This window comes from Escherichia sp. MAL-1 (assembly GCF_052948035.1).
Map to the genome: position 1 here is coordinate 403699 of NZ_CM129609.1, position 459655 is coordinate 863353.

458 protein-coding genes, 6 tRNA genes, 4 rRNA genes, 1 other RNA gene, 15 pseudogenes and 1 riboswitch (1 of these 485 cut by a window edge) are annotated in these 459655 nt (G+C 51.3%); of the genes and pseudogenes, 299 read left to right on the forward strand and 185 right to left on the reverse strand.

Going from position 1 to position 459655, the window contains the following annotated elements:
- The first annotated feature begins 113 nt into the window (after window positions 1-113).
- The 4 genes from kefG (at window position 114) to slyD (ending at window position 3365) form a co-directional block, all read left to right on the forward strand.
- A complete protein-coding gene (kefG, locus tag ACU8XX_RS01865; RefSeq protein ID WP_001297514.1) occupies window positions 114-665 on the forward strand; it encodes a glutathione-regulated potassium-efflux system ancillary protein KefG in 552 nt (183 codons plus the stop codon).
- A complete protein-coding gene (gene kefB / locus ACU8XX_RS01870) occupies window positions 665-2470 on the forward strand; it encodes a glutathione-regulated potassium-efflux system protein KefB (RefSeq protein WP_000399122.1) in 1806 nt (601 codons plus the stop codon). The genes kefG and kefB overlap by 1 nt, the downstream gene beginning before the upstream one ends.
- 9 nt (window positions 2471-2479) lie before the next feature.
- The gene (locus tag ACU8XX_RS01875) at window positions 2480-2680 is read left to right on the forward strand and encodes a YheV family putative zinc ribbon protein (RefSeq protein ID WP_001007730.1); all 201 of its coding nucleotides are present in this window, start codon (window positions 2480-2482) and stop codon (window positions 2678-2680) included.
- 94 nt (window positions 2681-2774) lie between these two features.
- On the forward strand, window positions 2775-3365 hold the full coding sequence (gene slyD, locus ACU8XX_RS01880; protein ID WP_000861334.1) for a peptidylprolyl isomerase: 591 nt from the start codon (window positions 2775-2777) through the stop codon (window positions 3363-3365).
- Window positions 3366-3413: 48 nt separating this feature from the next.
- Here slyD and ACU8XX_RS01885 read toward each other — a convergent pair whose 3' ends face one another.
- Window positions 3414-3632, reverse strand: coding sequence for a protein SlyX (locus ACU8XX_RS01885; RefSeq protein ID WP_001153615.1), 219 nt, complete (start codon window positions 3630-3632; stop codon window positions 3414-3416).
- Window positions 3633-3852: 220 nt separating this feature from the next.
- Between ACU8XX_RS01885 and fkpA the strand changes: the two genes are divergently transcribed.
- The 12 genes from fkpA (at window position 3853) to bfr (ending at window position 15023) form a co-directional block, all read left to right on the forward strand.
- A complete protein-coding gene (fkpA, locus tag ACU8XX_RS01890; RefSeq protein WP_000838250.1) occupies window positions 3853-4665 on the forward strand; it encodes an FKBP-type peptidyl-prolyl cis-trans isomerase in 813 nt (270 codons plus the stop codon).
- Between the two features lie 166 nt (window positions 4666-4831).
- The gene (locus tag ACU8XX_RS01895; RefSeq protein ID WP_000091466.1) at window positions 4832-5554 is read left to right on the forward strand and encodes a helix-turn-helix transcriptional regulator; all 723 of its coding nucleotides are present in this window, start codon (window positions 4832-4834) and stop codon (window positions 5552-5554) included.
- The gene (gene tusD / locus ACU8XX_RS01900) at window positions 5554-5940 is read left to right on the forward strand and encodes a sulfurtransferase complex subunit TusD (protein WP_001209680.1); all 387 of its coding nucleotides are present in this window, start codon (window positions 5554-5556) and stop codon (window positions 5938-5940) included. Before ACU8XX_RS01895 ends, tusD begins: the two co-directional genes overlap by 1 nt.
- On the forward strand, window positions 5940-6299 hold the full coding sequence (tusC, locus tag ACU8XX_RS01905; RefSeq protein WP_000820714.1) for a sulfurtransferase complex subunit TusC: 360 nt from the start codon (window positions 5940-5942) through the stop codon (window positions 6297-6299). Before tusD ends, tusC begins: the two co-directional genes overlap by 1 nt.
- Before the next feature lie 7 nt (window positions 6300-6306).
- The gene (gene tusB / locus ACU8XX_RS01910; protein WP_000903373.1) at window positions 6307-6594 is read left to right on the forward strand and encodes a sulfurtransferase complex subunit TusB; all 288 of its coding nucleotides are present in this window, start codon (window positions 6307-6309) and stop codon (window positions 6592-6594) included.
- A 125-nt stretch (window positions 6595-6719) separates the two neighbouring features.
- The gene (gene rpsL, locus ACU8XX_RS01915; protein ID WP_000246815.1) at window positions 6720-7094 is read left to right on the forward strand and encodes a 30S ribosomal protein S12; all 375 of its coding nucleotides are present in this window, start codon (window positions 6720-6722) and stop codon (window positions 7092-7094) included.
- A gap of 96 nt (window positions 7095-7190) precedes the next feature.
- On the forward strand, window positions 7191-7661 hold the full coding sequence (gene rpsG / locus ACU8XX_RS01920) for a 30S ribosomal protein S7 (RefSeq protein ID WP_001138043.1): 471 nt from the start codon (window positions 7191-7193) through the stop codon (window positions 7659-7661).
- A 96-nt stretch (window positions 7662-7757) separates the two neighbouring features.
- Window positions 7758-9872, forward strand: coding sequence for an elongation factor G (gene fusA / locus ACU8XX_RS01925; RefSeq protein ID WP_000124700.1), 2115 nt, complete (start codon window positions 7758-7760; stop codon window positions 9870-9872).
- Between the two features lie 70 nt (window positions 9873-9942).
- A complete protein-coding gene (tuf, locus tag ACU8XX_RS01930) occupies window positions 9943-11127 on the forward strand; it encodes an elongation factor Tu (RefSeq protein WP_000031783.1) in 1185 nt (394 codons plus the stop codon).
- Between the two features lie 291 nt (window positions 11128-11418).
- Window positions 11419-14112 (forward strand): bifunctional chitinase/lysozyme, encoded by a 2694-nt coding sequence (gene chiA, locus ACU8XX_RS01935; RefSeq protein WP_016241662.1) that lies wholly within the window; start codon window positions 11419-11421, stop codon window positions 14110-14112.
- 168 nt (window positions 14113-14280) lie between these two features.
- Window positions 14281-14475: a bacterioferritin-associated ferredoxin gene (gene bfd / locus ACU8XX_RS01940; protein WP_000289085.1), complete on the forward strand. Its 195-nt coding sequence runs from the start codon at window positions 14281-14283 to the stop codon at window positions 14473-14475.
- Window positions 14476-14546: 71 nt separating this feature from the next.
- Entirely contained in the window at window positions 14547-15023 is a 477-nt protein-coding gene (gene bfr, locus ACU8XX_RS01945) for a bacterioferritin (protein ID WP_000675504.1), read from the forward strand.
- 28 nt (window positions 15024-15051) lie between these two features.
- Here bfr and gspO read toward each other — a convergent pair whose 3' ends face one another.
- From gspO to gspC (ACU8XX_RS02005), 12 genes are read right to left on the reverse strand one after another with little or no spacing between them, the layout of a single operon-like run.
- A complete protein-coding gene (gspO, locus tag ACU8XX_RS01950) occupies window positions 15052-15729 on the reverse strand; it encodes a prepilin peptidase GspO (RefSeq protein ID WP_000178161.1) in 678 nt (225 codons plus the stop codon).
- A complete protein-coding gene (gene gspM, locus ACU8XX_RS01955) occupies window positions 15729-16190 on the reverse strand; it encodes a type II secretion system protein GspM (RefSeq protein ID WP_001295161.1) in 462 nt (153 codons plus the stop codon). Before gspM ends, gspO begins: the two co-directional genes overlap by 1 nt.
- On the reverse strand, window positions 16187-17350 hold the full coding sequence (gene gspL, locus ACU8XX_RS01960; protein WP_001115238.1) for a type II secretion system protein GspL: 1164 nt from the start codon (window positions 17348-17350) through the stop codon (window positions 16187-16189). The genes gspM and gspL (ACU8XX_RS01960) overlap by 4 nt, the downstream gene beginning before the upstream one ends.
- A 14-nt stretch (window positions 17351-17364) precedes the next feature.
- Window positions 17365-18348 (reverse strand): type II secretion system minor pseudopilin GspK, encoded by a 984-nt coding sequence (gspK, locus tag ACU8XX_RS01965; RefSeq protein WP_001058522.1) that lies wholly within the window; start codon window positions 18346-18348, stop codon window positions 17365-17367.
- Window positions 18341-18928 (reverse strand): type II secretion system minor pseudopilin GspJ, encoded by a 588-nt coding sequence (gene gspJ / locus ACU8XX_RS01970; RefSeq protein ID WP_000610634.1) that lies wholly within the window; start codon window positions 18926-18928, stop codon window positions 18341-18343. Before gspJ (ACU8XX_RS01970) ends, gspK (ACU8XX_RS01965) begins: the two co-directional genes overlap by 8 nt.
- The gene (gene gspI / locus ACU8XX_RS01975; protein ID WP_001041743.1) at window positions 18921-19298 is read right to left on the reverse strand and encodes a type II secretion system minor pseudopilin GspI; all 378 of its coding nucleotides are present in this window, start codon (window positions 19296-19298) and stop codon (window positions 18921-18923) included. The genes gspJ (ACU8XX_RS01970) and gspI (ACU8XX_RS01975) overlap by 8 nt, the downstream gene beginning before the upstream one ends.
- Entirely contained in the window at window positions 19295-19804 is a 510-nt protein-coding gene (gspH, locus tag ACU8XX_RS01980; RefSeq protein WP_001076044.1) for a type II secretion system minor pseudopilin GspH, read from the reverse strand. The genes gspI (ACU8XX_RS01975) and gspH (ACU8XX_RS01980) overlap by 4 nt, the downstream gene beginning before the upstream one ends.
- Before the next feature lie 7 nt (window positions 19805-19811).
- Window positions 19812-20249, reverse strand: coding sequence for a type II secretion system major pseudopilin GspG (gspG, locus tag ACU8XX_RS01985; RefSeq protein WP_001202874.1), 438 nt, complete (start codon window positions 20247-20249; stop codon window positions 19812-19814).
- Window positions 20250-20258: 9 nt separating this feature from the next.
- Window positions 20259-21455, reverse strand: a complete 1197-nt coding sequence (gene gspF / locus ACU8XX_RS01990) for a type II secretion system inner membrane protein GspF (RefSeq protein WP_001109573.1) — start codon at window positions 21453-21455, stop codon at window positions 20259-20261.
- Entirely contained in the window at window positions 21452-22933 is a 1482-nt protein-coding gene (gspE, locus tag ACU8XX_RS01995) for a type II secretion system ATPase GspE (RefSeq protein ID WP_001219894.1), read from the reverse strand. The genes gspF (ACU8XX_RS01990) and gspE (ACU8XX_RS01995) overlap by 4 nt, the downstream gene beginning before the upstream one ends.
- Window positions 22934-22942: 9 nt before the next feature.
- Entirely contained in the window at window positions 22943-24895 is a 1953-nt protein-coding gene (gene gspD / locus ACU8XX_RS02000) for a type II secretion system secretin GspD (RefSeq protein ID WP_001326512.1), read from the reverse strand.
- Window positions 24879-25694 (reverse strand): type II secretion system protein GspC, encoded by an 816-nt coding sequence (gene gspC / locus ACU8XX_RS02005; protein WP_001142708.1) that lies wholly within the window; start codon window positions 25692-25694, stop codon window positions 24879-24881. Before gspC (ACU8XX_RS02005) ends, gspD (ACU8XX_RS02000) begins: the two co-directional genes overlap by 17 nt.
- 179 nt (window positions 25695-25873) lie before the next feature.
- Here gspC (ACU8XX_RS02005) and gspA point away from each other — a divergent pair, with 179 nt between their 5' ends.
- From gspA to arfA, 33 genes are all read left to right on the forward strand, one after another.
- On the forward strand, window positions 25874-27343 hold the full coding sequence (gspA, locus tag ACU8XX_RS02010) for a type II secretion system protein GspA (RefSeq protein WP_240765348.1): 1470 nt from the start codon (window positions 25874-25876) through the stop codon (window positions 27341-27343).
- A 1-nt stretch (window position 27344) separates the two neighbouring features.
- Window positions 27345-27764 carry a putative general secretion pathway protein GspB gene (gene gspB, locus ACU8XX_RS02015; protein ID WP_000461450.1) on the forward strand — a complete coding sequence of 140 codons (420 nt, stop codon included), beginning with the start codon at window positions 27345-27347 and terminating at the stop codon, window positions 27762-27764.
- 237 nt (window positions 27765-28001) lie between these two features.
- Window positions 28002-28313 (forward strand): 30S ribosomal protein S10, encoded by a 312-nt coding sequence (rpsJ, locus tag ACU8XX_RS02020; RefSeq protein ID WP_001181004.1) that lies wholly within the window; start codon window positions 28002-28004, stop codon window positions 28311-28313.
- Between the two features lie 32 nt (window positions 28314-28345).
- Window positions 28346-28975, forward strand: a complete 630-nt coding sequence (rplC, locus tag ACU8XX_RS02025) for a 50S ribosomal protein L3 (RefSeq protein ID WP_000579833.1) — start codon at window positions 28346-28348, stop codon at window positions 28973-28975.
- Window positions 28976-28985: 10 nt separating this feature from the next.
- Window positions 28986-29591, forward strand: a complete 606-nt coding sequence (gene rplD / locus ACU8XX_RS02030; protein ID WP_000424395.1) for a 50S ribosomal protein L4 — start codon at window positions 28986-28988, stop codon at window positions 29589-29591.
- On the forward strand, window positions 29588-29890 hold the full coding sequence (gene rplW / locus ACU8XX_RS02035; RefSeq protein WP_000617544.1) for a 50S ribosomal protein L23: 303 nt from the start codon (window positions 29588-29590) through the stop codon (window positions 29888-29890). Before rplD ends, rplW begins: the two co-directional genes overlap by 4 nt.
- Window positions 29891-29907: 17 nt before the next feature.
- Window positions 29908-30729 carry a 50S ribosomal protein L2 gene (rplB, locus tag ACU8XX_RS02040; RefSeq protein WP_000301864.1) on the forward strand — a complete coding sequence of 274 codons (822 nt, stop codon included), beginning with the start codon at window positions 29908-29910 and terminating at the stop codon, window positions 30727-30729.
- Window positions 30730-30745: 16 nt separating this feature from the next.
- On the forward strand, window positions 30746-31024 hold the full coding sequence (gene rpsS / locus ACU8XX_RS02045; protein WP_001138117.1) for a 30S ribosomal protein S19: 279 nt from the start codon (window positions 30746-30748) through the stop codon (window positions 31022-31024).
- 14 nt (window positions 31025-31038) lie between these two features.
- Window positions 31039-31371, forward strand: coding sequence for a 50S ribosomal protein L22 (rplV, locus tag ACU8XX_RS02050; protein ID WP_000447529.1), 333 nt, complete (start codon window positions 31039-31041; stop codon window positions 31369-31371).
- A gap of 17 nt (window positions 31372-31388) precedes the next feature.
- A complete protein-coding gene (rpsC, locus tag ACU8XX_RS02055) occupies window positions 31389-32090 on the forward strand; it encodes a 30S ribosomal protein S3 (protein WP_000529945.1) in 702 nt (233 codons plus the stop codon).
- Window positions 32091-32102: 12 nt separating this feature from the next.
- Complete coding sequence (gene rplP / locus ACU8XX_RS02060) at window positions 32103-32513, forward strand: 50S ribosomal protein L16 (RefSeq protein ID WP_000941212.1); 411 nt, start codon at window positions 32103-32105, stop codon at window positions 32511-32513.
- Window positions 32513-32704: a 50S ribosomal protein L29 gene (gene rpmC, locus ACU8XX_RS02065; protein WP_000644741.1), complete on the forward strand. Its 192-nt coding sequence runs from the start codon at window positions 32513-32515 to the stop codon at window positions 32702-32704. The genes rplP and rpmC overlap by 1 nt, the downstream gene beginning before the upstream one ends.
- A complete protein-coding gene (rpsQ, locus tag ACU8XX_RS02070) occupies window positions 32704-32958 on the forward strand; it encodes a 30S ribosomal protein S17 (protein ID WP_000130100.1) in 255 nt (84 codons plus the stop codon). Before rpmC ends, rpsQ begins: the two co-directional genes overlap by 1 nt.
- A 164-nt stretch (window positions 32959-33122) precedes the next feature.
- The gene (gene rplN / locus ACU8XX_RS02075; protein ID WP_000613955.1) at window positions 33123-33494 is read left to right on the forward strand and encodes a 50S ribosomal protein L14; all 372 of its coding nucleotides are present in this window, start codon (window positions 33123-33125) and stop codon (window positions 33492-33494) included.
- A 10-nt stretch (window positions 33495-33504) separates the two neighbouring features.
- A complete protein-coding gene (gene rplX, locus ACU8XX_RS02080; protein WP_000729185.1) occupies window positions 33505-33819 on the forward strand; it encodes a 50S ribosomal protein L24 in 315 nt (104 codons plus the stop codon).
- 14 nt (window positions 33820-33833) lie between these two features.
- On the forward strand, window positions 33834-34373 hold the full coding sequence (rplE, locus tag ACU8XX_RS02085) for a 50S ribosomal protein L5 (protein WP_001096200.1): 540 nt from the start codon (window positions 33834-33836) through the stop codon (window positions 34371-34373).
- A 14-nt stretch (window positions 34374-34387) separates the two neighbouring features.
- Window positions 34388-34693, forward strand: a complete 306-nt coding sequence (gene rpsN, locus ACU8XX_RS02090; RefSeq protein ID WP_001118930.1) for a 30S ribosomal protein S14 — start codon at window positions 34388-34390, stop codon at window positions 34691-34693.
- Window positions 34694-34726: 33 nt separating this feature from the next.
- Complete coding sequence (rpsH, locus tag ACU8XX_RS02095; protein WP_000062611.1) at window positions 34727-35119, forward strand: 30S ribosomal protein S8; 393 nt, start codon at window positions 34727-34729, stop codon at window positions 35117-35119.
- A 12-nt stretch (window positions 35120-35131) separates the two neighbouring features.
- Window positions 35132-35665 carry a 50S ribosomal protein L6 gene (gene rplF, locus ACU8XX_RS02100; RefSeq protein ID WP_000091945.1) on the forward strand — a complete coding sequence of 178 codons (534 nt, stop codon included), beginning with the start codon at window positions 35132-35134 and terminating at the stop codon, window positions 35663-35665.
- A gap of 9 nt (window positions 35666-35674) precedes the next feature.
- Complete coding sequence (gene rplR, locus ACU8XX_RS02105; RefSeq protein ID WP_000358960.1) at window positions 35675-36028, forward strand: 50S ribosomal protein L18; 354 nt, start codon at window positions 35675-35677, stop codon at window positions 36026-36028.
- A 14-nt stretch (window positions 36029-36042) separates the two neighbouring features.
- Window positions 36043-36546 (forward strand): 30S ribosomal protein S5, encoded by a 504-nt coding sequence (gene rpsE / locus ACU8XX_RS02110; protein ID WP_000940121.1) that lies wholly within the window; start codon window positions 36043-36045, stop codon window positions 36544-36546.
- A 3-nt stretch (window positions 36547-36549) separates the two neighbouring features.
- Window positions 36550-36729 (forward strand): 50S ribosomal protein L30, encoded by a 180-nt coding sequence (gene rpmD, locus ACU8XX_RS02115; protein WP_001140433.1) that lies wholly within the window; start codon window positions 36550-36552, stop codon window positions 36727-36729.
- Window positions 36730-36732: 3 nt separating this feature from the next.
- Window positions 36733-37167, forward strand: coding sequence for a 50S ribosomal protein L15 (gene rplO, locus ACU8XX_RS02120; protein ID WP_001238914.1), 435 nt, complete (start codon window positions 36733-36735; stop codon window positions 37165-37167).
- A gap of 7 nt (window positions 37168-37174) precedes the next feature.
- Entirely contained in the window at window positions 37175-38506 is a 1332-nt protein-coding gene (gene secY, locus ACU8XX_RS02125) for a preprotein translocase subunit SecY (RefSeq protein ID WP_001118861.1), read from the forward strand.
- A 31-nt stretch (window positions 38507-38537) separates the two neighbouring features.
- Window positions 38538-38654: a 50S ribosomal protein L36 gene (gene rpmJ, locus ACU8XX_RS02130; RefSeq protein WP_000868187.1), complete on the forward strand. Its 117-nt coding sequence runs from the start codon at window positions 38538-38540 to the stop codon at window positions 38652-38654.
- Between the two features lie 146 nt (window positions 38655-38800).
- Complete coding sequence (gene rpsM, locus ACU8XX_RS02135) at window positions 38801-39157, forward strand: 30S ribosomal protein S13 (RefSeq protein WP_000090775.1); 357 nt, start codon at window positions 38801-38803, stop codon at window positions 39155-39157.
- 16 nt (window positions 39158-39173) lie between these two features.
- Window positions 39174-39563 carry a 30S ribosomal protein S11 gene (gene rpsK, locus ACU8XX_RS02140; protein WP_001029684.1) on the forward strand — a complete coding sequence of 130 codons (390 nt, stop codon included), beginning with the start codon at window positions 39174-39176 and terminating at the stop codon, window positions 39561-39563.
- Window positions 39564-39596: 33 nt separating this feature from the next.
- Window positions 39597-40217, forward strand: coding sequence for a 30S ribosomal protein S4 (gene rpsD / locus ACU8XX_RS02145; RefSeq protein WP_000135224.1), 621 nt, complete (start codon window positions 39597-39599; stop codon window positions 40215-40217).
- Window positions 40218-40242: 25 nt separating this feature from the next.
- Window positions 40243-41232 carry a DNA-directed RNA polymerase subunit alpha gene (locus tag ACU8XX_RS02150; RefSeq protein ID WP_001162094.1) on the forward strand — a complete coding sequence of 330 codons (990 nt, stop codon included), beginning with the start codon at window positions 40243-40245 and terminating at the stop codon, window positions 41230-41232.
- Window positions 41233-41272: 40 nt separating this feature from the next.
- Window positions 41273-41656, forward strand: a complete 384-nt coding sequence (rplQ, locus tag ACU8XX_RS02155) for a 50S ribosomal protein L17 (protein WP_001216368.1) — start codon at window positions 41273-41275, stop codon at window positions 41654-41656.
- Between the two features lie 106 nt (window positions 41657-41762).
- Window positions 41763-42131 (forward strand): DnaJ family domain-containing protein, encoded by a 369-nt coding sequence (locus tag ACU8XX_RS02160; protein WP_000266486.1) that lies wholly within the window; start codon window positions 41763-41765, stop codon window positions 42129-42131.
- A gap of 10 nt (window positions 42132-42141) precedes the next feature.
- Window positions 42142-42567, forward strand: a complete 426-nt coding sequence (gene zntR / locus ACU8XX_RS02165) for a Zn(2+)-responsive transcriptional regulator (RefSeq protein ID WP_000285607.1) — start codon at window positions 42142-42144, stop codon at window positions 42565-42567.
- Window positions 42568-42622: 55 nt separating this feature from the next.
- Window positions 42623-42841, forward strand: coding sequence for an alternative ribosome-rescue factor ArfA (gene arfA / locus ACU8XX_RS02170; RefSeq protein ID WP_000092696.1), 219 nt, complete (start codon window positions 42623-42625; stop codon window positions 42839-42841).
- Here arfA and mscL read toward each other — a convergent pair.
- From mscL to def, 5 genes are all read right to left on the reverse strand, one after another.
- Entirely contained in the window at window positions 42838-43248 is a 411-nt protein-coding gene (mscL, locus tag ACU8XX_RS02175; RefSeq protein WP_000022442.1) for a large-conductance mechanosensitive channel protein MscL, read from the reverse strand. The two genes, arfA and mscL, sit on opposite strands and share 4 nt — an antisense overlap.
- 129 nt (window positions 43249-43377) lie before the next feature.
- Window positions 43378-44754, reverse strand: a complete 1377-nt coding sequence (gene trkA / locus ACU8XX_RS02180; RefSeq protein ID WP_112034108.1) for a Trk system potassium transporter TrkA — start codon at window positions 44752-44754, stop codon at window positions 43378-43380.
- 21 nt (window positions 44755-44775) lie between these two features.
- A complete protein-coding gene (gene rsmB / locus ACU8XX_RS02185) occupies window positions 44776-46065 on the reverse strand; it encodes a 16S rRNA (cytosine(967)-C(5))-methyltransferase RsmB (RefSeq protein ID WP_000744778.1) in 1290 nt (429 codons plus the stop codon).
- A 45-nt stretch (window positions 46066-46110) separates the two neighbouring features.
- Window positions 46111-47058 carry a methionyl-tRNA formyltransferase gene (gene fmt / locus ACU8XX_RS02190; RefSeq protein WP_000004473.1) on the reverse strand — a complete coding sequence of 316 codons (948 nt, stop codon included), beginning with the start codon at window positions 47056-47058 and terminating at the stop codon, window positions 46111-46113.
- 14 nt (window positions 47059-47072) lie between these two features.
- Window positions 47073-47582, reverse strand: a complete 510-nt coding sequence (gene def / locus ACU8XX_RS02195; protein WP_000114984.1) for a peptide deformylase — start codon at window positions 47580-47582, stop codon at window positions 47073-47075.
- Window positions 47583-47711: 129 nt separating this feature from the next.
- Between def and dprA the strand changes: the two genes are divergently transcribed.
- The 6 genes from dprA to ACU8XX_RS02225 are packed head-to-tail and all read left to right on the forward strand — an operon-like array spanning window position 47712 to window position 51506.
- On the forward strand, window positions 47712-48836 hold the full coding sequence (gene dprA, locus ACU8XX_RS02200) for a DNA-protecting protein DprA (RefSeq protein WP_000228551.1): 1125 nt from the start codon (window positions 47712-47714) through the stop codon (window positions 48834-48836).
- A complete protein-coding gene (smg, locus tag ACU8XX_RS02205; RefSeq protein WP_000460680.1) occupies window positions 48808-49281 on the forward strand; it encodes a DUF494 family protein Smg in 474 nt (157 codons plus the stop codon). Before dprA ends, smg begins: the two co-directional genes overlap by 29 nt.
- A gap of 28 nt (window positions 49282-49309) precedes the next feature.
- Complete coding sequence (locus ACU8XX_RS02210; RefSeq protein ID WP_001129722.1) at window positions 49310-49852, forward strand: DNA topoisomerase family protein; 543 nt, start codon at window positions 49310-49312, stop codon at window positions 49850-49852.
- A gap of 4 nt (window positions 49853-49856) precedes the next feature.
- Window positions 49857-50429, forward strand: coding sequence for an L-threonylcarbamoyladenylate synthase type 1 TsaC (gene tsaC, locus ACU8XX_RS02215; protein ID WP_001301412.1), 573 nt, complete (start codon window positions 49857-49859; stop codon window positions 50427-50429).
- Between the two features lie 4 nt (window positions 50430-50433).
- Entirely contained in the window at window positions 50434-51252 is an 819-nt protein-coding gene (aroE, locus tag ACU8XX_RS02220; RefSeq protein ID WP_000451243.1) for a shikimate dehydrogenase, read from the forward strand.
- Window positions 51249-51506 (forward strand): DUF1488 family protein, encoded by a 258-nt coding sequence (locus tag ACU8XX_RS02225; protein WP_240765351.1) that lies wholly within the window; start codon window positions 51249-51251, stop codon window positions 51504-51506. The genes aroE and ACU8XX_RS02225 overlap by 4 nt, the downstream gene beginning before the upstream one ends.
- Here the strand turns inward: ACU8XX_RS02225 and ACU8XX_RS02230 are convergent.
- On the reverse strand, window positions 51482-52036 hold the full coding sequence (locus tag ACU8XX_RS02230) for a gamma carbonic anhydrase family protein (protein WP_001286216.1): 555 nt from the start codon (window positions 52034-52036) through the stop codon (window positions 51482-51484). The genes ACU8XX_RS02225 and ACU8XX_RS02230 overlap by 25 nt on opposite strands.
- A 473-nt stretch (window positions 52037-52509) precedes the next feature.
- On the opposite strand from ACU8XX_RS02230, the gene ACU8XX_RS02235 reads away from it, so the two are divergent.
- The 7 genes from ACU8XX_RS02235 (at window position 52510) to rrf (ACU8XX_RS02265) (ending at window position 57849) form a co-directional block, all read left to right on the forward strand.
- Window positions 52510-54051 (forward strand): 16S ribosomal RNA (locus ACU8XX_RS02235).
- Between the two features lie 68 nt (window positions 54052-54119).
- Window positions 54120-54196, forward strand: a tRNA-Ile gene (locus ACU8XX_RS02240).
- A 42-nt stretch (window positions 54197-54238) separates the two neighbouring features.
- Window positions 54239-54314 (forward strand) — tRNA-Ala (locus ACU8XX_RS02245).
- Between the two features lie 174 nt (window positions 54315-54488).
- Window positions 54489-57394 (forward strand): 23S ribosomal RNA (locus tag ACU8XX_RS02250).
- A gap of 94 nt (window positions 57395-57488) precedes the next feature.
- Window positions 57489-57604 (forward strand): 5S ribosomal RNA (gene rrf / locus ACU8XX_RS02255).
- Between the two features lie 14 nt (window positions 57605-57618).
- Window positions 57619-57694: transfer RNA gene (locus tag ACU8XX_RS02260), tRNA-Thr, on the forward strand.
- Window positions 57695-57733: 39 nt separating this feature from the next.
- Window positions 57734-57849 (forward strand): 5S ribosomal RNA (rrf, locus tag ACU8XX_RS02265).
- Together the 16S, 23S and 5S rRNA genes with 3 tRNA genes alongside form the textbook arrangement of a ribosomal RNA operon.
- A 230-nt stretch (window positions 57850-58079) precedes the next feature.
- Here rrf (ACU8XX_RS02265) and ACU8XX_RS02270 read toward each other — a convergent pair.
- From ACU8XX_RS02270 to acrE, 7 genes are all read right to left on the reverse strand, one after another.
- Window positions 58080-58838 (reverse strand): amino acid ABC transporter ATP-binding protein, encoded by a 759-nt coding sequence (locus tag ACU8XX_RS02270; protein ID WP_000078349.1) that lies wholly within the window; start codon window positions 58836-58838, stop codon window positions 58080-58082.
- A 7-nt stretch (window positions 58839-58845) separates the two neighbouring features.
- Entirely contained in the window at window positions 58846-59949 is a 1104-nt protein-coding gene (locus ACU8XX_RS02275; RefSeq protein ID WP_112033961.1) for an amino acid ABC transporter permease, read from the reverse strand.
- A gap of 9 nt (window positions 59950-59958) precedes the next feature.
- Window positions 59959-61140 carry an amino acid ABC transporter permease gene (locus ACU8XX_RS02280; protein ID WP_000019655.1) on the reverse strand — a complete coding sequence of 394 codons (1182 nt, stop codon included), beginning with the start codon at window positions 61138-61140 and terminating at the stop codon, window positions 59959-59961.
- Window positions 61141-61207: 67 nt separating this feature from the next.
- The gene (locus ACU8XX_RS02285) at window positions 61208-62233 is read right to left on the reverse strand and encodes an amino acid ABC transporter substrate-binding protein (RefSeq protein ID WP_000738568.1); all 1026 of its coding nucleotides are present in this window, start codon (window positions 62231-62233) and stop codon (window positions 61208-61210) included.
- Window positions 62234-62663: 430 nt separating this feature from the next.
- Window positions 62664-62885: a membrane protein gene (locus ACU8XX_RS02290; RefSeq protein ID WP_000825639.1), complete on the reverse strand. Its 222-nt coding sequence runs from the start codon at window positions 62883-62885 to the stop codon at window positions 62664-62666.
- Between the two features lie 252 nt (window positions 62886-63137).
- Complete coding sequence (acrF, locus tag ACU8XX_RS02295) at window positions 63138-66242, reverse strand: multidrug efflux RND transporter permease subunit AcrF (protein WP_112033960.1); 3105 nt, start codon at window positions 66240-66242, stop codon at window positions 63138-63140.
- Window positions 66243-66253: 11 nt separating this feature from the next.
- On the reverse strand, window positions 66254-67411 hold the full coding sequence (gene acrE, locus ACU8XX_RS02300) for a multidrug efflux RND transporter periplasmic adaptor subunit AcrE (RefSeq protein ID WP_016241657.1): 1158 nt from the start codon (window positions 67409-67411) through the stop codon (window positions 66254-66256).
- 398 nt (window positions 67412-67809) lie between these two features.
- Between acrE and acrS the strand changes: the two genes are divergently transcribed.
- The gene (gene acrS / locus ACU8XX_RS02305; RefSeq protein ID WP_001129518.1) at window positions 67810-68472 is read left to right on the forward strand and encodes a multidrug efflux transporter transcriptional repressor AcrS; all 663 of its coding nucleotides are present in this window, start codon (window positions 67810-67812) and stop codon (window positions 68470-68472) included.
- 2 nt (window positions 68473-68474) lie between these two features.
- On the opposite strand, the gene ACU8XX_RS02310 is transcribed toward acrS, so the two are convergent.
- The 12 genes and pseudogenes from ACU8XX_RS02310 to acuI form a co-directional block, all read right to left on the reverse strand.
- Window positions 68475-68654, reverse strand: coding sequence for a DUF2556 family protein (locus tag ACU8XX_RS02310; RefSeq protein WP_001295275.1), 180 nt, complete (start codon window positions 68652-68654; stop codon window positions 68475-68477).
- Between the two features lie 83 nt (window positions 68655-68737).
- Complete coding sequence (gene yhdJ / locus ACU8XX_RS02315; protein WP_240765353.1) at window positions 68738-69622, reverse strand: adenine-specific DNA-methyltransferase; 885 nt, start codon at window positions 69620-69622, stop codon at window positions 68738-68740.
- Window positions 69623-69707: 85 nt separating this feature from the next.
- Window positions 69708-70004 carry a DNA-binding transcriptional regulator Fis gene (fis, locus tag ACU8XX_RS02320; protein ID WP_000462905.1) on the reverse strand — a complete coding sequence of 99 codons (297 nt, stop codon included), beginning with the start codon at window positions 70002-70004 and terminating at the stop codon, window positions 69708-69710.
- 25 nt (window positions 70005-70029) lie between these two features.
- Entirely contained in the window at window positions 70030-70995 is a 966-nt protein-coding gene (gene dusB, locus ACU8XX_RS02325) for a tRNA dihydrouridine synthase DusB (protein WP_001219652.1), read from the reverse strand.
- 328 nt (window positions 70996-71323) lie between these two features.
- The gene (gene prmA, locus ACU8XX_RS02330; RefSeq protein WP_001145827.1) at window positions 71324-72205 is read right to left on the reverse strand and encodes a 50S ribosomal protein L11 methyltransferase; all 882 of its coding nucleotides are present in this window, start codon (window positions 72203-72205) and stop codon (window positions 71324-71326) included.
- Window positions 72206-72216: 11 nt separating this feature from the next.
- A complete protein-coding gene (panF, locus tag ACU8XX_RS02335; protein WP_001175728.1) occupies window positions 72217-73668 on the reverse strand; it encodes a sodium/pantothenate symporter in 1452 nt (483 codons plus the stop codon).
- On the reverse strand, window positions 73658-73900 hold the full coding sequence (locus tag ACU8XX_RS02340) for a YhdT family protein (RefSeq protein ID WP_000381173.1): 243 nt from the start codon (window positions 73898-73900) through the stop codon (window positions 73658-73660). The genes panF and ACU8XX_RS02340 overlap by 11 nt, the downstream gene beginning before the upstream one ends.
- A 108-nt stretch (window positions 73901-74008) precedes the next feature.
- Window positions 74009-75358: an acetyl-CoA carboxylase biotin carboxylase subunit gene (gene accC / locus ACU8XX_RS02345; protein ID WP_000884639.1), complete on the reverse strand. Its 1350-nt coding sequence runs from the start codon at window positions 75356-75358 to the stop codon at window positions 74009-74011.
- 10 nt (window positions 75359-75368) lie between these two features.
- Window positions 75369-75839 (reverse strand): acetyl-CoA carboxylase biotin carboxyl carrier protein, encoded by a 471-nt coding sequence (accB, locus tag ACU8XX_RS02350; RefSeq protein WP_000354622.1) that lies wholly within the window; start codon window positions 75837-75839, stop codon window positions 75369-75371.
- Window positions 75840-76243: 404 nt separating this feature from the next.
- Window positions 76244-76546 (reverse strand): annotated as a pseudogene (locus ACU8XX_RS02355) (sulfoxide reductase heme-binding subunit YedZ); the annotation flags it as partial.
- A 158-nt stretch (window positions 76547-76704) separates the two neighbouring features.
- A complete protein-coding gene (locus ACU8XX_RS02360) occupies window positions 76705-77535 on the reverse strand; it encodes a hypothetical protein (RefSeq protein ID WP_000838307.1) in 831 nt (276 codons plus the stop codon).
- A gap of 36 nt (window positions 77536-77571) precedes the next feature.
- Window positions 77572-78546, reverse strand: coding sequence for an acrylyl-CoA reductase (NADPH) (gene acuI / locus ACU8XX_RS02365; RefSeq protein WP_001148480.1), 975 nt, complete (start codon window positions 78544-78546; stop codon window positions 77572-77574).
- 151 nt (window positions 78547-78697) lie between these two features.
- Here acuI and csrD point away from each other — a divergent pair, with 151 nt between their 5' ends.
- The 8 genes from csrD to tldD all read left to right on the forward strand — a co-directional run bounded on the left by csrD (window position 78698) and on the right by tldD (window position 91447).
- Window positions 78698-80638: an RNase E specificity factor CsrD gene (gene csrD, locus ACU8XX_RS02370; protein ID WP_001241469.1), complete on the forward strand. Its 1941-nt coding sequence runs from the start codon at window positions 78698-78700 to the stop codon at window positions 80636-80638.
- 304 nt (window positions 80639-80942) lie between these two features.
- On the forward strand, window positions 80943-81986 hold the full coding sequence (mreB, locus tag ACU8XX_RS02375) for a rod shape-determining protein MreB (RefSeq protein WP_000913396.1): 1044 nt from the start codon (window positions 80943-80945) through the stop codon (window positions 81984-81986).
- A 65-nt stretch (window positions 81987-82051) separates the two neighbouring features.
- Complete coding sequence (gene mreC, locus ACU8XX_RS02380; protein WP_000802511.1) at window positions 82052-83155, forward strand: rod shape-determining protein MreC; 1104 nt, start codon at window positions 82052-82054, stop codon at window positions 83153-83155.
- Window positions 83155-83643: a rod shape-determining protein MreD gene (mreD, locus tag ACU8XX_RS02385; protein ID WP_000179409.1), complete on the forward strand. Its 489-nt coding sequence runs from the start codon at window positions 83155-83157 to the stop codon at window positions 83641-83643. Before mreC ends, mreD begins: the two co-directional genes overlap by 1 nt.
- Before the next feature lie 8 nt (window positions 83644-83651).
- Entirely contained in the window at window positions 83652-84245 is a 594-nt protein-coding gene (yhdE, locus tag ACU8XX_RS02390) for a nucleoside triphosphate pyrophosphatase YhdE (protein WP_000203105.1), read from the forward strand.
- Window positions 84235-85704, forward strand: coding sequence for a ribonuclease G (gene rng, locus ACU8XX_RS02395; protein ID WP_000123197.1), 1470 nt, complete (start codon window positions 84235-84237; stop codon window positions 85702-85704). The genes yhdE and rng overlap by 11 nt, the downstream gene beginning before the upstream one ends.
- Before the next feature lie 67 nt (window positions 85705-85771).
- Window positions 85772-89572 carry an AsmA2 domain-containing protein YhdP gene (yhdP, locus tag ACU8XX_RS02400; protein WP_001253615.1) on the forward strand — a complete coding sequence of 1267 codons (3801 nt, stop codon included), beginning with the start codon at window positions 85772-85774 and terminating at the stop codon, window positions 89570-89572.
- Between the two features lie 429 nt (window positions 89573-90001).
- Entirely contained in the window at window positions 90002-91447 is a 1446-nt protein-coding gene (gene tldD, locus ACU8XX_RS02405; protein WP_000055909.1) for a metalloprotease TldD, read from the forward strand.
- Window positions 91448-91574: 127 nt separating this feature from the next.
- On the opposite strand, the gene aaeR is transcribed toward tldD, so the two are convergent.
- Window positions 91575-92504, reverse strand: a complete 930-nt coding sequence (aaeR, locus tag ACU8XX_RS02410; protein WP_000440317.1) for an HTH-type transcriptional activator AaeR — start codon at window positions 92502-92504, stop codon at window positions 91575-91577.
- A 182-nt stretch (window positions 92505-92686) separates the two neighbouring features.
- Between aaeR and aaeX the strand changes: the two genes are divergently transcribed.
- The 4 genes from aaeX to ACU8XX_RS02430 all read left to right on the forward strand — a co-directional run bounded on the left by aaeX (window position 92687) and on the right by ACU8XX_RS02430 (window position 96167).
- On the forward strand, window positions 92687-92890 hold the full coding sequence (aaeX, locus tag ACU8XX_RS02415) for a p-hydroxybenzoic acid efflux pump operon protein AaeX (protein ID WP_000051841.1): 204 nt from the start codon (window positions 92687-92689) through the stop codon (window positions 92888-92890).
- A 7-nt stretch (window positions 92891-92897) separates the two neighbouring features.
- Window positions 92898-93830, forward strand: a complete 933-nt coding sequence (gene aaeA / locus ACU8XX_RS02420; RefSeq protein ID WP_000854033.1) for a p-hydroxybenzoic acid efflux pump subunit AaeA — start codon at window positions 92898-92900, stop codon at window positions 93828-93830.
- A gap of 5 nt (window positions 93831-93835) precedes the next feature.
- Entirely contained in the window at window positions 93836-95803 is a 1968-nt protein-coding gene (gene aaeB / locus ACU8XX_RS02425; protein ID WP_000510962.1) for a p-hydroxybenzoic acid efflux pump subunit AaeB, read from the forward strand.
- Between the two features lie 91 nt (window positions 95804-95894).
- Window positions 95895-96167, forward strand: a complete 273-nt coding sequence (locus ACU8XX_RS02430) for a barstar family protein (RefSeq protein ID WP_001029011.1) — start codon at window positions 95895-95897, stop codon at window positions 96165-96167.
- A gap of 55 nt (window positions 96168-96222) precedes the next feature.
- Here ACU8XX_RS02430 and yhcN read toward each other — a convergent pair whose 3' ends face one another.
- Entirely contained in the window at window positions 96223-96486 is a 264-nt protein-coding gene (gene yhcN, locus ACU8XX_RS02435; RefSeq protein ID WP_000695690.1) for a peroxide/acid stress response protein YhcN, read from the reverse strand.
- 364 nt (window positions 96487-96850) lie between these two features.
- Complete coding sequence (gene argR / locus ACU8XX_RS02440; RefSeq protein ID WP_001257846.1) at window positions 96851-97321, reverse strand: transcriptional regulator ArgR; 471 nt, start codon at window positions 97319-97321, stop codon at window positions 96851-96853.
- Between the two features lie 434 nt (window positions 97322-97755).
- Here argR and mdh point away from each other — a divergent pair, with 434 nt between their 5' ends.
- Window positions 97756-98694: a malate dehydrogenase gene (gene mdh / locus ACU8XX_RS02445; protein ID WP_001295272.1), complete on the forward strand. Its 939-nt coding sequence runs from the start codon at window positions 97756-97758 to the stop codon at window positions 98692-98694.
- A 61-nt stretch (window positions 98695-98755) separates the two neighbouring features.
- Here the strand turns inward: mdh and degS are convergent, their stop codons facing one another.
- The 3 genes from degS to zapG form a co-directional block, all read right to left on the reverse strand.
- Entirely contained in the window at window positions 98756-99823 is a 1068-nt protein-coding gene (degS, locus tag ACU8XX_RS02450) for an outer membrane-stress sensor serine endopeptidase DegS (protein ID WP_000497724.1), read from the reverse strand.
- 89 nt (window positions 99824-99912) lie between these two features.
- Window positions 99913-101280: a serine endoprotease DegQ gene (degQ, locus tag ACU8XX_RS02455; protein ID WP_112033959.1), complete on the reverse strand. Its 1368-nt coding sequence runs from the start codon at window positions 101278-101280 to the stop codon at window positions 99913-99915.
- 153 nt (window positions 101281-101433) lie between these two features.
- The gene (gene zapG, locus ACU8XX_RS02460) at window positions 101434-101832 is read right to left on the reverse strand and encodes a Z-ring associated protein ZapG (protein WP_001295270.1); all 399 of its coding nucleotides are present in this window, start codon (window positions 101830-101832) and stop codon (window positions 101434-101436) included.
- Window positions 101833-102025: 193 nt separating this feature from the next.
- On the opposite strand from zapG, the gene zapE reads away from it, so the two are divergent.
- The 5 genes from zapE (at window position 102026) to sspB (ending at window position 105744) form a co-directional block, all read left to right on the forward strand.
- Window positions 102026-103153 carry a cell division protein ZapE gene (gene zapE / locus ACU8XX_RS02465; protein ID WP_016241654.1) on the forward strand — a complete coding sequence of 376 codons (1128 nt, stop codon included), beginning with the start codon at window positions 102026-102028 and terminating at the stop codon, window positions 103151-103153.
- 218 nt (window positions 103154-103371) lie between these two features.
- A complete protein-coding gene (gene rplM / locus ACU8XX_RS02470; RefSeq protein ID WP_000847559.1) occupies window positions 103372-103800 on the forward strand; it encodes a 50S ribosomal protein L13 in 429 nt (142 codons plus the stop codon).
- Window positions 103801-103815: 15 nt separating this feature from the next.
- Window positions 103816-104208 (forward strand): 30S ribosomal protein S9, encoded by a 393-nt coding sequence (gene rpsI, locus ACU8XX_RS02475; protein ID WP_000829818.1) that lies wholly within the window; start codon window positions 103816-103818, stop codon window positions 104206-104208.
- A gap of 394 nt (window positions 104209-104602) precedes the next feature.
- The gene (gene sspA, locus ACU8XX_RS02480) at window positions 104603-105241 is read left to right on the forward strand and encodes a stringent starvation protein SspA (protein WP_000257293.1); all 639 of its coding nucleotides are present in this window, start codon (window positions 104603-104605) and stop codon (window positions 105239-105241) included.
- A 5-nt stretch (window positions 105242-105246) separates the two neighbouring features.
- A complete protein-coding gene (sspB, locus tag ACU8XX_RS02485; RefSeq protein WP_000366129.1) occupies window positions 105247-105744 on the forward strand; it encodes a ClpXP protease specificity-enhancing factor in 498 nt (165 codons plus the stop codon).
- A 42-nt stretch (window positions 105745-105786) separates the two neighbouring features.
- On the opposite strand, the gene dcuC is transcribed toward sspB, so the two are convergent.
- Window positions 105787-107154 carry an anaerobic C4-dicarboxylate transporter DcuC gene (gene dcuC, locus ACU8XX_RS02490; protein WP_016241653.1) on the reverse strand — a complete coding sequence of 456 codons (1368 nt, stop codon included), beginning with the start codon at window positions 107152-107154 and terminating at the stop codon, window positions 105787-105789.
- Between the two features lie 379 nt (window positions 107155-107533).
- Here dcuC and nanR point away from each other — a divergent pair, with 379 nt between their 5' ends.
- The 6 genes from nanR (at window position 107534) to nanQ (ending at window position 113009) form a co-directional block, all read left to right on the forward strand.
- Window positions 107534-108325 (forward strand): transcriptional regulator NanR, encoded by a 792-nt coding sequence (nanR, locus tag ACU8XX_RS02495; protein WP_000523844.1) that lies wholly within the window; start codon window positions 107534-107536, stop codon window positions 108323-108325.
- 121 nt (window positions 108326-108446) lie between these two features.
- Window positions 108447-109340, forward strand: coding sequence for an N-acetylneuraminate lyase (nanA, locus tag ACU8XX_RS02500; RefSeq protein WP_000224714.1), 894 nt, complete (start codon window positions 108447-108449; stop codon window positions 109338-109340).
- 108 nt (window positions 109341-109448) lie between these two features.
- Window positions 109449-110939, forward strand: a complete 1491-nt coding sequence (gene nanT, locus ACU8XX_RS02505) for a sialic acid transporter NanT (protein WP_000108459.1) — start codon at window positions 109449-109451, stop codon at window positions 110937-110939.
- A 47-nt stretch (window positions 110940-110986) separates the two neighbouring features.
- Window positions 110987-111676, forward strand: a complete 690-nt coding sequence (locus ACU8XX_RS02510; protein WP_001300570.1) for an N-acetylmannosamine-6-phosphate 2-epimerase — start codon at window positions 110987-110989, stop codon at window positions 111674-111676.
- Window positions 111673-112548, forward strand: coding sequence for an N-acetylmannosamine kinase (gene nanK, locus ACU8XX_RS02515; protein WP_000209020.1), 876 nt, complete (start codon window positions 111673-111675; stop codon window positions 112546-112548). The genes ACU8XX_RS02510 and nanK overlap by 4 nt, the downstream gene beginning before the upstream one ends.
- Window positions 112545-113009, forward strand: a complete 465-nt coding sequence (gene nanQ, locus ACU8XX_RS02520; RefSeq protein ID WP_000979881.1) for an N-acetylneuraminate anomerase — start codon at window positions 112545-112547, stop codon at window positions 113007-113009. Before nanK ends, nanQ begins: the two co-directional genes overlap by 4 nt.
- 75 nt (window positions 113010-113084) lie before the next feature.
- On the opposite strand, the gene ACU8XX_RS02525 is transcribed toward nanQ, so the two are convergent.
- The 4 genes and pseudogenes from ACU8XX_RS02525 to gltB form a co-directional block, all read right to left on the reverse strand.
- Window positions 113085-113390, reverse strand: coding sequence for a transposase (locus ACU8XX_RS02525; RefSeq protein ID WP_000639208.1), 306 nt, complete (start codon window positions 113388-113390; stop codon window positions 113085-113087).
- Window positions 113391-113481: 91 nt separating this feature from the next.
- A pseudogene (locus ACU8XX_RS02530) lies at window positions 113482-113886 on the reverse strand (DUF1016 N-terminal domain-containing protein); the annotation flags it as partial.
- 183 nt (window positions 113887-114069) lie between these two features.
- Window positions 114070-115488 carry a glutamate synthase subunit GltD gene (gene gltD / locus ACU8XX_RS02535; protein WP_000081664.1) on the reverse strand — a complete coding sequence of 473 codons (1419 nt, stop codon included), beginning with the start codon at window positions 115486-115488 and terminating at the stop codon, window positions 114070-114072.
- Window positions 115489-115500: 12 nt separating this feature from the next.
- A complete protein-coding gene (gene gltB, locus ACU8XX_RS02540; RefSeq protein WP_001406033.1) occupies window positions 115501-119961 on the reverse strand; it encodes a glutamate synthase large subunit in 4461 nt (1486 codons plus the stop codon).
- Window positions 119962-120635: 674 nt separating this feature from the next.
- Between gltB and ACU8XX_RS02545 the strand changes: the two genes are divergently transcribed.
- From ACU8XX_RS02545 to mtgA, 4 genes are all read left to right on the forward strand, one after another.
- Window positions 120636-121565 carry a TIGR01212 family radical SAM protein gene (locus ACU8XX_RS02545; RefSeq protein WP_001299745.1) on the forward strand — a complete coding sequence of 310 codons (930 nt, stop codon included), beginning with the start codon at window positions 120636-120638 and terminating at the stop codon, window positions 121563-121565.
- 95 nt (window positions 121566-121660) lie between these two features.
- Window positions 121661-123997 carry an aerobic respiration two-component sensor histidine kinase ArcB gene (gene arcB, locus ACU8XX_RS02550; RefSeq protein ID WP_000809752.1) on the forward strand — a complete coding sequence of 779 codons (2337 nt, stop codon included), beginning with the start codon at window positions 121661-121663 and terminating at the stop codon, window positions 123995-123997.
- 229 nt (window positions 123998-124226) lie between these two features.
- On the forward strand, window positions 124227-124880 hold the full coding sequence (elbB, locus tag ACU8XX_RS02555; protein WP_001300411.1) for an isoprenoid biosynthesis glyoxalase ElbB: 654 nt from the start codon (window positions 124227-124229) through the stop codon (window positions 124878-124880).
- The gene (gene mtgA / locus ACU8XX_RS02560; RefSeq protein WP_000047093.1) at window positions 124877-125605 is read left to right on the forward strand and encodes a monofunctional biosynthetic peptidoglycan transglycosylase; all 729 of its coding nucleotides are present in this window, start codon (window positions 124877-124879) and stop codon (window positions 125603-125605) included. The genes elbB and mtgA overlap by 4 nt, the downstream gene beginning before the upstream one ends.
- Here mtgA and yrbL read toward each other — a convergent pair.
- From yrbL to ACU8XX_RS02620, 12 genes are all read right to left on the reverse strand, one after another.
- Window positions 125602-126234 (reverse strand): PhoP regulatory network protein YrbL, encoded by a 633-nt coding sequence (gene yrbL / locus ACU8XX_RS02565; RefSeq protein WP_000620410.1) that lies wholly within the window; start codon window positions 126232-126234, stop codon window positions 125602-125604. The genes mtgA and yrbL overlap by 4 nt on opposite strands.
- Window positions 126235-126446: 212 nt before the next feature.
- Complete coding sequence (npr, locus tag ACU8XX_RS02570; protein WP_000216791.1) at window positions 126447-126719, reverse strand: PTS phosphocarrier protein NPr; 273 nt, start codon at window positions 126717-126719, stop codon at window positions 126447-126449.
- A complete protein-coding gene (rapZ, locus tag ACU8XX_RS02575; protein ID WP_000243741.1) occupies window positions 126716-127570 on the reverse strand; it encodes an RNase adapter RapZ in 855 nt (284 codons plus the stop codon). Before rapZ ends, npr begins: the two co-directional genes overlap by 4 nt.
- 45 nt (window positions 127571-127615) lie before the next feature.
- On the reverse strand, window positions 127616-128107 hold the full coding sequence (gene ptsN / locus ACU8XX_RS02580; RefSeq protein WP_000183676.1) for a PTS IIA-like nitrogen regulatory protein PtsN: 492 nt from the start codon (window positions 128105-128107) through the stop codon (window positions 127616-127618).
- A 117-nt stretch (window positions 128108-128224) separates the two neighbouring features.
- Window positions 128225-128512 (reverse strand): ribosome hibernation promoting factor, encoded by a 288-nt coding sequence (gene hpf / locus ACU8XX_RS02585; protein ID WP_001176599.1) that lies wholly within the window; start codon window positions 128510-128512, stop codon window positions 128225-128227.
- 22 nt (window positions 128513-128534) lie between these two features.
- Window positions 128535-129968 (reverse strand): RNA polymerase factor sigma-54, encoded by a 1434-nt coding sequence (rpoN, locus tag ACU8XX_RS02590; RefSeq protein WP_000809051.1) that lies wholly within the window; start codon window positions 129966-129968, stop codon window positions 128535-128537.
- Between the two features lie 47 nt (window positions 129969-130015).
- Window positions 130016-130741, reverse strand: a complete 726-nt coding sequence (lptB, locus tag ACU8XX_RS02595; RefSeq protein WP_000224099.1) for an LPS export ABC transporter ATP-binding protein — start codon at window positions 130739-130741, stop codon at window positions 130016-130018.
- A 6-nt stretch (window positions 130742-130747) separates the two neighbouring features.
- Entirely contained in the window at window positions 130748-131305 is a 558-nt protein-coding gene (gene lptA, locus ACU8XX_RS02600) for a lipopolysaccharide ABC transporter substrate-binding protein LptA (protein WP_000669785.1), read from the reverse strand.
- A complete protein-coding gene (lptC, locus tag ACU8XX_RS02605) occupies window positions 131274-131849 on the reverse strand; it encodes an LPS export ABC transporter periplasmic protein LptC (protein ID WP_000030537.1) in 576 nt (191 codons plus the stop codon). Before lptC ends, lptA begins: the two co-directional genes overlap by 32 nt.
- Complete coding sequence (kdsC, locus tag ACU8XX_RS02610; protein WP_000030016.1) at window positions 131846-132412, reverse strand: 3-deoxy-manno-octulosonate-8-phosphatase KdsC; 567 nt, start codon at window positions 132410-132412, stop codon at window positions 131846-131848. The genes lptC and kdsC overlap by 4 nt, the downstream gene beginning before the upstream one ends.
- A 20-nt stretch (window positions 132413-132432) precedes the next feature.
- On the reverse strand, window positions 132433-133419 hold the full coding sequence (gene kdsD, locus ACU8XX_RS02615) for an arabinose-5-phosphate isomerase KdsD (RefSeq protein ID WP_001295557.1): 987 nt from the start codon (window positions 133417-133419) through the stop codon (window positions 132433-132435).
- Between the two features lie 13 nt (window positions 133420-133432).
- Window positions 133433-134410, reverse strand: coding sequence for a calcium/sodium antiporter (locus ACU8XX_RS02620; protein WP_000922901.1), 978 nt, complete (start codon window positions 134408-134410; stop codon window positions 133433-133435).
- 209 nt (window positions 134411-134619) lie between these two features.
- On the opposite strand from ACU8XX_RS02620, the gene mlaF reads away from it, so the two are divergent.
- From mlaF to murA, 7 genes are all read left to right on the forward strand, one after another.
- Complete coding sequence (gene mlaF, locus ACU8XX_RS02625; RefSeq protein WP_000438245.1) at window positions 134620-135429, forward strand: phospholipid ABC transporter ATP-binding protein MlaF; 810 nt, start codon at window positions 134620-134622, stop codon at window positions 135427-135429.
- Between the two features lie 7 nt (window positions 135430-135436).
- Window positions 135437-136219 carry a lipid asymmetry maintenance ABC transporter permease subunit MlaE gene (gene mlaE / locus ACU8XX_RS02630; RefSeq protein WP_000925795.1) on the forward strand — a complete coding sequence of 261 codons (783 nt, stop codon included), beginning with the start codon at window positions 135437-135439 and terminating at the stop codon, window positions 136217-136219.
- Window positions 136220-136223: 4 nt separating this feature from the next.
- On the forward strand, window positions 136224-136775 hold the full coding sequence (gene mlaD / locus ACU8XX_RS02635; RefSeq protein WP_001296448.1) for an outer membrane lipid asymmetry maintenance protein MlaD: 552 nt from the start codon (window positions 136224-136226) through the stop codon (window positions 136773-136775).
- Window positions 136776-136793: 18 nt separating this feature from the next.
- Window positions 136794-137429: a phospholipid-binding protein MlaC gene (mlaC, locus tag ACU8XX_RS02640; RefSeq protein WP_000476487.1), complete on the forward strand. Its 636-nt coding sequence runs from the start codon at window positions 136794-136796 to the stop codon at window positions 137427-137429.
- Window positions 137429-137722: a lipid asymmetry maintenance protein MlaB gene (mlaB, locus tag ACU8XX_RS02645; protein WP_000004488.1), complete on the forward strand. Its 294-nt coding sequence runs from the start codon at window positions 137429-137431 to the stop codon at window positions 137720-137722. The genes mlaC and mlaB overlap by 1 nt, the downstream gene beginning before the upstream one ends.
- Before the next feature lie 159 nt (window positions 137723-137881).
- Window positions 137882-138136: a BolA family iron metabolism protein IbaG gene (ibaG, locus tag ACU8XX_RS02650; RefSeq protein ID WP_000429656.1), complete on the forward strand. Its 255-nt coding sequence runs from the start codon at window positions 137882-137884 to the stop codon at window positions 138134-138136.
- Between the two features lie 54 nt (window positions 138137-138190).
- A complete protein-coding gene (gene murA / locus ACU8XX_RS02655; protein WP_000357259.1) occupies window positions 138191-139450 on the forward strand; it encodes a UDP-N-acetylglucosamine 1-carboxyvinyltransferase in 1260 nt (419 codons plus the stop codon).
- A gap of 47 nt (window positions 139451-139497) precedes the next feature.
- Here the strand turns inward: murA and sfsB are convergent, their stop codons facing one another.
- Together sfsB and ispB are read right to left on the reverse strand one after the other, a co-directional pair.
- On the reverse strand, window positions 139498-139776 hold the full coding sequence (gene sfsB / locus ACU8XX_RS02660; RefSeq protein ID WP_000445413.1) for a DNA-binding transcriptional regulator SfsB: 279 nt from the start codon (window positions 139774-139776) through the stop codon (window positions 139498-139500).
- Between the two features lie 228 nt (window positions 139777-140004).
- Complete coding sequence (gene ispB, locus ACU8XX_RS02665) at window positions 140005-140976, reverse strand: octaprenyl diphosphate synthase (protein ID WP_001047336.1); 972 nt, start codon at window positions 140974-140976, stop codon at window positions 140005-140007.
- 258 nt (window positions 140977-141234) lie between these two features.
- Here ispB and rplU point away from each other — a divergent pair, with 258 nt between their 5' ends.
- The 4 genes from rplU to cgtA all read left to right on the forward strand — a co-directional run bounded on the left by rplU (window position 141235) and on the right by cgtA (window position 144104).
- Window positions 141235-141546: a 50S ribosomal protein L21 gene (gene rplU / locus ACU8XX_RS02670; RefSeq protein ID WP_000271401.1), complete on the forward strand. Its 312-nt coding sequence runs from the start codon at window positions 141235-141237 to the stop codon at window positions 141544-141546.
- Window positions 141547-141566: 20 nt separating this feature from the next.
- On the forward strand, window positions 141567-141824 hold the full coding sequence (gene rpmA / locus ACU8XX_RS02675; protein WP_000940595.1) for a 50S ribosomal protein L27: 258 nt from the start codon (window positions 141567-141569) through the stop codon (window positions 141822-141824).
- A 126-nt stretch (window positions 141825-141950) separates the two neighbouring features.
- Window positions 141951-142916 (forward strand): DMT family transporter, encoded by a 966-nt coding sequence (locus ACU8XX_RS02680; protein WP_112033958.1) that lies wholly within the window; start codon window positions 141951-141953, stop codon window positions 142914-142916.
- A gap of 15 nt (window positions 142917-142931) precedes the next feature.
- Window positions 142932-144104, forward strand: coding sequence for an Obg family GTPase CgtA (gene cgtA, locus ACU8XX_RS02685; RefSeq protein WP_000673561.1), 1173 nt, complete (start codon window positions 142932-142934; stop codon window positions 144102-144104).
- A 185-nt stretch (window positions 144105-144289) separates the two neighbouring features.
- On the opposite strand, the gene dacB is transcribed toward cgtA, so the two are convergent.
- The gene (gene dacB, locus ACU8XX_RS02690) at window positions 144290-145723 is read right to left on the reverse strand and encodes a serine-type D-Ala-D-Ala carboxypeptidase (RefSeq protein ID WP_001212623.1); all 1434 of its coding nucleotides are present in this window, start codon (window positions 145721-145723) and stop codon (window positions 144290-144292) included.
- A 247-nt stretch (window positions 145724-145970) separates the two neighbouring features.
- Here dacB and greA point away from each other — a divergent pair, with 247 nt between their 5' ends.
- On the forward strand, window positions 145971-146447 hold the full coding sequence (gene greA, locus ACU8XX_RS02695; RefSeq protein ID WP_001148001.1) for a transcription elongation factor GreA: 477 nt from the start codon (window positions 145971-145973) through the stop codon (window positions 146445-146447).
- Window positions 146448-146602: 155 nt separating this feature from the next.
- On the opposite strand, the gene yhbY is transcribed toward greA, so the two are convergent.
- Window positions 146603-146896 (reverse strand): ribosome assembly RNA-binding protein YhbY, encoded by a 294-nt coding sequence (gene yhbY / locus ACU8XX_RS02700; RefSeq protein WP_001054420.1) that lies wholly within the window; start codon window positions 146894-146896, stop codon window positions 146603-146605.
- Window positions 146897-147021: 125 nt separating this feature from the next.
- Here yhbY and rlmE point away from each other — a divergent pair, with 125 nt between their 5' ends.
- The 7 genes from rlmE to ACU8XX_RS02735 all read left to right on the forward strand — a co-directional run bounded on the left by rlmE (window position 147022) and on the right by ACU8XX_RS02735 (window position 154698).
- Window positions 147022-147651 (forward strand): 23S rRNA (uridine(2552)-2'-O)-methyltransferase RlmE, encoded by a 630-nt coding sequence (rlmE, locus tag ACU8XX_RS02705; protein WP_000145975.1) that lies wholly within the window; start codon window positions 147022-147024, stop codon window positions 147649-147651.
- A gap of 99 nt (window positions 147652-147750) precedes the next feature.
- A complete protein-coding gene (ftsH, locus tag ACU8XX_RS02710; RefSeq protein WP_001107467.1) occupies window positions 147751-149685 on the forward strand; it encodes an ATP-dependent zinc metalloprotease FtsH in 1935 nt (644 codons plus the stop codon).
- 89 nt (window positions 149686-149774) lie between these two features.
- Complete coding sequence (folP, locus tag ACU8XX_RS02715; protein ID WP_000764731.1) at window positions 149775-150623, forward strand: dihydropteroate synthase; 849 nt, start codon at window positions 149775-149777, stop codon at window positions 150621-150623.
- The gene (glmM, locus tag ACU8XX_RS02720; protein ID WP_000071134.1) at window positions 150616-151953 is read left to right on the forward strand and encodes a phosphoglucosamine mutase; all 1338 of its coding nucleotides are present in this window, start codon (window positions 150616-150618) and stop codon (window positions 151951-151953) included. Before folP ends, glmM begins: the two co-directional genes overlap by 8 nt.
- 227 nt (window positions 151954-152180) lie before the next feature.
- On the forward strand, window positions 152181-152513 hold the full coding sequence (secG, locus tag ACU8XX_RS02725; RefSeq protein ID WP_001297427.1) for a preprotein translocase subunit SecG: 333 nt from the start codon (window positions 152181-152183) through the stop codon (window positions 152511-152513).
- Between the two features lie 14 nt (window positions 152514-152527).
- Window positions 152528-152614, forward strand: a tRNA-Leu gene (locus ACU8XX_RS02730).
- A 458-nt stretch (window positions 152615-153072) separates the two neighbouring features.
- Entirely contained in the window at window positions 153073-154698 is a 1626-nt protein-coding gene (locus ACU8XX_RS02735) for a phosphoethanolamine transferase (RefSeq protein ID WP_112033957.1), read from the forward strand.
- Window positions 154699-154705: 7 nt separating this feature from the next.
- Here ACU8XX_RS02735 and argG read toward each other — a convergent pair whose 3' ends face one another.
- Window positions 154706-156049, reverse strand: coding sequence for an argininosuccinate synthase (gene argG, locus ACU8XX_RS02740; RefSeq protein ID WP_000207665.1), 1344 nt, complete (start codon window positions 156047-156049; stop codon window positions 154706-154708).
- Window positions 156050-156396: 347 nt separating this feature from the next.
- Between argG and ACU8XX_RS02745 the strand changes: the two genes are divergently transcribed.
- The 12 genes from ACU8XX_RS02745 to mtr all read left to right on the forward strand — a co-directional run bounded on the left by ACU8XX_RS02745 (window position 156397) and on the right by mtr (window position 170113).
- Window positions 156397-156473: transfer RNA gene (locus tag ACU8XX_RS02745), tRNA-Met, on the forward strand.
- Window positions 156474-156679: 206 nt separating this feature from the next.
- Window positions 156680-157132 carry a ribosome maturation factor RimP gene (gene rimP / locus ACU8XX_RS02750; RefSeq protein WP_001300397.1) on the forward strand — a complete coding sequence of 151 codons (453 nt, stop codon included), beginning with the start codon at window positions 156680-156682 and terminating at the stop codon, window positions 157130-157132.
- Between the two features lie 27 nt (window positions 157133-157159).
- The gene (nusA, locus tag ACU8XX_RS02755; protein WP_001031057.1) at window positions 157160-158647 is read left to right on the forward strand and encodes a transcription termination factor NusA; all 1488 of its coding nucleotides are present in this window, start codon (window positions 157160-157162) and stop codon (window positions 158645-158647) included.
- 24 nt (window positions 158648-158671) lie between these two features.
- Window positions 158672-161344, forward strand: a complete 2673-nt coding sequence (gene infB / locus ACU8XX_RS02760; RefSeq protein ID WP_000133044.1) for a translation initiation factor IF-2 — start codon at window positions 158672-158674, stop codon at window positions 161342-161344.
- A 163-nt stretch (window positions 161345-161507) separates the two neighbouring features.
- Window positions 161508-161909 (forward strand): 30S ribosome-binding factor RbfA, encoded by a 402-nt coding sequence (gene rbfA / locus ACU8XX_RS02765; RefSeq protein WP_001040205.1) that lies wholly within the window; start codon window positions 161508-161510, stop codon window positions 161907-161909.
- Complete coding sequence (gene truB / locus ACU8XX_RS02770; protein WP_000089698.1) at window positions 161909-162853, forward strand: tRNA pseudouridine(55) synthase TruB; 945 nt, start codon at window positions 161909-161911, stop codon at window positions 162851-162853. The genes rbfA and truB overlap by 1 nt, the downstream gene beginning before the upstream one ends.
- Before the next feature lie 148 nt (window positions 162854-163001).
- Window positions 163002-163271, forward strand: a complete 270-nt coding sequence (gene rpsO / locus ACU8XX_RS02775) for a 30S ribosomal protein S15 (protein ID WP_000059466.1) — start codon at window positions 163002-163004, stop codon at window positions 163269-163271.
- Window positions 163272-163517: 246 nt separating this feature from the next.
- Window positions 163518-165653, forward strand: a complete 2136-nt coding sequence (gene pnp, locus ACU8XX_RS02780) for a polyribonucleotide nucleotidyltransferase (RefSeq protein WP_001298740.1) — start codon at window positions 163518-163520, stop codon at window positions 165651-165653.
- A 108-nt stretch (window positions 165654-165761) separates the two neighbouring features.
- Window positions 165762-166646, forward strand: a complete 885-nt coding sequence (gene nlpI, locus ACU8XX_RS02785) for a lipoprotein NlpI (protein ID WP_000802080.1) — start codon at window positions 165762-165764, stop codon at window positions 166644-166646.
- A gap of 106 nt (window positions 166647-166752) precedes the next feature.
- Complete coding sequence (gene yrbN, locus ACU8XX_RS02790; RefSeq protein ID WP_010723222.1) at window positions 166753-166833, forward strand: protein YrbN; 81 nt, start codon at window positions 166753-166755, stop codon at window positions 166831-166833.
- Window positions 166826-168715, forward strand: a complete 1890-nt coding sequence (gene deaD / locus ACU8XX_RS02795) for an ATP-dependent RNA helicase DeaD (RefSeq protein WP_001295553.1) — start codon at window positions 166826-166828, stop codon at window positions 168713-168715. The genes yrbN and deaD overlap by 8 nt, the downstream gene beginning before the upstream one ends.
- Window positions 168716-168868: 153 nt before the next feature.
- On the forward strand, window positions 168869-170113 hold the full coding sequence (mtr, locus tag ACU8XX_RS02800; protein ID WP_000224354.1) for a tryptophan permease: 1245 nt from the start codon (window positions 168869-168871) through the stop codon (window positions 170111-170113).
- A 117-nt stretch (window positions 170114-170230) separates the two neighbouring features.
- Here the strand turns inward: mtr and ACU8XX_RS02805 are convergent, their stop codons facing one another.
- The 3 genes from ACU8XX_RS02805 to ubiU all read right to left on the reverse strand — a co-directional run bounded on the left by ACU8XX_RS02805 (window position 170231) and on the right by ubiU (window position 173201).
- Window positions 170231-171238, reverse strand: coding sequence for a luciferase-like monooxygenase (locus ACU8XX_RS02805; RefSeq protein ID WP_000130380.1), 1008 nt, complete (start codon window positions 171236-171238; stop codon window positions 170231-170233).
- 80 nt (window positions 171239-171318) lie between these two features.
- On the reverse strand, window positions 171319-172197 hold the full coding sequence (locus ACU8XX_RS02810) for a U32 family peptidase (protein WP_001296442.1): 879 nt from the start codon (window positions 172195-172197) through the stop codon (window positions 171319-171321).
- Window positions 172198-172205: 8 nt separating this feature from the next.
- Window positions 172206-173201, reverse strand: coding sequence for a ubiquinone anaerobic biosynthesis protein UbiU (gene ubiU / locus ACU8XX_RS02815; protein WP_001298771.1), 996 nt, complete (start codon window positions 173199-173201; stop codon window positions 172206-172208).
- Between the two features lie 208 nt (window positions 173202-173409).
- On the opposite strand from ubiU, the gene ubiT reads away from it, so the two are divergent.
- Both ubiT and ACU8XX_RS02825 read left to right on the forward strand, forming a co-directional pair.
- Window positions 173410-173934 carry a ubiquinone anaerobic biosynthesis accessory factor UbiT gene (gene ubiT, locus ACU8XX_RS02820; protein WP_001295552.1) on the forward strand — a complete coding sequence of 175 codons (525 nt, stop codon included), beginning with the start codon at window positions 173410-173412 and terminating at the stop codon, window positions 173932-173934.
- A complete protein-coding gene (locus ACU8XX_RS02825; RefSeq protein ID WP_000908554.1) occupies window positions 173928-174431 on the forward strand; it encodes a GNAT family N-acetyltransferase in 504 nt (167 codons plus the stop codon). The genes ubiT and ACU8XX_RS02825 overlap by 7 nt, the downstream gene beginning before the upstream one ends.
- On the opposite strand, the gene yhbQ is transcribed toward ACU8XX_RS02825, so the two are convergent.
- Window positions 174418-174720 carry a DNA damage response exodeoxyribonuclease YhbQ gene (gene yhbQ / locus ACU8XX_RS02830; protein ID WP_000189314.1) on the reverse strand — a complete coding sequence of 101 codons (303 nt, stop codon included), beginning with the start codon at window positions 174718-174720 and terminating at the stop codon, window positions 174418-174420. The two genes, ACU8XX_RS02825 and yhbQ, sit on opposite strands and share 14 nt — an antisense overlap.
- Before the next feature lie 50 nt (window positions 174721-174770).
- Between yhbQ and ACU8XX_RS02835 the strand changes: the two genes are divergently transcribed.
- Window positions 174771-175214, forward strand: a complete 444-nt coding sequence (locus tag ACU8XX_RS02835) for a YhbP family protein (protein WP_000449030.1) — start codon at window positions 174771-174773, stop codon at window positions 175212-175214.
- Here ACU8XX_RS02835 and yhbO read toward each other — a convergent pair.
- Window positions 175194-175712, reverse strand: a complete 519-nt coding sequence (gene yhbO / locus ACU8XX_RS02840) for a protein/nucleic acid deglycase (protein ID WP_000037608.1) — start codon at window positions 175710-175712, stop codon at window positions 175194-175196. The two genes, ACU8XX_RS02835 and yhbO, sit on opposite strands and share 21 nt — an antisense overlap.
- Before the next feature lie 127 nt (window positions 175713-175839).
- On the opposite strand from yhbO, the gene ACU8XX_RS02845 reads away from it, so the two are divergent.
- Window positions 175840-176475: an NAD(P)H-binding protein gene (locus ACU8XX_RS02845; protein WP_001300423.1), complete on the forward strand. Its 636-nt coding sequence runs from the start codon at window positions 175840-175842 to the stop codon at window positions 176473-176475.
- 72 nt (window positions 176476-176547) lie between these two features.
- A complete protein-coding gene (locus ACU8XX_RS02850) occupies window positions 176548-177588 on the forward strand; it encodes a permease (protein WP_000147574.1) in 1041 nt (346 codons plus the stop codon).
- 113 nt (window positions 177589-177701) lie between these two features.
- Here the strand turns inward: ACU8XX_RS02850 and dolP are convergent, their stop codons facing one another.
- From dolP to lpoA, 4 genes are read right to left on the reverse strand one after another with little or no spacing between them, the layout of a single operon-like run.
- Window positions 177702-178277: a division/outer membrane stress-associated lipid-binding lipoprotein gene (gene dolP / locus ACU8XX_RS02855; protein WP_000646033.1), complete on the reverse strand. Its 576-nt coding sequence runs from the start codon at window positions 178275-178277 to the stop codon at window positions 177702-177704.
- Window positions 178278-178286: 9 nt separating this feature from the next.
- Window positions 178287-178877: a DnaA initiator-associating protein DiaA gene (gene diaA / locus ACU8XX_RS02860; protein WP_001158034.1), complete on the reverse strand. Its 591-nt coding sequence runs from the start codon at window positions 178875-178877 to the stop codon at window positions 178287-178289.
- Between the two features lie 19 nt (window positions 178878-178896).
- Window positions 178897-179292 (reverse strand): YraN family protein, encoded by a 396-nt coding sequence (locus tag ACU8XX_RS02865; protein WP_240765356.1) that lies wholly within the window; start codon window positions 179290-179292, stop codon window positions 178897-178899.
- Window positions 179250-181286, reverse strand: coding sequence for a penicillin-binding protein activator LpoA (gene lpoA / locus ACU8XX_RS02870; RefSeq protein WP_240765358.1), 2037 nt, complete (start codon window positions 181284-181286; stop codon window positions 179250-179252). The genes ACU8XX_RS02865 and lpoA overlap by 43 nt, the downstream gene beginning before the upstream one ends.
- 63 nt (window positions 181287-181349) lie before the next feature.
- Between lpoA and rsmI the strand changes: the two genes are divergently transcribed.
- Window positions 181350-182210, forward strand: coding sequence for a 16S rRNA (cytidine(1402)-2'-O)-methyltransferase (gene rsmI, locus ACU8XX_RS02875; RefSeq protein ID WP_000809256.1), 861 nt, complete (start codon window positions 181350-181352; stop codon window positions 182208-182210).
- Window positions 182211-182252: 42 nt separating this feature from the next.
- Here the strand turns inward: rsmI and ACU8XX_RS02880 are convergent, their stop codons facing one another.
- From ACU8XX_RS02880 to ACU8XX_RS02910, 7 genes and pseudogenes are all read right to left on the reverse strand, one after another.
- The gene (locus ACU8XX_RS02880) at window positions 182253-183344 is read right to left on the reverse strand and encodes a fimbrial protein (protein ID WP_000816984.1); all 1092 of its coding nucleotides are present in this window, start codon (window positions 183342-183344) and stop codon (window positions 182253-182255) included.
- Between the two features lie 10 nt (window positions 183345-183354).
- A pseudogene (locus ACU8XX_RS02885) lies at window positions 183355-185871 on the reverse strand (fimbria/pilus outer membrane usher protein).
- Window positions 185872-185900: 29 nt separating this feature from the next.
- Complete coding sequence (locus ACU8XX_RS02890; protein WP_000044774.1) at window positions 185901-186596, reverse strand: fimbrial biogenesis chaperone; 696 nt, start codon at window positions 186594-186596, stop codon at window positions 185901-185903.
- A gap of 79 nt (window positions 186597-186675) precedes the next feature.
- Window positions 186676-187260 carry a fimbrial protein gene (locus ACU8XX_RS02895; protein WP_032174304.1) on the reverse strand — a complete coding sequence of 195 codons (585 nt, stop codon included), beginning with the start codon at window positions 187258-187260 and terminating at the stop codon, window positions 186676-186678.
- Between the two features lie 400 nt (window positions 187261-187660).
- Window positions 187661-188416, reverse strand: coding sequence for a galactosamine-6-phosphate isomerase (locus ACU8XX_RS02900; RefSeq protein ID WP_001300536.1), 756 nt, complete (start codon window positions 188414-188416; stop codon window positions 187661-187663).
- Entirely contained in the window at window positions 188417-189208 is a 792-nt protein-coding gene (agaD, locus tag ACU8XX_RS02905; RefSeq protein ID WP_112033954.1) for a PTS galactosamine transporter subunit IID, read from the reverse strand.
- Window positions 189198-189683: pseudogene (locus ACU8XX_RS02910) on the reverse strand (PTS sugar transporter subunit IIC); the annotation flags it as partial. The pseudogene ACU8XX_RS02910 and the gene agaD, both read right to left, overlap by 11 nt.
- Window positions 189684-189733: 50 nt before the next feature.
- Between ACU8XX_RS02910 and ACU8XX_RS02915 the strand changes: the two are divergent.
- Window positions 189734-190885, forward strand: a complete 1152-nt coding sequence (locus ACU8XX_RS02915; RefSeq protein ID WP_001254932.1) for an IS30-like element IS30 family transposase — start codon at window positions 189734-189736, stop codon at window positions 190883-190885.
- Window positions 190886-190888: 3 nt separating this feature from the next.
- Here ACU8XX_RS02915 and ACU8XX_RS02920 read toward each other — a convergent pair.
- The 10 genes and pseudogenes from ACU8XX_RS02920 to kbaZ all read right to left on the reverse strand — a co-directional run.
- Window positions 190889-191224: pseudogene (locus tag ACU8XX_RS02920) on the reverse strand (PTS sugar transporter subunit IIC); the annotation flags it as partial.
- Between the two features lie 38 nt (window positions 191225-191262).
- Entirely contained in the window at window positions 191263-191739 is a 477-nt protein-coding gene (gene agaB / locus ACU8XX_RS02925) for a PTS galactosamine transporter subunit IIB (protein ID WP_000098021.1), read from the reverse strand.
- A 166-nt stretch (window positions 191740-191905) separates the two neighbouring features.
- Window positions 191906-192766, reverse strand: coding sequence for a tagatose-bisphosphate aldolase subunit KbaY (gene kbaY / locus ACU8XX_RS02930; RefSeq protein ID WP_000022766.1), 861 nt, complete (start codon window positions 192764-192766; stop codon window positions 191906-191908).
- A gap of 12 nt (window positions 192767-192778) precedes the next feature.
- Window positions 192779-193933: an AgaS family sugar isomerase gene (locus tag ACU8XX_RS02935; RefSeq protein WP_001125706.1), complete on the reverse strand. Its 1155-nt coding sequence runs from the start codon at window positions 193931-193933 to the stop codon at window positions 192779-192781.
- Between the two features lie 350 nt (window positions 193934-194283).
- Window positions 194284-195417: an N-acetylglucosamine-6-phosphate deacetylase gene (nagA, locus tag ACU8XX_RS02940; protein WP_001324786.1), complete on the reverse strand. Its 1134-nt coding sequence runs from the start codon at window positions 195415-195417 to the stop codon at window positions 194284-194286.
- Entirely contained in the window at window positions 195414-195848 is a 435-nt protein-coding gene (gene agaF / locus ACU8XX_RS02945; protein WP_000948824.1) for a PTS galactosamine/N-acetylgalactosamine transporter subunit IIA, read from the reverse strand. Before agaF ends, nagA begins: the two co-directional genes overlap by 4 nt.
- Before the next feature lie 17 nt (window positions 195849-195865).
- Window positions 195866-196744 (reverse strand): PTS N-acetylgalactosamine transporter subunit IID, encoded by an 879-nt coding sequence (gene agaE, locus ACU8XX_RS02950; RefSeq protein ID WP_001295548.1) that lies wholly within the window; start codon window positions 196742-196744, stop codon window positions 195866-195868.
- The gene (agaW, locus tag ACU8XX_RS02955) at window positions 196734-197513 is read right to left on the reverse strand and encodes a PTS N-acetylgalactosamine transporter subunit IIC (protein ID WP_000406214.1); all 780 of its coding nucleotides are present in this window, start codon (window positions 197511-197513) and stop codon (window positions 196734-196736) included. Before agaW ends, agaE begins: the two co-directional genes overlap by 11 nt.
- A 10-nt stretch (window positions 197514-197523) precedes the next feature.
- Window positions 197524-197997 carry a PTS N-acetylgalactosamine transporter subunit IIB gene (agaV, locus tag ACU8XX_RS02960; RefSeq protein ID WP_001295547.1) on the reverse strand — a complete coding sequence of 158 codons (474 nt, stop codon included), beginning with the start codon at window positions 197995-197997 and terminating at the stop codon, window positions 197524-197526.
- Between the two features lie 22 nt (window positions 197998-198019).
- On the reverse strand, window positions 198020-199300 hold the full coding sequence (kbaZ, locus tag ACU8XX_RS02965) for a tagatose-bisphosphate aldolase subunit KbaZ (protein WP_000681905.1): 1281 nt from the start codon (window positions 199298-199300) through the stop codon (window positions 198020-198022).
- A gap of 248 nt (window positions 199301-199548) precedes the next feature.
- Here kbaZ and agaR point away from each other — a divergent pair, with 248 nt between their 5' ends.
- Complete coding sequence (gene agaR, locus ACU8XX_RS02970) at window positions 199549-200358, forward strand: aga operon transcriptional regulator AgaR (RefSeq protein WP_000072187.1); 810 nt, start codon at window positions 199549-199551, stop codon at window positions 200356-200358.
- A 54-nt stretch (window positions 200359-200412) separates the two neighbouring features.
- On the opposite strand, the gene yhaV is transcribed toward agaR, so the two are convergent.
- The 3 genes from yhaV to garD all read right to left on the reverse strand — a co-directional run bounded on the left by yhaV (window position 200413) and on the right by garD (window position 202932).
- Window positions 200413-200877, reverse strand: a complete 465-nt coding sequence (gene yhaV, locus ACU8XX_RS02975) for a type II toxin-antitoxin system ribonuclease toxin YhaV (RefSeq protein WP_000347251.1) — start codon at window positions 200875-200877, stop codon at window positions 200413-200415.
- Window positions 200877-201212: a type II toxin-antitoxin system antitoxin PrlF gene (gene prlF / locus ACU8XX_RS02980; protein ID WP_053893542.1), complete on the reverse strand. Its 336-nt coding sequence runs from the start codon at window positions 201210-201212 to the stop codon at window positions 200877-200879. The genes yhaV and prlF overlap by 1 nt, the downstream gene beginning before the upstream one ends.
- Window positions 201213-201360: 148 nt before the next feature.
- Window positions 201361-202932: a galactarate dehydratase gene (gene garD, locus ACU8XX_RS02985; protein ID WP_001273753.1), complete on the reverse strand. Its 1572-nt coding sequence runs from the start codon at window positions 202930-202932 to the stop codon at window positions 201361-201363.
- 374 nt (window positions 202933-203306) lie between these two features.
- Here garD and garP point away from each other — a divergent pair, with 374 nt between their 5' ends.
- The 5 genes from garP (at window position 203307) to rnpB (ending at window position 207998) form a co-directional block, all read left to right on the forward strand.
- Window positions 203307-204641: a galactarate/glucarate/glycerate transporter GarP gene (garP, locus tag ACU8XX_RS02990; protein WP_000599636.1), complete on the forward strand. Its 1335-nt coding sequence runs from the start codon at window positions 203307-203309 to the stop codon at window positions 204639-204641.
- Window positions 204642-204656: 15 nt separating this feature from the next.
- Complete coding sequence (garL, locus tag ACU8XX_RS02995; protein WP_001058209.1) at window positions 204657-205427, forward strand: 2-dehydro-3-deoxyglucarate aldolase; 771 nt, start codon at window positions 204657-204659, stop codon at window positions 205425-205427.
- A gap of 29 nt (window positions 205428-205456) precedes the next feature.
- Window positions 205457-206347, forward strand: coding sequence for a 2-hydroxy-3-oxopropionate reductase (gene garR, locus ACU8XX_RS03000; protein WP_001303675.1), 891 nt, complete (start codon window positions 205457-205459; stop codon window positions 206345-206347).
- Window positions 206348-206443: 96 nt separating this feature from the next.
- On the forward strand, window positions 206444-207589 hold the full coding sequence (gene garK / locus ACU8XX_RS03005; protein ID WP_001300387.1) for a glycerate 2-kinase: 1146 nt from the start codon (window positions 206444-206446) through the stop codon (window positions 207587-207589).
- A gap of 32 nt (window positions 207590-207621) precedes the next feature.
- Window positions 207622-207998: RNase P RNA component class A (rnpB, locus tag ACU8XX_RS03010), an RNA gene on the forward strand.
- Window positions 207999-208505: 507 nt separating this feature from the next.
- On the opposite strand, the pseudogene ACU8XX_RS03015 reads toward rnpB, so the two are convergent.
- The 3 genes and pseudogenes from ACU8XX_RS03015 to tdcR form a co-directional block, all read right to left on the reverse strand.
- Window positions 208506-209694, reverse strand: a pseudogene (locus ACU8XX_RS03015) (YhaC family protein).
- A gap of 21 nt (window positions 209695-209715) precedes the next feature.
- Complete coding sequence (gene yhaB / locus ACU8XX_RS03020; protein ID WP_000675733.1) at window positions 209716-210255, reverse strand: protein YhaB; 540 nt, start codon at window positions 210253-210255, stop codon at window positions 209716-209718.
- Window positions 210256-210510: 255 nt separating this feature from the next.
- On the reverse strand, window positions 210511-210729 hold the full coding sequence (gene tdcR, locus ACU8XX_RS03025; RefSeq protein ID WP_001301311.1) for a transcriptional activator TdcR: 219 nt from the start codon (window positions 210727-210729) through the stop codon (window positions 210511-210513).
- Window positions 210730-211043: 314 nt separating this feature from the next.
- Here tdcR and tdcA point away from each other — a divergent pair, with 314 nt between their 5' ends.
- The 9 genes from tdcA (at window position 211044) to cyuA (ending at window position 222768) form a co-directional block, all read left to right on the forward strand.
- Window positions 211044-211982, forward strand: a complete 939-nt coding sequence (gene tdcA / locus ACU8XX_RS03030) for a transcriptional regulator TdcA (RefSeq protein WP_000104211.1) — start codon at window positions 211044-211046, stop codon at window positions 211980-211982.
- Between the two features lie 98 nt (window positions 211983-212080).
- Window positions 212081-213070: a bifunctional threonine ammonia-lyase/L-serine ammonia-lyase TdcB gene (gene tdcB, locus ACU8XX_RS03035; RefSeq protein WP_000548347.1), complete on the forward strand. Its 990-nt coding sequence runs from the start codon at window positions 212081-212083 to the stop codon at window positions 213068-213070.
- 21 nt (window positions 213071-213091) lie between these two features.
- Complete coding sequence (tdcC, locus tag ACU8XX_RS03040) at window positions 213092-214423, forward strand: threonine/serine transporter TdcC (RefSeq protein ID WP_000107723.1); 1332 nt, start codon at window positions 213092-213094, stop codon at window positions 214421-214423.
- Between the two features lie 25 nt (window positions 214424-214448).
- A complete protein-coding gene (gene tdcD / locus ACU8XX_RS03045) occupies window positions 214449-215657 on the forward strand; it encodes a propionate kinase (RefSeq protein ID WP_001352528.1) in 1209 nt (402 codons plus the stop codon).
- A 33-nt stretch (window positions 215658-215690) separates the two neighbouring features.
- Entirely contained in the window at window positions 215691-217985 is a 2295-nt protein-coding gene (tdcE, locus tag ACU8XX_RS03050) for a 2-ketobutyrate formate-lyase/pyruvate formate-lyase (RefSeq protein WP_000861734.1), read from the forward strand.
- 13 nt (window positions 217986-217998) lie between these two features.
- Window positions 217999-218388, forward strand: coding sequence for an enamine/imine deaminase (locus ACU8XX_RS03055; RefSeq protein WP_032174301.1), 390 nt, complete (start codon window positions 217999-218001; stop codon window positions 218386-218388).
- Window positions 218389-218459: 71 nt separating this feature from the next.
- Window positions 218460-219824, forward strand: coding sequence for an L-serine ammonia-lyase (gene tdcG, locus ACU8XX_RS03060; protein WP_000622126.1), 1365 nt, complete (start codon window positions 218460-218462; stop codon window positions 219822-219824).
- A gap of 274 nt (window positions 219825-220098) precedes the next feature.
- A complete protein-coding gene (locus ACU8XX_RS03065; RefSeq protein ID WP_000401598.1) occupies window positions 220099-221430 on the forward strand; it encodes an amino acid permease in 1332 nt (443 codons plus the stop codon).
- Between the two features lie 27 nt (window positions 221431-221457).
- Complete coding sequence (gene cyuA / locus ACU8XX_RS03070; RefSeq protein ID WP_000460514.1) at window positions 221458-222768, forward strand: cysteine desulfidase; 1311 nt, start codon at window positions 221458-221460, stop codon at window positions 222766-222768.
- A 60-nt stretch (window positions 222769-222828) separates the two neighbouring features.
- Here the strand turns inward: cyuA and yhaL are convergent, their stop codons facing one another.
- Together yhaL and ACU8XX_RS03080 are read right to left on the reverse strand one after the other, a co-directional pair.
- Window positions 222829-222993, reverse strand: a complete 165-nt coding sequence (yhaL, locus tag ACU8XX_RS03075; protein WP_001300823.1) for a protein YhaL — start codon at window positions 222991-222993, stop codon at window positions 222829-222831.
- A gap of 22 nt (window positions 222994-223015) precedes the next feature.
- Complete coding sequence (locus tag ACU8XX_RS03080; protein WP_000633576.1) at window positions 223016-223717, reverse strand: pirin family protein; 702 nt, start codon at window positions 223715-223717, stop codon at window positions 223016-223018.
- A gap of 104 nt (window positions 223718-223821) precedes the next feature.
- Here ACU8XX_RS03080 and yhaJ point away from each other — a divergent pair, with 104 nt between their 5' ends.
- On the forward strand, window positions 223822-224718 hold the full coding sequence (yhaJ, locus tag ACU8XX_RS03085) for a DNA-binding transcriptional regulator YhaJ (RefSeq protein ID WP_001041009.1): 897 nt from the start codon (window positions 223822-223824) through the stop codon (window positions 224716-224718).
- Window positions 224719-224768: 50 nt separating this feature from the next.
- Here the strand turns inward: yhaJ and ACU8XX_RS03090 are convergent, their stop codons facing one another.
- The 12 genes from ACU8XX_RS03090 to exuR form a co-directional block, all read right to left on the reverse strand.
- Window positions 224769-225125: a DUF805 domain-containing protein gene (locus tag ACU8XX_RS03090; RefSeq protein WP_001198807.1), complete on the reverse strand. Its 357-nt coding sequence runs from the start codon at window positions 225123-225125 to the stop codon at window positions 224769-224771.
- A 241-nt stretch (window positions 225126-225366) separates the two neighbouring features.
- Window positions 225367-225732, reverse strand: a complete 366-nt coding sequence (locus ACU8XX_RS03095) for a DUF805 domain-containing protein (RefSeq protein ID WP_000384145.1) — start codon at window positions 225730-225732, stop codon at window positions 225367-225369.
- A 292-nt stretch (window positions 225733-226024) separates the two neighbouring features.
- A complete protein-coding gene (gene yqjG / locus ACU8XX_RS03100; RefSeq protein WP_000531210.1) occupies window positions 226025-227011 on the reverse strand; it encodes a glutathionyl-hydroquinone reductase YqjG in 987 nt (328 codons plus the stop codon).
- 69 nt (window positions 227012-227080) lie between these two features.
- Window positions 227081-227473 carry a DoxX family protein gene (locus tag ACU8XX_RS03105; RefSeq protein ID WP_000732240.1) on the reverse strand — a complete coding sequence of 131 codons (393 nt, stop codon included), beginning with the start codon at window positions 227471-227473 and terminating at the stop codon, window positions 227081-227083.
- Window positions 227474-227658: 185 nt separating this feature from the next.
- Entirely contained in the window at window positions 227659-227958 is a 300-nt protein-coding gene (locus ACU8XX_RS03110) for a YqjK-like family protein (RefSeq protein WP_000096086.1), read from the reverse strand.
- Window positions 227948-228352: a phage holin family protein gene (locus ACU8XX_RS03115; protein ID WP_000785722.1), complete on the reverse strand. Its 405-nt coding sequence runs from the start codon at window positions 228350-228352 to the stop codon at window positions 227948-227950. The genes ACU8XX_RS03110 and ACU8XX_RS03115 overlap by 11 nt, the downstream gene beginning before the upstream one ends.
- A 2-nt stretch (window positions 228353-228354) precedes the next feature.
- Entirely contained in the window at window positions 228355-228660 is a 306-nt protein-coding gene (locus ACU8XX_RS03120; RefSeq protein WP_000031415.1) for a DUF883 family protein, read from the reverse strand.
- Between the two features lie 37 nt (window positions 228661-228697).
- Complete coding sequence (yqjC, locus tag ACU8XX_RS03125) at window positions 228698-229066, reverse strand: DUF1090 family protein YqjC (RefSeq protein WP_001295543.1); 369 nt, start codon at window positions 229064-229066, stop codon at window positions 228698-228700.
- Between the two features lie 146 nt (window positions 229067-229212).
- Window positions 229213-229596: an EnvZ/OmpR regulon moderator MzrA gene (gene mzrA, locus ACU8XX_RS03130; protein WP_001166761.1), complete on the reverse strand. Its 384-nt coding sequence runs from the start codon at window positions 229594-229596 to the stop codon at window positions 229213-229215.
- A gap of 3 nt (window positions 229597-229599) precedes the next feature.
- Window positions 229600-230262 (reverse strand): DedA family general envelope maintenance protein YqjA, encoded by a 663-nt coding sequence (gene yqjA, locus ACU8XX_RS03135; protein WP_000422149.1) that lies wholly within the window; start codon window positions 230260-230262, stop codon window positions 229600-229602.
- 21 nt (window positions 230263-230283) lie between these two features.
- The gene (gene yqiM, locus ACU8XX_RS03140; protein WP_211180508.1) at window positions 230284-230367 is read right to left on the reverse strand and encodes a protein YqiM; all 84 of its coding nucleotides are present in this window, start codon (window positions 230365-230367) and stop codon (window positions 230284-230286) included.
- A gap of 239 nt (window positions 230368-230606) precedes the next feature.
- On the reverse strand, window positions 230607-231383 hold the full coding sequence (gene exuR / locus ACU8XX_RS03145; RefSeq protein WP_000406488.1) for a transcriptional regulator ExuR: 777 nt from the start codon (window positions 231381-231383) through the stop codon (window positions 230607-230609).
- Window positions 231384-231678: 295 nt separating this feature from the next.
- On the opposite strand from exuR, the gene ACU8XX_RS03150 reads away from it, so the two are divergent.
- The 4 genes from ACU8XX_RS03150 to ACU8XX_RS03165 all read left to right on the forward strand — a co-directional run bounded on the left by ACU8XX_RS03150 (window position 231679) and on the right by ACU8XX_RS03165 (window position 236785).
- Window positions 231679-232395, forward strand: coding sequence for a fimbria/pilus periplasmic chaperone (locus ACU8XX_RS03150; protein WP_000225857.1), 717 nt, complete (start codon window positions 231679-231681; stop codon window positions 232393-232395).
- 29 nt (window positions 232396-232424) lie between these two features.
- A complete protein-coding gene (locus tag ACU8XX_RS03155; protein WP_000755097.1) occupies window positions 232425-232925 on the forward strand; it encodes a CS1 type fimbrial major subunit in 501 nt (166 codons plus the stop codon).
- Window positions 232926-233015: 90 nt separating this feature from the next.
- Window positions 233016-235700: a TcfC E-set like domain-containing protein gene (locus tag ACU8XX_RS03160; RefSeq protein WP_112034105.1), complete on the forward strand. Its 2685-nt coding sequence runs from the start codon at window positions 233016-233018 to the stop codon at window positions 235698-235700.
- Window positions 235697-236785 carry a CfaE/CblD family pilus tip adhesin gene (locus ACU8XX_RS03165; protein WP_001352146.1) on the forward strand — a complete coding sequence of 363 codons (1089 nt, stop codon included), beginning with the start codon at window positions 235697-235699 and terminating at the stop codon, window positions 236783-236785. Before ACU8XX_RS03160 ends, ACU8XX_RS03165 begins: the two co-directional genes overlap by 4 nt.
- Window positions 236786-236872: 87 nt before the next feature.
- Here the strand turns inward: ACU8XX_RS03165 and exuT are convergent, their stop codons facing one another.
- Window positions 236873-238171: a hexuronate transporter ExuT gene (exuT, locus tag ACU8XX_RS03170; RefSeq protein ID WP_001226465.1), complete on the reverse strand. Its 1299-nt coding sequence runs from the start codon at window positions 238169-238171 to the stop codon at window positions 236873-236875.
- A 482-nt stretch (window positions 238172-238653) separates the two neighbouring features.
- Here exuT and uxaC point away from each other — a divergent pair, with 482 nt between their 5' ends.
- The 3 genes from uxaC to ACU8XX_RS03185 all read left to right on the forward strand — a co-directional run bounded on the left by uxaC (window position 238654) and on the right by ACU8XX_RS03185 (window position 242202).
- The gene (uxaC, locus tag ACU8XX_RS03175; RefSeq protein ID WP_000187442.1) at window positions 238654-240066 is read left to right on the forward strand and encodes a glucuronate isomerase; all 1413 of its coding nucleotides are present in this window, start codon (window positions 238654-238656) and stop codon (window positions 240064-240066) included.
- Window positions 240067-240080: 14 nt separating this feature from the next.
- A complete protein-coding gene (gene uxaA / locus ACU8XX_RS03180; protein WP_001199352.1) occupies window positions 240081-241568 on the forward strand; it encodes an altronate dehydratase in 1488 nt (495 codons plus the stop codon).
- Window positions 241569-241650: 82 nt separating this feature from the next.
- Complete coding sequence (locus tag ACU8XX_RS03185; protein WP_016241639.1) at window positions 241651-242202, forward strand: YgjV family protein; 552 nt, start codon at window positions 241651-241653, stop codon at window positions 242200-242202.
- A 4-nt stretch (window positions 242203-242206) separates the two neighbouring features.
- Here the strand turns inward: ACU8XX_RS03185 and sstT are convergent, their stop codons facing one another.
- From sstT to ACU8XX_RS03210, 5 genes are all read right to left on the reverse strand, one after another.
- Window positions 242207-243451: a serine/threonine transporter SstT gene (gene sstT / locus ACU8XX_RS03190; protein ID WP_000211650.1), complete on the reverse strand. Its 1245-nt coding sequence runs from the start codon at window positions 243449-243451 to the stop codon at window positions 242207-242209.
- A gap of 615 nt (window positions 243452-244066) precedes the next feature.
- Entirely contained in the window at window positions 244067-245032 is a 966-nt protein-coding gene (gene alx, locus ACU8XX_RS03195; protein ID WP_097466655.1) for a TerC family membrane protein Alx, read from the reverse strand.
- Window positions 245033-245314: 282 nt separating this feature from the next.
- Complete coding sequence (locus ACU8XX_RS03200) at window positions 245315-246301, reverse strand: Gfo/Idh/MocA family protein (RefSeq protein ID WP_001301393.1); 987 nt, start codon at window positions 246299-246301, stop codon at window positions 245315-245317.
- Window positions 246302-246379: 78 nt separating this feature from the next.
- Complete coding sequence (locus tag ACU8XX_RS03205; RefSeq protein ID WP_001183046.1) at window positions 246380-247063, reverse strand: SanA/YdcF family protein; 684 nt, start codon at window positions 247061-247063, stop codon at window positions 246380-246382.
- A 76-nt stretch (window positions 247064-247139) separates the two neighbouring features.
- Entirely contained in the window at window positions 247140-247643 is a 504-nt protein-coding gene (locus tag ACU8XX_RS03210; RefSeq protein WP_005118348.1) for a M48 metallopeptidase family protein, read from the reverse strand.
- 84 nt (window positions 247644-247727) lie between these two features.
- Between ACU8XX_RS03210 and rlmG the strand changes: the two genes are divergently transcribed.
- The 3 genes from rlmG (at window position 247728) to higA (ending at window position 249875) form a co-directional block, all read left to right on the forward strand.
- On the forward strand, window positions 247728-248864 hold the full coding sequence (rlmG, locus tag ACU8XX_RS03215; protein WP_000018695.1) for a 23S rRNA (guanine(1835)-N(2))-methyltransferase RlmG: 1137 nt from the start codon (window positions 247728-247730) through the stop codon (window positions 248862-248864).
- 283 nt (window positions 248865-249147) lie between these two features.
- The gene (gene higB, locus ACU8XX_RS03220) at window positions 249148-249462 is read left to right on the forward strand and encodes a type II toxin-antitoxin system toxin HigB (protein WP_000550192.1); all 315 of its coding nucleotides are present in this window, start codon (window positions 249148-249150) and stop codon (window positions 249460-249462) included.
- Window positions 249459-249875, forward strand: a complete 417-nt coding sequence (gene higA / locus ACU8XX_RS03225; protein ID WP_000560266.1) for a type II toxin-antitoxin system antitoxin HigA — start codon at window positions 249459-249461, stop codon at window positions 249873-249875. Before higB ends, higA begins: the two co-directional genes overlap by 4 nt.
- Before the next feature lie 44 nt (window positions 249876-249919).
- Here the strand turns inward: higA and fadH are convergent, their stop codons facing one another.
- The 3 genes from fadH to ygjJ all read right to left on the reverse strand — a co-directional run bounded on the left by fadH (window position 249920) and on the right by ygjJ (window position 255802).
- Complete coding sequence (gene fadH, locus ACU8XX_RS03230; RefSeq protein WP_000121433.1) at window positions 249920-251938, reverse strand: NADPH-dependent 2,4-dienoyl-CoA reductase; 2019 nt, start codon at window positions 251936-251938, stop codon at window positions 249920-249922.
- 425 nt (window positions 251939-252363) lie between these two features.
- Window positions 252364-254715, reverse strand: coding sequence for an alpha-glucosidase (gene ygjK / locus ACU8XX_RS03235; protein WP_240765361.1), 2352 nt, complete (start codon window positions 254713-254715; stop codon window positions 252364-252366).
- A gap of 16 nt (window positions 254716-254731) precedes the next feature.
- Window positions 254732-255802: a protein YgjJ gene (ygjJ, locus tag ACU8XX_RS03240; protein WP_000767652.1), complete on the reverse strand. Its 1071-nt coding sequence runs from the start codon at window positions 255800-255802 to the stop codon at window positions 254732-254734.
- A gap of 164 nt (window positions 255803-255966) precedes the next feature.
- Between ygjJ and ACU8XX_RS03245 the strand changes: the two genes are divergently transcribed.
- Window positions 255967-256664 (forward strand): IS1-like element IS1A family transposase gene (locus tag ACU8XX_RS03245; RefSeq protein ID WP_103215986.1). Its coding sequence is split into 2 segments (ribosomal slippage): window positions 255967-256216 and window positions 256216-256664, totalling 699 coding nucleotides; the frame shifts between segments, so codons are not numbered across the junction.
- Window positions 256665-256711: 47 nt separating this feature from the next.
- Here ACU8XX_RS03245 and ACU8XX_RS03250 read toward each other — a convergent pair.
- The 4 genes from ACU8XX_RS03250 to ebgR form a co-directional block, all read right to left on the reverse strand.
- Window positions 256712-258145: an amino acid permease gene (locus ACU8XX_RS03250; protein ID WP_001285434.1), complete on the reverse strand. Its 1434-nt coding sequence runs from the start codon at window positions 258143-258145 to the stop codon at window positions 256712-256714.
- A gap of 62 nt (window positions 258146-258207) precedes the next feature.
- Complete coding sequence (locus ACU8XX_RS03255) at window positions 258208-258657, reverse strand: beta-galactosidase subunit beta (RefSeq protein ID WP_001219954.1); 450 nt, start codon at window positions 258655-258657, stop codon at window positions 258208-258210.
- Window positions 258654-261746, reverse strand: a complete 3093-nt coding sequence (ebgA, locus tag ACU8XX_RS03260; protein ID WP_001082900.1) for a beta-galactosidase subunit alpha — start codon at window positions 261744-261746, stop codon at window positions 258654-258656. The genes ACU8XX_RS03255 and ebgA overlap by 4 nt, the downstream gene beginning before the upstream one ends.
- 183 nt (window positions 261747-261929) lie before the next feature.
- Window positions 261930-262913, reverse strand: a complete 984-nt coding sequence (ebgR, locus tag ACU8XX_RS03265) for a transcriptional regulator EbgR (protein WP_000212477.1) — start codon at window positions 262911-262913, stop codon at window positions 261930-261932.
- A 218-nt stretch (window positions 262914-263131) separates the two neighbouring features.
- Between ebgR and ACU8XX_RS03270 the strand changes: the two genes are divergently transcribed.
- Complete coding sequence (locus ACU8XX_RS03270) at window positions 263132-263464, forward strand: tRNA-binding protein (RefSeq protein ID WP_000450588.1); 333 nt, start codon at window positions 263132-263134, stop codon at window positions 263462-263464.
- A gap of 41 nt (window positions 263465-263505) precedes the next feature.
- Here the strand turns inward: ACU8XX_RS03270 and ygjG are convergent, their stop codons facing one another.
- Entirely contained in the window at window positions 263506-264885 is a 1380-nt protein-coding gene (gene ygjG / locus ACU8XX_RS03275) for a putrescine aminotransferase (RefSeq protein WP_032152130.1), read from the reverse strand.
- Between the two features lie 417 nt (window positions 264886-265302).
- Between ygjG and aer the strand changes: the two genes are divergently transcribed.
- Window positions 265303-266823 carry an aerotaxis sensor receptor Aer gene (aer, locus tag ACU8XX_RS03280; protein WP_000094697.1) on the forward strand — a complete coding sequence of 507 codons (1521 nt, stop codon included), beginning with the start codon at window positions 265303-265305 and terminating at the stop codon, window positions 266821-266823.
- 153 nt (window positions 266824-266976) lie between these two features.
- Here aer and nfeR read toward each other — a convergent pair whose 3' ends face one another.
- Entirely contained in the window at window positions 266977-267600 is a 624-nt protein-coding gene (gene nfeR, locus ACU8XX_RS03285) for a DNA-binding transcriptional regulator NfeR (RefSeq protein WP_000018003.1), read from the reverse strand.
- A gap of 287 nt (window positions 267601-267887) precedes the next feature.
- Between nfeR and nfeF the strand changes: the two genes are divergently transcribed.
- Window positions 267888-268652 (forward strand): NADPH-dependent ferric chelate reductase NfeF, encoded by a 765-nt coding sequence (gene nfeF / locus ACU8XX_RS03290; protein WP_001066494.1) that lies wholly within the window; start codon window positions 267888-267890, stop codon window positions 268650-268652.
- Window positions 268653-268705: 53 nt separating this feature from the next.
- On the opposite strand, the gene ACU8XX_RS03295 is transcribed toward nfeF, so the two are convergent.
- A tRNA-Ile gene (locus ACU8XX_RS03295) sits at window positions 268706-268781 on the reverse strand.
- Window positions 268782-268905: 124 nt separating this feature from the next.
- On the opposite strand from ACU8XX_RS03295, the gene mug reads away from it, so the two are divergent.
- Window positions 268906-269412: a G/U mismatch-specific DNA glycosylase gene (gene mug, locus ACU8XX_RS03300; RefSeq protein ID WP_000228937.1), complete on the forward strand. Its 507-nt coding sequence runs from the start codon at window positions 268906-268908 to the stop codon at window positions 269410-269412.
- Window positions 269413-269490: 78 nt separating this feature from the next.
- On the opposite strand, the gene rpoD is transcribed toward mug, so the two are convergent.
- The 3 genes from rpoD to rpsU all read right to left on the reverse strand — a co-directional run bounded on the left by rpoD (window position 269491) and on the right by rpsU (window position 273598).
- Window positions 269491-271332: an RNA polymerase sigma factor RpoD gene (gene rpoD, locus ACU8XX_RS03305; protein WP_000437375.1), complete on the reverse strand. Its 1842-nt coding sequence runs from the start codon at window positions 271330-271332 to the stop codon at window positions 269491-269493.
- Between the two features lie 194 nt (window positions 271333-271526).
- Complete coding sequence (gene dnaG, locus ACU8XX_RS03310; RefSeq protein WP_000918819.1) at window positions 271527-273272, reverse strand: DNA primase; 1746 nt, start codon at window positions 273270-273272, stop codon at window positions 271527-271529.
- Between the two features lie 110 nt (window positions 273273-273382).
- On the reverse strand, window positions 273383-273598 hold the full coding sequence (rpsU, locus tag ACU8XX_RS03315) for a 30S ribosomal protein S21 (protein WP_001144069.1): 216 nt from the start codon (window positions 273596-273598) through the stop codon (window positions 273383-273385).
- Window positions 273599-273834: 236 nt separating this feature from the next.
- Between rpsU and tsaD the strand changes: the two genes are divergently transcribed.
- Window positions 273835-274848 (forward strand): tRNA (adenosine(37)-N6)-threonylcarbamoyltransferase complex transferase subunit TsaD, encoded by a 1014-nt coding sequence (tsaD, locus tag ACU8XX_RS03320; protein ID WP_001264365.1) that lies wholly within the window; start codon window positions 273835-273837, stop codon window positions 274846-274848.
- Window positions 274849-274890: 42 nt separating this feature from the next.
- Here the strand turns inward: tsaD and ttdT are convergent, their stop codons facing one another.
- From ttdT to ttdA, 3 genes are read right to left on the reverse strand one after another with little or no spacing between them, the layout of a single operon-like run.
- Window positions 274891-276354, reverse strand: a complete 1464-nt coding sequence (gene ttdT / locus ACU8XX_RS03325; RefSeq protein ID WP_016241637.1) for an L-tartrate/succinate antiporter — start codon at window positions 276352-276354, stop codon at window positions 274891-274893.
- Between the two features lie 47 nt (window positions 276355-276401).
- Window positions 276402-277007, reverse strand: a complete 606-nt coding sequence (ttdB, locus tag ACU8XX_RS03330) for a L(+)-tartrate dehydratase subunit beta (RefSeq protein WP_000722957.1) — start codon at window positions 277005-277007, stop codon at window positions 276402-276404.
- Window positions 277004-277915, reverse strand: a complete 912-nt coding sequence (gene ttdA, locus ACU8XX_RS03335) for a L(+)-tartrate dehydratase subunit alpha (RefSeq protein WP_000986797.1) — start codon at window positions 277913-277915, stop codon at window positions 277004-277006. The genes ttdB and ttdA overlap by 4 nt, the downstream gene beginning before the upstream one ends.
- A gap of 206 nt (window positions 277916-278121) precedes the next feature.
- Here ttdA and ttdR point away from each other — a divergent pair, with 206 nt between their 5' ends.
- Window positions 278122-279054, forward strand: a complete 933-nt coding sequence (gene ttdR / locus ACU8XX_RS03340; protein ID WP_000935206.1) for an L-tartrate utilization transcriptional activator TtdR — start codon at window positions 278122-278124, stop codon at window positions 279052-279054.
- Window positions 279055-279066: 12 nt separating this feature from the next.
- Here ttdR and plsY read toward each other — a convergent pair whose 3' ends face one another.
- Window positions 279067-279684 carry a glycerol-3-phosphate 1-O-acyltransferase PlsY gene (gene plsY / locus ACU8XX_RS03345; protein WP_001272796.1) on the reverse strand — a complete coding sequence of 206 codons (618 nt, stop codon included), beginning with the start codon at window positions 279682-279684 and terminating at the stop codon, window positions 279067-279069.
- Window positions 279685-279788: 104 nt separating this feature from the next.
- On the opposite strand from plsY, the gene folB reads away from it, so the two are divergent.
- Window positions 279789-280157, forward strand: a complete 369-nt coding sequence (gene folB, locus ACU8XX_RS03350; RefSeq protein ID WP_001295541.1) for a bifunctional dihydroneopterin aldolase/7,8-dihydroneopterin epimerase — start codon at window positions 279789-279791, stop codon at window positions 280155-280157.
- Window positions 280158-280246: 89 nt separating this feature from the next.
- A complete protein-coding gene (bacA, locus tag ACU8XX_RS03355) occupies window positions 280247-281068 on the forward strand; it encodes an undecaprenyl-diphosphate phosphatase (protein ID WP_001281927.1) in 822 nt (273 codons plus the stop codon).
- A 180-nt stretch (window positions 281069-281248) separates the two neighbouring features.
- On the opposite strand, the gene cca is transcribed toward bacA, so the two are convergent.
- Both cca and ACU8XX_RS03365 read right to left on the reverse strand, forming a co-directional pair.
- Window positions 281249-282487 (reverse strand): fused tRNA nucleotidyltransferase/2',3'-cyclic phosphodiesterase/2' nucleotidase/phosphatase Cca, encoded by a 1239-nt coding sequence (gene cca, locus ACU8XX_RS03360; protein WP_000708487.1) that lies wholly within the window; start codon window positions 282485-282487, stop codon window positions 281249-281251.
- 63 nt (window positions 282488-282550) lie between these two features.
- Window positions 282551-283171: a TIGR04211 family SH3 domain-containing protein gene (locus tag ACU8XX_RS03365; RefSeq protein ID WP_001125331.1), complete on the reverse strand. Its 621-nt coding sequence runs from the start codon at window positions 283169-283171 to the stop codon at window positions 282551-282553.
- Window positions 283172-283412: 241 nt separating this feature from the next.
- Here ACU8XX_RS03365 and ygiF point away from each other — a divergent pair, with 241 nt between their 5' ends.
- From ygiF to hldE, 3 genes are read left to right on the forward strand one after another with little or no spacing between them, the layout of a single operon-like run.
- Entirely contained in the window at window positions 283413-284714 is a 1302-nt protein-coding gene (gene ygiF / locus ACU8XX_RS03370) for an inorganic triphosphatase (protein ID WP_032174295.1), read from the forward strand.
- Window positions 284715-284736: 22 nt separating this feature from the next.
- Complete coding sequence (gene glnE, locus ACU8XX_RS03375; protein WP_016241635.1) at window positions 284737-287577, forward strand: bifunctional [glutamate--ammonia ligase]-adenylyl-L-tyrosine phosphorylase/[glutamate--ammonia-ligase] adenylyltransferase; 2841 nt, start codon at window positions 284737-284739, stop codon at window positions 287575-287577.
- A gap of 47 nt (window positions 287578-287624) precedes the next feature.
- Window positions 287625-289058 carry a bifunctional D-glycero-beta-D-manno-heptose-7-phosphate kinase/D-glycero-beta-D-manno-heptose 1-phosphate adenylyltransferase HldE gene (gene hldE / locus ACU8XX_RS03380; protein ID WP_000869178.1) on the forward strand — a complete coding sequence of 478 codons (1434 nt, stop codon included), beginning with the start codon at window positions 287625-287627 and terminating at the stop codon, window positions 289056-289058.
- Window positions 289059-289177: 119 nt separating this feature from the next.
- On the opposite strand, the gene ibsE is transcribed toward hldE, so the two are convergent.
- The 4 genes from ibsE to ACU8XX_RS03400 all read right to left on the reverse strand — a co-directional run bounded on the left by ibsE (window position 289178) and on the right by ACU8XX_RS03400 (window position 292170).
- A complete protein-coding gene (gene ibsE / locus ACU8XX_RS03385; RefSeq protein WP_001387082.1) occupies window positions 289178-289237 on the reverse strand; it encodes a type I toxin-antitoxin system Ibs family toxin in 60 nt (19 codons plus the stop codon).
- Between the two features lie 315 nt (window positions 289238-289552).
- Entirely contained in the window at window positions 289553-289612 is a 60-nt protein-coding gene (locus ACU8XX_RS03390) for a type I toxin-antitoxin system Ibs family toxin (RefSeq protein WP_001387081.1), read from the reverse strand.
- A gap of 240 nt (window positions 289613-289852) precedes the next feature.
- Entirely contained in the window at window positions 289853-291514 is a 1662-nt protein-coding gene (locus ACU8XX_RS03395; RefSeq protein ID WP_001311137.1) for a flotillin family protein, read from the reverse strand.
- 26 nt (window positions 291515-291540) lie between these two features.
- The gene (locus ACU8XX_RS03400) at window positions 291541-292170 is read right to left on the reverse strand and encodes an OB-fold-containig protein (RefSeq protein WP_000599926.1); all 630 of its coding nucleotides are present in this window, start codon (window positions 292168-292170) and stop codon (window positions 291541-291543) included.
- A 268-nt stretch (window positions 292171-292438) separates the two neighbouring features.
- Here ACU8XX_RS03400 and glgS point away from each other — a divergent pair, with 268 nt between their 5' ends.
- Window positions 292439-292639 carry a cell surface composition regulator GlgS gene (gene glgS / locus ACU8XX_RS03405; protein ID WP_000350095.1) on the forward strand — a complete coding sequence of 67 codons (201 nt, stop codon included), beginning with the start codon at window positions 292439-292441 and terminating at the stop codon, window positions 292637-292639.
- 42 nt (window positions 292640-292681) lie between these two features.
- Here the strand turns inward: glgS and ACU8XX_RS03410 are convergent, their stop codons facing one another.
- The 3 genes and pseudogenes from ACU8XX_RS03410 to ACU8XX_RS03420 all read right to left on the reverse strand — a co-directional run.
- A complete protein-coding gene (locus tag ACU8XX_RS03410) occupies window positions 292682-293746 on the reverse strand; it encodes a fimbrial protein (RefSeq protein ID WP_032238262.1) in 1065 nt (354 codons plus the stop codon).
- 1 nt (window position 293747) lies between these two features.
- Window positions 293748-294497 (reverse strand): fimbrial biogenesis chaperone, encoded by a 750-nt coding sequence (locus ACU8XX_RS03415; RefSeq protein WP_001484953.1) that lies wholly within the window; start codon window positions 294495-294497, stop codon window positions 293748-293750.
- A 21-nt stretch (window positions 294498-294518) separates the two neighbouring features.
- Window positions 294519-295340 (reverse strand): annotated as a pseudogene (locus ACU8XX_RS03420) (fimbria/pilus outer membrane usher protein); the annotation flags it as partial.
- 56 nt (window positions 295341-295396) lie between these two features.
- Between ACU8XX_RS03420 and ACU8XX_RS03425 the strand changes: the two are divergent.
- The 3 genes and pseudogenes from ACU8XX_RS03425 to ACU8XX_RS03435 all read left to right on the forward strand — a co-directional run.
- Window positions 295397-296094, forward strand: a protein-coding gene (locus ACU8XX_RS03425) for an IS1-like element IS1A family transposase (protein ID WP_239804015.1) whose coding sequence is annotated in 2 segments (ribosomal slippage) — window positions 295397-295646 and window positions 295646-296094 — 699 coding nt in all. Because the reading frame shifts where the segments join, the coding sequence is not laid out codon by codon here.
- Window positions 296095-296110: 16 nt separating this feature from the next.
- Window positions 296111-296455 (forward strand): annotated as a pseudogene (locus ACU8XX_RS03430) (fimbrial-like protein); the annotation flags it as partial.
- Between the two features lie 59 nt (window positions 296456-296514).
- Window positions 296515-297855, forward strand: a pseudogene (locus ACU8XX_RS03435) (fimbria/pilus outer membrane usher protein); the annotation flags it as partial.
- A 15-nt stretch (window positions 297856-297870) separates the two neighbouring features.
- Here the strand turns inward: ACU8XX_RS03435 and ACU8XX_RS03440 are convergent.
- The 3 genes and pseudogenes from ACU8XX_RS03440 to ubiK form a co-directional block, all read right to left on the reverse strand.
- Window positions 297871-298568 (reverse strand): IS1-like element IS1A family transposase gene (locus tag ACU8XX_RS03440; protein ID WP_103215986.1). Its coding sequence is split into 2 segments (ribosomal slippage): window positions 297871-298319 and window positions 298319-298568, totalling 699 coding nucleotides; the frame shifts between segments, so codons are not numbered across the junction.
- 54 nt (window positions 298569-298622) lie between these two features.
- Window positions 298623-298838, reverse strand: a pseudogene (locus ACU8XX_RS03445) (fimbrial protein); the annotation flags it as partial.
- A 283-nt stretch (window positions 298839-299121) separates the two neighbouring features.
- Window positions 299122-299412 carry a ubiquinone biosynthesis accessory factor UbiK gene (ubiK, locus tag ACU8XX_RS03450; protein ID WP_001295626.1) on the reverse strand — a complete coding sequence of 97 codons (291 nt, stop codon included), beginning with the start codon at window positions 299410-299412 and terminating at the stop codon, window positions 299122-299124.
- 121 nt (window positions 299413-299533) lie between these two features.
- Window positions 299534-299682: riboswitch (FMN riboswitch) on the forward strand.
- Window positions 299683-299785: 103 nt separating this feature from the next.
- Between ubiK and ribB the strand changes: the two genes are divergently transcribed.
- Window positions 299786-300439 (forward strand): 3,4-dihydroxy-2-butanone-4-phosphate synthase, encoded by a 654-nt coding sequence (ribB, locus tag ACU8XX_RS03455; RefSeq protein ID WP_001076997.1) that lies wholly within the window; start codon window positions 299786-299788, stop codon window positions 300437-300439.
- A 260-nt stretch (window positions 300440-300699) separates the two neighbouring features.
- Window positions 300700-300870, forward strand: a complete 171-nt coding sequence (gene yqiD / locus ACU8XX_RS03460; RefSeq protein WP_000469266.1) for a protein YqiD — start codon at window positions 300700-300702, stop codon at window positions 300868-300870.
- A 57-nt stretch (window positions 300871-300927) separates the two neighbouring features.
- On the opposite strand, the gene zupT is transcribed toward yqiD, so the two are convergent.
- Window positions 300928-301701 carry a zinc transporter ZupT gene (gene zupT, locus ACU8XX_RS03465; protein ID WP_001295627.1) on the reverse strand — a complete coding sequence of 258 codons (774 nt, stop codon included), beginning with the start codon at window positions 301699-301701 and terminating at the stop codon, window positions 300928-300930.
- Between the two features lie 142 nt (window positions 301702-301843).
- Between zupT and ygiD the strand changes: the two genes are divergently transcribed.
- Window positions 301844-302632 (forward strand): 4,5-DOPA-extradiol-dioxygenase, encoded by a 789-nt coding sequence (gene ygiD / locus ACU8XX_RS03470; RefSeq protein WP_001320780.1) that lies wholly within the window; start codon window positions 301844-301846, stop codon window positions 302630-302632.
- A 37-nt stretch (window positions 302633-302669) separates the two neighbouring features.
- Here the strand turns inward: ygiD and ACU8XX_RS03475 are convergent, their stop codons facing one another.
- The 3 genes from ACU8XX_RS03475 to tolC form a co-directional block, all read right to left on the reverse strand.
- Window positions 302670-303830, reverse strand: a complete 1161-nt coding sequence (locus tag ACU8XX_RS03475) for a glutathionylspermidine synthase family protein (RefSeq protein WP_000442860.1) — start codon at window positions 303828-303830, stop codon at window positions 302670-302672.
- Window positions 303831-303835: 5 nt separating this feature from the next.
- Window positions 303836-304507, reverse strand: coding sequence for a DUF1190 family protein (locus ACU8XX_RS03480; RefSeq protein ID WP_000831543.1), 672 nt, complete (start codon window positions 304505-304507; stop codon window positions 303836-303838).
- A 147-nt stretch (window positions 304508-304654) separates the two neighbouring features.
- On the reverse strand, window positions 304655-306136 hold the full coding sequence (tolC, locus tag ACU8XX_RS03485; protein ID WP_240765363.1) for an outer membrane channel protein TolC: 1482 nt from the start codon (window positions 306134-306136) through the stop codon (window positions 304655-304657).
- Window positions 306137-306340: 204 nt separating this feature from the next.
- Between tolC and nudF the strand changes: the two genes are divergently transcribed.
- From nudF to parE, 5 genes are read left to right on the forward strand one after another with little or no spacing between them, the layout of a single operon-like run.
- Window positions 306341-306970 carry an ADP-ribose diphosphatase gene (gene nudF / locus ACU8XX_RS03490; RefSeq protein WP_000917138.1) on the forward strand — a complete coding sequence of 210 codons (630 nt, stop codon included), beginning with the start codon at window positions 306341-306343 and terminating at the stop codon, window positions 306968-306970.
- On the forward strand, window positions 306971-307393 hold the full coding sequence (locus ACU8XX_RS03495; RefSeq protein WP_000833393.1) for a DUF1249 family protein: 423 nt from the start codon (window positions 306971-306973) through the stop codon (window positions 307391-307393).
- 24 nt (window positions 307394-307417) lie between these two features.
- Window positions 307418-308245: a 3',5'-cyclic-AMP phosphodiesterase gene (gene cpdA / locus ACU8XX_RS03500; protein WP_000444747.1), complete on the forward strand. Its 828-nt coding sequence runs from the start codon at window positions 307418-307420 to the stop codon at window positions 308243-308245.
- Window positions 308245-308826 (forward strand): esterase YqiA, encoded by a 582-nt coding sequence (gene yqiA / locus ACU8XX_RS03505; RefSeq protein WP_000105733.1) that lies wholly within the window; start codon window positions 308245-308247, stop codon window positions 308824-308826. The genes cpdA and yqiA overlap by 1 nt, the downstream gene beginning before the upstream one ends.
- A gap of 28 nt (window positions 308827-308854) precedes the next feature.
- A complete protein-coding gene (gene parE, locus ACU8XX_RS03510) occupies window positions 308855-310747 on the forward strand; it encodes a DNA topoisomerase IV subunit B (RefSeq protein WP_000195296.1) in 1893 nt (630 codons plus the stop codon).
- Window positions 310748-310794: 47 nt separating this feature from the next.
- Here the strand turns inward: parE and ACU8XX_RS03515 are convergent, their stop codons facing one another.
- Window positions 310795-311109, reverse strand: coding sequence for a putative quinol monooxygenase (locus ACU8XX_RS03515; RefSeq protein WP_000958598.1), 315 nt, complete (start codon window positions 311107-311109; stop codon window positions 310795-310797).
- A 30-nt stretch (window positions 311110-311139) separates the two neighbouring features.
- Complete coding sequence (mdaB, locus tag ACU8XX_RS03520; RefSeq protein WP_000065430.1) at window positions 311140-311721, reverse strand: NADPH:quinone oxidoreductase MdaB; 582 nt, start codon at window positions 311719-311721, stop codon at window positions 311140-311142.
- Between the two features lie 318 nt (window positions 311722-312039).
- Here mdaB and ACU8XX_RS03525 point away from each other — a divergent pair, with 318 nt between their 5' ends.
- Entirely contained in the window at window positions 312040-312372 is a 333-nt protein-coding gene (locus ACU8XX_RS03525) for a DUF2645 family protein (RefSeq protein ID WP_000917684.1), read from the forward strand.
- Window positions 312373-312417: 45 nt separating this feature from the next.
- On the opposite strand, the gene qseC is transcribed toward ACU8XX_RS03525, so the two are convergent.
- Window positions 312418-313767 (reverse strand): quorum sensing histidine kinase QseC, encoded by a 1350-nt coding sequence (gene qseC / locus ACU8XX_RS03530; RefSeq protein ID WP_000673402.1) that lies wholly within the window; start codon window positions 313765-313767, stop codon window positions 312418-312420.
- A complete protein-coding gene (gene qseB / locus ACU8XX_RS03535) occupies window positions 313764-314423 on the reverse strand; it encodes a quorum sensing response regulator transcription factor QseB (protein WP_001221493.1) in 660 nt (219 codons plus the stop codon). The genes qseC and qseB overlap by 4 nt, the downstream gene beginning before the upstream one ends.
- Before the next feature lie 151 nt (window positions 314424-314574).
- Between qseB and ygiW the strand changes: the two genes are divergently transcribed.
- The 9 genes from ygiW to ACU8XX_RS03580 all read left to right on the forward strand — a co-directional run bounded on the left by ygiW (window position 314575) and on the right by ACU8XX_RS03580 (window position 325324).
- Entirely contained in the window at window positions 314575-314967 is a 393-nt protein-coding gene (gene ygiW, locus ACU8XX_RS03540; protein ID WP_000712658.1) for an OB fold stress tolerance protein YgiW, read from the forward strand.
- A 52-nt stretch (window positions 314968-315019) separates the two neighbouring features.
- Window positions 315020-315502, forward strand: a complete 483-nt coding sequence (locus ACU8XX_RS03545) for an AraC family transcriptional regulator (protein ID WP_000183505.1) — start codon at window positions 315020-315022, stop codon at window positions 315500-315502.
- 204 nt (window positions 315503-315706) lie between these two features.
- Window positions 315707-316003, forward strand: coding sequence for a type II toxin-antitoxin system toxin MqsR (gene mqsR, locus ACU8XX_RS03550; RefSeq protein ID WP_000415584.1), 297 nt, complete (start codon window positions 315707-315709; stop codon window positions 316001-316003).
- A 1-nt stretch (window position 316004) separates the two neighbouring features.
- Entirely contained in the window at window positions 316005-316400 is a 396-nt protein-coding gene (mqsA, locus tag ACU8XX_RS03555; protein WP_000650107.1) for a type II toxin-antitoxin system antitoxin MqsA, read from the forward strand.
- A 132-nt stretch (window positions 316401-316532) separates the two neighbouring features.
- Window positions 316533-318140 carry an ABC transporter substrate-binding protein gene (locus ACU8XX_RS03560; protein ID WP_001295629.1) on the forward strand — a complete coding sequence of 536 codons (1608 nt, stop codon included), beginning with the start codon at window positions 316533-316535 and terminating at the stop codon, window positions 318138-318140.
- Window positions 318141-318277: 137 nt separating this feature from the next.
- Window positions 318278-320536, forward strand: coding sequence for a DNA topoisomerase IV subunit A (gene parC / locus ACU8XX_RS03565; RefSeq protein WP_001281881.1), 2259 nt, complete (start codon window positions 318278-318280; stop codon window positions 320534-320536).
- 233 nt (window positions 320537-320769) lie between these two features.
- The gene (gene plsC, locus ACU8XX_RS03570) at window positions 320770-321507 is read left to right on the forward strand and encodes a 1-acylglycerol-3-phosphate O-acyltransferase (RefSeq protein ID WP_000965722.1); all 738 of its coding nucleotides are present in this window, start codon (window positions 320770-320772) and stop codon (window positions 321505-321507) included.
- Between the two features lie 74 nt (window positions 321508-321581).
- Window positions 321582-322994: a cell division protein FtsP gene (gene ftsP, locus ACU8XX_RS03575; RefSeq protein ID WP_000059388.1), complete on the forward strand. Its 1413-nt coding sequence runs from the start codon at window positions 321582-321584 to the stop codon at window positions 322992-322994.
- Between the two features lie 110 nt (window positions 322995-323104).
- Window positions 323105-325324: a YgiQ family radical SAM protein gene (locus ACU8XX_RS03580; protein ID WP_000095154.1), complete on the forward strand. Its 2220-nt coding sequence runs from the start codon at window positions 323105-323107 to the stop codon at window positions 325322-325324.
- A 42-nt stretch (window positions 325325-325366) separates the two neighbouring features.
- Here the strand turns inward: ACU8XX_RS03580 and yqhH are convergent, their stop codons facing one another.
- From yqhH to yqhD, 4 genes are all read right to left on the reverse strand, one after another.
- Window positions 325367-325624: a lipoprotein YqhH gene (gene yqhH / locus ACU8XX_RS03585; protein WP_000848528.1), complete on the reverse strand. Its 258-nt coding sequence runs from the start codon at window positions 325622-325624 to the stop codon at window positions 325367-325369.
- Between the two features lie 50 nt (window positions 325625-325674).
- The gene (locus tag ACU8XX_RS03590; RefSeq protein WP_112034089.1) at window positions 325675-326601 is read right to left on the reverse strand and encodes a YbjP/YqhG family protein; all 927 of its coding nucleotides are present in this window, start codon (window positions 326599-326601) and stop codon (window positions 325675-325677) included.
- A gap of 199 nt (window positions 326602-326800) precedes the next feature.
- Window positions 326801-327628 carry a 2,5-didehydrogluconate reductase DkgA gene (gene dkgA, locus ACU8XX_RS03595; RefSeq protein WP_000013149.1) on the reverse strand — a complete coding sequence of 276 codons (828 nt, stop codon included), beginning with the start codon at window positions 327626-327628 and terminating at the stop codon, window positions 326801-326803.
- 104 nt (window positions 327629-327732) lie between these two features.
- The gene (gene yqhD, locus ACU8XX_RS03600; RefSeq protein ID WP_016241632.1) at window positions 327733-328896 is read right to left on the reverse strand and encodes an alcohol dehydrogenase; all 1164 of its coding nucleotides are present in this window, start codon (window positions 328894-328896) and stop codon (window positions 327733-327735) included.
- A 193-nt stretch (window positions 328897-329089) separates the two neighbouring features.
- Here yqhD and yqhC point away from each other — a divergent pair, with 193 nt between their 5' ends.
- Window positions 329090-329989 (forward strand): DNA-binding transcriptional regulator YqhC, encoded by a 900-nt coding sequence (yqhC, locus tag ACU8XX_RS03605; RefSeq protein WP_001298382.1) that lies wholly within the window; start codon window positions 329090-329092, stop codon window positions 329987-329989.
- Window positions 329990-330028: 39 nt separating this feature from the next.
- Here yqhC and yghB read toward each other — a convergent pair whose 3' ends face one another.
- On the reverse strand, window positions 330029-330688 hold the full coding sequence (gene yghB, locus ACU8XX_RS03610; protein ID WP_240765365.1) for a DedA family general envelope maintenance protein YghB: 660 nt from the start codon (window positions 330686-330688) through the stop codon (window positions 330029-330031).
- Window positions 330689-330827: 139 nt separating this feature from the next.
- Complete coding sequence (gene metC, locus ACU8XX_RS03615) at window positions 330828-332015, reverse strand: cystathionine beta-lyase (protein ID WP_001320425.1); 1188 nt, start codon at window positions 332013-332015, stop codon at window positions 330828-330830.
- A gap of 251 nt (window positions 332016-332266) precedes the next feature.
- On the opposite strand from metC, the gene exbB reads away from it, so the two are divergent.
- Both exbB and exbD read left to right on the forward strand, forming a co-directional pair.
- Window positions 332267-333001: a tol-pal system-associated acyl-CoA thioesterase gene (gene exbB / locus ACU8XX_RS03620; protein WP_000527844.1), complete on the forward strand. Its 735-nt coding sequence runs from the start codon at window positions 332267-332269 to the stop codon at window positions 332999-333001.
- A 6-nt stretch (window positions 333002-333007) separates the two neighbouring features.
- Window positions 333008-333433 carry a TonB system transport protein ExbD gene (gene exbD, locus ACU8XX_RS03625; RefSeq protein WP_001240712.1) on the forward strand — a complete coding sequence of 142 codons (426 nt, stop codon included), beginning with the start codon at window positions 333008-333010 and terminating at the stop codon, window positions 333431-333433.
- 271 nt (window positions 333434-333704) lie between these two features.
- On the opposite strand, the gene yghA is transcribed toward exbD, so the two are convergent.
- On the reverse strand, window positions 333705-334589 hold the full coding sequence (yghA, locus tag ACU8XX_RS03630; protein WP_000018760.1) for an NADP(+)-dependent aldehyde reductase: 885 nt from the start codon (window positions 334587-334589) through the stop codon (window positions 333705-333707).
- A gap of 190 nt (window positions 334590-334779) precedes the next feature.
- On the opposite strand from yghA, the gene ACU8XX_RS03635 reads away from it, so the two are divergent.
- Complete coding sequence (locus ACU8XX_RS03635) at window positions 334780-335274, forward strand: TIGR00645 family protein (protein WP_000439331.1); 495 nt, start codon at window positions 334780-334782, stop codon at window positions 335272-335274.
- Between the two features lie 39 nt (window positions 335275-335313).
- Here ACU8XX_RS03635 and gpr read toward each other — a convergent pair whose 3' ends face one another.
- Window positions 335314-336354 (reverse strand): L-glyceraldehyde 3-phosphate reductase, encoded by a 1041-nt coding sequence (gene gpr, locus ACU8XX_RS03640; protein WP_000262144.1) that lies wholly within the window; start codon window positions 336352-336354, stop codon window positions 335314-335316.
- A 156-nt stretch (window positions 336355-336510) separates the two neighbouring features.
- On the opposite strand from gpr, the gene yghX reads away from it, so the two are divergent.
- The 10 genes from yghX to hybG all read left to right on the forward strand — a co-directional run bounded on the left by yghX (window position 336511) and on the right by hybG (window position 344538).
- Window positions 336511-337398 (forward strand): YghX family hydrolase, encoded by an 888-nt coding sequence (gene yghX, locus ACU8XX_RS03645; RefSeq protein WP_001297303.1) that lies wholly within the window; start codon window positions 336511-336513, stop codon window positions 337396-337398.
- A 118-nt stretch (window positions 337399-337516) separates the two neighbouring features.
- Window positions 337517-337804: a DUF2623 family protein YghW gene (gene yghW, locus ACU8XX_RS03650; RefSeq protein WP_001059136.1), complete on the forward strand. Its 288-nt coding sequence runs from the start codon at window positions 337517-337519 to the stop codon at window positions 337802-337804.
- 188 nt (window positions 337805-337992) lie between these two features.
- Window positions 337993-339111 (forward strand): hydrogenase 2 small subunit, encoded by a 1119-nt coding sequence (hybO, locus tag ACU8XX_RS03655; protein WP_000145410.1) that lies wholly within the window; start codon window positions 337993-337995, stop codon window positions 339109-339111.
- Between the two features lie 2 nt (window positions 339112-339113).
- Window positions 339114-340100, forward strand: a complete 987-nt coding sequence (hybA, locus tag ACU8XX_RS03660) for a hydrogenase 2 operon protein HybA (RefSeq protein ID WP_001081873.1) — start codon at window positions 339114-339116, stop codon at window positions 340098-340100.
- Window positions 340090-341268: a Ni/Fe-hydrogenase cytochrome b subunit gene (gene hybB / locus ACU8XX_RS03665; RefSeq protein WP_000017703.1), complete on the forward strand. Its 1179-nt coding sequence runs from the start codon at window positions 340090-340092 to the stop codon at window positions 341266-341268. The genes hybA and hybB overlap by 11 nt, the downstream gene beginning before the upstream one ends.
- On the forward strand, window positions 341265-342968 hold the full coding sequence (hybC, locus tag ACU8XX_RS03670; RefSeq protein ID WP_016241631.1) for a hydrogenase 2 large subunit: 1704 nt from the start codon (window positions 341265-341267) through the stop codon (window positions 342966-342968). Before hybB ends, hybC begins: the two co-directional genes overlap by 4 nt.
- On the forward strand, window positions 342968-343462 hold the full coding sequence (locus ACU8XX_RS03675; protein ID WP_001221939.1) for a HyaD/HybD family hydrogenase maturation endopeptidase: 495 nt from the start codon (window positions 342968-342970) through the stop codon (window positions 343460-343462). Before hybC ends, ACU8XX_RS03675 begins: the two co-directional genes overlap by 1 nt.
- Window positions 343455-343943 carry a hydrogenase-2 assembly chaperone gene (hybE, locus tag ACU8XX_RS03680; protein ID WP_000134014.1) on the forward strand — a complete coding sequence of 163 codons (489 nt, stop codon included), beginning with the start codon at window positions 343455-343457 and terminating at the stop codon, window positions 343941-343943. The genes ACU8XX_RS03675 and hybE overlap by 8 nt, the downstream gene beginning before the upstream one ends.
- Window positions 343936-344277 carry a hydrogenase maturation nickel metallochaperone HypA gene (gene hypA / locus ACU8XX_RS03685; RefSeq protein WP_000544953.1) on the forward strand — a complete coding sequence of 114 codons (342 nt, stop codon included), beginning with the start codon at window positions 343936-343938 and terminating at the stop codon, window positions 344275-344277. Before hybE ends, hypA begins: the two co-directional genes overlap by 8 nt.
- A gap of 12 nt (window positions 344278-344289) precedes the next feature.
- The gene (gene hybG, locus ACU8XX_RS03690; RefSeq protein ID WP_000334896.1) at window positions 344290-344538 is read left to right on the forward strand and encodes a hydrogenase maturation factor HybG; all 249 of its coding nucleotides are present in this window, start codon (window positions 344290-344292) and stop codon (window positions 344536-344538) included.
- A 122-nt stretch (window positions 344539-344660) separates the two neighbouring features.
- Here the strand turns inward: hybG and yghU are convergent, their stop codons facing one another.
- Window positions 344661-345527 (reverse strand): glutathione-dependent disulfide-bond oxidoreductase, encoded by an 867-nt coding sequence (gene yghU / locus ACU8XX_RS03695; protein WP_001295515.1) that lies wholly within the window; start codon window positions 345525-345527, stop codon window positions 344661-344663.
- Window positions 345528-345731: 204 nt separating this feature from the next.
- On the opposite strand from yghU, the gene gss reads away from it, so the two are divergent.
- Together gss and ACU8XX_RS03705 are read left to right on the forward strand one after the other, a co-directional pair.
- On the forward strand, window positions 345732-347591 hold the full coding sequence (gene gss, locus ACU8XX_RS03700; protein WP_001297309.1) for a bifunctional glutathionylspermidine amidase/synthase: 1860 nt from the start codon (window positions 345732-345734) through the stop codon (window positions 347589-347591).
- Between the two features lie 291 nt (window positions 347592-347882).
- Window positions 347883-348101, forward strand: a pseudogene (locus ACU8XX_RS03705) (inorganic phosphate transporter); the annotation flags it as partial.
- Window positions 348102-348116: 15 nt separating this feature from the next.
- Here the strand turns inward: ACU8XX_RS03705 and ACU8XX_RS03710 are convergent.
- Both ACU8XX_RS03710 and ACU8XX_RS03715 read right to left on the reverse strand, forming a co-directional pair.
- Window positions 348117-348814, reverse strand: a protein-coding gene (locus ACU8XX_RS03710) for an IS1-like element IS1A family transposase (RefSeq protein WP_103215986.1) whose coding sequence is annotated in 2 segments (ribosomal slippage) — window positions 348117-348565 and window positions 348565-348814 — 699 coding nt in all. Because the reading frame shifts where the segments join, the coding sequence is not laid out codon by codon here.
- Window positions 348815-348869: 55 nt separating this feature from the next.
- Window positions 348870-349052: pseudogene (locus ACU8XX_RS03715) on the reverse strand (hypothetical protein); the annotation flags it as partial.
- A 173-nt stretch (window positions 349053-349225) separates the two neighbouring features.
- On the opposite strand from ACU8XX_RS03715, the gene ACU8XX_RS03720 reads away from it, so the two are divergent.
- Genes ACU8XX_RS03720 through lptG form a run of 7 tightly spaced genes read left to right on the forward strand, consistent with a single transcriptional unit; the run spans window position 349226 to window position 355697 of the window.
- On the forward strand, window positions 349226-349939 hold the full coding sequence (locus tag ACU8XX_RS03720) for a dTMP kinase (RefSeq protein ID WP_001076243.1): 714 nt from the start codon (window positions 349226-349228) through the stop codon (window positions 349937-349939).
- Between the two features lie 31 nt (window positions 349940-349970).
- Entirely contained in the window at window positions 349971-350729 is a 759-nt protein-coding gene (locus tag ACU8XX_RS03725; protein ID WP_000339531.1) for an ATP-binding protein, read from the forward strand.
- 45 nt (window positions 350730-350774) lie between these two features.
- Window positions 350775-352124 (forward strand): lipopolysaccharide biosynthesis protein, encoded by a 1350-nt coding sequence (locus tag ACU8XX_RS03730; protein WP_016241629.1) that lies wholly within the window; start codon window positions 350775-350777, stop codon window positions 352122-352124.
- Complete coding sequence (locus ACU8XX_RS03735) at window positions 352124-352948, forward strand: hypothetical protein (protein ID WP_000984978.1); 825 nt, start codon at window positions 352124-352126, stop codon at window positions 352946-352948. The genes ACU8XX_RS03730 and ACU8XX_RS03735 overlap by 1 nt, the downstream gene beginning before the upstream one ends.
- Window positions 352949-352959: 11 nt before the next feature.
- Window positions 352960-353520, forward strand: a complete 561-nt coding sequence (locus ACU8XX_RS03740) for a YtfJ family protein (protein WP_001298770.1) — start codon at window positions 352960-352962, stop codon at window positions 353518-353520.
- Between the two features lie 30 nt (window positions 353521-353550).
- Window positions 353551-354621: an LPS export ABC transporter permease LptF gene (lptF, locus tag ACU8XX_RS03745; RefSeq protein WP_000779636.1), complete on the forward strand. Its 1071-nt coding sequence runs from the start codon at window positions 353551-353553 to the stop codon at window positions 354619-354621.
- A complete protein-coding gene (gene lptG, locus ACU8XX_RS03750; protein WP_240765367.1) occupies window positions 354618-355697 on the forward strand; it encodes an LPS export ABC transporter permease LptG in 1080 nt (359 codons plus the stop codon). The genes lptF and lptG overlap by 4 nt, the downstream gene beginning before the upstream one ends.
- A 34-nt stretch (window positions 355698-355731) precedes the next feature.
- On the opposite strand, the gene spt is transcribed toward lptG, so the two are convergent.
- Genes spt through ACU8XX_RS03770 form a run of 4 tightly spaced genes read right to left on the reverse strand, consistent with a single transcriptional unit; the run spans window position 355732 to window position 359783 of the window.
- On the reverse strand, window positions 355732-356904 hold the full coding sequence (gene spt / locus ACU8XX_RS03755) for a serine palmitoyltransferase (protein WP_000524970.1): 1173 nt from the start codon (window positions 356902-356904) through the stop codon (window positions 355732-355734).
- Window positions 356904-357152, reverse strand: coding sequence for an acyl carrier protein (locus ACU8XX_RS03760; protein WP_000248097.1), 249 nt, complete (start codon window positions 357150-357152; stop codon window positions 356904-356906). The genes spt and ACU8XX_RS03760 overlap by 1 nt, the downstream gene beginning before the upstream one ends.
- 31 nt (window positions 357153-357183) lie before the next feature.
- The gene (locus ACU8XX_RS03765; protein ID WP_001077166.1) at window positions 357184-358098 is read right to left on the reverse strand and encodes an NAD-dependent epimerase/dehydratase family protein; all 915 of its coding nucleotides are present in this window, start codon (window positions 358096-358098) and stop codon (window positions 357184-357186) included.
- Window positions 358095-359783: a fatty acyl-AMP ligase gene (locus tag ACU8XX_RS03770; protein WP_029403876.1), complete on the reverse strand. Its 1689-nt coding sequence runs from the start codon at window positions 359781-359783 to the stop codon at window positions 358095-358097. The genes ACU8XX_RS03765 and ACU8XX_RS03770 overlap by 4 nt, the downstream gene beginning before the upstream one ends.
- A gap of 409 nt (window positions 359784-360192) precedes the next feature.
- Here ACU8XX_RS03770 and yghO point away from each other — a divergent pair, with 409 nt between their 5' ends.
- Window positions 360193-361335 (forward strand): protein YghO, encoded by a 1143-nt coding sequence (gene yghO / locus ACU8XX_RS03775; RefSeq protein ID WP_001300526.1) that lies wholly within the window; start codon window positions 360193-360195, stop codon window positions 361333-361335.
- A gap of 6 nt (window positions 361336-361341) precedes the next feature.
- Here yghO and glcC read toward each other — a convergent pair whose 3' ends face one another.
- On the reverse strand, window positions 361342-362106 hold the full coding sequence (glcC, locus tag ACU8XX_RS03780) for a transcriptional regulator GlcC (RefSeq protein ID WP_001297764.1): 765 nt from the start codon (window positions 362104-362106) through the stop codon (window positions 361342-361344).
- Window positions 362107-362356: 250 nt separating this feature from the next.
- Between glcC and glcD the strand changes: the two genes are divergently transcribed.
- From glcD to ACU8XX_RS03995, 43 genes are all read left to right on the forward strand, one after another.
- Complete coding sequence (gene glcD / locus ACU8XX_RS03785) at window positions 362357-363856, forward strand: glycolate oxidase subunit GlcD (protein ID WP_112034044.1); 1500 nt, start codon at window positions 362357-362359, stop codon at window positions 363854-363856.
- On the forward strand, window positions 363856-364908 hold the full coding sequence (gene glcE, locus ACU8XX_RS03790) for a glycolate oxidase subunit GlcE (protein ID WP_000943098.1): 1053 nt from the start codon (window positions 363856-363858) through the stop codon (window positions 364906-364908). The genes glcD and glcE overlap by 1 nt, the downstream gene beginning before the upstream one ends.
- A 10-nt stretch (window positions 364909-364918) precedes the next feature.
- Entirely contained in the window at window positions 364919-366142 is a 1224-nt protein-coding gene (glcF, locus tag ACU8XX_RS03795; protein WP_016241627.1) for a glycolate oxidase subunit GlcF, read from the forward strand.
- A 4-nt stretch (window positions 366143-366146) separates the two neighbouring features.
- Window positions 366147-366551 carry a GlcG family protein gene (locus ACU8XX_RS03800; RefSeq protein WP_000853256.1) on the forward strand — a complete coding sequence of 135 codons (405 nt, stop codon included), beginning with the start codon at window positions 366147-366149 and terminating at the stop codon, window positions 366549-366551.
- A 21-nt stretch (window positions 366552-366572) separates the two neighbouring features.
- Complete coding sequence (glcB, locus tag ACU8XX_RS03805; protein WP_000084110.1) at window positions 366573-368744, forward strand: malate synthase G; 2172 nt, start codon at window positions 366573-366575, stop codon at window positions 368742-368744.
- Between the two features lie 354 nt (window positions 368745-369098).
- Window positions 369099-370781 (forward strand): glycolate permease GlcA, encoded by a 1683-nt coding sequence (glcA, locus tag ACU8XX_RS03810; protein WP_000259302.1) that lies wholly within the window; start codon window positions 369099-369101, stop codon window positions 370779-370781.
- A gap of 484 nt (window positions 370782-371265) precedes the next feature.
- Window positions 371266-375822, forward strand: coding sequence for a lipoprotein metalloprotease SslE (sslE, locus tag ACU8XX_RS03815; protein ID WP_001034466.1), 4557 nt, complete (start codon window positions 371266-371268; stop codon window positions 375820-375822).
- A gap of 139 nt (window positions 375823-375961) precedes the next feature.
- The gene (gene pppA / locus ACU8XX_RS03820; protein ID WP_001338812.1) at window positions 375962-376771 is read left to right on the forward strand and encodes a prepilin peptidase PppA; all 810 of its coding nucleotides are present in this window, start codon (window positions 375962-375964) and stop codon (window positions 376769-376771) included.
- A 65-nt stretch (window positions 376772-376836) separates the two neighbouring features.
- On the forward strand, window positions 376837-377247 hold the full coding sequence (gene gspS2, locus ACU8XX_RS03825) for a type II secretion system pilot lipoprotein GspS-beta (protein ID WP_001460060.1): 411 nt from the start codon (window positions 376837-376839) through the stop codon (window positions 377245-377247).
- A gap of 17 nt (window positions 377248-377264) precedes the next feature.
- Window positions 377265-378224, forward strand: coding sequence for a type II secretion system protein GspC (gspC, locus tag ACU8XX_RS03830; RefSeq protein WP_089584681.1), 960 nt, complete (start codon window positions 377265-377267; stop codon window positions 378222-378224).
- A gap of 29 nt (window positions 378225-378253) precedes the next feature.
- Window positions 378254-380314: a type II secretion system secretin GspD gene (gspD, locus tag ACU8XX_RS03835; RefSeq protein ID WP_000498824.1), complete on the forward strand. Its 2061-nt coding sequence runs from the start codon at window positions 378254-378256 to the stop codon at window positions 380312-380314.
- The gene (gspE, locus tag ACU8XX_RS03840; protein ID WP_112034041.1) at window positions 380314-381807 is read left to right on the forward strand and encodes a type II secretion system ATPase GspE; all 1494 of its coding nucleotides are present in this window, start codon (window positions 380314-380316) and stop codon (window positions 381805-381807) included. Before gspD (ACU8XX_RS03835) ends, gspE (ACU8XX_RS03840) begins: the two co-directional genes overlap by 1 nt.
- Window positions 381807-383030: a type II secretion system inner membrane protein GspF gene (gspF, locus tag ACU8XX_RS03845; protein ID WP_001173458.1), complete on the forward strand. Its 1224-nt coding sequence runs from the start codon at window positions 381807-381809 to the stop codon at window positions 383028-383030. The genes gspE (ACU8XX_RS03840) and gspF (ACU8XX_RS03845) overlap by 1 nt, the downstream gene beginning before the upstream one ends.
- 16 nt (window positions 383031-383046) lie before the next feature.
- Entirely contained in the window at window positions 383047-383502 is a 456-nt protein-coding gene (gspG, locus tag ACU8XX_RS03850) for a type II secretion system major pseudopilin GspG (RefSeq protein WP_001087289.1), read from the forward strand.
- A 3-nt stretch (window positions 383503-383505) separates the two neighbouring features.
- Window positions 383506-384069 carry a type II secretion system minor pseudopilin GspH gene (gspH, locus tag ACU8XX_RS03855; RefSeq protein WP_001115154.1) on the forward strand — a complete coding sequence of 188 codons (564 nt, stop codon included), beginning with the start codon at window positions 383506-383508 and terminating at the stop codon, window positions 384067-384069.
- Window positions 384066-384437, forward strand: a complete 372-nt coding sequence (gspI, locus tag ACU8XX_RS03860) for a type II secretion system minor pseudopilin GspI (RefSeq protein ID WP_000820113.1) — start codon at window positions 384066-384068, stop codon at window positions 384435-384437. The genes gspH (ACU8XX_RS03855) and gspI (ACU8XX_RS03860) overlap by 4 nt, the downstream gene beginning before the upstream one ends.
- On the forward strand, window positions 384434-385033 hold the full coding sequence (gene gspJ / locus ACU8XX_RS03865; RefSeq protein WP_001255034.1) for a type II secretion system minor pseudopilin GspJ: 600 nt from the start codon (window positions 384434-384436) through the stop codon (window positions 385031-385033). Before gspI (ACU8XX_RS03860) ends, gspJ (ACU8XX_RS03865) begins: the two co-directional genes overlap by 4 nt.
- 2 nt (window positions 385034-385035) lie before the next feature.
- On the forward strand, window positions 385036-386013 hold the full coding sequence (gspK, locus tag ACU8XX_RS03870) for a type II secretion system minor pseudopilin GspK (protein ID WP_000633209.1): 978 nt from the start codon (window positions 385036-385038) through the stop codon (window positions 386011-386013).
- Complete coding sequence (gspL, locus tag ACU8XX_RS03875; RefSeq protein ID WP_000094962.1) at window positions 386010-387188, forward strand: type II secretion system protein GspL; 1179 nt, start codon at window positions 386010-386012, stop codon at window positions 387186-387188. Before gspK (ACU8XX_RS03870) ends, gspL (ACU8XX_RS03875) begins: the two co-directional genes overlap by 4 nt.
- Before the next feature lies 1 nt (window position 387189).
- Window positions 387190-387726 carry a GspM family type II secretion system protein YghD gene (gene yghD / locus ACU8XX_RS03880; RefSeq protein WP_000942785.1) on the forward strand — a complete coding sequence of 179 codons (537 nt, stop codon included), beginning with the start codon at window positions 387190-387192 and terminating at the stop codon, window positions 387724-387726.
- Window positions 387727-388015: 289 nt separating this feature from the next.
- On the forward strand, window positions 388016-388891 hold the full coding sequence (locus ACU8XX_RS03885; protein ID WP_003036609.1) for a ParA family protein: 876 nt from the start codon (window positions 388016-388018) through the stop codon (window positions 388889-388891).
- The gene (gene dnaB-PI / locus ACU8XX_RS03890) at window positions 388884-390254 is read left to right on the forward strand and encodes an SPI-7-type island replicative DNA helicase (RefSeq protein ID WP_003036612.1); all 1371 of its coding nucleotides are present in this window, start codon (window positions 388884-388886) and stop codon (window positions 390252-390254) included. The genes ACU8XX_RS03885 and dnaB-PI overlap by 8 nt, the downstream gene beginning before the upstream one ends.
- On the forward strand, window positions 390251-391951 hold the full coding sequence (locus ACU8XX_RS03895; protein WP_003036615.1) for a ParB family protein: 1701 nt from the start codon (window positions 390251-390253) through the stop codon (window positions 391949-391951). Before dnaB-PI ends, ACU8XX_RS03895 begins: the two co-directional genes overlap by 4 nt.
- Entirely contained in the window at window positions 391944-392654 is a 711-nt protein-coding gene (locus ACU8XX_RS03900) for a DUF2786 domain-containing protein (RefSeq protein WP_003036618.1), read from the forward strand. Before ACU8XX_RS03895 ends, ACU8XX_RS03900 begins: the two co-directional genes overlap by 8 nt.
- Window positions 392655-392660: 6 nt before the next feature.
- The gene (locus ACU8XX_RS03905) at window positions 392661-393251 is read left to right on the forward strand and encodes a DUF2857 domain-containing protein (protein ID WP_003036620.1); all 591 of its coding nucleotides are present in this window, start codon (window positions 392661-392663) and stop codon (window positions 393249-393251) included.
- Window positions 393248-393496 (forward strand): ParE family toxin-like protein, encoded by a 249-nt coding sequence (locus ACU8XX_RS03910; RefSeq protein WP_003036622.1) that lies wholly within the window; start codon window positions 393248-393250, stop codon window positions 393494-393496. The genes ACU8XX_RS03905 and ACU8XX_RS03910 overlap by 4 nt, the downstream gene beginning before the upstream one ends.
- Window positions 393497-393595: 99 nt before the next feature.
- The gene (locus ACU8XX_RS03915; RefSeq protein WP_003036623.1) at window positions 393596-394834 is read left to right on the forward strand and encodes an STY4528 family pathogenicity island replication protein; all 1239 of its coding nucleotides are present in this window, start codon (window positions 393596-393598) and stop codon (window positions 394832-394834) included.
- A gap of 380 nt (window positions 394835-395214) precedes the next feature.
- Window positions 395215-395928 carry a PFL_4669 family integrating conjugative element protein gene (locus ACU8XX_RS03920; protein ID WP_003036626.1) on the forward strand — a complete coding sequence of 238 codons (714 nt, stop codon included), beginning with the start codon at window positions 395215-395217 and terminating at the stop codon, window positions 395926-395928.
- A gap of 1 nt (window position 395929) precedes the next feature.
- A complete protein-coding gene (locus ACU8XX_RS03925) occupies window positions 395930-396484 on the forward strand; it encodes a hypothetical protein (protein WP_003036628.1) in 555 nt (184 codons plus the stop codon).
- Between the two features lie 15 nt (window positions 396485-396499).
- Complete coding sequence (locus ACU8XX_RS03930; protein ID WP_003036629.1) at window positions 396500-398521, forward strand: DNA topoisomerase III; 2022 nt, start codon at window positions 396500-396502, stop codon at window positions 398519-398521.
- A 637-nt stretch (window positions 398522-399158) separates the two neighbouring features.
- Complete coding sequence (locus ACU8XX_RS03935) at window positions 399159-399629, forward strand: STY4534 family ICE replication protein (RefSeq protein ID WP_003029691.1); 471 nt, start codon at window positions 399159-399161, stop codon at window positions 399627-399629.
- Between the two features lie 60 nt (window positions 399630-399689).
- Window positions 399690-400226: a single-stranded DNA-binding protein gene (locus tag ACU8XX_RS03940; RefSeq protein WP_058684970.1), complete on the forward strand. Its 537-nt coding sequence runs from the start codon at window positions 399690-399692 to the stop codon at window positions 400224-400226.
- A 64-nt stretch (window positions 400227-400290) separates the two neighbouring features.
- Entirely contained in the window at window positions 400291-400533 is a 243-nt protein-coding gene (locus tag ACU8XX_RS03945; RefSeq protein WP_003029696.1) for a DUF4160 domain-containing protein, read from the forward strand.
- The gene (locus ACU8XX_RS03950; protein WP_003029697.1) at window positions 400517-400765 is read left to right on the forward strand and encodes a DUF2442 domain-containing protein; all 249 of its coding nucleotides are present in this window, start codon (window positions 400517-400519) and stop codon (window positions 400763-400765) included. The genes ACU8XX_RS03945 and ACU8XX_RS03950 overlap by 17 nt, the downstream gene beginning before the upstream one ends.
- Before the next feature lie 136 nt (window positions 400766-400901).
- Entirely contained in the window at window positions 400902-401567 is a 666-nt protein-coding gene (gene pilL2 / locus ACU8XX_RS03955; RefSeq protein ID WP_003029699.1) for a PFGI-1 class ICE element type IV pilus protein PilL2, read from the forward strand.
- Window positions 401564-402322, forward strand: coding sequence for a hypothetical protein (locus ACU8XX_RS03960; protein WP_003029702.1), 759 nt, complete (start codon window positions 401564-401566; stop codon window positions 402320-402322). Before pilL2 ends, ACU8XX_RS03960 begins: the two co-directional genes overlap by 4 nt.
- A gap of 11 nt (window positions 402323-402333) precedes the next feature.
- Window positions 402334-403056 carry a TIGR03759 family integrating conjugative element protein gene (locus tag ACU8XX_RS03965; RefSeq protein ID WP_003029704.1) on the forward strand — a complete coding sequence of 241 codons (723 nt, stop codon included), beginning with the start codon at window positions 402334-402336 and terminating at the stop codon, window positions 403054-403056.
- Window positions 403035-403670 (forward strand): transglycosylase SLT domain-containing protein, encoded by a 636-nt coding sequence (locus ACU8XX_RS03970; RefSeq protein ID WP_003029706.1) that lies wholly within the window; start codon window positions 403035-403037, stop codon window positions 403668-403670. The genes ACU8XX_RS03965 and ACU8XX_RS03970 overlap by 22 nt, the downstream gene beginning before the upstream one ends.
- 5 nt (window positions 403671-403675) lie before the next feature.
- Window positions 403676-404197 carry an integrating conjugative element protein gene (locus ACU8XX_RS03975; RefSeq protein ID WP_003029708.1) on the forward strand — a complete coding sequence of 174 codons (522 nt, stop codon included), beginning with the start codon at window positions 403676-403678 and terminating at the stop codon, window positions 404195-404197.
- Complete coding sequence (locus ACU8XX_RS03980) at window positions 404197-404769, forward strand: restriction endonuclease (RefSeq protein WP_058684971.1); 573 nt, start codon at window positions 404197-404199, stop codon at window positions 404767-404769. The genes ACU8XX_RS03975 and ACU8XX_RS03980 overlap by 1 nt, the downstream gene beginning before the upstream one ends.
- Window positions 404770-404779: 10 nt before the next feature.
- Window positions 404780-405268 carry a hypothetical protein gene (locus ACU8XX_RS03985; RefSeq protein WP_003029713.1) on the forward strand — a complete coding sequence of 163 codons (489 nt, stop codon included), beginning with the start codon at window positions 404780-404782 and terminating at the stop codon, window positions 405266-405268.
- Complete coding sequence (traD, locus tag ACU8XX_RS03990) at window positions 405261-407360, forward strand: type IV conjugative transfer system coupling protein TraD (RefSeq protein ID WP_003029716.1); 2100 nt, start codon at window positions 405261-405263, stop codon at window positions 407358-407360. Before ACU8XX_RS03985 ends, traD begins: the two co-directional genes overlap by 8 nt.
- Complete coding sequence (locus ACU8XX_RS03995; protein ID WP_003029719.1) at window positions 407353-408111, forward strand: TIGR03747 family integrating conjugative element membrane protein; 759 nt, start codon at window positions 407353-407355, stop codon at window positions 408109-408111. The genes traD and ACU8XX_RS03995 overlap by 8 nt, the downstream gene beginning before the upstream one ends.
- Before the next feature lie 262 nt (window positions 408112-408373).
- Here the strand turns inward: ACU8XX_RS03995 and ACU8XX_RS04000 are convergent.
- From ACU8XX_RS04000 to ACU8XX_RS04010, 3 genes and pseudogenes are all read right to left on the reverse strand, one after another.
- Window positions 408374-409328, reverse strand: a pseudogene (locus ACU8XX_RS04000) (IS110 family transposase).
- 106 nt (window positions 409329-409434) lie between these two features.
- Window positions 409435-410403, reverse strand: a complete 969-nt coding sequence (locus tag ACU8XX_RS04005) for a threonine ammonia-lyase (protein WP_003029727.1) — start codon at window positions 410401-410403, stop codon at window positions 409435-409437.
- Between the two features lie 197 nt (window positions 410404-410600).
- Window positions 410601-410948, reverse strand: a complete 348-nt coding sequence (locus tag ACU8XX_RS04010) for an FxLYD domain-containing protein (protein WP_003029729.1) — start codon at window positions 410946-410948, stop codon at window positions 410601-410603.
- A gap of 185 nt (window positions 410949-411133) precedes the next feature.
- Here ACU8XX_RS04010 and ACU8XX_RS04015 point away from each other — a divergent pair, with 185 nt between their 5' ends.
- From ACU8XX_RS04015 to ACU8XX_RS04110, 20 genes and pseudogenes are all read left to right on the forward strand, one after another.
- The gene (locus tag ACU8XX_RS04015) at window positions 411134-411481 is read left to right on the forward strand and encodes an integrative conjugative element protein, RAQPRD family (protein ID WP_058684972.1); all 348 of its coding nucleotides are present in this window, start codon (window positions 411134-411136) and stop codon (window positions 411479-411481) included.
- Window positions 411481-411723 (forward strand): TIGR03758 family integrating conjugative element protein, encoded by a 243-nt coding sequence (locus ACU8XX_RS04020; RefSeq protein ID WP_003029734.1) that lies wholly within the window; start codon window positions 411481-411483, stop codon window positions 411721-411723. Before ACU8XX_RS04015 ends, ACU8XX_RS04020 begins: the two co-directional genes overlap by 1 nt.
- 35 nt (window positions 411724-411758) lie before the next feature.
- Window positions 411759-412145, forward strand: coding sequence for a TIGR03745 family integrating conjugative element membrane protein (locus ACU8XX_RS04025; protein ID WP_102981636.1), 387 nt, complete (start codon window positions 411759-411761; stop codon window positions 412143-412145).
- A 12-nt stretch (window positions 412146-412157) separates the two neighbouring features.
- Window positions 412158-412514, forward strand: a complete 357-nt coding sequence (locus ACU8XX_RS04030; RefSeq protein ID WP_004115534.1) for a TIGR03750 family conjugal transfer protein — start codon at window positions 412158-412160, stop codon at window positions 412512-412514.
- A complete protein-coding gene (locus ACU8XX_RS04035; RefSeq protein WP_004115533.1) occupies window positions 412511-413170 on the forward strand; it encodes a PFL_4703 family integrating conjugative element protein in 660 nt (219 codons plus the stop codon). Before ACU8XX_RS04030 ends, ACU8XX_RS04035 begins: the two co-directional genes overlap by 4 nt.
- Entirely contained in the window at window positions 413170-414120 is a 951-nt protein-coding gene (locus ACU8XX_RS04040) for a TIGR03749 family integrating conjugative element protein (protein ID WP_058684973.1), read from the forward strand. The genes ACU8XX_RS04035 and ACU8XX_RS04040 overlap by 1 nt, the downstream gene beginning before the upstream one ends.
- Entirely contained in the window at window positions 414110-415612 is a 1503-nt protein-coding gene (locus tag ACU8XX_RS04045) for a TIGR03752 family integrating conjugative element protein (RefSeq protein ID WP_003029746.1), read from the forward strand. The genes ACU8XX_RS04040 and ACU8XX_RS04045 overlap by 11 nt, the downstream gene beginning before the upstream one ends.
- Before the next feature lie 87 nt (window positions 415613-415699).
- Entirely contained in the window at window positions 415700-415990 is a 291-nt protein-coding gene (locus ACU8XX_RS04050) for a hypothetical protein (RefSeq protein ID WP_003029748.1), read from the forward strand.
- Window positions 415990-416400, forward strand: a complete 411-nt coding sequence (locus tag ACU8XX_RS04055) for a TIGR03751 family conjugal transfer lipoprotein (RefSeq protein WP_003029750.1) — start codon at window positions 415990-415992, stop codon at window positions 416398-416400. The genes ACU8XX_RS04050 and ACU8XX_RS04055 overlap by 1 nt, the downstream gene beginning before the upstream one ends.
- Window positions 416400-419258, forward strand: coding sequence for a conjugative transfer ATPase (locus ACU8XX_RS04060; protein ID WP_058684974.1), 2859 nt, complete (start codon window positions 416400-416402; stop codon window positions 419256-419258). Before ACU8XX_RS04055 ends, ACU8XX_RS04060 begins: the two co-directional genes overlap by 1 nt.
- Entirely contained in the window at window positions 419255-419632 is a 378-nt protein-coding gene (locus tag ACU8XX_RS04065; RefSeq protein WP_003029753.1) for a hypothetical protein, read from the forward strand. The genes ACU8XX_RS04060 and ACU8XX_RS04065 overlap by 4 nt, the downstream gene beginning before the upstream one ends.
- Window positions 419633-419787: 155 nt before the next feature.
- Window positions 419788-420456, forward strand: a complete 669-nt coding sequence (locus ACU8XX_RS04070; protein ID WP_003029755.1) for an HNH endonuclease signature motif containing protein — start codon at window positions 419788-419790, stop codon at window positions 420454-420456.
- Window positions 420449-420856: a hypothetical protein gene (locus ACU8XX_RS04075; protein ID WP_003029757.1), complete on the forward strand. Its 408-nt coding sequence runs from the start codon at window positions 420449-420451 to the stop codon at window positions 420854-420856. Before ACU8XX_RS04070 ends, ACU8XX_RS04075 begins: the two co-directional genes overlap by 8 nt.
- Entirely contained in the window at window positions 420786-421106 is a 321-nt protein-coding gene (locus ACU8XX_RS04080) for a nucleotidyltransferase domain-containing protein (RefSeq protein ID WP_143553910.1), read from the forward strand. The genes ACU8XX_RS04075 and ACU8XX_RS04080 overlap by 71 nt, the downstream gene beginning before the upstream one ends.
- 193 nt (window positions 421107-421299) lie before the next feature.
- Window positions 421300-421698, forward strand: a complete 399-nt coding sequence (locus ACU8XX_RS04085) for a TIGR03757 family integrating conjugative element protein (protein ID WP_003029760.1) — start codon at window positions 421300-421302, stop codon at window positions 421696-421698.
- Window positions 421695-422687: a TIGR03756 family integrating conjugative element protein gene (locus ACU8XX_RS04090; RefSeq protein ID WP_003029763.1), complete on the forward strand. Its 993-nt coding sequence runs from the start codon at window positions 421695-421697 to the stop codon at window positions 422685-422687. Before ACU8XX_RS04085 ends, ACU8XX_RS04090 begins: the two co-directional genes overlap by 4 nt.
- A complete protein-coding gene (locus ACU8XX_RS04095; protein WP_032933072.1) occupies window positions 422687-424162 on the forward strand; it encodes an integrating conjugative element protein in 1476 nt (491 codons plus the stop codon). Before ACU8XX_RS04090 ends, ACU8XX_RS04095 begins: the two co-directional genes overlap by 1 nt.
- 10 nt (window positions 424163-424172) lie before the next feature.
- Window positions 424173-424511, forward strand: a complete 339-nt coding sequence (locus ACU8XX_RS04100; protein ID WP_003029769.1) for a hypothetical protein — start codon at window positions 424173-424175, stop codon at window positions 424509-424511.
- 2 nt (window positions 424512-424513) lie between these two features.
- Complete coding sequence (locus ACU8XX_RS04105; RefSeq protein ID WP_058684975.1) at window positions 424514-426034, forward strand: conjugal transfer protein TraG N-terminal domain-containing protein; 1521 nt, start codon at window positions 424514-424516, stop codon at window positions 426032-426034.
- A gap of 1055 nt (window positions 426035-427089) precedes the next feature.
- Window positions 427090-428213, forward strand: a pseudogene (locus tag ACU8XX_RS04110) (ISNCY family transposase); the annotation flags it as partial.
- Window positions 428214-428594: 381 nt separating this feature from the next.
- Here the strand turns inward: ACU8XX_RS04110 and ACU8XX_RS04115 are convergent.
- A complete protein-coding gene (locus ACU8XX_RS04115; RefSeq protein WP_003029777.1) occupies window positions 428595-429521 on the reverse strand; it encodes a LysR family transcriptional regulator in 927 nt (308 codons plus the stop codon).
- Between the two features lie 191 nt (window positions 429522-429712).
- Between ACU8XX_RS04115 and ACU8XX_RS04120 the strand changes: the two genes are divergently transcribed.
- From ACU8XX_RS04120 to ACU8XX_RS04155, 8 genes are read left to right on the forward strand one after another with little or no spacing between them, the layout of a single operon-like run.
- The gene (locus ACU8XX_RS04120; RefSeq protein WP_058684976.1) at window positions 429713-430324 is read left to right on the forward strand and encodes a hypothetical protein; all 612 of its coding nucleotides are present in this window, start codon (window positions 429713-429715) and stop codon (window positions 430322-430324) included.
- A gap of 10 nt (window positions 430325-430334) precedes the next feature.
- Window positions 430335-431111 carry an AfsA-related hotdog domain-containing protein gene (locus ACU8XX_RS04125; protein ID WP_058684977.1) on the forward strand — a complete coding sequence of 259 codons (777 nt, stop codon included), beginning with the start codon at window positions 430335-430337 and terminating at the stop codon, window positions 431109-431111.
- Window positions 431104-431937, forward strand: a complete 834-nt coding sequence (locus tag ACU8XX_RS04130; RefSeq protein WP_003029781.1) for a hypothetical protein — start codon at window positions 431104-431106, stop codon at window positions 431935-431937. Before ACU8XX_RS04125 ends, ACU8XX_RS04130 begins: the two co-directional genes overlap by 8 nt.
- Window positions 431938-431945: 8 nt before the next feature.
- Window positions 431946-432170 carry a 2-hydroxymuconate tautomerase gene (locus ACU8XX_RS04135; RefSeq protein ID WP_003029782.1) on the forward strand — a complete coding sequence of 75 codons (225 nt, stop codon included), beginning with the start codon at window positions 431946-431948 and terminating at the stop codon, window positions 432168-432170.
- A 3-nt stretch (window positions 432171-432173) separates the two neighbouring features.
- Window positions 432174-432824, forward strand: a complete 651-nt coding sequence (locus tag ACU8XX_RS04140; RefSeq protein ID WP_003029784.1) for an HAD family hydrolase — start codon at window positions 432174-432176, stop codon at window positions 432822-432824.
- A 22-nt stretch (window positions 432825-432846) separates the two neighbouring features.
- Window positions 432847-434067, forward strand: a complete 1221-nt coding sequence (locus ACU8XX_RS04145; RefSeq protein WP_003029787.1) for an MFS transporter — start codon at window positions 432847-432849, stop codon at window positions 434065-434067.
- Window positions 434054-434464, forward strand: coding sequence for a carboxymuconolactone decarboxylase family protein (locus tag ACU8XX_RS04150; protein WP_003029790.1), 411 nt, complete (start codon window positions 434054-434056; stop codon window positions 434462-434464). Before ACU8XX_RS04145 ends, ACU8XX_RS04150 begins: the two co-directional genes overlap by 14 nt.
- Window positions 434464-435639: an acetyl-CoA C-acetyltransferase gene (locus ACU8XX_RS04155; RefSeq protein ID WP_003029792.1), complete on the forward strand. Its 1176-nt coding sequence runs from the start codon at window positions 434464-434466 to the stop codon at window positions 435637-435639. The genes ACU8XX_RS04150 and ACU8XX_RS04155 overlap by 1 nt, the downstream gene beginning before the upstream one ends.
- An 88-nt stretch (window positions 435640-435727) precedes the next feature.
- Here ACU8XX_RS04155 and ACU8XX_RS04160 read toward each other — a convergent pair whose 3' ends face one another.
- The gene (locus ACU8XX_RS04160; protein ID WP_058684978.1) at window positions 435728-436726 is read right to left on the reverse strand and encodes an aldo/keto reductase; all 999 of its coding nucleotides are present in this window, start codon (window positions 436724-436726) and stop codon (window positions 435728-435730) included.
- 257 nt (window positions 436727-436983) lie between these two features.
- Between ACU8XX_RS04160 and ACU8XX_RS04165 the strand changes: the two are divergent.
- The 3 genes and pseudogenes from ACU8XX_RS04165 to ACU8XX_RS04175 all read left to right on the forward strand — a co-directional run.
- Window positions 436984-437720: pseudogene (locus ACU8XX_RS04165) on the forward strand (reverse transcriptase domain-containing protein); the annotation flags it as partial.
- Between the two features lie 465 nt (window positions 437721-438185).
- The gene (locus ACU8XX_RS04170) at window positions 438186-438797 is read left to right on the forward strand and encodes a hypothetical protein (RefSeq protein ID WP_058684979.1); all 612 of its coding nucleotides are present in this window, start codon (window positions 438186-438188) and stop codon (window positions 438795-438797) included.
- 1046 nt (window positions 438798-439843) lie between these two features.
- Window positions 439844-440743 (forward strand): integrase domain-containing protein, encoded by a 900-nt coding sequence (locus ACU8XX_RS04175; protein ID WP_003029803.1) that lies wholly within the window; start codon window positions 439844-439846, stop codon window positions 440741-440743.
- 87 nt (window positions 440744-440830) lie between these two features.
- Here the strand turns inward: ACU8XX_RS04175 and ACU8XX_RS04180 are convergent, their stop codons facing one another.
- From ACU8XX_RS04180 to ACU8XX_RS04190, 3 genes are all read right to left on the reverse strand, one after another.
- Entirely contained in the window at window positions 440831-441880 is a 1050-nt protein-coding gene (locus ACU8XX_RS04180) for an Abi family protein (protein WP_058684980.1), read from the reverse strand.
- Between the two features lie 265 nt (window positions 441881-442145).
- Window positions 442146-443018, reverse strand: a complete 873-nt coding sequence (locus ACU8XX_RS04185; RefSeq protein WP_003029809.1) for a restriction endonuclease — start codon at window positions 443016-443018, stop codon at window positions 442146-442148.
- On the reverse strand, window positions 443015-443665 hold the full coding sequence (locus ACU8XX_RS04190) for a recombinase family protein (RefSeq protein WP_003029810.1): 651 nt from the start codon (window positions 443663-443665) through the stop codon (window positions 443015-443017). The genes ACU8XX_RS04185 and ACU8XX_RS04190 overlap by 4 nt, the downstream gene beginning before the upstream one ends.
- 463 nt (window positions 443666-444128) lie before the next feature.
- Here ACU8XX_RS04190 and ACU8XX_RS04195 point away from each other — a divergent pair, with 463 nt between their 5' ends.
- The 10 genes from ACU8XX_RS04195 (at window position 444129) to ACU8XX_RS04240 (ending at window position 450737) form a co-directional block, all read left to right on the forward strand.
- Window positions 444129-444497, forward strand: coding sequence for a hypothetical protein (locus ACU8XX_RS04195; RefSeq protein ID WP_153266263.1), 369 nt, complete (start codon window positions 444129-444131; stop codon window positions 444495-444497).
- Window positions 444490-444765, forward strand: coding sequence for a hypothetical protein (locus ACU8XX_RS04200; RefSeq protein WP_223166104.1), 276 nt, complete (start codon window positions 444490-444492; stop codon window positions 444763-444765). The genes ACU8XX_RS04195 and ACU8XX_RS04200 overlap by 8 nt, the downstream gene beginning before the upstream one ends.
- A gap of 196 nt (window positions 444766-444961) precedes the next feature.
- Window positions 444962-445327 (forward strand): hypothetical protein, encoded by a 366-nt coding sequence (locus tag ACU8XX_RS04205; protein ID WP_003029815.1) that lies wholly within the window; start codon window positions 444962-444964, stop codon window positions 445325-445327.
- 84 nt (window positions 445328-445411) lie between these two features.
- Entirely contained in the window at window positions 445412-446059 is a 648-nt protein-coding gene (locus ACU8XX_RS04210) for a hypothetical protein (protein WP_446908493.1), read from the forward strand.
- 75 nt (window positions 446060-446134) lie between these two features.
- Window positions 446135-446737, forward strand: a complete 603-nt coding sequence (locus ACU8XX_RS04215) for a DUF3085 domain-containing protein (protein WP_003029819.1) — start codon at window positions 446135-446137, stop codon at window positions 446735-446737.
- A 66-nt stretch (window positions 446738-446803) separates the two neighbouring features.
- Window positions 446804-447151, forward strand: coding sequence for a hypothetical protein (locus tag ACU8XX_RS04220; RefSeq protein WP_058684981.1), 348 nt, complete (start codon window positions 446804-446806; stop codon window positions 447149-447151).
- A gap of 81 nt (window positions 447152-447232) precedes the next feature.
- Window positions 447233-448219 (forward strand): ArdC family protein, encoded by a 987-nt coding sequence (locus ACU8XX_RS04225; RefSeq protein ID WP_003029824.1) that lies wholly within the window; start codon window positions 447233-447235, stop codon window positions 448217-448219.
- A 105-nt stretch (window positions 448220-448324) separates the two neighbouring features.
- Window positions 448325-449251 carry a DUF1281 domain-containing protein gene (locus ACU8XX_RS04230; protein ID WP_003029826.1) on the forward strand — a complete coding sequence of 309 codons (927 nt, stop codon included), beginning with the start codon at window positions 448325-448327 and terminating at the stop codon, window positions 449249-449251.
- Window positions 449252-450117: 866 nt separating this feature from the next.
- Complete coding sequence (locus ACU8XX_RS04235; RefSeq protein WP_003029829.1) at window positions 450118-450303, forward strand: glycogen synthase; 186 nt, start codon at window positions 450118-450120, stop codon at window positions 450301-450303.
- A gap of 140 nt (window positions 450304-450443) precedes the next feature.
- A complete protein-coding gene (locus ACU8XX_RS04240; protein ID WP_003029831.1) occupies window positions 450444-450737 on the forward strand; it encodes a DUF2913 family protein in 294 nt (97 codons plus the stop codon).
- 831 nt (window positions 450738-451568) lie between these two features.
- On the opposite strand, the gene ACU8XX_RS04245 is transcribed toward ACU8XX_RS04240, so the two are convergent.
- The 6 genes from ACU8XX_RS04245 to ACU8XX_RS04270 all read right to left on the reverse strand — a co-directional run bounded on the left by ACU8XX_RS04245 (window position 451569) and on the right by ACU8XX_RS04270 (window position 457590).
- Complete coding sequence (locus tag ACU8XX_RS04245; RefSeq protein WP_127897196.1) at window positions 451569-451991, reverse strand: hypothetical protein; 423 nt, start codon at window positions 451989-451991, stop codon at window positions 451569-451571.
- Window positions 451992-452244: 253 nt separating this feature from the next.
- On the reverse strand, window positions 452245-453012 hold the full coding sequence (locus ACU8XX_RS04250; protein WP_032933081.1) for an SDR family NAD(P)-dependent oxidoreductase: 768 nt from the start codon (window positions 453010-453012) through the stop codon (window positions 452245-452247).
- A gap of 243 nt (window positions 453013-453255) precedes the next feature.
- On the reverse strand, window positions 453256-453900 hold the full coding sequence (wrbA, locus tag ACU8XX_RS04255) for an NAD(P)H:quinone oxidoreductase (protein WP_003029838.1): 645 nt from the start codon (window positions 453898-453900) through the stop codon (window positions 453256-453258).
- A 66-nt stretch (window positions 453901-453966) separates the two neighbouring features.
- Window positions 453967-455772 (reverse strand): glycoside hydrolase family 15 protein, encoded by a 1806-nt coding sequence (locus tag ACU8XX_RS04260; protein ID WP_058684983.1) that lies wholly within the window; start codon window positions 455770-455772, stop codon window positions 453967-453969.
- 123 nt (window positions 455773-455895) lie between these two features.
- Window positions 455896-456558, reverse strand: coding sequence for a TetR/AcrR family transcriptional regulator (locus tag ACU8XX_RS04265; RefSeq protein ID WP_003029842.1), 663 nt, complete (start codon window positions 456556-456558; stop codon window positions 455896-455898).
- Between the two features lie 351 nt (window positions 456559-456909).
- Window positions 456910-457590: a TetR/AcrR family transcriptional regulator gene (locus tag ACU8XX_RS04270; RefSeq protein ID WP_003029844.1), complete on the reverse strand. Its 681-nt coding sequence runs from the start codon at window positions 457588-457590 to the stop codon at window positions 456910-456912.
- 276 nt (window positions 457591-457866) lie between these two features.
- On the opposite strand from ACU8XX_RS04270, the gene ACU8XX_RS04275 reads away from it, so the two are divergent.
- Complete coding sequence (locus ACU8XX_RS04275; RefSeq protein WP_058684984.1) at window positions 457867-459279, forward strand: efflux transporter outer membrane subunit; 1413 nt, start codon at window positions 457867-457869, stop codon at window positions 459277-459279.
- Window positions 459279-459655 carry the beginning of an HlyD family secretion protein gene (locus tag ACU8XX_RS04280; RefSeq protein WP_058684985.1) on the forward strand. 823 nt of this gene lie beyond the right edge of the window, so only the first 377 of its 1200 coding nucleotides appear in the window; it begins with the start codon at window positions 459279-459281; its stop codon lies off the right edge, out of view. The genes ACU8XX_RS04275 and ACU8XX_RS04280 overlap by 1 nt, the downstream gene beginning before the upstream one ends.

Consider the following 459655-nt stretch of genomic DNA (forward strand, 5'->3'; position numbering starts at 1 on the left):
GACTATGTTAACTTATCATTATGATAATGTAATGTATGGGCGAGCTGCCGCACCGGGCGCAATGGTAGCCCAAAACAGCGACTATACACAAAAACCATACCGGGAGGGGGATGATGTCTCAGCCAGCGAAAGTTTTGCTGCTGTATGCCCATCCGGAATCTCAGGACTCGGTGGCAAACCGGGTACTGCTTAAACCGGCCACGCAGCTCAGCAATGTTACCGTGCACGACCTTTACGCGCACTATCCCGATTTTTTTATTGATATCCCCCGTGAGCAGGCATTACTGCGCGAGCACGAGGTGATTGTCTTTCAGCATCCTCTTTATACCTATAGCTGCCCGGCGCTACTGAAAGAGTGGCTGGACCGGGTATTAAGTCGTGGTTTTGCCAGCGGGCCGGGAGGAAACCAACTGGCGGGAAAGTACTGGCGTAGCGTGATTACCACCGGCGAGCCGGAAAGTGCTTACCGTTATGACGCGCTGAATCGCTACCCGATGAGCGATGTGCTGCGCCCCTTTGAACTGGCGGCGGGCATGTGCCGGATGCATTGGTTAAGTCCCATCATTATTTACTGGGCGAGACGGCAAAGCGCACAGGAGCTGGCGAGCCACGCCAGAGCCTACGGTGACTGGCTGGCAAATCCGCTGTCTCCAGGAGGCCGCTGATGGAAGGTTCCGATTTTTTACTCGCAGGAGTGCTGTTTCTCTTCGCGGCGGTGGCTGCGGTGCCGCTGGCATCGCGGCTGGGTATTGGCGCTGTGTTGGGATATTTGCTGGCAGGGATTGCAATTGGCCCGTGGGGGCTGGGGTTTATTAGCGACGTCGATGAGATCCTCCACTTTTCGGAACTCGGCGTGGTATTCCTGATGTTTATCATCGGCCTTGAGTTGAATCCCTCCAAACTTTGGCAACTGCGGCGTTCGATTTTTGGCGTAGGCGCGGCACAGGTGCTGTTAAGCGCGGCGTTGCTGGCGGGATTATTGATGCTGACGGATTTCGCCTGGCAGGCGGCGGTGGTCGGTGGCATTGGCCTTGCGATGTCTTCAACTGCAATGGCGTTGCAATTGATGCGTGAGAAAGGGATGAATCGCAGCGAATCCGGCCAGCTCGGGTTTTCGGTTCTGCTGTTTCAGGATCTGGCAGTAATCCCAGCACTGGCGTTAGTGCCGTTGTTGGCGGGGTCGGCAGACGAACATTTCGACTGGATGAAGATCGGCATGAAGGTGCTGGCGTTTGTCGGCATGCTGATTGGTGGGCGCTATTTACTGCGTCCGGTATTCCGCTTTATTGCAGCTTCTGGCGTGCGGGAAGTGTTCACCGCCGCGACGCTGCTGCTGGTGTTGGGTTCCGCATTGTTTATGGATGCGCTGGGGCTGTCGATGGCGCTCGGTACATTTATTGCGGGCGTGCTGCTGGCGGAAAGTGAATATCGCCATGAACTGGAAACGGCTATCGATCCCTTCAAAGGCTTGCTGCTCGGTTTGTTCTTTATCTCTGTCGGCATGTCACTCAACCTCGGGGTGCTTTATACCCATCTGTTGTGGGTAGTGATAAGCGTGGTTGTGCTGGTGGCGGTGAAAATTCTCGTGCTGTATCTGCTGGCGCGATTGTATGGCGTGCGTAGCTCAGAGCGGATGCAGTTTGCTGGCGTGTTGAGTCAGGGTGGTGAGTTTGCCTTTGTCCTCTTTTCTACCGCTTCTTCACAACGCTTATTCCAGGGCGACCAGATGGCGTTGTTGCTGGTGACGGTGACGCTTTCCATGATGACCACGCCGTTGCTGATGAAGCTGGTGGATAAATGGCTATCCCGCCAGTTTAACGGACCGGAAGAAGAAGACGAAAAACCGTGGGTCAACGATGATAAACCCCAGGTCATTGTCGTGGGCTTCGGGCGTTTTGGTCAGGTGATTGGTCGTTTGCTGATGGCAAATAAAATGCGCATTACCGTGCTGGAGCGGGATATCAGCGCCGTTAACCTGATGCGTAAATACGGCTACAAAGTTTATTACGGCGACGCCACGCAGGTCGATCTTTTACGTTCTGCGGGTGCAGAGGCCGCTGAGTCTATCGTCATTACCTGTAACGAGCCGGAAGACACCATGAAGCTGGTGGAAATATGCCAACAGCACTTTCCGCATTTGCATATTCTTGCGCGAGCGCGCGGACGTGTGGAAGCGCATGAGTTATTACAGGCAGGGGTGACGCAGTTTTCCCGTGAAACATTCTCCAGTGCGTTAGAGCTGGGGCGCAAGACGCTGGTCACGCTTGGCATGCATCCGCATCAGGCACAGCGAGCGCAACTGCATTTTCGCCGCCTGGATATGCGGATGCTGCGAGAGCTCATCCCAATGCATGCCGATACCGTACAAATTTCTCGCGCCAGGGAAGCCCGACGCGAACTGGAAGAGATTTTCCAGCGTGAAATGCAACAAGAACGACGCCAGCTGGACGGCTGGGATGAATTTGAGTAGAGGGTAAAGATGGCAATCCGAAAACGTTTTATTGCGGGCGCAAAATGCCCGGCCTGTCAGGCGCAGGATTCAATGGCGATGTGGCGCGAAAATAATATTGATATTGTTGAATGTGTTAAGTGCGGACATCAGATGCGAGAAGCAGACAAAGAAGCCCGCGATCACGTTCGCAAAGATGAGCAAGTGATCGGGATTTTTCATCCGGACTAGCGATATGCGCCGAGTTTTTTTAAGCTAGTGAGTACACGGCTGCAGAATTCCGCTACAATCTGCGCCACTATTCTTCCCATGCTCAGGAGATATCATGAAAGTAGCAAAAGACCTGGTGGTCAGCCTGGCCTATCAGGTACGTACAGAAGACGGTGTGTTGGTTGATGAGTCTCCGGTGAGTGCGCCGCTGGACTACCTGCATGGTCACGGTTCCCTGATCTCTGGCCTGGAAACGGCGCTGGAAGGTCATGAAGTTGGCGACAAATTTGATGTCGCTGTTGGCGCGAACGACGCTTACGGTCAGTACGACGAAAACCTGGTGCAACGTGTTCCTAAAGACGTATTTATGGGCGTTGATGAACTGCAGGTAGGTATGCGTTTCCTGGCTGAAACCGACCAGGGTCCGGTACCGGTTGAAATCACTGCGGTTGAAGACGATCACGTCGTGGTTGATGGTAACCACATGCTGGCCGGTCAGAACCTGAAATTCAACGTTGAAGTTGTGGCGATTCGCGAAGCGACTGAAGAAGAACTGGCTCATGGTCACGTTCACGGCGCGCACGATCACCACCACGATCACGACCACGACGGTTGCTGCGGCGGTCATGGCCACGATCACGGTCATGAACACGGTGGCGAAGGCTGCTGTGGCGGTAAAGGCAACGGCGGTTGCGGTTGCCACTAATACCGAAAAAGTGACAAAAAAGCGGGGAATCCCCGCTTTTTTTACGCCTCAATAATGTGGCGGTGGCGTTTCTTCAGCCTGCGACGCGATGTTCGACGGCTGGCTGGCTTTTAACTTCTCGGTCAGCAGACGCAGATGATCGCGCAGTTTCGCCATCTCCATTTCATGAGCGGTCACCGTGACGTTCAGTTCTTCAATGGTGATTTCCTGAAAAGCCAGTCGGCTCTCCAGCTCTGCCAGGCGTGCTTCCAATGATAAATCCTGCATGATTCACCTCTTTTGTCGAATGGTCGCCGCGGATTCTACTTAACTTTGCTGCCCGAGACAGCACTCATTTCGCGGTCATCGAAACTAATTTAAACAAAAAGAGTCTGAAAATAGATGATAATAGGGCGTGTCTGTATGTAGATTTGTTCGACAACGCTTTATAGTACCCTTCTGATAATAGTTAACCCTGGGGTGAGATGCCCCGATCCTGGAGATATGGATGAAATCACTGTTTAAAGTAACGCTGCTGGCGACCACAATGGCCGTTGCCCTGCATGCACCAATCACTTTTGCTGCTGAAGCTGCAAAACCTGCTACAGCTGCTGACAGCAAAGCAGCGTTCAAAAATGACGATCAGAAATCAGCTTATGCACTGGGTGCCTCGCTGGGTCGTTACATGGAAAACTCTCTAAAAGAACAAGAAAAACTGGGCATCAAACTGGATAAAGATCAGCTGATCGCTGGTGTTCAGGATGCATTTGCTGATAAGAGCAAACTCTCCGACCAAGAGATCGAACAGACTCTACAAGCATTCGAAGCTCGCGTGAAGTCTTCTGCTCAGGCGAAGATGGAAAAAGACGCGGCTGATAACGAAGCAAAAGGTAAAGAGTACCGCGAGAAATTTGCCAAAGAGAAAGGTGTGAAAACCTCTTCAACTGGTCTGGTTTATCAGGTAGTAGAAGCCGGTAAAGGCGAAGCACCGAAAGACAGCGATACTGTTGTAGTGAACTACAAAGGTACGCTGATCGACGGTAAAGAGTTCGACAACTCTTACACCCGTGGTGAACCGCTTTCTTTCCGTCTGGACGGTGTTATCCCGGGTTGGACAGAAGGTCTGAAGAACATCAAGAAAGGCGGTAAGATCAAACTGGTTATTCCACCAGAACTGGCTTACGGCAAAGCGGGTGTTCCGGGGATCCCACCGAATTCTACCCTGGTGTTTGACGTAGAGCTGCTGGATGTGAAACCAGCGCCGAAGGCTGATGCAAAGCCGGAAGCTGATGCGAAAGCCGCAGATTCTGCTAAAAAATAAGCATTAAGAACCGCCGCCTGACCAGGCGGCGGTTTTTTTATTACAGGCCGGATATAATTAGTGCTGGAAAGCGGAACCTCCGCTGTATTAATTTAGTTACCCGCATCATTAATGAGCCTGCCCTGAAAAGTTAACGACAGGCTCCTGAAAAGGAGTGTTTTTTTTCATGTCCAGGTCGCTTTTAACCAACGAAACCAGTGAGTTGGATTTACTGGATCAACGTCCTTTCGACCAGACCGATTTTGATATTCTGAAATCCTACGAAGCGGTGGTGGACGGGTTAGCGATGCTTATTGGCTCCCACTGTGAAATCGTTTTGCACTCTTTGCAGGATCTAAAATGTTCAGCCATTCGCATTGCTAACGGTGAACATACAGGCCGGAAGATTGGTTCGCCAATTACTGACCTGGCGCTACGTATGCTGCACGATATGACGGGAGCGGATAGCAGCGTTTCTAAATGCTACTTTACTCGCGCCAAAAGCGGCGTATTAATGAAGTCCCTGACTATCGCGATTCGTAACCGCGAACAGCGTGTAATTGGTCTGCTGTGCATCAATATGAATCTTGATGTTCCCTTCTCGCAGATTATGAGCACCTTTGTGCCGCCAGAAACCCCGGATGTCGGTTCAAGCGTCAACTTTGCCTCTTCTGTTGAAGATCTGGTTACCCAAACGCTGGAGTTCACCATCGAAGAAGTGAATGCCGATCGCAATGTTTCTAATAACGCCAAAAATCGTCAGATCGTGCTGAATCTCTACGAGAAAGGGATCTTCGATATTAAAGATGCGATCAACCAGGTTGCTGACCGCCTGAACATCTCCAAACACACTGTCTATCTCTACATCCGCCAGTTCAAGAGCGGTGATTTCCAGGGGCAAGATAAGTAATGCGTTTTGCCATCGTGGTGACCGGGCCAGCATACGGTACGCAACAGGCGAGTAGTGCTTTTCAGTTTGCGCAGGCGCTGATAGCAGATGGCCATGAGTTAAGCAGCGTCTTTTTCTATCGGGAAGGGGTCTATAACGCTAACCAATTGACCTCTCCGGCAAGTGACGAATTTGACCTCGTACGGGCCTGGCAACAACTGAATGCGCAACATGGTGTGGCGCTGAATATCTGCGTAGCGGCAGCATTACGCCGTGGCGTTGTTGATGAAACGGAGGCCGGAAGACTGGGGCTGGCTTCGTCAAACCTTCAGCAGGGATTTACCTTAAGCGGACTTGGGGCGCTGGCGGAAGCCTCGCTGACCTGTGACAGGGTGGTACAGTTCTGATGAAACGAATTGCGTTTGTTTTTTCTACTGCACCTCATGGTACAGCCGCAGGCCGGGAAGGTTTAGATGCTTTACTGGCAACTTCCGCATTAACTGACGATCTGGCTGTCTTCTTTATAGCTGATGGCGTTTTTCAGCTGCTGCCAGGACAAAAGCCCGATGCAGTGCTGGCGCGTGATTACATTGCCACTTTTAAATTGTTGGGTCTGTACGACATTGAACAGTGCTGGGTTTGTGCGGCTTCACTGCGCGAACGCGGGTTAGATCCGCAGACACCCTTTGTTGTCGAAGCCACGCCGCTCGAAGCAGATGCCTTACGCCGCGAACTCGCCAACTACGATGTTATTTTGAGGTTTTGAGGCGTTTATGCTGCACACATTACATCGCTCACCCTGGCTGACGGATTTTGCTGCGCTGCTGCGTCTGCTCAGTGAAGGAGACGAACTGCTATTATTGCAAGATGGCGTAACTGCCGCAGTTGACGGTAACCGCTACCTTGAAAGTCTGCGTAATGCCCCCATTAAGGTCTATGCCCTGAACGAAGACCTTATTGCCCGCGGTTTGACTGGTCAAATTTCGAACGACATCATTCTCATTGACTATACTGATTTCGTCAGACTTACGGTTAAGCACCCCAGCCAGATGGCCTGGTGATGGCGGGATCGTTGTATATTTCTTGACACCTTTTCGGCATCGCCCTAAAATTCGGCGTCCTCATATTGTGTGAGGACGTTTTATTACGTGTTTACGAAGCAAAAGCTAAAACCAGGAGCTATTTAATGGCAACAGTTAACCAGCTGGTACGCAAACCACGTGCTCGCAAAGTTGCGAAAAGCAACGTGCCTGCGCTGGAAGCATGCCCGCAAAAACGTGGCGTATGTACTCGTGTATATACTACCACTCCTAAAAAACCGAACTCCGCGCTGCGTAAAGTATGCCGTGTTCGTCTGACTAACGGTTTCGAAGTGACTTCCTACATCGGTGGTGAAGGTCACAACCTGCAGGAGCACTCCGTGATCCTGATCCGTGGCGGTCGTGTTAAAGACCTCCCGGGTGTTCGTTACCACACCGTACGTGGTGCGCTTGACTGCTCCGGCGTTAAAGACCGTAAGCAGGCTCGTTCCAAGTATGGCGTGAAGCGTCCTAAGGCTTAATGGTTCTCCGTTAAGTAAGGCCAAACGTTTTAACTTAAATGTCAAACTAAACTCGTAGAGTTTTGGACAATCCTGAATTAACAACGGAGTATTTCCATGCCACGTCGTCGCGTCATTGGTCAGCGTAAAATTCTGCCGGATCCGAAGTTCGGATCAGAACTGCTGGCTAAATTTGTAAATATCCTGATGGTAGATGGTAAAAAATCTACTGCTGAATCTATCGTATACAGCGCGCTGGAGACCCTGGCTCAGCGCTCTGGTAAATCTGAACTGGAAGCATTCGAAGTAGCTCTCGAAAACGTGCGCCCGACTGTAGAAGTTAAGTCTCGCCGCGTTGGTGGTTCTACTTATCAGGTACCAGTTGAAGTCCGTCCGGTTCGTCGTAATGCTCTGGCAATGCGTTGGATCGTTGAAGCTGCTCGTAAACGCGGTGATAAATCCATGGCTCTGCGCCTGGCGAACGAACTTTCTGATGCTGCAGAAAACAAAGGTACTGCAGTTAAGAAACGTGAAGACGTTCACCGTATGGCCGAAGCCAACAAGGCGTTCGCACACTACCGTTGGTAATCCCTTCGGAGTTTTAGTCACCAGGCGGGCGCTTCCAGTAAGCAGCCCGCTTTGGGCTACTTAAATTGAACGCCTAAAAGATAAACGAGGAAACAAATGGCTCGTACAACACCCATCGCACGCTACCGTAACATCGGTATCAGTGCGCACATCGACGCCGGTAAAACCACTACTACCGAACGTATTCTGTTCTACACCGGTGTAAACCATAAAATCGGTGAAGTTCATGACGGCGCTGCAACCATGGACTGGATGGAGCAGGAGCAGGAACGTGGTATTACCATCACTTCCGCTGCGACTACTGCATTCTGGTCTGGTATGGCTAAGCAGTATGAGCCGCATCGCATCAACATCATCGACACCCCGGGGCACGTTGACTTCACAATCGAAGTAGAACGTTCCATGCGTGTTCTCGATGGTGCGGTAATGGTTTACTGCGCAGTTGGTGGTGTTCAGCCGCAGTCTGAAACCGTATGGCGTCAGGCAAACAAATATAAAGTTCCGCGCATTGCGTTCGTTAACAAAATGGACCGCATGGGTGCGAACTTCCTGAAAGTTGTTAACCAGATCAAAACCCGTCTGGGCGCGAACCCGGTTCCGCTGCAGCTGGCGATTGGTGCTGAAGAACATTTCACCGGTGTTGTTGACCTGGTGAAAATGAAAGCTATCAACTGGAACGACGCTGACCAGGGCGTAACCTTCGAATACGAAGATATCCCGGCAGACATGGTTGAACTGGCTAACGAATGGCACCAGAACCTGATCGAATCCGCAGCTGAAGCTTCTGAAGAGCTGATGGAAAAATACCTGGGTGGTGAAGAACTGACTGAAGCAGAAATCAAAGGTGCTCTGCGTCAGCGCGTTCTGAACAACGAAATCATCCTGGTAACCTGTGGTTCTGCGTTCAAGAACAAAGGTGTTCAGGCGATGCTGGATGCGGTAATTGATTACCTGCCATCCCCGGTTGACGTACCTGCGATCAACGGTATCCTGGACGACGGTAAAGACACTCCGGCTGAACGTCACGCAAGTGATGACGAGCCGTTCTCTGCACTGGCGTTCAAAATCGCTACCGACCCGTTTGTTGGTAACCTGACCTTCTTCCGTGTTTACTCCGGTGTGGTTAACTCTGGTGATACCGTACTGAACTCCGTGAAAGCTGCACGTGAGCGTTTCGGTCGTATCGTTCAGATGCACGCTAACAAACGTGAAGAGATCAAAGAAGTTCGCGCGGGCGACATCGCTGCTGCTATCGGTCTGAAAGACGTAACCACTGGTGACACCCTGTGTGACCCGGATGCGCCGATCATTCTGGAACGTATGGAATTCCCTGAGCCGGTAATCTCCATCGCAGTTGAACCGAAAACCAAAGCTGACCAGGAAAAAATGGGTCTGGCTCTGGGCCGTCTGGCTAAAGAAGACCCGTCTTTCCGTGTATGGACTGACGAAGAATCTAACCAGACCATCATCGCGGGTATGGGCGAACTGCACCTCGACATCATCGTTGACCGTATGAAGCGTGAATTCAACGTTGAAGCGAACGTAGGTAAACCGCAGGTTGCTTACCGTGAAACTATCCGCCAGAAAGTTACCGATGTTGAAGGTAAACACGCGAAACAGTCTGGTGGTCGTGGTCAGTATGGTCATGTTGTTATCGACATGTACCCGCTGGAGCCGGGTTCAAACCCGAAAGGCTACGAGTTCATCAACGACATTAAAGGTGGTGTAATCCCTGGCGAATACATCCCGGCCGTTGATAAAGGTATCCAGGAACAGCTGAAAGCAGGTCCGCTGGCAGGCTACCCGGTAGTAGACATGGGTATTCGTCTGCACTTCGGTTCTTACCATGACGTTGACTCCTCTGAACTGGCGTTTAAACTGGCTGCTTCTATCGCCTTTAAAGAAGGCTTTAAGAAAGCGAAACCAGTTCTGCTTGAGCCGATCATGAAGGTTGAAGTAGAAACTCCGGAAGAGAACACCGGTGACGTTATCGGTGACTTGAGCCGTCGTCGTGGTATGCTCAAAGGTCAGGAATCTGAAGTTACTGGCGTTAAGATCCACGCTGAAGTACCGCTGTCTGAAATGTTCGGATACGCAACTCAGCTGCGTTCTCTGACCAAAGGTCGTGCATCATACACTATGGAATTCCTGAAGTATGATGAAGCGCCGAGTAACGTTGCTCAGGCCGTAATTGAAGCCCGTGGTAAATAAGCCTAAGGGTTAATACCAAAGTCCCGTGCTCTCTCCTGAAGGGGAGAGCACTATAGTAAGGAATATAGCCGTGTCTAAAGAAAAATTTGAACGTACAAAACCGCACGTTAACGTTGGTACTATCGGCCACGTTGACCACGGTAAAACTACTCTGACCGCTGCAATCACCACCGTACTGGCTAAAACCTACGGCGGTGCTGCTCGTGCATTCGACCAGATCGATAACGCGCCGGAAGAAAAAGCTCGTGGTATCACCATCAACACTTCTCACGTTGAATACGACACCCCGACCCGTCACTACGCACACGTAGACTGCCCGGGGCACGCCGACTATGTTAAAAACATGATCACCGGTGCTGCTCAGATGGACGGCGCGATCCTGGTAGTTGCTGCGACTGACGGCCCGATGCCGCAGACTCGTGAGCACATCCTGCTGGGTCGTCAGGTAGGCGTTCCGTACATCATCGTGTTCCTGAACAAATGCGACATGGTTGATGACGAAGAGCTGCTGGAACTGGTTGAAATGGAAGTTCGTGAACTTCTGTCTCAGTACGACTTCCCGGGCGACGACACTCCGATCGTTCGTGGTTCTGCTCTGAAAGCGCTGGAAGGCGACGCAGAGTGGGAAGCGAAAATCCTGGAACTGGCTGGCTTCCTGGATTCTTATATTCCGGAACCAGAGCGTGCGATTGACAAGCCGTTCCTGCTGCCGATCGAAGACGTATTCTCCATCTCCGGTCGTGGTACCGTTGTTACCGGTCGTGTAGAACGCGGTATCATCAAAGTTGGTGAAGAAGTTGAAATCGTTGGTATCAAAGAGACTCAGAAGTCTACCTGTACTGGCGTTGAAATGTTCCGCAAACTGCTGGACGAAGGCCGTGCTGGTGAGAACGTAGGTGTTCTGCTGCGTGGTATCAAACGTGAAGAAATCGAACGTGGTCAGGTACTGGCTAAGCCGGGCACCATCAAGCCGCACACCAAGTTCGAATCTGAAGTGTACATTCTGTCCAAAGATGAAGGCGGCCGTCATACTCCGTTCTTCAAAGGCTACCGTCCGCAGTTCTACTTCCGTACTACTGACGTGACTGGTACCATCGAACTGCCGGAAGGCGTAGAGATGGTAATGCCGGGCGACAACATCAAAATGGTTGTTACCCTGATCCACCCGATCGCGATGGACGACGGTCTGCGTTTCGCAATCCGTGAAGGCGGCCGTACCGTTGGCGCGGGCGTTGTTGCTAAAGTTCTGGGCTAATTACACGTTAATTAGTTTTGAATTGAAAAGGGCGCTTCGGCGCCCTTTTTGCATTTGTTGACGGCATATCTTATTCGTACTGTCAGAACGAATAAATTATTCATATTTAAAATATCAATTCAATTTAACATTTTAAATATGAATGTTTCTGTTTTTAAAATGCTTCATTTGTCAGGCTTTTTTCTTATTTTTAATGCCGTAATTTAATTCATATTGAAGGGTTCTCGTAAAACGTAAATAATTCCTGCGTAGGACTTTTGTTTTGCAGTTTTTACGTCACAAGGGATTATAATGAAATTAAATATATTTACTAAATCTATGATTGGTATGGGGCTGGTGTGTTCCGCTCTGCCAGCATTGGCAATGGAAGCATGGAATAACCAACAAGGTGGTAATAAATATCAGGTTATTTTCGATGGCAAAATTTATGAAAATGCCTGGTGGGTTTCTTCTACAAATTGCCCGGGAAAAGCGAAAGTAAATGATGCAACTAACCCGTGGCGTTTAAAGCGTACCGCGACAGCTGCTGAAATTAGTCAGTATGGCAATACACTTTCCTGCGAAAAGAGCGGCAGCTCATCTTCTTCAAATTCAAATACGCCTGCATCCAATACGCCGGCTAATGGCGGTTCGGCTACACCAGCACAGGGCACTGTTCCGTCTAATTCTTCTGTAGTTGCCTGGAATAAACAGCAGGGCGGTCAGACCTGGTATGTCGTCTTTAATGGTGCGGTATATAAGAATGCCTGGTGGGTAGCCTCTTCTAACTGCCCGGGTGATGCGAAAGGCAATGATGCCAGCAACCCATGGCGTTATGTTCGTGCCGCTACGGCAACGGAAATCTCAGAAACCAGTAATCCACAGTCCTGTACTTCAGCACCACAGCCTGCACCGGATGTGAAACCGGCACCGGACGTTAAACCGGCTCCTGATGTTCAGCCAGCCCCAGCTGATAAGTCAAACGACAACTATGCTGTCGTAGCCTGGAAAGGTCAGGAAGGTTCTTCTACATGGTACGTTATCTATAACGGCGGCATTTATAAGAACGCCTGGTGGGTAGGCGCGGCAAATTGCCCAGGCGATGCGAAAGAAAACGATGCCAGAAACCCATGGCGTTATGTTCGCGCGGCAACGGCAACAGAAATCAGCCAGTATGGTAACCCTGGCTCCTGTTCCGTTAAGCTGGATAATAATGGCGGTGCTGTGACTCCGGTTGATCCAACTCCGGAAACACCGGTGACCCCAACTCCGGATAACAGCGAGCCATCAACACCAGCGGATAGCGTTAACGATTACTCATTGCAAGCGTGGAGCGGCCAGGAAGGTAGCGAAATTTACCATGTTATTTTCAATGGTAATGTTTACAAGAACGCCTGGTGGGTTGGGTCTAAAGATTGCCCACGGGGTACCAGCGCTGAAAACTCCAATAACCCATGGCGTCTCGAGCGTACAGCTACCGCTGCGGAATTGAGTCAGTACGGTAACCCGACTACCTGTGAAATTGATAACGGCGGCGTCATTGTTGCGGATGGTTTCCAGGCCAGCAAAGCGTACAGCGCGGACAGCATCGTAGATTATAACGATGCACATTATAAAACTTCTGTCGATCAAGACGCATGGGGCTTTGTCCCGGGCGGCGATAACCCGTGGAAGAAATACGAACCGGCGAAAGCATGGTCCGCATCCACTGTGTACGTGAAAGGTGATCGCGTTGTTGTTGATGGGCAGGCTTATGAAGCGCTGTTCTGGACGCAAAGTGACAACCCTGCTCTGGTGGCGAACCAAAACGCCACCGGTAGCAATAGCCGCCCGTGGAAGCCGTTAGGTAAGGCTCAGAGCTATAGCAACGAAGAGCTGAATAATGCGCCGCAGTTTAATCCAGAAACGCTTTATGCCAGCGATACGCTGATTCGCTTTAACGGTGTGAACTACATTTCTCAGAGTAAAGTGCAGAAAGTTTCTCCTTCTGACAGCAACCCGTGGCGTGTTTTTGTTGACTGGACCGGAACCAAAGAGCGCGTAGGTACGCCGAAGAAAGCGTGGCCGAAACACGTTTATGCACCGTATGTCGACTTTACGCTGAATACGATCCCGGATCTGGCTGCGCTGGCTAAGAATCATAACGTCAACCACTTCACGCTGGCGTTTGTGGTGAGTAAAGATGCGAACACCTGTCTGCCGACATGGGGTACCGCTTACGGTATGCAGAATTACGCTCAGTACAGCAAAATCAAAGCTCTGCGTGAGGCTGGCGGCGATGTGATGCTGTCTATCGGTGGTGCTAACAACGCTCCGCTGGCTGCTTCCTGTAAGAACGTAGACGATCTGATGCAGCATTATTATGACATCGTTGATAACCTGAACCTCAAAGTCCTGGACTTCGATATCGAAGGCACCTGGGTTGCGGATCAGGCATCTATTGAACGTCGTAACCTTGCTGTGAAGAAAGTGCAGGATAAATGGAAGTCAGAAGGCAAAGATATTGCTATCTGGTACACCTTGCCAATTCTGCCGACTGGCCTGACGCCGGAAGGGATGAATGTCCTGAGCGATGCCAAAGCGAAAGGTGTTGAGCTGGCGGGTGTGAACGTGATGACAATGGACTACGGTAACGCGATTTGTCAGTCTGCAAATACCGAAGGCCAGAACATTCACGGTAAGTGTGCAACGTCTGCGATTGCCAACCTGCATTCACAATTGAAAGGCCTCCATCCCAATAAGAGCGATGCAGAAATTGACGCTATGATGGGTACCACGCCGATGGTTGGCGTGAACGACGTTCAGGGCGAGGTGTTCTATCTCTCTGATGCTCGTCTGGTCATGCAGGATGCGCAGAAGCGTAATCTCGGTATGGTTGGTATCTGGTCAATCGCGCGCGACCTGCCGGGCGGCACTAACCTGTCTCCGGAATTCCACGGCCTGACTAAAGAACAGGCACCGAAGTACGCATTTAGCGAAATCTTCGCGCCGTTTACTAAGCAATAAATGTGTTGGCGATACCTTCCAGTATCGCCGCATTTTTTGTCAATGGGCTACTTTTGGTAGCCCATTATTTTTATTCATATTTCTATTCTTTGCTTAAAAAAGAGTCTTTCCGTAATTGAAATAAGAACTATTTTCATTTATTTTTGAAGAAAGTATACGGGAGTCTCTATGTACGTTTGTCTTTGTAATGGTATCAGCGATAAAAAAATTCGTCAGGCTGTGCGCCAGTTTTCCCCTCACTCGTTCCAGCAATTAAAAAAATTTATTCCGGTCGGCAATCAGTGCGGTAAATGTGTCCGGGCCGCGCGTGAAGTGATGGAGGATGAATTAATGCAGCTGCCGGAGTTTAAGGAGTCCGCATAAACGGAGTGTGTTTTTTGACTTACTCGTAAGCCGTTCTACTCTTCAAAGAGTGGAAGCGAAGGAGTCAAAAAATGAAAGGTGATACTAAAGTTATAAATTATCTCAACAAACTGTTGGGAAATGAGCTTGTCGCAATCAATCAGTACTTTCTCCATGCCCGAATGTTTAAAAACTGGGGTCTCAAACGTCTCAATGATGTGGAGTATCATGAATCCATTGATGAGATGAAACACGCCGATCGTTATATTGAGCGCATTCTTTTTCTGGAAGGTCTTCCAAACTTACAGGACCTGGGCAAACTGAACATTGGTGAAGATGTTGAGGAAATGCTGCGTTCTGATCTGGCACTTGAGCTGGATGGCGCGAAGAATTTGCGTGAGGCAATTGGTTATGCCGATAGCGTTCATGATTACGTCAGCCGCGATATGATGATAGAAATTTTGCGTGATGAAGAAGGCCATATCGACTGGCTGGAAACGGAACTTGATCTGATTCAGAAGATGGGCCTGCAAAATTATCTGCAAGCACAGATCCGCGAAGAAGGTTGAGCCGTGTCGGGAGGGAGAACCCTCCCGGTTAATAAGAGATCCAGGCCAGATACCCCAGGTTTATCATGCTGCCGAGCGCAAGCCACGGGCCGAATGCGATAGTGGTTATAGTCCGGCGTTGCAGAAGTTGTGAAACGATGGCGTAACCAATGCCACCCAGCGAGGCAATCAGCAGTATCATTGGCAACGTTTGCCAGCCACACCATGCGCCTGCAGCGGCCAGTAGCTTGAAATCACCGTAGCCCAATCCCTCTTTGTGACAAACTAACCAGACGCCCCAGTAAACACACCACAGCACCCCATAGCCCGCTACCGCGCCGTAAACCGCATCATGTAAATCAATTAATCCATACTGCGCATTAAATACCAAGCCAAGCCAGAGCAGCGGTAAGGTGAGTTTGTCGGGCAGGAGCTGAGTGCGAAAATCAATAACACTGAGCGTGAGTACGAAACAGAAATAGAGAAAGAGTGCGCCAGTCACGATGGGCGTGAAAGGTGCCAGGGCGCAGGCGATAGCAGCAGCAACACAAAGTATCAGGGGCACTGTATCATGCCAGGCATATTTTTTTTGCCTGAAATGAACCAATACCTGGCGAAACGTTAACGCCGTTTTATCCTCCAACGGCGAGAGGTGATAGGCGATGGCATTAACAAAATAACCTGCAATAAAACCAACCAGAATGAAGAGCGGCAGTAGCATTGTCATTATTGTTGCTCCCTGAAGGACAAATGCCTGAGGGTGATCTCTTCGTTTCCGGCAAGAGTAAACTGAAGGTCTTCAATAACAATACCGTATGTTACCTGTGCCGTAGTGAGCCAGCGGGAGACGTTTTCGAGGGGAGCTGTGACAGGATGAATTGTCAGAGTATTGTCCGGGCCGTTTTCCAGCGTGATAGCCAAATTCTCACGTTTTGCTTCCTCGAGAAGGATATTTTTGATGGGCTGCGTAAGCGCAGGATGACCGAGTAAACCATGGGTGCTCGCTTGATCCTGCATCCATTTGATGTCCTTCTTAATTTTTTGCGCGTGGGACTGATGCTCTGCAATGTAGGTATCTATCGGTTTTATCACCCCAAGCCAACAAAAAACGCCGAGCGAGAGAACCGCCAGTGCCGCAACGATCTGTTTTTCCGATGTGGATTTTTCTGCCCACCATGATTTAATCATTTCCCTGAGTTCCTTACTGTCCATACACCACTGACCGGATCTTTTTCTGTTTTTTCCATCGGAAGCCAGGACTGTGTTAACTCACAGAAACGATCGATATTGGCTTCACTCTTAGCACTCATTTTTAAGGTCAGCGACTTTTGCTTCTGGCTATAGTTCGCCTCCATTAACTGCAGTTCAGGGTGTTCCAGCAGAAGTGTTTGTAAATGATAGAGCAACGGCACAGCTTCAGGATATTGCTGAGCGAGTTGCTGCTTAAAGTAAAAACGAAAATTGTGGGTGCGTTTGATCTGCGGGAAATAACGTTGCCAGGTTTCTTGCTGTTGTTGCTGAAGTTGATCTTCAATCTTAAGCGTATGCCAGAGCGCGATGCTCCGGCTGCCAACAAAAGAAAGAATGGCGAGAACGAGACAGCTTACTGCCAGGCGGGCGAGCCATTTTCCCGATTTGCTTACAGTTTTCTGTTTACGAAAAATACCATGCAGCATGTCATAGCGCTGGAATGCAATATCGGCAGAATACAAACTCAGTGATGGTATTTCAGGATGCTGGATAAGTGGATTGGCCGCTGCAACGCCGTGAGGTACTACACCATAACAAAGCATATTCTCAGGCGGAAACTGGGCAGCAAGATGCTGTAACCAGTGTTCATCCAGTTCGTTGAAGGCATGTGCGGCACTGCGAATGAGCCAGCTTGTTTGCTGGTTAACCAGAGTCCAGCTATCTACTTCCCAGGGAAGATAGCAGCCATCTGGCAAAACCCGCGTCACGTTGAGTCCGGCAGTATGTAAACGCTCAAGATAGCGACTGAGTTTCTCCGACTGAATGCCTATCACCTCGACACTTTCGTTTTGTTTATCGACAACCGTCCAGTGCCAGTCCTGGGTGTTGTCGGGTAACGTCTCCTCTGCCAGCCATTGTAATGTTTGTGCGGTGAGTTTGTATTTGGCGTTGGGCAGCGTGAGGGAACGATATAAAAGGCCCTCTGGTGGGATCAAAAGATGAACATTTCCGGCACCGGGCTGATCGGCCAGCGACTCCAGCGGAAGATCGTCCGTGAGCGTATGTACCGAAGATACGCTATCTGCGGAGAACGTCATCCATTCCCAATGCTTACGCAGCGTCGAGGAAGAACGTATGACCATCAACGATTCAGGCATCACGATCCTTATGATTAGTAGAGTTGCAGCGTACGCCGATAGATTTGGGCGCTCTGCTGTTTACGGTTGAAAAAAATATGGCTTTGCCATCCCTGGGATTGTTCGTCGCTGATACTTTCCGTACTCAGCGTAAAATAGCGGCTATAGGGAAAGAGATGCCTTTTCACCTGAGCAACCAGTGGCTTCACACCGGAGAAATCCTGCTGCGCCCAGTAAAGAAATGCATCCGTGGTTAGCCAGCCTTCCCTCGGCCTTTTTTGCAATAAGACCCGAGCGTCAGCATCCGTGATGTTATTGAGGAATAACGCTCTGAAGAGCGGAATATCGTTCTCCGTTAGCATATTAAGATTGATGCTAAGTTCCGTGGTCGGGAGAACGCAGACATACGGGATAAGCCGCTGATAGATGTTTTCGGTTATGCCTTTTATCTGACGTAATTCGCCAGTCAGAAAAAGCATCTGATTGGCACTATGCCGGGGCGGCGTCTGGCTTTGGTAAAAGCTATCTTCTGCGCCGTGAAAGCGTGGTGAGTCATCGACATCAATATAGTCAGCGATTGATTGCACGATCTCATCGGTGTTTCCGCGATCGATACCGGCGTTAATCAGCAGCGCACTGAATACCTGGGCGGGGAAATCAGGGGAAGCCAGCGGGTCGTCAGAGATTTTTGCTAACGCATTGAGATTAAAACAGTGCTGGGCATCGCGTAACTGCCACTTCACTGTATTGCCATCTTCCAGCTGCAACTGTTGTGGCTGTGCCCAGTACTGCTGCAACGTGGTCTGTCTGTCGTTATCTTTAACGTCCTGGGTGAGGCTGGCAAGCGCAAGTTTCTCCGCCAGTTCAATATCATATTGCCGTTGCAGATGATGGTTTACCTGGCGGGTTCGCTGAAGCTGGCTGTGAAAACTGAGCGTCATGTCTGCTGCCAGAGCAGCCATGAGCGCCAGTAACATGAGTACAATGAGCAGCGCGACGCCGCGTTGTTCATTATTCATGGTTATTATTCCCGGCCTGCGTCTGAGCTGGCGACTCTTCTCTCGCTAACTGCTCAGGTAATGCAAAACGGCGCTGTAACCCCCCATATTGCTGAGTCTGCAGATGTAACGTGACTGAGAGAGGAAGTTCCTGGCTTTCCCCGCTGTTACTTTCCAGAAGAAAGCTCTCGACATGTTCCAGCATCGCCTGGGCGGGTTGATCCTTCCTGCCATCCACAGAAGTACGAACAGCACGGTAGAGCGTATGATTTCGCAGATACCAGTGAACAGTGAGTAAGGTTTGTGCTTCACTGAGAGGAGCCAGCGGATCGCGACTTTGCGTGGTAAAAATAGCTTCTTCACCCAACACCATGATTTTGTCCGTACTCCGATTCCTCCGGGCGACCAGTTGCAGGAGATCGTTATCAAGAATGGTGATGGTGCGCTGTAGCTGATTGAACTGCTGGATTTCTTTCTGTGAGCGTTGATGCAACTCGGAAGCTTGCGAAAAAATCATAAACGCCAGCACGCTAAGCATTGAGAAAATCGCCAGCGCCGCCATGACCTCCAGCAATGTGAAACCCTGCTGGCGATTAATCATCTTGTGCCTGCCCGGATTTATTATCGATGCTTTGATAACGCGTAAGCGAGGTTGTCTGACCGCTGGGTAATGTCACCGTTATGGTGCGTTCCAGAAGCGTGCCGTCTTTGCTTGAGTGGATATCGCTGCGCCAGTTCCACTCTTCGCCATTTATTAACTCTTTGCCAGAACTGGACGTGTTTTCCTCGCCGAATGAATCTTGTGACTGAAGCTGGTTATCCGCTATCCACAATGCCAGCGTCTCGTTACGCATTCGCTCGATGGCATTTCGTTGCCCTTGCATACTGCTCATTAAAGTCAGAGCAACAGCGGTGAAAATACTCATCGCCAGTAAGACTTCAAGCAGTGTCATCCCTGATTGTTTGTTCATGGGCGGGTATCTCTGGCGAGCGTTTGATCCAGGGGCCATGAGCCTGAACAGACTAACGTCAGGAGCGGCTCACCGGTCCCGGCGTTAGCCATCAACAAAGAGAAGGGCGTGATTTGTCCGTCGGCCAGAATCACAACCTGTGGCTGGTTGCTGTCATCAGGTTTAAATGGCTGAAGATGAATTGAGAGTTCTTCATCCCAGTCATTTTGGCTCTCGTCTGCGGCATCTTCTTGTAATGGAACCCAGCGCCAGGCTGATGGTGTTTTGCCCGGTACCATAATGCGCCATGCTGAATCAGAGAAATGGATACCGACAGGCTGACCACTGAGCGTGGCGCGGTCGATGGCTAATTCAAGTGCAGCGGTAAACCGCGCCGCTGTTTCGCGCGCACGAGTGTTGGCGACATCCTCCCGGCCATATGTGAAGAGCACCACGCTTGCCGTGATAGCGACCAGCGCCAGCACCAGCATCATCTCCAGCAGGGTAAACCCGCGTTGCTGATTCATCGCTGACTTACTTTTTCTTCTTGCTCAAACCCCAGTTGGTGATGTCGTCCTCGGTTCCCATTTCACCATCGGGCCCTGCTGAAAGCAGATCGTATGCACCATGTTCACCAGGATTAACGAGGACATAATCATTGCCCCAGGGATCGGCAGGCAGACGCTTGATATAACCTTCCTTGTTATAGTTTGCGGCCAGCGGTGGCAGTGTCGGCGCTTCTACTAAGGATTCAAGCCCCTGATTTGTGGTTGGATAGTGATGATTGTCGAGTTTGTACATATCAAGGGCGTTTTCCAGCGCCACAATATCGCTGACGGCTTTTTGCTTATCCGCCTTTTCTTTATTGCCCATTAGGTTAGGAACCACCAGGCTGGCAAGTACGCCGATAATGACGATCACCACCATAATTTCCAGTAATGTAAAACCGCGTTGCTTATCCGTTGCGCGCATATGCTTTCCTTAATTAATCATTGAGTTAAGTTGAAGAAGAGGTTGGAGTACCGACACGACAATAAACAGGACGATCAGTGCCATCGTAATAATGAGTGCTGGCTCGAAGATGGAGAGCGTTAAGGCGATCCGATTTTGTTGGAGTGTCTCCTGGTTATCTGCGGCTCTGACCATTAATGTGCCGAGCTGCCCGCTTTTTTCGCCAGAGGCCACCATGTAGAGCATCATCGGCGGGAAAATTGCGGTTTGTTCCAGCGAAAGATGAATGCTGTTACCCTGGCGAACGTTCTCTGCCGCATTTGCCAGACGCTGGCGAATTTCGAGGTTGTTGAGGCTTTCGGTGGACAAATTCATCCCATCCAGCAGAGGGACGCCGCTGGATTGCAAAATACTTAAAGTGCGGAGATAGCGTGCGCTGTTAATGGCGCAAATCAGCGGGCCGATGAGCGCAACGCGCAGCAACATGGCATGAAAACGGTGGCGGTTATTGCCGCGTTTTAACCAGAGCCAGAAACCTACAGCGACAATAAACACTGTCGCTAATAATGTCGGGCCGGTACGTTGCAACGTGTCGCTCAGACCTAAAAGAATGCGTGTACTCAGCGGCAGTTGCTGCTTCATATGCACGAACTGTTCGGTAATTTTGGGCACGACAGCAGTGAGGAGAATAATCACGACCCCAATCGCCACCGTAGTGAGCATACAGGGGTAGATCAGTGACTGAATGAGCTTGCTGCGGATTTTCTGCCGGTTTTCATTGTAATCAGCCAGCTTTTCCAACACCGGGGCCAGCAGCCCGCTCTTTTCGCCCGCTTTTACCAGGGTACGATAGAGCGAATCGAAAAGCGTGGGAAAATGCTGTAATGCATCGGAAAGGGGATGCCCTTCAAGGATGGCGCTGCGTACCTGATTTAACACGTCACCCAGTCGTTTATTACTGCTTTGTTGACCGATTACGGCAAGGCTCTCTTCCAGGGGTAATGCCGCTGCGCTTAAGGTTGCCAACTGCCGGGTGAAAAGCGTCAGTTCACTATGGCTGATCCTCGGGCGACGTGTTTTTACTCCCGAACTTTTTTGGGGGCGAATATCCAGCAGGAAAAGCCCTTCTTCACGCAGCCGCAGTCGTGCCTGACGTTCATCGTTAGCATCAATGATCCCTTGCAATTTTTGACCATCCTGGGTCATGGCGCGATAGCGATAATTCATGCTTCGCTCTCCAGCGTGGCACTGGCGACGCGCATAACCTCATCCCAGGAGGTGTCACCGCTTATCACTTTTTGCAGGCCATTTTTGATTAAGGCCTTGTGTTGTTGCCGGACTAGTCGCTCCAGTGCTTGTTCATCCACATTTTCATGAATAGCGGCCCGTAATTCCGGCGTCACCACCATCATTTCGTGGATCGCCATGCGCCCCTGATAGCCGGATTGATGGCAATGAGGGCAGCCTACGGGAGTGCCAATTGTTGTCACCGCGAGCTGATGATATTTAAACATCTGCGCTTGTTGGGGTGATACGGGCGTGAATTGTCGGCATTGCGGACACAGGCGACGAACCAGACGTTGCGCGATAATCCCTGCCAGGGAAGACGAAAGCAGGAATGATTCGACGCCCATGTCGCGGAGCCGGGTCACTGCGCCTGATGCACTGTTAGTGTGGAGTGTTGAGAGTACCAGATGGCCGGTGAGCGAGGCCTGAACCGCAATCTGCGCGGTTTCTGTATCACGAATTTCCCCCACCATGACGACATCCGGGTCCTGGCGAAGTATGGCGCGCAGGCCGCGAGCGAAAGACATATCCACACGGGTATTCACCTGCGTTTGCCCAATGCCTTCCAGCTCATATTCCACGGGATCTTCTACCGTCAGAATATTGCGGCCGGGAGTATTCAGCGCCGAAAGGATGGCGTAGAGCGTGGTGCTTTTACCGGAGCCTGTCGGCCCTGTCACCAGGATAATACCGTGCGGAAGCTGAATGAGATTTTCTAAATCCTGCTTATCCGCTGCCGTCATCCCCAGGTTGTTCAATGAAAGCTGGAGGCTGTTTTTATCCAGCAGGCGGAGTACGGCGCGTTCACCATAGATGGACGGCAGTGTGGATACGCGGACATCTATGTTACGTCGCCCGATACGCAAACTAATTCTTCCATCCTGTGGAATACGTTTTTCGGCGATATCAAGACGAGCCATGACCTTAATTCGGGAGATAAGCAGTGCCGCCAGTTTTTTGTTTGGCTGTAAAATTGTCCGCAAAACGCCGTCGATGCGAAAACGGATCGACATTGTTTTTTCATAGGTTTCAATGTGGATATCAGAGGCGGTTTCTTTGATGGCCTCACTCAAAATCGCATTGATCAAGCGGATAACCGGTGCCGCTGAATCTTCATTCAGGAGATCTTCATTTGCGGGCATCTCTTCCGAAAGCGAGAGAAGATCGACGGATTGATCGATATCCTGCGCAATCTGTTGCGACTCACCGGTATTCTGATGGAATACCGCTTCCAGCCGAGCTTCAAAATCAGCCTGTGACAAGCTGGTCATGGTCTGGCACTGGCCAACCTGACGTTGAATATCGAGTAACCGCTCGAATGGCGTATCGGCGAGATAAATAATCTCGCCCTCTGAATAGAGATAACCAATTCGTTGTGCCAGCGCCCAACTGGCGGGGTACGGTGAGTGAATTCTCATATGAATGCCTCACCGTGACGATGGCGCAGGGGCGTGACTGTTGAACGTGTTTTCATCCAGCACCGGCAAATCTTCCGAGCCAACCAGCGCTTTTGATTTCCCGTCGATCCGCTGTTGTTGCTCCTGACGGTAACGGGTGTATTTCTCTTTTGACAGTGAGCGATAAACATCATCGTCACGGATAATCGTCGGACGGATAAATACCATCAGGTTGCGTTTAGCGCGCTCGGTGGAGGTATAGCGGAAGAGTTGCCCCACTAAAGGAATATCGCCAAGCAGAGGAACCTTTGACACTTGCTCTTTAGAAAAATCATCCAGCAATCCGCCCAGGACCACCGTTTCACCGGTTTTGACCAGCACGGCGTTTTGAATAGTACGGGTATTAAACGTCGGGCCGAGCGTCGAGTTAGAGGAAGAGTCAACGCTGGAGACTTCCTGCTCTATTTCGAGCAACACCGCGTCGCCTTCATTGACCTGCGGAGTAACTTTGAGTTTTGTCCCCACCGTTTTGCGTTCGACGGTATTAAAGACGTTATCCCCTGAAGTGGTCTGTGACCCGGATAGCACCGGCACATCCTGCCCCACGTTGAAGGACGCGAGTTTATTATCCAGCGTTACGATGCTTGGGGTGGCGAGGATGTCATTTTTATTGTTACTGGCCAGCGCGGTAAGCAGTACTCCCCAGTCGCCATTGAAGAAGCCTGCGGCCATGCCATTGTAGGCGCTAAACATATCCCAGGCAGGATTCGCGCTGGTGATCCCACCATTCTTTTTATAATCAGCCACACCTTGCGCAGCGTTAAAAATCGGTAATCCGGTATTGGTAAATTGCTGTGCGCCAACGTTTTTATTCGCCCATTGCACGCCGAGGTTTAGTCCATTTCCATCCTGAACTTCAACGATGATTGCCTCAACCAGCACCTGTGCACGGCGAATGTCCAGACGCGCAATTACCGTGGCGAGTTTTTCCTGGACGGACTGGTCAGCGGTAATGACCAGAGAGTTAGTCTGTTCATCGGCGGTAATGGCGACGTTATCCATCGCGCCAGAAGAGGAGGGCTTACGCGCATTCCCTTTTTCATCTTTCAGCTTTTCGGAAACACCGGTTAGCACTTCCACCAGATTCGTGGCTTTAGCATATTTCAGGTAATAAACCCGGGTATTTCCTTCCTCGCTCTCTTCGACATCAAGGCTTTTCAGTAATGAAGTGATGCGCTGGCGTGCTTTTTCCGGTCCACTGATGATAAGAGAGTTGGTTCGCTTATCCGCCACAATCTTCGCGGAGAGGAGGGCTGGCATCTGGCTTTTACCGTGGCTTTCGCTGATTAATTGATTAAGAATCTCGGCGAGATCTTCCGCTGACGCATATTCCAGATGAATAATTTGCTGCTTCTCTGTGCCGATGACATCAACGCGCTTTATGACTTCAATCAGTTTATTAATGGTGGAGGCACGACCGGTCAGAATAAGAACGTTGGAGGGTTCATAATGCACAACATTACCGACGCTACCCGCATCCATCATCTGGCGGAGCAGGGGGGCCAGGTCACGAGCAGGAACGTTCTCAAGCGGTACAATTCGGGTGACCAACTCATCACCTACGCCTGGACGAGAACTGTCAGCAATCATCCCTGGCGATGTTTTTACATTAGCTGAGCGAACCACTTTCAGAAAACCATTGTCCAGCGTGATCACGGAATAACCGTAAAGATCAAGAATACTTAAAAAGAACTGGTAGTACTCCTGTTGGCTAAACGTATCATTACTGCGTACGGAAATGGTTCCCTGTACCGAAGGGTCGATCAGGATCGTTTTGCCAAGATGCTGACCCACTATTTCCACGAACTGGCGGATATCGGCGTTATTGAAGTTCGCGCCGTATTGTTCGTTCTCAGCGTGTCCTGCACAAGGCATGAGTAGTGCTGCCAGCAAGCAGCAGGTGATTTTATTGAGTCCTTTCATGACGCAGTCCATTCATTCCTGTAAGTTCCCCGACGGAAACATTTATCAAGCGGGGTACGCCGTTGCGACGAATTGTAAACTGAGCACTTTGTTGAGTTAGCAGTAAACTTAATGCCTGTGAAACCTCATCAGGGTGGGTCAGCGAAAGATTATTGATCCTGAGGGCGATATCCCCTGGTTGTAGCAAGCTGGTGGTAAATGCATTGAGGCCCTTACGAGGGTTCAATCGAAGCCCGTATATCTGTTCTCCATCACGTATAGGCGTGGCGATAATATAATCAGCGAGTACATTTTGACTTTCTGAATCAGGCTGCTTGATGATGTCAGGTAGCCCTGGATGGAGAGTTACTTTTTCGTAATGCCCGTGAGTTTCAAACACAACGCTGGTTTTATTTATTTTTCTAATAAACGTTCCCGGCGCTGACTCAAGGGCTTCGTTGAGGGAGTATCGCTTTTGTTCGCTCCCCTCATTAATTAAGACAAAAGAAGTCTCATCATTCGATGTGAGTACAATGCCATTAAGCGCTATAGAGAGCTTAGGTGTTTCCTGATTAACTGCCACGGGATTTGCATCTTTTACCCCAGCATGATTTTCGTTACGCCATAAAGCGGCAAGGCTGAAATCAGACTGAAATGCGTTTGTTGGTTGATTAATGATCTGTCCATTTTTAACTATAGTTGTATGGAAATAATTCACATTAAAAATAATCGACCCTATGCTTATAAATATAATCAATATATTGATGGCAGCATCTTTATTATGATTCGCCAGATGGAAGGGGAAACGTAGTGTGGGCACGATGTATGTTCTAATAAAATAGATTGGGTGGGTTGTATATTGACGTTAGTATAAATAGTATTAATGCCGCTTGCATGAATCAAGCAAAATTTATTTATATTAGTAATATGTATTTAATTAATAAATACATACATTATTTTTATGATTAAGGATAATCAATAATTAAAACAGGAAGTTCTATGTCTACGAGAAGAGAAGTTATTCTTTCCTGGTTGTGTGAGAAACGTCAAACCTGGCGTCTGTGCTATTTGTTGGGTGAGGCTGGAAGTGGAAAAACCTGGCTGGCGCAGCAACTGCAAAAAGATAAACATCGCCGTGTGATTACTTTAAGCCTCGTTGTTTCCTGGCAAGGTAAGGCCGCATGGATCGTTACCGACGATAACGCGGCTGAACAGGGCTGCCGTGACAGCGCCTGGACGCGAGATGAGATGGCGGGGCAATTACTGCATGCGCTTCATCGAACTGATAGTCGCTGCCCTCTTATTATTATTGAAAATGCTCACCTGAATCACCGCCGCATACTTGATGATCTCCAACGCGCAATATCTCTTATTCCTGACGGTCAATTTTTGCTGATCGGCAGACCCGATCGAAAAGTCGAACGTGATTTTAAAAAACAGGGCATTGAACTTGTCTCGATAGGACGTCTGACGGAGCACGAACTTAAGGCAAGCATCCTTGAAGGTCAGAATATTGACCAACCCGATCTCCTTTTAACCGCCAGAGTTCTGAAACGGATAGCTTTATTATGTCGGGGCGATCGCAGAAAGCTGGCGCTTGCCGGCGAAACAATTCGCTTATTACAGCAAGCCGAGCAGACCAGCGTTTTCACAGCAAAACAATGGCGAATGATTTACCGCATATTGGGTGATAACCGCCCCCGGAAAATGCAGCTTGCCGTGGTGATGAGTGGAACCATTATCGCTCTTACCTGTGGTTGGCTACTGCTGTCCTCTTTTACAGCTACGTTACCCGTTCCTGCGTGGCTGATACCCGTAACGCCAGTAGTTAAACAAGATATGACTAAGGATATTGCTCATGTGGTGATGCGCGATAGTGAGGCGCTAAGCGTGTTATACGGCGTATGGGGGTACGAGGTCCCAGCTGATTCGGCCTGGTGCGATCAGGCAGTAAGAGCGGGGCTGGCATGTAAAAGTGGGAATGCTTCTTTACAAACATTGGTAGATCAGAATTTGCCCTGGATCGCATCGCTTAAAGTCGGGGACAAAAAATTGCCTGTTGTGGTCGTTCGCGTCGGTGAGGCTAGCGTTGATGTCCTCGTAGGTCAGCAAACGTGGACGCTGACACATAAATGGTTTGAGTCGGTATGGACGGGTGATTATCTTCTGTTGTGGAAAATGTCGCCGGAAGGGGAGAGTACCATTACGCGTGATAGCAGCGAGGAAGAGATTCTCTGGCTGGAAACGATGTTAAACCGCGCATTGCATATTTCGACAGAACCTTTGGCGGAGTGGCGTCCCTTGTTGGTAGAAAAAATAAAGCAATTTCAAAAAAGCCACCACTTGAAAACTGACGGTGTTGTTGGCTTTTCAACGTTAGTACATCTCTGGCAGGTGGCAGGGGAGAGTGCCTACTTATATCGGGATGAAGCAAATATTTCCCCGGAAACAACAGTGAAGGGGAAATGACATGTTTGAATTCTATATCGCCGCGCGTGAGCAGAAAGAAACAGGTCACCCTGGTATCTTCTCCCGACAAAAACACAGCACCATAATATATGTAATTTGTTTATTACTGATTTGCCTGTGGTTTGCAGGAATGGTGCTGGTTGGTGGGTATGCCAGGCAGCTATGGGTGCTTTGGATAGTAAAAGCCGAAGTCACTGTAGAGGCTGAAACGCCCGCTTTTAAACAATCAACACAACACTATTTCTTCAAAAAACAGCCACTCCCCGTCGTCGAATCCGTCGAGGAGGAAGATGACCCAGGCGTCGCGGTTGAGAATGCCCCCTCTTCTTCTGAAGACGAAGAAAATACTGTGGAAGAAAGCGAAGAGAAAGCCGGTTTAAGAGAGCGTGTCAAAAATGCACTGAACGAACTTGAGAGATAACCCGAAGGCTGTTTACTTTACTAGCAATACGCTTGCGTTCGGTGGTTAAGTATGTATAATGCGCGGGCTTGTCGTAGTTGACAGCAGGTTCAATCTGAACCTCAGTTAGCCGAATTTGGCTACCTAACAATGCTCCCAATCGGGGAGCTACGTAAGAACGGTTACACTCTCCCATCAATCGTAATGGGTCTGAGGAGTAATCATTTTCGTTTATAAAATAATTGGAGCTCTGGTCTCATGCAGAACCAAAGAATCCGTATCCGCCTGAAAGCGTTTGATCATCGTCTGATCGATCAAGCAACCGCGGAAATCGTCGAGACTGCCAAGCGCACTGGTGCGCAGGTCCGTGGTCCGATCCCGCTGCCGACACGCAAAGAGCGCTTCACTGTTCTGATCTCCCCGCACGTCAACAAAGACGCGCGCGATCAGTACGAAATCCGTACTCACTTGCGTCTGGTTGACATCGTTGAGCCAACCGAGAAAACCGTTGATGCTCTGATGCGTCTGGATCTGGCTGCCGGTGTAGACGTGCAGATCAGCCTGGGTTAATCAGGTCATTGAGCGATTGAGAGGTTGAAACAATGATTGGTTTAGTCGGTAAAAAAGTGGGTATGACCCGTATCTTCACAGAAGACGGCGTTTCTATCCCAGTAACCGTAATCGAAGTTGAAGCAAACCGCGTTACTCAGGTTAAAGACCTGGCTAACGATGGCTACCGTGCTATTCAGGTGACCACCGGTGCTAAAAAAGCTAACCGTGTGACCAAGCCTGAAGCTGGCCACTTCGCTAAAGCTGGCGTAGAAGCTGGCCGTGGTCTGTGGGAATTCCGCCTGGCTGAAGGCGAAGAGTTCACTGTAGGTCAGAGCATTAGCGTTGAACTGTTTGCTGACGTTAAAAAAGTTGACGTAACTGGCACCTCTAAAGGTAAAGGTTTCGCAGGTACCGTTAAGCGCTGGAACTTCCGTACCCAGGACGCTACTCACGGTAACTCCTTGTCTCACCGCGTTCCGGGTTCTATCGGTCAGAACCAGACTCCGGGCAAAGTGTTCAAAGGCAAGAAAATGGCAGGTCAGATGGGTAACGAACGTGTAACCGTTCAGAGCCTTGACGTAGTACGCGTTGACGCTGAGCGCAACCTGCTGCTGGTTAAAGGTGCTGTCCCGGGTGCAACCGGTAGCGACCTGATCGTTAAACCAGCTGTGAAGGCGTAAGGAGATAGCAATGGAATTAGTATTGAAAGACGCGCAGAGCGCGCTGACTGTTTCCGAAACTACCTTCGGTCGTGATTTCAACGAAGCGCTGGTTCACCAGGTTGTTGTTGCTTATGCAGCTGGTGCTCGTCAGGGTACTCGTGCTCAGAAGACTCGTGCTGAAGTAACTGGTTCCGGTAAAAAACCGTGGCGCCAGAAAGGCACCGGCCGTGCGCGTTCTGGTTCTATCAAGAGCCCGATCTGGCGTTCTGGTGGCGTGACCTTTGCTGCTCGTCCGCAGGACCACAGTCAAAAAGTTAACAAGAAGATGTACCGCGGCGCGCTGAAAAGCATCCTGTCCGAACTGGTACGTCAGGATCGTCTGATCGTTGTCGAGAAGTTCTCTGTAGAAGCGCCGAAAACTAAGCTGCTGGCACAGAAACTGAAAGACATGGCTCTGGAAGATGTGCTGATCATCACCGGTGAGCTGGACGAAAACCTGTTCCTGGCTGCGCGCAACCTGCACAAGGTTGACGTACGCGATGCAACTGGTATCGACCCGGTTAGCCTGATCGCCTTCGACAAAGTCGTAATGACTGCTGATGCTGTTAAGCAAGTTGAGGAGATGCTGGCATGATTCGTGAAGAACGTCTGCTGAAGGTGCTGCGTGCACCGCACGTTTCTGAAAAAGCGTCTACTGCGATGGAAAAATCCAACACCATCGTACTCAAAGTTGCTAAAGACGCGACCAAAGCAGAAATCAAAGCTGCTGTGCAGAAACTGTTTGAAGTCGAAGTCGAAGTCGTTAACACCCTGGTAGTTAAAGGGAAAGTTAAACGTCACGGACAGCGTATCGGTCGTCGTAGCGACTGGAAAAAAGCTTACGTCACCCTGAAAGAAGGCCAGAATCTGGACTTCGTTGGCGGCGCTGAGTAAGTCGGAGGAGTAATACAATGGCAGTTGTTAAATGTAAACCGACATCTCCGGGTCGTCGCCACGTAGTTAAAGTGGTTAACCCTGAGCTGCACAAGGGCAAACCTTTTGCTCCGTTGCTGGAAAAAAACAGCAAATCCGGTGGTCGTAACAACAATGGCCGTATCACCACTCGTCATATCGGTGGTGGCCACAAGCAGGCTTACCGTATTGTTGACTTCAAACGCAACAAAGACGGTATCCCGGCAGTTGTTGAACGTCTTGAGTACGATCCGAACCGTTCCGCGAACATCGCGCTGGTTCTGTACAAAGACGGTGAACGCCGTTACATCCTGGCCCCTAAAGGCCTGAAAGCTGGCGACCAGATTCAGTCTGGCGTTGATGCTGCAATCAAACCAGGTAACACCCTGCCGATGCGCAACATCCCGGTTGGTTCTACTGTTCATAACGTAGAAATGAAACCAGGTAAAGGCGGTCAGCTGGCACGTTCCGCTGGTACTTACGTTCAGATCGTTGCTCGTGATGGTGCTTATGTCACCCTGCGTCTGCGTTCTGGTGAAATGCGTAAAGTAGAAGCAGACTGCCGTGCAACTCTGGGCGAAGTTGGCAATGCTGAGCATATGCTGCGCGTTCTGGGTAAAGCAGGTGCTGCACGCTGGCGTGGTGTTCGTCCGACCGTTCGCGGTACCGCGATGAACCCGGTAGACCACCCACATGGTGGTGGTGAAGGTCGTAACTTTGGTAAGCACCCGGTAACTCCGTGGGGCGTTCAGACCAAAGGTAAGAAGACCCGCAGCAACAAGCGTACTGATAAATTCATCGTACGTCGCCGTAGCAAATAATTTTAGAGGATAAGCCATGCCACGTTCTCTCAAGAAAGGTCCTTTTATTGACCTGCACTTGCTGAAGAAGGTAGAGAAAGCGGTGGAAAGCGGAGACAAGAAGCCCCTGCGCACTTGGTCCCGTCGTTCAACGATCTTTCCTAACATGATCGGTTTGACCATCGCTGTCCATAATGGTCGTCAGCACGTTCCGGTATTTGTAACCGACGAAATGGTTGGTCACAAACTGGGTGAATTCGCACCGACTCGTACTTATCGCGGCCACGCTGCTGATAAAAAAGCGAAGAAGAAATAAGGTAGGAGGAAGAGATGGAAACTATCGCTAAACATCGCCATGCTCGTTCTTCTGCTCAGAAGGTTCGCCTTGTTGCTGACCTGATTCGCGGTAAGAAAGTGTCGCAGGCTCTGGATATTTTGACCTACACCAACAAGAAAGCGGCTGTACTGGTCAAGAAAGTTCTGGAATCTGCCATTGCTAACGCTGAACACAACGATGGCGCTGACATTGACGATCTGAAAGTTACGAAAATTTTCGTAGACGAAGGCCCGAGCATGAAGCGCATTATGCCGCGTGCAAAAGGTCGTGCAGATCGCATCCTGAAGCGCACCAGCCACATCACTGTGGTTGTGTCCGATCGCTGAGACTCTGGAGACTAGCAATGGGTCAGAAAGTACATCCTAATGGTATTCGCCTGGGTATTGTAAAACCATGGAACTCTACCTGGTTTGCGAACACCAAAGAATTCGCTGACAACCTGGACAGCGATTTTAAAGTACGTCAGTACCTGACTAAGGAACTGGCTAAAGCGTCCGTATCTCGTATCGTTATCGAGCGTCCGGCTAAGAGCATCCGTGTAACCATTCACACTGCTCGCCCGGGTATCGTTATCGGTAAAAAAGGTGAAGACGTAGAAAAACTGCGTAAGGTCGTAGCGGACATCGCTGGCGTTCCTGCACAGATCAACATCGCCGAAGTTCGTAAGCCTGAACTGGACGCAAAACTGGTTGCTGACAGCATCACTTCTCAGCTGGAACGTCGCGTTATGTTCCGTCGTGCTATGAAGCGTGCTGTACAGAACGCAATGCGTCTGGGCGCTAAAGGTATTAAAGTTGAAGTTAGCGGCCGTCTGGGCGGCGCGGAAATCGCACGTACCGAATGGTACCGCGAAGGTCGCGTACCGCTGCACACTCTGCGTGCTGACATCGACTACAACACCTCTGAAGCGCACACCACTTACGGTGTAATCGGCGTTAAAGTGTGGATCTTCAAAGGCGAGATCCTGGGTGGTATGGCTGCTGTTGAACAACCGGAAAAACCGGCTGCTCAGCCTAAAAAGCAGCAGCGTAAAGGCCGTAAATAAGGAGCGTCGCTGATGTTACAACCAAAGCGTACAAAATTCCGTAAAATGCACAAAGGCCGTAACCGCGGTCTGGCGCAGGGTACGGATGTTAGCTTCGGCAGCTTCGGTCTGAAAGCTGTTGGCCGTGGTCGTCTGACTGCCCGTCAGATCGAAGCAGCACGTCGTGCTATGACCCGTGCAGTTAAGCGTCAAGGTAAGATCTGGATCCGTGTGTTCCCGGACAAACCGATCACTGAAAAGCCGCTGGCAGTGCGTATGGGTAAAGGTAAAGGTAACGTGGAGTATTGGGTTGCCTTGATTCAGCCGGGTAAAGTCCTGTATGAAATGGACGGTGTTCCGGAAGAGCTGGCCCGTGAAGCATTCAAGCTGGCAGCAGCGAAACTGCCGATTAAAACCACCTTTGTAACTAAGACGGTGATGTAATGAAAGCAAAAGAGCTGCGTGAGAAGAGCGTTGAAGAGCTGAACACCGAGCTGCTGAACCTGCTGCGTGAGCAGTTCAACCTGCGTATGCAGGCTGCAAGTGGCCAGCTGCAACAGTCTCACCTGTTGAAGCAAGTGCGTCGCGATGTCGCACGCGTTAAGACTTTACTGAACGAGAAGGCGGGTGCGTAATGACCGATAAAATCCGTACTCTGCAAGGTCGCGTTGTTAGCGACAAAATGGAGAAATCCATTGTTGTTGCTATCGAACGTTTTGTGAAACACCCGATCTACGGTAAATTCATCAAGCGTACGACCAAACTGCACGTACATGACGAGAACAACGAATGCGGTATCGGTGACGTGGTTGAAATCCGCGAATGCCGTCCGCTGTCCAAGACTAAATCCTGGACGCTGGTTCGCGTTGTAGAGAAAGCGGTTCTGTAATACAGTACACTCTCTCAATACGAATAAACGGCTCAGAAATGAGCCGTTTATTTTTTCTACCCATATCCTTGAAGCGGTGTTATAATGCCGCGCCCTCGATATGGGGATTTTTAACGACCTGATTTTCGGGTCTCAGTAGTAGTTGACATTAGCGGAGCACTAAAATGATCCAAGAACAGACTATGCTGAACGTCGCCGACAACTCCGGTGCACGTCGCGTAATGTGTATCAAGGTTCTGGGTGGCTCGCACCGTCGCTACGCAGGCGTAGGCGACATCATCAAGATCACCATCAAAGAAGCAATTCCGCGTGGTAAGGTCAAAAAAGGTGATGTGCTGAAGGCGGTAGTGGTGCGCACCAAGAAGGGTGTTCGTCGCCCGGACGGTTCTGTCATTCGCTTCGATGGTAATGCTTGTGTTCTTCTGAACAACAACAGCGAGCAGCCTATCGGTACGCGTATTTTTGGGCCGGTAACTCGTGAGCTTCGTAGTGAGAAGTTCATGAAAATTATCTCTCTGGCACCAGAAGTACTCTAAGGAGCGAATCATGGCAGCGAAAATCCGTCGTGATGACGAAGTTATCGTGTTAACCGGTAAAGATAAAGGTAAACGCGGTAAAGTTAAGAATGTCCTGTCTTCCGGCAAGGTCATTGTTGAAGGTATCAACCTGGTTAAGAAACATCAGAAGCCGGTTCCGGCCCTGAACCAACCGGGTGGCATCGTTGAAAAAGAAGCCGCTATTCAGGTTTCCAACGTAGCAATCTTCAATGCGGCAACCGGCAAGGCTGACCGTGTAGGCTTTAGATTCGAAGACGGTAAAAAAGTCCGTTTCTTCAAGTCTAACAGCGAAACTATCAAGTAATTTGGAGTAGTACGATGGCGAAACTGCATGATTACTACAAAGACGAAGTAGTTAAAAAACTCATGACTGAGTTTAACTACAATTCTGTCATGCAAGTCCCTCGGGTCGAGAAGATCACCCTGAACATGGGTGTTGGTGAAGCGATCGCTGACAAAAAACTGCTGGATAACGCAGCAGCAGACCTGGCAGCAATCTCCGGTCAAAAACCGCTGATCACCAAAGCACGCAAATCTGTTGCAGGCTTCAAAATCCGTCAGGGCTATCCGATCGGCTGTAAAGTAACTCTGCGTGGCGAACGCATGTGGGAGTTCTTTGAGCGCCTGATCACTATTGCTGTACCTCGTATCCGTGACTTCCGTGGCCTGTCCGCTAAGTCTTTCGACGGTCGTGGTAACTACAGCATGGGTGTCCGTGAGCAGATCATCTTCCCAGAAATCGACTACGATAAAGTCGACCGCGTTCGTGGTTTGGATATTACCATTACCACTACTGCGAAATCTGACGAAGAAGGCCGCGCTCTGCTGGCTGCCTTTGACTTCCCGTTCCGCAAGTAAGGTAGGGTTACTAAATGGCTAAGCAATCAATGAAAGCACGCGAAGTAAAACGCGTAGCTTTAGCTGATAAATACTTCGCGAAACGCGCTGAACTGAAAGCGATCATCTCTGATGTGAACGCTTCCGACGAAGATCGTTGGAACGCTGTTCTCAAGCTGCAGACTCTGCCGCGTGATTCCAGCCCGTCTCGTCAGCGTAACCGCTGCCGTCAAACAGGTCGTCCGCATGGTTTCCTGCGGAAGTTCGGGTTGAGCCGTATTAAGGTCCGTGAAGCCGCTATGCGCGGTGAAATCCCGGGTCTGAAAAAGGCTAGCTGGTAATTGTCACCAATTGAATCACGGGAGTAAAGACAGATGAGCATGCAAGATCCGATCGCGGATATGCTGACCCGTATCCGTAACGGTCAGGCCGCGAACAAAGCTGCGGTCACCATGCCTTCCTCCAAGCTGAAAGTGGCAATCGCCAACGTGCTGAAGGAAGAAGGTTTTATTGAAGATTTTAAAGTTGAAGGCGACACCAAGCCTGAACTGGAACTTACTCTGAAGTATTTCCAGGGCAAAGCTGTTGTAGAAAGCATTCAGCGTGTCAGCCGCCCAGGTCTGCGCATCTATAAACGTAAAGATGAGCTGCCGAAAGTTATGGCGGGTCTGGGTATCGCAGTTGTTTCTACCTCTAAAGGTGTTATGACTGATCGTGCAGCGCGCCAGGCTGGTCTTGGTGGCGAAATTATCTGCTACGTAGCCTAATCGGAGGAAAAAATGTCTCGTGTTGCTAAAGCACCGGTCGTTGTTCCTGCCGGCGTTGACGTAAAAATCAACGGTCAGGTTATTACGATCAAAGGTAAAAACGGCGAGCTGACTCGTACTCTCAACGATGCTGTTGAAGTTAAACATGCAGATAATACCCTGACCTTCGGTCCGCGTGATGGTTACGCAGACGGTTGGGCACAGGCTGGTACCGCGCGTGCCCTGCTGAACTCAATGGTTATCGGTGTTACCGAAGGCTTCACTAAGAAGCTGCAGCTGGTTGGTGTAGGTTACCGTGCAGCGGTTAAAGGCAATGTGATTAACCTGTCTCTGGGTTTCTCTCATCCTGTTGACCATCAGCTGCCTGCGGGTATCACTGCTGAATGTCCGACTCAGACTGAAATCGTGCTGAAAGGCGCTGATAAGCAGGTGATCGGCCAGGTTGCAGCGGATCTGCGCGCCTACCGTCGTCCTGAGCCTTATAAAGGCAAGGGTGTTCGTTACGCCGACGAAGTCGTGCGTACCAAAGAGGCTAAGAAGAAGTAAGGTAACACTATGGATAAGAAATCTGCTCGTATCCGTCGTGCGACCCGCGCACGCCGCAAGCTCCAGGAGCTGGGCGCAACTCGCCTGGTGGTACATCGTACCCCGCGTCACATTTACGCACAGGTAATTGCACCGAACGGTTCTGAAGTTCTGGTAGCTGCTTCTACTGTAGAAAAAGCTATCGCTGAACAACTGAAGTACACCGGTAACAAAGACGCGGCTGCAGCTGTGGGTAAAGCTGTCGCTGAACGCGCTCTGGAAAAAGGCATCAAAGATGTATCCTTTGACCGTTCCGGGTTCCAATATCATGGTCGTGTCCAGGCACTGGCAGATGCTGCCCGTGAAGCTGGCCTTCAGTTCTAAGGTAGAGGTGTAAGATGGCTCACATCGAAAAACAAGCTGGCGAACTGCAGGAAAAGCTGATCGCGGTAAACCGCGTATCTAAAACCGTTAAAGGTGGTCGTATTTTCTCCTTCACAGCTCTGACTGTAGTTGGCGATGGTAACGGTCGCGTTGGTTTTGGTTACGGTAAAGCGCGTGAAGTTCCAGCAGCGATCCAGAAAGCGATGGAAAAAGCCCGTCGCAATATGATTAACGTCGCGCTGAATAACGGCACTCTGCAACACCCTGTTAAAGGTGTTCACACGGGTTCTCGCGTATTCATGCAGCCGGCTTCCGAAGGTACCGGTATCATCGCCGGTGGTGCAATGCGCGCCGTTCTGGAAGTCGCTGGGGTTCATAACGTTCTGGCTAAAGCCTATGGTTCCACCAACCCGATCAACGTGGTTCGTGCAACTATTGATGGCCTGGAAAATATGAATTCTCCAGAAATGGTCGCTGCCAAGCGTGGTAAATCCGTTGAAGAAATTCTGGGGAAATAAACCATGGCAAAGACTATTAAAATTACTCAAACCCGCAGTGCAATCGGTCGTCTGCCGAAACACAAGGCAACGCTGCTTGGCCTGGGTCTGCGTCGTATTGGTCACACCGTAGAGCGCGAGGATACTCCTGCTATTCGCGGTATGATCAACGCGGTTTCCTTCATGGTTAAAGTTGAGGAGTAAGAGATGCGTTTAAATACTCTGTCTCCGGCCGAAGGCTCCAAAAAGGCGGGTAAACGCCTGGGTCGTGGTATCGGTTCTGGCCTCGGTAAAACCGGTGGTCGTGGTCACAAAGGTCAGAAGTCTCGTTCTGGCGGTGGCGTACGTCGCGGTTTCGAGGGTGGTCAGATGCCTCTGTACCGTCGTCTGCCGAAATTCGGCTTCACTTCTCGTAAAGCAGCGATTACAGCCGAAATTCGTCTGTCTGACCTGGCTAAAGTAGAAGGCGGTGTAGTAGACCTGAACACGCTGAAAGCGGCTAACATTATCGGTATCCAGATCGAGTTCGCGAAAGTGATCCTGGCTGGCGAAGTAACGACTCCGGTAACTGTTCGTGGCCTGCGTGTTACTAAAGGCGCTCGTGCTGCTATCGAAGCTGCTGGCGGTAAAATCGAGGAATAAGTAGCAGATGGCTAAACAACCGGGATTAGATTTTCAAAGTGCCAAAGGTGGCTTAGGCGAGCTGAAACGCAGACTGCTGTTTGTTATCGGTGCGCTGATTGTGTTCCGTATTGGCTCTTTTATTCCGATCCCTGGTATTGATGCCGCTGTACTTGCCAAACTGCTTGAGCAACAGCGAGGCACCATCATTGAGATGTTTAACATGTTCTCTGGTGGTGCTCTCAGCCGTGCTTCTATCTTTGCTCTGGGGATCATGCCGTATATTTCGGCGTCGATCATTATCCAGCTGCTGACGGTGGTTCACCCAACGTTGGCAGAAATTAAGAAAGAAGGGGAGTCTGGTCGTCGTAAGATCAGCCAGTACACCCGCTACGGTACTCTGGTGCTGGCAATATTCCAGTCGATCGGTATTGCTACCGGTCTGCCGAATATGCCTGGTATGCAAGGCCTGGTGATTAACCCGGGCTTTGCATTCTACTTCACCGCTGTTGTAAGTCTGGTCACAGGAACCATGTTCCTGATGTGGTTGGGCGAACAGATTACTGAACGAGGTATCGGCAACGGTATTTCAATCATTATCTTCGCCGGTATTGTCGCGGGACTCCCGCCAGCCATTGCCCATACTATCGAGCAAGCGCGTCAAGGCGACCTGCACTTCCTCGTGTTGCTGTTGGTTGCAGTATTAGTATTTGCAGTGACGTTCTTTGTTGTATTTGTTGAGCGTGGTCAACGCCGCATTGTGGTAAACTACGCGAAACGTCAGCAAGGTCGTCGTGTCTATGCTGCACAGAGCACACATTTACCGCTGAAAGTGAATATGGCGGGGGTAATCCCGGCAATCTTCGCTTCCAGTATTATTCTGTTCCCGGCGACCATCGCGTCATGGTTCGGGGGCGGTACTGGTTGGAACTGGCTGACAACAATTTCGCTGTATTTGCAGCCTGGGCAACCGCTTTATGTGTTACTCTATGCGTCTGCAATCATCTTCTTCTGTTTCTTCTACACGGCGTTGGTTTTCAACCCGCGTGAAACAGCAGATAACCTGAAGAAGTCCGGTGCATTTGTACCAGGAATTCGTCCGGGAGAGCAAACGGCGAAGTATATCGATAAAGTAATGACCCGCCTGACCCTGGTTGGTGCGCTGTATATTACCTTTATCTGCCTGATCCCGGAGTTCATGCGTGATGCAATGAAAGTACCGTTCTACTTCGGTGGGACCTCACTGCTTATCGTTGTTGTCGTGATTATGGACTTTATGGCTCAAGTGCAAACTCTGATGATGTCCAGTCAGTATGAGTCTGCATTGAAGAAGGCGAACCTGAAAGGCTACGGCCGATAATTGGTCGCCCGAGAAGTTACGGAGAGTAAAAATGAAAGTTCGTGCTTCCGTCAAGAAATTATGCCGTAACTGCAAAATCGTTAAGCGTGATGGTGTCATCCGTGTGATTTGCAGTGCCGAGCCGAAGCATAAACAGCGCCAAGGCTGATTTTTTCGCATATTTTTCTTGCAAAGTTGGGTTGAGCTGGCTAGATTAGCCAGCCAATCTTTTGTATGTCTGTGCGTTTCCATTTGAGTATCCTGAAAACGGGCTTTTCAGCATGGAACGTACATATTAAATAGTAGGAGTGCATAGTGGCCCGTATAGCAGGCATTAACATTCCTGATCATAAGCATGCCGTAATCGCATTAACTTCGATTTATGGCGTCGGCAAGACCCGTTCTAAAGCCATCCTGGCTGCAGCGGGTATCGCTGAAGATGTTAAGATCAGTGAGCTGTCTGAAGGACAAATCGACACGCTGCGTGACGAAGTTGCCAAATTTGTCGTTGAAGGTGATCTGCGCCGTGAAATCAGCATGAGCATCAAGCGCCTGATGGATCTTGGTTGCTATCGCGGTTTGCGTCATCGTCGTGGTCTCCCGGTTCGCGGTCAGCGTACCAAGACCAACGCACGTACCCGTAAGGGTCCGCGCAAACCGATCAAGAAATAATCGGGGTGATTGAATAATGGCAAAGGCACCAATTCGTGCACGTAAACGTGTAAGAAAACAAGTCTCTGACGGCGTGGCTCATATCCATGCTTCTTTCAACAACACCATCGTGACTATCACTGATCGTCAGGGTAACGCGTTGGGTTGGGCAACAGCCGGTGGTTCCGGTTTCCGTGGTTCTCGCAAATCCACTCCGTTTGCAGCTCAGGTTGCAGCAGAGCGTTGCGCTGACGCCGTGAAAGAATACGGCATCAAGAATCTGGAAGTTATGGTTAAAGGTCCGGGTCCAGGCCGCGAATCTACTATTCGTGCTCTGAACGCCGCAGGTTTCCGCATCACTAACATTACTGATGTGACTCCGATCCCTCATAACGGTTGTCGTCCGCCGAAAAAACGTCGCGTATAACGCCTCGTTTTCCAGGTTTGTTGGAGAAAGAAAATGGCAAGATATTTGGGTCCTAAGCTCAAGCTGAGCCGTCGTGAGGGCACCGACTTATTCCTTAAGTCTGGCGTTCGCGCGATCGATACCAAGTGTAAAATTGAACAAGCTCCTGGCCAGCACGGTGCGCGTAAACCGCGTCTGTCTGACTATGGTGTGCAGTTGCGTGAAAAGCAAAAAGTTCGCCGTATCTATGGTGTGCTGGAGCGTCAGTTCCGTAACTACTACAAAGAAGCAGCACGTCTGAAAGGCAACACCGGTGAAAACCTGTTGGCTCTGCTGGAAGGTCGTCTGGACAACGTTGTATACCGTATGGGCTTCGGTGCCACTCGTGCAGAAGCACGTCAGCTGGTTAGCCATAAAGCAATTATGGTAAACGGTCGTGTTGTTAACATCGCTTCTTATCAGGTTAGTCCGAATGACGTTGTAAGCATTCGTGAGAAAGCGAAGAAGCAGTCTCGCGTGAAAGCCGCTCTGGAGCTGGCTGAGCAGCGTGAAAAGCCAACCTGGCTGGAAGTTGATGCTGGCAAGATGGAAGGTACGTTTAAGCGTAAGCCGGAGCGTTCTGATCTGTCTGCGGACATTAACGAACACCTGATCGTCGAGCTTTACTCCAAGTAAAGCTTAGTACCAAAGAGAGGACACAATGCAGGGTTCTGTGACAGAGTTTCTAAAACCGCGCCTGGTTGATATCGAGCAAGTGAGTTCGACGCACGCCAAGGTGACCCTTGAGCCTTTAGAGCGTGGCTTTGGCCATACTCTGGGTAACGCACTGCGCCGTATTCTGCTCTCATCGATGCCGGGTTGCGCGGTGACCGAGGTTGAGATTGATGGTGTACTACATGAGTACAGCACCAAAGAAGGCGTTCAGGAAGATATCCTGGAAATCCTGCTCAACCTGAAAGGGCTGGCGGTGAGAGTTCAGGGCAAAGATGAAGTTATTCTTACCTTGAATAAATCTGGCATTGGCCCTGTGACTGCAGCCGATATCACCCACGACGGTGATGTCGAAATCGTCAAGCCGCAGCACGTGATCTGCCACCTGACCGATGAGAACGCGTCTATTAGCATGCGTATCAAAGTTCAGCGCGGTCGTGGTTATGTGCCGGCTTCTACCCGAATTCATTCGGAAGAAGATGAGCGCCCAATCGGCCGTCTGCTGGTCGACGCATGCTACAGCCCTGTGGAGCGTATTGCCTACAATGTTGAAGCAGCGCGTGTAGAACAGCGTACCGACCTGGACAAGCTGGTCATCGAAATGGAAACCAACGGCACAATCGATCCTGAAGAGGCGATTCGTCGTGCGGCAACCATTCTGGCTGAACAACTGGAAGCTTTCGTTGACTTACGTGATGTACGTCAGCCTGAAGTGAAAGAAGAGAAACCAGAGTTCGATCCGATCCTGCTGCGCCCTGTTGACGATCTGGAATTGACTGTCCGCTCTGCTAACTGCCTTAAAGCAGAAGCTATCCACTATATCGGTGATCTGGTACAGCGTACCGAGGTTGAGCTCCTTAAAACGCCTAACCTTGGTAAAAAATCTCTTACTGAGATTAAAGACGTGCTGGCTTCCCGTGGACTGTCTCTGGGCATGCGCCTGGAAAACTGGCCACCGGCAAGCATCGCTGACGAGTAACCGGATCACAGGTTAAGGTTTTACTGAGAAGGATAAGGTCATGCGCCATCGTAAGAGTGGTCGTCAACTGAACCGCAACAGCAGCCATCGCCAGGCTATGTTCCGCAATATGGCAGGTTCACTGGTTCGTCATGAAATCATCAAGACGACTCTGCCTAAAGCGAAAGAGCTGCGCCGCGTAGTTGAGCCGCTGATTACTCTTGCCAAGACTGATAGCGTTGCTAATCGTCGTCTGGCATTCGCCCGTACTCGTGATAACGAGATCGTGGCAAAACTGTTTAACGAACTGGGCCCGCGTTTCGCGAGCCGTGCCGGTGGTTACACTCGTATTCTGAAGTGTGGCTTCCGTGCAGGCGACAACGCGCCGATGGCTTACATCGAGCTGGTTGATCGTTCAGAGAAAGCAGAAGCTGCTGCAGAGTAATCTGAAGCAACGTAAAAAAACCCGCCCCGGCGGGTTTTTTTATACCCGTAGTATCCCCACTTATCTACAATAGCTGTACTCTTTTTGTTCATCCCCTGGAGTATTTATGTGGTTACTTGACCAGTGGGCAGAGCGCCATATAGCAGAAGCGCAAGCGAAAGGTGAGTTTGATAACCTGGCAGGTAGCGGCGAACCATTGATACTGGATGATGATTCTCACGTGCCACCGGAATTACGTGCGGGGTATCGCTTGCTGAAGAATGCCGGTTGCTTACCGCCAGAACTTGAGCAACGGAGAGAAGCAATTCAGCTTCTGGATATTCTCAAAGGTATCCGTCACGATGATCCGCAATATCAAGAGGTTAGCCGTCGATTGTCATTACTGGAATTGAAGCTGCGACAAGCTGGATTGAGTACCGATTTTTTACGCGGCGATTATGCTGACAAGTTGTTGGACAAAATCAACGATAACTAGTGGAGTATGTATGTATCGCATTGGTGAGCTGGCAAAAATGGCGGAAGTAACACCCGACACGATTCGTTATTACGAAAAACAGCAGATGATGGAGCATGAAGTGCGTACTGAAGGTGGGTTTCGCCTATATACCGAAAGCGATCTCCAGCGATTGAAATTTATCCGCCATGCCAGACAACTAGGTTTCAGTCTGGAGTCGATCCGCGAGTTGCTGTCGATCCGCATCGATCCTGAACACCATACCTGTCAGGAGTCAAAAGGCATTGTGCAGGAAAGATTGCAGGAAGTCGAAGCACGGATAGCCGAGTTGCAGAGTATGCAGCGTTCCTTGCAACGCCTTAACGATGCCTGTTGTGGGACTGCTCATAGCAGTGTTTATTGTTCGATTCTTGAAGCTCTTGAACAAGGGGCGAGTGGCGTTAAGAGTGGTTGTTGATTTTTTGCACTGGCAGGATTACACTCGCGCCGTTAAATAACCAACTGGAGTTTTTATGAGTCGATATCAGCATACTAAAGGGCAGATAAAGGATAATGCGATAGAAGCATTACTACATGATCCCTTATTCCGACAGCGCGTAGAGAAAAATAAGAAGGGGAAAGGCAGTTACATGCGAAAAGGAAAACATGGCAATCGGGGGAACTGGGAGGCCAGTGGCAAGAAAGTAAATCACTTTTTTACCACTGGTCTTCTGCTTTCAGGCGCTTGTTAAGAGCGGTTATTCTGCTCTTTCAGCAAATCACGAATTTCTGTCAGTAATACTTCTTCTTTAGTTGGTGCAGGTGCGGCTGCTGGTTCTTCTTTTTTCCGATTCAGTTTGTTGATTAGCTTAATCGCCATAAAGATGGCAAAGGCCACAATCAGAAAATCAAAGACGTTTTGAATGAAGACACCGTAATGCATCACAACAGCAGGGATATCCCCCTGCGCATCGCGTAGCGTGACAGCAAACTGTTTAAAATCGATCCCGCCAATTAATAAGCCCAGAGGAGGCATGATGATATCGGCAACCAGTGAAGAGACAATCTTCCCGAATGCCGCACCGATAATGACACCCACCGCCAAATCCACCACGTTCCCGCGCATCGCAAATTCGCGAAATTCTTTAATAATGCTCATGTTATTCTCCCTATGAAGCCGACAACCATAAGTCTAACAAATGTTAAGCCATTTTCCTGCCAGGAATGAATTTAATTAATCCTTGATAATCAAAGGGAAATAATAAGGCGTCATTAGACGCCTTATTAATTACAAGAAGAAAGGGCTTGGCTGGAAGAGTCTTTCGACGTCGGTAATAAACTTTTTATCTGTGAGGAACATAATTACGTGATCGCCTTGCTCAATGCGCAGATTGTCATTGGCAATCATCACGTCGTTTCCACGTACCACCGCTCCAATAATCGTTCCTGGCGGTAGCTTGATTTCGTCAATGACTCTGCCGACAACGCGTGAGGTGCTTTCATCACCGTGAGCAACGGCTTCAATAGCTTCTGCTACGCCGCGGCGCAATGAGGAAACACCAACAATATCTGCTTTTCGCACATGGCTAAGCAACGCAGAAATAGTTGCTTGTTGTGGTGAAATCGCAATATCGATAACGCTCCCCTGAACCAGATCCACATAAGCGCGACGCTGGATCAATACCATCACCTTTTTCGCACCCATACGTTTGGCAAGCATGGCGGACATGATATTGGCCTCGTCATCGTTGGTGACGGCAATAAACAGATCAACTTGATCGATATGTTCTTCGGCCAGTAGTTCTTGATCCGACGCATCACCAAAAAAGACGATCGTATTCTGTAACTTTTCCGCCAGTTCGGCAGCGCGCTGCTGATTACGTTCGATGAGTTTAACGCTGTAATCTTTTTCCAGACGACGCGCCAGCCCTGCACCGATATTACCGCCACCAACCAGCATGATCCGCTTATACGGTTTTTCCAGTCGCTGTAATTCACTCATCACCGCGCGGATATGCTGTGAAGCGGCAATAAAGAACACTTCATCACCAGCTTCAACAATGGTCGAACCTTGCGGACGAATGGGGCGATCGTGGCGGAAAATTGCTGCCACACGAGTATCGATATGTGGCATATGTTCGCGCATGGTCGAAAGTGCATTACCAATCAGCGGGCCGCCATAATAGGCTTTAACCACAGCCAGGCTGACTTTACCCTCAGCGAAGTTCACCACCTGCAATGCGCCGGGATACTCAATCAGTCGGTAAATATTATCGATAACCAACTGCTCTGGTGCGATCAGATGATCAATCGGCACAGCATCTGAATGAAATAGCTTATCGGCATCGCGCACGTAGTCTGGTGAGCGGATACGAGCGATGCGATTAGGGGTGTTGAAAAGTGAGTAGGCTACCTGGCAGGCAACCATATTGGTTTCATCTGAACTGGTTACAGCAATCAGCATATCGGCGTCGTCGGCACCTGCCTCCCGCAATACGCGTGGATGAGAGCCATGCCCCTGCACGACCCGCAGGTCAAATTTATCCTGTAAGGTCCGCAGACGCTCACCGTTGGTATCGACAACAGTAATATCGTTGTTCTCGCCAACCAGGTTTTCCGCCAGTGTGCCGCCAACCTGGCCGGCACCCAGAATGATAATTTTCATCAGTCGCGACCCGTTATCTCATCACTTTTTGATTAGCTTAGCGTAAAAGAAGCCGTCGCCCTCTTCGGCACCAGGTAGATTTTGTTTACCCGGTTGCTCTGGTGTTCCTGTTTCGCAAAGTTCGGCATCAGCGGTACGTTGCAAAAAGGCTTTAATCTGCAGGCTATTCTCTTCCGGTAACACCGAACAGGTGGCATAGACCAGAGTTCCACCGGTTTTTAAATGCGGCCAAATGGCGTCGAGAATTTCAGACTGCAATTGCGCGAGTTCCGGGATATCGCGATCGCGACGTAACCATTTAATATCTGGATGGCGACGAATCACACCGGTTGCTGAACAAGGCGCATCTAATAAAATGCGATCAAACTGTTGCTCGCCACACCATTGAGAAGGGTAACGGCCATCACCTTGTTTCACGGTCGCCTTCATACCAAGGCGTTTTAAATTGTCGTAAACCCGAGAGAGGCGCTGTTCGTCGATATCAACCGCAACAACCTGCGCTTCTGGTGCCACCTCAAGGATATGCGTTGTTTTACCGCCGGGGGCGGCACAAAGATCCAAAATGTGTTCACCGTTTTGTGGCGCAAGCCAGGTCATGCAACCTTGTGCTGATGCATCCTGAACGGTAACCCATCCGTCTTCAAAACCAGGTAGCGCATGAACAGGTGCAGGTGTTTCCAGACGTACAGCATCAGGGTAATCCGCATGCGGGAAACCTTTCATTCCTGCTTCATCCAGCAATGCAAGCCAGCTGTCGCGGGAATGATGCGTACGATTAATACGCAGCCACATTGGCGGACGCTGGTTATTGGCTTCGACGATGGATTGCCACTGCTCTGGATACGCTTTTTGCAGACGCTTCAGCAACCAGGAAGGATGCAGATAACGTGCATCACTGGCATTAAACTCGGCTAATAACTCTTCTTGCTGACGCTGGAACTGGCGTAATACACCGTTTATCAACCCTTTAAGTTGCGGACGCTTAATTGCGATAGCGCCTTCAACCGTTTCAGCCAGCGCAGCATGAGGTGGAATGCGGGTATAAAGCAGTTGATACAAACCAACCATAATCAGGTAATGCACGGTCCGCTGTTTGCCGGTCATCGGACGGGCCATTAACTTATTAATCAGCCAGTCTAACTGCGAAAGCGTACGCAGTACGCCAAAGCACAACTCTTGAAGAAGTGCTTTGTCTTTATCGGAAACTTTTTGCTGGAGCGGTGGCAGAATGTTGCTTAATGATTGCCCTTGCTCGACGACTTGTTCAACGGCCTGGGCCGCCATGCTACGTAAATTACGTTGTTTTTTCATAAGTATAAAAACGCCCGGCAAGACCGGGCTTAGAAGAGTGGACTATCAGACCAGACGGTTGCCCGGAACAAACCATTCCCGACGAGAGTTCAGGAGGTCTTGCGCGCTCATCGCTTTCTTACCCGCAGGTTGTAACGAGAGCAGGTTCAGGATGCCATCACCAGTCGCAACCTGAATGCCTTGTTTGTTGGCTTCAAGGATCGTTCCTGGTGCAGCGTTGGTTGCCGTATCAATGACCGATGCTTTCCAGACTTTAACCGGCTGTCCTTCAATTTCCAGCCAGCTCATTGGCCATGGATTGAAAGCGCGAATGCAGCGTTCAAGCTGTGCTGCCGAAAGTGACCAGTCAATACGCGCTTCTTCTTTACTCAACTTCTCGGCGTAAGTGACAAGAGTTTCGTCCTGAACTTCTGGTTTCGCCGTGCCGTCTGCCAGTTGTTTCAACGTGGTGATAAGCCCTTGTGGGCCAAGCTCTGCCAGCTTGTCGTACAGCGTACCACTGGTATCTTCTGCAGTAATCGGGCAGGAGAGCTTATAGAGCATATCACCGGTGTCTAAACCGACATCCATTTGCATAATGGTCACACCAGTTTCTGCATCACCCGCCCATAGTGAGCGTTGGATTGGTGCAGCACCGCGCCAGCGTGGCAGCAGTGAACCATGAACGTTGATACAGCCAAGACGCGGCATCTCCAGCACTGCTTTCGGCAGAATTAAACCATAGGCGACGACGACCATAACATCAGCCTGCAGTTCGGCGACCAGTTGCTGGTTTTCTTGTGGACGCAGGGAAACAGGTTGAAAAACGGGCAGACCTTTTTCCTCAGCCAGAACTTTAACCGGGCTGGGCATCAGTTTTTTACCGCGTCCTGCCGGTCGGTCTGGCTGGGTGAACACGCCAACGACGTTATGACCAGAAGACAACAGCGCGTCGAGATGACGCGCTGCAAAGTCAGGTGTACCCGCAAAAATAATACGTAGTGATTCTGACACGTTAGTTCTTATCCTTAAGCCCGGGCTTTCAGACGATCCAGTTTTTCAACTTTCTGACGAATACGTTGTTGTTTCAGCGGTGACAGATAATCCATAAACAGTTTGCCGACCAGGTGATCCATCTCATGCTGAATACAGATGGCTAACAGACCGTCTGCTTCCAGTTCAAATGGTTTACCGTCGCGGTCAAGGGCGCGAATTTTAACTTTCTCTGCGCGCGGCACTAAAGCACGTTGTTCAGGGATCGACAGGCAACCTTCTTCAATGCCTGTTTCGCCGCTTTTTTCTAAAAGCTCTGGATTGATTAACACTAGCCGTTCGTCACGGTTTTCCGAAACATCAATAACAATGATACGTTGATGGATATCAACCTGGGTTGCCGCCAGGCCAATACCTTCTTCTGCGTACATCGTCTCGAACATATCATCGACGATACGCTGAATTTCTGCATTCACTTCTTCTACCGGTTTAGCAACTTTGCGAAGCCGCTCGTCCGGAATATGTAACACTTGCAAAACTGACATAAATCTCCAGAGATGTGTTCAGGAGTTAGAAAGATTATTTCTTCTATTCTAGACAAATCCCCCTCTGATTGACAGCATCACTGACCAATCGCAAAGATTGCTAAGGCTGCTTATGGCAGGGAGATAAGGATGGTCGATACAGAAATTTGGCTGCGTTTAATGAGTATCAGCAGCTTGTACGGCGATGATATGGTCCGTATCGCTCACTGGGTGGCAAAACAGTCGCATATTGATGCGGTTGTATTGCAGCAAACAGGGCTTACATTGCGGCAGGCACAACGCTTTCTTTCATTTCCACGAAAGAGTATCGAAAGCTCACTTTGTTGGTTGGAGCAACCCAACCATCATTTAATTCCTGCGGACAGCGAATTTTATCCTCCTCAACTTCTGGCGACGACAGATTACCCCGGCGCACTGTTTGTTGAAGGAGAACTGCACGCGCTGCATTCATTTCAGCTTGCCGTAGTGGGGAGTCGGGCGCATTCATGGTATGGCGAGCGATGGGGACGATTATTTTGCGAAACTCTGGCGACGCGTGGAGTGACAATTACGAGTGGACTGGCGCGTGGAATCGATGGTGTAGCGCATAAAGCAGCCTTACAGGTAAATGGCGTCAGCATTGCTGTATTGGGGAATGGACTTAATACCATTCATCCCCGCCGTCATGCCCGACTGGCTGCCAGTCTGCTTGAACAGGGGGGCGCTCTCGTCTCGGAATTTCCCCTCGATGTTCCACCCCTTGCTTACAATTTCCCACGAAGAAATCGCATTATCAGTGGTCTAAGTAAAGGTGTACTGGTGGTGGAAGCGGCTTTGCGTAGTGGTTCGCTGGTGACAGCACGTTGTGCGCTTGAGCAGGGGCGAGAAGTTTTTGCCTTGCCAGGTCCAATAGGGAATCCGGGAAGCGAAGGGCCTCACTGGTTAATAAAACAAGGTGCGATTCTTGTGACGGAACCGGAAGAAATTCTGGAAAACTTGCAATTTGGATTGCACTGGTTGCCAGACGCCCCTGAAAATTCATTTTATTCACCAGATCAGCAAGACGTGGCATTGCCATTTCCTGAGCTCCTGGCTAACGTAGGAGATGAGGTAACACCTGTTGACGTCGTCGCTGAACGTGCCGGCCAACCTGTGCCAGAGGTAGTTACTCAACTACTCGAACTGGAGTTAGCAGGATGGATCGCAGCTGTACCCGGCGGCTATGTCCGATTGAGGAGGGCATGCCATGTTCGACGTACTAATGTATTTGTTTGAAACCTATATTCACACAGAAGCTGAGTTGCGTGTGGATCAAGACAAACTTGAACAGGATCTTACCGACGCAGGTTTTGAGCGAGAAGATATCTACAATGCCCTGCTATGGCTGGAAAAACTTGCTGATTATCAGGAAGGGTTGGCAGAACCGATGCAACTGGCCTCGGATCCTCTCTCCATGCGTATTTATACACCGGAAGAGTGTGAACGACTGGATGCCAGCTGCCGTGGGTTTCTGCTTTTCCTTGAGCAGATTCAGGTGCTCAACCTTGAAACTCGTGAAATGGTGATAGAGCGAGTGCTCGCGCTGGATAACGCAGAGTTCGAACTGGATGATCTGAAATGGGTGATCCTGATGGTGTTGTTCAATATTCCGGGCTGCGAAAATGCGTACCAGCAAATGGAAGAATTACTCTTTGAAGTGAATGAAGGTATGCTGCATTAATCATTTCTTTAATTCAGCATAAGTTGTTATGGCGAAATCAGCACTGTTCACGGTGCGTAATAATGAGTCCTGCCCAAAGTGCGGGGCTGAACTGGTTATTCGATCCGGGAAACACGGTCCGTTTCTTGGATGCTCACAGTATCCGGCGTGTGACTACGTCCGTCCTCTGAAATCTTCAGCGGATGGACATATCGTCAAAGTTCTGGAGGGGCAGGTTTGCCCTGCATGTGGCGCAAATCTGGTATTACGCCAGGGACGCTTTGGTATGTTTATTGGTTGCATTAACTACCCTGAATGCGAACATACCGAACTTATCGATAAACCGGACGAAACAGCAATTACATGCCCCCAATGTCGGACGGGCCATCTGGTCCAGCGCCGCTCCCGTTATGGCAAAACATTTCACTCTTGTGATCGCTACCCGGAGTGTCAATTTGCCATTAACTTCAAACCCATAGCTGGAGAATGCCCTGAGTGTCATTATCCGCTACTCATCGAAAAGAAAACCGCGCAGGGTGTAAAACACTTTTGTGCCAGTAAACAATGTGGAAAGCCGGTTTCGGCGGAATAATAACGTGAATAATAACCTGCAAAGAGACGCTATCGCAGCTGCGATAGATGTTCTCAATGAAGAACGTGTCATCGCCTATCCAACGGAAGCCGTTTTCGGTGTTGGGTGCGATCCTGATAGCGAAACAGCAGTGATGCGACTGTTGGAGTTAAAACAGCGTCCGGTTGATAAGGGGCTGATTTTAATCGCAGCAAATTACGAGCAGCTTAAACCCTATATTGATGACACCATGTTGACTGACGTGCAGCGTGAAACCATTTTTTCCCGCTGGCCAGGTCCTGTCACCTTTGTCTTTCCCGCGCCTGCGACAACACCGCGCTGGTTGACGGGCCGCTTTGATTCGCTTGCTGTACGAGTCACCGACCATCCGTTGGTGGTTGCTTTGTGCCAGGCTTATGGTAAACCGCTGGTTTCTACCAGTGCCAACTTGAGTGGATTGCCACCTTGTCGAACAGTAGACGAAGTTCGCGCACAATTTGGCGCGGCGTTCCCGGTTGTGCCTGGTGAAACGGGGGGGCGTTTAAATCCTTCAGAAATCCGCGATGCCCTGACGGGTGAACTGTTTCGACAGGGGTAACATAATGGAAACCTATGCTGTTTTTGGTAATCCGATAGCCCACAGCAAATCGCCATTCATTCATCAGCAATTTGCTCAGCAACTGAATATTGAACATCCCTATGGGCGCGTGTTGGCACCCATCAATGATTTCATCAACACACTGAACGCTTTCTTTAGTGCTGGTGGTAAAGGTGCGAATGTGACGGTGCCTTTTAAAGAAGAGGCTTTTGCCAGAGCGGATGAGCTTACTGAACGGGCAGCGTTGGCTGGTGCTGTTAATACCCTCATGCGGTTAGAAGATGGACGCCTGCTGGGTGACAATACCGATGGTGTAGGCTTGTTAAGCGATCTGGAACGTCTGTCTTTTATCCGCCCTGGTTTACGTATTCTGCTTATCGGCGCTGGTGGAGCATCTCGCGGCGTACTACTGCCACTCCTTTCCCTGGACTGTGCGGTGACAATAACTAATCGGACGGTATCCCGCGCGGAAGAGTTGGCTAAATTGTTTGCGCACACTGGCAGTATTCAGGCGTTGAGTATGGACGAACTGGAAGGTCATGAGTTTGATCTCATTATTAATGCAACATCCAGTGGCATCAGTGGTGATATTCCGGCGATCCCGTCATCGCTCATTCATCCAGGCATTTATTGCTATGACATGTTCTATCAGAAAGGAAAAACTCCTTTTCTGGCATGGTGTGAGCAGCGAGGCTCAAAGCGTAATGCTGATGGTTTAGGAATGCTGGTGGCACAGGCGGCTCATGCCTTTCTTCTCTGGCACGGTGTTCTGCCTGACGTAGAACCAGTTATAAAGCAATTGCAGGAGGAATTGTCCGCGTGAATCAGGCCATCCAGTTTCCGGACAGGGAAGAGTGGGACGAGAATAAAAAATGTGTAGGTTTTCCCGCTCTCGTGAATGGTATGCAACTGACATGCGCGATCTCTGGCGAGAGTCTGGCGTATCGCTTTACTGGAGATACGCCAGAACAGTGGTTAGCGAGTTTTCGTCAGCATCGCTGGGACCTGGAAGAAGAAGCGGAAAACTTAATTCAGGAACAAAGTGAAGATGATCAAGGCTGGGTCTGGTTACCCTGATCCAGATATTCGTCCTTCCATTTCACGTAATTATTCGCGGAATAGCGTAACCCAGCCTTCTCTTCATCACTTAACGGGCGGATCTGTTTGACGGGGCTACCGAGATACAGATATCCGCTCTCCAGCCGTTTATTTTGTGGGACCAGACTACCCGCACCAATCATCACATCATCTTCTACTATTGCGCCATCAAGTAAAATTGAGCCCATCCCAACCAAAACTCGATTGCCAATGGTGCAGCCGTGGAGCATCACCTTGTGACCAACAGTGACATCTTCGCCAATGGTTAATGGGTTGCCATCTGGGTTGTACGAGGATTTATGAGTGACATGCAACATACTGCCATCCTGGATATTGGTGCGTGCTCCGATCTGTACATAATGTACATCTCCACGAATCACAACGAGCGGCCAGATCCCCACATCATCAGCCAGACGAACGTCACCAATCACGACACTGCTATCGTCGATCATTACGCGCTGACCGATTTGTGGAAAAAGATCGCGGTATGGGCGTAAAACATCAGACATACTTACCTCAGCAATAAATGATTTACTAATGACTTTGGGGGCATTATTGGCCTTGTGCAAGTCTTTTAGTATGCAAAAAAGCACCGTTTTGTGTGCGATTGCAGCAAAAAGGGTGAAAAAACAACAAACAGAAAAAAAGATCAAAAAAATACTTGTGCAAAAAATTGGGATCCCTATAATGCGCCTCCGTTGAGACGACAACGTGAAACACTTCACAGGATGGTCGGAACAACGAAGAGAAAAAAATCCTGAAATTCAGGGTTGACTCTGAAAGAGGAAAGCGTAATATACGCCACCTCGCGACAGTGAGCTGAAAGCCGCGTCGCAACTGCTCTTTAACAATTTATCAGACAATCTGTGTGGGCACTCGAAGATACGGATTCTTAACGTCGCAAGACGAAAAATGAATACCAAGTCTCAAGAGTGAACACGTAATTCATTACGAAGTTTAATTCTTTGAGCATCAAACTTTTAAATTGAAGAGTTTGATCATGGCTCAGATTGAACGCTGGCGGCAGGCCTAACACATGCAAGTCGAACGGTAACAGGAAACAGCTTGCTGTTTCGCTGACGAGTGGCGGACGGGTGAGTAATGTCTGGGAAACTGCCTGATGGAGGGGGATAACTACTGGAAACGGTAGCTAATACCGCATAACGTCGCAAGACCAAAGAGGGGGACCCTCGGGCCTCTTGCCATCGGATGTGCCCAGATGGGATTAGCTTGTTGGTGGGGTAACGGCTCACCAAGGCGACGATCCCTAGCTGGTCTGAGAGGATGACCAGCCACACTGGAACTGAGACACGGTCCAGACTCCTACGGGAGGCAGCAGTGGGGAATATTGCACAATGGGCGCAAGCCTGATGCAGCCATGCCGCGTGTATGAAGAAGGCCTTCGGGTTGTAAAGTACTTTCAGCGGGGAGGAAGGGAGTAAAGTTAATACCTTTGCTCATTGACGTTACCCGCAGAAGAAGCACCGGCTAACTCCGTGCCAGCAGCCGCGGTAATACGGAGGGTGCAAGCGTTAATCGGAATTACTGGGCGTAAAGCGCACGCAGGCGGTTTGTTAAGTCAGATGTGAAATCCCCGGGCTCAACCTGGGAACTGCATCTGATACTGGCAAGCTTGAGTCTCGTAGAGGGGGGTAGAATTCCAGGTGTAGCGGTGAAATGCGTAGAGATCTGGAGGAATACCGGTGGCGAAGGCGGCCCCCTGGACGAAGACTGACGCTCAGGTGCGAAAGCGTGGGGAGCAAACAGGATTAGATACCCTGGTAGTCCACGCCGTAAACGATGTCGACTTGGAGGTTGTGCCCTTGAGGCGTGGCTTCCGGAGCTAACGCGTTAAGTCGACCGCCTGGGGAGTACGGCCGCAAGGTTAAAACTCAAATGAATTGACGGGGGCCCGCACAAGCGGTGGAGCATGTGGTTTAATTCGATGCAACGCGAAGAACCTTACCTGGTCTTGACATCCACGGAAGTTTTCAGAGATGAGAATGTGCCTTCGGGAACCGTGAGACAGGTGCTGCATGGCTGTCGTCAGCTCGTGTTGTGAAATGTTGGGTTAAGTCCCGCAACGAGCGCAACCCTTATCCTTTGTTGCCAGCGGTCCGGCCGGGAACTCAAAGGAGACTGCCAGTGATAAACTGGAGGAAGGTGGGGATGACGTCAAGTCATCATGGCCCTTACGACCAGGGCTACACACGTGCTACAATGGCGCATACAAAGAGAAGCGACCTCGCGAGAGCAAGCGGACCTCATAAAGTGCGTCGTAGTCCGGATTGGAGTCTGCAACTCGACTCCATGAAGTCGGAATCGCTAGTAATCGTGGATCAGAATGCCACGGTGAATACGTTCCCGGGCCTTGTACACACCGCCCGTCACACCATGGGAGTGGGTTGCAAAAGAAGTAGGTAGCTTAACCTTCGGGAGGGCGCTTACCACTTTGTGATTCATGACTGGGGTGAAGTCGTAACAAGGTAACCGTAGGGGAACCTGCGGTTGGATCACCTCCTTACCTTAAAGAAGCGTACTTTGCAGTGCTCACACAGATTGTCTGATGAAAATGAGCAGTAAAACCTCTACAGGCTTGTAGCTCAGGTGGTTAGAGCGCACCCCTGATAAGGGTGAGGTCGGTGGTTCAAGTCCACTCAGGCCTACCAAATTTGCACGGCAAATTTGAAGAGGTTTTAACTACATGTTATGGGGCTATAGCTCAGCTGGGAGAGCGCCTGCTTTGCACGCAGGAGGTCTGCGGTTCGATCCCGCATAGCTCCACCATCTCTGTAGTGATTAAATAAAAAATACTTCAGAGTGTACCTGCAAAGGTTCACTGCGAAGTTTTGCTCTTTAAAAATCTGGATCAAGCTGAAAATTGAAACACTGAACAACGAAAGTTGTTCGTGAGTCTCTCAAATTTTCGCAACTCTGAAGTGAAACATCTTCGGGTTGTGAGGTTAAGCGACTAAGCGTACACGGTGGATGCCCTGGCAGTCAGAGGCGATGAAGGACGTGCTAATCTGCGATAAGCGTCGGTAAGGTGATATGAACCGTTATAACCGGCGATTTCCGAATGGGGAAACCCAGTGTGTTTCGACACACTATCATTAACTGAATCCATAGGTTAATGAGGCGAACCGGGGGAACTGAAACATCTAAGTACCCCGAGGAAAAGAAATCAACCGAGATTCCCCCAGTAGCGGCGAGCGAACGGGGAGCAGCCCAGAGCCTGAATCAGTGTGTGTGTTAGTGGAAGCGTCTGGAAAGGCGCGCGATACAGGGTGACAGCCCCGTACACAAAAATGCACATGCTGTGAGCTCGATGAGTAGGGCGGGACACGTGGTATCCTGTCTGAATATGGGGGGACCATCCTCCAAGGCTAAATACTCCTGACTGACCGATAGTGAACCAGTACCGTGAGGGAAAGGCGAAAAGAACCCCGGCGAGGGGAGTGAAAAAGAACCTGAAACCGTGTACGTACAAGCAGTGGGAGCACGCTTAGGCGTGTGACTGCGTACCTTTTGTATAATGGGTCAGCGACTTATATTCTGTAGCAAGGTTAACCGAATAGGGGAGCCGAAGGGAAACCGAGTCTTAACTGGGCGTTAAGTTGCAGGGTATAGACCCGAAACCCGGTGATCTAGCCATGGGCAGGTTGAAGGTTGGGTAACACTAACTGGAGGACCGAACCGACTAATGTTGAAAAATTAGCGGATGACTTGTGGCTGGGGGTGAAAGGCCAATCAAACCGGGAGATAGCTGGTTCTCCCCGAAAGCTATTTAGGTAGCGCCTCGTGAATTCATCTCCGGGGGTAGAGCACTGTTTCGGCAAGGGGGTCATCCCGACTTACCAACCCGATGCAAACTGCGAATACCGGAGAATGTTATCACGGGAGACACACGGCGGGTGCTAACGTCCGTCGTGAAGAGGGAAACAACCCAGACCGCCAGCTAAGGTCCCAAAGTCATGGTTAAGTGGGAAACGATGTGGGAAGGCCCAGACAGCCAGGATGTTGGCTTAGAAGCAGCCATCATTTAAAGAAAGCGTAATAGCTCACTGGTCGAGTCGGCCTGCGCGGAAGATGTAACGGGGCTAAACCATGCACCGAAGCTGCGGCAGCGACGCTTATGCGTTGTTGGGTAGGGGAGCGTTCTGTAAGCCTGTGAAGGTGTGCTGTGAGGCATGCTGGAGGTATCAGAAGTGCGAATGCTGACATAAGTAACGATAAAGCGGGTGAAAAGCCCGCTCGCCGGAAGACCAAGGGTTCCTGTCCAACGTTAATCGGGGCAGGGTGAGTCGACCCCTAAGGCGAGGCCGAAAGGCGTAGTCGATGGGAAACAGGTTAATATTCCTGTACTTGGTGTTACTGCGAAGGGGGGACGGAGAAGGCTATGTTGGCCGGGCGACGGTTGTCCCGGTTTAAGCGTGTAGGCTGGTTTTCCAGGCAAATCCGGAAAATCAAGGCTGAGGCGTGATGACGAGGCACTACGGTGCTGAAGCAACAAATGCCCTGCTTCCAGGAAAAGCCTCTAAGCATCAGGTAACATCAAATCGTACCCCAAACCGACACAGGTGGTCAGGTAGAGAATACCAAGGCGCTTGAGAGAACTCGGGTGAAGGAACTAGGCAAAATGGTGCCGTAACTTCGGGAGAAGGCACGCTGATATGTAGGTGAAGCGACTTGCTCGTGGAGCTGAAATCAGTCGAAGATACCAGCTGGCTGCAACTGTTTATTAAAAACACAGCACTGTGCAAACACGAAAGTGGACGTATACGGTGTGACGCCTGCCCGGTGCCGGAAGGTTAATTGATGGGGTTAGCGGTAACGCGAAGCTCTTGATCGAAGCCCCGGTAAACGGCGGCCGTAACTATAACGGTCCTAAGGTAGCGAAATTCCTTGTCGGGTAAGTTCCGACCTGCACGAATGGCGTAATGATGGCCAGGCTGTCTCCACCCGAGACTCAGTGAAATTGAACTCGCTGTGAAGATGCAGTGTACCCGCGGCAAGACGGAAAGACCCCGTGAACCTTTACTATAGCTTGACACTGAACATTGAGCCTTGATGTGTAGGATAGGTGGGAGGCTTAGAAGTGTGGACGCCAGTCTGCATGGAGCCGACCTTGAAATACCACCCTTTAATGTTTGATGTTCTAACGTTGACCCGTAATCCGGGTTGCGGACAGTGTCTGGTGGGTAGTTTGACTGGGGCGGTCTCCTCCTAAAGAGTAACGGAGGAGCACGAAGGTTGGCTAATCCTGGTCGGACATCAGGAGGTTAGTGCAATGGCATAAGCCAGCTTGACTGCGAGCGTGACGGCGCGAGCAGGTGCGAAAGCAGGTCATAGTGATCCGGTGGTTCTGAATGGAAGGGCCATCGCTCAACGGATAAAAGGTACTCCGGGGATAACAGGCTGATACCGCCCAAGAGTTCATATCGACGGCGGTGTTTGGCACCTCGATGTCGGCTCATCACATCCTGGGGCTGAAGTAGGTCCCAAGGGTATGGCTGTTCGCCATTTAAAGTGGTACGCGAGCTGGGTTTAGAACGTCGTGAGACAGTTCGGTCCCTATCTGCCGTGGGCGCTGGAGAACTGAGGGGGGCTGCTCCTAGTACGAGAGGACCGGAGTGGACGCATCACTGGTGTTCGGGTTGTCATGCCAATGGCACTGCCCGGTAGCTAAATGCGGAAGAGATAAGTGCTGAAAGCATCTAAGCACGAAACTTGCCCCGAGATGAGTTCTCCCTGACTCCTTGAGAGTCCTGAAGGAACGTTGAAGACGACGACGTTGATAGGCCGGGTGTGTAAGCGCAGCGATGCGTTGAGCTAACCGGTACTAATGAACCGTGAGGCTTAACCTTACAACGCCGAAGCTGTTTTGGCGGATGAGAGAAGATTTTCAGCCTGATACAGATTAAATCAGAACGCAGAAGCGGTCTGATAAAACAGAATTTGCCTGGCGGCCGTAGCGCGGTGGTCCCACCTGACCCCATGCCGAACTCAGAAGTGAAACGCCGTAGCGCCGATGGTAGTGTGGGGTCTCCCCATGCGAGAGTAGGGAACTGCCAGGCATCAAATTTAGCGTGCTGATATGGCTCAGTTGGTAGAGCGCACCCTTGGTAAGGGTGAGGTCCCCAGTTCGACTCTGGGTATCAGCACCACTTTTTAGGTTAAAGTTCGGCAGATTAGAAAAGAATTTGTCTGGCGGCAGTAGCGCGGTGGTCCCACCTGACCCCATGCCGAACTCAGAAGTGAAACGCCGTAGCGCCGATGGTAGTGTGGGGTCTCCCCATGCGAGAGTAGGGAACTGCCAGACATCAAATAAAACAAAAGGCTCAGTCGGAAGACTGGGCCTTTTGTTTTATCTGTTGTTTGTCGGTGAACACTCTCCCAACCAGGACAAATCCGCCGGGAGCGGATTTGAACGTTGCGAAGCAACGGCCCGGAGGGTGGCGGGCAGGACGCCCGCCATAAACTGCCAGACATCAAATCAAGCGAAAGGCCATCCGAAAGGATGGCCTTTTTGCTTTTCGAACTAACATTCAATTAATGGATTACCTGCGATAAAAATGCCCTCGTACGCTCTGATTTAGGATGCGCAAAAAACTCATCAGGTGCAGCTTGTTCCACTATCTCCCCACGATCCATAAAAATCACCCGGTCAGCGACGGTTCGTGCAAACCCCATCTCATGTGTTACACACAGCATTGTCATACCCGACTGCGCCAGCCCAATCATCGTATCCAGCACCTCTTTCACCATCTCAGGATCGAGCGCCGACGTTGGCTCATCAAACAACATAATTTTCGGCTTCATACACAGCGAACGCGCAATGGCAACGCGTTGCTGCTGACCACCTGAAATCTGTCCGGGAAACTTATGCGCATGTTCGGCAATTCTCACCCGCTCGAGGTAATGCACCGCCAGATCTTCAGCCTCTTTCTTAGGCATCTTGCGTACCCAAATCGGTGCCAGGGTACAGTTCTGTAGAACGGTCAGATGAGGGAAGAGATTGAAATGCTGAAAGACCATTCCCACTTCCTGCCTGACGCGCTCAATATTGCGGATATCTTCATTAAGTTCGATGCCATCTACCACGATCCGTCCCTGTTGATGTTCTTCCAGATGATTAATACAACGAATGGTTGTCGATTTACCGGAACCTGAAGGGCCACACAGAACGATCCGTTCTCCCGGTTGCACGGTTAAATTTATATTTTTCAAAACATGGAATTGTCCATACCATTTATTGACGTTTTCCAGCGTAATCATCGCGTTAGCAGGTTGCAGTAAAATTTGGCTCATAGTGTCCTCAATGCGGTGTACGCCCGGTGTTAAAACGTTTTTCCAGATGCTGGCTATAGCGCGACATGCTGAAACAGAAGATCCAGTAGATCAGCGCGGCGAAAACATACCCTTCCGTCGACATACCCAACCAGGCGGGATCAACGGTTGCCTGCTGAACGCTACTGAAAAGATCGAACAACCCGATAATGATCACCAGGCTGGTATCTTTGAAGAGTGCGATGATGGTATTTACCAGCCCAGGAATTACCAGCTTCAACGCCTGTGGCAGAATAACCAGCCCCTGAGTTTTCCAGTAACCCAACGCCAGCGACTCTGCCGCTTCATACTGCCCTTTAGGCAGTGCCTGTAATCCGCCTCGCACGACTTCCGCAACATATGCTGACTGAAACAGGATCACGCCAACCAGCGCGCGGATCAGTTTGTCGATACTGGTGCCTTCTGCCATAAACAACGGCAGCATGACCGAAGACATAAACAATACGGTAATCAACGGTACGCCGCGCCAGAACTCGATAAAAATGACCGATAAGATACGCACAATCGGCATATGGGAGCGGCGACCTAACGCCAGTAAGATCCCCCACGGTAGCGCCCCCGCAATCCCAACTGATGCAATAATTAAAGTTAGCGTCAGCCCGCCCCATTGCCGGGTTTCAACCCGCTCAAGAGCAAAAAAACCGCCATACATCAGCCACCAGACAATCAGTGGGTAAATCACCGCCCAGGCCGCAATATAGCGACCGCGATGCGGGAGTATTTTCCAGAACATTGGTGCGATCGACACAAGCCCAATCAGTAATGCGAGGTTAATTCGCCAGCGTTGGTCGTGTGGGTAAAGCCCATACATAAACTGACCAAATCGTTCGTGGATGAAGACCCAACAGGCACCGGCTTTTGTGCAGTCGGCATGCGTTGAGCCAACCCAGTTAGCCTGCAAAAATGCCCAGTTCAGCAACGGTGGGATCAGTTCCCACATCAACCATATGCAGCCAATAGTCAGCAGGCTATTGCTCCAGCTGGAGAACAGATTTTTTCGCACCCACACCATCGCGCGGTTTGAGTTATGGCTCGCCGGGCGCGGGGGATGAGACAGCAATACTTTTGTCATCATGACTCCTTAGCGTTCAACGATCGCGATGCGGCGGTTATAGATATTCATCAGCAGCGAGATAGTCAGGCTGATAATCAGATAGACCGACATGGTCATGGCTATCGTCTCGATGGCTTGCCCCGTCTGATTCAGCACGGTGCCGGCAAACAGCGAAACCATATCGGGATAGCCAATAGCGGCGGCAAGAGAGGAGTTTTTGACGATGTTGAGATACTGGCTGGTTAACGGTGGAATAATCACCCGCAATGCCTGGGGAATAATGACCTGGCGTAGCGTAACCGGGTTGGGTAATCCCAGTGACCGAGCCGCTTCATGTTGACCATAAGGCACTGCCTGGATCCCAGCGCGGATAATCTCGGCGATAAATGCAGAGGTATAAACCGAAAGTGCCAGCGTTAAGGCTGCCAGTTCAGGAATTAAAACCATCCCGCCGCGGAAGTTAAAGCCTCGTAGGGCTGGGACATCCCAGTGTAGTGCTGCGCCAAAAAGCCATTGCGCCAGTAAAGGCAAACCAATGATCAACACTGCGGCGATCGGCCAGGTGCGGCGCAGTTGTCCGGTCTTTATCTGGTATGTTTTATTAAAGCGGAATAGCCCAACAGAAAGGACTATAGCCATAACAACAGCCAGGATAAACGCAATAAATCCGTCTCCCAGCTGCGGTGACGGAATATAAAGCCCACGATTGCTCAAAAAGGCCAGATCAAACGCGCTCACAGCCTGGCGTGGTCCGGGCAAATTGCGCAACACGGCAAAGTACCAGAAGAAGATTTGCAGCAGCGGGGGAATATTACGGAAGATCTCAATATAAATTGTGGAAAGCTTTCGTAGCAGCCAGTTATCCGAAAGTCTCGCCAGACCGATAAAGAAGCCCAAAACAGAAGCGAACACAATACACAATGCAGAAACCAGTAGCGTATTGAGTAAGCCGACAATAAAAACGCGTCCGTAGGTGTCGCCCTGCTGGTAATCGATCAAATGCTGGACAATACCGAAGCCAGCGCCGCGATCCAGAAAGGCAAAACCTGAAGTAATGCCACGATTATTGAGATTCGTTACAGTGTTGTGAAATAACCAACCAACAATGCCGACAACAGCAACAACGGCAAGGATCTGGAATAACCAGGCACGAACCGTAGGGTTGGCAAAGGAGAGTGAGCCTTTAACGGTTGAGCGGCGATGAGACATAGAAACCTCGGAAAGCATAACGCTGAAGAGAGCGCCGCCGTCGCGACGCTCGTTACCTCACACCGACTTAACGCACGGGCGGTGCGTACTGAATACCGCCGTTATTCCAGAGATTATTTTGCCCACGTTTAATTTTCAGCGGGCTTTCTGAACCTACGTTACGCTCAAAAATTTCCGAGTAGTTACCCACCTGTTTGATGATGTTATAGGCCCATTTATTATCCAACTTCAGATCCTTGCCGTAATCGCCTTCTTTACCCAGCAGATGTGCCATATCAGGCGTTGCTGGATTAGCCGCTTTTTCATCAACGTTCTGGGAATTGATGCCCATCTCTTCAGCATTCAGCATGGCGAAAAGCGTCCAGCGTACAATCGAGAACCATTCATCATCGCCACGACGAACTACCGGCCCAAGCGGTTCTTTAGAGATAACCTCCGGTAAGACAATCCATTCAGCTGGGTTGCTTAATTTGATGCGCAGGGCATACAGTTGCGACTGATCCGAGGCCAGCGTATCGCAGCGACCAGATTCCAGTGCCTTCGCTGATTCGTCAGAGCGATCGAAAGTCACCGGTGTGTACTTCATATTGTTTGCCTTGAAATAGTCGGCAACGTTGAGTTCGGTATCAGTACCCGCCTGAATACAGACGGTAGCGCCATCCAGTTCTTTCGCGCTTTTTAGCCCCGCTTTATCGTGCGTCAGGAAGCCAATGCCGTCGTAATAAGTGACGCCAGTAAATGCCATTCCCATCCCGGCGTCGCGAGATGAAGTCCAGGTCGTATTACGGGAGAGCAAATCCACTTCCCCTGACTGTAAAGCCGTGAAGCGTTCTTTTGCTGTGAGTGGGGTATATTTCACTTTCGTGTCGTCACCAAATACAGCAGCGGCAACACCACGACAAATATCAACATCAATACCTGAAAATTTACCGTCAGCATCGGCATAAGAGAACCCAGGTAATCCATCACTGATCCCGCATTGCACAAAACCTTTTTTCTGTACGGCATCAAGCGTCGCGCCAGCATGCGCCTGATTTGCAACGGCAAGCAGCACGCTGGCGGCAGCCAGTGTGGCTATCATCATCTTTTTCATAATGCTTCCTGTGAGGCGAAAATTATCGTTATAGGACGTTTGGGAAACGTCTTTTACCTGTCTGTGGCCATCCTCTTATAAGCAAAAGTAGTGCCAGCTTTTGCGCACGATTTCGCGTCGCAATAAGCTGAGTGTAGACAGGAAATAATAAAAACAGCGCCCCGCAATGGTGCGAAAATGAAACATGCGCCACATTTTGGCGCAAAATATTTACGCGTGTTTTACTAAGCAGAATAATGATTGTTAGCGTGAGTATATTTCTGGTGAGAAGTGTGAAAGTTAAATTGATGCGTTATTTCGAAAGCAGCGAAATAACGCGATATAACATGCTAAATCAGCAGAGAATTAGCCAGCAGAATATAGCAATATTTTATCTTATGTAAAGATACTGTATCGTTAAACAGAGCGCGAAACTTCGCGCCCTGTTCAGTTATTTCGACAGAGCGATGATCCCCATCGTCAGGCCAGCAACAGCTGCTGCTCCGCCAGCAATAGCTCCAGCCGTTTCCCAGTTATCCTGAGTTGTGCCTTTCATACAGGTATTGGTGTGAACCAGACGCCCCTGATCGTCATAAACCGGAACGCAGGGCGAATCGTGAGCACAGCCCGCCAGCAATGCGGTGAGCAATGCCACAGGAATTAATCTTTTCATGGTGTTACCTCAGTAATAAACGCTAACGTTTAATAAGTTAACTCTCTTATTAACGAGCTGAATGCCATTTTATCACCGGAGGTTATAAATCTTGCGGAATGAATAATGACAAATTATGTGAATTGTAAAAATAGTGAAGGGAGCGGGAACTATAGAAAGCTTTTAAAGAGTGAGCAAAAGAATATCTTATTAATTTTTATGGGTTTCACTGAAAATAACAAAAGCACCCGAAAGCGTCTTTATGTTTCAGATTTATCCTTTAAAGCAACGGCGGATCACCACAAAGAACACCGGTACGAAGAAGATTGCCAGCAACGTTGCAGAGACCATTCCTCCCATTACCCCGATACCCACTGCGTTCTGCGCGCCACTGCCGGCACCGTTACTGATAGCTAGCGGTAATACGCCGAGAATAAAGGCGAGAGAGGTCATCAGGATAGGACGCAGACGCATACGTACTGCCATCAGTGTCGCTTCAACAACACCTTTACCCTCTTTCTCCATGAGATCTTTAGCGAACTCAACAATCAAAATAGCGTTTTTGGCCGACAAGCCAATTGTCGTTAGCAAGCCCACCATAAAGTAGACGTCATTTTTTTGATTAAAGAGTGTCGCCGCCAGCAGCACGCCGACAATCCCTAACGGCACGACCAACATAACCGAGACAGGAATTGACCAGCTTTCATAGAGTGCAGCAAGGCACAGGAAAACAACCACAAAGGAAATTGCTACCAGAGCGGGAGCCTGGTTTCCCGATAAGTGTTCCTGATACGACATACCCGTCCAGTCATAACCAATGCCCGCAGGTAATTTTGACGCAAGGTTTTCCATCAACGCCATGGCATCGCCGGAACTGGTTCCTGGCGCGGCTTCCCCCTGAATCTCCATTGACGGCAGACCGTTGTAGCGTTCCAGTCGCGGAGAGCCATACACCCAATGTGAAGTGGTAAAGGCAGAGAATGGCACCATTTCGCCGTTGGCGCTGCGGACATAAAGTTTATCGACATCTTCTGGCAGCATACGGAATTTGGCATCCGCCTGAACATACACCTTTTTCACACGACCACGGTCGATGAAGTCGTTAACGTAAGTCCCACCCAGCGCCGTTGAAATGGTCTGATTGATGTCAGAAAGTGAAACACCTAATGCCTGCGCCTTTTCCTGGTCAACTTCCAGTTTAAACTGCGCGGTGTCTTCCAGGCCATTAGGACGCACGCTGACTAAGCTGGCAGGATGTTGCGCAGCCATACCAAGCAACTGGTTACGGGCCTGGGTTAGGGCATCGTGACCCAGCCCAGCCTGATCAATTAACTCAAAGTCGAAACCCGTTGCCGTGCCCAGTTCAACAATGGCTGGCATATTGAATGGAATGACAAAACCGTCGCGGATCTTGCCCAATTCCATTTTGGCACGATGGATTACCGCTTCCGCACTGTTTTCATCACCATTACGCTCTTCCCACGGTTTCAGACTGACGAAGGCCATACCGGCGTTTTGTGCCTGGCCGCTGAAGCTAAAGCCGTTAACCGTAAAGACACTTTCAACGTTCGCTTTCTCGTTTTTCAGATAGTAATCCGTCACTTGATCCAACACTTTTTGCGTCCGCTCTTGCGTCGCGCCAGCGGGTAACTGAATCATGGTCAGAAAGACACCCTGATCCTCTTCAGGTAAGAAGGAAGACGGAAGACGTAAAAACAACACCACCATTCCTGCAACAATCAGCGCATAGATCAGTAAATATCGTCCTGTGGAACCGAGGATTTTGCCGACGCTGTTGGTGTAGTGGTTAACGCTATGATCGAAGGTGGTATTAAACCAGCCGAAGAAACCGCCCTTATTTTCGTGATGCTCAGCAGAGACGGGTTTAAGCAGCGTTGCACATAACGCAGGGGTAAGAATCAATGCCACCAGAACAGAAAGCGCCATTGCCGAAACGATGGTGATAGAGAACTGGCGATAAATTGCCCCAGTAGAACCGCCGAAGAATGCCATCGGAATAAATACCGCTGACAGCACCATCGCGATACCCACCAGTGCGCCCTGAATTTGCGACATTGATTTTTCCGTCGCTTCTTTTGGCGGGAGCTTATCCTCCATCATCACGCGCTCGACGTTCTCCACCACCACTATCGCATCATCGACGAGCAGCCCGATGGCAAGCACCATCCCGAACATCGTTAGTGTGTTGATGGAGTAACCAAAAGCGGCGAGGATGGCAAACGTCCCTAACAACACCACGGGTACCGCAATGGTGGGGATCAGCGTTGCTCGCATATTCTGCAAGAACAGATACATCACCAGGAACACCAGCATAATGGCTTCGAACAGCGTTTTTACCACTTCGTGAATAGAAAGCTGGACGAATGGCGTGGTGTCATAAGGGTAGAGAACCTTCATTCCCTGCGGGAAGAATGGCTGTAATTCCGCCAGTTTTGCCTTAATGGCTTTCGCGGTATCGAGAGCATTCGCGCCGGTTGCCAGCTTAATCCCCAGGCCCGCCGCCGGTTTTCCGTTGATGCGAGCGATAACGTTATAGTTTTCACCGCCAAGTTCAACCCGTGCGACATCTTTCAGACGCACCACCGAGCCGTCACTGTTTACGCGCAGGGTCACTTTGCCGAATTCTTCCGGATTTTTTAACCGCGTCTGAGCAATAATCGAGGCATTCAACTGTTGCCCTGGTAACGCTGGCGTTCCGCCCAACTGTCCGGCAGCGATCTGATCGTTCTGTACCTTCAACTGGTTAATCACATCAACCGGTGTCAGTTTATATTTGTTTAGCAGATCGGCGTCCAGCCAGATACGCATCGCATACTGTGCGCCGAAAAGCTGTACGTCACCGACGCCATTCAGACGGCTAAGCGTATCTTTAACGTTAGAGGCCACATAGTCCGAGATATCGTCCTGTGTGGTGTCTGGGTTATCAGAGACAAAGCCCGCCACCATCAAATAGCTGCTACTGGACTTTTCAACACTGATCCCCTGCTGCTGAACCTCCTGCGGCAGCAACGGCGTGGCGAGCTGGAGTTTGTTCTGCACCTGCACTTGCGCGATATCAGGATCGGTCCCGGACTGGAAGGTAAGGGTAATTGTCACGCTACCGGCGGAATCGCTGGTGGAGGACATATACATCAGGTTATCGATACCATTCATATTCTGTTCGATAACCTGCGTCACCGTATCCTGCACGGTCTGCGCATCAGCACCTGGATAGTTTGCCGAAACAGAAACCGCAGGCGGTGCAATGGTTGGATACTGAGCGACGGGCAATTGTAGGATCGCCAGTGCGCCCGCCATCATCAGAATAATGGCCAGCACCCATGCAAATATCGGTCGTCGAATAAAAAAGTTTGCCATGTCAGATTACCTTACTTCGATGCAGTATCTGCGGGGGTATCGGTAGTGGCTTTAACCTGCTCTCCCGGACGCGCTTTTTGCAGGCCGCTGACAATGACTTGATCGCCAGATTTCAGACCTTCGCTAATCAACCATTTATCGCCAATCGCCTGACTGGCAACGACAGGGCGCGCTTCCACCTGACTTTTATCGTTAACAATCAGCACGGTTGCATCACCACGCGGTGTGCGGCTAACGCCTTGTTGCGGGATAAGAATGGCGTCAGGTTGGACGCCTTCATCAATCCGTGCACGCACAAACATACCCGGCAAAAGCGTATGTTGCGGGTTAGGGAAGACAGCACGTAGGGTTATGGAGCCGGTGCTTTCATCAACGGTCACATCAGAGAATTGCAGCGTACCTTTCAGGGGATAGGTTTGACCGTTTTCCATGACCAACTCTACGTTGCTGGTGGCGTTTTCCTTATGCAAATTTCCTTGCTCTACGGATTGCTTCAGCCTCATAAAATCGTTGCTGGATTGGGTCACATCAACGTAGATAGGATCGAGCTGCTGGACAGTCGCCAGTTCAGTCGTTTGCCCATTAGTGACAAGAGCGCCTTCGGTCACGGTCGATTTGCCGATACGTCCGCTAATTGGCGCAGTCACTTTGGTATAAGCGAGATTGATGCGAGCGCTTTCGACTGTGGCTTTTGCGGCAATCACGGCGGCATCGGCCTGGCGAGCATCAGCAATGGCCTGGTCGTACTCCTGCTGGCTGATGTATTTCGTACCCATGAGCGGAACGTAACGTTTTACCGTCAAATGCGCGATGGCGGCGGCGGCTTCACTTTTCGCCAGTTCGCCTTTCGCGCTGTCATAATTTGCCTGATAGGTCGCGGGATCGATCTGGTACAGGGACTGGCCTGCTTGTACATCGCTGCCTTCAGTGAAATTACGATTCAGTACGATCCCGCTAACCTGTGGGCGAACTTCGGCTATACGGTAAGCATTGGTGCGGCCTGGTAATTCAGTCTTAACTTCTAACGGGGCCGTTTTCACAATATGAACGGTAACCTGCGGTTCACCGACGTGAGCTTTCTCTTCTCCCTTATCGTTACAACCGGCGATTAAAGCCGCGGAGATCAGAATAAAGGAGGGCAGGAGGAAAAACCTGGCATGTTTCGTCATTACTATTCCTCAAAAAACCAAAAGCGCGTTATTTACCCAGAAAGGCAACGCGTTAACTCGCAGAAAGAAAAATACAGTTTGCTATCCTACAAATTATCATTCGTCGATGTAAGGAATAGTTATGAATACTGGCGTCTCAAGGCACATAAACACAAAAAAAGATTAATATTCTACTGTTTTATTTTGACGCGGGTTGAAAGAGGCAGAATTAAAACCTCGTAAATTGAAATATATATTCATGTGGCGAATGTATTTTAGGTAAATAATATATATTATTTATTTGACGATTTATAGCAACTCAATGTTACCCTCTCGTATAAATACACATTAGATGATAGATTAACCTTCGCTATTTTCTCACCCTGTGTCGAATATATTTATTTCCTGAATAATTAATCATGGCAAAAAGAACCAAAGCCGAAGCTCTGAAGACCCGGCAAGAACTGATTGAAACTGCCATCGCCCAGTTTGCGCAACATGGCGTAAGCAAGACGACGCTCAACGACATTGCCGATGCCGCTAACGTTACGCGTGGCGCTATCTACTGGCACTTCGAGAACAAGACCCAACTGTTTAATGAGATGTGGTTGCAACAGCCTTCATTGCGGGAGTTAATACAGGAACACTTGACGGCTGGATTAGAGCATGACCCGTTTCAACAATTGCGTGAAAAATTGATTGTCGGCTTGCAATATATTGCCAAAATTCCCCGCCAGCAGGCGTTGCTGAAAATCTTATATCACAAATGTGAATTTAATGATGAGATGCTGGCCGAGGGAGTGATACGCGAAAAGATGGGCTTTAATCCGCAGACTCTCCGCGAAGTATTGCAGGCGTGTCAGCAACAAGGTTGTGTAGCAAATAACCTCGATTTAGATGTTGTGATGATTATTATTGATGGTGCCTTCAGCGGAATTGTTCAAAACTGGTTAATGAATATGGCGGGTTATGATCTTTATAAACAAGCACCCGCGCTGGTCGATAACGTATTAAGAATGTTCATGCCAGATGAAAACATAACGAAATTAATTCATCAAACGAATGAATTAAGTGTCATGTAAATTCACATTCTGTCCTGAAAATTCAGTTCGTCACAGTTAACCAGTTTTAGTGGATTAACTGAGTTCATATTACGGCATTTGTCTGTTTCTGTTGCCAGCAGTTCAATCCACTGCATCAGTAAAGTATCAAACAGAAAAACGAAGACAGCGAAAACGACGAGCCACCAATACTTGCGAATCATTACCTGAGCCTGTGCATGTTTAACCAAGTCTGGCAGGAAATATACACGAAATGAATAATCTGAAAACCAGGCTTACACTTCCTTTACTTTGCAATGAGATCGGGGTCAACTTCGCTAACCCGGCATCGTTTTGACCGGTTGCCCGTCTTTCTTTTTTTCACTTTCGCCAGTTCTTCCGCGGAGTAATGCAACGCGACATCCAGCCGTCGAAGCCCCATTTTGATGTACTCGCTGTTGATCTCAATACCAATGAATTTTCGTCCGCTGGCGATGGCTACGGCACCGGTAGTAAAGCTACCGGCAAACGGGTCGAGAACGATATCGCCTGGGTTGGAAGAGGCGAGAATAATGCGTTTCAGTAAGGCTTCCGGTTTTTGCGTCGGGTGGTTCTCATATTCATCCATTAAATAACGCACGCGCGGAAAATCCCAGACGTTACCCGGTACTTTTTGATGATTGTATGGCTGTGGAGGATTTTTGCGATAATCGATCAACGCGCGCTGCGATCCGGTTTTGGCTTCTACCAGAATAGCATCACCGTTGAATGTGTAGTTCTTTGCGTCTTTCACCATCATCAGGATGGGTTCGTACATGGAGCCGTAGTGTTTTTTCGCCTGTACTCCAGAACTGTCATATGACCAGACGATGCGACTTTTGATGGTAAAAAGCTTGCGGCACTGGAGATCGATAAAGGGCATGTTTTCCGTACTGTTCATAATGTACATGCTGCCCTGCTTTTTCAGAACGCGGTGGCACTCTGCAATCACTTCAAACAGCCAGTCGATAAACAGATCTTCTTTCCAGGCTTCGATCAGACCATCAAAATTTTTACCGATGTTATACGGTGGGTCGGCAAAGATCAGATCGACGCTTTCAGTAGGTAGCTTTTTAAGTTCGGCAAGGGCATCACCGTGAATAATGGTCTTAGCTTCATTACCAAACCGGGTCGGTTCACATCCTGTTCTCATGGTCACTCCCTTTGTGACACCTATAAAAAAGGCGCTTCCCCATGCCGAGTAGCGCCTTTTTAATCAAGCATTTAGCTAACCTGAATTAGTTCATGCCGTATTTTTTCAATTTTTTACGCAGCGTACCACGGTTGATGCCCATCATCAGCGCAGCACGGGTCTGGTTACCACGGGTGTATTGCATCACCATGTCCAACAGGGGCTGTTCTACTTCAGCCAGTACCAGCTCATAGAGGTCATTCACATCCTGACCATTCAGTTGAGCAAAATAGTTCTTCAGTGCCTGTTTAACCGAGTCACGCAGGGGTTTTTGGGTTACCTGATCCTGAGAGTTAACGGTAGAAACGGTCAGTACGTCAGAATTTACGCGTTGTTCGAACATAGTTCTGTCAGCTCTTTATTTCTGTTTACGCAAAATTTTCGAAGTATGCCTCCAACGCCTCCAGCTGTTCGCTGGCATCCTCAATGGCGTTGAATGTGCGCCGAAACTGGTCATTTGGAGCGTGTTCCTGGAGATACCAGGAAACGTGTTTACGTGCAATTCGGTACCCTTTTGCCGGACCATAAAAGTCATGCAGTTCCCGAACGTGCGCGCAAAGCAAGCGCTTAACCTCTGCCAAAGGCAGCGGGGGCAGCAACTCCCCAGTGTCCAGATAATGCTGGATTTCCCGAAAGATCCAGGGTCTTCCCTGAGCTGCGCGGCCTATCATCAGGGCATCCGCCCCTGTATAGTCGAGCACAGCTCTGGCTTTAAGCGGGTCAGTAATGTCGCCATTCGCGATAACCGGAATGGAAACTTTCTGCTTAACTGCCCGAATACTGTCGTACTCAGCTTCTCCATTGAACAAACAGGCGCGTGTACGGCCATGAATGGTCAGAGCCTGAATGCCACAGTCTTCAGCCAGTTGGGCAATCTCTTCGCAGTTACGGTGTTCCGGTGCCCAGCCGGTGCGAATCTTCAGGGTAACAGGAACGTCCACTGCATTGACGACCTCGGTAAGGATCGATTTAACGACATCCGGGTACTGCAAGAGGGCTGAACCTGCGAGCTTGCGATTCACTTTTTTAGCCGGGCAACCCATATTGATATCAATAATCTGGGCACCGCTTTCCACGTTAATACGTGCTGCATCTGCCATTTCTTTCGGATCGCTACCAGCAATTTGCACGGTGCGAATACCGGGTTCATCAATGTGCACCATCCGTAAACGAGATTTGTCGCTTTCCCAAACCTGTGGGTTAGAAGACATCATCTCGGATACTGTCAATCCGGCTCCCATCTCGTAGCACAACGTCCGAAAAGGTCTGTCTGTAATGCCAGCCATGGGCGCTGCGATCAGGCGATTTCTGAGCTGATATTGTCCGATGCGCATGAGTTAAGAAATGACCATACTGTGACTGCAAGGCGGCGTATATTACGCATTTTTTGCACGAGATGAAAGGCCAAACTTTGACCAATCCTCTGAGATGGATCAAAGAATTGCATTTAAAATGAGCGTGGTGCGATAATTACTCATAAAAATCATCATATTAGAAAATAGTGACTAAAATTTACACTCAAAGAAATTTGAGTAAGTTCTCAATTTTTCTTTATGAATGAAAATTTTGGCACGCAAATTTGCGTAAATAATCGGCAAATTTACGTGCCTTTTGTGAGCTTGCTCGCACTTCGCCCCGCGTCACCCTACGGCGATGCGAAGGTTAATTCTTACGACCGGTAATACGGCACCACTCTTCTTTTTCCACGACCGGGTCCAGTGCGAAGCTATCGGCATAAGCTTCACAAACGCTCTCTGCCTGGCTTGCCAGAATACCGGAAAGGCCCAGCAAACCGCCTGAAACCGGCAGGACGCTGATTAACGGTGCCAGTTCACGTAATGGGCCTGCAAGGATGTTAGCGACCACCACGTCGGCTTTCATTTCTTCTGGCTGATCTTTCGGTAAGTAGAGTTCCAGACGGTCAGAAACGCCATTACGTTCGGCGTTATCGCGGCTGGCCTGAATCGCCTGCGGATCGATATCAATACCAATGGCTTTTGCTGCACCCAGTTTCAGCGCCGCGATCGCCAGAATGCCGGAACCACAGCCAAAGTCGATGACTGTTTTACCGGTTAAATCGAGGCTGTCGAGCCATTGCAGGCACAGAGAGGTGGTTGGATGGGTACCCGTACCAAACGCCAGCCCTGGATCTAACATCACGTTGACGGCGTTTTCGTCCGGCACATCACGCCAGCTAGGGCAGATCCACAGTCGTTCACCAAAGCGCATCGGGTGGAAATTATCCATCCATTCGCGCTCCCAGTCTTTATCTTCTAGTTGTTCGATTTTATGCGCGAAGCCTGCGCCGAGCAGCGGATGGTTTTCCAGAATCGCCACCACGTCGTTCATATCGGTTTCAGCGTCGAACAGACCAATCACATCGGTGTCGCCCCACAGGCGCGTTTCGCCCGGCAGCGGTTCAAATACTGGCGTATCGTGGGTATCCTGAAAAGTGATAGAAACGGCACCCGCTTCCATCAGCGCATCGCTAAGATCTTCCGCGTTCGCGCCGGTGGTGTTCAGTTTCAGTTGGATCCAAGGCATGGCAAAACTCTTTATTTATCAGTAGTCAAAACGGTAGCTTGCGGGACGGATGTACCGAAACGGTTTCCGACCAGGAAAGCCAGCAAACTTAGTAGTAACGAGGGCACGATAGGGTGGAAGCCCAGGTACTGAATATTCAGCGTCGCGAGTACGGCATACAGCACGCCGCCAACGATCATCGCACTTAGCGCGCCTTTGGCGTTGGCGCGTTCCCAGTAAAGACCCAGCACCAGCGGCCACAGGAAAACGGCTTCCAGCCCACCGAAGGCCAACAAATTCAGCCAGATGATCATTTCTGGCGGCTTCCAGGCGGCAAGCAGCAGCAACGCGCCGAGAACTAACGTAATTACCGCCGACATCCGCTTCAGACGCGTCTCGTTTTGCATTTGATCCGGACGGATATTCAGATAGAGATCTTTAATGATCGTAGCGGAACTTTGCAGCAGTTGGGCGTTAATTGTCGACATGATCGCAGCCATCGGTGCAGCCAGGAAGATCCCGGCAGCAAACGGTGGCAGCACTTTTACCATTAACGTTGGGATCACCAGGTCCGGTACGGTGAGATCGGGGATCACCGCCCGACCTAACGCTCCGGCCAGGTGCATACCGAACATCAGAATTGCGACCACAATCGTACCGATGATGATCCCCCGATGTACGGCTTTGCTGTCTTTATAAGAGATACAGCGCACCGCAGTATGCGGCAGGCCAATCACGCCAAAACACACCAGTACCCAGAACGACGTCATAAAGGCAGGCGACAGAATATCGTCAGCGCCTTGTGGCGTAACCAGTTGCGGATCGATGGTTTGCAAGGTCTGTACTGCGTTACTTAAGCCGCCAGCGGCATGTACTACGCCAATAAGCAGCACAACGGTGCCAATCAGCATCACAAGCCCTTGCATGGTGTCGTTCAGCACGCTGGCGCGAAAGCCACCAAAGGCGGTATATAACGCAATGCTGATACCAAAAATCAGCAGCCCGGTTTCATAAGGAATACCCGCCGCGGTTTCCAGCAGGCGCGCACCGCCGATAAACTGCACGGTCATCGCACCAACGAACGCAACCAGCAAACTCAAACTCGCCAGCCACACCAGAAGACGACTCTGGTAGCGGGCAAACAGCATATCGTTCAGCGTCACTGCATTGTAGCGGCGCGCAAGAATCGCAAACTTCTTGCCGAGAATACCGAGTGAAAGCCAGACTGCAGGAAGCTGAATCATCGCCAGCAATACCCAGCCCAGCCCGTATTTATAAGCAGCTCCTGGCCCGCCGATAAACGAACTGGCACTGATATAGGTCGCGGTGAGCGTCATCGCCAGCACAATACCGCCCATAGAGCGGCTGCCGAGGAAATACTCATTAAGGAAGGTGCCGGTGCTCCGTTTACGCATCGCATAAACCGAGATACCGAACACCACCACCAGATAGGCGACCAGCGGTAGAATTACTTCAAGCTGCATCGTCATCCTCCAGTGGGATATCGCGATAGATAAATTTCACCATCGCCCAGCACAGTCCAATAAACAGCAGCGGCGTCAGGATGCAGGCCATCTCAAACCAGCGCGGAAAGCCGGTAAAACCGGGGGCAACGCCAGATAAGTAAGCGGCTACTAACCAAACTGCCAGATACAAAAGGGTCAGCCCCAGCGCCCAGCGCGCCTCTTTATGGGCCTGAACAAAACGAGTGTCCATTTTTTGTCCCTGATGGGTGAAGAAAGCGGGGATTGTACCTTATGGGGGTTGTCGATCCCCAGTAATAAAAAAGGCCGGAAAATCCGGCCTTTTGACGCTTTAGCAGTCTTATTTTTCCTGAAGACCGAGTTTTTTCTCCAGATAGTGGATGTTAGTGCCACCATGCTGGAAGTTCTCGTCATTCATGATGCGGATCTGCAGATCAACGTTGGTTTTGATACCGTCGATGATCAGCTCCTGCAGCGCATTCTTCATGCGGGCAATCGCCACGTCACGGTTTTCACCGTAGCAAATCAGCTTACCGATCATTGAGTCATAGTACGGCGGTACGGTGTAGCCCGCGTAGATATGAGACTCCCAACGTACGCCAAAACCGCCAGGTGCGTGGAAACGGGTGATTTTGCCCGGACTTGGCAGGAAGGTGTTCGGATCTTCGGCGTTGATACGACATTCCACCGCATGGCCGCGAACGTGAACTTCTTCTTGCTTGATCGACAGCGGTTGACCGGCAGCGATACGCAGCTGTTCTTTGATCAGGTCAACGCCGGTGATCATTTCTGTAACCGGGTGTTCTACCTGAATACGGGTGTTCATTTCGATGAAATAGAACTCGCCGTTTTCGAACAGGAACTCGAAAGTACCTGCACCGCGATAGCCGATATCAACACACGCTTTAGCGCAACGTTCGCCGATGTAGCGACGCAGTTCCGGGGTAATGCCCGGTGCTGGCGCTTCTTCGACCACTTTCTGGTGGCGGCGTTGCATGGAGCAGTCACGTTCCGCCAGATAGATAGCGTTGCCCTGACCGTCAGCCAGTACCTGAATCTCGACGTGGCGAGGATTTTCCAGGTATTTCTCCATGTAAACCATATCGTTGCTGAAAGCAGCTTTCGCTTCCGCACGGGTCATGGAGATGGATTGTGCCAGTTCAGCGTCGCCGCGCACTACGCGCATACCGCGACCGCCGCCGCCGCCGGAGGCTTTGATAATCACCGGATAACCAATGCGTTTAGCAATGGCACGGTTTTTATCCATATCGTCGCCCAGCGGGCCGTCAGAACCCGGTACGCAAGGGACGCCCGCTTTTTTCATCGCCGCGATTGCGGATACTTTGTCGCCCATCAGGCGAATGGTTTCTGCTTTCGGGCCAATGAAGATAAAGCCGGAGCGTTCAACCTGCTCGGCAAAGTTGGCGTTCTCGGAGAGGAAGCCGTAACCCGGATGGATTGCTACTGCGCCGGTGATTTCAGCGGCGCTGATGATTGCCGGGATGTTCAGATAACTTTTTACTGACGGAGCAGGGCCAATACAGACCGTTTCATCTGCCAGTAATACGTGTTTTAGATCGCGATCCGCGCTGGAGTGCACAGCGACAGTCTTGATGCCCAGTTCTTTACAGGCACGAAGAATACGCAATGCAATCTCGCCGCGGTTGGCAATAACAATTTTATCCAGCATGTTCGCCTCGTTACTCGATGACGACCAGCGGCTCGTCAAATTCTACCGGTTGTCCACTTTCGACCAGAATTGCTTTCACGGTACCGGATTTGTCCGCTTCGATCTGGTTCATCATTTTCATGGCTTCAACGATGCACAGGGTATCGCCCACGTTGACTTTCTGACCCACTTCGATGAACGCTTTTGCGTCCGGGCTTGGGGTGCGGTAGAAAGTACCAACCATCGGGGAACGTACGATGTGACCACTGATTTCCGCTGCTGCTGGCGCTTCCATGGAAGGAACGGTCGCCGGAGCGGCTGCGTTAGATTGAGCTGGCTGCTGCATCATTGGTGCAGCGTAAGCTTGTTGCATCACAGGGAAACTTGCGGCAGGAGCTGCACGGCTAATGCGTACTGACTCTTCGCCTTCAGAAATTTCCAGTTCGGAGATGCCTGATTCTTCAACCAGCTCGATCAGTTTTTTAATCTTACGAATATCCATGAGTGGGTTCCGTACTCTTTGTTTAGTGTGATTGTGACAGGCGTTTCACCGCCGTCTGTAAAGCGTATGCCCCGACAGCTGTATGCATAGCGATAAATTCCAGCAGGCCGGGACGCCGGTCTATTTTGCCCCAGAGTGTCAATGTTAGACTTGACGGACATTGTGCAGCGATCTGCTGCTATCCTCCGGCAAAAAACAAAATATACCTTCGTTGCGCCAATGTCACCTTTTCCGCAGCGCAAAAACTGCGTCAGGGAGGACGAGGTCGCACATTATAACGATTTCGTAGCAATTGGCAGCTAAATACTGGTCTTATCAGGGAAGATAATCAACAGCTAACATGTAAATAACCTTCAACACCGTGTAATTTGCAACAAGCCGCACAATTCACGAAATTAGCGCCATCATCGACGGAACTTCTTATAACGTAAGGTGAAAAGCTGTAAAGCCAGCCCTGCGAAGATGAGGGGCTGCAATGAGATAATCTTCACAGACCACAAATAATGTAGGGATGCCAGGATCGCGACAAGATAGACGACATTACGCAGCGGTTGCTGGGGATTACCCAATTTTCACTGCATCGTCTGGATAGATGTGAATGCTAAAGCACGCAAAATTAACCGATTGACAATGCTCAGCATTAAATAGGTTCGAGTGATTAATTTTTAGTCAAACAAAATCAGATTATTCCCCCCATTTTGCAGAAGGTAAACTGTTTTGTCAGGCGGCAGTGCGGCTATCTGATGCTTTCAGAATTTGCCACCTGACAATAAAAAAGCCGATTTGGTAGCAAAATCGGCTTCGGTGAGTTTGCAGTTTTCATCACATACTCCGACAAGCTTTTTCAAGCATGACGGAGGTTGCGTTAATGCAAGGTTTCTACCCAGGGATAAAAGTGACCGTTACGGCGGATGAATATCTGTGTTGTCAGAGGATGGTCATCCTCACGGAAGCATTGTTCTGTTAACTGTCGTAATGCACTGAGATTTGCTGGCTGATCATTGTGGGTGAAAAACAGTTTTCCTCTGGAGGGAACGGTCACTAACAGGTCGCCGCATTCAGGATCGGGTGATTGCACCCAAAGATCGTCAATGAGCATCAGACTGGGCTCATAAGTACCCCCTGCGGAGATAACGGCAACTTTTCCATCGTTTGCGCCTGTATCAACGATTTCAGCCGTAACTTCCGGCAATATTTGCTTCAAATTACTGATGGCTTTTTCGCGGTCAATGGTCACTTCGTAGCGCATCAGATAGCGCATGGTTTCGCTACCATCTTCAGCAAACAAGATAATTAACTCATCGTTAAAGTCTTCCCAGGCAAAATCCAGCGAGGCGTTGAGGACCTCTGGATCAGACTCATACTGGCTAAGCTGTTGGCGAACGGTATCCAGCCAGGCTTTTTCTTTAATCACCGGAACAATACAGCGCCCGGTCGGCAGCATTTCTGCAAGCTGTTTCAGCATATCTGCAGCCACTTCTTGCAGCGGGTCTGGTGCGGCTTGATAACGTTTGTAGGCATCATCAAGGGTGATTTCCACCGTTTGGTGACCCGTATCAATGCGCATCAATTTATGGTCAGTCGAAATCATGACTTTCCAGTTTGGATGATGTTGTACAACTTCCTGACCAAGATGTTCGACGAAAGCTGTCCGGCTAACCGCTTTTCCCGTTAACCGATTGAATAATGATTTCAAAATGAGTTCCCTCTCTTATTATTCCTTGCTAAATGGTTAGTTAACCTTCACCAGCGTGCGACCCTGGATCTGGTTATTAATGATGGCCTCGGCAAACTTCGGTGCCTCTGCCAGAGATATCTCTTTTGCCGCCTGGGTATAGAATGATTCCGGTAAATCGGCGACCAGTCGCTGCCAGGCTTGTGCGCGGCGTTCTGGTGGCGTCATTACTGAATCCACCCCTTGCAAACGGACATTACGCAGAATAAATGGCATGACCGTGGTTGGCAGAGTAAAACCACCCGCCAGACCACAGGCCGCCACGCAGCCGCCGTAATTCATTTGCGCCAGCACTTTTGCCAGCACTTTGTCGCCAACGGTGTCAATTGCCCCAGCCCAGACTTGTTTTTCCAGAGGACGGGATTCGGCAAACTCATCACGAGGGAGAACACGGCTAGCACCTAAACTTTTCAGATATTCATGGGTACTTTCGCGACCGGAAACGGCAACGACCTGATAACCCAACTTATGCAGCAGCGCCACGGCGGTACTGCCGACGCCACCACTGGCACCCGTCACGACAATCTCCCCGTCCTGCGGGCGAACACCGGCATCTTCCAGCGCCATCACACACAGCATGGCGGTAAAACCGGCAGTACCGATAATCATTGCTTTACGCGCGTCCAGCCCTTGCGGCATGGCAACCAGCCAGTCACCTTTCACTCGCGCCTGCTCCGCCAGCCCACCCCAGTGGTTTTCACCAACGCCCCAGCCAGTGAGTAACACCTCCTGACCGGCATGAAAACGCGGATCTTCGCTGGTGCGTACAGTTCCGGCAAAATCGATCCCAGGAATCATCGGAAAATTACGGATGATTTTTCCCTTACCGGTAATCGCCAGCGCATCTTTATAGTTCAGGCTCGACCAGTGAACATCGACCGTGACATCGCCCTCCGGCAGGCGACTTTCGTCCAGAGTCTGTACTGATGCGAGAGTTTTGCCGTCCTGCTGTTCTAAAAGTAACGCCTGCATAAGTGGCCCTCATGTGCATGATGGATTGGAAAATAATTTCTGAAGACTATACTCGCTAATGGAAAAGCAAAGCCGATGAAGCGCAATAAATTGCGAGATAAATCTGATTTGCTAGTATGCCCGCTTCCTCACTATCGGAGTTAACACAAGGATGAGATTAACGACGAAATTTTCGGCCTTTGTTACGCTGCTCACCGGGTTAACAATTTTTGTGACTTTGCTGGGCTGTTCGCTAAGTTTCTACAACGCCATTCAGTATAAGTTTAGTCATCGCGTTCAGGCGGTGGCGACGGCGATTGATACCCACCTTGTGTCGAATGACTTCAGCGTATTAAGGCCACAAATTACCGAATTAATGATGTCGGCAGATATCGTTCGTGTAGACCTGCTCCATGGTGATAAACAGGTTTATACCCTGGCCAGAAATGGTAGTTATCGTCCAGTTGGCTCCAGCGATCTGTTTCGCGAACTGAGCGTTCCGTTGATAAAGCATCCGGGGATGTCGTTGCGTCTGGTTTATCAGGATCCGATGGGCAACTATTTCCATTCGTTGATGACCACCGCGCCGCTCACGGGGGCGATTGGCTTTATCATTGTTATGCTCTTCCTGGCGGTACGCTGGTTACAACGGCAACTTGCCGGGCAAGAATTGCTGGAAACCCGGGCTACTCGTATCTTAAACGGTGAGCGTGGCTCTAATGTGTTGGGAACCATCTATGAATGGCCGCCCAGAACCAGCAGTGCGCTGGATACGCTGCTTCGTGAAATTCAGAACGCACGCGAACAACACAGCCGTCTTGATACGCTGATCCGCTCTTATGCCGCCCAGGACGTGAAAACCGGCCTCAATAACCGACTCTTTTTCGATAATCAGTTAGCAACGTTACTGGAAGATCAGGAGAAAGTAGGTACCCACGGGATCGTGATGATGATTCGTCTGCCGGATTTCAATATGTTGAGCGATACCTGGGGGCACAGCCAGGTTGAAGAACAGTTCTTCACTCTGACGAATCTGCTGTCGACATTTATGATGCGCTACCCTGGCGCACTGCTGGCGCGTTACCACCGCAGTGATTTTGCTGCGCTGTTACCGCACCGGACGTTAAAAGAGGCAGAGAGCATCGCCGGTCAGTTAATCAAAGCCGTTGATACCTTGCCGAACAATAAAATGCTCGATCGCGACGATATGATCCACATTGGTATCTGCGCCTGGCGTAGTGGTCAGGATACCGAGCAGGTAATGGAACATGCAGAGTCTGCCACGCGTAATGCGGGATTGCAGGGCGGCAATAGCTGGGCTATTTACGATGACTCGTTGCCTGAAAAAGGACGCGGTAATGTTCGCTGGCGTACGCTTATCGAGCAAATGCTCAGTCGCGGCGGCCCGCGCCTTTATCAAAAACCGGCGGTTACTCGCGAAGGTCAGGTTCATCATCGCGAACTCATGTGCCGCATCTTCGATGGTAATGAAGAGGTTAGCTCGGCGGAGTATATGCCGATGGTCTTGCAGTTTGGCTTATCGGAAGAGTATGACCGTCTGCAAATCAGCCGTCTTATTCCACTATTGCGTTACTGGCCAGAGGAAAATCTGGCGATTCAGGTTACCGTTGAGTCGCTGATTCGCCCGCGTTTTCAGCGTTGGCTGCGCGATACGTTAATGCAATGTGAAAAATCACAACGAAAACGCATAATTATTGAACTTGCAGAGGCCGATGTAGGTCAACATATCAGTCGTTTACAACCTGTTATTCGTTTAGTGAATGCTTTAGGGGTACGGGTAGCCGTCAACCAGGCTGGTTTGACGCTGGTAAGTACCAGTTGGATCAAAGAACTTAATGTTGAGTTACTCAAGCTCCATCCGGGGCTGGTCAGAAACATTGAGAAGCGAACGGAGAACCAGCTGCTGGTTCAAAGCCTGGTGGAAGCCTGCTCCGGGACCAGCACCCAGGTTTACGCCACCGGCGTGCGTTCGCGAAGCGAGTGGCAGACCCTGATTCAGCGCGGTGTTACAGGCGGGCAAGGGGATTTTTTCGCGTCCTCACAGCCACTTGATACTAACGTGAAAAAATATTCACAAAGATACTCGGTTTAACCTGCCGTTTAATCCGTTTTCACGTAGAATAACGCGCGCTGCGTCTCATGGGAGTGTGCTTGTCTGCTCGCCAGATTGTTGCAGCACATATGCAGATGAATGACCTTACGCGGTTGCAAACAGGCGAGGAATGCTGCTGATGCATTAAGCCTTTCTGGACTCAGGCAGAGATTTGTAACAAAGGAAACGAACTGCACTAATTTTCACCGTAGCAGATGATTTTTGCGCCTTGTCGCTGCTGCGTGTGGTTGGTAAAGTAAGCGGATTTTCTTTTCCGCCCCAGCTTTCAGGATTATCCCTTAGTATGTTGAAAAAATTTCGTGGCATGTTTTCCAATGACTTGTCCATTGACCTGGGTACTGCGAATACCCTCATTTATGTAAAAGGACAAGGCATCGTATTGAATGAGCCTTCCGTGGTGGCCATTCGTCAGGATCGTGCCGGTTCACCGAAAAGCGTAGCTGCAGTAGGTCATGACGCGAAGCAGATGCTGGGCCGTACGCCGGGCAATATTGCTGCCATTCGCCCAATGAAAGACGGCGTTATCGCCGACTTCTTCGTGACTGAAAAAATGCTCCAGCACTTCATCAAACAAGTGCACAGCAACAGCTTTATGCGTCCAAGCCCGCGCGTTCTGGTTTGTGTGCCGGTTGGCGCGACCCAGGTTGAACGCCGCGCAATTCGTGAATCCGCGCAGGGCGCTGGTGCCCGTGAAGTCTTCCTGATTGAAGAACCGATGGCTGCCGCAATTGGTGCTGGCCTGCCGGTTTCTGAAGCGACCGGTTCTATGGTGGTTGATATCGGTGGTGGTACCACTGAAGTTGCTGTTATCTCCTTGAACGGTGTGGTTTACTCCTCTTCTGTGCGCATTGGTGGTGACCGTTTCGACGAAGCTATCATCAACTATGTGCGTCGTAATTACGGTTCTCTGATCGGTGAAGCCACCGCAGAACGTATCAAGCACGAAATCGGTTCGGCTTATCCGGGCGATGAAGTCCGTGAAATCGAAGTTCGTGGCCGTAACCTGGCAGAAGGTGTTCCACGCGGTTTTACCCTGAACTCCAATGAAATCCTCGAAGCACTGCAGGAACCGCTGACCGGTATTGTGAGCGCGGTAATGGTTGCACTGGAACAGTGCCCGCCGGAACTGGCTTCCGACATCTCCGAGCGCGGCATGGTGCTCACCGGTGGTGGCGCACTGCTGCGTAACCTTGACCGTTTGTTAATGGAAGAAACCGGCATTCCAGTCGTTGTTGCTGAAGACCCGCTGACCTGTGTGGCGCGCGGTGGCGGCAAAGCGCTGGAAATGATCGACATGCACGGCGGCGACCTGTTCAGCGAAGAGTAATCGGATGCAGGCAGGGGAAGTGTCTGTTTACCCTGCCTGGTCTGATACGAGAATACGCATAACTTATGAAGCCAATTTTTAGCCGTGGCCCGTCGCTACAGATTCGCCTTATTCTGGCGGTGCTGGTGGCGCTCGGCATTATTATTGCCGACAGCCGCCTGGGGACGTTCAGTCAAATCCGTACTTATATGGATACCGCCGTCAGTCCTTTCTACTTTGTTTCCAATGCTCCTCGTGAATTGCTGGATGGCGTATCGCAGACGCTGGCCTCGCGTGACCAATTAGAACTTGAAAACCGGGCGTTACGTCAGGAACTGTTGCTGAAAAACAGTGAACTGCTGATGCTTGGACAATACAAACAGGAGAACGCGCGTCTGCGCGAGCTGCTGGGTTCCCCGCTGCGTCAGGATGAGCAGAAAATGGTGACTCAGGTTATCTCCACGGTTAACGATCCTTATAGCGATCAAGTTGTTATCGATAAAGGTAGCGTTAATGGCGTTTATGAAGGCCAGCCGGTCATCAGCGACAAAGGTGTTGTTGGTCAGGTGGTGGCCGTCGCTAAACTGACCAGTCGCGTGCTGCTGATTTGTGATGCGACCCACGCGCTGCCAATCCAGGTGCTGCGCAACGATATCCGCGTAATTGCAGCCGGTAACGGTTGTACGGATGATTTGCAGCTTGAGCATCTGCCGGCGAATACGGATATTCGTGTTGGTGATGTGCTGGTGACTTCCGGTCTGGGCGGTCGTTTCCCGGAAGGCTATCCGGTCGCGGTTGTCTCTTCCGTAAAACTCGATACCCAGCGCGCTTATACTGTGATTCAGGCGCGTCCGACTGCAGGGCTGCAACGTTTGCGTTATCTGCTGCTGCTGTGGGGGGCAGATCGTAACGGCGCTAACCCGATGACGCCGGAAGAGGTGCATCGTGTTGCTAATGAACGTCTGATGCAGATGATGCCGCAGGTATTGCCTTCGCCAGACGCGATGGGGCCAAAGTTACCTGAACCGGCAACGGGGATCGCTCAGCCGACTCCGCAGCAACCGGCGACAGGAAATGCAGCTACTGCGCCTGCTGCGCCGACACAGCCTGCTGCTAATCGCTCTCCACAAAGGGCTACGCCGCCGCAAAGTGGTGCTCAACCGCCTGCGCGTGCGCCGGGAGGGCAATAGTGGCGAGCTATCGTAGCCAGGGACGCTGGGTAATCTGGCTCTCTTTCCTCATTGCGCTGTTGCTGCAAATCATGCCCTGGCCGGATAACCTGATTGTTTTCCGGCCAAACTGGGTGTTACTCATCTTGTTGTATTGGATCCTGGCCTTGCCTCATCGCGTAAATGTGGGCACAGGTTTTGTGATGGGTGCCATACTGGATCTGATCAGCGGCTCGACGCTTGGCGTACGCGTATTGGCGATGAGCATCATTGCTTACCTGGTGGCGCTGAAATACCAGCTTTTCCGCAACCTCGCATTATGGCAGCAGGCGCTGGTCGTCATGTTGCTTTCGCTGGTGGTGGATATTATTGTTTTCTGGGCAGAGTTTTTAGTGATTAACGTCTCTTTCAGACCGGAAGTGTTCTGGAGTAGTGTAGTCAATGGGGTGCTCTGGCCGTGGATTTTCTTGCTGATGCGCAAAGTCCGTCAGCAGTTTGCAGTGCAATAAAGGTTTCTATGACTTCTCTGTATTTAGCTTCCGGTTCTCCGCGTCGCCAGGAGTTACTTGCGCAACTTGGCGTGACCTTTGAACGTATTGTTACGGGCATTGAGGAGCAGCGTCAGCCGCAGGAGAGCGCGCAGCAGTATGTTGTGCGTCTGGCGCGCGAGAAAGCACGGGCAGGTGTCGCGCAAACGGCGAAGGATCTCCCGGTGCTGGGTGCGGATACTATCGTTATCCTGAACGGAGAAGTGCTGGAGAAACCGCGCGACGCAGAGCATGCGGCGCAGATGTTGCGCAAATTATCGGGTCAGACCCATCAGGTGATGACAGCAGTGGCGTTGGCCGACAGCCAGCACATTCTCGATTGCCTGGTGGTCACCGATGTGACTTTCAGAACGTTAACAGACGAAGACATCGCGGGCTATGTCGCCAGCGATGAACCGTTAGATAAAGCAGGTGCATACGGTATTCAGGGGCTGGGTGGCTGTTTTGTCAGGAAGATAAATGGCAGCTATCACGCCGTAGTCGGCTTACCGCTGGTTGAAACGTATGAATTATTAAGTAATTTTAACGCACTGCGTGAGAAAAGGGATAAACATGACGGCTGAATTGTTAGTAAACGTAACGCCTTCGGAAACGCGAGTGGCGTATATTGATGGCGGTATTCTGCAGGAAATTCATATTGAACGTGAGGCGCGACGCGGAATAGTAGGCAATATCTACAAGGGTCGTGTAAGTCGTGTACTTCCGGGTATGCAGGCGGCTTTTGTAGATATTGGGCTGGATAAAGCCGCGTTTCTTCATGCATCCGACATCATGCCGCACACCGAATGTGTGGCGGGTGAAGAACAAAAGCAATTCACGGTGCGCGACATCTCGGAACTGGTTCGTCAGGGGCAAGATCTGATGGTGCAGGTGGTGAAAGATCCGCTTGGCACTAAAGGTGCGCGCCTGACCACCGATATCACGCTCCCTTCTCGCTATCTGGTGTTTATGCCAGGGGCTTCTCACGTTGGGGTTTCCCAACGTATTGAAAGCGAATCAGAACGTGAACGCCTGAAAAAAGTGGTCGCAGAGTATTGCGACGAGCAGGGCGGGTTTATCATCCGTACCGCAGCGGAAGGGGTTGGCGAGGCTGAACTGGCCTCCGATGCCGCTTATCTGAAACGCGTCTGGACCAAAGTTATGGAGCGTAAAAAACGCCCGCAGACCCGTTATCAGCTGTACGGCGAACTGGCGCTGGCGCAGCGTGTTCTGCGTGATTTCGCCGATGCCGAACTGGACCGCATTCGCGTTGACTCACGCCTGACTTACGAAGCGTTACTTGAGTTCACCTCGGAGTACATTCCCGAGATGACAAGCAAGCTGGAGCATTACACAGGACGCCAGCCGATTTTCGATCTCTTTGATGTCGAAAACGAAATCCAGCGAGCGCTGGAACGCAAAGTAGAACTGAAATCCGGTGGTTATCTCATTATCGACCAGACCGAAGCGATGACCACCGTGGACATCAATACCGGAGCGTTTGTCGGTCATCGCAATCTGGACGACACCATTTTCAATACCAATATTGAAGCGACGCAGGCTATCGCTCGCCAGTTACGGTTGCGTAATCTGGGCGGGATTATCATTATTGATTTCATCGATATGAATAATGAAGATCACCGCCGCCGAGTGCTGCACTCGCTGGAGCAGGCGTTGAGCAAAGACCGGGTGAAAACCAGCGTTAATGGTTTTTCGGCGCTGGGGCTGGTGGAGATGACGCGTAAACGCACCCGCGAAAGCATTGAGCACGTACTGTGTAACGAATGCCCAACCTGCCACGGTCGCGGAACGGTGAAAACCGTGGAAACGGTATGCTATGAAATCATGCGCGAGATTGTTCGTGTCCACCATGCTTACGACTCCGACCGTTTCCTGGTCTATGCTTCTCCGGCAGTAGCTGAAGCCTTGAAAGGCGAAGAGTCACACTCGCTGGCGGAAGTGGAAATTTTCGTTGGCAAACAGGTTAAAGTACAAATTGAACCGCTCTATAACCAGGAGCAGTTTGACGTCGTAATGATGTAAACAGATGCTGGGCCGCCATCCGGCAAAGGGTTTTTGAGTCACATTTTTAGCAGACAAGGAGTGACGGGTGAGGCGATTGCCGGGGATTTTACTGCTTACTGGAGCCGCGCTCGTTGTGATCGCTGCCCTGCTGGTTAGCGGCCTGCGTATTGCTTTACCGCATCTTGACGCCTGGCGTCCGGAAATCCTCAACAAAATAGAATCCGCGACTGGCATGCCGGTAGAAGCCAGTCAGCTCTCAGCCAGCTGGCAGAATTTTGGCCCGACGCTTGAAGCACACGACATCCGTGCAGAACTAAAAGATGGCGGCGAATTTTCGGTTAAACGCGTTACTCTGGCGCTGGATGTCTGGCAGAGCCTGTTACATATGCGCTGGCAGTTTCGCGACCTCACTTTCTGGCAGCTGCGCTTTCGCACCAACACTCCTATCACCAGCGGTGGTAGTGATGACAGTCTGGAAGCCAGTCACATCAGCGATCTGTTTCTTCGTCAATTTGACCATTTCGATCTTCGCGACAGTGAAGTCAGTTTCCTGACGCCATCCGGTCAGCGCGCCGAGCTGGCGATCCCACAACTCACCTGGCTGAACGATCCACGTCGACACCGTGCGGAAGGCCTGGTAAGCCTCTCCAGCCTTACCGGACAGCACGGCGTGATGCAGGTGCGCATGGATTTGCGCGATGATGAGGGGTTGTTAAGCAATGGTCGCGTCTGGCTCCAGGCGGATGACATCGACCTGAAGCCGTGGCTCGGTAAATGGATGCAGGACAATATTGCGCTGGAAACGGCACAGTTCTCCCTTGAAGGCTGGATGACGATCGACAAAGGCGATGTAACCGGCGGTGACGTCTGGCTGAAACAGGGCGGTGCCAGCTGGTTGGGCGAGAAGCAAACGCATACGCTGTCGGTGGATAATCTGACCGCGCATATTACGCGTGAAAATCCGGGCTGGCAGTTCTCTATTCCCGATACACGGATCACGATGGACGGCAAACCCTGGCCGAGCGGAGCATTGACGCTGGCCTGGATACCGGAACAGGACGTTGGCGGCAAAGACAATAAACGCAGTGACGAACTCCGGATTCGCGCCAGTAATCTGGAGCTGGCAGGCCTGGAGGGCATACGCCCGCTGGCCGCGAAACTTTCACCTGCACTGGGTGATGTTTGGCGCTCCACACAACCGAGCGGCAAGATTAACACTCTGGCGCTGGATATCCCGCTTCAGGCGGCAGACAAGACCCGTTTTCAGGCATCGTGGAGCGATCTGGCCTGGAAGCAATGGAAATTATTACCGGGTGCGGAACACTTCTCCGGGACGCTTTCCGGCAGCGTTGAAAATGGTTTGCTTACCGCGTCGATGAAGCAGGCAAAGATGCCTTACGAAACGGTATTCCGTGCGCCACTAGAAATCGCCGACGGCCAGGCAACTATAAGCTGGCTGAACAATAACAAAGGTTTCCAGCTGGATGGGCGTAATATTGACGTTAAAGCCAAAGCCGTCCATGCGCGCGGCGGTTTTCGTTACCTGCAACCTGCTAACGATGAACCCTGGCTGGGTATTCTGGCTGGCATCAGTACCGATGATGGTTCACAAGCCTGGCGCTATTTCCCGGAAAACTTGATGGGTAAAGACCTGGTTGATTACTTAAGTGGCGCGATTCAGGGCGGTGAAGCGGATAACGCGACGCTGGTTTATGGTGGCAATCCGCAACTCTTCCCCTATAAACACAACGAAGGTCAGTTTGAAGTGCTGGTGCCGCTGCGCAACGCGAAGTTTGCCTTCCAGCCGGACTGGCCTGCATTAACTAACCTTGATATTGAACTGGACTTTATTAACGACGGTTTATGGATGAAAACCGATGGCGTTAATCTGGGCGGCGTGCGCGCGAGTAATCTTACCGCAGTGATCCCTGACTACTCAAAAGAAAAACTGCTGATTGACGCTGACATTAAAGGTCCGGGTAAAGCCGTTGGCCCTTACTTTGATGAGACACCGCTGAAAGATTCTCTGGGTGCGACCCTGCAAGAACTCCAGCTCGACGGCGATGTGAATGCTCGCTTACATCTTGATATCCCGCTGAACGGCGAGCTGGTAACCGCGAAAGGTGAAGTGACGCTGCGTAATAACAGTCTGTTTATCAAACCACTCGCCAGCACCCTGAAAAATTTGAGCGGTAAATTCAGCTTTATCAATGGCGATCTGCAAAGTGAACCACTGACAGCAAGCTGGTTTAATCAGCCGTTGAACGTGGATTTTTCCACCAAAGAAGGGGCAAAAGCCTACCAGGTAGCGGTAAACCTCAACGGTAACTGGCAACCGGCGAAAACCGGCGTTCTGCCTGCAGCGGTGAACGAAGCATTGAGTGGCAGCGTGGCGTGGGATGGTAAAGTGGGCATTGTTCTGCCTTATCATGCTGGCGCGACGTATAACGTAGAGCTAAACGGCGATTTGAAGAATGTGAGCAGTCACTTACCTTCACCGTTAGCCAAACCTGCGGGTGAACCACTGCCGGTAAACGTTAAGGTTGATGGCAATCTCAACAGCTTTGATTTAACCGGACAGGCTGGTGCGGATAACCATTTCAATAGCCGCTGGTTGCTCGGTCAAAAGCTGACGCTCGACCGTGCTATTTGGGCGGCAGACAGTAAAACGCTCCCGCCGTTGCCGGAACAAAGTGGTGTTGAACTCAATATGCCGCCGATGAATGGTGCCGAGTGGCTGGCCCTGTTTCAGAAAGGTGCGGCGGAGAGTGTCGGTGGTGCAGCGAGTTTCCCACAACACATAACGTTACGTACGCCTATGTTGTCGCTGGGAAATCAGCAATGGAATAACCTGAGTATTGTTTCGCAACCGACGGCAAATGGCACCCAGGTTGAGGCGCAAGGGCGTGAAATCAACGCCACGCTGGCGATGCGTAATAACGCGCCGTGGCTGGCGAATATCAAATATCTTTATTACAACCCGAGCGTGGCGAAAACTCGTGGTGATTCAACGCCGTCATCACCTTTCCCGACAACGGAGCGCATTAACTTCCGTGGCTGGCCGGACGCACAAATACGATGCGCAGAGTGCTGGTTCTGGGGGCAAAAATTCGGTCGTATTGACAGTGATCTCACCATTTCTGGCGATACATTAACGCTGACCAATGGACTGATTGATACTGGTTTCTCGCGGCTTACTGCCGATGGTGAATGGGTTAATAATCCGGGGAATGAACGTACCTCGCTGAAAGGAAAACTGCGCGGGCAGAAAATTGATGCCGCCGCAGAATTTTTTGGTGTCACGACGCCCATACGGCAGTCGTCATTTAATGTGGATTACGATTTACACTGGCGTAAAGCACCGTGGCAGCCAGATGAGGCGACGTTGAATGGCATCATTCATACTCAACTGGGTAAAGGCGAAATTACCGAAATCAATACCGGACATGCCGGGCAATTGCTGCGCTTATTGAGCGTAGATGCCCTGATGCGTAAGCTGCGTTTTGATTTCAGAGACACTTTTGGCGAAGGGTTCTATTTTGACTCCATTCGCAGCACCGCGTGGATTAAAGACGGCGTTATGCACACCGACGACACGCTGGTGGATGGCCTGGAGGCGGATATCGCCATGAAAGGGTCGGTAAATCTGGTACGTCGCGACCTGAATATGGAAGCGGTTGTCGCACCAGAGATTTCTGCGACGGTGGGCGTGGCTGCGGCTTTTGCGGTTAACCCCATTGTTGGCGCGGCAGTGTTTGCCGCCAGTAAAGTGCTGGGGCCGCTGTGGAGCAAAGTCTCCATTTTGCGCTATCACATTTCGGGTCCGCTGGACGATCCGCAAATCAACGAAGTGTTGCGCCAACCGCGTAAAGAAAAAGCGCAATGATTTGACGAGGGCGCGTAATTGCCCCAATCTCATAGGATAATCGTTGCCAAAGGCCAACGAGCCAGAACATAACCGTAGGTCGGATAGGGCGTTCACGCCGCATCCGGCAGCCGTTGCCTGATGCGACGCTGTGCGTCTTATCAGGCCTACAAACGGAACATAACCGTAGGTCGGATAAGGCGTTTACGCCGCATCCGGCAGCCGTTGCCTGATGCGACGCTGTGCGTCTTATCAGGCCTACAAACGGAACATAACCGTAGGTCGGATAAGGCGTTTACGCCGCATCCGACAGCCGTTGCCTGATGCGACGCTGTGCGTCTTATCAGGCCTACAAACCGGAACATAACCGTAGGCCGGATAGGGCGTTCACGCCGCATCCGGCAGCCGTAAAAAATCCTCTACTGCAGTAACTAACGAGTAGCAAAAACGATGAGTCTTAACCTGGTAAGTGAACAATTGCTAGCGGCGAACGGCCTGAAACATCAGGACTTGTTCGCGATCCTCGGTCAACTGGCCGAACGTCGCCTTGATTATGGCGATCTCTATTTTCAGTCGAGCTATCACGAATCCTGGGTTTTAGAAGACCGCATTATTAAAGATGGTTCTTACAACATCGATCAGGGCGTTGGCGTGCGTGCAATCAGCGGTGAAAAAACCGGATTTGCTTACGCTGACCAAATCAGCCTGCTGGCGCTGGAACAGAGTGCGCAAGCGGCGCGCACCATCGTCCGTGATAGTGGTGATGGCAAAGTACAGACGCTGGGCGCGGTAGAGCATAGCCCGTTGTATACCTCGGTAGATCCGCTGCAAAGCATGAGCCGTGAAGAGAAGCTGGATATCCTGCGTCGTGTCGATAAGGTTGCCCGCGAAGCGGACAAGCGCGTACAGGAAGTGACTGCCAGCCTCAGTGGTGTCTATGAATTAATTCTGGTTGCGGCCACCGACGGCACGCTAGCGGCGGATGTCCGTCCGCTGGTGCGTCTTTCCGTGAGCGTTCTGGTCGAAGAAGATGGCAAACGCGAACGCGGTGCCAGTGGCGGCGGCGGTCGTTTTGGTTATGAGTTCTTCCTTGCCGATCTTGACGGCGAAGTCCGTGCGGATGCATGGGCAAAAGAAGCAGTGCGTATGGCGCTGGTCAATCTTTCTGCCGTTGCTGCACCAGCGGGCACCATGCCGGTAGTACTTGGCGCAGGTTGGCCGGGCGTGCTGTTGCATGAAGCGGTAGGTCACGGTCTGGAAGGCGACTTCAACCGCCGTGGCACTTCAGTATTTAGTGGACAGGTCGGAGAGCTGGTGGCTTCAGAACTGTGTACCGTGGTTGATGACGGCACGATGGTCGATCGCCGAGGTTCGGTGGCGATTGATGACGAAGGTACGCCAGGCCAGTACAACGTGCTGATTGAGAACGGCATTCTGAAAGGCTACATGCAGGATAAACTCAACGCGCGTTTGATGGGGATGACGCCGACTGGCAACGGTCGCCGTGAATCCTACGCCCATCTGCCCATGCCGCGTATGACCAACACCTATATGCTGCCGGGTAAATCGACCCCGCAGGAAATTATTGAATCCGTTGAGTACGGTATCTATGCACCGAACTTTGGTGGCGGTCAGGTGGATATCACCTCCGGCAAATTCGTTTTCTCCACTTCAGAAGCATATCTGATTGAAAACGGTAAAGTAACGAAGCCGGTGAAAGGCGCAACGTTGATTGGTTCCGGTATCGAAACCATGCAGCAGATTTCGATGGTTGGCAACGACCTGAAACTGGATAACGGCGTGGGTGTCTGCGGTAAAGAAGGGCAAAGTTTGCCGGTTGGCGTGGGCCAGCCAACGCTGAAAGTTGATAACCTGACTGTTGGCGGTACTGCGTAATAATTTCAGTATTTTCAGAAGGATAATTAATCTTTCTACGTGCACGAACGGTCCCCTCGCTCCTCTGGGGTTAGGGTGAGGGGAACCCGTTGGCACAGGTTTGTACAACGTAACAGTACAATATGAATTACTTCTCTTTCCCGCGCCCGTGCATCTCCTGAAACAATTTACCGACCTCAACAAAATAATCCGTCAGCGAGTTGATCACGACCTGTACCTTCAGCGGCAGCTTATCTTTTTCGGTATATAACGCATAAACCGGGCGTGGATCTGACTGATAACGCGGCAGCAGGATCTCCAGCTCCCCACGATTGATCTCGTTGATCACCCACATCAGCGGCACATAGGCGATCCCGGCACCCGCCGTTAGCCAGCGCACCAGCGTCATCGGATCATTAGTCACAAATCTCCCTTGCGGGATCAGGCGAGTCGAGATCCCTTCCGGTGCAATCAGTTCAAATTCATTGTCGGGCCGCACGCTGTATTCAAGCCATGAATGACTACTCAAATCGGCGGGTTTTTCCGGTATGCCGTATTGTGTGAGATAGCTTTTCGCGGCGCACACCACCATCGGCATCGCGCCCAGACGGCGGGAAAACAGGCTGGAATCCTGCAACGCGCCGACGCGGATTACCACATCCAGACCATCGGCAATCAGGTCGGGGGCAGGAATTCCGGTAACCAGATTGACGCTCAAACCTGGGTATTCTTTCAGCATTTTTGCTGTCAGCCCGGCGAGAACATTTTGTGCCATAGTTGAAGAACAGCCAATGCGCAGCGTCCCGATGGGGGTGTTATTGAAGGCATACAGTTGCTCATGAACATCCTGCACTTCATGGAGCATCCGACGGCAGCCCTGGTAGTAAATTCTGCCGGCTTCAGTCAGACCAATGCTGCGTGTACTACGGTTTAATAGCTTTACCTGTAACTCATCTTCCAGTTTTGACACCGTCTGACTGATGGACGAAACGCTCATCTGTAGCTGTCTGGCGGCGGCGGTAAAAGAGCCAAATTCAACTACTTTGGCAAACACCGACATGCGTTTTAGTCGTTCCATTATTCACTCTGACTTAAAAGTGATTTAGATCACATAATATAGATAACAGCATAACAGTTACGCTAATATATTAAATATCAATCTACAGCAATGTTGCTCTCGCCCGGCTTTCCATGCCCTTCTCTGCGGCGACAGATGCTGAAAATAATAACGCCTGCTCTCTCTATACAACCAAGGTCAACATGAGTCTGTTTCCCGTTATCGTGGTGTTTGGGCTGTCCTTCCCACCGATATTTTTCGAATTGCTTTTATCACTGGCGATTTTCTGGCTGGTGCGCCGGGTACTTGTGCCAACAGGTATCTACGACTTTGTCTGGCATCCGGCGTTGTTCAACACCGCACTCTATTGCTGCTTGTTTTATTTGATATCGCGACTGTTCGTTTGAGGTTGAAGTGAAAACACTAATAAGAAAATTCTCCCGTACGGCCATCACGGTCGTATTAGTCATTCTGGCCTTCATCGCAATTTTTAATGCCTGGGTCTATTACACCGAATCCCCGTGGACGCGTGACGCGCGCTTTAGCGCTGACGTCGTTGCGATCGCGCCGGACGTTTCTGGACTCATTACCCAGGTGAATGTTCATGATAACCAGCTGGTGAAAAAAGGACAGGTACTGTTCACCATCGACCAGCCGCGCTATCAAAAGGCGCTTGAGGAAGCGCAAGCCGATGTTGCTTATTATCAGGTACTGGCACAGGAGAAACGCCAGGAGGCCGGACGTCGTAACCGTCTCGGTGTGCAGGCGATGTCTCGCGAAGAGATCGACCAGGCCAACAACGTACTACAAACGGTTCTGCATCAGTTAGCGAAAGCGCAGGCGACCCGCGATCTGGCAAAACTGGATCTTGAACGCACGGTGATCCGCGCGCCAGCGGATGGCTGGGTGACCAACCTCAACGTCTATACCGGTGAGTTTATTACTCGTGGATCAACGGCGGTTGCGCTGGTGAAACAGAACTCTTTCTATGTACTGGCCTATATGGAAGAAACTAAGCTGGAAGGGGTGCGCCCTGGGTATCGTGCGGAGATCACGCCGCTTGGCAGTAACAAAGTGCTGAAAGGGACTGTTGATAGTGTTGCCGCAGGGGTCACCAACGCCAGCAGCACGCGTGACGACAAAGGGATGGCGACCATCGACTCTAACCTTGAATGGGTGCGTTTGGCGCAACGTGTTCCGGTTCGTATTCGTCTCGACAACCAGCAAGAGAACATCTGGCCTGCGGGCACCACTGCTACAGTGGTGGTCACTGGCAAACAAGATCGCGACGAAAGCCAGGATTCGTTCTTCCGTAAAATGGCCCATCGCCTGCGTGAGTTTGGTTAATCACGATGGGTATTTTCTCCATTGCTAATCAACATATTCGCTTTGCGGTAAAACTGGCGACCGCCATTGTACTGGCGCTGTTTGTTGGCTTTCACTTCCAGCTGGAAACGCCACGCTGGGCGGTACTGACAGCGGCGATTGTTGCTGCCGGTCCGGCCTTTGCTGCGGGAGGTGAACCGTACTCTGGCGCGATACGCTATCGTGGCTTTTTGCGCATCATCGGCACATTTATTGGCTGTATTGCCGGACTGGTGATCATCATTGCGATGATCCGCGCACCATTATTGATGATTCTGGTGTGCTGTATCTGGGCCGGTTTTTGTACCTGGATATCCTCGCTGGTACGAATAGAAAACTCGTATGCGTGGGGGCTGGCCGGTTATACCGCGCTGATCATTGTGATCACCATTCAGCCGGAACCATTGCTTACGCCGCAGTTTGCCGTTGAACGTTGTAGCGAGATCGTTATCGGTATTGTGTGTGCCATTATGGCGGATTTGCTCTTTTCTCCGCGATCGATCAAACAAGAAGTGGATCGAGAGCTGGAAAGTTTGCTGGTCGCGCAATATCAATTAATGCAACTCTGTATCAAGCATGGCGATGGTGAAGTTGTCGATAAAGCCTGGGGCGACCTGGTTCGACGCACCACGGCGCTACAAGGTATGCGCAGCAACCTGAATATGGAATCTTCCCGCTGGGCGCGGGCCAATCGACGTTTAAAAGCGATCAATACGCTATCGCTGACGCTGATTACCCAATCCTGCGAAACTTATCTTATTCAGAATACGCGCCCGGAATTGATCACTGATACTTTCCGCGAATTTTTTGACACGCCGGTAGAAACCGCGCAGGACGTCCACAAGCAGCTCAAACGCCTGCGGAGAGTTATCGCCTGGACCGGGGAACGGGAAACGCCTGTCACCATTTATAGCTGGGTCGCGGCGGCAACGCGTTATCAGCTTCTCAAGCGCGGCGTTATCAGTAACACAAAAATCAACGCCACCGAAGAAGAGATCCTGCAAGGCGAACCGGAAGTAAAAGTAGAGTCAGCCGAACGTCATCATGCAATGGTTAACTTCTGGCGAACCACACTTTCCTGCATTCTGGGAACGCTTTTCTGGCTGTGGACGGGCTGGACTTCCGGTAGTGGTGCAATGGTGATGATTGCGGTCGTGACGTCACTGGCAATGCGTTTGCCGAATCCACGCATGGTGGCGATCGACTTTATCTACGGGACGCTGGCCGCGCTGCCGTTAGGGCTGCTCTACTTTTTGGTGATTATCCCTAATACCCAACAGAGCATGTTGCTGCTGTGTATTAGCCTGGCAGTGCTGGGATTCTTCCTCGGTATAGAAGTACAGAAACGGCGACTGGGCTCGATGGGGGCACTGGCCAGCACCATAAATATTATCGTGCTGGATAACCCGATGACTTTCCATTTCAGTCAGTTTCTCGACAGCGCATTAGGGCAAATCGTCGGCTGTGTGCTCGCGTTCACCGTTATTTTGCTGGTGCGGGATAAATCGCGCGACAGGACTGGACGTGTACTGCTTAATCAGTTTGTTTCTGCCGCTGTTTCCGCGATGACTACCAATGTGGCACGTCGTAAAGAGAACCACCTCCCGGCACTTTATCAGCAGCTGTTTTTGCTGATGAATAAGTTCCCAGGGGATTTGCCGAAATTTCGCCTGGCGCTGACGATGATTATCGCCCACCAGCGCCTGCGTGATGCGCCGATCCCGGTTAACGAGGATTTATCGGCGTTTCACCGACAAATGCGCCGCACAGCAGACCATGTGATATCTGCCCGTAGCGATGATAAACGTCGTCGGTACTTTGGTCAGTTGCTGGAAGAACTGGAAATCTACCAGGAAAAGCTACGCATCTGGCAAGCTCCACCGCAGGTGACGGAACCGGTTCATCGGCTGGCGGGGATGCTCCATAAGTATCAACATGCGTTGACCGATAGTTAAGTCAAAACCGACGCCAAAAGCGTCGGTTTTTTCATGGCTATACTTAGCGATGCACGGCAGAACTCGCCGCGAAACGTGACGGTGGCAACAGATGAATATTTATACCTTTGATTTTGATGAGATTGAGAGTCAGGAGGATTTTTATCGTGACTTTAGCCAAACCTTTGGTCTGGCGAAAGATAAGGTACGCGATCTCGACTCACTATGGGATGTGTTAATGAACGATGTCCTGCCGCTACCACTTGAGATTGAATTTGTTCATCTGGGAGAGAAAATGCGTCGCCGTTTTGGCGCGTTAATATTGCTGTTTGATGAGGCAGAGGAAGAGCTGGAAGGGCATTTGCGTTTTAATGTTCGTCATTAGCGCAAAAAAAAGCCCCCGAACCGGGGGCAATATCGTCGGACAAGACGATGAGGGTTTATTTGTACAGTTCAGCCGTAGCGTGCCAGGTGTCACCGCTACGAGCTTCAGTAATCTGGTAGGCCGTTGCGCCTTTCTCTTCCGCTTTTTTGTTCAGCATTTCACGCATATCCATTGGCGAAGACGCCACACCACTTACGGATACGGTCCCGATTGCTTCACGATTTTGTGCTTGTGCAGCATCAATGGAGTCGGCAGCGAATGCACCGAAAGAGAGAACAGAAAGTACGCTTAATGCAGCAACAGTGGTTTTGATTTTCATGATTTTTACCTCGACATAATCTTTTAGCTGGGCCTTTGTTTCGTGACCCATATCACAAAATCAAGTATACACTAATTATTGAGCTAATTAATACCGCGCTAACTGTTTCAGTTGATACTAAGTGTTAAAAATGTGAATTTTAATAACAAAAAAGAATTAAAAATACGGTTATTTATCGTTAATTCTAGTTTTTTCAATTAGATAATGAATTTTGCATAATGTGCTTTTTTTACCTTATGTATTCATTGTGTGAATGACATGTCGCAGTAAAACGCACTATTCGTTAAATTAATCGCAGGGGAAAGCAGGGGGTTGAGAGGGATAAGCAACATTTTCCCCGCCGCCAGAAGCGACGGGGCAGAGATTAAAGCTCCTGGTCGAACAGCTCTAAAATCGCTTCATACAGGTCTTTGACGGTGAAACCGTTAGCAGGGGTGGTAAAGATGGTGTCATCGCCAGCGATGGTGCCCAGAATACCTTCTGCTTTGCCCAGTGAGTCCAGCAGGCGAGCAATTAACTGCGCCGCGCCAGGGCTGGTATGAATCACGACAACTGCATCGTTGTAGTCGATATCCAGCACCAGATTTTTCAATGGACTGGAGGTGGTTGGTACACCCAGTTCAGCTGGCAGGCAGTAAACCATTTCCATTTTGGCATTGCGTGTACGTACAGCACCAAACTTGGTCAACATCCGCGAGACTTTAGACTGATTAATATTGTCAAAGCCTTGCTCCTGCAACGCGGCGACGATTTCGCCCTGGGAGCTAAATTTCTCTTCTTTAAGTAATGCTTTAAATGCTTTAACTAGTTCTTCTTGCTTAGCCGAGCTTCGCATAAGTCACCCGATATGGTGGTTGATACAACATTATTGTGCATACAGATGAATTTTTATGCAAACAGTCAGCCCTGAAGAAGGCTGAAATAATGTTATGAAAGAGCGGGATTTTATCAAATTTCGTTATTGAGAAACATGCCTGCGTCACGGCATGCAAATTCTGCTTAAAAGTAAATTAATTGTTATCAAATTGATGTTGTTTTGGCTGAACGGTAGGGTATATTGTCACCACCTGTTGGAATGTTGCGCTAATGCATAAGCGACTGTTAATTACGTAAGTTAGGTTCCTGATTACGGCAATTAAATGCATAAACGCTAAACTTGCGTGACTACACATTCTTGAGATGTGGTCATTGTAAACGGCAATTTTGTGGATTAAGGTCGCGGCAGCGGAGCAACATATCTTAGTTTATCAATATAATAAGGAGTTTAGGATGAAAGTCGCAGTCCTCGGCGCTGCTGGCGGTATTGGCCAGGCGCTTGCACTACTGTTAAAAACCCAACTGCCTTCAGGTTCAGAACTCTCTCTGTATGATATCGCTCCAGTGACTCCCGGTGTGGCTGTCGATCTGAGCCATATCCCTACTGCTGTGAAAATCAAAGGTTTTTCTGGTGAAGATGCGACTCCGGCGCTGGAAGGCGCAGATGTCGTTCTTATCTCTGCAGGTGTAGCGCGTAAACCGGGTATGGATCGTTCCGACCTGTTTAACGTTAACGCCGGCATCGTGAAAAACCTGGTACAGCAAGTTGCGAAAACCTGCCCGAAAGCGTGCATTGGTATTATCACTAACCCGGTTAACACCACAGTTGCGATTGCTGCTGAAGTGCTGAAAAAAGCCGGTGTTTATGACAAAAACAAACTGTTCGGCGTTACCACGCTGGATATCATTCGTTCCAACACCTTTGTTGCGGAACTGAAAGGCAAACAGCCAGGCGAAGTTGAAGTGCCGGTTATTGGCGGTCACTCTGGTGTTACCATTCTGCCGCTGCTGTCACAGGTTCCTGGCGTTAGTTTTACCGAGCAGGAAGTGGCTGATCTGACCAAACGTATCCAGAACGCGGGTACTGAGGTGGTTGAAGCGAAAGCCGGTGGCGGGTCTGCAACCCTGTCTATGGGCCAGGCAGCTGCACGTTTTGGTCTGTCTCTGGTTCGTGCACTGCAGGGCGAACAAGGCGTTGTCGAATGTGCCTACGTTGAAGGCGACGGTCAGTACGCCCGTTTCTTCTCTCAACCGCTGCTGCTGGGTAAAAACGGTGTAGAAGAGCGTAAATCTATCGGTACCCTGAGCGCATTTGAACAGAACGCGCTGGAAGGTATGCTGGATACGCTCAAGAAAGATATCGCCCTGGGCGAAGAGTTCGTTAATAAGTAATTGATTAGCGAATAATAAAAAACCGGAGCACAGACTCCGGTTTTTGTTTTGAGCACTCGACTTAATTGGTTGCCGGATATTCCTGAATGGTGACCTGCAGCGTTAACTGCTTATCATCACGCATCACTACAACCGGGATCACCGAACCAGGGCGAATTTCCGCCACCTGATCCATCGTCTCCAGAGCAGAGATGGCCGGTTTGTTATCCACCGAAATAATCAGATCGTTGACCTGAATACCCGCATTCGCCGCTGGGCCGTCAGGTGACACTTCATTAACCACGATCCCTTGCAGTTGATCTATACCACCGCTCTGCGCGTGCAGTGGTGCGATCTCGCGTCCGCCGATACCAATGTAGCCGCGGATCACGCGACCATCGCGGATCAGCTTATCCATAATTTTGGTTGCTAACTGGAAAGGAATCGCAAAGCCGATACCTTCCGGCGTTTCGCCATCGTTACTCTTATCAAACGACAGCGTGTTAATGCCCATCAGTTCTCCCAGCGAGTTCACCAGCGCGCCGCCAGAGTTACCGTGGTTAATGGAAGCATCGGTTTGTAGGAAGTTTTGCCGCCCGGTCGGGTTCAGACCGATTCGACCCGTGGCACTAATAATCCCCTGGGTAATGGTCTGCCCGAGGTTGTACGGGTTACCGATCGCCAGTACTACGTCGCCAATGTGCGGTACGCGACGTGCATTAATTGGAATGGTAGGTAAACCGCCAGTGGCATTAATTTTAAGTACCGCCAGATCGGTTAGAGAGTCAGATCCCACCAGCAATGCTTCAAATACACGTCCATCCTGTAAGGCGACGATGATCTGATCGGCGTCGTTGATGACGTGTTTATTGGTGATGATATAACCGCGTTGATCCATGATTACACCGGATCCCAGGGTGCGGATCTCAAGCTGGTTGTGAGAGTTGGTGTTCAAACCACGGTTGTAAACGTTAACCACCGCTGGCGCGGCGCGGCGAACCGCCAGATTATAGCTGGCAGGCGTCTCATCGGTACTGTCAAATTGCGGAGTGGAAAGCGGGTTAAGGCTGCGCAGCGAAGGCATGGCAACCAGCAGAATAGCGCCGACAATTAATCCAATCGCAACGGAACGTAAGAGCTTCACAAACATGATGGAGGCGTCATTAAAAAAGGGAACGGCAGCAGCATACCACGAGTTAACCGGACATCACACGTAAGCCTGATGCCCGGTTTACGACATTAACGCATCAGCAGATAGATGCTTTCATTGCCGCGTACAATTTGCAGGGCGATGATGGCCGGTTTTGCCGCCAGCACTTTACGCATTTCAGCAATCGAGTTCACCCGATCGCGGTTGACGCCAATGATCACATCGTCTTTTTGCAAGCCAGCCTGAGCAGCTGGGCTTCCTTTGACAACTTCATCGATTTTAATACCTTTGCCGCCATCTTTTAGCTGACCATCGCTCAACGTTGCACCTTCCAGCGCTGGCGTGATCATTTCAGCGCTGGCCGACGAAGAGGTGCTGGTATCGAGCGTCACTTCTACTTCCAGTGGTTTGCCGTTACGCAGCAGGCCAAGTTTCACTTTTGTGCCCGGCTCGGTGGTCGCGATACGAGAGCGCAACTCAGCAAAGCTATTCAGCGGTTTGCCGTTGAGGCTGGTAATAATATCGCCCGCTTTGACGCCCGCTTTTGCCGAGCCAGAACCTTGCAACACTTCGCTGACAAACGCGCCACGCTGCACGTCAAGGTTGAAGGCTTTGGCGATATCGGCACTCATCTCGGTGCCTTTGATGCCTAACAAACCGCGTTTGATTTCACCAAAGTCGATAAGCTGCTGCGCCAGTGTTCGCGCCATATTACTGGGGATGGCAAATCCAATCCCGACGCTCCCGCCGCCAGGCGCAAGGATTGCAGTGTTGATGCCAATTAACTCACCGTTAAGGTTTAATAGTGCACCGCCGGAGTTACCGCGGTTAATGGAAGCATCTGTCTGGATAAAGTTTTCCAGACCTTCAAGATTCAACCCGCTGCGGCCTAATGCGGAAACAATGCCAGAGGTGGCGGTTTGCCCAAGGCCAAATGGGTTACCGACCGCTACGGCAAAATCACCGACGCGCAATTTATCGGAGTCGGCAATAGCGATTTGCGTTAATTTGCTCGGGTTTTGAATTTGTAACAGGGCGATATCGCTCTGGTCATCGCTACCAATCAGTTTTGCATCAAACTCGCGCCCATCATTGAGCTGAATACTGATTTTCTGTGCCTGATTAATCACATGGTTGTTGGTCAGCACATAGCCTTTACTGGCGTTGATGATGACACCGGAGCCTAAACCTTCGAAGGGTTGTGCAGGTTGATCCGGTAAATCATCACCAAAAAACTTTTTGAATTCTTCCGGGATTTTCTGTCCCTGACTGGCCGTTCCTTCCACCCGTACGCTCACCACTGCCGGAAGCACTTTTTCCAGCATTGGAGCCAGACTGGGGAGAGGGGCCTGATCGGCAACCTGGCCTGGAATCGACGCGACGGCCTGAAATGACGCCGAGAGAGTTAACCCGACACTTAACGCTAATGCACTCAACAGCTGGGTTTGTTTTTTCATTATTCCTGCTCTCGTACCTGAATGATAAGAAAAGAGATTCAAAACAGTTTGATGTTATTGAATTTTCAGACGGCTAACAATGAGACACCAGATTAAATGATAGTCGGGGAGGGAGAGAAGAGGAGGGCGCAATGGCTGCGCCCGAAAAATAAATTAGTCGCGCTTCGCGCCAGTACGCAGCAGGCCGGATGCGCCTTCAGAATAGTCGCGAGGCATCTGCACCGGTGCCTGATCGTTGCTGGCTTCAGACTCTGCCAGACGATTACGGAACGGGTTTGCTTCAGCAGACAGTTCCGGCAGCAGGCTGCTGGAGCTTTTTGCCATGTGCTGATACAGCTGGCGATAGTCGTGCGCCATGGTATCCAGTAATTCCGCGCTGCGGGCAAAGTGGCTAACCAGCTCTTCGCGATACTCGTCCAGTTCAGCTTTATTCTTTTCCAGTTCGTACTGCAACGCCTGTTGCTGGCGTAGTTTACGATTACCAAAACGCATGGCCACAGCACCAATAATGATGCCGACGACTAACCCAATTAGCGCATATTCCCAGGTCATGAACATCTCCCGTTGTCTTTTGTTTCCGTAGGGTGTTGGCTTCAGGCTCCATGCCTGCGGCTGATTATGCCACTATAACCGTTAATTCCACAGAAGTGGAATCCCGACTGCATATCGCGTAGTGTAGAACGGCCTTTTTTTCGTCAACCGTGAACAACGGCGCACCGATTATTCAAGGAATAACAATAAGATCATGCAAAGCGTTACCCCAACATCGCAATACCTGAAGGCGCTCAATGAAGGCAGCCATCAACCCGACGACGTTCAAAAAGAGGCCGTCAGCCGCCTGGAAATTATTTATCAAGAACTCATCAATAGCAGGCCACCAGCCCCCAGGACGAGTGGGCTAATGGCGCGGGTCGGTAAGCTGTGGGGTAAACGCGAAGACACAAAGCATACGCCAGTGCGTGGCTTATATATGTGGGGCGGTGTAGGACGCGGGAAAACCTGGCTGATGGACCTTTTCTATCAAAGCCTGCCGGGAGAGCGGAAACAGCGCCTGCACTTTCACCGTTTTATGCTGCGGGTGCACGAAGAGCTGACCGAATTACAAGGCCAAAGCGACCCGCTGGAAATTATTGCCGATCGCTTTAAAGCAGAAACTGACGTGCTCTGTTTTGACGAATTTTTTGTTTCTGATATTACCGATGCCATGCTACTTGGCGGTCTGATGAAAGCCCTGTTCGCCCGCGGTATTACCCTGGTAGCGACGTCAAATATTCCGCCGGACGAACTTTATCGAAATGGCCTGCAACGTTCGCGTTTTCTGCCTGCAATCGATGCCATTAAACAGCATTGTGATGTAATGAACGTGGACGCTGGTGTTGATTATCGACTGCGTACACTCACTCAGGCGCATCTGTGGCTTTCGCCACTCAACGGTGAAACCCGGGCGCAAATGGATGAACTATGGTTGGCGCTGGCGGGGGTGAAACGAGAAAATTCACCGACGTTAGAAATCAACCATCGGCCATTGGCGACAATGGGCGTCGAGAACCAGACACTGGCGGTCTCTTTTACTACCTTGTGCGTCGATGCCCGCAGTCAGCACGACTATATTGCGCTCTCACGCCTCTTTCATACGGTCATGTTGTTTGATGTACCAGTTATGACGCGGTTGATGGAGAGTGAAGCGCGGCGCTTTATTGCGCTGGTGGATGAGTTTTACGAGCGCCATGTCAAATTAGTGGTGAGTGCAGAAGTGCCGCTGTATGCAATTTATCAGGGCGAGCGGCTGAAATTTGAGTTCCAGCGTTGCCTGTCACGTCTGCAAGAGATGCAAAGCGAAGAGTATCTGAAGCGCGAGCATTTAGCGGGTTAAAACCTGCCACAAATCACAAAAAGGGGTCGATCTTTGACCCCGACTTCTCTATAATCCTGCGACCCCACGTTACAAGAAAGTTTTTTTCCCAAAACTTTTTGTGTGCTGGCATAGGCTATTCGAAGGGGTAGGTTTGCCGGACTTTGTCGTGTGAACCTCAACAATTGAAGACGTTTGGGTGTTCACCAACGTGTAACTATTTATTGGGTAAGCTTTTAATGAAAACTTTTACAGCTAAACCAGAAACCGTAAAACGCGACTGGTATGTTGTTGACGCGACCGGTAAAACTCTGGGCCGTCTGGCTACTGAACTGGCTCGTCGCCTGCGCGGTAAGCACAAAGCGGAATACACTCCGCACGTAGATACCGGTGATTACATCATCGTTCTGAACGCTGACAAAGTTGCTGTAACCGGCAACAAGCGTACTGACAAAGTGTACTATCACCACACCGGCCACATCGGTGGTATCAAACAAGCGACCTTTGAAGAGATGATTGCTCGCCGTCCTGAGCGTGTGATTGAAATCGCGGTTAAAGGCATGTTGCCAAAAGGCCCGCTGGGTCGTGCTATGTTCCGTAAACTGAAAGTTTACGCGGGTAACGAGCACAACCACGCGGCACAGCAACCGCAAGTTCTTGACATCTAATCGGGATTATAGGCAATGGCTGAAAATCAATACTACGGCACTGGTCGCCGCAAAAGTTCCGCAGCTCGCGTTTTCATCAAACCGGGCAACGGTAAAATCGTAATCAACCAACGTTCTCTGGAACAGTACTTCGGTCGTGAAACTGCCCGCATGGTAGTTCGTCAGCCGCTGGAACTGGTCGACATGGTTGAGAAACTGGACCTGTACATCACCGTTAAAGGTGGTGGTATCTCTGGTCAGGCTGGTGCGATCCGTCACGGTATCACCCGCGCTCTGATGGAATACGACGAGTCCCTGCGTTCTGAACTGCGTAAAGCTGGCTTCGTTACTCGTGACGCTCGTCAGGTTGAACGTAAGAAAGTCGGTCTGCGTAAAGCACGTCGTCGTCCGCAGTTCTCCAAACGTTAATTGGCTTCTGCTCCGGCAGAAAACAATTTGCGAAAAAACCCGCTTCGGCGGGTTTTTTTATGGCTAAATTCTGAATCAGCGTAAAAAATGGGAAGTTGCTTTTTGCTGCCGTCTGACAGACAGGCAAAATAAAAACCACATCGCCAATAAGGGACTAAGTCAACTATTTCAGACTAAAGCGCATCTCTTTTTCCCCATTTCCGGCATCGACTCACCACAAAGGTCGCAAAATCTGGTAAACTATCATCCAATTTTCTGCCCAAATGTCGGGTATTGCTCATTTTTTGTTTGATTTTCGAACAAAGAGAGTCGTTCCTTACTGGGTAACACAACTTCTGACTGGCCACCTGGTGGCTGGTAGCAGTAAAAATTCTGACTATACCTGGAGGTTTTCATGGCTGTCGCTGCCAACAAACGTTCGGTAATGACGCTGTTTTCCGGTCCTACTGACATCTATAGCCATCAGGTCCGCATTGTGCTGGCTGAGAAAGGTGTAAGTTTCGAGATCGAACACGTGGAAAAGGACAATCCGCCTCAGGATCTGATTGACCTCAACCCGAATCAGAGCGTTCCGACCCTGGTGGATCGTGAGCTGACCCTGTGGGAATCTCGCATCATTATGGAATATCTGGATGAGCGTTTCCCGCATCCGCCACTGATGCCTGTTTACCCGGTAGCTCGCGGTGAAAGCCGTCTGTACATGCATCGCATCGAAAAAGACTGGTACACGCTGATGAACACCATCATCAACGGTTCAGCTTCTGAAGCAGATGCCGCACGTAAGCAACTGCGCGAAGAACTGCTGGCGATTGCGCCGGTCTTCGGTCAGAAGCCGTACTTCCTGAGCGATGAGTTCAGCCTGGTCGATTGCTATCTTGCTCCGCTGCTGTGGCGTCTGCCGCAACTGGGCATCGAGTTCAGCGGCCCGGGTGCGAAAGAGCTGAAAGGCTATATGACCCGCGTCTTTGAGCGTGACTCTTTCCTTGCTTCTTTAACTGAAGCAGAACGTGAAATGCGTCTGGGCCGGAGTTAATCTGTATGGATTTGTCACAGCTAACACCACGTCGTCCCTATCTGCTGCGTGCATTCTATGAGTGGTTGCTGGATAACCAGCTCACGCCGCACCTGGTGGTGGATGTGACGCTCCCTGGCGTGCAGGTTCCTATGGAATATGCGCGTGACGGGCAAATCGTACTCAACATTGCGCCGCGTGCTGTCGGCAATCTGGAACTGGCGAATGATGAGGTACGCTTTAACGCGCGCTTTGGTGGCATTCCGCGTCAGGTTTCTGTGCCGCTGGCTGCCGTGCTGGCTATCTACGCCCGTGAAAATGGCGCAGGCACGATGTTTGAGCCTGAAGCTGCCTACGATGAAGATACCAGCATCATGAATGATGAAGAGGCATCGGCAGACAACGAAACCGTTATGTCGGTTATTGATGGCGACAAGCCAGATCACGATGATGACACTCATCCTGACGATGAACCTCCGCAGCCACCACGCGGTGGTCGACCGGCATTACGCGTTGTGAAGTAATACAAAAACAGGCCCTGGTGGCCTGTTTTGTCTTTTAATGGCTTAATAAAATAGCGTGATTGTGGCAATCATATTCACCACGAAACCGACTGCCATGGGGATCGCTGTTCGCTTCACCACCGCAAAAGGCGAAACGCCTGCAATTCCTGACGTAACGACCACCACCGCAGTAATCGGCGAAACCGCGCGCGCTAGCGTCGTGGCAAAATGCATCGGCATAATCATTACAACCGCTGGTACATGTAGTCCGGCTGCGATATTCGGAATAAGACTGGCAAATGACATAAACGGCGCATTGCCAGAGCCCATCACAATGGCACAAATGGCAATGACCAGCGCCATAATAATCATCACGCCAATACCGCCCAGACCAGAATGCTCCGCACCCCTGATAACCGCATCGACAGTGCCAATCGTCGTTAAGCCTTTCGCAAATATTTCACCCGCGACCACCAGCGTTACCACGTTGGCAAACTGCGTACCCATGCCGTCAAAAAACGCCTGCACATCGTCCATTGTTTCGCGCAAGTTATGCTTGCGGAAGAACTCAACAAACATCGTCACCGTCAAACTCAGTAACATCACCACCACCAGATGCAGTTCTGACTGCATCAGCCCGACGTGGGCGAGGAACAGCGAGCCGAGCATCAGGATTAACGGCATCACAGGTAAAATGGCGTAATAGAGCGGCGGGACATTATCGAGAGCTTTTTGCTCTGCTTTTTCGTGATTGATATTTTTATCTTTTTTGTCAAAAGCGCGTTGCACGAAAAAGTGGGAGATCGCCACCGAGATAATGACGCAAGAGGCGACCGGAAGCTGGTAGTGGAAGAAGTAAGTGGCAATTTTCATTCCCGCGACCTGGGCTGCAAAAATGGAGTTCGTTTCCAGAATTCCCCACTCAATGGACATTGTGGTTGCGATAACCGCCACCGCAGAGAGACGACTTACTCCCAGACTCACCAGTGTCGGAAATAAGGTGACCATCAGCAACATACCCAGACCGGAGGCGCTGGTAATAAACTGCGCCATGATTTGACCGATGACGTAAGTTGCCGACAGAATAATATACGGCGAGCGAATGAGTTTTAACGGGCGGCTTAACAAGCTCACCATCGCGCGACTGGCCCCTATGCGCTCCATGTAGCGGGCATAACCGCCCACCGCCATAATCGATAGCCCCAATCCGGCAATGCGGTTGGACAGCATGCGCAGGATTTCATTATAAATATCGACGATCAAGTAGCCGCTGCTTTTGGCGGGATCGAGTACACCACCGAACCCTAACCAGACACCGCACATCATCAGGAAGATACCTGCGGCAGCCAGCACCACCTGAGGTTTGTAGTTTTTCAGGATCAAATAGCCCATCGTAATTAATACGATGACAGATATAATTATGCCGAACATTGTTGAACTCCGTGTCAAAAGAAAACGGTCAATCCCATAAACGGCAGATTGAAAACAATGATGTTATATTTTTTGCAAGTCTATTTATGGTGCGGATGTCGTGTTTTTAATTGTAGGTGAGGTGATTTTTCATTAAAAAATATGCGCTTATGATTATTTTGTAAGAACGCATTCATAATATTCATAATGCTCGTGAATAGTCTTATAAATAATTCAAACGGGATGTTTTTATCTGCGTTACATTAATTTTTCGCAATAGTTAATTATTCCGTTAATTATGGTAATGATGAGGCACAAAGAGAAAAACCTGCCATTTTCCCCTACTTTCAATCCTGTGATAGGATGTCACTGATGATGTTAATCACACTGACCTTACAGAATGGGCCTTATGAACGCATTTGATTCGCAAACCGAAGATTCTTCACCTGCAATTGGTCGCAACTTGCGTAGCCGCCCGCTGGCGCGTAAAAAACTCTCCGAAATGGTGGAAGAAGAGCTGGAACAGATGATCCGCCGTCGTGAATTTGGCGAAGGTGAACAATTACCGTCTGAACGCGAACTGATGGCGTTCTTTAACGTCGGGCGTCCTTCTGTGCGCGAAGCGCTGGCAGCGTTAAAACGCAAAGGTCTGGTGCAAATAAACAACGGCGAACGCGCTCGCGTCTCGCGTCCTTCTGCGGACACTATCATCGGTGAGCTTTCCGGCATGGCGAAAGATTTCCTTTCTCATCCCGGTGGGATTGCCCATTTCGAACAATTACGTCTGTTCTTTGAATCCAGCCTGGTGCGCTATGCGGCTGAACACGCCACCGATGAGCAAATCGATTTGCTGGCAAAAGCACTGGAAATCAACAGTCAGTCGCTGGATAACAACGCGGCATTCATTCGTTCAGACGTTGATTTCCACCGCGTGCTGGCGGAGATCCCAGGTAACCCAATCTTCATGGCGATCCACGTTGCCCTGCTCGACTGGCTGATCGCCGCACGTCCAACCGTGGCTGATCAGGCTCTGCACGAGCATAACAACGTTAGCTATCAACAGCATATTGCGATCGTTGATGCGATCCGCCGTCATGATCCTGACGAAGCCGATCGTGCGTTGCAATCGCATCTCAACAGCGTCTCTGCTACCTGGCACGCTTTCGGTCAGACCACCAACAAAAAGAAATAATGCCACTTTAGTGAAGCAGATCGCATTATAAGCTTTCTGTATGGGGTGTTGCTTAATTGATCTGGTATAACAGGTATAAAGGTATATCGTTTATCAGACAAGCATCACTTCAGAGGTATTTATGGCAACGAATTTACGTGGCGTAATGGCTGCACTCCTGACTCCTTTTGACCAACAACAAGCACTGGATAAAGCGAGTCTGCGTCGCCTGGTTCAGTTCAATATTCAGCAGGGCATCGACGGTTTATACGTGGGTGGTTCGACCGGCGAGGCCTTTGTACAAAGCCTTTCCGAGCGTGAACAGGTACTGGAAATCGTCGCCGAAGAGGCGAAAGGTAAGATTAAACTCATCGCCCACGTCGGTTGCGTCAGCACCGCCGAAAGCCAACAACTTGCGGCATCGGCTAAACGTTATGGCTTCGATGCCGTCTCCGCCGTCACGCCGTTCTACTATCCTTTCAGCTTTGAAGAACACTGCGATCACTATCGGGCAATTATTGATTCGGCGGATGGTTTGCCGATGGTGGTGTACAACATTCCAGCCTTGAGTGGGGTAAAACTGACCCTGGATCAGATCAACACACTTGTTACATTGCCTGGCGTAGGTGCGCTGAAACAGACCTCTGGCGATCTCTATCAGATGGAGCAGATCCGTCGTGAACATCCTGATCTTGTGCTCTATAACGGTTACGACGAAATCTTCGCCTCTGGTCTGCTGGCGGGCGCTGATGGTGGTATCGGTAGTACCTACAACATCATGGGCTGGCGCTATCAGGGGATCGTTAAGGCGCTGAAAGAAGGCGATATCCAGACCGCGCAGAAACTGCAAACTGAATGCAATAAAGTCATTGATTTACTGATCAAAACGGGCGTATTCCGCGGCCTGAAAACTGTCCTCCATTATATGGATGTCGTTTCTGTGCCGCTGTGCCGCAAACCGTTTGGACCGGTAGATGAAAAATATCTGCCAGAACTGAAGGCGCTGGCCCAGCAGTTGATGCAAGAGCGCGGGTGAGTTGTTTCCCCTCGCTCGCCCCTACCGGGTGAGGGGAAATAAACGCATCTGTACCCTACAATTTTCATACCAAAGCGTGTGGGCATCGCCCACCGCGGGAGACTCACAATGAGTACTACAACCCAGAATATCCCGTGGTATCGCCATCTCAACCGTGCACAATGGCGCGCATTTTCCGCTGCCTGGTTGGGATATCTGCTTGACGGTTTTGATTTCGTTTTAATCGCCCTGGTACTCACCGAAGTACAGGGTGAATTCGGGCTGACGACGGTGCAGGCGGCAAGTCTGATCTCTGCAGCCTTTATCTCTCGCTGGTTCGGCGGCCTGATGCTCGGCGCTATGGGTGACCGCTACGGGCGTCGTCTGGCAATGGTCACCAGCATCGTTCTCTTCTCGGCCGGGACGCTGGCCTGCGGCTTTGCGCCAGGCTACATCACCATGTTTATCGCTCGTCTGGTCATCGGCATGGGGATGGCGGGTGAATACGGTTCCAGCGCCACCTATGTCATTGAAAGCTGGCCAAAACATCTGCGTAACAAAGCCAGTGGTTTTTTGATTTCAGGCTTCTCTGTGGGGGCCGTCGTTGCCGCTCAGGTCTATAGCCTGGTGGTTCCGGTCTGGGGCTGGCGTGCGCTGTTCTTTATCGGCATTTTGCCAATCATCTTTGCTCTCTGGCTGCGTAAAAACATCCCGGAAGCGGAAGACTGGAAAGAGAAACACGCAGGTAAAGCACCAGTACGCACAATGGTGGATATTCTCTACCGTGGTGAACATCGCATTGCCAATATCGTAATGACACTGGCGGCGGCTACTGCGCTGTGGTTCTGCTTCGCCGGTAACCTGCAAAATGCCGCGATCGTCGCTGTTCTTGGGCTGTTATGCGCCGCAATCTTTATCAGCTTTATGGTGCAGAGTACAGGCAAACGCTGGCCAACGGGCGTAATGCTGATGGTGGTCGTGTTGTTTGCTTTCCTCTACTCATGGCCGATTCAGGCGCTGCTGCCAACGTATCTGAAAACCGATCTGGCTTATAACCCGCATACTGTAGCCAATGTGCTGTTCTTTAGTGGCTTTGGCGCGGCGGTGGGATGCTGCGTAGGTGGCTTCCTCGGTGACTGGCTGGGAACCCGCAAAGCGTACGTTTGTAGCCTGCTGGCCTCGCAGCTGCTGATTATTCCGGTATTTGCGATTGGCGGCGCAAACGTCTGGGTGCTCGGTCTGTTACTGTTCTTCCAGCAAATGCTTGGACAAGGGATCGCCGGGATCTTACCAAAACTGATTGGCGGTTATTTCGATACCGACCAGCGTGCAGCGGGCCTGGGCTTTACCTACAACGTTGGCGCATTGGGCGGTGCACTGGCCCCAATCATCGGCGCGTTGATCGCTCAACGTCTGGATCTGGGTACTGCGCTGGCATCGCTCTCGTTCAGTCTGACGTTCGTGGTGATCCTGCTGATTGGACTGGATATGCCTTCTCGCGTTCAGCGTTGGTTGCGCCCGGAAGCGTTGCGTACTCATGACGCTATCGACGGTAAACCATTCAGCGGTGCCGTGCCGTTTGGCAGCGCCAAAAACGATTTAGTCAAAACCAAAAGTTAATCCTGTTGCCCGGTCTATGTACCGGGCCTTTCGCTAAGGGAAGATGTATGTCGTTACTTGCACAACTGGATCAAAAAATCGCTGCTAACGGTGGCCTGATTGTCTCCTGCCAGCCGGTTCCGGACAGCCCGCTCGATAAACCCGAAATCGTCGCCGCCATGGCATTAGCGGCAGAACAGGCGGGCGCGGTTGCCATTCGCATTGAAGGTGTGGCAAATCTGCAAGCCACGCGTGCGGTGGTGAGCGTGCCGATTATTGGAATTGTGAAACGCGATCTGGAGGATTCTCCGGTACGCATCACGGCCTATATTGAAGATGTTGATGCGCTGGCGCAGGCGGGCGCGGACATTATCGCCATTGACGGCACCGACCGCCCGCGTCCGGTGCCTGTTGAAACGCTGCTGGCACGTATTCACCATCACGGTTTACTGGCGATGACCGACTGCTCAACGCCGGAAGACGGCCTGGCATGCCAAAAGCTGGGAGCCGAAATTATTGGCACTACGCTTTCTGGCTATACCACGCCTGAAACGCCAGAAGAGCCGGATCTGGCGCTGGTGAAAACGTTGAGCGAAGCCGGATGTCGGGTGATTGCCGAAGGGCGTTACAACACGCCTGCTCAGGCGGCAGATGCGATGCGCCACGGCGCGTGGGCGGTGACGGTCGGTTCTGCCATTACGCGTCTTGAACACATTTGTCAGTGGTACAACACAGCGATGAAAAAGGCGGTGCTATGACCACACTGGCGATTGATATCGGCGGTACTAAACTTGCCGCCGCGCTGATTGGCGCTGACGGGCAGATCCGCGATCGTCGTGAACTTCCTACGCCAGCCAGCCAGACACCAGAAGCCTTGCGTGATGCCTTATCCGCATTAGTCTCTCCGTTGCAAGCTCATGCGCAGCGGGTTGCCATCGCTTCAACCGGAATTATTCGCGACGGCAGTTTGCTGGCGCTGAATCCGCATAATCTCGGTGGATTGCTACACTTTCCGTTAGTCAAAACGCTGGAACAACTTACCAATTTGCCGACCATTGCCATTAACGACGCGCAGGCCGCAGCATGGGCAGAGTATCAGGCGCTGGAAGGCGATATAACCGATATGGTCTTTATCACCGTTTCCACTGGCGTCGGCGGCGGTGTAGTGAGCGGCGGCAAACTGCTTACCGGCCCTGGCGGTCTGGCGGGGCACATCGGGCATACGCTTGCCGATCCACACGGCCCAGTCTGCGGCTGTGGACGCACAGGTTGCGTGGAAGCAATTGCTTCTGGTCGCGGCATTGCGGCGGCAGCGCAGGGCGAGCTGGCTGGCGCGGATGCGAGAACTATTTTCACACGCGCCGGGCAGGGCGATGAGCAGGCGCAGCAACTGATTCATCGCTCCGCACGTACGCTTGCAAGGCTGATCGCTGATATTAAAGCCACAACTGATTGCCAGTGCGTGGTGGTTGGTGGCAGCGTTGGTCTGGCAGAAGGGTATCTGGCGTTGGTGGAAATGTATCTGGCGCAGGAGCCAGCGGCATTTCATGTTGATTTACTGGCGGCGCATTACCGCCATGATGCAGGTTTACTTGGGGCTGCGCTGTTGGCCCAGGGAGAAAAATTATGATGATGGGTGAAGTACAGTCATTACCGTCTGCTGGGTTACATCCTGCGTTACAGGACGCGTTAACGCTGGCCTTAGCTGCCAGACCGCAAGAAAAAGCGCCGGGTCGTTACGAATTACAGGGCGACAATATTTTTATGAATGTCATGACGTTTAACACTCAATCGCCCGTCGAGAAAAAAGCGGAATTGCACGAGCAATACATTGATATCCAGCTGTTATTAAACGGTGAGGAACGGATTCTGTTTGGCATGGCAGGCACTGCGCGCCAATGTGAAGAGTTCCACCATGAAGATGATTACCAGCTTTGCAGCGCCATTGAAAACGAGCAAACCATCAACTTAAAACCGGGAATGTTCGCCGTGTTTATGCCGGGAGAACCGCATAAACCAGGATGCGTTGTCGGCGAGCCGGGTGAGATTAAAAAGGTGGTGGTGAAGGTTAAGGCTGATTTAATGGCTTAAATTTATTAGATCAGGTGTGACCTGACCCATCTTTGGCACAGAGCCAAACCTGAACTGACGGACCGCTCTGTGCCATTACCTGACGTTGTATTCTTTTATGTTAACACCCTTGATACTGTATATACCTGTCCGCTTAATTCGCTTGCCCTTTTTATTCGTAATAGTTGCTGTAAGTGTACTGCAGCGAATGGAATGACGTTCATCAATCACCAGCCGAATTGCTTCTGAAGCATCTTCCACCTCTAGAAGGTCGTGAGTCTTATTTAAGCCGAATGGAACAAGGTGGAAGGCAGTTTTTCCTGATGATTTTCTGGTTATTTTTACTGGATACAACACATCACCACTTTTATGGATTAATTCAAGCTGTTCAATGTAAATCATGGCAACTTTCCTTCGTTTATTTGCATGAATATACAAACCGAAAATAGGAGATGCAATACAAAAGCTGTGGAAATATCAAACAGCCTCTCAATTTGGCAGACAGCGTCTGCCAAATCTTTGCCGATGGGAATTCTGCAGATGGTGTCTGCGGAATTCCCAATGGTGTTAATTCGCCAGACACTGTCTGGCGAATTTCAACATGTTGAAAAAAGAGGTAAAAAAGCCTCATTTGGCGTAAGTTTTTTGCAGAGAAACCACGCTTATACCTTAGACTTAAATCCTTTGATAGTCGCTTGATTAGCTGCGCACCATACGCAGCCCTGGCCTCGCCACCTTGTTCAAATTCGACAATTCGTCGGCCAATTTCCCAGTATGTCGCGGTCATCAGCGCGTTAACGCTACGTACCGTTTCCGTCCGGGCGCTATCGACCAGGTGAATAATACCGTCATGGATTTGCTGGTAGCCTGTTGAGGTTCTCTCTGAGAGCGATTCCATTATCTGTCCCTTTATATGGCGCTGCGTTGAATAATGGAATCAGCTATACGCCGGGCATCTACCGGTAACAATCCAGATGAGCGTATTACATTGGTTTTCTTCAGATTATGCGAGGCGCTTTCCAGAAAGAAAGGAGAATTTCAGCGCCGACTCTTTTCTGAGGAGGCGGCGCTGGGACAGAGCTTAAACTTCCAGCCAGTTCATAATACCGTCTGCCGCCTTACGACCTTCGGCAATAGCGGTTACCACCAGATCGGAACCACGGACGATATCGCCGCCAGCAAAGATTTTCGGGTTGCTGGTCTGGAAGGCGTTGTCGCTGCCTTCCGGGGCGATGATGCGGCCTTGTGAATCCAGCTCGACGCTGTGTTTTGCCAGCCATTCCATGTTGTGTGGACGGAAACCAAACGCCATGATCACCGCATCTGCCGGAACGATATGTTCGGAACCTGCAACGATCTCCGCGCGGCGACGGCCTTTGGCATCCGGTTCGCCCATTTCGGTACGTACCATTTTTACGCCGCTGACTTTGCCGTTACCGTTCACTTCAATCCCCAGTGGCTGGACGTTGAATTTGAACTCTACGCCTTCTTCCCGCGCGTTTTTCACTTCGCGGCGGGAACCCGGCATGTTCTCTTCATCACGACGATAGGCACAGGTAACGTGCTTCGCTCCCTGGCGCACGGACGTACGCACGCAGTCCATCGCAGTGTCGCCACCGCCAAGGACCACCACGCGTTTGCCTTCCATGCTGACGAACGGTTCGTCGCGGGTTTCACCAAAGCCCATTAACTGTTTGGTGTTGGCGATAAGGAACGGCAGCGCTGCGTACACGCCATCGGCGTCTTCGTTTTCCAGCCCGCCGTGCATTGACTGATAAGTCCCGACGCCAAGGAAGACGGCATCGTAATCACTCAGCAGATCGTCCAGCTGCACGTCGCGGCCCACTTCGGTATTGAGTTTGAATTCAATACCCATGCCGGTGAAGATTTCACGGCGACGCGTCATTACCTCTTTTTCCAGCTTGAAGGCCGGAATACCGAAGGTCAGCAGCCCGCCAATTTCTGGATGACGGTCGAAGACAACGGCTTTTACGCCGTTACGCGTCAGGACATCCGCACACGCCAGACCTGCCGGGCCTGCGCCGATAATCGCCACTTTTTTACCGGTCTGTTTCACACCAGACATATCCGGACGCCAGCCCATCTCGAACGCTTTATCGTTGATATAGCGCTCAATGTTGCCGATGGTCACCGCGCCAAACTCATCGTTCAGAGTGCAGGAACCTTCGCACAGACGGTCTTGCGGGCAGACTCGTCCGCAAACTTCCGGCAGGGTGTTGGTCTGGTGCGACAGTTCCGCCGCTTCAAAAATACGCCCCTCGTTGGCTAGCTTCAGCCAGTTCGGGATGTAGTTGTGTACCGGGCATTTCCACTCGCAGTATGGGTTGCCGCACGACAGGCAGCGGTCAGCCTGCGCTTTGGCCTGGCCTTCGGAAAACGGCTCGTAAATTTCAACAAACTCAATTTTGCGGATCTTCAGCGGTTTCTTTGGCGGATCAACGCGCTGCAGGTCGATAAATTGATAAACATTCTGACTCATTGTTGCTACCCCTTACTGCGCCTGCACGCGCAACTCAGCTGCGCTACGACTACGGTGACCCAGCAGTGCTTTTACATCACTGGACTTCGGTTTAACCAGCGCAAATTTAGTGGCGAAGGTTGACCAGTTCGCCAGAATCTCTTCACCGCGCTGAGAGCCGGTATGCTGCACATGCTCGGTGATAAGACCACGCAGATGCTCTTCATGGATCGCCAGAGCGTCAACGCTTAAGACCTCGACCAGTTCCGGGTTAACGCGTTTGCGGAAATCGCCGCTTTCATCGAGAACGTAAGCGAAACCGCCGGTCATGCCCGCACCGAAGTTAACGCCGGTTTTACCCAGAATGCAGACGATACCACCCGTCATATATTCACAACCGTTGTCGCCAATGCCTTCTACCACGGTGATAGCACCGGAGTTACGCACGCCGAAACGTTCACCCGCGCGGCCTGCGGCATACAGACGACCACCGGTCGCGCCATACAGGCAGGTGTTGCCGATAATGCTTGCTTCATGGCTGCGGAAGGCGGAACCAACCGGAGGACGAATGGCGATTAAGCCGCCCGCCATGCCTTTACCGACATAGTCGTTGGCATCACCGGTCAGGTACAGTTCCACGCCGCCCGCGTTCCACACGCCGAAGCTCTGGCCTGCGGTGCCGTTGAAGTACGCTTTGATAGGATCGGCTGCCAGCCCCTGATCGCCGTGCGTCTGGGCGATATAGCCTGAAAGCGACGCGCCGACAGAACGGTCGGTGTTGCGAATATCGAACCAGAAGGTTTTGCTCTGGCGCTCATCGACAAACGGTTTCGCCTGTTGCAGCAACTGCGCGTTCAGCAGGCCGTTATCAAACGGCGGGTTGTTTTCGGTGCAGTAGAGTGCCTTACCTGGATGCGGTTCGGCAGTCTCCAGCAGCTTCGACAGCGCCAGCTTCTGCTGTTTGGCGGTGAAACCGTCCAGCTCTTTCAGCAGGTCGGTGCGACCAATCAGATCCACCAGACGTGTTACGCCAAGCTGTGCCATCAGCTCGCGGGTTTCACGGGCGATAAACTCAAAGTAATTCGTCACCTTGAATGGCAGGCCGTGATAGTGGTTCTTACGCAGTTTGTCATCCTGAGTTGCTACACCCGTTGCGCAGTTGTTCAGATGGCAAATACGTAGATATTTACAGCCGAGCGCCACCATCGGGCCAGTGCCGAAGCCGAAGCTTTCTGCGCCGAGAATCGCCGCCTTGATGATATCGACACCCGTTTTCAGGCCGCCATCGACCTGCAAACGGATCTTGTGACGCAAGCCGTTAGCAACCAGCGCCTGCTGGGTTTCAACAAGCCCCAGCTCCCACGGACAGCCTGCGTATTTCACCGATGAAAGCGGACTTGCGCCGGTGCCGCCGTCATAGCCTGCGATGGTGATCAAGTCCGCATAAGCTTTTGCCACGCCAGTCGCGATGGTGCCTACTCCCGGTTCGGAAACCAGCTTCACGGAGATCATCGCTTTCGGGTTAACCTGCTTGAGGTCGAAAATGAGCTGCGCTAAGTCCTCGATAGAGTAGATATCGTGGTGCGGCGGCGGGGAGATCAGCGTCACTCCGGGCACCGAATAGCGCAGTTTGGCGATGTAAGGCGTGACTTTATCACCCGGCAACTGACCGCCTTCGCCTGGCTTCGCGCCCTGGGCGACTTTAATCTGAATGACGTCGGCATTGACCAGATACGCCGGAGTAACCCCAAAGCGACCGGAAGCCACCTGCTTGATGCGCGACACTTTGTTGGTGCCGTAGCGCGCCGGGTCTTCGCCGCCTTCACCGGAGTTCGAATTACCGCCGATGCTGTTCATCGCTTCCGCCAGCGCCTCGTGGGCTTCCGGGCTTAACGCGCCGATAGACATCGCGGCGGTATCAAAGCGTTTAAACAGTTCGCTTGCCGGTTCAACATCAGCAATGTTGACCGCGTTTTCACCCGGCGTAATTGCCAGCAGATCGCGCAGCGTGGTTGCCGGACGCTCATTAACCAGCTTCGCGTATTCCTGATAGTCGCTGTACTCGCCGCTTTGTACCGCTTGTTGCAGCGTGCGCACCACGTCCGGGTTGTAGGCGTGGTATTCGCCGCCGTGGACGTATTTCAGCAGGCCGCCCTGGCTGATGGGCTTACGCGCCAGCCAGGCACGTTTCGACAGATTCAGCAGATCCTGCTGGAAGTCTTCAAAGCTTGCCCCACCAATGCGGCTGACCGCCCCCTGGAAGCACAGGCCCACTACATCATCGTGTAGACCGACCGCTTCAAACAGTTTCGAGCAGCGGTAAGAGGCGATGGTGGAGATGCCCATTTTGGACATGATTTTGTACAAGCCTTTGTTGATGCCGTTACGGTAGTTGAGCATCACGGTACGATAATCTTTGGCAATCGCATGGGTGTCTACCAGGCGGCCCAGCGTTTCATAGGCAAGGTATGGATAAATAGCCGTCGCGCCGAAGCCCAGCAACACGGCGAAGTGGTGCGGATCGCGGGCGCTGGCGGTTTCGACGATGATGTTGGCATCGCAACGCAGGCTTTGATCGACCAGACGGGTCTGGATCGCGCCAACCGCCATCGGGGCTGGAACCGGCAGGCGATCTTTAGCGATATTCCGGTCGGAGAGCACCAGCAGCACGGTGCCGCTACGTACCATTTTTTCGGCTTTGTCGCACAGCTCTTTGACTGTCGCTTCGAGCGTGGTTTTAGTGACGTCAAAGGTGATATCCAGCGTATCTGCGCGGTAGTGCTCCTCTTTCATCGTCGTGAGCTGTTTGAAATCGGAGTAGAGCAGAATCGGCGATTTAAAGCTTAAACGGTGCGCCTGGCCCTCTGCTTCGCAAAAGACGTTCATTTCACGACCGATACTGGTGGCGAGCGACATAACATGCGCTTCACGCAGCGGGTCGATTGGCGGGTTAGTCACCTGGGCAAACTGCTGGCGGAAGTAGTCGTAAATAATGCGCGGCTGACTGGAGAGCACGGCGAATGGGGTATCATCGCCCATCGAACCGACCGCTTCCTGACCGTTTTCGCCCAGTACGCGAATTACGGAGTCCAGCTCTTCCGCGCTGTAGTTAAACTGTTTCTGGTAGCTGGCAAGCGTGTCGTCGTCCAGTTCGCGGCTACCCACTTCTTCATCGGGCAGATCTTCAAACGGTACCAGTCGGCGGACGTTTTTCTCCATCCACTCTTTATATGGATGGCGGCTTTTCAGATCGTCATCGGTTTCTGCCGAGTGCAGAATACGCCCACTGCGGGTGTCGATAACCATCAGTTCGCCTGGCCCGACGCGGCCTTTTTCGACCACTTCGTCAGGCTGGTAATCCCAGATACCGACTTCAGAGGCGCAGGTGATGAGCTTATCTTTGGTGATGACGTAGCGCGCCGGACGCAGACCGTTACGGTCGAGGTTACAGGCGGCAAAACGACCGTCGGACATCACGATGCCCGCCGGGCCATCCCACGGCTCCATATGCATGGAGTTAAAGTCAAAGAAGGCACGCAGTTCCGGGTCCATATCCGGGTTGTTCTGCCAGGCGGGTGGTACTAATAGACGCATGGCGCGGATGATATCCATCCCGCCTGCCAGCAGCAGTTCCAGCATGTTATCCATGGAACTGGAGTCAGAGCCGGTTTCGTTGACGAACGGTGCGGCGTCGTGCAGATCAGGGATAAGCGGCGTCTGGAATTTATAGGTACGCGCACGCGCCCATTGGCGGTTACCGGTGATGGTGTTGATTTCACCGTTATGCGCCAGATAGCGGAACGGTTGCGCCAGCGGCCAGCGCGGTACGGTGTTAGTGGAGAAGCGCTGGTGGAACAGGCAAATGGCCGATTCCAGACGCAGGTCCGCAAGATCCAGATAAAAGCGCGGCAGATCCGCCGGCATACACAGACCTTTATAGATGTTCACCAGATTCGACAGGCTACAGACGTAGAAGTCTTTGTCGGCTTCGAGACGCTTTTCAATGCGGCGGCGGGCGATAAACAGACGGCGCTCCATATCGCGTGGACGCCAGCCTGCCGGGGCGTTCACAAAAATTTGCTCAATGCGTGGCAGAGAGGAGAGGGCGATTTCACCCAGCACGCCTTCGTTAGTGGGGACATCACGCCAGCCCACAATCGACAAGGTTTCGCGTTGCAGCTCTTCTTCAACGATGCGGCGTGCGGCAGCGGCGAGTTCAGGATCTTTATTCAGGAATAGCATCCCGACGGCGTAGTTTTTCGCTAAACGCCAGCCGCGCTCCTGCGCAACGATGCGAAAAAAGCGATCCGGTTTTTGTAACAGCAAGCCGCAACCGTCACCGGTTTTACCATCGGCGAGAATCGCGCCACGGTGCTGCATGCGGGCCAGTGCGTGTATTGCAGTACGCACTACCTTGTGGCTAGGTTCGCCTTCTATGTGGGCGATCAGGCCGAAACCACAGTTATCCCTCTCAAGGGATTTATCGTACAACATATCGTGAACCTCCCCCAGGCTCTGCGGGAACCCCACTTCCGAACCGCTGCGCACGGGCACAGAAAGAGCGTGGCGACGGGGTTTGCGTGTCATACGCGCGCCTCGCATTCGCCCCCTTGTTGTCCTTTTCGCATCGGTTAATACGGTGAAGAGGGGATCTCAATTACTGCATAAATATGATGAGCAGGCTGCTCATCCAGAAAGCTTCCAGCGGATTTCCAACTTATCGGGAAAGCTGATACAGGTCAAATAGCAAGCTTATTGGTACAGAAATGTGCTTTAGCGCAAAATTCTTTATTAACTGACTGAAATTAAAATAGATTTTATCTTTAAGGCTAAAAGGGAAGTCGTTAGAGAAACAGTCAATTCCTGACTGTCATAAAGGCGTGTTAACCCTTATCCTGCCTTGAACTGACGAGAAAACCAGCATTTTATACTGCCTTAATTGGTAATGACGTTTCATGCTACTGTTTTTGCCTAAAATCCATAAGGAGATAAAAAAATCTGACACAAGATAAGCAAAAGTGATTTATGTGATTATGCATGAAATTTCGGTAATTTTGATTGATTATGCAGTTGATAAAAGCAGGCCGGGACGATTGATCCAGGTCATCGCCGAATTGAGCTAAAAATGGCAGGCTTTGGCCTCTTTTCAAGGCGCGGTCTATCAGATTATGCAGTTACAGAAATTAGTCAATATGTTTGGTGGTGATCTCACCCGTCGTTATGGGCAAAAGGTGCATAAGCTGACGCTGCACGGCGGTTTTAGCTGCCCTAACCGTGACGGTACCATCGGGCGTGGTGGCTGCACATTCTGTAATGTGGCCTCGTTTGCCGATGAAGCGCAGCAGCATCGTTCCATTGCCGAGCAACTGGCGCACCAGGCGAATTTAGTTAACCGTGCTAAACGCTATCTGGCCTACTTTCAGGCGTATACCAGCACCTTTGCGGAAGTTCAGGTGCTGCGTTCTATGTATCAGCAGGCGGTGAGCCAGGCCAATATTGTCGGTTTGTGTGTTGGTACCCGCCCGGACTGCGTGCCGGATGCGGTGCTGGATCTGCTTTGCGAATATAAGGACCAGGGTTACGAAGTGTGGCTGGAGCTGGGGCTACAAACCGCCCACGACAAAACACTGCATCGCATCAACCGCGGCCATGATTTTGCCTGTTATCAGCGTACAACCCAGCTGGCACGTCAGCGCGGGCTGAAGGTGTGTTCCCACTTAATTGTCGGCCTGCCTGGCGAAGGGCAGGCTGAATGTTTGCAAACGCTGGAGCGAGTGGTTGAAACCGGCGTGGACGGCATAAAGCTGCATCCGCTGCATATTGTGAAAGGCAGCATTATGGCGAAAGCCTGGGAAGCGGGGCGTTTGAACGGTATTGAACTGGAGGATTACACGCTCACTGCCGGAGAAATGATTCGCCATACGCCACCGGAAGTGATCTACCACCGCATTTCCGCCAGCGCCCGTCGCCCGACGCTGCTTGCTCCGCTGTGGTGCGAAAATCGATGGACGGGAATGGTCGAGCTGGATCGCTATCTGAATGAACATGGCGTACAGGGATCGGCGCTGGGACGTCCGTGGCTACCTCCAACGGAGTAGGTCGTTGAGGGGAATTCCGCATTTCTCACACAATTTATAACGTAACTGTCAGAATTGGGTATTATTGGGGCAGGTTGTCGTGAAGGAATTCCCTAATGAAGCAAATTCGTCTGCTGGCGCAGTATTATGTTGACCTGATGATGAAGTTAGGTCTGGTGCGCTTCTCAATGTTGCTGGCGCTGGCCCTCGTCGTTCTTGCCATTGTGGTACAAATGGCGGTAACCATGGTGCTGCATGGTCAGGTCGAAAGCATTGATGTTATTCGTTCTATCTTCTTTGGTTTGCTGATTACGCCGTGGGCGGTCTACTTTCTATCGGTGGTCGTCGAGCAACTGGAGGAGTCACGACAACGTCTGTCACGGCTGGTGCAAAAACTGGAGGAGATGCGCGAGCGCGATTTGAGCCTCAACGTTCAGTTAAAAGATAATATTGCCCAGCTAAATCAGGAAATTGCCGTTCGTGAAAAAGCGGAAGCAGAACTGCAGGAAACCTTCGGCCAACTGAAAATTGAAATCAAAGAGCGCGAAGAGACACAAATTCAGCTCGAGCAGCAATCCTCATTCTTACGTTCCTTCCTTGATGCTTCACCCGACCTGGTTTTTTATCGTAACGAAGATAAAGAGTTTTCCGGCTGTAACCGCGCGATGGAGCTGCTGACCGGAAAAAGCGAAAAACAACTGATTCACCTGAAACCTGCTGATGTTTACTCACCGGAAGCCGCCGCAAAAGTCATTGAAACCGATGAAAAAGTGTTCCGTCATAATGTGTCACTGACCTATGAACAGTGGCTGGATTACCCGGACGGGCGCAAAGCCTGCTTTGAAATCCGTAAAGTGCCGTACTACGACCGCGTGGGTAAACGTCACGGTTTGATGGGCTTTGGTCGCGACATTACCGAGCGTAAGCGGTATCAGGATGCGCTTGAACGGGCCAGCCGCGACAAAACGACGTTTATCTCCACCATCAGTCACGAATTGCGTACACCGCTGAACGGTATCGTCGGTCTGAGCCGCATTCTGCTGGATACCGAACTCACCGCCGAGCAGGAAAAATATCTCAAGACCATCCATGTTTCGGCCGTCACGCTGGGGAATATCTTTAACGATATTATCGACATGGATAAGATGGAACGGCGCAAGGTCCAGCTTGATAATCAACCGGTTGATTTCACCAGCTTCCTTGCCGATCTGGAAAATCTCTCCGCATTGCAGGCGCAACAAAAAGGATTGCGCTTTAACCTGGAGCCGACGCTGCCATTACCGCATCAGGTCATTACCGACGGGACGCGTTTACGGCAGATCCTGTGGAACCTCATCAGTAACGCCGTCAAATTCACCCAGCAAGGCCAGGTTACCGTGCGCGTGCGCTACGATGAAGGCGATATGCTGCATTTTGAAGTGGAAGACTCTGGTATCGGCATTCCGCAGGATGAGCTGGATAAAATTTTCGCCATGTATTACCAGGTGAAAGACAGTCATGGCGGTAAACCTGCCACCGGCACCGGTATTGGTCTGGCCGTTTCTCGTCGTCTGGCGAAAAATATGGGCGGCGATATTACGGTTACCAGCGAACAGGGCAAAGGTTCAACCTTTACGTTGACGATCCACGCACCGTCGGTAGCAGAAGAGGTCGATGATGCGTTTGATGAAGACGATATGCCTTTACCGGCGCTGAATGTGCTGCTGGTGGAAGACATTGAACTGAACGTGATTGTTGCGCGTTCTGTGCTGGAAAAATTAGGTAACAGCGTTGATGTCGCCATGACCGGCAAGGCGGCGCTGGAGATGTTTAAACCGGGCGAATACGACCTGGTGTTGCTGGATATTCAGTTGCCAGATATGACCGGGCTGGATATCTCTCGTGAACTGACGAAACGTTATCCGCGCGAGGATTTACCGCCGCTGGTGGCCTTAACCGCTAACGTGCTGAAAGACAAACAAGAGTACCTCAATGCTGGAATGGATGATGTGCTGAGTAAGCCGCTTTCTGTTCCGGCGCTAACCGCGATGATCAAGAAATTCTGGGATACCCAGGATGATGAGGAGAGTACGGTGACGACAGAAGAGAACAGTAAATCAGAAGCATTGCTCGATATTCCCATGCTGGAACAGTATCTCGAACTTGTAGGACCGAAGCTGATCACCGACGGGTTAGCGGTGTTTGAGAAGATGATGCCGGGCTATGTCAGCGTGCTGGAGTCGAATCTGACGGCGCAGGATAAAAAAGGCATTGTTGAGGAAGGACATAAAATTAAAGGTGCGGCGGGGTCAGTGGGGTTACGCCATCTGCAACAGCTGGGTCAGCAAATTCAGTCTCCTGACCTTCCGGCCTGGGAAGATAACGTCGGTGAATGGATTGAAGAGATGAAAGAAGAGTGGCGTCACGACGTAGAAGTGCTGAAAGCGTGGGTGGCAAAAGCCACTAAAAAATGACCCCGGCTAGACCGGGGTGCGCGAATACTGCGCCAACACCAGGGAAAACTTGGCTGCGCCGTAAATTATTATGATGAGTTACAAGGGCACAGCACTGTTTTTCAGGCCGCACGCAGTTAAGATAGCAAAACTTAAATGATTTGTTACATGAATCAGTTAAATGTGTGATGCGTACCATTTTTATTAAAAAAATTAATGTGTTTCAGTCAATTGCGAAAGGATGATCACAATGAAGAAAATTGGCGTAATTCTGAGCGGATGCGGCGTCTATGACGGTTCTGAAATTCATGAAGCGGTGTTGACGTTGTTAGCTATTTCACGCAGCGGTGCGCAGGCGGTCTGCTTTGCACCGGATAAGCAGCAGGTTGATGTTATCAACCATTTAACTGGCGAGGCGATGACGGAAACGCGCAATGTGCTGATTGAAGCGGCACGAATAACGCGCGGTGAAATCCGTCCTCTGGCCCAGGCCGATGCCGCTGAACTGGATGCGTTGATTGTGCCGGGGGGGTTTGGCGCGGCGAAGAATTTAAGCAATTTTGCCAGTCTTGGTAGCGAATGCACCGTTGACCGTGAATTAAAGGCGCTGGCACAAGCGATGCATCAGGCCGGAAAACCGCTTGGTTTTATGTGTATTGCCCCGGCGATGCTGCCGAAAATTTTCGATTTCCCGCTGCGTTTGACCATCGGTACTGATATCGATACCGCAGAAGTGCTGGAAGAGATGGGCGCGGAGCATGTGCCCTGTCCTGTCGATGATATCGTGGTTGATGAAGACAATAAGATTGTCACCACCCCAGCATATATGCTGGCGCAGAACATTGCAGAAGCGGCGAGCGGCATTGATAAGCTGGTATCCCGCGTGCTGGTTCTGGCTGAATGAGTAAAAGCCGCTTAACGGTGTTTAGTTTCGTTCGCCGTTTTCTTTTGCGGTTAATGGTTGTCCTCGCCGTTTTCTGGGGCGGGGGCATCGCGTTGTTTAGCGTTGCGCCTGTTCCCTTCTCAGCGGTAATGGTCGAGCGACAGGTCAGCGCCTGGCTGCATGGCAATTTTCGTTACGTGGCACATTCTGACTGGGTCAGTATGGATCAAATCTCGCCATGGATGGGACTGGCGGTGATTGCCGCAGAAGATCAGAAATTTCCTGAGCACTGGGGCTTTGATGTCGCTTCCATTGAGAAAGCCCTGGCGCACAACGAGCGCAATGAAAACCGTATTCGCGGTGCATCAACGATTTCTCAGCAGACAGCCAAAAATCTCTTTTTATGGGATGGGCGTAGCTGGGTACGAAAAGGGCTGGAAGCTGGATTAACGCTGGGGATAGAAACGGTCTGGAGCAAAAAGCGTATCCTGACGGTTTACCTGAATATCGCCGAATTTGGCGACGGTGTGTTTGGCGTCGAAGCTGCGGCACAACGTTATTTCCACAAACCCGCGAGCAAACTTACCCGATCGGAAGCTGCATTACTGGCAGCTGTATTACCTAATCCACGTCGTTTCAAAGTCTCCGCGCCATCGGGCTACGTGCATAGCCGTCAGGCGTGGATTTTACGGCAGATGTATCAGTTAGGCGGTGAGCCGTTTATGCAACAACACCAGCTGGATTAAGCTTCGCGCGAAGTGAGGGCCAGCGTTTTGCTCTCACGAGGTTGCAGATCTTTCTGCAGGGCAATAGCCAGCGCCGGTTGGGCGATAAATCGTTTCCATAACCGCTCTTGCTTACGCAGACAACACCACTTCGACCAGGTTGCCAGTGGAATCAATGTGCTTTCACCAATGTTGTCGCAGACGACGGGGATAACCTCTGACTCACTGATGCGATGACAGAGGATATTCTGCGGCTTCAGCGACATCGTCACGATACGGTTATCCTGCAAATAACGCTTCAGCTGTTTCAGTAACTGGCGCAGTTGTGCAACGTCTTCTTCGTAACGGCATTGTTCAGCAAATTCGGTCAGCGTAATGGAGGGCTTGCCGTCGAAATCGGCAATCACATCGTAGACATAACCGGTTCCGCAATCCGTCTCAACGGTACCGTGATAGCGCGGTATTCCACTCCAGTCTTTTAACCGACGACCAAGATGCGCGTAATACTTTAACTCACGGCGGATCTCTTTATCGCCACCATCGCCACGATGGTAGACAATCTTGATACAGCGTTGGGCATCTTCCGGATGCGCATAACATTTCCGATGTCTTCCGGTGCCCAGGGGACTTTGTTCAGATAAGCGAATCATGCCATCTCCTGGAAATATTTTCTGACGATCTCCAGTATGGTCGATTAACTTAAACAAAACCTAAACAATGCTTCTTAAGGTTTTCTTAAGGTTCTTCTGAAAGTGAAAAGCGCACAAAATGTACAAATGACGTTGATTGAGAACGATTTCAGTACGCGCTTTTCTTATTGCCGGGGGAGCTTGAAGGGATTTGAATGTCAAAGTGATGAAGATTAATCTTCATCAAAACCAGAGTTAAAGAGGGCGATAACGGCGGCCAGTGCTTCCTCTTCTTGTGGACCGGTCGCTTCAACTTCAATCTGCCGTCCTTTGGCAGAATCCAACATCAGCAGCGCAATAACGCTGTTGGCTTCAGCCTCGGTGCCTTCGTCATTACGTAACAGCACTTCAGCGTCAAAACCCTGCATTAATTCAAACAGCTTCATTGCAGGCCGGGCATGCATGCCCAGCTTGTTTGTGATTTCAACAGTTTGCTTGACGGTCATGGTTTACGTTTTTCCAGCGTACGATGGCGTGACTGGACGTTTTTACCGCGCGAGCGGAAGTAGTCAGCCAGTTGCTCTGCAATATACACCGAACGGTGCTTCCCGCCGGTACAACCAATGGCGACCGTCAGGTAGCTACGGTTGTTGGTTTCCAGCATAGGTAACCATAGCTCAAGATAGCTTCGCGTCTGGTAGATAAAATTGTGTACTTCTGTGTGGCGGTCGAGGAACGCGGCGACAGGCTTATCAAGACCTGTCATTGGACGCAGTTTCGGATCCCAGTGCGGGTTCGGCAAGAAGCGCACGTCAAAGACGTAATCTGCATCGATAGGGATACCGTGTTTGAAGCCGAAAGACTCAAAGACCATTGTCAGTTCGCGTTCACGTTTACCCAGCAGACGGGTACGCAGCATTTCAGCCAGCTCGTGAACGGACATTTCTGAGGTATCGACAATCAGATCCGCTCGCGAACGCAGAGGCTCCAGCAGATCGCTTTCTTTGTCGATAGCACTTTCCAGCGACAGGTTTTTGCTGGAAAGCGGATGCAGTCGGCGCGTGTCACTGTAACGACGAATTAAGGTATTACGGTCGGCATCCAGGAACAGTAGTTGCGGTGAGAAAGCGTCAGGCAGGTTACTCATCGCCTGTTCGAATATTTCTGGTGACTCCGGCATATTACGAACATCAATGCTGACGGCGGCAGAAATCTCGCGATCGGCCAGGGTTCGAGCCAGATCAGGTAACAACACTACGGGAAGGTTATCCACGCAGTAAAAACCCATATCTTCCAGCGCACGCAGGGCGACAGATTTACCTGAACCTGAACGTCCGCTGACGATCATCAGTACCATGTACTGTTTCTCCTCACAACGTCTAAAAGAGACATTACCGAATAACTACGCTTCATCCGGAGTACCTTCGGTATCCGTAATGATTTGATATAGCTCTTCATCGCTCTGGGCTGCGCGTAAACGGCGGCAGATGGTTTTGTCCGCCAGACGTTTCGCCACCAGCGACAGAGTATGCAGGTGCGTTTTAGTTTGGTCTGCCGGCACCAGCAGGGCAAAAAGTAAGTCCACCGGTTGGTTGTCGATGGCATCGAAAGCTATAGGCGTTTCGAGCTGAACGAAAACGCCAACGGCACGCAGAGTATCTTCTTCCAGTTTGCCATGCGGAATTGCAATACCATTGCCGATACCGGTACTGCCCATTTTTTCCCGCGTCAGGATAGCTTCAAAAACCACCTGAGGCGGCAGGCTAAGTTGTTTCGCCGCCAGCTCGCTGATGATTTCCAGGGCGCGTTTTTTGCTCTGACAGTGGACGCGGCTTCGCGTACATTCCCTGTTAAGAACACTGCTAAGCTGTAGAGTTGTATCATTATTTGTCATAATTTCACCTAAGAACCTGCCCACTCAAACAGTGGAACAGGCTCGGAGCATTAACCGTACAAATGGCCCGTTGTGCCGCACAACAGGCCGCCATGCACATGCTAATTGCCCGGACAATTAGTGTTGTTTCAGTTTATCTTTATGTTTGGTCAACTGGCGTGCCAGCTTATCAATTAAGCCATCAATGGCAGCGTACATGTCCTGACCTTCCGCGCTGGCATGAATTTCACCACCGTTTACATGCAGTGTTGCATCTGAGGTGTGGGTGACTTTCTCCACTTTCAGAACAACATAGACCTGGTTGATTCGGTCAAAATATTGCTCAAGTTTGGCAAATTTGGCTGTAACAAATTCGCGCAGTGCCTCGGTGATCTCGACGTTATTTCCGGTAATGTTGAGCTGCATAGTGTCTTCCTTATCGGTTGGGTCAAACGAGTTGTTTACGCTGGTTTGACGGCGGAATGGATAAAGACTCTCGGTACTTCGCAACAGTGCGGCGTGCCACCATGATACCTTGTTCCGACAGCAAAGAGGTTAACTTGCTGTCGCTCAACGGTTTCGCTGGGTTTTCCGCCGCGATTAATTTCTTCACCAGCGCACGAATCGCCGTGGAGGAAGCTTCGCCGCCGCCCTCGGTATTGACGTGACTGGAAAAGAAATACTTCAGTTCAAAAATGCCTCGTGGACTATGCAGGTATTTTTGCGTGGTCACGCGAGATATCGTCGATTCATGCATTTCGACAGCCTGGGCGATATCGGCCAGTACCATCGGTTTCATATATTCTTCGCCTTGCTCAAAGAAGGCTTGCTGCTGTTCAACGATACAGCGACTCACGCGCAGTAGCGTATCGTTACGGCTTTCCAGACTCTTGATCAACCATTTGGCATCCTGCAGATTGCTGCGGATAAACTGGCTGTCACCATCATTGCGAGCGTTATTGCACATCGAGGCGTAGTGCTGGTTGATTTGCAGACGCGGAATGCTGTCACTGTTGAGTTCTACTGTCCAGTGACCGTTATGCTTACGCACCAGCACATCTGGAATGACATACTCAGGTTCGCCAGTCTGGATCGACTGCCCGGGGCGCGGATCGAGCGACTGGATCAGATTGACGGCTTCTTTCAGCACATCTTCTTTCAGACGCGTGACGCGCATTAAAGTGCGGAAGTCGTGATTGGCTAACAGATCGAGATGATCGCTAATGATCAATCTGGCCTCTTCCAGCCACGGCGTGGTTTTATCGAATTGGGAGAGTTGGATTAGCAGGCAGTCACGCAGATCTTTTGCCGCTACACCGACCGGATCAAACCGTTGGATCCGCTTAAGGACGGCTTCAACCTCGTCGATGTCGATCTCTTCATCGCCCATACTTTCGAGAATATCTTCCAGCGGGACAGTCAGATAACCGGTGTCATCAACGGCATCGACGATAGAGGTAGCAATAGCGCGGTCAGTGTCGGAAAACGGTGTCAGCTCGACCTGCCACATCAGGTAATCCTGCAAGGTCTGCGTCGTTTCGCCCTGATAGACCGGCAGCTCATCGTCAATGTAGTCACCGCTGGTGCCGGATGGTGTACCAGCGGTGTAAATGGTGTCCCAACTGGCATCGAGCGGCAGCTCTTCCGGCATCTCTTTTTGTTCGAGCGCGTCGGCGGTGTCCAGCGTTTCACTGTCTTGCGTTTCGCGGGTGTCGATTTCTTCATGAGTGTCGATTTGCTCAAGCAGCGGATTACTCTCCAGCGCCTGCTGTAGCTCCTGCTGAAGTTCCAGCGTCGACAACTGCAACAGACGAATTGCCTGTTGGAGCTGTGGCGTCATCGCCAGTTGTTGGCTAAGCCTGAGTTGCAAACCTTGCTTCATGTTCAGAATCGTACTCTCCTGCTAAAACGTCGCAAACTTCTACCCTATCAGAGTCTGAAGTCTTCCCCAAGGTATACACGCTTAACGTGTTCGTCTTGTAAGATTTCTGTAGGCGTGCCGTGGGCGATCAAATGCCCCTGACTGACGATATAAGCGCGTTCACAAACCGCCAGTGTTTCACGCACGTTGTGGTCAGTGATCAGCACGCCCAGGCCGCTGTCGCGCAGGTGCTCAATGATGCGTTTAATGTCGATAACCGAGATCGGGTCAACCCCGGCAAACGGTTCGTCGAGCAGAATAAATTTCGGATTCGCAGCCAGTGCGCGGGCAATTTCTACACGGCGACGTTCACCCCCGGAGAGTGACTGCCCCATGCTGTCACGCAGGTGCTCAATGTGAAACTCTTCCATCAGCTCGTTCGCGCGGTCTTCACGTTGTTCAGCAGACAAGTCGTCACGAATTTGCAGTACCGCCATCAGGTTATCGTAAACGCTGAGGCGACGGAAAATGGAGGCTTCCTGTGGCAGATAGCCGATACCGCGGCGCGCGCGTGCATGCAGTGGCAGCAGACTGATATCGTCATCATCAATAATGATGTTGCCCGCATCGCGCGGCACAATGCCTACAACCATGTAGAAAGTGGTGGTCTTACCGGCACCGTTTGGCCCCAGCAGACCGACGATTTCCCCGGAGTTGACGGTCAGGCTGACGTCTTCTACCACGCGACGGCCTTTATAGGCTTTTGCAAGGTTCTTTGCAGTTAATGTTGCCATAACGAATTAATTACCCTTCTTCTGTGCCGGGGTCTGGCCTTTGTTGTTTTTATCCTGCAGCTGCGACGGCACCAGAACGGTGGTTACGCGCTTGCCTTTGTCGCTGAAAGCCTGCATTTTCTGCTCTTTCACCAGGTAAGTGATCTTATCGCCCTTAATGTTGCTATCGACCTGCTGCAGATAAGCATTACCCGTCAGAACGACAAAATCTTTTGCCAGTTCGTAGTGCATCTGGGAAGCGTGACCTTCAACGGGTTTACCGTTGTCCTGCATCTGGTAGAACGTTGCCGGTTTACCGTAGCCGTCAATCACTTCTTTACCTTGTTCGCCGCCCGGACGGGTAACGACCACTTTGTCGGCATTAATTTTGATGGTGCCCTGGGTGACGATGACATTACCGGTAAAGGTAACCACGTTGCCTTGCATATCAAGAGATTGCTGGTCCGATTCAATGTGGATCGGCTGATCAGTGTCTCCGGTTACGGCAAATGCCGGAATGCTGGCGGCCAGAAGTGAGCTGGCAAGCACAAGATTAAGGCTGAGTTTGTTTGTTTTGAATTTCATAGGATGTTCTAACCTTTTCAATCAGCTCGGCGTTCTTGCTGCGTAAGTTGCCGCGCATTTTCAGACCGCTGGAGTTAAATGTTGTTCCGTATAACGTGACGAGGTCTTCAGAGGTAACATCCTGCGTCACCAGATTGATCTGCGCGTTATCCGTCGTGATTCTGCGAAGTTGAGAGTCCGGCACAAGTGCGTTGACTTCAACGTGTCCATATAAATAGAGCATCCGGTCATTGGTCAGCTTGGCTTTATCTGCTTTTACGGACCATGTCGGGATTTTATCCTTATCAAACGTGGTAAGTACCGGCTGCGTAAACCACGAAACGGCCTGATCGGAATAATATTCAACGTGTTGAGCAATCAATCGATAGCTTAGTGCCCCTTCTGGGTTATAGACGAGCGTGTCCGTATGCTCGCTTTTATAGGTGGGATCATTGTTGTTGACGACCACCTGGGCGGTATCGTCTTTTTCGGCCATATTAATGCCGATCATCACCAGAACCGCCAGTGATAGCACAATGATAACCCAACGTCTGGCTTTACTCATATCGATTGCCCTTTGGCTTCATCCAGTTTGCCCTGCGCCAGGAGTAATAAGTCGCAAACTTCGCGCACTGCGCCACGACCGCCAGCAATGCGCGTCACGTAATCGGCGCGCGGGATCAACAGTGGATGCGCATCGGCCACGGCGACGCTTAAACCCACTTTTTCCATTACCGGCCAGTCGATGAGATCATCGCCGACATAAGCCACATTTTCCGGGGCAATCGCCAGTTTTTCCAGCAGATCGCTAAAGGCGATCAGTTTGTTTGACTGCCCCTGATACAAGTGAGTGATCCCCAATGTGGCACAACGATCTTCTACCAGTTTAGCCTTTCGCCCGGTAATGATAGCGACTTCAATATCAGAGGTGAGCGCACAACGAATGCCATAACCGTCACGAACATTGAACGCTTTCAGCTCTTCGCCGTTATTGCCCATATAAATCAGGCCATCTGACAGTACGCCATCAACGTCGAGGATCAGCAGACGAATGTTCTCTGCTTTTGCCATAACGTCGGCGCTGACAGGGCCGTAACAGGTCGCAAGCGACGCACCTGCTTTGCTCATTGTTGTTTATCCTTGAATCTTTACACTACGCCTGCACGCAGTAAATCATGCATATGTAACACACCGAGTAAATGGTCGCCATCGGCAACCATCACGGAGGTGATATGGCGGGACTGCATTAAGTTCAGTGCCTCAACGGCCAGAATGCCAGGGCGCACACGTATTCCCCCCGGCGTCATCACATCGGCAATACTTAACTGACGAACATCCACGCCCATATCGAAGACACGGCGTAAATCACCGTCGGTAAAGATGCCTTCAATCATCATATTGTCATCGCAAATGACAGTCATACCAAGATTTTTGCGGGTAACTTCCAGCAATGCGTCACGCAGACTGGCCGTTTTCTTAACATGCGGGATCTCATCGCCCGTATGCATAATATCGTTTACGCGCAGCAGAAGTTTACGACCCAGTGCGCCGCCTGGGTGTGAGAGCGCAAAATCTTCAGCAGTAAAGCCGCGTGCTTTTAACAGCGCGACAGCGAGGGCATCGCCCATAACCAGCGTGGCGGTGGTGCTGCTGGTCGGTGCCAGCCCTAACGGACAGGCTTCTTTCGCTACTTTAACACACAGATGCACATCTGCGGCGCGCGCCATGCTGCTCTCCGGGCGACCGGTGATGCAGATTAACGGTACGTGAAGACGCTTAAGCACTGGAATTAAGGCCGTGATTTCGCTGGATTCACCAGAGTTAGAGATAGCAATCACCACATCCTGTGGGGTAACCATGCCTAAATCACCATGCGCGGCTTCACCAGGATGGACGAAAAATGAAGGTGTACCGGTGCTGGCAAACGTTGCCGCCATTTTTCGCCCAATATGCCCCGATTTTCCCATCCCCATGACGACAACTTTCCCTTTACACCAGAACATCTTTTCACAGGCAAGCGTGAAATTCTGATTGATGTATTGATCAAGCTCCGCCAGGCATTCACGTTCAATCGCCAGGACTTCTTTACCTGCTTGCTGAAAGTCAAAACCCGGTTGTAACTCTACGTGCGACATAATGCGTTTCCAGTTATTCAACGAGTATTGGCGATAACCAGTACAACATCGCCAGCCATACGATAAATCCGCCAGTTAATAATACCCCTACACCACGGCCCGGTTGCGGGGAGCGCCGCCAGCACAGCAACGCAAAAATAATGCTCACCAGCAACATCACGCTGTAGTCACGACTGTACGCCAGTGGATCAATCTCTCCTGGCGTTATCAGCGCGGGTAAACCCAACACGATGACAATATTAAAAATGTTTGCGCCAATGATATTTCCGACAGCAATGTCGTTTTCACCTTTGCGAACCCCCGCTATTGCGGTTGCCAGTTCCGGCAGGCTGGTTCCGATAGCAATTGCCGTCAGACCCATCGTCAACTCGCTGATGGCAAAGTAATTCGCCAGCACCGTGGCGTTATCAACCACCATCCGCGTGGCCACTGGCATGATGATAAGCGCAATGCCGAGCCATAAAAACGCGACGGGCAATCCGCCGTCACGCGGCAGCTCTGCAAGCTGCTCTCTGGTCAGGCTGTCAGTCCCCTGACGTTCAGCCTGACGTGCAAGTTTAACAATGAACAGCAGCCATAGCACAGCCAGAAAGAGGAGAAAGATACCATCGCTGCGACTAAGTTGTCCGTCATAGAGTACGGAACCGGCCACCACGCTGACCAACAACATTAAGGGTAATTCACGGCGTAGAACATCAGAATGGACGGTAAAAGGACGAACCAGCGCAGCCAGACCGAGGATCAGCAATATATTGATAATGTTTGAGCCGAGGGCTGTACCAACGGCTAAATCGCGTTGTTCGTGCAGAGACGCGGCAAGCGAGACGATGACTTCTGGTAACGATGTACCAATACTGACCACCGTCATGCCGATGATCAGCGGCGGGATGCCAAAGGTTCGGCAAAGAATAGACGCGGCAAAAACCAGGCGGTCGGCACTGTAAACGACCAAAAGTAAACCAACAATTAACAGTGCCGTAGCTAAAAGCATCTAACGTCCTTTCTTCAGGTATACTCGCCGGTCCGCTGAAGATTTTCAGAAAGCCGTAACGGATTCTTAATTTTGACTTTATGCGGCTAAAAAGTAAAACAAATGCCAGCTTTCGCTAACCACGGCGGGTAATATTCTGTAAATATGTTGGGTTCAAGGTTAAATTGAGCGCCATGCTTAGAAAATCAACGCAAGACGAAGGGTGAATTATGGAGCAGTCTGTGGCGAATTTAGTCGATATGCGCGATGTCAGTTTTACGCGTGGCAATCGCTGCATCTTCGATAATATTTCCCTGACAGTGCCGCGAGGGAAGATCACGGCGATCATGGGGCCATCGGGCATCGGTAAAACGACGCTACTCCGTCTGATTGGCGGGCAAATCGCACCAGATCATGGTGAGATCCTTTTCGATGGTGAGAATATTCCGGCGATGTCTCGTTCGCGCCTGTATACAGTGCGCAAACGGATGAGCATGTTATTTCAGTCCGGGGCGTTGTTCACTGATATGAACGTATTTGACAACGTCGCCTATCCACTGCGCGAACATACCCAACTTCCCGCGCCATTGTTGCATAGTACGGTGATGATGAAGCTGGAGGCCGTGGGGCTGCGTGGAGCGGCTAAACTAATGCCTTCTGAACTTTCCGGTGGGATGGCGCGGCGTGCAGCGCTGGCGCGTGCGATTGCGCTGGAGCCGGATCTCATCATGTTTGATGAACCTTTTGTTGGGCAAGATCCCATCACCATGGGCGTACTGGTGAAGCTGATTTCTGAGCTGAACAGCGCGCTGGGCGTGACTTGTGTGGTGGTTTCTCACGATGTGCCGGAAGTGTTAAGTATTGCGGATCACGCCTGGATCCTGGCAGACAAAAAAATTGTCGCTCATGGCAGTGCCCAGGCGTTGCAGGCGAATCCTGATCCGCGCGTACGTCAGTTTCTGGACGGGATAGCTGACGGGCCTGTTCCGTTCCGCTATCCTGCCGGCGATTATCACGCTGATCTTTTACCAGGGAGTTAAGCCACTCATGCTGTTAAATGCGCTGGCGTCGCTCGGACATAAAGGGATTAAAACCCTGAGAACGTTCGGGCGGGCCGGGTTAATGTTATTCAATGCGCTGGTCGGCAAACCGGAATTTCGCAAACATGCGCCGCTGCTGGTGCGCCAGCTCTATAATGTCGGCGTCCTGTCGATGCTGATTATTGTGGTTTCTGGCGTGTTCATCGGAATGGTGTTGGGGCTGCAAGGTTATCTGGTTCTGACCACTTATAGTGCGGAAACCAGTCTGGGTATGCTGGTGGCGTTATCGCTACTGCGTGAACTGGGGCCGGTGGTTGCCGCGTTGTTGTTTGCCGGGCGTGCTGGTTCGGCGCTAACCGCAGAAATCGGCCTGATGCGCGCTACAGAGCAACTCTCCAGTATGGAGATGATGGCGGTGGATCCGCTGCGTCGGGTTATTTCTCCCCGTTTCTGGGCTGGGGTTATTTCATTACCACTGTTGACGGTTATTTTCGTCGCCGTGGGGATCTGGGGCGGATCTCTGGTCGGCGTCAGTTGGAAAGGCATTGATAGCGGGTTCTTCTGGTCGGCAATGCAAAATGCCGTCGACTGGCGTATGGATCTGGTCAACTGTCTGATTAAGAGCGTGGTGTTCGCCATCACGGTGACGTGGATTTCGTTGTTTAACGGCTACGACGCCATCCCGACGTCTGCCGGGATTAGCCGGGCAACCACTCGCACCGTTGTCCACTCGTCTCTGGCTGTTCTGGGGCTGGATTTTGTGCTGACCGCATTGATGTTTGGGAATTGAGTTCATGCAAACGAAAAAAAATGAAATTTGGGTGGGTATCTTTTTATTAGCAGCACTGCTGGCGGCGCTGTTTGTTTGCCTGAAGGCGGCGAACGTGACGTCCATACGTACTGAACCGACCTACACGCTTTATGCGACGTTCGATAACATTGGCGGCCTGAAAGCGCGCTCTCCGGTCAGTATTGGTGGCGTTGTTGTGGGTCGGGTGGCGGATATTACGCTGGACCCGAAAACCTATCTGCCGCGCGTAACGCTGGAAATTGAACAACGTTATAACCACATTCCAGATACCAGTTCGCTGAGCATTCGTACTTCCGGCCTGCTGGGGGAACAATATCTGGCATTAAACGTCGGTTTTGAAGACCCGGAACTGGGGACTGCTATCCTGAAGGATGGCGATACAATTCAGGACACTAAGTCTGCGATGGTGCTGGAAGATCTCATTGGTCAGTTCCTTTACGGTAGTAAAGGCGATGACAATAAGAATAGTGGCGATGCGCCAGCTGCTGCGCCAGGTAATAATGAAACCACTGAACCTGTGGGTACAACGAAATAATTTCAGGAGAACCGACGCATGTTTAAACGTTTAATGATGGTCGCTTTGCTGGTGATTGCACCTCTGAGTGCGGCAACCGCGGCAGACCAGACCAATCCGTATAAGCTGATGGACGAGGCGGCGCAGAAAACGTTCGATCGCCTGAAGAATGAGCAACCGCAAATTCGGGCCAACCCGGATTATCTGCGTACCATTGTTGATCAGGAACTGCTGCCATACGTACAGGTGAAATACGCCGGTGCGCTGGTGCTGGGCCAGTATTACAAGAGTGCGACCCCTGCTCAACGTGAAGCCTACTTTGCCGCTTTCCGTGAGTACCTGAAGCAGGCTTACGGTCAGGCGCTGGCGATGTATCACGGTCAAACCTATCAGATTGCGCCAGAACAGCCGCTGGGCGATAAAACCATTGTGCCTATTCGCGTTACCATTATTGACCCGAATGGCCGTCCGCCGGTGCGTCTGGACTTCCAGTGGCGTAAAAACTCCCAGACGGGCAATTGGCAGGCTTACGACATGATTGCTGAAGGCGTCAGTATGATCACCACCAAACAAAACGAGTGGGGAACGCTGCTGCGTACCAAAGGTATCGACGGCCTGACTGCGCAACTGAAATCGATTTCTCAACAGAAAATCACTCTGGAAGAGAAAAAATAATGAGCGAGTCACTGAGCTGGATGCAGACGGGTGACACGCTGGCGTTATCCGGAGAGCTGGATCAGGACGTTTTGCTACCGCTTTGGGAAATGCGTGAGGAAGCGGTGAAGGGGATTACCTGCATCGATCTTAGCCGTGTCTCCCGCGTGGATACGGGGGGACTGGCACTGCTGCTCCATCTTATCGATCTGGCGAAAAAGCAGGGCAACAATGTGACGCTTCAGGGGGTAAACGACAAAGTGTATACCCTGGCGAAATTGTATAATTTGCCTGCTGATGTTCTGCCTCGTTAAATTTTTTCAGGCCGGATATGGCGTTAACCGCCTGTCCGGCAAACCTGCCTGCAAGTCGAGCCTTGTCTGATTTATCAGCGAGGCTTTTTGCTTATTTATGCCAGCGCAACTTTGCTCTAAGATGTTTCGCTGGTTTATTAACTGATGATTGAAGATCCCATGGAAAATAATGAAATTCAGAGCGTGTTGATGAACGCTCTCTCCCTCCAGGAAGTCCACGTTTCCGGCGATGGCAGCCACTTTCAGGTTATTGCCGTGGGTGAGTTGTTTGACGGCATGAGTCGGGTTAAAAAACAGCAGACGGTCTATGGTCCGCTGATGGAATATATTGCGGATAACCGCATTCATGCTGTGTCGATCAAAGCGTATACCCCTGCGGAGTGGGCGCGCGATCGCAAACTGAACGGCTTTTGAGCTATGGGCGATTCGCCGGTAGCGGATATGAATTGTTAACTGAGAACAAACTAAATGGATAAATTTCGTGTTCAGGGGCCAACGAAGCTCCAGGGCGAAGTCACAATTTCCGGCGCTAAAAATGCTGCTCTGCCTATCCTTTTTGCCGCTCTACTGGCGGAAGAACCGGTAGAGATCCAGAACGTCCCGAAACTGAAAGACGTCGATACATCAATGAAGCTGCTAAGCCAGCTGGGTGCGAAAGTAGAACGTAATGGTTCTGTGCATATTGATGCCCGCGACGTTAATGTATTCTGCGCACCTTACGATCTGGTTAAAACCATGCGTGCTTCTATCTGGGCACTGGGGCCGCTGGTAGCGCGCTTTGGTCAGGGGCAAGTTTCACTACCTGGCGGTTGTACGATCGGTGCGCGTCCGGTTGATCTACACATTTCTGGCCTCGAACAATTAGGCGCGACCATCAAACTGGAAGAAGGTTACGTTAAAGCTTCCGTCGATGGTCGTCTGAAAGGCGCACATATCGTGATGGATAAAGTCAGCGTTGGCGCAACGGTGACCATCATGTGTGCTGCAACCCTGGCGGAAGGCACCACGATTATTGAAAACGCAGCGCGTGAACCGGAAATCGTCGATACCGCGAACTTCCTGATTACGCTGGGTGCGAAAATTAGCGGTCAGGGCACCGATCGTATCGTCATCGAAGGTGTGGAACGTTTAGGCGGCGGTGTCTATCGCGTGCTGCCGGATCGTATCGAAACCGGTACATTCCTGGTGGCGGCGGCGATTTCTCGCGGCAAAATTATCTGCCGTAACGCGCAGCCAGATACTCTCGACGCCGTGCTGGCGAAACTGCGTGACGCTGGAGCGGACATCGAAGTCGGCGAAGACTGGATTAGCCTGGATATGCATGGCAAACGTCCGAAGGCTGTTAACGTACGTACCGCGCCGCATCCGGCATTCCCGACCGATATGCAGGCCCAGTTCACGCTGTTGAACCTGGTGGCAGAAGGGACTGGATTCATCACCGAAACGGTCTTTGAAAACCGCTTTATGCATGTGCCAGAGCTGAGCCGTATGGGCGCGCACGCCGAAATCGAAAGCAATACCGTTATTTGTCACGGTGTTGAAAAACTTTCTGGCGCACAGGTTATGGCAACCGATCTGCGTGCATCAGCAAGCCTGGTGCTGGCTGGCTGTATTGCGGAAGGGACGACGGTGGTTGATCGTATTTATCACATCGATCGTGGCTACGAACGCATTGAAGACAAACTGCGCGCTTTAGGTGCAAATATTGAGCGTGTGAAAGGCGAGTAATCGTCTGAAAGCTGGCAGCCCCGTACGCGGGGCTACCGCCAGACCACTCATTTTTTCGGTTTAGTGTAGCTACGCATCAACTGCGTTCTGTCGATAAACTCATGGGTCTGCGGATCATGGTAGCGTGATGGCCAGATAACCCAGGGGTCAGTTCCCAGGGCCTTCGCAATAATCATCTCTCCTTTCGGCCATGGGCGCGATAATGCATTCGCCAGCGTTGAGGAACTCAAACCATTTCTGCGAGATTCCGCCGCCATTGACGTTCCCTTCTTGCGCAAACCCGCAATGATGTCAGCGGGATGCCAGTCAATGAAATTACTTTCCATCTTTCCTCACTCCTTAAGTTAGTCGCTTTCATTCAGAACACTTCTTCTGTCGAGCATCACTATACTCCTGATGGCCGATTGCTCTAAAAAGTTCCTGTAAAGAGTGTGAATATTCAGAATATATAAAGATGTATACACTGGTTTTTCAGTGCATTATTACGCTGAATAAGTATTCTTATGGAGTTTACTGGAATCATCCCGCGCACTGCGCGGGATGAGGGGAGGGGATTAACGATCGCGTTGAACAGCGATGTGCGCGAGGCCGATGAGTGCTTCTCGCCAAGGGGTGTCCGGGAGCACCTGTAACGCTGCGATGGCTTTGTCTGCTTCTTCCTCGGCGCGCTGACGCGTCCATTCAAGAGATCCACAAGCGTTCATTGCTTCCAGAACCGGTTCCAGAAGATGGCGACCGTTACCCTGTTCGATGGCGGTACGGATCATCTGTGCCTGTTCTGGTGTGCCATGATGCATCGCATGCAGCAGCGGCAGCGTCGGTTTACCTTCGTTCAGATCGTCGCCGACGTTTTTACCTAACTGTTCGCCATCGGCATTGTAATCGAGTAAATCGTCGATCAACTGGAAAGCAGTGCCGAGATAGCGCCCATAATCCTGCAGGCCTTTCTCCTCCTCCGGCGTACAGCCAGCCAGAATTCCGGAACACTGCGCGGCAGCCTCAAACAGACGCGCGGTTTTGCTATAGATAACGCGCATGTAGTTTTCTTCAGTGATGTCCGGATCGTTAACATTCATCAGTTGCAGAACTTCACCTTCTGCGATGACGTTTACGGCTTCTGACATGACTTCCAGCACTTTGAGTGAACCGAGGCTGGTCATCATCTGGAAAGCGCGGGTATAAATAAAATCGCCTACCAGCACGCTGGCGGCATTGCCAAATGCGGCGTTGGCGGTAGCTTTACCCCTGCGCATATCTGATTCATCCACAACGTCGTCGTGTAGCAGAGTCGCCGTGTGGATAAACTCGATCAAGGCAGCAATGGTGACATGCGCATTTCCCTCATAGCCAACAGCTCGTGCAGCCAGTACAGCAATCATCGGACGAATACGTTTACCGCCGCCGCTGACGATGTAATAGCCTAACTGATTGATCAGTTGGACGTCGGAATTAAGCTGCTCAAGGATTGCCGCATTAACACCCGCCATATCTTGCGCGGTTAACTCATTGATTTTTTCTAAATTCATCGCAAAAGCCGGGCTTTTCGCCCCGATTACCTTACTGTGAACAAAGGCAACTTAGGGTTTATGGTTAGGAATATAGGGTGATTGTACTGAAAAAATGGCACAGATAAACGTTACCGTACAAGTTGTGTTTTTTTTCTTCGTGTATTGACTGTAGCACTTGTCAAAGGCGTGCGTTTTGCGTAATATTCGCGCCCTATTGTGAATATTTATAGCGCACTCTGAATCATTGAAAAGGTGTGCGCGGAAGCGGAGTTTTATATGTACGCGGTTTTCCAAAGTGGTGGTAAACAACACCGAGTAAGCGAAGGTCAGACCGTTCGCCTGGAAAAGCTGGACATCGCAACTGGCGAAACTGTTGAGTTCGCTGAAGTGCTGATGATCGCAAACGGTGAAGAAGTCAAAATCGGCGTTCCTTTCGTTGATGGCGGCGTAATCAAAGCTGAAGTTGTTGCTCACGGTCGTGGCGAGAAAGTTAAAATCGTTAAGTTTCGTCGTCGTAAACACTATCGTAAGCAGCAGGGCCATCGTCAGTGGTTCACTGATGTGAAAATTACTGGCATCAGCGCCTAAGACCTGAGGAGAGATTTCAAATGGCACATAAAAAGGCTGGCGGCTCCACACGTAACGGTCGCGATTCAGAAGCTAAACGCCTGGGCGTTAAGCGTTTCGGTGGCGAATCCGTTCTGGCGGGTAGCATCATCGTTCGTCAACGTGGTACCAAATTCCACGCTGGCGCTAACGTAGGTTGCGGTCGTGACCACACTCTGTTTGCTAAAGCAGACGGTAAAGTGAAATTCGAAGTTAAAGGCCCGAAAAACCGTAAATTTATCAGCATCGAAGCTGAATAAGTTTTTCGCGTCCCGGTAACGGATGAAAGCCCCGCAACACGTTGCGGGGCTTTTTACATTCGATAACCGGTAAAAATGAGCATGGTGCGACGTTAATCCGCAAATGCGCTTTGCAGGGAATACGGTATGAAGCAGCAGGCAGGCATTGGCATTCTTTTGGCGCTCACCACAGCAATTTGCTGGGGGGCGTTGCCAATCGCAATGAAGCAGGTGCTGGAGGTGATGGAACCTCCGACAATCGTGTTTTACCGTTTCTTGATGGCGAGTATTGGCCTGGGTGCCATTCTTGCGGTGAAGAAGAGGTTGCCGCCATTACGCGTGTTTCGTAAGCCACGCTGGTTGATTTTGTTGGCAGTGGCGACCGCCGGGCTGTTTGGGAACTTCATCCTGTTCAGCTCATCCTTGCAATACCTGAGTCCGACCGCTTCGCAGATGATTGGGCAACTCTCGCCAGTTGGCATGATGGTTGCCAGCGTATTTATCCTGAAAGAGAAAATGCGCAGCACTCAGGTTGTAGGGGCATTGATGCTCCTGAGCGGCCTGGTGATGTTTTTTAACACCAGTCTGGTCGAGATATTTACAAAGCTCACTGATTACACCTGGGGAGTCATCTTTGGGGTCGGTGCGGCGACGGTTTGGGTGAGTTATGGCGTGGCGCAAAAGGTTTTATTGCGTCGGCTGGCCTCACCGCAGATCCTGTTTTTGCTGTACACTTTATGTACAATCGCGCTCTTCCCTCTGGCAAAGCCTGGAGTGATAGCGCAGCTTAGCCACTGGCAGCTCGCATGTTTAATTTTTTGCGGACTGAATACATTGGTAGGATATGGCGCCCTGGCGGAAGCGATGGCTCGCTGGCAGGCAGCGCAGGTGAGCGCGATCATCACGCTCACCCCACTGTTTACGCTGTTTTTTTCAGATCTTTTATCACTGGCCTGGCCCGATTTCTTCGCCAGACCGATGTTAAACCTTTTAGGTTATCTCGGTGCGTTTGTCGTGGTTGCGGGCGCGATGTATTCCGCCATTGGTCATCGTATTTGGGGCGGATTACGTAAGCATACAACGGTGGTATCGCAACCCCGCGCAGGCGAATGATTTACGGAGAATAAAATGAAGTTTGTTGATGAAGCATCGATTCTGGTCGTTGCAGGTGATGGCGGTAATGGTTGCGTGAGCTTCCGCCGCGAAAAGTATATTCCGAAAGGCGGCCCGGATGGCGGCGACGGTGGTGATGGTGGTGACGTATGGATGGAAGCCGACGAAAACCTGAACACGCTTATCGATTATCGTTTTGAAAAATCTTTCCGTGCAGAGCGCGGTCAGAACGGCGCAAGCCGCGATTGTACCGGTAAGCGCGGTAAAGACGTGACGATTAAAGTGCCGGTAGGTACGCGTGTAATCGACCAGGGTACTGGTGAAACCATGGGCGATATGACTAAACACGGTCAGCGTCTGCTGGTTGCTAAGGGCGGCTGGCACGGTCTGGGCAATACCCGTTTCAAATCGTCCGTTAACCGTACACCACGGCAGAAAACCAACGGTACGCCGGGTGATAAGCGTGAGCTGCTGCTGGAGCTGATGCTGCTGGCTGACGTCGGTATGTTGGGGATGCCAAACGCGGGGAAATCGACCTTTATTCGCGCGGTATCGGCGGCTAAACCGAAAGTGGCGGATTATCCGTTTACCACTCTGGTGCCAAGTCTGGGTGTGGTACGAATGGACAACGAAAAGAGCTTCGTTGTTGCCGATATTCCAGGACTGATTGAAGGCGCTGCGGAAGGCGCAGGTCTGGGTATCCGCTTCCTGAAGCACCTGGAACGTTGCCGCGTCCTGTTGCACCTCATCGATATCGATCCGATTGACGGCACCGATCCGGTTGAAAACGCGCGTATTATTATCAGCGAGCTGGAAAAATACAGCCAGGATCTGGCGGCGAAACCGCGTTGGTTAGTGTTCAACAAGATCGATCTGCTGGATAAGGCAGAAGCCGAAGAGAAAGCGAAAGCGATCGCTGAGGCGCTGGGCTGGGAAGATAAATATTATCTGATCTCTGCGGCGAGCGGACTGGGCGTGAAAGATCTCTGCTGGGATGTGATGACCTTTATCATTGAAAACCCGGTCGTGCAGGCTGAAGAAGCGAAACAGCCAGAGAAAGTCGAATTCATGTGGGATGATTATCATCGCCAGCAGCTTGAAGAGATTGCTGAAGAGGATGATGAGGACTGGGATGACGACTGGGACGAAGACGACGAAGAAGGCGTTGAGTTCATTTACAAGCGTTAATCACTAATGACCAATGCCAAATAAGCCTGATGCGCTACACTTATCAGGCCTACAAGATGATTGCAATATATTGAATTTGCACGATTTTGTAGGCCGGATAAGGCGTTCACGCCGCATCCGGCATAAACAAAGCGCACTTTGTCAATAATCTGAAACCCCGGCCATATGCCGGGGTTTCTTTTTGACTAATTGTTCTGGTAAATATCTTTATACAAACGGCTTTCGAAACGCACTAACGGAATACGGCGATTACGCTGATCCGCCGGTTCTACTGCATAGCCAGAAAGATATTGCACAAACGCCATTCGTTGCCCGCTCGCTGTGGTAATGAATCCCGCCAGGTTATATACCCCCTGCAACGAACCGGTTTTCGCTGAGACTTTGCCATCCACGCCCGCCTGATGCAGACCTGCACGGTACTGCAAAGAGCCGTCATAGCCCGCCAGCGGCAGCATGGAGATAAAGTTAAGTTCATTGTCGTGTTGGGCAATGTATTGCAGCACCTGCATCATGGTGGCGGGGGCAATCAGGTTATGCCGCGAAAGCCCTGAACCATCGGCAATAATGGTGTTTCCAATATCGACACCGGCTTGCTGGCGCAGGATCTGACGCACGGCGTCCGACCCGGCCCGCCATGTTCCAGGCACATTGAAGCGCGCATGGCCTATCATGCGGAAAACCGTATCGGCGATCATGTTGTCTGACTTTTTCAGCATAATCTTAAGCAGATCGTGCAGCGGGGCCGACTGTTTACTGGCAACTACCGTTCCAGGTTCGTTAACCTGAGTCTGGCGCAGCAGTGTTCCACTCCAGGTGATACCCGCCTGTTTTAACTCATCTTTCAGAATTGCCCCGGCATAGCTGGCTCCATCCTGTACGGCAAAAGCCAACGGGAGCGGCTCAGAACGTTGTGGCAGGCATCCCGTCAGCGTAAAGCGGTTCAGGTCGCCTGGCACCACATCCAGTTCGCAGTATTGCGCTTCGGCAGAACCACGGGGGAGGGTGCGTACCTGGCTGAACATCGTAACGGGGTAATAAGATGCCACGCGTATAAAGGCCATATCACCGGGTTTTTGGGCACTGTAGAGCGAGACGGAGAAACAGTTGCGGTCAACTATGGCGGCGGCAGGCGGAGCGCTAAAGCATTGTGTCATGTCATTCCATGGCCAGCCGGGGGCTTTATCGTGGCTGGCGAAAATGGAGGTATCTATCAACACATTGCCATCGATTTGGTTGACGCCAGATTTTTTCAAAGTCGCGACCATATTGCGAATATCCTGACGTTTTAACGTCGGATCGGCACCAAATCGCGCCACTAAGTCACCCTTAAGTACGCCGTTTTCCACATTGCCTTTGGTTTCAAGCGTCGTGGTAAAACGAAAATCGGGGCCGAGTTGAATCAACGCCGCCAGCGCAGTAATCACTTTCTGCGTACTGGCGGGCAGCGCCATCTGCTGACTGTGGTAATCAATAGCGGGGGCCGACGCGCCGACTTTTTGCACCATCAGGGCAAGGTTGGCACCAGCGGGGAGTTGAGTAATATACTCATCAACATTTGCGGCCTGAACACTGAACGCTATACAGCTGGTCAATCCGATGATAAATCTGGAAAATCGCATAATCTCGCGCTAACAACCTGGAATCGAGCCGTCATACTACGGCGCAACGCCCTATAAAGTAAACGATGACCCTTCGGGAACTTCAGGGTAAAATGACTATCAAAATGTGAATTGTAGCTGACCTGGGACTTGTACCCGGGTCGGTATTTTTTTGCTTCTGGTCCCGGTGAGGAGTTATGCCGGGCAGGCCGAACAGCCGGGGTGGGTGAAGACTTGCCCCATCAGGAATATTCAAGAGGTATAACAAATGCAAGCTATTCCGATGACCTTACGCGGCGCTGAAAAATTACGCGAAGAGCTGGATTTTCTGAAATCTGTGCGCCGTCCTGAAATCATTGCTGCTATCGCGGAAGCGCGTGAGCATGGCGACCTGAAAGAAAACGCCGAATACCACGCAGCTCGTGAACAGCAGGGCTTCTGCGAAGGCCGTATCAAAGACATCGAAGCCAAGCTGTCAAACGCGCAGGTGATTGATGTCACCAAAATGCCCAACAATGGGCGCGTTATTTTTGGTGCTACCGTAACGGTGCTGAATCTCGATTCTGACGAAGAACAGACTTATCGCATCGTTGGCGATGACGAAGCTGACTTTAAACAAAACCTGATTTCTGTAAACTCGCCTATTGCTCGTGGCCTGATCGGCAAAGAAGAAGATGATGTTGTGGTCATCAAAACGCCGGGCGGCGAAGTAGAATTTGAAGTAATTAAGGTGGAATACCTGTAAGAATTACCCAATACTCAAGATGTTGATGTATTGTAAAGAAAGGAAAAAGGCCGCTATGCGGCCTTTTATCAACGAACAGAGCGTGGCATTTTGCTCTCCTGCCTGCGGAAAACCCCTCGTTTTACACAGCAAATGTGTGTAACTTTAGGATAATCTTAGCGTGGCAGCGAGATTTTACGTTCTTTAGTTGGGCGATAAAGCACCAGCGTTTTACCGATGACCTGTACATTACAGGCGCCGGTTTCGCGCACGATAGCTTCCACGATCAAGGTTTTAGTTTCGCGATCTTCGGTGGCGATTTTCACCTTGATGAGTTCATGGTGCTCTAACGCTTGTTCAATCTCGGCCAGCACCCCTTCGGTCAAACCATTACTGCCAAGCAGAACAACTGGCTTGAGCGGATGTGCCAGACCTTTCAGGTGCTGTTTTTGTTTAGTACTCAGATTCATCGTATTTTTTGCTTACGTTGGGATTGAAAACGGGTCATTCTACCGCCATCTCCCATATATCACCAAATAGGCGCGTAAAAATTTACGCAATTGGTTACGATGAGTTATCCCCATGGGAAAGTTAAATGACAGGTAAGAAGCGTTCTGCCAGCTCCAGCCGCTGGCTTCAGGAACACTTTAGCGATAAATATGTTCAACAGGCACAGAAAAAGGGGTTACGTTCCCGTGCCTGGTTTAAACTTGATGAAATACAGCAAAGTGACAAACTCTTTAAACCGGGAATGACGGTTGTCGACCTTGGTGCTGCTCCGGGTGGTTGGTCACAATATGTGGTCACCCAAATTGGCGGCAAAGGCCGCATCATCGCTTGCGATCTTTTACCTATGGATCCTATCGTTGGTGTGGACTTTCTTCAGGGCGATTTTCGTGATGAACTGGTGATGAAAGCACTGCTGGAGCGCGTTGGCGACAGCAAAGTCCAGGTTGTCATGTCCGATATGGCACCAAACATGAGCGGAACACCGGCGGTGGATATCCCCCGTGCCATGTATCTGGTGGAACTGGCGCTAGAAATGTGTCGTGATGTATTAGCGCCAGGTGGCAGTTTTGTAGTGAAGGTGTTCCAGGGCGAAGGTTTCGATGAGTATCTAAGGGAAATTCGCTCCCTGTTTACGAAGGTCAAAGTTCGTAAGCCGGACTCTTCTCGTGCACGTTCGCGGGAAGTGTATATTGTAGCGACCGGGCGTAAACCCTAACCGGGAGATTTCAGACGAAAGTTTGAAAGATGCTGGATATAGAGTATCCTGACGCTGTTTTTAACACAGTTGTAATAAGAGGTTAATCCCTTGAGTGACATGGCGAAAAACCTAATACTCTGGCTGGTCATTGCCGTTGTGCTGATGTCAGTATTCCAGAGCTTTGGGCCCAGCGAGTCTAATGGCCGTAAGGTGGATTACTCTACCTTCCTACAAGAGGTCAATAACGACCAGGTTCGTGAAGCGCGTATCAACGGACGTGAAATCAACGTTACCAAGAAAGATAGTAACCGTTATACCACTTACATTCCGGTTCAGGATCCGAAATTACTGGATAACCTGTTGACCAAGAACGTCAAGGTTGTCGGTGAACCGCCTGAAGAACCAAGCCTGCTGGCTTCTATCTTCATCTCCTGGTTCCCGATGCTGTTGCTGATTGGTGTCTGGATCTTCTTCATGCGTCAAATGCAGGGCGGCGGTGGCAAAGGTGCCATGTCGTTTGGTAAGAGCAAAGCGCGCATGCTGACGGAAGATCAGATCAAAACGACCTTTGCTGACGTTGCGGGCTGCGACGAAGCAAAAGAAGAAGTTGCTGAACTGGTTGAGTATCTGCGCGAGCCGAGCCGCTTCCAGAAACTCGGCGGTAAGATCCCGAAAGGCGTCTTGATGGTCGGTCCTCCGGGTACCGGTAAAACGCTGCTGGCGAAAGCGATTGCAGGCGAAGCGAAAGTTCCGTTCTTTACTATCTCCGGTTCTGACTTCGTAGAAATGTTCGTCGGTGTGGGTGCATCCCGTGTTCGTGACATGTTCGAACAGGCGAAGAAAGCGGCACCGTGCATCATCTTTATCGATGAAATCGACGCCGTAGGCCGCCAGCGTGGCGCTGGTCTGGGCGGTGGTCACGATGAACGTGAACAGACTCTGAACCAGATGCTGGTTGAGATGGATGGCTTCGAAGGTAACGAAGGTATCATCGTTATCGCCGCGACTAACCGTCCGGACGTTCTCGACCCGGCCCTGCTGCGTCCTGGCCGTTTCGACCGTCAGGTTGTGGTCGGCTTGCCAGATGTTCGCGGTCGTGAGCAGATCCTGAAAGTTCACATGCGTCGCGTACCATTGGCACCCGATATCGACGCGGCAATCATTGCCCGTGGTACTCCTGGTTTCTCCGGTGCTGACCTGGCGAACCTGGTGAACGAAGCGGCACTGTTCGCTGCTCGTGGCAACAAACGCGTTGTGTCGATGGTTGAGTTCGAGAAAGCGAAAGACAAAATCATGATGGGTGCGGAACGTCGCTCCATGGTGATGACGGAAGCGCAGAAAGAATCGACGGCTTACCACGAAGCGGGTCATGCGATTATCGGTCGCCTGGTGCCGGAACACGATCCGGTGCACAAAGTGACGATTATCCCACGCGGTCGTGCGCTGGGTGTGACTTTCTTCTTGCCTGAGGGCGACGCAATCAGCGCCAGCCGTCAGAAACTGGAAAGCCAGATTTCTACGCTGTACGGTGGTCGTCTGGCAGAAGAGATCATCTACGGGCCGGAACATGTATCTACCGGTGCGTCCAACGATATTAAAGTTGCGACCAACCTGGCACGTAACATGGTGACTCAGTGGGGCTTCTCTGAGAAATTGGGTCCACTGCTGTACGCGGAAGAAGAAGGTGAAGTGTTCCTCGGCCGTAGCGTAGCGAAAGCGAAACATATGTCCGATGAAACTGCACGTATCATCGACCAGGAAGTGAAAGCACTGATTGAGCGTAACTATAATCGTGCGCGTCAGCTTCTGACCGACAATATGGATATTCTGCATGCGATGAAAGATGCTCTCATGAAATATGAGACTATCGACGCACCGCAGATTGATGACCTGATGGCACGTCGCGATGTACGTCCGCCAGCGGGCTGGGAAGAACCAGGCGCTTCTAACAATTCTGGCGACAATGGTAGTCCAAAGGCTCCTCGTCCGGTTGATGAACCGCGTACGCCGAACCCGGGTAACACCATGTCAGAGCAGTTAGGCGACAAGTAAGTTCCCGCATCAGATGACTGTATTTGTACCGAAAACCCCGGGGCGTGCTCCGGGGTTTTTTCTTATCAATTCATACCAGGGATAACATCATGAAACTCTTTGCCCAGGGTACTTCACTGGACCTTAGCCATCCTCACGTAATGGGGATCCTCAACGTCACGCCTGATTCCTTTTCGGATGGTGGCACGCATAACTCGCTGATAGATGCGGTGAAACATGCGAATCTGATGATCAACGCTGGCGCGACGATCATTGACGTTGGTGGCGAGTCCACGCGCCCAGGGGCGGCGGAAGTTAGCGTTGAAGAAGAGTTGCAACGTGTTATTCCTGTGGTTGAGGCAATTGCTCAACGCTTCGAAGTCTGGATCTCGGTAGATACATCCAAACCAGAAGTCATCCGTGAGTCAGCGAAAGTTGGCGCTCACATTATTAATGATATCCGCTCCCTTTCCGAACCTGGCGCTCTGGAGGCGGCTGCAGAAACCGGTTTACCGGTTTGTCTGATGCATATGCAGGGAAATCCAAAAACCATGCAGGAAGCTCCGAAGTATGACGATGTCTTTGCAGAAGTGAATCGCTACTTTATTGAGCAAATAGCACGTTGCGAGCAGGCGGGTATCGCAAAAGAGAAATTGTTGCTCGACCCCGGATTCGGTTTCGGTAAAAATCTCTCCCATAACTATTCATTACTGGCGCGCCTGGCTGAATTTCACCATTTCAACCTGCCGCTGTTGGTAGGTATGTCACGAAAATCGATGATTGGGCAGCTGCTGAACGTGGGGCCGTCCGAGCGCCTGAGCGGTAGTCTGGCCTGTGCGGTCATTGCCGCAATGCAAGGCGCGCACATTATTCGTGTTCATGACGTCAAAGAAACCGTAGAAGCGATGCGGGTGGTGGAAGCCACTCTGTCTGCAAAGGAAAACAAACGCTATGAGTAATCGTAAATATTTCGGTACCGATGGGATTCGTGGTCGTGTAGGGGATGCGCCGATCACACCTGATTTTGTGCTTAAGCTGGGTTGGGCCGCGGGTAAAGTGCTGGCGCGCCACGGCTCCCGTAAGATCATTATTGGTAAAGACACGCGTATTTCTGGCTATATGCTGGAGTCAGCACTGGAAGCGGGTCTGGCGGCAGCGGGCCTTTCCGCACTCTTCACTGGCCCGATGCCAACACCGGCCGTGGCTTATCTGACGCGTACCTTCCGCGCAGAGGCCGGAATTGTGATATCTGCATCGCATAACCCGTTCTACGATAATGGCATTAAATTCTTCTCTATCGACGGCACCAAACTGCCGGATGCGGTAGAAGAGGCCATCGAAGCGGAAATGGAAAAGGAGATCAGCTGCGTTGATTCGGCAGAACTGGGTAAAGCCAGCCGTATCGTTGATGCCGCGGGTCGCTATATCGAGTTTTGCAAAGCCACGTTCCCGAACGAACTTAGCCTCAGTGAACTGAAGATTGTGGTGGATTGTGCAAACGGTGCGACTTATCACATCGCGCCGAACGTGCTGCGCGAACTGGGGGCGAACGTTATCGCTATCGGTTGTGAGCCAAACGGTGTAAACATCAATGCCGAAGTGGGGGCTACCGACGTTCGCGCGCTCCAGGCTCGTGTGCTGGCTGAAAAAGCGGATCTCGGTATTGCCTTCGACGGCGATGGCGATCGCGTGATTATGGTTGACCATGAAGGCAATAAAGTCGATGGCGATCAGATCATGTATATCATCGCGCGTGAAGGTCTTCGTCAGGGCCAGCTGCGTGGTGGCGCTGTGGGTACATTGATGAGCAACATGGGGCTTGAACTGGCGCTGAAACAGTTAGGAATTCCATTTGCGCGCGCGAAAGTGGGTGACCGCTACGTACTGGAAAAAATGCAGGAGAAAGGCTGGCGTATCGGTGCAGAGAATTCCGGTCATGTGATCCTGCTGGATAAAACTACTACCGGTGACGGCATCGTTGCTGGCTTGCAGGTGCTGGCGGCTATGGCACGTAACCATATGAGCCTGCACGACCTTTGCAGCGGCATGAAAATGTTCCCGCAGATTCTGGTTAACGTACGTTACACCGCAGGTAGCGGCGATCCACTTGAGCATGAGTCAGTTAAAGCCGTGACCGCAGAGGTTGAAGCTGCGCTGGGCAACCGTGGACGCGTGTTGCTGCGTAAATCCGGCACCGAACCGTTAATTCGCGTGATGGTGGAAGGCGAAGACGAAGCGCAGGTGACTGAATTTGCACACCGCATCGCCGATGCAGTAAAAGCCGTTTAAAGCGTTAGATAACTGGCTAAAAAGGCGGCGATTGTCGCCTTTTTTCTCAGCGAACACATCGGTTTTGCTGTTTTTTTCCGCAGTTGATACAATGCGATAAAATTGCCCTTGCGAAGGTCATTCGCTTTGGTTAGTATTCACACCCGCTTCAGTGGGAAAGATTAAAAACTCCCGCTTTATTGGTTGAAGCATTGGTACGCGGCAACTCCGCAAGGAACAGGTTGATTATGTACGAAGCTCTTTTAGTAGTTTTCCTTATTGTGGCAATTGGCCTTGTTGGTCTGATCATGCTGCAGCAAGGTAAAGGCGCTGATATGGGAGCCTCCTTCGGAGCAGGCGCTTCCGCTACGCTGTTTGGTTCAAGTGGTTCTGGTAACTTCATGACCCGCATGACGGCGCTGCTGGCAACGTTATTCTTCATCATCAGTCTGGTGCTGGGTAACATCAATAGCAACAAAACCAATAAAGGTAGCGAATGGGAAAATCTGAGTGCACCGGTGAAAACCGAACAAACTCAACCAGCTGCTCCGGCTAAGCCGACCAGCGATATCCCGAACTAAAAAGTAGTATCCGTGCCGAGGTGGTGGAATTGGTAGACACGCTACCTTGAGGTGGTAGTGCCCAATAGGGCTTACGGGTTCAAGTCCCGTCCTCGGTACCAAATTCCAGAAAAGAGACGCTGAAAAGCGTCTTTTTTCGTTTTGGTCCTGGTCTGAGGAATGGTTGTCAGGTATCTGTATCTCGTCCAGTTGCTTTACTCGTAGCTGGTACCTTGAAACGATGGTGCCGGTACGCCTTAGTTATAAACTTTTCCCTTCTGCTGACATAATTGGCACTTTATTGTGTCAACTCCAGTTCCGGTACGAATACGGATATGTTTACTTCTCGATAAACCATCCTGCTCCTGTCAGTATAACTACTGATGGCTACGTTCTGCGTAATGTTTAGAGACGCATTGATAATGTTATTTAATTACTGAGAACGCAATGGCCGCATCATTTAAAAAGAAAAAACTAACAGTGTTTCGGTCTGATATGGATCAGAGTTGAAAAACATGTCTGATATAAAATTGAACATTGTTGATAATTGTTTATATTGGTTGTGAACTTGGATTTCTGGATGACAGTATTCAACAAATTTGCTAGAAGTTTTAAATCTCATTGGTTGTTGTATCTTTGTGTTATTGTTTTTGGTATTACGAACTTAGTCGCCTCTTCCGGCGCGCATATGGTTCAGCGCTTGCTGTTCTTCGTTCTGACCATCCTGGTTGTAAAACGTATATCATCCCTTCCGCTTCGCCTGCTTGTTGCCGCACCATTTGTGTTACTGACTGCGGCAGACATGAGTATTAGCCTCTATTCATGGTGTACCTTTGGTACAACTTTCAATGATGGATTTGCGATTAGTGTGCTCCAGAGTGATCCGGATGAAGTTGTCAAAATGCTGGGGATGTATATCCCTTATCTATGTGCCTTTGCTTTTTTATCCCTTCTTTTTTTGGCAGTAATAATAAAATATGATGTTTCCTTGCCGACAAAAAAAGTGACAGGAATATTATTGCTGATTGTCATTTCGGGCAGTTTATTTTTCGCTTGTCAATTTGCTTATAAAGATGCAAAAAATAAAAAAGCGTTCAGTCCATATATACTAGCGTCGCGATTTGCTACCTATACGCCGTTTTTCAATCTCAACTATTTTGCTTTAGCAGCGAAAGAGCATCAAAGATTACTCTCAATTGCAAACACGGTGCCGTATTTTCAATTATCAGTCAGGGATACAGGTATTGATACCTACGTGTTGATTGTGGGGGAGTCTGTACGTGTCGACAATATGTCTTTGTATGGATATACACGCTCTACGACACCGCAAGTTGAAGCACAAAGAAAACAGATCAAACTGTTTAATCAAGCAATAAGCGGCGCACCTTACACTGCGCTGTCGGTTCCCCTTTCTTTAACTGCTGATTCTGTTTTGAGTCATGACATTCATAATTACCCCGACAACATTATTAATATGGCTAATCAAGCAGGATTTCAGACTTTCTGGCTAAGCTCGCAATCCGCTTTTCGGCAGAATGGTACAGCAGTTACCAGTATCGCCATGCGCGCCATGGAAACAGTTTATGTCAGAGGATTTGATGAATTGTTGTTGCCGCATTTATCGCAAGCATTACAGCAAAATACGCAGCAAAAGAAACTGATTGTTCTTCATTTAAATGGAAGCCATGAACCGGCTTGTAGCGCCTATCCGCAATCCAGCGCCGTGTTTCAACCGCAGGACGATCAGGATGCCTGCTATGACAACTCCATTCATTACACAGATAGTTTGCTAGGTCTGGTTTTTGAATTATTAAAAGATCGCCGCGCCTCGGTCATGTATTTTGCCGACCACGGCCTGGAACGTGACCCTACGAAGAAGAACGTCTATTTTCATGGAGGCAGGGAGGCTAGCCAGCAGGCATATCATGTCCCGATGTTTATCTGGTATAGCCCCGTTCTTGGGGATGGCGTGGATCGCACAACGGAAAACAACATCTTTTCGACAGCTTACAATAATTACCTTATTAATGCGTGGATGGGGGTAACAAAGCCGGAACAGCCGCAAACGCTTGAGGAAGTGATTGCACACTATAAAGGAGACTCACGGGTTGTGGATGCAAACCATGATGTTTTCGATTATGTGATGCTCAGAAAGGAGTTTACAGAGGATAAGCAAGGTAACCCCACCCCTGAAGGGCAGGGTTGATGTCGAATTACTGGCCTTTGTTTTCCAGATTCTCCACCTGCGGCACGCCTGAAGCGGCAGAGGAGGAAAGCAGGCCAGTTTTGGCATAACCGAAAAGTTTCTCGCGGGTATCAGTGATATCCAGGTTACGCATGGTCAATTGACCAATACGATCATCTGGCGAGAACACCGAGTCGCCTTTTTCCATCGTCAGACGCTCTGGCTTGTAGGTCAGGTTCTCTGAGACGGTATTCAGGATTGAATAATCGTTCCCACGGCGCAGCTCCAGGGTAACTTCACCAGTGATCTGGCTGGCAACCCAGCGTTGCAGAGAGTCACGCAGCATCAGCGCCTGGGAGTCAAACCAACGCCCCTGGTACAGCAGACGGCCCAACTGACGACCATGCGCGTGATACTGCTCAATGGTGTCTTCGTTGTGAATACCGGTCAACAGGCGTTCATACGCAATGTGCAGCAGTGCCATCCCCGGAGCTTCGTAAATACCACGGCTTTTCGCTTCTATGATACGGTTTTCAATCTGGTCGCTCATGCCCAGGCCGTGACGACCGCCGATGCGGTTAGCTTCCAGCATCATTTCTACGTCGTCGCTAAAGGTTTTACCGTTCAGCGCCACCGGATGACCTTGCTCAAAGCGTACTGTGACTTCTTCTGCCGGGATCTTCACGCTCTCATCCCAGAATTTCACGCCCATAATCGGGTTGACGATTTTGACGCTGGAGTGGAGGTATTCCAGATCCTTCGCTTCATGCGTTGCACCAAGCATGTTGGAGTCTGTGGAGTAGGCTTTTTCGACAGACATTTTGTAGTCGAAACCGCAGGCAATCATAAATTCAGACATCTCATGACGGCCGCCCAGTTCATCAATAAAGTCAGTATCAAGCCACGGTTTGTAAATCTGCAGTTCAGCATTGGTCAGCAGACCATAACGATAGAAACGTTCGATATCGTTTCCTTTATAGGTGCTACCGTCACCCCAGATATTCACGCCATCTTCTTTCATCGCAGCAACCAGCATGGTACCAGTCACGGCGCGGCCCAGCGGCGTCGTGTTGAAATAGGTCAGGCCGCCGGTGGTGTTATGAAATGCGCCACACTGAATAGCGGCAATACCTTCGGCCACCAGTTGTTTGCGGCAGTCGATCAGACGTGCGTTCTCCGCGCCGTATTCCATGGCACGACGAGGGATCGCATCATAATCCTCTTCGTCTGGCTGGCCCAGGTTTGCAGTATATGCATAAGGAACCGCTCCCTTTTGTCGCATCCACAGCAGTGCGGCACTGGTGTCCAGACCGCCAGAAAAAGCGATACCAATACGTTGACCTACCGGGAGATGCTTGAGAATCGTCGTCATAAAATAACACCCTGCTTAATTAACTGATGATGAGCCTGGATTTCCGCTCTCACTGAATTTTTATGCAAAATAAATGAGTTTTCATTTAATCATCTTTTATCGGAGACAGGAAGAGTTTAGTGTGTTTTTTGTAAAATAATGCGCTTAAGGGAGAGCAGGAGAAGGCAAAAGTATTCAACAAATGAAAGTGAACTGGATATTCATTCACATGATTAGCAATAAACGTTGACAAAATGTGGCGTGGATCACTATAATGCCTGCAGATTTTACGTCCCGTCTCGGTACACCAAATCCCAGCAGTATTTGCATTTTTTACCCAAAACGAGTAGAATTTGCCACGTTTCAGGCGCGGGGTGGAGCAGCCTGGTAGCTCGTCGGGCTCATAACCCGAAGGTCGTCGGTTCAAATCCGGCCCCCGCAACCACTTTCCCTTAGAGTTCTTTTTCAAATATACTGTGAAGACTTCGGCCTTCGTAGTGGGATTTGAAAAAATCCTTCTGGAAAGTGCTCCAGACCGCAGTTGCGGTTATAGGGTTCAGTTATATAAAGCCCCGATTTATCGGGGTTTTTTGTTATCTGACTACAGAATAACTGGGCTTTAGGCCCTTTTTTTATGTCTTGGGGGTGGGCTTGTCCACATTAGAGCAAAAATTAACAGAGATGATTACTGCGCCAGTTGAGGCCCTGGGTTTTGAACTGGTTGGCATCGAATTTATTCGCGGTCGCACATCCACACTGCGCATCTATATTGATAGTGAAGATGGCATCAATGTTGATGATTGTGCTGATGTGAGCCACCAGGTAAGTGCTGTGCTGGATGTTGAAGATCCCATCACCGTTGCTTATAACCTGGAAGTCTCCTCACCGGGTCTCGATCGCCCACTGTTCACGGCTGAACACTACGCCCGTTTTGTCGGAGAAGAGGTGACTCTGGTTCTCCGTATGGCGGTACAAAACCGTCGTAAATGGCAGGGCGTTATCAAAGCGGTAGACGGTGAAATGATCACAGTTACCGTCGAAGGTAAAGATGAAGTGTTCGCGCTGAGTAATATCCAGAAGGCGAACCTGGTTCCCCACTTTTAATAGTCTGGATGAGGTGAAAAGCCCGCGATGAACAAAGAAATTTTGGCTGTAGTTGAAGCCGTATCCAATGAAAAGGCGCTACCTCGCGAGAAGATTTTCGAAGCATTGGAAAGCGCGCTGGCGACAGCAACAAAGAAAAAATATGAACAAGAGATCGACGTCCGCGTACAGATCGATCGCAAAAGCGGTGATTTTGACACCTTCCGTCGCTGGTTAGTTGTTGATGAAGTCACCCAGCCGACCAAGGAAATCACCCTTGAAGCCGCACGTTATGAAGATGAAAGCCTGAACCTGGGCGATTACGTTGAAGATCAGATTGAGTCTGTTACCTTTGACCGTATCACTACCCAGACGGCAAAACAGGTTATCGTGCAGAAAGTGCGTGAAGCCGAACGTGCGATGGTGGTTGATCAGTTCCGTGAACACGAAGGTGAAATCATCACCGGCGTGGTGAAAAAAGTAAACCGCGACAACATCTCTCTGGATCTGGGCAACAACGCTGAAGCCGTGATCCTGCGTGAAGATATGCTGCCGCGTGAAAACTTCCGCCCTGGCGACCGCGTTCGTGGCGTGCTTTATTCCGTTCGCCCGGAAGCGCGTGGCGCGCAACTGTTCGTCACTCGTTCCAAGCCGGAAATGCTGATCGAACTGTTCCGTATTGAAGTGCCAGAAATCGGCGAAGAAGTGATTGAAATTAAAGCAGCGGCTCGCGATCCGGGTTCTCGTGCGAAAATCGCGGTGAAAACCAACGATAAACGTATCGATCCGGTAGGTGCTTGCGTAGGTATGCGTGGCGCGCGTGTTCAGGCGGTGTCTACTGAACTGGGTGGCGAGCGTATCGATATCGTCCTGTGGGATGATAACCCGGCGCAGTTCGTGATTAACGCAATGGCACCGGCAGACGTTGCTTCTATCGTGGTGGATGAAGATAAACACACCATGGATATCGCCGTTGAAGCCGGTAACCTGGCGCAGGCGATTGGCCGTAACGGTCAGAACGTGCGTCTGGCTTCGCAGCTGAGCGGTTGGGAACTCAACGTGATGACCGTTGACGACCTGCAGGCTAAGCATCAGGCGGAAGCGCACGCAGCGATCGACACCTTCACCAAATATCTCGACATCGACGAAGACTTCGCGACTGTTCTGGTAGAAGAAGGCTTCTCGACGCTGGAAGAACTGGCCTATGTGCCGATGAAAGAGCTGTTGGAAATCGAAGGCCTTGATGAGCCGACCGTTGAAGCACTGCGCGAGCGTGCTAAAAATGCACTGGCCACCATTGCACAGGCCCAGGAAGAAAGCCTCGGTGATAACAAACCGGCTGACGATCTGCTGAACCTTGAAGGGGTAGATCGTGATTTGGCATTCAAACTGGCCGCCCGTGGCGTTTGTACGCTGGAAGATCTCGCCGAACAGGGCATTGATGATCTGGCTGATATCGAAGGGTTGACCGACGAAAAAGCCGGAGCACTGATTATGGCTGCCCGTAATATTTGCTGGTTCGGTGACGAAGCGTAATAAACTGTAGCAGGAAGGAACAGCATGACAGATGTAACGATTAAAACGCTGGCCGCAGAGCGACAGACCTCCGTGGAACGCCTGGTACAGCAATTTGCTGATGCAGGTATCCGGAAGTCTGCTGACGACTCTGTGTCTGCACAAGAGAAACAGACTTTGATTGACCACCTGAATCAGAAAAATTCAGGCCCGGACAAATTGACGCTGCAACGTAAAACACGCAGCACCCTTAACATTCCTGGTACCGGTGGAAAAAGCAAATCGGTACAAATCGAAGTCCGCAAGAAACGCACCTTTGTGAAACGCGATCCGCAAGAGGCTGAACGCCTTGCAGCGGAAGAGCAAGCGCAGCGTGAAGCGGAAGAGCAAGCCCGTCGTGAGGCAGAAGAATCGGCTAAACGCGAGGCGCAACAAAAAGCTGAACGTGAGGCCGCAGAACAAGCTAAGCGTGAAGCTGCTGAACAAGCGAAACGTGAAGCTGCGGAAAAAGACAAAGTGAGCAATCAACAAGACGATATGACTAAAAACGCCCAGGCTGAAAAAGCCCGCCGTGAGCAGGAAGCTGCAGAGCTCAAGCGTAAAGCTGAAGAAGAAGCGCGTCGTAAACTCGAAGAAGAAGCACGTCGCGTTGCTGAAGAAGCACGTCGTATGGCGGAAGAAAACAAATGGACTGATAACGCGGAACCGACTGAAGATTCCAGCGATTATCACGTCACTACTTCTCAACATGCTCGCCAGGCAGAAGACGAAAGCGATCGTGAAGTCGAAGGCGGCCGTGGCCGTGGTCGTAACGCGAAAGCAGCGCGTCCGAAGAAAGGCAACAAACACGCTGAATCAAAAGCTGATCGTGAAGAAGCACGCGCAGCAGTACGTGGCGGTAAAGGCGGAAAACGTAAAGGTTCTTCGCTGCAGCAAGGCTTCCAGAAGCCTGCTCAGGCCGTTAACCGTGACGTTGTGATCGGCGAAACTATCACCGTTGGCGAACTGGCGAACAAGATGGCGGTTAAAGGCTCTCAGGTCATCAAAGCGATGATGAAACTGGGCGCAATGGCAACCATCAACCAGGTTATCGATCAGGAAACCGCACAGCTGGTTGCTGAAGAGATGGGCCATAAAGTTATCCTGCGTCGTGAAAACGAGCTGGAAGAGGCGGTAATGAGCGACCGTGACACGGGTGCTGCGGCTGAACCGCGCGCGCCGGTTGTGACCATCATGGGTCACGTTGACCACGGTAAAACCTCTCTGCTGGACTACATTCGTTCAACGAAAGTGGCCTCTGGCGAAGCGGGCGGCATTACCCAGCACATTGGTGCATACCACGTTGAAACTGAAAACGGCATGATCACCTTCCTGGACACCCCGGGGCACGCCGCGTTTACTTCAATGCGTGCTCGTGGTGCGCAGGCAACGGACATCGTAGTCCTGGTTGTTGCTGCCGACGACGGTGTGATGCCGCAGACCATCGAAGCAATCCAGCACGCGAAAGCGGCGCAGGTACCGGTGGTGGTTGCAGTGAACAAGATCGATAAACCAGAAGCTGATCCGGATCGCGTTAAGAACGAACTCTCCCAGTACGGCATCCTGCCGGAAGAGTGGGGCGGTGAAAGCCAGTTCGTACACGTATCTGCGAAAGCGGGTACCGGTATCGATGAACTGCTGGACGCTATCCTGCTGCAGGCGGAAGTTCTGGAGCTGAAAGCGGTACGTAAAGGTATGGCGAGCGGTGCGGTTATCGAATCCTTCCTCGATAAAGGTCGTGGTCCGGTTGCTACCGTTCTGGTACGTGAAGGTACTCTGCACAAGGGCGATATCGTTCTGTGTGGCTTCGAATACGGTCGTGTTCGTGCGATGCGTAACGAACTGGGTCAGGAAGTGCTGGAAGCGGGTCCGTCCATTCCGGTGGAAATCCTCGGCCTGTCCGGCGTACCGGCTGCGGGTGATGAAGTTACCGTTGTACGTGACGAGAAGAAAGCGCGTGAAGTTGCACTCTATCGTCAGGGTAAATTCCGCGAAGTTAAACTGGCGCGTCAGCAGAAATCTAAACTCGAGAACATGTTCGCCAACATGACCGAAGGCGAAGTTCACGAAGTGAATATCGTCCTGAAGGCAGACGTACAGGGTTCTGTCGAAGCGATCTCCGACTCCTTGCTGAAACTGTCTACTGACGAAGTTAAAGTGAAGATCATCGGTTCTGGCGTAGGTGGTATCACCGAAACCGACGCCACCCTGGCTGCGGCGTCCAACGCCATCCTGGTTGGCTTTAACGTACGTGCTGATGCCTCTGCACGTAAAGTGATTGAAGCGGAAAGCCTGGATCTGCGTTACTACTCCGTCATCTATAACCTGATTGACGAAGTGAAAGCGGCGATGAGCGGTATGCTGTCTCCGGAACTGAAACAGCAGATTATCGGTCTGGCGGAAGTTCGTGACGTGTTCAAATCGCCGAAATTTGGTGCCATCGCAGGCTGTATGGTTACCGAAGGTGTGGTTAAACGTCACAACCCGATCCGCGTTCTGCGTGACAACGTGGTTATCTACGAAGGCGAGCTGGAGTCCCTGCGCCGCTTCAAAGATGACGTTAACGAAGTCCGTAACGGTATGGAATGTGGTATCGGCGTTAAGAACTACAACGACGTCCGCACTGGCGATGTGATCGAAGTATTCGAAATCATCGAGATCCAACGTACCATTGCTTAAGGTTTTTAGGGTTCCATGCGGGATAAGGCGTTTACGCTGCATCCGGCATGGATTGCCTGATGTGACGCTGGCGCGTCTTATCAGGTCAACGTGAACAGCCCTTCCACCTGAAATTAATTTTAAAAAGGGGCTAACAGCCCCTTTTTTGTCAGGAGAATTTATTATGGCGAAAGAATTTGGTCGCCCGCAGCGCGTAGCGCAGGAAATGCAAAAAGAGATCGCTCTCATCCTGCAGCGTGAAATTAAAGATCCTCGCCTGGGCATGATGACCACCGTTTCCGGTGTCGAAATGTCTCGCGACCTGGCGTATGCCAAAGTATATGTGACGTTCCTCAACGACAAAGATGAAGACGCGGTTAAAGCGGGCATCAAAGCGTTGCAAGAAGCTTCTGGTTTCATCCGCAGCCTGCTGGGGAAAGCGATGCGCCTGCGTATCGTGCCGGAACTGACCTTCTTCTACGACAACTCTCTGGTTGAAGGGATGCGCATGTCAAACCTGGTGACCAGCGTGGTCAAACATGACGAAGAACGTCGTGTTAACCCGGACGACAGCAAGGAGGACTAATGAGTCGTCCTCGTCGTCGCGGTCGCGACATTAACGGCGTTTTGTTGCTGGATAAACCTCAGGGTATGTCCAGCAACGATGCGCTGCAAAAAGTGAAACGTATATATAACGCCAACCGTGCCGGGCATACCGGTGCGCTGGACCCGCTGGCGACCGGCATGTTGCCGATTTGCCTCGGGGAAGCGACGAAGTTTTCCCAGTATCTGCTGGACTCCGACAAACGCTATCGGGTCATTGCGCGTCTTGGACAGCGTACCGATACTTCTGATGCCGACGGACAGATCGTTGAAGAACGTCCGGTAACCTTTAGCGCAGAGCAGCTGGCAGCGGCACTGGATACTTTCCGTGGCGATATCGAACAGATCCCTTCGATGTATTCAGCACTGAAATATCAGGGCAAAAAACTGTACGAATATGCGCGTCAGGGCATTGAAGTTCCGCGTGAAGCGCGTCCGATTACCGTTTATGAATTGCTGTTTATTCGCCATGAAGGCAATGAGCTGGAGCTGGAAATTCACTGCTCAAAAGGCACTTATATCCGCACCATCATTGATGACCTGGGTGAAAAACTCGGCTGTGGCGCGCATGTTATTTACCTGCGCCGTCTGGCGGTAAGTAAATATCCGGTTGAACGGATGGTGACCCTGGAGCACCTGCGTGAACTTGTTGAGCAAGCTGAACAGCAGGATATTCCAGCCGCGGAGTTACTTGATCCATTACTGATGCCAATGGACAGTCCAGCTTCGGACTATCCGGTGGTGAATCTTCCGTTAACGTCTTCTGTTTACTTCAAAAATGGTAACCCGGTTCGTACATCTGGTGCGCCACTGGAAGGACTGGTTCGCGTCACGGAAGGTGAGAACGGCAAATTTATCGGTATGGGCGAAATTGACGATGAAGGCCGCGTTGCGCCTCGTCGCCTGGTGGTTGAATACCCGGCGTAATGTTAACCGTCTTGCGATAACAGGTCGCTACGAGTAGAATACTGCCGCTTAACGTCGCGTAAATTGTTTAACACTTTGCGTAACGTACACTGGGATCGCTGAATTAGAGATCGGCGTCCTTTCATTCTATATACTTTGGAGTTTTAAAATGTCTCTAAGTACTGAAGCAACAGCTAAAATCGTTTCTGAGTTTGGTCGTGACGCAAACGACACCGGTTCTACCGAAGTTCAGGTAGCACTGCTGACTGCACAGATCAACCACCTGCAGGGCCACTTTGCAGAGCACAAAAAAGATCACCACAGCCGTCGTGGTCTGCTGCGCATGGTTTCTCAGCGTCGTAAACTGCTCGACTACCTGAAACGTAAAGACGTAGCACGTTACACCCAGCTCATCGAGCGCCTGGGTCTGCGTCGCTAATTCTTGCGAGTTTCAGAAAAGGGGGCCTGAGTGGCCCCTTTTTTCAAGCTGACGGCAGCAATTCACTGGAAACTAATGTATTGTTGCTATGAATGATCTTCCGTTGCAGAGGTTCGCGCGGCTAATGAGAGGCTTTACCCACATAGAGCTGGGTTAGGGTTGTCATTAGTCGCGAGGATGCGCAGAAGATCGGGTATTAACACCAGTGCCGTAAGGTACTGTCTAAGAAAGAGAAAGGATATTACATTGCTTAATCCGATCGTTCGTAAATTCCAGTACGGCCAACACACCGTGACTCTGGAAACCGGCATGATGGCTCGTCAGGCTACTGCCGCTGTTATGGTTAGCATGGATGACACCGCGGTATTCGTTACCGTTGTTGGCCAGAAAAAAGCCAAACCAGGTCAGGACTTCTTCCCACTGACCGTTAACTATCAGGAGCGTACCTACGCTGCTGGTCGTATCCCGGGTAGCTTCTTCCGTCGTGAAGGCCGCCCAAGCGAAGGCGAAACCCTGATCGCGCGTCTGATTGACCGCCCGATTCGCCCGCTGTTCCCGGAAGGCTTCGTCAACGAAGTTCAGGTTATCGCCACCGTGGTTTCTGTTAACCCGCAAGTTAACCCGGATATCGTCGCGATGATTGGTGCTTCCGCAGCACTGTCTCTGTCTGGTATTCCGTTCAATGGTCCGATTGGTGCTGCTCGCGTAGGTTACATCAATGACCAGTACGTACTGAACCCGACTCAGGACGAGCTGAAAGAGAGCAAACTGGATCTGGTTGTTGCCGGTACTGAAGCCGCTGTTCTGATGGTTGAATCTGAAGCTGAACTGCTGAGCGAAGACCAGATGCTGGGCGCAGTAGTGTTCGGTCATGAACAACAGCAGGTTGTTATTCAGAACATCAATGAACTGGTGAAAGAAGCCGGTAAACCACGTTGGGACTGGCAGCCGGAGCCGGTAAACGAAGCGCTGAACGCGCGCGTTGCTGCACTGGCTGAAGCTCGCCTGAGCGATGCTTACCGCATCACCGACAAACAAGAGCGTTATGCGCAGGTTGATGTCATCAAATCTGAAACCATCGCGACGCTGCTTGCTGAAGACGAAACCCTGGACGAAAACGAACTGGGTGAAATTCTGCACGCTATCGAGAAAAACGTTGTTCGTAGCCGCGTACTGGCAGGCGAACCGCGTATCGACGGTCGTGAAAAAGATATGATCCGTGGTCTGGATGTGCGTACTGGCGTGCTGCCGCGTACTCACGGTTCTGCGCTGTTCACCCGTGGTGAAACGCAGGCGCTGGTTACCGCAACGCTGGGTACTGCTCGTGACGCGCAGGTTCTTGATGAACTGATGGGCGAACGTACCGATACCTTCCTGTTCCACTACAACTTCCCTCCGTACTCCGTAGGCGAAACCGGCATGGTCGGTTCTCCGAAGCGTCGTGAAATTGGTCACGGTCGTCTGGCGAAGCGCGGCGTGCTGGCAGTCATGCCGGATATGGACAAATTCCCGTACACCGTACGTGTTGTGTCTGAAATCACTGAATCCAACGGTTCCTCTTCTATGGCTTCCGTGTGCGGCGCGTCTCTGGCGCTGATGGACGCAGGTGTGCCGATCAAAGCTGCCGTTGCGGGTATCGCAATGGGTCTGGTGAAAGAAGGCGACAACTACGTTGTACTGTCTGACATTTTGGGCGACGAAGATCACCTGGGCGATATGGACTTCAAAGTTGCGGGTTCCCGCGACGGTATCTCTGCATTGCAGATGGATATCAAAATTGAAGGTATCACCAAAGAGATCATGCAGGTTGCGCTGAACCAGGCTAAAGGTGCGCGTCTGCATATCCTGGGCGTAATGGAACAGGCGATCAACGCGCCGCGTGGCGATATCTCTGAGTTCGCACCGCGTATCCATACCATCAAGATCAACCCGGACAAGATCAAAGATGTTATCGGTAAAGGCGGTTCTGTAATCCGTGCTCTGACCGAAGAAACTGGCACCACCATCGAAATCGAAGATGACGGTACTGTGAAGATTGCAGCGACCGACGGCGAGAAAGCGAAACATGCTATTCGTCGTATCGAAGAGATCACTGCAGAAATCGAAGTGGGCCGCGTCTACACTGGTAAAGTGACCCGTATCGTTGACTTTGGCGCATTTGTTGCCATCGGCGGCGGTAAAGAAGGTCTGGTACACATCTCTCAAATCGCTGACAAACGCGTTGAGAAAGTGACCGATTACCTGCAGATGGGTCAGGAAGTACCGGTGAAAGTTCTGGAAGTTGATCGCCAGGGCCGTATCCGTCTGAGCATTAAAGAAGCGACTGAGCAGTCTCAACCTGCTGCAGCACCGGAAGCTCCGGCTGCTGAACAGGGCGAGTAAGGTTGCCATTTGCCCTCCGCTGCGGCGGGGGGCTTTTAACCGGGCAGGACGCCTTGTTAGCAACCGGGAACAGGACGTTCATTCAACCGTGGTCTTCGGGAGTGGGAAATGAAGCCTTTTTTGCGCTGGTGTTTCGTTGCGACAGCACTTACGCTTGCAGGATGCAGTAATACTTCCTGGCGTAAAAGTGAAGTCCTCGCGGTACCATTGCAACCGACTTTACAGCAGGAAGTGATTCTGGCACGTATGGAACAAATCCTTGCCAGTCGGGCTTTAACCGATGACGAACGCGCACAGCTTTTATATGAGCGCGGAGTGTTGTATGATAGTCTCGGTCTGAGGGCATTAGCGCGTAACGATTTTTCGCAAGCGCTGGCAATCCGACCGGATATGCCTGAAGTATTCAATTACTTAGGCATATATTTAACGCAGGCAGGCAATTTTGATGCTGCCTATGAAGCGTTTGATTCTGTACTTGAGCTTGATCCAACTTACAACTACGCGCACTTGAATCGCGGGATCGCATTATATTACGGCGGTCGTGACAAGTTAGCGCAAGATGATCTGCTGGCGTTTTATCAAGACGATCCCAATGATCCTTTCCGTAGTCTGTGGCTTTATCTCGCCGAGCAGAAGCTCGATGAGAAGCAGGCTAAAGAAGTGTTGAAACAGCACTTCGAAAAATCGGATAAGGAACAGTGGGGATGGAACATTGTCGAGTTCTACCTGGGCAACATTAGCGAACAAACGTTAATGGAAAGGCTCAAGGCGGACGCAACGGATAACACCTCGCTCGCTGAGCATCTCAGTGAAACCAACTTCTATTTAGGTAAGTACTACCTAAGTCTGGGGGATTTGGACAGCGCCACGGCACTGTTCAAACTGGCGGTTGCCAACAACGTTCATAACTTTGTTGAGCACCGATACGCATTGTTGGAATTATCGCTCCTGGGCCAGGACCAAGATGACCTGGCAGAATCGGACCAGCAATAGCTGACGTACACATCAGCCCGTAATCTTTTTTGATTGCCATCACCTTAACGGGTGAGGGCGTTGTTGTTCGTTAATACACCTACTTTGAGCCGGTTCACACTTTTCAATGAAAATTGCTGATCAATTTCATGATGAGTTATGTAGACTGGCCGCCATTAATTTTGAGGCACACGTACTACATGGCTGAATTCGAAACCACTTTTGCAGATCTGGGCCTGAAGGCTCCTATCCTTGAAGCCCTTAACGATCTGGGTTACGAAAAACCATCTCCAATTCAGGCAGAGTGTATTCCACATCTGCTGAATGGCCGCGACGTTCTGGGTATGGCCCAGACGGGGAGCGGAAAAACTGCAGCATTCTCTTTACCTCTGCTGCAGAATCTTGATCCTGAGCTGAAAGCACCACAGATTCTGGTGCTGGCACCGACCCGCGAACTGGCGGTACAGGTTGCTGAAGCAATGACGGATTTCTCTAAACACATGCGCGGCGTAAATGTGGTTGCCCTGTACGGCGGCCAGCGTTATGACGTGCAATTACGCGCCCTGCGTCAGGGGCCGCAGATCGTTGTCGGTACTCCGGGCCGTCTGCTGGACCACCTGAAACGTGGCACTCTGGACCTCTCTAAACTGAGCGGTCTGGTTCTGGATGAAGCTGACGAAATGCTGCGCATGGGCTTCATCGAAGACGTTGAAACCATTATGGCGCAGATCCCGGAAGGTCATCAGACCGCTCTGTTCTCTGCAACCATGCCGGAAGCGATTCGTCGCATTACCCGCCGCTTTATGAAAGAGCCGCAGGAAGTGCGTATTCAGTCCAGCGTGACTACCCGTCCTGACATCAGCCAGAGCTACTGGACTGTGTGGGGTATGCGTAAAAACGAAGCACTGGTACGTTTCCTGGAAGCGGAAGATTTTGATGCGGCGATTATCTTCGTTCGTACCAAAAACGCGACTCTGGAAGTGGCTGAAGCTCTTGAGCGTAACGGCTACAATAGCGCCGCGCTGAACGGTGACATGAACCAGGCGCTGCGTGAGCAGACACTGGAACGCCTTAAAGACGGTCGTCTGGACATCCTGATTGCGACCGACGTTGCGGCCCGTGGCCTGGACGTTGAGCGTATCAGCCTGGTGGTTAACTACGATATCCCTATGGATTCTGAGTCTTACGTTCACCGTATCGGTCGTACCGGTCGTGCGGGTCGTGCTGGCCGCGCGCTGTTGTTCGTTGAGAACCGCGAGCGTCGTCTGCTGCGCAACATTGAACGTACTATGAAGCTGACTATTCCGGAAGTAGAACTGCCGAACGCAGAACTGCTGGGCAAACGCCGTCTGGAAAAATTCGCCGCTAAAGTACAGCAGCAGCTGGAAAGCAGCGATCTGGATCAATACCGCGCACTGCTGAGCAAAATTCAGCCGACTGCAGAAGGTGAAGAGCTGGACCTCGAAACTCTGGCCGCCGCACTGCTGAAAATGGCACAGGGTGAACGTACTCTGATCGTACCGCCAGATGCGCCGATGCGTCCGAAACGTGAATTCCGTGACCGTGATGACCGTGGTCCGCGCGATCGTAACGACCGTGGCCCGCGTGGTGACCGTGAAGATCGTCCGCGTCGTGAACGTCGTGATGTTGGCGATATGCAGCTGTACCGCATTGAAGTGGGCCGCGATGATGGTGTTGAAGTTCGTCATATCGTTGGTGCGATTGCTAACGAAGGCGACATCAGCAGCCGTTACATTGGTAACATCAAGCTGTTTGCTTCTCACTCCACCATCGAACTGCCGAAAGGTATGCCGGGTGAAGTGCTGCAACACTTTACGCGCACTCGCATTCTCAACAAGCCGATGAACATGCAGTTACTGGGCGATGCACAGCCGCATACTGGCGGTGAGCGTCGTGGCGGTGGTCGTGGTTTCGGTGGCGAACGTCGTGAAGGCGGTCGTAACTTCAGCGGTGAACGCCGTGAAGGTGGTCGTGGTGATGGTCGTCGTTTTAGCGGCGAACGTCGTGAAGGCCGCGCACCGCGTCGTGATGACTCTACCGGTCGTCGTCGTTTCGGTGGCGATGCGTAATCATCGCTGAACAGCGAAAACAATCTGTAAAATAATATATACAGCCCCGATTTTAACCATCGGGGCTTTTTTTCTGTCTTTTGTACTCGTGTACTGGTACAGTGCAATACATAACAACGTAGTCGCACTATTTTTCACTGGAGAGAAGCCCTCATGGCAACACTAACCACCACCCAAACGTCACCGTCGCTGCTTGGCGGCGTGGTGATTATCGGCGGCACCATTATTGGCGCAGGGATGTTTTCTCTGCCAGTGGTCATGTCCGGGGCGTGGTTTTTCTGGTCAATGGCGGCGCTGATCTTTACCTGGTTCTGTATGCTGCATTCCGGCTTGATGATTCTGGAAGCTAACCTGAATTACCGAATCGGTTCGAGTTTTGACACCATCACCAAAGATTTGCTGGGCAAAGGCTGGAACGTGGTCAACGGTATTTCCATTGCCTTTGTGCTCTATATCCTGACCTATGCCTATATTTCTGCCAGTGGTTCAATTCTGCATCACACCTTCGCAGAGATGTCGCTAAACGTCCCGGCACGGGCGGCGGGTTTTGGTTTTGCACTGCTGGTAGCGTTTGTGGTGTGGTTGAGTACTAAGGCCGTCAGCCGCATGACGGCGATTGTGCTGGGGGCGAAAGTCATTACCTTCTTCCTCACCTTTGGCAGCCTGTTGGGGCATGTGCAGCCTGCGACATTGTTCAACGTTGCAGAAAGCAATGCATCTTATGCGCCGTATCTGCTGATGACATTGCCGTTCTGCCTGGCGTCGTTTGGTTATCACGGTAACGTGCCAAGCCTGATGAAGTATTACGGCAAAGATCCGAAAACCATCGTGAAATGCCTGGTGTACGGTACGCTGATGGCACTGGCGCTGTATACCATCTGGTTGCTGGCGACGATGGGCAACATTCCTCGTCCGGAGTTTATTGGCATCGCCGAGAAGGGCGGTAACATTGATGTGCTGGTACAGGCATTAAGTGGCGTGCTGAACAGCCGTAGCCTGGACCTTCTGCTGGTCGTGTTCTCAAACTTTGCGGTAGCGAGTTCGTTCCTTGGCGTAACGCTGGGTTTGTTTGACTATCTGGCAGATCTGTTTGGTTTCGATGACTCAGCTGTGGGCCGCTTGAAAACGGCATTGCTGACCTTTGCCCCGCCAGTTGTGGGGGGGCTGCTGTTCCCGAACGGATTCCTGTACGCCATTGGTTATGCTGGTTTAGCGGCTACCATCTGGGCGGCAATTGTTCCGGCGCTGTTAGCCCGTGCATCGCGTAAACGCTTTGGCAGCCCGAAATTCCGTGTCTGGGGCGGCAAGCCGATGATTACGCTGATTCTGGTGTTTGGCGTTGGCAACGCACTGGTCCATATCTTATCGAGCTTTAATTTGCTGCCGGTGTATCAGTAATCAGCGGTGCCTTATCCGACATTTCTGCTGCCTACACAATGCCTGATGCGCTTCGCTTATCAGGTCTACGTAGGACAGCGTTGCCAGCTCGGATAAGGCTTCCCGCGTTAAGACACACTATCCCAACAACTCTTCCTTCACGTCCATCGCCAGTTCAAACGAATGCAGGCGCGCCTGGTGATCGAAAATCTGCCCGTTAACCATAATCTCATCGGCGTCGGTTTCGCGCAGGATCGACTGCAAGCCATGACGCACTTTCGCTTTATCGCCCACCAGCGACATACTCAGCGCCTGTTGCACGCCATACTGCTCAGACGGTGACCAGAACTGATCCATATTCTGAATCGGTGGCGGTAGTTGCCCGGTTTCGCCGCGGCGCAGCTTCACAAAAGCTTGCTGCATCGAGGTAAACAGAAATTCAGCGTCGCGGTTGCTGTCGGCGGCGATAATATTGATGCACACCATCGCGTATGGTTTTTCCAGTCGTGCCGACGGTTTGAAGTTGCTGCGATAAAGATGCAGCGCCTGGAACAACATATCCGGCGCGAAGTGTGAGGCAAACGCAAACGGCAGACCAAGCTGCGCCGCCAGTTGCGCGCTGTAAAGGCTGGAGCCTAGCAACCACACGGGGATTTTCTCGCCATAGCCTGGTACCGGGCGCACATGCGGATTGGGATCGCGGGCGTCAAACCAGTCCACCAGCTCCGCGACATCGCGGGGGAAATTATCAATATCGCCACTCATATGACGACGCAGTGCCATCATGGTTCGCTGATCGCTACCCGGCGCGCGGCCCAGCCCCAAATCGATTCTCCCCGGATAGAGTGTATTAAGCGTGCCGAACTGTTCGGCAATGACCAATGGTGAGTGGTTAGGCAACATCACGCCACCGGACCCCAGATGCAGCGTGGTGGTATTCGCTGCCAGATAACCAATTAATACCGATGTTGCAGCACTGGCAATGCCGGTCATATTGTGGTGTTCCGCCAGCCAGTAGCGATGATAGCCGCGCTTTTCAGCCAGACGGGCGAGATCGAGAGAGTGGGAGAACGCTTCTCGCGCTGAAGAACCTTCGGGGATAGGGGCCAGATCGAGTAGCGAAAACGCAATGGTTTTATCAGTCATAACAGCTCACTTTGTTACCGATTAATCTTTAATACTGCATTAAAGAGTAGTTAAAGTTGTTAACAAAGTGAGCTATTTGTTCAGGCTTGCAGTTCCAGCCCAGCCAGCCGCCGCCAGTAGCCGTTACAGTCGCTGTTTGCCGTCAACGGCAGTGGCGCAGCGCCATTTTCATTAGCGCGGAAGGCGTCGAGCATCGCGAAAGTGTCAGTACCCTGCGGTGACAGGCGGACCACATCAACCAGGCCCTGCATGGATGCCAGCTCGTTACCGAGGTTGTAAACGTAGCCGCTCATGGTCTGAATGCCATTGAGTACAAACACTTGTTGGTTTTCCTGCGACAGCACGTTGCGCCCGTTCGGATACTTAATGCAGCAGGTTTCGCACTCATCTTTCGGACGGTCTTCCGAACGCGCGGTAAAGCAGCGGGCGGAGTAGGCCAGCGGCAGATGACCGTAGCTCAGGACTTCCACTTCAAACTGGTTGCGAATCCCCAACTCATCGCACTGATTAAGCAGATTCACCAGCCAGTCGCGGGAAAGCTCCACCGGCATACACCAGCGCATCATGCCCTGTTTGAGCAATATTTTCAGCGTCACCGCGTTGTAGCAGTTCAGCGCGTGCCCGGCGACGAACGGCAGTTTGCGCTCAGCGCACATATTCACCACGCCGAGATCGCTGGCTTCAATCAGAAACTCACCGTTCTCAACATAGCGTTTCAGTTCGCCCAGTTCCGAGGATGCCTGCACCAGCGCCAGCGTGGAGAGGACAATCTGCTTGCCACTTCCGGCGAGCGATTTTGCCATCTCCAGCCAGTCGCCAACTTTGGTTGCCCGGCGTTTGCTACAGACCGCTTCACCGAGATAAATCACGTCGGCGCTGCTGGCGGCGGCCTGCTGATAAAAATCTTCCAGCGTCTCTTTTGGCCAATACCACAGCACCGGCCCTAAGGAATATTTCATTGCTTTTCTCACTGCCATTTACGGTGATATGCGCCAAGAGTGGTTTGCGTGCCTTCGGACATCGACCCGAGCGTCTCCATCCACGCGCTTTGCGGTATGAAGTTTTGCGGATCGGCCTTACAACGGTCGATAGCCTGACGCCAGACTTTCGCCACCTGGCTGACATACGCCGGGCTACGCTGGCGGCCTTCAATTTTCACCGAAGCAATATTCGCCGCCATTAACTCCGGCAGCAGTTCCAGGGTATTGAGACTGGTTGGTTCTTCCAGCGCGTGATAGCGCTCGCCGTCCACTAGATAACGCCCTTTACACAGCGTCGGATAACCTGCGTTTTCGCCGTCCTGATAACGGTCGATCAGCACTTCGTTCAGGCGGGATTCCAGCCCCTGCGGCGTTTGCTGCCAGCGCACGAAACGGGCCGGAGAACACGCGCCCACGGTGTTGGGCGACTCACCCGTCAGATACGACGACAGATAGCAACGACCTTCCGACATAATGCACAGGCTGCCGAAAGCAAAGACTTCCAGTGGTACAGGTGTGACCCGTGCCAGCTGTTTCACCTGATGAATCGACAACACGCGCGGCAGCACCACGCGGGCAACGTCAAAATGGCGATGATAAAAGTTAATCGCCTCTTCATTGGTCGCCGAAGCCTGCACTGACACATGACGCTCAATATGCGGGTAACGCTCGGCGGCGTACTCCAGCATGGCGAGGTCGGCGAGGATCAGCGCGTCGGCACCCAGCTGCGCCGCCATATCCACGGCGCGCTGCCAACGGGCGTAACCGTCCGGATGCGCAAAAGTGTTAATCGCGATGTGAAGTTTGCGGCGATGTTGATGGACAAAACTCACCGCTTCCTGCAATTTTTTCTCGGTAAAGTTAAGGCCGGCGAAGTGACGGGCATTGGTATCATCTTTTAGCCCGATATAAACAGCATCTGCGCCGTTTTCGATGGCCGCCTTAAGCGCCGGGAGATTTCCGGCAGGGCAGAGCAGCTCCATAATTTTTCCTGAAGGTTGCGCTATCAAAACGCAAAAATGTTAACGAACTGGGATTTTAGTTAACCTTGCTGCGACAATTTTTGATTTAAGGCAGTTAAAGTTGTATTGGTGGTAGCAGCAATTTCATATGGAATTGTTGATTTATACCGCTATGTTATTTTTCTGATATGGCAAAATAGGATGATTGTTGAAACAGGGAGTAAAACTCGTGTTGGATAAACTGCGTTCCCGTATTGTGCATTTGGGGCCATCTCTGTTGAGTGTACCGGTAAAACTGACGCCATTTGCGCTAAAACGCCAGGTTCTTGAGCAGGTCTTAAGCTGGCAATTCCGTCAGGCGCTGGATGATGGCGAGCTGGAGTTTCTTGAAGGCCGCTGGTTAAGTATTCATGTGCGTGATATTGACCTGCAATGGTTTACCTCGGTGGTGAATGGCAAACTGGTGGTCAGCCAGAACGCGCAAGCTGATGTGAGTTTTAGTGCCGACGCCAGCGATCTGCTGATGATTGCGGCGCGTAAACAGGATCCGGATACGCTCTTCTTCCAGCGTCGGCTGGTGATTGAAGGCGATACGGAGCTGGGGCTGTATGTGAAAAACCTGATGGACGCCATTGAACTGGAGCAAATGCCGAAAGCCTTACGCATGATGCTGCTGCAACTGGCGGATTTTGTTGAGGCGGGAATGAAAACCGCGCCTGAAACCAAACAGACATCGGTAGGTGAACCATGCTAATTCGAGTAGAAATTCCCATTGATGCGCCGGGTATTGATGCCCTGCTGCGTCGCTCATTCGAAAGTGATGCGGAAGCGAAGCTGGTTCACGATCTGCGTGAAGATGGCTTTCTGACGCTGGGGCTGGTGGCGACAGATGACGAAGGTCAGGTCATTGGCTATGTGGCATTTAGTCCGGTTGATGTGCAGGGCGAAGACCTGCAATGGGTCGGCATGGCACCGTTGGCGGTTGATGAAAAATACCGTGGACAGGGGCTGGCACGCCAACTGGTCTATGAAGGACTCGATTCGCTTAATGAGTTCGGCTATGCCGCAGTGGTGACGCTGGGCGATCCGGCGCTGTACAGTCGTTTCGGCTTTGAACTGGCGGCGCATCACGATCTGCGTTGCCGCTGGCCGGGCACTGAAAGCGCCTTCCAGGTACATCGTTTAGCGGATGACGCGCTGAATGGCGTTACCGGCCTGGTTGAGTATCACGAGCATTTCAATCGCTTTTAATCTCCGGGGTTTGCAGACTGCTTAACAGCTCTGCAAACCCTGCGCCTTCCGCTACCAGACGCTCTTTTTGCCGTTTGGTCAGTTGCTTAACGCGATATTCCGCCCGTAACGCCAGCGAACGATCGCCCACTGGAGCAGAAAACGCCAGCGTCAGTTCTCCTTTCCCGCGCAGTGCTTTCGCCCCTTTGCCGCTTTGGTGCTGCTGATAGCGGCGTTCGACATCCGTGGTGATCCCGGTATAAAGCTTATTGTCGGCGGTACGGATCAAGTAAAGAAACCAGGGTGTCATCGTCTGCATCGCATGTTAAGGTCAGGCCCACAGTATAAAAGAGAACAGCAATGGAAACACTCATCGCCATCAGCCGTTGGCTGGCAAAACAACATGTTGTCACCTGGTGTGTGCAGCAGGAAGGGGAACTCTGGTGCGCTAATGCCTTTTATCTTTTTGATGCGCAGAAAGTCGCCTTCTACATTTTGACGGAAGAAAAAACGCGCCACGCGCAGATGAGCGGGCCGCAGGCGGCAGTTGCCGGAACGGTAAACGGTCAGCCGAAAACGGTAGCGTTAATTCGCGGTGTGCAGTTTAAAGGTGAGATCCGCAGGCTGGAAGGTGAGGAAAGCGACCTCGCGCGCAAGGCGTACAATCGTCGCTTTCCGGTTGCCAGAATGCTGTCGGCCCCGGTGTGGGAAATCCGGCTCGATGAAATCAAATTCACCGACAACACGCTGGGCTTTGGTAAAAAAATGATTTGGCTACGCGACTCAGGCACCGAGCAGGCGTAACGCCTCGCGGTTAAACGCTGGCAGATCGTCCGGTGTCCGGCTGGTAACCAGCTGATCTTTATCAACCACGACTTCCTGATCGTAAAATTCCGCGCCCGCATTTTTAACATCAATAATGATCGGTTTAACTGCGGTCAGTTTGCGCCCCCGAATCACATCGGCGCTGATCAGCAACTGCGGGCCGTGACAGATGGCAAACACCGGTTTGCCACTATTCACAAAATCACGGGTAAAGGTGACAAAACGGTTGTCCCCACGCAGATAATCCGGTGAATGGCCGCCCGGTAGCAGCAGGGCATCAAACTCCGCAGGCGTCACTTCATCGATGGATTTATCGATGGTCACGCTGGCTTCTCCTTTTTTGCCTTTCACCGTTTTACCCGCTTGTTTTTCAATGGTAATCACTTCGTGTCCGGCTTTACGGAACTCGTCTGCGGGTGAAGTAAATTCTGAATCCTCAAATTCATCAGTGATTAAAACGGCAATTTTCTTACTCATGCTTCCTCCGCGTTGTTGCATTGGATGAGGCGAATTTCCCACAATCGGGGATAATTACCTCATGGTCTATTAAGCCTGGTGCATGAGCCGTGGAGCGCAAGGCAGACAATTCTGTAAAGGAGCGAAGATGAGTCAGGTACTGATTACAGGCGCAACGGGGCTGGTGGGCGGTCACCTGCTGCGGATGTTGATTAACGAACCGAAAGTTAACGCCATTGCTGCGCCGACGCGACGTCCGTTGGGCGATATGCCCGGGGTGTTTAATCCCCATGATCCGCAACTGAGTGACGCGTTGGCGCAGGTCACCGATCCCATCGACATTGTGTTTTGTTGTCTCGGCACCACGCGGCGAGAAGCGGGGAGCAAAGAGGCGTTTATTCATGCCGATTACACGCTGGTAGTGGATACCGCATTAACCGGGCGGCGACTGGGCGCGCAGCATATGTTGGTAGTCAGTGCGATGGGTGCCAATGCCCACTCGCCGTTTTTCTATAACCGCGTCAAAGGGGAGATGGAAGAAGCATTAATCGCCCAGAACTGGCCGAAATTGACCATTGCTCGCCCGTCGATGTTACTGGGCGATCGTAGCAAACAGCGGATGAACGAAACGCTTTTTGCGCCGCTGTTCCGTTTGTTACCAGGTAACTGGAAATCCATTGATGCGAGAGACGTGGCGCGGGTCATGCTGGCAGAGTCGATGCGGCCTGAGCATGAAGGCGTGACGATTTTAAGCTCTTCAGAATTACGCAAAAGAGCTGAATAATTATTCCCAAGAATTGATAGTGAGCGTAATATTCACGCGCTCAATTATCATAACTTATTCCTGGGGAATGCTATGACTGGTCAGTCTTCATCTCAGGCGGCAACGCCCATTCAGTGGTGGAAACCCGCGCTTTTCTTTCTCGTTGTCATTGCCGGTCTCTGGTATGTGAAATGGGAACCTTACTACGGCAAAGCGTTTACTGCTGCCGAAACCCACAGTATCGGTAAATCTATCCTTGCGCAGGCGGATGCTAACCCATGGCAGGCGGCGTTGGATTACGCGATGATCTATTTCCTCGCGGTATGGAAAGCGGCGGTGCTGGGGGTGATCCTCGGTTCGTTGATTCAGGTGCTGATCCCGCGTGACTGGTTGTTGCGTACGCTTGGGCAATCGCGCTTTCGCGGCACGCTGCTGGGAACGCTGTTTTCGTTGCCGGGCATGATGTGTACCTGCTGTGCGGCTCCGGTCGCGGCGGGAATGCGTCGCCAACAGGTGTCGATGGGCGGTGCGCTGGCATTCTGGATGGGCAATCCGGTGTTAAACCCGGCGACGCTGGTGTTTATGGGCTTTGTCCTCGGCTGGGGTTTTGCGGCGATTCGTCTGGTGGCCGGGCTGGTGATGGTGTTGCTGATTGCGACGCTGGTGCAAAAATGGGTGCGTGAAACACCGCAAACGCAGGCACCGGTCGAAATTGACATACCGGAAGCACAGGGCGGGTTTTTTAGCCGCTGGGGCAGGGCGCTATGGACGCTTTTCTGGAGTACGATCCCGGTTTACATCCTTGCAGTACTGGTGTTGGGTGCCGCTCGCGTCTGGTTATTCCCCCATGCCGATGGTGCTGTCGATAACAGCCTGATGTGGGTGGTGGCGATGGCGGTAGCAGGATGCTTGTTTGTCATTCCCACGGCAGCAGAAATTCCGATTGTACAAACGATGATGCTGGCAGGTATGGGAACCGCTCCGGCGCTGGCATTGTTGATGACGCTCCCGGCGGTGAGTTTGCCGTCACTGATTATGCTGCGCAAAGCGTTCCCGGCGAAAGCCTTATGGCTGACGGGGGCGATGGTGGCAGTGTCTGGTGTGATTGTCGGCGGGCTGGCGCTGTTGTTCTGATTTGAGGGAAAACATGTCGGATGCGGCGTAAACGCCTTATCTGACCTACGGTTTGTATCGTTGTAGGCCTGATAAGACGCGGCAAGCGTCGCATCAGGCATTACAAGGGGCTGCTATTTAATAAACGTAAACGCCGTAGTTACCCGCTTCACGCCGCTCACCCGGCTGGCAATATCTGCCGCCGCTTTCGCTTCACGTTCAGTCACCAGCCCCATCAGGAACACTTCACCGTTTTCGGTGGTCACTTTCACGTTGGACGATTTCACCAGGTCGCTGGTTAAGAGCTGCGAACGCACTTTGGTGGTGATCCACGTATCGTTAGATGCTTCGCCCAGACCAATCGGCTGGCCCTGACGAATCTCGTTATACACTTCGTTGGCACCGTCTACGCCCATAGCAATCTGTTTGGCGCGAGCCGAAAGTTCAGCATTTGGTGACTGCCCAACCAGCAGCACTTTGCCCTGATAGGCCGTTACATTAATGCGCGCTTCTTTCTTAATCTGTTCGTCTTTCGACAATGCGCTGTTCACGCGCACTTCCAGGGTACCATCGTCCACCTGGGTGCCGACACTGCGTGGGTCAGTTGCGGCTTTGGTACCCACAGCAGCGGTACCCACTACGGCAGCGGCAACACAACCTTGCAACAGCAGCGCGGAAATAAGGACTGCGATTGGCGATAATGCCTTCATGTATTCTCCTTAATCATCCTGGTGAGGGAAAAGCGTGTTATCGATCAGATCGCACAGGCAATTTACCGTCAGCATATGCATTTCCTGAATGCGAGCACTACGATGCGAAGGAATGCGGATCTCCACATCTTGTGGCCCTAACAAACCTGCAAGTTCGCCGCCGTCATAGCCGGTCAATGCCACAATGGTCATATCACGCGTAACGGCAGCTTCTACCGCTTTTACAATATCGCGGCTGTTGCCACGGGTGGAAATGGCTAACAATACATCTCCCGCATGACCCAGCGCCCGCACCTGTTTTGCATACACTTCATCATGTAAGCGATCGTTGGCAATCGCCGTTAAGACAACATTATCAGTATTTAGTGCAATGGCAGGTAAGCTGGGCCGCTCCGTTTCGAAACGGTTGATCATGCTGGCAGCAAAATGCTGTGCATTGGCAGCGGAAGTTCCATTACCACAACAGAGGATTTTGTTGCCATTGAGCAGAGACTGAACCAGCGTCATGGCTGCACGGGAGATGGCATCCGGAAGCGCCTCTGCCGCCGCAATTTGAGTTTGAATGCTTTCAGTGAAGCAAGCTTTAATTCTTTCTTGCACGCTAATCCTTAAACCTTAATTATGAGTGGTCATTAAAGGCATCCTTAATCCACTCAACCTCATTCCCGGTGAAGGCTACCACATCGAACCGGCAATCCACAGTATCAAAACTCCCATTATGACGCGCGAGCCACAAGCGGGCAGTCTGTAATAATTTGTGTTGTTTGCTGCGGGTCACACTGGCTGCCGCGCCGCCATAAAGCGCAGAGCGGCGATAGCGTACCTCGACAAAAATGGTGGTCCGGCCTTCACGCATTATCAGATCGATCTCGCCGCCACGCTCGTTCACGTTAGCGGCGATAAACCGCAGTCCTTTGCCTTCCAGCCAGCGACGCGCTTGTGCTTCCCACGCATCGCCGGTCAGTTTGGTGGTTAACTGACGGGGACTACCTGACCTTGTTGGTACTGTAGCCATGATAACTTCCTGTTAATCACGCAATCCGGGTTAGCCGTCAGGCTTCCGGTATTACCGTTGATTTCAAAACCCTGAACCTGGCGCATTTGTGAGAAATGATTTGCCAGCGACCAGGCATCGACGCCCATCGCATACATGCGAGCCAGTGAATAATCGTTATTCACCGCGCTGAGTGCCTGCTGCATTAACGGTAGATTACCGCCTGCCAGCATCGGGATTTCGCTGTACTGCAAGCCTTCCATCTCCAGTCGGAAATCCGGGCCAGCGGTCCCTTGCGCACTGCGGGAGCTGGCGTACAGCGTTGCACCGCTCTGGCTACCGTTACGCATGGCGATCATCGGTTTGATAAAAGCGATTTCACCCGGCGTTGCCACAATGTACACCGCATCGACACGACCGCCATTATTGGTGAACTGGTCATCGGTTGGCGTGGTTTGCAGCGTTGGATTGTTGGTCGTCATGCCGGAGTCGGTTGTCGCTCTGAGAGTAATCGGGCTACCCGTTAAAGCAATACCAGAACCGCCGTTAACACCCGCGCGTAATTCGCTGGTGGAACCAAATTTTTGTTGCAGAACGGTGCCGCCGCCCAGTTTCTGCCACTCTTGCGCAAACGCATTGGCTACGCGATCGCCCAATGAACTGCGTGGGATCAGCACCAGCGGCGCTTGTTTACCCTGGTCACGAATATGACGCGCTGCATCGCGCGCTTCGTCTTCCGGTGAAAGCGCGAAGTAACAAATATTGACGCGATTTTCGATATTCTCCGGCTGGTTCAGTGCCAGTACGTTCAGCGGAGTGTTGCTCTTCAGCAACTCTTCAACGTTATTTTTCAGCAACGGACCGACCACAATACTCGCGCCATCCTGCTGAACCTGGCTTAAGATCTGGCTAAGTGGTTGTGATGAGGTATCGTAGATTTTCAGCTCTGCGGATGGATTTGCGGGTGCGCTTACCGCTGCGGTGCTTGTCGCCGGGGCGCTTACAAGCACCGGCTGGGCTGCAGGCTGTTCACCGGTCAGATCGCTAACCGAGGCTTGTGCCGGGCTGGCAACGCCATCCACGGTTTGCGGTTGAGGTTGTTCTGCTACGTCTGCGGCAGGTGCGGCAGCTACCTGAGCTGCCACTGGCTGAGTGCCGATATTTTTCGCCGCTTCAAAGCCTTGCTGAATAGTGCGACCAAATACCGCTGCCTGGCCATTCAGTGGCAACAGCAGGGCGATTTTGTTGGTCGAGGCTGGTTTAAACGCTTTTACGTTAACCAACTGCGTTGGCAGCATTTTCGCGCCCGGATTGTTCGGATAACGTTTCTGCCAGTCGGCGATCCCGGCTTTCATCATGTCGGGATCGTTACGGTTATCAAACCAGACGCGCTGCAGATCCAGCCAGCCTTGCAGAATATTTTCGTCGGCGTTGATCACCAGCGTATTCGCCTGTTCCTGAGTCATGGAGGAGAGCGCCTGCCAGGTGGCATCAATATTCTGCTGTTTTTCTTTCGCGCCAAGCAGCGGTTCCTGAGCAATTAACGCGCGCAGTAAATCAATGGAAGGACGCCCCTGGCTGGCATCGATTTTTGCCTGCCAGTAACGCGCTTGCTGGTTTTGTTCTAAATCGGCAGGTGTGATTTTCGCCAGCAAGTTTTGCGCGCCAGCAAAATCTTTCTGCGCCAGTTTAATCTCTACCGCCAGCAGTGTTTTCTCGCGACGCTGAGCATCGTTCAGTTCTTGCGGTAGTTGGTTAAACAACTCAACCGCCTGCCCGGTTTTACCTTCTTTCACCAGTGCACGAATGGCGAGTAATTGCCAGTTGATCCTGGTATCATCAGAGCTTTGCTGCATCTGCTGAAGATAAAAGGCAGAATCAGCCTGCGCCGTGCCCTGCATATAAGCAGTGGACTGATCGGGAGTATGGGTGCCACAACCGGCGAAAATCAGGGCTGCCAGAACAACAGGCAGACAACGCGCGGCTTTCAAACGAGAAAATGTTGAGGGTACCATAATGTATCCAGTGATATTTTTTTACGCAATGCTCAATATTAAATCGGCAATACGGACGACACAATGAAACAACACCAATCGGCGGATAATTCTCAGGGCCAGCTTTACATTGTACCGACGCCAATCGGCAATCTGGCGGATATCACCCAGCGTGCGTTAGAGGTATTACAGGCCGTTGATCTGATTGCCGCCGAGGATACTCGTCACACCGGTTTATTGCTGCAACATTTTGGGATTAATGCCCGGTTGTTTGCGCTGCACGACCATAACGAACAACAAAAAGCCGAAACGCTGCTGGCGAAGCTGCAAGAAGGGCAGAACATTGCGCTGGTTTCCGATGCCGGAACGCCGCTAATTAACGATCCTGGCTACCATCTGGTGCGTACCTGCCGTGAAGCGGGGATTCGTGTGGTGCCGCTACCCGGACCGTGTGCTGCTATCACTGCGTTAAGCGCCGCGGGTTTACCCTCTGACCGTTTCTGTTACGAAGGCTTTTTACCTGCCAAATCAAAAGGCCGCCGTGATGCGCTAAAAGCCATTGAAGCGGAGCCGCGCACGCTGATTTTTTATGAATCTACCCACCGTCTGTTAGATAGCCTGGAAGATATCGTTGCGGTATTAGGCGAATCCCGCTACGTGGTTCTGGCGCGTGAGCTGACCAAAACCTGGGAAACCATTCACGGCGCGCCCGTTGGCGAGCTGCTGGCGTGGGTAAAAGAAGATGAAAACCGTCGCAAAGGCGAAATGGTGCTGATTATCGAAGGTCATAAAGCACAGGAAGAAGACTTACCCGCCGATGCCCTGCGCACGCTGGCGCTGCTACAGGCAGAACTGCCGTTGAAAAAAGCGGCGGCGCTGGCGGCAGAAATTCACGGCGTGAAGAAAAATGCGCTGTATAAGTATGCGCTGGAGCAGCAGGGGTAAGAGTGCCGAAGCGTTGCGTTAATCAAAACGCAACGTCTTCTTTTACCGCACGATGACGGTAATGGTGGCGGTGCCCTGAAATTTTCCTGTTTCCAGCTCACCACCGACCAGATTAACTGGCCAGGCGCGCATATTGACGGTGCCATGCCCGGAAGGATCAACGGGAAGGATACCGTTCTGAAAAGGAATATTTGCAACTCCGCCACCGAGATTTTCAATACGAATACCGACATCGGGCGCATTGTCTGAACTTCTTCGTCTGGCGACCAGGTTGTACTGGTCTACTACCCCAGTTGTACCGTCGATGCGCATTTGCAACGAGTTTTTAATCTTTGAAGTATCACCACAGTCATAAGTGATATCAAAGTCTACTGGAGTAAAACCGTCTGGCATGGCATTGCGGGTGGTAAACTTCTGACCATTGATGAATCCAAAATTAACCTTAATAACATCGCCCTGATTAATTTTGCACGACTGTGGGGCGGTGAGATTTCCCTGTATCGATAACTTGACTAAATCATGGAAGTCACCTGTAGACGGGCTTCCCATTCCATCGACCCACGCGCCTTTAATGACGGCAATATCCGTTTTCGGAATGGTCATCGAGCCGAGAAATGGCTTGGTGACATACAGGGTAAAGGTGGTATTTGCACCAATATTAACGGGTCCATAACGAGACGTATCACCCTGGCAAACACCCGTTTGGGTTGCAGCAGAATATACCGTGTTGTTTTTTATCTGTGTGAATCGGGTGTTAACAGAGACAACCTGGTCGGTTGTGAGTCCTGGAATGTCGTTTGCCTGTAATGTGGTTTTAATATCCAGGCTGTCATTGAGTTTGTAATATCCTGTCTGATGTCCAGTGGTGGTAAGTACGGGGCTGACCATATAGACAAGTTTAACTGCCTTACCCGCAGAGCAGGAACAGGCGTATTGCCAGTTAGTGCTACTTAGCGTTGCAGAGGTAAACTCCCGTCCTGTCACGTTATCTGTCTGGTTCACCGTAACATCATCAACCCCACTGCTGTAATTTGTCGCACCGCTAGTGCTATCGGCTCCACACCCTCCTGAGGAGGCATAAGCGCAGGATGTGGATATCAACAAAAGTCCTGTTATAAGAGGCGCTCTTTTCATTTTTTTATCCTTAATGGCACTGCGCCGTGCCTTGTAATACAGAGGTTGTTGGTTCTGAATCCGGTGTACTAAAAGCAAACTGACATTGTTGATCTGCCTGATTTCCCCAGCGTACAGTCCAGCTTTGTGATTTACTCGATATCCCAGAGAGATATAGTATGCCGCCCTCATCGACGATACTTTGTTGCCCCGTCTCATCGTTGCTGGCAAGAGCGCCAAAGGGCAACGGTTTACCGTTGCGATCGCTGACTGTAACAAGTACGCGATAACCGATATTGGCGTTGAAACGCGCCGCTACCATTGCACCTCTGTTGGGCACCACAAACTGTGTTGTTTGCTCAAGATCGACGTTATCGGGCAGCTGCGTAGTATCTACCGAGAGACGGTTTTCCTGATAAGTCGTGAGATAAGGAACCACTGCATAGCCAAAGGGATCAGTAGCAATCCCCGGATAGTTTTGTATCCTCACGCCAGATGCCCCGTTAGCATCAATAAGCGCAAAAGCGTTGCCCAGATATTGCGAGAGCGTCACACCATGAGGATGGATAACCACGCCGCCGGTAACGCCGTAATTGTATTGGCTACTGTCATTACCGTAACTGTATCCGGCACTGAAGGTTCCATAAGGTGAACGGTAACTGGCGTTCACGCTACTGTTATGGTTGTTATCGTCATCCAGACTTTGTTCCAGGCTATAGCTCAGGCGACCATCATCCAGCAGTGAACCATCAAGACGCATTTCATGTTGGGTTGGGCGATCTTTCTGGCTGGTCATCTGATAGGAAACCCGGCTACGCGGTAACCAGCGTTCTAACGGAATACTGAGATTCAAAGAGAGTGCGCGGTCATTATTTTGATCAGTGTAGCGGCTGTATTGATAATTCAGGCTGTAACCAACTCCCCATTGCTGGCCGGAAACCCCAACAGAGATATTCCTGTTTTTATCGTTATTGCCCCAATAGTCTTGCTGCGAACCGGAGGCATACAGACTTACCCCATCAAATATTGTCTGGCTGATGTTGAATTGAATTTCACTTTTTTGGCGACTGTTATAGTTCTAATTACGGGTATTGGCTTCATCAAAACTAAAATAGCCATCGTTGGTATAGCGATAGTAGCTGACAGCGATATTGGTGTTGGTTTCCGGGATATCTTTGATGTACTGCGTACGCCATTGATAGCCATGAAAAGAGTGCTGGTTATCGAATTGGGTGTCAGCTCTGTTGATATCCATCGACAACGCGCCCAGTGCGCCAAGTGTGCCGCCGATACCGATCCCCAGCGCATAATAATCTTCAGAACCGAGCAGGCCGCCATACAGCGTAAAAGTATTATTCAAACCATATATTGCCGTGGCTTCAGCAAATTCGGGTTCCTTGCTATCACTGTTTGCATCAGCGCGATAGCGTCCAGCGGTCGCGCTATACTTTAGATGCCCAGGTCGCTGCATCATGGGTAATGAAGAATAAGGCTGGATAAAGCGACGTTGTGTACCGTCACTTTCTTCAATCGTGACTTCTAAATCGCCGCTGTTGGAAGAGGGGTAGAGATCGTTAATTTCAAAGGCACCCGCTGGCACGTTGCTTTGATAGATCACATAACCATTTTGCCTGATAGTCACGATTGCACTACTGTTTGCGATACCGCGTACCGTTGGGGCAAATCCGCGCTGGCTGTTTGGCAACATATTATCGTCGGAAGCGAGTTGCACGCCAGTAAAGGTGTAGCTGGAAAAAATACTGCCGCTGGTGGCGCTTTCTCCCAGAAGCAACTGAGACTTCAACGCCTTGATATCACGTTGTAAATAACTACTGATAGTGTTCCAGCTTGACGCCTGATCGTTGCGTGTCCACGTAGAATAGTTACGTAATCGCCAGGGGCCAAAATTAGCACCATTTTGCATATTCAGGTACTGTCGTTGGCTACGATTGCCCTGGCGGTAACGGTTATCAGAACCTGTAAACGAGTAGTTGGTAAACAGCGTTGGTATACCATCGTCCCAACGAGAAGGGGAGACGTAACATCTTGCATCACGGTACAGTGCAATTTGGGGAATGCTCAAATTAAGTCGCTGATGATTGAAATCAAATTCAGCAGCTGTACCGGGAATGATTTGTTCAAGCGAGTTGATCACGCTATCGTCATCTTTTTCAGCCAGCGCCGGGATTTCATCCACCTTAATACCCAGCTCACGTAGTTGTTCTACCGTAAACTGTGGCTGCAGAAGTTGCTCTGCATTGGCGGTAAATGTAATTTTTTTCTGTGAAATCTTCTTTTTATTCAGCCAGATATCAACCTGATAAGTTCCTGGTAGTTGTGCGTATTTCTTTGAAAATCGTGACAGATCGGTTGTTTGCATACCACTTTTTGTGGTTTCCAGCATAATGGGGTCGAAATAATACTCTTCGGCGTTAGCGGTAGTGCAAAGCATGCCGCTGCCAGTGAGCACCATCGGCAAACAGCGTTTGATAATGAGCGCCAACTGTTTCGGTGTGCGTTTATGTCCCTGGTGGTGTCGTTGTGGCATTCCCTGATGACCTGTGTTTTTTATATTTGTTATTGCAGTGGACGAGTTTCTGTCCCGGAACTGCCGCCATAATCATTGATCGCAGCCCATTTCACGTTCTTTCCGCCAGATGCAGGAAGTGGTAACTGTTTATGTTCTCCGGGCGCGATATATTCAATTTTGCTTGTGAGATCGATTTTATCGACTGCCAATCCGGCAAATACGACGTAATATTCAGTTGGGTTATATATATTGAGTGAATGATCACTACGTTTAAATTCCAGTGATTTCCACGCATCGTTTACCCGTCCCTTCAGGTGTGCGGGGCGATAAAACATTTTGATCCGTGTTTTAAATACCAGCGTCAACTCGTTAGCATTAACATCATCTGATTTTTTCTTTGCTGGAATGGCACGAACATTAATGTAGAACAGCGACTCTTTATTTTCAGGCAGGTTATCAGCTGTTTTAATAATTCGCAGTGATGAGTCATCGCCAGCCTCAAGACGAAATAGCGGTGGGGTTATAATAAATGGGGCACGGCTTTTACCATCTATATTATCTACCCATGATTGCAGTAAATAAGGCGTTTCTGCGCCTTTGTTTGCGACAGGTAACGCAGCCTCTTTGCGGCTGGCATCATAGATCACTCGCGTTCGCTGTAAAACGATTCCTCCTGCAAGCGCCTGGCCAATACAGAAGCTACACAACAAGGTTAATATCACCGCGAATGTTCGTTTTGACATAGTTATTTTTCAACCTGATACAACGAGAAAGAGGAAGGAAAAGGGCGTTATCTGACAGGTCAGATAACGCCGTAACGTATTAACGGTAATCCAGCGTTATGTTAACGACAGCGTCTGCTTCCCCTGGGGTGATTTCTGATGCTTCAACGGTTGATACGTAGTAAGCGATGAGGTCAACATTGACAATACCATTGGAGTCCGCCGGGATCTGATAAACCGTGTTATCATTGCCCATAGCATTCAGTGGCATAATGTTTCCGCTTTCCGCATCGTCAATACGGATACCCACACCTGTTGCCGCTATGCCAGCAAAAGAGCCTACTTTTGCCAGATTAGGGAAGTTAGGAACGGTACCATTATCCCGCGTTTCTAGCCATAGACGGAAAGACGCTTCAACGTTGCCGTTATCGTGCTCCCACCCAGTCATTGGGCAGTTAACTAAAGGAATAGTGAATGGAATTTTTGGGCTACGATCGCCAACAGAACGAAACTGTTCGGCATTATAGTGACCAAGAGCAACTTCAATTTTCTTATCAGAGTCATTGATTTCACAAGCGGATTTTAAAATCTCGCCATCAAAAACTATTTCACCATCTGTTGCAGCGGCATTACCTGCGAAAAGCGCAAGTAAGCCCGCAATGGCTATTTTTGTACCTTTATTCATATATAACCTTATCCTTGTAACAAGTACATAATCATATTTAATGTGAATATATGTTCAACATCTTTAAAGATTATACAGGCAGAAATATTTCATTGAACATTAAATAGACTGAACTTTAAGATTATATTTATATGCAAATATTTGATATTTTCATTATATTGATATCAATTTTCTATGTATTCAAAAGAGTATAAATGCCTGACTTTGCTGCGCCAGGGGGCGAGTCAGAATACGAGGTGATTTATTAATAGAACAAGTTATATGTATATCTAAAATTAAATTGTTGAACATAACTCCTTTTGCTATCGGCGTTATGTTCAACCCAGTCAAATGTTATTTAATATAATGCGTGACTGTTACATAAGTTAATTTAAACATTTTGAGCAAATTTTTCATCTGGTTAGGTGTTAATTAAACAAATAAAGTTACTGTGCAGCCATAAAAATGAAGCCGGGATAGCGGTAGAGACTTTAGCCGTGAGAAAACGATCTGTCGCATCCTGCTTTCCTTCGCCAGTCACCAGTAACAAAACTTCGCGGGCATTGAGAATATCCTTCAGGCCTAAGGTGATCCCACGAGTCACGGGGCGACCCGCGGTTTTTAACATCTCATGTTGCTGTGTTCTGGCATCAAGTTGACTGATATGGCAGGCCGGTTGCAGGCTTTCTCCCGGTTCGTTCAGCCCAAGATGACCGTTTTTCCCCAATCCGAGAACGCATAAATCCAGACCGCCTTTGCGCGCAATCAGGTTCGTTACCCGTTCGCACTCTGTCTCATTTATCTCTTCGGAGCGAAAGCTGATGAGCTGGTCTTCACGTAGCCCCAGCGGCTGCACGATATGCTGTTGCAGGAAAGTTTCGCAGGTACCAGGCATCGTTAATGGCAGATCCACCCATTCGTCGAGCTTCACGAAGGTGAGCTGGCTGACATCAACCTGCTGCTGGTGGATTTTTTCTACCAGATAATGATACGTCAGTAATGGCGTGGCTCCGGTCGCCAGGCAAATCACGGCATCCGGTTTGCTACGGATCACGGCCAATAAATATTCGCTGGCACGTTCACTTAACGCCGTATAGTTTTCAACTTGCTGAAGGGTTTGCACAGGATGAAATTCCTTAAGTAAAGAGGCACCACCAGACGCAGTGCCTCGTTCCATTTACAAAATGCCGAATGCGGAACAAACAATAGAGAGCACAAAAGTCACGCCGATTAACAGCACCGGATGCGCTTTTTTCACCCGCAGGAAGTAATACATCAGCAGGGTGTAGGCCATCGGTAAAATGTTCGGGAAGACTTTATCGAAGAAATCCTGCTGCAGCGCGACGCTGTGGGTACTGTCGATGGCAAACGATGTCACCACGTTAATATGCACATACGAAGCGATCAGCCCGCCGATTACCGTGATCCCGAGGATGGTTGCCGAACGGGCAATCATCTGCGAGTTCTCTCGCACTTTATCGATCGCCTTCACGCCGACTGAATAACCGACGTGGGTCCAGCCGACGCGCAGGAAAAAGATAAGCAGGTAAACGGCGAAAAATAGAATCGGCCCCAGCAGGTTTCCCTGGCTGGCAAATGATGAGCAAATTCCCGCCATAATCGGCAACAAAGTAAACCAGAAAATCGCATCGCCAATCCCGACGATTGGGCCAAACAGTGCCACTTTGAGGCCTTTAATGGTGTCGCGGTTTTCTCCTTTTTCTTCCATCGAAATTAATAACCCCATCAGGAATCCGACCAGATTCGGGTGGGTATTAATAAATTCGAGGTTATCTTTCATCGCCGCGCTTAAGCCCGGTTTGTCGTCCTTATAAATCTTTTTCAGGATCGGCAACATCGCCCAAGTAAAACCGCCCGCCTGCATCCTTTCGTAGTTAAAGCTCGCTTGCAGCAGCGACGAACGAAAGCCCAGACGGGTGATATCTTTTTTACTGATTTCAGATCCCATTGCTGTAGTCCTCTTCTTCATTTTTACTGGCAACGGGCTGCGGTTGCGCTTGCTGCCGGGATTTCGCATTGAAAAACTCATACACCGCAAAGCCTGCGCCCAGTACGGCAACCGGCAACAGGTTGCTGACCTGGATGTAGCAAACAAACAGGAAACCGGCGATCAGGTAAGGGATATATTGCGCTTTGAACATTACGCGCAGCAGCAAGCCAAAACCAACGGCAGGCAGAATACCGCCTGCCACTTCAAAGCCGTGGGTCAGCCAGGCGGGCATCGCTTTCACCAGCGCCTGCATCGCCCCCTGTGCCAGGTAAGTACAGAGGAAAGCAATCACCGCATACGCTGAAGCGACGATGAGCATCGTTGTCCAGTTAAGCCGGGAAAACGCTGCCGTATCCGCCTCTTTCGCGCATTTATCGGCTTTGGTCATAAATAATGAGAAAGCGGAATAGAAGAACAGAATTGTAGATTCAATTGGTCAACGCAACAGTTATGTGAAAACATGGGGTTGCGGAGGTTTTTTGAATGAGACGAACATTTACAGCAGAGGAAAAAGCCTCTGTTTTTGAACTATGGAAGAACGGAACAGGCTTCAGTGAAATAGCGAATATCCTGGGTTCAAAACCCGGAACGATCTTCACTATGTTAAGGGATACTGGCGGCATAAAACCCCATGAGCGTAAGCGGGCTGTAGCTCACCTGACACTGTCTGAGCGCGAGGAGATACGAGCTGGTTTGTCAGCCAAAATGAGCATTCGTGCGATAGCTACTGCGCTGAATCGCAGTCCTTCGACGATCTCACGTGAAGTTCAGCGTAATCGGGGCAGACGCTATTACAAAGCTGTTGATGCTAATAACCGAGCCAACAGAATGGCGAAAAGGCCAAAACCGTGCTTACTGGATCAAAATTTACCATTGCGAAAGCTTGTTCTGGAAAAGCTGGAGATGAAATGGTCTCCAGAGCAAATATCAGGATGGTTAAGGCGAACAAAACCACGTCAAAAAACGCTGCGAATATCACCTGAGACAATTTATAAAACGCTGTACTTTCGTAGCCGTGAAGCGCTACACCACCTGAATATACAGCATCTGCGACGGTCGCATAGCCTTCGCCATGGCAGGCGTCATACCCGCAAAGGCGAAAGAGGTACGATTAACATAGTGAACGGAACACCAATTCACGAACGTTCCCGAAATATCGATAACAGACGCTCTCTGGGGCATTGGGAGGGCGATTTAGTCTCAGGTACAAAAAACTCTCATATAGCCACACTTGTAGACCGAAAATCACGTTATACGATCATCCTTAGACTCAGGGGCAAAGATTCTGTCTCAGTAAATCAGGCTCTTACCGACAAATTCCTGAGTTTACCGTCAGAACTCAGAAAATCACTGACATGGGACAGAGGAATGGAACTGGCCAGACATCTAGAATTTACTGTCAGCACTGGCGTTAAAGTTTACTTCTGCGATCCTCAGAGTCCTTGGCAGCGGGGAACAAATGAGAACACAAATGGGCTAATTCGGCAGTACTTTCCTAAAAAGACATGTCTTGCCCAATATACTCAACATGAACTAGATCTGGTTGCTGCTCAGCTAAACAACAGACCGAGAAAGACACTGAAGTTCAAAACACCGAAAGAGATAATTGAAAGGGGTGTTGCATTGACAGATTGAATCTACAATGACGTACTGCATTAACAAACTAAACGGCAGGCCAAGACCAATTGCTGTTTTGGCATCAACGCCCGTAGACCATGCAATGACGGTGGTCATCAGACCCGCCATAATCGGGTTGGGCGGCTGAACACCACCTGCAGGGGTTAATCCGGCGAAAGCCAACTCTGTCAGACCACCGGTAATTAAGCCAGTCTGAATATCACCGAGAATAGCGCCAGTTAGGGTACAAACGATTATCGGGCGGAATAAAAATAAGGCTTCCAGCCAAAAATCAATCCCCAGAACAAAAACTAACGCCGCCAGGGATAATCCCTGAAGTAGGGTTATTTCATGCATTTTTATTACCTCAAACCAATATTAAGGCGATTTTAGATTTAGTCAGGGATTTGTTCTTTTTGATCGCCAGGGACGTCATGAATGAAAACATTCACGCCACGTTGTTTAATAAAACGTAAGTCCGCGAGATCCTGGTCATCGACATAAACTTTACTGCTGATTTGCTTTTTCCCTTCCGAGAAATGCATATTGCCGACGTTGACATCTTTCAGGTCAATGCCACCTTCTACCAATTTACGTACCGTTTGTGGCGTACGGCAAATCAGGAAGATCTTCTGATGCGGTGCAGCTTTGCCGATGACGTTAATGGTTTTTTCGATAGTAAAGAAACGAATGCCAAAGCCGTAGGTTTCCGCGGTAATACCCATTAATTTCTGTTGAATATCATCGTTAGCGACAACATCATCCACGACTACCAGCAGATTTGCACCGATGGTGGATGTCCAGGTCACGCCAACCTGGCCATGAACCAGACGGTTATCAATACGGGTTAAGAGAATATTTGGACTGCTCATTGTGTAATCCTCACCATAAAGTTGAATAATATAATTTTTTTAAATATATTATTGTTGCGATATTGTACTGATGTATTTATTAAGGTTTAGTTATCTCCTTTTCCATTAAGGCACTCCCCGATATTAATCGGGAAGTACATTGGGATAAATCATAAAAAACTAATGATTATGCTGAAATTCGATTCGCTGAACCACAGACATTAATTTTATTTCTGACAACTTCTTTCATCGCATCCATTCCGACGCGCATATAATAACGAGGATCATTACCCTGCGGATTTTCCGCAAACCAGGCTTTAACCGCGCCAGCGAAGGCTATTTTTAATTCTGTGGCAACGTTCACTTTTGTGACGCCAAGTTCAATAGTGCGACGGACAAATTCATCCGGAACATCGCTGGCACCATGCAGCACCAGAGGAACATCCACCACTTCACGAATTTCCGCCAGCCGCTGGAAATCAATCTTCGGCGTTTTGCTGTATAAGCCGTGCGCCGTACCAATCGCTACCGCCAGGCTGTCGACGCCAGTCAGTTCGACAAAGCGTTTAGCTTCTTGTGGATCGGTCAGGAATGCACTTTCGGCGTCAACGCTCATGTCATCTTCAACACCGCCCAGGCGGCCCAGTTCTGCTTCCACGCTGCAATCTTGTGAGTGGCAGAAGTCAACAACCGATTTCACCAGCTTCACGTTCTCGGCAAACGGGAAGTGGCTGCCGTCGATCATCGCACTGCGCACACCTGCGTGGACTTTACGGCGAATATCATCCAGCGATTCGTGGTGGTCGAGATGCAGCGCCAGTGGCATGTTGTAGGTTGTGGAATAGGCGCTACACAGGGCGTAGATCTCTTCCAGCGCGATGTGTTTAAAGGTCCCCGGCGTTCCGGCGAGGATCACCGGCGATCGCATTTCACTGCACACTTCGAGGATCGCTTGGATCGTCTCGGCGTTATGAATGTTAAAAGCAGGCACCGCGTAGCCATTGGCCTGGGCGTCCTGTAACAGATATTTAGTGGAGATAATGCTCATAATGCGATCCTCTTATGCCTGCCACGGATGAATGATTACGCCTTGCACCACGCGGTTAACGGTGCCACTGGCTGATGGGGTATCCGGCGTATTGCCCATGTGCAGCGACTGCATCAGTGCAAACGTCTGGGCGTACATCAGGAAGCAAAATGCCTGCTCAACGTCGATAAAGTGACGTGACGGTGGCAGGATGATATGTGGACCGGCAGCGACGATGTCGCTGCTTTCCGCGGCGATGGCGATTACACGCATTGCCTGGTTGTCACGGCGAAGTTCAGCCAGCAGATCAAGATCATACTGACGGGTGTAAGGGTGGCTGGAGACAAATACCACCACCAGCGTTTCGTCATCGACCAGCGATTTTGGTCCATGACGGAATCCGGTTGGAGAATCATAAAAGGCCGCCAGTTTACCCGCCGTCAGTTCCAGCACTTTCAGCGCCGACTCGCGTGCTGCGCCCTGTAAGCCACCGCTACCGAGATAAACGATCCGTTTCCACGGTGCGTAACCAAACACACCTTCGCTGAAATCGCCCAGTGAGGTCAGGATCGCCTGGCAACGATCCGCCACGTCGCGGAAGGTTTGGCTGTTGATCGTCTCAGGTGCGAAAACCGCGAGGCAGCTGGCCATCATGGTGGTAATGCTGCTGGTCATCGCAAAGCCGCGATCGTGCGTTTCTGCGGGCATCAGCAGGGCAAACGCGTTATCGCTGTTGATCGCGTTTTGGTAAAGAGCGCCCGCTTCGTTGCAGGTGATCGGCAGGTGATAGCATTCCGGTACAAATTGATTTGCCAGTTCCACGGCTGCGACGCTTTCCGGGCTGTTGCCGGATCGACCGAAGGAGATCAACAGCAGCGGATGGGCTGGGTTCAGGTAGTCCATCGGATTAGTGACCAGATCGGTGGTCGGTACGGCGCTGAAGTTTTTACCGGTATGGCTGGCGAGCCACGGCGCGATGATGTCACCGATAAATGCCGAGGTTCCGGCTCCGGTCAGGATGATCCGCAGATTCTCTTTGCGCAGTAACGGTTCAAGGAAGTTATTGAGCGCGGAACGTAGCGCGTCGATGTTGGTGAGTGAACGGATCCATGCGCGAGGCTGATGGCGGATCTCTTCTTCAGTCCATGTACCGGTTGCGGCGGCAGCAGGGGTGTAATTTTTTGGCATAACTCAATCCTTAGTCTGATGAACTTGACGTCGGGCGTTGTCGCTTTCACTTGCCTTTCGTTTCATTTCACTTGGTGATGTCTTTCGTTGATTAAAATCTATAGAAAAGAAACAGAAAGTTCAATGGAGAAAAAGGAAATAAAACGAAATCTGTGATCATTAAAAGAAAAGACAAGGGAAGATTAAAGAATTGCGTAATGACGTCGCTATGTTCACCGATTGCTGGATGCGGCGTACCGTAGGTCGCATAAGACGCGTTAGCGTCGCATCCGACACCGCTGCACAGATCAAAACGAAAGAAAAAGAAAGGCCTTACGGGGGAAGTGAAGGCCCAATAAAGGAGCAAACTATCAAAACGAAGCTAATTGACTCTGAATCCAGATTTGTTGCACATGCAGCCCGCTATCCAGCGCAACGATGCTGGCGCGTTTGCCCGGTTTAAGCGATCCCAGAACACCATCAACACCCAGCATTCGCGCCGGATGCAGCGATGCCATATGAATGGCTTCCGCAGGCGTTACGCCCGTCAACTCGACCATGTTGCGCACTGCCGCATCAACAGACAGCGTACTGCCCGCCAGCCCACCGGACGCGGTACGGACAACGCCACCGTGCATCTGCACTTCTTCGCCACATAACGTATAGCGACCATCCGGCATCCCGGCTGCCTGCATCGCGTCGGTGATCAGCACGATTCTCTCTTTTGCACAGCAACAACACAGCGACATCGCCGCCGGATGCACATGATGACCATCGGCTATCAGTTCCAGCCAGGCGCGCTTGTCCGTTAATCCCGCGCCAACCATTCCCGGTTCGCGGTGATGTAAACCTGTCATCCCGTTATAGCAATGCACCAGGCCGTCGGCACCAGCATCAAACGCGGCGCGAGTTTGTTGCCAGGTCGCCGCGCTATGCCCCAGCATCACTCGTACATTTTGCTGTTTAAGATGGCGGATGGCCTGCAATGCCCCCTCTTTTTCCGGTGCCAGCGCTACCACGCGTAAGGTGTGCTGAGAAACGGCAATCAATTGATCCAGCTCGGCAATTTCAAGCTCGCGAAACAACTCCGGCGGATGCGCGCCTTTATTCTGCGGCGTGAAGTACGGTCCTTCGAGATAACTCCCCAGCACTTGCGCACCAGGTCCGCCGCGTTGGCAACGTTGCGCAATACGTTTCAGCGCCGCATGAATGGTATTAAGCGGCGCGGTTACGGTAGTCGGTAACCAACTGCCGACACCTTCGCGTGCCTTGTGCATTGCCAGCTTGTCGAGCACATCCGGCGCGTCATCCATTACATCAACGCCCGCACCACCGTGTACATGGGTGTCGATGTAAGCGGGGCAGAGCAGTTCCGCATCGCGTTCAGTCACGCCCACTGGAATCGGTTCGATTGCTGCGATGACACCGTCAGCAATACGCAACTGATGGTCATCGAGCCATCCCTCTTCAGTCAGCAGCCTTCTGGCGCGCAGAACGTGTGTCATATCCCTTCCTCGACCGGACATTCTTCATGGCAGCGGCCTAACTCGTCCACCAGACTGGTCAGCCCACGATGTCCACACTCCAGTGCCTGTACACGGAATTCTTCACCGCTTAACCCTTCGCGCTCCAGCACCATCTCCAGTAGCAGTTGCAAATTGGTGCCGGTGATCACTTCACAGCCCGGTTTTTGCATCGCCAGCGTTGAAGCTACGCGAAACGGCGTGCCGCCCAGCAAATCCGTCAGAAAAACAATGCCGTCTTCACAATCCAGTTGGGCGATGGCCTCTTCAAGCTGCGATGTAAGCAGCGCGGTGCTTGAGGTTTCCGGAAAATCGATGGCGATAAACTGCGATTGCTCACCGAGAATTTGCTTCATTGCTTTTTCCATGCCGCTGGCAAACCCGCCATGCCCTGTCAAAATAATACTTAACATCTAATACCTCATTGTATTTAAAGGAAATGGCAGAATTTACCGACGATGCCGAGAACCACGGTAACTGCAATCAGACGCAGCGGACTCCAGCCGCGGCGTACCAACCAAAACATGGTCAGGGTGTAGACCAACGGTAAGAAGGCCGGCATCAGTTTGTCGATAACATCAGCCTGTAACTTAACCACTGCGTCGCCCGCCGTGATTTCCAGCGTGGTGCTTAAACGAACATAGGTTGCCACCAGCGCACCGATTACCGTCATCCCAACGATAGACGCAGCATGGCCGACTTTTTTGGTATTCGCTTTAATCAGTGGAATCGCCGCCACGCCCATGCGGTAAGCATAATGCGCCAGACCAAAACGCAGCCCCAGGTGTACCACGTTGAACAGCACAATAAAGACGACTGCGCCAAGAATGGAGCCTTGCAATGCCAGACTGGCTCCAATCCCGCCACAAATCGGCAGTAGCGTTAGCCAGAACATTGCATCGCCAATCCCGCCGAGCGGCGCACCGACGGCAATTTTGGTGCTCTGAATACTGTTAACGTCCTGCTTAGAACGCTCCATCGCAAGGATAATGCCGATAACAAATGTCACCAGAAACGGATGGGTATTGAAGAAACCCATATGCCCCTTCATGGCGCGCGCCAGGTCGCGTTTATTAGTGTGGATCTTTTTCAGAGCAGGCAGCAGACCGTACAACCAGCCAGAAGCCTGCATACGTTCGTAGTTAAAAGACGCTTGTAACAGCATGGAACGCCAGGCGACGCGGTTGATATCTTTTTTCGTCAGCTCCGCGCCAATGCTCTGATCTTCATACACGTTTTCATTGACGCCAGTCAGCAATGTTTCTTCGTTTTCACTGACGTTCGGCAGGGTGGTTTGATTAGATGCCATCTTCAAATTCCTCTTTCTGTGCCGCAGGTTGAGTCGGTTCAGGAGATTTACGCAGCAGGTCGATCAGCGCCATCGCCAGCGCAGCGGCAGCAATAGCCAGCACCGGTAACTTGAGCCAGGCTGCGGCAACAAAGCCCAGGATGAAGTAGGGGATGTAGACGTTTTTCATCATGATTTTCAGCAGCACGGCAAAACCGATTGCTGGCATGATGCCGCCCGCGACGCCGAGGCCGTCGATTAATCGTTGCGGCAGGACATCAATGATGGTTTTTGCATGTTCCGCGCCGAAGTAGATAGGCAGGAAAGCGCAGAGAAAATAGAAAGTGCCGAGTGCCAGCAGTGCCAGATAGTTCACGCGTTCAATGCCGCGAGTATCGGCGTTCTCCGCCATCCGGTCGCAGCGAGACATCACGCCGGACATCACCGAGAACAGGAAGGTAATCCCCATCTGTACTGCGACAGCGAAAGGTACGGCGACACCGACTGCGACATCGGGTTTCACGCCAGTAGTAATGGCAAACGCCGTGCCGACGATAGTACCGATAATCACGTTAGGCGGCTGTGCGCCCGCCAGCGGGGCCAGCCCCATCCACACCAGTTCCAGCGTACCGCCGGTTAAAATTCCGGTATGCAGATCGCCAAGTACCAGCCCGACCAACGGGCCGAGGACCACCGGGCGGTGCATATGTGTTAGGCCGTTAAACATATCCAGGCCAGCGATAAAGGCGATAATGCCCAACGCAAATGCCTGCAACAGGCTGATTTCCATGATGAATCCCTCAAAGTAATTTAAAGAGGTCCACAGCAGGCTCTGTCGGGACGCCCTGAACGAAGCATTCCACCCCAGCGGCTTTCAGGTCGTTAAATGCTGCGATATCGCCCGCATCCACAGAAACCGTTTTGGCGATTTGTTGTTTGCCATTGGCGTAGTGCATATTGCCAACGTTAATGCGATTCACCGGAACGCCACCTTTCACCAGCGTCAGGAAATCGGCGGGTGTTTTACAAACCAGCAGGATTTTCTGTCGATCGGCGGCGCGATGAATGTTGTCGATAACTTTTTGCAGCGTCCAGAAACGTACGGCGATCCCTTCTGCCAGTACCATTTCCATCAGGTTTTGTTGTACCGGATCTTCGGCAACCTCATCGTTGGCTACCAGCACCAGATTTGCCCCCGCAAATCCGACCCATTGAACGCCGACCTGACCGTGAATCAAGCGTTCATCAATCCGGCTTAAAACAATATTTGGCATAGCGTGTTCCTCTTTGTTTTGCTTATTGGCCTTCACAGGCTGTGTGGTACTGCGCCAGGATGTCCTGAATATGGTTGATAATGAGTTCCCGTGGCGTTGGCTGCAGCTCGCCGGAGCGAACTTTCACGTACTGCAGCGGCAGATACTGGCTGATCAGCGGCAGCGGAATTGGTGAATCCGCCAGATTACGTACCAGATGAGCGAAAGCGTCATCAATCTGGCTGTCCGGCCAGTAATAGCGCACGCGATCCGAGTAGCTATAACCACGCGCCAGACGACGCGCGTTGCCGTCACCGTGGTAGTGGCTTTGCCAGTATTCCGGGCGGTCGAGCATCACGTCTTCCAGCACCTGACGCAGACCAGAACAGACTTTCGCTGGCACCAGTTCTTCTTCAATCGCCGCCAGAGAGAACAGAGCTTCACGCAGGGCGAAGGTCAGCGCTGGGCCAACTTTCAGAATGGCAAAGTGGTCAATCACCAGCTGGCGCAGCGATTGCGGCGTTTGATAATCGGTAGAGTGCGCTTCGAAAATCAGCGTTTCGTAGTTTTCGACCATCTGGCTTAAGGCGCTCGCTTTGGCGGGCTGATAATCAATAACGTTGGTGTGATCGAATTCGACGCCGGGTTGAACCACCAGGGCAATGATGCGTGGCCAGATGGCATTCAAACCTTGCTTTTCAAAGGCGTGACGATGGGCTTCCAGCGTGGCGCGGGCGGCATCCGGCGTGGTGACCGCCAGCTCGCTTAAGGTTTCATGCGCGCCGCCAGGTACCGGCACTTCGGTACCAATGACATACTCCAGATCGGCTTCGCCAAAGTGTTCAAGACAGGTTTCTTCCGCCACTTTCGCCAGACGGGCGGCGCGTTCAGCCACGATGTCATCAGTTAAGGGAATTGGATCGTCCTGACAGGACATGCTGCAATCAAGGTGGATTTTTTTGAATCCTGCCGCAACGTAGCTTTTAATCAAATCATCGGCATTGGCCATTGCCTGAGCGGCTGGCAGGTTTTGCCAGCGGTTTGGCCCCAGATGGTCACCACCCAGAATCAACGCATCCTGCGGGAAATTCAACGAGTCGGCGAGCTGACAAACAAAGCCGCGAAAATCGGCGGGCGTCATTCCGGTATAACCGCCGAACTGGTCTACCTGATTGGAGGTTGCTTCAATCAGTAACGGCGTTTGGTTTGCACTGGCGTAGCGGATTGCAGCTTCCAGCACCAGCGGATGTGCGGAACAAACGGCATAAATTGCATTTGTTTTGCCCGCTTTGTGCTGTCTCACCATTTCTGTTAGATGTTTCACTTTCCTCTCCAGTTCAGATTACTGCGATATTAATCTTTCGTTTTGTTTCAGTTGATACTGCGTCATGGTGAGATAAAAATAAAACGAAAGACAATAGTTTTCTGATCTGATTCACAAAAGAAACATAATGAAAGTCACTGAAACGAGAGTAGCTTGCGTCAATGGGCAAGGTGGGCTTGCATTTGCTTAATAGAAAGGCGTTAATAGGCAAAACGAAATGAAACGAAAGTTTTACGAAAGGACTTACTATGAGTAATACCGACGCTTCAGGTGAGAAGCGAGTGACAGGCACCAGCGAGCGACGAGAACAGATCATTCAGCGTCTGCGACAGCAAGGGAGTGTGCAGGTTAACGATCTGTCGGCATTGTATGGCGTATCTACCGTGACGATCCGCAACGATCTGGCGTTTCTGGAAAAGCAGGGGATCGCTGTGCGTGCCTATGGTGGCGCGTTGATCTGCGATAGCACGACGCCGTCAGTCGAGCCATCAGTGGAAGATAAAAGCGCACTGAACACCGCGATGAAACGCAGCGTTGCGAAAGCTGCCGTTGAGTTGATTCAGCCAGGTCATCGGGTGATCCTCGATTCCGGGACCACCACTTTTGAGATTGCTCGTCTGATGCGCAAGCACACTGACGTAATTGCGATGACCAACGGTATGAACGTGGCTAATGCTTTGCTGGAAGCGGAAGGCGTTGAGCTGCTGATGACCGGCGGGCATTTGCGCCGTCAGTCGCAATCTTTTTACGGCGATCAGGCTGAACAATCGCTGCAAAATTACCACTTCGATATGCTGTTTCTTGGTGTAGATGCGATCGATCTGGAGCGCGGCGTCAGCACGCATAATGAAGATGAAGCCCGTTTAAACCGCCGGATGTGCGAAGTTGCGGAACGGATCATCGTAGTCACCGATTCCAGTAAGTTCAATCGTTCCAGTTTACATAAGATCATTGATACTCAACGTATCGACATGATCATTGTTGATGAAGGCATTCCTGCGGATAGTCTGGAAGGACTGCGAAAGGCTGGGGTTGAAGTGATTCTGGTCGGGGAGTGAGAAAGGGTGCCCGCTGGTCAACACGAATACGTTCGGCGGGCATTGTGAACACCATCAATGGTTTTCTTCTGTCTCTTGGGTGAGGCTTTCCCAGTCGGCAGGAGGATGTCCTCTTTTTAACATTTTACTGAATACGGTATAGGCATCTGTTTTTTTACCGTAGGTGCGCAGCGTGTTTTCATCGTTCATCCATCCCAGAATGATGACTTTCTCTTTTTCACTGTAACGAAAGAAGAGACGATAGCGACCAGCACCAAATTTTACCCGTGACCAGTCTTTATTTTTCCCAGAGCCTAACGACTTGCCATGACGGAATGCCGGTGATGATGGATTGACCGTGATATGCTCCTCAATCACTTTATGGACCACCGCCAATAACTTTGTGGCAGCTTTTCTCTGATAATTTTCAGGATCTTTTCCCTTTAATGCCTCGACTTCGGCAACTAAAGCATCGTAGGTTTCCTGAAAACAGGGATGAGCATATAGCGCCCAACCATTAACCCTTTGTGGAAAATCCATTATTCGTCGTCGCCAATCTCATCATCAATGTTGACGTCCATGCCAGCGACAAGTTTCTTTCCTTGTTGAATGTTGAATGGACGAGTTTTTTGCGGGTTGTTCTGGATATCTGCATCCAGAAAACGCAAAAATGCATTCATAGTATGATCCTCCTGTTCATCTCCCAGTCGGCACATAAAGACTTGCCCACCAGGCAGAATTTCGTAATGAATGCTGTCCTGGCCTGGATTCAGTTTTAAGGCCTCACGCACTGGCGCGGGGATAGTTGTTTGTCCGCGTATCGTGACCTTTGATTCAGTGGTCAGTACAGCGTGAGAGCGAGCATTAGCGGGCATGATTCACTGTCCTTTTACAGCCTGTTTTCTGCTCAAATTATAAGCTTGAACTAAGGTAATGCAAATGCATTATTAATGGACGTGGGGGCTTTAAACAATAAAAACATGGCACTAAGGCCATGTTTTGCGAGGGACGTTCCAAAAGAAATCAGGTCACCGGTGCCGGGTTAAACACCGCCAGCTGGTTATGCAGCCCCCATTGATCCGAGAAGGTTTTCTTCTTCCCGCTGGCGACGTCGAGAATAAAGTGGAACAACTTCCAGCCCACCTCTTCAATAGTTTCTTCGCCGGTAGCGATGGTGCCCGCATTAATATCCATTAAATCAAACCAGCGGTTCGCCAGCTCGGTGCGGGTTGCCATTTTAATGACGGGTACCGCCATCAGGCCGTACGGCGTACCACGACCGGTCGTAAACACTTGCACTGTGATACCCGAAGCCACCTGTTGCGTGCCACAGACAAAATCGCTGGCTGGCGTCGCGGCGTAAATTAATCCGCGTTTAGTCGGGCGTTGACCGGGCGACAGCACTTCAACAATTGCGCTTTTACCCGATTTAGCAATGGAGCCGAGTGCCTTCTCTACCACGTTTGCCAGACCGCCTTTCTTGTTGCCCGGCGAAGGGTTGGCGCTGCGGTCGGTTTTTCCCATATTGAGATAGTTATCGTACCACTCCATCTCCTCCAGCAGCCGTTTGCCGACCTCTTCGTTCACTGCGCGTGGTGTCAGCAGATGGATCGCGTCACGCACTTCCGTTACTTCTGAAAACATCACCGTTGCGCCGCAGCGCACCAGTAGATCAGACGCATAGCCAACCGCCGGGTTTGCCGTTACACCAGAAAACGCATCGCTGCCACCGCACTGCATACCAACGACCAGTTCTGAAGCCGGGCAGGTTTCTCGCTGCCGTTGATTCAGTTTTTGTAGATGGCGTTCGGCGATCTGCAAAATATCCTCGACCATGGACTGAAAACCGACATGCTTTTCATCCTGCAAACTGACAATGCTGGCGCTTTCTACTGGAATAGCTTGCACATCATCCGTTCCAGTCAGCAGGCGCTCAGGCTGCAACTTTTCACAACCCAGGCCAATCACCATTACTTCGCCGCCAAAGTTAGGATTCAGCGAAATATTGTGAATGGTACGGATAGGTACAACTGCCGCCGGTGCGTTAATCGCCACGCCACAACCGTACAAATGATTCAGCCCCACCACGCCATCGACGTTCGGGTATTTCGGTAGCAGATCGCGTTCAATGATTTTTACTACATAGTCCACCACGCCTGCCACACAGTGGACGCTGGTGGTGATACCGAGCAGGTTTTTGGTGCCCACGCTGCCATCGGCATTGCGATAGCCCTCAAAGGTGTATCCTTCCAGCGGCGGTAAGGGTTCCGGGACTTTGGTTGCCAGTGGCAGCGTGTGTAACGGCGGCGCTTCCGGTAGTACAACCATTGATTCGTCGATCCAGCTTCCGCGTGGGATTGCACGCACGGCGTAACCAATCACTTCGCCATAACGAATAATTTCACCATTAGCCGGAATGTCCAGCAATGCGACTTTATGCCCCTGGGGAATATGTTCAATTAATTCCAGCCCATCCGGAAAACGCGTTCCTGCTTTCAGGCCATTATCATTAACAATAATTGCCACATTATCTGTGTCGTGAACTTTTATATAAAACGCAGTTGGCGTTTCTTGTCTGATTTCGATGTTGGCCATTGTGCAATATTCTCCAGCCAGGGGTTATTAAAATGAGGACCTGGTCTCATTTAAAAATAAATGACTTCATTGGGTGAAATAAGAATGTCAGGAGTTTAAACGCAGAAATGTGATCAATGTCAATCATTTCAGGGATTGCAGTGCCGCCCGGTAAGGTAAAGCGCAAATCTGTGCTTTAGCGCGCAACCTTATGTGCATATGCTCAAAATAATATTTAAATAGTATTAATTAAATTAGCATTTGCACAATGATTATTATTCTCGCGCTGCTTATACTAATTCCCGAGTTCATTGTCGTTACGGCATAAATGAAACTCATAAATAACACCTTCCCCATAATAATAAAAATCAGCATAAGTACCCGAGGTAAATAAAATGATTCTGGACACCGTTGACGAAAAAAAGAAAGGCGTGCATACCCGCTATTTAATATTACTGATTATTTTTATTGTTACCGCCGTTAACTACGCCGATCGTGCAACGCTGTCTATTGCTGGTACCGAAGTGGCAAAAGAGTTGCAGTTAAGTGCGGTTTCGATGGGTTACATCTTCTCCGCTTTTGGCTGGGCCTACTTGCTGATGCAAATCCCCGGCGGCTGGCTGCTTGATAAGTTTGGCTCGAAAAAAGTTTACACCTACAGCCTCTTTTTCTGGTCGCTATTCACCTTCCTGCAAGGCTTTGTTGATATGTTCCCGCTGGCCTGGGCAGGGATCTCCATGTTCTTTATGCGCTTTATGCTCGGCTTCTCGGAAGCGCCATCATTCCCGGCGAACGCCCGAATTGTCGCCGCCTGGTTCCCGACGAAAGAACGTGGTACTGCCTCCGCCATCTTTAACTCGGCGCAATATTTCTCGCTGGCGCTCTTTTCGCCGCTGCTTGGCTGGCTGACTTTCGCCTGGGGCTGGGAGCACGTCTTTACCGTTATGGGGGTGATTGGTTTTGTGCTGACGGCGCTGTGGATCAAGTTGATTCATAACCCGACAGATCACCCACGTATGTCTGCGGAAGAGCTGAAGTTTATCTCTGAAAATGGCGCGGTGGTCGATATGGACCACAAAAAGCCGGGCAGTGCGGCAGCAAGCGGACCCAAACTGCATTACATCAAGCAATTGCTCTCTAACCGCATGATGCTGGGCGTATTTTTCGGACAATATTTTATCAACACCATCACCTGGTTCTTCCTCACCTGGTTCCCGATTTATCTGGTGCAGGAAAAAGGCATGTCGATTCTGAAAGTGGGTCTGGTCGCCTCGATTCCAGCACTGTGTGGTTTTGCGGGCGGCGTGCTGGGAGGTGTCTTCTCGGATTATCTGATCAAACGCGGTTTATCCCTGACCCTGGCACGTAAGCTACCGATTGTGCTGGGAATGTTGCTGGCTTCCACCATCATCTTATGTAACTACACCAACAACACCACGCTGGTGGTCATGCTGATGGCGCTGGCTTTCTTTGGCAAAGGATTTGGTGCGCTGGGCTGGCCGGTGATTTCTGACACCGCGCCGAAAGAGATTGTTGGCCTCTGCGGCGGCGTCTTTAACGTCTTTGGCAATGTTGCCTCCATTGTCACTCCACTGGTGATTGGCTACCTGGTAAGTGAACTGCACTCCTTCAATGCAGCACTGGTTTTCGTGGGATGTTCAGCGCTGATGGCGATGGTCTGCTACCTCTTCGTAGTTGGCGACATTAAACGTATGGAATTGCAGAAATAAGCAAAGGTATAAGCGATGAATAACGATGTTTTCCCGAATAAATTCAAAGCCGCACTGGCTGCGAAACAGGTACAAATTGGTTGCTGGTCAGCACTCTCTAACCCGATTAGCACTGAAGTTCTTGGTTTGGCTGGGTTTGACTGGCTGGTGCTGGATGGCGAACATGCGCCAAACGATATCTCCACGTTTATTCCGCAGTTAATGGCCTTGAAAGGCAGCGCCAGCGCGCCAGTAGTGCGAGTGCCGACCAACGAGCCGGTAATTATTAAGCGTCTTCTGGATATCGGTTTCTATAACTTCCTGATTCCTTTTGTAGAAACAAAAGAGGAAGCAGAGCTGGCGGTGGCATCAACCCGTTACCCACCGGAAGGCATTCGCGGCGTCTCCGTTTCTCACCGCGCCAATATGTTTGGCACCGTGGCGGATTATTTCGCTCAGTCGAACAAGAACATCACTATTCTGGTCCAGATAGAAAGTCAGCAGGGCGTAGATAACGTCGATGCCATTGCCGCTACCGAAGGCGTAGACGGCATCTTCGTCGGCCCCAGCGATCTGGCCGCGGCATTAGGCCATCTCGGCAATGCATCACACCCGGATGTACAAAAAGCAATTCAGCACATTTTTAACCGTGCCAGCGCGCACGGCAAACCCAGCGGTATCCTCGCGCCGGTCGAAGCCGATGCGCGTCGTTATCTGGAATGGGGCGCGACGTTTGTGGCTGTCGGCAGCGATCTCGGCGTCTTCCGCTCTGCCACTCAGAAACTGGCTGATACCTTTAAAAAATAACCACCACCGCAACAAGAGAGATGATTGATATGACTATGAAAGTTGGTTTTATTGGCCTGGGGATTATGGGTAAACCAATGAGTAAAAACCTTCTGAAAGCAGGTTACTCGCTGGTGGTTGCTGACCGTAACCCAGAAGCTATTGCTGACGTGATTGCTGCAGGTGCAGAAACAGCGTCTACGGCTAAAGCGATCGCTGAACAGTGCGACGTCATCATAACCATGCTGCCAAACTCCCCTCATGTGAAAGAGGTGGCGCTGGGTGAGAATGGCATTATTGAAGGCGCGAAGCCAGGTACGGTATTGATCGATATGAGTTCTATCGCACCGCTGGCAAGCCGTGAAATCAGCGAAGCGCTGAAAGCGAAAGGCATTGATATGCTGGATGCTCCGGTGAGCGGCGGTGAACCGAAAGCCATCGACGGTACGCTGTCAGTGATGGTGGGCGGCGACAAGGCTATTTTCGACAAATACTATGATTTGATGAAAGCGATGGCGGGTTCCGTGGTGCATACCGGGGAAATCGGTGCAGGTAACGTCACCAAACTGGCAAATCAGGTCATTGTGGCGCTGAATATTGCCGCGATGTCAGAAGCGTTAACGCTGGCAACTAAAGCGGGCGTTAACCCGGACCTGGTTTATCAGGCAATTCGCGGTGGACTGGCGGGCAGTACCGTGCTGGATGCCAAAGCGCCGATGGTGATGGACCGCAACTTCAAGCCGGGCTTCCGTATTGATCTGCATATTAAGGATCTGGCGAATGCGCTGGATACTTCTCACGGCGTCGGCGCACAACTGCCGCTCACAGCTGCGGTTATGGAGATGATGCAGGCACTGCGAGCAGATGGTTTAGGAACGGCGGATCATAGCGCCCTGGCGTGCTACTACGAAAAACTGGCGAAAGTCGAAGTTACTCGTTAATGACGTCGTGCCCGGATGGCGTATTGCAATCCGGGCCTGGAATCCAGGCCGAATAAGAGAAACGCCCTCCGGCGTCATGTGGTAACAGGCATAGGTATGAAAATCGTAATCGCCCCAGACTCTTATAAAGAAAGTTTATCTGCCAGCGAGGTTGCGCAGGCGATAGAAAAAGGATTTCGGGAAATTTTTCCTGATGCACAGTACGTTTCTGTTCCGGTTGCCGACGGTGGCGAAGGAACGGTGGAAGCGATGATTGCAGCCACCCAGGGGGCTGAACGTCACGCCTGGGTTACAGGGCCGCTGGGCGAGAAAGTGAATGCCAGTTGGGGGATCTCCGGCGATGGCAAAACCGCGTTTATTGAAATGGCGGCGGCCAGTGGGCTGGAGCTGGTACCTGCGGAAAAACGCGATCCACTCGTGACCACTTCACGCGGCACAGGCGAGTTAATCCTGCAGGCGCTGGAGAGCGGTGCGACAAACATTATTATCGGCATTGGCGGCAGCGCTACAAATGATGGCGGCGCAGGCATGGTACAGGCGCTGGGGGCGAAATTATGCGACGCCAACGGCAATGAAATTGGTTTTGGCGGCGGTAGTCTTAATACTCTGAATGATATTGATATTTCCGGCCTCGATCCGCGCTTAAAAGATTGCGTCATTCGCGTCGCTTGTGATGTCACCAATCCGCTGGTGGGCGATAACGGCGCATCGCGCATCTTTGGCCCACAAAAGGGAGCCAGTGAAGCGATGATTGTTGAGCTGGACAATAACCTCTCTCACTATGCCGAGGTCATTAAAAAAGCGCTGCATGTTGATGTGAAAGATGTCCCCGGTGCAGGAGCTGCGGGTGGTATGGGCGCGGCGCTAATGGCGTTTCTTGGTGCGGAACTGAAAAGTGGTATTGAAATCGTCACTACGGCGCTGAATCTGGAGGAACATATTCACGATTGTACGCTGGTGATCACCGGTGAAGGGCGTATTGACAGCCAGAGTATTCACGGGAAGGTACCGATTGGTGTCGCAAACGTGGCGAAGAAGTACCATAAACCGGTGATTGGCATTGCGGGTAGCCTGACCGATGATGTTGGCGTTGTACATCAGCATGGCATTGATGCGGTCTTCAGCGTATTGACCAGCATAGGTACGTTGGACGAAGCATTCCGCGGGGCTTATGACAATATCTGCCGTGCTTCACGTAATATCGCCGCGACACTGGCGATTGGAATGCGCAACGCGGGGTGACAAGGGCGCGCAAACCCTCTATACTGCGCGCCGAAGCTGACCAGACAGTCGCCGCTTCGTCGTCGTCCTCTTCGGGGGAGACGGGCGGAGGGGAGGAAAGTCCGGGCTCCATAGGGCAGGGTGCCAGGTAACGCCTGGGGGGGAAACCCACGACCAGTGCAACAGAGAGCAAACCGCCGATGGCCCGCGCAAGCGGGATCAGGTAAGGGTGAAAGGGTGCGGTAAGAGCGCACCGCGCGGCTGGTAACAGTCCGTGGCACGGTAAACTCCACCCGGAGCAAGGCCAAATAGGGGTTCATAAGGTACGGCCCGTACTGAACCCGGGTAGGCTGCTTGAGCCAGTGAGCGATTGCTGGCCTAGATGAATGACTGTCCACGACAGAACCCGGCTTATCGGTCAGTTTCACCTGATTTACGTAAAAACCCGCTTCGGCGGGTTTTTGCTTTTGGAGGGGCAGAAAGATGAATGACTGTCCACGACACTATACCCAAAAGAAAGCGGCTTATCGGTCAGTTTCACCTGATTTAACGAAAACCCGCCAGCGTAAACCGGCGGGTTTTTGCTTTGGGAGGGGCAGAAAGATGAATGACTGTCCACGACGCTATACCCAAAAGAAAGCGGCTTATCGGTCAGTTTCACCTGATGTACGTAATAAACCGTTCCGGCGGGTTTCAGATTGTTGAGTGCGCTTTATTCATGCCGGATGCGGCGTGAACGCCTTATCCTGCCTACAAAAGCACGCAAATTCAATATATTGCAGAGATGGCGTAGGCCTGATAAGCGTAGCGCATCAGGCATTTTTGCGGTTGCCATCAGTTTCAAACCCGCATCGATAAGTTTTTGCTTTTGGTGCACAGGGTAAGAAGCATGAATATTTACGGTATTAATAATAGACTTTGTAAGAAGTTATTAAGTCTATATTGCATTTAAAAGGTCGTAATCATACGTATAGTCCTCTCTGGTAAAATATAGTTCCTCTGAGTTATATGCTTCATGTGTGTTATATTTTTTCGACCTCAAAGTAATTGTCAGAAGAATTATCGTCTTTCTCGATACCATTATCTGAAAGTAACTCTTCTGAGCTAGAGTCTTCTATGTTTAAATCCATAGTATAACTAATTTGGGGAATGACCAGATAAGCATTTTCTTTGATATTTTCATAATCTTCAATGATTATGTCGATATAATCATGTATTTTTTCTGATGAGAAATCTATCATCTCTGGTAATTTAATTCTGTTCAAGCAATTGTTGATTTTCGATGAGCTTTTATATATTTCTTTTGTTAATTCATTTTCTAATTTATCTGTAAGAGTTGCTCTTGGTATAGATTTTATAATTGCAAATCTCATAATTTTTAATTGTTCTTCGGTAATGTCTCCAGGCTCATTCAAACAACTTTCGACAAACTTGATTTTTTCTTCAGAATACATATCGCTAATGCTTATTAAAACAGGTGTTATTTTTAGTAAATAATCCCAGGAGATTGTGGCGTTTTGTGTTGAACTAACAAAATTAACCTGAAACATGTTGGCATTAGTAAAATTTGTTGAATTCAATTTAAAAGGATTTAAAATAGTATTAGCCATATGTTTATCTGTGAAATCATAATAATCTAAATCGACATTACGTAAGTCCAGAGAGGATAGATCAACGATATCTCCAGTCCCACAACTAAAAATTACGTTTAACCTCCTGATTTCATTGTAAATATCTTTTAATGGGCAATTAATATTGATATTACCTGTGGATATTTCCTGGTTTTTTAACGGTTCATTAATGGTAAGTTCACAAGTATTGTCCGATCGTTGAATAATTTGGGCGTTATAACCTAAAAAATCCAGACGAAGAGACGAGACATTATAAAGAATTACATTTTGTAAGTACGCTAATTCTTTTTGAAAATCACCAGTGATAATGCATTTTCCACCAGGTTGTAACGTGTTAAGTAAAGTGACCATTTCAATAGAGGTCTGTTTTAGTTTTTCTATACCTGGTGCTAGTGCTTCGAGGTTATTTCCTGTTGGGCTTTCAGGAAGGTCATTCATTTTTCGACGGACTAAATCACTACTAATATCATTACCAATTGATGAAACAGGGAACATTATTTTATCCTTTATAAATAATCAATAAAAATCATTATTAAAATGATCGGGTGAAAAAAAGAGAATTTGCCAACAATCTGAAGTAATGCTGGTTTTATTAAAGTGCACAAGGGGTGTTAAGATGGCTTCTTTTCGGGTGAATTTTGCACAATACTTAGAAATCGTCTCCTTAATACATTCCAGCTCTTTTTTATTGACGGCTGAGCAAGTACATTGTTCACCAAAAGGTGCAAAAGTGCCTACATCTAATGTTTGTATGATATAATCATCATGTTCTCCTGTAGAAATATCTATAATGAATGGACTCATATTTTCCGGTTGGATTCGGATCATGACAGAAGGAACATCGCCATGATAGAAATTCAATGCAGTTATTGCAGATAATACTCTCCGCAGTTCATTACTTATACTGTAAATTTTATTAACGTCATTGGTGGAGACAATTTCTGCAAACTTTCTTTTTACCGTCCAATAATCAATATTTCTATTGTGATTGTTAACCACTGCGTGCATTGGCGGGATTGAAGGGTGAAAAATATGCGCAATTGGGAAGCCTTTCATTGATGCCTGCCTTGTCATCATGACAAACAATAATAGATGCTTATTTTCCTCGCAGGGTTCTTTCGCACTATCAAAAAACGCTCATTTACCCGGCGTTACAGTAAACGAAGCAACATTCTGTGGCCTACGCCGATCAAAAGCTCTGTGAAAATTTCCCTTGTTGTCTTTGTCTGACCTTATCGCGGCGATCAGCAATTATTCGTTTTGTGATCCTCAACACAAAATGCTATTCGTCGCCTATGAGGGGAGAAGAATTTATGGAAAACGATTGCATTCACAAAATGACGTCCTGTCAGAAGAGAAAAAGTTGACGTTAATCAATTGTTCGAGATGATCAATACATGTATTCGAAATTTTAAAATATTGATAAAATAAATGTTTGTTCTCCAACAAATAGCGTGAAAAAATGTGACATGCCGCATTATTTATCACTGAAAATGGTTTATTTATAATAAAATTTGAGAACTTGCTCATTAAATTTAACTCAAATTTTGCCTGGTAATTATCCGGTAATTGCTTGAAATATGGTCTCAGCCCCTTTTTTGTATTAACCACATAACGAATGATGTTATCGCCATAAAATATGGTTATCCCCGTCATTTTTTTTGACAAAAATCAGGGTTTATACTGATTTTTATACTTTAACTTGTTGATATTTAAAGGTATTTAATTGTAATAACGATACTCTGGAAAGTATTGAAAGTTAATTTGTGAGTGGTCGCACATATCCTGTTCATTTCATTTTGATACACTTCATGCCGTCAATGAGGTAATTAACGTAGGTCGTTATGAGCACTATTCTTCTTCCGAAAACGCAGCACCTGGTAGTCTTTCAGGAAGTCATTAGAAGTGGTTCTATCGGCTCGGCTGCAAAAGAATTAGGGTTAACTCAACCGGCCGTCAGTAAAATCATTAACGATATTGAAGATTATTTTGGTGTGGAATTAGTGGTGCGGAAAAATACCGGTGTAACATTAACACCTGCCGGTCAATTGTTACTCTCCCGTTCCGAATCCATTACCCGTGAAATGAAAAATATGGTTAATGAGATAAGCGGTATGTCTTCTGAGGCGGTGGTGGAAGTCTCATTTGGTTTTCCTTCATTGATTGGTTTTACTTTTATGTCAGGGATGATCAACAAGTTCAAAGAGGTGTTCCCGAAAGCGCAGGTTTCTATGTATGAAGCGCAACTGTCTTCGTTCTTACCGGCAATCCGCGACGGTCGACTGGATTTTGCGATTGGTACGTTAAGTGCAGAAATGAAGCTTCAGGATTTACATGTTGAGCCGCTGTTCGAGTCCGAGTTTGTGCTGGTAGCCAGTAAGTCCCGAACATGCACCGGCACCACCACGCTGGAGTCGTTGAAGAACGAACAGTGGGTGTTGCCACAAACTAATATGGGGTACTACAGCGAACTGCTTACTACGTTACAAAGAAATGGCATCAGTATTGAAAACATCGTTAAAACCGACTCAGTCGTGACAATTTATAATCTTGTTCTCAATGCTGATTTCTTAACTGTAATTCCTTGTGATATGACGTCACCTTTTGGTTCTAATCAATTTATTACTATTCCGGTTGAAGAAACATTACCTGTGGCACAATATGCCGCGGTATGGTCGAAAAATTATCGTATTAAAAAAGCAGCATCGGTTTTGGTGGAATTAGCCAAAGAGTATTCATCTTATAATGGGTGTAGACGAAGGCAATTAATAGAAGTTGGTTAGTTATTTGTTTTTATTTAAACATAAATAATCCACCTGTCTGTCTTGCAGGTGTCGGTTACGGTTACCTACATATTTAATTCAGGCGAAGAGGTTTTATAATGCATATTACATACGATCTGCCGGTTGCTATTGATGACATTATTGAAGCGAAACAACGACTGGCTGGGCGAATTTATAAAACAGGCATGCCTCGCTCCAACTATTTTAGTGAACGTTGCAAAGGTGAAATATTCCTGAAGTTTGAAAATATGCAGCGTACGGGTTCATTTAAAATTCGTGGCGCATTTAATAAATTAAGTTCACTGACCGATGCGGAAAAACGCAAAGGCGTGGTGGCCTGTTCTGCGGGCAACCATGCGCAAGGGGTTTCCCTCTCCTGCGCGATGCTGGGTATCGACGGTAAAGTGGTGATGCCAAAAGGTGCGCCAAAATCCAAAGTAGCGGCAACGTGCGACTACTCCGCAGAAGTCGTTCTGCATGGTGATAACTTCAACGACACTATCGCTAAAGTGAGCGAAATTGTCGAAATGGAAGGCCGTATTTTTATCCCACCTTACGATGATCCGAAAGTGATTGCTGGCCAGGGAACGATTGGTCTGGAAATTATGGAAGATCTCTATGATGTCGATAACGTGATTGTGCCAATTGGTGGTGGCGGTTTAATTGCTGGTATTGCGGTGGCAATTAAATCTATTAACCCGACCATTCGTGTTATTGGCGTACAGTCTGAAAACGTTCACGGCATGGCGGCTTCTTTCCACTCCGGAGAAATAACCACGCACCGAACTACCGGCACCCTGGCGGATGGTTGTGATGTCTCCCGCCCGGGTAATTTAACTTACGAAATCGTTCGTGAATTAGTCGATGACATCGTGCTGGTCAGCGAAGACGAAATCAGAAACAGTATGATTGCCTTAATTCAGCGCAATAAAGTCGTCACCGAAGGCGCAGGCGCTCTGGCATGTGCTGCATTATTAAGCGGTAAATTAGACCAATATATTCAAAACAGAAAAACCGTCAGTATTATTTCCGGCGGCAATATCGATCTTTCTCGCGTCTCTCAAATCACCGGTTTCGTTGACGCTTAATTAATTCGTTGAGGATAGGATATGAGTACTTCAGATAGCATTGTATCCAGCCAGACAAAACAATCGTCCTGGCGTAAATCAGATACCACATGGACGTTAGGCTTGTTTGGTACGGCAATCGGCGCCGGGGTGCTGTTCTTCCCTATCCGCGCAGGTTTTGGCGGACTGATCCCGATTCTTCTGATGTTGGTATTGGCATACCCCATCGCGTTTTATTGCCACCGGGCGCTGGCGCGTCTGTGTCTTTCTGGCTCTAACCCTTCCGGCAACATTACGGAAACGGTGGAAGAGCATTTTGGTAAAACTGGCGGCGTGGTTATCACGTTCCTGTACTTCTTCGCGATTTGCCCACTGCTGTGGATTTATGGCGTTACTATTACCAATACCTTTATGACGTTCTGGGAAAACCAGCTCGGCTTTGCACCGCTGAATCGCGGCTTTGTGGCGCTGTTCCTGTTGCTGCTGATGGCTTTCGTCATCTGGTTTGGTAAGGATCTGATGGTTAAAGTGATGAGCTACCTGGTATGGCCGTTTATCGCCAGCCTGGTGCTGATTTCTTTGTCGCTGATCCCTTACTGGAACTCTGCAGTTATCGACCAGGTTGACCTCGGTTCGCTGTCGTTAACCGGTCATGACGGTATCCTGATCACTGTCTGGCTGGGGATTTCCATCATGGTTTTCTCCTTTAACTTCTCGCCAATCGTCTCTTCCTTCGTGGTTTCTAAGCGTGAAGAGTATGAGAAAGACTTCGGTCGCGACTTCACCGAACGTAAATGTTCCCAAATCATTTCTCGTGCCAGCATGCTGATGGTTGCAGTGGTGATGTTCTTTGCCTTTAGCTGCCTGTTTACTCTGTCTCCGGCCAACATGGCGGAAGCCAAAGCGCAGAATATTCCAGTGCTTTCTTATCTGGCTAACCACTTTGCGTCCATGACCGGTACCAAAACAACGTTCGCGATTACACTGGAATATGCGGCTTCCATCATCGCACTCGTGGCTATCTTCAAATCTTTCTTCGGTCACTATCTGGGAACGCTGGAAGGTCTGAATGGCCTGGTCCTGAAGTTTGGTTATAAAGGCGACAAAACTAAAGTGTCGCTGGGTAAACTGAACACTATCAGCATGATCTTCATCATGGGCTCCACCTGGGTTGTTGCCTACGCCAACCCGAACATCCTTGACCTGATTGAAGCCATGGGCGCACCGATTATCGCATCCCTGCTGTGCCTGTTGCCGATGTATGCCATCCGTAAAGCGCCGTCTCTGGCGAAATACCGTGGTCGTCTGGATAACGTGTTTGTTACCGTGATTGGTCTGCTGACCATCCTGAACATCGTATACAAACTGTTTTAATCCGTAACTCAGGATGAGAAAAGAGATGAATGAATTTCCGGTTGTTTTGGTTATTAACTGTGGTTCGTCTTCGATTAAGTTTTCCGTGCTCGATGCCAGCGACTGTGAAGTATTAATGTCAGGTATTGCCGACGGTATTAACTCGGAAAATGCATTCTTATCCGTAAATGGGGGAGAGCCAGCACCGCTGGCTCACCACAGCTACGAAGGTGCATTGAAGGCAATTGCATTTGAACTGGAAAAACGGAATTTAAATGACAGTGTGGCCTTAATTGGCCACCGCATCGCTCACGGCGGCAGTATTTTTACCGAGTCCGCCATTATTACCGATGAAGTCATTGATAATATCCGTCGCGTTTCTCCACTGGCACCCCTGCATAATTACGCCAATTTAAGTGGTATTGAATCGGCGCAGCAATTATTTCCGGGCGTAACTCAGGTGGCGGTATTTGATACCAGTTTCCACCAGACGATGGCTCCGGAAGCTTATTTATACGGCCTGCCGTGGAAATATTATGAAGAGTTAGGTGTACGCCGTTATGGTTTCCACGGCACGTCGCACCGCTATGTTTCCCAGCGCGCACATTCGCTGCTGAATCTGGCGGAAGATGACTCCGGCCTGGTTGTGGCGCATCTTGGCAATGGCGCGTCAATCTGCGCGGTTCGCAACGGTCAGAGTGTTGATACCTCAATGGGAATGACGCCGCTGGAAGGCTTGATGATGGGTACCCGCAGTGGCGATGTCGACTTTGGTGCGATGTCCTGGGTCGCCAGCCAAACCAACCAGAGCCTGGGTGACCTGGAACGCGTAGTGAATAAAGAGTCGGGATTATTAGGTATTTCCGGTCTTTCTTCGGATTTACGTGTTCTGGAAAAAGCCTGGCATGAAGGTCACGAACGCGCGCAACTGGCAATTAAAACCTTTGTTCACCGAATTGCCCGTCATATTGCCGGACACGCAGCTTCATTACGTCGCCTGGATGGAATTATATTCACCGGCGGAATAGGAGAGAATTCAAGCTTAATTCGTCGTCTGGTCATGGAACATTTGGCTGTATTAGGCGTAGTGATTGATACAGAAATGAATAATCGATCTAACTCTTTTGGAGAGCGAATTGTTTCCAGTGAAAATGCGCGTGTCATTTGTGCCGTTATTCCGACTAACGAAGAAAAAATGATTGCTTTGGATGCCATTCATTTAGGCAAAGTTAACGCGCCCGCAGAATTTGCATAATTTAGTTGAAGTATTGTAGAGAGATTATTTTTCATGAAGGTAGATATTGATACCAGCGATAAGCTGTACGCCGACGCATGGCTTGGCTTTAAAGGTACGGACTGGAAAAACGAAATTAATGTCCGCGATTTTATTCAACATAACTATACACCGTATGAAGGCGATGAATCTTTCCTCGCCGAAGCGACGCCTGCCACCACGGAATTGTGGGAAAAAGTAATGGAAGGCATCCGTATCGAAAATGCAACCCACGCGCCGGTTGATTTCGATACCAATATTGCCACCACAATTACCGCTCATGATGCGGGATATATTAACCAGCCGCTGGAAAAAATTGTTGGCCTGCAAACGGATGCGCCGTTGAAACGTGCGCTACACCCGTTCGGTGGCATTAATATGATTAAAAGTTCATTCCACGCCTATGGCCGAGAAATGGACAGTGAATTTGAATATCTGTTTACCGATCTGCGTAAAACCCATAACCAGGGCGTATTTGATGTTTACTCACCGGATATGCTGCGCTGCCGTAAATCTGGCGTGCTGACCGGTTTACCAGATGGCTATGGCCGTGGGCGCATTATCGGTGACTATCGCCGCGTAGCGCTGTATGGCATCAGTTATCTGGTACGTGAACGCGAACTGCAATTTGCCGATCTCCAGTCTCGTCTGGAAAAAGGCGAGGATCTGGAAGCCACCATCCGTCTGCGTGAGGAGCTGGCAGAGCATCGTCATGCGCTGTTGCAGATTCAGGAAATGGCGGCGAAATATGGCTTTGATATCTCTCGCCCGGCGCAGAATGCGCAGGAAGCGGTGCAGTGGCTCTACTTCGCTTATCTGGCGGCAGTGAAATCGCAAAATGGCGGCGCGATGTCGCTGGGCCGCACGGCATCGTTCCTCGATATCTACATTGAGCGCGACTTTAAAGCTGGCGTACTCAATGAGCAGCAGGCACAGGAACTGATCGATCACTTCATCATGAAGATCCGTATGGTACGCTTCCTGCGTACACCGGAATTTGATTCGCTGTTCTCCGGCGACCCAATCTGGGCGACGGAAGTGATCGGCGGGATGGGGCTGGACGGTCGTACGCTGGTGACCAAAAACTCCTTCCGCTATTTGCACACCCTGCACACTATGGGGCCGGCACCGGAACCTAACCTGACCATTCTTTGGTCGGAAGAATTACCGATTGCCTTCAAAAAATATGCCGCGCAGGTGTCGATCGTCACCTCTTCCTTGCAGTATGAAAATGACGATCTGATGCGTACTGACTTCAACAGCGACGATTACGCGATTGCCTGCTGCGTCAGCCCAATGGTGATTGGTAAGCAAATGCAGTTCTTTGGTGCACGCGCTAACCTGGCGAAAACGCTGCTCTACGCAATTAACGGCGGGGTGGACGAGAAGCTGAAGATTCAGGTCGGGCCGAAAACAGCACCGCTGATGGACGACGTGCTGGATTACGACAAAGTGATGGACAGCCTCGATCACTTCATGGACTGGCTGGCGGTGCAGTACATCAGCGCGCTGAATATCATTCACTACATGCACGACAAGTACAGCTACGAAGCTTCGCTGATGGCGCTGCACGATCGTGATGTCTATCGCACTATGGCATGCGGCATCGCGGGCCTGTCGGTGGCGACGGACTCCCTGTCTGCCATCAAATATGCCCGCGTGAAACCAATCCGTGACGAAAACGGCCTGGCGGTGGACTTTGAAATCGACGGTGAATATCCGCAGTACGGCAACAACGACGAGCGCGTAGACAGCATTGCCTGCGACCTGGTTGAACGCTTTATGAAGAAAATTAAAGCGCTGCCAACCTATCGCAACGCCGTCCCTACCCAGTCGATTCTGACTATCACTTCTAACGTGGTGTACGGCCAGAAAACCGGTAATACGCCGGACGGTCGTCGCGCCGGAACACCGTTCGCGCCGGGCGCTAACCCGATGCATGGTCGTGACCGCAAAGGTGCCGTGGCCTCATTGACGTCGGTGGCGAAACTGCCGTTCACCTACGCCAAAGATGGGATCTCGTACACCTTCTCAATCGTTCCTGCGGCGCTGGGCAAAGAAGATCCAGTACGTAAAACCAACCTTGTCGGCCTGCTGGATGGGTATTTCCACCACGAAGCGGATGTCGAAGGCGGTCAACACCTCAACGTCAACGTAATGAATCGGGAAATGCTGCTGGATGCCATCGAGCACCCGGAAAAATATCCTAACCTGACAATCCGTGTCTCTGGCTACGCCGTGCGCTTCAACGCACTGACCCGTGAACAGCAACAGGATGTTATTTCACGTACCTTTACCCAGGCGCTCTGACGCCGGAGGATGTATGAAAAAGATTATCGAAACGCAACGTGCCCCAGGCGCAATCGGCCCTTATGTTCAGGGCGTTGATTTAGGCAGCATGGTCTTCACCTCCGGGCAAATACCGGTTTGCCCACAGACCGGTGAGATCCCGGCTGATGTGCAAGATCAGGCGCGTTTAAGCCTCGAAAACGTCAAAGCGATCGTGGTTGCTGCCGGGCTGAGCGTGGGCGATATCATCAAGATGACCGTGTTTATCACCGATCTGAATGATTTTGCCACCATCAACGAAGTCTATAAGCAGTTCTTCGATGAGCATCAGGCGACCTATCCGACCCGGAGCTGTGTGCAGGTCGCGCGTTTGCCGAAAGATATGAAGCTGGAAATTGAAGCCATCGCAGTACGTAGTGCGTAAAGCCTCGTGAGCGGGACGGTCGTAAGGTCGTTCCGCTCCACTTCACTGAACGGCAATCCGAGGGTGTGGATATGATTAGTGCATTCGATATTTTCAAAATTGGGATTGGTCCCTCCAGTTCGCATACCGTGGGGCCAATGAATGCCGGAAAAAGTTTTATTGATCGGCTGGAAAGTAGCGGCTTATTAACCGCGACGAGCCATATTGTGGTCGATCTGTACGGGTCGTTGTCACTGACGGGCAAAGGCCATGCCACGGATGTCGCCATCATCATGGGACTGGCAGGAAACAGTCCGCAGGATGTTGTCATTGATGAGATCCCTGCATTTATAGAGTTAGTAACGCGCAGCGGGCGGCTGCCAGTGGCATCTGGTGCGCATATTGTTGATTTTCCTGTAGCAAAGAACATTATCTTCCATCCCGAAATGTTGCCTCGCCATGAGAACGGAATGCGGATCACTGCCTGGAAGGGACAGGAAGAGCTATTAAGTAAAACCTATTACTCTGTCGGCGGCGGGTTTATTGTCGAAGAAGAACACTTCGGCCTGTCGCACGATGTCGAAACGTCCGTACCTTACGATTTCCACTCAGCAGGTGAACTGCTGAAAATGTGTGATTACAACGGCCTGTCTATATCTGGTCTGATGATGCACAACGAGCTAGCGCTGCGCAGCAAAGCGGAAATTGACGCCGGTTTTGCCCGTATCTGGCAAGTGATGCATGACGGTATTGAACGTGGGATGAACACTGAAGGCGTGCTGCCTGGTCCGCTCAATGTGCCGCGCCGTGCCGTAGCGCTGCGTCGTCAGCTGGTTTCCAGCGATAACATCTCTAACGATCCGATGAATGTCATCGACTGGATCAACATGTACGCGCTGGCGGTTAGTGAAGAAAACGCAGCTGGCGGGCGCGTGGTAACGGCACCGACTAACGGTGCGTGCGGCATTATTCCGGCAGTACTGGCTTATTACGATAAGTTCCGTCGTCCGGTAAACGAGCGGTCAATTGCCCGCTATTTTCTGGCCGCGGGGGCTATTGGCGCGCTGTATAAAATGAACGCCTCCATCTCTGGCGCGGAAGTCGGCTGTCAGGGGGAGATTGGCGTGGCCTGTTCAATGGCGGCGGCAGGGTTAACTGAACTACTGGGCGGCAGTCCGGCGCAGGTATGCAATGCGGCGGAAATCGCGATGGAGCATAACCTTGGGCTGACCTGCGATCCGGTTGCCGGACAGGTACAAATCCCGTGCATTGAACGTAATGCCATTAATGCCGTGAAAGCAGTAAACGCCGCGCGGATGGCGATGCGCCGCACCTCGGCACCGCGTGTTTCACTCGATAAAGTGATCGAGACGATGTATGAAACCGGCAAAGATATGAACGATAAATACCGCGAAACATCACGCGGAGGACTGGCCATTAAAGTGGTCTGCGGCTGACATTGCTGTCAGCTTTCATCCTTGGGTGCACAAATGTGCACCTTTTTTTTGTGATCTGCCGCAAATAGAGAATGAATATTCTCTTGCGATTAATTTAGTAGAAAATTCTTATCCATCTCCGTTATTTCAAAGTCTTGATTGTGAAGATTTTCTCTGACCTCGCGCGTATCATTTCTTTATTCTAATAACTCGCCTGCAAAAACGTAGACCGCATATCGCCTTGATGCGGCTCGGAAAAAAATAATAAGCCCTACAAAATTTTGAGCGAGAAATTATGGAAATTGCATCGAATAAAGGCGTCATTGCAGACGCTTCGACCCCGGCGGGTCGTGCTGGAATGAGTGAGAGCGAGTGGCGAGAAGCGATCAAATTCGACAGTACTGACACCGGCTGGGTGATTATGAGTATCGGGATGGCGATTGGCGCGGGGATTGTTTTTCTCCCGGTGCAGGTCGGTTTGATGGGATTGTGGGTATTTTTGCTCTCATCGGTGATTGGTTACCCGGCAATGTATCTGTTTCAGCGGTTGTTTATTAATACGCTGGCAGAATCACCAGAATGTAAAGATTACCCGAGTGTCATTAGCGGTTATTTAGGTAAAAACTGGGGCATCCTGTTAGGTGCGCTCTATTTCGTAATGCTGGTGATTTGGATGTTCGTCTATTCCACCGCCATCACCAACGATAGTGCTTCCTATCTGCATACCTTCGGCGTGACGGAAGGGTTGCTGTCAGATAGTCCCTTTTATGGTCTGGTACTGATTTGCATTCTGGTGGCGATCTCTTCACGCGGCGAGAAATTGTTATTCAAAATTTCGACCGGCATGGTGCTGACCAAGCTGCTGGTGGTCGCGGCGCTGGGCGTGTCGATGGTGGGAATGTGGCATCTGTATAACGTCGGTTCGCTACCGCCGCTGGGGCTGCTGGTGAAAAACGCCATTATTACGCTGCCGTTTACCCTGACGTCGATTCTGTTTATCCAGACGTTAAGCCCGATGGTGATCTCTTATCGCTCGCGGGAAAAATCAATTGAAGTGGCGCGGCATAAAGCATTGCGGGCAATGAATATCGCGTTTGGCATTTTGTTTGTCACCGTCTTTTTCTACGCCGTGTCGTTCACGCTGGCGATGGGACATGACGAAGCGGTAAAAGCCTACGAGCAGAATATTTCCGCGCTGGCGATTGCCGCACAGTTTATTAGCGGTGACGGCGCAGCGTGGGTGAAAGTGGTCAGCGTCATTCTCAATATCTTTGCTGTCATGACTGCATTCTTTGGCGTCTATTTAGGCTTTCGCGAAGCAACGCAAGGGATCGTAATGAACATCCTGCGTCGCAAGATGCCTGCCGAGAAGATTAACGAAAATCTTGTTCAGCGCGGCATCATGATTTTCGCCATTTTGCTGGCCTGGAGCGCCATCGTACTGAACGCACCGGTGTTGAGCTTCACCTCTATCTGTAGCCCGATTTTCGGCATGGTAGGGTGCCTGATCCCGGCGTGGCTGGTTTACAAAGTACCGGCATTGCACAAATACAAAGGGATGTCTCTGTACCTGATTATCGTCACTGGTTTGTTGCTTTGTGTTTCTCCGTTCCTGGCATTTTCTTGATTTACCTGAAATTTTAAGGTTTTTAATATGTTTGATTCGACTTTAAATCCGTTATGGCAGCGTTACATCCTCGCCGTTCAGGAGGAAGTAAAACCGGCGCTGGGATGTACTGAACCGATTTCACTGGCGCTGGCGGCGGCGGTTGCTGCGGCAGAACTGGAAGGTCCGGTTGAACGTGTAGAAGCCTGGGTTTCGCCAAATCTGATGAAGAACGGTCTGGGCGTCACCGTTCCCGGCACGGGAATGGTGGGGCTGCCGATTGCGGCGGCGCTGGGGGCGTTAGGTGGAAATGCCAACGCCGGGCTGGAAGTGCTGAAAGACGCAACTGCGCAGGCAATTGCCGATGCCAAAGCACTGCTGGCGGCGGGGAAAGTCTCCGTTAAGATCCAGGAACCTTGCAATGAAATCCTCTTCTCACGCGCCAAAGTCTGGAACGGTGAGAAGTGGGCGTGTGTCACCATCGTCGGCGGGCATACCAACATTGTGCATATTGAGACGCACGATGGTGTGGTGTTTACCCAGCAGGCGTGTGTGGCAGAGGGCGAGCAAGAGTCTCCGCTGACGGTGCTTTCCAGAACGACGCTGGCTGAGATCCTGAAGTTCGTCAATGAAGTCCCGTTTGCGGCGATCCGCTTTATTCTCGATTCTGCGAAGCTAAATTGTGCGTTATCGCAGGAAGGTTTGAGCGGTAAGTGGGGGCTGCATATTGGCGCGACGCTGGAAAAACAGTGCGCGCGCGGTTTGCTGGCGAAAGATCTCTCTTCATCCATTGTGATTCGTACCAGCGCGGCATCCGATGCGCGTATGGGCGGCGCTACGCTTCCGGCAATGAGTAACTCTGGCTCGGGTAACCAGGGGATCACCGCAACAATGCCTGTGGTGGTGGTAGCAGAACACTTCGGAGCGGATGATGAACGGCTGGCGCGTGCGCTGATGCTTTCGCATTTGAGCGCAATTTACATCCATAACCAGTTACCGCGTTTGTCTGCACTTTGTGCCGCAACGACCGCAGCAATGGGGGCCGCCGCCGGGATGGCATGGCTGGTGGATGGGCGTTATGAAACTATCTCGATGGCGATCAGCAGTATGATCGGCGATGTCAGCGGCATGATTTGCGATGGAGCGTCGAACAGCTGTGCGATGAAGGTTTCGACCAGTGCTTCGGCTGCGTGGAAAGCGGTGTTAATGGCGCTGGATGATACCGCCGTGACCGGCAATGAAGGGATCGTGGCGCATGATGTTGAGCAGTCGATTGCCAACCTGTGTGCGTTAGCAAGCCATTCGATGCAGCAAACCGATCGGCAGATTATCGAGATTATGGCGAGCAAGGCCAGATAAACGCCAGGTTTTGGGTATTGTGCCGGATAAGGCGTTTTCGCCGCATCCGGCAACTTGTCTTTACGCGGTAGCTTCATCCTCGACTAAACGCGTTTCAGCATCCGCGACGATAGCTTCCAGCTCGCTCAACATCTCTTCATAGCCAAAATTTTTGGCGGTGCGAGCAGGTTCTTTCGCCACCACGGGCTTCACCGGCTGGCGCTTTTTGGCCAATTTTTTACTCATCATCATCTCCCTGTAAAAACAACTAGACAGGCAAATCTATCAGCAAAGCGCGCAGTGGGGAATCGGCAACCAGCGTAATGTTAGCCTCGTCACGAATAAACGCCCCATCACCGCAGGTCAGCGCCGCTTTCTCTTCATGATGCGTAAGCGCATGAAATTTCCCGTGAATCGATTGCAAATACGCGCGTGGCCCATGCAACTGGAAATTCGCACTTTCGCCTTTGTCGAGCACGATATGGTGCAGCCACACTTGCTGGCGTAATTGCAGGCTTCCCATCGCACCCTCTGGCGAGGCGATTAATTGCTGCTTGCCCATATTAAGCGCCAGCTTTTGAATCAGCGGATTCTCTCGCTGCGGGCAGGCGTCCAGCCAAAGCTGCATTCGCGTTAACGGTTTGTCTTTGCTGAGATTGTGTTCGCTATAGCTGACACCCGGCTGGGTAGAGAGCAGCAACGCCTCTCCGGCGCTGGCCTGAACATGATTGCCTTCGCTATCGCGATACTCTGCTTCTCCATCCAGAATCACATTTAAAATATCGACTTTGGGATAGGTTCGCGGCTGAAAGGCGGCACCTGGGGCCAGCACTTCCTGGTTAAGCACACGCAGGGAGGCATAGCCTAACAATTTCGGGTCGAAGTAGTGTCCAAAGGAAAAAGTATACCGGGCCTGCAACCATCCGTAGTCTGCTTGTCCACACTGCCTGGCAGTTCGGGTAGTAATCATAATTCTTGACCTCTCTTTACTTCCTTTTATGGTAAGGGGCTGGACGCTACATTGTTAGCCAGATATTCTGCCCGGTATGTTCAAATTTCCTGAATGAGAACGAAATGGCCAAAGAAAGGGCATTAACGCTGGAAGCACTACGGGTTATGGATGCGATCGATCGCCGGGGCAGTTTTGCGGCGGCGGCGGATGAGCTGGGACGCGTGCCTTCCGCACTTAGCTACACCATGCAAAAACTGGAAGAAGAGCTGGATGTGGTGCTGTTTGACCGCTCGGGCCATCGTACCAAATTCACCAATGTCGGGAGGATGTTGCTGGAGCGAGGGCGCGTTTTGCTGGAAGCCGCAGATAAACTGACTACTGATGCGGAAGCTCTCGCGCGCGGTTGGGAAACGCATCTCACCATTGTGACCGAAGCGCTGGTACCGACACCTGCCTTTTTCCCGTTAATCGACAAACTGGCGGCAAAAGCCAATACCCAACTGGCAATCATCACAGAAGTGCTGGCGGGGGCGTGGGAACGGCTGGAGCAGGGGCGGGCGGATATTGTTATCGCGCCGGATATGCATTTTCGTTCCTCGTCGGAGATCAACTCGCGCAAGCTCTATACGTTAATGAACGTCTACGTTGCCGCGCCTGATCACCCGATTCATCAGGAGCCGGAACCGTTATCTGAAGTGACGCGTGTGAAATATCGTGGAATTGCGGTGGCGGATACCGCTCGTGAGCGCCCGGTGTTGACCGTACAGCTGCTGGACAAACAGCCGCGCTTAACGGTGAGCACGATTGAAGATAAACGTCAGGCATTACTGGCGGGGCTTGGCGTGGCGACGATGCCGTATCCTATGGTCGAAAAAGATATTGCGGAAGGGCGGTTGCGTGTCGTCAGCCCGGAATCGACCAGCGAGATCGATATTATTATGGCCTGGCGTCGTGACAGTATGGGGGAAGCGAAATCCTGGTGTCTGCGGGAAATTCCCAAACTTTTTAACGGAAAATAATATTTATTATTGTTAATAAAAAGGGGCGAAATATCGCCCCAATTCTAAGATTAATTTGAACCAAACTTCGGATCGTTTCCGTAACGATTGCTGCCAGAAGTACCTTCTGTGCAGAAAAAAACCAGAAGCACGAGCCAGCCAATAAACGGAACAAAAAAGAGCAAGGCCCAGGCACCTGAACGGTCGGTATCGTGTAAGCGACGGATAGCAAGCGCAAGGACGGGAAGGAAGGTTGCCAGCAAATAAAGCATAGACAGATATGGAAGCTCCAGACCTAAAATCAATTGAATGACATTGATAATAGCGCCGACGATGGCGTTAATCAGAGTAAACATCCAGTACTCTTTACGACGTGCGCGACCAGAGAAACCAACATAATTTTTTAATACGGACAAATACCACTGCATAAAAACATCCCTTTAATTAAAAGTGATGAAAGTCTATTCCGGGTATTGTGTAAATGCTATTCGTATCTTTCTTTTTCGGATGTTATAAAGGTTTTGATATTTAAGATAAATACATGGTTATTTTTTATAGGTAATTTATATAACGACATTGAAATATTTTAAATAAACATTAGTAAATTATTCATTCATTAACATGATGATAAAAGCCGGATGAGTCAGACATCCGGCGAGCAGATTTGTTTTAAGGTTCCAGTTTTGGATCTGGTCCAAAGCGGTTCTCGCCTGGCGTACCCGCCTGGCAGTTAAAGACGATGATAATAAGCCAGCCGATAAACGGGATTAAGAATAGCAGTGCCCACCACGCCGAGCGGTCGGTGTCGTGCAGGCGGCGGAACTGAACTGCCCACCACGGTAAAAACACCAGAATACCGTAGATTGTCGTCAGGATGCCTTCGCCACCAGCGCGTTGCCAGCCTAACATTTTATCCAGCAGCCCCAGCACGAACGTAAAGATGATGTTGACCAGAATAAACATCCAGTACTCTTTGCGCCGCGCACGACCCCGGAAACCGACATAATTTTTTAGTACTTTCAGATACCAGTCCATTTTTGCCTCAATTTTGCTCAATCACTTGTTTTTAAAGCAGCAAATTAAGAATAGACGTGAATGAAATGGCAGTAAATATTCGTTCAAGGAATTAATAAAGGGCTATGAAGGCGTGCTAAGACTGATGACAAGCGCAAAATCGCCAGATGCGCTACGCTTATCTGGCCTGCGCGGTCATTGCAACATATTGAATATAAATGTTTTGTAGGTTTGATAAGGCGTTCACGCCGCATCCGACATGAACAACATGCACTTAGCTAATTATCAGAGGCACCTCGTAAGGTGCCTTTTTTTAACCGAAGCGAACATCTCGTCCATGCGGTTCATCGAGATCCTGCCACGGACCAATTGAAATAATCCCCGTAGGGTTGATGGTCTTATGGCTGCGGAAGTAATGATTACGGATGTGATCGAAATTGACTGTTTCGGCAATTCCCGGCATCTGGTAGATATCGCGCAGGAAGCCATACAGATTAAGGTAATCGCTGATGCGGTGCTTATCACACTTGAAGTGGGTCACATACACTGGATCAAAACGGACCAGCGTGGTCCACAGGCGAATATCGGCTTCGGTTAGCTGGTTGCCGGTCAGGTAACGATGCTGACCTAAAATCTGTTCCAGTCGCGCCAGCGATTCAAACACTTTCTCCACCGCTTCGTCGTAGGCTTGCTGGCTGGTGGCAAAACCAGCTTTATACACGCCGTTGTTAACGGTGTCATAAATCCAGCCGTTAAGTTCGTCAATTTTCGTTTGCAGGGCTGGTGGGTAGTAATCACCCGCTTTCGCGCCCAGCGCATCAAACGCGGTATTAAACATGCGGATGATTTCTGCTGATTCGTTGCTGACGATGGTGTGGTTCTTTTTGTCCCACAGCACGGGAACAGTAACTCGTCCGCTGTAGTGGGGATCGGCGCGGAGATAAAGCTGATACAAAAATTCATGTTGATAGAGCGTGTCTCCGGTTGCTCCCGGAAAACTGTCATCAAAGGTCCAGCCGTTTTCCAGCATCAGCGGGTTCACTACGGAAACGGAAATAAACGGTTCCAGTCCTTTGAGTTTGCGCATGATCAGCGTGCGGTGCGCCCACGGGCAGGCGAGTGAAACATAGAGATGATAACGATCTTTCTCTGCGATAAAACCGCCTGTGCCAGTGGGGCCAGGAGCGCCATCGGCAGTGAGCCAGTTACGAAATGCGGAAGCTGAACGTTGAAATTTACCGCCGGTAGATTTGGTATCGTACCAGGTGTCATGCCAGACGCCGTCAATCAGTTGACCCATTTTTCTCTCCTCCAATAGCAAAAACGAGGAGCTTCCTCCTCGTTTTTTATCGTTAAGTATAGCGCGTGCTTACCACTTTTTATTCAGCAGGCGGTCGATGCTATACGCGCCCGGACCGGTAATTGCCAGCAGCAGGAATCCGCCAGAAATTGTCAGGTTTTTCATGAACATCAGCGAGTTGACGCCTTCAGCAAAGTTGCTGTGAAATAAAAATGCCGTCAGCAGCGTAAAGCCCGCAGTAAACAGGGCAGTGGTGCGAGTCAGGAAACCGAACAGGATTGCCAGACCACCACCGAACTCAAGCAGAATCACCAGCGGCAGCATAAAACCCGGGACGCCCATTGCTTCCATATATTGTTGGGTACCCGCGTAGCCAGTAATTTTTCCCCAGCCAGCGGTAATAAACAGAATCGGCATTAAAATGCGTGCTACCAGTACACCAACATCTTCTAATTTTTTCATCATACTCTCCACTGCGCCACTCAGGCTGCTGATTGTTTTTTTGTGCAAGGGCGCGGTATTAGCGTCGTTGCTGTCGATGGAGAGAATCATAAACGTGGTGAATGATGATTGTTAGCAAGGAAAACTGTCAAAAATCTTCAAAAAATTTGATGGGTACGGCCGGAATGGCTCCGGCCAGAGGGAAGTTAACCGCGAAGCTGTTGCTGCTTGAGGGTCGTTTTAACCAGACGCCAGGCGCTCCATACGCCAAAACCGCGTCTGGCCCAGCGGACCAGCATATTAGGATGGCGAATCGTCCAGATCGCCATCACGCTACTGCCAACCAGCGCCCAGGAGCGCAGACTTAGCAGCATATTCCAGCGACGATCGTAAGCGCCTGTTGCCTCCAGCCATTCACGACGACTGGCAGAAAGATCCAGCCGTTGTTGCTGGATCTGGCTAAGCAGTTGCGCCTTACGTCGTTCACGTTCGACTTTACTGCTCACGGGACTCCTCCTCGAGCAGCTGCCGATCGTTTGCCAGCTCATGGCGTGTATGGCGCAGCAAGGTGGATTTACGCGATTTACGTAACGTCCAGATACCGCCAATCAGTGCCAGTAGCAGCAACACCACGGTGGTGGCAATCATCGCATTCAGGCGATATTGCGGATCAACCGCCCAAATAATTAGCACCATCAGGCTCATAAGACCAAATGCAGCGAAAAGCATCGTCAGGCCCAGCATCAGTAAAAGTTGAAAGAGATTAGCTTTTTCCTCTTCCAGCTCAACCACCGCCAGCCGCAGACGTGTTTCCACCATTTCAACCATGATGGAAACAATTCGCTGCCCGATGCCCAGAACGCTTTTACCGGGCCCTTGCGCGTGATGAGTGTCCGCCATAATTAACGACGCGACAGCAGAACGCCGAGCACTACACCGATTGCAGCGCCAATGCCCACGCCCGTCCATGGATTTTCACGCACATACTCATCGGCACGCGCCGCCGCGACACGGGTTTGTTTGGCGATGGCATCACCGGTTTCACCCAGGCGATAACGGCTCTGTTTCAGTGCCTGCTCCGCTTTGCTACGAATCTTACTCAACTCTTCTTTCGACTTCTCGCCAGATGAGCTAAGCACCTCTTCCAGCGTATCGGAAAGGGATTTCAACTCAGCACGCAGATGTTCCGTAGTGTGTTCTTTCGACATAGTTTTCTCCAGGTGAGTAAGTAGTGACTATTGTGAGTTAGTAGTCGCGCGCTTCCAGCTTTTTCAGCTCTTCCTGCGCTTCTGCCAGTTTCCGTTCGCGTTTGGCAATCTTATCGGCATCGCCTTTTTGCTTCGCCTCGGCTAAATCTTGCTGGCGTTCCGCCACCTCATCTTTCTGCTTTGCGATTTTCTTCTGATGATCGGCACGCAGCTGGCTATCTGAACAGTTGGCCCGGACTTCACTCAGGGCTTTATTCAGACCGTCAATACGATTCTGGTTTTGGTGTTTTTCGGCATAGCTGATCTCCTTAAGGATATTTTGCTCCTTTTCCTGACACAGGGTAGTGGCATAACTACCAGCACTAAGAGCAAAAAGAGAAACAGCTAAAGCGATGCGGTATTTCATTCTTGAACCTTCCATTGTGATTCGGACCTATTACAAAGGAACGATTGTCCAGACAACGAAGCGGTAGTGTTAACCACCGCCTCATTAATCATAGACAGTTACGGTGAAATCACCAAAGTGAGTGATCTGTTTCGGATAACAGGAAGTTATCCGAAGCGATGAGAGTTATCCCGTAGCCGGGTCAGCCACTGCATAGCCTGACTGTTATTGTCCTGCTGCGCAATGATGTAGCCTTGGGGCAATGTTCTGTCGAGGACCGCTTTTGCAGCGGCGCTCTGGTCGCTGGAGTCAAAGGTAATTAACAGAGTGTCGTTTTTGGGGGTGATACTTTTGAAAGGAATGCCATGAGCGTCAAGGTGATGCCAGATTGAAAAACCGTCTGGCATCGTTGTGCCTTGATGAACGGCACGAATCGCCAGCGTAGACTCTTGCTGGCGAACCGCGGACCAGGCCAGCAACAGCGTGCCGACCAGAAGTAAAACAGCGCCGGACCAGGCTAGCTGGCGAAGCGACATGCGAGGTATTTGCATCCCTTACCCCCGATTTCCATATTTCTTTTTCCATAACACGACCAGAGAACCTGCCAGGCCAAACACCAGCAGCACCACCGGGAGCAGCATCAGGCATGACATCAGCTGGTCCTCGTACTTTAAAAATACCGGCGTTTTGCCGAGCATGTAACCCAGAGTTGTCAGGATCAATACCCACAGCAGACCGCTCATCCAGTTGAAAAACTGAAAGCGCGCGTTATTCAGCCCTGATAACCCGGCAATCGTCGGCAGCAGTGTTCTGACAAACGCAATAAAGCGACCAATTAACAGCGCCGATAAACCGTGTTTATGAAAAAGATGGTGTGCGCGTTGATGATAATGCGCGGGTAAATGAGATAGCCAGTTTTGTACGGTGCGGGTATTGCCCAGCCATCGCCCCTGAATATAGCTGACCCAGCAGCCGAGGCTGGCGGCAACGGTCAGCAGCAGAATCGTTTGCGGATAGCCCATCGCGCCTTTCGCAATCAACACGCCGACCAATACCAGTAAACTGTCGCCCGGTAAAAAGGCCGCCGGAAGCAAGCCGTTTTCAAGGAACAAAATTACAAACAAGACAAAATACAACATGCCAATCATCGACGGATTGGCCAGGGTTTCAAAATCCTGCGCCCACAGGGCTTGCAGCAATTGGGTCAAAAGTTCCATTCATTATTCCTGGTGAATCGGTTAACGCCACGCTGGTTTTAAAAGATGCACTACCGCAATGTTATTGCTGTTTTGGTATGTTCTGCGGGTTTGATACATCAACACAGCCTGAACTATTCCCTGTTAAATCGTGAGATAAGAAAGCATTCAAAAACATAAATTCAAATTGAATCTAATTGTAACAAAGGTCAACGTTGTTCGTTATCAAAATTACATGTCCGTGGAGTCTGATTTTGCTGAATGCAGGGGAGGGTGGCGAGAGGATTTACACAGGCTGACACTTTATACTTTTCGCTTACCGACGAGACAAACAGGCGCGTCGCAGCGCCTGTCGGACAGGTATTTCATTTACTGCCACTGGTGGCCGTATCGAGATGCACTACCGGGTTTTCGGCGAACAGATAACGGTCGGCATTGAACTCGAAGTCGTCGCTGGTTTCGTTAAATAACATGATCTTGGTGTTTTCCAGGTGCTGCCACATTGCCAGCTTAGCAGCATGAGGATCTTTGCGAATCAGCGCCTTGAGGATTTGATCGTGGTCATCACACCAGTTATCGACGGTACGGGAATCAATGTGTTCGTGCAGTTTTTTCCAGTACGGGTTATGGCTACGCTGGGTCCACATTTTTTCAACGATAGCCGCCAGGGCGGAGTTCTGCGTCGCCAGGGCTACCTGAATATGGAACTGCAAATCCCACTCGGAATCACGGAAGCATTGTTCGCCGCGCGCCTGCTCCTGGATGGCCATCAATTTCATGATGTCCTGTTTCGTTACCTGAGTTGCTGCGAACTCGGCAATATTACTTTCGATGAGTTGGCGAGCCTGGAGCAACTCAAACGGACCGTAATTGGCGAATTCCATATTATTGTCCGCAGCCTGCTGATGGCGCGGCTGGTTGGAAACCACGTGAATACCTGAACCTTTACGCACTTCGACATAGCCTTCAACTTCCAGCATGATGATGGCTTCACGAACTACCGTACGGCTGACGTTCTTTTCATCGGCAATAAAGCGCTCGGCAGGCAGTTTATCACCCACCAGATAGACGCCCTGTTCGATGCGCTCTTTCAGGTCAGCGGCAAGTTGTTGATACAAACGGCGTGGTTCAGTGATTTCCATATGCGTCTCCCGGAGTGGAATGCGGACAAAGTTATCATACCACTTTATTTATGGGTATGCCATTGTTGATATATAAATTTGATGATTGAAATAATGTATTTAATCAAGATTGTGAATATTTATAAATTCCTAAAAATGAAGTGTCTCTATTGTGAAAATTGCTATATTTCAGTAAGTTAATTTTTCGCTTTTAAATTTAATATTAACTAAAAATACTTTTTCATGTTGACTTACAATAAATATACACATCTAATGCACTAACTTTTTTGAATCAATATTGTAAGATCAAATCTATATGGTGGCGAAAATTAATCTCTTATCACGGCTTACGCCGCTTTTATTCGTGTTCGCTCCTTTTTTTGCACAGTCAAATATGACTGTTTATCCTATGGCTGTTTCCATTAATAGTCAGGGGGAAGGTAACGTTCGCGTAATATCTAAAAGTAATGAAGTTCAATATATAAAAGCGACGGTATTTCGTATTGATAATCCTTCAACGCCTCAAGAGCAGGAAGTTGAAATAAAATCCGGAGATGCCACTCATCTTGTAGTGATGCCGCCTAAGTTTGCGCTGCCAGCGGGTAGCAGTAAGACTGTGCGCTTTGTTGCAATGGAACCAGAGCAAAAAGAAAAAAATTATCGCGTTAAATTTGAAGCGGTTCCCAGTATTGATGACGTTGCCACGGATAAAAAAGATCTCTCTATGCAGTTAACAGTTAACTTAATTTGGGGGATTGTTGTTAGTGTCCCACCTCAGCAACCTATTGCTAAGTTAGAAGTAAATGCTGCCCAAAAATTAGTTAATGCAGGGAATCAACGCTTAAAGATTTTAACGATCGCTTATTGTAAAAATAATAGCAAAGAAAATTGTAAGATACAGACTGTAAATAAAAATATCTTCCCTGGTCAGGAAAGAAATCTTGAAAGCATATCTGGCTACGACAAAATCGTTGTCAAATATAATAACTGGATCACCAAAGATAATGGCGAGTTTGAACTGGCGGTCCATTAATTATCATTGTAATAAACGAAGGAATAGTAATGAAAAAGGTATTTGCAAAATCTCTTCTGGTCGCAGCGATGTTTTCTGTTGCAGGCTCCGCATTAGCAGTACAAAAGGATATCACTGTAACGGCTAACGTTGATGCCGCTCTGGATATGACACAGACCGATAACACTGCGCTGCCGAAAGCAGTAGAAATGCAATATCTGCCGGGTCAGGGTCTGCAATCTTACCAGTTAATGACCAAAATCTGGTCTAACGACGTTACCAAAGATGTAAAAATGCAGTTAGTTTCCCCGGCGCAACTGGTTCAAAGCCTGGACGCTAGCAAGATTGTTCCGCTGACAGTAACCTGGGGCGGCGAAGAAATTAAAGCTGATGCGGCAACCACTTTTACCGCAACCAAAATCTTTGCTTCCGATGCGTTAACTAATGGTTCTCTGGCTAAAAATCTGATGTTTGCTCAAACCACCAAAGGTGTTCTGGAAACAGGTATCTACCGTGGCGTAGTAAGCATTTATCTGTCTCAGGATATCTAATCCGGATAACAGAATTAACACATAACAAAGGGGGGCTAGCCCTCCTTTATTTTAACTGTTTTAGTATTTGTTATGGATTTCAGGATTGCCATGGATAAAAAATTACTGGCTCTTTTGATCCTGGCGAGTCTCAGCCCGGCAGAGGCGGCATTAACCAAAATCCCCGCAGGGTTTGAGGTTATTGCTCAGGGACAGCAGGAGTATATCGAGGTTTATTTTTCAGGGAAAAATCTCGGTAAATATTATGCAATGGTTAATCTTGATACCGTAACATTTCTTGATCCAGCAAGTTTATATAACAAGCTGGAACTGGATGTCGACGATCAGAAAATCGCGCATATAGTGAAAGAAAAATTATCGCAGCCGCTAGCTCGCCACGGTGAATTGGCTTGCGGTTATGTACGTACTGACTCAGGGTGTGGTTTTCTGAATACCGATACGCTGGAAATAATCTATAATGATGAAGAAAGTTCGGCAACGTTGTTTATTAATCCGCAATGGAATTCAGCTTTCGATGCGAAGTCATTATATTTAAATCCAGACAAAAATACGGTTAACGCTTTTATACATCAGCAAGACATCAATGTTCTGGCACAGGATGATTACCAATCGTTGTCTATTCAGGGAAACGGTGCGCTGGGAATAACAGAAAATAGCTATATTGGTGCACACTGGAATTTCAACGGTTATGATGCAGATGATGTCAGTGACAGTAATGCTGATGTCAGCGATCTCTATTATCGTTATGATTTTTTACGTCGTTATTATGTGCAGGCGGGGCGCATGGACAACCGCACGCTATTTAATGCACAAGGCGGGAACTTTACCTTTAACTTTTTGCCACTCGGTGCAATCGACGGGATGCGTATCGGGTCGACTCTTAGCTATTTAAACCAGGCGCAAAGCCAGCAGGGAACCCCGGTAATGGTCCTGCTTTCGCGCAATTCTCGTGTTGACGCTTATCGTAATGAGCAACTTCTGGGATCGTTTTATCTCAATAGTGGTTCGCAATTTATTGATACCAGTTCCTTTCCGCCGGGTAGCTATAGCGTAGCGTTAAAAGTCTATGAAAATAACCAACTCACCCGCACCGAGCTAGTACCGTTTACCAAAACAGGCGGTCTGACGGACGGAAATGCGCAATGGTTCTTACAGGCAGGTAAAACTACATCACAGGCTTCTGATGATGAAAGTTCAGCTTATCAACTGGGGGTACGCCTGCCATTACATCCGCAATATGAGCTCTACGCAGGGCTGGCGAATGCCGATAATGTGAGTGCTTTCGAGTTAGGTAATGACTGGACGGCAAATTTAGGCGGGGCAGGGAATCTTGCAATCAGCGCCAGCGTGTTCCGTAACGATGACGGCGGCAAAGGTGATATGCAACAGGCCAACTGGAGTAATTCGGGATGGCCGACGTTGGGCTTTTATCGGACCAACTCTGACGGCGATGCTTGTGCAACCGACAGCAGAGAGAGCTATAACGCCTTAAGCTGTTATGAAAGTATTTCCGCGACGGTTTCACAGAATTTTGTCGTCTGGAATATGATGCTGGGTTATTCCCGCACACAAAATAACACTGATGATAGTTTGCGTTGGGATAAACAGCAGAGCTTTGAAAATAACTATCTTCGCCAGACAACTGCGCAAAGTATCTCCGAAACTGTACAACTTAGCGCTTCCCGCGCTTTTGTGATGCGTGACTGGATCTTGAGTACTTCGGTTGGTGTTTTCCATCGTAATGACAACGGTGGCGATAACGACGACAACGGCTTGTACTTATCGTTTTCGTTATCTGACACGCCAACGATGGACAGCAATAACAACAGCCATTCAACCAATGTTTCTACGGATTATCGTTATAGCGATCAGGATGGCGATCAAACGTCATGGCAGTTATCCCATACTTTTTATAACGATTCATTCAGCCATAAAGAACTTGGCGTAACCGTTGGGGGCCTGAACACCGATACCATAAACAGCGCGGTTAACGGGCGTTGGGATGGTCAATACGGAAATGTCTACGCTACCGTATCTGACAGTTATGACCGTAAGAATCATGATCATCTCTCGGCCTTTACGGGGACTTACAGCTCTACACTGGCTGTCAGTCGCTATGGCGTTAATTTGGGTGCCAGTGGTACAGACGATTTGCTGGGTGCGGTATTGGTGGATGTGAAAGGCTTCTCTGAACAGGATGAAGAGAGTCAGGATCTGCAACTCGAAGCGCGGGTGGCAGGCAGCCGAACGTTGCAGCTTGGTCAAAGCGACAGTGTGTTGTTCCCTTATCCTGGATTTCAGTCTGGTTTTGTTGAGGTTAACGACAGTAGCCAGGGCAATCAACAAGGGACAACAAACATCATTAACGGTGCGGGGAATCGTGAATTAATGTTGTTGCCTGGCAAACTGCGCTATCGCGAAGTGTCTGCCAGCTTTAATTACAACTATATCGGTCGCTTGTTATTACCAGCATCGGTAGAGAAATTCCCGCTGGTTGGTCTGAATAGCGCCATGTTACTGGTAGCTGAAGATGGCGGATTTACACTTGAAATTAACGGTAGCGAAAAAGAGCTATATCTGCTTTCCGGGCAGCAATTCCTTAAGTGTCCGCTGAGTGTTGTAAAGAAACGCGCCAGCATTCGTTACAGCGGAGATGTCACATGTAGTGTGGTGACTTATTCACAATTACCGGAGTCCATTCAGGTTCAGGCACAGTTGAAACAGCCTAAATTACGTGGAAACGTTCAGACGGCGCAAAGGGAGGTTGCACCATGAGAAATCGATTGATTGCGGCGATATTGGGCTTGTGTGGTGCGGTTACTGGCGTTCAGGCAGCTCCTAACGTGACCAGTGAAATTACGTACGATTTGGCATCTGGCAGAGCGGATTATTACTTCTGGAATGAGGAGCCCCCACCGGAGGTGAGTTACAGTACAACATTTTCATTTTTTCAATGTAGCTACCCTGATTCACAGCAGACTTGTACATCAGCAGGTAATACTTCTGTCGTGCAAATTTATCTAACTGAAAAACGCAGCGGTATGCGCTGGCCGGTTAAACTGAAAGGGTATATGACAGTTCAGGTGTGGGAGGACGGACCGTGTAAGGGGTGGTACGATAAGAAAAGGCTGGATGATGGGACGGGTTATCAATGTAAAGATACGATTAATAACGTTGGTTATCTGGCTAAAACAAAAGTTTTAACTCTGTATATTGAGCAAGAAGAAATGAAGAAACTGCCGATTGGCGGTTTATGGGAAGGGAAAGTTAAACTCCATTTTAGCTACCCGGCAACAGATTATCAGGCTGATATTAAGCTTAATGTTCTCGACCCCAACCATATCGACGTGTTCTTCCCGGAGTTCGCCCACGCCACGCCACGGGTGCAGTTAGACTTGCATCCAACAGGGAGCGTTAATGGCAGCAACTACGCGCAAGATCTGACCATGTTGGACATGTGCTTGTACGATGGTTTTAACGGTAATGCCATCAGTTATGAAATCATGCTCAAAGATGAAGGGCGACCCGCCGCAGGGCGCAGAGACGGTGACTTCTCTATCTATCGTCAGGGAGGAACCACCACCGACGAGGGAGAACGCATTGATTACCGGGTCAAAATGTACAACCCGGAAACCGGTGGGCAAATTGATGTGCGCAATAATGAAAATATGGTCTGGAACAGCATTAACCTGAAACGTGTGCGTCCGGTCGTATTGCCAGGGATCCGCTATGCCGTAATGTGTGTGCCAACGCCATTAACGCTGGCAGTAGAAAAATTTAGCGTGATGGACAAACAGGCTGGATATTACATGGGGAAATTGTCGGTAATCTTTACGCCTTCCTTGCCAACCATCAATTAACCCTGCAAACCGGACAAACGCTTTTGTCTATATAAACAACGAAGCCGCCTGATAAGGCGGCTTCGTCATTACAACTTACGTTAAATGTTAATGTTGCGGTGCGGGATCGTTATGTGTTTCCTGCGCCACCTCAATCGCCGGTTTGTTCTGCAACACGGTCCAGATAACCAGCGCACCTAACAGGTCGAACACTGCCAGTACTGCGAACAGCGGGCTGAAGCCGATGGTGTCAGCCAGTGCACCGACAACCAGCGCAAATAGCGTACTTGCCAGCCATGCGGACATCCCGGTTAAACCGTTCGCCGTTGCCACTTCGTTACGACCAAACACATCGGAAGAGAGCGTAATCAGCGCGCCAGACAGTGCCTGGTGGGCAAAACCACCGATACACAGCAGCATAATTGCGACATACGGGTTGGTGAACAGGCCGATCATACCCGGGCCAATCATCAGCACTGCACCCAGCGTTACGACCATCTTACGGGAAACGATCAGGTTCACACCAAACCAACGCTGGAACAGCGGCGGCAGGTAACCACCGAGGATACAACCGAGGTCAGCAAACAGCATCGGCATCCAGGCGAACATCGCGATCTCTTTCAGGTTAAAGCCGTAAACTTTAAACATGAACAGCGGGATCCACGCGTTAAAAGTACCCCAGGCCGGTTCTGCCAGGAAACGCGGCAGCGCGATACCCCAGAACTGACGGTTACGCAGGATCTGACCAACGGACATTTTCTTCGCCGTGCTCACCTGGTGCTGGGCTTCCTGACCATTAATAATATAGTCGCGTTCTTCATCGGTCAGATGCTTCTGGTCGCGCGGATGTTTATAGAAAATCAGCCATGCCATCGCCCAGATAAAGCTCAATGCACCGGAGATGATAAATGCCATCTGCCAGCTGTGCATTACGATTGCCCATACCACCAGCGGCGGCGCAATCATCGCACCAATCGAAGAACCTACGTTAAAGTAGCCTACTGCGATGGAACGCTCTTTCGCCGGGAACCATTCGGAGCTGGCTTTCAGACCCGCCGGGATCATCGCTGCTTCCGCGGCACCGACCGCACCACGAGCAACAGCCAGGCCACCCCAGCTACCTGCCAGCGCGGTTGCACCACAGAACACGGCCCACAGCACAGCAAACATTGCATAACCGATTTTCGTACCCAGCACATCCAGTACATAACCTGCTACCGGTTGCATGACCGTATAAGCAGCAGAATAGGCTGCGATGATATAGGAATACTGTTGGGTGGAGATGTTTAACTCTTCCATCAGAGTTGGCGCAGCTGCCGCCACAGTGTTACGCGTCAGGTAACCAAGCACGGTGCCGAGCGTCACCAGTGCGATCATATACCAACGTAACCCTTTAATTTTACGCATGTAAAACCTCATCGTTTTGTTATATCCGCAGGAAGCGCGGCCATCATCCCGCCAGAGGCTGAAGATGTTAGTTACGACCGGGTAACCGAAAAAAAACCGGCACGCCCCGAACGTTGCCATGAAAGTTTCGTGCTAATTCGGCTTCCGTACCGGTTAACCCGATTCATCTAACAAATGAATGAATCGGCAATTTGCATTCCGTCGACTTATGATTTGCGACGGCAGAAAGATAACTTGTCATACAACTTTAAAAGGTGAGAGCCATCACAAATGTGCGAATATTTGTAGGGACATTACCTGACGACAGCGAGGCCAGTACTGGCGCGGCCTGCAGCGAGATTTACCACTTTGAGAGTAATTTTTTTAACTACGTTTATTGATCTAACTCACGAAAATATCTTCGGACTCTGGAAATTGGTGTGATAACTTTGTCAGCATCGCACCATAAGCAAGCTAGCTCACTCGTTGAGAGGAAGACGAAAATGACTCCGTTTATGACTGAAGATTTCCTGTTAGATACCGAATTTGCCCGCCGTCTGTATCACGACTACGCAAAAGACCAGCCGATTTTCGATTACCATTGCCATTTGCCGCCGCAGCAGATTGCGGAAGACTATCGTTTTAAAAACCTGTATGACATCTGGCTGAAAGGCGATCACTACAAATGGCGCGCTATGCGTACCAACGGTGTGGCCGAGCGTCTGTGTACCGGTGATGCGTCTGACCGTGAAAAATTTGACGCCTGGGCGGCGACTGTTCCGCACACTATCGGCAACCCGTTATACCACTGGACGCACCTCGAACTGCGCCGTCCGTTTGGTATCACTGGCAAATTGCTTTCTCCGTCAACTGCCGATGAAATCTGGAACGAATGTAACGAACTGCTGGCGCAGGATAACTTCTCCGCGCGCGGCATCATGCAGCAGATGAACGTGAAAATGGTCGGCACCACCGATGACCCGATCGATTCTCTGGAGCATCACGCAGAGATCGCCAAAGACGGCTCTTTCACCATCAAAGTGCTGCCGAGCTGGCGTCCGGACAAAGCCTTCAACATCGAACAGGCGACCTTTAACGACTACATGGCGAAGCTGGGCGAAGTTTCCGATACCGACATTCGCCGCTTTGCTGACCTGCAAACTGCCCTGACCAAACGTCTGGATCACTTCGCCGCTCACGGCTGTAAAGTGTCTGACCACGCGCTGGATGTGGTGATGTTTGCTGAAGCGAACGAAGCGGAACTGGACAGCATTCTGGCGCGCCGTCTGGCTGGCGAAACCCTGAGCGAGCACGAAGTGGCGCAGTTCAAAACTGCGGTACTGGTGTTCCTTGGTGCCGAATATGCACGTCGCGGCTGGGTACAGCAGTACCACATTGGCGCGCTGCGTAATAACAACCTGCGTCAGTTCAAACTGCTGGGGCCGGATGTAGGCTTTGACTCCATCAACGACCGTCCGATGGCGGAAGAGCTGTCTAAGTTGCTGAGCAAGCAGAATGAAGAAAACCTGCTGCCGAAAACCATTCTCTACTGCCTGAACCCGCGCGATAACGAAGTGCTGGGCACCATGATCGGTAACTTCCAGGGCGAAGGTATGCCGGGCAAAATGCAGTTCGGTTCCGGCTGGTGGTTTAACGATCAGAAAGACGGTATGGAACGTCAGATGACCCAACTGGCGCAGCTCGGTTTGCTGAGCCGCTTTGTCGGTATGCTAACTGACAGCCGTAGCTTCCTGTCATACACCCGTCACGAATACTTCCGCCGCATTCTGTGCCAGATGATCGGTCGCTGGGTGGAAGCGGGCGAAGCACCGGCGGACATCAACCTGCTGGGCGAGATGGTGAAAAATATTTGCTTTAACAATGCGCGTGACTACTTCGCCATTGAACTGAACTAAGGTCTGGGGTTGATATGCAATACATCAAGATCCATGCGCTGGATAACGTCGCGGTCGCTTTAGCGGATTTGGCTGAAGGCACAGAAGTCAGTGTCGATAACCAAACTGTTAGGCTGCGCCAGGATGTTGCTCGTGGACATAAATTTGCGTTAACGAATATCGCAAAAGGGGCCAACGTCATCAAATATGGCCTGCCGATTGGTTATGCATTGGCGGATATTGCGGCGGGGGAACACGTTCACGCCCACAATACGCGCACGAATCTGAGCGATCTGGATCAGTATCGCTATCAACCTGATTTTCAGGATCTGCCTGCGCAAGCGGCAGATCGTGAAGTGCAGATCTATCGTCGCGCTAACGGCGATGTCGGGGTGCGTAATGAGCTGTGGATCCTGCCAACCGTGGGCTGTGTCAACGGCATCGCGCGGCAGATCCAAAATCGTTTCCTGAAAGAAACCAACAACGCCGAAGGTACCGACGGCGTGTTCCTCTTCAGCCACACCTACGGCTGCTCACAGCTGGGCGACGATCACATTAATACCCGCACCATGCTGCAAAACATGGTGCGCCACCCGAACGCAGGCGCAGTGCTGGTGATTGGTCTGGGCTGTGAAAACAACCAGGTTGCCGCATTCCGTGAAACGCTGGGCGATATCGATCCTGAACGCGTTCATTTCATGATCTGCCAACAGCAGGATGATGAGATCGAAGCCGGAATCGAGCATTTGCATCAGCTGTATAACGTGATGCGCAACGATAAACGCGAGCCAGGCAAACTCAGCGAACTGAAGTTTGGTCTGGAGTGCGGTGGTTCTGACGGTCTTTCTGGTATTACTGCTAACCCGATGCTGGGGCGTTTCTCTGACTACGTGATTGCTAACGGCGGTACTACCGTACTGACCGAAGTGCCGGAGATGTTTGGCGCAGAGCAGTTGCTGATGGACCATTGCCGCGACGAAGCAACGTTTGAAAAACTGGTCACCATGGTCAACGACTTCAAACAGTACTTTATTGCCCATGATCAGCCGATCTATGAAAACCCATCGCCGGGGAACAAAGCGGGCGGTATCACCACGCTGGAAGACAAATCACTTGGCTGTACCCAGAAAGCGGGTTCCAGCGTCGTGGTTGACGTGCTGCGTTACGGCGAGCGTCTGAAAACGCCAGGGCTGAACTTGTTAAGTGCGCCGGGTAACGATGCCGTAGCGACCAGCGCCCTGGCGGGTGCGGGCTGCCATATGGTGCTGTTCAGTACTGGTCGTGGCACGCCGTATGGTGGATTTGTGCCGACGGTGAAAATCGCCACCAACAGTGAACTGGCGGCGAAGAAAAAACACTGGATCGACTTTGACGCGGGTCAGTTGATCCACGGTAAAGCGATGCCGCAGTTGCTGGAAGAATTTATCGACACCATCGTTGAGTTTGCCAACGGTAAGCAAACCTGTAACGAGCGTAACGACTTCCGCGAACTGGCGATCTTCAAAAGCGGCGTAACGCTATAAAGTCGAAATGAGTTGTTAATAAAAAACGGCGTTTCATAATGTGAAGCGCCGTTTGCTTTTCCATACCTGCTAAGGATTTATCATGACCGCGTATTGGCTGGCCCAGGGCGTGGGTGTCATCGCCTTTCTGATTGGTATCACAACATTTTTCAATCGTGACGAACGTCGCTTCAAAAAGCAGCTTTCGGTCTATAGCGCCGTTATTGGCGTACATTTTTTTCTTCTGGGCACCTATCCCGCTGGTGCCAGTGCCATCCTTAATGCCATTCGTACATTGATTACCTTACGCACGCGCCGCTTATGGGTAATGGCGATTTTTATTGTGCTGACTGGCGGAATTGGCCTCGCGAAGTTCCATCATCCTGTCGAACTATTGCCGGTTATCGGCACGATTGTCAGTACCTGGGCGCTATTCCGCTGTAAAGGGCTGACCATGCGCTGCGTAATGTGGTTTTCAACGTGTTGCTGGGTGATTCACAACTTCTGGGCGGGGTCGATAGGCGGCACGATGATTGAGGGTAGTTTTCTGCTTATGAATGGCCTGAATATCATTCGTTTCTGGCGGATGCAGAAAAGGGGAATTGATCCGTTTAAAGTTGAGAAAACCCCTTCCGCCGTAGACGAAAGGGGTTAAACAATTAATTACGCAGGGCGCTATTTGCCAGACGATCGTCTTCTGCCTGGCAAGCTGCCGCAGTGAACAGCACGTCAGTTGAAGAGTTCAGCGCGGTTTCGCAAGAGTCCTGCAATACGCCGATGATAAAGCCGACGGCAACCACCTGCATGGCGATATCGTTCGAAATACCGAACATATTACAGGCCAGTGGGATCAGCAGCAGAGACCCCCCCGCCACGCCGGATGCGCCACAGGCACACAGAGAAGCCACCACGCTCAACAGCAGCGCCGTGGGCAGATCGACCGGAATACCCAGCGTATTAACCGCAGCCAGCGTCAACACGGTAATAGTGATTGCTGCGCCCGCCATATTGATGGTGGCTCCCAGCGGAATAGAAACGGAATAGGTATCGCGATCCAGATTCAGCTTTTCACACAGCGCCATATTCACCGGAATGTTCGCTGCAGAGCTGCGGGTGAAGAAGGCATACACACCGCTTTCGCGCAGGCACAGCAGCACCAGCGGGAACGGGTTACGACGAATTTTCCACCACACCAGCAATGGGTTAACCACCAGCGCCACCATTAACATGCAGCCAACCAGCACGAACAGCAGTTGCGCGTAGCCCCACAGTGTGGAGAAACCGGTGGTTGCCAGGGTAGAAGAAACCAGACCAAAAATACCAATCGGTGCGAAGCGAATGACCAGTTTCACCATAAAGGTGACGGCATTCGACATATCGTTGACCAGGTTTTTGGTGGTCTCGTTACCGTGACGCAGTGCGAAGCCGAGGCCGATCGCCCACACCAGAATCCCGATGTAGTTACCTTTCAGCAGCGCGTCGATGGGGTTGGAAACCATGCTCATTACCAGCCCGCGCATCACTTCGACAATGCCTGACGGCGGCGAAATATCACCCGCGCTACTGGATAAATGCAGGGTAGAAGGGAAGGCAAAGCTGAAGACTACTGCGGCCAGAGCAGCAGAGAAGGTGCCCAGTAGATAGAGGAACAAAATAGGGCGGATATTGGTTTTCTGACCGTGCTGGTGGTTAGCAATAGATGCCATTACCAGCATCAACACCAGGATGGGGGCAACAGCTTTCAGTGCGCCGACGAACAAAGTACCTAACAGACCAACAGCTTCCGCCGCGGGTTTTGAGATCCATGCCAGAAGAATCCCCAGAACAAGGCCGACCAGGATTTGTTTTACCAGGCTGCCATGAGCCAGACGCCGGAATAGCCCCGGTGAACGTTGCGTAGTCATTTTTCGATCCTTTCATTGTGTTATCGCACATCCCTGGTGCGTTCTGTCGACGCATCTTTCAGGATGTAACAAAGTGTTTGCAAGGTCGAGTATAAGGAAAGTTACAGCTTCGGGAAGCGAAAAATGCTGGATTTTAAAGAGAGGTCATGTTTTGCAACTTAATTGTTACATTTGTTTGACATAAACAGAGGGAAGGACTGGCTACTAAGGCTGATTAGATAACATATGGGCAAAACTATTTGGAATATGAGAACGGTTGCGCTCCTTTAATGTGCTATGCCATATAAAGTCACTGGCGCAGGGAGCGCGCAGGGGGCGGCCAATCGCCGCCGCCCCCTGCACCCCCAGGCTCTGGCGAACAAAATCGCCGCTGCGCGATTCCCTCAGCTTATCCCTTGCGGCTACCGGGTCGGGCGCAAGGGAACGTCCCTGTAAGATGCGCCCTCGCCGCGCATCCATGCGCGTCGCCCCGGCCTCCAGGGAACGCTTCGGCGATTTTGACGCCACCAACACCCGTGCGGTCTTTTTGTAAAGAGCTACAAGCCGATTACATAATTAATAGCTCACCTTTGTCTGGAATGAGTTATCTCTAGGAATGGCTTAATATACAGCGAATCATTCTCCCCGCTGCTTATCATGCCGATAATTCACCCAGGCGTTGATAATAAACGTCATCACCAGAATGCCAAACACCACGCCCAGCGAGACGGCGATTGGAATATGGTAGAAGTCGACAATCAGCATCTTGATACCGATAAACACCAGAATCACCGCCAGGCCATATTTGAGCATCGAGAAACGCTCTGCTACGCCCGCCAGCAGGAAATACATCGCACGCAGGCCGAGGATCGCAAACAGGTTTGAGGTCAGCACAATGAACGGGTCAGTGGTCACGGCGAAGATAGCCGGAATGCTATCCACGGCGAAAATCACGTCGCTCAATTCCACCAGAATCAGTACCAGCATCAGCGGTGTGGCGTACAGCAATCCATTCTTACGCACAAAGAAATGCTCGTTGTCGATGGTGTCGGTCATGCGCAAATGACCGCGTAGCCAGCGCACCAGCGGCTTGTCGCCAATGCCTGATTCATCTTCATGGGCGAGCGCCATCTTCACGCCGGTAAACAGCAGGAAGGCACCGAAGATATACAGGATCCAGTCGAACTGCGAAATTAGCCAGCTGCCAGTGAAGATCATGATGGTACGCAGAACAATCGCCCCGATCACGCCATACACCAGCACGCGGCGTTGTAATGCCGCCGGAACAGAGAAATAGCTGAACAACATCAGCCAGACAAAGACGTTATCGACCGCCAGCGATTTCTCAATCAGATAACCTGTGAGAAAGGCCAGTGCCTGTGGATCGGCAACGGCGCGACCTTCGGTTTGCACCAGATACCACCAGAAAGCGGCGTTAAACAGTAACGACAGCGTCACCCAGACCAGCGACCAGGCCGCAGCCTGTTTCATGGTCATGGCATGTGCCCCACGACGCCCCTGCAACAACAGGTCGATAGCCAGCATAATGGCGACAACAACAGCGAATCCGCCCCATAGCAACGGCGTGCCGACAGTATTCATAGAAGTTCCTTACACATAAAAAAACGGCCAACGTCGGAAGACGTCAGCCGCTGCTTTTTATGCATAGACCTCGCCTTCCGGCAAGGTCTCACTTACAACAAAAAAGGAATACGTCTGCGTATTCCTTTCGGGTTGCCCGGTGACCGGATGTGGTTTTTCACACATCGTAATGACGATCGACCGGCAATGAAGTTACTCCCCTTTGCAGGTAACAAAGTATGACAGACCATTCAGCCAGTCAATGGTCTGTTACATACCTTTTACACTGTTTTACTTTGGCAATTATAGTTTTACGCTATCTGCCGGAAAAATCACCCCAGTCTGGCGGCGGATCTCGGTCAGCAGTTTGGCTGTGATGCGACTGACCGCCAGCCCTGGATGATCCACCAGATGCTCATCCACCAGGGTAGCGAACAGCTCTGCTTCGTAGAGCATGGTATTAATATGCTGCGGCTGGGTGAGATCCTGCATCTGGCTGCCACGCGGCACAAAGCACACTTTCTGGCATTCAGACAGTTTTTCAATCACCAGCGATCCCGCTTCGCCCTGAATCTCGCTTGCCAGGACAGAATCACTGACCTTTGAGTGCTGCAAGGTGACGCTGAAATCACCGTAATCCATCACCACCACGCCGTGGGCATCTACACCACTTGCCAGTAAACTGGCGGTTGCCTGCACGCTTTTCGGCTCACCAAATAACGCTACCGCCGACGCCAGGCAGTAAAAGCCGATATCCATAATTGAACCGTTAGAGAATGCCGGATTAAAGGTGTTGGGATTCTCACCATCCAGGTAACGTTGATACCGCGAGGAATACTGGCAATAGTTGAAAAAGACTTTACGCAATTTGCCGACTTTCGGCAGCGCCTGGCGCAGCAAATGAAAGTTCGGCAGGCAGGCGGTTTTAAATGCCTCAAACAGCACCACCTGATTTTCCCGCGCACAGGCAATGGCGGCATCCACTTCCGCCAGATTCGACGCCAGTGGTTTCTCGCAAATCACATGAATTTTATGGCTAAGGAAAAGTTGTGTCTGGGAAAAGTGCAGGGCATTCGGGCTGGCAATATACACCGCGTCAATGGCATCGCTTTCCGCCATCGCTTCCAGCGAGGTAAACAGATGCTCGACAGAAAAATCATTGGCGAAGTGCTGAGCCTGCTCAAGGCTGCGGGAATATACGGCGGTTAACTTGTATTTACCGCTCTCATGGGCGGCCTCGACGAACTGGCGAGTGATCCAGTTCGTACCAATCACAGCGAAACGTATCATAACGCGTGGATACTCCATAAAGGGATTCTGTCGTCAATGTAGCACGCCTTTTTCATCTTCGACGTGCGCAGATACGCATTATTCTTTTGCCGGACAGCCATGCTCACTAAACGGCCCAATCATGACCGATGGCCCGAGATATTTCGGCTGGCGATGGAGGATTTTGGCGTCAATCACCGCGCTGACACGAGCGAGTTTCTCCCGCAGTTGAGTATAAAAAACGTGCTTCATATTGAGGTCTGGCGCGTTAAACCCGATAGCGTCGATGCCGTACTGTTTTGCCAGCCAGATGGCGCGTTGGTTATGAAATTCTTGCGAAATAATGGTGATATGGTTTTCACCAAACACCTTTTTGGCACGCACCACCGAATCAAGCGTTGAGAATCCGGCATAGTCGCAGAAGATCACTTTCGCCGGTACGCCTTTAGTGATCAAAGCCTGCTGCATACCTGATGCTTCATCGTAATTTTTACGTCCGTTATCGCCACTTACCAGTAGCCATTTCACTTTTCCGGCGTGGTACAACGCTGCTGCGGTATCAATACGTCGGGTAAAGTAGCGATTACCCGGCCTCGCCCCCAGCAATAAACCCACGTTACGCGCCGGAACTGCGTTGACATCGCTCCAGGTCAGCTGCTTGCTGGCGTTGACCATAACGCGATCGGCAATAAAAATGGTCGCTCCTGCTATAAGCAACAATAAACAGCCAATCTTAAGAGTCCGGCGAGAAAAACAAATACGGAGAAGAAGGCGGGGCTGCATGGTCGTTATCCTTAACGAAAGGGGGGAGGTCGATTTTAGGCGCTAAAGAAAGAAAAGATAACGCCTGACATCATTTTCAGATTTTGTCCTGCCCAAGCGACAACTGCGTTAGCCACAGCCGGGTGTCGAACTCAAGCTGGTGGTACTGCGGCTCCATATGGCAGCACAATTGATAGAACGCTTTGTTATGCTCTTTCTCCTTCAGGTGCGCCAACTCGTGCACCACGATCATGCGCAAAAACGGTTCCGGCGCGTTGCGAAACACGGTAGCGACGCGGATCTCCGCCTTTGCTTTCAGCTTGCCGCCCTGCACACGCGAAACAGCGATATGTAACCCGAGCGCGTTTTTCAGCACATGGATCTTATTGTCATACATCACTTTATTGATCGGCGGGGCATTACGCAGAAACTGATTTTTCAGATCCTGAGTATATTGCCACAGCGCTTTATCGGTGGCGTAGTCGTGTGTTCCCGGATAACGTTTTGCCAGCACATCGCCCAGACGCTGTTCGTTAATCAGCGTTCGCACCTGGGAAAGTAGCTGCTCGGGATAACCCTGAAGATAAGTAAGATTGCTCATAACCGCCCACGAAAAAGAGAAAAAGGGTATACTCACGCACCCTTTTCAGGGGCAACGTCGAAATTTTATCATTCAGGAGGGCCGATGAGCCACTTAGACAACGGTTTCCGTTCACTGACACTACAACGTTTTCCGGCGACGGATGACGTTAACCCACTACAGGCGTGGGAAGCGGCGGATGAATATTTGCTGCAACAGTTGGACGACACAGAAATCCGCGGCCCGGTGTTGATCCTGAATGATGCCTTTGGTGCGTTAAGCTGCGCGCTGGCGGAACATAAGCCGTACAGCATTGGCGACTCATACATCAGTGAACTGGCGACGCGCGAGAATTTACGCCTCAACGGGATTGATGAGTCGAGCGTGAAGTTTCTCGACAGCACCGCCGACTACCCGCAACAGCCGGGTGTGGTGCTGATCAAAGTGCCGAAAACACTGGCATTGCTGGAACAGCAACTGCGTGCGCTGCGCAAAGTGGTCACGTCGGATACACGTATTATTGCCGGTGCCAAGGCCCGTGACATTCACACTTCCACGCTGGAACTGTTCGAAAAAGTGCTCGGCCCAACCACCACCACGCTGGCATGGAAAAAAGCGCGCCTGATTAATTGCACTTTCAATGAACCGCAGCTGGCCGATGCGCCGCAGACCGTTAGCTGGAAGCTGGAAGGTACTGACTGGACTATCCACAACCATGCGAATGTCTTCTCCCGCACCGGGCTTGATATCGGCGCGCGCTTCTTTATGCAACATCTGCCAGAGAATCTCGAAGGGGAGATTGTCGATCTCGGTTGCGGTAATGGCGTTATTGGTCTGACGCTGCTTGATAAAAACCCGCAGGCGAAAGTGGTGTTTGTCGATGAATCGCCGATGGCGGTTGCTTCCAGCCGTTTGAACGTTGAAACCAACATGCCAGAGGCGTTGGATCGCTGCGAGTTTATGATCAACAACGCGCTCTCCGGCGTGGAGCCTTTCCGCTTTAATGCTGTGCTCTGCAACCCGCCGTTTCACCAACAACATGCCCTGACCGATAACGTCGCCTGGGAGATGTTCCACCACGCCCGCCGCTGCCTGAAAATCAACGGCGAGCTGTATATCGTTGCCAACCGTCACCTGGATTACTTCCATAAACTGAAGAAGATTTTCGGCAACTGCACCACTATTGCGACGAATAATAAATTTGTGGTACTGAAAGCGGTGAAGCTGGGACGTCGTCGGTAAGATTGGGAGTTACCTGCCGGATGCGGCGTAAACGCCTTATCCGGCCTACGTTCAGCACGTTACTCCAGGCCGGATAAGACGCGGCAAGCGTCGCATCCGGCAATGTCTGCCCAGTTCTGGAATCGCGCTTCCATAAAACAAAAAATCCCTGTCACCATCGTCTACATTCTCTTGTTTAGCGTTTTTCTACGTTTATTCTTCCGTCACACAGATAAATTCATCCATTGCCAATCTGGCAACGGATGTTATCATATTGCCAATTTGTCAACGGACGTGATGAAGAATGCACCTGATAACTCAAAAAGCATTGAAAGATGCTGCGGAAAAATACCCGCAACATAAAACGGAGTTGGTGGCTCTGGGGAACACGATTGCTAAGGGATATTTCAAAAAACCTGAGTCATTAAAAGCAGTATTCCCATCTCTGGATAACTTCAAATATCTGGATAAGCATTATGTTTTCAATGTTGGGGGCAATGAATTACGTGTTGTAGCAATGGTCTTTTTTGAATCGCAAAAGTGCTACATACGTGAAGTTATGACGCCTAAAGAATACGATTTCTTTACCGCTGTTCATCGTACTAAGGGGAAAAAATGATTGCGATTGCCGACATCTTGCAAGCAGGAGAAAAGCTAACTGCTGTGGCACCTTTTCTGGCGGGTATTCAGAACGAGGAACAATACACCCAGGCGCTGGAACTGGTAGATCATCTGCTGCTCAACGATCCTGAAAACCCCTTGCTGGATCTGGTGTGTGCCAAAATAACCGCGTGGGAAGAATCAGCGCCCGAATTTGCGGAATTTAATGCCATGGCTCAAGCCATGCCTGGCGGTATAGCCGTGATTCGTACCCTTATGGATCAATATGGTTTAACCCTTTCCGATCTGCCGGAAATTGGCAGTAAATCTATGGTGTCACGCGTTTTGAGCGGGAAGAGGAAATTAACGCTGGAACACGCTAAAAAATTGGCAACGCGATTCGGCATTTCTCCCGCCTTGTTTATTGATTAACGCGACGTGCCGGATGCGTTGCATCCGGCGCTTCAAATAACGATTTAAATCTCCAGCGCCAGCCGTGTTCCCTGGGCAATTGCCCGTCGTGCGTCCAGCTCCATAGCCACATCGCAGCCGCCAATTAAATGCACCGTTTTCCCGCTATCAATCAGCGGTTGCGCCAGCGCGCGGTTTGGCTCTTGCCCTGCGCAGATCACCACATTGTCCACTGCTAATACCTGCGTTTCGCCGTTGATCACCACATGCAGCCCGTCATCGTCAATCTTCTGATAACTTACGCCTGGGATCATTTTCACACCCCGCGAGAGCAGGGTGGTGCGATGGATCCAGCCGGTGGTTTTGCCTAACCCCTGTCCTGGTTTGCTGGCTTTGCGCTGGAGCATCACAATCTGCCGTGGGCTACGGGGGATCTGCATTCCCTGCGGGCTTAAGCCACCAGCCTGTTGTAGGCTACTGTCGATCCCCCATTCATTACAGAACCCGGCGATATTCTGGCTGGTGGATTCGCCCGGCTGACTTAAATACATCGCCGTATCAAAACCAATCCCGCCACAACCGATGATGGCAACTTTGTTGCCAACCGGCGCTTTGTCGCGCAGTACATCGAGATAACTCAATACCTTCGGATGATCGATCCCGTCGATGGGCGGAGTGCGCGGCACGATCCCACTGGCGAGGATCGTTTCATCGAAAGCCTGTAACTGATCCGCCGTCACGGTGTGATTGAGTTTTAGCGTCACGCCCGTCACTTCGATCATCCGGCGGTAATAGCGCAGCGTTTCGTAAAACTCCTCTTTGCCGGGGATCTGTTTGGCGATATTAAACTGCCCGCCAATCTCGCTATGAGCGTCAAACAATGTTACCTGATGCCCACGCGCCGCCGCGTTAATGGCAAACGCCAGCCCAGCAGGTCCCGCACCGACCACCGCCAGATTTTTTTTCTGCACGGCGGGAAGGATTGGCATTTTGGTTTCGTGGCAGGCGCGAGGATTCACCAGGCACGAGGTGACTTTGCCAACGAAGATTTGATCGAGACAGGCCTGATTGCAGCCAATACAAGTGTTGATCTCATCGGCTCGTCCCGATTGCGCTTTTGACAGCAGCTCCGCATCAGCAAGAAACGGTCGCGCCATCGATACCATATCGGCATCGCCGCGCGAGAGAATATCGTCGGCAACCTGCGGATCGTTAATCCGGTTGGTGGTTACCAGCGGCAGCGAGACGTGGCCTTTCAGTTTGCGCGTGACCCAGCTAAATGCGCCGCGCGGCACGGGCGTGGCAATGGTCGGAATACGTGCTTCATGCCAGCCAATGCCGGTGTTGATAATGGTCGCGCCCGCCGCTTCAATGGCCTGCGCCAGCTCTACCGTTTCGGCAAAAGTCCCGCCGTCTTCGACCAGGTCGAGCATCGACAGTCGGTAGATAATAATGAAGTCGTTGCCGACGCGTTCGCGCACCGCACGCACTACTTCTACGGCAAATCGCATCCGGTTGCGGTAATCGCCGCCCCACTGGTCACTACGCTGATTGGTGCGCAGCGTCAGAAATTCGTTGATCAAATACCCTTCGGAACCCATCACCTCTACACCGTCGTATCCTGCCTCCCGCGCCAGTTGCGCGCAGCGGGCGAAATTGTCGATCAGTTGCAGGATCTCTTCATGGCTTAACTCATGGGGCACGAAACGGTTGATGGGGGCCTGCAATGCGGACGGGGCGACCAGATGCGGTTGGTAGCTGTAGCGCCCGGTATGCAAAATTTGCAGGGCTATTTTGCCGCCTTCCTGATGTACGGCTTCGGTAATGGTGCGATGGTGTGGGATCTGGCTGGCGTCATTGAGCATTGCACCGCCTTCCATGCCAACGCCTGTTAAATCTGGTGCAATGCCGCCGCTGACAATCAACGCCACGCCGTGACGGGCGCGTTCGGCATAAAACGCTGCCAGCCGCTCGGCACCGTCCGGGTATTCCTCCAGCCCGGTGTGCATTGAGCCCATCAACACGCGGTTTTTTAACGTGGTAAAACCTAAATCCAGCGGGGCGAACAGCGACGGGTAGCTCATAAAATTGTCCAGTATGTAAAATAATTGTTATGTGGTCGGATGAGTTCTAATTTAGCCGTCGCCGGAGAAAAGGGAAAAGGGAAGTGCGGGGTTTGTGATGGGATTCAAAAAGAATACGCCCGGTGGTAACGCCGGATGCGACGCTTGCCGTGTTTTATCCGGCCTGGGGGATTGCACATGTAGGGCGGATAAGGCGTTCACGCCGCATCCGCCAGTGGCGCGGTGCAGATGCCGGATGCGACGCTTGTCGCGTCTTATCCGACCTACGGGAACGCACATGTAGGGCGGATAAGGCGTTCACGCCGCATCCGCCAGTGGCGCGGTGCAGTTGCCGGATGCAACGCTTGCCGCGTTTTATCCGGCCAGGAGGATTGCACATGTAGGGCGGATAAGGCGTTTACGCCGCATCCGCCAGCAGTTGCAAATTATTGCTTACGGAAAAAATCGTTATACAACATAAACAAATGCGCGGCACTCCAGGAGAAATTCGGTGCCCCTTGCTGCGCGCCAGTGAGCGGGTTGTAATTCTCCTGAATTGGTCCATCGGCGGTTAACCCTTTGGCGTGCCGGAAGAACGTATCCGCCAGCTTCAGGGCATCATCGCGATAACCGTAACGCTCCATCCCTTTCAGACCAAACCAGAACTGATCCACCCATACGCGCCCGCGCCAGTAGATATCCGCGCCAAAAGCCGGGTTGGTTAACGCCGCCGTTCCCAGCGGGACAAAGGTGTTGAACTCTTTAGGATCGAGCATCACCTTCACCACCGCGTCGGCATTGGCCTGCGTTGCCGCACCGTTAAACAGCGGCGACCAGCCTTCCGGCCCTTTACCGCGCTCAACAATCGGTTTGCCCGCGCAGCCGTTCGCCAGCGGTTTATCTTCAATACGCACGTCATAGTAGAACTGGGTAGTCGGGTCGAACATACAGGTGTTGATGTAGTCCGCGAGCTGCTGTGCCAACTGGCGATAGCGTTTGGCCTCTTCTGGCTTACCGAGGATGGTTGCCATCTCCGCCAGATAATGGTTATCGCTGCACATATAGCTGGCCTGATCCACCGACTCCTGCAATAGCGAGTAGCCCAGCAACGTTCCGTCCTGACTGCGGTTTTCGGCGAATTTCACCGTCCAGTCGCTACGTTTGCCGCCATTAGCGACATATTTATCCAACTGTTCTTTGTCGATAAACCCAAAGACGGCGGCATCATCACGCCCCGATTCCCACGATGCAGCAACCTGTGCCGGAATTTCCAGACTGTCGTACTGGCCTTTCTCCACCACGCGGGCGTAGTTGTTCAGCCCAGACTGCGTCTCTTCTTTATCGCCTTTTTTCACCGTAAACAGCATCTCGCCGCTCTCAGTGTTGTGGGCTTTGTCGCGGGTCGCGCCATATTCCGGCACGCCGTTGCCGTTGTGATCGCGGTTACGTAACCACCAGTCGTGATAGGCCACCAGTTTCGGGTACATCTCTGCCACCCAGGTTTTATCTTGGGTGACGTTATACACTTCCATCACCGACCAGGCGGCAAGGCTGGGTTTGGTATTACGTTCGTTCCAGTTGCCGCCATCGCCACCACGCTCGGGGCTAAGGTTCCACGCTATCAGGTCGGGGACAAAGCCCACATCCTGCGGACGCACGCTATCGCCAGGCTGGATCTGCCAGGAGAAGACCGCGCGGATATTCTCTTTGGCGATGTCCGGATTGAAATGCGCCATCGCAAACGCCTGCTTCCAGGTATCCCACGGCCAGGTCTGATTGCCGGAGAACCAGCGCCCGGTCACCGACGGTGTAACGGTGTTAAATTTCACCGCACCGCCCGGTGAGCGCCAGTTACCGTTGAGCGTTTCGATCGCTTTCACCGCGACGCGCGTCTGTTCCGGCGTCGCATCCGGATTGGTTAACCCTTTCTTCAGGTATTCTTCCCAGCGTTGCTGCGAGGCGGTGAGATAAAACGCCGGACGCGCCAGAATATCGCGGATCTGCATTTGCTCTTTGCTAACTTCCTGAGCGGTCAGCAGATGGGAATAGGTGGTGTAGAGCGTGGTCGAACCGTTGATATGCGCCTTACTGGTAAAGCGATTACCGTTGATTTCAGTCTGCACCGGCAGGGATTTATGCACCTGATATTCCGATTCGCCGGAGGTCAGCAGATCCCAGGTGGCGCGCACTTTGCCAAAGGTGACTTTCAGGCCATCACGGGTGGCGCTGATTTTGCGCTGATAGTCAGGGTATTCGCCAGCAATGGTTTTATCGGAAAGCGGTTTCCCTTCTTTCGCTTCCAGTTTTTCCAGCAGTTCGCCGTCCCACACCAGATCCAGCGGTTTATTGCTGGTGATTTTGGTTTCCAGTAGTGACGTGCGCGGCGTGGCGAAGCGCAGAGTCATTTCGACTTGCACATCTTTTGCTGTCAGTTTTTGCACCAGCGCACCGGGAATACTGTATGCCTCCAGCGTAAAGTCGACTTTCTTGCCGTCCTGCCAGACGGTCAGGCGGTCGAAATTGCTGGCCATAAAGTTGATGTACTCTTCCGTCAGCAGCGCAACGCCCGGAAAGCCGCCCATGGTGTTAGGGCCGTCTGGCAACAGATGACCATGCCAGGCTCCGAGATCGAAAAACGGATTAAAACGCTGGTGATCGTCGTAATCGTAATCCTTCATGTACTGCGGCGCGCCAGTACGGTTAATCACGTTTTTATAATTGTCGGCGTTAGCGGCATGGGCGGAAAAACTTATCAGCAGAGCGCAGGTTACTGGCGTTAAAATAGTTTTTATTTTCATGAAATTACAGTCCTTATTACCAGTAGAAATATTGCATCAGGAAGATTTGGTCGCTGGGATCGTGAGAGGCATTTTTCATGTAGAAGCGGCTATCAAAAGCCGTGGCGAAACGTCCGCCGCCGTATTCGTACCAGATACCAAACTGCATGAAAGAGGTGGTTTCATCGTCAGCGTGGTCAGGGCGATGTTTGGCGTAGGTGTAAGCGGTGGAGAGATAAACGCCCTTTAACGCTTCATACATGGCGCTCACCATCATCCCACTTTCACTTCCCGGTACGTCCAGCCCGTCGGCGCGTCCGGTATGGTGCCAGGCGCGAGCGGCAAAGTTAGGAGTTAGCAGGCCCGTGAGATAGAGCTGTCCTGTGCCGTCGGTGATTTCCAGACCGTTCATCCAGGTGATGCCTTCGGCAAGGTCATACTGGATGTAACCGTTCATCATTGCCGGATAGGTGTATTTGTCGTCATAGCGATCGTATTTGCCAAAATGTAGCCAGGCTTTGCTTTCATCATGATGTCCGGCAGGAGTCGCGGTGACGCTATAACGAAAGTTGCCGCTTAAGTTCTGTACCTTCAGCGCAGTCATAATGTCGCGGGTATTGGGAATGACGTAGCCCAGATCGGGGGTGAAATCGCCCCACCATTGCAGGTCATCCAGCGAGGAATCCTGACGCAGACTGAGCATGATTTCGGTGCCATCATTGGTACGATAACCGCCATAGAAACGGTTAATTCCGCCCTCGAAACCACCCCAGCTATGGTCTGGCACCCAGGCATTGCCGTCGTGGTCGGCCTGCACGGTCCAGCCTTCGCCGTAAATCAGGCCGAACCAGGAGCCGTACTTCATCTCCAGGCCACCTTCAATATAGGTACCGTCGCTGTATTTATGTTTATTCTCACCCTCTAAATCCATATATCCACCAACCCCTAATTCGCCGTAAAAACGAAATGAAGGAGAAGATGTCGAGGTAATTGCAGGTGTTTTTGTGTCGTCATGTTCTGCCGGACGTGCTTCTTCTCCTGCCGCAGAAAAGGCGTAGCAAAACGGCAGAGCAAGTAATGCTCTGCATGGTGCAGTGATTAATTTCATTGTGTTAATCCATGAGCTAAAGAAAAAGTACAGCCTTTTATCGTTGTAATTATAAAAATATAAAGGCAGAAACTATTTTCCCTCTCCTCATCCAGGAAGAGGGAAAATGGGTGATGCTGCCAACTTACTGATTTAGTGTATGATGGTGTTTTTGAGGTGCTCCAGTGGCTTCTGTTTCTATCAGCTGTCCCTCCTGTTCAGCTACTGACGGGGTGGTGCGTAACGGCAAAAGCACCGCCGGACATCAGCGCTATCTCTGCTCTCACTGCCGTAAAACATGGCAACTGCAGTTCACTTACACCGCTTCTCAACCCGGTACGCACCAGAAAATCATTGATATGGCCATGAATGGCGTTGGATGCCGGGCAACAGCCCGCATTATGGGCGTTGGCCTCAACACGATTTTACGTCACTTAAAAAACTCAGGCCGCAGTCGGTAACCTCGCGCATACAGCCGGGCAGTGACGTCATCGTCTGCGCGGAAATGGACGAACAGTGGGGCTATGTCGGGGCTAAATCGCGCCAGCGCTGGCTGTTTTACGCGTATGACAGGCTCCGGAAGACGGTTGTTGCGCACGTATTCGGTGAACGCACTATGGCGACGCTGGGGCGTCTTATGAGCCTGCTGTCACCCTTTGACGTGGTGATATGGATGACGGATGGCTGGCCGCTGTATGAATCCCGCCTGAAGGGAAAGCTGCACGTAATCAGCAAGCGATATACGCAGCGAATTGAGCGGCATAACCTGAATCTGAGGCAGCACCTGGCACGGCTGGGACGGAAGTCGCTGTCGTTCTCAAAATCGGTGGAGCTGCATGACAAAGTCATCGGGCATTATCTGAACATAAAACACTATCAATAAGTTAGAGTCATTACCGGAAAATGCCTGCTCATTTTTTATTATTCTGCTTAATCAACATTGCTGGCTGGCGTCGCTTCAATATGGCGCTCTTCAGCCGTTAATCCATTTATATATTTACTGTATTTCCACCACGCAAAGCCAAGGAAGATAACAATACCGCCGACGTTATAAAAAATGATGGTCAGAATATTCGCGCCAGTCGGGAATGTCGAAGCGACAAACCCTACGGCAAATATCGCAATCAGCATTGAAACAACGATAATACCGGTACGGCGGGAACCCATACGGAAATCGCGTGGCAGGTGATCTAATTTGGCGCGTAAATTCAGGTAAGCCAGCATGATGAATAACGGCGGAAGCATGGATGCTGCGGCGGTCATATTAATAATGGTATTCATCAGATCCTGCACGGTATTGGAACCGAGCATCGGGATAATCATCAGCGGGATGACGATCAGGAACTGGATCCACGCTGCGCGCGCCGGAACGCCGTTTTCGTTCAGTTCGACGGTTTTCTTACCAAAGATGCCTTCCGGGATTTCGGAGAAGAAAATTTTCACCGGCGTTGCGGTCCACATCAGCAGGGAACCGAACATCGCGGTAAAGGACACCAGACCGACAAAGCGATTCATCAACGCTTCCGGTAGACCAAAATACGCCGCCATGCCGTGGAATACCTGCACCGATCCGCCGGTAAATTTCAACTCTTTGCTGCTGACGAAGACGTTAATCAGCACCGAGGAGACGGAATACAGTACGCCGATAAAAATCCCGGCGAGGATGATCACTTTAACGAACGATTTCGAACCGCCTTTGACGTCGTTAACGTACACAGCGACGGACTCCGCGCCACCTGCGGCCATAAAGATCCAGGTGGTAACGCCGAGGAACGCCCAGTTGAAGTTCGGGATCATCGCGTCAACGGTGATGGCGTCAGCAGGCTGTACGCCGCCAACCAGCGCCGTACCTGCCAGTAAAATGTAGGAGAGCGTTAACAGCAGCATCAGCGTTGAAGTGACGGAGGTAATTGGCCCCAACATTTTCGCCCCGTTGGTGGAAACCCAGGTGGAGAAGGCGAACAGCACCATACTGATAATGGTGGTGGCAACCGGCGTCATAATATATTCGTATCCGAGGAAGGCATACGAAGCATAAGCAATAACGCGCGGCAACAGTGAGGTGAAAAAGAACAGGTTTACGAACCAGTAGGTATAGGCAGTAATAAATGCCCAACGTCCGCCCAGCGAACTTTTTACCCACGCGTAGACACCGGCTTCTGAGTTTTTATTTAACGAAACAAATTCTGCGATGATCAGACAGAAGGGAATAAAATAAAAAATCGTCGCGAGGAAAAACATCGGTGCCGAGGCCAGTCCAAGCTCAATATTATTATTGATAACGTTGTTAAAGCTGTAAACGGCGGCAAAAGTCAGCGAGAGCAAGCCGAATTTGCCGATTGTATTACGTTTGGTATCAGACATAACACATCTCCGAAAATGAGTAGGGTAGCGGTGGCGGCAAACTCCTTTTGCCGCCGTAGTTGTTATTTGTTATGGAAATAACCATCTTCGATGGTGACTTTGAGAACCACTTTTTTGACCGCGTTATTGCAGATAAACCGATACGCTTCATGGATATCGCAAATAACGATTTGCCCTTCGTGGACCTCAACGGTTTCTCCGCAGCCTTTTAAATATTCACGGTCAGTTTCATCACGATAATATTCCACTACCTGTAATGTCTCTTTCGGCGCATATTCAATTTTTTGCTGCCCTTGCAGGTAGTAATGCACTTCAAAATAGCGTCGATGCCCGGTAAATAGCGCATCGGTCGCGGAGTCTGTCTCCACGCGGTAAGTCAATGAGTCACCGATGGAGTGGGCGACGCCAGGCTGAATGTTGTCGATATTTTCAATCGCTTCAACGCAGCGTTGCCACTTCTTGCCAGAGGCGTAAATCTGGCGGAACTGTTCTAAGTTATCGATGATCCTCATTGCTTATTCTCGCTGTGCAAATTCGTGGAAAAGAACCCTGCGCCGAACTCATACGACGCCAGGCTTTGCGCGGTAGCTTCTCCGCCAGAAACCGGCAGCAACGTAAAGCCGTAGCTGAAGTCACGGAACCAGACGCGCCAGGAGTCCAGCACCTCGCTGCCCCAGGAGTTGGAGCCGAGGCCAAGCAGCTGGTGGTCGAGATTCAGGGTGATGTCATCACTGCGCTGCAGCTCGTTACAGTGCTGGGAAGCGTGGATGTTTTCCTGGGTATAGTGCCAGGCGCTGAAGTTAATTGGGCGCTGCGGAACCACCAGCAGACCGTTGCCGTGGCGGTTAGTCAGTGCCGTCCAGCGGACATGCTGACGGTTGCCGTTGTTCTGCGGGAAGGGATAGTTCTCGAACATGGCATCGACGGTGCTGCGCCAGATATCGATGATGTTAGCCTGCTGGCTGTCGGCGTAGTTTTCGCCCGGTCCACGACCGTAATACGCCACCTGATCGTATTCGCCGTTAATCCCCATGGTGAAACCGATGCACGGAATGATGTGCGGATAGTCGCCGTAACGCTCGCCGGAAAGCGCCACGTTAACCTGGCCATCTGCAGCGATGCGCCAGATGTAGGTGCAGCGCATCCCGAAGTCAAACACCGGCGGTGCTATAACCGTGCGGCTGATGATCAACACTTCACCATCGCTCTGTTCTACGGCAAAGTCGCGCAGATGTTCCTGCATGATCTGCAAATGATTCGGTTGCCACAGCCCTTCGTACTCCTGCTTGTGGTTGTCGATCATCGGCTTGAAGAAGTTGATCTTTGGCTCGCGGGTCAGCAGCGACTCGCCATTTACCTGCCAGGATGTCGGTTTGCCACTCATTTTTGAGAAGGTGATCGCGAAGTTGTAGCCGCGAACGGTGCAGCTCAAACGATCGTCTTCCAGCGTCAGCGGACGCGCATTATTTGGTGCGAAAGGCACTGGCTGCGCGGTGTTTTCCTTCAGCGGGAACTGATAAGTGGCGATAGAATGCCCGGCTTCGCTGTAGCGGGTGCGGGAATCTTTGGTCACCGTAATGTTGAGGAACGCTTCGCGGGCGTCCAGCTGCGGCAGCGTGATCTGCAAGGGGGCTTCGCTGTTCGGCGCAACGTCGCGCAGTTTAATCTGCTGCGTTGCGAGCGTTTCACCTTCGGCGCGCACCTCTGCGTGCAGGGTGTAGTCATCAAGCGTGGTAAACCACAGTTTATTTTCGACTTTCAGCTCGCCGCGAGTCAGATCCAGCGCGTGGATTTTTACCGGCGCGATAACCTGTTTGTACTCTTTCAGGCCTGGTCCCGGCGTCTGATCGGAATAGATCAAACCATCAAGACAGAAGTTATAGTTGTTGGGATAGTCGCCGTAGTCGCCGCCGAATTTATACCAGACATTGCCGTTGTCATCCTGCGCCTGGATTCCGTGGTCGCACCACTCCCAAACATAATGTCCCTGAATACAATCGTGCTTATAGAAGACGTTCTGGTACTCCGTCAGCCCGCCCGGTCCGTTCCCCATCGCATGAGCATATTCACAGATGATGCGCGGCTTCGGATGCGGGTATTCACCAAACTCATTCATCAGCGGCACGCGGGTGTACATGGTGGAAATAATATCGACCACTTCAGCATCGCGATCTTCTTCGTAATGCACCAGTCGCGTGTCATCCAGCGCTTTCGCCGCATGGTACATCGCGCGGATGTTACAGCCATAGCCGGATTCATTGCCCAGCGACCAGATGATGATCGACGGATGGTTTTTCTGCGCGTGGATATGGCGAACAATGCGCTCGACGTAGACTTTTTCCCACTGCGGATCGTCGGTAATACGGCTGATATCGCCGACATTAGCAAAGCCGTGCGATTCGACGTCGGTTTCCGCCATCACAAACAAGCCGTAGATATCACACAGTTCGTAAAAACGCGGATCGTTCGGGTAGTGAGCGGTACGCACGGAGTTGATGTTGTGCTGCTTCATCAACTGGAGATCTTTCTCGACGCGATCCATTCCAACGGCGCGGCCTTTGCGATGATCGTTGTCGTGACGGTTGACGCCGTGCAGCATCACATAACGGTTATTGATCCAGAACAGACCGTCGCGCACTTTGATATCACGGAAGCCAACGCGTTGTGGTACCACTTCCAGAACGTTGCCGTCGGCGTCTTTCAGCGTCATGACCAGATGGTAAAGATAAGGGGATTCTGCTGACCATTGCTGCGGCTGTTCGACAGTAAAAGCAAAGCTGGCGCTGGTCAGTTTTTCAATTGCCAAATGATCAATGGCGCTGCTGTGCACCACGCGTTCGCCATCAAACAGGGTATATTCCAGCGTCGTTACGACAGGGGAGGCGGCGAGATTTTCCAGCACCACTTCGCAGGAAAGCGTGGCATCGCAATAGGCTTCGTCAAAGTCGGTACGCACGGAGAAATCGTTAATATGCGTTAGTTGTTTTCCGACCAGATAAACATCGCGGAAGATCCCCGCTGACCACCACATATCCTGGTCTTCCACGTAGGTAGAGTCCGCCCACTGCATCACGCGCACACACAACAGGTTGTCGCCGGTTTTAACCATCGCGCTGATGTCAAACTCTGCGGTCAGGCGACTGCCCTTGCTGAAACCCACATACTGACCGTTAACATAGACTTCAAAATAGGTTTCGACGCCGTCAAATTTAATCAGCGTCTGTTTACCCTGCCAGCCGTCGCTGAGGGTGAAAATACGTTGATAGGCACCGGTTGGGTTATCGCTGGGGACAAACGGCACATCGATGGGGAACGGAAAACCTTCGTCGGTATATTGCAGTTTGCCGTGACCTTCCATTTGCCACATGGCGGGGACGGTAATATGCCCCCAGTCAGCCATTAACTCAGAGGTGAAGGCTTCAGGCACTTGCAGCGGGTGGTCAAAAAAATGGAAATTCCACTGACCGCTTAAGGGCAGAAACAGGCTGCTGGTTTCGCGGGCAAAGGTACGCGCTTGCGCAACAGAATCATATGAAAAAAAGTACGCACGCGGCGCAAGTCGGTTTTCGTGGGTGAGCTGAATGTTTTCCCAGCGATTCATAGGGCCTCCCGGTAGAGAGAAATCGGAACCATTCATGGTGATGGTAGTTTGTGTAATTGCTGGGGGGTTTAGTAAAATTTTTACTAAAAAGTAGCAGGTAAATGCATTTACTTTAACTGGATCACGAAAATAAACGGCAGCACTGTCCGGCAAAAATGATTGCCGGACAGTGTGTAAGGGGATTTAACGGGTCGTGCCGCGCAGTTTTAATTTGCTGGGAACGAAGACTAGCAGCGGCAGCGCGCGACCATCGCGGGCTTTTTCATACACCAGGTTAACGCCCTGACTTCCCATCATCTCGGAATGGATGCGCACGGTGGAGAGCGGCGGAAAGGTAAATCGCGCGGTGGGGATATCGTTAACGCTGATAAGCGAAATATCCTGTGGGATGTTCAGGCCACGTTCATGAATTGCCCGCAGTACGCCGATAGCAATGGAATCGGAAGCAACAAACAGTGCCTTCGGATAGTCTTCCCGCGACAGCATCTGTTTTGCCAGTTCATAGCCCGACGAACTGGAAAAACCGCCGCGCCAGATATCCTCTTCGCGTACCACTTGTTTCAGTCGGCCATATTCCACAAAGGCGACCTCACGAATATCCGCCTTGCCAGGCTCATCTTCACCGCCAATAAAACCAATGCGATTAACGCCCTGGTTGATATAGAAGTCGATGATTTCTTTACTGATGCGTGCCAGATCGATATCCACCGCATCGTAACCGCTGCCGGGTTCGTGAAAGTCGATAAAACAGATATTGTCGGTCAACGCGCTGGCAGCGGCGCGCAGGGCGGGCGTGGGTTTGCCGACAATTAAAATACCGGTGACGTTTTTAATGTCTGGTAATCCGCTGTGTTCATAACAGTTGGTGAGCTCGATGCCCAGCTTTTCGCACTGGGTTTCAATGCCGTGGCGGATCGCCAGATAGTAAGGATCGTTGATCTCCAGCTCCTGCTGGTAGCTGTAGATAGCCAGAATATGGTGTTGGTTGACTGCGCCTGTCTGTAGTTTACGGGCGCTACTGGTCTTGTACTCCAGCTTTTCGGCGATCTCGAGAATGCGATGTTTCGTCTCTTCTTTCACATTCAATGTCGGATCGTCATTTAAGACCCTGGATACTGTCGCCAGGGATACGCCAGCTTCGATTGCGATGTCTTTTAGTGTTGCCATGTTTACCTTTTTTACTTTCCCTGATGTGCGCTTCCATTGTAGAGGAAGTGCTTATTGGGTCACCTGTTTTCAGTAAATAAAGCGCGTTTCTTTGACGCTGTAACGGTAACACAGCGGCTCACGAATGTGATCACGCCTGCATTCTCCATTTTTAGCCTACAGGATTGAGAAAAACTTTTGCTATTTTTTAGTAAAATTTTACTCGAAGGGAGGAAGCAATGGAAACCGTGGCTTACGCTGATTTTGCACGTCTGGAAATGCGCGTCGGAAAGATTGTGGAAGTGAAACGCCATGAAAACGCCGACAAGCTGTACATCGTACAGGTTGATGTGGGGGAAAAAACACTGCAAACCGTGACCAGCCTGGTGCCGTACTACAGCGAAGAAGAGTTGATGGGAAAAACGGTGGTGGTCTTATGCAATCTGCAAAAAGCGAAAATGCGTGGTGAAACGTCGGAATGCATGCTGTTGTGTGCGGAAACCGATGACGGCAGTGAAAGCGTGCTGTTAACGCCGGAGCGGATGATGCCTGCGGGCGTACGTATCGTATAAAAAGATCGGATGGCGACGTCGTATCGCCATCCGATTTGATACTACGCTTCTTCGACACTTACTCGCATGGCCGCCAGCGCCTTACGCGCCGCTTTGATCACCAGTTCACACTGTTCAATGGTCAGTGTCAGTGGCGGTTCAATGCGGATCGTTTTGGCGTTATTGAGCGTTCCGGCCACCAGTACGCGCTGGCGGAACATCTCGCTGGCAAAGTTATAGCCGATTTCGTTATCAACAAACTCAATCGCCATCAACATCCCTTTACCACGTGCTTCCTGCACCAGATCGGGATATTCCCGCGCCAGTTGACGGAAACCGTCCAGCAACATATCGCCTTTTTGTTCAGCCTGAGCCGGTAAGTTCTGCTCCAGCAACACATTGATGGTCGCCAGCGCCGCCGCACAGGCCAGCGGGTTGCCGCCAAAGGTGGTGGTATGCAGGAATGGGTTGTCGAACAGAACTGAAAACACCTCTTCAGTGGCGATGGTCGCGCCAATCGGCATCACGCCGCCGCCGAGCGCTTTGGCAAGGCAGAGGATATCCGGCTGTACGTTCTCATGCTCGCAGGCGAACATCTTGCCCGTGCGCCCCATGCCCGTTTGTACTTCATCGAGGATCATCAGTGCGCCGAACTCATCGCATAGCTTACGTACGGCGGTGAGATAGCCCGGCGGCGGCAGAATTACGCCACCTTCACCCTGAATCGGTTCGAGGATCACCGCAGCCACATCATCACCGGTTTTTTTGCACTCGTTAAGAGCCGTGCGCATGGCTTCGATATTGCCAAACGGCACATGACGGAACCCTGGCAGCAGTGGCATAAACGGTTTGCGGAAGGTCGATTTCGCCGTTGCCGACAGCGCGCCAAGTGATTTACCGTGGAACGCGCCGCTGGTGGCAATAAAAGTAAATTTGCCGCGCGGCGACTGATAAGCCTTCGCCAGCTTCAGCGCCGCTTCAACGGACTCGGTGCCGCTATTACAGAAGAAGCTGTATTTCAGTTTACCGGGCGTTAGCGCAGCAAGGGTTTTCGCCAGCATCGCCCGTAACGGATCGAGCAGCTCCTGGCTGTGCAGCGGTTGTTTCGCAAGTTGATTCTGTACGGCGGAAACCACAACTGGATTACGGTGCCCCACGTTGAAAATTCCAAAACCTCCCAGGCAGTCGATAAACTCCTCTCCCTGGGTGTCGACAAGCGTATTTAAACCTCCCGCTTGCCACTCTACGGCTCCGTAATCCCCGCCGGCGGTAACAGATTTGCGATACTCTAAAAACCCCGGATTGACATGCTCTTTGAAGTATTCAATCACCTCTCGGTTAAGTGCTTTCATCTCCTCATGATCCAGCGTTCGCTTTTCAATGAGATTCAGGGCGTGGGCGCTGCACGCTAAAGCCGATGCGCTCGAAGGTAACCTGTTCAAAATATGCTCCGGAGGCTCGCGTATCACATGATACCGATTTAAGTATTGCAGGGATTGCGCCACTCCGGCTGCGATCGCGAAAATCGGGATAAACACAAATGCGGTTATCATTTGCGCAATATTTAATGCTATATGTTAACATTTGTTGTTATTTTGCACGGTTTTTGTCGGGTATGGATTTGATGATTGCTGCGCAAATGCACGCTTTCAGGGCATTAACTGCCTGATTTTTGGGCAAGATAATTAACGTTTTCGTATAGTAACAGAGTGAAAGTATTTTAAATCAACGAATTAGATTTGTGCTTTAATCGCAAATTGCGATCTAAATCAAATTAATCGGTTAAAGATAACCGCAGCGGGGCCGACATAAACTCTGACAAGAAGTTAACAACCATATAACCTGCACAGGACGCGAACATGTCTTCTCATCCGTATGTCACCCAGCAAAATACCCCGCTGGCGGACGATACCACTCTGATGTCCACTACCGATCTGCAAAGCTATATCACTCATGCTAATGACACTTTTGTGCAGGTGAGCGGCTTTACCTTGCAAGAGTTACAAGGGCAGCCGCACAACATGGTGCGTCACCCGGATATGCCAAAAGCGGCGTTTGCGGATATGTGGTTCACCCTGAAAAAAGGGGAGCCCTGGAGCGGCATCGTGAAAAATCGCCGCAAAAATGGCGACCATTATTGGGTGCGGGCCAATGCGGTACCGATGGTGCGCGAGGGAAAAATCAGTGGCTATATGTCGATTCGTACCCGGGCGACGGATGAAGAGATCGCGGCGGTGGAGCCGCTGTACAAAGCGTTGAACTCCGGACGTACCAGTAAGCGTATTCATAAAGGCCTGGTGGTGCGTAAAGGCTGGCTGGGTAAACTGCCTTCATTACCGCTTCGCTGGCGGGCGCGTGGCGTGATGACCCTGATGTTTATCTTGCTGGCGGCCATGCTTTGGTTTGTTGCTGCCCCGGTGGTGACGTATTTCCTCTGTGTGTTAGTGGTATTGTTGGCAAGCGCTTGTTTTGAATGGCAGATTGTGCGCCCGATAGAAAATGTCGCCCGTCAGGCACTGAAGGTGGCGACCGGAGAGCGTAATAGTGTTGAGCACCTGAATCGCAGCGATGAGCTGGGGCTGACATTACGCGCGGTAGGGCAGCTTGGCCTGATGTGCCGTTGGCTAATTAACGATGTCTCAAGCCAGGTGTCCAGTGTCAGAAATGGCAGTGAGACGCTGGCGAAAGGCACCGATGAACTGAACGAACATACCCAGCAGACAGTTGATAACGTTCAGCAAACGGTGGCGACCATGAACCAAATGGCGGCGTCGGTGAAACAGAACTCTGCCACGGCGTCGGCTGCCGATAAACTTTCTATCACCGCCAGTAATGCGGCAGTGCAGGGTGGGGAGGCGATGACCACGGTGATCAAGACAATGGACGATATCGCCGACAGTACCCAGCGCATTGGCACCATTACTTCGCTGATTAACGATATTGCGTTTCAGACCAATATTCTGGCCCTGAATGCGGCGGTGGAAGCGGCGCGTGCCGGCGAACAGGGCAAAGGTTTTGCAGTGGTGGCAGGGGAAGTGCGTCATTTAGCCAGCCGCAGCGCTAATGCTGCCAACGATATTCGCAAGCTGATTGATGCCAGTGCTGATAAGGTGCAATCCGGTTCGCAGCAGGTACACGCCGCCGGACGGACGATGGAAGATATTGTGGCACAGGTGAAAAACGTCACCCAGTTGATCGCCCAGATTAGCCATTCAACGCTGGAACAGGCCGATGGGCTTTCCAGCCTGACCCGTGCAGTGGATGAGCTTAACCTGATCACCCAGAAAAATGCCGAGCTGGTGGAAGAGAGTGCGCAGGTGTCGGCGATGGTGAAACACCGCGCCAGCCGACTGGAAGACGCGGTGACGGTGCTGCATTAATCGGTATGCCGGATCCGGCGGTTGGAGCACAATGCCTGATGCGATGCTGGCGCATCTTATCAGGCCTGCGGGGTGTGTAGCGGGTGTAGGCCGGATAAGGCGCGTCAAGCGTCGCATCCGGCAATTGCACCGCGCCACTGGCGGATGCGGCGATTAATCCAGTTGCGTAATATCAAAAGCGGCGCGGTCGATCACCGCAATGATCTTTTTTATTTGTGCATCACTGATATCGCTCTGGTTGACGCGTAAATCCAGCACCGCTTTAAAATTATCCAGCGCCCGCTTCATTTGCGGGTTCTGGCGCAGCGCCGCGCCAACGCAACGCGCTTTGATGCGTTCTTCAATCATCTCCACCTGTTCGCGGTTTTCTTCCAGCCACTGCGCTCCTTGTTCGGTCAGCGCAATCTGCTTCTTACCTCCTTCCTCTTCGCGGATGGTAATCAGCGACTGCTCCTGCAGAAAATCCAGCGTTGGGTAGATGACGCCCGGGCTTGGGGTGTAATTCCCCTGGGTTAGATTCTCAATCGCTTTAATCAATTCGTAACCGTGGCTGTCATCGCGCGAGAGAATATCCAGAATCACCAGACGTAATTCACCGTGACCAAAGAAACGTTGCCGACGACCGCCGCCGCGACCGTGGCGACCACCGCAGCATTGACCGTGTTCATGCTGGTGACCGTGTCCGCAGTGCTCGTGTTCTGACTTCTCACCTTTGCAGCAGCCCTCATGGCGTGGCTGGCCTTCATGTTTACAACACCCTTCGTGATGATGGCTCATATCAGCCTCCTTTTGCTTAATTAGATATATCTAATTTATATCTGATATGAGCGTTCTTGCAAGTGTAAAAATGATTTTTAAACGTGGACTCATCTCACACGTAGGCCGGATAAGGCGTTCACGCCGCATCCGGCGTTGAGTAATGATGCCTGAGAAGAGGCGGTTCGTCTTATCAGACTATAGACATATCAGTTCTACAAATCGCTTGCATTTATCATGATTAACAATCATTATCATTTGCGATTTTTATTTAGATATATCTGATTACCATCACGAAGGCGATAACAATGAATAACACCCCCCGCTACCCGCAGCGCGTTCGCAATGATCTGCGCTTCCGTGAACTGACTGTGTTACGCGTTGAGCGCATCAGCGCCGGTTTTCAGCGCATTGTCCTCGGCGGCGAGGCGCTGGACGGTTTTACATCGCGTGGCTTTGACGATCACAGCAAACTCTTCTTTCCTCAACCTGACGCTCACTTTGTGCCGCCAACGGTAACGGAAGAGGGCATCGTCTGGCCGGAAGGACCACGCCCACCGTCGCGTGACTATACGCCGCTGTATGACGAACTACGCCATGAACTGGCGATTGATTTCTTTATTCACGACGGTGGGGTCGCCAGCGGCTGGGCGATGCAGGCGCAACCGGGCGATAAACTTACGGTGGCAGGTCCGCGCGGTTCGCTGGTGGTGCCGGAAGATTACGCGTATCAGCTGTATGTCTGCGATGAATCCGGAATGCCCGCATTGCGCCGCCGCCTGGAAACGTTGAGCAAACTTGCCGTTAAACCGCAAGTTAGTGCGCTGGTTAGCGTGCGGGATAACGCCTGTCAGGATTATCTCGCGCACCTTGATGGTTTTAATATCGAATGGCTGGCACATGATGAGCAGGCGGTAGATGCGCGTCTGGCGCAGATGCAAATCCCTGCCGATGATTACTTCATCTGGATAACCGGCGAAGGTAAAGTCGTTAAGAATTTAAGCCGCCGCTTTGAAGCGGAACAGTATGACCCACAGCGGGTACGTGCAGCGGCTTACTGGCACGCAAAGTAACTGATATATAAAAAGAAAAAGGCTGACGATTTCTCGTCAGCCTTTGCTATATCTGGTGGCCCCTGCTGGACTTGAACCAGCGACCAAGCGATTATGAGTCGCCTGCTCTAACCACTGAGCTAAGGGGCCATGGTAGCGGATTATAAAGTAACTCCGTGTCGCAATCCAGCCATTACCGCGCGCCTGCTGTTTTTATAAACAATGTATTTTCAATCCGTTATACTTTTCCTGGTGATGTTAGAAAGGAGTAAATATGGTTGAGGATATTTTGGCTCCAGGGTTACGGGTCGTGTTTTGCGGTATCAACCCTGGGCTTTCATCCGCCGGGACTGGTTTTCCCTTTGCTCATCCGGCAAATCGCTTCTGGAAGGTGATATATCAGGCCGGGTTTACCGACCGTCAGTTGAAGCCGCAGGAGGCACAGCATCTGCTGGATTATCGTTGTGGCGTCACCAAACTGGTAGACCGTCCAACGGTGCAAGCCAATGAAGTTTCAAAGCAGGAGCTACACGCAGGCGGGCGTAAGCTGATTGAAAAAATTGAAGATTATCAGCCGCAGGCGTTGGCGATTCTGGGCAAACAAGCATATGAACAGGGATTCAGCCAGCGCGGTGCACAGTGGGGGAAACAAACGCTCACCATTGGTTCGACGCAGATTTGGGTGCTGCCAAATCCCAGCGGTTTAAGTCGCGTTTCACTGGAGAAACTGGTTGAAGCGTATCGCGAGCTGGACCAGGCGCTGGTAGTGCGTGGGCGATAAAAAACGCCACCGAAAAGGTGGCGTTTGTGCAGAGGGCCTAGTGCCGGGTGCGGCGTAACGCCTGATCCGGCCTACCGATTAATCGTCCAGGAAGCTACGCAGCACTTCAGAACGGCTCGGGTGACGCAGTTTGCGCAGCGCCTTCGCTTCGATCTGACGGATACGTTCGCGGGTAACGTCGAACTGTTTACCCACTTCTTCCAGCGTGTGGTCGGTGTTCATATCGATACCGAAACGCATACGCAGAACTTTTGCTTCACGCGCGGTCAGGCCAGCCAGCACGTCGTGCGTTGCCGCACGCAGGCTTTCGGTGGTCGCAGAATCCAGCGGCAGCTCGAGGGTGGTATCCTCGATGAAATCCCCCAGATGCGAATCTTCATCATCACCGATCGGCGTTTCCATGGAGATTGGCTCTTTGGCGATCTTCAGCACTTTGCGGATCTTGTCTTCCGGCATCAGCATACGTTCAGCCAGTTCTTCCGGCGTCGGTTCACGGCCCATCTCTTGCAGCATCTGGCGAGAAATACGGTTGAGCTTGTTGATGGTCTCAATCATATGCACCGGAATACGGATGGTGCGCGCCTGATCCGCGATAGAGCGGGTGATCGCCTGACGGATCCACCAGGTTGCGTAGGTGGAGAACTTGTAACCACGGCGGTATTCGAATTTATCAACCGCTTTCATCAGACCGATGTTGCCTTCCTGAATCAGGTCAAGGAACTGCAAGCCACGGTTGGTGTATTTCTTAGCGATAGAAATAACCAGACGTAAGTTCGCTTCAACCATCTCTTTCTTCGCACGGCGGGCTTTCGCTTCACCGATGGACATACGACGGTTGATATCTTTAACCTGCTCGATGGTCAGGCCGGTTTCTTCTTCAATCTGCTGCAGTTTTTGCAGGGCGCGATGCACTTCTTCAGAGACATCGTGCAGTTTTTCCGACCACGGCTTGTTCATCGCAATTGCCGCGTTGAACCAGGTATCGCTGGTTTCGTTGCCGGTAAACAGGGTAATGAAGTTTTTCTTCGGCATTTTGCACTGCTCAACGCAGAGCTTCATGATCAGACGTTCTTGCGTACGAACGCGGTCCATCATGACGCGCATGCTGTTGACCAGGTAGTCAAACTGCTTCGGCACCAGGCGGAACTGTTTGAATACTTCAGACAGTTTCAGGATCTCTTCCTGAGCGGTAGCGTGACTGCGACCTTTCGCTTTGATGGTGTCACGCGTTACAACGTACTGAGCGCGTAGTTCCGCAAATTTTTCGCGAGCCAGTTCCGGGTCGATGCTGTTGTCATCATCGGCGCTGTCGTCATCGCCATCTTCTTCGTCTTCATCTTCGTCATCGTCCAGATCTTCCTGGGAAAGCTCAGAACCGACGTGAGTGGCGGTAGGTGCCAGATCTTCTTCTGCGTTCGGGTCAACAAAGCCGGTGATCAGATCGGACAGACGCGCTTCTTCTGCTTCAACACGATCGTACTGTTCCAGCAGATAGGTGATCGCTTCCGGATATTCAGCAACGGAGCATTGAACCTGGTTGATCCCGTCTTCAATACGCTTAGCGATGTCAATTTCGCCTTCGCGGGTCAACAGTTCAACGGTGCCCATTTCACGCATGTACATGCGTACCGGGTCAGTCGTGCGCCCGATTTCAGATTCCACGCTGGAAAGCACCTGCGCGGCGGCTTCGGCAGCATCTTCGTCCGCGGTGTTTTCAGCCAGCATCAGATCATCGGCATCCGGTGCTTCTTCCATCACCTGAATGCCCATGTCGTTGATCATTTGGATGATGTCTTCGATCTGATCTGAATCGACGATATCTTCCGGCAGATGGTCATTGACCTCGGCATAGGTCAGATAGCCTTGCTCCTTACCACGGGTGACAAGAAGTTTCAGCTGTGACTGCGGGTTTTGCTCCATAAGACGGTATCCACACTTATTTCATGAGGTTGGTGTTGGGCGATTGACCCGATGTCCTTCAGCCGTTAACGCTGAAATCCAACGGTTGTTTACCGCCAACGATAATTACGAGGGCGTACTTATATATTTGCCGCTGCCTCTCAGTGCGGCTGTCGGGGGCTTCCCGATCGCTCTTCGGCACTTAAGCCGTTAAATCACTTTTTCGCCAGCTCCTGGTTTAATGTCCAGAGCTCCAGGCGTTCTTCGTTGCTTAAACCATGCGTGCGCTCACGAGCGATTAACTCTTCCTGGCGCAGTTCAAGCAGCGAATCAAACATATGGTTGAGTGAGTCGGTGAAGGTTTGCTCAGCAATATTCTTATCTGCTATATCGTCCCACATCGACAGTTTTTCAAGGGTGGCAGCATTATTTGTACCACGATAGTGCTCTAAAAGTTGCCCGGTGGTCAGACCTGGCTGGGAGAGACAAGTGTTGACCAGTTCTCTGAATAAGCCAAGTCCAGGGAGCTTATTTTCATCCAGATTCTCAAGCGGCGGGACCAACGTCGCTAATTCTGGATTTTGCACCAGCAACCCTATAAGTATACGCATGGTCGTGCGTTTTAGCTGCGGAACAGGGCGAGAAACGCCGCTCTCTGCCGCTTTTGGCATTAATCGTTCAAGCTGGCTGTCATCAAGTATGCCTAATTTGTTGCCTAATTCCTGACGAAGATATATTCGCAGCGTTTCGCCCGGCACTTGCGATATCAATGGCAGTGCCAGCGTACTCAAACGTGCGCGCCCGTCAGGGGTACTCAGATCAACTTGCGGCATCAGACTGTTAAACAGAAATGCGGAGAGTGGCATCGCCTGCTCCATCCGCGCTTCAAACGCTTCTTTACCTTCTTTTCGTACCAGCGTGTCAGGGTCTTCGTCATCAGGCAAAAACATAAAGCGTAGCTGACGGCCGTCTGTCATGTAAGGCAGCGCCGTTTCCAGCGCTCGCCAGGCGGCATCGCGGCCTGCACGGTCGCCGTCATAACAGCAAATGACATTGTTGGTCGCGCGGAACAACAGTTGTATGTGATCGGCGGTGGTTGACGTACCTAACGACGCAACGGCGTAATTAATGCCGTATTGCGCCAGCGCCACCACGTCCATATAGCCTTCGACCACAAGCAGACGATTGGGTTCAGCGTTATCCTGCTGCGCTTCATAAAGACCGTAAAGCTGGCGGCCTTTATGGAAAATGTCTGTTTCCGGCGAGTTCAGGTATTTGGGGGTATCGTTGCCCAGCACGCGCCCGCCAAAACCAATCACCCGACCGCGTTTATCGCGAATGGGGAACATCACCCGCTCGCGGAAACGATCGTAACTGCGTCCCTGATCGTTAGTGACCAACATCCCCGCATCAATCAATGACTGGCGATTTTCTGGATTGCCGCCAAACCGCTTCAGGACGTTGTCCCAGCCGGGGGGCGCAAAACCAATCGCAAAGCGAGCGATAACCTCGTGGCTTAATCCGCGTTTTTCCAGATACTGGCGCGCAGACGTGGCAACAGGTTGTTGTAAAGATTGTTGGTAAAACGTATTCAGACCGTCCATCAACTGATAAAGCGTTTGCCTCTGATGGCGCTCGATCTGGCTGGGGCCGCTGCCTGCTTCAAATGGCACTTCAAGATTGTGCATTGCTGCCAGCTCTTCGACCGTTTCGACGAACTCGAGCTTGTCGTAGTTCATCAGGAAGTCGATCGCGTTGCCGTGCGCGCCACATCCAAAGCAGTGGTAAAACTGTTTCTCACCGTTAACGGTGAAGGACGGGGTTTTCTCGTTGTGGAATGGACAACACGCGTGGAAATTCTTGCCCTGCTTTTTCAGCTTCACACGGGCATCGATCAGATCGACGATGTCAGTGCGTGCCAGCAGATCATTAATGAATACGCGTGGGATTCGTCCAGCCATAGGCCCCGATTTTTAGCAATTCATAAACGAAAATAAGCCGCGCATTCCTTTCGGAAGCACGGCCTTACAACTACAACTCGGTCTGATCGGAGAGCAACGCTCTCGGGGAATTAGTACAGACGAGTGCGGCGTGCGTTTTCGCGAGCCAGTTTCTTCGCGTGACGTTTCACTGCAGAAGCTTTAGCGCGCTTACGTTCGGTAGTCGGTTTTTCATAGAACTCACGACGACGAACTTCCGCCAGAACACCTGCTTTTTCGCAGGAACGCTTGAAGCGACGCAGAGCTACGTCGAACGGCTCGTTTTCACGTACTTTAATTACCGGCATGTGCCTCTCACCTTTGATTAATTCGGTTTGCCGCTGGCATCAACGCCAGCTTATTTCAAAATGGTGCGGAATTTTACTGCAATTGCTGCTGCTTTGTAAAGCACCGCGGCCTTTTTGAAAGGGACTTTTATAAGGGTGAGGAGTATACACGAGGCTTTCTCCGGGGGCGAACAAAGTTTTACATCAACCCGCATTGGTCCTACACTGCGCGGTAATAAAGCGAGGTAAAACAAGTCATGCGTGTACTGGGTATTGAAACTTCCTGCGATGAAACCGGCATCGCCATTTACGACGATGAAAAAGGTTTGTTAGCCAACCAATTGTATAGTCAGGTGAAATTGCACGCTGACTACGGCGGCGTCGTGCCTGAACTGGCCTCCCGCGATCACGTGCGCAAAACCGTACCGTTGATCCAGGCGGCGCTAAAGGAGTCTGGCTTAACGGCAAAAGACATTGATGCTGTGGCCTATACCGCAGGCCCTGGATTAGTCGGCGCACTGCTGGTTGGCGCAACCGTGGGGCGTTCTCTGGCGTTTGCCTGGAACGTTCCGGCAATCCCGGTACACCATATGGAAGGGCATCTGTTAGCGCCGATGCTGGAAGATAACCCGCCGGAATTTCCGTTTGTCGCGCTGCTGGTGTCCGGCGGTCATACGCAGTTAATCAGCGTGACTGGCATTGGTCAGTACGAGCTGCTCGGCGAGTCTATCGATGATGCCGCCGGTGAAGCGTTTGATAAAACCGCGAAGCTGCTGGGGCTGGATTATCCTGGCGGACCGTTACTGTCGAAAATGGCGGCTCAGGGTACTGCCGGGCGCTTTGTCTTCCCGCGTCCGATGACCGACCGTCCGGGGCTGGATTTCAGCTTCTCCGGTCTGAAAACCTTCGCGGCAAATACCATTCGTGACAACGGCACCGACGACCAGACGCGTGCTGATATCGCCCGCGCCTTTGAAGATGCGGTGGTCGATACGCTGATGATTAAGTGCAAGCGAGCGTTGGATCAGACTGGCTTTAAGCGACTGGTCATGGCAGGCGGCGTGAGTGCTAACCGTACGTTACGGGCGAAGCTGGCTGAAATGATGAAAAAACGCCGCGGCGAAGTGTTCTACGCGCGTCCGGAGTTTTGTACTGATAACGGCGCGATGATCGCCTATGCCGGAATGGTGCGGTTTAAAGCAGGCGCGACGGCGGATCTCGGCGTTAGCGTGCGTCCGCGCTGGCCGCTGGCGGAGTTACCGGCCGCGTAAAACTATCGGGTGCCGGAGAGCAATTTCCGGCACCGTCCTTACTTAAAGCAACACCACGGGCATCCACAGTAAGCCGGTAATCACCAGCAATACGAGGAATATCAGCCCAAAAATCGCCCCCAGTCGCCAGTAATCCGCCGTTGGCAGATAACCACTACCGTAGTAAATCGGACTGGGTCCGGTGGCGTATGGTGTAAGAATGCTCCCCAGACCAATTGCCGCGCCAACCATCAGGCAGAACACCGGCAGCGGGATTTCCGGCATCGCCAGCGCGGCGGCGATCATCATCGGTGCGAGGGCGGAGGTATACGCCGTGGCGCTGGCGAAAAAGTAGCGCAGTAGATAAAACACCACAATCAATGCCACCATCACCATCGTCGGCGAATAACCACTTAAGCTGCCTGCTAACAGTTTGCCAAACCAGCTAATAAAACCGGTGTTGTTGAGTCCGGTAGCGAGGGTGATAAGCGAGGCCAGCCAGAAGAAAACGTTCCACGCCGCTTTATTACTGACAATGTCGTCCCAGCAGATAATGCGCAGAAGCAGCATCAGTGCCACTACGCTGTAACCAACCATCGCAGCATCAATATAATCACCGCCGAAAATCCACAGCACCAGCGCGCCTACCATCAGCCCCAGCATCCGTTTTTCACGAGAACAGAGCGGGCCCATTGCCTGCAGTTCCGTCTCTGCCCAGCGCGGCACCTGATCACCAGACTTCAGTACCGGTGGGTACAGCACGTAAGCCAGCCAGGGAACCAGCAGAACCAGTAAAATGCTGAGCGGCAACATCCCGAGGAACCAGTCGCCCCAACTCAGCGTGGCGTGAGATGCGCTTTTCATCAGTCCAATTAACAGCAAGTTTGGTGCCATCGCCGTCAAGAAAATGGCGCTGGTCACGCAGTCGGCAACAATCCCCATCCACATGATGTACGAGCCAATGCTGCGCGAACTGCTGTCGTTTGGTTGTGATTGATAGAGCGGTGGCAGGTTACGGATGATGGGATAGATAATCCCCGCACCACGCGCCGAGTTGGACGGTGTTACAGGTGCGAGGATCAGCTCGGAGAACATCACCGCATAGCCGAGAAACAGCGTGCGATGTCCCATCTTTTTCACCAGAATCAGCGCAATGCGGCGTCCAAGCCCGGTTTTTTCATAGCCTGTGCCAAACATAAAGGCGGCGAAAATCAGCCAGATAACCGAATTAGAAAAACCGGAAACGGCCCACGAGAGGGATTTTGCAGTGAATTTAAAGCCTGGCTGAGCGAGCTGCTCCGGGCTGAACAGCAGCCAGGGAGAGAGTATGGCGATGATGGATATACCCACCATCGCCACCACGGCACCCGGCACGGGTTCGAGGATCAGTCCAACGATCACGCCAGTAAAAACGGCAAAGTAGAGCCAGGTATGGTTCTCCAGCCCTGCGGGAACCGGAAGTAGAGCAATAATGGCGATGACCGCCAGCGGCGCAAGATATCGCCACCATTCAGTGGAAGGTTTCATCGTGTTATGCCTGCGAAAAAGGAGAGGGGTGAGCCTCTCCGGGAGGGTTATTTGATGTAATGGACGTGCTCGCAGATCTCTTCCACGATGGGATCGCGGCGTTCGGCGAACAGCTTTTTGTTTTCGGCTATCAGGTTGTTGCCGTGGGTATCAATAGAGACAATCAGCGGGCCGAACTCTTTGACCCGGCAGACCCACAGTGACTCCGGCATTCCGAGCTCTGTCCAGTGCACTTCTTCAATCTCTTCCACCTGGGTTGCCGCCAGCACCGCGCAGCCTGCCGGGAAAATCACATGTAGCGCCTTGAATTTCTGGCAGCCTTCTTCGGTCAGCGGCCCCATACCACCTTTGCCAACCACCAGTTTCACGCCGGTCTGCTCAATAAATTCACGTTCAAAACTTTCCATACGCATACTGGTTGTCGGGCCGACGGAGACCATCTCCCATTTGTCGCCGTTTTTGCGCACGATGGGGCCAGCGTGGAAAATCGCTTTGCCGTTGAGATCGTAAGGGATCGGACGTTTCAGTTCGATCAAACGGCGGTGACAAACGTCGCGGCAGGTCACCAGCGTACCGGTCAGGTAGATCACATCGCCGACGCGAATATCTTGCAGATCTTCAGCTTTGATCGGGGTTGTCAGGATCTTTTTCATAACGCGCTCCGGGTGTGAGACAGATTTTCAAAGGTGAGATCGGCATGAACCAGCAGCGTGCCGCGACGATGCGCCCAGCAGCCGGTAGAGACAGCAACGCCGATGGTTGACGGATGGCGGGCGGCAGATTCGATATGTACGCCCATCACTGAACTGTTGCCGGTCAGCCCTTGTGGACCAATCCCCAGACGGTTGAGTCCTTCTTCCAGGCGTAGCTCCAGTTCTGCCGCTTTTGGATTGGGATGGCGGCTGCCAATCGGGCGCAAAATGGCTTTACGCGAGAGTACGGCGGCGGTTTCCACCGAGGTGGCGATGCCCACGCCCACCAGTACCGGTGGACAGGCGTTTACGGCGAGGGTGGAGATATTTTCGAAGACGAATTTCACCACGCCTTCGTAGCCTTCTGACGGCATTAACACTTTCGAGCGGCCAGGTAGCGTGCAGCCGCCGCCTGCCATGTAAACTTCGATTTCCGCATCGTCATTGTCGGGGATGATGTCCCAGGTGACCCACGGTACGCCGCTACCGGTATTTTTGCCGGTGTTTACTTCGTCAAAAATTTCTACCGCATTGTGACGTAGTGGCGCTTTGACGGTTGCCTCTTCCACGGCTTGTTTGAGTATGCTTTGCAGCTCGCCAAGCAGTGGGAAGCGGGAACCGACTTTAACGAAGAACATAATCTCCCCGGTGTCCTGACAGGCAGGACGATTCAGGTCAATCGCTTTTTGCATGTTGTCGAACATCGTATGGTAGATAATTTTCCCCATCGACGACGTTTCGGCATCCTTTAGCTGTTTTAGTTTATCCACCACGTCATCAGGCATTCGGGTAGAAATCATGGCGGTAAAGTTAGCGACAATCTCTGTCAACTTATTCACTGCCTGTTGCTTATTACTTTCGCTCATCATGGCAACTCCAGTTTTTGTATTTGTCTGGAAAAATTCACCGCCACAAACTACCACTAAAAATGTGGTTTTATATTTTTTGCCACCGTGAATATGTAATTAACAGTTCGTGAATCAACGCGAAAATAAGAATGAATATTGCGCCAGAGCAGGGAATGGCAATGTTTTGCGAAATACACTGCGCTTATCACAACTGCGGATAATTAACGATGCTGAATAGCTGGCCTTTAGCCAAAGACTTGCAGGTACTGGTAGAAATCGTTCACAGCGGGAGTTTTAGCGCCGCAGCGGCGACGCTTGGGCAGACGCCTGCATTTGTCACCAAGCGGATCCAAATCCTTGAAAATACGCTGGCAACAACGCTGCTGAACCGCTCCGCTCGCGGCGTGGCGCTGACTGAAAGTGGCCAACGTTGTTACGAACATGCGCTGGAAATCCTCACCCAATATCAGCGACTGGTCGATGACGTCACGCAAATCAAAACGCGCCCGGAGGGGATGATTCGTATTGGCTGTAGTTTTGGTTTTGGGCGCAGCCATATTGCGCCAGCCATTACCGAACTTATGCGCAATTATCCTGAGTTACAGGTGCATTTTGAATTGTTCGATCGGCAAATTGATTTAGTGCAGGATAATATTGATCTGGATATTCGTATTAATGACGAAATTCCTGATTATTATATTGCGCATCTGTTAACGAAAAATAAAAGAATATTATGCGCAGCACCTGAGTATCTGCAAAAATATCCGCAGCCACAATCATTACAGGAATTAAGTCGTCATGACTGTCTGGTGACCAAAGAGCGCGATATGACCCACGGAATATGGGAGTTGGGGAACGGTCAGGAGAAAAAATCGGTGAAGGTTAGCGGGCATCTTTCCTCCAATAGCGGCGAGATAGTGTTGCAATGGGCGCTGGAGGGCAAAGGGATTATGCTGCGTTCCGAGTGGGATGTGTTGCCGTTTCTGGAGAGTGGCAAACTGGTGCAAGTATTGCCGGAGTATGCACAAAGCGCCAATATCTGGGCTGTTTACCGGGAGCCGCTCTATCGCAGCATGAAATTACGTGTCTGCGTGGAATTTCTGGCGGCATGGTGCCAGCAACGGCTGGGCAAGCCCGATGAAGGCTATCAGGTCATGTAGATCCACCAGAAATCACTCGGGATCCTTTTCGCGCTTTCTTTTGAATTTCGTCCAGATTTTTGTCTCCTGACGACGCCACAGACGCTGGATGTTGTCATGATGACGCAGCAGGATCAGGCAAGAGAGCATCGAAACCGGGAAGGTGAATTGTGGCTTAAACCACCAGACATAAAACGGAGCAATCAGTGCACTGACAATCGCTCCCAGCGACGAGTATCCGCTCAATAGCACGGTCAGTAACCAGGTTCCCGCCATTACTCCGGTGAGATCCCAGCCAATGGGTGCGATGGCACCAAAAGCGGTAGCAACGCCTTTTCCTCCTTTAAATCCGAAGAAAACGGGCCAGATGTGTCCAAGACAGGCGGCGATGGCAATTAAGCCTAGCCAGAAGGGGCTGACACCTAATTCATACGCGCCCCAGACGGGCAACATTCCTTTCAGAACGTCGAAAATCAGTACTGCTACGGCTGCTCCCTTGCCACCGATACGTAACACATTGGTTGCGCCTGGATTGCCGGAGCCGCTGGTTCGCGGATCGGGCAGCCCACACAAGCGGCAAACCAGAATGGCACTGGAAATGGAGCCGCAGAGGTACGCGATGAGGATCATTCCAGGCGCGATTGCACTCATAAGCTGTTCCGTTTTGAAAATTCGTGTTCAACGATGAATCTGTGGATAATACGCACATTTCGCCGGAAGTGGTATCCGGTTAGCCAAAAAGCAGGCAGGACGTGATGGATATTGTATTTATAGAGCAACTTTCGGTAATCACCACTATTGGTGTTTACGACTGGGAACAGACCATCGAACAGAAGTTAGTGTTCGATATCGAAATGGCATGGGATAACCGTAAAGCGGCGAAAAGTGATGATGTGGCGGATTGCCTCAGTTACGCTGACATTGCAGAAACGGTGGTCAGCCACGTCGAGGGGGCGCGTTTTGCGCTGGTGGAACGCGTGGCTGAAGAGGTGGCGGAGCTGCTGTTAGCACGCTTCAACTCGCCGTGGGTGCGTATCAAACTCAGCAAGCCAGGCGCAGTGGCGCGGGCGGCGAATGTTGGCGTAATCATTGAGCGTGGCAATAATCTGAAAGAAAATAATTAATTTTACAGCTGTTAAACCAAACGGTTATAACCTGGTCATACGCAGTAGTTCGGACAAGCGGTACATTTTAATAATTTAGGGGTTTATTGATGAGCGATATGCACTCGCTGCTGATAGCGGCAATATTGGGTGTGGTCGAAGGATTGACAGAATTTCTGCCGGTATCCAGCACGGGCCATATGATTATTGTCGGTCACTTGTTGGGGTTTGAGGGCGACACGGCGAAAACCTTTGAAGTTGTGATCCAGTTAGGATCAATTCTGGCGGTAGTAGTGATGTTCTGGCGGCGTCTGTTTGGCCTGATTGGCATCCACTTTGGCCGCCCGTTGCAGCACGAAGGTGAAAGCAAAGGTCGTTTAACGCTGATCCACATTTTGCTGGGGATGATTCCGGCGGTGGTATTGGGGCTGTTGTTCCACGACACGATTAAGTCATTGTTTAACCCGATAAATGTGATGTATGCGCTGGTCGTTGGCGGTTTGTTGCTGATTGCCGCCGAATGCCTGAAGCCGAAAGAGCCGCGTGCGCCGGGTCTTGATGATATGACCTATCGTCAGGCATTTATGATTGGCTGTTTCCAGTGTCTGGCGCTGTGGCCGGGTTTCTCCCGTTCCGGGGCGACCATTTCAGGTGGGATGCTGATGGGGGTGAGCCGTTACGCTGCTTCCGAGTTTTCGTTCCTGCTGGCGGTGCCGATGATGATGGGCGCAACGGCGCTCGATCTCTACAAAAGCTGGGGCTTCCTGACAAGCGGCGATATCCCGATGTTTGCCGTTGGGTTTATCACCGCTTTTGTGGTGGCGCTGATAGCGATTAAAACCTTCCTGCAATTGATTAAGCGCATTTCGTTTATCCCGTTCGCCATTTATCGCTTTATTGTGGCGGCTGCGGTGTATGTCGTGTTCTTTTAATTGAGGAATAGTGTCGGATGCCTGGCGTTGTCAACGATTGCGTAGGCCGAATAAGGCGTTCACGCCGAATCCGGCAATCAACGCCTGATGCGACGCTTGCGCGTCTTATCAGGCCTACAACTGTCGTTGACATGTAGCCGGATAAGGCGTTTACGCCGCATCCGGCAAAATGCCCAATACTCATTCAGGCTTTGGGCAACGTTGTTCCTTCCAGCTGGCTACCGCCGCAATCCGCCGTCGGGTCAGCTCCTCGCGAATCTCCACACCTTTAAATCCCGCTTCAACGACGGCTTTTGTCGGCACTGACTGCGCCACTTCCCAGGCTTCGCGCAACCAGCGGCCTTGCGGGTAGTCCGCTGATTCAAAACCGGTTCTGCCGCGCACGTCAGCCTCGCTGGTCAGCGCCAGTTGCTCGACACGCTGCGGTTTACGCCAGGCATCGATGGAATCAAATAATTTGACGATGGTTTTTGGGTTCAGCATTGGGAAGGTGTGGATGAGATCGTGAAACTCAGCCACCAGTCTGGCTAAATCGCGAATTTCATTTGGCACGCGCAGACGCTGGCATAGTTGTTCCACTAACTTAACACCCGCCGGGCCATGACCATGATGACGCGGCCAGAGTTCTGGCGGCGTCAGCCCTTTACCGAGATCGTGGCATAAAGTTGCGAAACGGACATCGACCTGCGGACTCAGCATCGCCGCCATTGAGAGCGTCATTAAGGTATGAATACCCGTATCGATTTCCGGATGCCACTTGGCAGGGGCCGGAACGCCAAACAGTGCGTCAATTTCCGGGAATAAAACGCGCAGTGCGCCGCAATCGCGCAGTACCTGGAAGAACACCTGTGGATTGCGGGTGGTGAGGGCGCTTTCCGTCTCTTTCCATACCCGTTCAGGCGTCAGGTGTTCCAGTTCACCCGCATGGGTCATCTCGCGCATCAACGCCAGAGTTTCATCGGCAATACGAAAACCGAGGTGGGCATAACGCGCAGCAAAACGCGCCACGCGCAATACGCGTAACGGATCTTCGCCAAAAGCGGGGGAAACATGGCGCAACAGACGATTTTGCAGATCGCCCAGACCGTTGTACGGGTCGATAATCTCGCCGTTATCGTCCTGGGCCAGCGCATTAATGGTCAGATCGCGACGCTTAAGATCATCTTCCAGCGTGACATCCGGTGCGGCATAGCAAGTAAAACCGGTGTAACCGGAACCGGATTTCCGTTCGGTACGTGCCAGCGCATACTCTTCATGCGTTTGCGGATGCAGAAACACAGGAAAATCGCGGCCTACCTGCTGGTAGCCCGCGTCGAGCATCTCCTGTGGCGTACTGCCGACCACCACCCAATCTCTGTCTTTGACCGGTAGCCCTAACAATGCATCCCGAACAGCACCACCGACCAGATAAATCTTCACGCCATCATCCCTTCGTCAAATACACAATTCCTAATAATAAGACAGTGCAACGAAGAAGGCGATTTAGTTCATCCAGCGATCTTTGCGTTTGCGGCTTGGGATCAGGTGCGGCAGTACCAGACCGAGCAGCAAGCCAAGCCCCAGCACGCCACCGCCATACATAAACCATTGCATGATGATGGTGCGCTGTTTGTCATCCAGCTGTACGCTGGCGGCATCGACCTTTTTCTGCGCGACAATCAGCTCGTTTTTCAGTTTCTGATTTTCTTCTTTTAACCCGTTGATCACGCTGTCGCTCTGCGCCACTTTTTGCTGCATTTCTGCGGTGCGCTGATTCCAGGTGTTATCGATATTGGTGAGTTTATCGGTCAGGGTTTTGACCTGATTTTCCAGATCTGGCACACGGGAGCGCAGGCTTGGCTCAGTGCTAAGTTGTTTCAACGGGATCCAGGCGGTACGGCCAGAGCTGTCTTTCACCTGGGCATAATTGGTGTTGGCGTCAGTTTGTAATAAGGTCACTTCCTCGCCGGCGTTAACCGTGCCCACGAGGCGATAATGATCTCCCGGACCGCTGCGGACCCAGGTATTCAGTTCGTCGGAAACATAGCGCGTTTCTTCAGCGTGTGAGACGGCAGTCGCGCTAAGTGCGAGTAAAGTTAATCCGATCAGGCGTAATTTTGGCATCAGGCTGTCGTTATTGTCATGGAAAGTGGAACGATAGTAGTGGCATCAGTGTCGCTACGCAAAGCATTCGACATCAATCGGAATCCTCTGTGTCAGGTCTTGCCACTGCTTCAAACTTTTACGCCCGTCAAATTGCCCGTTGCATGGCAATTTGGCGCAAAATACTATCTACTGACAAAAAAGATCGCATTAAGTTCGCCGTTCATCGTCACTTATGTGACATAACCGATAAGTAAAGGCCATGGCTCAGGAAATCGAATTAAAGTTTATTGTTAATCACAGTGCCGTTGAGGCGTTGCGTGACCATCTCAATACGCTGGGCGGCGAGCACCATGACCCCGTGCAGTTGCTGAATATTTACTACGAAACGCCGGATAACTGGCTGCGTGGGCACGATATGGGCTTACGTATTCGTGGCGAAAACGGTCGCTATGAGATGACCATGAAAGTTGCAGGAAGAGTGACAGGCGGCTTACATCAGCGCCCGGAATATAACGTGGCGTTGAGCGAACCGACGCTCGACCTGGCGCAGTTACCGACGGAAGTCTGGCCGAACGGCGAATTGCCCGCCGATCTCGCCTCCCGCGTGCAGCCGCTGTTCAGCACCGATTTTTATCGCGAAAAATGGCTGGTGGCGGTCGATGGTAGCCAAATTGAAATCGCCCTCGACCAGGGGGAAGTGAAAGCGGATGAATTTGCTGAACCTATCTGTGAGCTGGAACTGGAACTGCTTAGCGGCGACACGCGCGCGGTGCTGAAACTGGCGAACCAACTGGTATCGCAAACCGGATTACGCCAGGGCAGCCTGAGCAAAGCGGCGCGTGGCTATCATCTGGCGCAGGGCAATCCGGCGCGTGAAATCAAACCGACCACCATTTTGCATGTTGCGGCAAAAGCCGATGTGGAACAGGGGCTGGAAGCGGCGCTCGAGCTGGCGTTAGCGCAATGGCAGTATCATGAAGAACTGTGGGTACGCGGCAACGATGCGGCGAAAGAACAGGTGCTGGCAGCCATTAGCCTGGTCCGTCATACGCTGATGCTGTTCGGTGGTATTGTGCCGCGTAAAGCGAGCACTCACTTACGTGATCTGCTGACTCAATGCGAGGCGACCATTGCTTCTGCGGTGTCTGCCGTGACGGCGGTCTACTCTACCGAAACGGCAATGGCGAAGCTGGCGTTGACCGAATGGTTGGTAAGCAAAGCATGGCAGCCATTTTTAGATGCCAAAGCGCAGGGCAAAATCAGCGACTCCTTCAAACGCTTTGCCGATATCCATCTTTCCCGCCATGCCGCTGAACTGAAAAGCGTTTTCTGCCAGCCGTTAGGCGATCGCTACCGTGACCAGTTGCCACGCCTGACGCGTGATATTGACTCAATACTGTTGCTGGCGGGTTACTATGATCCTGTCGTCGCGCAAGCCTGGCTGGAGAACTGGCAGGGGCTGCATCACGCTATTGCGACCGGGCAACGCATCGAAATTGAACATTTCCGTAATGAGGCAAACAATCAGGAACCGTTCTGGTTGCACAGCGGAAAACGTTAATCAGGCAAGGATAAAATCGCTTATGAAGCCGCTCTCTTCACCGTTACAGCAGTACTGGCAGACCGTTGTTGAGCGGCTGCCAGAGCCTTTAGCCGAGGAATCACTTAGCGCACAGGCGAAGTCAGTACTTACTTTTAGTAATTTTGTGCAGGACAGCGTGATTGCGCATCCAGAGTGGCTGACGGAACTGGAAAGCCAACCGCCGCAGGCCGACGAATGGCAGCATTACGCGGCATGGTTGCAGGAGGCGCTCTGTAATGTGAGTGACGAAGCCGGGTTAATGCGCGAGCTGCGGCTATTCCGGCGGCGCATTATGGTGCGCATCGCCTGGGCGCAAACGCTGGCACTGGTTACTGAAGAGAGCATATTGCAGCAGCTCAGCTATCTGGCGGAGACGCTGATTGTTGCGGCGCGTGACTGGCTGTATGACGCCTGCTGCCGCGAGTGGGGAACGCCGTGCAATGCGCAGGGCGAAGCGCAACCGCTGCTGATTTTAGGCATGGGTAAGCTGGGCGGTGGGGAGCTGAATTTCTCCTCTGATATCGATCTGATTTTTGCCTGGCCGGAACATGGTTGTACGCAGGGTGGACGCCGGGAACTGGATAACGCGCAGTTTTTTACCCGCATGGGGCAGCGGCTGATTAAAGTGCTGGATCAACCAACGCAGGATGGCTTCGTCTATCGCGTGGATATGCGGCTGCGTCCGTTTGGCGAAAGTGGCCCGCTGGTGCTGAGCTTTGCCGCGTTGGAAGATTATTACCAGGAGCAGGGGCGCGACTGGGAGCGTTACGCGATGGTCAAGGCGCGGATTATGGGCGATAGCGAAGGCGTCTATGCTAACGAGTTGCGTGCGATGCTGCGCCCGTTTGTTTTCCGCCGTTACATCGATTTCAGCGTGATTCAGTCGCTGCGCAACATGAAAGGGATGATTGCCCGTGAAGTGCGTCGACGTGGTTTGACCGACAATATCAAACTCGGCGCAGGCGGCATTCGCGAAATTGAATTTATCGTTCAGGTGTTCCAGCTCATTCGCGGTGGGCGCGAACCGTCGCTGCAGTCGCGCTCTTTACTGCCAACGCTCAGCGTCATTGCTGCGCTGCATCTGCTTTCTGAAAACGATGCTGAACAATTGCGAGTGGCGTATCTGTTCCTGCGGCGTCTGGAAAACCTGCTGCAAAGCATTAACGACGAACAAACCCAGACGCTTCCTTCTGATGAGCTTAATCGTGCGCGGCTGGCGTGGGCGATGGACTTTGCTGACTGGCCGCAACTGACCGGGGCGCTGACCGCACATATGACCAATGTGCGCCGGGTGTTTAATGAATTGATTGGCGACGATGAAAGTGAAACTCAGGAAGAGTCGCTGTCGGAACAGTGGCGTGAGCTGTGGCAGGATGCGTTGCAGGAAGATGACACTACGCCAGTGCTGGCGCATCTTAGCGAGGATGATCGCAAACAGGTGCTAACGCTGATTGCCGATTTCCGCAAAGAGCTGGATAAGCGCACCATCGGGCCGCGAGGACGTCAGGTGCTCGACCATCTGATGCCGCATCTGCTAAGTGATGTCTGTGCGCGTGAAGACGCTGCCGTTACGCTGTCGCGCATTACCGCCTTGCTGGTGGGGATTGTTACCCGCACCACCTATTTAGAATTGCTCAGTGAATTCCCCGCGGCGCTTAAACATTTGATTTCTCTGTGTGCCGCGTCGCCGATGATTGCCAGCCAGCTGGCGCGTTATCCATTATTGCTGGATGAATTGCTCGATCCAAACACCCTTTACCAGCCGACGGCGACCGATGCCTACCGCGATGAGTTGCGCCAGTATTTGCTGCGCGTGCCGGAAGATGACGAAGAGCAACAGCTTGAGGCGCTGCGTCAGTTCAAACAGGCGCAGCTGTTACGCATCGCCGCAGCGGATATCGCCGGTACGCTACCGGTGATGAAAGTGAGCGATCACTTAACCTGGCTGGCGGAAGCCATGATAGATGCCGTCGTTCAGCAGGCGTGGGTTCAAATGGTTGCCCGCTACGGTAAGCCGAATCACCTGAACGAACGCGAAGGGCGTGGTTTTGCGGTGGTCGGCTACGGCAAGCTGGGCGGCTGGGAGTTAGGCTACAGTTCCGATCTTGACCTTATCTTCCTCCATGATTGCCCAATGGATGCGATGACTGACGGTGAGCGGGAAATCGACGGGCGGCAGTTTTATCTGCGTCTGGCGCAACGCATTATGCATCTGTTCAGTACGCGTACCTCTTCCGGCATTTTGTATGAAGTGGATGCTCGACTGCGTCCGTCCGGGGCGGCGGGAATGCTGGTGACATCCGCAGAAGCATTTGCCGATTATCAGAAAAACGAGGCCTGGACGTGGGAACATCAGGCGCTGGTGCGTGCGCGTGTAGTGTACGGCGATCCGCAGCTCACCGCGCACTTTGACGCAGTGCGTCGCGAGATTATGACGCTGCCGCGTGAAGGTAAAACTCTGCAAACGGAAGTGCGGGAAATGCGCGAGAAAATGCGCGCTCATCTCGGCAATAAACATCGCGATCGCTTTGATATCAAAGCTGATGAAGGGGGAATTACCGATATCGAATTTATTACCCAATATCTGGTGTTGCGCTACGCTCATGAAAAACCGAAGTTAACGCGCTGGTCAGACAACGTGCGTATTCTGGAACTACTGGCGCAAAACGACATTATGGAAGAGCAGGAAGCGATGGCGCTGACCCGTGCTTACACTACGCTTCGCGATGAACTTCATCATCTGGCATTACAGGAATTGCCGGGCCATGTGTCGGAGGATTGCTTCACCGCAGAGCGTGAACTGGTGCGGGCAAGCTGGCAGAAGTGGCTGGTGGAAGAATGAAGTATGGTATTATCGCGCGCAAATTTTGAATCTCTCAGGAGACAGGAATGAAAGTAACGCTGCCAGAGTTTGAACGTGCAGGAGTGATGGTGGTTGGTGATGTGATGCTGGATCGTTACTGGTACGGCCCCACCAGTCGTATCTCGCCGGAAGCGCCGGTGCCCGTGGTTAAAGTGAATACCATCGAAGAACGTCCGGGCGGCGCGGCTAACGTGGCGATGAATATCGCTTCTCTCGGTGCTAATGCACGCCTGGTCGGGTTGACGGGCATTGACGATGCAGCGCGCGCGCTGAGTAAATCTCTGGCCGACGTCAACGTCAAATGCGACTTCGTTTCTGTACCGACGCATCCGACCATTACCAAATTACGGGTACTTTCCCGCAACCAACAGCTGATCCGTCTGGATTTTGAAGAAGGTTTCGAAGGTGTTGATCCGCAGCCGCTGCACGAGCGGATTAATCAGGCGCTGAGTTCGATTGGCGCGCTGGTGCTTTCTGACTACGCCAAAGGTGCGCTGGCAAGCGTACAGCAGATGATCCAACTGGCGCGTAAAGCGGGTGTTCCGGTGCTGATTGATCCAAAAGGTACCGATTTTGAGCGCTACCGCGGCGCTACGCTGTTAACGCCGAATCTCTCGGAATTTGAAGCTGTTGTCGGTAAATGTAAGACCGAAGAAGAGATTGTTGAGCGCGGCATGAAACTGATTGCCGATTACGAACTCTCGGCTCTGTTAGTGACCCGTTCCGAACAGGGTATGTCGCTGCTGCAACCGGGTAAAGCGCCGCTGCATATGCCAACCCAAGCGCAGGAAGTGTATGACGTTACCGGTGCGGGCGACACGGTGATTGGCGTCCTGGCGGCAACGCTGGCAGCGGGTAATTCGCTGGAAGAAGCCTGCTTCTTTGCCAATGCGGCGGCTGGCGTGGTGGTCGGCAAACTGGGAACCTCCACGGTTTCGCCGATCGAGCTGGAAAATGCTGTACGTGGACGTGCAGATACAGGCTTTGGCGTGATGACCGAAGAGGAACTGAAGCTGGCCGTAGCGGCAGCGCGTAAACGTGGTGAAAAAGTGGTGATGACCAACGGTGTCTTTGACATCCTGCACGCCGGGCACGTCTCTTATCTGGCAAATGCCCGCAAGCTGGGTGACCGCTTGATTGTTGCCGTCAACAGCGATGCCTCCACCAAACGGCTGAAAGGGGATTCCCGCCCGGTAAACCCACTCGAACAGCGTATGATTGTGCTGGGCGCACTGGAAGCGGTCGACTGGGTAGTGTCGTTTGAAGAGGACACGCCGCAGCGCTTGATCGCCGGGATCTTGCCAGATCTGCTGGTGAAAGGCGGCGACTATAAACCAGAAGAGATTGCCGGGAGTAAAGAAGTCTGGGCCAACGGTGGTGAAGTGTTGGTGCTCAACTTTGAAGACGGTTGCTCGACGACCAACATCATCAAGAAGATCCAACAGGATAAAAAAGGCTAACCGGAAAGCGGTTCACAGATCTCGCTTCGTACATGGCAGGCCTATTGACGCTGTTGTTTTTTCAACCTAGAGTAAAGGAACAAGGGTAAGAGAGGATTTCTCCCCCCTCTGATGAGTTGTTAGTAAGTCGGGAAACTTAACAGTAACAACACAACCAGTATGATGACGAACTTCATCATAACCCTTTCCTTATACAAGGCCCCTTCTTCGGGAGGGGCTTTCCCGTTTCAGCCCCTTGCTGCCCCCCGATTGTTGATGAGCGCCGGACCCCGCGCAATGCTTTCCCAGAGGCAATTTTGCCTTCCCCGAGCGGTCACGCAAAACGCTGCAACGTCCTGAGCATTTGCACCTTTTAGCGGAACGCAGATATAAAAAATCCCCGGCTTTTTGGGCCAGGGATATGTGTTAATGAAACCTTCTTGACGCTGATTTTTTTTCAACCTAAAGTAAAGGAACAAGGGTGAGGGAGGATTTCTCCCCCCTCTGATTGGCTGTTAATAAGCTGCGAAACTTACGAGTAACAACACAATCAGTATGATGACGAGCTTCATCATAACCCTTTCCTTCTGTAAGGCCCCCTTCTTCGGGAGGGGCTTTCCCGTTTCAGCCCCCTGCTGACTCCCCGATTGTTGATGAGCGCCAGACCCCACGCAATGCTTTCTCTGATGCAGTTTTGCCTTCCCCGAGCGGTCACGCAAAATGCTGCAACAACCTGATCATTTGCACTTTTTAGCGGAACGCAGATATAAAAAATCCCCGGCTTTTTGGGCCAGGGATTATTCCTGGAAGAGGGTTTACTCTGCTTTTTCTTCGACGGGAGTTGTTGAGGTTAAGGGTGAAGTCAATGCCGCCAGTGAGCCGCCTGAAACGCCAATTTCATTGAGCAAGGAGTCAATCAGCGGTGCCTGTGTGCGGTAAGAGAGAGCGGCTGATAATGCTTGTTCCGCCAGGTTTCCGCCCCCCACATTACCCGTGTTTGCATCACCCGCAGCGCCGCCACGATTCAGACCATCGACCTGAATAATCTTGATACCGTCGATTGACTTCATCGGCTCAACGGATTTCTCTATTACCGCAGGCAGCGCCTGCAACAAGGCCAGTTTGAATTTAAGGCTGGTTTGTTCATCAGAAAGTACGTTGATAGCATCGTTCAGCGCACGTTGTGCTTCTGCTTCCGCCAGACCCTTTTTACGTGTAGCTTCGGCTAACTCAACGATAGCCGCCGCCTGCATCTCTGCGGCTTCTTTTTCTGCTTTCGCCCGCACGGTCAGTTCAACCGCTTTGGTTTCTGCATCCTGCGCGGCAGCGATTAGGGCAACTTGTTTAGCACGATCGGCTTCGGCAGTCTGGCGAGTGGTTTCTACGTTTTGTTGGGCGCTTACCGCTTCTGCAAGTGCGAGATTAGCACGCGCTTCTGCCTGGGACTGTTGTTCCGATTTGGCGGCAATAGCGATCGATTTCGTCTGGTTAGCGATTTCGGTGACCTGCTGCTGTTCGATCTCTTTAATGCGAACTTCACGTTCAGCTTCAACCTTTCTTGAGCGGACGGCCTGTTCGCGGTCGATTTCTGTTTCCTGAATCTGTCGTTCAGCCAGAATTCGTGTCTGCTCTGCTTCACGACGACGTTCAGCTTCAAAAGCCGCAATACGTGCATTCTGTTCGGCAGTACGGGTTTTAACCTGCTGCTCCTGCTCAAGCGTCATAAACGCTTCTTGCTGTTCAATCTCCAGCTTGCGCGATAGCGCATCGCGATTTTTTTCACGCACCGCAACTTCTACATCCTGTTCAACTTCGTTACGTTCGCGGCGACGGCGCTCTGTTTCCTGAGTCAGTTTGGTTAAACCTTCGGCGTCAAAGGCATTGTTCGGATTGAAATGTTCTTTCGAGGTCTGGTTAAAGTTGGTAAGTGAAACGCTCTCCAGTTCCAGACCGTTTTTCGACAGGTCTTCTGCCACTGTATTTTGCACCCCCTGCACAAAGTTCTCGCGGGTATCCTGTAACTCATGCATGGTCATTTGCGCAGCTGTTGCACGGAGGGCATCGACAAATTTATCTTCAACCAACATACGTAAGTCTTCAGGCGACAGGGTGCGTTGCCCCAGCGTCTGGGCAGCGGTGGCAATCCCTTCTACTGAAGGTTTTACCCGCACAAAGAAAGCGACTACTACATCGACGCGCATACGATCTTTCGTAATCAGGCTATCAATGGTTGAGCGGCTGACTTCCAGCTTCAGAGTATTCATATTGATGGGGATTATTTCATGAAAGATCGGCATCACGATTGCGCCACCGCTCATTACCACTTTTTGCCCACCTAAACCAGTACGAACAAAAGCTTGCTCTGCCGAAGCGCGACGATAGAGCCTGGCGAAAATAATTCCAATAATAAACAGAATGCATACGGCAATAATTGCGGTAAACATCCAGGAGGGCACAGAATTAACAATATCATCCATTATTAAATTTCCTTTTGATTAATAAATTACAATATTTGGGGCCAGGGATTATTTTCCGCCAAATATCGCGTTGCAGAAAGTCGGCAAATAATTAACACTTTGTCTCCTTTAGTGAAAATTTTTCCTTCTTCAGGCTCCAGTAGTAAATAATGTATTTGGCCAAATTGATCGGTGAGTTTTCCTTCGCAGGGATTACCTGAAGTGGCTTGATGACCGGTAATTAACGCCATGCTACCAATATATTCTTCTTCTGTAATAGCTGAACTATGGTCGCGTGGAATCCAGGGCGCAACTATTTTACCGGTATAATGCACCGCAATAATCGTAAACAGTAAACTGACAGGAACCACGAACAGGTTCGACAGTGGTGATTGCCAGACCATGATGCAGGCATGCTGCAACAGGATGCCAATAAGACCAAAAAAACCAGCCAGTAAGCAGAGAACGACGAGAGCTGGCAATCTTCCAATATTGAGATAATGAAGTGCCTGGCTAATATGACCTGTGGTTATAGAATCATAATGGTCAAGATGTGCATCAAGAGCACCGGAGAGCATGTGACCGCAGATAAGCGCAAAAATTTCTAACAGGCCGATCAACAGTACAAAGGAAATAGCGAAAAGATAAGGGGTGTTATAGTCGGCGAATAAAATCATATATCACTCCAATGTCCATTTAGTGACGCAATATTTACTTTGTAATAGTTTCCTTGCTTACATTTATCTGTGTTAATAATAACACAGGTTAGAGAAGTTCTGGAAGAGAAAGTCTTTTAATATGGTTTTTTATTTTTCACTAAAAAGTGTGATCGGGGACAATATATTTACGCACGTTATGTTTAAAGGCACTACACTGATTGGGGAATACTGAAATCAGAAAAAGCATATGGCCTTAAAAGGTATGCGATAACCGGAGGATGTGCTTATGGATCATAGTCTTAATTCTTTAAATAATTTCGATTTCCTGGCGCGTAGTTTTGCCAGAATGCACGCAGAAGGTCGCCCGGTCGATATTCTGGCCGTTACTGGTAACATGGATGAAGAACATAGAACCTGGTTTTGCGCACGTTATGCCTGGTATTGTCAACAGATGATGCAGGCAAGAGAGCTGGAGTTAGAGCACTGATATAACGGGCCTGATGGCCCGTTTTAGTGTTTGTATTAGATACTAGTTATAGGTGATTTTCAGGATTACGTCTTTACTAAACGGTCCCTCAACAACCGTTTCTGCCGGGTTCGCACTCAGTTCTGCCCTGAATGGTGCGGTGACCGAAGGCGCACTAGACGATGAAAAAGAAGCAAATTGTGAGAAGCGGTTAAATTCCGTTGCTGTTCCATCGTTATGAAATATCTTCAATAGCAGACCATTACCTATATCCAGATGGCTATAATCACTCAAAATATCCGTAGTGAAAAAACTCCCTAAAATATTAAACTGCTCAGTACAGGCCGCACCCGGATCTTTGGTCATGACTACGCTAAACGTCTCACTCACGCTGGTATTTTTAATTGTTCGGGAATTTATTTTACCAAAGTCGACAACGCCATCAGCTGGTTCCAGATCAACATTAACAAAGCAGTCAAGGACATGAATATTATTTAACCCACGAATTCTGAAGGTCAAATTTTTGTCTGTGTCTATAGTTCCTGTGCCACTCATACCTTTAAACTCCAGGGCGATATATTCGTCAGGTAATACAAGTTTTTTATTTACTTTATTAGCATTTTTAGCCAGCTTAATATACAGCTGTACACGTACTGGAAAAGTTACTGACAATTGAGGTTCAGGACCACCGCTACAGACAGCGGGGTTTTTATAGGTATTACTGTATATCCCTGCGCCTTTAACATCAATGCACTCTGGTGCTGCGATAGCTCGTGTGGAGGTTGAATCATAATCGACTCCATTATAGGTTACACCAAGAGTATATGAGTTTTGATTATAAAAGTCCTGACCTGATGCTAACAACATCATTATATTTACCCATGCAGATGGGTATTCTTCTCCTGGTGATGGGGCGGGTAGTGCATTATTACAGAAGACATTCATAAAATATTCACTGCTTTGCCAGATTTTATCACCTTTTTTACCATCGCTGGGGATAGCAATTCTTGGTACGTAGCCTATGACTACGGTATTCCCCCCTTCATGTTCAGCATAGCAGTTCATCGCCCATACAGGTAACGCACTAAAACCCATAATAAATGCAATTACAGTTAATAAGTAGCACATTTTATTTATCTCGTTTGGCTACGGAAACATTACAAGAATTATTCACTGTTGGGCAGTTTATTTCATAAAAACTTAAGCCACCAAAATCATTGATATAACCAACCTGAAAAGTTGATGGAACATTTTTAAACTGCGTATCTGCATGGCTAAAAGGGAGGACCATTAAGCTTTGCGTTTGCGGTAACATCGTGACCCCATTTGTTCCGATATAACCCAGCGTAACGTGATAAGGCATTTTATTGTTAAAGCGGATCGAACCATCATTTCTACGGATGATTTCAACTTTTTCGTAAGTCATTACCCCATCGTCTTCTAACTCAATGGCTTTTGGCCGCCAGAATAATTTCAAAGCGTGCTGCATAGTCACTTGCATCACATTTTTTTTATCTGTTTTTGGCGGTATTTCTCGCACGTTAAAATAGAACAGAGTTTCTCTGTCCTTAGGAAGTTGAGCAATTTTTTCCTGAGTTATCATTCTAATCTGAATTTGCTCATTGGGATTTAAACGCACCATAGGAGGAACCGTAACAATAAAGTCACGAGATTTATTGCCTTTCGTATCTTCTATCCATGTTTGGGCCAGATAGGGCAGTTTTTTACTTTGATTAGTAAGTTTTAATGCTTCGCCTTTATCTGACTCATTCATTATTATACGGGTACGATCCGGGATGATGGCACCCCAGGCAATGCTGTTCATGCAGGAGAGTAATACTCCTGCTGCAATGATATTCTTTGTATTTAAGTAGCGCATTAGTTTCATCCTGAATTAATTTTAGCTAATACACGGTAAAATAACCGTTCCGGTGGTTAAGTTGCTGCTATTGGGGGGTTGAATAAAACAAGATTTGTCACCCCAGTGTAAAGTAATTTTGCTGTCATCTTGAATGCCGTTGAGGTATACAAAGCCGCCATCAGCAACAAGTCCTAATTCTTTGTGGCTGGTTTCATCTTTTACGCTAATCCCCAGTGGTGGGTGACTACCATCTGCCAGGCGAATAACCCCCATGATTTGATAGCCCTTGCGGGTATCAAGTTTGGCGTAGCCAATAGCACCTTCGGTTAAGGTGGTGGTGATAACCGAGTTTTCGATATCCACATTTTCTGGCAGATTTCGGGTGTCAACGCTTAATGATGTTGTTATGTAACTGCTGACTGATGGAATAACTCCGATGCCATAACGATTAGTTACCGCGCGTTTATTATTCAACGGAATATCTTCAGCGCCGTCTGCGTCGATCATTAAACGCGAGTCAGCACTACCACTATAGTCATGGAAAGCGGCGCCGTGGCGAGTTGCAGTGAATGAACCGTTCCAACTGGCATTCAGAGAATAGTAGCTGTCCCGCTGTGATGTACCGGAGAGATAGAGACGACCGTTCTCGGTATTATGCTGATAACTGGCGCGCAGTGACGCCTCCATATCTTTAAATTCGTCATTGTCGCCTGAAGCAGAAACGCTCCAGGAATTATTTCGATCGGAAGAGTCATACCACGAAGCAGTATGCGAAATCTTGTTATCCTGATTTCGTTGCATACCATAGCTCAATGTTCTACTGGTTCCCCAGGGAATTGAAATATTTAGGTACAGTTGATCCGGTGATGCTGCCAACTTACTGATTTAGTGTATGATGGTGTTTTTGAGGTGCTCCAGTGGCTTCTGTTTCTATCAGCTGTCCCTCCTGTTCAGCTACTGACGGGGTGGTGCGTAACGGCAAAAGCACCGCCGGACATCAGCGCTATCTCTGCTCTCACTGCCGTAAAACATGGCAACTGCAGTTCACTTACACCGCTTCTCAACCCGGTACGCACCAGAAAATCATTGATATGGCCATGAATGGCGTTGGATGCCGGGCAACAGCCCGCATTATGGGCGTTGGCCTCAACACGATTTTACGTCACTTAAAAAACTCAGGCCGCAGTCGGTAACCTCGCGCATACAGCCGGGCAGTGACGTCATCGTCTGCGCGGAAATGGACGAACAGTGGGGCTATGTCGGGGCTAAATCGCGCCAGCGCTGGCTGTTTTACGCGTATGACAGGCTCCGGAAGACGGTTGTTGCGCACGTATTCGGTGAACGCACTATGGCGACGCTGGGGCGTCTTATGAGCCTGCTGTCACCCTTTGACGTGGTGATATGGATGACGGATGGCTGGCCGCTGTATGAATTCCGCCTGAAGGGAAAGCTGCACGTAATCAGCAAGCGATATACGCAGCGAATTGAGCGGCATAACCTGAATCTGAGGCAGCACCTGGCACGGCTGGGACGGAAGTCGCTGTCGTTCTCAAAATCGGTGGAGCTGCATGACAAAGTCATCGGGCATTATCTGAACATAAAACACTATCAATAAGTTGGAGTCATTACCGGCAGAACCTTTCACTATTCACCTGCAGGACTGCATGCTGAGTCAGGGTGGAACTACTTATTCAAAAGCGAAGGTTACTTTCACTACAGCAAATACCATGACGGGTCAGTCTGATCTTCTGAAAAATACCAAAGAAACTGAAATCGGCGGCGCCACTGGCGTTGGCGTACGTATTCTGGACAGCCAGAGCGGCGAAGTAACTTTAGGTACTCCGGTAGTAATTACGTTCAACAATACCAACAGCTATCAGGAACTGAATTTCAAAGCTCGTATGGAATCCCCAAGCAAAGATGCCACCCCGGGCAACGTTTACGCTCAGGCTGACTACAAGATTGCTTACGAGTAATCGCATTTGGCCGGGTTCACCCGGCCACATCATTAACGGATTAATGATAAGTGGATCAGATGTATAAAAAATTAAAATTAACCACAATAAGCGAATTGATTAAAAATATTTATTGTTCATTATCCGTTATCATCATTGGTTGTGCGTCAGCTTATGCCGTTGAATTCAACAAAGATTTAATCGAAGCCGAAGATCGTGAAAACGTTAACCTTTCCCAATTTGAAACTGATGGCCAATTACCCGTCGGCAAATATTCACTAAGCACTCTGATTAATAATAAGAGGACGCCAATCCACCTTGACCTCCAATGGGTATTAATTGATAACCTAACTGCAGTTTGCGTGACACCAGAGCAATTAACATTATTAGGATTTACTGATGAATTCATTGAAAAAACTCAGCAAACCCTGATCGATGGTTGTTACCCTATCGAAAAAGAAAAACAAATTACAACTTATCTCGATAAAGGGAAAATGCAATTATCCATATCTGCACCTCAGGCATGGTTAAAATACAAAGATGCAAACTGGACGCCTCCTGAACTTTGGGATCATGGTATTGCTGGGGCATTTCTTGACTACAATTTATATGCCTCTCATTATGCACCACATCAGGGCGATAATTCGCAAAATATAAGTTCCTATGGGCAGGCTGGGGTTAATCTTGGGGCCTGGCGCCTGCGTACTGATTACCAGTACGATCAGTCATTTAACAATGGCAAAAGCCAGGCGAACAACCTGGATTTTCCGCGTATTTATTTGTTTCGCCCAATCCCAGCAATTAATGCAAAACTAACTATAGGTCAATACGATACTGAATCCTCTATTTTCGACTCTTTCCATTTTTCTGGCGTTTCGTTGAAAAGCGATGAGAATATGTTGCCGCCTGATCTACGTGGTTACGCACCGCAAATCACGGGTGTTGCACAAACGAATGCAAAGGTCACTGTCTCACAGAACAACCGTATTATTTATCAAGAAAATGTTCCTCCTGGCCCATTTGCTATTACTAATTTATTCAATACATTACAGGGGCAACTGGACGTCAAGGTTGAAGAAGAGGACGGGCAAGTCACGCAATGGCAAGTTGCATCTAATAGTATTCCTTATCTGACGCGTAAAGGGCAGATTCGCTACACCACTGCTATGGGTAAACCGACCAGCGTTGGTGGTGATTCCTTACAACAACCCTTCTTCTGGACTGGTGAATTCTCATGGGGTTGGCTGAACAATGTATCCCTGTATGGTGGTTCAGTTTTAACAAACCGTGATTATCAATCTCTGGCTGCCGGCGTTGGCTTTAACCTTAACTCATTGGGTTCATTATCTTTTGATGTCACACGATCTGATGCTCAGTTGCATAATCAGGATAAAGAAACGGGTTATAGCTACCGCGCTAACGGTAATGACTCCAACTTATTGATAGTGTTTTATGTTCAGATAATGCCCGATGACTTTGTCATGCAGCTCCACCGATTTTGAGAACGACAGCGACTTCCGTCCCAGCCGTGCCAGGTGCTGCCTCAGATTCAGGTTATGCCGCTCAATTCGCTGCGTATATCGCTTGCTGATTACGTGCAGCTTTCCCTTCAGGCGGGATTCATACAGCGGCCAGCCATCCGTCATCCATATCACCACGTCAAAGGGTGACAGCAGGCTCATAAGACGCCCCAGCGTCGCCATAGTGCGTTCACCGAATACGTGCGCAACAACCGTCTTCCGGAGCCTGTCATACGCGTAAAACAGCCAGCGCTGGCGCGATTTAGCCCCGACATAGCCCCACTGTTCGTCCATTTCCGCGCAGACGATGACGTCACTGCCCGGCTGTATGCGCGAGGTTACCGACTGCGGCCTGAGTTTTTTAAGTGACGTAAAATCGTGTTGAGGCCAACGCCCATAATGCGGGCTGTTGCCCGGCATCCAACGCCATTCATGGCCATATCAATGATTTTCTGGTGCGTACCGGGTTGAGAAGCGGTGTAAGTGAACTGCAGTTGCCATGTTTTACGGCAGTGAGAGCAGAGATAGCGCTGATGTCCGGCGGTGCTTTTGCCGTTACGCACCACCCCGTCAGTAGCTGAACAGGAGGGACAGCTGATAGAAACAGAAGCCACTGGAGCACCTCAAAAACACCATCATACACTAAATCAGTAAGTTGGCAGCATCACCGGTTCTGCCAAAGATTTCTGATCGCTTTTCAGTACGGTATCTGCTACTTCACCCAGATTTACAGTTAAATCTTCGTCACCTGGTTTAATAGAACATGGAGCAGAGATAACTTCACCTTTAAATTTAACAATACCGTGACCTTCATCAGCAAACACGTTATTGGAAAGAATCATTGCTACACCAGCAACAAGAAGTGACTTTTTAAAAGCAGACATAATATTCCTTTATATAAAGATAAGTAAAAAAGAGAATGATTAGTAACTGTTATTTAAGGACTACCAATCATTAAAATATTATATTTTGTTTTGTGATTTTTATAAAATTAGTTTATCTAAATATCGATTAAGTAAAACTTAAAGAATACATAACAATTATATTTTCAATTGCAATCATTCATTTTTGTGATGATACTCTGAATGGGATTAAGCGATAATGTAATAGAAAACACTGTAAATTAGAGGATTAATTCATAATTTACAGTGCATTAAAGACAAATGTTTACAGCGTTGGGGGGAGAGTCTCTGGATCTGGCTGCTTTTTGATCTCAGTACTGCGATTTTCCAGTTCGCTGATTCTTTGTTCAAGCAGCGCCAGTTTTTCACGAGTCCGTAACAGGACTTGCGTTTGGACGTCGAACTCTTCACGGCTTACAAGGTCGAGGCGCGTCAGCTGCGCTTGTAGGGTTTGGCGGATTTTTTTCTCCACATCTTCCCCGAACTCCCTGATTCCTTTAGGCATTGATTCGTGAACCTGGCGAGCGATTTGCTCAATTTTTTTCGGGTCAATCATTGTAGTTTCCCTGTACTGATAGGTGTTGAGTGCCATTGTAGTGCGATAAGGGTAAGTCATAAACCAGAATTATGTGAAGCTATGCGTTGCTGCCGCTAATCATTAGCGTTATAGTGAATCCGCTTATTCTCAGGGCGGGGCGAAATTCCCCACCGGCGGTAAATCAACTCAGTTGAAAGCCCGCGAGCGCTTTGGGTGCGAACTCAAAGGACAGCAGATCCGGTGTAATTCCGGGGCCGACGGTTAGAGTCCGGATGGGAGAGAGTAACGATTCTGTCGGGCATGGACCCGCTCACGTTATTTTGGCTATATGCCGCCACTCCTAAGACTGCCCTGATTCTGGTAACCATAATTTTAGTGAGGTTTTTTTACCATGAATCAGACGCTACTTTCCTCTTTTGGTACGCCTTTCGAACGTGTTGAAAATGCACTGGCTGCGCTGCGTGAAGGACGCGGTGTAATGGTGCTTGATGATGAAGACCGTGAAAACGAAGGCGATATGATCTTCCCGGCAGAAACCATGACCGTTGAGCAGATGGCGCTGACCATTCGCCACGGTAGCGGTATTGTTTGCCTGTGCATCACTGAAGATCGCCGTAAACAACTTGATCTGCCAATGATGGTAGAAAATAACACCAGCGCCTATGGCACCGGTTTTACCGTGACCATTGAAGCGGCTGAAGGTGTGACTACCGGTGTTTCTGCCGCTGATCGTATTACGACCGTTCGCGCAGCGATTGCCGATGGCGCAAAACCTTCTGATCTGAATCGCCCGGGCCACGTTTTCCCACTTCGCGCGCAGGCAGGTGGTGTACTGACGCGTGGCGGTCATACTGAAGCGACTATTGATTTGATGACGCTGGCAGGCTTTAAACCGGCTGGTGTGCTGTGTGAGCTGACTAATGACGATGGCACGATGGCGCGTGCACCAGAGTGCATTGAGTTTGCCAATAAACACAATATGGCGCTCGTGACTATTGAAGACCTGGTGGCATACCGTCAGGCACATGAGCGTAAAGCCAGCTGAAAACCGCTGCTTAATTACTGCCTTAATCAAGAAACCGAAGTTGTAGCTGGCTTCGGTTTTTATTTTGCCCCGCTATGCAAGATGTTAATTCCGCTTCTCTTTCTATGAGAAAATTTCATTAATATCAGGCATTCTTTTTCATTATGATCAAAATCATATAATTGTTCCGTTATTATGCGACCATATGAATATATCCGAAAAAGGATATGTGAAATTTATGCGCTAAATGTTTAGTATTGTTAAATATTAAGGGTAAAAGGATGTTTATCGCCTGGTACTGGATTGTATTGATTGCTCTGGTTGTGGTGGGTTATTTCCTGCATTTGAAACGTTATTGTCGGGCGTTTCGCCAGGACAGAGACGCACTGCTTGAAGCGCGGAACAAATACTTAAACAGTACGAGAGAAGAGACAGCCGAAAAGGTAGAATAAGGCTTTCGTGAAGCTGGCAGAAGTTGTCCATGTGCTGGACAACTTCTGATGTTGTTTTTAACCAATTCCCGCCGTTTGTAGCAGCACTAAACTGAATCCCATCACTGACATTCCACATAGTACGCCATAGCTGGGGTTATTATTAGGGTCAATCTCTTTGGCGAGCGGCATTAATTCATCAACCGAGAGCGCCACCATAATTCCTGCAACCGCCGCCATGATTGCCGCCATGACCACCGGGGAAATCATGCTACCGAGGATTAACCACGCCAGCACACCACCAAGAATTTCTGCCAATCCAGAAATCCCCGCCCACAGAATTGCCGTGCGTTTAGAACCCGTTGCTGCATAAACCGGGCCTGCAACCGCCAGACCTTCAGGAATATTGTGCAACGCGACGGCCAGTGCGATGCCAAATCCCAGCTCCAGGTTGCTGCTCGCCGTGACAAAGGTGGCAATCCCTTCCGGGAAGTTATGCAGACTGATGCCGAGAGTGAGCAGAATGGCTGTGCGCTTGATCGATTTTGGCAACGGCTGCACCGATTTTTGCATTAAATCCTGCGGATGAGCATGTGGCAACATGCGGTCCAGGCCAAAATAGCCAAGCAGACCGAAGATAAACATTCCATAACCCAACACAGGCGACATTCCTTCAGCTGCTAGTGCGGCAGGAAGCATTTCCATTAATGAGATGAGCAACATGATCCCCGCCGCAAAACCTAGCGAAAACGCCAGTAAGCGGTTCGAGGGTTTTTGCCCGAGAACGCCGAGAAACGCGCCAATAAACGTGGCTGCCCCCGCCAGTATGGTCAGAATGAGAGGTACTGACATCGACAACTCCTTATAAATCTTCACCTTCAGGCAGATCGTCAAAATAACTGATGATCATCATCATTGTTATCCGGGTTCTTACTCCGCCGAACAAGCGTATTGTGAGGATATCAAAATGACACCTTTAGTTAAGGATATCATCATGTCTTCAACACGTATGCCAGCATTGTTTTTAGGTCACGGTAGTCCGATGAACGTGCTGGAAGATAATTTGTATACCCGCAGCTGGCAGAAGTTGGGGATGACATTGCCACGCCCGCAAGCGATTGTGGTGGTTTCGGCTCACTGGTTTACCCGTGGAACAGGAGTGACCGCGATGGAGACGCCGCCCACGATTCATGACTTTGGTGGCTTCCCGCAGGCGCTGTACGATACGCATTATCCTGCTCCGGGTTCGCCTGCGCTGGCACAGCGTCTGGTTGAGCTGTTAGCGCCGATCCCGGTGACGCTGGATAAAGAAGCCTGGGGCTTTGACCACGGCTCGTGGGGCGTGCTGATTAAGATGTATCCTGACGCTGATATCCCGATGGTGCAGTTGAGTATCGACAGTAGCAAACCTGCCGCCTGGCATTTCGAAATGGGGCGCAAACTGGCAGCGCTGCGAGATGAAGGAATAATGTTGGTCGCCAGCGGTAACGTGGTGCATAACCTGCGCACAGTGAAGTGGCACGGTGATAGTTCACCGTATCCGTGGGCGACGTCGTTTAATGAGTATGTGAAAGCGAATCTGACGTGGCAAGGGCCAGTGGAACAACATCCTCTGGTGAATTACCTCGACCATGAAGGTGGCACGTTATCGAACCCAACGCCAGAGCATTATTTGCCGTTGTTGTATGTGTTAGGTGCGTGGGATGGGCAGGAGCCAATTACCATTCCGGTTGAGGGTATAGAAATGGGCAGCCTGAGTATGCTGTCGGTGCAGATAGGCTAACAATTACCGGATGGCGAGTGCCATCCGGTATCGTGGCTTATTCAACAAAAATATGTGGATAAAACCGAGACATATCCTGGGTGATCAATGCACGGTCTTCACGAATGCCAATTCCGGCGGGTTGATCGTTCACCAGCCAGCTACCAATCAGCATATAGCTGTCGCCGAATTTCGGTAACGGGTGGAATTGCTGAACAATCATTCCTTCTTCGCCATACGGACCTTCCGCTGCTTCAATGGTTTTGCCGTTCTCAATGATCGACACGTTTGCGCCTTCACGGGAGAAGATCGGCTTAACCACATATTTTTCCATTTGCGGATGATCATCTTCCGCAAAATAAGCGGGCAGCAGGTTCGGGTGATTCGGGAACATCTCCCACAACAGCGGTAGAAGTGCCTTGTTGGAGATAATGCTCTTCCACGCCGGTTCCAGCCAGCGTACGCCTGCATCCTCCAGCTTGGTGGAGAACATCTCACGCAGCATAAACTCCCACGGATACAGCTTGAACAGGTTGGAAATAACCTGATCCTGTAAATCCGTGAACTGACCTTTTTCGCCTAAACCGATATCGTCAATGTAGAGGAACTCGGTAGCGATTTCAGCTTCCGTCGCGCAGTCCTGCAAATACTGAATGGTTCCGCGATCTTCCACCGTGTCGCGACAGCAGGTGAGATGCAGCAACTGGAAGCCATACTGTTCACGCAACTCAACGAAGCGATCGATCAGTTTTTCTTGCAGACTGTTAAACTGGTCGCTGCCCTCCGGCAAGTTACCGGCGTTAAGCTGATCTTCCAGCCAGATCCACTGAAAGAACGCCGCCTCGTATAGTGACGTTGGCGTATCGGCGTTATTTTCCAGAAGTTTAGGTTCGCCAGTGCCATCCCACGCCAGATCAAGACGCGAATAAAGCGATGGCTGGTGCGTCAGCCATGACTGGCGCACAAAACTCCAGGTGTGTTTTGGAATGCGGAATTTGGTCATCAGCTCATCGCTGGCGATCACTTTTTCCACCACTTTCAGGCACATCTGGTGCAGTTCGGCGGTGACTTCTTCCAGCTTTTCAACCTGGGCGAGGGTCAACTTGTAGTAAGCATCTTCACACCAGTACGGCTCGCCGTACATGGTGTGAAAATTGAAACCGTATTCGTGGGCTTTCTCACGCCAGTCCGGGCGCTCGGTAATACTGACTCTTTCCATCGGTATCAGCCACCCATTGAACGAGAAGAGGTACCGGTTGCACTACGCTGCATAGTGCTTTGTTTGGCAACAGATTCACCAAAACCGCCACGGGTAACGGTAGTGGTGGTCGCCGGTTTTGGTGCCATTGCCGTCTTCGGTACGGTCATGGTGCGGCCTGGCTGGGCTGCGCCATAGTTTTTACCCGTCGCGTCGGTATATTTACCGTAAGCCGGACTGGCTGGGTTTTTCGAGGAGAACAGCGGCTGCTGTGCAAATCCCGCGCCGCCGCCCATCAGACGCCCCATCATGTAACCGGCCATCAGCGGCATCCAGAAACTCCCGCTGGATTGCTGGGCCTGCGCCTGGTTTTCTGGTGCCATGCCAGCCTGGGCTGGTGCCTGCTGGCACTGACCTTCACCAAATTCAGCAACACAGTCTTCACGGGTGGCGTATTTCGGCGCAGTACGTTCGGCTTCTTTCAGCGCATTGTTGTACGCGGTGGTACATTCGGCGCTTTTGCCTGGGTTTGCAGCTGAACAGTCGTCAGCATTTTGATAGAGAGACACTGTTTCATCACTCTTTTCACAGCCAGCCAGCATAAAAACAGTGGCAACCGCGAGAGCGACTGGTGTCAGATGGCGTGCGCTCCAGTTTTTGCGGAACGATGCGTGGCGTATGGATTTTGTCCGTTTCATTTTTGTCTTCCGGGACCAGTGGTAAATACCCATCAGAATAGAGGATGGCTGGTCGAAATTGAAGCGAGAAGGGGGAAGAATGCGGCAGATAACCCGTATCTTTACGTTGCCTTACGTTCAGACGGGGCCGAAGCCCCGTCGTCGTCATCAGTTACGGAAAGGGTTATGACCGTTACTGGTGGTAGTGCGTGCGGATGTTTGCTGAACGACTGGTGCCGGGCTATCAGGCGCATAACCATCAGCAATAGCATTCTGTTCCGGCGTTTGCGGTGCAACGTTTTCCGGATTAGTGGAAACCGGTTTGCTCAGCGCATTGTTCAGTGCCAGCAGATCCTGCTCGTTCAACGTACCCAGGGCTGACTTAATATTCAGCTGATTAATCAGGTAGTTATAACGCGCATTCGCCAGCTCTTGCTTGGCGTTGTACAGCGTGGTGGTCGCATCCAACACATCAACAATGGTACGCGTACCGACCGAGTAGCCCGCTTCCATCGCGTCTAATGAGCTTTGAGCGGAAACTACGGCTTGTTTGTAGGCGTTAATGCTACTGATAGATGCATTAATGTTGTTGAAGGAGGAACGCACGGTCTGCACGACGCTACGATGGGCACTTTCCAGTTGCTCGCTGGTACCGACAAAGTTGTACTGTGCCTGTTTCACCTGCGAGTTAACCATTCCGCCCTGATAAATCGGCAGCGAGAAGCTCAGGCCAACTTTGTTCTGGCCCATATTGCTATCGTCATACTGGGTACCAGCGGCACCACGGGTTTTCGAACCGCTATAAGAGGTGTCAGAAATCCCGGTAGAAGCCGTTAAATCCAGAGTCGGTAAGTGACCATCCTGCGCCTGGCGAATTTGCTCGCGCGCCAGGTCCTGGCTCAAGCGTGCCTGTAACAGCGACAGGTTGCGTTTTTCGGCTTCTTTCAGCAGCGCGTTAACCGGCTGTGGTTTGTCGGTTTTAAAGTTTTCGACATTCAGCGCAGCCAGTTCCGGATAGTAGTTACCGGTGATCTGGCGCAGCTGCTCTACCGCGTTATCAAGGTTATTACGTGCGGTCACTTCGTTCGCCAGCACGGTATCGTACTGTGCGCGGGCGTTCTGCACGTCGGTGATCGCTACCAGGCCCACGTTAAAACGTTGGGTGGTTTGATCTAATTGACGGTAGATCGCTTCTTTTTGTGCCTGTGTATAGGAAAGAACGTCAATAGCATTCAACACGTTGAAATAAGCGGTCGCGGTGTTGAGGATCAAGGTTTGCTGATCGGTCTGATACGTGACGTCCTGAATCCCTGCTGCTTTTTCCTGCAGCGTTAACGCACGCCATTTCGACATATCAAAAATGGATTGAGTTAACTGCAAGGACGCACTGGTCGCGTTAGAGTTGATGCCGTTCGCGTCGCGGTAGCCGTTGCTATAGGTGTAATCTGCACCTAAACCTAGCTGTGGCAGTAATGGACTGCGCGCTTCATTAATTTTTTCAAAGGCAGCATCACGATCGGCGGCAGACTTACGCAATTCCGGGTTACTAAGGCGTGCTTGCTGATAAACTTGCATCAGGTTCTCGGCCTGGCTCAACGAACTGAACCCAGAAAGGCTCAGGCCGATAAGAATGGGGAGCAATTTCTTCATTTGCATTCCTTGTGGTGAAGCAGTATTTAGCGCGATCAAACTGTAAAATTATTGCGGATTCTAGCAGAAGCCGCTACCGCAAAAGGTTGGCGTTACGTGCCATAGGGCGTTAATGTGCCTCAATTTAACACATGACTGCTCAAACGGCAGTCAAACGTCGCTGAAATTCACATTTAATTCACTATTAGTGCCAGGACATTAACAATGCTTAAGCCAGACAGCCTGCCCGTTACATTTGGCAAAAACGATGTAGAAATTATTGCACGAGAAACACTTTATCGCGGCTTTTTTTCATTAGATCTTTATAGATTTCGTCATCGTCTATTCAACGGGCAAATGAGTCATGAGGTACGGCGGGAAATTTTTGAGCGCGGTCACGCCGCAGTCTTGCTACCCTTTGACCCAGTGCGTGATGAAGTTGTGCTGATTGAGCAGATTCGGATTGCCGCGTACGACACCAGCGAAACCCCCTGGCTGCTGGAGATGGTTGCCGGGATGATTGAAGAGGGTGAAAGTGTGGAAGATGTTGCCCGTCGCGAAGCGATTGAAGAGGCGGGACTGATAGTCAAACGGACCAAACCGGTGTTAAGTTTCCTGGCAAGCCCGGGGGGCACCAGTGAGCGTTCGTCAATTATGGTGGGCGAAGTGGACGCCACGACCGCAAGCGGTATTCATGGTCTGGCTGATGAAAACGAAGATATTCGCGTTCATGTGGTAAGCCGGGAACAGGCATACCAGTGGGTAGAAGAGGGGAAAATCGACAACGCAGCGTCGGTCATCGCTTTGCAATGGCTGCAGCTGCATCATCAAGCGTTAAAAAATGAGTGGGCATAAATGAAGCGTTACACACCTGACTTTCCTGAAATGATGCGCCTGTGCGAGATGAACTTTTCACAATTGCGCCGTTTGTTACCGCGCAATGACGCACCCGGCGAAACTGTAAGCTATCAGGTGGCAAACGCACAATATCGGCTGACGATTGTGGAATCGACCCGATACACTACCCTGGTGACAATAGAACAGACTGCGCCCGCGATCAGTTACTGGAGCCTTCCGTCAATGACGGTGCGTCTGTATCATGACGCGATGGTGGCTGAAGTGTGTTCAAGCCAGCAGATTTTTCGCTTCAAAGCGCGGTATGATTATCCTAATAAAAAGTTGCATCAACGCGACGAAAAGCATCAAATTAACCAGTTTTTAGCGGACTGGTTGCGATACTGTTTAGCACATGGAGCGATGGCGATTCCGGTTTACTAGCGTCGTGAAACCTAAGGACACCATTTGGAAAGCCTGTTAACCCTTCCTCTGGCTGGTGAGGCCAGAGTCAGGATTTTACAAATTACCGATACTCACCTGTTTGCACAAAAGCACGAAGCCCTGTTAGGGGTAAACACCTGGGAAAGCTACCAGGCGGTGCTGGAGGCGATTCGTCCACACCAGCACGAATTCGACCTGATTGTCGCGACAGGTGATTTAGCGCAGGATCAATCCTCTGCGGCCTATCAGCATTTCGCTGAAGGCATCGCAAGTTTTCGTGCGCCCTGCGTCTGGCTGCCGGGCAACCACGATTTCCAGCCCGCGATGTACAGCGCGTTACAGGATGCGGGTATCTCCCCGGCGAAGCGGGTATTTATTGGTGAGCAATGGCAAATCCTGTTGCTGGATAGCCAGGTGTTTGGCGTGCCGCACGGTGAGCTAAGCGAGTTTCAGCTTGAGTGGCTGGAACGTAAACTGGCTGATGCGCCAGAGCGCCATACGTTGCTGCTGCTGCATCATCATCCGCTACCTGCGGGTTGTAGTTGGCTTGATCAACACAGCCTGCGTAACGCGGGCGAACTGGATACCGTGCTGGCGAAGTTTCCGCACGTCAAATACTTGCTGTGCGGTCATATTCATCAGGAGCTGGATCTCGACTGGAATGGTCGCCGCCTGCTGGCAACGCCGTCGACCTGTGTGCAGTTTAAGCCGCACTGTTCCAACTTTACGCTGGATACCATCGCGCCCGGCTGGCGTACTCTCGAGTTACATGCTGATGGCACGCTGACCACCGAGGTACATCGCCTGGCGGACACACGTTTCCAACCTGATACCGCTTCAGAAGGCTACTGATGTCTACGCTTCTTTATTTACACGGTTTCAACAGCTCGCCGCGCTCTGCAAAAGCGAGCTTGTTAAAAAACTGGCTGGCGGAACATCACCCTGACGTTGAGATGATCATTCCGCAGTTGCCGCCGTATCCTTCCGACGCGGCAGAGCTGCTGGAATCCATTGTCCTGGAACATGGCGGTGATTCGCTGGGTATTGTCGGTTCGTCACTGGGGGGATATTACGCCACCTGGTTGTCACAATGTTTTATGCTGCCCGCAGTGGTGGTAAACCCGGCGGTGCGCCCGTTTGAACTGCTGACGGACTATCTCGGTCAGAACGAGAACCCCTACACCGGGCAGCAATATGTGCTAGAGTCACGCCATATTTACGATCTTAAAGTCATGCAGATTGACCCGCTGGAAGCGCCGGATTTGATCTGGCTGCTGCAACAGACGGGAGATGAAGTGCTGGATTACCGCCAGGCGGTGGCGTACTACGCTTCCTGCCGCCAGACTGTCATAGAAGGCGGCAACCACGCATTCACGGGCTTCGAAGATTATTTCAACCCGATCGTCGATTTTCTTGGTCTGCACCATCTCTGACGATCAACTCGAATTACTAACTTAAACCATGACGCAAACTTATAACGCTGATGCCATTGAGGTACTCACCGGGCTTGAGCCGGTTCGCCGCCGTCCGGGGATGTATACCGATACCACTCGCCCTAACCATTTGGGGCAAGAAGTCATTGATAACAGTGTGGATGAAGCACTGGCGGGTCACGCAAAACGCGTGGACGTTATTTTACATGCTGACCAGTCGTTAGAAGTTATTGACGATGGGCGCGGGATGCCGGTGGATATTCACCCGGAAGAGGGTGTACCGGCGGTTGAACTGATTCTTTGCCGTCTGCATGCAGGCGGTAAATTCTCTAACAAAAATTACCAGTTCTCTGGCGGCCTGCATGGCGTGGGGATTTCGGTGGTTAACGCCCTGTCGAAGCGCGTAGAAGTTAACGTGCGCCGCGATGGTCAGGTTTATAACATCGCCTTTGAAAATGGCGAAAAGGTGCAGGATTTACAGGTTGTCGGCACTTGCGGTAAACGCAATACTGGTACCAGTGTGCACTTCTGGCCGGATGAAACCTTCTTTGACAGCCCGCGATTTTCTGTTTCACGCCTGACGCATGTGCTGAAAGCCAAAGCGGTATTGTGCCCTGGCGTTGAGATCACTTTTAAAGATGAGATCAACAATACCGAACAACGCTGGTGCTATCAGGACGGTCTGAATGATTACCTGGCGGAAGCGGTAAATGGTCTGCCGACGCTGCCGGAAAAACCGTTTATCGGTAATTTCGCTGGTGATACTGAAGCTGTGGACTGGGCGCTACTGTGGCTGCCGGAAGGCGGTGAACTGCTGACCGAAAGCTACGTCAACCTTATCCCAACGATGCAGGGCGGTACCCATGTTAATGGTCTGCGTCAGGGCCTGTTGGACGCGATGCGTGAGTTCTGTGAATACCGCAATATTCTGCCGCGCGGTGTAAAGCTGTCGGCGGAAGATATCTGGGATCGCTGCGCCTATGTGCTGTCAGTAAAAATGCAGGATCCGCAGTTTGCCGGGCAGACGAAAGAGCGTCTCTCTTCGCGTCAATGCGCGGCATTCGTTTCTGGCGTGGTGAAAGATGCCTTTATCCTGTGGCTGAACCAGAACGTTCAGGCGGCTGAACTGCTGGCGGAGATGGCGATTTCCAGCGCCCAGCGCCGTATGCGTGCGGCCAAAAAAGTGGTGCGTAAAAAGCTGACCAGCGGCCCGGCGTTGCCTGGCAAACTGGCTGATTGTACCGCGCAGGACCTTAACCGTACCGAGCTGTTCCTTGTGGAAGGTGACTCCGCAGGCGGATCTGCCAAGCAGGCGCGCGATCGCGAATATCAGGCGATCATGCCACTGAAAGGTAAGATCCTTAACACCTGGGAAGTCTCTTCCGACGAAGTGCTGGCTTCGCAGGAAGTGCACGATATTTCGGTAGCGATCGGTATCGATCCTGACAGCGACGATCTGAGCCAGCTTCGTTATGGCAAAATCTGTATCCTCGCGGATGCGGACTCTGATGGTCTGCACATTGCCACGCTGCTCTGCGCTTTGTTCGTAAAACATTTCCGCGCGTTGGTGAAACACGGTCACGTTTACGTCGCACTGCCACCGCTCTACCGTATTGATCTCGGGAAAGAGGTTTATTACGCGCTGACGGAAGAAGAGAAAGAGGGCGTACTTGAGCAATTAAAACGCAAGAAAGGCAAGCCGAACGTCCAGCGTTTTAAAGGTCTGGGGGAAATGAACCCGATGCAATTGCGCGAAACCACGCTTGATCCGAACACTCGCCGTCTGGTGCAGTTGACTATCGATGATGAAGACGATCAGCGTACTGACGCGATGATGGATATGCTGCTGGCGAAGAAACGCTCGGAAGATCGCCGCAACTGGTTGCAAGAGAAAGGCGACATGGCGGAGATTGAGGTTTAAAGGAAAGAACATTGCCCGGTCAGGATGGCCGGGCAAACAAGGCAGGATTAAATCCCTGGCTGCAGAATACGGATATTCATCTCCAGCACGTCACCTTTTACGGCTTCGCTATACGCCTTCATGTGCGGGGTTTGCAGATGCGCTTCAAGATGCGCGATGCTTTCCCACTGCTCAATCATCACGATAGAATCCGGTGCCATAGACTGGAAACTCACGCCAGCTGCGCAATCCACCATTGGCGCATAGCCGTGGCAACCTTCTTCTTTCAGTACGGTTGGAACGATTTTAGCAAACTGATCCAATACCGCCTGACGGTGATGTTGACCAGGACGAGTACGGATTTCTGCGATTACGGTAAGCATGGTTAACTCCTTCTAAAGCCTGAGCTCTAGTTAACCAAAAATTTCCACAAGATGCTTGCGATATTCTTCAGTATAGCGGGGAACATCAGGCATTTTTATCACGTCATTAGCGATAAATGTCGGCAGCGGTTCCATACCGAGGAATTGGTTTGCTTTATGGAACGGCAGATACACACCGTCAACGCCAACGCCGTGGAAGAACTGATCTTTTTCGGTGAAGGCTTCCATTGGTGCGTTCCAGGTCAGAGAAAGCATATATTTTTTGCCCTGTACCAGGCCGCCGGAACCGTATTTTTTCGACGGATCTTTGCGGGTACGACCATCGCTGGCATACAGCGTCCCGTGACCTTCGGTGAATACATCATCAATGTATTTTTTCACTGTCCACGGCGCGCCCATCCACCAGCCTGGCATCTGCCAGATCACCACATCAGCCCAGAGAAAGTTTTGTACTTCCGCTTTGACATCGTAGTCGCTGTCGGCGCGAACGATGCGAACATCATGCCCGAGGTCGCGCAGTGTGCCATCCGCGACTTCGGTCAGGGTGTCGTTCAGTTGACCATTGGAGTGGGCGAATTTTTTCGCGCCGTTGATAATCAGGATGTTGCTCATTTTTTAACCTCAAAGTGAGACGTTTGCCGACTATAGTACGTCACAGAGCGGTACGGTGAAATTAGCAAAATGTGCAAAGTCTTTTGCGAATTTAGCAAAAGTCTGATCTAGCTCTGACTCACCGATGCAGGATAAATATTTTCTGAAAATGACAATACTGATAGCCATTCCTCATAATTCTTACTCGCACCGGAATAATTTACACGTTTGGTTCGGTTTTTTTGGGGATTGAAAATATGGCTTTGAATAAGTAAAAGATGAAAGTATCAACGTGTCATGTTGATAATTATAAATGGATTTTTATGAGCGTACTGATATATGTTAAAGCAGAAAATTAAAACAATATTTGAAGCATTGCTATATATAATGCTTACTTATTGGTTAATAGATTCTTTTTTTGCTTTCAATAAGTATGACTGGATGCTTGAGTCGGGAGGAAATATTTGCAGTATACCTTCCGTTTCAGGCGAAGATCGTATATTGCAAGCAATGATTGCAGCATTTTTTCTTCTTACGCCACTTATTATTCTTATCTTAAGAAAACTCTTTATGCGGGAAATGTTCGAGTTTTGGGTATATGTATTCTCGCTCGGTATTTGTCTGGTTTGTGGTTGGTGGCTTTTTTGGGGACGGTTTATATTTTGCTATTAGTAAAATCTATGAGAGTCGTTTTAACGGCTCTCATAGACAGAGAAGTTACCAGCTTACCTTCGCCTCAAATCCACCTTGTTCCGCATTCCCAAATTCAACATTCATGCCATGCAATTTGGCGATTCGCTGGACAATCGATAGCCCAAGCCCGCTGCCGGTAGCGGTTTGTCCGGGTGGGCGATAGAAGCGTTCGCCAATTCGCGCCAGTGCCTCTGGTGTCACACCGGGGCCGTTATCCCTCACGATGAAATTATCAGCATTCAGCGTGACGTCTACCACGCTGCCCTGTGGACTGTAGCGCACGGCGTTATCCAGCAAATTTCGCACCAACAAACTTAGCAATAGCGGTTGCCCGGTGCGTTTGATGCTGTGGGCATTGAGTGTCAGTCGCACGTCAATTTTCGCCTGCTGCGCCGTGTGGTAAATATCCATCACCGACGATTGCAGGAGATCTTCAAGCGGGATCTCCGCGACGTCCTGAAGGTTATCCAGTGAGTCCAGCCGCGATAGCGTGAGCAGTTGATCAACCAGACGAGTAGCGCGATCGATCCCGGAATGTAATTGGAGCAGTGCTTTTTTCCGCGCCTGCGGATCATCGTCAGAGAGCTGCGCAACTTCGGTTTGCACTTTCAGCGCCGTTAACGGGCTACGAAGTTCGTGAGCTGCGTCGGAGGTAAAGCGTCGTTCACGAACCATCATCGCATGTGTGCGGGCGAACAGTTGATTTAGCGACTCAACCAGTGGCCGCACTTCGCTGGGTACGCCAGTCGCGTTTAGTGGTTTTTCCGAGTCAGGGTCACGCATACGTAGTGCCAGCGCCAGTTTGTTCAGCGGCGCGAGTTCACGACCCAGTAGTACCATCATGATGATTAACATAATCGGCAGTGCGACCAGCCACGGGATCAATTGCCCGGCAACAATCGCCAGCGCCATGTCTTCACGGTATTCCCATTCCTGGCCAACAACGATGCGATATTTGCCATCAGGTGAGGTCATCCAGACAAAACGCCAAGGATCGTCTTCACCGACCAGTTGCCCGTCAGCAAAACCTTCCCGTTGATAGCTATAGGGAATATCTTCTCCGTTATCGCCATCATTAAGGACCATTCTGCCGTCGTGGGTAAAGATGGCAAAGGTCAGCGCATCGTCATCAACATGACCGTGTTTTAATCTATTTGGCGTCTGTGCCATGCGATCCGCCGCGTTGATTTCGTTGAGATCGAGCGTACTTAACCGCTTGGCAAACAGCATCAGTTGGGTGTCGAACAATTCATCGACGTTATCCGTTGTTTGTTTCCAGGCGACAAAGCTGGAAAGCAGCCAGGTCACCGAGGCCAGAATTAAAAAGATTAGCGTCAGCCTGACGCGCAGACTAAGACGTTGGGTAAATTTCATTTCTCACCTAATGTGTAGCCAATACCATGCACGGTACGAATAAAATCACTACCGAGTTTGCGTCGCAGATGATGCACATGCACTTCAACGGCATTACTGGTGACCTCTTCGTCCCAGGTATACAGTTTCTCTTCAATCAGTTTGCGCGGCAGTACCCGACCAGCGTTACGCATCAGTAATTCCAGCAGGGCAAATTCTTTTGGTTTCAGTGTTAAGGGTTCGCCAGCCAGCGTGGCGATACGTTTGCCGGGGTCGAGCATGACGTTACCGTGGCGCAGCTCGTTGCTGGCCTGGCCGTTGGTTCGGCGCATCAGAGCTTCCAGCCTGGCGGCGACTTCTATCAACGCAAAAGGTTTACACAGATAATCGTCAGCTCCCAGACGCAGCCCTTCTACACGTTCCGCCAGCGCATCGCGCGCGGTCAGGATCAGTACCGGCTCACGCTGACCTTTTTCTCGCCATTCGCGCAAAATATCGCGACCATCCATGCCTGGTAAGGTTAAATCCAGGATCACCGCATCATAAGGTGCGCTATAAAGCGCCTCTTTTCCCTGACGACCTTGTGTAAACCAGTCGACGCTAAAACCCATTTTACTAAGGCCCGTTTTGATGCCGTCGCCAATCAGCATGTCATCTTCTATCAGTAAAATTCGCATTTTTTCATCCCTGCGATAACCGTATTTGCTGCCAGTAAACCGTGTTGTAACGCGCTCTGTACAGCACTAAATTTTATTTTTTTCCCTTAAGAAGTTGTTAAGGACTATCTTGTTAAATGCTCGGAAACAGACATTAAAGGGAGTAATAAACATGAAAAAATTCGCAGCAGTAATCGCAGTAATGGCCCTGTGCAGCGCACCGGTGATGGCAGCAGAGCAGGGCGGTTTTTCTGGCCCATCGGCAACGCAAAGTCAGGCCGGAGGATTCCAGGGGCCGAACGGCAGCGTAACGACTGTAGAAAGCGCAAAATCCCTGCGTGACGACACCTGGGTAACCCTGCGCGGCAATATCGTTGAACGCATCTCTGACGATCTCTACGTGTTCAAAGATGCCAGCGGTACTATCAATGTTGATATCGACCACAAACGCTGGAACGGCGTGACGGTGACGCCGAAAGATACGGTTGAGATTCAGGGTGAAGTCGATAAAGACTGGAATTCTGTTGAAATTGACGTCAAACAGATCCGCAAAGTAAATCCGTAATTGTTACCGCTCCCGGGACGCGTTCCCGGGAATAATTTCGCAGGGAGGCAAAATGACAAACCTGACACTGGATGTAAACATTATCGATTTCCCATCAATACCTGTGGCGATGTTGCCGCACCGCTGTAGCCCTGAATTGCTCAACTACAGCGTGGCGAAATTTATCATGTGGCGTAAAGAGACGGGGCTTTCTCCTGTTAACCAAAGCCAGACTTTTGGCGTCGCCTGGGACGACCCTGCCACCACCGCACCGGAAGCGTTTCGCTTTGATATCTGCGGCAGCGTTAGCGAACCGATTCCCGATAATCGTTATGGTGTGAGCAATGGTGAACTTACCGGTGGACGTTATGCCGTGGCCCGCCACGTTGGCGAGCTGGACGATATTTCACACACGGTATGGGGCATCATTCGCCACTGGCTGCCTGCAAGCGGCGAGAAAATGCGTAAAGCACCGATTCTGTTTCACTACACCAATCTTGCCGAAGGGGTGACAGAGCAGCGACTGGAAACGGATGTTTATGTGCCGTTGGCGTGATGCCTGACTCCAGCTTCCCTTATAAATTCCTGCTTCAAACTGGCGCTACTAATGCGCCACTTTCTTATATGGTCAATCACTTTCCTTAAAGAATACGTTTTGTGTGGTCACTATCTCCGTACATCTAACTAACCTTTTAGGTGCTTTTTCATTGCTGTAATTAACCTTTTAGGTTATAACTAAAGTAACAGGGAGGCGGGGGTTATGGAAAAACGCACACCACATACACGTTTGAGTCAGGTTAAAAAACTTGTCAATGCCGGGCAAGTTCGTACAACACGTAGTGCACTGTTAAATGCAGATGAGTTAGGTTTGGATTTTGATGGTATGTGTAATGTTATCATTGGATTATCAGAGAGCGACTTTTATAAAAGCATGACCACCTACTCTGATCATACTATCTGGCAGGATGTTTACAGACCCAGGCTTGTTACAGGCCAGGTTTATCTTAAAATTACGGTAATTCATGACGTACTGATCGTCTCGTTTAAGGAGAAGTAATATGAAATGTCCGGTTTGCCACCAGGGAGAAATGGTTTCTGGCATTAAAGATATTCCATACACCTTCCGTGGACGAAAAACAGTATTGAAAGGTATCCACGGTTTATATTGTGTCCATTGCGAAGAGAGCATCATGAATAAAGAAGAGTCAGATGCTTTCATGGCGCAAGTAAAGGCATTTCGGGCTTCGGTGAATGCCGAAACAGTGGCACCTGAATTTATAGTGAAGGTTCGAAAAAAGCTCTCTCTTACCCAAAAAGAGGCAAGCGAAATTTTTGGGGGAGGTGTAAATGCGTTTTCGCGTTACGAAAAAGGCAATGCCCAACCTCATCCTTCCACAATCAAACTTTTACGTGTTCTGGATAAGCATCCAGAACTATTGAATGAAATCCGTTAATTAATGGAAAAGCGGGGGCAACTCGCTTTTTTCTTTACCGGAGTGTGAGCCAAATCACTCGCGATAAGTTTGAGCGAACAATGCCACAGGCGTATTGTTGTTGGGCTTATAATTTCTCCGGTAAGGAATACCATGTATACGCGAAATTTATTATGGCTGGTCAGCCTGGTAAGTGCGGCTCCTCTCTACGCTGCTGACGTTCCCGCCAACACACCGCTCGCCCCGCAACAAGTCTTTCGTTACAACAATCATAGCGACCCAGGTACGCTCGACCCGCAAAAGGTGGAGGAGAATACTGCCGCGCAGATTGTGCTGGATCTGTTTGAAGGTCTGGTATGGATGGACGGTGAAGGCCAGGTGCAGCCCGCTCAGGCTGAACGCTGGGAGATACTGGACGGCGGCAAGCGCTATATTTTCCATCTGCGTAGCGGTTTGCAGTGGTCCGACGGTCAGCCTCTGACGGCAGAGGATTTTGTCCTCGGCTGGCAGCGCGCGGTTGACCCGAAAACGGCAAGCCCTTTTGCTGGCTATCTGGCACAGGCGCACATTAACAATGCCGCAGCTATTGTTGCGGGTAAAGCAGATGTTACATCGCTGGGTGTCAAAGCGACGGATGATCGTACTCTTGAAGTTACGCTTGAGCAGCCGGTTCCTTGGTTCACGACGATGCTCGCCTGGCCGACGCTGTTCCCGGTTCCTCATCATGTCATCGCTAAACATGGCGATAGCTGGAGTAAGCCAGAGAACATGGTTTACAACGGTGCCTTTGTGCTTGATCAGTGGGTAGTTAACGAAAAGATTACTGCACGCAAAAATCCAAAGTACCGCGATGCGCAACATACAGTATTGCAACAGGTTGAGTATCTGGCGCTAGATAATTCGGTCACCGGCTATAACCGCTATCGCGCGGGAGAGGTCGATCTCACCTGGGTTCCGGCGCAGCAAATTCCCGCCATTGAAAAATCACTGCCTGGCGAGCTACGAATTATTCCGCGTCTGAACAGCGAATATTACAACTTCAACCTTGAGAAACCGCCATTTAACGATGTGCGAGTGCGTCGGGCGCTATATCTTACGGTTGATCGACAGCTTATTGCGCAAAAGGTACTGGGGTTGAGAACGCCCGCAACCACGCTGACGCCGCCAGAGGTAAAAGGCTTTAGCGCGACGACGTTCGATGAACTGCAAAAGCCAATGAGTGAGCGCGTCGCGATGGCAAAAGCCTTGCTGAAACAGGCGGGATACGACGCCTCTCATCCGCTACGCTTTGAGCTGTTCTACAACAAGTACGATCTGCATGAAAAGACCGCGATAGCGTTGTCTTCCGAATGGAAAAAATGGCTGGGTGCACAGGTGACGCTGCGCACAATGGAGTGGAAAACCTATCTTGATGCCCGACGAGCCGGTGATTTCATGCTGTCTCGGCAGTCGTGGGATGCGACGTACAATGATGCTTCCAGCTTCCTGAACACGCTCAAAAGCGATAGTGAAGAAAACGTCGGTCACTGGAAAAATGCGCAGTATGACGCCTTACTAAACCAGGCCACGCAGATCACTGATGCGACAAAGCGTAATGCGTTATATCAGCAGGCAGAAGTGATCATCAACCAACAGGCACCGCTGATTCCTATCTACTATCAGCCGTTAATCAAACTGCTTAAACCCTACGTTGGCGGTTTTCCGCTGCATAATCCCCAGGATTATGTCTACAGCAAAGAGTTGTATATCAAGGCACATTGATGCCTTTATCGCCGTCGGAGCACGTCCGGCGGCGCTATTCACGCTGATCTCCTGTGACTCGACGCGGCAGATAATGTAGTATCTCCGGCAATATTGCCCCTTTGAAGGCTGGCGAATAAGTTGAGGAATCAGAATTAATGAGCGATATGGCAGAGCGCCTTGCGCTACATGAATTTACGGAAAACGCCTACTTAAACTACTCCATGTACGTGATCATGGACCGTGCGTTGCCGTTTATTGGTGATGGTCTGAAACCTGTTCAGCGCCGCATTGTGTATGCGATGTCTGAACTGGGCCTGAATGCCAGCGCCAAATTTAAAAAATCGGCCCGTACCGTCGGTGACGTACTGGGTAAATACCATCCGCACGGCGATAGCGCCTGTTATGAAGCGATGGTCCTGATGGCGCAACCGTTCTCTTACCGTTATCCGCTGGTTGATGGTCAGGGGAACTGGGGCGCGCCGGACGATCCGAAATCGTTCGCGGCAATGCGTTACACCGAATCCCGGTTGTCGAAATATTCCGAGCTGCTATTGAGCGAGCTGGGGCAGGGGACGGCTGACTGGGTGCCAAACTTCGACGGCACTTTGCAGGAGCCGAAAATGCTACCTGCCCGTCTGCCAAACATTTTGCTTAACGGCACCACCGGTATTGCCGTCGGCATGGCGACCGATATTCCACCGCATAACCTGCGTGAAGTGGCTCAGGCGGCAATCGCATTAATCGACCAGCCGAAAACCACGCTCGATCAGCTGCTGGATATCGTGCAGGGGCCGGATTATCCGACTGAAGCGGAAATTATCACTTCGCGCGCCGAGATCCGTAAAATCTACGAGAACGGACGTGGTTCAGTGCGTATGCGCGCGGTGTGGAAGAAAGAAGATGGCGCGGTGGTTATCAGCGCATTGCCGCATCAGGTTTCAGGTGCGCGCGTACTGGAGCAAATTGCTGCGCAAATGCGCAACAAAAAGCTGCCGATGGTTGACGATCTGCGCGATGAATCTGACCACGAGAACCCGACCCGCCTGGTGATTGTGCCGCGTTCCAACCGCGTGGATATGGATCAGGTGATGAACCACCTCTTCGCTACCACCGATCTGGAAAAGAGCTATCGTATTAACCTTAATATGATCGGTCTGGATGGTCGTCCGGCGGTGAAAAACCTGCTGGAAATCCTCTCCGAATGGCTGGTGTTCCGCCGCGATACCGTGCGCCGCCGACTGAACTATCGTCTGGAGAAAGTCCTCAAGCGCCTGCATATCCTCGAAGGTTTGCTGGTGGCGTTTCTCAATATCGACGAAGTGATTGAGATCATTCGTAATGAAGATGAACCGAAACCGGCGCTGATGTCGCGGTTTGGCCTTACGGAAACCCAGGCGGAAGCGATCCTCGAACTGAAACTGCGTCATCTTGCCAAACTGGAAGAGATGAAGATTCGCGGTGAGCAGAGTGAACTGGAAAAAGAGCGCGACCAGTTGCAGGGCATTTTGGCTTCCGAGCGTAAAATGAATAACCTGCTGAAGAAAGAACTGCAGGCAGACGCGCAAGCCTACGGTGACGATCGTCGTTCGCCGTTGCAGGAACGCGAAGAAGCGAAAGCGATGAGCGAGCACGACATGCTGCCGTCTGAACCTGTCACCATTGTGCTGTCGCAGATGGGCTGGGTACGCAGCGCTAAAGGCCATGATATCGACGCGCCGGGCCTGAATTATAAAGCGGGTGATAGCTTCAAAGCGGCGGTGAAAGGTAAGAGCAACCAACCGGTAGTGTTTGTTGATTCCACCGGTCGTAGCTATGCCATTGACCCGATTACGCTGCCGTCGGCGCGTGGTCAGGGCGAGCCGCTCACCGGCAAATTAACGTTGCCGCCTGGGGCGACCGTTGACCATATGCTGATGGAAAGCGACGATCAGAAACTGCTGATGGCTTCCGATGCGGGTTACGGTTTCGTCTGCACCTTTAACGATCTGGTGGCGCGTAACCGTGCAGGTAAGGCTTTGATCACCTTACCGGAAAATGCCCATGTTATGCCGCCGGTGGTGATTGAAGATGCTTCCGATATGCTGCTGGCAATCACTCAGGCAGGCCGTATGTTGATGTTCCCGGTAAGTGATCTGCCGCAGCTGTCGAAGGGCAAAGGCAACAAGATTATCAACATTCCATCGGCAGAAGCCGCGCGTGGAGAAGATGGTCTGGCGCAATTGTACGTTCTGCCGCCGCAAAGCACGCTGACCATTCATGTTGGGAAACGCAAAATTAAACTGCGCCCGGAAGAGTTACAGAAAGTCACTGGCGAACGTGGACGCCGCGGTACGTTGATGCGCGGTTTGCAGCGTATCGATCGTGTTGAGATCGACTCTCCTCGCCGTGCCAGCAGCGGTGATAGCGAAGAGTAATATGCCGGGGAGGGCGCTGTTTCCTCCCGCTTGCAAGGAACGCCGGATGAAACGTTAAGTCGTCATCCGGCAGCGTATTCAACCCCCGGAAACGATAAAAATTCCCTTGAAACCGTTGTTTATTCATGCGTTGCGATTAACAATACGCTTTTCCAGAGAGCGGCTTTTAACAATGCCCTAACCTGATTTCAGGTGACGTACAATGCCAGTCTCTCAGACCTTCAGAGGGTGTTATGCTATATATCTTTCGTCTTATTATTACCGTGATTTACAGCATCTTAGTCTGTGTATTCGGCTCCATTTACTGCCTTTTCAGCCCGCGTAACCCGAAACATGTGGCCACCTTTGGGCATATGTTTGGCCGTCTTGCGCCGCTGTTTGGCCTGAAAGTTGAGTGCCGTAAACCTACAGACGCTGAAAGCTACGGCAATGCTATCTATATCGCTAACCACCAGAACAACTATGACATGGTGACAGCATCGAACATCGTGCAACCGCCGACGGTGACGGTAGGTAAAAAGAGCTTGCTGTGGATCCCCTTCTTCGGGCAGTTGTACTGGTTAACCGGCAACTTATTGATCGACAGAAACAATCGCACTAAAGCTCACGGCACCATTGCGGAAGTCGTGAATCATTTCAAAAAACGCCGTATTTCCATCTGGATGTTCCCGGAAGGAACCCGCAGCCGTGGTCGCGGCCTGCTACCGTTCAAGACTGGAGCATTTCACGCGGCAATTGCGGCGGGCGTCCCGATTATTCCCGTGTGCGTCTCTACAACTTCGAATAAGATTAATCTTAATCGACTGCACAACGGTCTGGTGATTGTCGAAATGCTGCCGCCAATTGACGTCAGTCAGTATGGCAAAGATCAGGTTCGTGAGCTGGCTGCCCATTGTCGTTCGATAATGGAACAAAAAATCGCCGAGCTCGATAAAGAAGTCGCAGAACGCGAAGCCGCCGGAAAAGTTTAAGTCGGCAATCTGTATTTTTGCGGGGAACACTTTCCTGCACGGTATTACTTTAGCCAGTTTTACATGGAGCAAATATGTCACTCAGTCGGCGTCAGTTCATTCAGGCATCGGGGATTGCACTTTGTGCAGGCGCTGTTCCCCTGAAGGCCAGCGCAGCCGGGCAACAGCAACCGCTACCCGTTCCGCCGCTACTTGAATCTCGCCGTGGGCAACCGCTGTTTATGACTGTACAACGTGCGCACTGGTCATTTACGCCAGGGACACGCGCGTCGGTCTGGGGAATCAATGGTCGTTACCTGGGGCCGACTATCCGCGTCTGGAAGGGCGACGATGTTAAGCTTATTTACAGCAACCGCCTGACAGAAAATGTCTCAATGACGGTGGCCGGGCTACAGGTACCAGGCCCGCTGATGGGCGGTCCGGCACGGATGATGTCGCCAAACGCTGACTGGGCACCCGTACTGCCCATTCGCCAGAACGCAGCTACTCTGTGGTATCACGCCAATACTCCCAACCGCACGGCTCAGCAGGTCTATAACGGCCTTGCCGGAATGTGGCTGGTGGAAGATGAAGTCAGCAAGTCGCTGCCTATCCCCAACCATTATGGTGTGGATGATTTTCCGGTCATTATCCAGGATAAACGGCTGGATAACTTTGGTACGCCAGAATACAACGAACCGGGAAGCGGCGGCTTTGTTGGTGATACGCTGCTGGTTAACGGTGTACAAAGCCCGTACGTTGAAGTCTCGCGTGGCTGGGTGCGCTTGCGACTGCTGAACGCGTCGAACTCTCGTCGCTATCAACTACAGATGAACGATGGTCGCCCGTTACATGTGATTTCTGGCGATCAGGGATTCCTGCCTGCTCCTGTATCGGTGAAGCAACTTTCGCTGGCACCGGGCGAGCGCCGCGAGATTCTGGTGGATATGAGCAACGGCGATGAAGTGTCGATCACCTGTGGCGAAGCGGCGAGCATTGTTGATCGTATTCGTGGCTTCTTTGAGCCATCCAGTATTCTGGTTTCTACCCTGGTGCTAACGCTGCGCCCAACCGGCCTTCTGCCGCTGGTCACAGACAGTCTTCCGATGCGCTTGCTGCCAACTGAAATCATGGCTGGTTCGCCAATTCGCAGTCGCGATATCAGTCTGGGTGATGACCCGGGTATTAATGGACAGCTGTGGGACGTCAACCGTATTGATGTCACCGCGCAGCAAGGAACGTGGGAACGCTGGACGGTACGCGCGGACGAGCCGCAAGCGTTCCATATTGAAGGCGTAATGTTCCAGATCCGTAACGTGAATGGCGCGATGCCGTTCCCGGAAGACAGAGGCTGGAAAGATACCGTTTGGGTTGACGGACAAGTGGAGCTGCTTGTTTATTTCGGTCAGCCTTCCTGGGCGCACTTCCCGTTCTACTTCAACAGTCAGACGCTGGAAATGGCGGACCGTGGCTCGATTGGGCAACTGTTGGTCAATCCGGTACCGTAATCTTCATACTCGCCCGAGGAGGGCGAGTATGGAATACCTTTCGATTTCTCTTTCGTTCCGGCTTATAATCCCCGGCCTTTGATTATTTTTTTATCATTTCTGGAAGCAAAATGAGCTCTATCTCCCTGATCCAACCGGATCGCGACCTGTTCTCCTGGCCGCAGTACTGGGCCGCCTGTTTTGGACCGGCACCGTTTTTGCCGATGTCTCGTGAAGAGATGGATCAACTTGGCTGGGATAGCTGCGACATCATTTTGGTTACTGGCGACGCGTATGTCGATCACCCAAGCTTCGGGATGGCGATTTGCGGTCGTATGCTGGAAGCGCAGGGCTTTCGCGTCGGGATCATCGCCCAGCCGGACTGGAGCAGCAAAGACGACTTTATGCGTCTGGGTAAACCGAATCTGTTTTTCGGTGTTACTGCTGGCAACATGGATTCGATGATCAACCGTTATACCGCCGATCGCCGTTTACGTCATGACGATGCCTACACGCCGGATAACGTCGCGGGTAAGCGCCCGGATCGCGCCACACTGGTTTATACCCAGCGTTGTAAAGAGGCGTGGAAAGATGTACCGGTGATCCTCGGCGGTATTGAGGCTAGTCTGCGCCGTACCGCGCATTATGATTACTGGTCCGATACCGTGCGCCGTTCCGTGCTGGTGGATTCGAAAGCCGACATGCTGATGTTTGGTAACGGTGAGCGTCCGCTGGTGGAAGTGGCGCATCGTCTGGCGATGGGCGAGCCAATTAGCGAAATCCGCGATGTGCGTAATACTGCGATTATCGTAAAAGAGGCGTTGCTAGGCTGGAGCGGCGTGGATTCTACTCGTCTTGATACTCCTGGGAAAATCGACCCGATACCGCATCCGTATGGCGAAGATTTGCCGTGTGCGGATAACAAACCGGTGATGCCGAAAAAGCAGGAAGCCAAAGCCGTAACCGTGCAGCCGCCGCGCCCGAAACCGTGGGAAAAAACCTACGTGTTGCTGCCTTCTTTCGAGAAAGTGAAGGGCGATAAAGTGCTGTACGCCCATGCTTCGCGTATTCTGCACCACGAAACTAACCCAGGCTGCGCCCGCGCATTGATGCAAAAACATGGCGACCGCTATGTGTGGATCAACCCGCCTGCTATTCCGCTTTCTACCGAAGAGATGGACAGCGTCTTTGCGCTGCCGTACAAGCGCGTGCCGCATCCGGCCTATGGCAATGCCCGTATTCCGGCTTACGAAATGATCCGTTTCTCGGTCAACATTATGCGCGGCTGCTTTGGCGGCTGCTCTTTCTGTTCTATCACCGAGCACGAAGGGCGCATTATTCAGAGCCGTTCGGAAGATTCGATCATTAATGAGATTGAAGCGATCCGCGACACCGTTCCAGGTTTTACGGGCGTGATTTCCGATCTCGGTGGGCCAACTGCCAACATGTATATGTTGCGCTGCAAATCGCCACGCGCAGAGCAAACTTGTCGCCGTTTGTCCTGCGTTTACCCGGATATTTGTCCGCATATGGACACTAACCACGAACCGACGATCAACCTCTATCGCCGCGCTCGCGATCTGAAAGGCATTAAAAAGATCCTGATTGCCTCAGGCGTACGTTATGACATCGCCGTGGAAGATCCACGCTATATCAAAGAGCTGGCGACCCATCACGTCGGCGGTTATCTGAAGATTGCCCCGGAACATACCGAAGAAGGGCCGTTATCGAAGATGATGAAGCCGGGCATGGGCAGCTATGACCGCTTTAAAGAGCTGTTCGATACTTACTCAAAACAGGCAGGTAAAGAGCAGTATCTGATCCCCTATTTCATCTCCGCGCACCCCGGTACGCGTGATGAAGATATGGTGAATCTGGCGCTGTGGCTGAAAAAGCATCGTTTCCGTCTCGACCAGGTACAGAACTTCTACCCATCGCCGCTGGCGAACTCAACCACCATGTATTACACCGGGAAAAACCCGCTGGCGAAGATTGGTTATAAGAGTGAAGACGTCTTCGTACCGAAGGGCGACAAGCAGCGTCGTTTGCATAAAGCGTTGTTGCGTTACCACGATCCGGCAAACTGGCCGTTAATCCGCCAGGCGCTGGAAGCGATGGGTAAAAAGCATCTGATTGGTAGCCGTCGCGATTGCTTAGTGCCTGCGCCAACCATTGAAGAGATGCGTGAAGCTCGTCGCCAGAACCGCAATACCCGTCCGGCGTTGACGAAACATACGCCGATGGCGACCCAGCGTCAGACGCCTGCTACGGCAAAAAAAGCGTCGTCTACGCAATCTCGTCCGGTGAATGCTGGTGCGAAGAAACGGCCTAAAGCGGCGGTTGGACGTTAAAAAATATCCCCGGCAACTGACACGCTACCGGGGATTTTTTTATCATTCTGCGTACATACGCAAGCAGCGCAGGCAATCAAAATAGTCCTGAGCATCAAGACGCGTATTGGCTCTGTTAGCTTCGGATTTGGCAGCATAGATTTGTGGGCGTAGTGCTTTCATATCCTGCTCAAGCCGGGCGATTTTGGCATTTAATGTTTGCACATTGCTCGCCAGCTGATTGACCTTTTGCTCATTGACGCAGCCACTGAGCAAGCAGGTTGCCAGAACAACAGCTCCCACGGTGAAAATCGTTTTCATATAGTGTTCCCTTTTATTTATTGTTCCGGCTAATTGTTATTTAATTCAGCTCATTGCTTTAATCTGGCGGCAGTTTTTGCCTCAATCTGCTTAAGTAGGCTGCCGCTGTTCGGGCGGATAAAATCAGCGATTTCCCACTTGCCTTCGCGCCGCTGTAAAACCAGTTCTTGCTCTTCGTTGTTGCCATTGGTCAGCGTAAAACGAACATGAATGCGGGCGGAATCGGCGGTTTTCTCCAGGACTCGAATTTCATCAACGCGTGAAAATAGCGACTCTTCGCCAAAACAGATCGGATTGTCGTAAATAAATTGCCGTTCTATTTGCATATCTTCATCGGGATTATTGGCCGTCTTGAAGGTGGTTTTATAGAAGGCATTAACCGCCTGGCGGTAAGAGTCGGAAACCACCCACGTCCACGGCCAGCTATAATCAGCAATATGTTCAAAGAGTTCGGCAACAAAGGCTTCCGGCTGTTCTTTTTGCAACGAAGCTAAAGCGGCCAGCGTTTTTTCATTCTCGCTATTAACTGCTTGTAAGACGCTGCCATGATTGCTGACAATATCGTCAATGACCCAACGACCATTTTCCGCCACCATTTTCAGTGTCTGCGTGGTCTTTTCTTTATCATCTTTAAAGATACGAAAGCGCACAACGGCATCGGCATGATCGGCGTCAGTTTGGGTTATCGCAACGCTTTCTAGCACCAGATCGCCAAAATCCTGACAATCACAAACCGGATCATAATCCAGCCAGCCAATATTGCCCGGCAGCGTAAGATTGTCGTTCAGGGTAAGCGCCTGTTGAATACGCGCAGAAGTTATCGCCCGCTCTCCGGTTTCACCAAAATAAGGGGCAGTGGCATCTGATTTATAGTTCTGATAAATATGCCGGACTGTTTGTTCTACGGTCTGTGAGGGGGGCTGTGCGTGTACGGAAAAACTTGCCAGGGCTGCTAAAAACAGAAGTATTATTTTCATCTGTTTTTCACCTCTCCGTTGCGTTTATCCCGGATATAGATGAGTTGTTCTTTTAAGAGCTTCCGGCTCTGCATGATGATGTCCTTATATTTGGCATTCCTGAACAAGGAAGAGTAACAACGGGCGGGACGCGAGGGGAATAAATGATTTCTGAAAAGTCCGGTAGCGGAACATTACCGCCACCGGGAGAATTTGCATGTTAGCCGCCGAACTGGTCAGGATCGGGACCGAGACGCTTGCCCTGATCGAGTTTTGCAATTTCGCCGAGTTCGTCTTTGTCGAGACGGAAATCCCAGACATCAAAGTTTTCGGCAATACGTGAAGGTGTGACCGATTTCGGGATCACCACCAGGCCGCTATCCAGATGCCAGCGGATAACAATCTGCGCCGGGGTTTTGCCGTATTTATCTGCCAGATCGCGAATGACTTTCTGATCGAAAACGCCTTTCCCTCCTTGCGCTAATGGGCTCCAGGATTCGGTCTGGATTTTGTGTGTCGCGTTCCAGGCGTGTAGCTGGCGTTGTTGCATCAGCGGATGAAGTTCGATCTGGTTTATCACAGGCGTCACGCCAGTTTCATCAATCAGGCGTTGCAGGTGATGGATCTGGAAGTTGCACACGCCGATGCTTTTGATTAATCCCTCTTTTTGCAATTCGATCATGCCTTTCCATGCTTCGACATAATGGTCGATAGCGGGAACGGGCCAGTGCATTAAGTAGAGGTCGATATAATCAAGCTGGAGTTTTTTCAGGCTGTCGAGCAGGGCTTCGCGGGGGCGCTTGTGGTCGTCGTTCCACAGCTTAGTGGTGATGAACAGTTCTTCTCTGTTGACTGAGGCATTTTTCAGGGCTTTGCCGACACCTTCTTCGTTCTTGTAGGCCGCGGCGGTATCAATCGAGCGATAACCCACTTCTAACGCTTTTTGAATGGCGGTGATTACTTCCTCATTACTTGCTTGCCAGACGCCCAGTCCCAGCTGGGGCATGACATTGCCATCCTGTAGCTTAATAACGGTTGGATTAGCCATACGTTCCTCCTTTATATGAACTCACCGGAGCAGGCTCCGGTGAGGTGTTGTGAACTTAAGTCTGGACGAAATGCCCGAAAACGAAAGTTTGAGGCGTAAAAAGCTTAGCGGGCGGCTTCGTATATACGGCGGCTGACATCCAACGTAATGTCATGATTTTCGCCCAGTTGGGTCATGCCGTGCTCTTCCAGTTTTTTCAGCAAAGCCGGGATGGAGCTGCCGTCCAGACCGTAGTCGGAGAGGTGGGTCGGCACGCCTAATTGCTCAAAGAAATTGCGGGTTGCGGCAATCGCGGTGTCAATACGCTCATCATCGGAACCTTCAGTGATGTTCCAGACGCGTTCAGCATATTGCAGCAGCTTAGCGCGCTTGGTATCGCGTTTTTCATTCCACAGTGCAGGCAGGACGATAGCCAGTGTTTGCGCGTGATCCAGACCGTGCATCGCAGTCAGTTCGTGGCCCAGCATATGCGTTGCCCAGTCCTGCGGTACGCCAGCGCCAATCAAACCGTTCAGCGCCTGAGTCGCCGCCCACATGACGTTGGCGCGCACATCGTAGTTTTCTGGCTCTTTCAGGGCTTTCGGACCATCTTCGATTAGCGTCAGCAAAATGCCTTCTGCGAAACGGTCCTGAATTTTGGCATCAACCGGTTTGGTAACATACTGTTCCACGGTGTGTACAAAGGCGTCCACTACGCCGTTAGCCACCTGACGCGGCGGCAGGGTGTAGGTATAAACCGGATCGAGCACGGCAAATACCGGCTGAACATGGGCAGAATGGAACGCCTGCTTGTCGCCTGTGGTTTTACGGGAGATCACCGCGCCTGCGTTGGATTCTGAACCGGTTGCTGGCAGCGTCAGCACACAGCCCATCGGGATGGCGCTTTTAATCTCTTTACCGCCCGTTTGCAGAATGTGCCACGGATCGATATTTTCCGGATAGTTAGCCGCTGCGGCGATAAATTTGGTGCCGTCCAGTACAGAACCGCCGCCAACCGCCAGCAGGAAAGTCACTTTCTGTTCGCGAACCAGTTTCACGGCGTTCATCAGCGTTTCATAAGCCGGGTTTGGCTCAATACCGCCAAATTCCAGCACGTCCATGCCTTTCAGGGCATCCAGAACTTGATCGAGAACGCCGGTTTTTTTCACGCTGCCGCCGCCGTAGGTAATCAATACGCGAGCATCGTGAGGAATTTGTTCGCGTAAACCAGCGATTGCGCCTTTACCAAACAGAATGCGGGTTGGGGTGTGCAGATTAAAGTTGTTCATTACTTGCTCCCTTTGCTGGGCCAATATGAGGGCAGAGAACGATCTGCCTGATGTTTTTCATTGTGATCGCCAGCGCCCTGGCTCTCAATGCTCATTTCTGCCAATGTCTTGCCTATTTCTCCAGAGTGCTGGAGAAATGCTACAAAATTGCGCACAATCAAATTGCCGCATTATTCCTAAGAAATTACGCGATATGAAACGTGAAGAGATTTGCCGCTTGCTGGCGGATAAAGTTAATAAACTGAAAAATAAAGAAAATAGTTTGTCAGAACTGTTGCCCGATGTGCGTTTGTTGTATGGCGAGACGCCTTTCGCACGTACACCGGTGATGTACGAGCCTGGCATCATAATTCTCTTTTCCGGGCATAAAATCGGTTATATCAATGAACGCGTGTTTCGTTATGATGCCAATGAATACCTGCTGCTGACGGTGCCGTTGCCGTTTGAGTGCGAAACCTATGCCACGTCAGAGGTGCCGCTGGCAGGGTTGCGTCTCAATGTCGATATTTTGCAGTTACAGGAACTGTTGATGGACATTGGCGAAGATGAGCATTTCCAGCCGTCGATGGCAGCCAGCGGGATTAACTCCGCCACGTTATCAGAAGAGATTTTATGCGCGGCGGAGCGGTTACTCGACGTGATGGAGCGACCACTGGATGCGCGTATTCTCGGCAAACAGATCATCCGCGAAATTCTGTACTACGTGCTGACCGGACCTTGCGGCGGCGCGTTACTGGCGCTGGTCAGTCGCCAGACTCACTTCAGTCTGATTAGCCGCGTGCTGAAACGGATTGAGAATAAATACACCGAAAACCTGAGCGTCGAGCAACTGGCGGCAGAAGCCAACATGAGCGTATCGGCGTTCCACCATAATTTTAAGTCTGTCACCAGTACCTCGCCGTTGCAGTATTTGAAGAATTACCGTCTGCATAAGGCGCGGATGATGATCATCCATGACGGCATGAAGGCCAGCGCAGCAGCGATGCGCGTCGGCTATGAAAGCGCATCGCAATTTAGCCGTGAGTTTAAACGTTACTTCGGTGTGACGCCGGGGGAAGATGCGGCAAGAATGCGGGCGATGCAGGGGAATTAAATACGTTCCCGGTACAGCAACCGGGAACAGGGAAAATCGTCAGGCGTTACAGTATTTTTTTTTAATCACCACAAACAGCGTGCCTAACAAGCCAGCGGTTAACAAGGCAATTGGCAGGATCATCAGGAACGTCATTACCTGATCTTCATGGCGTTTAACGAACGGAATCATACTTAAGGCATAGCCGAAACTGGTTACCACGCTGACCCACAGAAATCCGCTTAACCAGTTGAAAAACTGGAAACGGCGGTTTGGCAGACCGGAAATTCCCGCCATGGTTGGCAGCAGCGTACGGACAAATGCAAGAAAACGTCCAGCCAGCAGCGCCAGCAGACCGTGGCGGTCAAACATGCAGGTGGCGCGCTGGTGATATTTAGCAGGAAGCTGTGCCAGCCAGCCTTTCACCGTTTTGGTATTCCCTAACCAGCGCCCCTGAATATAACTTAGCCAGCAGCCCAGACTTGCTGCGGCGGTCAGAATCGCAATCGTAGGCAGAAAATCCATAACCCCCTGGGCAATCAATGCGCCTGCCAGTATCAACAAGCTGTCGCCTGGCAAAAATGAGGCGGGCAGCAGGCCGTTTTCTAAAAACAGCGTGGCAAACATGACAAAGTAAACAACGCTAACAATATGAGGATCCGCCAGCGCGGCAAAGTCGTGTTGCCAGAGCGCAGCGATGATATCTTGAATAACAGCCATGGACTTTCCTGTGGAACAGCGTTTAAGCCTTTATCTGCCTATTGTACTCCTGATTCGTCCGGGACGCCTTGATCCCGGACGCAACAATTTAAGACTTTTCACAATTAAATGTCTGCAAAATTGTCCAAAAGTGGCAATGTTATACAATTCGCGCAAAACCGGCGTCCAGATCGGCAATCAGATCGTCGACATCTTCCAGACCAATATGCAGGCGAATCAAGGTCCCGCTAAAATCGATCTCGCCTTGTGGGCGAATGGCGGCGATATGTTCTGGTTGATTCGCCAGGATCAACGATTCATACCCGCCCCACGAGTAGGCCATGCTGAATAAACTGAAGTTATCCAGATAGTTCGCCAGCTCTTCATTACTGAGTTTTTTCTTAAGCACAAAGGAAAATAGCCCGCTGCTACCTGTAAAGTCTCGTTTCCAAAATTCGTGGCCTTTACTGCCAGGCAGAGCAGGGTGGTTAACTCGCGCAACTTGCGGATGTTCTGCCAGCCATTCAGCCACTTTCAGACTGCTTTCATGATGTTGACGCAAACGCACACCTAATGTGCGCAGGCCACGGCTGGTTATATAGGCGGTATCGGCATCGACCATCTGGCCCATCAGATAGGCGTTTTCCCGTAGCTGCTCCCAGCAACGGGCATTGCACACGGCAGTGCCAATCATCGCATCTGAATGCCCAACCAGATATTTGGTGGCGGCTTGAATAGAAACATCGATGCCAAAATCCAGCGCCTTAAACAGCACACCGGCTGCCCAGGTGTTGTCGATCATAATGATGGCATCCGGCACCACACTGCGTACGGCGGCAACAATCGCCGGAACGTCGTGGACTTCCATGGTGATGGAGCCTGGCGATTCCAGAAACACGATTTTAGTGTTTGGCTGCAGATGCTTAACGATATCGGCACCAATCAGCGGATCAAACCACGATGTCGTTACGCCCAGTTTGCTGAGGATTTTGCTACAGAAATCCTGACTCGGTTCATAGGCGGTGTTGGTCATCAACACATGATCGCCCTGTTCGACAAAAGCAAGAATCGAATTAGCAACCGCTGCCGCCCCGCAGGGAAATAGCGCGCAGCCTGCGCCACCTTCCAGTTCACACATCGCTTGTTGTAAGGAAAAATGGGTTAACGTTCCGCGCCGTCCATAGAACAACTCGCCATTGGCGCGATTGCGCGTCGCGTGCTTTTTGGCTTCCATACTCTCAAATACCAGCGAAGAAGCGCGCTGAATCACGCTATTTACCGCGCCAAGAGTGTATTTTTTGCTGCGTCCTGCATTCACCAGTTGAGTATCAAGCTTTTTGTCCGCCATGTCGGGATTCCTGTTTTTATACGTCTGGATGTCTAAACTAGCATGAATATTCGCGGGCGCATCCTGAAGAATTGGCATAAAGCAGAAAATTTTCGCAAATGGCGTGCTGGTGACTTTTTTACTGCGTAAACGCAAGGAAAAGAAAGCAAAGGTACGGCAGTATGCAAATAGTAATGAGAACGACTATCAATTCGACGTCGTTTTGATATTATTATGCGCAGATTTTGTGACTTGCGTCCTGGAGATACACAGTGGGTAATAATTTAATGCAGACGGACCTTTCCGTCTGGGGTATGTATCAGCACGCCGATATTGTCGTTAAGTGCGTGATGATTGGGCTTATTTTGGCCTCCGTAGTCACCTGGGCAATCTTCTTCAGTAAGAGCGTAGAGTTCTTCAATCAGAAGCGTCGCCTTAAGCGCGAGCAGCAACTGCTGGCTGAAGCGCGTTCCTTAAACCAGGCCAACGATATCGCCGCTGATTTTGGTAGCAAAAGCTTAAGCCTGCATTTGCTCAATGAAGCGCAGAATGAGCTGGAACTGTCAGAAGGCAGCGACGATAACGAAGGTATTAAAGAACGTACCAGCTTCCGTCTGGAGCGTCGGGTCGCCGCAGTGGGTCGTCAAATGGGCCGCGGTAACGGCTATCTGGCAACCATCGGCGCGATTTCTCCGTTCGTTGGTCTGTTTGGTACGGTCTGGGGCATCATGAACAGCTTTATTGGTATCGCGCAAACGCAGACCACTAACCTGGCAGTCGTTGCGCCGGGTATCGCAGAAGCTCTGTTAGCAACGGCAATCGGCCTCGTGGCAGCGATTCCTGCGGTCGTTATCTATAACGTATTTGCACGCCAGATTGGCGGCTTTAAAGCGATGCTGGGTGATGTTGCAGCGCAGGTATTGTTGCTGCAAAGCCGTGACCTGGATCTGGAAGCCAGCGCCGCTGCGCATCCGGTTCGTGTCGCACAAAAATTACGCGCAGGATAATATCCGATGGCAATGCATCTTAACGAAAACCTCGACGATAACGGCGAAATGCATGACATCAACGTGACGCCGTTTATCGACGTGATGTTGGTTCTGCTGATTATCTTTATGGTGGCGGCACCGTTAGCGACGGTAGATGTGAAGGTGAATTTGCCTGCTTCTACCAGCACGCCGCAGCCGCGCCCGGAAAAACCGGTTTATTTGTCGGTGAAGGCAGACAACTCGATGTTTATCGGTAACGATCCGGTCACCGATGAAACAATGATTACGGCGTTGAATGCGTTAACCGAAGGCAAGAAAGACACCACCATCTTCTTCCGAGCGGACAAAACCGTCGATTACGAGACGTTGATGAAGGTAATGGATACGCTGCATCAGGCGGGTTACCTGAAGATAGGTCTGGTCGGCGAAGAAACCGCCAAAGCGAAGTAAAGTAGAATTGCCTGATGCGCTACGCTCATCAGGCCTACAAAATCTATTGCAACATGTTGAATCTTCGTGCGTTTGTAGGCCGGATAAGGCGTTCACGACGCATCCGGCATTAGGTGCTCAATGCCTGATGCGCTACGCTTATCAGGCCTACAAAATCTATTGCAACATGTTGAATCTTCATGCGTTTGTAGGCGGATAAGGCGTTTTCGCCACATCAGGTAAGAGTGAATTCACAATGATGCCCGGTTGCTTTTCACAACCGGGCATTTTTTTAACCTAAATGCTCGCCGCCGCACACGCCGTGCACTTCTGCGGTGACGTAGCTCGACTCCTGACTTGCCAGATAAACATATACAGGGGCCAGTTCCGCCGGTTGCCCCGCACGTTTCATCGGCGTTTGCTGACCAAACTGCGGGATCTTATCCTGCGTTTGTCCGCCGGAAATTTGCAGTGCTGTCCAGATCGGGCCTGGCGCGACAATATTCACCCGAATACCTTTCTCCGCGACCTGTTTTGCCAGGCCACGGCTGTAGTTCAGAATCGCCGCCTTCGTAGCCGCATAGTCCAGTAAATGCGGACTTGGCTGGTATGCCTGGATTGACGAAGTGGTGATGATACTTGCACCTTTCGGTAGCAGGGGGATCGCTTCCTGGGTTAGCCAGAACAGCGCGAAAACGTTAATGGCAAAGGTCTTTTGAAACTGTTCGCTGGTGAGGTCTGCAATATCCGGAATGGCAACCTGTTTCCCGGCGACCAGCGCCATAATATCCAGCCCGCCTAACGCCTTGTGCGCTTCGTGAACCAGCGAACGGGCAAATTTCTCATCGCTTAAATCGCCTGGCAGCAGAACGGCTTTGCGTCCGCATTCTTCAATGATCTTTTTCACATCCTGAGCGTCTTCTTCTTCCACGGGAAGATAACTGATCGCCACGTCAGCCCCTTCACGCGCGTAAGCGATGGCGGCAGCGCGACCTATTCCGGAATCGCCCCCTGTCACCAGTGCTTTACGATCTTTCAGGCGACCGCTACCAACATAGGTTTTCTCGCCGCAATCCGGTACCGGTGTCATCTTCGCCTGGATGCCTGGCGTCGGTTGTTTCTGTTTGGGATATTCACCAGTGTAATACTGCGTGGTCGGGTCTTTTAAATGAGACATCGTTTTTCTCCCTTCAGGTTCAACGTCCTTTAAGGGTAGACGTTCTCGATGCGTTGATAAGGGAACCAGGAAGATCCCTAAACCTCAGAATTATGCGACAAAGGTTTAACGTATATGTTGATTTGCTGTTGCGTGCTGTTTACTCAATTGCGATATACTGTTGCCCGTTTTAACTACACGACAGGAATGTATGGAACGTTTTCTTGAAAATGCAATGTATGCTTCTCGCTGGCTGCTTGCCCCCGTGTACTTTGGCCTTTCGCTGGCGTTAGTTGCCCTGGCGCTGAAGTTCTTCCAGGAGATTATTCACGTACTGCCGAATATCTTCTCGATGGCGGAATCAGATTTGATCCTCGTGTTGCTGTCGCTGGTGGATATGACGCTGGTTGGCGGTTTGCTGGTGATGGTGATGTTTTCCGGTTATGAGAATTTCGTCTCACAACTGGATATCTCCGAGAACAAAGAGAAGCTGAACTGGCTGGGGAAAATGGACGCAACGTCGCTGAAAAACAAAGTAGCAGCGTCGATTGTGGCAATTTCTTCCATTCACTTACTGCGCGTCTTTATGGATGCGAAAAATGTTCCTGATAACAAACTGATGTGGTACGTCATTATCCATCTGACGTTTGTGCTCTCTGCATTTGTGATGGGCTATCTTGACCGACTAACTCGTCATAATCACTGATCTGATTCGGGCGCGGTTCTCGCGCCCGTTATTAACAGGTCATTTATCGGAAGACGCCTGCCACAGATTCAGCTCGCCATCGGCGATATGCTGATCAATCTGCGCCAGCTCCTCGGTGCTAAATGTCAGATTATTCAGCGCCTGCACGTTCTCCTCAAGTTGCTCTGCACGGCTGGCACCAATCAATACCGACGTCACGCGATCATCTTTCAGCAACCAGCTTAACGCCATTTGCGCCATTGATTGTCCACGCTGCTGTGCCATTTCATTCAATAAGCGCAGGCTGTTGAGGTTGGCTTCGGTGAGCATTTTCGGCGTCAGGCCACGAACTTTATTCCCTTCACGATGCATCCGTGAATCTTCAGGAATGCCGTTGAGATATTTTCCGGTCAGCAATCCCTGAGCCAGAGGAGTAAAGGCAATACAGCCCACGCCGTTATTTTGCAGGGTATCCAGCAGGCCGCTTTTATCCACCCAGCGGTTCAGTAAATTGTACGAAGGTTGATGAATTAAAAGCGGAATTTTCCACTCGTGCAGCAACTCGACCATTTTTTGCGTCCGCTCTGGCGAGTAAGAGGAGATCCCGACATACAGCGCCTTACCGCTTTGTACCGCATGAGCCAGCGCAGAGGCGGTTTCTTCCATCGGCGTATTTTCATCGACGCGATGAGAGTAAAAGATATCGACATACTCAAGCCCCATACGCTTCAGGCTTTGGTCGAGGCTGGCGAGCAGGTATTTACGTGAACCGCCAGAGCCGTAAGGGCCGGGCCACATATCGTAGCCAGCCTTGGTAGAGATAATCAGTTCATCGCGATAAGCGGCAAAATCCTCCCGCAGCAGGCGACCAAAGTTCTCTTCTGCGCTTCCTGGAGGCGGCCCGTAATTGTTGGCTAAATCAAAGTGCGTAATGCCCAAATCAAACGCTTTACGCAGGATCGCACGCTGTGATTCCAGCGCGTTAACGTGACCGAAATTGTGCCATAAACCGAGCGATAACGCGGGCAGGCGTAAACCGCTTTTTCCGCAATAGCGGTATTGCATCTGCCCGTAACGTTCGGGATTCGCTAACCAGACCATGACCTCTCCTTTCCACCGTTCAATTTCGAAACAATGTTTCTAGTTTAGCGATTCGCCAGCGCGTATCCCGTAGTCTGGCTCACAGAGTGACGAAAAACTGGGCAAAAACACGTACTTATGCTTTGCTTAAAAAAACACCAGTTGAGGAGTGCAACGATGCCGCGTTTAACCGCCAAAGATTTCCCACAAGAGTTGTTGGATTACTACGACTATTACGCTCACGGGAAAATCTCGAAACGTGAGTTCCTCAACCTTGCGGCGAAGTATGCGGTGGGCGGGATGACGGCATTAGCGTTGTTTGATTTGCTCAAGCCAAATTATGCGCTGGCGACTCAGGTAGAGTTTACCGACCCGGAGATTGTTGCTGAGTACATCACGTATCCTTCGCCAAATGGTCACGGCGAGGTACGGGGTTATCTGGTGAAACCCGCAAAAATGAGCGGCAAAACGCCAGCCGTGGTGGTGGTGCATGAGAATCGTGGACTGAATCCGTATATCGAAGATGTGGCACGGCGAGTGGCGAAGGCGGGGTATATCGCCCTGGCACCTGACGGCTTAAGTTCCGTTGGAGGTTATCCGGGAAATGATGATAAAGGTCGTGAGCTGCAACAGCAGGTTGATCCAACCAAACTGATGAATGATTTCTTTGCCGCAATTGAGTTTATGCAACGCTATCCGCAAGCGGCAGGCAAAGTGGGTATTACCGGATTTTGCTATGGCGGTGGCGTATCGAACGCGGCGGCTGTCGCGTATCCGGAACTGGCCTGCGCGGTGCCGTTTTATGGTCGTCAGGCACCCACTGCCGATGTGGCGAAGATTGAAGCGCCTTTACTACTCCACTTCGCGGAACTGGACACCCGAATCAACGAGGGCTGGCCTGCTTACGAGGCGGCGTTGAAAGCCAATAATAAGGTTTATGAGGCGTATATCTATCCGGGGGTTAATCACGGATTCCATAATGATTCCACGCCCCGTTATGACAAATCTGCCGCCGATCTTGCCTGGCAAAGGACACTGAAATGGTTCGATAAATATCTCTCCTGATAGGTTTATCTCTTACGGGATTACGTCTTAAACAAGCATGAAAAAATAGCGTGCGCAAAAGTCGTTCTTTGCCTAAAATATCGCTATATATGACAATATATAGCGAATGAGGTGAACGATGAATAACCATTTTGGTAAAGGCTTAATGGCGGGATTAAAAGCAACGCATGCCGACAGTGCGGTTAATGTGACAAAATTCTGTGCCGATTATAAACGCGGTTTTGTATTAGGCTACTCACACCGGATGTACGAAAAGACCGGAGATCGCCAGCTTAGCGCCTGGGAAGCGGGTATTCTGACGCGCCGCTATGGACTGGATAAAGAGATGGTAATGGATTTCTTTCGTGAGAATAATTCCTGTTCTACGTTGCGCTTTTTTATGGCCGGTTATCGCCTCGAAAATTGATCAAACATACGTATTATCTTGCTTTAATTAATTACACTAATGCTTCTTCCCTTCGTTTTAGCGCCCCGCCGCAGTATCATGATATCGATAACCATAATAAATGTGTGGTAAATGGCGCATCGATCGCATTATTGATTTTGCGATTGAGGCAAAATATATGCCAGGTCTTCGCAACGGAATAACTATAAATGACTGGAGATAACACCCTCATCCATTCTCACGGCATTAACCGTCGTGATTTCATGAAGCTTTGTGCAGCATTAGCCGCCACCATGGGGTTAAGTAGCAAAGCCGCTGCAGAGATGGCCGAATCGGTTACTAACCCGCAGCGTCCGCCAGTTATCTGGATTGGCGCGCAGGAGTGCACCGGTTGTACGGAATCTCTGCTTCGTGCAACGCATCCAACGGTAGAAAACCTCGTACTGGAGACTATCTCTCTGGAGTATCACGAAGTGCTTTCCGCCGCCTTCGGTCATCAGGTCGAAGAGAACAAACATAACGCTCTCGAGAAGTACAAAGGGCAGTATGTGTTAGTGGTGGATGGTTCCATCCCATTAAAAGATAACGGTATTTATTGCATGGTTGCCGGTGAGCCGATTGTGGATCACATCCGCAAAGCGGCGGAAGGCGCAGCAGCCATTATCGCTATCGGTTCCTGCTCTGCGTGGGGCGGTGTTGCCGCAGCTGGAGTTAACCCAACTGGCGCAGTCAGCCTGCAAGAAGTTCTGCCAGGCAAAACCGTTATCAATATTCCGGGCTGCCCGCCGAACCCGCACAACTTCCTCGCGACCGTTGCGCACATCATCACTTACGGCAAACCGCCGAAACTGGATGACAAAAACCGTCCGACCTTCGCCTATGGCCGTCTGATTCACGAACACTGCGAACGTCGCCCGCACTTCGATGCTGGTCGTTTTGCCAAAGAGTTCGGTGATGAAGGCCACCGCGAAGGCTGGTGCCTGTACCACCTCGGCTGTAAAGGGCCAGAAACTTACGGCAACTGCTCAACGCTGCAATTCTGCGATGTTGGCGGTGTGTGGCCGGTGGCGATTGGTCACCCGTGCTATGGCTGTAACGAAGAAGGTATCGGCTTCCATAAAGGCATCCATCAGCTTGCCAACGTCGAAAATCAAACTCCGCGTTCACAGAAACCGGATGTTAACGCTAAAGAGGGCGGCAACGTCTCTGCAGGCGCTATTGGTTTGCTCGGCGGTGTGGTTGGGTTGGTTGCCGGTGTCAGCGTGATGGCGGTGCGTGAACTGGGTCGTCAGCAAAAGAAAGATAACGCTGACTCACGGGGAGAATAACCGTGAACAGACGTAATTTTATTAAAGCAGCCTCCTGCGGGGCATTGCTGACGGGCGCGCTGCCGTCTGTCAGTCATGCGGCTGCTGAAAACCGCCCGCCAATTCCGGGATCGCTGGGGATGTTGTACGACTCGACCTTGTGCGTAGGCTGCCAGGCTTGCGTCACCAAGTGTCAGGATATCAATTTCCCTGAACGTAACCCGCAAGGGGAACAGACCTGGTCGAACAACGACAAACTGTCGCCGTATACCAATAACATCATTCAGGTGTGGACCAGCGGCACAGGGGTCAACAAAGACCAGGAGGAGAACGGCTACGCGTACATTAAGAAACAGTGTATGCACTGCGTCGATCCGAACTGTGTCTCTGTGTGCCCGGTCTCTGCACTGAAAAAAGATCCGAAAACCGGCATTGTCCATTACGACAAAGACGTGTGCACCGGTTGCCGTTACTGCATGGTCGCCTGTCCGTACAACGTGCCGAAGTACGACTACAACAACCCGTTTGGTGCGCTGCATAAGTGCGAGCTGTGCAACCAGAAAGGTGTGGAACGTCTCGATAAAGGCGGTCTGCCTGGCTGCGTAGAAGTGTGCCCGGCGGGCGCGGTGATTTTCGGTACGCGTGAAGAGCTGATGGCGGAGGCGAAAAAACGTCTGGCGCTGAAGCCTGGCAGCGAATACCACTATCCGCGTCAGACGCTGAAATCTGGCGACACTTACCTGCATACGGTGCCGCAATATTATCCGCATCTGTACGGCGAGAAAGAGGGCGGCGGTACTCAGGTTCTGGTACTGACGGGTGTGCCTTATGAAAATCTCGACCTGCCGAAACTGGACGATCTTTCTACCGGTGCGCGTTCCGAAAATATTCAACACACCCTGTATAAAGGCATGATGCTACCACTGGCTGTGCTGGCGGGCTTAACCGTGCTGGTTCGTCGCAACACCAAAAACGACCATCACGACGGAGGAGACGATCATGAGTCATGATCCACAACCGCTGGGCGGCAAAATCATCAGTAAACCGGTCATGATTTTTGGACCGTTAATCGTCATCTGTATGCTCCTGATTGTGAAGCGTCTGGTGTTCGGTCTGGGCTCTGTCTCTGACCTGAACGGCGGCTTCCCGTGGGGCGTGTGGATCGCGTTTGACCTGCTGATTGGCACCGGCTTTGCCTGTGGCGGCTGGGCGCTGGCGTGGGCGGTATACGTCTTTAACCGTGGGCAATACCATCCGCTGGTGCGTCCGGCGCTGTTGGCGAGTCTGTTTGGTTACTCACTGGGTGGTTTGTCGATCACTATCGACGTGGGTCGCTACTGGAACCTGCCGTACTTCTACATTCCGGGTCACTTCAACGTGAACTCGGTACTGTTCGAGACGGCGGTCTGTATGACCATCTACATCGGCGTGATGGCTCTGGAGTTTGCTCCGGCACTGTTTGAACGTCTGGGCTGGAAGGTGTCGCTACAGCGTCTGAACAAGGTGATGTTCTTCATCATTGCACTTGGCGCGCTGTTGCCGACCATGCACCAGTCTTCAATGGGGTCACTGATGATCTCGGCGGGCTACAAGGTGCATCCGTTGTGGCAGAGCTATGAAATGTTGCCGCTGTTCTCGCTGCTGACGGCGTTCATCATGGGCTTCTCGATTGTCATCTTTGAAGGTTCGCTGGTGCAGGCGGGTCTGCGTGGCAACGGTCCGGATGAAAAGAGTCTGTTCGTCAAGCTGACCAACACCATCAGTGTGTTGCTGGCGATTTTCATCGTGCTGCGCTTTGGCGAGCTTATCTATCGCGACAAGCTGTCGTTAGCGTTTGCCGGTGACTTCTACTCCGTGATGTTCTGGATTGAAGTCCTGCTGATGCTCTTCCCGCTGGTCGTTCTGCGTGTGGCGAAGCTGCGTAATGATTCCCGCATGCTGTTCCTGTCAGCACTGAGCGCACTGTTAGGTTGTGCAACCTGGCGTCTGACCTATTCGCTGGTGGCATTCAACCCGGGCGGCGGTTACGCCTACTTCCCGACCTGGGAAGAACTGTTGATTTCTATTGGTTTTGTGGCTATTGAGATTTGCGCTTACATCGTACTCATTCGTCTACTGCCGATACTTCCTCCTTTAAAACAAAACGATCATAATCGTCATGAGGCGAGCAAAGCATGAGCCAGAGAATTACTATTGATCCGGTAACCCGTATTGAGGGGCATTTACGCATCGATTGCGAAATCGAAAATGGCGTCGTTTCGAAAGCATGGGCTTCCGGTACCATGTGGCGCGGCATGGAAGAGATCGTGAAAAACCGCGATCCGCGCGATGCATGGATGATTGTGCAACGTATCTGTGGCGTATGTACTACCACTCACGCGCTGTCTTCCGTTCGTGCGGCAGAAAGTGCGCTGAATATCGACGTTCCGGTTAACGCGCAATACATCCGTAACATCATTCTGGCTGCGCACACCACGCATGACCATATCGTTCATTTCTATCAGCTTTCGGCGCTGGACTGGGTGGACATCACTTCTGCACTGCAAGCTGACCCAACCAAAGCCTCTGAAATGCTGAAAGGCGTTTCGACCTGGCACCTGAACAGCCCGGAAGAGTTCACCAAAGTTCAGAACAAGATCAAAGATCTGGTTGCCAGCGGTCAGTTGGGGATTTTCGCCAACGGCTACTGGGGTCACCCGGCAATGAAACTGCCGCCGGAAGTGAACCTGATTGCGGTAGCGCACTACCTGCAGGCGCTGGAGTGCCAGCGTGACGCTAACCGCGTCGTGGCGCTGCTGGGCGGTAAAACGCCGCACATTCAGAACCTGGCGGTAGGCGGGGTCGCTAACCCAGTCAACCTCGACGGTCTGGGCGTGCTGAACCTTGAGCGCCTGATGTACATCAAGTCTTTCATCGACAAGCTGAGCGACTTTGTTGAACAGGTTTACAAGGTCGATACCGCGGTTATCGCTGCGTTCTACCCGGAATGGCTGGAGCGTGGTAAAGGTGCGGTGAACTACCTGAGCGTGCCGGAATTCCCGACCGACAGTAAAAACGGCAGCTTCCTGTTCCCTGGCGGCTACATTGAGAATGCGGATCTGTCCTCGTATCGTCCGATCACTTCTCATTCCGATGAATACCTGATCAAAGGCATTCAGGAAAGCGCGAAGCACTCCTGGTATAAAGACGAAGCGCCGCAGGCACCGTGGGAAGGTACCACCATTCCGGCTTATGATGGTTGGTCTGACGACGGGAAATATTCCTGGGTGAAATCACCGACTTTCTACGGCAAAACGGTAGAAGTGGGTCCGCTGGCTAATATGCTGGTGAAACTGGCGGCAGGTCGCGAATCTACCCAGAACAAACTGAATGAAATCGTTGCGATTTATCAGAAACTGACTGGTAACACGCTGGAAGTGGCGCAACTGCACTCTACGCTGGGCCGTATTATTGGTCGTACCGTTCACTGCTGCGAATTGCAGGATATCCTGCAAAACCAATACAGTGCACTGATCACCAATATCGGCAAAGGCGATCACACCACCTTCGTGAAACCGAACATTCCGGCAACGGGTGAATTCAAAGGTGTTGGCTTCCTCGAAGCGCCGCGCGGTATGCTCTCTCACTGGATGGTTATTAAAGACGGTATCATCAGCAACTACCAGGCGGTTGTTCCATCAACCTGGAACTCTGGTCCGCGTAACTTCAATGATGACGTCGGTCCTTACGAGCAGTCGCTGGTGGGTACACCGGTTGCCGATCCGAATAAACCGCTGGAAGTGGTGCGTACCATTCACTCCTTTGACCCGTGCATGGCCTGTGCGGTACACGTAGTGGATGCTGACGGCAACGAAGTGGTTTCAGTGAAGGTTCTGTAATGCGTATTTTAGTCTTAGGGGTCGGCAATATTTTGCTGACCGATGAAGCCATCGGTGTGCGGATTGTCGAAGCGTTAGAGCAACGATACATTCTGCCGGATTATGTTGAGATCCTCGATGGCGGCACGGCGGGAATGGAGCTGCTTGGCGACATGGCAAATCGCGATCATTTGATTATTGCGGATGCCATTGTCTCGAAAAAGAACGCGCCGGGAACGATGATGATCCTGCGGGATGAAGAAGTTCCGGCGTTGTTTACCAACAAAATCTCTCCGCATCAGCTTGGCCTGGCCGACGTCTTGTCGGCCCTGCGCTTCACCGGCGAGTTTCCGAAAAAGCTGACCCTGGTCGGCGTGATCCCGGAATCGCTGGAGCCACACATCGGCTTAACGCCGACGGTTGAAGCAATGATTGAACCTGCGCTTGAGCAGGTTCTGGCTGCGCTGCGTGAATCTGGCGTGGAAGCCATCCCACGGGAGGCGATTCATGACTGAAGAGATAGCAGGTTTCCAGACCTCCCCGAAGGCGCAAGTACAGGCAGCGTTTGAAGAAATTGCCCGGCGTTCGATGCACGATCTCTCTTTTCTGCATCCTTCAATGCCGGTGTATGTTTCTGATTTTACGCTGTTCGAAGGTCAGTGGACGGGGTGTGTGATCACCCCGTGGATGCTGAGTGCAGTTATCTTCCCCGGCCCGGATCAACTCTGGCCGCTGCGCAAAGTGAGTGAAAAAATTGGTCTGCAACTGCCGTATGGCACTATGACCTTTACCGTTGGCGAACTGGACGGTGTTTCGCAATATCTCTCCTGTTCGCTGATGTCGCCGCTTTCGCACAGCATGTCGATTGAAGAGGGCCAACGCCTGACGGATGACTGCGCACGAATGATCCTTTCGCTGCCAGTCACGAATCCGGATGTACCACACGCAGGGCGTCGCGCCCTGCTGTTTGGTCGCAGGAGTGGCGAAAATGCATGAGTTGTCTCTTTGCCAGAGCGCCGTTGAAATTATCCAACGGCAGGCGGAGCAGCACGATGTTAAGCGCGTCACCGCCGTGTGGCTGGAAATTGGCGCGCTCTCCTGCGTTGAGGAGAGCGCCGTCCGTTTTAGTTTTGAAATTGTCTGCCACGGAACGGTGGCGCAAGGGTGCGATTTACATATCGTCTATAAACCCGCCCAGGCCTGGTGCTGGGATTGCAGCCAGGTGGTGGAGATTCATCAGCACGATGCGCAGTGTCCGCTCTGTCACGGCGAGCGGTTGCGTGTCGATACCGGCGATTCGCTGATCGTCAAAAGTATTGAAGTTGAATAACCGGAGTTAATAATGTGTATTGGCGTTCCAGGCCAGGTGCTGGCTGTCGGTGAAGATATTCACCAGCTTGCGCAGGTTGAAGTATGTGGTATCAAGCGCGATGTGAATATCGCCCTGATTTGTGAAGGTAACCCTGCCGATCTACTGGGCCAGTGGGTGCTGGTACACGTCGGATTTGCCATGAGCATCATCGACGAAGATGAAGCCAAAGCCACATTAGACGCACTGCGCCAAATGGATTACGACATTACCAGCGCGTGATGATTAGCTTTCGTAGGCCTGATAAGACGCGGCAGCGTCGCATCAGGCATTGTGCACGATTGCCGGATGCGGCGTGAACGCCTTATCCGGCCTGGATGGCTTGCTGCGACGAACACCAACCCTTACCCCTGACGCTTATCTTCCGTATTCGTCTCGAAATCACTGGCGTCATGGCGCTCATGCAACTGCTCATTCAGCGGTCCGTTGGTGCGGTTAACAATACGCCCACGTTTCACCGCCGGACGTTCGCCTACTTCTTTCGCCCAGCGTTGTACATGCTTATAACTGCCCGCATCAAGAAACTCAGCGGCATCATACACACCACCTAACACCACGTTGCCAAACCACGGCCAAATCGCCATATCCGCAATGGTGTACTCATCGCCCGCAACAAACTTATGCTGCGCCAGTTGCTTATCCAGCACGTCGAGCAGACGTTTGGCTTCCATGGTAAAGCGGTTGATGGCGTACTCAATCTTTACCGGTGCGTAATGGTAAAAGTGACCAAAACCACCGCCGAGGAACGGTGCCGCGCCCTGTAACCAGAACAGCCAGTTCATCGTTTCAGTACGCTTTGCCAAATCCTGCGGCAGGAAGTAGCCAAATTTCTCCGCCAGATAAAGCAGGATCGAACCAGATTCAAACACGCGGATCGGCGGATTATGCGTATGATCGCGCAGCGCCGGGATCTTCGAGTTTGGGTTCACTTCGACAAAGCCGCTGGAGAATTGATCACCATCGCCAATACGAATCAGCCAGGCGTCGTATTCTGCACCAGTAACGCCCAGCGCCAGCAGCTCCTCAAGCATAATCGTTACTTTCTGACCGTTCGGCGTTCCCAGCGAATAAAGTTGCAATGGATGTTTGCCAACGGGCAGCGTTTTTTCATGCGTCGGACCAGAAACCGGGCGATTGATATTGGCGAACGCGCCGCCAGCGGATTTATCCCACGTCCAGACTTTCGCGGGCTGATAAGTATTGTCTGTCATAGTGAGTTGCCTTCTGAGTGGTAGTGTTGAAGCAGTGTAGCAGGTCACTTGCTGTACAGAATGTGAATTTTTTAACCCTTTGCGCCAGCCGCTGCGATGAGGTGTATGATTAGTCTGACCTCTGTCCGGTTAATGTCGCTGAGCAGGTAATCAGAGCACAACAATTACGCCAACTGCTTAGGTTGTATTGTTAAAGGTAAAGTGATGAGCAAAGGAACGACCAGCCAGGATGCCCCGTTCGGGACATTATTGGGCTACGCCCCAGGTGGGGTAGCAATCTACTCTTCAGATTACAGTTCTCTCGATCCGCAGGAATACGAAGATGACGCCGTATTCCGTAGCTATATCGACGACGAATATATGGGCCACAAGTGGCAATGCGTTGAATTTGCTCGCCGTTTTCTCTTTCTGAATTACGGTGTGGTCTTTACTGACGTGGGTATGGCGTGGGAGATTTTCTCGCTGCGCTTCCTGCGAGAAGTGGTTAATGACAACATCCTGCCATTGCAGGCATTTCCTAACGGCTCGCCGCGTGCGCCGGTCGCGGGTGCGCTTCTTATCTGGGATAAAGGCGGTGAATTTAAAGACACTGGCCATGTCGCCATCATTACCCAATTGCATGGCAACAAAGTCCGTATTGCGGAACAGAACGTGATTCATTCCCCGTTGCCGCAAGGGCAACAGTGGACGCGCGAGCTGGAGATGGTGGTCGAAAACGGCTGCTATACCCTGAAAGACACTTTTGATGACACCACCATTCTGGGCTGGATGATCCAGACGGAAGATACTGAATACAGCTTACCGCAGCCGGAAATTGCAGGCGAGCTGCTGAAAATCAGCGGAGCGCGCCTGGAAAACAAAGGCCAGTTTGACGGTAAATGGCTGGATGAAAAAGATCCGCTGCAAAACGCCTATGTGCAGGCCAACGGTCAGGTGATCAATCAGGATCCTTATCATTACTACACCATTACCGAGAGTGCCGAGCAGGAGCTAATTAAAGCCACCAACGAGCTGCACCTGATGTATCTTCACGCAACCGACAAGGTGCTGAAAGATGACAACCTGCTGGCGCTGTTCGACATCCCGAAAATCCTCTGGCCACGTTTGCGTCTCTCCTGGCAGCGTCGCCGTCACCATATGATCACTGGTCGTATGGATTTCTGCATGGATGAGCGTGGCCTGAAGGTTTACGAGTACAACGCCGACTCCGCCTCCTGTCATACCGAAGCGGGCTTGATCCTCGAACGTTGGGCGGAGCAGGGCTATAAAGGCAACGGCTTCAATCCGGCGGAAGGGCTGATTAACGAATTGGCTGGTGCCTGGAAACACAGTCGTGCACGTCCGTTTGTCCATATCATGCAGGACAAAGATATCGAGGAAAACTATCACGCGCAGTTTATGGAGCAGGCGCTGCACCAGGCGGGCTTTGAAACGCGTATCTTGCGTGGATTGGATGAACTGGGCTGGGATGCTGCCGGGCAACTGATTGATGGGGAAGGGCGACTGGTTAACTGCGTGTGGAAAACCTGGGCGTGGGAAACCGCGTTTGATCAGATTCGTGAAGTTAGCGACCGTGAGTTTGCTGCGGTGCCAATCCGTACCGGTCATCCGCAAAACGAAGTGCGTCTTATCGACGTATTGCTGCGCCCGGAAGTGCTGGTCTTTGAGCCGCTGTGGACGGTGATCCCCGGCAACAAAGCGATTCTGCCGATCCTCTGGTCGCTGTTCCCGCACCATCGTTACCTGCTGGATACCGATTTCACTGTTAATGATGAACTGGTGAAAACAGGTTACGCAGTGAAACCGATCGCCGGTCGCTGTGGCAGCAATATCGACCTCGTCAGCCATCATGAAGAGGTGCTGGACAAAACCAGCGGTAAATTTGCCGAGCAGAAAAACATCTATCAGCAACTGTGGTGTTTGCCGAAAGTGGACGGTAAATACATTCAGGTATGTACCTTCACCGTTGGCGGCAACTACGGTGGGACGTGTTTGCGCGGTGATGAATCACTGGTCATCAAAAAAGAGAGTGATATTGAACCGTTAATTGTGGTGAAAAAGTAATACATGTTGTAGCAACCCCGTACTGATTATGAAGAATAATCAGTACGGGGATTAATCAAAATATTCAATATTTATATATTCCAATATTTATTCATTTCATATGTGAATATATTAACCAGTGGAATACCTGTGTTTTGATTATTTCTAAAGGTTTTGAATGAATGCTTATTGTCTGATACACAAGAAATAACACTCTTTTTATCGTTAAAAAATGATATTTCACTTTGCCCATGCCGTTAAAGTCACTGATAATGCGTCCGTTCGTAAATTCAAAATGGCGTAATCTAATATATGCTAAATTTATTTGTTGGCCTTGATATATACACAGGGCTTTTGTTATTGCTTGCTCTGGCATTTGTGTTGTTCTACGAAGCAATCAATGGTTTTCATGACACGGCGAATGCGGTGGCAACCGTTATTTATACTCGTGCCATGCAACCACAACTTGCTGTGGTGATGGCGGCATTTTTTAACTTTTTTGGCGTGTTATTGGGCGGACTTAGCGTTGCCGGTAATGACTCCAACTTATTGATAGTGTTTTATGTTCAGATAATGCCCGATGACTTTGTCATGCAGCTCCACCGATTTTGAGAACGACAGCGACTTCCGTCCCAGCCGTGCCAGGTGCTGCCTCAGATTCAGGTTATGCCGCTCAATTCGCTGCGTATATCGCTTGCTGATTACGTGCAGCTTTCCCTTCAGGCGGGATTCATACAGCGGCCAGCCATCCGTCATCCATATCACCACGTCAAAGGGTGACAGCAGGCTCATAAGACGCCCCAGCGTCGCCATAGTGCGTTCACCGAATACGTGCGCAACAACCGTCTTCCGGAGCCTGTCATACGCGTAAAACAGCCAGCGCTGGCGCGATTTAGCCCCGACATAGCCCCACTGTTCGTCCATTTCCGCGCAGACGATGACGTCACTGCCCGGCTGTATGCGCGAGGTTACCGACTGCGGCCTGAGTTTTTTAAGTGACGTAAAATCGTGTTGAGGCCAACGCCCATAATGCGGGCTGTTGCCCGGCATCCAACGCCATTCATGGCCATATCAATGATTTTCTGGTGCGTACCGGGTTGAGAAGCGGTGTAAGTGAACTGCAGTTGCCATGTTTTACGGCAGTGAGAGCAGAGATAGCGCTGATGTCCGGCGGTGCTTTTGCCGTTACGCACCACCCCGTCAGTAGCTGAACAGGAGGGACAGCTGATAGAAACAGAAGCCACTGGAGCACCTCAAAAACACCATCATACACTAAATCAGTAAGTTGGCAGCATCACCGGATTTTCCCATCAACGGTAATTTTGTCACTGCACGACCGACATTTCCGGCCTGTTTTCCTAAATGAACTCTTTCGGCAGCACCATATTTTTCGACAACGGTAATAAGATGTTCACACACCGTTGACTTGCCTGAACCATCGCTACCAATAACGGCAATTAATGGAGGTGTTATTGACTGCATGAATATATCCTTTAATTTAAATATCCATTAAAAATATTTATTTGGTTAATATGTTTTTATGAAAGCGTAATTCAGGTCAATGTCACAATTAACCATTGTCACAATAAGGTTGAACGGATATTCTGAGCACGGACCACGTAATATTCAATACATTATTTACTGCCGGGTTTTTCGTGAATCAACGTAATATGTCAATAATTAATTCCACGCCAGTGCGTGTTATTGCCATTGTAGGATGTGATGGTTCAGGTAAATCGACCCTCACGGCAAGCCTGGTAAATGAACTGGCAGCAAGAATGCCAACAGAACACATTTATCTCGGGCAATCGTCCGGGCGAATTGGCGAATGGATTTCACAGCTCCCTGTTATTGGCGCACCTTTTGGGCGTTATCTGCGAAGTAAAGCGGCACATGTGCACGAAAAGCCCTCAACACCGCCTGGCAATATTACTGCACTGGTTATCTATCTGCTTTCCTGCTGGCGGGCGTACAAGTTTCGCAAAATGTTGTGTAAAAGCCAGCAAGGCTTTCTGCTCATCACCGACCGCTACCCGCAGGTTGAAGTGCCGGGGTTTCGCTTTGATGGCCCGCAATTGGCAAAAACCACGGGCGGTAACGGTTGGATAAAAATGTTAAGGCAGCGCGAGCTGAAGCTGTACCAATGGATGGCATCTTATTTGCCCGTATTGTTGATTCGTCTTGGCATTGATGAACAAACCGCGTTTGCGCGTAAACCTGACCACCAACTGGCAGCGTTACAGGAAAAAATCGCCGTTACGCCGCAACTGACATTCAATGGCGCAAAGATCCTTGAACTGGATGGGCGACACCCCGCCGATGAAATTCTGCAAGCGTCACTACGCGCAATTCACGCTGCGCTTTCCTGATCACCAAAATGGATAGGGGATGATTTAACGAATGGATGCACTACAAACTCAAACTGTTAATAGTACAACCGCGCCGCAGCCCAACTACATTCCGGGGCTGATTGCGGTGGTCGGGTGTGATGGCACCGGTAAATCCACACTGACCACCGACCTGGTGAAATCGCTGCAACAACACTGGCAAACCGAGCGGCGCTATCTGGGGCTGCTCTCCGGCGAAGACGGCGACAAAATCAAACGATTGCCGTTGGTTGGCGTCTGGCTGGAACGGCGACTGGCGGCCAAATCCTCGAAAACCCAAAGCATGAAAACCAAATCTCCGGCGCTATGGGCGGCGGTGATTATGTACTGCTTCTCGCTGCGAAGAATGGCGAATCTACGCAAGGTTCAGCGACTGGCGCAAAGTGGCGTTCTGGTGGTCAGCGATCGCTTCCCGCAGGCTGAAATTTCGGGCTTTTATTATGATGGACCGGGGATTGGCGTCGAACGTGCGACCGGGAAAATCAGCATGTTTCTGGCGCAGCGCGAACGGCGTTTATACCAACAAATGGCGCAATATCGCCCGGAATTAATTATTCGCCTGGGCATTGATATTGAGACTGCCATCTCCCGCAAGCCTGACCATGACTATGCCGAGCTGCAGGACAAAATCGGTGTCATGTCGAAGATTGGCTATAACGGCACAAAAATTCTTGAGATTGATTCCAGAGCGCCCTACAGCGAAGTGCTGGAACAGGCACAGAAGGCGGTTTCTCTGGTTGCCATCGTTTCTGACCGCCGAAGTTTAACTTAAGGCTGGCGGGATACTTTTTACTATCAACGATAAGGTCAGGCTGAATTGGCGGGTTTTAACATCAAACATTGGTTTGCAGATGGCGCGTTTCGCACCATTATTCGCAATAGCGCCTGGTTAGGCTCCAGTAATGTCGTGAGCGCCTTGCTGGGTCTGTTGGCGCTCTCGTGTGCCGGTAAAGGGATGACGCCCGCCATGTTTGGCGTACTGGTGATTGTGCAATCGTACGCCAAGTCGATCAGCGATTTTATTAAGTTTCAGACATGGCAACTGGTGGTTCAGTACGGAACACCAGCATTAACCAACAATAATCCGCAGCAATTCCGCAATGTCGTCTCATTTTCCTTCTCGCTGGATATCGTCAGCGGCGCGGTGGCGATTGTCGGTGGCATTGCCTTACTGCCATTCCTTTCCCATTCATTAGGTCTGGATGACCAAAGTTTTTGGCTGGCAGCGCTCTATTGCACGCTCATTCCTTCAATAGCTTCCTCCACGCCGACCGGCATTCTGCGTGCGGTAGATCGCTTCGATTTAATTGCTGTACAGCAGGCGACGAAACCTTTTCTGCGCGCAGCGGGGAGCGTCGTAGCCTGGTATTTTGACTTTGGTTTTGCGGGTTTTGTTATTGCCTGGTACGTGTCGAATCTGGTTGGCGGCACCATGTACTGGTGGTTTGCCGCGCGCGAATTACGCCGCCGAAATATCCATAACGCCTTCAAATTGAATCTGTTTGAGTCTGCCCGACACATTAAAGGCGCGTGGAGTTTTGTCTGGTCAACCAACATTGCCCACTCCATCTGGTCGGCGCGTAACTCGTGCAGCACAGTGTTGGTGGGGATCGTGTTAGGACCCGCTGCCGCCGGGTTATTTAAAATCGCCATGACATTCTTCGACGCCGCCGGAACGCCAGCGGGTTTGCTGGGTAAAAGTTTTTACCCAGAGGTGATGCGTTTAGATCCGCGCACCACCAGACCGTGGTTGTTAGGTGTGAAGTCCGGTTTACTGGCGGGCGGAATCGGTATTCTGGTGGCGCTCGCGGTGTTGATCGTCGGCAAGCCGCTCATTTCGCTGGTGTTTGGCGTTAAGTATCTCGAAGCGTATGACCTGATTCAGGTGATGCTGGGCGCAATTGTGATTTCGATGCTGGGCTTCCCTCAGGAGTCATTGCTATTGATGGCGGGAAAACAGCGCGCTTTTCTCGTGGCGCAAACCATCGCCTCAATCGGCTACATCGTATTGCTGTTCATGTTCTGTCATCTGTTTGGTGTGCTGGGAGCAGCGTTTGCTTACTTCGGTGGGCAATGTCTGGACGTGGCGCTCTCGTTAATTCCAACCTTAAAGGCATTTTTTCAGCGCCATTCCTTGCTTTATAACGCAGCCGGAGAGAAATCCTGATGATGAGAAAATATTTCCCGCTTGAGGCGAGCGAGCGTCTATTTGTTGCGATTGAAGAAGATGATGTCGTTGATGCACAGGTTAGTTTGCCGCCGACTATTGCACTAAGTTGTACCACCGAAATCATTCATGATAATTACGCGTTATGCCTGCAATTCTGGCTCAATGGCGTTGATCGTCAGGAGTTACTGCGTTTAGTTCGCAAACAAGCCAAAGGCGATGAGCTGACTGCTGATGAGCGCAAACAATTTAAATACATGCGAGCGCGCTACAAGCACCTGCGTTTTGCGCAACGGCTGTATTTAAAGAAGCATCAGGCCGGATTTTTATTCGGCAAAACGACCGTTTTTCTGGGGCGTTTTCAGGACGGCTTTCGTAACGGTAAGAAAAATATTGTGTCGTATTACGGCAACCTGTTACGGATTTATTTAAGCTCTCCGGTCTGGTCGTTGGTGAACTATTCATTACGCCATAGCCAGTTAGAAAGCGTAAGCAGTTTTATTGCCTATCGGCAAAAGCAAATGCATACCCTGAAAGAGATTATTGCCAAACCGCGACTAACCGGTAGGGAATTTCATGATGTGCGAAAAATCATCAGCCAGCAGGTTTCTTATTACGACACCTTAAGATCGCTTGATCCTGAAAATAAAGAGGCGTTACAGATATCCCGCTTCCTCGCCGCCATTAATGGCCTGATGGGAGATAAACACGACGACATGGTGGCGGATGATATGGAAAACCGCCAGTCGTATGATGCACCGGTGGCGCTGGATAGCGATATTCGTCAGCGCTTAGAGCTGCTGATTTCGCGTTTTCCGCTATAGCCGGAGCAATGATGTCATCTCGTTTGATTATTGCGTTGATTATCATGCTCTTAGCCCCGGGTGTGCAGGCACACAATTTCGTCACTGGCAAAACGGTTACCCCTGTTTATATCCAGGAAGGCGGCGAGCTGCTTCTGAATAGCGACGACGAAATTCACTACCAAAAGTGGAACAGCACACAATTAGCGGGAAAAGTCCGCATTATTCAGTATATCGCCGGGCGTAAGTCGGCGAAGAAAAAGAACTCACTGTTAATTAAAGCGGTTGAAGCGGCAAACTTTCCGCAGGATCGTTTTCAGCCCACCACCATTGTGAACACCGATGATGCCATCTTTGGTACTGGCTATTTTGTTGTTGGCAAAATCGAAAAAAATAAACGCCGCTATCCGTGGGCGCAATTCGTTATTGACGGCAATGGACAGGGACGCGTTGCCTGGCGCTTGCCGGAGCAGAGTTCAACCATTCTGGTGCTGAATAAAGCCGGGCAAATTCAGTGGGCAAAGGACGGCAGCCTGACGCCGGAAGAGGTAGATCATGTCATTGCGTTGGCGCAGAAACTGATCAATGAATAAAAAACTCAAAGGATTGAGGGCGTTAGTGAGATGAAGCTGGTTGAACACTACATCATGCGTGGTACGCGCCGTCTGGTGCTGATTATCGTCGGTTTTCTGATCTTTATTTTCGCCAGCTACTCCGCACAGCGTTATCTGACCGAAGCGGCAAATGGGACATTAGCTCTTGATGTTGTGCTGGATATCGTTTTCTACAAAGTACTGATTGCACTGGAGATGTTGTTACCTGTTGGTCTGTATGTGTCAGTTGGCGTGACGCTAGGGCAGATGTATACCGACTCGGAAATTACCGCTATCTCTGCGGCGGGGGGCAGTCCGGGACGCTTGTACAAAGCCGTTCTTTATCTGGCGATACCGCTAAGTATTTTTGTCACCCTTCTGTCGATGTATGGTCGTCCGTGGGCTTATGCGCAGATTTATCAACTGGAGCAGCAGTCGCAGTCGGAGCTGGATGTTCGCCAGTTGCGGGCAAAGAAATTTAACACTAACGATAACGGACGAATGATCCTTTCGCAGACGGTTGATCAGGATAATAATCGCCTGACTGACGCGCTGATTTATACTTCTACTGCCAATCGAACCCGCATTTTCCGCGCCCGTTCGGTTGATGTGGTTGACCCATCACCCGAGAAACCGACCGTTATGTTGCACAACGGCACTGCCTATCTTATCGATCATCAGGGGCGTGATGACAACGAACAGATCTACCGTAATCTGCAATTACATCTGAATCCGCTGGATCAAAGCCCTAACGTCAAACGCAAAGCGAAATCGGTCACGGAGCTGGCGCGCTCCGTCTTTCCAGCCGATCATGCCGAACTGCAATGGCGGCAAAGCCGTGGCCTGACCGCATTGTTGATGGCGCTGCTGGCCATTTCATTAAGTCGGGTAAAACCGCGGCAAGGGCGATTTTCAACGTTATTGCCACTGACGTTGCTGTTTATTGCCATTTTTTATGGCGGTGACGTCTGCCGTACGCTGGTGGCTAACGGCGCGATTCCCCTCATTCCTGGTTTGTGGTTAGTACCCGGACTCATGCTAATGGGCCTGCTGATGCTGGTCGCACGCGACTTCTCTTTGCTGCAGAAATTTTCCCGATGAATGTTTTCAGCCGCTATTTAATCCGTCATCTCTTTCTCGGTTTTGCCGCCGCCGCAGGGCTATTGCTGCCGCTTTTTACCACCTTCAACCTGATTAACGAACTGGATGATGTCAGCCCGGGCGGTTATCGCTGGACTCAGGCGGTGCTGGTGGTGCTAATGACCTTACCGCGCACACTGGTCGAACTTTCGCCATTTATCGCCTTATTGGGAGGGATTGTCGGCCTGGGGCAGTTATCGAAAAACAGTGAGCTTACCGCCATTCGCAGCATGGGGTTTTCTATCTTCCGTATTGCACTGGTGGCGCTGGTTGCAGGGATATTGTGGACTGTTTCGTTAGGCGAGATAGATGAGTGGGTAGCGTCGCCATTACAGCAACAGGCGTTGCAAATCAAATCGACCGCCACCGCGTTGGGGGAGGACGATGACATTACCGGCAATATGCTGTGGGCCAGGCGTGGTAATGAATTTGTGACGGTGAAATCGCTGAACGAGCAGGGCCAGCCGGTGGGCGTGGAGATTTTTCATTATCGCGACGATCTCTCGCTCGAATCCTACATTTATGCACGCAGTGCCACCATTGAAGACGACAAAACGTGGATCCTGCATGGTGTGAATCATAAAAAATGGCTGAATGGCAAAGAAACGCTGGAAACATTAGATAATCTTGCCTGGCAATCGGCCTTCACCAGTATGGATCTTGAAGAGTTATCAATGCCGGGCAATACTTTTTCTGTCCGTCAGCTTAATCATTACATCCATTATTTGCAGGAAACCGGGCAACCCAGCAGCGAATACCGCCTTGCACTGTGGGAAAAACTGGGGCAACCCATCCTGACCCTGGCGATGATTTTGCTGGCTGTGCCGTTTACCTTTAGCGCCCCGCGCTCGCCAGGGATGGGTAGCCGTCTCGCTGTAGGTGTCATCGTTGGCTTACTCACCTGGATCAGCTATCAAATCATGGTCAATCTGGGATTGCTATTTGCGTTGAGCGCACCTGTTACCGCGCTCGGTTTACCGATAGCGTTTGTGCTGGTGGCGTTGAGCCTGGTGTATTGGTATGACAGACAACATTAAACCCGCCGTGGCGCAACACCACGGCGGGCTCACATTACTGCTTCAGAGTAGCAAATGCCTGAATGATGGCATCGATTTGCTCACGACTGTGAGCAGCGTTTACGCTACAGCGCAGCAGCGTGATGCCTGCAGGCGCGGCAGGTGGCAGGATAAGATTCACATAAACGCCCAGCGAAATAAGCTCGCGCCAGATGCGTAAACCGTCCTCTTTCGAACCGATTATTACCGGCACTACCGGGCTAATATGTGAACTTAACTCATAACCCAGTTTTTGCAGACCGTCATACAGATGGTTGGCATTATCCATCAGCTTTTGCCGCAGCTCTGGTTGTGTGGCAATAGTTCTTAACGACGAGCGCACGGTCGCAATGCAGGACGGAGAAGGAGAGGCGGTAAAAATATACGGGCGGCTGCCGTAGCGCAGCACTTCCATCGCTTCCGAACCGACAGCAAAACCGCCAATCGAGGCCAGACTTTTACTGAAGGTGCCAACGATAATATCCACATCATCTTCAACGCCGACAGCTTCAGCCAGTCCGCGCCCCGTTGCGCCTAACACGCCAAACGAATGCGCTTCATCGACAATCAAATAACCACCGAGACGACGTTTGATATCAACAATTTCCGCTAACGGCGCAACGTCACCGAGCATGCTGTAGATACCCTCAACGATGATAATCGCCTCTTTCGCCCGTTCACCGAGGCGAACCATGCGCCGTTCCAGATCTTTAGCATCGTTATGGCGGAAACGAATAATTTCCGCGCCACCGAGAGAACAGGCGTCATAAATACTGGCGTGGCTGTCGGCATCCAGTAACACCACGGCGTTATGGTCGGCAAGTGCGCTGATGACGCCTAAATTAGCGGTATAACCGGTTGAAAAAACGATAGCGGTAGGGCGATTGAAAAACTCGGCAATCTCTTTCTCTAACGCCAGGTGCGGCGCATAACTGCCGTTTGCCATACGAGAACCGGTGGTGCCGGTACCTTGGGCCGCTAACGCGGCCTGACCTTCGCTGATGGCATCATGATTAAAGGTTAAACCGAGATAATTATTGGTCCCGGCCAGAATCACTTTTTTATTGCCGATCCGGCCTTCGGTGGCGGAATACACTTCATCAATACAGGTGCCAAACGGTGTTAACCCGTTGTCACTAAATTGCAGTCGCTCGCCAGCAAGGCGCGCATATTTATCGTATAGCCCCATTATTTATTCTCCAGCCATGGAAGTAGAGTTTCCATTAATTGCGCAGGGGTTTTGACATCCAGCAGAATATTAATAGGAATGGAAATATCGAATCTGTCTTCCAGCATCATTAAGAGATCCATCACTTTGATCGACTCCAGGCCAAGATCGTTGACGAGATCGCTGTCGGGCTTAATTTCCACACCGTTTTCGACCAAATCCTGTAAACAGGAAAGGATGTAATCCATTACTATTTCACGATTTACCATAGAAACGTTAACACACCTTTAAACAAGACAATCAAAATAGCCCGTTGCGTAATGCGTGTTCCAGGCTAATCCCGGGAAACCAATTAATATCTTCAGAAATACGGTTATTACTTGCCGACCAGTCGGCGTGGGTTAATTCACGAATTTTCGAGCGGGTCAGCATAGGTTCTTTACCTGCCAGGCGACTCAACGCGGTACTGATATCCGCAAGGCCGGTGAGTACCGGCAGAGGAATGCCAACCATTCGCACGGAACCGCAACGGGCGTCGGCGGCAAGTTGCTGTACGCGTTGCCAGTCATAGCCGCCGGCGACGCCATCGCATAATTCATAGGTTTGCGTCTGTATAGTTTCGGCGCTTAACCACTGACCCACTGCTTGCGCGAAATCGGTGACGTGCAGAAAAGAGAGCTGTGTATCTGGCGCACCAAGTCGTGGCAGCAGGCCGCGCAGCATCCAGTCAAACAGCGGTTTTAACTCTTTATCGCCGGGACCATACACGGCTGTCGGGCGAAAAACGCCCAGCGTAATTTCGTCCGCCATTGCTGCCAGTCGTTGCTCGGCGACGTATTTGGATTTTGCATACCAGGAGAGCTCGGGATGGCGCGCCGCCAGCGAAGAGATAAACAGAAAACGTTGGCAAAAGCCGCTCTCTTTTGCTGCTTGCATCAGGCGCAGGCTGCCGTCAACGTTACAGCGGGTGAAAATCTCTTCTTTGTGCCCGCGCACTTGCCCGGCGCAATGGACCACTACGCTGGCTCCGGCAACCAGCTCGCTAAGTGAATGAGTATCTTCCAGCGAACCGCGCACCCAGGTGAGATTATCATTGACGTGAGCGCGGGCAGTACGCGTCAATGCGCGAACGTGAAAGCCGCGGGCGAGCAGGTTATCGATAATATATTTACCGATAAACCCGGTAGCGCCCGTCACCGCGACAGTTTGATTCATGCCAGGGATTCCTGCACATTAAGACTGGCAGCATAAGCCTTCTGATAACGTTTTTTCGCTTCCGCACGGGCAGGCTTGCCGGAGGACGTTCGGGGAATACTGTGGGGCGGCAACAGATCGATAGCCGCGGTCACGCCAAATTCGCTTTGGATCCGTGCCGCCAGCGCGTGGATAAGCTGCCCGCGACGTTCTTCGTCGCTGATCCGACACTGGATCTGCAAAATGATTTTTTCCTGGGCGGTAACAAAAGCAATCGCATCGCCAGAATGAATTTCCGGTTCCTGTTCCGCTATATATTCAATATCCTGCGGCCAGATATTACGGCCACGAATAATAATCAGATCTTTAATGCGTCCGGTGACATACAGATAACCGTCCAGCAGATAACCGAGGTCGCCGGTGTCTAACCAGCCCGTCGCGGCAATCTCGTCTTGCGAAGCCTGGTCGCCAAAGTAACCGCTCATCAGACTGGGACCGGAGATGCAAATATGGCCTACCACACGTTCCGCGACCGGCATACCTGCTTCATTGCGGATTTCAATACCATGTTCCGGCAACGCTTTGCCGCAGTTGACGAAAGTCGATACGGCGCGTGTCTCTGCACCCGGCGCGACGGCTTTACCCTGATATTCGAGGATGTCGCGATCCACTTCGTTAACCACAACCCCGGAGGCTTCATCAGAGAAGCTGACAGCCAGCGCATTTTCTGCCAGTCCGTAGCACGGCATGAAAGTTTTATTGTCAAAGTTAACCTGACGGAAACATTCAGCGAATTGATGGAGTTGTTCTGCGGAGATGGGTTCTGCACCAATACCAGCGACGCGCCAGCAGGAAAGATCCAGTTCAGCGAGATCTTTTTCATTCACGCGGCGCTGGCACAATTCATAGCCAAACGGCGGCGCAACGGAAACGGTGCCGCGATTTTTACTGATCAATTTAAGCCATTGCAGAGGACGCATGGCAAAATCCTGAGTGCGCAAATAATCTACTGAAAGCTGCGTGGCGACGGGGGTCAGGAGAAAGCCGACCAGTCCCATATCATGGTAGAAAGGCAGCCAGGAGACGCAGCGGTCGCCAGGGCGTAATTTAATGCCGTCGTGGCTTATAGCACGTAGATTAGCCATCACTTCGCGATGGGTGATAATGACGCCACGGGGAAAACGGGTGCTGCCGGAGGTGTACTGGAGGTAGGCGATATCGTTCGGAACTGGACGCTGGAGCGCAACATCGGCTTCCGGTAATGCCTTAAACCAGGCGTGGCTTAAAACATGTAATTCGGGGTTGTCATGCGTCGCGGCATTGACCAGTGGCAACCACTCATCACCAGTGATAATGGCTGCGGGCTGGCAACTTGCCAGTAAACCCTGCAATTTGGCGCTCCAGGAATCCCGCTGACCAACGCCCATTGGAATCGCCAACGGGACGGCGACTAAGCCGGCATACTGGCAGGCAAAAAAAGCCTCTACGAACCCGCTACTTGTTTCGGCAATCAGTGCCACGCGATCGCCTTTTTTCAGGTTCAGCGATAACAACCGCTTCGCACCAGCTTCGGCACGTGCTTTTAACGTCTGATATTCCAGTTGATCTTCAAGTTGGCAACGTCTGTCATAAAAATTCATTCCGGCGCTACTCAGAGCGGCGTAGTCCAAAGCATCAACCAGCGTTGGAAAATCGGCATAGCGCATAGGTAGGGAATGCGTAAAGATTTTATTAGACATATACACCACGAAAAAATTGGATATCCAAAATAAAATGACAATAATGCGGTGGATTATATAGGCATAAAAGATAAATGAGATAGTATTTTCATCAGTGTGAAAATGAACATTGATTTAAATAATGAGTTTGAGTTTTTTTGTTTTTATTGTGAATGATATTTAATTTATGAATATATTAAGAAGAAGCCTTGTCCGGTCGCCTTAAATCGACAAAAGGCATTGTGGCGCTTCTGTGTAGTCTCTGACCTTATCGTAATCATTAATAAATACTATTTATTCGTCGTTTGTATTCATTGGGTTGATTATTAAGGTGCCGTTCGTTGCTGTTGCAACCTGTTTGTCACCGTTAATTATTTGTTACCCACAGAACAGAACTATGGAATGCGATCTGCTGATGATTAAAATTGAAAAAGTAATTAATAAAAATGACCTTAAGGCATTTATCGCTTTTCCGTCATCACTTTATCCCGACGATCCAAACTGGATACCCCCTTTATTCATTGAACGCAACGAGCATTTGTCTGCGAAAAATCCGGGGACGGACCATATCATCTGGCAGGCGTGGGTGGCAAAAAAAGCGGGGCAGATAGTTGGGCGTATTACCGCGCAAATAGATACCTTGCACCGCGAGCGTTACGGCAAAGATACCGGTCATTTCGGCATGATTGACGCCATTGATGATCCGCAGGTTTTTGCCGCGTTGTTTGGCGCAGCGGAAGCGTGGTTGAAGTCACAAGGTGCAAGTAAGATCAGCGGGCCTTTCAGCCTGAATATCAATCAGGAAAGCGGATTACTGATTGAAGGTTTTGACACACCACCCTGTGCGATGATGCCACACGGCAAACCGTGGTATGCCGCGCATATTGAACAACTGGGTTATCACAAAGGCATTGATTTACTGGCGTGGTGGATGCAGCGAACCGATCTCACTTTCTCTCCGGCGCTAAAAAAACTGATGGATCAGGTGCGCAAAAAGGTGACCATTCGCTGCATCAATCGTCAGCGGTTTGCCGAAGAGATGCAGATCCTGCGTGAGATTTTCAACTCTGGCTGGCAGCACAACTGGGGATTTGTGCCGTTTACCGAACATGAATTCGCGACCATGGGCGATCAACTTAAATATCTGGTGCCGGACGATATGATCTATATCGCTGAGATTGATTCTGCACCCTGCGCGTTTATTGTCGGCTTGCCGAACATCAACGAGGCGATTGCCGATCTGAACGGATCGCTCTTTCCCTTCGGCTGGGCAAAATTGCTGTGGCGTTTGAAAGTCAGCGGTGTGCGAACTGCGCGAGTACCGCTGATGGGCGTGCGCGACGAGTATCAGTTCAGCCGCATCGGCCCGGTGATTGCGCTGTTATTGATTGAAGCCTTACGCGATCCGTTTGCCCGCCGGAAGATCGATGCGCTGGAGATGTCATGGATCCTCGAAACCAATACAGGCATGAATAACATGCTGGAACGCATTGGGGCGGAGCCGTACAAGCGTTACCGATTGTATGAAAAGCAGATTTAATACCAGCTAACTCAGGTTCATCTCCAGCGGCACCGCCGAGCGAATCAAATGGTGGCCTTCCAGCTCGATATCGTGGAGATTCTTTTTCACGGTCCGCACATGATCGCGTGCTGCGCGCTGGGCGACGTGCGGCAGCCGCTGCAACACCGCGTTGTAGATCCGCGCATGCTGGCGATCGATCTGCTTTTTTTGCTGTGGTCGATGGTAGAGATTATTTACGCTGGCAAACACTGAATTAAACATCAGATCGGTCAATGATTGCAGCGTAAACACCAGCACCTGATTGTGAGAAGCCTGACAAATGGCGAGATGGAAAGCGTGATCCAACTGCGCATGTTCGATCAGCGAAATCTCTTTGTTGTTCTCACTGGCGGCGAGCATTTTTTCATAACAGCGGGTTATCACAACAAAATCAGCCTGCGTTCCCAGCGTTGCCGCCAGCCTTGCCGATTCGCCCTCCAGTAATGCGCGAACGTCGAGCAGATCGTACAGCGTTCGCGGCTGCGTACTGAACAGATGGATCAGCGGGCTGGTGTCCTGCACCCGATTAAGCCGTGCGACACGAGAATCGCGACCCTGCGCCGTTTCAATAATCCCGCGCCCGCGCAGCACGGTCAGCCCTTCACGCAGTGCGGAGCGTGAGAAGCCGAGCTTTTCACACAGTCGACGTTCCGAGGGAAGCGGCTGACCGACCTTCAGTACGCCGTCGATAATTAACCGTTCGATACTCTCTGCAACCACTTCGCAAATAGGGCGACGTTCATCTTTCATTCCCGGACCTCGTGCACAGGTAGGACCAATTTTTCTGTTCTTAACTCGCAAAACACGCACATCACGTAAGTGATTATGTTACATCAATTTAACATTGAGTTAACCAAGACAAGGTCACAGAGCTGGAAAAAAAATGGTCTGACCGGTAGCTAAAGAGATAGACGAAAACGAAAAGCCCGCTTAATAACTGTTCACAGAAGCAGCGCGCAAAAATCAGCTGCCACACAACACAACAAAGCGAAGCCTACTCATGAGCATCTTGTACGAAGAGCGTCTTGATGGCGCTTTACCCGATGTCGACCGCACATCGGTACTGATGGCACTGCGTGAGCATGTCCCTGGACTTGAGATCCTGCATACCGATGAGGAGATCATTCCTTACGAGTGTGACGGGTTGAGCGCGTATCGCACGCGTCCATTACTGGTTGTTCTGCCTAAGCAAATGGAACAGGTGACAGCGATTCTGGCTGTCTGCTATCGCCTGCGTGTACCGGTGGTGACCCGTGGTGCAGGCACCGGGCTTTCTGGTGGCGGGCTGCCGCTGGAAAAAGGTGTGTTGTTGGTGATGGCGCGCTTTAAAGAGATCCTCGACATTAACCCCGTTGGTCGCCGCGCGCGCGTGCAGCCAGGCGTGCGTAACCTGGCGATCTCCCAGGCCGTTGCACCGCATAATCTCTACTACGCACCGGACCCTTCCTCACAAATCGCCTGTTCCATTGGCGGCAATGTGGCTGAAAATGCCGGCGGCGTCCACTGCCTGAAATATGGTCTGACCGTACATAACCTGCTGAAAATTGAAGTGCAAACGCTGGACGGCGAGGCACTGACGCTGGGATCGGACGCGCTGGATTCACCTGGTTTTGACCTGCTGGCGCTGTTCACCGGATCGGAAGGTATGCTCGGCGTGACCACCGAAGTGACGGTAAAACTGCTGCCGAAGCCGCCCGTGGCGCGGGTTCTGTTAGCCAGCTTTGACTCGGTAGAAAAAGCCGGACTTGCGGTTGGTGACATCATCGCCAATGGCATTATCCCCGGCGGGCTGGAGATGATGGATAACCTGTCGATCCGCGCGGCGGAAGATTTTATTCATGCCGGTTATCCCGTCGACGCCGAAGCGATTTTGTTATGCGAGCTGGACGGCGTGGAGTCTGACGTACAGGAAGACTGCGAGCGGGTTAACGACATCTTGTTGAAAGCGGGCGCGACTGACGTCCGTCTGGCACAGGACGAAGCAGAGCGCGTACGTTTCTGGGCCGGTCGCAAAAATGCGTTCCCGGCGGTAGGACGTATCTCCCCGGATTACTACTGCATGGATGGCACCATCCCGCGTCGCGCCCTGCCTGGCGTACTGGAAGGCATTGCCCGTTTATCGCAGCAATATGATTTACGTGTTGCCAACGTCTTTCATGCCGGAGATGGCAACATGCACCCGTTAATCCTTTTCGATGCCAACGAACCCGGTGAATTTGCCCGCGCGGAAGAGCTGGGCGGGAAGATCCTCGAACTCTGCGTTGAAGTTGGCGGCAGCATCAGTGGCGAACATGGCATCGGGCGAGAAAAAATCAATCAAATGTGCGCCCAGTTCAACAGCGATGAAATCACGACCTTCCATGCGGTCAAGGCGGCGTTTGACCCCGATGGTTTGCTGAACCCTGGGAAAAACATTCCCACGCTACACCGCTGTGCTGAATTTGGTGCCATGCATGTGCATCACGGTCATTTACCTTTCCCTGAACTGGAGCGTTTCTGATGCTACGCGAGTGTGATTACAGCCAGGCGCTGCTGGAGCAGGTGAATCAGGCGATTAGCGATAAAACGCCGCTGGTGATTCAGGGCAGCAATAGCAAAGCCTTTTTAGGTCGCCCTGTCACCGGGCAAACGCTGGATGTTCGTTGTCATCGCGGCATTGTTAATTACGACCCGACCGAGCTGGTGATAACCGCGCGTGTCGGAACGCCGCTGGTGACAATTGAAGCGGCGCTGGAAAGCGCGGGGCAAATGCTCCCCTGTGAGCCGCCGCATTATGGTGAAGAAGCCACCTGGGGCGGGATGGTCGCCTGCGGGCTGGCGGGGCCGCGTCGCCCGTGGAGCGGTTCGGTCCGCGATTTTGTCCTCGGCACGCGCATCATTACCGGCGCTGGAAAACATCTGCGTTTTGGTGGCGAAGTGATGAAAAACGTTGCCGGATACGATCTCTCACGGTTAATGGCCGGAAGCTACGGTTGTCTTGGCGTGCTCACTGAAATCTCGATGAAAGTGTTACCGCGACCGCGCGCCTCCCTGAGCCTGCGTCGGGAAATCAGCCTGCAAGAAGCCATGAACGAAATCGCCCAGTGGCAACTCCAGCCGCTACCCATTAGTGGCTTATGTTACTTCGACAATGCGTTGTGGATCCGCCTTGAGGGCGGCGAAGGATCGGTAAAAGCGGCGCGTGAACTGCTGGGGGGCGAAGAGGTTGCGGGTCAGTTCTGGCAGCAATTGCGTGAACAACAACTGCCGTTCTTCTCGTTACCAGGTACCTTATGGCGCATTTCATTACCCAGCGATGCGCCGATGATGGATTTACCCGGCGAGCAACTGATCGACTGGGGCGGTGCGTTACGCTGGCTGAAATCGACAGCCGAGGACAATCAAATCCATCGCATCGCCCGCAACGCTGGCGGTCATGCGACCCGCTTTAGTGCCGGAGATGGTGGCTTTGCCCCGCTATCGGCTCCTTTATTCCGCTATCACCAGCAGCTTAAACAGCAGCTCGACCCTTGCGGCGTGTTTAACCCCGGTCGCATGTACGCGGAACTTTGAGGAGCAGGCTATGCAAACCCAATTAACTGAAGAGATGCGGCAGAACGCGCGCGCGCTGGAAGCCGACAGCATCCTGCGCGCCTGTGTTCACTGCGGATTTTGTACCGCAACCTGCCCAACCTATCAGCTTCTGGGCGATGAACTGGACGGGCCGCGCGGGCGCATCTATCTGATTAAACAGGTGCTGGAAGGCAACGAAGTCACGCTTAAAACACAGGAGCATCTCGATCGCTGCCTCACTTGCCGTAATTGTGAAACCACCTGTCCTTCTGGTGTGCGCTATCACAATTTGCTGGATATCGGGCGTGATATTGTCGAGCAGAAAGTGAAACGCCCACTGCCGGAGCGAATACTGCGCGAAGGATTGCGCCAGGTAGTGCCGCGTCCGGCGGTCTTCCGTGCGCTGACGCAGGTAGGGCTGGTGCTGCGACCGTTTTTACCGGAACAGGTCAGAGCAAAACTGCCTGCTGAAACGGTGAAAGCTAAACCGCGTCCGCCGCTGCGCCATAAGCGTCGGGTTTTAATGCTGGAAGGCTGCGCCCAGCCTACGCTTTCGCCCAACACCAACGCGGCAACTGCGCGAGTGCTGGATCGTCTGGGGATCAGCGTCATGTCAGCTAACGAAGCAGGCTGTTGTGGCGCGGTGGACTATCATCTTAATGCGCAGGAGAAAGGGCTGGCACGGGCGCGCAATAATATTGATGCCTGGTGGCTCGCGATTGAAGCAGGTGCCGAGGCAATTTTGCAAACCGCCAGCGGTTGCGGCGCGTTTGTCAAAGAGTACGGGCAGATGCTGAAAAACGATGCGTTATATGCCGATAAAGCGCGTCAAGTCAGTGAACTGGCGGTCGATTTAGTCGAGCTTCTGCGCGAGGAACCGCTGGAAAAACTGGCAATTCGCGGCGATAAAAAACTGGCCTTCCACTGCCCGTGTACCCTACAACATGCGCAAAAGCTGAACGGCGAAGTGGAAAAAGTGTTGCTTCGTCTTGGATTTACCTTAACGGACGTTCCCGACAGCCATCTGTGCTGCGGTTCAGCGGGAACATATGCGTTAACGCATCCCGATCTGGCACGCCAGCTGCGGGAAAACAAAATGAATGCGCTGGAAAGCGGCAAACCGGAAATGATCGTCACCGCCAACATTGGTTGCCAGACCCATCTGGCGAGCGCCGGTCGTACCTCTGTGCGTCACTGGATTGAAATTGTAGAACAAGCCCTTGAAAAGGAATAACAAAATGAAAACTAAAGTCATTCTTAGCCAGCAAATGGCGAGTGCAATTATTGCCGCAGGTCAGGAAGAGGCGCAGAAAAATAACTGGTCTGTTTCCATTGCTGTTGCCGATGACGGCGGTCATCTGCTGGCGTTAAGTCGCATGGACGATTGCGCGCCGATTGCGGCTTACATCTCCCAGGAGAAAGCGCGTACCGCCGCGCTGGGGCGTCGTGAAACTAAGGGCTATGAAGAGATGGTGAACAACGGACGTACCGCGTTCGTGACTGCGCCGTTACTGACGTCGCTGGAAGGTGGCGTACCGGTTGTTGTTGATGGGCAAATTATTGGTGCCGTGGGCGTTTCTGGTTTAACCGGAGCACAGGATGCGCAGGTCGCGAAAGCGGCAGCAGCGGTGTTGGCGAAATAAGCGAAAACGAGGAGAGAAACAATGAGTCAAACCATAACCCAGGGCCGTTTACGCATTGACGCCAATTTTAAACGTTTTGTGGATGAAGAAGTTTTGCCTGGCGTGGAACTGGATGCTGCCGCGTTCTGGCACAATGTTGATGAGATCGTTCACGATCTGGCGCCAGAGAATCGTCAGTTGCTGGCAGAGCGCGATCGCATTCAGGCGGTGCTTGATGAGTGGCATCGCAGCAATCCGGGGCCGGTAAAAGATAAAGCGGCCTATAAATCTTTCCTGCGTGAACTGGGCTACCTGGTGCCGCAACCGGAGCGCGTGACGGTGGAAACCACGGGCATTGACAGCGAAATCACCAGCCAGGCGGGGCCGCAGCTGGTGGTTCCGGCAATGAACGCCCGCTACGCGCTGAACGCGGCGAACGCTCGCTGGGGCTCACTATACGATGCGTTATACGGCAGCGACATCATCCCGCAGGAAGGGGCGATGGTCAGCGGCTACGATCCGCAACGCGGTGCGCAGGTTATCGCCTGGGTTCGGCGTTTCCTCGATGAATCTCTACCGCTGGAAAACGGCAGCTATCAGGATGTGGTGGCGTTTAAGGTGGTCGATAAACAATTACGCATCCAGTTGAAAAATGGTAAAGAAACCACGTTACGTACCCCGGCGCAGTTTGTCGGTTACCGTGGCGATGCCGCTGCGCCGACCTGCATTTTGCTGAAAAATAACGGCCTGCATATTGAACTGCAAATTGATGCCAACGGGCGGATTGGCAAAGACGATCCGGCGCACATCAACGATGTTATCGTCGAAGCGGCCATCAGTACCATTCTCGACTGCGAAGATTCGGTCGCGGCGGTTGATGCGGAAGATAAAATCCTGCTGTACCGCAACCTGCTGGGCCTGATGCAGGGGACTCTGCAAGAGAAAATGGAGAAAAACGGTCGGCAAATCGTGCGTAAACTGAATGACGATCGTCATTACACCGCCGCCGATGGCTCTGAAATTTCTCTGCACGGACGCTCGCTGCTGTTTATCCGCAACGTGGGTCATTTGATGACCATTCCTGTGATTTGGGACAGCGAAGGCAATGAAATCCCGGAAGGCATTCTTGATGGCGTCATGACTGGCGCGATTGCCCTCTATGATTTAAAAGTGCAGAAAAACTCGCGCACTGGCAGCGTCTATATTGTGAAACCGAAAATGCACGGTCCGCAGGAAGTGGCGTTCGCCAACAAACTGTTTACCCGCATTGAGACAATGCTCGGTATGGCACCGAATACCCTGAAAATGGGCATTATGGATGAAGAACGTCGGACCTCGCTGAACTTGCGTAGCTGTATCGCTCAGGCGCGCAACCGCGTGGCGTTCATCAATACCGGTTTCCTCGACCGTACCGGCGATGAAATGCATTCGGTGATGGAAGCTGGCCCGATGCTGCGTAAAAATCAGATGAAATCGACGCCTTGGATCAAAGCCTACGAGCGTAATAACGTGCTTTCCGGTCTGTTCTGTGGGCTGCGCGGTAAAGCGCAAATTGGTAAAGGCATGTGGGCAATGCCGGACCTGATGGCAGACATGTACAGCCAGAAGGGCGACCAACTGCGTGCCGGGGCAAACACAGCCTGGGTTCCGTCACCAACCGCTGCTACGCTCCATGCGCTGCACTACCACCAAACCAACGTACAGAGCGTACAAGCCAACATTGCCCAGACCGAGTTCAATGCTGAATTTGAACCGCTGCTGGACGATCTGCTGACTATTCCGGTTGCTGAAAACGCTAACTGGTCGGCGCAAGAGATCCAACAAGAGCTGGATAACAACGTGCAGGGGATTCTGGGGTACGTGGTGCGCTGGGTGGAGCAGGGGATTGGTTGTTCAAAAGTGCCGGATATTCACAATGTGGCGCTGATGGAAGACCGCGCAACGCTGCGCATCTCCAGCCAGCATATCGCCAACTGGTTACGTCACGGTATTTTGACTAAAGAACAGGTGCAGGCGTCGCTGGAGAATATGGCGAAAGTGGTTGATCAGCAAAACGCTGGCGATCCGGCTTATCGTCCGATGGCGGGGAATTTCGCTAACTCGAGTGCTTTTAAAGCTGCCAGCGATTTAATCTTCCTCGGCGTGAAACAGCCAAACGGTTATACCGAACCGTTATTACACGCCTGGCGTTTACGCGAAAAAGAAAGTCATTAATAGCGTCAAAAAAGCCCCGGCAAGTTTTATTGTCGGGGCTATGATAGTAACTGCGGTAGTACATTTATCCCGGAAATAACCGGAGCGATTATCAGGGTTTAACAATATTAAATACCCGTAGCGCATTACTAGCGGGCCTAAAACAACAATATGGACATCTTAACGATACTCTGCGTCTGCGTGTGCGGAACAGAAACCCTTACCCGATATACTTGTTATGCCAGAGGTAGCAATTGCGTTAACGGCGTACTGTTGCTGTAAAGTATAACGCCTATATTTTACAGTTCAGTCCTCTTTTGCTTATTACAACCTTAAGTATATCAAGCATATAAAGATAATAAGAGACTGAACAATATGGTTACCTGGACCCAAATGTATATGCCGATGGGAGGACTGGGGCTATCCGCTCTGGTCGCCCTGATCCCGATAATATTCTTCTTCGTTGCACTCGCGGTATTACGTCTGAAAGGACATGTCGCTGGAGCAATAACCCTTATATTATCTATCCTGATTGCAATATTCGCCTTTAAAATGCCGATTGATATGGCATTTGCTGCTGCGGGCTATGGCTTTATTTATGGATTATGGCCAATAGCGTGGATTATTGTCGCGGCGGTGTTCCTGTATAAATTAACCGTTGCCAGCGGGCAGTTCGATATTATCCGCAGCTCGGTTATCTCCATCACCGACGATCAGCGTTTGCAGGTGTTACTGATTGGTTTCTCCTTTGGTGCGTTGCTGGAAGGAGCGGCTGGCTTTGGTGCGCCGGTGGCGATTACCGGTGCGCTGCTGGTGGGCCTGGGCTTCAAACCGTTATACGCGGCGGGGCTGTGTCTGATTGCCAATACTGCGCCGGTGGCGTTTGGTGCGTTGGGCGTGCCGATTCTGGTCGCCGGTCAGGTAACGGGAATCGATCCGTTCCACATTGGCGCAATGGCGGGACGTCAGTTACCGTTCCTGTCGGTTCTTGTGCCGTTCTGGCTGGTAGCAATGATGGACGGCTGGAAAGGGGTGAAAGAGACGTGGCCAGCGGCGCTGGTTGCTGGGGGAAGCTTCGCTGTCACTCAGTTCTTTACCTCTAACTATATTGGTCCGGAACTGCCGGATATTACTTCGGCGCTGGTGAGTATCGTCTCACTCGCTTTATTCCTTAAAGTCTGGCGGCCGAAAAATACCGAAACGGCAATCAGCATGGGACAATCCGCAGGTGCGATGGTGGTAAATAAGCCATCTTCTGGCGGTCCCGTGCCTTCAGAATATAGTCTGGGGCAAATCATTCGAGCGTGGTCACCGTTTTTAATCTTAACGGTGCTGGTCACCATCTGGACCATGAAGCCGTTTAAAGCGTTATTTGCTCCGGGCGGCGCGTTTTATTCACTGGTGATTAATTTCCAGATCCCTCATTTGCATCAACAAGTGTTGAAAGCGGCACCCATTGTCGCCCAACCAACGCCAATGGATGCGGTGTTTAAATTCGACCCCCTCTCGGCTGGCGGCACCGCTATTTTTATTGCGGCGATTATCTCTATCTTCATCCTCGGTGTGGGGATCAAGAAAGGTATTGGCGTCTTTGCCGAAACGCTAATTAGCTTGAAGTGGCCGATACTGTCGATTGGCATGGTGCTGGCGTTCGCCTTCGTCACCAACTATTCTGGCATGTCCACCACGCTGGCGCTGGTACTGGCAGGTACAGGCGTGATGTTCCCGTTCTTCTCACCGTTTCTCGGCTGGCTGGGCGTATTCCTTACCGGCTCGGACACCTCCTCTAACGCCCTGTTTGGTTCACTGCAATCGACCACGGCGCAGCAAATCAACGTCTCTGACACCCTGCTGGTGGCAGCAAACACCAGCGGCGGCGTAACTGGCAAGATGATCTCCCCGCAATCTATCGCCGTGGCCTGCGCCGCGACGGGCATGGTGGGCCGAGAATCTGAACTGTTCCGCTACACCGTGAAGCACAGTCTGATTTTTGCCAGCGTTATCGGCATTATCACCCTGCTGCAGGCGTATGTGTTTACCGGGATGTTAGTCTCGTAAATCAATAAAGCCGGATGATCGTTAATATCATCCGGCTTCATTTACATTATTCTGTCTTATTAATTGAAAATCATTTCTCGCTTTATTATCCATGCAGCAATAATGTTTTGCGTTCAGATAACCTGCTAAATAATTAAGAGCGTGAGAACATCTATTTTTTTATCACGCAAAACAAGTCTGTATTAATTATGTTCGCTTGATGAGCAAACACCGTTCTATCTGTTGCTTTTGCAATCTTAATCGTTAAAACTACCAACAAATTTATATAGTTACGTTGTGAAATGTTGTTAATTTTTTGTTTGTTGAAATTTCGTAAAAATAGCCAGATAGACATCGTATAGGGGTTATTCTTATAAATTTCACCTGTTTTCTATCAATGATGTCGTTTTCTTAAGAATGGAGGAAGTTATTAGAGAAGATAAAGCATAAAACTATTTCTCCCAGTTACGAATTTTTTAACATTGTTTTGTCACTTGCGTTATTAATGAATAAGAAATTTAAATATAAGAAATCGCTTTTAGCGGCTATTTTGAGCGCAACCCTGTTAGCCGGTTGTGATGGCGGTGGTTCCGGATCTTCCTCCGATACGCCGCCTGTAGATTCTGGAACAGGGTCTTTGCCGGAAGTGAAACCTGATCCAACACCAAACCCGGAGCCGACGCCTGAGCCAACGCCGGACCCAGAGCCTACGCCAGAACCGATACCTGATCCTGAACCAACACCAGAACCGGAGCCAGAACCTGTTCCTACGAAAACGGGTTATCTGACCCTGGGCGGAAGCCAGCGGGTAACTGGTGCTACCTGTAATGGTGAATCCAGCGATGGCTTTACATTTAAACCTGGCGAGGACGTTACTTGCGTGGCGGGTAACACGACAATTGCCACCTTCAACACTCAGTCAGAAGCTGCGCGTAGCTTGCGTGCGGTTGAAAAAGTGTCGTTTAGCCTTGAGGACGCGCAAGAACTGGCGGGCTCCGATGACAAGAAAAGCAATGCGGTTTCGCTGGTAACGTCCAGTAACAGCTGTCCGGCGAATACAGAACAGGTTTGTCTGACGTTCTCCTCGGTGATCGAGAGTAAACGCTTCGACTCGCTGTATAAGCAAATCGATCTGGCACCGGAAGAGTTCAAAAAGCTGGTCAATGAAGAGGTGGAAAACAATGCTGCGACCGATAAAGCGCCATCCACTCATACTTCACCGGTCGTGCCCGTCACCACGCCGGGAACAAAACCGGATCTGAACGCTTCCTTCGTGTCGGCTAACGCGGAACAGTTTTATCAGTATCAACCCACTGAAATCATTCTCTCTGAAGGTCGACTGGTCGATAGCCAGGGATATGGTGTTGCTGGCGTCAACTACTACACCAATTCAGGCCGTGGCGTGACAGGGGAAAATGGTGAATTTTCCTTTAGCTGGGGCGAAACCATCTCCTTTGGTATCGATACCTTTGAACTGGGTTCAGTGCGCGGCAATAAGTCGACCATTGCGCTGACTGAACTGGGTGATGAAGTTCGCGGGGCGAATATTGATCAGCTTATTCATCGCTATTCGACGACCGGGCAAAATAATACCCGTGTTGTTCCGGACGATGTACGCAAGGTCTTTGCCGAATATCCCAACGTGATCAACGAGATTATCAATCTCTCGTTATCCAACGGTGCGACGCTGGGGGAAGGTGAGCAAGTCGTTAATCTGCCTAACGAATTTATTGAGCAGTTTAATACGGGTCAGGCCAAAGAGATCGATACCGCGATTTGTGCGAAAACCGATGGTTGTAACGAGGCTCGCTGGTTCTCGCTGACGACGCGCAATGTTAATGACGGCCAGATTCAGGGCGTTATCAACAAGCTGTGGGGCGTGGATACGAACTACAAATCTGTCAGCAAGTTCCATGTATTCCATGACTCCACCAACTTCTATGGCAGCACGGGTAATGCGCGCGGTCAGGCGGTGGTGAATATCTCCAACGCGGCCTTCCCGATTCTGATGGCGCGTAATGATAAAAACTACTGGCTGGCCTTCGGCGAGAAACGGGCCTGGGATAAAAATGAGCTGGCGTACATTACTGAAGCGCCTTCCATTGTGCGACCAGAGAACGTGACACGCGAAACCGCCACCTTCAACCTGCCGTTTATTTCGCTGGGGCAAGTGGGCGATGGCAAGCTGATGGTTATCGGTAACCCACACTACAACAGCATCCTGCGTTGCCCGAACGGTTACAGCTGGAACGGGGGCGTTAATAAAGATGGGCAGTGTACGCTCAACAGCGACCCGGATGACATGAAGAACTTCATGGAGAACGTGCTGCGCTATCTGTCAAATGATCGCTGGTTGCCGGATGCAAAATCCAATATGACCGTGGGTACTAACCTGGACACGGTGTATTTCAAAAAACACGGGCAGGTTACAGGAAATAGTGCTGCGTTCGGCTTTCATCCGGATTTTGCGGGTATCTCTGTTGAGCATTTAAGTAGCTATGGCGATCTCGACCCGCAGGAAATGCCGCTGCTGATCCTCAACGGCTTTGAGTATGTGACTCAGGTTGGTAACGATCCTTATGCAATCCCGCTGCGTGCAGATACCAGCAAACCGAAGCTGACCCAGCAGGATGTGACCGATTTGATCGCCTATATGAACAAAGGTGGATCGGTGCTGATCATGGAAAACGTGATGAGCAATCTTAAGGAAGAGAGCGCATCTGGCTTTGTACGTCTGCTTGATGCCGCAGGTTTGTCGATGGCGCTTAACAAGTCGGTAGTAAATAACGATCCGCAAGGCTACCCGGACCGCGTTCGTCAACGACGTTCAACGCCAATTTGGGTCTATGAGCGTTATCCGGCTGTCGATGGTAAACCACCGTATACCATTGATGACACCACGAAAGAAGTTATCTGGAAATATCAGCAAGAAAACAAACCTGATGACAAACCGAAGCTGGAAGTTGCCAGCTGGCAGGAAGAAGTTGAGGGTAAACAGGTAACTCAATTCGCCTTTATCGATGAAGCCGACCACAAAACGCCTGAGTCACTGGCTGCGGCGAAGAAGAGAATTCTGGACGCGTTCCCAGGGCTGGAAGAGTGTAAGGATTCTGACTACCACTATGAGGTCAACTGTCTGGAATATCGTCCTGGCACGGGGGTTCCGGTTACTGGTGGCATGTATGTTCCACAGTATACGCAACTAAGCCTTAACGCCGACACTGCGAAAGCGATGGTGCAGGCTGCGGATTTAGGCACCAACATTCAGCGTCTGTATCAGCATGAGCTTTACTTCCGTACCAATGGTCGCAAAGGTGAGCGTCTGAGCAGCGTCGATCTGGAACGTCTGTACCAGAACATGTCGGTCTGGCTGTGGAATAAAATTGAATATCGCTATGAAAACGACAAGGATGACGAGCTGGGCTTTAAAACGTTCACCGAGTTCCTGAACTGTTACGCCAACAATGCTTATGATGGTGGCACGCAGTGCTCCGCAGAGCTGAAACAATCGCTGATCGATAACAAGATGATCTACGGTGAAGGCAGCAAAGCGGGCATGATGAACCCGAGCTACCCGCTTAACTATATGGAAAAACCGCTGACGCGCCTGATGCTGGGGCGTTCCTGGTGGGATCTGAACATCAAGGTTGATGTCGAGAAGTATCCGGGGGCGGTATCGGCTGAAGGTGAGGAGGTTACTGAAACCATCAACCTGTACTCGAATCCGACCAAATGGTTTGCGGGTAACATGCAGTCTACTGGCCTGTGGGCTCCGGCTCAGCAGGAAGTCAGCATTAAGTCCAATGCGAAAGTCCCTGTGACTGTTACCGTGGCGCTGGCTGACGACCTGACCGGGCGTGAGAAGCATGAGGTTGCGCTGAACCGTCCGCCAAGAGTGACTAAAACATACTCTCTGGATGCTAGCGGCACGGTGAAGTTCAAGGTTCCTTACGGTGGTCTGATTTATATCAAGAGCGACAGTAAAGAGGAGAAATCAGCCAACTTCACCTTTACTGGCGTGGTAAAAGCGCCGTTCTATAAAGACGGTAAATGGAAAAACGACCTGAAATCCCCTGCGCCGTTGGGTGAGCTGGAGTCTGCGTCGTTCGTCTATACCACGCCGAAGAAGAACCTTGAGGCCAGCAATTACAAGGGCGGTCTGAAACAATTCGCTGAGGATCTGGATACCTTTGCCAGCTCGATGAATGACTTCTACGGTCGTGATGGCGAAAGCGGTAAGCACCGGATGTTTACCTATGAAGCATTGACGGGGCACAAACATCGTTTCACCAACGATGTGCAGATCTCCATCGGTGATGCGCACTCTGGTTATCCGGTGATGAACAGCAGCTTCTCGCCGAACAGCACCACGCTGCCGACGACGCCGCTGAACGACTGGCTGATCTGGCACGAAGTAGGGCACAACGCTGCAGAAACGCCGCTGACTGTACCGGGCGCAACTGAAGTGGCGAACAACGTGCTGGCGCTGTACATGCAGGATCGTTATCTCGGCAAGATGAACCGTGTCGCTGACGATATTACCGTTGCGCCGGAATATCTGGAGGAGAGCAACGGTCAGGCATGGGCGCGTGGCGGTGCGGGTGACCGTCTGCTGATGTACGCGCAGCTGAAGGAATGGGCAGAGAAAAACTTTGATATCAAACAGTGGTATCCAGAAGGCTCTCTGCCAGCGTTCTACAGCGAGCGTGAAGGGATGAAAGGCTGGAACCTGTTCCAGTTGATGCACCGTAAAGCACGCGGCGATGATGTTGGCAATGACAAATTTGGCAACAGAAACTACTGTGCCGAATCCAACGGTAACGCTGCCGACACGCTGATGCTGTGTGCATCCTGGGTCGCTCAGACGGACCTTTCCGCATTCTTTAAGAAATGGAATCCGGGCGCGAATGCTTACCAGTTGCCGGGAGCGACAGAGATGAGCTTCGAGGGCGGTGTGAGCCAGTCGGCTTACAACACGCTCGCGTCACTCGATCTGCCGAAACCGAAGCAAGGGCCGGAAACCATTAACAAGGTTACCGAGTATTCGATGCCTGCTGAATAACCCGGATAAGGCGTTCACGCCGCATCCGGCATGAAATAAGGCGCACCGGGTTGCGCCAGCTTATCGGGCCTGGAGGAAAGCCATATGGCATACACCTGCAGGCCCGCATCCGGCAAGTTACAACAAACAACCTTTAACCATGCTTTTTGATGTTTTTCAGCAATACCCCGCGGCGATGCCCGTCCTGGCAACCGTCGGAGGATTGATTATAGGTAGTTTTTTGAATGTGGTGATTTGGCGTTACCCCATCATGCTGCGCCAACAAATGGCGGAGTTTCACGGTGAAATGCCGAGTGCGCAGTCAAAAATAAGCCTGGCGCTGCCACGTTCGCACTGTCCACATTGTCAGCAGACCATCCGCGTTCGTGACAATATTCCGCTGCTCTCCTGGCTGATGCTCAAAGGGCGCTGCCGCGACTGTCAGGCGAAAATCAGCAAGCGTTATCCGCTGGTGGAGTTATTGACAGCACTTGCTTTTTTGCTGGCGAGTCTGGTCTGGCCAGAAAGTGGATGGGGGCTGGCGGTGATGATATTATCCGCCTGGCTGATTGCCGCGAGCGTCATCGACCTCGATCACCAATGGCTGCCCGATGTTTTTACTCAGGGCGTATTGTGGACAGGACTGATTGCGGCATGGGCGCAGCAGAGTCCGCTCACGCTACAAGATGCAGTCACCGGCGTCCTGGTGGGATTTATCACTTTTTACTCTCTGCGTTGGATAGCCGGAATAGTTCTGCGTAAAGAAGCATTAGGCATGGGCGATGTATTACTTTTCGCCGCGTTAGGTGGCTGGGTGGGGGCATTGTCGCTGCCCAATGTTGCTTTAATCGCCTCATGCTGCGGCCTGATATATGCCGTTATTACAAAAAGAGGATCAACCACACTGCCTTTTGGACCGTGTTTAAGTCTGGGCGGTATAGCAACACTTTATCTACAGGCATTGTTTTAATGATAACCACGTCATTATCAAAGTGACATTTTAACTCTTATTAATAACCTTAGAGATTATTTACCATGTCGATAAAACAGATGCCAGGGAGGGTATTAATATCGCTATTGTTGAGCGTTACAGGATTATTAAGTGGCTGTGCCAGCCATAATGAAAACGCCAGTTTACTGGCGAAAAAACAGGCGCAAAATATCAGCCAAAACCTGCCGATTAAATCTGCGGGATATACCTTAGTGCTGGCACAAAGTAGCGGCACGACGTTAAAAATGACCATTATCAGCGAAGCGGGGACTCAGACCACGCAGACGCCTGACGCCTTTTTAACCAGCTATCAACGACAAATGTGCACTGACCCAACGGTGAAATTAATGCTCACTGAGGGAATTAATTACAGCATAACGATTAATGATACACGTACAGGTAACCAGTATCAGCGGAAACTGGATCGTACCACCTGTGGAATAGTCAAAGCATAACGTCGGGTAGATATAAATTGGCGCGGGTTGTTTTTCGTGACGCACGAATTTATCTCATTCAATGGCTGACAAAAATTCGTCACACTCTTAACCAGAGACAATCTCTTAATACAGACAAAGAGCATCTGCGTAAAATTGCACGCGGGATGTTCTGGCTGATGCTGCTTATTATTTCTGCAAAAATGGCGTATTCACTCTGGCGCTATTTCTCCTTTTCTGCGGAATATACGGCTGTTTCCCCATCGGCGAATAAACCGCCCCGTGCGGATGCAAAAACGTTCGATAAAAATGACGTGCAATTAATCAGCCAGCAAAACTGGTTTGGCAAATATCAGCCCGTCGCCACGCCGGTAAAACAACCCGAACCTGTGCCTGTGGCAGAAACGCGTCTTAATGTGGTGTTGCGTGGGATCGCCTTTGGTGCCAGACCCGGCGCGGTTATTGAAGAAGGTGGCAAACAGCAGGTCTATTTGCAGGGGGAACGGCTTGGTTCTCACAACGCGGTGATTGAGGAAATCAACCGCGACCATGTGATGCTGCGCTATCAGGGAAAAATAGAGCGCCTGAGCCTGGCAGAAGAGGGGCATTCCACCGTAGCCGTGACCAACAAAAAAGCCGTCAGTGACGAAGCAAAGCAAGCTGTTGCTCAGCCTGCTGCCAGTGCGCCAGTTGAGATCCCGACTGCCGTGCGTCAGGCACTGACGAAAGATCCGCAGAAAATTTTTAACTATATCCAGCTTACGCCTGTGCGTAAGGAGGGGATTGTCGGTTATGCAGTGAAGCCGGGGGCAGATCGTTCTCTGTTCGATGCCAGCGGTTTCAAGGAAGGCGATATCGCCATTGCGCTAAATCAGCAGGATTTCACTGATCCACGAGCAATGATTGCTCTGATGCGGCAGTTACCTTCAATGGATTCCATTCAACTTACGGTTTTACGCAAGGGTGCGCGCCACGACATTTCCATCGCGCTGCGCTAACCGCATTTAATCCAGGAGAATCATTCATCGTGTTTTGGCGTGATATTACGTTGTCGGTCTGGCGTAAGAAGACAACTGGCCTCAAAACAAAAAAGCGTTTACTGCCGCTGGTGCTGGCAGCGGCATTATGCAGTTCACCGGTCTGGGCGGAAGAAGCCACTTTCACCGCTAATTTTAAAGATACCGACCTGAAATCGTTCATCGAAACCGTCGGCGCTAACCTTAATAAAACCATCATTATGGGGCCGGGCGTACAGGGGAAAGTGAGTATTCGCACCATGACCCCGCTCAATGAACGCCAGTATTACCAGCTATTCCTTAACCTGCTGGAAGCACAGGGGTATGCCGTCGTACCGATGGAAAACGACGTGCTGAAGGTGGTGAAATCCAGCGCTGCGAAAGTCGAGCCGCTGCCGCTGGTCGGTGAAGGCAGCGACAACTACGCGGGCGATGAAATGGTCACCAAAGTAGTGCCGGTACGTAATGTGTCAGTACGCGAGCTGGCACCGATTCTGCGCCAGATGATCGACAGCGCAGGCTCAGGCAACGTTGTTAATTACGATCCCTCCAACGTGATTATGCTCACCGGACGCGCCTCCGTCGTGGAGCGGCTGACGGAAGTGATCCAGCGTGTGGATCACGCGGGTAATCGCACTGAAGAGGTGATCCCGCTGGATAACGCCTCGGCTTCGGAAATCGCCCGCGTGCTGGAAAGCCTGACGAAAAACAGCGGCGAGAACCAGCCTGCGACGCTGAAATCTCAAATTGTCGCCGATGAACGCACCAACAGTGTGATTGTCAGTGGTGACCCCGCCACGCGGGACAAAATGCGCCGTCTGATCCGTCGCCTGGACTCAGAAATGGAGCGCAGCGGCAACAGCCAGGTTTTCTATCTCAAATACAGCAAAGCCGAAGATCTGGTCGATGTACTGAAGCAGGTCAGCGGCACGCTCACGGCGGCTAAAGAAGAGGCGGAAGGCACGGTCGGTAGCGGGCGTGAGATTGTCTCCATCGCCGCCAGCAAACACAGTAATGCCCTGATTGTTACTGCGCCGCAGGACATCATGCAATCGCTGCAAAGCGTGATTGAACAACTGGATATTCGCCGTGCTCAGGTGCATGTCGAGGCGTTGATCGTGGAAGTTGCCGAAGGTAGCAATATCAATTTCGGCGTGCAGTGGGCGTCGAAAGATGCCGGATTAATGCAGTTTGCTAATGGTACGCAGATCCCTATCGGTACGCTGGGCGCAGCCATTTCTCAGGCGAAACCGCAGAAAGGCTCGACGGTGATCAGTGAAAACGGCGCTACCACCATTAATCCGGATACCAACGGCGATCTCTCCACGCTCGCCCAGCTTCTTTCCGGCTTTAGCGGTACGGCGGTTGGTGTGGTGAAAGGCGACTGGATGGCGCTGGTGCAGGCGGTTAAAAACGACTCCAGCTCTAACGTGCTCTCCACGCCGAGCATCACCACGCTGGACAACCAGGAAGCCTTCTTCATGGTGGGCCAGGACGTTCCGGTATTAACCGGCTCTACCGTTGGCTCCAATAACAGCAATCCTTTCAATACAGTAGAAAGGAAAAAAGTCGGCATCATGCTGAAAGTCACGCCGCAGATTAACGAAGGTAACGCGGTACAGATGGTGATTGAGCAGGAAGTCTCGAAGGTGGAAGGACAGACCAGCCTCGACGTGGTGTTTGGTGAGCGCAAACTGAAAACCACCGTGCTGGCTAACGATGGTGAGCTGATTGTGCTTGGTGGTCTGATGGACGATCAGGCGGGAGAAAGCGTGGCGAAAGTGCCGCTGCTGGGCGATATCCCATTGATTGGTAACCTGTTTAAATCGACGGCGGATAAAAAAGAAAAACGTAACCTGATGGTGTTTATCCGTCCGACCATTCTGCGTGACGGTATGGCGGCAGACGGCGTGTCGCAGCGCAAATATAACTATATGCGCGCCGAACAGATCTATCGTGATGAGCAAGGTTTAAGCCTGATGCCGCACACTGCACAGCCGGTACTGCCAGCGCAAAACCAGGCCTTACCGCCGGAAGTTCGCGCGTTCCTCAATGCCGGGAGAACGCGTTAATGGTGCCTGTAGCACAGGAAACCACCGCCAACACCGTGCGTCTGCCCTACAGTTTCAGCCGTCGGTTTAGCCTGGTGGCATGGTGCGAAGCGTCGCTGGAGATCCTCCACGTTCATCCGCTATCGCTCTCTGTTTTGCAGGAGCTGCAGCGGGGGCTGAACGCGCCCTTTACGCTGCGGCAAATCGACGAGGCCGAATTTGAACAGCGGCTGAATGCGGTCTGGCAGCGGGACTCTTCCGAGGCTCGCCAGCTGATGGAAGATCTCGGTTCTGCCGAGGACTTTTTTACCCTCGCGGAAGAACTGCCGGAAACGGAAGATCTGCTGGAAAGCGACGACGATGCGCCGATCATCAAACTGATCAACGCCATGCTGGCAGAGGCAATCAAAGAAGGCGCTTCGGATATCCACATTGAGACGTTTGAAAAGAGTCTGGTGATCCGTTTTCGTGTTGACGGCACATTACATGAAATGCTGCGTCCGGGGCGCAAACTGGCCTCGCTGCTGGTGTCGCGTATCAAGGTGATGGCGCGGCTGGACATTGCCGAAAAGCGCGTGCCGCAGGATGGACGTATTGCGCTGTTGCTGGGCGGCCGGGCGATTGACGGGCGTGTCTCCACCATGCCTTCTGCCTGGGGCGAGCGCGTGGTGCTGCGACTGCTGGACAAAAACCAGGCCCGCCTGACGCTGGAGCGTCTGGGGCTTAGCCAGCAACTGACCGCGCAGTTGCGCCAGCTGTTACACAAACCGCACGGCATCTTTCTGGTGACGGGGCCGACGGGTTCCGGCAAAAGCACCACGCTGTACGCCGGATTGCAGGAGCTGAACAACCATTCGCGCAACATTCTCACGGTTGAAGATCCCATCGAATACATGATTGAAGGGATCGGTCAGACGCAGGTTAACACCCGCGTCGGCATGACCTTTGCCCGTGGGCTGCGCGCGATTTTGCGTCAGGACCCGGATGTGGTGATGGTCGGTGAAATCCGCGATACCGAAACCGCAGAAATCGCCGTCCAGGCTTCACTTACCGGACACCTGGTCCTTTCCACGCTGCATACCAACACAGCGGTGGGGGCGATCACACGTTTGCAGGATATGGGCGTGGAGCCTTTCCTGCTCTCTTCCAGTCTGACGGGCGTGATGGCGCAGCGACTGGTTCGCACGCTGTGTCCCGACTGCCGCCAGCCCGCACCAGCCACTGACGAAGAAAAACGCCTGCTGGGAATTACCGACGCCCGTACCGTCACTCTGTACCATCCACAGGGCTGTCCCGCCTGTAATCACAAAGGTTTTCGCGGACGGACTGCCATCCATGAGCTGATCGTGGTGGATGCCACATTGCGTGATTTGATCCACCGTCAGGCCGGGGAGCTGGAGCTGGAACGTTATGTCCGACAACACTCTGCGGGTATCCGCAGCAACGGCATTGAGAAAGTGCTCGCCGGAGAAACCTCTCTCGATGAAGTTCTGCGGGTAACCATGGAGGCGTAATGGCACTGTTTTACTATCAGGCGCTGGAGCGTAATGGTCGCAAAACCAAAGGTATGATTGAGGCGGATTCCGCGCGTCATGCCCGCCAGTTGTTGCGCGGTAAAGAGCTTATCCCCGTGCATATTGAAGCCCGGATGAATACTTCGTCAGGGGGGATGTTGCAGCGTCGGCGGCACGCACATCGTCGCGTGGCGGCGGCAGATCTTGCGCTGTTCACGCGCCAACTGGCAACGCTGGTACAGGCAGCAATGCCGCTGGAAACCTGCTTACAGGCGGTCAGTGAGCAAAGTGAAAAACTGCATGTAAAAAGCCTCGGAATGGCGCTGCGCAGCCGGATTCAGGAAGGTTACACCCTGTCGGACAGCCTGCGCGAACATCCCCGCGTCTTTGATTCTCTGTTTTGTTCGATGGTTGCTGCCGGAGAAAAATCCGGGCATCTCGACGTGGTGCTTAATCGCCTGGCAGATTACACCGAACAGCGACAGCGCCTGAAATCACGTCTATTGCAGGCCATGCTCTATCCGCTGGTTCTGCTGGTGGTGGCAACGGGCGTGGTCACTATTTTGCTGACGGCGGTAGTACCGAAAATCATCGAACAGTTTGATCATCTCGGACACGCGCTGCCCGTCTCCACCCGCACGCTTATTGCCATGAGCGATGCGTTGCAGGCCAGCGGCGTTTACTGGCTGGCGGGTTTGCTGGGGCTTCTGGTGCTGGGGCAACGGCTACTTAAAAATCCTGCGATGCGCCTGCGCTGGGATAAAACCTTGCTGCGCCTGCCCGTGATAGGGCGTGTTGCGCGCGGACTGAATACGGCGCGTTTTTCCCGCACGTTAAGCATCCTCACCGCCAGCAGTGTTCCGCTACTGGAAGGCATTCAGACCGCTGCCGCCGTGTCGGCAAATCGCTATGTCGAGCAACAACTGCTGTTGGCGGCAGATCGCGTCCGCGAAGGAAGCAGTCTGCGCGCTGCGCTGGCGGAGTTGCGCCTGTTCCCCCCGATGATGCTGTACATGATCGCCTCCGGCGAACAGAGCGGCGAACTGGAAACCATGCTTGAACAGGCCGCAGTTAACCAGGAGCGGGAATTTGATACCCAGGTGGGGCTGGCGTTGGGGCTGTTTGAGCCGGCGCTGGTGGTGATGATGGCGGGCGTGGTGCTGTTTATCGTCATCGCCATCCTCGAGCCGATGCTGCAACTGAACAATATGGTTGGAATGTAATTTACGGAGTTATCACATGAATTCGTTATCCCGCACACAAAAACCACGGGCAGGTTTTACCCTGCTGGAAGTGATGGTGGTGATTGTTATTCTTGGCGTCCTGGCAAGTCTGGTGGTGCCTAACCTGTTGGGCAATAAAGAGAAAGCGGATCGGCAAAAAGCCATCAGCGATATCGTGGCGCTGGAAAACGCACTGGATATGTACCGACTGGATAACGGGCGTTATCCAACTACCGAACAGGGGCTTGAGGCGCTGATCCAGCAGCCAGCCAATATGGCGGACGCCCGCAACTACCGTACTGGTGGATACATTAAACGACTGCCAAAGGATCCGTGGGGCAATGATTATCAGTATCTCAGCCCGGGTGAAAAAGGGCTGTTTGATGTTTATACCCTGGGGGCGGATGGTCAGGAAAACGGGGAAGGCGCTGGCGCAGATATCGGTAACTGGAATTTGCAGGAGTTTCAGTAAGCAGTGCCTGAACGCGGATTCACACTTCTGGAAATCATGTTGGTGATTTTCCTTATCGGCCTTGCCAGTTCGGGCGTGGTACAGACGTTTGCGACCGATTCTGAACCGCCCGCGAAAAAAGCGGCACAGGATTTTCTGACTCGCTTTGCGCAGTTTAAGGACAGGGCAGTGATTGAAGGGCAGACACTCGGTGTGCTAATCGACGCGCCTGGCTATCAGTTTATGCAGCGTCGTCAGGGGCAGTGGTTGCCCGTTTCCGCGACCCGGTTATCGGCACAGGTTACGGTGCCAAAACAGGTGCAGATGCTGTTACAACCCGGAAGTGATATCTGGCAGAAGGAGTATGCGCTGGAGCTGCAACGTCGTCGCCTGACGCTGCACGATATTGAACTGGAGCTGCAAAAAGAGGCGAAAAAGAAGACGCCGCAGATCCGTTTTTCGCCTTTTGAACCCGCCACGCCGTTTACGCTGCGCTTCTACTCGGCGGCGCAAAACGCATGTTGGGCGGTAAAACTGGCGCACGATGGCGCGTTATCCCTCAATCAATGTGATGAGAGGATGCCATGAAGCGCGGATTTACCTTGCTGGAAGTGATGCTCGCGCTGGCGATTTTTGCGCTGGCTGCCACGGCGGTATTACAGATTGCCAGCGGTGCGCTGAGTAATCAGCACGTTCTTGAGGAAAAAACGGTAGCGGGCTGGGTGGCTGAAAACCAGACTGCGCTGCTCTACCTGATGACCCGTGGGCAGCGGGCGGTCAGGCAGCAGGGCGAGAGCGATATGGCAGGAAGCCGCTGGTACTGGCGAACCACACCGCTGAGTACAGGCAACGCGCTGCTCCAGGCGGTGGATATTGAAGTCAGCCTTCACGAAGACTTTTCGTCGGTCATTCAGTCACGACGCGCCTGGTTTAGCGCCGTGGGAGGCCAACAGTGAGAAGGACTCGCGCTGGTTTCACGTTACTGGAAATGTTGGTGGCAATTGCCATTTTTGCCTCGCTGGCACTGATGGCGCAGCAGGTGACTAACGGCGTCACGCGCGTGAATAGCGCCGTCGCCGATCACGATCAAAAACTAAACCTCATGCAGCAAACGATGAGTTTTCTGACCCACGATCTGACCCAAATGATGCCGCGTCCGGTAAGAGGCGATCAGGGCCAGCGTGAACCAGCTTTACTGGCTGGCGCTGGCGTGCTGGCGTCTGAGAGTGAAGGAATGCGTTTTGTGCGCGGCGGTGTGGTTAACCCGTTGATGCGTCTGCCGCGCAGTAATCTGCTCACCGTCGGTTACCGCATTCATGACGGTTATCTCGAACGGTTAGCCTGGCCGCTGACCGATGCCGCAGGCAGCGTGAAGCCGACAATGCAAAAGTTGATTCCGGCCGATTCGCTCCGTTTGCAGTTCTACGACGGCACGCGCTGGCAGGAGAGCTGGTCGTCAGTACAGGCGATCCCTGTGGCGGTACGCATGACCCTGCATTCGCCGCAATGGGGCGAGATTGAACGCATCTGGTTGTTACGCGGGCCGCAATAATCATGATCACCTCACCACCAAAACGCGGAATGGCACTGGTCGTGGTGCTGGTATTGCTGGCGGTTATGATGCTGGTAACCATCACGCTTTCCGGGCGGATGCAGCAACAACTTGGGCGAACGCGCAGCCAGCAGGAGTACCAGCAGGCGCTGTGGTACAGCGCCAGTGCGGAAAGCCTGGCGCTGAGCGCGCTCAGTCTGAGCCTGAAAAATGAAAAGCGCGTGCATCTGGCACAGCCGTGGGCATCCGGCCCTCGTTTCTTCCCTCTGCCGCAGGGGCAAATTGCGGTCACCCTGCGTGACGCACAGGCTTGCTTTAACCTGAATGCCCTTGCTCAGCCGACAACGGCGTCGCGTCCGCTTGCGGTACAACAGTTGATTGCCCTGATCTCGCGCCTGGATGTGCCTGCTTATCGGGCCGAACTGATAGCCGAAAGCCTGTGGGAGTTTATTGACGAGGACCGCAGCGTGCAGACGCGTCTGGGCCGTGAAGACAGCGAGTATCTCGCCCGTTCGGTGCCTTTCTACGCCGCGAATCAACCGCTGGCTGATATCAGTGAGATGCGCGTGGTGCAGGGAATGGACGCCGGGCTTTATCAAAAACTGAAACCGCTGGTCTGTGCGCTGCCGATGACCCGCCAGCAAATCAACATCAATACTTTAGACGTCACGCAAAGTGTGATTCTTGAGGCGCTGTTTGACCCGTGGTTAAGCCCTGTTCAGGCGCGGGCGTTATTACAACAACGTCCGGCGAAGGGCTGGGAAGATGTCGATCAGTTTCTTGCACAGCCGCTACTTGCTGACGTCGATGAGCGTACTAAAAAACAGCTAAAAACCGTCCTGAGCGTGGACAGCAATTACTTCTGGCTGCGTTCAGATATCACCGTGAATGAGATTGAACTGACGATGAACTCGTTAATTGTCCGCATGGGCCCACAACACTTTTCGGTTCTCTGGCATCAGACAGGAGAAAGTGAGTGAGTTCCATCCTTGAGATTTTTTTCCCGCTTTGCGCCGCTGATCCCATCCATTGGCAGCGCCGTACACCCGATGTGGAGCACGGTATCTGGTCTGACGTTGCTAACGAACAGCTCCAGCAATGGCTGCAAACCGATGCGATTCGACTCTACATTCCCGGCGAATGGATCAGCGTCTGGCAGGTTGAACTGCCTGATGTCGCCCGTAAGCAGATACCGACCATTCTGCCCGCCTTACTGGAAGAAGAGCTGAACCAGGATATCGATGAACTGCATTTCGCCCCGTTGAATATCGACCAGCAACTGGCAACCGTAGCAGTGATTCACCAACAGCATATGCGCAACATTGCGCAGTGGTTGCAGGAAAACGGCATCACCCGCGCTACCGTCGCGCCGGACTGGATGTCCATTCCTTGTGGGTTTATGGCTTGCGATGCGCAACGGGTTATCTGCCGCATCGATGAATGCCGGGGATGGAGCGCCGGGCTGGCGCTGGCTCCGGTCATGTTCCGCGCCCAGCTCAATGAGCAGGATTTACCGCTTTCGCTAACCGTAGTCGGCATTGCACCGGAAAAGCTATCAGCATGGGCTGGCGCAGACGCTGAACGCCTGACCGTTACAGCTCTGCCCGCCATTACCACTTATGGCGAACCGGAAGGGAACCTGCTGACAGGGCCGTGGCAGCCTCGCGTCAGCTACCGAAAACAGTGGGCGCGCTGGCGGGTGATGATTCTGCCGATATTGCTGATTCTGGTTGCGCTGGCAGTGGAGCGGGGCGTGACGTTATGGAGCGTCAGCGAACAGGTGGCGCAAAGCCGCACCCAGGCGGAGGAACAGTTCTTAACGTTGTTCCCGGAGCAGAAGCGGATTGTGAATTTACGCTCTCAGGTGACGATGGCGCTGAAAAAATATCGCCCACAGGCCGACGATACCCGGCTGCTCGCCGAGTTGTCAGCGATAGCCAGCACCCTGAAATCAGCGTCACTTTCCGACATCGAAATGCGTGGTTTTACCTTTGATCAAAAACGCCAGATACTTCACCTCCAGCTACGGGCCGCGAACTTTGCCAGTTTCGACAAACTGCGTAGTGCACTGGCAACCGATTATGTTGTGCAACAGGACGCGTTACAGAAAGAGGGTGATGCGGTTTCCGGCGGCGTAACGTTGCGGAGGAAATAACATGTTACGCGATAAATTTATTCACTATTTTCAGCAATGGCGTGAACGCCAGTTAAGCCGTGGCGAACACTGGCTGGCACAACACCTGGCGGGGCGTTCTCCGCGTGAAAAGGGCATGTTACTGGCAGCGGTGGTGTTCCTGTTTAGCGTCGGATATTACGTCCTCATCTGGCAGCCGTTGAGCGAACGGATTGAGCAACAGGAGACAATATTGCAGCAGCTGGTGGCGATGAACACCCGACTGAAGAACGCCGCGCCGGATATTATTGCAGCGCGAAAATCTGCCACAACAACGCCTGCGCAGGTATCGCGGGTCATCAGTGACAGTGCTTCCGCGCACTCGGTGGTCATCAGGCGGATAGCCGATCGTGGGGAGAATATTCAGGTCTGGATAGAACCTGTGGTGTTTAATGACCTGCTGAAATGGTTAAACGCACTGGATGAAAAATATGCGCTGCGGGTGACACAAATTGATGTCAGTGCTGCTGAGAAGCCTGGGATGGTGAATGTGCAGCGGCTGGAGTTTGGACGGGGGTAAAGTATCAGGAGATTAATATCAATAAAATTACTCTCGTTAACGTGGCGAGAGTAATTCCCCCAGACTTTATAAGCTAATTTTTTTCGTGAAGGTTATTGTCAGATCCAAAAGCAAAAACCCGCCTTGTGGGCGGGTTCTTAAGAATTAGTGGTGCCCGGACTCGGAATCGAACCAAGGACACGGGGATTTTCAATCCCATTGCCGGAAAGTGAAATCCTTTGCCTTTCTGTTTAAGAGATGTGAATAATCACTAACACATGCGTCCAAACCATTGTTTTGGATGTGCAAAATGAAAATACTTCCCGTTATCTCTCCCAAAGGTGGAGAAGGTAAATCCACGTTTGCTGCTTACCTTGCCGCTTTCCTTGCCGATGCCGGGCTGAACACCCTTCTTGTGGATGCAGACTATTCCCAGCCCACAGCCAGCAGTATCTTCATGCTGGAACATGAATCTCCTTTCGGCTTCTATGAATTGCTGATGCAGATGGTCAGTGACCAGACGCAGTGCATTTCGCAGACCGCCATAAAAAATCTTGATGTCATCTACTCTAACGACCCGGACGGGCTGTTGCCGACCGCGATGCTCCACGCTGCAGACGGCCGTCTGCGCCTGCGTAACATACTTCAGCATGCCTTCTTTAACCGTTATGACGCCATTATTGTGGATTCTAAAGGCGCAACAGGCGTCATGACCGAACTTTCCCTCCTGTCCTCTACCGGTAATGTTATGGGCATTGTTAAACCCATCCTTCCGGATGTCCGTGAATTTATCCGCGGCTCCCTTCATATGCTTACCCGCCTGAAAACCTATGAAAATTACGGTATCCGCCTTCCTGATATTTCCATTCTCGTCAACTGTATCGAAAACACTCTGCTTGACCGTGAAGCAATGGACGGTCTTGCCGCGATCATTAACGAAAAACATTACGACGCCTCTGCGCTGGGCAACCGTGACGTTTATCGTTTACTCGATACCCGTATCGAGGCGTTGGATATTTTCAAACTGGGGCACGTCAAGCAGCAGCCCGTGCATCGTCTGGAATACAAAACGCGTCGCAAAGGTCCGGCCGCAGCCGTCACCATGCACGACCTCGCGTGTGAACTGTTCCCTGAGTGGCAGAGCCATTTCAGTGACGTTCTGACCCGGGAGGTGCGTCATGTCTGAGATGATGATGCCCTGCTCTTATGAGGCTGAGCAGGCCGTACTGGGCGGACTGATGCTTGATAACGACCGGTGGGATGAGGTGATACTGCAAATCTCCCCGGAAGATTTGTTTTCCCGGCCGCACCGTATGGTCTTCCGCGTGATGGCCGAGCTGGCCGGGGAAGGGCTACCGCTCGATCTCATCACTATTACGGAACGGCTGGAGAACAGAGGCGACCTTGAACAGTGTGGCGGCTTTGCTTATCTGGCTGAAATGAGTAAAAACACGCCGTCTGCAGCCAATATCCTGGCTTACGCCGTGGTGGTGGCGGAGAAAAGCCGCCTGCGGCAGCTGATGACAGTGGGTAACAGTCTTCTTTCCGATGTGCAGGCCCCGAAAGCCAGCTCGGCGGGTATTCTTGAGTCGGCCGAAGGTAAGCTGTTCAACATTGCTGAACAGGGAGCCATACAGCTCAACAGTGAGACCGGCGTTAACGAAGCGCTGGATAAACTGCTGACGCATCTGGAAAGCATGTCCGCCAGTGACGGCCTCACCGGGACACCGACCGGTTTCAGCGAACTGGACGCGATGACCTGTGGTCTCCAGCCCGGCGATCTGGCCCTGCTGGCCGCCCGTCCTTCCATGGGGAAAACGTCGCTGGCCATGGCCGCCTGCACCGCGGCCGTGGGCGCAAAACCTGACGATCACGTCTTTGTGTTCAGCCTTGAAATGCCCTCAGAGCAGCTGATGATGCGCCTGCTGGCGATGGAAGGCCGGGTGGAACTGTCCCGGCTTCGCAGCGGCAACATGGATGATGAAGACTGGGCTCGCGTGTCCAGGGCGACCGGTCGCATTATTGAGTGGAAAAACCGTCTGATCATTGATGATACCAGTTACCAGACCCCGGCCACACTGCGCGCCCGCGCCCGTCGCTATGTCCGCAAATACGGCAGACCCTCTCTCATCATGCTGGACTATCTGCAGCTTGTCCGCTCCCCCGAGCAGGAAAACCGCACGCAGGAAATAGCGGAAATTTCCCGCTCGCTTAAGGCGCTCGGTAAAGAGCTGGGCTGTCCGGTACTGGCGCTTTCCCAGCTCAACCGCCTGGTGGAGCAGCGGGCCGATAAACGCCCCAATAATGGTGACCTGCGTGACTCTGGTGCGCTGGAGCAGGATGCAGACCTCATCATGTTTATTTACCGGGATGAGGTTTATAACCCCGGCACCCCTGATTCTGGTGTGGCTGAGATCATTGTCGGCAAGCAGCGGCAGGGGCCAACCGGCACGGTGAAAGTCAAATTTGACGGGCGTTACACACTGTTTTCGGAGTTTCAGGAAGGCAGCTATGACTTCGGTTACCGCAGCGGGAGGAAACAGGCATGAGCCGTAAAAGTTCTAATGTGGGGGCTGCCATGCTGCAGCCCGGACGCCAGTCGCAGGCGGCCGGCAATATCAGCGTCATGCCGGCGGCTGAAATGCCCATGGTCCTGACGCTCGACCAGTTAAGCCCGAATCCTGATAATCCGCGAACATCACGCAATCCGCGTTATGACGATATCAAGGCTTCCATCCGTTCGCGCGGGCTGGACACCGTACCCAAAGTCACCCGTGATCCGGATGGTGAGCCCGATATGTACATCTTCAGCGACGGTGGTAATACACGTTATCAGATCCTGTCAGAACTGTGGCAGGAGACCGGAGAAGACCGGTTTTTCCGCGTCCATGTGTTGTTCAAGCCGTGGCCGGGGCGACTGCAGTGTGTTATCGGCCATCTGGCAGAGAATGAAGTGCGTGGGGAACTGAGTTTTATTGAAAAAGCGCAGGGGATCCACAAAGCCCGCTCTATATATGAAGAGCAGTTGGGAAAGCCAGTCTCTTTACGACAGTTGTCAGAACTTCTGACCCGTGAAGGTCTGCCGGTACATAATTCAACTATCAGCCGTATGGAAGATGCACTGAGATATCTTTTTCCGTGGATCCCTGACCTGCTTGAGTCCGGGCTTGGCAGGCCACAAATAACGTCACTGCTGGCGCTCCGGCATGATGCTGAACGCGTGTGGGATGAGTTTTGCCTGATTTCAGACACAGGCGACAAATCCTTCAGCGACGTTTTTGGCCAGTGCTGTGGCCGTTTCAACTCACCGGAACTGTGGTCTCTTGAGATGTTTCGCGATGAATTTATTGGTGATTTACTGCAGGCGTTACCCCATCCGGAACTGGACTATGACCGCTGGATGATGGAACTCGATCCTAAAGAACGCAACCGCAGACATCACTTTGGCGAGCCGGAGACGGTTGCCTTTCCCGCCGCAAACAAGCCTGTTAATGCTGATCCCGCCCTGCATACCACAGGCTCAGATGAGAGTGAAGGCGTCCCGCTACCTGTCTCCAGTTCACGTCCTGAGGTCTCAGGAGGGGCTGCAACGCCCGTTCCGGGTAATGCGTCTTCTCCTTCTGAAACACCGATTAATGAGCCCCCTCGGTATGAGGTTCAGCCAGATATGTACGGTGCCGCGCCGGTCATTTCAGGTAAGAGCGGGGATGTTAGCAGGCTGGTTACCCTCTCCGATGGGTACGGAGAAGAGAATGATGGAGAAGAGGACAATGGGGAGGATGGCCTGCTTTCTCTTTTAACACCAGAACCTGAAGTTGTCCTGCAGGATGACACGCCCGTGACTAATGACAGCATCTGGCATGTGCCGGCCCATCAGGACGATATCGAACACCTGCAGAATACCGCTTTTCGTCTGGCATGGGAGCTGGGTGAGGTCCTTGGCTGCGAAGAGGAAATTCTTCCGCAACGCGACAACGACATGTCTGCCGGTTACGTCGCGGCAGGTGAGGTGTGTTCTGAAGCCGCCGCCTTTCTGCTGGGCCTGACCGGCGAAGCGCCTGCGCTGCATCCTGCGGCAGGGGTGTGTGGCCTGCCGGAGCTTTTCACCGGCGGCCCGGGTGAGGGGGAAGCTCCTGTCCTGACAGATGAAGATGCCCTGAAACTGCTGCGCCTGATGCGCGTTATGCGCCGTCTTCGGGAACTGCAACGCGGTCTGACGTACGGGGAGGATAACAGCGATGAATAACTCACAGCGACAGTTGCGACTGCTGAATCTTGTCAGGAAACTGCTGAAGCTGGGCCGCAGCAACAGTAATGCCCATGAGGCAGGACTGGCCCTGCAGCGAGCCCAGAAGCTGATGGCCAGATACGGCATCAGCGAACTTGACGCCGGCCTTATTTCCGTGCGGGAAGCCTCTTCCCGCACAGCCCCTTCGGATGCTGAAAAAGTTCCGGAATGGATGGTGACCCTTGTCCGGGGCGTCTGTCATGCCTTTGGCTGCCGCGCTTATTATTCATGGCGTCAGACCTCTGCCGGGTATCGCCGTTCGGTAACCTTTTACGGATTCAGTGAAAAACCTGAGATAGCAGCCTATGCCTTTGATGTGCTGACGCGCCAGCTGAAAGATGCCACAACTTCTTATCTTAAAACCCAGAGCAAGCGGCTGAAACTGGCCACACGCCGGGCGAGAGCGGAGCAGTTTCGTGACGGCTGGGTATGTGGGGTACGTGAGCTGATATCGGCGACTGACATCAGCAGCGAAGAGCAGCAGGTGATGAGCCACTGGCTGGAAAGCCGCAGTATGAAAACAGTCACAACCCGTGAACTGAAAGCCTGCCACGGGGCGGATACAGCACGTTATCAGGGGTATGAAGCCGGACAAAATGCCCGTCTTCATCAGGGTGTCAGCGGCCGGGGTCCGGCAGCCATTGGTTACCGTCAGGATTAAGGGGGAATGATGAACAGTTTATCTCAGGCTGCAAACGGATTACTGATGCAGCTGGTTATGGATCTCAGAAGTGGCTATCTGCGCCGCTGCGAATCGCTGGGACTAAACCGCGAGGAAATGCAGATGCTGCAGGGGCTCTCGCTCGAAGAGCTTCACTACGTTTCCGGTAGTGAGGTGTCGATCATCAGTGTGGGCATCAATCACGGCAATCTGGTGCGCATGCTGCAGCAGGCCCGGACGGAGCAGAAACGACTCCAGCGTATCGATCGGGCGCTGGTGCTGGGCGGCTCCATTGAACTGATGGCCAATTACTTCGGGCTCTCCAGTACGGAGGTGGCGGCCCGCCGTCGTATTGCCGGTATCGATGTCCGGCCGGGGCGCGGTAACGCACTGGGTGATGAGGAAAACGCCGCCCTGTGGCGTCAGTGGCAAAAATCCGGCATTGAAGATGCGGAAAGTGCTGACGGGCTGGACGTGATGATGCTGGCTGCAGAACAGATGAACGTCTCGCTGACGTCCGTCTGGCATGCCGTCCGCGGCTGGCACAAGACCCGGCAGCCTTCTCCGGCACGAACGCCGGTAAGGAAGACGGCATGAAATACAGAATGGTTGCGCCGGGCCTGCGGGCTCCCCATGGTGCGCCGCCGCAATGCTGTCAGAAGGCGTTACATCAGGTTCGCCGTTTCCGGCAGGGGGCGCGTAATTACACCCGGCTCGATGAGAAAGGCTGCGGTTACTACAAAATCGATCTCGGCCCGTTCTGGCGTCTGCTGAGTCGTAACGAAGGCCGGACATGGCTTCTTCTCAGCCACGAACGCTATAACAGCGCCATACGGAAATAGCAGCATGACAGCCTGTTTGCCCTGCACCCGTACGCGGGTGCAGTACTAAGCATACTGACAGTTCAGAACGGCCGTGATGGCGGCCGAAAAGGAAAAATAATGAGTCTGCCTGCAGAAAGCCTGATTGCTTATACGCTGGATAAAATGAATGCCCGCCTTGCGGCCAGTCCCCGGCGGGATGATGGCAGGATACGTAACGGCCTGCTGTTTACCGGAAATGTGCATGATTCCATTCCCCGCCGCCTTCTGCTCGACACGCGGTTGTCACCACTGGACAAGATGGGCTGGATGATGATCCGGCTGTATGCAAAAAATAATGAGGGGGCGGTTTTCCCCAGCTATGACGAGCTGCAGCTGCAGCTTGCCTCGCCCGGAAAGGGGAAAGCCTCAAGGGAAACGGTAAGCCGCGTCCTGCTGATGCTGCGAATAACCGGCTGGCTCAGCCTCTGTAAACGCGTGCGCGATGATAAAGGGCGGGTGCGGGGGAATATCTATGCTCAGCACGATGAGCCCCTGACGTTCAGCGATGCGGAAACGCTAGACCCCCGCTTCCTTGATACGGTGGCGGACGCCTGCCTGAGTAAAAACCGGACTATCAGCCAGACCGCCCGCGAAGTGCTCGACGATATAAAAAACGACCCCACCATGCGCCATTATCGCAGCCATCTTGCGCTGATCGAATCGCGTCTGGACCGCCCACAGACGCCCAGCCAGATGGCGAAACATCATCACCGAATACCCTGTCCCGCACCGGGTTCGGAAACCGAACTCAGTCATAAACGGCCAGGAATCGTCGCTAAAAAACAGGGTTCGGATACCGAACTCAGTCCAGAAAGGGACAACAAATCACTGAGTCCGGAATCCGTACTGCCAGTAAAAACAGGCAGTTATGGCCGGGTTCGGAAACCGAACCATTACGTACGTAGTATCACACACAGTGTGAATAAAAATACGTACGTACCGGGTAAACCTGTGCTTCCCGACAGTCTGCATGAACTTGTGCCGGCAGAAGATATTGCCATGCTGACCGCACAGCTGCACGCGCTGCCTGAAGAACAGGCACAACTTGTGCTGCTCAGCCTGCAAAAGGTGATGGCACGCCAGCAGCTCAGCAACCCGGTTGGCTGGTTGCTGGCCGTAATGAAAAAGGCGCGTGAGGGCAGGTTGTACGCGCCCCGTCAGGCTGATGATTCGCCTGAGAGTGCCGTGCAAAAAAACGTTCAGCGTCCTGAACAACAGCTGTGGAAGCCAGAAGCACGCACTTCTGTCCATCCTGTATCGGAAGAGAACATACGAAATTTGGTTAGAGATATTCGTAGAAAGCTAAACGATAGATAGCTACTTCTGGAACTGGCGGTTAAAAAACAACCACTGCCGCGAGTGGCAGCAGTGGTTAAAAAGTAAACAGTGCTGCGAGTGGCAGCAGTGATTAAAAATCAGTCAGTGCTGCGAGTGGCAGCGGCGTATAAAAAATGTACAGCACTGCATGAGTCTAGTTTGAGTAAAACATGAAAGGATTTTATCTTTTGATTTTTAAGCAGTTTGAGGTGTCATTTTATATAACTGACTACTTCAACGCCCTGAGCTAGCCCGCTATGAAGCCATATAAGTGAATTTCCGGGATTAGGGATCTGGTTTATGGTTGTCCGCAAGCTCCTGCCTGAAGAGTATCACTGACTTAGGTCGAACCTGACCGGGCTCTTACAGGAGATGATTTCATGACCACTGAAAATGAAACGCGAAGCGATAAACCGGGCGGACTCACATCTTCCCTGAAAATCGAGATCCACTCAAACTATGCTATCCGTCTCTGGGAAGGCCGCCCGCAGGCTCAGGCGAAGGAAGGTGTAAAGAAAGTTAAGCATGCCATCATGAGTATGCCCCAGGCTATTAAGCGCTCAGGAATTATTTATCAGGATTCCCTGGCGGATAATCCATGGGCAGATGAGGCGATGTTCAGGGTTGAAACGCTTTTGAATGAAGCTGGAGAACATATCAAGAGCCGGGTAGAAGAACTTGAGATCATATTGAAATCAGTTCCCCCTGCTGTTTCATTTTCTGACATTGCCTCCTCGTCTCCACTTAATATAGGCGTATACAGTCGTTCTCCGCTGGGTTACAGATGTGTATGGGTGCTTGTCGGATATGACCAGATGGCCCTTAAAGCATTCCAGGCGGCTCATTACGGTCTCATATCCCGCAACCGTCGCGATGAACTACTGAGCCATTGCGCTCACTTAATCAGAAAAGTATATGGTGTGCTACGCCTTTATCGAACCGTCAGGGTTAACCGTGCTGACATAGCAATCCAGACTAAAGAAGCACAACAGGCAACAGAAAAACTGGGCATGCCCGATACTGACATTCTTTCTGGTAAGAAACGCTCTTCCTTTTCTCCACCTCTGAGAAAAGCCGTTCAGGAGGAGAAATAATATGATTCGCCCTGTGTTCCTCCTCACCTCCTTCTTTTTACTGAGCGGATGCGCAACAACGGACTGGGCTGCGATTAATAAACAGGTCAGTGATACAGCCGCAAACCTGACTAAATCTCTGGGTGGCAACAGCAGTGGTGAAAGTGGCGGCATGCCGCTGATGAGCCCGGCAGGGCAACAGGCCATGCAGTCCGTCGATAAAACGTTCTCCGTGCCAGTCGATGTGGATACGGCAGCGGCCCGCTTAAAGCGGCACTATAAATTCATTTCCACGCAGGAGCTTGAGTCCATGCGCCAGGCCGCAAATGACGGGGACTGGAAAGCGGCGGCTGAAGATGATGCGCATCCCGTCTGGGACGCCATGCCGGGCAGCTACTACAAAATGGGCTCCGACTGGAACGGACGTGATCACCTGGATATCGAAATCGAGAAAAACGGGTCCGGCAGCAGGCTCTATGTTGTCTATCGCTCATCATCATCACAGCGCCTGGCCGGGTCCGGCGTCAGGAAGCTGATAAATGATGTCCGCGCTGTTGCGGCCGGTGAAGAGCGCTGATACGGGAGGCAACACATGCAACTCTTTCTTTGTGAGAAACCCTCCCAGGCAAAGGATATTGCCCGCGTGCTGGGTATCAGCAAGCGTGAGCAGGGATTTATCAGCGGTGGTAACATCGTTGTGACCTGGGCGATTGGTCATCTGCTTGAAACTGCCAGCCCTGAAGCCTATGGCGAGCAGTATGGCAGACCATGGCGTGCCGATGTTCTGCCTGTGCTGCCTGAGGCCTGGAAAATGGTCGTCAAAGAGCAGACAAAATCGCAGTTCACCGTTATCAGTAAGCTACTCAAAAAGGCGTCTGAGGTGGTCATCGCCACCGATGCCGACCGCGAGGGCGAGGTGATCGCGCGTGAGCTGCTGGAATACTGCCGCTACAGTGGCGCGGTACGCCGGCTCTGGTTGTCAGCCCTGGATGAGGCCAGTGTGAAGGAAGCACTGGGCAATATTCTTCCCGGGGAAAAAACAGCCCTGCTGTATGATGCCGGCAAGGGCCGGAGCCAGGCTGACTGGCTCATCGGTATGAACCTGACCCGCCTTTATACTCTCAAAGCCCGTGACTCAGGGGTGTCAGAAGTGCTGTCCGTCGGGCGGGTACAGACGCCGACGCTTGCCATGGTGGTTAACCGGGATAATGAAATTACGTCCTTCGTGCCAAAGCCCTGGTGGCAGGTACATGCGCTTATTGAAAAAGAGGGCGTCCGGTTCCGGGCGGGCTGGGTGCCCGTTGAGCAGTACTGTGACGAGGAAAAGCGTTGCATTAATCCCCAGGCAGCGCGGGCGGTGGGACAGCTTTGTCAGCAGCAGGGCAGGGCTGCGGTACTGGAGGTGACACAGAAGCGGGAGAAAACGGCTGCGCCGCTCTGTTTTGACCTGGGCACCCTTCAGCAGGTCTGTTCCCGAAAATTCGGCATGGGCGCAAATGATGTGCTCGCCATTGCCCAGTCCCTTTACGAAACCCACAAAGCGACCACCTACCCCCGTACAGACTGCGGCTTTCTGCCAACCTCCATGCAGCAGGAAATACCCGACGTTCTGGCAGCAGTGGCTAAATCCGATCCCACTGTGGCCCCGGTACTGAATCAGCTGGACAGGCAGTTTGTCTCGCGTGTCTGGAATGACAAGAAAATCACCGCGCACCATGCCATCATTCCCACCCGGCAGGCATTTGATTTGTCGCGCCTCAGCGCCGATGAGCTGAAGGTCTACCAGCTGATTCGCCAGCATTATTTCGCTCAGTTCCTTCCGCTGCAGGAATCTGACGTGACGGAGGCGTCTTTCAATATTGGTGGCCAGCTGTTCCGTACACGCGGGAAAGTCGGTGTGGTGACGGGCTGGAAGTCATTGTTCCAGGCTGAAAAAGATGACGACGAAGAGGACGTCGACGGTGACAGTATGGCGCTGCCAGCGCTGGCAAAAGGGGATATTTGCGCTGTCACCGGTGCTGAGGTTAAGGATATGAAAACCAGCCCGCCTAAACCGTTCACGGAGGGGACGCTGATCGCTGCCATGAAGAACGCAGCCAGTTTCGTCAGTGACCCGAAGCTGAAGAAAGTGCTGCGTGATAACGCAGGCCTGGGCACTGAGGCGACGCGTGCGGCAGTACTCGAAACTCTTTTCAGGCGGCGTTATCTGGATAAAAAAGGGAAGCATATACATTCCACGCAGATAGCCCGGGAGCTGATTGCGGCCCTGCCGGAAACGCTGACGAGCCCGGGCATGACCGCGTTATGGGAGCAGGCACTGGATGATATCTCGCAGGGGAAAATGTCGCTTGCGGTCTTTATGCAAAAGCAGCTGCAGTGGACCCGTCACCTGATTGAAAAAGGCCGCCAGGACAGTGTGAAAATTACCGCTCCCGTCACGCCCCCCTGCCCGTTATGCAAAGGGCCCATGCGTAAACGCCAGGGTAAGAAAGGAGATTTCTGGGGTTGTGTGCGTTACCCAGACTGCAAAGGTATTATTAACACCAACGGGAAAAAGGCCACAAAGCGCAAAAAAGCAGCAACAGGGACAAAAACAGAATCATCCGCACAGTGATGAGTTATTTCACTGTACAACCCCGGGCCGGGTTCTGCTAATGTGACTACGCTTCGATATGTACCCCTTTGCCGGAGGCAGCCAGCTTAACTTTAACGGGATTAATCTGGCAACCGGCACGACGGTCTGCCATCGCACATCTGGCAGGAACTGTAAGACGCATGCGCTCCGTGAAAATCGCGTCGGGAACTGATCCCCGGAGTAGTGAGATACATTAAGGTCTGGTACAGCCCCCACGGCGTTGCATATGCAGCGCCGTTTTCATTTCTGGTTTTATGGGTTGACACCAGGCTTGTTTGGTTTAAAAATCAACAGTGCTTACCGCTGTTTTTCACAGCCAGCTAAAGTTTCAGTAGTCTGAGAGAAACGCCTTCGGGTGACTGCCAGCTAACGTTTCACCGGTCTGAGAGAAACACCTTCGGGTGACCGGAAAATCCTCGCAGCCTGAGAGAGGATACCCTCGGGTGGTAAATCCGTTTAACCTCTGGAAACGGATATCACTGCACAGTGATTGAGGTCCTTTCAACATACCAGACTATCAGGATTCAGCTGATCCTGACCCCCGACGGGAAACTACTCCCGTCAGGGCAGATGGTTTCTCCGCCGTACCTTTTTTTACCTCCGTGGAGAAAACATCATGTCTGCAAACAATACTTCTGCATCTGCAAAATCTGAGTACTTCAACCTGACTATCAAAGGCATCGGGTATCTCAGCAACATCCGCCAGGTTAACCATCAGAATGGCTCGTTCCTCAGCTGCGTCATCAATGCACTGAGTGGTCCGACTGATAATCCGGCCTACGTTCGTTTTGACATTTCTGTCGCAGGTAAAGAGGCTTCCAGCCTTATCGCTCGCTGCCAGAAAGCCGTCGATGAAGACAAAAAAGTCCTGCTGGGCTTTAACCTGAGTAACCCGTCCACGGACATATTTACGCTGAACAAGGGCGACCATGCCGGTGAACAGCGTGTCAGTCTGAAAGCCCGCCTGATAAAGGTGGACTGGATCAAAATAGGCCAGGACATGGTTTATAAGACTGAAAAATCTGACTCCGTGCCGCCGCAGAATGGCTCTGCTGCACAACAAAACTACGCAGAAAACTCATTCTGATGCGCACCTGACACACCCCGTTCGCGGGGTGTGTCTTTATTCCTTACAGGAGAATTGATTATGTCCTCACGCGGCGTTAACAAGGTTATTCTTGTCGGAAACCTCGGCCAGGATCCTGAAGTTCGTTATATTCCTAACGGCAGCGCAGTTGCCACCCTTTCTCTGGCCACGTCTGAGAGCTGGCGCGATAAGCAGTCCGGCGAACAGAAAGAAGTGACCGAATGGCACCGGGTGGTTATTTTCGGCAAGCTGGCAGAAATTGCGGGTGAATATCTGCGTAAAGGCTCCCAGGTTTACATCGAGGGCCAGCTGCGCACACGCAAATGGACCGATCAGGCCGGCCAGGATAAATACACCACAGAGGTGGTGGTCAATACTGGTGGCACCATGCAGATGCTTGGCGGCCGACAGTCCGACAGCGGACAGAATACGTCTTCCCGGAATGACTGGGGGCAGCCTAAGCAACCTTCAGGGCCGGCTCACAGTGGCCAGGCTTCCGGCAGCAGTGCCGGTGCGCCACCGATGGACTTCGATGACGATATACCGTTCATTGGCTTCGGGTATGGAGTACCAAAATCGGCAATCCATGCACTCTGAACAGCCTGTCTGGGAGTTGCTCTGAACTTACACATAATCCGGTCAGCATTTAAGGATAACTGACATGCCTGTTATACTGAGGATCAACGGTTTCCGGTTCTTTTTTTATTCTAATGAAGGTAACCCTCTCGAACCTGCACACATTCACGTAATGAAAGCAGGTAGTGAAGCCAAATTCTGGTTAACGCCATCAGTGGCACTGACCAGTAACGACGGGTTTAATTCACGGGTATTAAAAGAACTGACGGGGATCGTTGAAGATAACCAAGCATTGTTTCTGGAGGCCTGGAATGACTATTTCAGCTAAACGGGTCAGCTTCGATGAGGCCACGATGTGGGTTGAACTCAACGACGCCCGTACCATCGGTGTGCCGCTGGCATGGTTTCCACGCCTGTTGCATGCTTCAACTGAACAGCTTAACAGCTATGAACTGAGTCCCCGTGGTATCCACTGGGACGCGCTGGACGAAGACATTTCTGTTGCGGGTTTGCTTGAAGGCCGCGGCGATGTGGCCCATCGTCCCCATAAAGTAGCCTGACAGCGCGCTATTAGTGAAAAACGCTGGCTTTTGCCGGCGTTTTTTTTCATCAACGGAAAATCAGTTGTTAATTGAGTGAAACCGGACCGATTCCGCACAGTGAGGGCTGTTTTGTCACTGTACAGGAAAATTCCGGATGAAACGTAACACCGCTCACAACATATTTTCACCAGGCAGGCTTGCCACTGTTCTTCCCCTGCTGCTCCTTGCGGGCTGTGTTTCCCAGCCGCAAAAGTTGCAGCAACGTGCGCCTGCGGATCCGACCCCCGGCACAACCGTCACCCGCAACGTTCTGCCGGTCTCTCCGGACGAGTATGCGCGGACGCCGGAAGTGGTGCGCTACGATCGTTATCTGCTGGTCAGTACCGATCCGCAGGCGGCCCAGCGTGACCCTCTCTCGCAGATTATTGATATTCGCATCCCGTCATCCCTGCATCCTACCGTGGCGGATGCGCTGCGTTACGCCCTGCGCCAGTCCGGTTATTCCCTGTGCGCGACCGGTTCTGCCAACGGCGTGCTTTACCGCCAGGCATTGCCGGCAGTCCAGTACCAGCTGGGCCCGATGCGCCTGCGTACTGCCCTGCAGGTCCTGGCCGGTCCGGCCTGGCAACTGGAAGTGGACGATGTGCAGCGGGTGGTCTGCCACAGCCTGCGCGACGGCTACCAGCTGCCGGTCACCCAGCTTCCGCCGCCGGTCAGCACCTGGTCCACGCCTGCGCTGTCAGCAGTGTCACAACCGGCCATCATCGCACCTCAGTCAGTACCGGTTAAACCTGTCAGCGGAGGGTTTCTGAGAAAATGAGCGAACAGCAACCATTCCATACGGACCCCGCTCCGGCCCGTAAAAGATTCAGCTGGCGTCCCCGCCGCCGCCTCATCTGGGGCGCTGCCGGCGGTGTGGCGCTGGCTGGCATTCTGGCGCTGGGCTACACCGCCTTCAGTCTGAGCATATCGAACCTTGATGAACGCCTTACACGCCTTGAATCTCAGGGCAGTACAGCGGCCACTGTTGAGACAGTTGCGGCCCTGCAGTCAGATGTGACCACGCTCAGAGCCGGTCTGCAGGATACGCGGAAAAATCTCGGCGAGGTGCAACAGCGGCTCAGTGTTGTTGCGAAACAGGCAGGCAGCGACGAAGTGGTGCGTCAGTCATTGCGAACCCTTCAGGACGCCCGGCAGGGGCTGGAAACCCGCCTGAGTGCGCTGACGGAGCAACTGACAGCGCTGAAATCACAGCCGGCACCCGCACCCGCCGCACCTGTCGCCGCACCGGTCAAAAAAAACGCGCCTGCTGCAAAAAAGCCCCGTCCCGCTGACACACGTCGTTCTGCTTCGTCCCTTCGCGTGGCCCGCACTGCGCCTTTTGTGCTGACGGGAGTGGAGAAGCGGGGGGCAGAGTCCTGGGCAGCCATCGCGCCCCGGGGATACAGCAGCCTGTCGCAGGTGGCCCTGGTCGGAGAGGGCGAAACCGTGGCCGGCTGGACGCTGGTCAGCGCCGGTTATGGTGAGGCGACGTTTCGGGTTAACGGCCGCCTGACCGTGCTCAGAGCAGAATAACGGATCGAATGATGAAACTTAAACATACCTTTTTAGCCGCCATGCTGCTGAGCCCCCTGACCCTGGCCGCGACCACATCAGGGCAGACGGATGTCAGCCGGCAGGCGTCAACACAACGGGCGGACTCCGCACAACAAAACCTGCAGCAGCAGGCCGGTCAGTGGGGACTCAGCGCCGACGATTATCAGCGTTATCAGCAGCTGATGAAGGGACCCCGGGGTATCCAGTCGCCGGGCCTCGATCCGCTTTCCACCCTGGGTATTGAGGCGCAGACGCCGGCAGAGCGCCGTAAGTTTGCTGAAAAGTGGGTGAAGGAAGAGTTTGCCCGCACCCAGAAGGAGCTTGATTTCCAGCGTGAGGTGAACGCGGCCTGGCAGCGCCTGTATCCGGGCACGCTGCCGGTCAATATGGGGAACGCCTCCGGCGTGGCGCACGACAGTGGTGGCCGGCTGGCGCTGTTCGTCAGGTCAAAAGACTGCGCCACCTGCGACGCGAAACTGTCTGCCGTGCTGGCTGACAACCGGCCGGTGGACATCTATCTGGTCGACAGCCAGGGCAGTGATGATGCGCTTCGCAACTGGGCACGGGACCATCACATTCCCGTGGAAAAGGTCCGCAAGCGCCAGATCACGCTTAACCACGACGGCGGCCGGTGGATGCGCTTTGGTAACGGCCTGATGCCGGTTTTACTGCAGCAGGCGGGAGACGGTAAATGGGCAATCGCAGCGTTCTGACCGGCGCGCTGGCGCTGGGCTTACTGATGGCGGCCGTCCCTGACGGCCATGCTGACCAGACGGTGCCGGAGGGTTACGTCCGCGTGGCCATGGCGCACGGCGTGCCCCCGGAAGCGCTTTACTCGGTATCACTGAGCGAGTCTTCGTGCAAACTTCCCCGCGGAGTACGGCCATGGCCCTGGACCATCAACGTGGCAGGCAAAGGGTATCGCTATGAGACGCGCCTGCAGGCCTGGCAGGCGCTGCAGGTCTTTATGAAGCGTCACCCGCTTAAGCGCATCGATGTCGGTATTGCCCAGGTCAATCTGGGCTGGAACGGTCATCATTTTGCCTCAACGTGGGATGCGTTTGACCCTTACACCAACCTGAACGCCGCCGCCGCCATTCTGCGTGAGTGCTGGGCGCGTAAGCCCGGAAGCTGGCTGGATGCGGCTGGCTGCTACCACCATCCCGCAGGTGGTCAGCCTGCTGCACGTTACCGCGCCATTGTGAGAGGGCATCTGGCAAAAATCAGCCCTGCATCCCGCATTTCTGCGCCGGCAGCTGAAGCGCCCCGTTCGGCTGCTGCGCTTACCCCCGATCCAGGCTTCCTCTGGACTGAACCCGGGAGATAACCCTGATGAAAACGCTGTCCTTACTGCTGTTTACCCTCCTTCCCCTGGCCGGCCATGCTGAACTGAACGTGATTGCTGATCTGGGCGGTCAGGATGCCGCCCCGTATTTTGAGGCCGTCAATAAACAGCCCGGCATGAGCACGGAAAACGACACCGCGCCTTCACCCCCGTCACCCGTTCTGCAGGGGGAAGCCGCCATGCTGCCGGTTTTCACGCCGGAGTTGCGCCCGGGAAACGTGGCTGACCGGCCGCTGCAGTTGCCCGGCATCGGGGCGTTGTTTCTGGTCGGGGATGATGCCCTGTCCCGTGAATGGCTGAAGGCCAATGCCGGCGCGCTGGCTGAACAGCATGCGGCCGGGATGATAGTCAACGTCACAGACATGGATACCGTGCGCGAGCTGCGCGAACTGGCACCCGGTGTCAAACTGGCCCCGGCTTCCGGTAGCGAGCTGGCCCGTCGCCTGCAGATTGCGCATTATCCGGTACTTATCAACGATACCGGCCTGACGCAGCAGGTCAGGCCGTAATGGTAGCGATACCGCTTAAAGGTCTGCTGACAGGGCACCCCGTGGGGATTGCCATGCTGGCCATCCTGTTCCTGGTGGTGATGGCCTTTCTGAACCTGCGCCGTCGGAAGAACGCCAGCACCCGCCGTCACCGGCGATACCGGGCAACGGCGGACCGGGTACTGAATAAGCTGACCCTCCTGCCGGGAGACGGGCAGCGTCTGACTTATCTGCGCAAAGTCAGTCCGTATGTCTTTGAAGAGCTGTTGCTGTCTGCCTTTGAACGCCAGGGGCTGACCGTGGTGCGCAATGCCTCTTACAGCGGTGACGGCGGCCTTGATGGTCAGGTCATCATCGACGGTGAGCACTGGCTTATCCAGGCCAAACGGTACAGCCGTGCTGTTTCCCCCGCACATGTTGAGGACTTTGACCGGCTTCTCCTGCAGTCCGGCCGCCGGGGGCTGTTTGTCCACACGGGCCGCACCGGAAAGATGAGCCGCAGCCTTCGTACGGCGTCACCGCGCCTGCGCATCATCAGCGGGCAACGCCTGCTGGCCATTCTCGCCGGGCAGGACATCCGGCAGTATCTCTGAGGAATCGCTTATGCACATCATCCTGAACAGCCTGCGTTACGCTTTGTGGCTTGTGTTCTGTTTATTCCGTCATGCCGTTTTCGTGCCTGCGGCTTTCGGCGGTGTCTGCCTGCTCGCCTGGCTTGTTTTCGGCCATCCGGTCAGTGACCTTAACGACCAGTTGCAGAAGGAGGCAACGGCATGGCGCACCGCGCCGCCCGGGCACTACATGTGGGAGGAATGCCCGGTGCCTGATAATGCGACTTCACCTGAGGCAAAGCCGGTAGCCTGCACCGTCACTGCCGTCTCCACAGAAACCGCGGCGGACAATTACCTGCTGTCATTGCGGGCCGTATGGTTCATTTTTTTCATTCTGTCGAATGTCGTGTGTGTGCTCTGGCGCTTACTGGCGAATGCCCTGTATTACCACTGTCTGCTCCGCAGGGAAGACGGTGCCGGAAAGGCCGCGTATATCCGCATGGCCGACGGTAAAATCATAAAGGAGGCAGCCGATGAGTAACCGTTACGTTATTGAAGCCCTGTTGCGTCCGGCCGTTGAGCTGAATACCGCCGTGGTGTCGGGCATGGCGGCGTATATCTGTGTCCAGGCACCCTGGGCTGTTGCCCTGGCACCTTCTGTCAGCTATGTCACTGCCGCCGGGTTTGCGGCGCTGGCTGTCACCCGCACCCATCAGGGGATGAAGATTATTCGCTATCGCCGGAATCTCCGCCGCCTGCCGCGCTATGTCATGAGCACTAAACAGATCCCCGTTAGCCATCGTCGCCTGTTTCTCGGCCGGGGGTTCCGCTGGACGCAGAAACACACCCAGCGCCTGCAGGATACGCTGCGCCCGGAGGTGGCCCGTTACCTGCAGCCAAACCGCTTTTACCTGGGGGCGCGTCAGCTCGAAATGATGACAGAGCACCGTCTGCCTTGGCTGAGCAAGCTGCTGAGTGCTGATACACCGCTGAACCCGGTGCGGCCGTTACCGCCGGTGGGCGGGAATCCGGCGCTGCACGGCATCGAGCCCGACGAAAAAGACGTCACCCTGGCCCTGGGGGAGCGCGTTGGCCATACGGTGGTTTATGGCACCACGCGCGTCGGTAAGACCCGGCTGGCCGAGCTGCTGGTCACCCAGGATATCCGGCGGGGTGAAGTCACCATCGTGTTTGATCCAAAAGGCGACGCAGACCTGATGAAACGCGTCTGGGCAGAGGCCCACCGGGCCGGGCGCGGGGATGAGCTGTATATCTTTCATCTCGGCTGGCCTGAAATTTCAGCCCGTTATAATGCCGTCGGGCGTTTTGGCCGCGTGTCAGAGGTGGCGTCCCGCGTGGCCGGTCAGCTGTCGGGTGAGGGGAACAGCGCGGCATTCCGCGAATTTGCCTGGCGGTTCGTCAATATCATTGCCCGTGCGCTGGTCGCCTTGGGGGAACGTCCTGACTACACGCTGATTATGCGTTATGTGAACAATATCGCCGATCTCTATATCCGCTATGCGGAGAAAATCATCCAGGCGCAGCTGCCGGCCCTGCAGACGCAGATTGAGAATAATCAGCAGGTGCTGGGAGAGGACGACGTGCCCCGTAACATGCAGGGGCAGCCGGATGCCTTACGTATCTGGGCCATTGAGGTTGCGCTGAGTTCAGAAGAAGGTAAGAAGCTCTATGATCCCATTCTCGACGGACTGCGTTCAGCGGTACGTTATGACCGTACTTACTTTGACAAAATTGTGGCGTCCCTGCTGCCGCTGCTGGAAAAACTGACCACCGGCAAGACCGCTGAACTGCTGACTCCCGACTATCTCGATATGGATGACTCACGGCCCATATTTGACTGGGAGCAAATCATCCGTAAAAAAGCCGTGATCTATGTGGGACTCGATGCGCTCAGCGACAGTATGGTGGCAAGTGCCGTGGGCAATTCCATGTTCGCCGATCTGGTGAGCGTGGCCGGCCATATCTACAAACACGGTATCAATGCGGGCCTGCCGGGCGGGAAAGAAGGGAAGCCCCTGATTAACCTGCACTGCGATGAGTTTAACGAGCTGATGGGCGATGAGTTTATTCCTCTCATCAACAAAGGGGGCGGTGCCGGCATGCAGGTGACGGCCTATACCCAGACGTCTTCTGATATTGAGGCGCGCATTGGGAATGCGGCCAAGACGGCCCAGGTACAGGGTAACTTTAACAACCTGATTATGCTGCGCGTCAGGGAGAACCGCACCGCCGAGCTGCTGACCACGCAGCTGCCGCAGGTGGAGATTTACACCAAAACGCTGGTCTCCGGGCACCAGGACACGGCAGATGTCAATGCAGACCATGACTTTACTTCAAGCACCCAGGACCGCGTCGGGACGGTAAAAGTCCCGCTGCTGGAGCCGGCCGATATCGTGACGTTGCCAAAAGGGCAGGCGTTTGCCCTGCTGGAGGGCGGGCAGTTGTGGAAAATCCGCATGCCGCTGCCTGCCGGGGATGCTGATGATGTGCTGATGCCGGAAAGCATCGAGAAAATAGCGGAGGAGATGCGGCGCAGCTATCACAGCGGCGAATCCTGGTGGCGGGATGGTCCGGCCCTGAACGTGCCGGTCACAGGAGGGGAGAATGGCTGAGGTAAAACGTCCCCCGCAGCAGCAGACGCTGCCAGAGCACAAACACGGCATGCTGTATAACCTGCTCTGGGGCTGGCCATGGGCCCTGGTGGGCGTGGTGCTGTCCTCGCTGCTGCTGAGCCTGCTGATTGAATATATCGGCATCGCGTTCTTCCGGCCGGAAGCCGGGGCGGCGCACAGTGAAGCGGTCATGAATACCGAGCTGGGATGGCTGTCCACGGAGTTCACCCGGAGCTTGCTGTTGTCTGAGCCTTCCGTGACCGTCGTTCGATGGGTGACCACTGCCTATCAGTGGGCCTTTGTGGACAGTGGCTTCCTTGACCAGGTCCGGCAGCAGTATGCGCACCAGATGCACAGTGACAATGCCGTCACCCGGGAAATCAACAGCTGGAGCGGCTGGCTTGCCGGCTACCTGCGTGAATACCTGCTGGCCACGGTATGGATAAGCATTATCACCCTGGTACGCGTCACCATTCTGGTGCTGTCCGTGCCGCTGTTTGTGCTGGTCGTGGTGGTGGCGCTGGTTGAGGGGCTGGGGCGGCGTGATCTGCGGCGTTATGGGGCGGGGTATGAAAGTTCTTTTGTCTATCACCATGCCAGGAAGCTGCTCAAACCGGCCGCTGTGGTGCCCGCTATGCTGTACCTTTCCTGGCCCACTGCAGTCTACCCCAATCTGCTGTTGTTGCCGGCGGCTGTCCTGCTGGGTATCGCCGTGACCGTGACCACGGCTTCGTTCAAGAAGTATATATGAGCGCCTCCCGTTTGCCAGGCTTTGTACTTGATGACGGACAGGACGATTGCGACTATATATCCGGTCTTTATGCAGCTGCGAGAGCGGCTGCTGACCCTAATGAAATCCGCTGACCCACACCTCAATTATCTCTGCGAACATGGAGTTCGGTACTTCTTTCAGGCCTGATGAGTCCCGGTCTGACCTGTTCTGTCATTACATACACTGCCTGTGCAACCTGTTGATGTTCTGCTTATACATTGTGATTTCGTAATGAAAGTACTCAGTCAAGAGCAGCTTCCTTCCGATAGGGCCTGCCGTGCCCCAGCACAGCCCATATAATACGTGCCATTTTGTTGGACAGTGCCACGGAGACAACGTTGAGCGGTCGCCGTTTTATCATCTCTGTAACCCAGGGTCCCGGCTCACGGGCATTCTGTATGACGCTGTGCGCACCGTTGACCAGCAGTTTTCGCAGGTACTTGTTGCCCCGCTTGCTGATCCCCAGCAACTTTCCGCCCTGAACGGAAGGCGTCCGCATTACCCATTGAGGCAACCGCAGCAGTGGCAGTCAGGAAGCCCACGCCGGGAATGGCACTGATGGTTTTTACTCCGGGGTCATCTCTGCTCAGCTCGCGTATCCGCCGTTCAATATCAGCAATCCGGCCGTCCGTTCTTTCAACTTCACTCAGTTGTTCAGGCGGGCTGTCTATGAGTACTGCCGGTAAGCGTCCGGACAGGCGGGCAAGAATATCGGGAACATTTTTAATGAGGCTGGCATGCCCTGTACGCATCACCTCGCCATATTCAGCAAGTAAACCGTGTAAAGCGTTGGTCTGCATCAGCCGAAATATCAGTAACTGCGAACGTATACGGTGCAGGGCAAGCATGGCCTGTTGATCCTCCGTCTTCACCGCAACGGCTTTGCCCGGTTGCTGGACGGCTCGTCAGATTGCCTGAGCATCTGCCTTATCATTCTTGTTACGGATATTGAAGGCTTTGACGAATTCGCCCGGCATCAGTTTCACCTGATGGCCGAGCCTGCTTAACTACCGGGCCCAGTGATGTGCGCCGCCACAGGCTTCCATGCCAATTAGGCAGGGTGAACGATTGGTGAAAAACTCAATAAACTTCGCGCGCTTGATTGCCTTGTTAAAAATTTCGCCTGTATCTGTATTAACGAAGTGCACCTGCATCACGTTTTTGGCAATATCGACACCGACTGGCATAAGTTTCATTTTGGATTACTCCATATGAATTAGCGAGTAGGAAAATCTCTTATAAACAGCAACATAACAGGGATCAGATAAATATTTCACTGCTTGTAGTACGCTAGTGCATTACCTAAATAACATCTGTATTTTTCGCCCACTCATTCATCTCTCGTTGCGTAATGTTACCGCCACAAATGATGAGTCCAATGACTGCATTATCAGGCATTCCGGGTATAACTGAGATCACTGCAGGAATAAGTGTCCCGGCGGCCGGTTCGACCCACAGGCATGCTTTCTCGCCAAAAGAAAGCATGCCTTGTATGGCGTCGCTATCCGACACGGTGATGACCTTTTCAGTGTAGCGCTGCGCGTGTGCCAGCATGAGGCGGTCAATCACAGGGACGCCAAGGGTTGAAATGGCTGAGGTTATGTCCACATTCACGGGTTTTCCTGCCTTCAATGCCTGGTACATAGAATTAGCCCCCTCGGTTTCCACCCCCCATATACGAATATGTGGGTTACGGGATTTTAGTACTGTCGCGATGCCTGCCAGCATTGCACCGCCGCCCACTGCAACAAATACATCAGTCAATGAAGGGCAATCTTCAATAAGTTCCAGTGCCAGGGTTCCATATCCTTCGGCGACAAGTGTATCGCTACAGTCATCAATTATGTGGTATCCCTGCTCAGCAAGCGTGTTTGCCCGTTCAAACGCGGAACTGACATCTTCGTCAAGAATAACTGTGCTACCGGAATGGCGTATTTTCTCAATGGATGAGGCCGGGGCATTTTTTGGCATAATCACGGTCACGTTTAGATCCAGCGCTTTGGCTGCTTCTGCCACTGCGATACCAAAGTTACCGCCACTGACGGCAACGAAACGGTAATCTTTCAGATTACCGGAAAAAGCGGAAAGCAGATTCAGGACTCCCCTGGCTTTAAAAGAGCCGCCAGCCTGCAAATTCTCCAGTTTGAGAAACACCTTTCTTCCCAGCAGATCCGACAATCCAGGAGAACCAACTGTGGGGGTCCTGATAACTGAATTTTCAATCCTTTCGGCAGCTTTGATAATTGAAGACAAAGTAATGTAATTGGTCATCAGTATGTCTCTTATAGAAGTGGCTTGGTTCAAAGGGTTTGAGCAAAGAGCGGGACGAGGTTACCCCATTGGCCTGAGTAAGGAGGCGCTCATTTCATTATCTTTAAATCAGGGCTGGACGGAGGCGTGCAAAACTTGTTTTGCGCGCCTGCCGTCAGCAGACAAGCCATGAAACGACCGTTACTGGCGCGTCAGTGTCAGTTATTAAATACCGTCAGTTCTGTCACTTTGAAGCTGTCTGGCTTGTTGGTTATGCTGTCGTAGGGTGCCTGTAGCTTCCATTGCTGACCCGGCTCCAGATTTTGAGCCATCGATGCCGTATTTCCTATTACTGCCCCATTCTGAAGCAAGTTGAATTTGACAATTACAGTCTTCACAGGCCCACCTGACACGTTCGTTCCCGTGCCTTCAATTTGCTGCAAACCATTTGCTGCTGTGGCGAAATGCAGGTCTGAAAGTTGGACTTTGCCAGTACCGTCGGCCGCAAGAACAGGGCCGGTAATCAGTGCAGTGATTAACGTGGCCTTCTGAACAGTATTCATCATTTTCATTTTCCCTCTGTTTACCGTTGAGTTTTTCTTAATATCACAATGAACCTTTATTTACAGCTAAACCTGCCACCGGCACTGACCCGCAATTAATTTTGAAATTCCTGTTTAGGGTTTATCGCTGACCCGACGTTCCCTCTTCCGCATCCTGTCCGCACCCCTTAATCCTTCTGGAGGTGCGTATGAATTCAAATCGTCCGGCCATGCGGCGCAACAGCCGTGTCCCGGGCATCACCGGCCTGGTATTGCTGACTTTTCTGGCATCAGCTGCTGCACAGGCATCTGAGAAAGATGAGCTTGCGTCTGTTCAGCGTCAGCTGGACCAGGTTCAGGCGTCGCTTGAGCGGGCCCGCGTGGCGGCTGCACAGGCCGACCCGGCTGACCGTGGCCGCTTTTTCTTTGATTACCGTCAGGCCACATCCGATCTCAACACCATCCGCAGAGGCATTGACCGCTATCTGGAGCCCTCCCGCGCGCAACCGCGTGACCCGTCTTTTGTGGCCGGTAATTACCGGCGGGAGCGGCCCTGATGCCCATGACATCCGAACAAACGAACGCGTTTAAAGCCGGCTCCGGCAGTCTTGATGTGAACATCCTTCATCTGCTCTGCATCGGGGCACTGCTGGCGTTTCTTTTTTTATGGGCCGCGTGGGCGCTGTCGGATGTCTGGACCGGCTGGAGTAACACAAAAGTGCGGGACGCGGCCCTGGGGCGTTTTGCCGTCCGCACCGTGCTGCTGTTGCTTGTGTGTATCTGGATGTTTGCCAGTTAACCCGATTATGAACGTTAAGTCAGGAGAAGAATCCCATGCACCATTCTGAGTCTGTTGTTGCCCGCCTGCGCCGTCTTGGCAGCCGTGCGCTGACCCGCGCCGGTACGCTTGCCATTCTGGGCTGGCTCACCTGCAAACCGGCCTTTGCGGATTTGCCAAGCGTTGAAGCGCCGGAGTCCGGAGGCGGAAGCGGGCTGATGGGGCAGATCAAGGGCTATCTGCAGGACGGTGTGGTCATTGGTGGTCTGGTTGTGGCAGCCATCGCCTTCATCAACGTCGCGATTGCTGCTGTCCATACCTTCACTGAAGTACGCAATGAGCGGGCAACCTGGACCAAATTTGGCGCCATCATCGTGGTGGGTGTGGTTCTGCTGGTTGCCGTTATCTGGCTGCTGGGCAAGTCCGCAGAAATCATTCTGTAGGAGTTCACGACGATGCAGACCATTCGTTTTTTACCTGACCGTCTCAACAGTGAGCCCGTGGTGTTTCGCGGATTCACCACCCATGAGATGGGGCTGGCTGCCCTTGCCGGCGCGGGTGCGGGTCTGCTCCTGTCACTGCCGTTTATACCGCTTGCCGGCTGGGTTGTCGTTCCCACCGGTCTGCTGGTCATGCCGCTGCTGCTCGTCTGGTTCGGCGGTCGCTGGATGGCCAGGCTCAAGCGCGGCAAGCCCGAGAACTGGCTCTGGCAGCGACTGGAGACGAAAAAACGCCGGCTGGGGATGGGCAATCCGAAACTGATTGTGGATGCCCGGGGCTGGTCAGTGAAACGTAACAGGAGAGCCTCATGAGCCGTTTTCGCCATGCGGTAAAAGACCGTGACCAGCATATTCAGACGCTGCGCATCGCCTGCGCCGTGCTCGCCTTTTTTCTTTTATTCACCTGTGCCGGATGGATGCTGGCACCCAGCAAGCTGACCGTACATAACCCGCCGGATTTACGTACCGGCAGCACGCGCCCCTGGTGGGAAGTGCCTCCCCCGACAGTCTACTCCTTCGCGTTCTACATCTTTCAGCAGCTCAATGCCTGGCCGAAAAATGGCGAGGTGGACTATTCCGCCAAAATCAATGCGCTGTCGCCGTATCTGACGCCGTCCTGTCAGGATTTCCTGAAAGCGGATGCAAAGAAACGCGGTGACGCCGGGGAGCTCACCGACCGCGTGCGCGTGGTGTATGAAGTGCCCGGTCGCGGTTACCAGTCACAGAGCGTGACCGTACAGGATCGCGATCACTGGATTGCCCGCCTGGACGTGGTGGCTGATGAATATTTCCATGCCGAGCCGGTCAAACGCGCCCTGGTGCGTTACCCGCTGAAAGTGGTGCGCTGGGAAGGTGATGCGGAGCGCAACCCGTTTGGTCTGGCGCTGGACTGTTATGCCGGTGTGCCCCAGCGTCTGGAGGCGGCACCGCCTGCACCTAAACCGGAGAAGTCAGGAGTGTTTCAGTGATGAGTAAAAACCCCCACTACCGTGCCGGGCTGATGGCGCTGTCCTTCGCCCTGCTGCCCCTGGCAACACTGGTATCACGTCCTGCCGGCGCAGATGAGCTGATGAAATGGGAGCGTATTCCGCTGCAGATCCCCCTGAAGGTGGGGCAGGAGCGGGTGGTCTTTGTGGACAAAAACGTCCGCGTTGGTTTTCCGCCGGCGCTTAACGGTAAACTCCGTGTGCAGAGCACCGGGGGAGCCGTCTACCTGAAAGCCGACAGCGCCTTTCCGCAGACGCGGGTGCAGCTGCAGGATGTGGAAAGCGGCGAGGTTCTGCTGTTTGATATCGCCGCCGGTGAAAAAGGGCCGACTGAGCCGGTCCGGCTGGTCTACAGCGGTGATGTCAGCACGCTGAGCCAGGCGTCTGATGCGGCCGGTCAGCCAGGTGGTGCAGACCGGGCTGCTTCCGGATCAGGCTCATCGGTTCCCACCGGCAGCGATGATGGCACCCAGGCCAGGCGTAAAAAATTCCGCTACAGCGCCCCCATCCCGGTGCTGCTTACCCGCTATGCCGCCCAAAGCCTTTATGCTCCGGCACGTACGATCGAGGCGGTCCCGGGTATTCATCCGGTCAATCCTCATCTGCCCCGACGTGTCAGCACGCTGTATCCCTCTGAACCATTAACGGTCACGCCGCTGGCTGGCTGGGGCGTGGCAAACCGCAGCGTGGTGGCACTCAGGCTCACGAACACCGGCAGCCGTAAAGTCGTTCTGGATCCGCGTGCGCTGCAGGGACAGTTTGTGTCAGCCACCTTCCAGCACCGCTGGGTCGGTCCGGCCGGCACGCCGGAAGACACCACCACGGTGTATGTGGTGACCGCCGGTCGTCCGGTGAGCGCATTTATTGCTGAGCCGTCTGCGCTGCGTAAAGCGGCCCGTGCGGTAAAACAGGAGGCCCGCCATGCAGATTAAATCCAATGCCCTGGTGAAGTTTATCGTGCCGGCCGTGGTGATTGCCGGGCTGGCCGTGGGGCTCAAAAGCTGCAAAAACGAACCGGCAGAACAACCTCAGGCAAAACAAAGCGGCGGTGCCCTGAAAAACCTCTCGCCGGATGAACTGAAGGCGCTGGGGGTGGAAGGCGACACGCCGGAGGACACCCTGCGCACGCTCATCGGCCGGCTGAACGATGTGCGTGACCGTCAGAAAGCGCTGGATAAGCAGAACGCGGATTTGGTGAAAGAAAACGAACGGTTGCGCCGGCGCAATCAGGACGTATCAGGGCAGGTGAATGAGGCCGTTAATGGTCTGCGCGAGCAGTACGACAAACGTCAGGCTCAGCTTCAGAACGAACAACTGAGCCTGACGGCGAAAATCCAGGAGCTGACCGACAAACTCAAAAAGCCTGACAGCGAGAAAAAAACGGCGGACAGCGATATCCCGCTGGGGCTGGGCCTGGACGGCATGGGCAGCAGCACCGGGGGGAGCGCTTCTCAGGGCAGCGACGGCATGATGTGGGTCGCGCCGACGGACCAGAAAGAGACGGATCCGCGGGATGCGGCCAGCGGCAAAGCCTCACCTCAGTTCCCGACCTCTTTTCTGGGGGAAAATGAGCTGACCCGCCAGAAAGCCGCTTATGAGGAGAAAGTGAAGGGACGTACGAATGAAAAAGGGGCGGAAGAGAGCGCCGAGCCGGTTTACACGCTGCCGGAAAATTCCACGCTGGTCGGCAGCCGCGCCATGACGGCACTGCTTGGCCGTGTGCCCATCAACGGCACCGTGACCGACCCTTATCCGTTCAAGGTGCTTATCGGTAAGGATAACCTGACGGCGAATGGCATCGAGTTACCGGACGTCGAAGGGGCGATTGTTTCCGGGACGGCCAGCGGTGACTGGACGCTGTCCTGCGTGCGCGGGCAGGTTAACAGCGTCACCTTTGTCTTTTCCGACGGTACGGTGCGCACCCTCCCCAGACCAGACACCAGTAACAACGCCGGCGGGCAGAATAATAACGCTCAGGCTAAACAGGATACCGGCACCAGTGGCGGTATCGGCTGGATTTCGGATGAAAACGGGATCCCGTGCATTGGCGGCGAACGTAAGTCCAACGCCTCCACCTACCTGCCGACCATCTTTGGCCTGTCGGCTGCCGGTGCGGCGGGTGAAGCGATGAGCCAGGGGCAGTACACCACGCAGAATAACGTGAATGGCATTTCCGCCACCATGACCGGCGACGCCGGACAGGCGGCGCTGGGGAAAGCCATTTCCGGCGGCATGTCTGAAACCACGGACTGGATCAAACAACGCTACGGGATGACGTTTGATGCTATTTATGTGCCGCCGGGTGCCCGTCTCGCCGTGCATATCACCCGTCAGCTGGCCATTGATTATGAAGATAAGGGCCGTAAGGTGCGCTACGACTTCACCCTGCCGGGTGGCGTCAGCGACAACGGCGGACTGGACTGAGTACACGGCCATGGCGGGACAGATAACGTTTTCCCTCTTTCATCCGTGTGCCGGACGTTCAGCGACGGGGCAGGCTGGCATATTGACGTGATCCCTGCGTCTTCTGCTGTTCTGTTGCTACAACCCGTTGCGCTGTTGGCTGCCGGTGCACCTTTACTGCGCTGGCGCGATGACCAGCTTTTACTGGATATCGGCAGGTTCTCCCTGCCGCTCAGTGCCCGGGACTGTGCCGTTTCGTGGCGCAGCCCGAAAATCCCGCGCCGGCTTTACTGCCCGCGTATGACATTACGGGAGCCGGGGCACCTGCTGAATGTCAGTGCGTTCGTTTTTATCTGCGGCGGTTACGATCCGGCCGCCTCACAAAGGAGATACCGGTAATGTGCAGAACGGTTTTCATTCTGGCCCTGAGCTGTGTGATGCTCAGCGGCTGCTCAACCTCCAAAGAGGAAATGCTGCCGGCGGGCGATAACACCATGCTGGAACTGTGGAACGGTGCGGACGGTGGCGGCAGTACCTCCCGTCAGTCTGCGGCGGCCCGCGACACGCTGCGACGCCCGCTGACGGGCAGCGAAACGCAGGCGGACGCGCAGGCCGACCGCAGCTACAGCCGGACTCAGGAAAGCGAAATCACCCAGCAGTTTCCCCGGCTGCCCAACCCCGACATGGTGATGTACCTGTATCCCCATCTGGCCGACGGTAACACGCCGGTGCCAGGTTACAGCACCGTGTTCCCGTTCTACAGCCAGACGCAGTATGCCATGCCTGGCGAGCGCACGGAGGCCCTGTAATGCTTTCACTGTTTACGCGTAATAAATCCACCGACCGGCAGACGCCGGTTGATGACGACCAGTCCGTTCAGGCAGATGAAACCCTGACCGCGGCCGTGAAGGGCCGGCAACCCCTGAAGCGCCCCGGGAAAATGACGCGCCAGAATGAGGAGAAGGTTTATCACGCCAATCCGTCCATCATTGACTTTTTGCCCTGGGCAGAATTTCTCGATGAAGAGCAGTGTCTCCTGCTTGATGACGGCGTGTCGGTGGGGGCGGTTTATGATGTGACACCGGTGGCGACCGAAGGGCGAACCGAAGAGCGCCTGGAGCAGATCCGTGACTCGGTTGAGGATGCACTTCAGGACAGCTTTGATGAACATGACGTGAATCCCTGGGTCGTGCAGTTCTTCTGCCAGGACGAGGACGACACTGACGCGTACCTGGACAGGCTGCGCGGGTATGTCAAACCACATGCACAGCGCACGGCGTTTACCGACGCCTGGCTGGGTGAAATGGAGCGCCATATTCGCAGTATCTCCCGGCCTGAGGGACTTTTTACTGACTCGCTGATTACCGGCCAGCCCTGGCGCGGGCAGCAGCGCCGCACCCGGATGGTTGTTTATCGCTGGCTGGGGAAAAGCCGGGATCCGATGCCGCCGGTGGCGATGCTCAACCAGGTGTGCGACCGGGTCGTTAATGCCCTGGGCGGGGCGGGGATCCGCTGCACCCGACAGAATGGCCTGCAGGTGCATGGCTGGCTGCTGCGGCTGTTCAATCCGTCACCGGACTGGGTGGAGAAAACCACGCTCTATCGGCAGGCTGCTTACGCAGACCCGCGCGGGACGCCTGAAGACACCGTGCCGGTCAGCAATGATTTTGCCGAAACCCTGTGGTTCACGCCGCCGGTTTCAGACCCGGAAAACGGCGTGTGGTGGATTGACAACAAGCCGCACTGCGCGGTGGCGGTGGAAAAACTGCGCACGCCGCCGGAGCCGGGCACCCTGACCGGCGAGAAAAGCCGGGGTGAAAAGAAAATTAATGCCCTGATGGATATGTTTCCGGAAGGGACCATGGTGTGTATGACCGTGGTGGTACAGCCCCAGGACCGGCTTGAAGAGCAGTTTAACCGGCTGTCGAAAAATGCGGTCGGTGAGAATACCGAGTCGGGCCGCGTCCGCCAGGATGTGAAGACGGTAAAAGAGTATCTGGGCAACCGGCACAAGCTGTACCGGGCGGGGATCACCTTCCTGCTGCGCGGCGATGACATGACCAGCCTGAAGCGCAAGCGGCTGGAGCTGTCCACCGTGCTGCTCGGGGCCGGTCTGCAGCCGGTACGTCCGGAGTTTGAAGAAGGTCCGCTGAACAGCTGGCTGCGGGCGCTGCCGATGTGCTTTAACCCGGACAGCGACAAAAAACACTGGTTTACCCGTCTGACATGGGTTCAGCACCTGGCCGGTCTTCTGCCGGTGACCGGGCGGGAAACGGGTACAGGGCACCCCGGCTTCAGCTTTTTCAACCGCGGCGGGGATACCCTGACATTCGATCCGCTCAACAAGCTCGACCGCACCCAGAACGCGCATCTGCTGTTGTTCGGCCCGACCGGGGCGGGCAAGTCGGCCACGCTGTGTGCTGCGCTCTCCCAGCTGATGGCCGTCCACCGTCCGCGGCTGTTTATTGCGGAGGCCGGGAACTCGTTCGGCCTGCTGGCCGACTTTTTTGACAGCCTCGGGCTGACGGTGAACAAAATCAGCGTCAAACCCGGGAGCGGCGTCAGCCTGCCGCCATTTGCTGATGCTCACAAACTGGTGGAAGAAGGCCTGGCCGCCCAGGCCGTGGATGAGAGCGACCTGCCGGATATCGACACGGACGACGAGGGCGAGGATGACAAGCGTGACGTTCTCGGTGAAATGGAAATCTCCGCACGCATGATGATCACCGGCGGCGACCCGAAAGAAGAGGCCGACCTGAAGCGCGCTGACAGGGCGATGATACGTGAGGCGCTGCTGATGGCGGCGCATACCACTTATAAAGAAGGGCGGCAGATGCTGCCGTCTGACCTGCAGCAGGCGTTATATGCCATTGCCTCTGACAACGATGAGGGTGTCATCAATGTCCGCAATGCCCAGCGCAAGGCGAAAGCGGCGGAAATGGCGGAATCCCTGGGCATGTTTACCCAGGCCGGCAGCTTTGAGGCGGAGCTGTTCAACCGCGAAGGGGAGCTGTGGCCGGAAGCGGACGTGACGCTGGTCGACCTGGGGCATCTGGCGCGTGAAGGCTACGAGGCGCAGATGGCCCTGACCATGGTCTCGATGACCAACATGATTAACAACATCGCGGAGCGTGACCAGTTTCTGGGCCGGGATATTGTCTTCACGGTGGATGAGGCACATATCGTGACGGTCAACCCGCTGCTGTCGCCCTACATGACGAAGGTGGTCAAGATGTGGCGTAAGCTCGGTGCCTGGCTGTGGCTGGCCACCCAGAACCTTAAAGATTACCCGGATATTGCCGAAAAAATGCTGAACATGGCGGAATGGTGGATTTGTCTGACCATGCCTCCGGAAGAGGTCAAAGATATCAGCCGCTTCCGCGCGCTCACGCCGGAGCAGGAATCGGTGCTGCTTTCCGCCAGTAAACTGTCGGGCTGTTATACGGAAGGCGTGGTGCTGGCGAAACGGATCGAAGCGCTGTTTCGTGCCGTGCCGCCCAGTCTCTTCCTGGCACTGGGCATGACGGAAAAAGAAGAGAAAGCCGAACGCCGTGCGCTGATGAATGAATTTCACTGCAGCGAACTGGAAGCGGCAAAACGCGTCGCGCAGAATCTGGACCGTCTGCGCGGTCTGACGGAGAAACAACAGGAGCCTGCCACGGTATGATGACACTGAAGTACCCTGAACCCGCCATTCATGAGCACAGTGGCGGCGCGCTTTTCACCCTGTCGCCTCAGGGGGAGCCCGGCGTGCTCCCGGCGACACATCAGCACCTGGTGAGGCTGCGGGCAATGCTCAGGCAGTGCCTGACCGGGCCGGTCAAAATGACCTGTCACCCGCATCGGGTGGGACTCAGCAGCAGCGTGGCCATCTATCTTGAGGGAAAGATGAAGCAGGCGGTAAACATCCTCATCACCGTGACGGGGCAGACAAGCTGGCCGCAGGAAGAGGAGTATGCGCATCCGCGCTGGTATATTACGGTGCCGGATTCGGCCGATCTGGTGTATCTGATGCTGTGGATTAACGGACTAGAAGTGTAACTCCAGACTTGCCTTCACCAGGGGCATGATTATAAAAAGAAAATAACAATATTGCATACCGGCCGCCAGGGCCGGTTTTTTTATGAGCGCTTAACCAATTTCAATGCTAAATATATTATAACTTCCAAAGTGCTTTTTAAGAGCGAGTAGTTGCTATGGCGGGTACTTCAGAAAAAGATATCAAGTTACTGTGGGGCCGCGCAGCAGGGCGCTGTTCTTACTGCCAATGTGACCTTACACATATCATGGATGGTTTAGGCAATTATCATGTAGGTGAAATGGCTCATGTTATCGGTAAGAAAAAAGGTGCAGCCAGGACAACTGAGGGTACAGGACCTGATACTTATGACAATTTGATCCTTTTATGCCCAACCCATCATAGGATGATCGATAAGGCTCCAGAAGGGTCCTATCCGAATGAAATGCTTTTTCAGTGGAAAGAGAAACACGAATCTTCTGTTGCAAATGCTTTTAAGGGGGCTGTTTTTGATAGTGTTGAGCAACTTAAAGAAGATATTGCGTTAATGCTTTATGAAAATAATAAATGCTTTACTCATTATGGACCATACTCTGAAGCTGCAAAAGATATGGGTTCTAATACACAAGAATTATGGGAGCTAAAAAAATTAAGTGTGATGGTACCGAATAATCGTAAAATAATAAATGTTATTGAAGGTAATATGGGTTTATTAAGCGCCAGGCAAAAACGGTTATATATTGACTTTAGAGATCATGCCGAAGCTTGGGAATACAATCAGTATAATAGATTGGATACCTACCCTTTATTTCCTGAAGAGTTCCAAAAGGAGTTCGGTTATGAATAATAATTCATGGGGTGTCAGTTTTTCATCGATTTCATGGTTTGATGATTTTTTGAATACGCATAAAAATGTCAAGGCTTTTATTCGCGAAAAAGATATAATCTTTCGTGTTGAAAGGAAAATCCAAAATGATAAGTTGACGATCATTCTTCTGAATGAATACACAATGAGTGTGACAAAAATACTCAAAACTATCAAAGAGTTTGGTAGTGTGGATATAATCGTTGTTGGCGGACACTGGAATAGCTACACATCTGGTGCCAAAGAGCATGCTATACAGCAAGAACTTGGATTGTTTAATTCGGCAGAAATCGGCGCGGCTTTATACAAAAATGATTACTGGAATTTCCATAGAAAAGATAGAAACGGCAGTCCGCAATATCATATTAGAGAGGAGCAGTAACGTAGTGGGGATATATGGGTTTGGGTCTTTTTTTAGAGCTCAAGCTCACAATGACATCGATATAATGATAGTGGTAGATTGCCCTTTTGAAGAGCTTCTAGGCCTTTATGAGGAATGTGTGGAAGCTTTAAGTTTGTTAGGTACGGAAACTGGAGAAGAGTTTCATTTGCTTTTTCTTACTTATCAGGAATTTAAAGAGAAACCATTGATTGAGTCTGGTTCTTTGATCCCTATTTTTACTGGTTCATAGAAATCCCTCACGATAACCCATAAGGCAGTTAAGCCGTTATTATATAACTGAGATTTTCACAAATTTACTCTGTACTCCTAACATTCATTAATTTGTAGAAAAACTTCTTAGTACGAGATTTTAGTTTATTGCGGCTTTTCTGAACGGCCACGGGCACGCTGACAGACGATTCAGTCTGACGGAGCCCCGATTCATGAAACTGACCTCTCTTGTTTTCCTGCCGGCTCTGCTACCGGCATCCGTACTGGCCGGCATGGTCGTCTTCACCGACAGTCAGCATCTGCCGGCAACTCTGCCGCCGGACGTGCCGGTGGTCCTTCTCGATGGTCCTGACCGGCTGCAGGCCGACATGTTCGGGGTACTGCCTGCAGACCCGCAGCAGGCCGAAGCACAGGTCAGGCAGGTTATGACGTCTCCTGCCTGGCAACAAAAACAGCTGCAACTAAACGATTCTTATCGGCAGGTGGTCCGGGCCTGGGAGCTGGGCATTAAAAAAGTGCCGGCGGTGGTGTTTGATGACCGCGATGTGGTGTACGGCACCACGGATGTTGACGTGGCCACTTCCCTGCGTAACCGGGGAGGTGGTCAGTGAATACAAAACCTTCCCGCATCAGAACCACGGTGTGCTCGCTGGCGGTTACCACGGTACTGGGTACGGCAACCGCGCCGGCAGCTGTTGCAGCACTTAACACCGCGCAGATTATTGCAAGCGCCGTGTCGCAAAACTGTATCAGCTGGCGTGTGAGTGGCATCTGTTACTGGCTGTTCTGCACCCCTTTTGGCTGCAAGGTGCGCACGTCGGTCAAAGTCACCCACTTCATTCCTCAGACAGTCGTTTCGACCTATGTCGCGCCGGGCGGCAACCCGTGGCAGGAAATGGCGTTTGTCAGCCAGACCGACGGCGGGCTGGAGAGTGCCGTAACCAGCGGGGTTTCCGGTGTTTCTGCCGGAGGAGCCAACCCGGCGGACATGAAAAATCCCGGCCAGCGCAAGTCTGCCGTCCGTTTCAAATATGCCGATGCCATTGGCCACCCGGCCACCTCCCTGATTGGCGGCAGTATCCCGGGCTATTCCTGTGATACCGCAGCCACCCCGTTAATGCCTTACTTCCTGAGTACGCTGGATTCGGCGGCCTGGCGCACGGGCGTACCGGAGTCCCTCTATCCGGAAGCGCTTGTGCCCGGCCAGCGGGAAATCGGCAGTCAGACAGCAGCCAGTATGTGGGGCAACATCTATCCCCGTTCGGGGTTTATCAGCCAGACCGATGATGACAAAGCCTCTGCCGTGGTGGCGCAGCGTGTGGCTGACATTATCACCCGTACCGGGCAGCCCCATGTTTATCAGGTGCTCCAGGGCAACCGCCATGACGGGTACTGGCCACCGGGTGAGGTCACGGAAAACACCGGCACGCGCAATCACAAATGGCAGCGGCTGGCTCCCCACATGACACAGTCATGTGCCGTCTTCCCGGACGGGAGCCACACCGCCGCGAGCGGTAACAATGAAGCCTTTGCGCTCTGGCAGCCCTACAGCTGCTGCAAAAAGCGCGGGCAGAAATTTCTGGGCAGCACTGATATCTGATGAGGAAAACCGTGAAAAAAACACCTTCATTTTCAGCCGTTCGCGTAAGCCTGCTGCTGACCGGCTCGCTGCTGACTGTCCTCCCGGGCGCGCACGCGGCCGATGATGACAATACCATCCTGGGCATGTCCCTGCTGCAGGTGAACAACAGCGCCATCGGTTACGGCAAATCCGTCGATGGTGCGGTGTCGGACAAGCTCTTCTACACCCTCGGCGGCGGCTCGGTCATTTCCCAGCCAGCCACGCGCGGCAATATGCAGAAGCTGGGGCTGAATACCGGCTGGAGCAGTGACCTGATGTGCGGCAACTTTGATCTGAAAACCACCGTCGGCAACCAGCTCAACGGCGTCACATCCGGCTTTAAAAACCTGATGGGCGACGTAATTCAGGGGGCCACCGGCGCGGTGGCCAGTCTGCCGGCGATGGTCATTCAGCGGGCCAACCCCGGTCTGTATGACATGCTCACCAACGGCGTTCTTCAGGCCAGTGTGTCATTCGACAAGGCGCAGCTCAACTGCCAGAACATGGCGAAAAAGATGATGGACTTCAGCGACAGCAGTAACTGGACACAGCAGGCCATGATGGATGAATACAAGTCTGTTGTGAACAGCGGAGATACTGACGCGGTTCGTGCAGATGAGGCGGGGCGGAAAGTCACCGGCACGTCGGGCAACAACTGGATTGGTGGTCAGAAACGCGGGGGAGCGGGGCAGCCCGCGATACGTGTCACCCATGACCTTGTCGCTGCCGGCTACAACATGATGAACGGGCTGCCCGTCACGTCTGATTCGACCGTGGGCGAAAGCAGCTGTAACGGTGGCGCATGCTCTAAATTCGGCAGCGCGGAAGAGGCGGCGGCCATGACCGTGAAGGTGCTGGGCGATCGCTCGATGCGCACCTGTGCCAACGCGGGTGAATGTACCAGCGGAGATGCGGATGACCAGCCCGGTACGACCGTTGCCGGCACCGGCTTTGCCCCACTGCTGGAAGAGGCTACAAAAGCCAACGCTGAGCAGCTGGTCAGGCTCGTCAACGGTACGGAAAAGTCCACGGCCGCGAATCTGGCGAAGCTGAAAACCGGCGGACTGCCGGTGACGGCCGGCGTGATTAAAGCCCTGCAGCGTGATCCGGATAACGCGGCCCTGACCGCCCGTCTTGCCGGCGAGCTGGCCATGTCTGACACGGTGGAAACGGCGCTGCTGATGCGTCGCATGATGGTTACCGGTATGTCGGAGCCGAATGCCGCTGCCCAGCCAAAGGCCATTGATACCGCCGGTCAGCGTATCGAGGCGCTGGATCGGGAAATCGCGGCGCTGAAAAACGAGATGGAGATGAAGCGTGAACTGTCACGTAATTCAGTGCTGACCATTATCGACAGGGAAAATCAGCGCGTCGAAACCAACCCGCAGACCCAGTCTGATGACAATACCGACAGTCGCTTCAACCAGATGGCAGCGCCGCAGTCGGCTGAATGAGGGAATAAGGATGCGTAATAAAACGACTGTCAGGAAAGTCCTTACCCGTGCCGGCATCTTCCTCGCCTGCATGGCACTGTTCATGGTGGTCTCACTGATGATGGCTGACACCGCCATGAAACATCCGACTGAAGCAGCTGCATTCCGGAGCTGGATGCAGTCGACGCGCTACGGCTGGCTGATATGGCGACTGGCGCTGTATGCGCTGGTTGCATGGGGCCTCTGGAAAATCCGGCATGCGCCGGGTTTTCAGGAGATGTACAGGCGGCCGCTGCTGCGCATCAGTGTGGTCAGTGTGCTTTTCATCGCGTTGTGTGAGTACGCGATGTTTACCAGTCCGGGAGTCTGAGGATGACGACAAACAGCTATCTTGAGTATTTTCTCACGCTGCTCGGCTGGGTGATCAATAACGGTCTGTGGAATGTCCTGCTGAGCACCGGCCTTTTTGTCCTGCCGCTGGCGTTTAAGGTGGTAGGGATCTGGCTGAAGGTCCGTGAAGAGGGGGAAGATGAAGGCAACAAGGGGATGCTGTCGCTGCCCCGTATCGAGAACGCGCTGTATGCCGGATTTCTGGTGATGATTGCCTGCTGCGTACCGCTGATTAATGTCAGCCTCAGTACGATGCAGTACGACACAACCCGGGCAAAGAGCTGTGGTGTGTGGACGCCCAAAGCGCCGGATGAAAGCGGCTATGCCGGCGTGGTCACCAGCCTTAACGACCAGACGGCCGCAGCACCGGTATGGTGGGTGCTGATTCATAAACTCTCTAAAGGGGTAACCCAGGCGGCCGTGGCGACCATTCCCTGCAGCCCTGACATGCGACAGATCCGCTTTGAAGTGCAGCATACGCGTATCGACAACAAAGCGCTGGCGCAGGAACTGCAGGACTTCACCAACGACTGCTATTCGGTTGCGCTGTATCTGTGGAAGCAACAGGATCAGGGACAGACAAAGGACAAAACCACGCTGCGTGATATCGAATGGATTGGCAGCAGTACATTCCTGAGCCGGTATTATCCTTCGCTGCAGTCCAAACTGCCCCGGGCTGCGTTCCCGTGGACCGACAGCCGGGACAGTGGCCGGCCCAATACCGGAAGAGGAGGCTATCCCACCTGCAGCGAGTGGTGGAGCAGTACGGACACAGGACTGAAAGCACGGGTGAAGGACCAGGCCGACCCCGATATGTGGCTGCGTATCTCGGCCGCAATGAAAATGTCAGGCTTTAACGACAGTGACTATCAGGAAGCTGTCATCCGTCGTCTGGTCAGCCCGGAAAGCCTGACGGTCTCACAGAATGGTCACGTTTATGCCGGCTATGGCGGCAACGCCGATTTTACCCTGGATAATGCCGCGGCACGCGTGGCGGCCATTGGCGGGACATCTCTCGGCAGTCTGGCGGCGTTCCCGGCGTTCGATGCGATGCGACAGGCGCTGCCAATGGTGCAGGCTATCCTGCTGATGGCAATGTATGTCATGCTGCCGCTGATTCTGGCGTTTGCGGCTTACGAGTTCAAGACCGTTATTACGCTGACCTTTGTAATATTCGCTCTGAACTTCCTGACGTTCTGGTGGGAACTGGCGCGCTGGCTCGACAGCTGGCTCCTGACAGCGTTGTATAGTTCAGATACACACAGCCGCTTTAATATGGCGGGACTGCAGAACAGCTCAGATGACCTCATTATGAATCTGGTGATGGGAGCGATGTTTATTGTATTGCCTGCAGTATGGTTAGGCGCTTTATCATGGGCAGGGGTAAATATTGCAGTGGCATTAAGCAACGCCATCCAAAAAGGCACCGAAACTGCTCAGAATACCGGAGGGAAATTAGGCGATGCAGCAGCAAATACGATAAACAGCAAAGCAACGCGATAATGAAGAACGTCACGACGACCGTAAGGGCTTCTGTGATCTTAACCATCTCTTGGTGGATGGTAAGGAGCATCGTATTGACCATGGCGAGCGCTTTCCATAACGTAGTCACTACTTTCAGTTTGATCAGCAGTGCTGGATACTCCAACCTTCATAAGGGAGCTCGCTATAGCAAGGCCCCAGAGAATTAACACTGAGGATATAAGCACAAAACCGCCAAGAATTATGGCGCTCATTGACAGAATAAGCAGCCCTACAATGGGTAGGTGTCCTACCCATTTTGGCATATTACGGCTCACGGCCCAGCTGACACATCGGCAGTCAGTACGGGAGAATTGTCTTTTAATTTTCTGCCAAAACCTGCCTAATGAATAACCCCTCCGCCAGGCTCGCTCATCTTGAGTCTGATACATCTTCTTCTCCTGTTAGGGGATCTTCATCCGACTATAGCTGAGTTTTTGTGCAATTACGAACATCAACGATTTGTGTATGCTTCAGAAAAACATTAAAAGCCTTGAGGGTTAATCGACAACGTTGAGATGGAAGATTTAAGGAAGCGACTGAATGTGGACAAGATTGTAACGCTATTTCTGCTGATATATATCTGATAGGCTGGCTATACCTGTATCCCGGAATTATCGAACATATCTGATGCGGGGATGATATTTCGCTTAATCAGAACACGGTTTACATCTCCGGAATATGCTTCATCCGGGAACAATTTCGCCTTTGCACTGAGATCAGCATCATTGCGGGACGGGAGAATGACCCCGATGAGGAACGTATTGATTATAATACGTTGCGCTTTCACATAATGGGCTGGATCTGTTCATATCCTTCAGCTATCGTTCTGGCCAGTTGCTTACGGTTAGTCTGGGTGGAACAACATCTCGGAGTGCCTGAGCACCCGCCTTTGACCATACTGGCCGGTACGGAAAATACTGGTGCGTTATAGAAGCAAAGCTGGCCTGGCCGTTCTGAGCTATGCTTATCTGGCCGCTTCGGGCTGCCTGCTGAGGAACCTGATATGGGCGACTTCTGGTGCGTAGTTTTTCACGATGGACGAAGTTAACCGGCTTAAACTGATTCAGGACGTTATAGACCGGCGGCTGACAACACATCTCGCTGCAGAGCGTCTCGGTATTTCCGACAGACACTGTCTCCGTCTGCTCCAGCGCTACCGCTCCGACGCTCCGCTGAGCATGGCTGATCGTTGGCGCGGTAATCTCAGTAACTACCAGCTGCCTGAAGGCCTTGCTGAACGTGCGATCCAGATCATCCGCGAGCTCTATCCGACTTTGGTCCGACGCTTACCTGCGAGAAGCTGGCTGAGCTGCACGGCGTGATGCTGTCTAAAGAGACAGTGCGCAAGCTGATGATGCAGCTAGGCCTCTGGATCCCTCTCAGGCATCGCACACCTAAGACCCTGCAGTCTCGCAGCCGGCGCGCCTGTGTCGGCGAGCTGATACAGATCGACGGCTGCGATCACCGCTGGTTTGATGAATGTGGTCCGGCCTGCAACTGCTGGTTTACGTGGATGACGCGACCAGCCGCGTGATGCAGCTTCATTTTGTCCGTTCCGAGTCCACGTTTACCTATTTTGAAGCCACGCCCGGCTATCTGGAGCAGCACGGCAAGCCGCTGGCGTTTTACAGCTATAAGGCCAGCGTCTTCCGCATCAGCAACAAAAATGCGACTGGCGGCGACGGTCAGACACAGTTCGGACGTGCGATGAACGAGCTGAACATCACCGGTATCCGCGCCAACACCAGCTCTGCCAGGGGGCGCGTGGAGCGTGCGTATCTCACGTTGCAGGAACGCCTGGTCAGGAACTCAGGCTGCAGGCATCAGTACGCCGGACCCAGCTAACGCCTTTGCCACTGAGTTTATGGCGGATTACAACCGCCGTTTCGCGAAGGTACCGAGGCACGATTTTGACGTTCACCGTCCGCTCGATGCAGACGACAATCTGAACCAGATATTTACCTGACGCGAGCCGCGTAAGGTCTCAAAAGCGCTGACGGTCCGCTACGATAAGATGCTGTTGCTGCTGGAAGATAACGATGACAGCCGCCGTGCGATGGGTAAATATCTGGATGCATGGCAGTACCCGGACGGCCGCGTTGGGTTCAGGATTCACAGCGCTGTGCTTCCCTACTTTGCCTATGACCGCCTGTCTGAAGCCATAAAAAGCTTGTCGAATGTCTCAGGGCATGAAGCGGACATCAGGTTGGCAGATGTTACTATTATCGCTTTTCACTGCTGTCGGCTAGTCTCCTGAATTTTTTAATGGTCGCTCTTGAAAGACAGGCTGCCGTGCCGTATCCACGATGACAAAGCTACAGGAATTTTCAGTTATCAACGGGCTGAGATCTGTACATGCAATAAGAACAGCCTACACCATATTGTTTTCCACTATCGACATTAAATTTTTCCACGTTGACTGTACATCGGGGTCGCAAAAACCTTTAGTTTTAACCATCCCAATATCGTCGAAAATCAGTGTTGCAAAAACGGGAGTGATCATAGATTCGATATCCAAACATGATTCCATGTAAGTTCTTCAGTCGGAAAAATTTTTTCCACATAAGACGTCCCGGGCATCCAGTACTGCCTCCCGCTTCTCATTGATCCTGGTTGCTGCGTAGATATCAATATTCAGTTTCTGAGATTCATCATCTGTCAGTTCTCGGTAGCACAGCCCTTCCTGATTAAAGGTGCATTTCGACTGGGGCATCAGTGCAAACCCTTTGCCTCTTGCTATGTGGGTGAGCATAACGAGTGAATCATCCGGCTCTTTAACCCTTTTGAGCTGGATACTGAGCTGTTCAAAAAAACGTTCACATTTGTCATAAAATGAAGGATTTGCGCTTCTTGAAAACCAGAAAAGTGGTAAATCACTGACGTCTTTGAGTGATACTTTTTCTTTCAGGCTGGCGGGGTGTATGGCTGGCATTGCCATCAGCAGCGGTTCGCAGCAAACCCAGCGATACTGAACCGTATCTTCATGGCCTGTGCCCTTTTCCCCCGTAAGCACGAGGTCAAGCGTATTTTTCGACAGGCACTGAAGGAGCTGTGCAGAAGTCAGATTAGGCGTTTCAACGTCGTCTCCGGCATCCAGTTCAATAAGCTGTTTGCTGACGGGTTCGATAAATTCAAAATTGAGCGTCCGGGTAAGGCCGATCCGTATTCTCCTCCCGGATGTCAGTGAACCGGTTTTCAGGGCATTAAGCTCCTGCAGGATCTTCTCTGCTTTAATTACCAGGGCCACTCCAGCCTCTGTCAGGCTGACTTCATGCGTACTGCGGCTGAACAACTGCTGATCCAGCACGTCTTCCAGGCACTTTATCTGCCGGGTTAACGGAGGTTGAGTCATTCTGAGTCGTTCAGCAGCTCTGCGAAAATTCAGTTCATGAGCAACAGCGAGGAAGCACTGGAGCTGTTTAACGCTGGGGAGGTTATTACTTATCAGGTGTCCTGCAGTTGCCATAGATTCCATCCTGCCAGTCAAAATTTTATTCTAAACTCTTTAGTATTCCGGGTGTTAACACTAATGATCATATCAGGGATCTGTCTGTTTACAGTAATACAAAAATTGAATTACACATTAAATAATTCCATCCACGTCACAGATTGATAAATTTGCTCCGAACTTAATCAGGTATTTATCCGGAGATAATAATGTCATCTAACTATGTGCTGGTATCACGCTTTCCGTTAAAAAATAATGTTTCCGCTGCTGACTTCCCGTTCTTAAAAAACACCGGCAGCACACGATACTATTATTCAGAAGAGCAGGGTGTTAATGAACTTCTGGAGCTGCGTTCATTCAACGACATCAAGGAAATTTCGTGGGTAGAAGAAGAGATGGAATCTATGTTCCATCGTCTGGCTGATGTTCTTTCTGCCGATATTCGCAGAGAGTTGCTTAAGTTTGTGGAATCCCCGATTGACAACAAGAAAGATCTCCCTGAAAGCCAGTACATTCAGCTTCGCCATGTCGAAGTTCCGGCTCATAATTATCAGCAGTATCGTCAGTGGCGTGATGAGACCATTTTCAATGTCGTAAGGGACAATAAAGACAAGGTTGAGAGCTTTGAAGCATTCCACTCTCTTATCAGCGGTGTGCCGGGTGTGATGTTTATCTCCTCTTTCAACGGCGATAAGGAAGCCTATAAGGAAGCCTTCACCAATGCACGTTACCAGGAAATTATCCAGCAGGCCGGAGATAATTACATCACCGGTGGCAACGAGGGTCTTTATACTCGTATCTACCGTGCCTGCTGCTGCTGAGGAATGATAAATGAACTATAAAAAACTGGTTATTGTAGGCGATAAGTTTAATGAATTTGCAAACGGTAAAGATGTTCTGACTATTTCTCAGCTTGAATTACTTTCGCAAATTCCTGCCAACATTATTGATAAAGAACATGAAATTATTATCGGCCAGGGTGTACGTAAAGATTTCGCGGGAAAAGTCATTTCAAATCAGGCAAGAAATGCTGTGCATGGCAATAAACTTAAAATGTGCTCTCTGGAAAAACTGGTCAGTGATAAAAAAAATGCACATTGTCATAAAAGGCTGGAGCAGAATGTTCTTATCGGCTCAGCAGAACAGGCCGAACATAACAGTGACCTTTTTGCGATGCCGCTGCTGATTGACGAACGCTGTGAACTCATGGCCGATCATCAGACCGGTCAGCATATTCAGGGGATGCTTCTGGTGGAGGCAAGTCGTCAGGCTTTTATCGCCGTTACCGAAGAGTTTATTTATAAGCAGGAATCAGGGCGCTACTACGTCATTAACAGCATGGCGACGACCTTTTCCAGCTTTCTGTTTCCTTTACCGGCGCTGGTCCATTTTGAATTCCTTGAGAAGGATATTAATGAGCGAAGGGGACGTTTCAGAGCACAGGTTCGCGTGACCCAGCATCAGACGCTTTGCGCAACGATGGATGTATCGTTCACCGTATATCCTTCAGATCTGATTGCTGAAAAGGAGAAATCGCTGGCTGAAGCTGCCATGCTGGCGGCAGTTGCTGGACAGAACATCGCGGCAGACGGGGTGACGCATGTCTGAATCAGGTAGCCGGACATACCGCCTGGCTGCTACCACGCAGGGGCCGCTGTACCCCCCTGCGGAGGTCATGGATGGTAACGGCAACTTTGTGGTGGTTGGCATGGTGCCGGGTGATAACGGGCTGGAATGGCGTAGCGTGCTTGTGGCAGCAGACAGCCCCGTGCCCGAATTCGGCGCGACGAAGCCTTACAGAATACTGCGCGACATTGAAGGTATGTCGCAAGATGAAGTCAGGGACATCATCCTGCATACCCTTCCGTTACCCATCCCGTTGAATAATTACGGGATGCTTTTTGCTCCGGAGCAGCGGCCGCAGGCGAACACCGAAAGCCGGCCCAGTCTGCCGCTGCATGAAGGCTATATTGCTGATTATCGTAGCAGTGATGGTAAACGTCAGGTTCAGCCTGTCACACTGGAAGACTGGATGCATGCGGAGGGCACTCTTGATGTCTGTCTGTCTGAAGACGGCAGGAGCGCAAGGTTTACGTTTTCTTTCCGTCATCTTGTTCCCGACAGTGTTTATACCGTGATGAGCCTTCGGGAAAAAGATTTAGCGACTGAGAATCCAAGCCGGCCGGGCCCTCTGGGCATACCTAACGTTTTTATCACCGATCACAACGGCAATGCAGATTACTGGGCGGAATTGCCCGATCCCTTTCCGGCACATGAACGGAATGAAAATCGGATTATCAACGTTGTTGTCCTTTATATGAGTTCCCGCCAGAGCTACGGCGGCGCAATCGGACTTTATGGTCTGGGTGGGGACATCCATGCTCATTTAAAACTGAAAGTCCGTTCCTTCGATGAATTTACCACAACAGAGTGAGATAAAATATGCCATTTGTTCACATCACTACCTGGCCCGCAAAAAATGAAAGTGAAATTACCCGGTTACAGGAAGATATTACGTTTGCTGTGCATAAAAATACCGGGGCACCACTGGATAAAATCTCCGTTGTCATTTCTGAAATACAGCCTTCTCGCTGGGCAGACGCAGGGGTTCCCGGAAACCATAAAGATTTCCCGGAAAAAAGCCGAAGAAAAAATTACGAGGAGTGAGTTTTGCAACAGGCAGCTGCTTTTTTTGACGTCGATGAGACCCTGATAAATATTAAAAGTATGTTTGATTTTTTTGACTTCTGGTGTCGGGAGAAAAATGAACACGCTAAGCTCCAGAACTATATGACACACTTCCGGGCTGAAGTTAAAAAAGGGACTCCCCGTGAGCAGCTCAACAGGGAGTATTACAGGCAGTTTGCAGGTGTCAGTTATAAGGAGCTTGAAGAGGCTGGTGAAAAATGGTTCCGGTTTAAGCTGAATTCAGGATTATTTATAGGAAGTGCGGTTTCGGCTCTTAAAAAACATCAGGCTGAAAATATGTATATTATTTTCATATCCGGATCAATGCTTCCCATTCTGTCTCCTGTCGCAAAATACCTTGGCGTGAAAGATATCCTTTGCGCACCACTGAAGTTTACTGGTGCGGGAAAAATGACGGGGGAAATAGGTTATCCGCAGACGATTGGTGACGGAAAGAAAGATGCGCTCATTCAGTTTTGCGAACAGAGAAATATTAATCCTTCTGACTGTTATGCCTATGGTGATGATCTCTCTGACATTCCGATGCTTGCATCAGCCGGCCACCCTGTCTGTGTAGGTAAACATTCAGCGCTGGCCGGGCACGCGATAAAACATCGCTGGCCGGTTATTTAAACCAACCTTGAGGTAAGAATATATGCATTCAGAAAAATCCCCGCAGGATATGACCTTAAGGTCGTGGCTTGCCTTGTTTATTCTCGCTCTTTCAACATTTACCATCGTGACCACAGAACTGGCTCCTGTCGGCCTGCTGACGCCTATTGCAGAGGGACTTCGCGCCTCTGAGTCAGCGGTTGGCATGACGGTTTCACTTTATGCCTGGGTGGGCGCACTGAGCGCACTCTTTGCATCAGTATTCCTTGGTAATGTGGCCAAGAAGCGACTCCTGCTCACGCTCACTGTCATACTTTTTCTTTCTAACGTTCTTGCCGCCACGGTAAACACCTACGCCATACTGCTTGCTGCACGCGTACTGGGCGCGCTGGCACATGGCGCATTCTGGGCGATGATCGGTGCCACCGCAGTGGCTATCGTGCCAGCCCGGTTCCTGGGCGCGGCAACTTCTATCGTTTTTGGTGGCGTTTCTGCAGCCAGCGTATTTGGCGTGCCGGTATCAAATTATATTGGTATACACTTCGGCTGGAGACAGGCGTTCTGGCTGATGGCTTTACTCAGCGTGGTGGCCTTTGCCGGCATCACCATACTGGTGCCACAGATAACCAGTAAAAGTGCGATCGGCCTGGAGGCGCTCAAAAGTGTATTTAAATCCTCTGCGCTGTGGAAAATTTACTCTGCCACGTTACTGGCCGTAACCGCACACTTTGCCGCTTTTACATACATTGAGCCCTGGCTGCACACGCAGCATGCCCTTGCCACATCTGTCATCCCGGCAGTTCTGTTTGTTTACGGTATCGCCGGTCTTGCCGGCAATTTTCTCACCGGAATGATGATTGATAAACATCTCAAGGAAACGGTATCAGTATCGGTCCTGCTTATCTGTGCGGTGCTCGTATTTCTGGGTTTATCCGGTGCATCCCTTTCAGGCACCGCTGTCTTTACCGCTATGGTCATCTGGGGCGTGGCTGTATCCGGGATTTTTGTGGGCTTCCAGACGTGGGTCCTGCGCCTGGCAGAAGATAAAACCTTCCCGGCGTCTGCGGTTTACGTTTCATTCTTCAATACCGCTATTGGTGTCGGGGCATCTGCCGGTGCCTGGATGGTATCCGCTTTTTCAGTCCCGCTGCTTTATATCGCAGCTGGCGCAGCTATCGGACTTTCTGTCCTGCTCGTTGCCGCCATTCCGACTCGCGTGACGTCTATACAAACCACTCCGGAGAAATCTTATGAGTCAAACTGACGATCTGACACTCTATGGAAGAGAAATTATGGATCGCCTTGAGTCCGGGCTCGCTGATAAAGTCACCACCCGACTGAGCGAACTTGATCCCACCTTACCGGCCCTGATTACAGATTACGCTTTTGGTGCTGTGGTTGGCCGCCCCGGACTGGATCTCAGGACGAGAGAAATGCTGACGGTTGCTTCGCTTGTGACGCTGGGTAACGCCATGCCACAGCTTGAATTACACATGAGAGCGGCACTCAATACCGGCGTCACTCCGGAGGAACTGCTTGAAATCGTGATACAGATGGCTGTCTATGCCGGCGTTCCGGCATGCATGAACGGCCTGACGGCCTACCGCGCTGCTATGGCGGCGACCGGCCATACCCTGCCTGGCCTGAAAGAGGAAATGTAATGAACGAAGTTGTGATTGTTTCTGCAAAACGTACGGCAACCGGCACCTTCCTGGGTTCCCTGTCGGGTCATTCCGCAGCAGAACTCGGAAGTCACGTCATTCGTGCGCTTCTTGAAGACTCAGGAGTGGAAGCCGCTGAGATTTCTCAGGTTATTATGGGACAGGTACTGACGGCCGGTTGTGGCCAGAATCCCGCGCGCCAGTCCGCGCTGAATGCCGGGCTACCTGTTGAAACGCAATGTCTGACGATTAACAAGGTCTGCGGTTCAGGCCTCAAATCGGTTCATCTGGGTATGCAGGCGCTGCAGACGGGGGAGTCAGAATTCGTCATTGCCGGCGGTCAGGAAAGCATGTCCGGCGCCCCCCATATTCTGATGGCTTCACGCACTGGGACAAGACTGGGAGACAGTAGTATGAAGGACAGCGTGGTGTCCGACGGACTCTGGGATGCTTTCGATAATAACCATATGGGCGTCACCGCCGAAAATGTTGCTGCTGAATTCAGTATCAGTCGAGAAATGCAGGATGAATACGCGCTCTTGTCCCATATGAAGGCGATGGATGCTCAGAAGAAGGGAATGTTTGATCGTGAAATCGTTCCTGTAGAATGGCAGGACAGGAAAGGCGCAACACTGAGAGTGGACAGGGATGAAGGTCCCCGCAAAACCAGCATTGAAAAACTGATGCAGCTGAAACCCGTATTCAGAAAGGGAGGAACGGTGACGGCAGGTAATGCATCCTCTCTAAATGATGGCGCGGCCGCTGTCCTTCTTTGTACCAGAAACACTGCCGAGGCACGTGGGCTGCCAGTTCTCGCATCTCTTGGCGCGTTTGCGAATTCGGGGATCAAACCGGCATTAATGGGTGTCGCTCCGGTACAGGCTATCGCAGACTGTCTTTCCCGCTCTGGCTGGAAACCGGAAGACGTTGATCACCTGGAGTCCAATGAAGCGTTTGCAGCCCAGGCGCTGGCAGTGATCAGCCGGGCGGGTATTTCACCTGATCGCATCAATCCCTGTGGCGGAGCCATCGCACTCGGGCATGCTATCGGTGCTTCGGGATGCCGTATTCTGGTCACCCTCGTGCATGGCCTCCTGCGCAATGATAACAAACGCGGTGTTGCAGCATTGTGTGTTGGCGGTGGCGAAGGGGTTGCGCTGAGCGTTTACCGCTGAAGAAAAATTATCGGCCATACAGCAGCCGGGCGGCTAATCAAAACAAAGAAACCGGGCATTGCCCGGTTTCTTATTATGTGAACGGATTTCAGGCGTTAACGCCTTTCATACCTTCTTCAGAATACCGGCCACCTTTGATCCCAACGCGCTGGTGAATATCGTTCAGTAGTGCAATATCTGATTTGTCCAGAGCGATGTCGGCCGCCTGCGCATTTTCGGCCAGATAACGGGTGTGCTTGGTACCGGGGATCGGTACCAGCTTATCGTACTGCGCGAGCAGCCAGGCCAGCGCCACCTGACCTGTGGTACAACCGTACTTTTCAGCAAGCGGGAGGACAGCATCAAGAAGCTGTACGTTGTGATCCAGGCTGGACTGAATGAAACGCTCATTATTTTTACGGAAGTCACCTTCAGAAAAATCGCTGTTTTTACGGTATTTTCCGGTCAGGAACCCCCTTCCCAGCGGAGAATAGGGTACCAGGCCAATCCCCAGTCCTTTCACTGCCGGCAGGATTTCATCTTCAATGTCACGTGTCCATAGTGAATATTCTGTCTGCAGGGCTGTGAGTGGGTGTACAGCATGAGCCCGGCGCAGGGTCGATGCAGAGACTTCACAAAGTCCGATATGATTGATCTTTCCATCTTTGACGAGACGGCTCAGACATTCCATGCTCTCCTCGACAGGCGTCGCCTGGCTGACCCTGTGAAGATAGAACAGATCGATCCGTTCAATGCCGAGCCTCTTGAGAGATTCATTACAGCAGCGGGTAATATAGTCCGGTTGATTGTTAATGGTGCGGGCGTAAGCCTCCTCTGGCGCTCGATCGATTCCGCATTTTGTGGCAACTCTGAACTGCTCACGTGTGGCCTTATCGAGCCCGGCAAGAAAGTGGCCAATCAGCCGTTCGTTATGACCCCGCCCGTACAGGTTAGCGGTATCAATGAACGTAATCTCCAGGTCAATGAGTTTATGTAACAGCTGCAGGGAAGTCCTGTCATCTGTCTGGCCATAGAATTCGCTCAGTCCCATCGCACCATAGCCGACTGAACTGACAATAAGGTTTTGAGATAAATTTCGGGTATGCATAATTGCTCCTTTTTTTGCACCATGATTGTTTCACCCCGACTACGGTTAATGAATTGTCATTTTCGTTATGCAAAAAAAGTATCATGGCAGGAGGATTTCCTGTCCTTCCACATAAGTGGGTAAAAAAACAACCTTAACGTGAGTTTTCGTTCCACTGAGCGGTGCGCTGTGAAAAGCCGCACTTATCTTGCAGGTGAAGGTCCTGCTCCGGAAGGAGCAGCCAGCGCCACCGGATAACGAGTCTTGCGCCTTCCCGGGTAACTGCACCAGTTCTGGAAGAGGGTAAATCACACAGTAATGATATCGGCTGCCCTCAGGGTTCCATATTGTTCCCGGTACTTGCCAATATCTACCTTCACCATGTGGTAGATGAATGGTTTGCTGAAATCAGCTGTTCGCATATCAGGGGGAAGGCAGACATGGCCAGATATGCAGACGATATGGTATTTACCTTCGAGTACCAGCATGAGGCGAAACGCTTCTATAGCAAGCGCGCTGCCGAAAAGATTGGGCCGATTTGGCATCGAACTTCACGAAGACAAATCGCAGCTCCTTGCTGCGTGTCACGTGGCGGCGATGAGAGCAAATCAGAGAGGAGAACGTCTTCCGACGTTCAACTTTCTGGGGGGGTTAACTGCTACTGGGTAGAACGTGCAAAGGGTACTGGCGGCTGAAGTTCACCAGCCGGAAGGACCGCTTTGCGGCCAAGCTTAAAGGCCTGAGAGACTTCCTGTGGAATAACCTCAATGCCAACAGAAGGCAAACCCTGAACACGGTTATCCGGGTAGTGCGTGGATGGATTAATTACCATGGCATCTCAGATAACAAAAGACGTGTGGGGCAGTTCATCTACCAGAGCAGGCGGATCATCTACAGGTGGTTCAACCGTAAAGGTGGCAGACACCCAATGACATGGGAAAAGCTGGATCTGATCCTCAAAATGCTGGGATACCCATCGCGATGGAGAACTCAATCAATGTTCCATTCTCACTGAATATGTGAGGGAAACTGATCTGTCGGGAGCCGGATACGGTAGTTCCGCAAGTCCGGTTCTGAGGAGGGGCCCGTCCGGGTAACCGGCGGGTCTACTCACCTCAGCCCCCCTAAGTCACTCTGGGTTAGGCAATGTGTTGCGAACTACTTTCCCCGTCTTACACAACACGACTGAGCGTAACCCCAGTCTGCCAGATATTTAGGAAGTCATAAAACGGCTACGAGTAGCTGAGCCAGGATCACGGTCTCAACATCAAATTTATGTTGTTCCGCATGCATTACTTTATTAAATTCAACGCTCGCATCAGGCTGCTGAACTGATAATTAATGTATTTGTTGGGGGAGGGGGGAACTAGTATTAAAAGTAGGTATATGTTTTACCCTGGGGTGTATGTGAAGATAGTATTTGTAGAATATGTTAGGTTTGGTGGCGGATGGCCGGTTTTACTAGTTTACAGAAGATATTATGTTTAGAGGGATAATTAATAGGTTTAGCAAGAGTGTAAATTATGAGGCAGAGTTCATCTCTGCTGTAAAACGCTCTAGGAAGTGGAAGCTTGATGTGCCTGATATCACATTGAGTAAAACTCCGCTTCTGACTGGAGAAAAAAGTGAAGCTGCGATAAAGGTTATTCAGGACATTGCTTCAAAGTATACTCCCGAACAAGTCTCACAACAATGCTTTGGTTATATGTATTTCGTTCAGGGGTCTTTAGAAGAAGTTTTACAAACTCCGCTTTATTATACTTTAGGTTATGTTGATTATGAGAAGCGGCCAGTTTTTTATACGAGTGAAGAGGAGTTAAAAAGTAATCTGGGTAATCATATGTCAGATGTGGGGGCGATAAATTTACATGCGTGGTTGACGACGCCAAACATGGAAATAATCGACCTTACGTTTGCCACCACATATGGCATTGTGAATAATGTTCCATCAGTAATTGGTCGCTGTTCATTTCAACACTACTCTGCATTTAATGAAAACATGACTTATCGCCCTCAGTTGGTCGGCGAAGATTATTTGAAACAGATTGGTGCCTTCGTTGATTTTAGGGCGTTAAATGTATTTGTAATATAGGGTGGATAATTTCCAATGTGTTTTTTATAGCGAGGTTTTTTCCTCGCTTTTATTTTTATGTCGGGGGGTAATTAACGTAAAGCATGAGATTTTTTTGAATAGTTAACTTGTTATGATTGACGACATTCAGTCAAATCATTTAATCTGTCCGTGTTGTACTGTTGTCCTCGGACAACCATCCAATGTCTCAGCACTTTGTGAGAGGCGCCTTCGGGTAAGTGCCATCCAATGTTTCATGTGACCTGTGAGAAACGCTTTCGGGTGGTCACAATATCCTCGTAGCCTGGAAGAGGATGCCCATGTGGCGGTACCTCCGTTTACCCTTTGAGAACGGAGATCATGACTGTGATGAAGGTTCATTAACGACTCAACCGCGCCAGTCCTGGTACGGTTCCTTTAACCAATAACGTGTGTGTTGCGTCTTTAAGCTATAAAGCTCGCCAAGGCGAGGTTTTACGCTTCAACATTTTGACTATTTTATCTTTTCCGACGTGTTGCTGACGATGCGACTTTTGAACGCACGTATAAGGCCATTTGGTACATTTGGCCGCTTACGTGAGTCTCATTAGGAGCAGAGGAGCGTGCGTCACTTGTGAAGTGGCGAAGACACTACCAAGTGACGCGCGCAGCGCATAACGTCTCAACCCACGTACGACGTGGTTTTCAACGTTTTACTACCATCTGACCAACATGTAGTCCGTGTCAGTACGGTATTAAACTCACTTTTACATCAACGTAAGCATGACTGAAGGCCGTCTGAACGTTCAACTATCAGTAAGGAGGAAATCGACTCGGTATCGATGGCGACACTACGAACAGTAGTGTTGGAGGCAGCTTGACGTCAGTCAGCTCTGCATAAGCAGCAAACAGATCAGAGATCTGGGGTGCCTCGCAAGAACTCAACAATTCGCCGCCCCGATGCACAGATACCAGTTGAGACGCAGGAAGCGCAAAAGCAACCGTGTCGTCGGGGATGAATTATTGGGGTACAGATCCGTCCGCTTATTTACAAGCCGAGGGACGTGTATCCCTGCGGAGATATAGGAATGTCCAGATTCAGTAAACAGCTGTGCAAACAACTTGTCACCCTTGCTCGTCAGGGACGGGGAAGTTATAAAACTGTGGCTGACCGCTCAAGAATTGCAGAACGTTTTTCTGAACGTCTATCTGAACTGAATATTCAGATTAGGGACGTAAAACATATCAAAACTTCCCATATTGAAAAGTATATTGAGAGCAGGAAGGAAGACAGTTTGTCTCTCAGGACGTTACAGAATGAGATGTCTGCTATCCGCTCTGTTTTATTATCAGCAGGAAGAAATAAACTAGCCGATCCCAATCATACCAGTCTGAGTAATCAGGCCCTGGGAATTTCTGGTGCTAACCGGGATGGCACTAAACTCCCTATTACAGATGAAAAACTTAATGCGGTTGTGAATTTTGCGCTTAAAAAAGATGAAGGTGTTGCGCTCGCGGTACAACTTTCAAGATACCTTGGGTTGAGAACAGAAGAAACCGTTCAGTCTGCAAAGTCTTTAAAGACATGGAAGCAGGCACTGATTAATAATCATGAGCGTGTCCGTGTTGTTTTCGGGACTAAAGGCGGACGTCCAAGGGAAACAACTGTTTTTAATCGTGAAAAAGTTTTATCAATTCTTGATAAGGCAATTCATTATGCCAGTGAACATAACGGAAAGTTGATTGATAAACCCTCTCTGCATACCGCTATTGATCGCTACCGTAATATTGTAAGAGAAGCCGGAATGAATGGTAAAAATGCGCCGCACAGTTTACGATATGCTTACTCTCGCGATGCTGTAAATCATCATATTAAAAATGGAATGAGTCGCGATGAAGCCGAGGCATTAGTGTCGATGGATTTAGGGCATGGTGATGGCCGGGGGCGGTATATCAAACAGGTTTATTTTCGTGAGGAAACAGAATAGACGTTTTTACACATCACTTCAGGACGTAACGCCACAGCACAATCAAGGCTGTGACTTATTCAAAATTATCATGACATTAATGAGGTCTTAAAGCTTCCTGATGTTCTTTGCATTAGGATATTTTGCGGAGCTTGCTTCTGGCGTGAATCGAACCTTATCATTAAGGGCAAAGGTATTGATTCCGCCCTGCATAGCCTTATCCGCTCCATAAAAAATTGCCTGATTTTTGTCACTCTTAACCAGCACATTTGCTGCAGTAATATTTATTATTTCTCCCGTGTGTTCAGGATTAATTTTAACTCCTTTTGACCAGTCTTTTCTCACTAGCAAAGTGGGAATTCCTGCAGGGAGTTGTTTATTCTTCCAGAGAGCATGTAAGGAACAAAGTTCAGACATTCTTGTATTGCTCTCAATTATGTCAAGTAATTTGAGATTAGAGGGATTTATCCAATAGATTACTTTTAAACATCTGTCATAATGTTCAATTACTTTGTTTATTACATCCTCGACTTGATATGCTTTCTTATTGCGCCACAAAGGCTCATGATGAGAGAGGCGGTTTCTTATCTTATTGATATCCTTGAGTTCATTACCTATGCTATTTATTGATAATGCAGAGCCGGAGGTTGAATCGATAGCATTCGGGAATACACGGTGCCTTAAATGTGGCCATAATTTGAGATAAGAGTTTTTTTGTACGTCGAAATCTTTTTGTACCAGAGATACCCAAAAGCCCAAAGTTAACTTTGATATGAAATTTTCTGCGGTCAAAGGTTTATTTTCATAATTAAGCTGTTTTACCGCTGTTTGGATATTACTCCATGCGATAAAGTTATTTTGCTTTGTGAATGTATTAACAAACCAAAGTTTGTCAATTTTAGCTTTTTCTTTCACCCAATCATGCGGCTGGAAATTCAGCTCAACCTGCTCTTCTTCGTGTGCTATCCAGGACTGATAGATAGCGTTGCGAAGCGAAATTTCAATGATTTGAAGTGCTGGTAAAAAAGCACTCGCAAGTTGCTTATTCCAAAGATAGATGCCAAGGCATTGTTCTGGCGAAGCCCCGCCTAGGATAGGTATTTGGTATGTTGAGAACCTGGCTGTAGAAAGGGACTCTGTAATCGCTTGAATTGTCATTGTTCTGATCCATAAGGTTTCATAGATTCAGTATACCTTCCATGAACTTAGACAAAAATGCCAAATTTGTGGTTAGCGCGTGACTATGTTTGTGACAGATTGAGGTTGACATGCTGTATCTAGGCAATCATAATCTGTACCCAGAGGTAACTCTATGTATGTAAGCGCCCGCCCCTACTCAACGATGGTCGGAACGCGAATGAATTTTTCAAAAAAGGCTTCCTGATGGAGGCCTTTTTTGATCTTGTAACATAAAAGAGCATGTTCACTTAACAATATCAGGATAAATTTCGTCAATCTTGATATATAAGTTGCCCGTTTCGGCTGCCCGTCTGATTTTTTCTTCCATCAACATTCTGAAACTGATGTTATTTTTTAACATGAGAACAAGATCATAACCGCTGACACAGATGACCTTCTTTCCCCTCCCCCATGCATCCAGACCACTCTTTGTAAATCCAGCCCAACTGATGAATACGCCGCGAGCCCATGAAATTTTCTGATCCAGCTTGCCATGAAATGCATGGAGATCAGCGTTTCCTGTTTTAGTACTATGCCACTTTGCTTCGACAAGATAGGTTTCATTATTTAACAGAAAACTGCCGTCAATCTGTTCGCCCTTCAACCTGAATGCGCCTTTAGGGGATAGATAGAAAGCGGTAAATAGTTCGTTAAGCCATAATTCAAAGCTGTGTCCCCGTTGATGAGGCGGTTGGTTATGGAGGGTTTCCAGACCTTTAAGAAAATAATTATTATCGATGCCCGTGGGGACGATCAATGCAGGTGTCTTGCCGGCTGCTGCAAGACTGTCTGCCCCCTGAATTTTGGATATCAATTTGCCGTAGACTGCATCATCCTGAGCAGTGATCACGTTGTCAGGTATTGTTTTTCTGTATTCCCAGAGTCGAGTGACCACTCTAAGAACTGTCTCCCTGTCATCTTGCTTCAAAAGGCAACGCAATCGCTTCATTTTTGAGTCACCATCTTTTCGATAGATGTCGTTGTCTATATCGATTGACAGCTCAGATTCGAAAAACTCGCGCATCGATTTGTTTGTGAAATTCAGTACATAGCCTGCATTAAGTGGGTCTTCAAAAAGCTGGTTTATATTTTTGATATCACTTTCTGTAAATTTCATTCTTTATTACCGTAAATTGTAGTCTGCCCAGGCTGACTGTTTTTACAAACCCGAATAACAGTCATTTTGGAAACACCTGCAAGACGCGCTGTTTCATTTAATGATTTACCGTTCAATAAACGTAATGTTCTTATAAGTTCATGCTTGGCCATGTCCGGCTGTCGTCCTGCATACTTACCTTCAAGCCTGGCCTTTTCAACGCCCTCTTTCTGGCGCCGGCGACGATCCTCATAGTCTTTGCGCGCTATAGCTGCAAGCATATCGAGCATCATCCCATTTACAGCCCTTAGCATGCTACGTGTAAAGTTGTCTGAAGCGGCATGGGTAAGCGCTATATGGCTAGTTGGGAGATCTAGGCTGATAACCGATAGTTCTTTTTCAAACATCCACCGTTTAAGTGTATCCCAGTCGCCATCACTCAGGCGTGAAAGACGATCTACTTGTTCTAACAGAATCACATCACCTGACTCCATGTCGGAAAGCATTCGATTTAGCTCTGGTCGGTCAAGCGATGCTCCCGATGCGTTTTCAACGTACCAACCAGCTATACGTTGCCCATGATGAGCGGCAAATTCCTTAAGCCTGTTTTTTGCACGTAGTGCATCCTGCTCAATCGTTGACGCTCGAAGGTACGCATAAATGTACATTTTACCGCCTGTGGTAACATTTAAGTGGTATCAAAATGATGAGTAACATTTAAATGGTATCTTAACAGCGTTTTGATTTCTAAATGACTGGTATCATTTGGGGACACCCATTTGTTACCCAGGTTGACATAATCACTATTTGCTCTGAAAATAGACAGGCTTTCTTGTTGCTACATGCAACCAGCTAATGCTCCGGCAGTCTGAGAGGAGCGCCTTTGGGTGACTGCCAGCTAACGTTTCACCGGTCTGAGAGAAACACCTTCGGGTGACCGGAAAATCCTCGCAGCCTGAGAGAGGATACCTTCGGGTGGTAAATCCGTTTAACCTCTGGAAACGGATATCACTGCACAGTGATTGAGGTCATTTCAACTTATCAGACAGTCAGAATGTTGTTTTTTCTGACTCCCCGACGGGAAACACTTCCCGGTCGGGCAGGTGTTTCCCTTTTTTATGGAGAAACACAATGTCTGTCATTTCTTCTGCGGTTTTCCCTGAACATCTTCTTACTCAACTTCAGCAATCTGCTGACGCAACTGTCCGGAGATTAAAATCTTTCATTTATCTGCATCGCAACAGCAGCTGGTATGTCAACGGCTCGGACAATTATGCCGTCCGTGCGCATATCACTTCTGTCAAAGACCAGGGTGTTAACGTCTTTCTTACCGTCCGTACAGGCTGCCACCGCGGCGAGTATGCTTTTCATCGCCTGCTGGTTTCCCTCCCTGAGGGAATGACAGGTCGTCGAAACGCATACCTTAATGCCTGCCGTCAGGCACAGCATCTGGCACACCTGCGCTACCGTTTTCTTTCCGGAGGGCATTCTCATGACTGAAGCACTGCACGATGTCACTTTTCGTATTCTGTCGATGTCTGAGGCCCGTCGGGATGTATGTCCCGCTCATTACAACCCCGTAAGTGGCATTTTTATCCGGGGCGAAATCCTCAGAGATAACATCTCCTGTGGCGAACAGGTTTTGTCGCACCGCTCGGTGATTGTGATCCGGCTGACCCCGAACTTTGCGTCTGGTGTCAGTATTACGGATATTCTTCCCGGGTTAAGGCCGGGGACATACTGGGTGGTGTGGCCGTCTCTGGCATAAATTTCGCTGTTCCACTGTCGGTAGCTGCGTTGAAAAGCCTGCGCTTTAATCCTGAATATGTGTATCAGGAGCAATCTGATTCATATGCGCTGAACTGATCGGCTGATGAAGGCCGTGACCGTAAAATGTTGTGGACCCTGACGGGGATATCTCTCCGTCGGAGGGAGTATCCCGTTATTTACCTGAGGATATACCCATGTACGCAGACGTTTATACGCTTAAAACACCACTGGACACGCTCAGCTGGCTTTGCCTGCTTGAGAGTGAACTCCTGAGCATCAGGGCATTTCAGCGTCTCGATCTTCATACGGACCGGGATGAACCCAGTGAACTGACGTATCTGGAAGATGCCATCATTAACGCCGGCACAGCCTATGGCTGGTTTGTCTGTTTTCTCAGGGACGGTGATATTCCGCCGCTGCCTGCCACTGCCCGAGAACTTCTCTGCACTCTGGACCGTCTCGGTAAAGAAATTAACCGACCTTTCTGGGAGCAGGCTGTGACCCGAGGGCAGAATGAGGCTTGTGGTGACAAAGCTATCGCGGCCCTCGAAATGATGTAATCAGACAGACAGAACACACCCTGACGGGGATTTACTCCCGTCCGGGGGATAAATCCCCCTTTTTTATTTACGGAGGATTTATCAATGAGAAACCTGTCTTCTTCGCCGTCTTCCATGCCGGTTGTCTACACCATCGAGCACGTCAGCACGGTTCCGTTGCGTCACTGGCATGCTTTCGTTCTGGCCGTAACAGAAACTTTCTGGCAACTACCGGTGCGTCTGCGTCCGGGGAATACGTATCTGCCGTCGCTTAATCGCGCGGCTGACCTGTTTCCGGTTGCTGATGTTATGGCGTTCTGTGGCGACACAGGCGGCAGTGTCTGGCCGGTCAACATGACCATTGAGCGGGAGCGCAACCGCAATGCGCTGAGTATCCATGAGCTGGATTTTCAGCATCAGCCCTGCGATTTCTTTGCACGCATTGTGATGGTCCTGCTGCATAACCTGTGTCCGGACAGCTTCCGGATACATTCTTCAGACGAGGGTCGCAGCTGGGCGTTACCGTTACGCTGGATTGAACAACATCTCGGCCTGCCTGAGCAGCCGACGCTGACCGCGCCTCAGCCGGTACTGAAAACACCGGTAGGCGAGGGCGCGTTTGATTCCCTGCTGCTGCAGCTGCTCTCCGGTGGTGAGCGGGTACTGAGCAACGTCGACTGGAATGCGTTTACAGAGGCTGAATTTCAGCTGTATGAACTGAAGCGGGTCGCGGAAAAATCTGACTCGTTTTAAACAGTAATGACTTTAACCCCGTCGGGAGAGATGACTCCGGACGGAGCGGCTCTCCCTTTTTTACCGGAGAGCCCCATGCTTTTTTTCGACAATAAAGATTTGACGAGCGTCCTGCTGACCGCCCGCATGCAGGGAGGTCAGCTTCATCTGGCAAAGGATGAGGGGGTTTATCTTATGCCGGCCACCGGTGCCTGGCAGGGCAACGATCCGGTGCCGCGTATTGCGTATGCCGCAGGGTGTCACCCTCAGAAAAATGAGGACTGGTACGACACGGCGCTCCTGCTTGCCGGCGACGATGATTTTATTGAATCACTGACGATAAGCGACGCGGTCGCCACCTCTGTACTGTCCGGCAGGACGGAACTGAGGATCCTGATTACCGACACACAGATACAGGTGCTCACCGCAGCGACTGACCGGGTGAAAGTGGCGCAGTATCGCCAGAAGGCCGATCAGCTTTTGGCGAGTGCGGTCTGTCACTTCAGTGCCTGTGTCGGGCCTGATGAACTCTGTCGCTGGCGTGAAAACGCCGTGCGTCTGCTGACGCAGGCGGCCTTCATCAGCTGTAAGCGGGCGAAGCCTGAAGATCATCAAACCTTTCTGAACGCCTGTGGCAGGCTGCAGGCCAGGTTATCGCAGGTGACCCCGCAGGGGGCGCTGCGAATAACCGGACGTTAACTTACTCCGGCAGGGACTTTTCCTTCCGGAAAGGTTCCTGCCTCTTTCTGAACCGAAGGAGGTCGTATGGGACTGGATATTTTTCTCTACAGCCAGGGCCGGCAGATTGTCGCAGTACCGGCACCGTATCATCCGGTCTGTGAACTGGGCTGCGATTTTTCACTGGTTACCTGGGTGGATAAGCATGTCGGTGAGGTGGAAAACGCGACCTGTCTGGAACTGTCACGCGAGCATATTCAGCAACTGAAAGAGAGGCTGGACTGTGCGATTGCGACATTTACAGAGGGTAATGAGGATAATCCGCTTCTTCAGCGCCGGCTGCAGTACGTTTTCACCCTGCTTGACAGGCTGGAAAGCCTGCTCAGTGATTTTGACTTTGAACATGAATACCTGTGGTTTTATGCCGCATGGTAACTGACTTCTGAATTTCCCGTCGACGGGCGTATCTCTGCGCCCGCCGGCGCAGGGGTATGCCTCTGATTAAAGGTATATCTCATGAAAAAAACGACTTCACACAAGGCGGCCCTCCGTCCGGCAAAACAGACTGACCTTTATCGCCAGATCACCGACCGCATTGTTGTCGCGCTGGAAAACGGCGTCGCGCCCTGGCGTAAGCCGTGGCGCGCGGCTGCCGGCAGCGGTCTGGCCGGTCTGCCCCTGAATGCCACAACCGGACGTCATTACAGCGGTGTGAATGTCCTGCTTCTCTGGATGTCAGCGGAAGAGCAGGGGTTTCGCAATAATCGCTGGATGACTTACCGGCAGGCGCAGCAGGCTGGCGGGCAGGTGCGTAAGGGTGAGAAAGCCACCCTGGCGGTGGTTTATAAGGACTGGACGAAGCAGGCGGAGGATCGCGAAGGCAACCGCCTTTATGACAGTGACGGTAAACCGCTGATGGAAACCGTGCCGATGCTCAAACCCCTGCAGCTGTTCAACGCTGAGCAGTGTGAGGGGTTGCCGGCAGAGGTTGCGGCTTCACCTGAGCAACCACCGACGGTGGATGAGGACGGCATACTCTGTCCGGACGTGATGAACAGGGTGATCCGGATGTTTAACGCCACAGGGGTTAAACACCGGATGCTGCCTCAGAACCGGGCTTATTACCGCCCGCTGACGGATGAGATTGTGATGCCGATGGCTGAGCAGTTTTTTACGGAGGCGGACTGCTGGTCCACGCTGTTGCATGAGCTGGTGCACAGTACCGGTCATGCGAAGCGACTTAACCGGGAGGGGATAACTTCCTCATCCCGGCAGTTCGGGGACCCGGTGTATGCCTTTGAGGAGCTCATCGCCGAAATGGGCAGCGCGTTTTTATGTGCTCAGCTCGGCGTGTTCGGTGAGGTTCAGCACGACAGCTATGTGGACCACTGGCTGAAGGTGCTGAAATCTGACAAAAAGGCCCTGTTCCGCGCCTGCCGGCATGCCCGGGAAGCGTCGGAATATCTGCTGGCACTGCCTGAAAGTCAGACTGTGGCGGCGTAATTAACTTATCCGGTGGCGGTTATTCCGTAACTGTCGCCGTCCCGTGAGGACACCGCTCCTCACGGGACGGTGTCCTCTTTTTTTTATGAAAGAGGAGTATTCACTATGTCCGAATGGTGTCATAACCGCCTGGAAATCACCGGTAAATCCGTCTGCATCGACGTCATGCTGCAGTGGATAAACGGCACTGACGTACCGCGTCACCGCCACGCCGTGCAGCAGAGCATACAGCTGTTTCTGGCCGGCGCTGCGGGGATACTCAAGCCGGTGCGGACCACGTCGTATCCGCCTTTTCAGGGGCTGGTCCGTGCAGGCGCAGGGCTTTCCACTGCGGCCAATCAGGCGTTTGAAAGCTGGCTGGCGCTCCTGCTGAAGGATGCCATCCTCGATGCGGAAGCCATCAGAGCCGTGGACCGGCTTTATCACCAGTCAGGTCTGGGCGCGCTGAAATGGGAGAATATTCCCGGCCCGGCACGTGAGGTTATGGCGGATCTGATTGCCAGACAGTATACCGACTGGTTTGGTCTGGTCAGTGCCGGCGATGAGTCTGATGCCGCAACTGCCTGGGAGCGGCTCAGCCAGTATCCTGAACGCTCCCAGCCCTGCGATATGCTGGCCGTCATACCCACGCGGCTGGCAGCAGAGCTGAACGGCTCCGGGGGGCTGATGTCAGGGGTATCGACTACAACCAGTCTCTACTGCCGACAGTACGGCATGGAGTGGCCGGCCGGGCACAATGTCAACTGGCAGCGCCATACGCCAAACAGTCTTACGCTGCAGATGGATACGCCCTGGCTTCCGCCGTCAGGTGAGGTTGTCGGGGAAATTTCAGCGGTGTTTGACTGCGAGGTGCGTCACAGCTACAGCGAGCCCGTAAGCGGGTTCAGCGGTTACGACTGCTATGACGGCGGTGAACATGTCGACGGACACGAAGGTGCGGCCGGCGCGTCCCAGCCCGGTCATGTGCTTTATCTCGTCTGCGATGAGTCTGCTTCACCGGCTCAGGAAACTGCATCTTACCGTGAGGTGTGACTTTAAAAGCGTACTCTTCCCGTTAACTCCGCCACGGCTTTGCCGTGGCTTTTTTTAAGACTAGATAAATTTTTAAGTCGTCGTGTTTTTTGAATGGGCCAGCGCGCCTGCTGGATGATGAACCGGCGGTGCTATCCAAATGCTAAGGGTTTCGAGCTGAAGCAGCCATAATTGCTATTCATCAGCTTCTGGGGACATTGGATCATATCATCCAACCTGCAATCCAGAAGAGTCTGACAGCATGCAAGAAAGTAACCCTCACTTTTTTGATCCGGCGCTTACTCTTCCTGGAGAAGTTCCGATATTGGTAGATAGAGTGATTAGACGTTGAACAGTGGCTTAGAAGCATTATGATTTGCTAAAAGTAGCAACCCCGATGTTCGGTGGGCTAAATGTCATTTGCCCGATGCTGAACTGGCAGTATAACTAATCCCTAGGGAAAAGGTGGTTGAATTATACCATGTCAATTCTTTGTTATTATCATAAATAAATTGTCAGAAAAATTCACGGAGCCGAAAATAAACACTCCAATGGAATGATGTGTTTTCGACGATGATATGATTTAAATAATTAACAATTCCTGAGCTATTAATGGCGTCTGAAGAAATGAATTATTTTACTAATTAATTACAGGCAATCATACTTATTATAATTTAAATTTGTATGAATCGCTAACCAGTTCGTGCTTTTTGCCTGAGTTAACTTATAGTAAATCGATGCGCTCAAATTTCAGTTTTTAATTTGTAAGCAGTTAAGATTAATTAGTGCCGTAAGTCACGTTTTATTAATGTATTTGATGACTGGAGGAAGGATTGTGGCTATAAGTTATGCATGAAGTTATTTCTTGTATCACATAGGGGGCGGATATGAAAGATATGAATGAACCATCTGCAGCCGATTTTGATTTTATAGCATTGAGCATCGCCAGAATGAACCATTGTGGGATGAGGGTTGATATTAAAAAAGTGATAGGGAATATGGATGAGGAATGCAGGATAATGTTTCTTAAACGTTACGAGTACTATCTGGGGCAATTAAATGATAAAGAATGACTGGTGGGTTATTGTGTCAAAAAAACTCAGTTCCCGAAAAATTAATCAGGGCATCTGTTCTGTAACTATGGTTTTCCCAGAGGGAAAAGAAAATGCATATAATAAAATAAACGATCATTATATTAAGTGAGAGAATTGTGATGGATGATTCATTAGAACAAAAAACAGGGCATCTGGCATGGTGTGCTCTGGTGGCACTAAGACTGGAGAGCCAGGAAAAAGGCACATTATCTGAATATCAGGAAAATATTTTTCTGATACGGTGGCTGACTAATGCTCTGAAACAGTGCTGTTTTTCTGAAGAAGTAGTTCCTGATATTAAACGGTTGCTGAAAGAAGGCCGAGAGCGGGGAGAACTCGCAACCAAACTTGAGTGTCTGTGGCTTTCCAGCACGTTGGTTTTATCTGATTCCAATTGTGATTCACGCCCCTGAAGTCACGAAAGGCTCGGGCAAGATATAAGCGTTGTCAGAGAGGAAGGAGTGGTCAGGGGTACCATCCCATTACACCTGGCATTCAATTAATTTACCTTCACTTCATTTGAGATAGCGCTTGATGTGTGTGGCTGCCAGATTAACCCTTTGATGGCCAGATGATGTATCTTCCTGACGCTTCTCGATATACCAGCTTATTAATAGAATGGAGCAGAATCTTTTGATGGCTGAACTCAGGCGATTACCCTTGCTGAGCAACAAGCCTTTCTCCAGAGTTAGTAATAAAAAAAGTGCCTCCGGGCCTTATGTGGGCAGAGTGATGTGGTTTGTTATTAATGAAGGCAGTCAGGAGAATAACCCATGATTGATGACAAAAAAAGGTCCTGATATCGGAAGAGAATACCAGGACAAATCGCAATAACGTTGACATGCTACTATTAATATCATCAAATTCTAATAACAGGAAGATAAATGATCTTGCCGTTTTGTGCGTTTTATTTATGTTAACCAGTTCAGGTTTTAAAACTGTTCATTTTTTTAAACGTTGTTCGGAGAAGCCTGCTGATATCCGAAGGTTTTTTAGTGAAGTGAATTGATGAAACAAGTGTGGATGAATTGTCGTCACTAAAATCTGCATTTGCATTAAAGTATATTTATCCGTATTGTTATTCGAGAGCTTTATAAGCTGTAAATGCTAATTGCAACAAAAGTTAAATATCAAAAAGCTCCTTCTCTCAGGATGTGGCTGTATACAATAAAAAAGAATGGAAAGTGTTCAGATTTTTACGAGAATGTATATATACTATTTTAATTAACAAACAATTAAAATATTTAGCAGCCACTTTCTCTGCGGCTGGTGTTTTTCCCTGCCCGGGCAAGCCATGCAGACCATGACAACTGCACAATAAAAACGATAAAACACTTTCCTTCCGGCCACCATACAAGGTCGCTGTCATGAAAACCATGTTCATTTTCAAGCCAACTTATAAAACGTTTACGTTCCAGTTCCTGTGTGTCCTGTTTTTTGCGGAGAGTCCTGACAGCGTAAACTGTATTCATACTGGATTCACTTTTTTGAAGCAATCCTTTACGGGTTATGGCAATATGGGCATTAAGTACCTGCCTCCAGCTGAAACCATATTTTTTTACAACAGCTTCACTTGCCTGCATACGTTTATGCCACGGATTTAATTTCACCCATTCATAAACAATCCGCTGCAGGTCCGACAGCTCGCATCTGTGAACAGCCATCATGAACTCCATTATATATTATATCTGCCAGGTTATGCCGTTAAGTCTGATATATTAACATAAGCATGCATCACATAGCAGGATGCATTATTATTCAGCCTTTCTGTTCGTAATGCGTCAGATATCCGAACAGAAGGGTGATAATTCATCCATAGTATCAATTTAACTACGGGTATCTGACGGTTATCTTTTGCCAGAAAATTATCCATTAAGACTTTTACCGGTCCTCATTCGGTCATGCGAAAGGTATAAATCCTTATTGTTCCTGATAGTTCCAGAGTAACCCGCCATCAATATAAACAGTCGAGCCTGTCACGTAATCAGCTTCATCTGAGGCAAGCCAGAGTACCGCATTGGCCACATCAAGTGGTTTCCCCAAGCGTCCGGCGGGAATATTATGTGTCAGTTCTGCAAGCTGCTGTGGATTATTTAGCAGGCTCTTGTTAATCGGTGTCTCTATCGCGCCAGGCGCTACATTATTTATGGTTATTCCCAGGGGGGCGAGTTCAATGGAAAGATTTCGCATCATCATTCTCATTCCACCTTTACTTATGCAGTAACTGGTGAAATGAGGGAAGGGGAGTTCCTCATGCACTGAGCTGATATTAATAATGCGCCCTTTACGCTTAGTGTTACGAAAATGCTGAGCAAACGCCTGCGTCATGAAAAAGGCTCCCTTCAGGTTAACATTCATTACAGCGTCAAAATCCTTCTCTGTCACGTCAAGAAATTCTGCATTTCGTTCAATTCCGGCATTATTCACTAGTACATCAATACCCCCTGCCCAGCTGAAACCTTCAGCGATAATATCACGGCATATAACCGGATCGCTGACATCGCCGGCGATGATACATCCGTTACTGCCGGCACCCTGTACTTCCCTGAGCGTTTCCCTGGTATTATCGTTTTCGTACAGGTCGTTAATGATAATGTAAGCACCTTCGCTGGCCAGCCGGCTGGCTATTGCACGGCCAATTCCCTGACCAGCACCTGTCACCAGTACGACATTATTTTGCATTCGCATACTTCCTCCTCAGTATATATTGTATATTTACTGAATATCAGCAGCTTGGTTATTGACTCAGTTACATACTGATTTGTCAGGGAGTGTATCCCATGACAGATATTTCCTGTTTTTACCCCGGATGAGCGGCTGCCTCATTCGGCCCCCGCCCGTGTCCCGGGAAATACTAAAAGCCGTTATACTTAATTCAGGATGGTGACTCTGTTTTTTCCCGGTGAACGAACCGGTACTGAAATGCCGCAACTAAATATCATCGTCGGGTCGTACCTTGCCATTATCCAAAAGGTTCAGAAAAGCCTTTCCCGAAGTTAAGGCATGTGCCACCTTTGCAATATGTGCTCCCTGGTAGCGGGCACCATCAAGTTCATTTTCAGAGGGATACCGGGAACCATCTGAACCGGTAACGGACGTTGCTCCGTACGGAGAACCTCCCGCGACTTCTTTCATTTCAAGAAGGCCTTCATAAGAATAGGGGAGGCCCACAATGATAAAACCATGGTGCATCATTGAAGTGAGGATTGAAAATATAGTGGATTCCGAACCACCGTGCTGGCTGGCCGTACAGGTAAAGGCCCCTCCAACTTTGCCGATTAGCTTGCCTTCCTTCCATAACCGGGTGGTCTGATCCAGAAAATTGGCTACCTGGGCGCATAAACGTCCAAAGCGGGTGGGACTGCCAATAATAATTGCGTCATATTCAACAAGCTCATCAGGAGTGGCTTCTTCTGTATCCGTATGCCTGTGCTCAGAGGCGTTTTCCCCTGCTAAGTCTGGAACCCGCTTCAGTGTGACTTCCGCGCCTGTCGAATCCGCGCCTTCAAAGACTGCCTTTGCCAGCGCCTCAGTATGTCCGCCCGCTGAATAGTAGAGAATGAGTACTTTTGTCATGTTGCTCTCCTTATGAGCCATTAAGCATGATATCCGGTGAACGTTTGTATTAATCTTTTACCTGGTTCATCGTTCAGAAGCCCGCTGTGCTACCGGATGTTTAATTTCCCCTGCCCGTGCCAGCGCAAATGCCGAATTAACCAGGGCCACATGGCTGAACGCCTGTGGAAAATTCCCAAGCTGGCGTTTTGCGGAGGGATCATATTCCTCTGCCAGCAGCCCCACGTCGTTACTAAGAGAAATAAGTCGCTCAAACAGGGATTCTGCTTTTTTCAGGTTACCCTGCAGAATGTAGTTATCAACCAGCCAGAAACTACAGGCAAGAAAGACGCCTTCATGGCCGGGTAAACCGTCAACGTTGGTGCCAGTTTCGTACCGCAACACAAGACCGTCCTTCATCAACCGTCGTTCTATTTCAGAAACCGTATTACGTACCCGTTCGTCATCAGCGGGAAGGAATCCCACAACAGGTATAAGTAGCAGGCTGGCGTCAAGGTGCTCGCTGCCGTAAGCCTGTACAAAACAGCCGCGTTCCTGGTCAACAGCGTTTTCACAAACGTTGCGATGTATTTCGTCGGCAATACGCCGGTATTTCTGGCGAGTAACAGGGTCCGCACTGTATTGCTCATCGGTTGCCGCACGGTCGAAAGCCACCCATGTCATCACCCTGGAATGGGTGAAATGCTGTGGTTCACCACGGATTTCCCATATACCTGCATCCGGATCAGACCAGGTTTTTTCAAGATGCTCAAGCAAGGCCGTACGCAACTCAAATCCACGCGAAAGGGGGAGTAATCCACTCCGGGAGGCCACTGACATGGCGTTAAAAAGCTCACCGTAAATATCAAGCTGAAGCTGCTCCGCGGCCTGGTTACCGATGCGTACCGGCACAGAGCCTTCGTAGCCGGAAAGCCAGGGGACTGTCCACTCTTCCAGTCGTTTTTCACCCGCGACGCCGTACATTATCTGGATCTGAGCAGGATCTCCTGCAGCCGCACGCAACAGCCAGGCACGCCATGCATCAGCCTCTTCCTCATAACCTGCGGTCAGTAAAGCCGACAGGGTAAATGTCGCATCCCGAAGCCAGCAATACCGGTAATCCCAGTTACGGCTGCTGCCGATACATTCAGGTAAAGACGTGGTCGGTGCCGCGATGATCCCGCCTGTCGGAACATAAGTCAGGCCCTTCAGGGTAATCAGTGAGCGTCGTACAATCTCCGTCCATCGGCCTGCCTCCTCACACCGCCCGGACCATCCTTTCCACCAGGCTTTTGTTCGCTGAAACAGCCGCTCCGGCTCAATGGTGGTCGGGGGAGGAAGATGCGACGGGCCGTGGCTGAGAATGAAAATGAATTTATCGCCCTTGTGAACATCGAATGTTGCAGTGACCTTTTCATCCGTAATGTCAGTCGCAAGTTCTGAGCGAAGGACGAGAAGATCGGGGCCGGAAATCATCGTCGTGGTTCTGTCATCCGTCTTTCTGATCCAGGGGGCAGTCAGGCCATAATCGAAACGGACAAGTAACTCTGATTCCAGTGAAACGGAACCCTCTGAGCAGGTGATCATCCGCACAATGTGGCTGTTTTCTTGTTCGACGGGCATAAAATCTGTCAGTTCTACCGCCCCGTCTTCAGTCTGAAACCGGGTCCGGAGAATGAGACTGCCATCAAGATAAGTCCGGCTGGCTGTATAACGGGTATTAACCGGTGCTATACGCCACCGGCCATTACCGGACGTACCGACAATACCGGCAAAACAGGCCATCGAATCAAACCGGGGCAGACACAGCCAGTCTATTGAACCGGTCAGGGAGACAAGAGCAGCAGTTCTGCAGTCGCCTATCATGGCGTATTCTTCGATTTTCGCTGCCATATTATTTCTCCGTCTCATGTAAGTGCTTTCTCATGGTTTTCCCACTGGTGCTGGCGTAAAGTGCCGGTTGTCTCCGGAGGTGACAAACTCAATCCGGACAGACCGTCCCCGGCTAAAGAGGGGTCATGTTAGCTGTCCCCGGGAGCTGCTGTTCACGGATTGATAAGAAATCCCTCTGAGGAATATCTGAACGGCAGATACGACGTGTTTTTCCGCCTCAGCCTCCGAGGGCACCGGCCTGAGACCCAGAACGACACTTAAGTGCAGGTTATCTCTCAACATGCCGATGAAGTGGCTGGCTACCGTGACTGGATCATCAACCTCAACCTCATTGTGTGATGCAGCTTCATTAATTACTTCAGAAAGACGAATGGCGGCGTGGGCGGGGCCCTGCTCGTAAAAGACACGGGTTAACTCAGGAAAACGCGCGCCCTCAGCCATGATTGCCCGGAAGATCCCCAGCAGCGCGGGTGAAAAATAAATATCCATCAGACGACGACCAAATGTCAGTAACTGCTGTTCAATCGTTTTTCCCGGGCTTTCATCCTGCTCCTCAAGTGCCGACAGCGCATAACGGGCATGGCGGGAAACAAGTGCAGTAAACAATCCTTCCTTGTTACCAAATTCAGCGTAAATGCTCCGCTTGGATCCCCCGACCCTTGCGACAATCGCATCAACACTCGTGGCTGCGTAACCCCTTTCGAAAAACACATCGGCTGCAGCCAGTAAGATAGCCTCTCTGCGTTGAGCCGATGTAGTGAGTCTGACTGTTTCTGTCATGCTCATAGCCTACCCTCTTAATGATTGTACGGTACGGTACATTACCATCAGCATAGTCAGGATTTGTGTTAAGAGGCAAGTCAGATTGTTGCTAAATAAAAACCGGGAAAATGCCCGATTACAGGCAGACACAGAAACGCTATTTAATACAGCAAAATATATGATTCTGGTTTTGCCTCATGCCCGGTACAAATGACACAAAACCAGTCAGAAAAGTCGACGAGGCGGGATGTCGGGCCTGCATTCACAGGAAGGGGGGAGGGATGCATGAAAAAATCAATATGAATACAGCATCCTTACATATCAATCAGTCAACACAGTGGCCTCTGATAGTGATGATAATATTACGGAATTAACTCATTTCCCGGCTTTACAGAAAGCGAGCAAAAACGCTGATACCGCATCTTTTGCCCAGAAGTCACGCTGGGCTGCGGATGCCAGGGAGGCCGGATGCATCAGACACTGCATTTGTGGCTCTCCCCTGACCATATTCACAAAGAGAGAGGCTGCAGAAGCGCATCCGATACCACCAAGAAATATTTCTCCTTTTAACTCTGCATCCTTTAAGACATCGGCAACAATATTGTTCATTCTGTCAGGGCCCGCCAGATAAAAGCGTCGTCCTAATTCCGGAAATCGCGGGGCTTCAGAGGCAACAACACGATAAAGTGCCAGGCCATCTTCTGAAAGCACAATATCCAGATAGAGTCTGGCGAGTTTACCCAGCTTATCAGCAATATCTTTCCCTGAGATTTTGACGTCGTGCACCGTCTGAAGAAACCGTTCGCATTGCTGTTCAACCACCGCAGTAAACAATGCTTCCTTGTTGGGGTAATACGCATAAACGGTTGATTTGGAAACCCCGGCAGCCTGCTGGATCATATCTGTTGTCGCGGCCGAGTAGCCTCGTGCCAGAAATATCGATTTCGCCCCCGCAAGGACCTTCTGCGCTTTCGCTGATACAGCAGGAGTACCTTCAGAAGGCAGGTTTTTATTGTTGTTTTTTGCTTCCCTGGAAGCTCTGTCTGAAACCGGCATCAGTTCTACCTTCATCTACGTTTTGAATAACGGTTAAACATAAAAATGATATGTAATCAAACCGCTCTGATTTGCTTATTGTTCACAGATTCACGTGCAATGGCAAGGCCTGTGAATTTAATCTTGACTGTACCGAACTGATCGGTTTACTTTGTTCGCCATAAATCAGGCTAAACAGGGCAGGCAGGTATGAGGGGTGTGTCAGGTTACCGTGTTGCGCACAGGACGGAGACAGGAAGGTACCGTCCACATTATCTGAAGGGATGTGTTATCTCCGTGCTCAGTCTTGCCCTGGGGGCGTGTGCGGCGATCCCCGATCTGGGCACTGCGCCTCAGCCGGAACAGGCTGCGGCGCTGGTTTCACAACGCAGCTTTTCCGGTCCGCATGCTGACTGGCCGCAGGAAAAGTGGTGGACGGCCTTCGGTGATACGCAGCTTAACGAGCTGATGAGTGAAGCCACCGCGCATTCACCTTCTCTGGCACAGGCGGAAGCACGGGTGCGTGAAGCCACAGCCAGAACGGGCGTCGCCCGGTCCCGGTTATACCCGTCACTGGATGCCAGCGCGTCCATTAATAAAGAGAAGCTCAGCTACAACTACATCTACCCTAAAACAGCCGTGCCGCACGGATGGAACGATATGGGACAGACCAGCCTCAACTTTAGCTGGGAACTGGATTTCTGGGGTAAAAACCGGGATGCACTGCGTGCCGCGATATCCGAAGCCAGTGCCGCTGAGGCTGATGCCGCCGCCGCGAAACTGATGCTGACGACGATGCTGGCGGATGCCTATATCCGGCTGCAGTACCAGTATGACAGCCGGGACATTGCCGCGCGCCAGCTGCGTAACCGGACGGACACCGTCAGGCTGGTTCAGTTACGCCATGCTCAGGGACTCGATTCCAGAGTGTCCGTGGAAGAGAGTGCTGCCAGGCTGGATGCTGCCAGAGCGGCGCTGGCTGAAGCCAGCGAGCAAATCAAACTAACCCAGAACAGCATCGCGGCTTTACTGGGCCGGGGGCCGGACAGAGGGCTGGATATCCTGAGACCCCGGTTGCAGATGCGACGTCCGGTCGGGTTACCCGATGAGCTGAGCGCAAACCTGCTCGGGCGCAATCCGGAAGTGGTGGCCGCCCGGTGGCGGGTTGAAGCCGCCGCCAGAAACATTGGTGTCGCCAGAGCGCAGTTTTATCCGGACGTGAACCTGATGGCCTTTGTGGGTTATCAGTCGCTGGGACTGAATAACCTGTTCAGCTCCGGTTCTGATATCGGGAGCGTCGGGCCGGCTATCAGCCTGCCGCTTTTTGAAGGCGGGCGTTTACGCGCTAACTACAAGGGTGCCAGAGCGGAATATGAATACGCGGTGGCGTCATATAACGACGCGCTGACACAGGCATTACGTGAGACCGCCGATGCGACAGGCAGCCTTGCTGCCCTGGTGGACCGGTCAGAAGCGACCGCCTCTGCTCTGTCCCACAGCGAAGAGGCTTATCAGCTGGCAAAAGCCCGGTACTCAGGAGGGCTGGCTGACTATCAGGAAGTCCTCACTTCTGAAGACGGGTTACTCCGGGCACAGCTGGCGAATACCGCCATACATTCACGGGGGTATTCCCTTGATGTGGCCCTTGTCAAAGCCCTTGGTGGCGGATTTGAATCCAGTTCAACATTTGATGCGCAGGTGGAACCGTAATGACTGAAGATAAAGATACGAACGGGCAGCAGGATACGGTTAAGGCTCCGGATAACACGACGGCAAAGAAGGGTAACGGTGACAAAAAAAACCATCGCCGCAAGCTGTTTGCCATATTTGGCGGTGTTCTGATCCTCATCGTCATTGGTTATCTCATCTGGCTGATTTTCTTTGCCGGTAAATCGGTCTCAACGGATAACGCCTATACCGCTGCCGAAGTGGCGGACGTGACGCCTCTGGTCGGCGGACCGGTGAAGAAAGTAAATGTGGTCAACACGCAGCTTGTGCATGCCGGTGATGTACTGGTCGTGCTTGATGATACGGACGCCAGAATTGCGGTGTCACAGGCTGAAGCTGAGCTTGGCAGCGCCCGGCG

Coding starts and splice junctions, on each gene's coding strand:
- kefG (WP_001297514.1), top strand. CDS start 114: ATGTCTCAGCCAGCGAAAGTTTTGCTGCTGTATGCCCATCCGGAATCT.
- kefB (WP_000399122.1), top strand. CDS start 665: ATGGAAGGTTCCGATTTTTTACTCGCAGGAGTGCTGTTTCTCTTCGCG.
- ACU8XX_RS01875 (WP_001007730.1), top strand. CDS start 2,480: ATGGCAATCCGAAAACGTTTTATTGCGGGCGCAAAATGCCCGGCCTGT.
- slyD (WP_000861334.1), top strand. CDS start 2,775: ATGAAAGTAGCAAAAGACCTGGTGGTCAGCCTGGCCTATCAGGTACGT.
- ACU8XX_RS01885 (WP_001153615.1), bottom strand. CDS start 3,632: ATGCAGGATTTATCATTGGAAGCACGCCTGGCAGAGCTGGAGAGCCGA.
- fkpA (WP_000838250.1), top strand. CDS start 3,853: ATGAAATCACTGTTTAAAGTAACGCTGCTGGCGACCACAATGGCCGTT.
- ACU8XX_RS01895 (WP_000091466.1), top strand. CDS start 4,832: ATGTCCAGGTCGCTTTTAACCAACGAAACCAGTGAGTTGGATTTACTG.
- tusD (WP_001209680.1), top strand. CDS start 5,554: ATGCGTTTTGCCATCGTGGTGACCGGGCCAGCATACGGTACGCAACAG.
- tusC (WP_000820714.1), top strand. CDS start 5,940: ATGAAACGAATTGCGTTTGTTTTTTCTACTGCACCTCATGGTACAGCC.
- tusB (WP_000903373.1), top strand. CDS start 6,307: ATGCTGCACACATTACATCGCTCACCCTGGCTGACGGATTTTGCTGCG.
- rpsL (WP_000246815.1), top strand. CDS start 6,720: ATGGCAACAGTTAACCAGCTGGTACGCAAACCACGTGCTCGCAAAGTT.
- rpsG (WP_001138043.1), top strand. CDS start 7,191: ATGCCACGTCGTCGCGTCATTGGTCAGCGTAAAATTCTGCCGGATCCG.
- fusA (WP_000124700.1), top strand. CDS start 7,758: ATGGCTCGTACAACACCCATCGCACGCTACCGTAACATCGGTATCAGT.
- chiA (WP_016241662.1), top strand. CDS start 11,419: ATGAAATTAAATATATTTACTAAATCTATGATTGGTATGGGGCTGGTG.
- bfd (WP_000289085.1), top strand. CDS start 14,281: ATGTACGTTTGTCTTTGTAATGGTATCAGCGATAAAAAAATTCGTCAG.
- bfr (WP_000675504.1), top strand. CDS start 14,547: ATGAAAGGTGATACTAAAGTTATAAATTATCTCAACAAACTGTTGGGA.
- gspO (WP_000178161.1), bottom strand. CDS start 15,729: ATGACAATGCTACTGCCGCTCTTCATTCTGGTTGGTTTTATTGCAGGT.
- gspM (WP_001295161.1), bottom strand. CDS start 16,190: ATGATTAAATCATGGTGGGCAGAAAAATCCACATCGGAAAAACAGATC.
- gspL (WP_001115238.1), bottom strand. CDS start 17,350: ATGCCTGAATCGTTGATGGTCATACGTTCTTCCTCGACGCTGCGTAAG.
- gspK (WP_001058522.1), bottom strand. CDS start 18,348: ATGAATAATGAACAACGCGGCGTCGCGCTGCTCATTGTACTCATGTTA.
- gspJ (WP_000610634.1), bottom strand. CDS start 18,928: ATGATTAATCGCCAGCAGGGTTTCACATTGCTGGAGGTCATGGCGGCG.
- gspI (WP_001041743.1), bottom strand. CDS start 19,298: ATGAACAAACAATCAGGGATGACACTGCTTGAAGTCTTACTGGCGATG.
- gspH (WP_001076044.1), bottom strand. CDS start 19,804: ATGAATCAGCAACGCGGGTTTACCCTGCTGGAGATGATGCTGGTGCTG.
- gspG (WP_001202874.1), bottom strand. CDS start 20,249: ATGCGCGCAACGGATAAGCAACGCGGTTTTACATTACTGGAAATTATG.
- gspF (WP_001109573.1), bottom strand. CDS start 21,455: ATGAATTATCGCTATCGCGCCATGACCCAGGATGGTCAAAAATTGCAA.
- gspE (WP_001219894.1), bottom strand. CDS start 22,933: ATGAGAATTCACTCACCGTACCCCGCCAGTTGGGCGCTGGCACAACGA.
- gspD (WP_001326512.1), bottom strand. CDS start 24,895: ATGAAAGGACTCAATAAAATCACCTGCTGCTTGCTGGCAGCACTACTC.
- gspA (WP_240765348.1), top strand. CDS start 25,874: ATGTCTACGAGAAGAGAAGTTATTCTTTCCTGGTTGTGTGAGAAACGT.
- gspB (WP_000461450.1), top strand. CDS start 27,345: ATGTTTGAATTCTATATCGCCGCGCGTGAGCAGAAAGAAACAGGTCAC.
- rpsJ (WP_001181004.1), top strand. CDS start 28,002: ATGCAGAACCAAAGAATCCGTATCCGCCTGAAAGCGTTTGATCATCGT.
- rplC (WP_000579833.1), top strand. CDS start 28,346: ATGATTGGTTTAGTCGGTAAAAAAGTGGGTATGACCCGTATCTTCACA.
- rplD (WP_000424395.1), top strand. CDS start 28,986: ATGGAATTAGTATTGAAAGACGCGCAGAGCGCGCTGACTGTTTCCGAA.
- rplW (WP_000617544.1), top strand. CDS start 29,588: ATGATTCGTGAAGAACGTCTGCTGAAGGTGCTGCGTGCACCGCACGTT.
- rplB (WP_000301864.1), top strand. CDS start 29,908: ATGGCAGTTGTTAAATGTAAACCGACATCTCCGGGTCGTCGCCACGTA.
- rpsS (WP_001138117.1), top strand. CDS start 30,746: ATGCCACGTTCTCTCAAGAAAGGTCCTTTTATTGACCTGCACTTGCTG.
- rplV (WP_000447529.1), top strand. CDS start 31,039: ATGGAAACTATCGCTAAACATCGCCATGCTCGTTCTTCTGCTCAGAAG.
- rpsC (WP_000529945.1), top strand. CDS start 31,389: ATGGGTCAGAAAGTACATCCTAATGGTATTCGCCTGGGTATTGTAAAA.
- rplP (WP_000941212.1), top strand. CDS start 32,103: ATGTTACAACCAAAGCGTACAAAATTCCGTAAAATGCACAAAGGCCGT.
- rpmC (WP_000644741.1), top strand. CDS start 32,513: ATGAAAGCAAAAGAGCTGCGTGAGAAGAGCGTTGAAGAGCTGAACACC.
- rpsQ (WP_000130100.1), top strand. CDS start 32,704: ATGACCGATAAAATCCGTACTCTGCAAGGTCGCGTTGTTAGCGACAAA.
- rplN (WP_000613955.1), top strand. CDS start 33,123: ATGATCCAAGAACAGACTATGCTGAACGTCGCCGACAACTCCGGTGCA.
- rplX (WP_000729185.1), top strand. CDS start 33,505: ATGGCAGCGAAAATCCGTCGTGATGACGAAGTTATCGTGTTAACCGGT.
- rplE (WP_001096200.1), top strand. CDS start 33,834: ATGGCGAAACTGCATGATTACTACAAAGACGAAGTAGTTAAAAAACTC.
- rpsN (WP_001118930.1), top strand. CDS start 34,388: ATGGCTAAGCAATCAATGAAAGCACGCGAAGTAAAACGCGTAGCTTTA.
- rpsH (WP_000062611.1), top strand. CDS start 34,727: ATGAGCATGCAAGATCCGATCGCGGATATGCTGACCCGTATCCGTAAC.
- rplF (WP_000091945.1), top strand. CDS start 35,132: ATGTCTCGTGTTGCTAAAGCACCGGTCGTTGTTCCTGCCGGCGTTGAC.
- rplR (WP_000358960.1), top strand. CDS start 35,675: ATGGATAAGAAATCTGCTCGTATCCGTCGTGCGACCCGCGCACGCCGC.
- rpsE (WP_000940121.1), top strand. CDS start 36,043: ATGGCTCACATCGAAAAACAAGCTGGCGAACTGCAGGAAAAGCTGATC.
- rpmD (WP_001140433.1), top strand. CDS start 36,550: ATGGCAAAGACTATTAAAATTACTCAAACCCGCAGTGCAATCGGTCGT.
- rplO (WP_001238914.1), top strand. CDS start 36,733: ATGCGTTTAAATACTCTGTCTCCGGCCGAAGGCTCCAAAAAGGCGGGT.
- secY (WP_001118861.1), top strand. CDS start 37,175: ATGGCTAAACAACCGGGATTAGATTTTCAAAGTGCCAAAGGTGGCTTA.
- rpmJ (WP_000868187.1), top strand. CDS start 38,538: ATGAAAGTTCGTGCTTCCGTCAAGAAATTATGCCGTAACTGCAAAATC.
- rpsK (WP_001029684.1), top strand. CDS start 39,174: ATGGCAAAGGCACCAATTCGTGCACGTAAACGTGTAAGAAAACAAGTC.
- rpsD (WP_000135224.1), top strand. CDS start 39,597: ATGGCAAGATATTTGGGTCCTAAGCTCAAGCTGAGCCGTCGTGAGGGC.
- ACU8XX_RS02150 (WP_001162094.1), top strand. CDS start 40,243: ATGCAGGGTTCTGTGACAGAGTTTCTAAAACCGCGCCTGGTTGATATC.
- rplQ (WP_001216368.1), top strand. CDS start 41,273: ATGCGCCATCGTAAGAGTGGTCGTCAACTGAACCGCAACAGCAGCCAT.
- ACU8XX_RS02160 (WP_000266486.1), top strand. CDS start 41,763: ATGTGGTTACTTGACCAGTGGGCAGAGCGCCATATAGCAGAAGCGCAA.
- zntR (WP_000285607.1), top strand. CDS start 42,142: ATGTATCGCATTGGTGAGCTGGCAAAAATGGCGGAAGTAACACCCGAC.
- arfA (WP_000092696.1), top strand. CDS start 42,623: ATGAGTCGATATCAGCATACTAAAGGGCAGATAAAGGATAATGCGATA.
- mscL (WP_000022442.1), bottom strand. CDS start 43,248: ATGAGCATTATTAAAGAATTTCGCGAATTTGCGATGCGCGGGAACGTG.
- trkA (WP_112034108.1), bottom strand. CDS start 44,754: ATGAAAATTATCATTCTGGGTGCCGGCCAGGTTGGCGGCACACTGGCG.
- rsmB (WP_000744778.1), bottom strand. CDS start 46,065: ATGAAAAAACAACGTAATTTACGTAGCATGGCGGCCCAGGCCGTTGAA.
- def (WP_000114984.1), bottom strand. CDS start 47,582: ATGTCAGTTTTGCAAGTGTTACATATTCCGGACGAGCGGCTTCGCAAA.
- dprA (WP_000228551.1), top strand. CDS start 47,712: ATGGTCGATACAGAAATTTGGCTGCGTTTAATGAGTATCAGCAGCTTG.
- smg (WP_000460680.1), top strand. CDS start 48,808: ATGTTCGACGTACTAATGTATTTGTTTGAAACCTATATTCACACAGAA.
- ACU8XX_RS02210 (WP_001129722.1), top strand. CDS start 49,310: ATGGCGAAATCAGCACTGTTCACGGTGCGTAATAATGAGTCCTGCCCA.
- aroE (WP_000451243.1), top strand. CDS start 50,434: ATGGAAACCTATGCTGTTTTTGGTAATCCGATAGCCCACAGCAAATCG.
- ACU8XX_RS02230 (WP_001286216.1), bottom strand. CDS start 52,036: ATGTCTGATGTTTTACGCCCATACCGCGATCTTTTTCCACAAATCGGT.
- ACU8XX_RS02270 (WP_000078349.1), bottom strand. CDS start 58,838: ATGAGCCAAATTTTACTGCAACCTGCTAACGCGATGATTACGCTGGAA.
- ACU8XX_RS02275 (WP_112033961.1), bottom strand. CDS start 59,949: ATGACAAAAGTATTGCTGTCTCATCCCCCGCGCCCGGCGAGCCATAAC.
- ACU8XX_RS02280 (WP_000019655.1), bottom strand. CDS start 61,140: ATGTCTCATCGCCGCTCAACCGTTAAAGGCTCACTCTCCTTTGCCAAC.
- ACU8XX_RS02285 (WP_000738568.1), bottom strand. CDS start 62,233: ATGAAAAAGATGATGATAGCCACACTGGCTGCCGCCAGCGTGCTGCTT.
- ACU8XX_RS02290 (WP_000825639.1), bottom strand. CDS start 62,885: ATGAAAAGATTAATTCCTGTGGCATTGCTCACCGCATTGCTGGCGGGC.
- acrF (WP_112033960.1), bottom strand. CDS start 66,242: ATGGCAAACTTTTTTATTCGACGACCGATATTTGCATGGGTGCTGGCC.
- acrE (WP_016241657.1), bottom strand. CDS start 67,411: ATGACGAAACATGCCAGGTTTTTCCTCCTGCCCTCCTTTATTCTGATC.
- acrS (WP_001129518.1), top strand. CDS start 67,810: ATGGCAAAAAGAACCAAAGCCGAAGCTCTGAAGACCCGGCAAGAACTG.
- ACU8XX_RS02310 (WP_001295275.1), bottom strand. CDS start 68,654: ATGATTCGCAAGTATTGGTGGCTCGTCGTTTTCGCTGTCTTCGTTTTT.
- yhdJ (WP_240765353.1), bottom strand. CDS start 69,622: ATGAGAACAGGATGTGAACCGACCCGGTTTGGTAATGAAGCTAAGACC.
- fis (WP_000462905.1), bottom strand. CDS start 70,004: ATGTTCGAACAACGCGTAAATTCTGACGTACTGACCGTTTCTACCGTT.
- dusB (WP_001219652.1), bottom strand. CDS start 70,995: ATGCGCATCGGACAATATCAGCTCAGAAATCGCCTGATCGCAGCGCCC.
- prmA (WP_001145827.1), bottom strand. CDS start 72,205: ATGCCTTGGATCCAACTGAAACTGAACACCACCGGCGCGAACGCGGAA.
- panF (WP_001175728.1), bottom strand. CDS start 73,668: ATGCAGCTTGAAGTAATTCTACCGCTGGTCGCCTATCTGGTGGTGGTG.
- ACU8XX_RS02340 (WP_000381173.1), bottom strand. CDS start 73,900: ATGGACACTCGTTTTGTTCAGGCCCATAAAGAGGCGCGCTGGGCGCTG.
- accC (WP_000884639.1), bottom strand. CDS start 75,358: ATGCTGGATAAAATTGTTATTGCCAACCGCGGCGAGATTGCATTGCGT.
- accB (WP_000354622.1), bottom strand. CDS start 75,839: ATGGATATTCGTAAGATTAAAAAACTGATCGAGCTGGTTGAAGAATCA.
- acuI (WP_001148480.1), bottom strand. CDS start 78,546: ATGCAGGCGTTACTTTTAGAACAGCAGGACGGCAAAACTCTCGCATCA.
- csrD (WP_001241469.1), top strand. CDS start 78,698: ATGAGATTAACGACGAAATTTTCGGCCTTTGTTACGCTGCTCACCGGG.
- mreB (WP_000913396.1), top strand. CDS start 80,943: ATGTTGAAAAAATTTCGTGGCATGTTTTCCAATGACTTGTCCATTGAC.
- mreC (WP_000802511.1), top strand. CDS start 82,052: ATGAAGCCAATTTTTAGCCGTGGCCCGTCGCTACAGATTCGCCTTATT.
- yhdE (WP_000203105.1), top strand. CDS start 83,652: ATGACTTCTCTGTATTTAGCTTCCGGTTCTCCGCGTCGCCAGGAGTTA.
- rng (WP_000123197.1), top strand. CDS start 84,235: ATGACGGCTGAATTGTTAGTAAACGTAACGCCTTCGGAAACGCGAGTG.
- tldD (WP_000055909.1), top strand. CDS start 90,002: ATGAGTCTTAACCTGGTAAGTGAACAATTGCTAGCGGCGAACGGCCTG.
- aaeR (WP_000440317.1), bottom strand. CDS start 92,504: ATGGAACGACTAAAACGCATGTCGGTGTTTGCCAAAGTAGTTGAATTT.
- aaeX (WP_000051841.1), top strand. CDS start 92,687: ATGAGTCTGTTTCCCGTTATCGTGGTGTTTGGGCTGTCCTTCCCACCG.
- aaeB (WP_000510962.1), top strand. CDS start 93,836: ATGGGTATTTTCTCCATTGCTAATCAACATATTCGCTTTGCGGTAAAA.
- ACU8XX_RS02430 (WP_001029011.1), top strand. CDS start 95,895: ATGAATATTTATACCTTTGATTTTGATGAGATTGAGAGTCAGGAGGAT.
- yhcN (WP_000695690.1), bottom strand. CDS start 96,486: ATGAAAATCAAAACCACTGTTGCTGCATTAAGCGTACTTTCTGTTCTC.
- argR (WP_001257846.1), bottom strand. CDS start 97,321: ATGCGAAGCTCGGCTAAGCAAGAAGAACTAGTTAAAGCATTTAAAGCA.
- mdh (WP_001295272.1), top strand. CDS start 97,756: ATGAAAGTCGCAGTCCTCGGCGCTGCTGGCGGTATTGGCCAGGCGCTT.
- degS (WP_000497724.1), bottom strand. CDS start 99,823: ATGTTTGTGAAGCTCTTACGTTCCGTTGCGATTGGATTAATTGTCGGC.
- degQ (WP_112033959.1), bottom strand. CDS start 101,280: ATGAAAAAACAAACCCAGCTGTTGAGTGCATTAGCGTTAAGTGTCGGG.
- zapG (WP_001295270.1), bottom strand. CDS start 101,832: ATGACCTGGGAATATGCGCTAATTGGGTTAGTCGTCGGCATCATTATT.
- zapE (WP_016241654.1), top strand. CDS start 102,026: ATGCAAAGCGTTACCCCAACATCGCAATACCTGAAGGCGCTCAATGAA.
- rplM (WP_000847559.1), top strand. CDS start 103,372: ATGAAAACTTTTACAGCTAAACCAGAAACCGTAAAACGCGACTGGTAT.
- rpsI (WP_000829818.1), top strand. CDS start 103,816: ATGGCTGAAAATCAATACTACGGCACTGGTCGCCGCAAAAGTTCCGCA.
- sspA (WP_000257293.1), top strand. CDS start 104,603: ATGGCTGTCGCTGCCAACAAACGTTCGGTAATGACGCTGTTTTCCGGT.
- sspB (WP_000366129.1), top strand. CDS start 105,247: ATGGATTTGTCACAGCTAACACCACGTCGTCCCTATCTGCTGCGTGCA.
- dcuC (WP_016241653.1), bottom strand. CDS start 107,154: ATGTTCGGCATAATTATATCTGTCATCGTATTAATTACGATGGGCTAT.
- nanR (WP_000523844.1), top strand. CDS start 107,534: ATGGGCCTTATGAACGCATTTGATTCGCAAACCGAAGATTCTTCACCT.
- nanA (WP_000224714.1), top strand. CDS start 108,447: ATGGCAACGAATTTACGTGGCGTAATGGCTGCACTCCTGACTCCTTTT.
- nanT (WP_000108459.1), top strand. CDS start 109,449: ATGAGTACTACAACCCAGAATATCCCGTGGTATCGCCATCTCAACCGT.
- ACU8XX_RS02510 (WP_001300570.1), top strand. CDS start 110,987: ATGTCGTTACTTGCACAACTGGATCAAAAAATCGCTGCTAACGGTGGC.
- nanK (WP_000209020.1), top strand. CDS start 111,673: ATGACCACACTGGCGATTGATATCGGCGGTACTAAACTTGCCGCCGCG.
- nanQ (WP_000979881.1), top strand. CDS start 112,545: ATGATGATGGGTGAAGTACAGTCATTACCGTCTGCTGGGTTACATCCT.
- ACU8XX_RS02525 (WP_000639208.1), bottom strand. CDS start 113,390: ATGATTTACATTGAACAGCTTGAATTAATCCATAAAAGTGGTGATGTG.
- gltD (WP_000081664.1), bottom strand. CDS start 115,488: ATGAGTCAGAATGTTTATCAATTTATCGACCTGCAGCGCGTTGATCCG.
- gltB (WP_001406033.1), bottom strand. CDS start 119,961: ATGTTGTACGATAAATCCCTTGAGAGGGATAACTGTGGTTTCGGCCTG.
- ACU8XX_RS02545 (WP_001299745.1), top strand. CDS start 120,636: ATGCAGTTACAGAAATTAGTCAATATGTTTGGTGGTGATCTCACCCGT.
- arcB (WP_000809752.1), top strand. CDS start 121,661: ATGAAGCAAATTCGTCTGCTGGCGCAGTATTATGTTGACCTGATGATG.
- elbB (WP_001300411.1), top strand. CDS start 124,227: ATGAAGAAAATTGGCGTAATTCTGAGCGGATGCGGCGTCTATGACGGT.
- mtgA (WP_000047093.1), top strand. CDS start 124,877: ATGAGTAAAAGCCGCTTAACGGTGTTTAGTTTCGTTCGCCGTTTTCTT.
- yrbL (WP_000620410.1), bottom strand. CDS start 126,234: ATGATTCGCTTATCTGAACAAAGTCCCCTGGGCACCGGAAGACATCGG.
- npr (WP_000216791.1), bottom strand. CDS start 126,719: ATGACCGTCAAGCAAACTGTTGAAATCACAAACAAGCTGGGCATGCAT.
- rapZ (WP_000243741.1), bottom strand. CDS start 127,570: ATGGTACTGATGATCGTCAGCGGACGTTCAGGTTCAGGTAAATCTGTC.
- ptsN (WP_000183676.1), bottom strand. CDS start 128,107: ATGACAAATAATGATACAACTCTACAGCTTAGCAGTGTTCTTAACAGG.
- hpf (WP_001176599.1), bottom strand. CDS start 128,512: ATGCAGCTCAACATTACCGGAAATAACGTCGAGATCACCGAGGCACTG.
- rpoN (WP_000809051.1), bottom strand. CDS start 129,968: ATGAAGCAAGGTTTGCAACTCAGGCTTAGCCAACAACTGGCGATGACG.
- lptB (WP_000224099.1), bottom strand. CDS start 130,741: ATGGCAACATTAACTGCAAAGAACCTTGCAAAAGCCTATAAAGGCCGT.
- lptA (WP_000669785.1), bottom strand. CDS start 131,305: ATGAAATTCAAAACAAACAAACTCAGCCTTAATCTTGTGCTTGCCAGC.
- lptC (WP_000030537.1), bottom strand. CDS start 131,849: ATGAGTAAAGCCAGACGTTGGGTTATCATTGTGCTATCACTGGCGGTT.
- kdsC (WP_000030016.1), bottom strand. CDS start 132,412: ATGAGCAAAGCAGGTGCGTCGCTTGCGACCTGTTACGGCCCTGTCAGC.
- kdsD (WP_001295557.1), bottom strand. CDS start 133,419: ATGTCGCACGTAGAGTTACAACCGGGTTTTGACTTTCAGCAAGCAGGT.
- ACU8XX_RS02620 (WP_000922901.1), bottom strand. CDS start 134,410: ATGCTTTTAGCTACGGCACTGTTAATTGTTGGTTTACTTTTGGTCGTT.
- mlaF (WP_000438245.1), top strand. CDS start 134,620: ATGGAGCAGTCTGTGGCGAATTTAGTCGATATGCGCGATGTCAGTTTT.
- mlaE (WP_000925795.1), top strand. CDS start 135,437: ATGCTGTTAAATGCGCTGGCGTCGCTCGGACATAAAGGGATTAAAACC.
- mlaD (WP_001296448.1), top strand. CDS start 136,224: ATGCAAACGAAAAAAAATGAAATTTGGGTGGGTATCTTTTTATTAGCA.
- mlaC (WP_000476487.1), top strand. CDS start 136,794: ATGTTTAAACGTTTAATGATGGTCGCTTTGCTGGTGATTGCACCTCTG.
- mlaB (WP_000004488.1), top strand. CDS start 137,429: ATGAGCGAGTCACTGAGCTGGATGCAGACGGGTGACACGCTGGCGTTA.
- ibaG (WP_000429656.1), top strand. CDS start 137,882: ATGGAAAATAATGAAATTCAGAGCGTGTTGATGAACGCTCTCTCCCTC.
- murA (WP_000357259.1), top strand. CDS start 138,191: ATGGATAAATTTCGTGTTCAGGGGCCAACGAAGCTCCAGGGCGAAGTC.
- sfsB (WP_000445413.1), bottom strand. CDS start 139,776: ATGGAAAGTAATTTCATTGACTGGCATCCCGCTGACATCATTGCGGGT.
- ispB (WP_001047336.1), bottom strand. CDS start 140,976: ATGAATTTAGAAAAAATCAATGAGTTAACCGCGCAAGATATGGCGGGT.
- rplU (WP_000271401.1), top strand. CDS start 141,235: ATGTACGCGGTTTTCCAAAGTGGTGGTAAACAACACCGAGTAAGCGAA.
- rpmA (WP_000940595.1), top strand. CDS start 141,567: ATGGCACATAAAAAGGCTGGCGGCTCCACACGTAACGGTCGCGATTCA.
- ACU8XX_RS02680 (WP_112033958.1), top strand. CDS start 141,951: ATGAAGCAGCAGGCAGGCATTGGCATTCTTTTGGCGCTCACCACAGCA.
- cgtA (WP_000673561.1), top strand. CDS start 142,932: ATGAAGTTTGTTGATGAAGCATCGATTCTGGTCGTTGCAGGTGATGGC.
- dacB (WP_001212623.1), bottom strand. CDS start 145,723: ATGCGATTTTCCAGATTTATCATCGGATTGACCAGCTGTATAGCGTTC.
- greA (WP_001148001.1), top strand. CDS start 145,971: ATGCAAGCTATTCCGATGACCTTACGCGGCGCTGAAAAATTACGCGAA.
- yhbY (WP_001054420.1), bottom strand. CDS start 146,896: ATGAATCTGAGTACTAAACAAAAACAGCACCTGAAAGGTCTGGCACAT.
- rlmE (WP_000145975.1), top strand. CDS start 147,022: ATGACAGGTAAGAAGCGTTCTGCCAGCTCCAGCCGCTGGCTTCAGGAA.
- ftsH (WP_001107467.1), top strand. CDS start 147,751: ATGGCGAAAAACCTAATACTCTGGCTGGTCATTGCCGTTGTGCTGATG.
- folP (WP_000764731.1), top strand. CDS start 149,775: ATGAAACTCTTTGCCCAGGGTACTTCACTGGACCTTAGCCATCCTCAC.
- glmM (WP_000071134.1), top strand. CDS start 150,616: ATGAGTAATCGTAAATATTTCGGTACCGATGGGATTCGTGGTCGTGTA.
- secG (WP_001297427.1), top strand. CDS start 152,181: ATGTACGAAGCTCTTTTAGTAGTTTTCCTTATTGTGGCAATTGGCCTT.
- ACU8XX_RS02735 (WP_112033957.1), top strand. CDS start 153,073: ATGACAGTATTCAACAAATTTGCTAGAAGTTTTAAATCTCATTGGTTG.
- argG (WP_000207665.1), bottom strand. CDS start 156,049: ATGACGACGATTCTCAAGCATCTCCCGGTAGGTCAACGTATTGGTATC.
- nusA (WP_001031057.1), top strand. CDS start 157,160: ATGAACAAAGAAATTTTGGCTGTAGTTGAAGCCGTATCCAATGAAAAG.
- infB (WP_000133044.1), top strand. CDS start 158,672: ATGACAGATGTAACGATTAAAACGCTGGCCGCAGAGCGACAGACCTCC.
- rbfA (WP_001040205.1), top strand. CDS start 161,508: ATGGCGAAAGAATTTGGTCGCCCGCAGCGCGTAGCGCAGGAAATGCAA.
- truB (WP_000089698.1), top strand. CDS start 161,909: ATGAGTCGTCCTCGTCGTCGCGGTCGCGACATTAACGGCGTTTTGTTG.
- rpsO (WP_000059466.1), top strand. CDS start 163,002: ATGTCTCTAAGTACTGAAGCAACAGCTAAAATCGTTTCTGAGTTTGGT.
- nlpI (WP_000802080.1), top strand. CDS start 165,762: ATGAAGCCTTTTTTGCGCTGGTGTTTCGTTGCGACAGCACTTACGCTT.
- yrbN (WP_010723222.1), top strand. CDS start 166,753: ATGAAAATTGCTGATCAATTTCATGATGAGTTATGTAGACTGGCCGCC.
- deaD (WP_001295553.1), top strand. CDS start 166,826: ATGGCTGAATTCGAAACCACTTTTGCAGATCTGGGCCTGAAGGCTCCT.
- mtr (WP_000224354.1), top strand. CDS start 168,869: ATGGCAACACTAACCACCACCCAAACGTCACCGTCGCTGCTTGGCGGC.
- ACU8XX_RS02805 (WP_000130380.1), bottom strand. CDS start 171,238: ATGACTGATAAAACCATTGCGTTTTCGCTACTCGATCTGGCCCCTATC.
- ACU8XX_RS02810 (WP_001296442.1), bottom strand. CDS start 172,197: ATGAAATATTCCTTAGGGCCGGTGCTGTGGTATTGGCCAAAAGAGACG.
- ubiU (WP_001298771.1), bottom strand. CDS start 173,201: ATGGAGCTGCTCTGCCCTGCCGGAAATCTCCCGGCGCTTAAGGCGGCC.
- ACU8XX_RS02825 (WP_000908554.1), top strand. CDS start 173,928: ATGCTAATTCGAGTAGAAATTCCCATTGATGCGCCGGGTATTGATGCC.
- yhbQ (WP_000189314.1), bottom strand. CDS start 174,720: ATGACACCCTGGTTTCTTTACTTGATCCGTACCGCCGACAATAAGCTT.
- ACU8XX_RS02835 (WP_000449030.1), top strand. CDS start 174,771: ATGGAAACACTCATCGCCATCAGCCGTTGGCTGGCAAAACAACATGTT.
- yhbO (WP_000037608.1), bottom strand. CDS start 175,712: ATGAGTAAGAAAATTGCCGTTTTAATCACTGATGAATTTGAGGATTCA.
- ACU8XX_RS02845 (WP_001300423.1), top strand. CDS start 175,840: ATGAGTCAGGTACTGATTACAGGCGCAACGGGGCTGGTGGGCGGTCAC.
- ACU8XX_RS02850 (WP_000147574.1), top strand. CDS start 176,548: ATGACTGGTCAGTCTTCATCTCAGGCGGCAACGCCCATTCAGTGGTGG.
- dolP (WP_000646033.1), bottom strand. CDS start 178,277: ATGAAGGCATTATCGCCAATCGCAGTCCTTATTTCCGCGCTGCTGTTG.
- ACU8XX_RS02865 (WP_240765356.1), bottom strand. CDS start 179,292: ATGGCTACAGTACCAACAAGGTCAGGTAGTCCCCGTCAGTTAACCACC.
- lpoA (WP_240765358.1), bottom strand. CDS start 181,286: ATGGTACCCTCAACATTTTCTCGTTTGAAAGCCGCGCGTTGTCTGCCT.
- rsmI (WP_000809256.1), top strand. CDS start 181,350: ATGAAACAACACCAATCGGCGGATAATTCTCAGGGCCAGCTTTACATT.
- ACU8XX_RS02880 (WP_000816984.1), bottom strand. CDS start 183,344: ATGAAAAGAGCGCCTCTTATAACAGGACTTTTGTTGATATCCACATCC.
- ACU8XX_RS02890 (WP_000044774.1), bottom strand. CDS start 186,596: ATGTCAAAACGAACATTCGCGGTGATATTAACCTTGTTGTGTAGCTTC.
- ACU8XX_RS02895 (WP_032174304.1), bottom strand. CDS start 187,260: ATGAATAAAGGTACAAAAATAGCCATTGCGGGCTTACTTGCGCTTTTC.
- ACU8XX_RS02900 (WP_001300536.1), bottom strand. CDS start 188,416: ATGGAACGAGGCACTGCGTCTGGTGGTGCCTCTTTACTTAAGGAATTT.
- agaD (WP_112033954.1), bottom strand. CDS start 189,208: ATGGGATCTGAAATCAGTAAAAAAGATATCACCCGTCTGGGCTTTCGT.
- ACU8XX_RS02915 (WP_001254932.1), top strand. CDS start 189,734: ATGAGACGAACATTTACAGCAGAGGAAAAAGCCTCTGTTTTTGAACTA.
- agaB (WP_000098021.1), bottom strand. CDS start 191,739: ATGAGCAGTCCAAATATTCTCTTAACCCGTATTGATAACCGTCTGGTT.
- kbaY (WP_000022766.1), bottom strand. CDS start 192,766: ATGAGCATTATCTCCACTAAATATCTGTTACAGGACGCCCAGGCCAAT.
- ACU8XX_RS02935 (WP_001125706.1), bottom strand. CDS start 193,933: ATGCCAAAAAATTACACCCCTGCTGCCGCCGCAACCGGTACATGGACT.
- nagA (WP_001324786.1), bottom strand. CDS start 195,417: ATGACACACGTTCTGCGCGCCAGAAGGCTGCTGACTGAAGAGGGATGG.
- agaF (WP_000948824.1), bottom strand. CDS start 195,848: ATGTTAAGTATTATTTTGACAGGGCATGGCGGGTTTGCCAGCGGCATG.
- agaE (WP_001295548.1), bottom strand. CDS start 196,744: ATGGCATCTAATCAAACCACCCTGCCGAACGTCAGTGAAAACGAAGAA.
- agaW (WP_000406214.1), bottom strand. CDS start 197,513: ATGGAAATCAGCCTGTTGCAGGCATTTGCGTTGGGCATTATCGCCTTT.
- agaV (WP_001295547.1), bottom strand. CDS start 197,997: ATGCCAAATATTGTTTTAAGCCGGATTGATGAACGCTTGATTCACGGT.
- agaR (WP_000072187.1), top strand. CDS start 199,549: ATGAGTAATACCGACGCTTCAGGTGAGAAGCGAGTGACAGGCACCAGC.
- yhaV (WP_000347251.1), bottom strand. CDS start 200,877: ATGGATTTTCCACAAAGGGTTAATGGTTGGGCGCTATATGCTCATCCC.
- prlF (WP_053893542.1), bottom strand. CDS start 201,212: ATGCCCGCTAATGCTCGCTCTCACGCTGTACTGACCACTGAATCAAAG.
- garD (WP_001273753.1), bottom strand. CDS start 202,932: ATGGCCAACATCGAAATCAGACAAGAAACGCCAACTGCGTTTTATATA.
- garP (WP_000599636.1), top strand. CDS start 203,307: ATGATTCTGGACACCGTTGACGAAAAAAAGAAAGGCGTGCATACCCGC.
- garL (WP_001058209.1), top strand. CDS start 204,657: ATGAATAACGATGTTTTCCCGAATAAATTCAAAGCCGCACTGGCTGCG.
- garR (WP_001303675.1), top strand. CDS start 205,457: ATGACTATGAAAGTTGGTTTTATTGGCCTGGGGATTATGGGTAAACCA.
- garK (WP_001300387.1), top strand. CDS start 206,444: ATGAAAATCGTAATCGCCCCAGACTCTTATAAAGAAAGTTTATCTGCC.
- yhaB (WP_000675733.1), bottom strand. CDS start 210,255: ATGAAAGGCTTCCCAATTGCGCATATTTTTCACCCTTCAATCCCGCCA.
- tdcR (WP_001301311.1), bottom strand. CDS start 210,729: ATGAGCAAGTTCTCAAATTTTATTATAAATAAACCATTTTCAGTGATA.
- tdcA (WP_000104211.1), top strand. CDS start 211,044: ATGAGCACTATTCTTCTTCCGAAAACGCAGCACCTGGTAGTCTTTCAG.
- tdcB (WP_000548347.1), top strand. CDS start 212,081: ATGCATATTACATACGATCTGCCGGTTGCTATTGATGACATTATTGAA.
- tdcC (WP_000107723.1), top strand. CDS start 213,092: ATGAGTACTTCAGATAGCATTGTATCCAGCCAGACAAAACAATCGTCC.
- tdcD (WP_001352528.1), top strand. CDS start 214,449: ATGAATGAATTTCCGGTTGTTTTGGTTATTAACTGTGGTTCGTCTTCG.
- tdcE (WP_000861734.1), top strand. CDS start 215,691: ATGAAGGTAGATATTGATACCAGCGATAAGCTGTACGCCGACGCATGG.
- ACU8XX_RS03055 (WP_032174301.1), top strand. CDS start 217,999: ATGAAAAAGATTATCGAAACGCAACGTGCCCCAGGCGCAATCGGCCCT.
- tdcG (WP_000622126.1), top strand. CDS start 218,460: ATGATTAGTGCATTCGATATTTTCAAAATTGGGATTGGTCCCTCCAGT.
- ACU8XX_RS03065 (WP_000401598.1), top strand. CDS start 220,099: ATGGAAATTGCATCGAATAAAGGCGTCATTGCAGACGCTTCGACCCCG.
- cyuA (WP_000460514.1), top strand. CDS start 221,458: ATGTTTGATTCGACTTTAAATCCGTTATGGCAGCGTTACATCCTCGCC.
- yhaL (WP_001300823.1), bottom strand. CDS start 222,993: ATGAGTAAAAAATTGGCCAAAAAGCGCCAGCCGGTGAAGCCCGTGGTG.
- ACU8XX_RS03080 (WP_000633576.1), bottom strand. CDS start 223,717: ATGATTACTACCCGAACTGCCAGGCAGTGTGGACAAGCAGACTACGGA.
- yhaJ (WP_001041009.1), top strand. CDS start 223,822: ATGGCCAAAGAAAGGGCATTAACGCTGGAAGCACTACGGGTTATGGAT.
- ACU8XX_RS03090 (WP_001198807.1), bottom strand. CDS start 225,125: ATGCAGTGGTATTTGTCCGTATTAAAAAATTATGTTGGTTTCTCTGGT.
- ACU8XX_RS03095 (WP_000384145.1), bottom strand. CDS start 225,732: ATGGACTGGTATCTGAAAGTACTAAAAAATTATGTCGGTTTCCGGGGT.
- yqjG (WP_000531210.1), bottom strand. CDS start 227,011: ATGGGTCAACTGATTGACGGCGTCTGGCATGACACCTGGTACGATACC.
- ACU8XX_RS03105 (WP_000732240.1), bottom strand. CDS start 227,473: ATGAAAAAATTAGAAGATGTTGGTGTACTGGTAGCACGCATTTTAATG.
- ACU8XX_RS03115 (WP_000785722.1), bottom strand. CDS start 228,352: ATGGCGGACACTCATCACGCGCAAGGGCCCGGTAAAAGCGTTCTGGGC.
- ACU8XX_RS03120 (WP_000031415.1), bottom strand. CDS start 228,660: ATGTCGAAAGAACACACTACGGAACATCTGCGTGCTGAGTTGAAATCC.
- yqjC (WP_001295543.1), bottom strand. CDS start 229,066: ATGAAATACCGCATCGCTTTAGCTGTTTCTCTTTTTGCTCTTAGTGCT.
- mzrA (WP_001166761.1), bottom strand. CDS start 229,596: ATGCAAATACCTCGCATGTCGCTTCGCCAGCTAGCCTGGTCCGGCGCT.
- yqjA (WP_000422149.1), bottom strand. CDS start 230,262: ATGGAACTTTTGACCCAATTGCTGCAAGCCCTGTGGGCGCAGGATTTT.
- exuR (WP_000406488.1), bottom strand. CDS start 231,383: ATGGAAATCACTGAACCACGCCGTTTGTATCAACAACTTGCCGCTGAC.
- ACU8XX_RS03150 (WP_000225857.1), top strand. CDS start 231,679: ATGGTGGCGAAAATTAATCTCTTATCACGGCTTACGCCGCTTTTATTC.
- ACU8XX_RS03155 (WP_000755097.1), top strand. CDS start 232,425: ATGAAAAAGGTATTTGCAAAATCTCTTCTGGTCGCAGCGATGTTTTCT.
- ACU8XX_RS03160 (WP_112034105.1), top strand. CDS start 233,016: ATGGATAAAAAATTACTGGCTCTTTTGATCCTGGCGAGTCTCAGCCCG.
- ACU8XX_RS03165 (WP_001352146.1), top strand. CDS start 235,697: ATGAGAAATCGATTGATTGCGGCGATATTGGGCTTGTGTGGTGCGGTT.
- exuT (WP_001226465.1), bottom strand. CDS start 238,171: ATGCGTAAAATTAAAGGGTTACGTTGGTATATGATCGCACTGGTGACG.
- uxaC (WP_000187442.1), top strand. CDS start 238,654: ATGACTCCGTTTATGACTGAAGATTTCCTGTTAGATACCGAATTTGCC.
- uxaA (WP_001199352.1), top strand. CDS start 240,081: ATGCAATACATCAAGATCCATGCGCTGGATAACGTCGCGGTCGCTTTA.
- ACU8XX_RS03185 (WP_016241639.1), top strand. CDS start 241,651: ATGACCGCGTATTGGCTGGCCCAGGGCGTGGGTGTCATCGCCTTTCTG.
- sstT (WP_000211650.1), bottom strand. CDS start 243,451: ATGACTACGCAACGTTCACCGGGGCTATTCCGGCGTCTGGCTCATGGC.
- alx (WP_097466655.1), bottom strand. CDS start 245,032: ATGAATACTGTCGGCACGCCGTTGCTATGGGGCGGATTCGCTGTTGTT.
- ACU8XX_RS03200 (WP_001301393.1), bottom strand. CDS start 246,301: ATGATACGTTTCGCTGTGATTGGTACGAACTGGATCACTCGCCAGTTC.
- ACU8XX_RS03205 (WP_001183046.1), bottom strand. CDS start 247,063: ATGCAGCCCCGCCTTCTTCTCCGTATTTGTTTTTCTCGCCGGACTCTT.
- ACU8XX_RS03210 (WP_005118348.1), bottom strand. CDS start 247,643: ATGAGCAATCTTACTTATCTTCAGGGTTATCCCGAGCAGCTACTTTCC.
- rlmG (WP_000018695.1), top strand. CDS start 247,728: ATGAGCCACTTAGACAACGGTTTCCGTTCACTGACACTACAACGTTTT.
- higB (WP_000550192.1), top strand. CDS start 249,148: ATGCACCTGATAACTCAAAAAGCATTGAAAGATGCTGCGGAAAAATAC.
- higA (WP_000560266.1), top strand. CDS start 249,459: ATGATTGCGATTGCCGACATCTTGCAAGCAGGAGAAAAGCTAACTGCT.
- fadH (WP_000121433.1), bottom strand. CDS start 251,938: ATGAGCTACCCGTCGCTGTTCGCCCCGCTGGATTTAGGTTTTACCACG.
- ygjK (WP_240765361.1), bottom strand. CDS start 254,715: ATGAAAATAAAAACTATTTTAACGCCAGTAACCTGCGCTCTGCTGATA.
- ygjJ (WP_000767652.1), bottom strand. CDS start 255,802: ATGAAATTAATCACTGCACCATGCAGAGCATTACTTGCTCTGCCGTTT.
- ACU8XX_RS03250 (WP_001285434.1), bottom strand. CDS start 258,145: ATGTCTGATACCAAACGTAATACAATCGGCAAATTCGGCTTGCTCTCG.
- ACU8XX_RS03255 (WP_001219954.1), bottom strand. CDS start 258,657: ATGAGGATCATCGATAACTTAGAACAGTTCCGCCAGATTTACGCCTCT.
- ebgA (WP_001082900.1), bottom strand. CDS start 261,746: ATGAATCGCTGGGAAAACATTCAGCTCACCCACGAAAACCGACTTGCG.
- ebgR (WP_000212477.1), bottom strand. CDS start 262,913: ATGGCAACACTAAAAGACATCGCAATCGAAGCTGGCGTATCCCTGGCG.
- ACU8XX_RS03270 (WP_000450588.1), top strand. CDS start 263,132: ATGGAAACCGTGGCTTACGCTGATTTTGCACGTCTGGAAATGCGCGTC.
- aer (WP_000094697.1), top strand. CDS start 265,303: ATGTCTTCTCATCCGTATGTCACCCAGCAAAATACCCCGCTGGCGGAC.
- nfeR (WP_000018003.1), bottom strand. CDS start 267,600: ATGAGCCATCATCACGAAGGGTGTTGTAAACATGAAGGCCAGCCACGC.
- nfeF (WP_001066494.1), top strand. CDS start 267,888: ATGAATAACACCCCCCGCTACCCGCAGCGCGTTCGCAATGATCTGCGC.
- mug (WP_000228937.1), top strand. CDS start 268,906: ATGGTTGAGGATATTTTGGCTCCAGGGTTACGGGTCGTGTTTTGCGGT.
- rpoD (WP_000437375.1), bottom strand. CDS start 271,332: ATGGAGCAAAACCCGCAGTCACAGCTGAAACTTCTTGTCACCCGTGGT.
- dnaG (WP_000918819.1), bottom strand. CDS start 273,272: ATGGCTGGACGAATCCCACGCGTATTCATTAATGATCTGCTGGCACGC.
- rpsU (WP_001144069.1), bottom strand. CDS start 273,598: ATGCCGGTAATTAAAGTACGTGAAAACGAGCCGTTCGACGTAGCTCTG.
- tsaD (WP_001264365.1), top strand. CDS start 273,835: ATGCGTGTACTGGGTATTGAAACTTCCTGCGATGAAACCGGCATCGCC.
- ttdT (WP_016241637.1), bottom strand. CDS start 276,354: ATGAAACCTTCCACTGAATGGTGGCGATATCTTGCGCCGCTGGCGGTC.
- ttdB (WP_000722957.1), bottom strand. CDS start 277,007: ATGAAAAAGATCCTGACAACCCCGATCAAAGCTGAAGATCTGCAAGAT.
- ttdA (WP_000986797.1), bottom strand. CDS start 277,915: ATGATGAGCGAAAGTAATAAGCAACAGGCAGTGAATAAGTTGACAGAG.
- ttdR (WP_000935206.1), top strand. CDS start 278,122: ATGCTGAATAGCTGGCCTTTAGCCAAAGACTTGCAGGTACTGGTAGAA.
- plsY (WP_001272796.1), bottom strand. CDS start 279,684: ATGAGTGCAATCGCGCCTGGAATGATCCTCATCGCGTACCTCTGCGGC.
- folB (WP_001295541.1), top strand. CDS start 279,789: ATGGATATTGTATTTATAGAGCAACTTTCGGTAATCACCACTATTGGT.
- bacA (WP_001281927.1), top strand. CDS start 280,247: ATGAGCGATATGCACTCGCTGCTGATAGCGGCAATATTGGGTGTGGTC.
- ACU8XX_RS03365 (WP_001125331.1), bottom strand. CDS start 283,171: ATGCCAAAATTACGCCTGATCGGATTAACTTTACTCGCACTTAGCGCG.
- ygiF (WP_032174295.1), top strand. CDS start 283,413: ATGGCTCAGGAAATCGAATTAAAGTTTATTGTTAATCACAGTGCCGTT.
- glnE (WP_016241635.1), top strand. CDS start 284,737: ATGAAGCCGCTCTCTTCACCGTTACAGCAGTACTGGCAGACCGTTGTT.
- hldE (WP_000869178.1), top strand. CDS start 287,625: ATGAAAGTAACGCTGCCAGAGTTTGAACGTGCAGGAGTGATGGTGGTT.
- ACU8XX_RS03395 (WP_001311137.1), bottom strand. CDS start 291,514: ATGGATGATATTGTTAATTCTGTGCCCTCCTGGATGTTTACCGCAATT.
- ACU8XX_RS03400 (WP_000599926.1), bottom strand. CDS start 292,170: ATGATTTTATTCGCCGACTATAACACCCCTTATCTTTTCGCTATTTCC.
- glgS (WP_000350095.1), top strand. CDS start 292,439: ATGGATCATAGTCTTAATTCTTTAAATAATTTCGATTTCCTGGCGCGT.
- ACU8XX_RS03410 (WP_032238262.1), bottom strand. CDS start 293,746: ATGTGCTACTTATTAACTGTAATTGCATTTATTATGGGTTTTAGTGCG.
- ACU8XX_RS03415 (WP_001484953.1), bottom strand. CDS start 294,497: ATGCGCTACTTAAATACAAAGAATATCATTGCAGCAGGAGTATTACTC.
- ubiK (WP_001295626.1), bottom strand. CDS start 299,412: ATGATTGACCCGAAAAAAATTGAGCAAATCGCTCGCCAGGTTCACGAA.
- ribB (WP_001076997.1), top strand. CDS start 299,786: ATGAATCAGACGCTACTTTCCTCTTTTGGTACGCCTTTCGAACGTGTT.
- yqiD (WP_000469266.1), top strand. CDS start 300,700: ATGTTTATCGCCTGGTACTGGATTGTATTGATTGCTCTGGTTGTGGTG.
- zupT (WP_001295627.1), bottom strand. CDS start 301,701: ATGTCAGTACCTCTCATTCTGACCATACTGGCGGGGGCAGCCACGTTT.
- ygiD (WP_001320780.1), top strand. CDS start 301,844: ATGTCTTCAACACGTATGCCAGCATTGTTTTTAGGTCACGGTAGTCCG.
- ACU8XX_RS03475 (WP_000442860.1), bottom strand. CDS start 303,830: ATGGAAAGAGTCAGTATTACCGAGCGCCCGGACTGGCGTGAGAAAGCC.
- ACU8XX_RS03480 (WP_000831543.1), bottom strand. CDS start 304,507: ATGAAACGGACAAAATCCATACGCCACGCATCGTTCCGCAAAAACTGG.
- tolC (WP_240765363.1), bottom strand. CDS start 306,136: ATGAAGAAATTGCTCCCCATTCTTATCGGCCTGAGCCTTTCTGGGTTC.
- nudF (WP_000917138.1), top strand. CDS start 306,341: ATGCTTAAGCCAGACAGCCTGCCCGTTACATTTGGCAAAAACGATGTA.
- ACU8XX_RS03495 (WP_000833393.1), top strand. CDS start 306,971: ATGAAGCGTTACACACCTGACTTTCCTGAAATGATGCGCCTGTGCGAG.
- yqiA (WP_000105733.1), top strand. CDS start 308,245: ATGTCTACGCTTCTTTATTTACACGGTTTCAACAGCTCGCCGCGCTCT.
- parE (WP_000195296.1), top strand. CDS start 308,855: ATGACGCAAACTTATAACGCTGATGCCATTGAGGTACTCACCGGGCTT.
- ACU8XX_RS03515 (WP_000958598.1), bottom strand. CDS start 311,109: ATGCTTACCGTAATCGCAGAAATCCGTACTCGTCCTGGTCAACATCAC.
- mdaB (WP_000065430.1), bottom strand. CDS start 311,721: ATGAGCAACATCCTGATTATCAACGGCGCGAAAAAATTCGCCCACTCC.
- ACU8XX_RS03525 (WP_000917684.1), top strand. CDS start 312,040: ATGTTAAAGCAGAAAATTAAAACAATATTTGAAGCATTGCTATATATA.
- qseC (WP_000673402.1), bottom strand. CDS start 313,767: ATGAAATTTACCCAACGTCTTAGTCTGCGCGTCAGGCTGACGCTAATC.
- qseB (WP_001221493.1), bottom strand. CDS start 314,423: ATGCGAATTTTACTGATAGAAGATGACATGCTGATTGGCGACGGCATC.
- ygiW (WP_000712658.1), top strand. CDS start 314,575: ATGAAAAAATTCGCAGCAGTAATCGCAGTAATGGCCCTGTGCAGCGCA.
- ACU8XX_RS03545 (WP_000183505.1), top strand. CDS start 315,020: ATGACAAACCTGACACTGGATGTAAACATTATCGATTTCCCATCAATA.
- mqsR (WP_000415584.1), top strand. CDS start 315,707: ATGGAAAAACGCACACCACATACACGTTTGAGTCAGGTTAAAAAACTT.
- mqsA (WP_000650107.1), top strand. CDS start 316,005: ATGAAATGTCCGGTTTGCCACCAGGGAGAAATGGTTTCTGGCATTAAA.
- ACU8XX_RS03560 (WP_001295629.1), top strand. CDS start 316,533: ATGTATACGCGAAATTTATTATGGCTGGTCAGCCTGGTAAGTGCGGCT.
- parC (WP_001281881.1), top strand. CDS start 318,278: ATGAGCGATATGGCAGAGCGCCTTGCGCTACATGAATTTACGGAAAAC.
- plsC (WP_000965722.1), top strand. CDS start 320,770: ATGCTATATATCTTTCGTCTTATTATTACCGTGATTTACAGCATCTTA.
- ftsP (WP_000059388.1), top strand. CDS start 321,582: ATGTCACTCAGTCGGCGTCAGTTCATTCAGGCATCGGGGATTGCACTT.
- ACU8XX_RS03580 (WP_000095154.1), top strand. CDS start 323,105: ATGAGCTCTATCTCCCTGATCCAACCGGATCGCGACCTGTTCTCCTGG.
- yqhH (WP_000848528.1), bottom strand. CDS start 325,624: ATGAAAACGATTTTCACCGTGGGAGCTGTTGTTCTGGCAACCTGCTTG.
- ACU8XX_RS03590 (WP_112034089.1), bottom strand. CDS start 326,601: ATGAAAATAATACTTCTGTTTTTAGCAGCCCTGGCAAGTTTTTCCGTA.
- dkgA (WP_000013149.1), bottom strand. CDS start 327,628: ATGGCTAATCCAACCGTTATTAAGCTACAGGATGGCAATGTCATGCCC.
- yqhD (WP_016241632.1), bottom strand. CDS start 328,896: ATGAACAACTTTAATCTGCACACCCCAACCCGCATTCTGTTTGGTAAA.
- yqhC (WP_001298382.1), top strand. CDS start 329,090: ATGAAACGTGAAGAGATTTGCCGCTTGCTGGCGGATAAAGTTAATAAA.
- yghB (WP_240765365.1), bottom strand. CDS start 330,688: ATGGCTGTTATTCAAGATATCATCGCTGCGCTCTGGCAACACGACTTT.
- metC (WP_001320425.1), bottom strand. CDS start 332,015: ATGGCGGACAAAAAGCTTGATACTCAACTGGTGAATGCAGGACGCAGC.
- exbD (WP_001240712.1), top strand. CDS start 333,008: ATGGCAATGCATCTTAACGAAAACCTCGACGATAACGGCGAAATGCAT.
- yghA (WP_000018760.1), bottom strand. CDS start 334,589: ATGTCTCATTTAAAAGACCCGACCACGCAGTATTACACTGGTGAATAT.
- ACU8XX_RS03635 (WP_000439331.1), top strand. CDS start 334,780: ATGGAACGTTTTCTTGAAAATGCAATGTATGCTTCTCGCTGGCTGCTT.
- gpr (WP_000262144.1), bottom strand. CDS start 336,354: ATGGTCTGGTTAGCGAATCCCGAACGTTACGGGCAGATGCAATACCGC.
- yghX (WP_001297303.1), top strand. CDS start 336,511: ATGCCGCGTTTAACCGCCAAAGATTTCCCACAAGAGTTGTTGGATTAC.
- yghW (WP_001059136.1), top strand. CDS start 337,517: ATGAATAACCATTTTGGTAAAGGCTTAATGGCGGGATTAAAAGCAACG.
- hybO (WP_000145410.1), top strand. CDS start 337,993: ATGACTGGAGATAACACCCTCATCCATTCTCACGGCATTAACCGTCGT.
- hybB (WP_000017703.1), top strand. CDS start 340,090: ATGAGTCATGATCCACAACCGCTGGGCGGCAAAATCATCAGTAAACCG.
- hybC (WP_016241631.1), top strand. CDS start 341,265: ATGAGCCAGAGAATTACTATTGATCCGGTAACCCGTATTGAGGGGCAT.
- ACU8XX_RS03675 (WP_001221939.1), top strand. CDS start 342,968: ATGCGTATTTTAGTCTTAGGGGTCGGCAATATTTTGCTGACCGATGAA.
- hybE (WP_000134014.1), top strand. CDS start 343,455: ATGACTGAAGAGATAGCAGGTTTCCAGACCTCCCCGAAGGCGCAAGTA.
- hypA (WP_000544953.1), top strand. CDS start 343,936: ATGCATGAGTTGTCTCTTTGCCAGAGCGCCGTTGAAATTATCCAACGG.
- hybG (WP_000334896.1), top strand. CDS start 344,290: ATGTGTATTGGCGTTCCAGGCCAGGTGCTGGCTGTCGGTGAAGATATT.
- yghU (WP_001295515.1), bottom strand. CDS start 345,527: ATGACAGACAATACTTATCAGCCCGCGAAAGTCTGGACGTGGGATAAA.
- gss (WP_001297309.1), top strand. CDS start 345,732: ATGAGCAAAGGAACGACCAGCCAGGATGCCCCGTTCGGGACATTATTG.
- ACU8XX_RS03725 (WP_000339531.1), top strand. CDS start 349,971: ATGGATGCACTACAAACTCAAACTGTTAATAGTACAACCGCGCCGCAG.
- ACU8XX_RS03735 (WP_000984978.1), top strand. CDS start 352,124: ATGATGAGAAAATATTTCCCGCTTGAGGCGAGCGAGCGTCTATTTGTT.
- ACU8XX_RS03740 (WP_001298770.1), top strand. CDS start 352,960: ATGTCATCTCGTTTGATTATTGCGTTGATTATCATGCTCTTAGCCCCG.
- lptF (WP_000779636.1), top strand. CDS start 353,551: ATGAAGCTGGTTGAACACTACATCATGCGTGGTACGCGCCGTCTGGTG.
- lptG (WP_240765367.1), top strand. CDS start 354,618: ATGAATGTTTTCAGCCGCTATTTAATCCGTCATCTCTTTCTCGGTTTT.
- spt (WP_000524970.1), bottom strand. CDS start 356,904: ATGGGGCTATACGATAAATATGCGCGCCTTGCTGGCGAGCGACTGCAA.
- ACU8XX_RS03760 (WP_000248097.1), bottom strand. CDS start 357,152: ATGGTAAATCGTGAAATAGTAATGGATTACATCCTTTCCTGTTTACAG.
- ACU8XX_RS03765 (WP_001077166.1), bottom strand. CDS start 358,098: ATGAATCAAACTGTCGCGGTGACGGGCGCTACCGGGTTTATCGGTAAA.
- ACU8XX_RS03770 (WP_029403876.1), bottom strand. CDS start 359,783: ATGCGCTATGCCGATTTTCCAACGCTGGTTGATGCTTTGGACTACGCC.
- yghO (WP_001300526.1), top strand. CDS start 360,193: ATGGAATGCGATCTGCTGATGATTAAAATTGAAAAAGTAATTAATAAA.
- glcC (WP_001297764.1), bottom strand. CDS start 362,106: ATGAAAGATGAACGTCGCCCTATTTGCGAAGTGGTTGCAGAGAGTATC.
- glcD (WP_112034044.1), top strand. CDS start 362,357: ATGAGCATCTTGTACGAAGAGCGTCTTGATGGCGCTTTACCCGATGTC.
- glcE (WP_000943098.1), top strand. CDS start 363,856: ATGCTACGCGAGTGTGATTACAGCCAGGCGCTGCTGGAGCAGGTGAAT.
- glcF (WP_016241627.1), top strand. CDS start 364,919: ATGCAAACCCAATTAACTGAAGAGATGCGGCAGAACGCGCGCGCGCTG.
- ACU8XX_RS03800 (WP_000853256.1), top strand. CDS start 366,147: ATGAAAACTAAAGTCATTCTTAGCCAGCAAATGGCGAGTGCAATTATT.
- glcB (WP_000084110.1), top strand. CDS start 366,573: ATGAGTCAAACCATAACCCAGGGCCGTTTACGCATTGACGCCAATTTT.
- glcA (WP_000259302.1), top strand. CDS start 369,099: ATGGTTACCTGGACCCAAATGTATATGCCGATGGGAGGACTGGGGCTA.
- sslE (WP_001034466.1), top strand. CDS start 371,266: ATGAATAAGAAATTTAAATATAAGAAATCGCTTTTAGCGGCTATTTTG.
- pppA (WP_001338812.1), top strand. CDS start 375,962: ATGCTTTTTGATGTTTTTCAGCAATACCCCGCGGCGATGCCCGTCCTG.
- gspS2 (WP_001460060.1), top strand. CDS start 376,837: ATGTCGATAAAACAGATGCCAGGGAGGGTATTAATATCGCTATTGTTG.
- gspE (WP_112034041.1), top strand. CDS start 380,314: ATGGTGCCTGTAGCACAGGAAACCACCGCCAACACCGTGCGTCTGCCC.
- gspF (WP_001173458.1), top strand. CDS start 381,807: ATGGCACTGTTTTACTATCAGGCGCTGGAGCGTAATGGTCGCAAAACC.
- gspG (WP_001087289.1), top strand. CDS start 383,047: ATGAATTCGTTATCCCGCACACAAAAACCACGGGCAGGTTTTACCCTG.
- gspI (WP_000820113.1), top strand. CDS start 384,066: ATGAAGCGCGGATTTACCTTGCTGGAAGTGATGCTCGCGCTGGCGATT.
- gspK (WP_000633209.1), top strand. CDS start 385,036: ATGATCACCTCACCACCAAAACGCGGAATGGCACTGGTCGTGGTGCTG.
- yghD (WP_000942785.1), top strand. CDS start 387,190: ATGTTACGCGATAAATTTATTCACTATTTTCAGCAATGGCGTGAACGC.
- ACU8XX_RS03885 (WP_003036609.1), top strand. CDS start 388,016: ATGAAAATACTTCCCGTTATCTCTCCCAAAGGTGGAGAAGGTAAATCC.
- dnaB-PI (WP_003036612.1), top strand. CDS start 388,884: ATGTCTGAGATGATGATGCCCTGCTCTTATGAGGCTGAGCAGGCCGTA.
- ACU8XX_RS03895 (WP_003036615.1), top strand. CDS start 390,251: ATGAGCCGTAAAAGTTCTAATGTGGGGGCTGCCATGCTGCAGCCCGGA.
- ACU8XX_RS03900 (WP_003036618.1), top strand. CDS start 391,944: ATGAATAACTCACAGCGACAGTTGCGACTGCTGAATCTTGTCAGGAAA.
- ACU8XX_RS03905 (WP_003036620.1), top strand. CDS start 392,661: ATGATGAACAGTTTATCTCAGGCTGCAAACGGATTACTGATGCAGCTG.
- ACU8XX_RS03910 (WP_003036622.1), top strand. CDS start 393,248: ATGAAATACAGAATGGTTGCGCCGGGCCTGCGGGCTCCCCATGGTGCG.
- ACU8XX_RS03915 (WP_003036623.1), top strand. CDS start 393,596: ATGAGTCTGCCTGCAGAAAGCCTGATTGCTTATACGCTGGATAAAATG.
- ACU8XX_RS03920 (WP_003036626.1), top strand. CDS start 395,215: ATGACCACTGAAAATGAAACGCGAAGCGATAAACCGGGCGGACTCACA.
- ACU8XX_RS03925 (WP_003036628.1), top strand. CDS start 395,930: ATGATTCGCCCTGTGTTCCTCCTCACCTCCTTCTTTTTACTGAGCGGA.
- ACU8XX_RS03930 (WP_003036629.1), top strand. CDS start 396,500: ATGCAACTCTTTCTTTGTGAGAAACCCTCCCAGGCAAAGGATATTGCC.
- ACU8XX_RS03935 (WP_003029691.1), top strand. CDS start 399,159: ATGTCTGCAAACAATACTTCTGCATCTGCAAAATCTGAGTACTTCAAC.
- ACU8XX_RS03940 (WP_058684970.1), top strand. CDS start 399,690: ATGTCCTCACGCGGCGTTAACAAGGTTATTCTTGTCGGAAACCTCGGC.
- ACU8XX_RS03945 (WP_003029696.1), top strand. CDS start 400,291: ATGCCTGTTATACTGAGGATCAACGGTTTCCGGTTCTTTTTTTATTCT.
- ACU8XX_RS03950 (WP_003029697.1), top strand. CDS start 400,517: ATGACTATTTCAGCTAAACGGGTCAGCTTCGATGAGGCCACGATGTGG.
- pilL2 (WP_003029699.1), top strand. CDS start 400,902: ATGAAACGTAACACCGCTCACAACATATTTTCACCAGGCAGGCTTGCC.
- ACU8XX_RS03960 (WP_003029702.1), top strand. CDS start 401,564: ATGAGCGAACAGCAACCATTCCATACGGACCCCGCTCCGGCCCGTAAA.
- ACU8XX_RS03965 (WP_003029704.1), top strand. CDS start 402,334: ATGAAACTTAAACATACCTTTTTAGCCGCCATGCTGCTGAGCCCCCTG.
- ACU8XX_RS03970 (WP_003029706.1), top strand. CDS start 403,035: ATGGGCAATCGCAGCGTTCTGACCGGCGCGCTGGCGCTGGGCTTACTG.
- ACU8XX_RS03975 (WP_003029708.1), top strand. CDS start 403,676: ATGAAAACGCTGTCCTTACTGCTGTTTACCCTCCTTCCCCTGGCCGGC.
- ACU8XX_RS03980 (WP_058684971.1), top strand. CDS start 404,197: ATGGTAGCGATACCGCTTAAAGGTCTGCTGACAGGGCACCCCGTGGGG.
- ACU8XX_RS03985 (WP_003029713.1), top strand. CDS start 404,780: ATGCACATCATCCTGAACAGCCTGCGTTACGCTTTGTGGCTTGTGTTC.
- traD (WP_003029716.1), top strand. CDS start 405,261: ATGAGTAACCGTTACGTTATTGAAGCCCTGTTGCGTCCGGCCGTTGAG.
- ACU8XX_RS03995 (WP_003029719.1), top strand. CDS start 407,353: ATGGCTGAGGTAAAACGTCCCCCGCAGCAGCAGACGCTGCCAGAGCAC.
- ACU8XX_RS04005 (WP_003029727.1), bottom strand. CDS start 410,403: ATGACCAATTACATTACTTTGTCTTCAATTATCAAAGCTGCCGAAAGG.
- ACU8XX_RS04010 (WP_003029729.1), bottom strand. CDS start 410,948: ATGATGAATACTGTTCAGAAGGCCACGTTAATCACTGCACTGATTACC.
- ACU8XX_RS04015 (WP_058684972.1), top strand. CDS start 411,134: ATGAATTCAAATCGTCCGGCCATGCGGCGCAACAGCCGTGTCCCGGGC.
- ACU8XX_RS04020 (WP_003029734.1), top strand. CDS start 411,481: ATGCCCATGACATCCGAACAAACGAACGCGTTTAAAGCCGGCTCCGGC.
- ACU8XX_RS04025 (WP_102981636.1), top strand. CDS start 411,759: ATGCACCATTCTGAGTCTGTTGTTGCCCGCCTGCGCCGTCTTGGCAGC.
- ACU8XX_RS04030 (WP_004115534.1), top strand. CDS start 412,158: ATGCAGACCATTCGTTTTTTACCTGACCGTCTCAACAGTGAGCCCGTG.
- ACU8XX_RS04035 (WP_004115533.1), top strand. CDS start 412,511: ATGAGCCGTTTTCGCCATGCGGTAAAAGACCGTGACCAGCATATTCAG.
- ACU8XX_RS04040 (WP_058684973.1), top strand. CDS start 413,170: ATGAGTAAAAACCCCCACTACCGTGCCGGGCTGATGGCGCTGTCCTTC.
- ACU8XX_RS04045 (WP_003029746.1), top strand. CDS start 414,110: ATGCAGATTAAATCCAATGCCCTGGTGAAGTTTATCGTGCCGGCCGTG.
- ACU8XX_RS04055 (WP_003029750.1), top strand. CDS start 415,990: ATGTGCAGAACGGTTTTCATTCTGGCCCTGAGCTGTGTGATGCTCAGC.
- ACU8XX_RS04060 (WP_058684974.1), top strand. CDS start 416,400: ATGCTTTCACTGTTTACGCGTAATAAATCCACCGACCGGCAGACGCCG.
- ACU8XX_RS04065 (WP_003029753.1), top strand. CDS start 419,255: ATGATGACACTGAAGTACCCTGAACCCGCCATTCATGAGCACAGTGGC.
- ACU8XX_RS04070 (WP_003029755.1), top strand. CDS start 419,788: ATGGCGGGTACTTCAGAAAAAGATATCAAGTTACTGTGGGGCCGCGCA.
- ACU8XX_RS04075 (WP_003029757.1), top strand. CDS start 420,449: ATGAATAATAATTCATGGGGTGTCAGTTTTTCATCGATTTCATGGTTT.
- ACU8XX_RS04080 (WP_143553910.1), top strand. CDS start 420,786: ATGATTACTGGAATTTCCATAGAAAAGATAGAAACGGCAGTCCGCAAT.
- ACU8XX_RS04085 (WP_003029760.1), top strand. CDS start 421,300: ATGAAACTGACCTCTCTTGTTTTCCTGCCGGCTCTGCTACCGGCATCC.
- ACU8XX_RS04095 (WP_032933072.1), top strand. CDS start 422,687: ATGAGGAAAACCGTGAAAAAAACACCTTCATTTTCAGCCGTTCGCGTA.
- ACU8XX_RS04100 (WP_003029769.1), top strand. CDS start 424,173: ATGCGTAATAAAACGACTGTCAGGAAAGTCCTTACCCGTGCCGGCATC.
- ACU8XX_RS04105 (WP_058684975.1), top strand. CDS start 424,514: ATGACGACAAACAGCTATCTTGAGTATTTTCTCACGCTGCTCGGCTGG.
- ACU8XX_RS04115 (WP_003029777.1), bottom strand. CDS start 429,521: ATGGCAACTGCAGGACACCTGATAAGTAATAACCTCCCCAGCGTTAAA.
- ACU8XX_RS04120 (WP_058684976.1), top strand. CDS start 429,713: ATGTCATCTAACTATGTGCTGGTATCACGCTTTCCGTTAAAAAATAAT.
- ACU8XX_RS04125 (WP_058684977.1), top strand. CDS start 430,335: ATGAACTATAAAAAACTGGTTATTGTAGGCGATAAGTTTAATGAATTT.
- ACU8XX_RS04130 (WP_003029781.1), top strand. CDS start 431,104: ATGTCTGAATCAGGTAGCCGGACATACCGCCTGGCTGCTACCACGCAG.
- ACU8XX_RS04135 (WP_003029782.1), top strand. CDS start 431,946: ATGCCATTTGTTCACATCACTACCTGGCCCGCAAAAAATGAAAGTGAA.
- ACU8XX_RS04145 (WP_003029787.1), top strand. CDS start 432,847: ATGCATTCAGAAAAATCCCCGCAGGATATGACCTTAAGGTCGTGGCTT.
- ACU8XX_RS04150 (WP_003029790.1), top strand. CDS start 434,054: ATGAGTCAAACTGACGATCTGACACTCTATGGAAGAGAAATTATGGAT.
- ACU8XX_RS04155 (WP_003029792.1), top strand. CDS start 434,464: ATGAACGAAGTTGTGATTGTTTCTGCAAAACGTACGGCAACCGGCACC.
- ACU8XX_RS04160 (WP_058684978.1), bottom strand. CDS start 436,726: ATGCATACCCGAAATTTATCTCAAAACCTTATTGTCAGTTCAGTCGGC.
- ACU8XX_RS04170 (WP_058684979.1), top strand. CDS start 438,186: ATGTTTAGAGGGATAATTAATAGGTTTAGCAAGAGTGTAAATTATGAG.
- ACU8XX_RS04175 (WP_003029803.1), top strand. CDS start 439,844: ATGTCCAGATTCAGTAAACAGCTGTGCAAACAACTTGTCACCCTTGCT.
- ACU8XX_RS04180 (WP_058684980.1), bottom strand. CDS start 441,880: ATGACAATTCAAGCGATTACAGAGTCCCTTTCTACAGCCAGGTTCTCA.
- ACU8XX_RS04185 (WP_003029809.1), bottom strand. CDS start 443,018: ATGAAATTTACAGAAAGTGATATCAAAAATATAAACCAGCTTTTTGAA.
- ACU8XX_RS04190 (WP_003029810.1), bottom strand. CDS start 443,665: ATGTACATTTATGCGTACCTTCGAGCGTCAACGATTGAGCAGGATGCA.
- ACU8XX_RS04195 (WP_153266263.1), top strand. CDS start 444,129: ATGTCTGTCATTTCTTCTGCGGTTTTCCCTGAACATCTTCTTACTCAA.
- ACU8XX_RS04200 (WP_223166104.1), top strand. CDS start 444,490: ATGACTGAAGCACTGCACGATGTCACTTTTCGTATTCTGTCGATGTCT.
- ACU8XX_RS04205 (WP_003029815.1), top strand. CDS start 444,962: ATGTACGCAGACGTTTATACGCTTAAAACACCACTGGACACGCTCAGC.
- ACU8XX_RS04210 (WP_446908493.1), top strand. CDS start 445,412: ATGAGAAACCTGTCTTCTTCGCCGTCTTCCATGCCGGTTGTCTACACC.
- ACU8XX_RS04215 (WP_003029819.1), top strand. CDS start 446,135: ATGCTTTTTTTCGACAATAAAGATTTGACGAGCGTCCTGCTGACCGCC.
- ACU8XX_RS04220 (WP_058684981.1), top strand. CDS start 446,804: ATGGGACTGGATATTTTTCTCTACAGCCAGGGCCGGCAGATTGTCGCA.
- ACU8XX_RS04225 (WP_003029824.1), top strand. CDS start 447,233: ATGAAAAAAACGACTTCACACAAGGCGGCCCTCCGTCCGGCAAAACAG.
- ACU8XX_RS04230 (WP_003029826.1), top strand. CDS start 448,325: ATGTCCGAATGGTGTCATAACCGCCTGGAAATCACCGGTAAATCCGTC.
- ACU8XX_RS04235 (WP_003029829.1), top strand. CDS start 450,118: ATGAAAGATATGAATGAACCATCTGCAGCCGATTTTGATTTTATAGCA.
- ACU8XX_RS04240 (WP_003029831.1), top strand. CDS start 450,444: ATGGATGATTCATTAGAACAAAAAACAGGGCATCTGGCATGGTGTGCT.
- ACU8XX_RS04245 (WP_127897196.1), bottom strand. CDS start 451,991: ATGATGGCTGTTCACAGATGCGAGCTGTCGGACCTGCAGCGGATTGTT.
- ACU8XX_RS04250 (WP_032933081.1), bottom strand. CDS start 453,012: ATGCGAATGCAAAATAATGTCGTACTGGTGACAGGTGCTGGTCAGGGA.
- wrbA (WP_003029838.1), bottom strand. CDS start 453,900: ATGACAAAAGTACTCATTCTCTACTATTCAGCGGGCGGACATACTGAG.
- ACU8XX_RS04260 (WP_058684983.1), bottom strand. CDS start 455,772: ATGGCAGCGAAAATCGAAGAATACGCCATGATAGGCGACTGCAGAACT.
- ACU8XX_RS04265 (WP_003029842.1), bottom strand. CDS start 456,558: ATGAGCATGACAGAAACAGTCAGACTCACTACATCGGCTCAACGCAGA.
- ACU8XX_RS04270 (WP_003029844.1), bottom strand. CDS start 457,590: ATGCCGGTTTCAGACAGAGCTTCCAGGGAAGCAAAAAACAACAATAAA.